This window comes from Gordonia sp. SMJS1, assembly GCF_029866425.1.
GTDB classification, from domain to species: Bacteria; Actinomycetota; Actinomycetes; order Mycobacteriales; family Mycobacteriaceae; genus Gordonia; species Gordonia hongkongensis.
Genome location: NZ_CP123381.1, coordinates 2,474,088 through 2,935,460 on the forward strand (window position 1 = coordinate 2,474,088; position 461,373 = coordinate 2,935,460).

Below are 461,373 nucleotides of genomic sequence, written 5' to 3' on the forward strand. Positions count from 1 at the left end.
TCCGTCACCGAGGGACACCCCGACAAGATCTGTGACGCGATCAGCGACTCGATTCTCGACGCCATCCTCACCGACGATCCGAAGGCGCGTGTCGCGGTCGAGACCCTCGTGACCACCGGACAGGTGCACGTCGCCGGCGAGGTCACGACCACCGCCTACGCCGACATCCCCAAGATCGTTCGCGACAAGGTCCTGGAGATCGGGTACGACTCGTCGACGAAGGGCTTCGACGGCGCATCGTGCGGCGTGAACGTCGCCATCGGTGCGCAGTCCCCGGACATCGCGGGTGGCGTCTTCAACTCGCACGAGAGCCGCAGCGGCATCTCGGAGGACGAGATCGACAGCCAGGGTGCCGGCGATCAGGGCCTCATGTTCGGCTACGCCACAAACGAGACCCCGGAACTCATGCCGGTTCCCATCGCGCTGGCCCACCGCCTGTCGCGGCGCCTCACCGAGGTGCGCAAGAACGGCACGCTCCCGTACCTGCGCCCCGACGGCAAGACGCAGGTCACCATCGAATACGACGGTGACACCCCGGTCCGCCTCGACACCGTGGTCCTGTCGACGCAGCATGCCGCCGACATCGACCTCGACAATCTCCTCGCGCCGGACATCAAGAAGCAGGTCGTCGACGCGGTGCTCGCCGAGATCGATCTGCCGACCCTCGACACCACCGACTACCGTCTGCTGGTCAACCCGACCGGCAAGTTCGTCCTCGGCGGCCCGATGGGTGACGCCGGCCTGACCGGCCGCAAGATCATCGTCGACACCTACGGCGGCATGGCCCGTCACGGCGGCGGCGCGTTCTCCGGCAAGGACCCGTCGAAGGTCGACCGCAGCGCGGCCTACGCGATGCGCTGGGTGGCCAAGAACGCCGTGGCCGCGGGACTGGCGAACCGCATCGAGGTCCAGGTCGCCTACGCGATCGGCAAGGCCGCACCGGTCGGCCTGTTTGTCGAGACGTTCGGCACCGAGAACGTCGATCCGACTGTCATCGAGCGGGTCATCACCGAGAACTTCGACCTGCGTCCGCTCGCGATCATCCGCGACCTCGACCTGCTGCGCCCGATCTACGCACCGACCGCCGCGTACGGCCACTTCGGTCGCACCGACGTCGACCTGCCGTGGGAGCGGACCGACCGCGCGGAGAAGCTGCGGGCCGCCGCGGGTCTGTAGACCCTCTGCGGAAGTACTCTCACTGACACCCAAAGGAGCACGGGTCCCGGCCGCCGAGCTGCCGGTGGCCCGTGTTCTTCCTGTTCTGGGGCTCGCGCACCTCGACCGTCCCTTCGATTACCTGATCGACGTCGACCAGGACGAGGACGCGCAGCCCGGTGTTCGTGTCCGCGTGCGATTCTCGGGTCGGCTCGTCGACGGCTACCTCCTCGAGCGCATCGAGAAGAGCGATCATCCCGGCAAGCTGGGCTGGCTCGACCGGGTCGTGTCCGCCGAGCCGGTACTGACCCCGCAGCTGGCGACGCTGTGCCGTGCGGTGGCCGATCGGTACGCGGGCACGATGGGCGACGTCGTGCGCCTGGCCATACCGCCGCGGCATGCGCGCACCGAGAAGGAGACGACACCCGACCCGGCCGCTGTCGTCGAATCGCCCGACCTCGCCGACTGGCATCGGTATGCCCTGGCCGACTCCTACGTGGAGAACCTGGCCGACAGTCATCCGCGTGCCGTCTGGCAGGCCCTACCGGGGGAGGACTGGCCGCGCCGTCTCGCCGAACTCGCCGCGGCGACCCTCGCAGGGGGACGCGGGTGCATCCTCGTCGTTCCCGATCAGCGTGATCTCGATCGGGTGTGGGCCGAGTGTGAGCCGTTGATCGGCGACCGTGGGGTCGCGCTGTCCGCCGGACTCGGACCCACCGCGCGCTACCGCCGATGGCTGGCCGTGCGCCGCGGTGCCGCGCAGCTGGTGATCGGTACCCGAAGCGCGGTGTTCGCGCCGGTCAAGGACCTGGGCCTGGTCGTCGTGTGGGATGACGGCGACGACAGCATGGCCGACCCACGGGCGCCCTACCCGCATCCCCGCGAGGTGGCGGTGCTGCGGTCGCACCACGAGCGGTGCGGCCTGCTGCTCGGCGGGTTCGCCCGGACCGCCGAGGCGCAGGCGCTGGTGGTCTCGGGCTGGGCGCACGACCTCGTCGCCGACCGCACGACGGTCCGCACCCGCAGCCCCCGTGTCCAGGCGATCTCCGACGACGACCGGCAGATCGCACGCGACCCCATGGCCCGGTCGGCGCGCATCCCCGAAGTCGCGTTCGACGCGGCGCGGTCGGCGTTCGCCGCCGATCGTCCGGTGATCTTCAGCGTCCCGCGCCGGGGTTACGTGCCGTCGCTCGCATGCACCCGCTGCCGCGAACACGCGCGGTGCCGGGCCTGTCACGGACCGTTGCAGCTCGATGCCGACCAACGACTGAGCTGCCGATGGTGCGGACGGCCCGAACGGTCGTTCCGCTGCCCGGAGTGCGGTAACACCTCGGTGCGCGCGACGGTGACCGGTGCGCGCCGGACCGCCGAGGAGCTGGGACGTGCTTTCGCCGGCGTGCCGGTGCTGACCAGCGGCGGCAACACGATCCTCGACGAGATCGAACCCGGCGCACGGCTCGTCGTCGCGACGCCAGGCGCGGAGCCGGTGGCCCCGGGCGGATACGGCGCCGCGATCGTCGTCGACACCTGGGCCCAGCTCGACCGGGCCGACCTGCGTGCCGAGGAGCACGCGGTCCGGCGGTGGATGGCGCTCGCCGCGATGGTGACCCCGCACGGTGACGGTGGGCGAGTGGTCATCGTGGCCGACTCGGCGCTCGCACCCGTGCAGGCCCTGATCCGTTGGGACCCGGTGGGTTTCGCGTCGATCCAGTTGCAGGAACGCGTGGAACTCGGATTCCCCCCGGCGGTGACGATGGCGTCGGTCGACGGGCCGACCGGGGTGATCACCGACTTCGTCGAACACCTCGAGTTACCCTCCGACGCCGATGTTCTCGGCCCGGTGCCGTTGCCGCCCGGCGTCCGCCCGCCGGCCGGCAGTGCCGAGTGGGAGGCCGCCGCCGACGACGAGATGGATCGCATCCTGGTGCGGTTGCCGCGCAAGCACGGACGGCTCCTCGCCGAGGCGCTCGTCGCGGGCCAGGTGCGCCGCAACACACATCGACAGACCGGGCCGATCCGGGTGCAGATCGACCCGCCTACGATCGGATGAATGCGCATCGTTTTCGCCGGTACCCCCGAGGTCGCCGTGCCGTCGTTGCAGGCCCTCATCGACTCGCCCTCGCATGAGGTCGTCGGGGTCATCACCCGGCCCGACGCCGTGTCAGGCCGCGGCCGCAAGGTGATGCGGTCACCGGTCGGGCAACTCGCCGACGAGCATGCACTCGAGGTGATCACCCCGCGCCGGTTGTCGGAGCCGGAGGTCGACGACGTGCTCCGGCGCTGGGCTCCCGACTGCGGTGCCGTCGTGGCCTACGGCGGGCTCGTACCGCCCGGACTGCTGGACCTGCCGCGCCACGGTTGGATCAACCTGCACTTCTCGGTCCTGCCCGCCTGGCGCGGTGCCGCTCCGGTCCAGGCCGCCATCGCCGCCGGCGACGAGGTGACCGGGGCCAGCACGTTCCGGCTCGAGAAGGGTCTCGACACCGGTCCGGTCTTCGGGGTGCTGACCGAGACCATCCGACCCACCGATACCAGCGGTGATCTGCTCGGGCGTCTTGCCGATGCCGGGTCGGGACTGTTGCTGTCCACGCTCGACGGCCTCGAGGCCGGTGAACTCGCCCCCGAACCGCAGCCGACCACGGGGGTGAGCCACGCGCCCAAGGTCGAGGTCGAGGACGCGCGGATCCGCTGGGAACTGCCGGCACACATCATCGATCGCCTGGTTCGCGCGTACACACCAGCACCCGGACCGTGGACCAGCCTCGACGACGCGCGGATCAAGGTCGGGCCGGTGTCGGTCGCGTCGGCCGACGATCCCGGTCTGCCCGATGCGGCGCGGGACGGCGGCCTGGCGCCCGGTGCACTCGCCGTCACGAAGAAGGCGGTGTTCGTCGGAACCGGTTCGCAGCCGGTGAGACTCGGCACCGTACAGCCGCCGGGGAAGAAGCCCATGCCCGCCGCCGACTGGGCTCGTGGCGCGCGCCTGACCGACGGGACGGTCCTGGGATGAGCGGCAAGTTCCGGCAGAAGGACCTCGATCCCGCGCGCGTGGCCGCCCGCGACACCCTCCGCGCGGTACGCGAACGCGACGCGTATGCCAACCTCGTCCTGCCGAAGATGCTGCGCGACAGGAAGATCGAGGGACGAGACGCTGCCTTCGCCACCGAGCTGGCCTACGGGGCCGCGCGGGCCCAGGGTCTACTCGACGCGGTGATCTCCTCCGCCGCGAAACGGCCGGTCGCCGACATCGACGGCACGGTGCTCGACGTCCTGCGGCTCGGCACCTATCAGCTGTTGCGGACGAGGGTCGGCGCACATGCGGCGGTCTCCACGTCGGTTGACCTGGTGCGCGCCGAGAACGGGATGGGGCCTTCCGGTTTCGTGAACGCGGTGCTGCGCAAGGTCTCCCAGAAGGACGAGGACATGTGGGTGGAGGAGCTCGCACCGTCGCCCGCGGACGATCTCGTCGGCTATCTCGCCTTCCAGTACGCACATCCGCGCTGGATCGCGGAGGTGTTCCGCGACGCTCTCGGTGGTTCGGCGGGACAGCTTCAGGCGGCACTCGCCGCCGACGACGAGCGACCGCCGGTGCATCTCGTCGCTCGTCCGGGGTTCATGACCGCCGAGGAACTCGCCCTCACCAGCGAGGGGGAGGTCGGCGACTACTCCCCGTACTGCGTGTACCTGCCTGGTGGCGATCCCGGCGACGTCGCCGCGATCCGTGAGGGGTACGCGGGTGTCCAGGACGAGGGCAGTCAGCTGATCGCCCGTGCGGTGACCGTGGCCGAGGTCGCCGACGACGGTGGGCGGTGGCTCGACATGTGCGCCGGCCCCGGCGGGAAGGCCGCATTGATCGGTTCGCTCGCCGAGATCGACGGTGCCCGACTCGATGCGGTCGAGGTGTCCGAGCATCGCGCCGGCCTGATCCGCAAGGTCGTCTCCGACCTTCCGGTCACCATCCACGTCGCCGACGCCCGGTCCAGTGGGCTCGACGCCGGTTACGACCGCATCCTGCTCGACGCTCCGTGCTCGGGGCTGGGCTCGCTGCGCCGACGTCCCGAATCCCGCTGGCGCCGGACCACTGCCGACGTCGACGAACTCGTCGTCCTACAGAAGGAGCTCCTCACCGAAGCGCTGCGCCTGGTGAAACCCGGTGGCATCGTGGTCTATTCGACGTGTTCGCCGCACCCGGCGGAGGCGACGGCGGTGGTAGCCGACGTCCTGGCGTCGGCGGACGGTGTGCGCCAACTCGATGCCCGCCCGTTGGTGACGGTGGGCAAGCTAGGCCCGGACCTGTTGGGCGACGGACCCCACGTTCAACTCTGGCCGCATGTCCACGGCACCGACGCGATGTTCCTGGCGGCGTTGACGCGGGACTAGTGGCCGGCGGTTGCGTGCCGGCTCACGGCCAGGTTTCCGGACGGCCGCCATATGGCGGTCGACGACAGCCGAACAGGGCACATCCGGCGGTTCCGCGGCTCCCACAGGTTCCATAAACTGTGCTCTATGACACAGTCCAGGGCGCAGGCTCGACCTGCTTTCGACCCGGAGCTTCGCGCCGGCCTGGCTGTTGTCGGTGGGATGTTTCCGCCCACCGTGACACCCGACCTGATCGGTTTCATGCGTCGTTCGTATGCATCCCGACCGGTGGCGGAGACGCTCGCCGGTCGTGCGGTTGACCACCTCGAGTACGAGGTGGCGGGGTACCGGGGCGACGCCATCGTGGTGTCCGTGTTTCGTTCGCCCACGGCGGCCGGCCGCCGGCCGGCAGTACTCTACGCGCACTCCGGCGGCCTGATGTTCGGTGACCGTTTCAATGCGCTCGACGCGAATCTCGACTGGGTCGAACATCTCGGAGCGGTGTTGGTGAGCCCCGAGTACCGGCTGGCACCGGAATACACGGATCCGTACGCGCGCGAGGACATGTACGCCGCCCTCGAGTGGATGGTGTCGCAGGCCGGCGTACTGGGAATCGATCCCACACGAATTGTCGTCGCCGGTGCGAGTTCCGGTGGCGGTCTTGCCGCGGGGCTGGCACTTGCCGCGCGCGACCGGTGTTCGACGCCACCCCTCCGCGGCCAGATGTTGTCCTATCCGATGCTCGACGATCGGGGTATCGCGCCGTCGACAACACAATTCGACGGCGTCGGAGTCTGGGACCGGGTGTCCAACGAGACCGGTTGGCGGGCCTATCTGGGTGCCACCTACCGGACAGAAGATGCCCACCGCTACGCGGTCCCGGCTCGCGAGACCGACCTGTCGGGTCTGCCGCCGGCGTTTCTCGACGTCGGTGACTGTGAGATCTTCCGGGACGAGGTCATCGCCTACGCCTCGGCGTTCTGGGCCGCCGGCGGTAACGCCGAGCTGCATGTGTGGCCCGGAGCATTCCATGCCTGCGACATTTTTGCGCCGCACACCGCGTTGGCCAAGGCCATGCTGCACACAAGACTGCTGTGGATGCAGCGGATGCTTGCCGACTGAGAGCGGCGTTCACGCAACCGACACTCTTCCGCCCGGCACCAGATGGACCGGCGGTGGTTCCACATGCCCGCGTCAACACAACGAGAGGTTCGAAATGATTACTCGCACAGTCGATTCAGACAGAATTGCCGAATTTGCCGATGCGGTGGTCCGAGCGGCATCGGCCGGCGAACAGGGAGTTCCTGGCGTCGTGGCCGGAGTGACCACCGACAAGGAGACCGTCTACCTGGGCCACTCCGGTGTCCGCGCGCTGGACGAACCGGACCCGATGACCGACGACACGGTCTTCGCCATCTTCTCCACCACGAAGGCGATCGCGGGTACCGCCGTTCTCCAGCTGGTGGAGAGCGGAGACCTCGATCTCGATGCCCCGGCCCGCGAGTACGAGCCGCGGCTTGGTGACGTGGCTGTCATCGAGGGGTTCGACGATCGAGGTCAGCCTCGCCTACGTGCGCCCCGATCGGAGATCACGACTCGCCATCTGCTCACCCACACTGCTGGGTTCGCGTATGACTTCTTCGACGAGGTGTATGCACGACTCGCCGCCGAGCACGGCCAGCCGAGCATTGTCACGTCCACGATGGCATCGCTCCAGACACCTCTGCTCTTCGATCCGGGTACCGCGTGGGAGTACGGCACCAACATCGACTGGGCGGGGCTGGTGGTGGAACGAATCGCCGGCAAACGGCTCGGAGAAGTGATCACCGAGCGGATTCTCGCGCCGCTGGGGATGAGTGATACTGCTTTCACCAGAACCGACTCCATGCGCGAACGCACTGCCACCATCCATCACCGAGCCGCCGACGGGTCCCTGGCGCCTGACCACGACTTCACTCTGCCCGACGAGCCCGAAGTGCACATGGGCGGTCACGGCCTCTATTCGACAGTCGGCGACTACCTGAAATTCATCCGGATGTGGCTTGCCGACGGCCGCGCTGATTCCGGCGAGCCGATATTGAGCCCGGCGACCGTCGATCTCGCAGCGCGAAACCATCTGCCGGGATCGATGAAGATCACGCGACTGCCCGGCGTCATCCCGAGTCTGAGCAACGACGCCGAGTTCTTTCCCGGAATGCCGAAGTCGTGGGCGCTGACCTTCATGATCAATGAACACGATGCTCCCACCGGACGTCCTGCTGGTTCCCTCGCGTGGGCGGGGCTGGCGAACCTCTACTACTGGATCGACCGGCAGAACAGGATCGGAGGCTATTGGGCGACTCAGATCCTGCCGTTCGCCGACGCCGGGTCGGTTGGCGGATACCTCGACTTCGAGACCGCCGTGTACGCCTCCCTGCAGCGCTGAGGGAAGGCGACGCGGATCTGCCGGTCGATCTGGCTGCGACGCCGCCCGTGCCCCCGATCCATCCGACCCATCCGGTGTGCCGGTGTGCCGGTGTGCCGGTGTGCCGGTGCGGCACGGGCGTAGCGGCGTAGTGTTGATCCGATCACATGATCCACCATTCTCCAGGGAGGCGACGTGCAGGAACTCCTCGGTCGCATCGCTGCACTGGATCCGAACGCGAGTGTGGGTCTGAGGGTGATAGCTTGCTTCGACGAACTGGTCGTCGGCAACGTCAACATCCAGGGTCTGCTCGCCACCGCCGCAGCCCTGGCAGGGTGCCCGGCAGGCTGTTCGCATGGTTCTTCGTCCTATCGAGTGTCAGTGCTCGGAGAACCCCTCGGCGGAGGTCTCCCGCCGATGCGTCGTGGACTACAGGTGGACGGTGGCGAAGTGTGGCTGGAACGTCACGGTCCCGAATTGCCCAACGATGCGATCATTCTGGAGCGGCTCGGTCTCGCGGTCGGCGTTCGACTGGCCGGGGCCGCACCGGAGCGTACTCGTCGTGATATCGCGGTGCTGTTCGATCGCGAGACGCCGATCGACGATCGTCGCGAAGCCGCGTGCCGTCTGGGTCTCACTCCGGATGTGCGTTATCGGGCCGTTGCCAGCACTCTGTTCGCCGAGTGGACTACGCACCCGTCCTGGCCTCAAGACGTGATGGCGACCGCGGTCGGGACAATTCATGCGCTGATCGCGCCGGCGGATGCGATGTGTGCGGATGCCCCCATGACGCCGTGCGGGCTGGGTGTCACCGCCCACATCGACCGACTGGCGGACTCGTTCAGAACCGCACTCATCTCCCTCCAACTCTGCGAGAGTCCCCACCGAGCCGTGGATGCGGAACGATACGGTGGGCTGGTTCATCTGCTTGCCGATTCCCCCTCCGCCGCAACAAATCCCGACGCGGACGTGCTCGATTCCATTCGGGATCTCAAGTGGGTCCGCCCCACCGTGGGGGCACTGCTCGATTCTTCCAGTGTGCGACAGTCGGCGAGACTCCTCGACATTCATCATTCGACAATGCAGTCCCGGGTCGAAATCCTTACGGATGCACTGGGTTTCGACCCCCTCGACGGAGTCGGCCGAGCGAGGCTCGGTATGGCGTTCCTGACGTGGCGGATGCGCCACTCGCGGGCACTCGAACTACCTCCGCCCAACCACTGAGATCTGCCGGCAAGCAGTGATTCTTCGCCGATCACGTGGCCGGTCACGTCAATCACTCGTCGCTGCGATCGCTCGACTTCGGGTTTGTCCTGGACGGGCCGTGCGCTCGGTCCAGACAACGCGCTGATGCTCCAGCCAGGTGGAGATCCTTCCCAGCCGACGCCGGTCGCGGTGAACCTCGTCCTGCCCGAACGGCCCCTTCTGGGTCTGGCCGACTCAGCCACGTGATCACCGCGACCGCGCGACGACACCGCAGTGTCGCTCCGCCCGCGATCGGGCATCAACCGCCCGCACGCAGCGGCGTCGAAACCAGCCTGATCCAGATACTCGCAGCGTCGTGATTGTGGATGGCGAACGCACAGTCCGGTGATGCTGTACTAGTGGTGTGTCTCGGAAGTAAGCGACTGGTCTCCGGCGCTCGATCGGCGCCTGGCTGCGTTGTCGTCGGTCGAGATAGCTCCGCTATCCCTCCCTCCTCCGCCTTGCCAGACCACCGATCGCTCCACCGGATACCGGCCACCTATTTCCGAGACACACCACTAGGTTGTTCGTCGTGGCGGTCCGCCACGTCGTTGTCGGTGCAAACTCGGGGGTTTGTATGGCTGAGCGGTTCGGTGTCGAGGAGCTGGGTGTCATCACCGGCGTGGGCGATGCGCTGGCTCGATGCTCATCGGAGACACGAGCTCTGTGGACCGGGAAGTCCGCCTTCGACGATGCGTCGGGGGCGATGCCGGCATCGGCCATCGGTGCGGCGTGCGCCGGGAAAGACGACACCGTCCGCTCATTGCTGGGCCGCGCGGCGGCGAGGATGGACCAGGTGTCGCAGACCTGCTACCAGGCCGCCGGTGACGTTGCTGATACCGAGGAGTCCCTGGCCAGCGGCTTCCGTGCCATCAGCGAGTTCTGATGTCGCGACCATCGCGGTCTGTCGTCAATGGCTGGGACCTGATGTCTCTGGATGCGGCCGCGTCTGCGCTCGACGCGGCCGTGGATGACCTGAGCGGTCTCACCCAGAGGATGGCCGAAGCGCCGATGAAAGCGGGCGACTCCAAAGGGTGGGTGGGGGACTCCCAACGCGGTTGCGAGACTCGCACCGACTCCGATCGAACCGAGATCAACAAACTCGGGGCCGACCTCACCCGCGCCGCCACTGCGCTCCGGGATACGTCGTCTGCGATCAGTCCGAATCGCACTACCGCACTGGTTCGAGCGCTCGGGCTGGAACGGGACGAGTTCAGCGTTGCCGACGACTGGACGGTACGAGACACCCGAAACTATGCGGCCGAGCTCAAAGGAGTGGAGGCGGGAAGTGCGACCGAGCGCTCGATTCTCGACGCTCAGGCCGCCCGAGCGGAGGAGGCGAAGACGGCGACCCTCTCGTTGCAATCCCTGGCCGATCAGATGGGCGAGGACGATCGCAACGGGGCGAGAGTTCTCGCGGCAGCCTTTGGCGATGCCGAAGGTAATGCGCCAGTCGCGTCGAGCTACTCGCCGGGCCAGGCGAGCATCGATGTCCAGGCCATCATGAGTGGTACCGCCACGAAGGAGCAGAGGGATCGGTTCTTCCGAGCCACCAGCCTGACCGCGGAACAGCGGGCCGCGTTGGCCCGAGGGGATTTCGCGGAGATTTCGAAGGAGCAGTTCGATTACCTGAAAGCGATCTACACACCGAGTTGGGGTGGCGGACCCGAAGGACAGCCACTGTCCCTTGATGCGCTGAAGTCGTTCGGAGACAAGTACACCGACGCAGAACGTGAAAACCTGAAACAGGGTCTCGCTGATGGTGTGTTCATGCTGGGGAACCCACACCTGCGGACCGCGCAGACCGACTCGAATGCTCTCGCCGAGATCTACGGGACGGAAGCACCATTCGTGTCCGGTGGGATGAGCGCACTCCCGACTCCGATCCGCGAGGCCTTGACCGATTCTGCCGCGAGTAGAGGCCGATTGTCGGTGCCGGACTCGGGTGCGCACTCAGGCGGCCACAGGCTGGTCACCGATCTGAAGACCTTCGACGACCTCGAGTCAGTGATGGACATCCTGGAGCACCGGTCGGTTGATCCGCCGGGAGGCGGGTACGGCTCGGAGTCGGTGCAACTGGGCAGCGACGTTGACCGAGCGTTGATCGCGAGGGCGAGTGAGATTGCGGCAGCGGGCGCGACGGAGTACGCATCCAATCCAGGCATGCTCGATCACAATCTCGTTCGGGAAAGCGACGTCGAGAGTCTCCTCGTCCAGATGCTGGGCGTCGCGGGCGGTGATCACGTTGCAGTGCATGATGCGGTCATGTCCGCGACCGGCAACCCAAGTGGCAACTCGATGCCGACGACTTTTGACCTCGACGGCAACGAACGGTCGTTCAGGGACGCGGAGGCCCTCGAACACCTGTTGACGTTCGACTGGACCGATGAAGCGGGCCACGAGAACGACGGAATCAACAAGCTGTTCAACTGGATGCCGGGTGTTGCCTACGCGCCCGACGGGAGCTCCGCGGAAGCGGTGCTCGAAAGCCAACGAGCCGGCAACATCTCGACTGCGCTCGCGCAGTACTTCGGCGACAACAAAGATGCCCTGATCGACATCGGAGATCGGAAACCGGCTCTGGGCGAGCTCAACCCGGAGCTGACCCGGACGCTGGCTTCTGCGATCGGCTCCCACACGGCCGTATTGGCAGGCGCGGATCCCGGGCTTTTCCATACGCACGGTGTTCAAGCGGTCGACGTCAGGGATCTGAAAGCTACTTTTGAAATACTGAATTCCGACGCTACTGCGGGAAAGATCATCAATTCTCTCACCGCCTTGCAGGTTGATGTGATGCAGCAGGAGTTCGGCAAAAACCCTCATGACTACGGGCTTGGGGAAGTTGCGGGACGGCTTGAGGGAGCGATGGCGGGTGGACTCGATGCGCACATCGAGGAAACCAACATCGACGGCAGGCATCTGGCCGCCCACGACGCTGCAGTAGCCGGCGCCGTCTTTGACAGCGCGAAGGCGCTTATGACTGCGGTCCCGGGTCTCGACCCGGCTGTCAAAGTTCTGCTCGACGGTGCGGCGCCTCAGTTGAAGCTCGATCTGTCCGGGCTGCCGATTGATCCAGACACGATCAAGGCCGATCCGAAGCTTCAGGAACTCCGGACCGACATGTACAACCAGCAGATCAACCCAAATGCGAAGTATGTGCAGATTCTCGAAGGTTACTTTGAGAATCACCCTGAACTCGTGAATAATCCTGAGTTCCGAAAGATTTTCGTTACAGGGAAACAGGTGGACTTCGAGGAAATGAGACGAACCGGAGTAATTGCTGAGAATGTCGACAGTCCACGGGCTGCTACATTCATTCAGAAATTAATGCAGTCGGATATCAACGCCTTCGCCCTTCGTCACAACGAGAATTTTGAGCATGCATACAGGCGGTGATCGGATGCGTCCGGCGGTGTGCTCGATTTCGATCCGTTCTCGTCCGCAGGCCATCGTGCTTCTGCTCGTGGCGGTGCTGCTTTCAGGGTGTGCTTTCTCGTCCAGTGATGTCACGGATCGCGTTACTTCTACGCCTGCGATGACACCGGCAGATGCGATTCCGCCGAAACTCAAGATCGCATTTCGCTGGGTCCCGTCGCCAACGCTCAATCTGATGAGTCCGGAAGCCACTTTCGTGCGGGCGTACGCAGAATCGTATGAGTTGGCTTTCGAAGGGCAGTCTGCTTCGTGGGGCTATCCAGGTTTCGAATCGGCATCGCCAGCTGACATCGATCAGCGCGTACGAACCATTGAGAGCCATAGTAAGTACCGGGATGTCGAAAAGACGGTGTTCTTCACTCCGCTACGACGTACCGAGCGAGAAGGGACAGTCCGGGTGATCCTCTGTCGAAGCGAGATCACGTCTACAATGCTGCCTTCGGGAACCGGGGACATCGAGTGGAAGAATTTCGCGGACTCCTGGGGAGTGCCGGCGATTCTCGACTTCGTCACTGCCGGTAACAACTCGCCACCCGGCGAGCAGCTTGGGCAGAATCTGACGCCAACCACATCGGTCTTCGGGTCGTGGAACGCGATCAATTTTGTGCAGCTGGGGCTTGGTCCGGAGAACCGCGCCGATATCGTCGCGTGCAACGCCTTACCCCCGAACCCCGACCTTCCGAGAGTCGGGGTCGAGACGGGACCCGAGCCGTGGCCGGTACTGCCCCCGTCCCCCGGCTGGCCGGCGAACGGCGTCTGAGACGCCGGCACGCTTTCGTCCGTAGCGGAACCCGCGTCCTACACTTGTCGACCATGTGCACCGCCGGTACCGCGCCCATGATCGCCCCGTCCATCCTGTCCGCGGACTTCGCGAATCTCGCGGCCGAGGCCGCTGCGGTGGCGCAGCCGGGGGAGACTCGCGCCGACTGGTTGCACGTCGACGTGATGGACGCGCACTTCGTCCCGAACCTGACCCTGGGGCTGCCGATCGTCGAGAGCCTGTTGAAGGCGACCGACATCCCGCTCGACTGCCACCTGATGATCGAGAACCCGGAGCGGTGGGCGCCGCCGTACGCCGAGGCCGGAGCACACAACGTCACCTTCCATGCCGAGGCCACCGAGAACCCGATCGGCGTCGCCCGCGACATCCGCGCCGCCGGGGCCAAGGCCGGGCTGTCGATCAAACCAGGTACGGCGCTCGAGCCGTACCTGGAGATCCTGCGCGACTTCGACACCTTGCTGATCATGAGCGTCGAACCGGGCTTCGGCGGTCAGAAGTTCATCCCCGAGGTCCTCGACAAGGCCCGCGCCATACGGAAGTTCATCGACGCCGAAGACCTGCGGCTCCTCGTCGAGATCGACGGCGGCATCAACGCCGACACCATCGAGGAGGCCGCCGAGGCCGGCATCGACTGCTTCGTCGCCGGATCTGCTGTCTACGGCGCGGACGATCCCGGACAGGCCGTCGCCGCACTCCGCGAGTCGGCCGCCGCCGCACGGGCACAGACCCAGGCCTGACCCGATGGACATCGCCGCCGCCATGGAACGCGCCATCAGCGCATCCCGGGAGGCGATGGGAATCAGTTCGCCCAACCCACCCGTCGGCGCGGTCATCCTCGCGGCCGACGGCACCGTCGCCGGCGTCGGGGCGACGCAACCACCCGGCGGGCCGCACGCCGAGGTGATGGCACTGCGAGCTGCGGGCGCGTCGGCGCGAGGCGGCACCGCGATCGTCACTCTCGAACCGTGCAACCACATCGGCCGGACCGGCCCGTGCGCGCAGGCACTCCTCGAGGCCGGGATCGCCGAAGTCCATTACGCGGTGAGTGACCCGAACCCGGTCGCCGCCGGTGGTGCCGAGACGCTTCGGGCCGCCGGGGTCCGGGTGACCGGGGGAGTATCCGCCGGCGCCGTCGAGGACGGGCCCCTGCGGCCATGGCTCACCCGCCAGCGTCTCGGTCGTCCGCACGTCACCGCGAAGATCGCGTCCGGTGTCGACGGCCGGATCGCAGCGCCCGACGGCACCAGCCAGTGGATCACCGGCCCGCAGGCTCGCGACCACGCGCACACACAGCGCGCCCGGATCGACGCCATCGTGATCGGTACCGGCACCGCGCTGGCCGACAACCCCACGCTCACCGCGCGCACCGTCGACGGCGCACTGCACCCGCACCAGCCCGCGCGCGTGGTCCTCGGCCACCGCGACATCCCGGCCGACGCCCGGCTCCGGGATCCGGCCGGCGGACCGCTGGTCCGCATCGACTCCCACGACCCCGCCGACGTCCTCGCCGCGCTGCCCGACGCGCTGTGGGTGCTGGTCGAAGGCGGGCCACCCATCCTCGGCGCGTTCTTCGCGGCGGGCCTCGTCGACGAGGTGCACGCCTACGTCGCCCCGCTGGTGCTGGGTGCCGGTCGCAGTTCGGTCGAGATCCCGGGCGTGACCACCCTCGACGACGGCCAGCGGTTCAGCACGAGATCGGTGACCCGACTCGGAGAGGACGTCCTCGTCACACTGTCGCGGCCGTCGACCACCCCGCGCGACAGCTGAGCGAGACGACATGCCCGAGACGCATTTCGCTCACCGGAATCGCAATGCGACTGACATCGCCGACCGTGCTAGCGTCGATGTCACCAGTTCTCGGGGCGGGGTGGAAATCCCCACCGGCGGTGATGAGGGTGCGGTGGATCCGCATCGTCCAGCCCGCGAGCGCCTGCCACCAGGCAGGGACAGCAGATTCGGTGCGAATCCGAAGCCGACGGTCATAGTCCGGATGCGAGAGAACAGGCGACACGAGGCCGCCCTGTCTGCTCCGAGCGAGCAGGAGGAGTGCGTGTTCACCGGAATCGTGGAAGAACTCGGCGTCATCGCCGACCGCGAGGATCTCTCCGACGCCGCCCGATTCACCGTCCGCGGGCCCGTGGTCACCGCCGACGCCGGTCACGGCGACTCCATCGCCGTCAACGGTGTGTGTCTGACGGTCGTCGACCTCCGTCCCGGTGAGTTCACCGTCGACGTGATGGGCGAGACGCTGCGCCGCAGTTCGCTGTCCGACCTCGCCGCCGGAAGCACCGTCAACCTCGAACGCGCCATGCCCGCGAACGGCCGCTTCGGCGGCCACATCGTGCAGGGACACGTCGACGGCACCGGCACGATCGCCGCGGTCAACCCGTCGGAGAACTGGACGGTCGTACGGATCGCCGTGCCCGCGGCGCTCACCCGGTATCTCGTCGAGAAGGGTTCCATCACCGTGGACGGGGTGTCCCTCACCGTGTCCGCGGTCGGCGGGTCCGGCGACGACTCCTGGTTCGAGATCTCCCTGATCCCGACGACCCTCAACGAGACCAACCTCGGCGCCGCCCGACCCGGCACCGTGGTCAACCTCGAAGTCGACGTCATCGCGAAATACGTCGAGCGCCTTCACCTGGGTTCGGACACGACTGGTACTCCTGATGTAGCGGGGGCGAAATGAGCACAACGAGTGAGGTTCTGATGAGCGAGTCACCGCGCGAGGGGAACGACGCGACGGCAACCGAGGGTGGCGGCGCCGTCGCCTTCGACACGATCGAGCGCGCCATCGCCGACATCGCCGCCGGCAAGGCGGTCGTCGTGGTCGACGACGAGGATCGTGAGAACGAGGGCGACCTGATCTTCGCGGCGGAGAAGGCGACCCCCGAACTGGTGGCGTTCATGGTGCGCTACACCTCCGGCTACCTGTGTGTCCCGCTCGACGGCGACGCCTGCGACCGGCTCGGCCTGCCGCCGATGTACTCGATGAACCAGGACAAGCACGGCACCGCCTACACCGTGACCGTCGATGCCCGGGAGGGCATCGGTACCGGTATCAGCGCCGCCGACCGCGCCACCACCATGCGTCTGCTGGCCGACCCCGACGCCGCGGCGGCCGACTTCACCCGACCCGGCCACGTCGTCCCGCTGCGAGCCAAGGAGGGCGGCGTGCTGCGTCGTCCCGGGCACACCGAGGCCGCGGTCGACCTCGCCCGCCTGGCCGACCTCGCCCCGGCCGGCGTGATCTGCGAGATCGTCAGCCAGAAGGACGTCGGCTCGATGGCGCAGACCGACGAGCTGCGTGTGTTCGCCGACGAGCACGACCTCGCACTGATCTCGATCGCCGACCTCATCGCGTGGCGCCGCCGTCACGAGAAGCACGTGGTCCGCGTCGCCGACGCCCGGATTCCCACCCGGCACGGCGACTTCCGTGCCGTCGGCTACTCCAGCGTCTACGACGACGTCGAACACGTCGCGCTCGTCAAGGGAGACGTCACCGGCGAGGACGGCGAGGGCCACGACGTCCTGGTCCGGGTGCACTCGGAGTGCCTGACGGGCGACGTCTTCGGGTCGCTGCGCTGCGACTGCGGCCCGCAGTTGGACGCCGCGATGGAGATGGTGGCCGACGAGGGCCGCGGGATCATCCTGTACATGCGCGGGCACGAGGGTCGCGGGATCGGGCTGTTGCACAAACTGCAGGCCTACCAGCTGCAGGACGCGGGGTCCGACACCGTCGACGCCAACCTGGAACTGGGCCTGCCCGCCGATTCGCGGGACTATGGACTCGGTGCCCAGATCCTCGTCGATCTCGGCGTACGGTCGATGCGTCTGCTGACCAACAACCCCGCCAAGCGCGTGGGGCTCGATGGATACGGTCTGCACATCGTCGACCGGGTCGCGATGCCGGTGCGCGCCAACGCCGAGAATCTGCGGTACCTGCGTACCAAGCGTGACCGGATGGGCCACGATCTGATCGGGCTCGACGATCACGTCCAGCCCACCGACGGCGCGTCCGAAGGAGCACCTGCATGAGCGGCCACGGAGAGCCGACCCTCGAACTCGCCGACGCCGGCTCGCTGCGTCTGGCGATCGTCTCGTCGCAGTGGCACGAGGTCGTCTGCGGCGCGCTCCTCGACGGTGCCATCCGGGCCGCGCGCGACAACGGCGTCGTCGACCCGACCATCGTGCAGGTGGCCGGCGCCATCGAGCTGCCCGTCATCGTGCAGGCACTCGCGCGGACGCACGACGCGGTCGTCGCGCTGGGCGTCGTGATCAAGGGTGAGACACCGCATTTCGAGTATGTGTGTGACGCGGTGACCGCCGGCCTGACACGGGTGTCGCTCGACGAGTCGACCCCGGTCGGCAACGGAGTCCTGACCGTGCTCACCGAGGACCAGGCGATCGCACGGGCCGGACTCCCGGGCTCGACGGAGGACAAGGGCGCACAGGCGACGGTCGCCGCGCTGGCGTCGGCGCTGACCCTGCGCGCGCTCGCGCGCGGCGAAACCCTCCCGGTGGCGGTCGGAGGAGCATCGGCGTGAGTCCCGCGGACACCCCGCCGACCGACTCCACCGGCTGGGACCTGGTCTACCGGCCCCGCAACCTACCGCGGTGGGCCATCGCCGCCGCGGTCGTGGTGATGGCCATCCACATCACGTTCGGTCTGCTGCTCACGATCGACGACGTCGGAGTCCGCAATCTCGGCGGTTCCGACCAGATCGCGATCATCCTCATCGGCGTGCTCATCTCGGCAGCCATCCTGCTGTTCACCCGCCCGCGACTGCGCGTCGGAGCCGCCGGCGTCGAGGTGCGCAACCTGGTGTCGGCGCGGCTCTTCGAATGGGACCGTGTTCTCGGTCTCACCTACCCGGAGCAGGGTTTCGGGGCGTGGCTGCTCTTCCCGGCCGATGAACACATCACCGTCCTGGCCGTTCAGGCCGGTGACGGTCAGCGCGCCATCGACGCGATGGGTCGATTCCGCGAGCTCGAGGAGCGCTACCGCGGGACTGTCCGGCCCGGACACTAGCCTGGAACACGTGGCCGACCCGACTACCTACCGACCCGCCCCGGGGTCCATCCCGACCGATCCCGGGGTGTACAAGTTCCGCGACGAGCATCGTCGTGTCATCTACGTGGGCAAGGCCAAGAACCTCCGGTCGAGGCTGACGTCGTACTTCGCCGACATCGCCTCGCTGCACCCCCGCACCCGTCAGATGGTGACGACAGCCGCTTCCGTCGAGTGGACGGTGGTCGGCACCGAGGTCGAGGCTCTGCAGCTCGAATACAACTGGATCAAGGAATTCGACCCGCGCTTCAACGTCCGCTACCGCGACGACAAGAGCTACCCGATGCTCGCGGTCACCCTGAACGAGGAGTATCCGCGCCTGTTCGTGTATCGGGGTCCGCGTCGGCGCGGCGTGCGCTACTTCGGTCCGTACGCGCACGCGTGGGCGATCCGCGAGACGGTCGACCTGCTGACCCGGGTCTTCCCGGCCCGGACCTGCTCGGCCGGAGTGTTCAAACGGCACCGGCAGATCGACCGCCCGTGTCTGCTCGGCTACATCGACAAGTGCTCCGCCCCCTGCGTCGGGCGGGTGGATGCCGAGGAACACCGGGAGATCGTCGAGGACTTCTGCGATTTCCTCGCCGGCCGCACCGACCTGATGATCCGCAAGATGGAACGGGACATGAACGTCGCGGCCGAGGAGCTCGACTTCGAGCGTGCCGCGCGGTTGCGTGACGACATCGGTGCGATGCGACGCGCCATGGAGAAGCAGGCGGTCGTGCTCGGCGACGGCACCACCGCCGACGTGATCGCGCTCGCCGGCGATCAGCTCGAGGTGTCGGTCCAGGTGTTCCACGTCCGCGACGGACGGGTGCGCGGCCAGCGCGGATGGGTGGTCGAGCGCAGCGACAACGGCACCGACGGCGATGTGGTGGGGGAGTTCATCACCCAGTTCTACGGCGCCCAGGTCGATTTCGACGCCACCGTCGACGTCGGGACCGATCGGGCACACGGGGAGTCGATACCTCGTGAGGTGCTGGTGCCGGAGTTGCCGTCCGACGCCGAGGAGCTCGAGGAGTGGCTGTCCGGTCTCCGCGGCAGCCGGGTGCGGTTGCGGGTGCCCCAGCGCGGCGACAAGAAGGCGCTGTTCGAGACCGTCGCCCGCAACGCCGGCGAAGCCCTTGCGCAGCACAAACTCCGACGCGCGGGCGATCTCACGACCCGATCGGCGGCGCTCACCGAACTGCAGGAGTCGCTACTGCTCGATCAGGCGCCGCTGCGCATCGAGTGCGTCGACATCTCGCACGTGCAGGGCACCGATGTGGTCGCCTCCCTCGTGGTCTTCGAAGACGGTCTGCCGCGTAAGTCCGACTATCGGCACTACTCGATCCGGCACGCCGCCGGCGAGGGCCGATCCGACGACGTCGCGTCCATCGCCGAGGTCACCCGACGCCGGTTCCTGCGCCACCGCACCGACCGCGATGCGCCGCCACCGGTGTCCGGCGAGATCAGCGCGGCGGCCGACACCACGGCGCAACCGCGGAAGTTCGCCTACCCGCCGAACCTCTTCGTCGTCGACGGCGGTGCGCCCCAGGTGCACGCCGCCGCGGCGGTCCTCGACGAACTCGGCATCACCGACGTCTCGGTGATCGGGCTCGCCAAACGCCTCGAGGAGGTATGGGTGCCCGGCGACGACGACCCGATGATCCTGCCGCGCAACAGCCAGGCACTGTTCCTGCTGCAACGGGTGCGCGACGAGGCCCATCGGTTCGCCATCACGTTCCACCGCAGCAAGCGCAGCAAGCGCATGACCGAGTCGGTGCTCGACGGGGTCCCCGGCCTCGGCCGAACCCGCCGCACCGCGCTGGTGACCCACTTCGGTTCGGTTGCGCGCCTGCGCGAGGCATCGTTGGATGAGATATCCCAGGTGCCCGGGATCGGCCTCACCACGGCGCGTGCGGTCCAGACCGCGCTCTCCGGCGAGGTGGCGGCGCCCGACCAGACCCCGAACCCGGCCCCGATCCCGGAGCGGGCCGAGAAGGAGATGACGGTGGCGACCGGTGACGCGGGACGAGGTGCCGATGAGTGACCACACCGAAGTGCAGAGCGCGGCGATCGCCGAGGCGAACGACACCGACTTCACCGTCCTGTTCGTGACGGGGATGTCCGGCGCGGGACGCTCCACCGCGGCGAACGTGCTCGAGGACGACGGCTGGTACGTCGCCGACAACGTGCCTCCCTCGCTGATCTCGACGATGGTCGGGATGGTCCGCGAAGACGATCCGGCGATCACCCGGCTCGCCATGGTCTTGCGCGCGTCCGACGCCAACCTGGCCCATCAGCTCGAACAGCTGCGGGACCGTCTCGAAGAGTCCGGGATCCGGACCCGGCTCCTCTACCTCGACGCCAGCGACCAGGTGCTGGTTCGCCGTTTCGAGCAGGTTCGTCGCCGACATCCGTTGCAGGGCAAGGAAACCCTCGTCGAGGGGATCGCCCGCGAACGGGCGATCCTCGCCCCGATCAAGAACGTGGCCGATCTGGTGGTGGAGACGTCGGCGCTGACCGCGGCCAAACTGCGCGCGATCGTCGAGGGCGTCGCGCCGGGCGACACCGAACCGCGGCTGTCGATCGCGGTGCAGTCGTTCGGCTTCAAGTACGGTCTGCCCATCGATTCCGATCTCGTCGCCGACGTCCGCTTCCTGCCCAATCCGCACTGGATCGACGAACTGCGCGATCACAACGGCCGGGAGGCGCCGGTCCGCGACTATGTCCTCGGCCAGCCGGACGCCGACGGATTCCTCGACCTCTACACCGGCCTGGTCTCGATCGTCGGCCGCGGTTACCTGCGGGAAGGCAAGCGCTACATGACCATCAGCGTCGGCTGCACCGGCGGCAAGCACCGCAGTGTCGCCATCGCCGAGGAACTGTCGGCTCGGTTGCGCCGCGCCGTCGACGACGCCGGCCACGCGTCCTATGACGTCCGGGTCATGCATCGTGATCTGGGGCGCGAATGAGTTCCCGGGAGCCCCGGATCGTCGCGCTCGGCGGCGGTCACGGCCTGTACGCGACGCTGACCGCGATGCGCTATCTGAGCGCCGACATCACCGCGGTGGTCACCGTCGCCGACGACGGGGGGTCGTCGGGACGGTTGCGCGCCGAACTCGGACTCATTCCACCCGGTGACCTGCGAATGGCGCTCGCCGCCTTGATGAGTACGCCCGACGGCTTGCCGGACGCACAGGCCGCCGACGGCCCGGCGGCCCGCCGCCGGCACGAACTGTGGGCCGAGGTGCTCCAGCACCGCTTCGGCGGCCGTGGGGCGCTCGCCGGGCATCCGATCGGCAATCTGCTCCTCGCCGGACTCACCGAGGTGCTCGGCGACACCGTGGGGGCCCTCGCCGAGTTGCGGGAGATCTTCGGCATCACGGGGCACGTGCTGCCGATGTCGACCGTGCCCCTCGACATCGAGGCCGACGTGTCGGGACTCGAGGCCGATCCACGCATCAGTCGCGAGATCCGGGGACAGGTCGCGGTGGCCACCACGCCCGGCAAGGTGCGCCGCGTCCGGCTGTTGCCCGGCGACCCGCCGGCCTGCGAATCGGCGCTGACCGCAATAGAATCGGCCGACCTGCTGATGCTGGGGCCGGGCTCCTGGTTCTCGAGCGTGATCCCGCACGTGCTCGTGCCCGAACAGTTGAAGGCCTTGCAGCGCAGCAGCGCTCGCAAGGTGCTCGTGGTCAATCTGGCCCCCGAGCCGGGGGAGACCCCGGGGTTCTCGGTCGAGCGTCACCTCCATGTGCTGCACGCCCATGCGAACACCTTCCGCGTCGACCACGTCCTCGTGGACGCGTCGTCGGTGCCCGCGGGACGGGAGCGCGATCACCTCGTGCGTGCGGCCGGATTGTTCGGCGCGGAGCTGAATGTCGGAGACGTCGCGGTGCCGGGCCGGCAGGTCCATGACCCGGCGAAAGTCGCCGCCGTGGTGAACGAACTGTGCGAAGGTGAACTGACCCGTTACTCTGACCGAGCGGACGCCTGATTCGGGCGATGTCTCCGCGATTTTCACTCGAGGGACGTGTGGTCTGTTGACAGGAGGACAGGTACCGGTGGCGATGACGGCGGCGGTGAAGGACGAACTCAGTCGCCTGTCGGTGACTCAGGTGAGTTGCCGGAGAGCCGAGGTGTCCGCGCTGCTGCGTTTCGCCGGCGGTCTGCACATCGTCGCGGGTCGCGTGGTGGTCGAGGCCGAGGTGGACATGGGCAACGTGGCGCGCCGGTTGCGCCGCGAGATCCACGACCTCTACGGCTACGCCTCGGACGTCCACGTCCTGCGCGGTGGCGGGCTGCGGAAGTCGGCGCGCTACATCGTGCGGATCACCAAGGACGGCGAGGGCCTGGCACGACAGACCGGGCTGCTCGACCTGCGCGGCCGCCCGGTGCGCGGCCTGCCCGCCCAGGTCGTCGGCGGTAGTGTCGCCGACGCCGAGGCCGCCTGGCGCGGAGCATTTCTCGCGCACGGCTCGCTCACCGAGCCGGGCCGGTCGTCGGCCCTGGAGGTCAGCTGTCCCGGGCCGGAGGCGGCGCTCGCCCTCGTCGGCGCGGCCCGACGCCTCGGTGTCACGGCCAAGGCCCGCGAGGTCCGCGGGGCCGACCGCGTTGTCATCCGCGACGGCGAGGCCATCGGGGCGTTGCTGACCCGGATGGGGGCCCACGACACGAGGCTTGTGTGGGAGGAACGACGGATGCGGCGTGAGGTGCGCGCCACCGCCAACCGCCTGGCCAACTTCGACGACGCCAATCTGCGTCGATCGGCGCGTGCGGCGGTCGCCGCCGCGGCCCGCGTGGAACGCGCGCTGGACATCCTCGGCGACGAGGTGCCCGACCATCTGATCGCGGCCGGACAGCTCCGGATCACCCACCGGCAGGCGTCGCTGGAGGAGCTCGGTCAGCTCGCCGACCCGCCGATGACCAAGGACGCCGTCGCCGGGCGTATCCGCCGCCTGCTGTCGATGGCCGACAAGAAGGCCCGCCAGGACGGCATCCCCGACACCGAATCCGCGGTGACCTCCGAGCTGCTCGACGAGGCCTGACACGGACCTGCGGTGTGCCGAGCAGAGGGTCGCCTACTAGGCTGGTGGCGACGTGGGCGGAGGCGTGACCACTCAGGTGTGCTTCGCTGACCGCTCACGCGCGGCCAGACCGGGCTTGACCACCAGGCCCGACCATGAATACCGCTAAGGAGCACAACTGTGACTGTTCGGGTAGGCGTCAACGGATTCGGCCGGATCGGCCGCAACTTCTTCCGTGCCGTCGAAGCGCAAAAAGCTTTGGGCACCACCGACATCGAGATCGTCGCGGTCAACGACCTGACCGACAACGCGACCCTCGCGCACCTGCTGAAGTTCGACTCCATCCTCGGTCGCCTGTCCGACGACGTCACCCTCGAGGGCGACGACACCATCGTCGTCGGTGAGCAGAAGATCAAGGCCCTCGAGGTCAAGGAAGGTCCGGCCGCCATCCCGTGGGGCGACCTGGGCGTCGACGTGGTCGTCGAGTCGACCGGCATCTTCACCGCCCGCGCCAAGGCTCAGGGACACCTCGATGCCGGCGCAAAGAAGGTCATCATCTCCGCCCCCGCCTCGGACGAGGACATCACCATCGTGATGGGCGTCAACGACGACAAGTACGACGGCAGCCAGAACATCATCTCGAACGCCTCGTGCACCACCAACTGCCTCGGCCCGCTGGCCAAGGTCCTCAACGACGAGTTCGGCATCGTCAAGGGCCTCATGACCACGATCCACGCCTACACCCAGGACCAGAACCTGCAGGACGGCCCGCACAAGGACCTGCGTCGCGCCCGCGCCGCCGCCATCAACATCGTGCCGACCTCGACCGGTGCCGCCAAGGCCATCGGCCTGGTGCTCCCGGAGCTGAAGGGCAAGCTCGACGGCTACGCGCTGCGTGTCCCGATCCCCACCGGTTCGGTCACCGACCTCACCGCCCAGCTGTCGAAGACCGCCACCGCCGAGCAGATCAACGCCGCGCTCAAGGCCGCTGCCGACGGTCCGCTCAAGGGCATCCTGAAGTACTACGACGCACCGATCGTCTCGTCCGACATCGTCACCGACCCGCACAGCTCGCTGTTCGACGCCGGCCTGACCAAGGTGATCGACGACCAGGCCAAGGTCGTGTCCTGGTACGACAACGAGTGGGGCTACTCCAACCGCCTCGTCGACCTCATCGGTCTCGTCGGCAAGTCGCTCTGACCCACCCCCAACGACCTTAGGAGTCAACGCCTCATGGGTGTTCCCACTCTGAAAGACCTTCTGGACGAAGGTGTTTCGGGCAGGGGTGTGCTGGTCCGGTCGGATTTCAACGTCCCGCTCGACGGGTCGACGATCACCGATCCGGGTCGCATCCTCGCGTCCCTGCCGACGCTCAACGCGCTCATCGACGCCGGTGCCAAGGTGATCATCACCGCGCACCTGGGTCGTCCGAAGGGCGAGCCGGATCCGAAGTTCTCGCTGGCACCGGTGGCCGCCCGCCTCGGTGAGGAACTCGGCCGCAACGTGCAGCTCGCCGGTGACGTTGTCGGCACCGACGCGCTGGCCCGCGCGGAAGGACTCACCGACGGCGACGTCCTGCTGCTGGAGAACATCCGCTTCGATCCGCGGGAGACCGCCAAGGACGACGCCGAGCGCGAGGCGCTCGCCAAGGCGCTGGTCGAGCTCGTCGGCGACGACGGCGCGTTCGTCTCCGACGGCTTCGGAGTGGTGCATCGCAAGCAGGCCTCGGTCTACGACGTCGCCAAGCTGCTCCCGCACTACGCGGGCGAGCTGGTGGAGGCCGAGGTCGACGTGCTGTCCAAGCTCACCGAAGAGGTGACGCGTCCCTACGCGGTCGTCCTCGGCGGGTCGAAGGTCTCGGACAAGCTCGGCGTCATCGAGGCGTTGGCACCCAAGGTCGACACGCTGGTCATCGGCGGCGGTATGGCGTTCACCTTCCTTGCCGCACAAGGGCATTCGGTGGGCTCCTCGCTGCTGCAGGAAGATCAGATCGACGTCTGCAAGAGCCTGCTGGAGCGGTTCGGCGACGTGATCCACCTGCCCGTCGACGTCGTGGTGGCCGACAAGTTCGCCGCGGACGCCGAGTCGGACACGGTGGCGTCCGACGCCATTCCCGACGGCTGGATGGGGCTCGACATCGGACCGGAGTCGGTGAAGCGATTCGCCGCGGTCCTCTCGGGTGCCAAGACCATCTTCTGGAACGGTCCGTCGGGCGTGTTCGAGTTCGAGAAGTTCTCGGCGGGCACCCGCGGTGTCGCCGAGGTCATCGCGGGCGCGACCGGCAACGGCGCGTTCACCGTGGTCGGCGGCGGCGACTCGGCGGCCGCGGTCCGCACTCTGGGTCTGCCCGACTCCGATTTCTCGCACATCTCCACCGGAGGTGGCGCATCGCTGGAGTACCTCGAGGGCAAGGAACTCCCCGGACTGAAGGTTCTGGAGAGCTGATCCATGGCAACTCGTAAACCGCTCATCGCGGGCAACTGGAAGATGAATCTGAACCACCTCGAGGCCATCGCGCTGGTTCAGAAGATCGCCTTCGCCCTCCCGGCGAAGTACTTCGACAAGGTCGATGTGACGGTCATCCCGCCGTTCACCGACATCCGCAGCGTGCAGACGGTCGTCGACGGCGACAAGCTCCTGCTCACCTACGGTGCGCAAGACCTGTCGGCGCACGACTCGGGCGCCTACACCGGCGAGATCAGCGGTGCGTTCCTCGCGAAGCTCGGCTGCACCTTCGTGGTGGTCGGGCACTCCGAGCGGCGCACCCTGCACAACGAGACCGATGAGGTCGTGCTGGCCAAGACCAAGGCCGCGCTCAAGCACGAACTCACCCCGATCGTGTGCATCGGTGAGGGGCTCGACGTCCGCGAGGCCGGCGACCACGTGGCCTACAACGTGGCGCAGCTCAAGGGATCGCTCGCCGGTCTGTCCGCGGCCGAGATCGCTCAGACCGTCATCGCGTACGAGCCGGTCTGGGCGATCGGCACCGGCCGGGTGGCGAGTGCGGACGACGCCCAGGAGGTGTGCAAGGCGATCCGTGAGGCGCTGGTCGAGATCGCCGACGCCGAGACCGCGGCATCGGTGCGGATCCTCTACGGCGGATCGGTCAACGCCAAGAACGTCGGCGACATCGTCGGACGTCCCGACGTCGACGGCGCCCTGGTCGGCGGCGCATCGCTGAAGTCCGACGAGTTCGCGACGCTGTCGGCGATCGCCGCGGGTGGCCCCTTGCCCTGACGGGTCGCACCCACGCGTACACTGTGGCAGGTTGGCCTCTTTTCGGGGGTTGACCTGCCACAGCTGTATGTAGGGGCTTTACGGAAGGGCGTTGCGACTCGTGACTGTGCAAGGTGCACTCGACATCGGATTGATCGTGACCAGCGTGTTGCTGATCGTGCTCATCCTGCTGCACCGCGGCAAGGGTGGCGGTCTGTCGTCGCTGTTCGGCGGCGGTGTCCAGTCCAGCCTCTCGGGCTCGAGCGTCGTCGAACGCAACCTGGACCGGTTGACGATCTTCGTCGGGCTCATCTGGGTGATCTTCATCGTCGGCGTGGGCGTCGACATCAAACTGTCCGGCTAGCCACCGTACGCGCCTCGGGATGCCGCGCCCGTGAGTTGCCGGGATACTTGACGGCATGAGTGAAACCGTCCCGCGCGGGGAGTCCCGGACTGGCGCCCATCGATCTCCATCGTCGACCACATCGTCGTCGACGACGAGGGCCGAGCACTCACCGAACCCCTACGGGAGGACATCCGCCTTCTCGGCGGGATCCTGGGTGACGTCGTCCGCGAGCACTCCGGCAGCGACGTCTTCGATCTCGTCGAAGCCGCCCGCGTGGCCGCATTCCGGGTGCGCCGCAACGAGATCGACCGCACCGAACTCGCCGACATGTTCGTCGATCTGGACATCTCCACCGCGGTCCCGGTCATCCGCGCGTTCAGCCACTTCGCCCTGCTGGCGAACCTGGCCGAGGACATCCACCGTGAGCGGCGCCGCGCCATCCACGTCCGGGCCGGAGACCCGCCCCAGGACAGCAGCCTCGCCGCCACCTACCGCAAGCTCGCCGAGGCGGGACTCGGCGACGACGAGGTCGGCCGGGCGCTGGCCGATGCCGCCGTGGTGCCGGTCATCACCGCTCACCCCACCGAGACCCGCCGACGCACCGTCTTCGAGGCCCAGAACCGCATCACCGAGCTGATGCGGTTCCGCGGCCGGACCGAACTGATGCCGGACGAGGACGCGGCGGTCACCGAGTCGATCCGGCGGCAGATCCTGACGCTCTGGCAGACCGCCCTCATCCGGCTCGAACGTCTCACCATCCAGGACGAGATCCGTTCCGGGCTCCGCTATTACGACGCCTCGTTCTTCGAGGTCGTGCCCGCCATCAACACCGCGGTACGCACCGCGCTGCGCTCGACGTACCCCGACGCCGGACTCGCCGACGAACCGATGATCCGGATGGGGTCGTGGATCGGCGGCGACCGCGACGGCAATCCGTTCGTGAACTCCGAGGTGGTGACCCTGGCCACCACGCTCGCCGCGCAGACCGCCGTCGGACACCACCTGGCCGAACTCGAGAGTCTCGCACAGGAACTCAGCATGTCGGCCCGGCTCATCGACGCCAGCGACACCCTGTTCGACCTCGCCGGGGCCGACGCCGACGACCCGGGGGCCGACGAACCCTTCCGGCTCGCCCTGCGCTCCATCCGGTCCCGTCTGGTGGCGACCGCCCGGGAGATGTTCGACGACGACTTCCTCACCTCGAGCGACCTCTTCCTCATCGACGGGAAACAGCCGTACGGCGACGCCGCCGAACTCCTCGCCGACCTCGATGTGATCGACGGCGCGCTGCGCGCGAACAACGACGACACGATCGCCGACGACCGGTTGCTCGCTCTGCGAGAAGCCGTGCGCACCTTCGGGTTCCACCTGTCCGGACTGGACATGCGGCAGAACTCCGACATGCACGAGGAAGTGGTCGCCGAGCTGCTCGCGTGGGCGGGTGTGCATCCGGACTATGCGTCGCTCGACGAGTCCGAGCGCGTCGAGATCCTCTCCGCGGAACTGCGTGCGCGCCGACCGCTGACCAGTCCCGACGCCGAGCTGAGCGAGCTGGCCACCAAGGAACTCGGAATCGTCCGGGCCGCCGCCAGGGCGTCGCGACCTTCGGCCCCGCGGCCGTGCCCAACTACGTGATCAGCATGTGCACCTCGGTCAGTGACATGCTCGAGGCGCTGATCCTGCTCAAGGAGGCAGGCCTCTACGATCCGAATGACGGAACGCCACGCTGTACGGTCCGCGTGGTTCCGCTGTTCGAGACGATCGAGGATCTCCAGCAGGGCGCAGCGACCCTCCTCGCCGTTCTCGACGTCCCGTTCTATCGGGCGATGGTCGAGTCCCAGAACGGGATTCAGGAGATCATGCTCGGCTACTCGGACTCGAACAAGGACGGCGGCTACATGGCCGCGAACTGGGCGCTCTACCGCGCCGAGCTCGATCTGGTCGACGTGGCGTCGCGGTCGGGCATCAGGTTGCGTCTGTTCCATGGGCGCGGCGGGACCGTCGGGCGCGGCGGTGGTCCCAGTTACGACGCCATCCTGGCCCAGCCGCCCGGCGCGGTTCAGGGCTCGCTGCGCATCACCGAGCAGGGCGAGATCATCGCCGCGAAGTACGCCGAACCGGTCACGGCGCGGCGCAACCTGGAGACGCTGCTCGCCGCGACCATCGAGTCCTCGCTCCTGGACACCGAAGGCCTCGGCGACGAATCCGATTCGGCCTACGAAATCATGGACGACATCGCGGCGAAGGCGCGAGCCGCGTACAGCCGGCTGGTCCACGAGACCCCGGGATTCGTCGAGTACTTCACCACCTCGACGCCCCTGTCGGAGATCGGTGCCCTCAACATCGGCAGCCGGCCGGCGTCGCGCAAGCAGACCGAGAAGATCTCCGATCTGCGGGCGATCCCGTGGGTGCTCTCGTGGACGCAGTCGCGCGTGATGCTGCCCGGCTGGTACGGCACGGGCTCGGCGTTCGAGGAATGGGTCGGGGACGATCCGGAGCGGTTGGAGACGTTGCGGCGGTACTACGCCAAGTGGCCGTTCTTCCGCACCGTGATGTCGAACATGGCTCAGGTACTGGCGAAGTCGGACATGGGCCTGGCCCACCGGTACGCACAGCTGGTGCCCGACGAGGAGCTGCGCGAGCGGGTGTTCGGCATGATCGTCGACGAACACGAGCGGACGATCGCGATGTGCGCGAAGATCACCGGCACCGACGACCTTCTCCACGACAACGCCGCGCTGAAGCGGTCGGTCTACAACCGCTTCCCGTATCTCGAGCCGCTCAACCTGCTGCAGGTCGAGCTGCTGCGGCGCTTCCGCGCGGGGGAGGACACCCCGATCGTGCGGCGCGGGATCCAGCTCACCATGAACGGCCTCGCCACCGCGCTGCGGAACTCGGGCTAGCGGACGGTCACCGGATGTCGGCGGCGGCCGCGTCGTCGAGGAACCAGATGGTTTCCTCGGTGCCGCGCGCCCCGGCAGCGGGCCAGTCGGCCGGGTCCGCGCCACCGTGTGCGGCACCGACCGCCTCGGCCTTGTCGGCGCCGGCGACCAGGAACCACACCTGCCGGGAACGGTTGACGACGGGCAGGGTCAGGGTGATCCGGCGCGGCGGCGGCTTCGGCGAATCCTCGACGGCGACCACCGACTTCGTGGTCTCCGCGGTGGCCGCAGTGTGCGGGAACAACGAGTTGATGTGTCCCTCACCGCCCATGCCGAGCAGATGGAGATCGAACTCCGGCGCCACGCCGTCGCTCGACCGGCCGGCGAGAATGGCGGCGTAATCCGCGGCGGCGGCCTCGATGTCGTCGCCGAGCGGTCCGTCCGACGGCGCCATCGGGAACACCCGCGACGGGTCGACGGGCACGGTGTCGAGCAGCGCCTCGCGCGCCTGACCCGAATTGCGTTCCGGATCGTCGGCGGGGACGAAACGGTCGTCGCCCCAGTAGATGTCGACCTTGGACCAGTCGATGGTGCCGCTGTCGGCGGCGAGCGCCGACAGGAGGCCGATCCCGTTGCTGCCGCCGGTCAGCACCACACTCGCGACGCCGCGTTCGGCTTGGGCCCGGGTCACGAGGTCCACGAACCGGGTCGCGGCGGTCTCGACGAGTTCCTGCTTGGAGTCGAAGACGAGGGTCTCGGTGGTCATCGGGCGGCAACTCCTTCGGTGTCATCTGTGAACTCGACCTCGGGCACACCCTTGAGTGCTTCGATGTACACCTCGTCGGTGTCGAGTCGTCGTAGCTCCTCCGCGATACACGCGGGAAGTTCACGCCGGCCCATGGCGACGCGTCCATCGGGTTTGCCGGGCATCGTCAGCACGGCGTTGTTCTCCTCGTCGACGGCGAGGATGGTCGGACCCTCGTCGCGGTGGAGTCGGATCTCGAAACTGCCGCGGCGGCGTCGCGTCGGGACGTTCAGGGTGGACCGCAGCCAGCCGGCGATCAGGTCCACCGAGGGCGAGTTCTGGGACCCGGTGACCACGACCTCGGTGATCGGGGTGTGCGGCGGTCGGTCGACCGCGGACGCGAGGATCGCGCGCCAGTGGGTGATGTGGGTCCAGGCGAGGTCGGTGTCGCCGGGGGAGTAGGTCTCGAGGCGCTGCGCCAGCACCGCGAGCGAGTCGCCCGCCTTGCTCGCGTCGACGATGCGCCGGTGCCCGAGTTTGCCGAGCGGATCGTCGGCGGGGCGTCGTGGACCCTTGCCCGGCCACCACGTGACGACCGGGGTGTCGGGGAGGAGGAAGGGGGTCACCACGCTGTCCGGATGGTCGGCGAGTTCGCCCTGCAGCGACAGCACGACCACCTCGGAGGCGCCGGCATCGCCGCCCACGCGGATCTGCGCATCGAGCCGTGAGTCGCCTTCGCGCACACCGCGATACACGACGATGACGCGGCTCGGGTGCTCGCGGCTCGCGCCGACCGCCGCCTCGATGGCCCCTTCCATCGGCTCACCCAGTTCGACGCACACGACCAGGGTGAGTACGCGACCCAGACTCAGCGCGCCGCCCGCGGCGCGCACCTCGATGATCTTCTTGGCGACCTTTCCGGTCGACGTGTCGGGCAGTTCGACGATCATCGGGAGGCCTCCTGAACGGATCGGACGGTGCGGGCGTACGGACGTCTCGTCACGGCCGGCGCCACGCGCGACCGGTGCGGGCCATCATCTCCTCGGCCGAACGCGGCCCCCACGTCCCGGACTCGTAGGTGTCGGGCGACCCCGACTCGGACCAATGGTCGAGCACCGGATCGAGGATGCGCCAGGACAATTCGACTTCCTCGTTGACGGGGAACAGCGAGGGTTCACCCAGCAGGACGTCGAGGATAAGACGCTCGTACGCCTCCGGCGAGGCCTCGGTGAAGGCGGTGCCGTAGCTGAAGTCCATGTTGACGTCCCGGACCTCCATGCTCGACCCGGGGACCTTCGACCCGAATCGGAGGGTGATGCCCTCGTCCGGCTGGATCCGGATCACGAGCGCGTTCTGGCTCAGTTCCTCGGTCATGGTCTGGTCGAACGGCAGGTGCGGAGCGCGCTTGAAGACGAGTGCGATCTCGGTGACGCGACGGCCCAGGCGCTTTCCGGTGCGCAGATAGAACGGGACCCCTGCCCAGCGACGGGAGTCGACCTCGAGGGCGATGGCGGCGAAGGTCTCGGTCTTCGAGTCCTTCGCGAAGCCCTCCTCTTCTTTGAGGCCCGGCACCTTCTCGCTGCCCTGCCATCCGGGTCCGTACTGACCGCGGGCGGTGTTCTCGTCGATCGGCAGGACGTTGCGCGTCGCGGCGAGGACCTTGATCTTCTCGGCCTGTAATTGCTTGGGCTCGAAGGAGATCGGCTCCTCCATCGCGACCAGGGCCATGAGCTGCAGCAGGTGGTTCTGGATGACGTCGCGTGCCGCGCCGATCCCGTCGTAGTAGCCCGCCCGGCCGCCGAGACCGATGTCCTCGGCCATGGTGATCTGGACGTGGTCGACGTAATGCGAACTCCACAGCGGATCGAACAACTGATTGGCGAACCGCAGGGCCAGGATGTTCTGGACGGTCTCCTTGCCCAGATAGTGGTCGATGCGGAACACCGACGACTCGGGGAAGACGTTGTTGACGATCGCGTTGAGTTCGCGTGCGGACTCGAGATCGTGACCGAACGGCTTCTCGATCACCACCCGTCGCCAGCTGTCGCCCGTCGGCGTGGCGAGACCGCTGCGCTCGAGCTGCTCGCAGACCGTCGGGAAAGCCCCCGGCGGTATCGACAGGTAGAACGCGTGATTGCCGTCGGTCCCGCGTTCGACATCGAGCGACTTGAGCGTGTCGCGCAGCCTGTCGAAGGCGGCGTCGTCGTCGAATGCGCCCTGCACGAACCGGAATCCCTCGGCGAGGCGTTCCCACACCTCTTCGCGAAATCCGGTCCGTGCGTGTTCACGGACGGCGTCGTGGACGATGGCGCCGAAGTCCTCGTCGGTCCAGTCACGCCGGGCGAAGCCGACGAGGGCGAACGACGGTGGCAGGAGGCCGCGGTTGGCGAGGTCGTAGACCGCCGGCATCAACTTCTTGCGGGCGAGGTCGCCGGTGACCCCGAAGATGACCAGGCTGCACGGTCCCGCGATGCGCGGCAGCCGTTTGTCCTGCGGGTCACGGAGCGGATTGGTCCACGAACCGGTCCCGGTTGACTCCTCGCCTCCCGCCACCTGGGGTCAGCCCTTGTTCGCCGCGGACAGTTGCTCGGCGGTCGCGCTGAGCAGATCGTTCCACGCGTCCTCGAACTTGCTGACGCCCTCGTTCTCCAGGACCAGGAAGACGTCGGACAGGTCGACGCCCACCGCGACGAGCTTGTCGAAGATCTCCTGCGACTCGGCGGCGAGACCGATGATCGACTCGGTGTTGACCCAGCCGTGGTCGGCGAAGGCGTCCATCGTCTTGCCCGGCATCGTGTTGACCGTGTTGGGTGCGACGAGCTCGCTCACGTAGAGGGTGTCCGGGTAGTCGGGGTTCTTCACACCGGTCGACGCCCACAGGGCGCGCTGCGGGCGGGCGCCCTTGGCGAGCAGGTCGGGGAAGCGGGATTCGACCTCGAAGACCTGCTGGTACGCCGAGTATGCGAGGCGCGCGTTGGCCAGTGCCGCCTTGCCCTTCAGGTCGGTGGCCTCCGGGGTGCCGATGGCGTCGAGTCGCTTGTCGATCTCGGTGTCCACCCGCGACACGAAGAACGAGGCGACGGAGTGGATCCGGGAGAGGTCGTGGCCGGCCTGGGCGGCGGCGTCGAGGCCGTCGAGGTAGGCGGCGATGACCTTCTCGTAGCGCTCGACCGAGAAGATCAGCGTCACGTTCACGCTGATGCCCTCGGCGATGACCTTGCTGATCGCGGGGAGCCCGGCCTCGGTGGCCGGGATCTTGATGAGCAGGTTCGGCCGGTCGACGATCTTCCACAGCTCCACGGCCTGTGCCACCGTGGCGTCGGTGTCATGGGCGAGGCGCGGATCGACCTCGATCGACACGCGTCCGTCGACGCCGTCGGTCGACTCGAAGGTCGAGGCGAGCACGTCACAGGCGTTGCGCACGTCGTCGGTGGTGACCGTCCGGATGGTGGCGTCGACGTCGGCGCCCCGTGCGGCCAGCTCGTTGACCTGGTCGTCGTAGGCATGGCCCGACGACAGCGCGGCCTGGAAGATCGACGGGTTGGTGGTCACCCCGACGACCGACTTGGTGCTGATGAGTTCGGCGAGGTCCCCTGAGCTGATCAGGTCCCGGGACAGGTCGTCCAGCCACACCGACACTCCGGCGGCGGACAGTTCGGCGAGCTTCTCGTTCTGGGTCACGATTCTCTCCTTGTGGGTTGTGGTCGCTCAGCCGGCGACGGCGCGCTCGGCGGCCGCGGTCACGGCCTCGGCGGTGATGCCGAACTTGGTGAACAGCACCTTGTAGTCGGCGGAGGCCCCGAAGTGCTCGATCGAGACGATCTCGCCACCGGCGCCGACGATGCGGTACCACGGCATGGCGATGCCGGCTTCGACGGCGACGCGCGGAACCGACGGCGGCAGCACGTGGTCGCGGTACCCCTGCGGTTGCTCGTCGAACCACTCGACACAGGGCATCGAGACGACGCGGGCCTTGATTCCCTTCTCCGCCAGTGCTTTCTGTGCGTCGACGGCCAGGTACACCTCGGAGCCGGTGCCGATGAGCACGACGTGAGGGTCACCCTCGGAGTCGCTCAGGACGTATCCGCCGTTGGCGACGCCCTGCGCCGAGGTGCCCTCCAGGATCGGGATGTTCTGGCGGGTGAGCGCCAGGCCGACCGGATGGTTCCGGCGGGTGAGCAGGTGCTGCCAGGCGTACGCGGTCTCGTTGGCGTCGCGGCCGGACGACGTCGAGGTTCGGGATCGCGCGCAGCGCGGCCAGGTGCTCGATCGGCTGATGGGTCGGGCCGTCCTCACCCAGACCGATCGAGTCGTGGGTCCAGACGTAGATCGGATCGATCTCCATCAGCGCCGCGAGGCGGACCGCGGGACGCATGTAGTCGGCGAACTGCAGGAACGTACCGCCGTAGGCGCGGGTCGGCCCGTGCAGCGCGATGCCCGACAGGATCGATCCCATGGCGTGCTCACGGACACCGAAGTGCAGGGTGCGGCCGTAGGGGTTGGCCGACCACTTCTTGGTGCTGATCGAGGTCGGTCCGAACGACGGCTCGCCGTCCATGGTGGTGTTGTTGGAGCCGGCCAGGTCGGCCGAACCGCCCCACAGCTCGGGCAGCACGGGCGCGAGCGCGCCGAGCACCTTGCCCGATGCGCTGCGGGTCGCGACATCTTTGTCGCCGACGTTCCAGCTGGGCAGCACGTCGGTCCAGCCCTCGGGCAGTTCGTGGGCGGTGAGCCGTTCGAACAGCTTCTTGGCGTCGGGGTTCTTCTCCGCCCAGGCATCGAACGACGACGTCCACGCCGTGCGCTCCTCGGCACCGCGGTCGATGAGCTTGCGGGTGTGGCCGATCACCTCGTCGGTGACCTCGAAGTTCTTCTCCGGGTCGAAACCGAGGACCTTCTTCGTCGCCGCGACCTCGTCTTCGCCGAGCGCCGCGCCGTGGGCCATGCCGGTGTTCATCATGTTGGGGGCGGGGTAGCCGATGATGGTGCGCAGGCAGATGATCGACGGCCGGTCGATGACCTGTTGGGCCGCCTCGATCGCCGCCTCGATGGCGACGATGTCCTCGCCGCCCTCCACGGTCTGCACGTGCCAGCCGTACGCCTCGTAGCGCTTCGCGACATCCTCCGACAGCGCGATGTCGGTGTCGTCCTCGATCGAGATCTGGTTCTGGTCGTAGAACACGATCAGGTTGCCGAGCTGCTGGGTGCCGGCCAGCGAGCTGGCCTCCGACGTCACGCCCTCTTCGATGTCGCCGTCGGAGGCGACGACGTAGATGTAGTGGTCGAACGGGCTCTGTCCGGGCGCCGCGTCGGGGTCGAACAGGCCGCGTTCGCGTCGGGCGGCCATTGCCATGCCGACCGACGAGGCCAGACCCTGACCCAGCGGGCCGGTGGTGATCTCGACGCCGCGGGTGTGGCGGAACTCGGGGTGGCCCGGCGTGAGGGAGTCCCAGGTCCGCAGCGCCTCGATGTCGGACAGCTCGAGACCGAACCCGCCGAGGTAGAGCTGGATGTAGAGCGTCAGGCTCGAGTGTCCGCACGAGAGGACGAAGCGGTCGCGCCCGGCCCAGTCGGTGTCGGTCGGGTCGTGACGCATGACTCGCTGGAACAAGGTGTAGGCGAGCGGAGCAAGGCTCATCGCGGTACCGGGGTGTCCGCTTCCGCACTTCTGCACTGCGTCGGCCGCCAGGATCCGGGCCGTGTCGACGGCGCGGGTGTCCAGGTCGGTCCAGTCATCCGGGTGGCGGGGGGTGGTCAAAGCGCGGATCTCGTCTGTGTCGGCCACGATGTTGAAGGTCTCCTGTGCCTGCTCGGTGCGATTCGTACTCGGTCGGAGGTCGTAGAAGGGGCGATGGGTACCAGGGCGACCGGTACCGGCGTGATCGGTGTAGGCGTTGATCGGTATCGGCGCTGACCGGTGTCGGCCACCGACGATCGTCGGCGCGTACGCGTCCAGAGTAATCGGCGCCGGCCACGCGTTGCGCGCCGACCGATGGTTACCGGCGAGTTCTGGCGTCATCGCCGGTCGAGAGCTCGCGCATGGCGGTGCCATGCCTCGATTCACGGTTCGCAGAGGCAAACGTCTACCATGCTCCGTAGTAGCCCGCGGGCGTCTGTGCGGGCGGACGAGGAGTGTTCGTGAGGATAGGGGAGCGTGTGAGCGGGAACAGTTCCGCCGCATCTCACTCGACCGACACCGCATCGAATCCGCAGGTATCGACCGAAACGGTCGCGCCGGCCGATCAATCGTGGGCCGGGCGTGTGCGTGCGACGGTGCTCGCCTACATCGCGCTGACCAAGCCGCGTGTCATCGAGTTGCTTCTCGTCGCCACGATCCCGGTGATGCTGCAGGCCGACCGCGGCCACGTCGACATCGCGGTCATCGCCTTCACCCTCATCGGTGGCTGGCTCGGCGCCGGCAGCGCCAACACCCTCAATATGGTGGCCGACGCCGACATCGACAAGAAGATGAAGCGCACGGCCCGGCGTCCGCTGGCCCGCCGCGCGGTCGCGCCGCGGAGCGCGCTCATCTTCGGTCTCGCGTTGTGGGCGGCGTCCTTCGCGGTCCTGTACTTCGCCGCCAACCTCCTCTCGGCGCTGCTGGTCTCGGCGACGATCCTGTTCTACGTCGGCGTCTACACGCTGATCCTCAAGCGTCGGACCTGGCAGAACGTGGTCTGGGGCGGCGCCGCGGGCTGTATGCCCACCCTTGTGGGATGGGCCGCGGTCACCGGGTCGCTGAGCTGGCAGCCGATCGTCCTCTTCGCGGTCATCTTCTTCTGGACGCCGCCGCACACCTGGGCGCTGGCGATGCGCTACAAGGAGGACTACAAGGCGGCCGGTGTGCCGATGCTCCCGGTCATCGCGACCGAGGAACGCGTCACCCGCCAGATGCTGATCTACACGGTTCTCACCGTGGTGACCTCACTGCTGCTGATCCCGGCCACGAGCTGGATCTACACCGTGATCGCGCTGACCGCCGGCGGCTGGTTCCTGGAGCGTGTGACCAAGCTGTACCGCGACACCAAGCGCGGCGCGGAGGTGGCACCGCTGAAGGTGTTCCTGCAGTCCAACGAGTATCTCGCCATCGTGTTCTGCGGACTCGCGATCGACGCGGTCGTCGGACTGCAGACCATCTCGTCCTACTTCTGAGCGCGGCTCACGTCCCGGCCGGCAACAGCACCGTCGAACCCGTGGTGACACGTGCCTCCAGGTCGGTGTGTGCGGCAGCTGCATCGGCCAATCGGTAACGCTGGCCGACGCGCACCTCGACACTGCCGTCGACGATCGCCTCGAAGTACTCACCGGCCCGGCGGTTCAGTTCCTCGGCGGTGTCGGTGAAGTGCGCCAGTGTCGGCCGCGTCACCGACAGCGACCCCGCGGCGTTGAGACGCTGGAGGTCGAACGGCGGAACCGGCCCGCTCGCCGCCCCGAAGAGCACGATGATCCCCCGGACCGCGGTCGACGCCAGCGACTGCTCGAAGGTGTCCGCGCCGACGCCGTCGTAGACCACCGGCACGCCGCGTCCGTCGGTGAGGTCACGGACGCGGGAACTCAGGTCCTCCCCGTAGCGCAGGACGTGATCCGCCCCGGCGGCGCGCGAGAGTTCCTCCTTCTCATCGGACGAGACCGTCGTGATGACCGTCAGTCCGCGGCGCTTGGCGAGCTGGGTGAGGATCAGGCCGACACCACCGCCACCGGCGTGCACCAGGATCGTGTTGCCGGCTTGGGGATGAGCACTCCCGTCGAGGAGATAGTGCGCGGTGAGACCGCGGAGAAGCGACGACCCGGCCACCGCGTCGTCGACCGCGTCGGGTACCGAGACCGCCTTCGAGGCCGGGACCGCGACAAGCTCCGCATACGAACCGGGGGCCGCACACCACGCCACCCGCTGACCTTCCTGCAGCGACGTCACATCCGAGCCGGTCGCGACGACGACGCCCGCGCCCTCGGTACCGGGGATGTAGGGCGGTGTGGAGGGGTACAGGCCCCGGCGCAGATAGGTGTCGATGAAGTTCACGCCCACCGCTGCGGTCCGGACGATCACCTCGTCGGCGGCCGGGATGGGATCGTCGACACTGCCGAAGGTCAGGACGTCGGGTCCGCCGTGGCGGGTCACCTGGATAGCTCGCACGACACCGTTCTACACGCCGGGATCGCCCCGGTATGCTGACCCCCATGACGAACACCACCGACGGCGAGAAGTCGGGCACGCAGCAGAAGGTCGAGGCACCCACCGAGGTCGTCGCCTCGGTACGCAAGTTCGTCGAGCGCGAAGGTGGCAGCGCGAAGGTCGTCCTCCAGGCGATCGGGGACGCCGGTGTGCGGATCACGCTCGTCGGCGACGCCAACGGCATCCTCGGGGACCGGGTCGTGCCCGATCTCGCGACCGCGCAGGCCGTGGTCGACGCCGTCGACGGTCTCGAGATTGCCGAGTGGGACCGTGACCTCACCTCGGAGACCACGGTGTCGACGTCGCACTACCGCAAGATGGCGGGTTGGGTCGCGCGGCAGAAGCGCTTCCCGCGTGCGCGCAACCGCGCCATCCTCTGAGGCCGGAGTTCGATCAGGCAGGCTCGCGCAGCGGGTCTGCCTTTTTCGTGGCCGGATCCTTGTCGATCGGGTTCCGCGCGATCAGGAGCTGCCAGGTGGCGCCGATGAGCAGGACCGCACTGCCGAACATGTGCGCGATGACGAGGGCGATGGGCAGATCGGTGGCGAACTGCACGAACCCGATCAGGCCCTGAAGCAGCAGGAGCAGCATGAACACCACTGCCGAGCGCTGTTGCGGCCGCGCGAACACCCGTGCGTAGACGAGGGCCGCGATCGCGAGCCCGACGAGGGTGAAGACGGCGTCGGCGTGCAGCTGTGTCGCGTTGCCGGGGTCGAGACCGTTCCGCGGGGCGTCCACATCGCCGGCATGCGGGCCGGAGCCGGTCACGACCGTGCCGAGGTAGATCGTGCCCCAGGTGACGAGATAGACCAGCCAGGCGAGGTAGATGCCGAGTCGGCGCGTGGCGGTCGAGGGAGCGTCGGCGTCGGGCGATCCGGGCGCGGTCGGCGTCGGATACGGACGCATCCGGTAGACGAGCAGGGTGGATGCGGAGACCAGCGCCATGGACAGCAGGAAATGCAGCGCGACGACCCACGGGTTGAGCTGGGTCAGGACCGTGATCCCGCCGATCACCCCCTGGAACGGGATGCCGAGCGCGATGAGGGTGACCAGCCACTTGTCCCGGCGCGCCGCTCCGGCTGACCGCAGGACGGCGACCCAGGTCGCGATGGCGATGACGATCAGCACGAAGGTGAGCAGACGGTTGCCGAACTCGATCGCGCCGTGCATGCCCAGTTCGCCGTGCGGCACGAACGACTCGTCGGTGCACCGCGGCCAGGTCGGGCAACCGAGGCCCGAGGCGGTCACGCGCACGGCGCCGCCGGTGGCCACGATGCCCACGTTCGAGACGAGCAGGGCGATGGCCCAGCGATGCACGAATCGTGCGGTCGGACGGCCGAAGCCGAGGACGAACCGCCACGGACCGGTCAGCGGCCGGCGCGCTTCGCCGGCGGCCGCGGCATGATCGCCCGACCGGGCCGTCGCCGGGGCGTTCGAAGTATCGGATGTCATCGGAATCGGAACCACCTCACCGCCAAGGTGCCGGCCACCGCGGCCCACACCAGCAAGACACCCACCCCGAAGGCGTCGAACGAACCCTCCGAGGCCATCTCGAGCGCCTCGCTCAATGCCCCCGACGGGATGCACCGCGCGATCCAGTGCACGGCGTCGGGGATGTTGGAGTCGACGACGACCAGACTGCCGAGGCCGATGAACGCGAACCACAGCAGGTTCGCCAGTGCCAGCACGACCTCGGCCTTCAGGGTGCCGCCGAGCAGCAGCCCAAGAGCCGCGAAGCACGCGGTGCCGACCGCGAGGACCACCGCACCGATGAGCAGACCGACGGGGCTCGGTCGCCAGCCGAACGCGGCGCCGATCCCACCGAGGATCACCGACTGCAGCGCGACCACCACGAGGACCGCGATCGACTTGCCGGCGATGATGCCCCAGCGCGGTATCGGCGTCGCGCCGAGGCGTTTCAGCGCGCCGTAGCGACGGTCGAACCCGACGGCGATCGCCTGTCCGGTGAACGCCGTCGACATCACCGCGACGGTCAGGATCGCCGGGACGAACAGCGCCGCCCGCTCGGCGGGGCCGTCGCCGAACCCGGTGTCGATCGGCAGCAGGCACAGACCGACGAGCAGCGTGATCGGGATGAACATCGTGAGGAGCAACTGCTCGCCGTTGCGGAGCAGGAGCTTGAGTTCGAGGCCGCTCTGCGCGGCGATCATCGCCGGCAGCGACGCCGCCCGGGGAGCGGGGCGGAACAGACCGTCGGGGAATGTTCCGGCAGCACGGTCGGCGGGGCGGGGGAGCCCGGTGGGTGCGGATGAGGTCACGGTCGAAGGGTCCGTCCGGTGAGATCGAGGAAGACGTCTTCGAGGCTGCGGGTCTCCACGCGCAGATCGGTCGCGAGGACGTTGATCTTGGCGCACCAGGCGGTCACCGTGGCCAGCACCTGCGGCGTCATCGGACCGATGACCAGATACGAGCCGGGGGTGGCCTCCGTGCAGTGGTAGTCCTCGGGCAGGGCCAGCACCAGCATCGACAGGTCGAGTCCACGTGGTGCGGTGAAGCGCAGTTCGTTCTCGGCGCCGGTGCTGGTGAGGTCGGCGGGTGTCCCGTCGGCGACGACGCGGCCGTGATCGATGATCGCGACGTGGTCGGCGAGTTCCTCGGCCTCGTCCATCAGATGGGTCGTGAGCAGGACGGATGCTCCGTCGGCCCGGAGCCGGTCGATGAGTTCCCACACGACGAGGCGGGCGTGGGCATCGAGTCCGGCGGTCGGTTCGTCGAGGAAGACCAGTTCGGGGCGGCTGACGACCGCGCAGGCGAGGGCTAGGCGCTGCTGCTGGCCACCGGACAGACGTCGGTAGGACGTACGACGCACCTCGGTCAGCCCGAGTGCGTCGAGCAGGAACTCGGGATCGATGGGATCGGCCGAATACGCGGCCACCAGGCGCAGCATCTCCTCGGCCCGGGCTCCCGGATAGGCGCCACCGCCTTGCAGCATGACGCCGATGCGGCGCCGGAGCGCGTCGTTGTCGGCGATGGGATCGAGACCCAGGACGCGGACGCTGCCGGCGTCGGGCGCGGTGAAGCCCTCGCAGATCTCGACGGTCGTGGTCTTGCCCGCGCCGTTGGGACCGAGCAGGGCGAGGATCTCGCCGCGTTCGAGGGTGAGATCGAGCCGATCGACCGCGGTGCGATCACCGAAGCGCTTGACCAGACCGCGGACCTCGACGGCCGCCGCAGAGGCGGCCGGGGTGCCGGCGGAGGCGGCGGAGGCGGCTGACCCGGGATCGCGGAGCCGACGATCGTTCACCCGATCGTCGTCGTTGATCTGCCGAGAGGTCGTGCTGCGCACACTGGTCAGACTAGGCGCTCGGAGCCCAGGGACGAAAAGCGGTGACCGGGCACACGGCGCATGCGCTCATCGTCGTGCCGACGCCGACCCGGCCGTCGCCTCGTCGTCGTCCGACACGGGCCCGCGGCGGCGTCGCCGACGGGGCGCGCGGTCCTCGAAGAACAGGGCGGTGAGAACCGCGACCATGATCACGCCGGCCAGAAGTCCTTGTGCCAGAACCACTCCGCTCGTGTTGGAACTCGTGGGCATCACCACGATGGCGATGATCGCCGACGCCGCGATGGTGGAGATCCGGAACCAGGCGCCGGTGGCCCACGCGGCCAGCGGGATCACGGCCCACAGGAGGTACCAGGCCTGCACGAACGGGAAGAACAGCACGACTGTGGCCATCGACACACCGAGTGCGCCGAGTGGGTGGAGCCGGCCGCCGAGCGTGGCGAGCATCCACCGGACGATGAACAGGGCGGCGACGAGCTGGCCGATGGGCCGGGCCACCTCGAGGATCGCCTGCGTGTGCTCACCGAGGCCGAGGGTGACACCGATCCGGCCGGTGGTCACCGACAACAGGGTCGGCATCGACATCCACGAGCGGACGATCTCGCCCGTCGACAACGTGCCCGTCCAGCCGAAGCCGAGCCCGGTGCCGAGGGAGATCCCCATCATCACGATGCCCAGGACCACCACGTAGAAGGCCGCCGACGCGCTCAGCATGTACACCGACCACCGGGAGCGACCCCACCATTCCCGGATCGGCGTGTGGCGGAGCACGGGCAGGGTGGCGCCCCACCGCATGGCCAGCGCGATGCCGACGAAGCCCAGGGCGAGCATCGAGGTGACCTTGATCATCGCTGACGCCGCGAGTACCGCACCGCCGCCGATGAGCAACCAGCCCGCTCGGGTGGGGACGAAGGTCCCGGGTCGGCGGAGTCGTTCGGCGCCGTAGATGGCGCGGAAACTCAATTCGAGACCGACCAGCATCAGGCCGAGCATGAGGGCCTCGTTGTGGATGCCGCCGACGAGATGCAGGATGACCAGCGGGTTCATCGCGCCCAGCCAGAGTGCGGCCACCGACGAGACCCCGCAGCGGCGGGCCAGGCGGGGGAGTGCCCAGACGATGAGCGCGACGCCGATCAGTGCGACGACGCGGTGCAAGAAGATCGCGGCGGTGATGTTGTCGCCGGTGACCTTGGTGATGCCCTCGCCGATCCACAGGAAGAAGGGGCCGTAGGGCGCGGGGGTGTCACGCCAGAGGTTGGGCACCGACCTGGTCAGGATGTGGTCCACGCCGAGTCCGCGGACCGGACTGACCGAGTACGGATCCATGCCCCGGAAGGCGATGGCGCTCTGCGCGAGATACGAGTAGATGTCCTTGCTCAGCAGCGGCGGCGCCACGATGATCGGGGCGATCCACAGCATGAGGGTCCGGTCGGCCTGGCGGCGGCTCATGCGGCGCTCCGGGCTCCGGCCGTGGCGGACCTCGACGCTGAACCGGCCGACTGCGAACCGGCCGAGCAACAACCACGCGACGACCAGGGTGATCGCGCCGCCGATGGACAGCGCGAGGGCGGTGCCGAACATGCGTGACGGCAACGACAGGACGCGCATCCCGGCAACGGGGTTCTGCAGTACGGGTACCGCACCGGTCCCGAGGGCGCCGATGAGGATCAGTACCGAGCCGGTGGCGCCGAAGAGCTTGATCCGGCGGAGCCGGCGGGTCTCCTCGGCGTTGAGCGGGCCGACCTCGCGCTCGTCGTCGTGTAGGCGGGCCACGGTCTTGCCGTAGTCGCCGGGTTCGGCGCCGGCAGCGGCAGGGCGCTGTTTGCGCAGTCCGAGATAGTCGAGCAGGGCGACCAACCGGGTCCAGACGAGTCCGAAGTAGTCCGGCACGCGGCGCGGAGCTGTGGTTTCGGGCACACGACGACTGTAATCGCCGGGCGTGGTGGCCTCACGACCCCCTGCGATAAGGGCACCCTTGCTGGCAGCAGGGAAGTAATTACGTCACACTCGTGTTGTGAAAACCATGCGGAACGATGTTGTGCTGCCTTCTGGCAGTGTCGGCGCCGTGCCCTCCGCTGGTACGGGTGCCGGAGTGACCGGCGGTGTCGACGCGCACCATGACGGTCAGACCCGGGAGGCCGTGATCACCCTGCTCGTCGAAGACGGCCCGCTCACCGCCGGCGACATCGGCGAGCGCCTCGGCATCTCGGCGGCCGGCGTGCGTCGCCATCTCGACGCCCTGACCGGCGCCGGGGACATCGAGGTCGCCTCGCCGGGGTTCGGCCAACGCGGCCGGGGCCGGCCCGCCAAGTACTTCCAGCTCACCGCTTCCGGACGCGGCAAGATGCGCCACGCCTACGACGACCTGGCCGGTGCGGCGATGCGAAAGCTGCGTGATCTCGGCGGCACCGACGCGGTCGCCGAGTTCGCGCGCGAGCGCGTCGAACGCATCGTGGCCGGCGTCCGTCCCAGCACCGGCCCGGTGACCGTCGCCGACACGGTCGCCGAGATCGCCGACGCGCTCACCAGCGCGGGGTACTCGACCAACACGCGTCAGGTCGGGACCGGCATGCAGATCTGCCAGCACCATTGCCCGGTGGCGCACGTCGCCACCGAGTTCCCGGAGCTGTGTGAGGCGGAGACCGCGGTCTTCACCGAACTGCTCGGCACGCACGTGCAGCGTCTGGCGACCATCGCCAACGGTGACTGCGCCTGCACCACCCATGTGCCGATCCACCCACCGCCGGGTGGGACCACCGAAGACCGACCCGGGGCCGTCGCGGACCCCGATACGCAGCCCGTATCGCCCCGCGCCACCCCCAACCAGACACCGACCGCCACGACAACCCGAAAGGCCACGCGATGACTGTCACCGATCCGGCCACCCCGACCCCAGCGGCGCCCCTCACCCAAGAGGAGACGATCGCCGCCCTCGGCAAGTACGGCTACGGCTGGGCCGATTCCGACGTCGCGGGCGCGAGCGCCAAGCGCGGACTGTCCCCGGCGGTCGTCGCCGACATCTCGGCGAAGAAGAGCGAGCCCGAGTGGATGCTCGAGCAGCGCCTCAAGGCCCTGAAGATCTTCGACAAGAAGCCCATGCCCGGCTGGGGTGCGGGGCTCGAGGGCATCGACTTCGACAACATCAAGTACTTCGTGCGCTCCAGCGAGAAGCAGGCCGCCACGTGGGACGACCTGCCCGAGGACATCAAGAACACCTACGACAAGCTGGGCATCCCCGAGGCGGAGAAGCAGCGTCTCGTCTCCGGTGTCGCGGCGCAGTACGAGTCCGAGGTCGTCTACCACTCGATCCGTGAGGACCTCGAGAAGCAGGGCGTGATCTTCCTCGACACCGACACCGCGCTCAAGGAGCACCCGGAGATCTTCCAGCAGTACTTCGGGACCGTCATCCCGGCGGGCGACAACAAGTTCTCCGCGCTCAACACCGCGGTGTGGTCGGGTGGGTCCTTCATCTACGTGCCGCCGGGTGTCCACGTCGACATCCCGCTGCAGGCATACTTCCGGATCAACACCGAGAACATGGGCCAGTTCGAGCGCACGCTGATCATCGTCGACGAGGGTGCCTATGTGCACTACGTCGAGGGCTGTACCGCGCCGATCTACAAGACGGACTCGCTGCACTCCGCGGTCGTCGAGATCATCGTGAAGAAGGGCGGCCGCTGCCGCTACACGACCATCCAGAACTGGTCGAACAACGTCTACAACCTGGTGACCAAGCGCGCGAAGGCCGAGGCCGGCGCGACCATGGAGTGGATCGACGGCAACATCGGTTCCAAGGTCACCATGAAGTACCCGGCGGTCTGGCTGACCGGCGAGCACGCCAAGGGCGAGGTCCTCTCGGTCGCGTTCGCGGGTGAGGGCCAGCACCAGGACACCGGTTCCAAGATGGTCCACCTCGCGCCGAACACCTCGAGCAACATCGTCTCCAAGTCGGTGGCCCGAGGCGGTGGCCGGGCGTCGTACCGCGGTCTGATCAAGATCAACAACGGTGCGCACGGCAGCCGGTCGACGGTGAAATGCGATGCGCTGCTGGTGGACACCATCTCGCGCAGCGACACCTACCCGTACGTCGACATCCGCGAGGACGACGTGACGATGGGCCACGAGGCGACTGTCTCGAAGGTCAGCGACGACCAGCTCTTCTACCTGATGAGCCGCGGTCTGACCGAGGACGAGGCGATGGCCATGGTGGTCCGCGGCTTCGTCGAGCCGATCGCCAAGGAACTCCCGATGGAATACGCGCTCGAGCTCAACCGCCTGATCGAGCTCCAGATGGAAGGAGCTGTCGGCTGATGGCCGATCCCACATTGCCCGTGACCACTCCCGGCTCGGCGGCGCCCGTCGTCAACAAGGGCGAGATGTTCACCTCGTTCGACGTCGACGCCTTCGAGGTGCCGAGTCCCCGCGAGGAGGCGTGGCGGTTCACCCCGTTCCGTCGTCTCCGCGGGTTGCACGACGGATCCGCGCAGCGGACCGGCGAGGCGACCGTGGAAGTGACCGGAGCGTCCGAGGGCGTCAAGGTCGAGACCGTCGGTCGCGACGACAAGCGGCTCGGCCAGGGCGGCGTGCCGTTCGACCGCGTTGCCGCGCAGGCGTATTCGTCGTTCACGCAGGCGACCGTGGTGACCGTCGGCCGCGAGGTCGAGCTCGCCGAGCCGGTCACCGTCACGGTCACCGGCCCCGGCGAGGGCGAGACCGCCTTCGGCCACACCCAGATCCGGCTCGAGGCGTTCGCGCGCGCCGTCGTCGTCCTCGATCAGAAGGGCAGCGGCACGTTCGCGGAGAACGTCGAATTCGTCGTCGGCGACAGTGCCGCACTGACCGTCGTGAACATCCACGACTGGGAGGACGACGCCGTCCACGTCGCGACGCATCACGTGCGCGCCGGTCGTGACTCCGTGGTCCGCCACTTCGCGATCAGCTTCGGCGGCAACCTGGTTCGGCTGTCGCCGATCGTCCACTACGACGCGCCCGGTGGCGATGTCGAGATGTGGGGTCTGTACTTCGCCGACGCCGGCCAGCATCTCGAGCAGCGACTCCTCGTCGACCACAGCCAGCCGCACTGCCGCTCGAACGTCGTCTACAAGGGCGCGCTGCAGGGCGACGTCTCCGGCGATCGCAGCCGTGAGGCCCACACCGTGTGGGTCGGCGACGTGCTGATCCGCGCCGAGGCCGAGGGCACCGACACCTTCGAGCTCAACCGCAACCTGGTGCTCACCGACAACGCGCGTGCCGACTCGGTGCCGAACCTCGAGATCGAGACCGGCGAGATCGTCGGTGCCGGACACGCCAGCGCCACCGGTCGTTTCGACGACGAGCAACTGTTCTACCTGCAGGCCCGCGGCATCCCCGAGGACCAGGCCCGACGCCTCGTCATCCGCGGCTTCTTCGGCGAGGTGATCGCCAAGATCGGTGTGCCCGAGCTGCGCGAGCGTCTCTCGGCGGCGGTCGAGCAGGAACTCGAACTCGCCGGCGCCTGACCGCCGATCACCCTCGCCATCCGAACTTCCCAGCCCGGAGAAAGAAATCCTGAGACTATGACCACACTGGAAATCCGTGACCTGCACGTCGATGTCGCGCAGACCGACGCCGACGCCGAGCCCATCCACATCCTCAAGGGTGTCGACCTGACCGTGAAGTCGGGGGAGACGCACGCGATCATGGGCCCCAACGGTTCCGGCAAGTCGACGCTGTCCTACGCCATCGCCGGTCACCCCAAGTACGAGGTGACCTCGGGGTCGATCACCCTCGACGGTGAGGACGTCCTGGAGATGAGCGTCGACGAGCGAGCCCGCGCCGGACTGTTCCTCGCCATGCAGTACCCCGTCGAGGTGCCCGGCGTCTCGATGTCGAACTTCCTGCGGACCGCCGCCACCGCCGTGCGCGGTGAGGCGCCGAAGCTGCGCCACTGGGTCAAGGAGACCAAGGAGGCGATGACCTCGCTCGACATCGATCCGTCGTTCTCCGAGCGCAGCGTCAACGAGGGTTTCTCCGGCGGTGAGAAGAAGCGTCACGAGATCCTCCAGCTCGATCTGCTCAAGCCGCGGATCGCGATCCTCGACGAGACCGACTCGGGACTCGACGTCGACGCCCTGCGGGTGGTCAGCGAGGGCGTGAACCGGTACAAAGAGCGCGACAACGGCGGGATCCTGCTGATCACGCACTACACGCGCATCCTCCGCTACATCAAGCCGGAGTTCGTGCACGTCTTCGTCAACGGTCGCGTCGTCGAATCCGCCGGTCCCGAACTCGCCGATGAGCTCGAGGAGAAGGGTTACGAGCGTTTCACCTCGGCTGCCAAGGCCGGCTGAGACCGCCCGACCGATCCGAGCCGACCAGCACAGGAGGTGTACCAGGTGACACTCTCGACAGAGGTTTCCACCGCCCTGGACGTCGATTCGCTGCGCGCCGACTTCCCGATCCTCTCGCGCACCGTGCGCGACGGAAAGCCGCTGGTGTACCTGGATTCCGGGGCGACCTCGCAGCGTCCGGTCCAGGTGCTCGACGCCGAACGGTACTTCCTCACGCACCACAATGCGGCGGTGCATCGCGGCGCGCATCAGCTCGCCGAGGAGGCGACCGATGCGTATGAGGACGCCCGGGAGGTCATCGCGGCGTTCGTGGGGGCGTCCGCCGACGAGCTCGTGTTCACCAAGAACGCAACCGAGGCACTCAACCTCGTGACCTACACCCTCGGCGACCCGCGGTCTGCGGATGTCCTCGGGGGTTCGGCGCTCGGGCCCGGCGACACCGTCGTCATCACCGAGCTGGAGCATCACGCCAATCTCGTTCCGTGGCAGGAGCTCTGCGGCCGCACGGGCGCGAGGCTCCGCTGGTTCGGGGTGACCGACGAAGGTCGAATCGACCTCGAATCGCTGACCCTCGACGAGTCGGTGAAGGTCGTCTCCTTCACGCACCAGTCGAATGTGACCGGGGCGGTCGCCGACGTGGCCGAGCTGGTCTCGCGCGCACGGGCGGTCGGCGCACTCGTCGTGCTCGACGCCTGCCAGTCGGTGCCGCACATGCCGGTCGACTTCCGTGCGCTCGACGTCGACTTCGCCGCCTTCTCCGGGCACAAGATGTTCGGGCCCAGTGGGGTCGGTGCGCTGTACGGCAAGTCCGATCTGCTGAATGCGTTGCCGCCGTTCATCACCGGCGGATCGATGATCGAGACCGTGACCATGGAGGGGTCGACCTACGCCCCGCCGCCGCAACGGTTCGAGGCGGGCGTGCCGATGACCTCGCAGGTCGTCGGACTCGGTGCCGCGGTACGTTACCTGACCGATCTCGGCATGGACGCCGTCGCCGCGCATGAGCATGCGCTGACCGCGCGGGCGCTGGAGCAGCTCGGCGACATCGAGGGCGTGCGGATCATCGGGCCGTCGACCCCGGAGAACCGCGGCGGCGCCGTGGCCTTCCTCGTCGACGGCATCCACGCCCACGATCTCGGGCAGATCCTCGACGACGAGGGCGTGGCCATCCGGGTGGGTCACCACTGCACGTGGCCGCTGCACCGGCGCTTCGGCGTCGCCGCCACCGCACGTGCGTCGTTCGCCGCGTACAACACGTTCGCCGAGGTCGATGCGCTCGCCGCCGCGATCGTCACGGCGCAGAAGTTCTTCGGGACGGTCTGAGCCATGCGGATGGAACAGATGTACCAGGAAGTGATCCTGGACCACTACAAACACCCACACGGGCGCGGACTCCGTGAACCGTTCGGTGCCGAGGTCCACCACGTCAACCCGACCTGTGGTGACGAGGTCACCCTGCGCGTGGCGGTCTCCGACGACGGTTCGAGCATCGACGACGTGTCCTACGACGGGCAGGGATGCTCGATCTCGCAGGCGTCGACGTCGGTGTTGCACGACCTCATAGTCGGGCGGCCGGTCGGGGAAGCACTGGCCACCGTCGAGTCGTTCAACGCGATGATGACCTCCCGCGGCAAGGACGCCGGCGACGAGGACGTCATCGGCGACGGGATCGCCTTCGCCGGGGTGAGCAAATACCCGGCACGCGTCAAATGCGCGCTCCTGGGCTGGATGGCCTTCAAGGACGCACTCGCGCAGACGATGGACAGCCACGAGACACGAGCGGAGACAGCATGAGTGACGACACAGCCACCACGGACACACCGACGACCGCGGCCGCCGACACCGGCGTGACGGGGACACCCCGCGCGCCCGCGACGTCGCTGCCGGCCATCGAGGACGTCGAGGAGGCGATGCGCGACGTGGTCGACCCCGAACTGGGGATCAACGTCGTCGACCTCGGTCTGGTCTACGGCATCGAGGTGACCGACGACGCGGTCGCGAAGATCGACATGACCCTCACCTCGGCGGCCTGTCCGCTGACCGACGTGATCGAGGATCAGTCGCGCGGTGCGCTGGTCTCCAGCGGTCTGTGCACCGACATGGAGATCAACTGGGTCTGGCTGCCGCCGTGGGGTCCGGACAAGATCACCGACGACGGTCGCGAGCAGCTCCGCGCCCTCGGCTTCACCGTCTGACCGACGATCGGACACACCACTGCGCCGGCCCCGGTCATGATCGACGACCGGGTCCGGCGCTTGTTCGTCGGTAGGGCACTTCCGTGCGGGGAGTTGATCGCATGAGGCGTTTCGAGTCGCGGGTCGAGCGGATGATCCGCGAGGCCACCGAACGCGGCGAGTTCGACAACCTGCCGGGCGCGGGGAAGCCATTGGACCTGACCGACAGCGACGATCCCGACTGGTGGGTCAAGCGCAAGATCCGCGAGGAGAACCTCGACTCGTCGGCGTTGCTCCCCGCGCCGCTGCTGTTGCGCCGGGAGGCGCAGGATTTCCCGGAGTCGCTGCGCCACATCGCCGACGAGGACGCGGTCCGCGACATCCTCGTCGACTTCAATCGCCGTGTGCGCGAGGCACATCTCGCCTCCCGCCAGATGGCGTTGCCGCACAGCGTCGTCGCGCACACCGTCGATGTCGACGACATGATCCGGCGGTGGCGGGTGCTGCGGCGCTGATCAGCCGGCGTCGCCGGCCCACGCCGGGGTGGACATCGCACCGCGCGCCACCACGACGCGAGTACGCATGTCGACTGCGGCGATGACCCTGGTCATCGCGCTCATCGTGCCGGTGAGATCGTCCCGCTTGCTCAGGTAACTGCGTTGTGCGGCAAGGGGCATCGTGAAGAACGCCTCGAAGAACGCGACCGTCTGCGACGGACTGAGCCCCAGTAGGGCGCTGAGCCCACGGAGACGCAGGTTGTGTACCGCACGGGTGGACGGCGGCCACAGATCCGCGGCGGGGTCTCGACCCGCGGCGAGAGCGGCCACCACGGCGTCGGTGCACATCAACGATGTCGCGACGCTGTAGCCGGTCGTCGGGTTCTTGAAACCGCCCGCGGCGCCGAACCGGAAAACGGGATCGCGCCAGGGGTGTAATGACGAGCCGGTCAGCGGGAAGTCGACGTGCTCGACCCGCCGGATCCCCGACGGCATCCCGCCGAGCCGCGCGGCCAGGCGGCGTTCGAGTTCGTCGAGACCGAGGGCGGGATGCCCGGCGAGACAGGTCTCCTCGAGGAGGTACTCGCCCCCGCCGAGCGGCACGACATACAGAAAGGACGGCAGCGCCCGGCGGTCTGTCGCGCCACCCCGCCAGTCCATGAGCAGTGCCTCGTGCCCGTCCAGCACGGGTGCGGCAACCTCAGCGTCGACGACGATCCCGTACGCGGTCTGTCGAGGTGCGTCGTGGGGGAGCGCACCGCGACAGTCGACCACGGCATCGCCGGTCAGGACCGAACCGTCATCGAGATGCACACGCGCGCCGTCGATCTCGACCACCCGAGCGGAACGGGTCGGAACCCCGTCGAGGGTCAGTGACCGTTGCAGGCCGGGGGTGTCGAAGACGGTGTACCCGCGGGCCACCTCCTCGAGTTCGCGGCCCGCGATCCCGATGCGCGCGGTCCGGGCGGCGACGGCGGACTGCTCGACCCACTCGGGCAACTCGTCGGACCAGCATGCGAACGTGGACCGCCAGACCCGGTCGGGGGACGGATCGACCAGGGTGACCGGTACGCCGGCACGGGCCAGGCGGTGGACGAGGGCGCGGCCGGCCGGCCCGGCCCCCGCGACGATGACTCCGGAACTCACATCCTGTCCTTCGGCGCGGGCGGCGATCCGGACGGTGACGTGTCGTCGGGCAGGGACGTCACGAACCGCCGGTGGCGAGCATGCCACCGTCGACGGCCAGGGTCTCGCCGGTGATCCACGCCGACTCGTCGCTCGCGAGGAAGGCGACCGCCCGGGCGACGTCCTCGGGTTCCCCGATCCGCTTCATCGGGTACGAGTTCGCCGCGCGGGCCTCGTTGTCGCCCTCGGTGAACACGGATGCGAACTTGGTCCGCACGATGGAGGGGGCGATCGCGTTGACGCGGATCGCCGGACCGAGTTCCCAGGCGAGTTCGGCGGTGAGACGGATCAGCGCCGCCTTCGACGTGCCGTACGCCGCGATCACGCCCGTCGACCGCAGGCCCGCGACCGAGGAGATGTTGACGACCGACCCGCCGGTGTCCTTCATGCCCGCCCGGTAGGCCTCCTGGACGAACCCGAGCGCGGCGACGACGTTGGTGTCGAACGTCTTGCGGTACGCGGCGAGGTCGGCCCCCATCAGTGGGCCGGCCAGCGGCGCGATCCCGGTGTTGTTGACCAGGATGTGGATGCCGCCGCCCTGTGCGACGGCCGCGTCCACGGCGGCCGCCCGGTCGTCGGCGTCGCCGGTGTTGCCCGCACACGCCGAGACCGTCGCTCCGGGCACCGCCGTCCGGATCCGGCCGGCCGCCTCCTCGAGTGGCTCGGCCTTCCGGCTCGTGATGACGACCGAGGCGCCGCGACGGGCCAGTTCCGTCGCGATCGCCTCACCGATGCCGCGACTGGCACCGGTGACGAGCGCGGACCGGCCGGTCAGGTCGGAGGACTGCGGGAAGTTCTGCGGAATCGTTGTGGAGTGCGTCACGTCCCACACCGTATCGGTCCACCGTGACGGGGGTGGTCGACTCGGCCGCACGGCGCCGGGGTCCGCACGTGGAAAAAGCAGTGGCGTGGCACCGGTAGAATCGACCGTCGTGATCACCGCGACCGACCTGGAGGTACGAGCGGGCGCTCGGACCCTGTTGGCGGCGCCCGGCGACGCCTTACGCATCCAGCCCGGCGACCGGATCGGCCTCGTGGGCCGCAACGGTGCCGGCAAGACCACCACGCTGCGCATCCTGGCCGGCGAGACCGAACCCTACGGGGGATCGATCCGCCGGTCCGGTGAACTCGGTTACCTCCCGCAGGACCCCAAAGAGGGCGACCTCGACGTCCTGGCCAAGGACCGGGTGCTCTCCGCGCGCGGTCTCGACGAGATCCTGCGCGACATGGAGAAGCAGCAGGCGCAGATGGCCGAGGCCGCCGACGACAAGCTGCGGGACAAGGCCGTGGCGCGGTACGGCCGCCTCGAAGAGCGCTTCGCCGCCCTCGGCGGATACGTCGCCGAATCCGAGGCCGCGCGGATCTGCAACAGCCTGGGTCTGCCCGATCGGGTTCTCGAGCAGCCGCTGCGGACACTCTCCGGCGGTCAGCGCCGACGGATCGAGCTCGCACGCATCCTGTTCGCGGCGTCCGACGGTTCGGGGAAATCCGACACCACCCTCCTGCTCGACGAACCGACCAACCACCTCGACGCCGACTCGATCGCCTGGCTCCGTAGCTTCCTGCAGAACCACGAGGGGGGTCTCGTCGTGATCAGTCACGACGTCGACCTGCTGGCCGACGTGGTGAACCGGGTGTGGTTCCTCGACGCGGTGCGCGGTGAGGCCGACATCTACAACATGAGCTGGAAGCGGTACCTCGATGCCCGGGCGACCGACGAGCAGCGCCGTCGTCGCGAACGGGCCAATGCCGAGAAGAAGGCGTCCGCCCTGCGCGCGCAGGCCGCGAAGCTCGGTGCCAAGGCCACCAAGGCGACCGCCGCGCAGAACATGCTCAAGCGCGCGGAGCGGATGATCGACGCCCTCGACGAGGAACGGGTGGCCGACCGCACCGCGCGGATCAGGTTCCCCGAACCGGCCGCATGCGGCAAGACACCGTTGATGACGTCCGGACTCTCGAAGAGCTACGGCTCGCTGGAGATCTTCACCGGGGTGGACCTCGCGATCGACAAGGGCAGTCGCGTCGTCGTCCTCGGCCTCAACGGCGCGGGCAAGACGACGCTGCTGAGAATGCTTGCCGGAGTGGAGAAGCCGGACACAGGGTCGATCGAGCCGGGATTCGGTCTGAAGATCGGCTACTTCGCGCAGGAACACGACACCCTCGACGACCGGGCGTCGGTGTGGGAGAACATCCGGCACGCTGCACCCGACGCGGGCGAGCAGGACCTCCGAGGCCTGTTGGGCGCGTTCATGTTCAGCGGCGCCCAGCTCGATCAGCCGGCCGGCACGCTGTCCGGCGGTGAGAAGACCCGGCTCACGCTGGCCGGGCTGGTGTCCTCGGCGGCGAACGTCTTGCTCCTCGACGAGCCGACCAACAACCTCGACCCGATCTCGCGCGAACAGGTCCTCGACGCCCTGCGCAGCTACACCGGGGCCGTCGTCCTGGTGACGCACGATCCGGGCGCCGCCGCCGCGCTCGATCCGCAGCGTGTGATCCTGTTGCCCGACGGCACCGAGGACCACTGGAGCGAGGAGTATCAGGAGCTCATCGAGCTCGCCTGATCGCCTCGATGAGCCGATCGGTGCCGGCGCGGTCGGGCACCGTCAGCGGGTGACCGTGTCCGGCGAACTCCCGGCCGACGACCCCCGCGTCCCGCAGTCGCCGCCCGAACTCGATGCCGTCGGGGCCCGGCACGAACACGAAATTCGCCTCGCTCGGCAGCGCCGGGTGGCCCGAGTCGCGCAGCGCGTCGGCGATTCGATCGCGTTCGCGGCGCATCGCCGTGACCCGTCCGGCCAGCTCGTCGGACGCGGCAAGAGAAGGGGACCTCGTGACGGCGGGCACCGCCGACGGACGTCGCCGACCCGATCGCATATCCGACCCGCAGTCCCGCGAGACCGTGGGCCTTGGAGAGGCTTCGCACCGCGATCAGGTTGGGGTACTCGTCGACCAGCGTCCGGACATCGGGTGCGTTCCGGCAGTACTCGACGTACGCCTGGTCGAGGATCACCGGGATCGCCGGGTCGACAGCCGTGAGCAGTTCACGAATCTCCGCGTCGGAGAGGACCGATCCGGTCGGGTTGTGCGGGCTGCAGACGATGACGGCCGCGGTGTCCGGACCCGCGGCCGCGGCGAGCGCACCGACATCGGGACGCCCGTCGTCGAACAGCGGGGTCGTGTCGATCCCGAGCCCGATCATCTCGGCGAGCAGCGCGAAACCCTCGAATGTCGGTGCAGGGGTGACAATCCGAGGTCCGGTACGACCCCTGGCCCGGGCCCGTGCAGCCGAGTCCTGCAGGATCGCGGAGAGTACGGCCGTCGCCCCGGCGCCGACGCTGATGTGCGCTGCCTCGACACCGGTGTGCTCGGCGATCGTCGCGCGCAGACCGTCGGGACGAAACGACGGGTAGCGGTGGGCCGATGCCGCCGTGTCGCGCAGCGCGGACACGACCGCGGGCAACGGGGGATAGGCGGACTCGTTCCGGTCGCATCGCACGACGACGTCGGTGCGCACGCCGGCGAGGTCCGTGGCGCGCTCGGAGACCGGAGCCGGCAGCAGAACCGTCACGAACGCCCACTCCACCGGATCGCTCCGGCAGCGGCGAAGTCGCCGGCATGGGCGAACGCCGACATCATCACGATGTCACCGGGACGCACGCGCCCGTCGTCGATCGCCGCGTCCAGAGTCATCGGAATCCCGACCGCAAACAGGTTCCCGCAGTCGTCGAACGTGTCCGGGTGTCGCGACTCGGGCAGTTCGAAGGCCTCGCGCCAGTTGCGCAGGAATATCCGGTTGGGCTGGTTGGTGACGAGCAGGTCCAGGTCGGACGGACGTACCCCGATTCGATGAGCAAGCGCCGCAGCCACTTCCGGGACCATCCGGTTCCCGCGTGCGAGTACTTTCGCGATCTTGGCCTCGGTGAAGCCGACATGGATCTGACCCGGGCCCGCCTCCCAGTACTTGCGTTCCGGCTGTGCGACGGCGGTCATGTCCGCCGAGAACTGGCCGAAGGACCGGCATTCGGTCCCCAGCACCGGGTTACCCGCGTCGCCGAGAGTCAGGATCGCCACGGCCGCGCCGTCACCGGGTATCGCGGCCTGCGCCTTCATCCGTACCTGCTCCTGGGTGAAGATCTGTCCGGCGCTGTTCTGCGCCAGCGCGATCAGGGCCTTGCGGCCTCCGTTCGCGCGCAGGAGCGCTCCGGCGATCTCGATGAGGTGGACGAAGGCCGCACAGCCGCCGTTGTGCACGTCGAGCACGGTTCGCGGGGCGAGGCCGAGGCGGTGTGCGACCTCGCCGACACACCCGCGGACCGGGACCTCCGGCAGCTGGCTGTGGGTGAGCACGACGTCCACGTCGTCGAGATATCCGTCGCCGTGGCGCTCGACGAGACGCCGTGCGGCGGCGACGATCATGTCCGCCGACGTCTCACCGTCGGCCGCGTGGTGGCGGAAGGACGGAGCCCGGAACATGACGTTGCCGGCGAGTTCGTCGTCCTCGGCGTACTGCGCGAAGAACTCCGCCGGCACCCGGGCGGCCGGGCGGTAGGTGGCGAGGTCGGCGAGCGAGACGGCGGGGGCGTCGGCGGTCATGAGCGCATCCATTCGGGGGTCAGCGGAAGTCCGTGGCGATGGCGGTGTTCGGCGATGGCGGTGAGGTTGTCGAGTTCGATCTGATGTCCGGCACCGAACATGTCCCACAGGTCGCCGACCCACTCCTCCCGACCGGCCGGTGCGGTCTCGGGAAAGGGGTTCTCGTCGTAGAACGGGTGGTGGCAGTTGTTCCACAGACCACCGAACCCGGACGGTCGAGAACGAGTTGCGCGTCGACGACGCGCATCAGGTAGATCATCCAGAGGTGCTTTCCCTGATCCCAGGCACAGTGGTAGTCGACGGTCATCGCGTCGGCGTTCGCCACGGTCCGGACGTAGATCTTGGTGTCCTCGTTCAGGCGGTCGTATCCGACCCACAGGTCCGGCTCCCCGGCCGGCTCGAAACCGCGTGTGCTGTAGGTCCATTCCTCGAGCGAGCGCGTGTCGGCCAGCCATTCGTACAGTTCGCGCGGCGGTGCGTCGACGTAGCCCTGCACGGGGCAGAAGTCGCCGAACACCTGGTGATGGGGATACACCGAGCGGACCTTGTCGACGACGAGTGCCGTGTTGGCGGAACGGGGGTGGGTCTCCACCCGGACCACGCCGTCGAGCGTGGCCGCGGTGTCCCCGAGATCGGACAGCGCGGAGGTGTGCGTGGTCATGGGGTACCTCTCGAGATCAGTGGGGCGAACGGGGGTTCTTCGTCGGGATCCACTTCCACGATGAGGCAATTCGGTCCGGTGTGTGAGAACAGTTCGTCGCATGCCGAGCGCAGGGTGAGGAGATCGCCGGCGGTGCGCACCGGGAGGCCGGTGAACATCGCGGCCAGCCCGCCCGCGATGTCGGTGTGGCGGAACCGGTTGACGCTCGGCGCGCCGGGGAAGAATCGCGCCTCACGTGTGACACACATGCCGTGCGCGTCGTTGTTGAGCACGATGAGGGTGATCGGCGCATCGTGTTCGATCGCGGTGTGGAACTCCATGCCGTGCATGAGGAACGAGCCGTCACCGGCGATGACGACGACCCGACCGTCCGGAAGGGTGTCCTGCGCGGTGATCGCGGACCCGATCCCCGCCGCGATGGCCCATCCCATCCCGCCCATGCCCAATGCGACGACGAACCGCCCGTCGCCGAACGGGAGATGGTGGATCGCCGCCGCGCCGGTGTTCCCGGCGTCGGCGAACACCGCGCACCCCGCGGGCAGGGCGGCGCCGATGGTGACGAGCACGTCGCGCATTCCGAGGGCGTGAGCCGAGGGTGCGACGGACAGGTGGTCGAGCGGGTGGACCCGGGGTGGGCGGCGTCCGGGGAGCCGGTCGGCGAGTGACCGCTGGAGCGCCCCGAGGGTCTCGGTGAGACGTGCCGTCCCGATGTGCTCGACGTCGGCCGCGGGGTGCGCGGCGGCGCGCTGCCGAGATGCACGACCGGGATCGCTGCGAGGGCGTCGTCGAGGCCGGCGCGATCGGTCATCGACATGCGGCAGCCGATCACCAGGATCAGCTGTGATTCCCGCACGGCCCGATGGGCCGACGGGTGCCCCATCACCCCGGTGACCCCGGAGCAGGACCCGCGGCCGATGTCGCGACCGCCCGGTGAGACCACGACCCCGGCGCCGAGGAGGTCCGCGAGATCCTCGACGGCACTGTGCAATCCGAGCCGCGATGCCTCCTCGCCCGCCCAGATGCACACCGACCCGCCGTCGCGCGCCACCCCGACGAGTCAGTCGGCGAGTCCGTCGACGACCGCCGGGGGCACCGACCGGAGTTCGGTCGGTGCCCCCGACCGCGACGGTGTGGCGTACCCGGGTGAGGACTGCACGTCTTTGGGCAGGATCACCGCGGCCGGCAGACCTCGTGCGAGGGTGGCGAACGCCTCGTCGAGGACCTGATCGAGACGAGCCGACTCGTCGACGAGCCCGCAGAATCCGACGACGCCGGACATCACGGCACGCAGGTCCACGGTGTCCGGCGGGTGGAGCATGTCCTGGAAGCCACCGCGCCCCACCGCGGCGGTCGGCGCCGAACCGATCACGGCGAGCACGGGTACGCGGCTGTCATAGGCCTCGCCCAGCGCCGGGATGACGTTCAGTGCACCGCCACCCGACGTCGTCAGGACCGCGGTCGGCTCGGCGGTGAGCCGTGCGTGCCCATCGGCCATCGCGCCGGCCCCGAACTCGTGTTTCGCGACGACCGGGGTGAGCAGCGGGTGCCGGACCGCCGCATCGAAGACGTCTTCGATGTTGGCCCCGTGAACGCCGAAGACGGTCCGCACCCCCGCATCGACGAGTCGCGCGACGAGGAGGTCGGCCACCGGCACGGCCGCCCGTCCCGGATCGTCATCGGGCACAAGCCCGCCTACCGCGTCCAAACCCTGCACTCCCCAGCTCCGAACAGCGGTGCGGCACCGGCCGATTCGCCGATGTCCGTAACCGGACCAACTCAGTGTGAGTTAGCTTAGCGTAAGCTAACGTTCGGCGGCAGGGGGTGGGGTGTCAGGCCTCCGGCCAATACCGCTTGCGCAGATCGCCTTTCACGAGCTTCCCGGTGGGCGTGCGCGGAAGGTCGTCGACGAAGTCGACCGACCGGGGCGCCTTGTAGGCCGCGATGTTCTCGGTGGTGAACGCGATCAGCTGCTCGGCGAGCCGATCGGTGGGTTCGTGGCCGTCGGCCAGCTGCACGCAGGCCTTCGCGACCTCGCCGAGGTCGGGGTCGGGGACACCGATCACCGCGACGTCGAACACCGCCGGGTGATTGATGAGGACGTTCTCGGCCTCCTGCGGGTAGATGTTGACGCCGCCGGAGATGATCATGAACGCCTTGCGGTCGGTCAGATACAGATAACCCTCGTCGTCGACGTATCCGACATCCCCTGTGGTGGACCAGTTCTCGTGTTCGGGGTGCTGGGCCTTGCGGGTCTTGTCGGGGTCGTTGTGGTACTGGAACGCCACGTCCTCGCGTTCGAAGAAGACCTGGCCGACCTCGCCGGTCGGGAGTTCCTTGCCGTCCTCGTCGCAGATGTGGACCACGCCGAGCAGCGGTTTGCCCACCGAGCCGGGATGATCGAGCGCCTCCTGCGGGCCGATGAACGTCGCGCCGGCGGCCTCGGTCGATGCGTAGTACTCGTGGATGACCGGGCCCCACCACTCGATCATCGCCCGCTTCACCTCGACCGGGCAGGGCGCGGCGGCGTGGACGGCGATCTTCATGCTGCTGACGTCGTACTTCGAGCGGACGTCCGCGGGCAGCTTCAGCATCCGGATGAACATGGTGGGCACCCACTGGCTGTGGGTCACGCGGTACTTCTCGATAGCGGCGAGGGCCGCTTCGGGATCGAACCGGTCCATCATGACGACGGTCCCGCCGACCGAGTTGGTCATCCCGCAATAGCGCAGCGGCGCCGCGTGATACAGCGGCGCGGGGGAGAGGTAGACCGCGGAGTCGTCGTAGCCGTACATGGGTGCGAAGATCGCGGTGTAGGCGTCGGGCACCTGGTCGACCTGCCCTTCGGGCATCGGTGTCTTGATGCCCTTCGGACGGCCGGTGGTCCCGGAGGAGTAGAGCATGTCGGTGCCGCGCGGCTGGTCGGTGCGGGGCTCTGCCGACGCATTGGCCAGGACCTTGTCGTAATTCTCGAAGCCGTCGAGATCGCCACCCCACACGATGCGGCGACCCGGGCCGGCAAGGGCCTCGATCTCGCCGGCGGCCGACACGGCCTCGACGACCGAGGCGCCGGCGAACAGGACCTGCGCGTTGCAGTCGGAGAGAATGTAGTTGGTCTCCGCCGCGGTGAGGTGGTGGTTGACCGCGGTCACGTACAGACCGCTGCGCAGGGCCGCCCAGTACACCTCGAAGACGTGGAAGTCGTTGGCGGAGACCACGGCGATGTTGTCGCCGCGTCGGAGTCCGAGGGAGTCGAGGTAGTTGGCGAGCCGGGTCGAGTTCTCGTCCAGTTGTCGGTAGGTCAGTACCTCGCCGGTAGCGGCCCGGATGACGGCCGGCTTGTCGGGGGTGTATTTCGCGAAGACTCCAGGAAACAAGAGTGACGCTCCTCGTGACGAAGGGGATGGCCACCCCGAACGATCGTATCTAACGCTCGTTCGGGGTGTTGCGAGTCACAGTACCCTAGCGTCGTGTCCGATTTCGCAGTTCCTCAGTGCGTCGAGAGAAACCTGTCCATGGTTCGCTCCGCGAGCGCGGTGATCGTCAGCGCGGGATTCACCAGGCCGACTGCCCCGGGTACGAAGGAACCGTCGACGACCCACAGGTTGTCGTAGCCCCGGATTGCGCCGTCGGTGTCGGCCGCGGCACCCATGACGACGCCGCCGAGCCCGTGATAGGTACTCGCGGAACCGAATCCGAGCGCGCGAGACGACACGTGGGTTCCGTTGGCGGCGAAGCCGAAACGGCCCTCGGTGCGTTCGTGGAAACGCTTGATGAAGGCGTTGCTCCGGCGGTCGAGATCGTTGCGGTCGGCGGGGTGGGGGTAGTTCAGCTGCGCCCGCCGGGTGCGATGGTCGTAGTCGATCGTGCCGCGTTCGTCGGTGTGGGCCTGCACGAGGTGGGTGGTCGCGGCCTTGCCGAGCGGTGCCGGCAGCGGGGTGGCCTGATAGACCATCGAGACCGGTCCGCCGGGCAGGTTGTCCTCGTAGATCCGTGCGTAGCCCGGTCCGCCCTGGACGGCGCCGAAATCTTCGCGGGGGTTCGTCCGGATGGTGAGGAAGTCGCCGTTCACGCCGAAGCCGTCACCGATGCGCGGTGACAGTCGTGGCAGGCGCCCCTGCGCGCGCGCTTCGACGAGCAGGCGGGTGGTGTGGAAGGAGCCCGCGGCCATGAAGAGATGATCGGCCTCGGTGGTCACGGTGCGTACCGTGCGGCCCTGCTCGTCGAGAACCCGTGCGGTGACGACGAATCCGGCGCGGCGCGAGCGAGGCCGGATGTCGAAGACCTCGTGCATCGGCTTGACGGTGACGTTGCCGGTCCGTTCGGCGGCGAGGAGGTAGCTGCGGTCGAGAGACTTCTTGGCGCCGCTGTTGACGCCGTAGCTCAGTTCGCCCGCGGTCACCGACGGGGTGGCCCGGCCGGCCAGTTCGTCGCGGACGATGTCCCAGTCGATGGCGAAGTCGAAGAAGTGCGGTGACGCGCCGTAGCGCTCGATCACCTTCAGCCAGGACCGGGCCCCGACGTATTTGGGGTGCGCGAGAATGTCCGCGGGCAGCGGCGAGACGCCGAGCCCGGCCTTCGCGCGCGGGAAGTAGGTCTGGGCGAGCTGCGCGTAGTCGGCGGCCGCCGGGAAGATGTGCTCGAAGTCCTGTCGGCGGGGGACGGGCGTGAAGGAGCCGAACACGAGCGACCCACCGCCGACGCCCGCGCCGTACACGGCCTCGACGCCGTTGCCCATCACATGGTCGAGGACGCCGGGGTACGGCTCGACCGGGAGGCCGCTCGCTGCACTCGCCCCGGCGGGGCTGCCGAACCACGCGGCGCGTTTGTCCGGGTTGGTCGTCGTGGCGAAGGTGTTGCCGTCCGGCGCGGTGCGCGATCGGCGAGTCGGCCGGGGCCGCGGGACGTTAGGCTCCGGGGTGTGACGGCTGCGCTGCAGATCGAGGTGGACCGCGACAGCGTGGCGATGGGGGATGACGTCGCTTCCCACGCACACTCACTCCTTGTGGAGCCGGGTACGGCGCTGAGTGTCGTCCTCGCCGCGGCGGCGCCCGAGATCCGTTCTCGGGGCTGGTCCTGGGTGGCCGACGTCGACGGCCGGGTCGCCGCCGTCTGGTCGGCCGACCACGGTGTGCAGATGCTCGTCGGGGACGGACCGGTGACCGCGGACGACGTGCCGTGCCGGATTCATTACCGGTATTTCCTGCAGATCGACCCGGCGTGGCTGCATCGGCGCCTCGCCGAGGGGGCCGCGGCGGACCGGGGCGCCCTCGAACGCGAGTACCGCCCGATCGGTGATCGGCGACGCGAGGAGGACGAGCGTCGCCGCGAACGCGATTCGGCGACAAGGTATCTGACCGGCGAGTGCACCGCGGCGCTGCGCGGCTTCGGTGCGGAGTTCGATCTGCACAACGACCGGATGGCACGGTTCGACCTGGTCGGCTCGATGTGGCGGGTACAGCGCGCCGACACCATGACCATGACCTTCGACGGGGCGAATCAGGTCCTGTCGTCGATCCGACCCGTCGGCGTCGCCGAGTGCTGGCTGGTCGCGGCCGTCGGAATGCGTATGCGACAGGTGCAGGGACTCACGCCGGTCCCGAACGACCCCCGTTTGCCGGTGCCGGAGCTGCGGCCGATGGGATCAGGGGTGGCCGGATCGCCACGCTGGACGACGAGAGGTACGAGAGGCGATCCCGTCGTCCAGCTGACCGGCGATGAGGCGGTGCGGGCCTACCGGTTGTCGGCGAATCGTTCGATCGACGAGGTCGTGTCCCTGCTGGCCCCGGACTGAGGTCAGTCGTGTGCGCGCACGGACTCCTCGACGAGGTCGAGCACCGCGTGCAGATCGTCGGTGGGCTGGCCGGTGGCCAGCCGGGTGATCAGACCGTCGAGCACGAGGTCGAGGTAGTTGAGCAGAACGTCGGTCGGGACGTCGTCGCGCAGGCGCCCCGCCTGCCGACCCCGCTCCAGCCGACTGAGTGTCGCCTGCTCGACCTCGGCCGCGTAGGACACCCACTCCGCGCGGAAGCCGTTGTCCGTCCGTAGTTTCCGCGCGATCTCCAGGCGCGTGCCGAGCCAGTCGAAATCCTGAGGCCGCGTGAGCATGTCGCGCATGACCTGCACCAGGCCCTGCTCGGCCGCCACGTCGGCCATGCGCTCGGCATCTTCCCGCGCGAGCGCGAGGAACAGCGCCTCTTTGTCCCGGTAATGGTGGAAGATCGCACCCCGGGACAAGCCGGTGGACTCTTCGATCCGTTTGACGGTCGCGCCGTCGTATCCGTACTCCGCGAAGCAATGCCGCGCGCCGTCGAGAATCTCCCGACGACGCGCGGCAAGCCGGTCATCGCTGACCTTGGGCACGTCGAGTGCCTCCTGTCAGCTCTTGATCATGTTGCGCAGCACGTACTGCAGGATGCCTCCGTTGCGGTAGTAGTCGGCCTCACCCGGGGTGTCGATGCGGACCTTGGCGTCGAACTCCACCGTCGAGCCGTCTTCCTTGGTGGCGGTGACGTGCACGGTCGACGGCGTCGTCCCGTTGTTGAGCTCCTCGATGCCCGCGATGTCGTAGGTCTCGGTGCCGTCGAGGCCCAGCGACTTGTGCGACTCGCCCTCGGGGAACTGCAGCGGGATGACGCCCATGCCGATGAGGTTCGAGCGGTGGATGCGCTCGAAGCTCTCGGTGATGACGGCCTTCACGCCGAGGAGGCTGGTGCCCTTGGCCGCCCAGTCACGCGACGATCCGGTGCCGTACTCCTTGCCGCCGAGCACGACGAGCGGGATGTTCTGCTCGGCGTAGTTCTGCGCGGCGTCGTAGATGAACGACTGCGGTGCACCCTCCTGGGTGAAGTCGCGGGTGTAACCGCCGGTCACACCGTCCAGCAGCTGGTTCTGCAGGCGGATGTTGCCGAAGGTCGACCGGATCATCACCTCGTGGTTGCCGCGGCGGGCGCCCAGCGAGTTGTAGTCCTTGCGGGCCACCCCGTTGGCATCGAGGTACTGCGCGGCGGGGGTGCCGGGCTTGATCGTCGACGCGGGGGAGATGTGGTCGGTGGTCACCGAGTCGCCGAGCTTCGCGAGCACGCGTGCGCCCTTGATGTCGGAGACGGGCGACGGCTCACGCTGCATGCCCTCGAAGTACGGAGGCTTGCGGACGTAGGTGGACTCGTCGTCCCACTCGAAGGTCTTGCCCGACGGGGTCGGCAGGTTCTGCCAGCGCTCGTCACCCTTGAAGACGTCGGCGTAGTCCGAGGCGTACTGCTCCGGCGAGATCGACGAGGCGATGGTCGCCTCGATCTCCTCGTTGGTCGGCCAGATGTCCTTGAGGAACACGTCGTTGCCGTCGGTGTCCTTGCCCAGCGCGTCGGTCTCGAAGTCGAAGTCCATCGTGCCGGCCAGGGCATAGGCGATGACCAGCGGCGGCGACGCGAGGTAGTTCATCTTCACGTCGGGGTTGATGCGACCCTCGAAGTTGCGGTTGCCCGACAGCACCGCGGTGGCGGTGAGGTCGTTGTCGTTGATCGCCTTCGAGATCTCCTCCGGCAGCGGGCCGGAATTGCCGATGCACGTGGTGCAGCCGTAGCCGACGAGGTAGAAGCCGAGCTTCTCCAGGTACGGCCAGAGACCGGACTTGTCGTAGTAGCCGGTGACGACCTGCGAGCCCGGTGCCATCGACGTCTTGACCCACGGCTTGGACGACAGGCCCTTCTCCACGGCCTTCTTGGCCAGGAGCGCCGCGCCGAGCATGACCGACGGGTTGGAGGTGTTGGTGCAGCTGGTGATCGAAGCGATGGTCACGATCCCGTGGTCGAGGATCATCGATCCTCGTTCCTCGGAATCCACCCGGACCGGATTGGTCGGCCGGCCCTCGGCGCCGTTGGCGGCCGAGTGCAGCGGCTCGGCGTCGTCGTCGGCGAAGGACAGGGTCGCGGGGTCGGACGCCGGGAAGGTTTCCTCGACCGCCTCGTCCAGCTTGGTCTGCGGAGCGGAGTTGCCGTTCTCGACGTAGTTGTGGATGTCCTTGCGGAACGCGTTCTTCGCGTCCCACAGCTCGATGCGGTCCTGCGGACGCTTCGGGCCGGCGATCGACGGGACGACGTCGGCCAGGTCGAGCTCGAGGTACTCCGAGTACACGGCCTCCTCGGCGTCCTTCTCCAGCCACATGCCCTGTTCCTTGGCATAGGCCTCGACGAGCGCGAGCGTCTCCTCGCTGCGCCCGGTGAGTCGGAGGTAGTTGACGGTCTCGCCGTCGATCGGGAACATCGCGCAGGTCGAGCCGAACTCGGGGCTCATGTTGCCGATGGTGGCGCGGTTGGCGAGCGGGACCTCGCCGACACCGTTGCCGTAGAACTCGACGAACTTGCCGACCACGCCGTGCTTGCGCAGCATCTCGGTGATGGTGAGGACCACGTCGGTCGCGGTGACGCCCGGCTTGGTCGCGCCGGTGAGCTTGAAGCCGACGACGCGGGGGATGAGCATGGAGACCGGCTGACCGAGCATCGCGGCCTCGGCCTCGATGCCGCCGACGCCCCAGCCCAGGACGCCGAGGCCGTTCTCCATCGTGGTGTGCGAGTCGGTGCCGATGCAGGTGTCGGGGTAGGCGACGCCGTCACGGACCATCACCGAGCGCGCGAGGTGCTCGATGTTGACCTGGTGCACGATGCCGGTGCCCGGCGGCACGACGCGGAAGTCGTCGAAGGCGCCCTGACCCCAGCGGAGGAACTTGTAGCGCTCCTCGTTGCGCTGGTACTCGATCTCGACGTTGCGCTCGAACGCCTGGGCATTGCCGAAAGCCTCGATGATGACGGAGTGGTCGATGACCATCTCGGCCGGCGCGAGCGGGTTGACCTTGTCCGGGTCGCCGCCGAGTTCCTTGACGGCGTCGCGCATGGTCGTGAGGTCGACGATGCAGGGCACGCCGGTGAAGTCCTGCATGATCACGCGGGCAGGCGTGAACTGGATCTCGACGCTCGGTTCGGCGTTCGGGTCCCAGTTCGCCAGGGCCTCGATGTGCTCCTTGGTGATGTTCGCGCCGTCCTCGGTGCGCAGGAGGTTCTCGGCGAGGACCTTCAGAGCGTAGGGGAGCTTGGCGGTGCCCTCGACAGCGTTCAGACGGTAGATCTCGTAGCTGTTGTCACCGACGTCCAGCGTGCCGCGGGCGCCGAAGGAATTGATACTCACGTCTAAATCCACTCTCCTCGTGTGCCGGCGGGCTGCGCCGGCGATTACTCGATGATCCACTTGCGGTCGGGCGGGGCTGGTCGATCCGGCGCAGTCGTGCCGCACCGGCTGACGTTCTGCACCGGCGGGCTGCGCCGGCACCATCGGATGTCCGCGAGGGCCACCCGCGACAACGTCGTCCAGTCTAACAGTACGAGCGTACTGTTACCAAGCTCGGGCCGGGACACGCCGGATCGGACCTGCCGACACCGGAATACCCAGACGAGTCCATTGTGTCGTACGGTGCAGGGCGGGGTTCGGCGAGGAGACACTCGACGCCGGCGCGATACCGCCCGTCAACGTGCACGCAACCCCGGGTGATCTCGAGAGGCAGGGGTGGCGGATGGGTCCGCAGGCGACGACGCTGGTGCTGGCAGCTCCCGCGGAGAACAACGAACTCACCGGACTCGTCGGGGTCGACATGGGTGAGCTGTCGCGGGACATCGCCGACGACGGCGTGGCGGGGGCGACGCCCGAACAGTTGCCCGGCATGCTCGAGGTCGTCGAATACGCCCAGTCGAAGGGCCATGACGTCAGCTTCGTGGTCATCGACCAGGTTCAGCCCCGGTTCACTCTCTACCGCGACGTCGCGAACCAGTTGCAGGAACAGGTCGGCGGCACCGTCATCGTGCTCGGCCCCAACTCGGTCGGCAGCTCGTCGCCCGAATTCAGCCGGGTGGTGCAGGAACAGGCCACCGACGGCCTGACCCTCACCGACCCCGCGGGTGCGGCGCGACAGATGATCGACACGATGACCGGTCCCAACGTGGACTGGACGATCGTGGGCCTCCTGCTGATCCTGGTCGTCGCGGGCGGAGCCGTGCTCGCCCGGCTCCGGCAGGTCCGCACCCGCAAGAACCTGGCCGCCGGTCCGCTGGGACCCGTGCGGGCCACCGCCGCGGAGTCGGATGACTCGTCGGCACCACGTCGCGAGCCGACCGCTTCCGGCCGGTAGTACGCAGGCCAGGGCCGCCTCGGCCGGCCGGCGATGCGGCGGGCGGGCCCGGCTCCTGGCACCTCGTTCTCGCGCGGCGGGGACCCTTCACGGCGTGTCTTCCGGTCTGTTGCCAATTCGAGACCTTGACGACCGTTCGATCTTTCGCCAGTTCACGGCATTTTCGCAGGTAATCACGCCTTTGTAATTCGCGAACACGGTTTTCTCGTGTGGTTGATGTGACGTACGGTTCTGATGTCGCGTGTGATGCCTGTGTTCTCTACAGGGTCCGATGTGGCGGAAGTGCAGTGCGTGATCGCCGCGGGTTCAGACACCCCGGACGGTCGCCGGACCGGGGATCGGAAGATCCCCGCGAATCGCGAGGAGTTCCAGGTGAGGCGAGGAAGAACTGGTGCGTCATGGCCGGCGCGCGTCTCGGCGGCCCTTGCTGTCGCACTCGTCTGCGCGGTCGGCGCGGGTCATGCCGACGCGGCGCCCAAGAAGACGCCCGAGTCGCCCATCTCCGGTCTGATCAACCGGATCGCGACGGTCAACCAGGACATCGCCGACCTCGACCAGGCGCTCGCGTCCCGCCAGGAGAACGTGAACCGATCGATCGTCGACTTCCAGAACTCGCTCGCGCAGCAGCGCCTCGCCACGGTGGCCGCGCGTGGAGCACGCACCGAACTCGACCGATCGAGCAAGGCCGTCGTCGACGCGCAGAAGGAGTTCGACCGGTTCGCCCGCCTGGCGTACCAGCAGGGGCCCGAGCAGGGTTCGATGTCGAACTACGTTGCCTCCGAAGACCCGCAGGGCGTCCTCGACCGCATGAAGCTGATCGATCAGGTCGGCAAGAAGCAGCAGGAGATGATTCGACGGCTGCAGGTGGCCCGCAACCAGAAGGCCAACCGACTCGCCGCCGTCGAGGCCACCCGCCGGCAGGCGTCGTTCGCGGCCAAGAGCGCCGAACAGCGCAAGACCGACGCCATGGCGGCGGTCACCGAGGCGAAGGCCGCCATCGCTTCGCAGCAGAAGCGCAAGGCCACCCTGATCGGGGAACGCGACCGGGTCCAGAAGCGCCTCAACACGATTCGCGGATACGTGCCGAAGAAGACGGTCGAGGGGCCGTCGGCGAGCGATCTGCTCTCGAACCTGTTCCCGACGGAACCGTCGGCCGAGGGGGCGCTCAAGGCGCTACCCGCCACGCCCGCCACCGACAACCAGGCACTGGCCGTCGCGGCGGAGGCCGCCGCGCGCCTCGCCATCGACGTCGGTTCGTCGATCCTCGCCGGTCTGGTCGGGCAGCAGCAGTTGCCCCAGTCCGAGTTGCTGAACGAGCTCGGCATCGGTGGTGCGGACATCACCGGCAGCAGCGGTGGCGACACCCTCAGTGCGCGACTCGGTTCGGGAAGCCTCGGCTCTCTGTTCGGCAGTTCCTCCGGCGGCGGCGGGGGCGGGGGCGGCGTCGTCCGACCCGGGCTGCGCGGTCCGCAAGCCGTCGAGATCGCCGTCAACCGTGCGCTCTCGCAGCTGAACGTGCCCTACGCCTGGGGCGGTGGCGACGCGAACGGCCCGACGCAGGGAATCCGCGACGGCGGTGTGGCCGACAGCTACGGCGACTACAACAAGATCGGTTTCGACTGCTCCGGCCTGATGATCTACGCGTTCGCCGGCGTCGGGATCGAACTGCCGCACTACACCGGTTACCAGTACACCTCGGGACCGCAGTTCCCGCTGTCACAGATGCGACGCGGCGACATGATCTTCTACGGCCCCAACGCGAGTGCGCACGTCGCGCTGTACCTCGGCGACAACAAGATGGTCGAGGCACCGCAGTCGGGTGACGTGGTCAAGGTGTCCCCGCTGCGCACCAACGGTGCGATGCCGAACGTGGTCCGTCTGCTCTGAGGCGTGGTGGTTCCGGCGGCAGCTGTGAACGACCGACACCCGTCGAGTCTTCTTGGCACCTTTTCAGCCGGCACGGCTAGGCTGGCACAGACACGCGGGGTCGACGCCTGCGCGCTGCGCGTTCGCGCCGCCCGTGGGCCCTCGCGGTTCGACGGAACAGCAGTTCAGAGGAACAGGAGCACGGGTTGACCGAATCGCACTCCCTCGGCAAGGCGGCCACGGGGGATCCCGCGGCGGCAGGAGCGGACGGCTCGGTGCTGAGCGACGCCGACGTCGCCCTGCTCGAGCGGGCCATCTACGAGGTCAAGCGCGTCATCGTCGGCCAGGATCAGCTCGTCGAGCGCATTCTCGTCGGTCTCCTCGCGCGCGGACACATCTTGCTCGAGGGCGTGCCGGGTGTCGCGAAGACGCTCGCTGTCGAGACGTTCGCCCGCGTCGTCGGCGGGTCGTTCTCGCGAGTGCAGTTCACCCCTGACCTCGTGCCCACCGACCTGATCGGTACGCGTATCTACCGTCAGGGCCGCGAGGAGTTCGACACCGAGCTCGGCCCGGTGGTCGCGAACTTCCTGCTCGCCGACGAGATCAACCGCGCACCCGCGAAGGTGCAGTCGGCACTGCTCGAGGTGATGGCCGAGCGGCACGTCTCGATCGGCGGCAAGACGTACTCGATGCCGGATCCGTTCCTGGTCATGGCGACGCAGAACCCGATCGAGAACGAGGGTGTCTACCCGCTGCCCGAGGCGCAGCGGGACCGCTTCCTGTTCAAGGTCCTCGTCGACTACCCGTCAGTGGAGGAGGAGCGCGAGATCGTCTATCGGATGGGCAACGTCCCGCCGACCGCCTCCCAGGTTCTCGACCCCGCCGCGATGCTGCGCCTGCAGCGGACCGCGGCGAACGTCTTCGTCCATCACGCGCTCGTGGACTACGTCGTCCGGGTCATCAACGCCACCCGCCGGCCGCCGAGCTGGGCCTGAACGACGTCGCGTCGTGGCTGTCCTACGGCGCGTCGCCTCGTGCGACGCTGGGCATCGTGGCCGCGGCCCGCGCCCTGGCGCTGGTCCGCGGACGCGACTACGTGATCCCGCAGGACGTCGTCGAGATCATGCCCGACGTGCTGCGGCACCGCCTCGTGCTGTCCTACGACGCACTGGCCGACGAGATCGATGCCGACCAGGTCATCGCCCGCGTCCTGCAGACCGTCGGACTGCCGCAGGTCGGCGCGCAACCGGTGCCGCAGGGGCAGTACCCGCCCGGACAGCAGCACGCGCCCAATCCCGGACACGGGCCGAATGGGTATGCGGGACAGCAGGTCCCGCAGTCCGCCGGTCCGATGGACCCGAATTCGGCCCCGGCGAACCGGAATTCACCTCAGTATGGCGGCTAATCGGGACCTACCGCGTCTCGGCGCCGGGCTGCTCGACGAGGCGCAGCTGACGGCGGCGCTGAAGATGCTCGAGCTCACCGTGCGGCGCAAACTCGACGGCGTGCTCCAGGGCGAGCACCTGGGTCTGATCCCCGGACCGGGTTCGGAGCCGGGGGAGGCGCGGGCCTATCAGCCGGGCGACGACGTCCGGCGGATGGAGTGGTCGGTCACCGCACGCACGACCCAGCCGCATGTCCGGCAGATGATCGCCGACCGGGAACTCGAGACCTGGCTCGTCGTCGACGCCTCGGCCAGCCTCGACTTCGGCACCGTCGACTGCACCAAGCGCGACCTGGCCGTCGCCGCGGCCGCGGCTCTGGTCCACCTCACGACCGGCGGCGGCAACCGGCACGGCGCGCTGGTGGTGACCGGTGACGACGTGGTGCGGGTACCGGCCCGTGCCGGGCGCGCGCACGCCCAGAACCTCCTCAAGACCATCGCCACCACGCGACGCAGCTCGCCCGGCGTCCGGGGTGACCTGAAGGCGGGGATCGAGGCGCTCCGACGGCCCCAGCGCCGTCGCGGCCTCGCGGTCGTCATCAGTGACTTCCTCGGCCCGATCGACTGGGAGCGCTCGCTGCGCGCCATCGGCGCACACCACGAACTCCTCGCGGTCGAGGTCCTCGACCCCCGCGATCTCGACCTCCCGGCGATCGGGGAGGTCACCCTGGCCGACGCGGAGTCCGGGGAGATCCACGACGTGACGATCACCGACGACCTCCGGCGCGACTTCGCGGCCGCGGCGCGCGCACACCAGCAGCGGGTCCACCGCACTCTGCGCAGCTGTGGCGGCGCGATCCTGACGTTGCGCACGGATCGGGAGTGGATCGCCGACACCGTCAAGTTCGTCGCACAACGCCGCCGCGGTCTCGCGGCGGGGGTGGGGTAGGTCGATGCTGTCCAGTCCCTGGTGGTTGCTCCTGCTCCTGGTCGTGGCGCTGCTCGGCGCCGCGTACGTCTACATGCTGCGCCGGCGGCGGCAGCGTGCGCTGACCTTCGCGAACCTGGACCTGCTGAAGTCGGTCGCGCCCGCGGACCGTAGTCGTCTGCGGCACCTGCCGATCGCACTGCTGATCGTCTCGCTGATCCTGTTGACGGTCGCGCTGTCCGGGCCGCAGGCCGATCGCAAGGTGCCGCGCAACAAGGCGACCGTCGTCCTGGTGATGGACGTGTCGCGGTCGATGAACGCCACCGACGTGTCGCCGTCGCGGATCCGCGCGGCGCAGGAGGCGGCGAAGAAGTTCGCCGACGAGCTGACCGAGGGCATCAACCTCGGACTGATCTCCTTCGCCGGTACCGCCGCCAGCCTCGTGTCGCCGACGCCGGATCACAACGCCACCAAGGTCGCGGTGGACAAACTGCGGCTCGACGACAAGACGGCAACCGGGGAGGGCATCTTCGCGGCCCTGCAGCAGATCAGCACGTTGAACGCGGTGCTCGGCGGGACCGAGGGCGCACCACCTGCGCGGATCGTACTGCTCTCCGATGGTAAGGAGACCGTCCCGGACGACCCCGACGACCCGCGGGGTGCCTTCACCGCGGCCCGGAAGGCCAAGGAGGAGAAGATCCCGGTCTCCACGATCTCCTTCGGTACCCGGACCGGCACCGTCGAACTCGAGGGCGACCGGGTGCCGGTGCCGGTCGACGACGACTCGCTGCGCAAGATCGCCAACCTGTCCGGTGGCGACTTCTTCACCGCGGCCAGCCTCGACGAGTTGAACAAGGTCTACGAGCAGCTCCAGGACGAGATCGGTTACGAAACCCGTCGAGGGGACAATTCGAAGCCGTGGCTGGTCGCCGGTACGTTGTTCGCGCTGGTGTCGGCGTTCGCCGCGCTGGCCATCAACCGCCGGCTGCCCTGACGCGGACGTGTCCGGGGTGTGCCGCCGTGCGCCCCGCCCCCCGACCGCGTGTCACCCCCGCAACGAGAACGGATAAGTTGAACACCCATGACGGCAGCTAGCAACGAAGCGCAGAATCCCTCCCGCTCGGTCCTGGTGACCGGCGGCAACCGCGGAATCGGCCTGGCCGTGGCCCAGCGACTGGCAGCCGACGGTCACCGGGTGGCGGTGACGCACCGCGGTTCCGGAGCCCCGGACGGACTGTTCGGCGTCAAGTGCGATGTCACCGACTCGGAGTCGGTCGACCGCGCCTTCGCCGAGGTCGAGGCGCATCAGGGTCCCGTGGAGATCCTCGTCGCCAACGCGGGGATCACCGAGAACATGCTCCTCATGCGACTGTCCGAGGAATCCTTCGAGAAGGTCCTCGACGCGAACCTCACCGGCGCGTTCCGGTGCGCCAAGCGCGCCACCAAGGGGATGCAGCGCGCCAAGTGGGGCCGGATGATCTTCCTCGGCTCGGTGGTCGCGATGTCCGGCATCCCCGGCCAGGTGAACTACGCGGCCTCGAAGGCGGGCCTGATCGGGATGGCGCGCTCGATTGCGCGTGAGATCGGCTCGCGCAACATCACCGCGAACGTCGTGGCGCCCGGGTTCATCGAGACGGACATGACCGCGTCGATGGAGGACCGCTACATCGAGATGGCCAAGCAGGCGATCCCGCTCGGCCGAACCGGCAAGCCCGAGGACGTCGCGGCGGCCATCAGCTTCCTCGCCTCCGACGAGGGCGGTTACATCTCCGGTGCGGTCCTGCCCGTCGACGGCGGGATGGGCATGGGGCACTGAAACTGCCGAGCGCGGTCGCACGGCTACTGACCCGCACAGCGCAGTCGTAAGGCACGTCAATCAACGTCGAACTCAGGAGCACATCTTCGTGAGCGGAATCCTGGACGGGAAGACCGTCCTCATCACGGGCATCATCACCGATGCGTCGATCGCCTTCCACGCCGCCGCCATGGCGCAGGAGCAGGGCGCCACGGTCCTCATCACCGGCATCCCGGAACGGCTCCGGTTGATCGACCGGATCGCCAAGCGGTTGCCGAAGGAGGTGCCGCCGGCCATCGGGCTCGACGTCACCAACGAGGGCGATCTCGGCGCGCTCGCCGGGAAGCTCGCCGAGCTGGCGCCGCAGGGCATCGACGGCGTCATGCACTCGATCGCCTTCGCGCCGCGCACCTTGATGGGTCCCGAGGCCAAGCCGTTCCTGGAGGGGCCGGGCCCCGACGCCGCCAAGGCCTTCGAGATCTCGGCGTGGAGCTACGCCTCGCTCGCCCGCGCCGTGCTCCCCGCCATGAACGAGGGCGGCTCCATCGTGGGCATGGACTTCGATCCCCGCACCGCGATGCCGTACTACAACTGGATGGGTGTGGCGAAGGCCGCGCTCGAGTCGGTGAACCGGTACGTGGCGCGCGAAGTGGGCAACGCGAAGAACATCCGGTCGAACCTGGTGGCCGCCGGCCCGATCAAGACCCTGGCCGCGAAGGCGATCGCGGGTACCGCGACCGATGACGCCAAGCAGCTCAACATGCTCAACGAGTACTGGGACGGCGCGTCCCCGATCGGCTGGGACGTCGACGATCCCACCGTCGTCGCGAAGTCGGTGTGTGCGCTCCTCAGCGACTGGCTGCCGGCGACCACCGGTTCCATCGTCTACGTCGACGGTGGCGCCAGCCACAACACCTGGTTCCCGGAGGGCATGACCACCGGCTCATGAGTTCGCCAGCACCGGGGGACACCGCGCCCGTCGATCCCGCTCCGTTCGATGCCGTCCTGTTCCTGTCGTTCGGCGGACCGGACGGGCCCGAGGACGTGATGCCGTTCCTGGAGAACGTCACTCGCGGTCGGGGAATCCCGCGCGAACGGCTCGAGTCGGTGGCCGAGCACTACCTGCACTTCGGCGGCGTCTCACCGATCAACCGGCTCAACCTCGAGATGATCGATGCCCTGCGTGCCGAGCTCGACCGACGTGGTGTCGACCTCCCGGTGTATTTCGGCAACCGCAACTGGCACCCGATGGTCGAGGACACCCTGGCCGAGATGTACCGCGCCGGTCATCGCCGGATCCTCGTGTTCCCGACCTCGGCGTGGGGCGGCTACTCGGGGTGCCGGCAGTATCACGAGGACATCGACCGGGCGGTGACGGCGCTTGCCGACCGTGAACCGACGAGCCGCGAACCCGACGGTGCGGTGGTGCTCCGCAAGCTCCCGCAGTACTGGTCGCATCCGGCGTTCGTCGCGGCCGGGGCCGACGCGGTGAGCCGCGCTCTGGACGCACTCGGGCCCGGCGAGGAGCCGCCACGGCTGGTGTTCACCGCCCATTCGGTCCCGACCTCGGCCGATGAGGCGTCGGGTCCGGCGGCCGACGGCGGGAAGCTGTACTCGCGCCAGGTGCTGGCGGCGTCGCAGGCGGTCGCCGACGAGCTCGGCGTCGCCGACTTCGATCAGGTCTGGCAGTCACGGTCGGGTCCACCGCAGATCCCGTGGCTGGAGCCGGACATCTGTGACCATCTGGAGAGCCTTGCCGCGGAGGGTGTTCGACGGGTGGTCGTCTACCCGGTCGGGTTCATCTCCGACCATCTCGAGGTGATCTGGGATCTCGACAACGAGGCCGCGGAGGTCGCCGAGCGCCTCGGCCTGGACTATGTCCGCGCCGACACCGTGGGTCCCGATCCGCGGTTCATCTCGATGATCGGCGAATTCGTGGAGGCCTACGCCGGGGGCTTGGGCGACCTGTCGGCGATGGGATGCGGAGACAACGGCAGCACCTGTCGAGACCGGTGCTGTGTGCCCGCGGCGCGGCCTAGATCTGCGGCGAGGCCATCTGACCGCGCGTAGATTCACTGGCTTTGTTTGCCTTCATAACGATTTGATATAGGAACGGTCCATAATGTGATCTGCGCCTCAGTCGAAATGAAACTCTCGTGGCACGCGCATCTGAATCGGGGTGCGAACGTGAGAGAGAAATTTCCATGGCAGAAGGACCACTGAGGCTCGAGATAGATTTCCTCGGACCGATTCTGAAGACACTTTCCACCGGCTCCGCGGACGGTAGCAGCGAGCCCGTCAACTGAGATCCGTTTCCGCTGTGGGCTGCGTTGACGACGTAGCCCACAGCGGCGTGATCTCTCCTTTGTGCGCGTGTATCAACAGTGTTGACCGCGGAACGACTACTCATCCCAGTTGATCTCCGACCTGCTACGCAGCTACTCGCACGAGCGGTCGAGGACATTCCGTTGTATCGATGGGTGTTGGGTGACCACCTCCCGGATCTCACGCTGCGGGAATGGTTGGCCGAGATCTTGGTGCGGCCTTATCTCAACGCCGGCTGCGTATTGGGTTCCTTCCAGAACGAGCATCTCGTCGGAATTCTGATCTGGCATCCCCACGATGTCGAATTGTCGCCCGACGGCGAACCGCCGCTCGGCCCGGCTGATTTCGTCCGGGTCGCGGCCATTCCCGGACTCCGCGAACGGCTGATCGAGTTCCTCACCAGCCCACAATTGCCCTCCCCGGCATCGGATGCCGTCGATGTGCGGATCGCGGCGATTGTTCCCGAAGCTCGTGGTGGCGACGCTCTCGTTCGCATGATGCGCGAAGTGGAACGGTTCTGTGTCTCTGCGGCCCGGCCGTAGTACGCCTGGACCGGCTCCGCTCGGCTGCGGGACTGGTTCGTCCACGAATGGGGGGCGACGTTGTTCGCCACCGAACAGCGGAATGGACTCGATCTGTACGGCGTCGTGTCCGACCGTCCGCCGCGGCTCCGGGAGTGACCTTCCGGCGGTGGCGGCCCGGGTCCTAGCGTCGCAGTAGCTCGAGGATCGTGTGATTGACCGCCGCCGCCCGTGCGGTCCGCGTCAGCGCCTGGAGGCCCCGGAGCGTCGCGTCGCCGGAATCCCATTGTCCGGCACTGTCGCCGATCTCCACATTGCGCGCTCCGGCGAGGTCGACGATCGCCTCGACCTGTGCCGCCGTGTCGATCAGGCGGGTGGAGCGCGCGTCGAGGAGGTGCGGGGGCAGGGCGACCCGATGCCTCGAGGTGAGCGCCGCGAGTTCCGTACGGAGGTCGCTCGCGTCGGCCGACCGGCGTCCGCCGAGCCCGCCGATGATCGTGGTCGCCTCTCGAACTGCTTGCCGCAGCTCGTATTCCAGATCACCGGCACTGGGTCCCGCGGATACGAGATGACCGAGGTCGAGGGTCGCGTCGTAGCGGTAGGCCGACCACGTGCACGTGACGAACGGTGGATCGGCGGTGTCGGCGGCGAACTCCGGTACGAGCGCGAGCGTGCCGGCGCCCGCCGCGTCGTCGACGAGCAGCACCTCGCCCGCGCCGAGTGCGGCCGACGTCGCGACATGCGGTGGGAGTCCCTGCGGATCACCCGTGGAGGGCAGGCGGACGACGAGGCGTCGAGCGGGTCGCAGCAGCGCGAGCAGATCGAGCACCCCGTTCGCCGAACCCGTTGCGGGCGAATTCTGTTCGGCCCCGGCGACCCCGCCGTCGGGCCAGTGCAGGAGGTGCCGGTCGGCGGATTCCGCCAGGGCTTCGATCACGTCGTCGGGGGAGCACCGGCCGGTGAGCCAGGCGGCCGACCACGCGCCGAGGGCGCACGTCGGCCACGCGACGGTGGCGGAGAGCAGGCGGCTGCGTTTCATCAAGAAGCCAGGATACCGGCGAGGCCGGTGGGAGCCGGGCGTGGCAACCCCGCGGGCGGGCCCGCGGGGCATACGGTGTGTGCGCCGCCCGACCTGTCCATCGCGGCGGCGTGATCACGAGATGACCGATCGAGAGATGGTGGTGTGCGATGGATGACCGCTACGGACGCGATGTGCTCTCCCAGCACCGTCGGGCGAAGCCGCGTCCCGCGGAGGTCGCCGCGGATCGCGATCTGGTCGTCGAGGACGCCGCCACCGGCTTCTGCGGTGCGGTCGTCGGGCTCGAGAAGAGCTACGCCGGCGATCTCGTCCGGCTGGAGGACCGGCGAGGTCAGACGCGGGTGTTCCTGATGCACCCCGGCGCGTTCCTCATCGACGGTCGGCCGGTGACGCTCGTACGGCCGCGCACCAGGGGCCCGCAGCAGCCGGCCATGACGGCGTCGGGATCGCGAGCCGCACCTCGCGCCCGCGCGCGGACCGCGCGCGCCAGCCGGCTCTTCGTCGAGGGCGTGCACGACGCGACACTCCTCGAGCGCGTGTGGGGTGACGACCTCCGCGCGGAGGGCGTGGTCGTCGTCAGCCTCGACGGCCTCGACAACCTCGAGGCGGCACTCGACGAATTCCAGCCGGCACCGCATCGCCGGGCCGGTGTCCTCGTCGACCATCTGGTGGCGGGTTCCAAAGAAGCACAACTCACCGCCGAGGTCGGGGAGCACGTCCTCGTGTGCGGGCATCCCTACATCGACGTCTGGGAGGCGGTGAAGCCGGCGTCGGTGAAGATCCCGGCGTGGCCGCACATCCCGCGGGGCACCGACTGGAAGACCGGGGTGTGTGCCGAGCTCGGCTGGGGGGACCCTCGTGACGGCTGGCGCCGGGTGTTGGGCGGGGTGAGCAGTTTCCGGGATCTCGAGGTCGATCTGCTGCGGTCGGTGGAAGAACTCATCGATTTCGTGACCGCGGCCGAAGCGCCCAGGTGACGCACACGGCCTGACGCCCACCGGGGCCCACCCGCGTCGTGAGCGCCGAAGGCGGTTCGGACATCTCTGGCAGACTGGACCCATGAGCGCCCTGCTGTGGTTGGCGGCCGCGATCGTCCTGGTGGTCGCGGAGATGTTCGGTGGCGAACTCGTCCTGCTCATGCTCGCCGGGGGCGCATTCGCGGCCGCCGGTGTCGATTTCGCGTTCGAGACGCCGCTGTGGGTCGAGGGGCTGGTCTTCGCGCTCGTCTCGGTGCTGCTGCTGGTTGCGGTCCGTCCGATCGCCCGTAAGCACATGCTGAACCGTCCGGCGGTCCTGATGAACACCGAGGCGCTCGAGGGTCGGCCGGCGGTGGTGACCGAACAGGTCGACGCCCGTGACGGACGCGTCAAGATCGGCGGCGACGTGTGGTCGGCCCGCACGATGGACCCGACCCAGGTGCTCGAACCCGGAACCCACGTGACCGTCGTGGAGATCGACGGCGCGACCGCGGTGGTGTGGCGCGCCTGAGTGTGCCGCCGCGACACCGCCGAACGACAACGCTGGAAGGTGACCATGGAGTACGAGATCTTCGGCCTGACCGTCATCGTTTTGCTCGTGTTGCTCGTGGTGGTGATGCTGGTCAAGTCCGTCGCCCTCATCCCGCAGGCGGAGGCCGCGGTCATCGAGCGACTGGGCCGCTACACCCGCACCGTGTCCGGCCAGCTCACCCTGCTGTTGCCGTTCATCGACCGCATCCGCGCCCGCGTCGACGTCCGTGAACGAGTGGTGTCGTTCCCGCCGCAGCCGGTCATCACCGAGGACAACCTGACGCTGTCCATCGACACCGTCGTCTACTTCCAGGTCACCAATCCCCGCGCCGCCGTGTACGAGATCGACGACTACATCGCCGGCGTCGAGCAGCTGACGATCACGACGCTGCGCAACGTGGTCGGCGGGATGACGCTCGAGGAGACCCTGACCTCCCGCGATTCCATCAACGGCCAGCTGCGCGGAGTCCTCGACGAGGCGACCGGCCGCTGGGGCCTCCGGGTCGCGCGCGTCGAGCTGAAGTCGATCATGCCGCCGCCGTCGATCCAGGAGTCGATGGAGAAGCAGATGAAGGCCGACCGCGAGAAGCGGGCGACGATCCTCTCGGCCGAGGGCCAGCGCGAGTCGGCGATCAAGACCGCCGAGGGAAACAAGCAGTCGCAGATCCTCGCCGCCGAGGGTGCCAAGCAGGCCGCGATCCTTGCGGCCGAGGCGGATCGGCAGTCGCGCATCCTGCGGGCGCAGGGCGACCGCGCCGCGTCGTACCTCAACGCCCAGGGTGAGGCGAAGGCGATCGAGAAGACCTTCGCGGCGATCAAGGCGGCCAAGCCGACCCCGGAACTCCTGGCCTACCAGTATCTGCAGCAGTTGCCCGAGATGGCCAAGGGCGAGGGCAGCAAGGTGTGGGTGGTGCCGTCCGACTTCGGTTCGGCCCTCCAGGGTTTCGCGAAATCCTTCGGTGTCCAGGGAGACGACGGCGTGTTCCGGTACGAGCCGGCCGACTCGCCGCCCTCGCCGATCGACGACTCGGAGACCGAGGACTGGTTCTCGATGGCCTCCGATCCCAAGGTCGCCCAGGCCGTCGCCGAGGCGGAGGCGGTGGCCCGCACCCCGGTCGCGCCCGAGATCACCGCTCGTGCGTCGCGCGCGTCGCGCCATGCGTCGCCGGTGGGGTCCGAGCCGGCCGAGCTCACCGATGGTGCGTGGTCCCAGCCCGTACAGCCCGAGGAGCCGGGGCCGGCCGAGCCCACGACCTGAGAACGGCTCAGCGGATGAGGTGCTCGACGCCCGCCATGCCGACCGCCCACATCACCGAGGCGAAGGTGCCCATGATGAACTGCTCGGCCGCATGCGGGGCGCGCAGCTCGGGGTAGCGGGCGAGGCTTTTCACGGCCAGGATGATCGCGAGGCCTTCGGGCCACCCCGCCATCAACGTGGTGACGACCGCGAGGCGTTCGAGGTATCCGATCACCCGGCCGCCGCGCAACGGCCCGGCTTCGGCTGGGTCGGCCGGGTCGGCCGGGGCGGGCGCCGGGGAGTCGGGCGCGTCGGTGTCGTCCCCGGATCCGTCATCCGGCGACCCCTCCGGATCGGGTCCGGGCCCCGTGCGCTGGCCGACCCCGCCGGCGACGAGGACCGTCCGGACCACGGGTCCGCCGCCGGTGACCGCCGCGAGCGCGGCGACGACCGGGACGGCCGAGGCGAGGAAGCCCGTGGCGGGCGCGGCCACGGCGGCGAGGACGGCGGTCACCCCGGCCAGGACCAGCAGGACGACGGCTCCGATGACGTCGAGTCTGCGTACGACGGACACCGGCGCGTGGTTGCGCTTCTTCCGCGTCGCGAGCGCCCAGGTCGGCGTCGCCAGCGCGGTCAGGAGAAGAAGGGTGATCGCTGCGGTGGTCATGCCGATCCTCCGGACGGGAGTCGGTCGGCCTCGGCGAGCGCGTCGGCGACGAGGCCGAGGGAATCGGATTCCAGATCCCACGCCGCGGTCCGCAGCCGTTGACTCATGGCCTGTGGCGTGATGTCGAGTGCGGCGGCGGCCTCGACCTGGGTGAGGCCGCGACGCATCAGCTCCACCGCCTCCCGGCCGGCGGCACTGCGCGCGGTGATCACGTCGGCGATGAGACGGCCGGCCGTCTGGGCGTGACGGGACCAGCGAGTCTCCGGGCCGCGGACACAGAGGGGGACCCGCTGCCGCTTGGCGGCCTCGACGGCGTCGCGAGCGTGGACGAAGGCGGGCCCGCGCCCGGCCCGGGTGGACGGGGGGAGAGGCTCGTCGACCGGTCCGGCGCCGATGCCGACACTCCAGTGACCCTCGGCGGTGAGTTCGACGGCCAGTCGGGCGGCCGTCACCGGATCAGCGAGGACTCCCTGGATCTCGTCGCCCGCGGTACGTTCGAAGGCCCGTACGGTCTGGACCGTTGCGAGAGCGGTGAGGATGGCGTCCACCCGGTCGATGTCGCGGCGACTTCCGCGTTGGTCGACGGTGAGTACGAACATCACTCAAGGCTATGCACTTGATCGCTGTGAATCAAGTCCCCTGACTGGATGGGATCGCGCTAGGTGACTTGATCCTCGGGGATCAAGTCGCTGCGCTTGTCGCGTTCGACGACGAGACCGGCAGGCGGGAGTCGAGCACCAGACCGGCGATGCCGATCGCAAAGAGGCCACCGGTGACCGCGAGCTGAAGGGGATGCGTGTCACCGGTCAGGGAATCGCCCAGCATGACCACCGCCGCGGTGCCGGGGGCCATGCCGAGGATGCTGGCAATCGCGTACGGCACGAGACGCACCGAGGACAGTGCCGAGCAATAGTTCGCCACCGAGAACGGGCATGCCGCGATGAACCGCAGCGACCCGACCGCCAACCAGCCACGACGCTCGAGCCGGTACTCGACGGCACGGACCACCGGTGCCTTCAGGTACGGCTGCACGCGGTCGCGTCCGACCCTGCGGACCAGGACGAAGGCTGCCACCGCCGCCACCGACGAGGCGATCATCGCCCCCGCGAAACCGACCAGCGGTCCGAAGAAGATCCCGGACATCACCGTGAACGTCGACCGCGGGATCGGGGCGATGGTGACGACCGCGTAGGCGAGGAAGAACAACCACACGAAGGCCGGTCCCAGATCCGCGCCCCAGTCGCGGACGCTCGAGATCGAGGGCAGCGGGACGAAGTAGGACGCGGCCAGGACGGCGGCGAGGAGCACGGCGGCGACGAGAGCCCGGCGCAGGATCCGTCGATCGGCCCGACGACGGCCCGACGTCGGCGGGTGACCGTCTCCGGCGCTCGCCGCGTCCGCGATCTCCGCGTCGGCCGCGGTCGGGCCGGCGACATCCTCGCTGACAGCGGATCGATCGGGCACCCGGACACTCTACGCTGGGCCCAGCGGTGTACCGGGTCCCCGAGTGCGCCACGTCACGCCGACCTCGACGCCGAGCCGAGCGAGCGATCGGCTAGTGTCGTGTACGCGCTCATCACAGTGCATTCACGGAGGTGTGCTTCCCCACATGCCACAGCAAACTGACCAGCCCAAACCCGAGTCAGAACTCGACGACGCCTACCAGGCGTGGTCGACGGCCGCCGCGGCCGTTCTGGCGAAGTCGCGACGCGTCGACGTCGACGAGCTGCCCGACACACCCGAGGCGCTGCTCTCGACCGACACCGCCGACGGGCTGACCATCCGGCCGCTCTACACACGTCGCGACGAACTCGCCGAGCCCGGTGTCCCCGGTCGCTTCCCGTTCGTCCGTGGCGCCGACCCGGCTCGTGACGTCACCACCGGCTGGCGCGTCACGGAACGGTTCGGCGACGACGCGACGCCGGCGGCGGACCTCAATGAGCTCATCCTGGAGGCGATGGCCAACGGGACGAGCGGTCTCTGGCTCTCGGTGAGCAGGCCCGGTGACGGGCTGGGGGTCGCCGACCTCGCGACGGCGCTGCGCGGCGTCTACCTCGATCTGGTGCCGGTGACCCTCGATGCGGGCACCGAGGGCATCGCGGCGGCTCGCGAACTGCTCGGCCTGAAGGAAAAGGCCCAGGCCGCTCCGGTCGCCGCCGCTCCGACGGCGGCCACCGTCCACTCCTTCGGCCTGTCGCCGCTGACGGCCGCGTTCTCGGGCCGGGCGACCGTCGATCCCGACGAGGCCACGGCCCTCGCCGCATCCGGGCTGCCCGACGGGGTCCGTACCTTCCGGGTGGACGGCAGCGACTTCGCCACCGCCGGTGCCGACAACGGCCTCGAACTCGCACTCACGGTGGCGGCCGCGGTCGCCCACCTCCGCGACCTCACCGCGGCCGGCCTCTCACCCGAGGCCGCGCTGCGTCAGATCACCTTCGGCGTCTCCGCCGACGACGACCAATTCGCCACGATCGCGAAATTCCGTGCGCTGCGCAAGATCTGGGCTCGGGTGGCCGAGGTCGTCGGCGCACCCGAGGTCGGCGGAGCACTGACCCACGGCGTGACCGATCTGTCGATGTACTCCCAGCGGGACCCGTGGGTCAACATGCTGCGCAGCACCATCGCGGCATTCGGCGCCGGGGTCGGCGGAGCCGACCAACTGACCGTCCTGGGCTACGACGCGACCATCCCGGCGGACAAGCGCACCTCGAGCGCGTCCTTCTCGCGACGCATCGCCCGTAACACCCAGCTGCTGCTGCTCGAGGAGTCCAACATCGGACGCGTCCTCGATCCGGCCGGCGGCTCGTGGTTCGTCGAATCCCTGACCGACGATCTCGCCACGAACGCCTGGACGGTGTTCACCGAAGTCGAGGCCGCCGGCGGTTACCGTGCCGCGCTCGACACGGGCTGGATCGCCGAGAAGGTCGACGCCTCCCTCGCTCGCCGCGACACCGAGGTCGCGCATCGCCGCATCTCGGTCACCGGCGTCAACGAGTTCCCCAACATCGACGAGCGCGCACTGTCGGAGACGACCGGGCCCGGCCTCCGCGGTCACCGACGTCGTCACCGGTACGCCGCGCCTCGCGCGGATCGGACGCGCCTTCGAGGAACTGCGGGACCGATCCGACGTCGTGCTCGCCGAGCACGGTGCACGGCCGTCGATCCTGCTCATCCCGCTCGGCAGCGTCGCCGAACACAACGGCCGCACCACGTTCGTCGCGAACTTCCTGGGTGCCGGCGGCATCACCGTCGTCAACCCCGGCCCGCTGACCGCGGACAAGGTCGGCGACGCGGTGGCCGGGGCGAACACCCCGATCGCGGTCCTCTGCGGAACCAAGGCGCGCTATGCCGAAGAGGGGCCCGCCGCACTCGCGGCCGCTCGCGCGGCCGGTCTGTCGACAGTGCTCCTCGCCGGACCGGACAAGGAATGGCCCGAGGGCGACGATCGTCCCGACGGTTCGCTGCGCGTCGGCATCGATGCGGTGAGCACCCTCGGCGACCTTCTCGACCAGCTGGTCTCGACATCCCCGAAGACGGCGGGAGCAACGGCATGACCCAGACCGAACCCGATCTGACACAGACGATTCCGAACTTCGCCGGAATCGGTCTGACATCGGACGACACCGGTGCGACGACCGCTGATGGTGCCGCGGCCGCGGTCGCCGAGGAACTCGCCTCGGCGCACGGCTACTCGGTGGACCAGGTCACCTGGAGCACCCCGGAGCAGATCGACGTCACGCCGGTGTACACGCGCGCCGAGCGCGACGCCGTCCTCGACGATGCCGAACATCCGTACCCGCTCGACTCCGTTCCCGGTGCCGCACCGTTCATCCGGGGCCCGTACCCGACGATGTACGTCAACCAGCCGTGGACCATCCGCCAGTACGCCGGCTTCTCGACCGCGGCCGAATCCAACGCCTTCTACCGTCGCAACCTCGCGGCCGGCCAGAAGGGACTGTCGGTCGCATTCGACCTCGCGACCCACCGCGGCTACGACTCCGACCATCCGCGCGTCGCCGGTGACGTCGGCATGGCCGGTGTGGCGATCGACTCGATCCTCGACATGCGTCAGCTCTTCGACGGGATCGACCTCGGCAGCGTGTCGGTGTCGATGACGATGAACGGTGCGGTGCTGCCGATCCTCGCGCTCTACGTCGTGGCCGCCGAAGAGCAGGGTGTGCCGCCGGAGAAGCTGGCCGGGACCATCCAGAACGACATCCTCAAAGAGTTCATGGTCCGCAACACCTACATCTATCCGCCGAAGCCGTCGATGCGGATCATCTCCAACATCTTCGAGTACACCAGCCAGAAGATGCCGAAGTTCAACTCGATCTCGATCTCCGGCTATCACATCCAGGAGGCCGGGGCGACGGCCGATCTGGAGCTGGCCTACACGCTCGCCGACGGCGTCGAGTACATCCGCGCCGGACTCGAGGCCGGCCTGGACATCGACAAGTTCGCCCCGCGACTGTCGTTCTTCTGGGGCATCGGCATGAACTTCTTCATGGAGGTCGCGAAGCTGCGTGCGGCGCGTCTGCTGTGGAGTGAGCTCGTCGCCGAGTTCGATCCGAAGAACGCGAAATCGCTGTCGCTGCGCACACATTCGCAGACCTCGGGCTGGTCGCTGACCGCCCAGGACGTGTTCAACAACGTGGCCCGCACCTGCGTCGAGGCGATGGCCGCCACGCAGGGTCACACCCAGTCGCTGCACACCAACGCCCTCGACGAGGCCATCGCGCTGCCGACCGACTTCTCGGCCCGCATCGCGCGCAACACCCAGCTGCTCCTGCAGCAGGAGTCGGGCACCACTCGTCCGATCGATCCGTGGGCCGGTTCGAACTACGTCGAGTGGCTCACGCATCAGCTGGCGCAGAAGGCGCGCAAGCACATCCGCGAGGTCGAGGAGGCCGGCGGCATGACGCAGGCCATCAACGAGGGCCTGCCGAAGCTGCGCATCGAGGAGGCCGCGGCGCGCACCCAGGCGCGTATCGACTCCGGCCAGCAGCCGTTGGTGGGCGTGAACAAGTACCAGGTCGCCGACGACGAGGAGATCGAGGTCCTCAAGGTCGAGAACTCGAAGGTGCGCGCCGAGCAGCTGGAGAAGCTGGACCGGCTTCGCGGACAACGCGATTCGGCTGCGGTCGAGGCGGCCCTGGCCGATCTCACCCGCGCGGCCGCGTCGTCGGAGGGTGGCCTGGAGAACAACCTGATGGCGCTGGCCATCGAGGCAGCACGGCATCAGGCGACGGTCGGTGAGATCTCCGAGGCACTCGAGAAGGTCTATGGTCGCCATCAGGCGGAGATCAAGACGATCAGCGGGGTGTACCGACATGAGGCGGGCGAGGTGAGCAACATCGACGCGGCGATCGAGGCCGTGCGCCAGTTCGCCGAGGCGGAGGGCCGCCAGCCGCGTGTCCTGGTCGCGAAGATGGGCCAGGACGGTCACGACCGCGGCCAGAAGGTGATCGCGACCGCGTTCGCCGACCTCGGCTTCGACGTAGACGTGGGCCCGCTGTTCGCCACGCCGGAGGAGGTGGCCGCCCAGGCCGCCGACAACGACGTGCACGTGGTGGGTGTGTCGTCGCTGGCCGCCGGGCACCTGACGCTGGTCCCGGCCCTGCGGGAGGCGCTGCGCGAGGTCGGCCGCGAGGACATCATGGTGGTCGTCGGCGGCGTGATCCCGCCCGGCGACTTCGCCGAACTGTACGAGGCCGGCGCCGCCGCGATCTTCCCGCCCGGATCGGTCATCGCCGACTCGGCCGTGGAACTCATCGGCAAGCTCGCCGACACCCTCGGCCTGGAACTGCCCGGGGCGACCGCGAACTGATGGCGGTCCAACCGCGACGTCCCATCGACGTCGACGCGCTGGCCGACGCTGTCCTGGCCGATCGCCGCGCCGATCTGGCGCGTGCGATCACGCTCGTCGAGTCCAAGCGCGCCGATCACCGGGCCGCCGCCCAGGAGCTGTTGCTGAAGCTGACGCCGCACGCGGGCAAGTCGTTCCGCGTCGGCATCACCGGCGTCCCCGGGGTGGGCAAGTCGACGACGATCGAGGCGCTCGGCATGCACCTGCTGGAGCTGGGCCACAAGGTGGCGGTGCTCGCCGTCGACCCCAGTTCGACGCGCACGCGGGGCTCGATCCTGGGCGACAAGACCCGAATGGGCCGGCTGTCGACGGCCGAGAACGCCTACATCCGGCCGTCGCCGACGTCGGGCACGCTCGGCGGCGTGGCCAAGGCCACCCGCGAGAGCATCGTGCTCGTCGAGGCGGCCGGCTTCGACGTCGTGCTGGTCGAGACGGTGGGAGTCGGGCAGTCCGAGGTGACGGTCGCGAACATGGTCGACACGTTCACGTTCCTCACCCTGGCCCGCACCGGGGATTCGTTGCAGGGCATCAAGAAGGGTGTCCTCGAACTCGCCGACGTGGTCGTGGTGAACAAGGCCGACGGCAAACACCTCAACGAGGCGAAGAGCGCGGCACGCGAGTTGAAGAACGCGCTGAAGCTGATCTATCCGCACGACGCGCTGTGGATGCCGCCGGTGCTGACGATGAGCGCGATCGAGAACACCGGCGTCGACGAGTTCTGGAAGACCGTGGTACGCCACAACGAGACACTCACCGCGGCAGGAGAGTTCACCGCCCGCCGCAACCAGCAACAGATCGACTGGACCTGGGCGATGGTCAACGACATCGTGCTGTCCCGGCTCGGTGACTCACCCGCCGTGCGCGGGATCCGCGGCGACGTGGAGCAGCAACTGCGGGACGGGTCGCTGACCCCGGCACTCGCCGCGCAACGGATCGTGGACGCGTTCGACGAGCGCTGAGTGCACCGATCGAGGTCGCATGCGATCTCGATCCGTCCGTGCGACCTCGATCGAGGTCGCGTCAACGGACTGAGGTCGCATGCGACGTCAATCCCGGCGGCGGCGTGGACATCTGGTGCGGCCCGGCGCCCCCGGGGTTAGAGCATCAGCCGATGAGCGGTGCCAGCGTCTCGCCGAGCAGCGAGACCCGCCCCGGCACATGACCGTTGGCGGGAGCGTTCACCGTGACACCGTCGACACCGGTCGCGAGCAGTTCGGCGTAGCGGGCGGCCACCTCGTCGGGATCCCCGACGATCGTCGATCCGCGGCGAACCTCGGCCGCCGGTGTGCGTTCCAGGTACGCCTCCAGCTCGGCGGTCGCCTCGGCGGCGGTCGGCGCCACGCAGGCCGACGTCTGGACGGTCACGGTGATCTCCGAGCGGTCCCGGCCGAGTCGTTCGCAGTGTTCGGCGAGGGCGTCGAGTTTGCGGGGGATGTCGGCGGGTGTGCACAGCAGGTTCGATTCGTCGGCGTACTGCGCGACCATCCGCAACGTCTTGCGCTCGCCGCCGCCGCCGATCATCACCGGGATCTTCGACAGCGGCGCAGGCACATTGAGAGCGTTGGTGACCCGATAGCGGTCACCGTCGAGGCTGGGTGCCTCGCCGGCGAGCATGCCGAGGATGATCTGCAGCGCCTCCTCGAGGCGCTCGAACCGGTCGGTGAACGTCCCGAACTCGTACCCGAGCGAATCATGTTCCAGCTCATACCATCCCGCCCCGATGCCGAGCTGGGACCGACCACCCGACACCACGTCGAGGGCCGTGACCGTCTTCGCGAGCAGCGTCGGGTTGCGGTAGGTGTTGCCGGTGACGAGCGACGACAGACGGACCTTCGAGGTGTGCTGGGCGAGTGCCGCGAGCAGGGTGTAGCACTCGATCATCGGGTCGTCGGGCTCACCGAGCATCGGCAACTGATAGAAGTGGTCCATCACGAGGACGGTGTCGAAACCGGATTTCTCGGCTTCTTGCGCCTGCGCGACCACGGTGGGGAACAACTGGTCTGCGGCGACGCCGGGGTAGGTGAAGTTCGGGATCTGGTAACCGAGTCGAGTCACCCGTTCAGAGTAGTCCGGTGGACTCCTCCGGCGCGGTGCCGACGATTTCGGGTGCGCGACTGCGTGCGAACGCGCCGATCGTCTCGATCAATTCGTCGAACACGGCGTCGATGTCGGTGGAGGTCGCGATGCGGGCGTTGGGTCCGGGCGCGGTCATCGCGCGTTCGTCGGCCACGGTCATGCCCCGCGTCAGCGTCCCGGCGAGTTCGACGTCGACGCGCGCCGGGCGGGTCTCGACCGTGTCGGGGGCCAGCGCGACCAGTGCGGCGAACGGGTCGTGCAGGTGGGCGATGTAACCCTCGTCGTGATCGTCGTGGAACTCGAAATAGAACCGCAGGGCGTCGACGAGATGCCGGATGATCTCGTTGTCGGCGACCGAACGGAGTCCGCGTTCGTCGGTCGGGTCCGGGCACTCGACGGGCGTGCTGCCGGCCGCGGCGGCGAGTCGGACCACGTGATCGGGTGTCAGGACGACCGACTCGGTGAGGTCGAGCGCGCAGACGATCGGTTCCGGGGCGCCCGCGGTGCCGAAGGCGGTGAACACCTCGGCCGCTGCTTCCGGGTCGACGGCCACATTCCACTCCGAGGTGGGCGTCGTGTTGCCGTGGGTGTGGAAGGCGCCGCCCATGATGACCAGGCGCCGCAGGCGCGCCGGCAGGTCCGGGTCGCGTCGGATCGCGGTCGCCAGGGACGTGAGGGGGCCGGTCACCAGGCCGACGAGTTCGCCGGAGTGCGCCTGCGACGCCTCGATCCAGGCGTCGGCGGCGTCGAGATGGCTCGGCGTCGTGGTCGGGGCCGGCAGTTCGGCGTGTCCGACGCCCAGCGGACCGTGGGTGTCCTCGGTGGTCATCAGCGCGGCGACGAGGGGAGTGGCCGGGCCGGTGTGGACGGGCACCTCGGAGCGTCCGCACAGCTCCAGCCACGAGAGATTGTTGGCCGTCACGACATCGACGGGCACATTGCCGGCCGTGGAGGCCACTCCGACGAGGTCGACGTCGGTGCGCGCGAGCAGATAGATCAGCGCGAGTGAGTCGTCGATGCCGGTGTCGCAGTCGAAGAACAGCCGCTGGGTCACCGCACAATTGTGCCGGGTCCGCTGCGAACGCAGGTCCACCACCCCGTCGGGACCCTAGGCTCACGGCAGCCGGGGCGGACCGTCGTCGGCCCGATGAGCCCCGGAGGAACCGATGGCCCCGACACGACACACGCTGGCCGCCCTGGCCGCCGGTGCGGTCCTCCTGATGAGCGCGTGCGGCGCGAACAGCGCCGAGCCCGAGGCTTCCTCGACGAGTGGTTCGGCCGGCGCTCGCGGTACGCCGTCGGCTCCCGTCGTCACACCGGTGGTCGGGTCGGTGATGTTCGCGCCGACACCGTTCGCCGGTTCCGACGGCGACAACCACCTCGTCTATGAGATCTCGCTGACCAACTACGGGCGCACACCGGTGACGGTCGCCGGAGTCGAGGTGCTCGACGCCACCACCGACCGCGAACCGCTGCTCACACTCGACGACAACGGGGTCCGCGACCGGCTCAAGCCCACCGGCGCCCCGTCGGTGCCGCCCGGTCCGGGCGCACCCGAGGGGTACTCCGACGTGCTGGCGCCGGGACAGAACGGCGTCCTCTTCCTCCACGTGACCTTCTCCGGGAATGCGCCGAAGCAGCTGATCCACGAGATCTCCGTGCGTGCCGACGCGGCGCGACCGGGTATGCGGGATGTCGACGAACGCCTCGCGCCCGTCACGGTGGGCGATTCAACCGTCCCGGTCCTGGGACCACCCCTGCTCGGTGAGCACTACATCGCCGCCGACGCGTGCTGCGACGCCGTCCGGCACACACGCGCGCTTCTCCCACTGAACGGATCACCGGTCCTCGCCCAGCGGTACGCGGTGGACTGGGAGCAGGCCGGTGCCGATGGTCGGATCTTCGTCGGCGACGCGAAGAATCCGGCGAGCTACCGGATCTTCGGCGATGACGTGCTCGCCGTCGCCGACGGCACGGTGGTCGCCAGCCGCAACGACCTGCCGGAGCAGACACCGGGGACGTTCCCGCCGGATCTCGCCATCGGCGACGCCGACGGCAACAACCTCGTCCTCGACATCGGCGACGGCTTCTACGTGAACTATGCGCACATGCAACCCGGGTCGGTCCGCTTCGCCCCTGGCGACCGGGTGCGCCGGGGTGAGGTCATCGGCAAGGTCGGCAACACCGGGAACTCGGTGGCGCCGCACCTGCACGTCCACGTCATGAACGGGCCGGAGTTCCTCGGCTCGCAGGGTGTGCCCAGCGTGACCGAGGAGTTCACGATCACCGGCCGGGTGGTCGACACCGCGGCGTTCGACGCCTCGGAGGCCACCGGGGTGCCGTTGCGGCTCGCCCCCGGCGTGACGGAGAGCACACACGAGAAGCAGATGATCCTCGATCAGAACATCGTCACGTTCACCGCAGGCTGACAACGGTTTCCGGCGTCACCACCTCCCAACCGGCACCCAACACGGGGTCGGTCACGACTGGACAACGATCTCATCATCCGTACGGTCGGACCCATGTCGATTCAGGACTCTGCCTTCGAATGGACGGAAACGAACCGCGAATGGCTGATCGAGAATCCCGCTCGCATCGTCGCCTACGTGGCCGTGGCGTTGATCGTCCGCTTCGTGATCCACCGTGCCATCGACCGCGCCACCCGGCCACGGACCGCCGGCGGGGAGCCGGGCCGCGGCTCCGCTCTCATGCGCGGACTGCGGTCGAAGTCGGCCTCCACCGAGCGCAACGCCCAGATCGCCGCACGCCGTGCACAGCGGGCCGCGACGATCGGGTCCGTGCTCAAGTCGACGGTGTCGATCGTGCTGCTCGTCTGGGTGGTGCTGTCGGTCCTGAGCGTCCTCGGCGTCAACATCGCGCCGTTCATCGCCTCGGCCGGCATCGTCGGCCTCGCCATCGGTTTCGGTGCGCAGAACCTGGTGCGCGACTTCGTGACCGGCGTCTTCATGCTGCTCGAGGACCAGTACGGCGTGGGTGACATCGTCGATCTCGGCGAGGCCGTGGGCGAGGTCGAATCGGTGGGGCTGCGCGTCACCACCCTGCGCGACATCGACGGCACCCTCTGGTACGTCCGCAACGGCGAGATCGCCCGCGTGGGCAACATGAGCCAGGAGTTCGCGGTCGCGCGCGTCGACGTCCCGGTGGCGCCCGGCGCCGACATCGACAAGGCGCAGCAGGTGGCCGACGAGGCGGCCCGCACCGCGGTGGAGGAGGACTCGACCGACATCCTCGGCCAGATCGAGATGCTCGGCGTCCAGGAGGTGTCGTCGGATCAGGTCGTCCTGCGTCTGACGGTGAAGACCAAACCGAACGGCCAGTGGGCGGTGCAGCGGCGACTGCGTCGGGCGATCCTGCGGGCCTTCGTGGAGAACTCGATCGATCTGCCGTACTCGCGGGCGTGGGCGGCGCTCGCGGATTCGGTCGCACCCTGACGCGGAGATCGCCTGCGGCACAACAAGAAGAACCCCGGCGGTGAGCCGGGGTTCTTCTCGTTGTTCTGGTGTCCGAGGGGGGACTTGAACCCCCACGTCCGTTAATAGGACACTAGCACCTCAAGCTAGCGCGTCTGCCATTCCGCCACTCGGACCTGCGTGCCGCGGTGAGCGTCCGGCGATCTCCCGCCGGTGGTCTCTCGACCCCGCCTCGCTGCAGCGGGATAACCCTAACCGAGGTTGCCCGTGTATCCCAAATCCCGTAGGAGTGAGGGGTGTCTTCACAGTCTGCGACCGACGAAGTGGTCGATCTGGTCAGCCAATTGATCCGTTTCGACACCTCCAACACGGGCGAGCCCGAGACCACCAAGGGCGAGGAGGAGTGCGCCAAGTGGGTGGCCCAGCAGCTCGAGGAGGTGGGCTACACCACGCAGTACGTCGAGTCCGGCCGTCCCGGCCGCGGCAATGTGTTCGCGCGCCTCGCCGGTCCGCCCGACTCCGATCGCGGCGCGCTGCTGATCCACGCCCACCTCGACGTCGTGCCCGCCGAACCGGCCGACTGGAGCGTTCACCCGTTCTCCGGTGCCATCAAGGACGGCTACATCTGGGGCCGCGGCGCGGTCGACATGAAGGACATGGCCGGAATGGCCCTGGCGCTCGCGCGTCAGTTCAAACGAGACGGCACCGTGCCGCCCCGGGAGCTGGTGTTCGCGTTCCTCGCCGACGAAGAGGCCGGCGGGGCGTGGGGCGCCCACTGGCTCGTCGAGAACCGGCCCGACCTGTTCGAGGGCATCACCGAGGCCGTCGGCGAGGTCGGCGGCTTCTCGCTCACCGTCGACCGGCCCGACGGCACGCAGAAACGTCTCTATCTGGTCGAGACGGCCGAGAAGGGGCTCGCGTGGATGCGGCTCACCGCCGAGGCGCGGGCCGGGCACGGATCGTTCCTGCATGAGGAGAACGCCGTCACCGAGGTCGCCGAAGCGGTCGCCCGGATCGGTCGGCACACGTTCCCCCTGGTGATGACGGAATCGGTCAGCCAGTTCCTGGCCGAGGTCAGTGCGGAGACGGGCCTGGACCTGAGTCCCGAGGCCCCCGACCTGGAGACGTCGCTGTTCAAGCTGGGCAACCTCGCGCGGATCATCGGCGCGACCCTGCGTGACACCGCCAATCCCACGATGCTCAAGGCCGGCTACAAGGCCAACGTCATCCCGCAGAAGGCCGAGGCGGTCATCGACTGCCGCGTGCTCCCCGGGCGGCAGGCCGCGTTCGAGAAGGAGATCGACGAACTCATCGGCCCCAACGTGCGGCGGGAGTGGATCACCCATCTCGATTCCTACGAGACGACCTTCGACGGCGACCTGGTGGATGCGATGAACGCCGCCGTCCTCGAGCACGATCCGCAAGGAAAGACGGTGCCGTACATGCTCTCCGGCGGCACCGACGCCAAGGCGTTCGCGAAGCTGGGCATCCGGTGCTTCGGGTTCGCGCCGTTGCGGTTGCCGCCCGAACTCGACTTCGCGGCCCTGTTCCACGGCGTCGACGAGCGCGTGCCCGTCGATTCGGTTCTGTTCGGCACCAAGGTCTTCGAGCACTTTCTGCGGCACAGCTGAGCACATCACTACAGTGGGCGGCACGGCCTTCCCGCCGATCCGGGCGAACCGGTTCGGAGGGCGACCGGCACTCTTCCGACGCGCGAAACGTGAGAAAGGTGAACACATGTCGTCATTCGACCCGTACTCCCCGCTGCCGAGCCTTCCCGGTTTCACCCTGACCTCGGAGAGCTTCACCGACGGGGCCGCACTCGCCAACGGGCAGGTGAGCGGGATCATGGGTGCGGGTGGCGAGGACCTCTCCCCGCAGCTGAGCTGGTCCGGATTCCCCGCCGAGACCAAGAGTTTCGCCGTCACCGTTTACGACCCCGACGCTCCGACCGCCGCCGGGTTCTGGCACTGGGCCGTCGCCGACATCCCCGCCTCGGTCACGAGCCTGCCCGAGGGCGCCGGCGACGACGACGGGTCCGGGCTCCCCGACGGCGCGGTCACTCTCACCAACGACGCTTCGCTACGCCGCTACATCGGTGCCGCGCCGCCCCCCGGACACGGCCCGCACCGCTATTTCGTCGTCGTGCACGCCGTGGACACCGAATCGCTCGGGCTGCCGGAGAACGCGACACCGGCCTACCTGGGTTTCAACCTGTTCTCGCATGCGATCGCGCGGGCGACCCTCGTCGGCACCTACGAGCAACCAGCCGAGAACGTCTGAGTTCTCGCTCGGCCGATCGCCCGGTGCCCTGCGTACCGGGCGATCGGTGGCCGTCAGGGCTGGTTGCGGGCCGCGCAACCGACCGCGTCGGAGATCGAGGCGAAGCCACCGTCCCGGGCGCGCCGGGCGAGTCCGGCATGGAGTTCGGCGAGCCACACCGGGCCGCCGTAGATGAAGCCGGTGTAGACCTGCAACAGGTCGGCACCGGCGCAGATCCGCTCCCAGGCCTGGTCGACGGTCTCGATGCCGCCCACGCTGACGAGCGCGATACGTCCGCCGACGCGGTCGTAGAGGCGACGCAGCACCGTCAGCGACCGAGCGGCGACCGGCGGCCCGGACAGCCCACCGGCACCGATCTCGTCGACCTCGTGCGACGCGGTGCGCAGACCCTCGCGGCCGATCGTGGTGTTGGTGGCGACGATCCCGGCCAGGCCGAGCTCCACGGCCAGGTCCGCCACGGCGTCGACGTCGTCGTCGACGAGGTCGGGGGCGATCTTCACCAGCACCGGGACGTCCACGGCGGCGAGTACCGCGGCCAGGATGGGCCGCAGTGAGTCGACGGCCTGCAGATCACGCAGTCCCGGGGTGTTCGGCGAACTCACGTTGACCACGACGAAATCCGCGAGCGGTCCGAGCAGTTCCGCCGAACGCCGGTAGTCGTCGATGGCGTCCTCGACCGGGACGACCTTGGTCTTGCCGATGTTGGCTCCGATGGGGACCGACACCGGCCCCCGTCGTACCTCGGTCAGGTGCTGTGCGGCCACCTCGGCACCGGGATTGTTGAAGCCCATCCGATTGATCAGCGCACGGTCCGCGGGCAGCCGGAACAATCGCGGCGTCGGATTCCCGGGCTGCCCCTGGCCGGTGATCGTGCCGATCTCGGCGAACCCGAAGCCGAGCTGACCCCAGGTGTTCACCGCGCCGGCCGTCTTGTCGAACCCGGCCGCCAGACCGATCGGGGCGGGGAAGTCGACGCCGAACACCCGCGTCCGCAGGATCGGATCATGCCGGGCCAACAGCCTCGCGGTCAGGAACGCCAACGGCGAAAACCGCCCGACGACGCGCAGCACCGAGAACACGATGTGATGGATTCGCTCCGGATCGACGCGGAACATGATCGAGCGCACTAGGGGATAGCACCACCGGTTGAGCACGGGAAGTACTCGGGTGGTGCTGCGGGACATCAGCATGCGCGGGCGCTCCGTGGGTCGTTGTCGTCGAATCCGGTGGACCGGTCGCCGGTCGGGTCGGCGGTGTCGGGCCCGCGTGAACCTCGCGGCGGCCGGCGCCGTTTGAGCAGCACCTTGCGGGTTCCGTCGGAGTAGAGCCGCACCCGGGACAGCTCCCAACCGCCGAACTCCGCCTCGAGGGCCAACCGCATCGAGGCGGTCACCCGGGTGACGTCAGGGGGAAGACGCAGCAGGATGCACTCGACATCCTCCGAGGTGACCTCCCACCCGTCGGGATAGCGCGAACCGAGGCGCGCAGCAGTACGCGCACTACGAGCGTGCGGACGCCGGTCAGGATTCATTCGGCCCGCCCGTCGTCGGGAACCACCTGGAGTCCGCCGTTCCGCGCCGAGAGCACGTAGACGGTGCCCGATCCGTCGACCAAGATGCGGTCGGGCTGTACGACCGAAGCGAACCGCCGGACCTCGGTGGGTTCACCGTCTGCCAGGTCAAATGCCACCACCTCGTTGTCGCCGGTCGTCGAGACCCAGAGCAGGTCTCGGGTGTCGTCGTAGTCTACGGCGTACGGTCCGCCGGCCACCGGGTAGCGAAAGCGCATCACCAGCGGTGATCCGAAGAAGCCGAGGATCTCGCCGTCACGGGTGTTGGCGACCAGCACGCGTCCGAACTCGTCGACGGTCGAGTTGGTGGCCCCGTTGCCCGCACGCAGCGCCGGCCCCAGTTCACCGGATTCGGGGTCGACGGGGGTCACCGACGACTGCGCCCGATCCAGGACGACGACCTGGCCGTCGAGGCCTTCCGCAGACTCGGGCGCGGCCGTCACCGAGTCCACCCGTACGAAGCGATCGACGTCGTGCTTCTTCGCGAAATCGTTGTCGTACACGAGGACTCGTCCATCGGCCGTGCCGACGACGAGCAGCCCGGCCGTGGTCCGGGCGATCGCCGTCGGCTGGTCGGACTCGAGGTCGCCCGTGCGGACCCGTCCGTCGGCATCGACGACGACGAGCGCACCCGGGCCCGCGCCGACGAACCCGCCGTCGTCGCCGGCGGCCAGGGCGGTGAGGCCCGGGACCGCGATCGTCTGCGGCGGGGTCGTCAGCGCCCCGGCGTCGTATCGGAGGATCTGGTTGCCGTCGGCTGACAGGACGGCGACGCTGCCACCCGACGCGGCGAGCGCACGCGCCTCGGCCGGGGCGGGCGCGACGGTGCCCGCGGGAGCCGTCGTCGAATTCGCCGGCGCCTCCGGCGCGGTCGCGGGCACGACGGTCGGTACGTCGGGGGTGCCGTCGTCGGAGCCGCACGCGGTGATCATGCCCACACCGATGACCAGTGCCGCCGTGGCCGCGATCGGACCCCGTAGCCGCGACACGCCCGTGTGGGGCTGGTGACTTGGGCGTGAAGGTCGCGGGAAGAGCATGTCCCCATCTTGCGCGACCGCTTCCGCGCGCCGCTCAGGCGGGTCGGGGCCGTGTCGTCGTGTCGGGTCGGCTGCGGCGGTCCCAAGTAGCATCGGGCGCCGTGACCGACACCATGACGTGGACCCAGTCGATCGTCCTCGGGGCGTTGCAGGGCCTCACCGAGTTCCTGCCGATCTCGTCGTCCGGGCATCTCCGGATCGCCTCCGAACTGATGTTCGGCGAGGACGCCGGGGCCTCCTTCACCGCGGTCACGCAGCTCGGCACCGAGGCCGCGGTCCTCGTCTTCTTCGCCCGCGACATCGTCCGCATCATCACCGCGTGGTTCCGCGGGCTCCGTCATGCCGACGAGCGGAACGTCGACTACCGGATCGGCTGGTACGTGATCTTCGCGACCATCCCGATCGGCCTGATCGGTTTCCTGTTCAAGGACGAGATCCGCACCACCGGACGCAATCTGTGGCTCGTCGCCATCATGCTGATCGTGTTCGCCGGCGTGTTCTGGCTGGCCGAGCGCTACGGGCAGAAGCAGCGGAACCTCGAACAGCTCACCCTGCGGGACGGCCTCGTGATGGGTGGCGCCCAATGTCTGGCGCTGATCCCGGGCGTGTCGCGCTCCGGTGCGACCGCGAGTGCCGGCCTGTTCCTCGGACTCGAACGCGAAGCCGCCTTCCGCTTCTCGTTCCTGCTGGCCATCCCCGCGGTCACCGCATCCGGCCTGTTCAGCCTCCCGGACGCGTTCAACCCGAGCGGGGAGGGCATGGAGGCCAGCGGGCCCCAGCTGCTCGTCGCGACGCTGGTCGCGTTCGTCGTCGGTTATGCCGCGATCGCCTGGCTGCTCAAGTTCGTCAGCGCGCACTCCATGAACTGGTTCGGCGCCTATCGCATCGTGCTGGGCGTCACGCTGATCATCCTGTTGTCGACCGGCGTCGTCTCGGCGACCTGATGCCACGGCCGCGGCGCCGGGCGGTCGCGCCGTGCGGTCCCGCCGGGCCGGTGCCTATGGTTGTGGGATGACCGTGATCCTTCTCCGGCACGGCCGTTCGACGGCGAACACCTCAGGGGTGCTCGCCGGTCGCAGCGCCGGCGTCCACCTCGACGACCGCGGGCGCGCCCAGGCCGATGATCTGGTTCGTCGTCTCGGCGACCATCTCGGGTCCATTCGCGCGGTGGCGCGTTCGCCGCTCGATCGGTGCGCCGAGACCGTCCAGCCATTGCTGGCGGCGCTGGCCGGGGACGGGCAGGCGCCACCCGAGATCGTCGTCGACGATCTCGCCGAGGTCGACTACGGCGGGTGGACCGGGCGTCCGATCTCGGAATTGTTGACCGAACCGCTGTGGAAGGTCGTGCAGCGGCAGCCGTCGGCCGCGATCTTCCCCGACGGGGAGGGACTCGCCGATGTGCAGGCACGGGCCGTACGCGCCATCCGCGAACTGGACCGCGTCCACGGCGGCCCGGACGGTTCGGGGGTGTGGATCGCCTGCTCGCACGGTGACGTGATCAAGTCGATCATCGCCGACGCCATGGGCAGCCACCTCGACGCCTTCCAGCGCATCGTCGTCGAACCGGCGTCGATCAGCGTGATCCGCTACACGCCGTCGCGTCCGTATGTCCATACGGTGAATGCGACCGAGTTGCTGTCCATCCCGAAGCCCCCGCCGCCGGCGCAGGACGGGCAGCGACCGTCCGACGACGCGGTGGTGGGCGGCGACACGGGCGCGGATGTCGCGCCGTCCGCCAACGGTGCCGCGACGATCCCGGCGACATCGGGATAATGAACCAGACGACGAAGGAGGTGTGATGTCTCGAGCGATTCACGTGTTCCGGAGCCCGGACCGCTTCGTGGCGGGCACGATCGGGCAGCCCGGTGACCGCACGTTCTACCTCCAGGCGGTCCACGAGGCCCGCATCATCAGCGTGATGCTGGAGAAGCAGCAGGTCCAGATCCTCGCCGACCGGATCGGTGCCCTGCTCGACGAGATCCACCGACGCTTCGGCACGCCGATCCCGCCGGAGACCGACCGGGTCGGTGACCTGAGTCCGCTGGTGATGCCGGTCGACGCCGAGTTCCGGGTCGGCACCATGGGTCTCGGCTGGGACGCCGAATCCGAGGCGGTGGTGGTCGAGTTGCTCGCCATCACCGAGGGGGAGTTCGACGAGAGCGTGGTCCTCGACGACACCGACGAGGGCCCGGACGCGGTGCGGGTCTTCCTGACGACCGCGGCGGCCCGTGAGTTCGCCGCCCGTTCGTCGAGGGTGATATCCGCGGGACGACAGCCGTGCCCGCTGTGCAGCGAACCGCTCGATCCCGAAGGTCACCTGTGTATCCGGACCAACGGGTACAAACGGGCCGCGGAGTTGAGCAAATCCCTCGACTTCATCGACCCCGATGTCTTCAACAGCCTTGCCGCACAGAATGATCCGGGCCTGGCGGTTGATGACGACCCCTTCGGTCAGGCGGGGGACACCCCGCCGTCCGGTGACCCGGACGACCCCGACGAGCCCGGTGACGCCGGCTCTTCCGCACGTGACTGACGAGCCCGCGGTCGACCACGTCCTCCGCGACGGCGAACTCACCATCCTCGGCCGGATCCCCTCGGCCAGCAACGCGACGCTCGTGTGCGATGCGGTGCTCGACGACCGGACCTCGGTGCGCTGTGTGTACAAACCGGTGCGCGGTGAGGTGCCGCTGTGGGACTTCCCCGACGGCACGCTCGCCGGACGGGAAGTGGCGTCGTATCTGATCTCGGAGGCGCTGGGGTGGGACACGATCCCGACCACGGTGCACCGCGACGGGCCGCTCGGGCCCGGGATGGTGCAGCGCTGGGTCGAGACACCCGACAACACCGATCACCCGATCCCGGAGACCGAACCGCGGGTCGACCTGGTCGACCTGTGCCCGGTGGGCGCGGTACCCACCGGCTACCTCGCGGTCCTGCAGGCCTACGACCCGTACGGCGACCCCGTCGTGCTGGTGCACGCCGACGACCCGCGGTTACAGCGCATGTCGGTGCTCGACGTCATCCTCAACAACGCCGACCGCAAGGGCGGTCACGTCCTGGAAGGTCTGGACGGCACCGTCTACGGGATCGACCACGGCATCTGCCTGCACGAGGAGGACAAGCTGCGCACGGTGCTGTGGGGCTGGGCGGGCGAACCGGTACCCGGGCACCTCGTCGCCGATGTCGCCGAACTCGCCGAACGCCTGGCGACCGACGGCTCGGCGCTGCGCGCACAGCTCGCCGAACACATCACGCCCGACGAGATCGAGTCGCTCGCGATCCGCGCGATCGTGGTCGCCGAGAGCGCGACCATGCCGCACCCGCCCGGTCACCGGCCCATCCCGTGGCCGCCGTTCTGAGCGAGTGCGCTCCGTCCCGGACGAGGCCGTGAAGGGCCTGCGCGCGGTGGGCAATACAGTGGACGCATGCAGTCGTGGCCCGATCTCGAACTCCCCGCCGTACCGGGCAGTGGACCCGCCCTCCGTCTCTACGACACCGCCGACCGTGCGGTCCGTCCCGTCGCCCCCGGGGCCACCGCGACCATGTACGTGTGCGGCATCACCCCCTACGACGCGACCCACCTGGGGCACGCCGCCACCTATGTGACCTTCGACCAGGTCAACCGGATCCTGCGCGATCAGGGTCACGAGGTTCATTACGTGCAGAACGTCACCGACGTCGACGACCCGCTGTTCGAACGGGCGGACCGGGACGGCGTCGACTGGCGTGATCTCGGGGCGCGGGAGACGCAGCTGTTCCGCGACGACATGACCGCCCTGCGCGTCCTGCCCCCGCGCGATTACATCGGCGCGGTCGAGTCGGTCAACGAGGTCGTCGAAGTCGTCGGCAAGCTGCTGGCCTCCGGGGCCGCCTACACCGTCGACGACGCGCAGTTCCCGGACGTCTATTTCCGCACCGATGCCACCGAACAGTTCGGCTACGAGTCGGGGTACGACCGCGAGACCATGGAACGGTTCTTCGCCGAGCGCGGCGGCGATCCCGATCGTCCCGGCAAACGCGATCCGCTCGACGCGCTGCTGTGGCGCGCCGAACGTCCGGGCGAGCCGTCGTGGGAGTCGCCGTTCGGTCCGGGCCGGCCGGGCTGGCACATCGAGTGTTCGGCGATCGCGCTGAACCGGCTCGGGATCGAGTTCGACATCCAGGGCGGCGGTAACGATCTCATCTATCCGCACCACGAGTACTCGGCGGCCCACGGGGAGGCCCTCACCGGTTCGCGGCGGTTCGCCCGGCACTACGTGCACACCGGGATGGTCGGGCTCGACGGCGAGAAGATGTCGAAGAGTCGTGGCAATCTCGTGTTCGTGTCGGTCCTGCGTCGCGAGGGCGTGGACCCCGCGGCCATCCGACTCGCACTGCTCGCCGACCACTACCGCGGTGACCGGATGTGGACGGACGCGGTCCTGGACACGGCCGTCGAACGCCTCGGTCGCTGGCGTGCGGCGCTCGGCGCGAGTACCGGACCCGACGCCGAACCGGTCATCGCGCGGCTCCGCCAGCATCTCGCCGACGATCTCGACACCCCTAAAGCGCTTGCCGCAGTGGACGGTTGGTGCGCGGATGTCCGCAACGGAATCGGTTCGTCGACGACGGCGCCCGCCGAACTCGCGGCCGCGGTCGACGCGCTGCTGGGAATCCCGCTCGTCCCCGACGTCCGATAGGCGTTGTCCCCACACCCGGATGTCCGCGCGCCGACGTCTGGGTAGAGTGCTGACGTGGCGCGCGTGCAAGAGATCCGACCCGAGACCGACGCCGGGGTGTACACCGTCGTCACCCGGACGTCGACCTACCTGCTGGATTTCACCGAGATGACGCTGCTCCGGGCCCCCGGGGTCGGCGGCACCGAGAACGAGGACTGGACGGTCAGCAGGCTCCGACGCGACTCCGAGGACATCCCGCTGCTCGGGGTGAAGTCCTGTCGCCTGGGGGAGTCCGCGCAATTCTGGGTGCGCGCCGCCGACGATCCCGACGTCCGCACGTGGCGGATCACCACCCCGGTGGTGTCCATCGAGAAGATCGGCTGACGACCCGGATTCCGGCCGGACGCCTGGTTCAGGGTCCGAACGGGCCCTGGCCGCGACGTTTGAGGTAGCGCTCGAACTCCGCGGCCAGCGCGTCGCCGTCGATCTTCGCCATGACCTCGTCGGTGTCGACCTCGGCATCCCCGCGCTCCTCGAGCCCGCGCACGTAGTCGGCGATCTCCTCGTCGTCCTCGGTCATCTCGGTGACCGCGCGTTCCCATTCCTCCGCCTGCTCGGGGAGGGTGCCGAGCGGCACCTCGATGTCGAGGACCTCCTCGACCCGGGTCAGCAGCGCCACCGTGGCCTTCGGGTTCGGCGGCGTCGACACGTAGTGGGGGACGGCCGCCCAGAACGAGACGGCCGGCAGACCCGCCTGGACGAAGAGATCCTGGAGCACGCCGGTGATGCCGGTCGGTCCCTCGTAGCGACTCTCCGCGAGGTTGTACCGGGCCGCGGACTCGCTGCTGTAGGCCGCACCGGTCACCGGCACCGGGCGGGTGTGCGGTGTGTCGGCGAGCAACGCGCCCAGCATCACCGTGGTCTCGACACCGAGCTCCTGCGCGAGGTCGACGATCTCGGCGCAGAACGCCCGCCACCGCATGTTGGGTTCGATGCCGCGGACCAGCACGATGTCGCGGTCGGCGCCCCGCGGGCTGCAGTACGAGATCGACGTCGTCGGCCAGTCGATCCGGCGCGTGACCCCGTCGATCTGATTCACGGTGGGGCGATTGACCTGGAAGTCGTAGTATTCATCGGAGTCGATGTCGGCGAGGGGTCGGGCGTCCCATTCGAGTGCCAGGTGCTCGACAGCGCTGCTGGCGGCGTCCCCGGCGTCGTTCCACCCCTCGAAGGCCGCGAGCAGAATGGGTCTGCGCAGCTGGGGAAGGTTCGACGTCTGCTCAGCGTTCACCGATCCAGCCTACGACCGAACACGCAGAGAGGGCGAACTACGCTGTCAACCATGTCCCCTGACTTCTCCGGAACCGATCCACGCGATTTCGACACGACATTTCTGTCGGCGATGTCGCGTCGGGTACTGATCGGCGACGGGGCGATGGGCACCATGCTGCAGGCCGCGGATCTGACGCTCGACGATTTCCGTGGCCTCGAGGGTTGCAACGAGATCCTCAACGACACCCGGCCCGACGTCCTCGAGGGCATCCACCGTGCGTACTTCGAGGCCGGCGCCGACGCCGTGGAGACCAACACCTTCGGGTGCAACCTCTCGAATCTGGGCGATTACGACATCGCGGACCGGATCCGGGAGCTGTCGTACAAGGGAACGACGATCGCGCGCGGCGTCGCCGACGAGATGGGTCCCTCGGCCGACGGCACCGACCGTTTCGTCCTGGGTTCGATCGGGCCGGGCACCAAGCTGCCCAGCCTCGGCCACACCACGTATGCGGCCATCCGCGACGCCTACCTGGAATGCGTCATCGGCATGCTCGAGGGCGGTGCCGACGCGATCCTGATCGAGACCTCGCAGGATCTGCTGCAGGTCAAATCGGCGGTGGTGGCCGCCCGCCGTGCGATGGAGCGGGTGGGCCGCAGGATCCCGATCATCTCCCACGTCACGGTCGAGACGACCGGCACGATGCTCCTCGGCTCGGAGATCGGTGCCGCGCTGACGGCGCTGGAGCCGCTCGGTATCGATCTGATCGGCCTGAACTGCGCCACCGGTCCCGCCGAGATGAGCGAGCACCTGCGGTACCTCTCCAAGCACGCGCGCATCCCGGTGTCGGTGATGCCCAATGCCGGTCTGCCGGTCCTCGGTGCCAACGGCGCCGAGTACCCGCTGACGCCCGAGGAACTCGCGCAGGCCATGTCGCAGTTCGTGGGCGAGTTCGGCCTGCAGTTCGTCGGCGGCTGTTGCGGCACGACACCCGAACACATCCGGCAGGTCGCGGACGCGGTGTCCGAGGTGACCCCGGCGACCCGGACCCCGGAACACGAGTCGGAGACGTCGTCGCTGTACTCCGCGGTGCCCTTCGACCAGGACGCCAGCTTCCTGGTGATCGGTGAGCGCACGAACACCAACGGCTCCAAGGCCTTCCGCGAGGCGATGATCGCCGAGGACTACCAGAAGTGCCTCGACATCGCGAAGGACCAGACACGCGACGGCGCGCACATGCTCGACCTCAACGTCGACTACGTCGGTCGCGACGGCGCCGCCGACATGACGGCCCTCGCCAGCCGGTTCGCCACCTCGTCGACGCTGCCGATCATGCTCGACTCCACCGAGCCGGAGGTCATCCGAGCCGGTCTGGAGTCGCTGGGCGGGCGCTGCGCGGTGAACTCGGTCAACTACGAGGACGGCGACGGACCGGATTCGCGGTTCACCAAGATCATGCAGCTCGTCGTCGAGCACGGGGCGGCGGTCGTCGCGCTCACCATCGACGAGGAGGGGCAGGCGCGTACCGCGGACTGGAAGGTCCGGGTGGCCGAGCGGCTGATCGCCGACATCACCGGCAACTGGGGACTCGCCGAAGAGGACATCATCCTCGACACGCTGACCTTCCCGATCTCGACGGGTCAGGAAGAAGTCCGACGCGACGGCATCGAGACCATCGAGGCCATCCGCCGGCTGCACGAGGCCCACCCCGACGTGCACTTCACGCTGGGCATCTCGAACATCTCCTTCGGGCTCAATCCCGCTGCGCGACAGGTGCTCAACTCGGTCTTCCTGCACGAGTGCGTACAGGCCGGCCTCGACACCGCGATCGTGCACGCGTCGAAGATCCTGCCGATGGCCCGGATCCCGGAGGAGCACCGCGAGGTCGCCCTCGACCTCGTCTACGACCGTCGACGTGAGGGTTACGACCCGCTGCAGAAGCTCATGGAGCTGTTCGAGGGTGTCTCGGCCGCCTCGGCGCGTGAGTCGCGGGCCCAGGAACTGGCGAAGCTGCCGCTGTTCGAGCGCCTGGAGCGCCGGATCGTCGACGGTGAGCGCAACGGTCTGACCGACGACCTCGACGAGGCGATGACCCAGGTCCCGCCGCTGACGATCATCAACGACACGCTGCTGGCCGGGATGAAGACCGTCGGCGAACTCTTCGGTTCGGGCCAGATGCAGCTGCCGTTCGTGCTGCAGTCCGCCGAGGTGATGAAGACCGCGGTGGCGCATCTCGAGCCGCACATGGAGGCCACCGGCGAGGACGGCAAGGGACGCATCGTCCTCGCCACCGTCAAGGGCGACGTGCACGACATCGGCAAGAACCTCGTCGACATCATCCTGTCCAACAACGGGTACGAGGTCGTCAACATCGGCATCAAACAGCCGATCGCGACCATCCTCGACGTCGCCGCGGACAAGCGGGCGGACGTCATCGGGATGTCCGGGCTGCTGGTCAAGTCGACCGTGGTGATGAAGGAGAACCTCGAGGAGATCAACTCCCGCGGGCTCGCCGACGAGTACCCGGTCCTCCTCGGCGGCGCCGCACTCACCCGCTCCTACGTCGAGAACGATCTCTCCGAGACCTACGAGGGCGACGTGCACTATGCGCGTGACGCTTTCGAGGGTCTGCGCCTGATGGACGACATCATGGCGACCAAACGCGGCGGGGGACCCGACCCGGACAGCGACGAGGCGAAGGCCGCGGCGGAGAAGGCCGCCGAACGCAAGGCCCGCCATGAGCGATCGAAGCGCATCGCGGCCAAGCGCAAGGCCGCCGAGGAACCCGTCGAGGTGCCGGCCCGCTCGGATGTGGCCGCCGACAACGAGATCCCGACCCCGCCGTTCTGGGGGTCGCGGATCGTCAAGGGCGTCCCGATCGCGGACTACATGCAGCTCCTCGACGAGCGCGCGCTGTTCCTGGGTCAGTGGGGTCTTCGGGGCGCCCGCGGTGGTGACGGGCCGTCGTATGAGGACCTCGTCGAGACCGAGGGCCGTCCGCGACTGCGGTACTGGATCGATCGCCTGTCGACCGAGAACATCCTGCAGCACGCCGCGGTGGTCTACGGGTACTACCCGGCGGTCAGCGACGGCGACACCGTCCACGTGCTCACCGAGCCGGAACCCGATGCGCCGGTGCGGTTCAGCTTCACGTTCCCGCGTCAGCAGCGGTCGCGGTTCCTGTGCATCGCGGACTTCATCCGGTCCCGCCCCGACGCGACGGCCGCCGGAAAGGTCGACGTGCTGCCGTTCCAGCTCGTCACCATGGGACAGCCGATCGCCGACTTCGCCAACAAGCTGTTCGCCGACAACGCCTACCGCGACTACCTCGAGGTACACGGCATCGGCGTGCAGCTGACCGAGGCGCTCGCCGAATACTGGCACCAGCGGGTGCGCAGCGAACTCGCGTTCGGCGACCGCACGATGGCCAGCGAGGACCCGGAGAACGCCCAGGGCTTCTTCGACCTCGAATACCGTGGCGCGCGTTTCTCGTTCGGTTACGGCGCCTGCCCCGACCTCGAGGACCGCGCGAAGATGATGGAGTTGCTCGAGCCAGGGCGGATCGGCGTCGAATTGTCCGAGGAGTTGCAGTTGCATCCCGAGCAGTCGACCGACGCGTTCGTGTTGCACCATCCGGAGGCGAAGTACTTCAACACCTGACGTACTTCGCCACCGGATCGAGGGACGGGGGACAGGCGATGACGGTTCTGGAGCGGTCCGAGGGGCCGGTGCGGATCATCGGGATCGACCGGCCGGATCGGCGCAACGCCGTCGACCGGGCGACGGCCGATGCGCTGGCGGATGCCTTCCGGCGGTTCGACGCCGACGACTCGGTGTCGGTCGCGGTGCTCTACGGCGAAGGCGGGACCTTTTGCGCCGGAGCCGATCTCAAGGCCATCTCGGACGGTGACCCGAATCGGGTGGCACCCGACGGTGACGGTCCGATGGGCCCGACGCGGATGACGTTGTCCAAGCCGGTCATCGCGGCGATCTCCGGGCACGCCGTGGCCGGCGGACTGGAGCTGGCGCTGTGGGCGGACCTGCGTGTGGTCGACGACGACGCCGTCTTCGGGGTGTTCTGCCGTCGCTGGGGTGTCCCGCTGATCGACGGTGGGACCGTTCGACTTCCGCGTCTGATCGGCGAGAGCCGGGCCATGGATCTCGTGCTGACCGGCCGGGCGGTACCCGCCGATGAGGCGCTGTCGATCGGGCTCGCCAATCGCGTCGTGCCGTCCGGGACCGCGCTACCGGCCGCGATCGCGCTGGCCACGGAGATCGCCGCGTTCCCGCAGACGTGCATGCGCCAGGACCGGCTGTCGGTCCTCGAGCAGGACGGCCTGGACACGGACGCGGCCATCGCCAACGAACTCCGACACGGCATGGTCTCGCTCGCCACCGACACCCTGGCCGGCGCAAGCAGATTCGCCGGCGGCGCGGGCCGGCACGGTGAGGGTGTGGGGAGCTAGACGATCCGACGCATGCGGAACGTCTCGACGCGCCAAGCTACTCACCAGCCCCTGCTCCCGGATCCGAAAGAACGCCCTGCCCCGCTCCCTGAGGAGCGCCCGGAGCTTGCGGAGGGCGACGGCCGACCAACCCCGCTCCCTGAGGAGCGCCCGGAGCTTGCGGAGGGCGACCAACCCCGCTCCCTGAGGAGCGCCCGGAGCTTGCGGAGGGTGCGTCACGAAGGGTCTTCGCAACCCGACTCGCTTGGACCCTTCGTGACGGCCTCCGCAAGCTCCGGCCTCCTCAGGGAGCAGTAAATGGGCTCGCACCGCGCGCAACGGTTCTTTCGTAGTCCTCGACGGCCGCCAGGCCGCAGACACTGAGGTATGAGGAGCGATAGCCGCCGGGCCGAGCAAGGGACGAAGGAGCGCGTCGAGGTCGACGAGCTACGACGGGTCCTCTTGCGCTGTAGCGCAGTCAGTTGCGTGCGAGGTACTCGGCTAGGAATGCTTCGACGAGGGAGGGTCGGAGCTGTCGTTGGCCGGGTCGGGGTGGTCTCACGTCGATGACGTGGCTGGTTCTCGACCATGATCGACGCGCGTCGTCGTGGTGCCGGTTGTTCGGGCGCGCGTGATCGCCGGACCGCGTTGGTGGCCCGTGGATCTGCTCGCGCACGGTGTTCAGGTGTTGTGTGAATCGCCGCGGGATGTCGGGTCGGCGGTTGAGGCGTTCGGGGTTGGGTGGTGCGCCGGGTTCGGCGTTGAGTCGCCAGAGGCAGCGGCCTTCATCGGGTCCAGAGCGTTCGATGTGGGTGGTGTACTGGCCGGGATTGTCGCCGACCATTCGGTTGTGGCGTGGGCAGGCGGGGGCGAGGTCGTCGATGTCGGTGAGACCACCCTTCGCCCAATCCTTGTGGGCGTGATGCATGTCGACGTGGGTAGCGGGCTGATCACACCCGGGCGCCGAACATACTTCACCGTCAGGGCGGGCGAAGGAGACGAGGCGCTGTTCACGGGTGGCGAGACGCTTTCCCCGCCCGAAGTGCAGCGGGACAGCGGTGGCGTCTTTGAAGATCGCCAACCACGGCTGGACCTCACCGGCCATCGCGATCAGGTCCGGGATGGGCAGCACGGTGCCGGTCGCGGTGGTCGCGAGACCGGCTTCGCGGATCAGGTCGCCGAGGTCGGCTTTGACGATCAGTTGCACGGGCAACCCGCGGTGCGACTTTCCAAGGGTCCCGTCGGCGAAACATGCGGCCAGGGCGGCGTCGAGCGCGTCGTGATTGATCTGCGCGGGAGTACGGCTGTCACGGTCGGCTGCGGTGGTCAGGGCGTCGGGGTCAGCGGCCCCGGCCGGTCCGGACGGTGAGTGGGGGTCGTCGGGGTTGTTGAGTCCGGGTTTACCCCAGACCGCGAACATCATCGTCAACCGGGCGGCGAGTTCGGGGGTGAGGGTGCCCGAGATCTTGGCGGTGCCATCGGCGCGTTGCCGACCGATCCACAGGTTGCGGCGTCGTTTCTGGTCGGTGTCATCAGCCAATGTGCCGTCGGGATCGAGATGGGCCAGCAGCCGGGCACCGAGTTGGGTGATGTCGGCGGGTGTGTGGTCGGTGGCGATCTCCGCCATCTGTCGCTCGGCCGCGACTTTCACGTCGTGGTCGATTCCGTGGGGGATCTGGTCGAGGACATCGAGGGCGGCCTGCACGTGCGCGGAACCGACCGCTCCTGCGGCGAAAGCCTCAGCCAGGGTCGGGTTTTCGGGTTCCAGTATGTCGCCGCCGAGGCTGGTGCGGGTCGCGGTGGCGTCCATTTGCTTACGGCGTCGCATCGGGTTCGACACTCGTAGCCGGTGGGTCATGTACTGCATGAGTGTTCGGCACCCGGCTTTGCGGGGCAGGTCGCGGGCCTCGACCTGATCGATCTGCCGGTCACCGGCAACAGTCAACCGTGCGATCGCTTTCTCGGTATCGGCTGCCACTTCGGCCAACTCGGCATCGGTGCACGGCCCCAGGTCGACCGTCTGCAACTCGTCCACGATGCGGTGGAGGTCGGCAATCAACTCGACGGCACGCGGCTGCGGCGTCGCTGATACGTCAGACATGGCCACCCCCCAAGTACCGTAGCTGCGAATGTACGTTCGAGTGTACACCACAGCCGGCATCTCGCAACCCGAAAGTTTCTGTTGTGCAACGGTATTCGTCGGGACAACTTGTCGGTGCTGTGTGGTAGATGGGGGGCGCCTGTTTGCGTTGTCCTCGAATTATGTTGTTACGAGTCCTCTCTCGACAGCGGATGTGCGCGGGGAGGCCAGAGACCGCTCAGACGTCCAGCACTTCGGTCAACTGCGGGACGATCTGCTTCTTGCGCGAGACGACGCCTTTGCCGAAGGCATGGCCGTCCGCCACGGTGACCCCGAGTGCCTGTTCGACCGCCGAGGCGGGTTCGCCGACCACCAGCAGATCCGAGTCGGCCTTGATCACATCGGTGATGAGCAGGAGGTAGAGGTCGTAGCCGGCTGCCTCCTTCTCGGCGGTCATTGCCGTCAGGAACTCGTCGCGACGGTCGAGTATCTCGGCGGAGTCGACCGTGGTGATCTGCGAGACCCGCACCGTCTTCGGCCCCATTTCGAAGCTCTTGGAGTCCCGTCCGATGATCGCCGACACCGGCTCGTCGCCGAGCGCGGTCCCGGCCCGTAGAAGCGCGTCGCCGTACTCGTCGACGTCGACGCCCGCGATCGCGGCGAGCTCCGCGGCGGCGGCACGGTCAGCGTCGGTGCAGGTGGGGGAGTTGAACAACAGGGTGTCGGAGATGATCGCCGACAGCATGATGCCCGCCTCTGGGCGCGGGATCTCGACCCCGTTCTCCGCATACATCCGGGTGAGGATCGTGCAGGTGCATCCGACCGGTTCGACGCGCATGTACAGCGGCGCAGCCGTCTCGAAATTGGCGATCCGATGGTGGTCGATGACTTTCAGGACGGTCACGTCGGTGATGTCGGCGACGCTCTGCTGGCGCTCGTTGTGGTCGACGAGCATGACCTCCGCCGGCGCGGCCGTTTCGATGACGCGCGGTGCGTCGAGTCCGAAATGGTCCAAGGCGAAGGCGGTTTCGAGACTCGGCCGGCCCAGGGCGACGGCCTCGACATCGCTGCCCAGCGCGGCTTCGAGGTGGGCGAGGCCGATCGCAGCCCCGATGGCATCGGTGTCGGGGTTGCGGTGTCCGAACACCAGGATCTTCGACATGGGACCTCGGCTTTCTCCTCGGCGGTGCGCGTGGGCCCAGACTACGACGATCCCGGCGCCTCGCGGTCTCGTTCCCGGTGGGCATGATCCTCACCGGGTCGGCGCCTGCCCCGGGGTCGGCGTTCTACATTGGCTCCATGTCCACGACCGGGCGTCGATGCGTCATCCTGGTCGTCTGCTGTCTGAGCATGTTCCTCGTCGGCCTCGACATCTCCGCGGTCAACGTGGCGCTGCCGTCGATCGGTGCCGATCTCGACGCCACGCCGTCTCAGCTCCAGTGGGTGGTCGACTCGTACACGCTGGTCGTCGCGAGCCTGCTCATCCTCGGCGGCACCACCGGCGACCGGCTCGGTCGCAGACGCATCTTCGGGGTCGGCCTCGCGATTTTCGGAACCGGGTCGGTGCTCTGCGCGGTGTCGCCGACACCGGAGGTGCTCATCGCGGCCCGGGCTGTCCAGGCGGTCGGTGGCTCGATGCTGAACCCGGTGGCCCTGTCGATCGTGACCACTGTGTTCACCGAGCCGAAGGCGCGTGCGCGGGCGATCGGTTTGTGGGGAAGTGCATTCGGGGCGAGTCTGGCCTTCGGCCCGGTCGTCGGTGGTGCGCTGGTCTCCGGCCTGGGCTGGCAGGCGATCTTCGTGCTCAATGTCCCGGTGTGCGTGCTCGCCCTCGTTCTCAGCCGGCGGTACGTCCCCGAGTCGAGGGCGCCACAGCCTCGACGGGCCGATGTGGTGGGTCAGCTGCTGATCCTCGTGCTGTTGGGAACCGTGACGTTCGGGATCATCGAAGGGCACGTGCTGGGCTGGGGGTCCGGCGTCATCGTCGGCTGTTTCGCGGTCGCTGCGTGCTCGTCTGTGGTTCTCGTCTGGTACGAGTTGCGCCGCGACGAGCCGCTCCTGGACCCGCGGTTCTTCGGCAGTGTGCCGTTCACCGTCGCGGTCGTGTGCGCGGTCATCGCGTTCGCGGCGACCGGCGGGTTCCTGTTCCTCAACACCCTGTACCTGCAAGAGGTACGCGGACTGAGTCCGCTCGGCGCGGGTCTGAGGCTGATCCCGATGGCTCTGGCCGCCGCGTGCTGCGCGCCGGTCTCGGGACGCCTCGTCGCCGCGCGGGGGTCCCGGCCGCCACTGTTCGCGGGCGGGATCGGGATGGCCGCGGGCGGAGTGCTTCTCCTCGGCGTCGGACCGGATACCCCGTTCACCTACCTCGGCTCGGCCTACCTCGTGTTCGGCATCGGCTTCGGACTGGTCAACGCGCCCATCACGAATGCCGCGGTGTCGGGCATGCCGCGGACCCAGGCGGGACTCGCCTCCGCGATGGCCTCCACCGGGCGCCAGGTCGGGACGGCGCTGGGCGTGGCGGTGTCCGGTGCCATCGCGTTCTCTGGACGGGTGGGAACGGTGGCCGACGACCTGAGCGCCACCGCACGACCGTTCTGGATGGTGGTGTCACTGTGCGGCATGGCGATCGCCGTGCTGGCCTATCTCGCCACCGGCGCCTGGGCGGAACGAACCGCCGTGCGCACACGCGACCGCGTCGAGTCCCGATCGGGCTCCTGGACGGCGTGAGATTCCCACCATCGCGCGATCAGCTCGACGATCCCGTCAGGCGTCCGCGTCCATCCGAGGTGCGTCGCGACGCCCCCGGCCGGACCGTCGGAGGCCCGGTAACACAGTGTCGACATCGCGTCCTTGTCGAACGCCGCGTCGTAGGCGTCCGCGGCGCGGCCGGACACCACCTCGTCGTCGTGCAACCGGATCGACAACGCTCGCACCGCGATTCGGGAGTCGAGTGCGAACGGCGCCCACCCGGTCAGCACCATGCGCGCCCATTCCCGCATCAGCGTGCGCGGCGTCGGACCGCCGAAGCCGCGTCGTGGCCACCGGCCGAGCACCGCCGCGACCGGCGTCACCGACGCGGCCAGTGCGGCGAGCGGGATTCCGCGTGCGCCGTAGTGTCGGAAGTGGGGGACCGAGGCGCCGATCGCCACGATCCCGTCGGGAGCACGATCGGTCCGTGACGTCACGATCGCTGCCAGCTGTGCACCCAGGCTGTGACCGAGCACCAGGACCCTCGTCTCCGGGGTTTCGGTCCGGGCGGCGGTCACGGCGTCGGCCAGGTCGTCCGCCTCGTCGGCATAGGACCAGTCGGAACGTCGAGACGGTGGCTCGCTTCCCTCCTCGATCCCTCGCCGAGGGACGATCACGACGTCGAATCCGGCTCTGCTCAGGGCCTCCGTCAAGCGCCGGTACACACGCGCCGGCACTCCCATCGCCGGCGAGATCAACACCGTCGTGTGCCGTGTGCGAACGGGGTCGTTCTCGATGCGGGTCATGTCCCCAACGTCTCGCACCCGCGCCGCCGGCACCACTACCTACCAGGTAGTCGTTTCAGGGCGCGGCCCTGTGGATACCAACCAGGGATGGTCGACGCGGACACGGAGGGAGCGACAGATGTCGGATGTGAGTGACTTCTCGGAGACCTGCAAGCGCGTGGCGGACGCCGCGATGGAAGCAGGCGTCCGGATCGCGGTCGCCGAATCGCTGACCGGCGGGAACCTGGCAACCGAACTGAGCAAGGCGCCGAACGCGGGTACGTGGTTCCGCGGCGGGGTCGTGGCCTACCACAAGGACGTCAAGTACGACCTGCTCGACGTGCCCGAGGGGCCGGTCGTGAGCGAGACCGCGGCGCGCGCGATGGTGGCATCGACCGCTCGGTTGTTCGACGCCGACCTCGTCGTCGCGGTGACCGGTGAGGCCGGTCCCGAACCCGACGAGGCGGCACCGGGAACGGTGTGGTTCGGACTGGATCACCGCGGCCGCGTCAGCGCCTCCCGGGAAGTGTTCGACGGTGAACCCGAAGAGGTCCTCGCCCAGACGATCGGACACTCGTTGGAGTTGCTCGAGTCCTGTCTGCGGTCTTGATCGCCGGACGACCGTTACCCGTGAGGTAGTCGCCGCGCTCCCGCCCGGGACCTACCATGACCCCATGACCGTCGAGGTGGGAAGCATGCTGCGGCAGTGGCGCTCTCGCCGCTCGCTGAGCCAGCTGGATCTCGCCTACGAGGTCGGTGTCTCGCCGCGTCACCTCAGTTTTGTCGAGACCGGCCGGTCACGCCCGAGTCCGGCGCTGCTCGAGGCGCTCTCCGAGCGGCTCGATGTTCCACTGCGAGAACGAAATTCGCTGCTCCTCGCTGCCGGGCACGCACCCCGCTACAGCGAGGAACCGCTCGACTCGGACACGATGGCCCACGTCCGGTCGTCGGTCCAGCGATTGCTCGACGCCCACAACCCGAACATGGGCATGGCGCTCGACCGGACCTGGAACGTCGTGCTGGCCAACGACACCGCGCTCACCCTTCTCGAGTTGTTGCCGCCCGAACTGCAGACCGGACCGGTCAACCTGTTCCGGGTGTCGCTGCATCCGGACGGATTCGCGCGGGCCACGCACAACTTCGACGAGTGGGCGACCTACCTGCTCGAGTTGCTCCGGCGGATGGCGCGTATCACCGGCGATCCGCGCCTCGCCGACCTCGAACGGGAGGTCTCGGGATATCCGACCGTCGCCGCACTCGACGGACGTCTCGCCCGCGACCGTGCCGGAGTCGGGGGACAACCGCAGTTGCTGGTGCCGTTCCGGCTCGCCCTCGGCGACCAGGTGCTGTCGTTTTTCAGCACCCTCACGACGTTCGGCTCCCCACGCGATGTCACCCTCGAGGAGCTGACCATCGAGCTGTTCTACCCCGCCGACGAGCCCACCGAGCGGTGGGTTGCGATGATGCAGGGGTGACCGACACCGCCCCCACCGTCTCCACCGCCGGCCCCACCTCACCGTCGGGTGCGCGACTCCCCGCTGCCGTGCTGTGGGACATGGACGGCACGCTGCTCGACTCCGAACCGATCTGGGACGTCGCGATGGCGGAACTGGCCGCCCGGCACGGCATCGTCATGTCACCGGAACTCCGCGAATCCACTCTCGGGAACTCGCTGGCGGACGCATTGGCGAAGGTGCATGACGCGGCCGGTCTGTCCGCCGCGGAGCGCGATCCCGATGCCGACGGACGCTGGACTCTCGATCGGGTCGCCGAACTGTTCGCCGACGACCTGCCGTGGCGTCCCGGCGCAGCCGAAGCACTCGACCTGGTGGCCGGGGCAGGGATCCCCATGGTGCTGGTGACGAACACGGTGCGGGAGTTGACCGAGGTGGCCCTGGAGACCATCGGGCGTGGACGATTCACCACGACGGTCTGCGGCGACGAGGTGGCGGTGGGCAAACCCGCGCCCGACCCCTACCTGCGCGCGGCGGAACTGCTCGGTGTCCCGTCGGCCGACTGTCTGGCCGTCGAGGACTCGCCGACCGGCGCCCAGGCGGCATCGGCGGCCGGATGTCCGACGCTCGTCGTCGAGTCCGCGGCACCGGTCGAGCCGGGCCGGTTGCGCGTCTTCCGGACCAGTCTTGTCGGGCTGGACCTCGACGATGTCGCCGGTGCATGGACCGGCGGTCTCGCGCGCATCTCCACATGCAAAAATGAGGAATCGTGAAGACTTTCGAGGAGCTGTTCGCCGAACTCAGCGACAAGGCGCAGAGCCGTCCCGAGGGTTCGGGTACCGTCGCCGCCCTCGACTCCGGCGTCCACACCCTGGGCAAGAAGATCATCGAAGAGGCGGGTGAGGTCTGGCTCGCCGCCGAACACGAATCCGACGAGTCGCTCGGCGAGGAGATCTCGCAGCTCGTCTACTGGCTGCAGGTGATGATGATCAAGCGGGGACTGACGCTGCAGGACGTGTACCGACATCTGTGACCGGTTGACCCGGTCCGGACACAGTCCACACGACACAGTTCTGCTCCATCCCCGCGCCCGCAGGCGCACTCCACGAAAAGGACAACGAGATGCTGAGAGTGGCCGTACCCAACAAGGGTGCGCTCTCCGAATCCGCGTCGGCCATCCTCTCCGAGGCCGGCTATCGCCGCCGGACCGACGCCAAGGACCTCACGGTCCTCGACAACAACAACGACGTCGAGTTCTTCTTCCTGCGTCCCAAGGACATCGCGATCTACGTCGCCTCCGGCCGGCTCGACCTGGGCATCACCGGACGTGACCTCGCCCGCGACTCCGGCGCCGAGGTGGGCGAACAGCTGGCCATGGGCTTCGGCTCGTCGACCTTCCGTTACGCGGCTCCGGCCGACCAGCAGTGGGCGGTGGCCGATCTCGCGGGCAAACGCATCGCCACGTCGTACCCGAACCTCGTGCGCGAGGACCTGGCCGGTCATGGCATCACCGCCGACATCATCCGGCTCGACGGTGCGGTCGAGATCTCGATCCAGCTCGGTGTCGCCGACGCGATCGCCGACGTCGTCGGTTCCGGTCGCACGTTGCGTCAGCACGGCCTGGTGGCGTTCGGTGAATCGCTGTGCGATTCCGAGGCGGTCCTGATCTCCCGGCGCGACGCCGACCTCACCAAGGCCGAACGGCAGTTCGTCGCCCGAGTGCAGGGCGTGGTGTTCGGACAGCAGTACGTGATGATCGACTACGACTGCCCCCGTTCGCTTCTCGATCGGGCGTCGGCGCTCACGCCGGGCCTCGAGTCGCCGACCGTGGCGCCCATGGCCGACCCGGACTGGGTCGCGGTCCGCGCAATGGTGCCCCGCAAGGACCACCAGAACCTCATGGACGAGCTGTCCGAGCTCGGCGCCAAGGCCATCCTGGCGACGGACATCCGGTCCTGCCGGTTCTAGCGGAGGCAGATCCACCCATTTTCGGCAAACCCACCAGCTGCGAGCTGGTGGGTTTGCCGATCAGTGGTGGGTTTGTGGCTATTGCACCGCGCTGAGCATCACCGTCTGGGCCGACCGGCCGATGTGGCCGGAGGCGTCGTAGAGGTCGGCGAAGGTGCTGCCGAACCCGTCCGGACCGGCGATCATGTGGGCGTCGATGCCGACCCACGGTCCGCTCGGGACGCGCGTCAGGTGCACGGTGGTGTCGGTGTTCATCCACGTCCACCGATTCGGGCGGAGTCGGGTGCCCAACCCGTTGGCGACGTCGATGACGGTGAACATCGATTCCAGGTCCTCGGTCTTCTCGTCGGCGACGAGCGGGATCGCCGGCCGCAGCCATACCGCGGGAGTCGAGCCGTTGCGTCCCTCGGCCCGGACCGACTCGATGGTGCCGATGAACCCGAGGGTGCCCCAGTCGACGGCCTCGCCGTTGTCGTCGGAGAAGCCGATCACCGCCTTCGACTCGTCCGGTCCGGGCGTCAGGGGATCGGGACCGTTCGCGATCTCGGCGGTGTCGGCGACGCGGAGCCGCCACCCCACCGAGCGGGCGGCGGCGCGGAACGTCCCGTCGGCCTGCTGCACCTGCAGTTCGGTCTCGACGAGGCTGATCTGGCGGCCCGGCCGCACGACCCGGGCGGCGACCCGGTTGACGCCCAGCCCGACCGGGCCGAGGATCTCGGTGGTCACACGCGTGAAGTGCTGAGCCGGGTCGGGCTCGCACCGCAGCAACGACCGCATCAGGAGGGCCGACGGGGGACCACCGTGCTGCATCGTCGGCGACCACACGCTCAGCGTCGCCTCGGTCGGGCGGAAGTACTCGAAGTCGCCCTCGTCACGGGCAGCATCCGACGGGGCATCGATGGGTTCGTAGTACGAGTTCTCCACCCGAGTCACTCTATGACTGCCGACATAATGGGTCGGGGCGGGGGCGTCCCGCGGACGTCGGGGCTGCTCAGACTGCGAAACCCGCCGGGGGACCGGGGTACGGCGGGATGACGCCCCCGAACTCCGGACACCGGGCGCGGTGCTCACAGAACTTGCACGACCACGACTTCTTCGGCCGGAAGTCGCCCGAGGCCACGGCCGTGCGGATCGCCTGCCAGATCGCGCGCAGGGTGCGCTCGAAGCGGAGCAGCTCGTCACGGTCCGGGCGATAGATCAGCTGTTGCCCGTCGGAGAGGTACATCAGCTGCAACCGGGCGGGAACGACCCCGCGGGTGCGCAGGATCGCGAGCGCGTAGAACTTCATCTGGAACAACGCCTTGGCTTCGTACGCCTCACCCGGCGACCGCCCGGTCTTGTAGTCGACGACGCGTATCTCGCCGGTCGGCGCGACGTCGATGCGGTCGATGAACCCCCGCATGAGCATGTCGTCGGCGTCGATCTCGACGTGTTCCTCCACCGCGTCGGCGTCGAAGGCGGTCGGGTTCTCCATCGTGTAGTAGGTGGCGATGAGCTTGTGCGCATCGGCGAGGAACGCGGCCTGGCCACCTTCGCCGATGACCTTCGCGAGCTCGGGGTCGCCCTCGCACATCGCGGCCCAGGCGCCTTCGACCAACAACTCGGCCGAGTCCTGGGTGCGGAGCTCGGCCGGGAGGTCGAACAGATTCTCCAGCGCGGCATGGACGACGGTGCCCCTGGTCTGCGCGGTGGTGGGGGTCTCCGGGAAGCGGTCGATCGCACGGTAGCGGTAGAGCAGTGGGCACTGCTTGAAGTCCGCGGCGCGGGACGGCGACAGCGCCAGCGGGCGCCCGACGATCCCTCGCGCCTCCGGGTCGGGGCCGCCCGGGGTCCCTGTCGGGGTCGTGCTGGGGGAGGCGTCTCCGACTCCGGTCATCGTGCTCACCCTTCGCAGGGTAGGCGCCGGGCCCGACAGTCCGAGGTCCCGACACTCGGGTCCGCTCGCCGGCCACCCGGGCGGCGCCCTCCCCGCAGCGACACGAGGCAGGACCGGCCCACCTCGTCGGGTAACGTCCACACGGCCCACGAACCCCTGCGCCGAGTCGCGTGGGTTCGGATCGTTCACGAGAGGAAGCACCAGTGCCCACCACCGGACCGTTCGTCGTCGGCGACCGGGTTCAGCTGACCGATGCCAAGGGGCGCAAGTTCACGGTGCTGCTCGACGAGGGAAAGCAGTTCCACACCCACCGCGGTGCCATCTCCCATGACGACCTCATCGGTTCGCCCGAGGGCAGCATCGTCTCCGCGACCAGCGGTACCCAATATCTGGCGCTGCGCCCGCTGCTCGTCGACTACGTGCTCTCGATGCCGCGCGGGGCCCAGGTCATCTACCCCAAGGACGCCGCCCAGATCGTCCTCGAGGGCGACATCTTCCCGGGCGCCCGCGTCCTCGAAGCCGGTGCCGGCTCCGGCGCGCTGACGTGTTCGCTGCTGCGCGCGGTCGGTGCCGACGGTGAGGTCGTCTCCTTCGAGATCCGGGATGACCACGCCGAGCACGCGATCCGCAACGTCGAGACCTTCTTCGGGGGACGGCCGGACAACTGGCACCTCACCGTCGACGATCTGGCGAACGTGGATCGGGACGAACGGTTCGATCGCGTCATCCTGGACATGCTCGCGCCCTGGGAACCGCTCGACGTCGTGCGGACCGTGTTGAAACCAGGCGGGGTCTTGACGGTCTACGTGGCGACCGTCACCCAGTTGTCCCGGGTGATGGAGGCCCTGCGCGAGCAGGAGTGCTGGACCGAGCCCCGGGCCTGGGAGACGCTCCTCCGCGAGTGGAGCGCGGTGGGCCTCGCGGTGCGTCCCGAACACAAAATGCAAGGCCACACGGCTTTTCTGATCACGGCCCGGCGCCTTGCCGACGGCACCACCACACTGCGTCCGCAGCGCCGTCCGAGCAAGGGCTGAGCCCGGTCGCGGAGTAACGGCCAGTCGCCGAGCTGCGCGGTGAAACATCGCGAATACGTTGCGAAGACGCACATTTAACACACCGTCAACACCGGCGATTGCGCGGTGGACGGCGATTCGCCGTCTCGGCCGGTAGCGTAGGGATACGGCGCGAGCATTCCGATCGAGGGATCGGGTGATTGCCGGCGAGAGGAGTCAGCAATGACCGAACCTGACCGCCACGACGCACTGGGGGACCGCGCGTTCCCGAGGGCGCCAGTGCATCCGACGAGGGCTTCGTCCCCGCCTACACTCCGCCCCCGCCGCGGAGCGGCACCGAGTCGCCCCTGTCGCGGAGCGGCCCGGACTCGTCTGCGCGCGGCGCGGCCGGCCGGCCGGCCGGGGATCGTCCAAGAGCGGGTGGACAGCCTCACCGGCACGCAACGCGAAGCTGCTCGACACCCTCAAGGAGGCCCGACAGCAACTCGTCGCTCTCCGCGAGGAGGTCGACCGTCTGGGTCAGCCGCCGAGCGGGTACGGCGTCCTGCTGGACGTGCACCCCGACGCCACCGTCGATGTGTTCACCTCGGGCCGCAAGATGCGCCTCACCTGTTCGCCCAACATCGACACCGACCTGCTGACCAAGGGTCAGACCCTGCGTCTGAACGAGGCCCTGACCATCGTCGAGGCCTGTGAATTCGACACCGTCGGCGAGATCAGCACGCTGCGCGAGGTGCTCGGTGACGGCAAACGCGCCCTGGTCGTCGGTCACGCCGACGAGGAGCGGGTGGTCTGGCTGGCCGAACCGCTGCTGGGCGAGGTCGACGGTGAGGACGGTCTGCGTCGCAAGTTGCGTCCCGGCGACTCACTGCTCATCGACACCAAGGCCGGGTTCGCGTTCGAGCGGGTGCCCAAGGCCGAGGTCGAGGATCTCGTCCTGGAGGAGGTCCCGGACGTCGGTTACGAGGACATCGGTGGCCTGGGCCGCCAGATCGAGCAGATCCGCGACGCCGTCGAACTCCCGTTCCTGCACAAGGACCTGTTCCGCGACTACCAGCTGCGTCCCCCGAAGGGCGTGCTGCTCTACGGTCCGCCCGGCTGTGGCAAGACGCTCATCGCCAAGGCCGTGGCCAACTCCCTGGCGAAGAAGATCGCGCAGGTGCGCGGCGACGACGCCAAGGAGGCGAAGTCGTACTTCCTGAACATCAAGGGCCCCGAGCTGCTCAACAAGTTCGTCGGTGAGACCGAACGGCACATCCGGCTGATCTTCCAGCGGGCGCGCGAGAAGGCTTCGGAGGGCACGCCGGTCATCGTCTTCTTCGACGAGATGGACTCGATCTTCCGCACGCGCGGATCGGGCGTCTCCTCGGACGTGGAGACCACCGTCGTGCCGCAGCTGCTCAGTGAGATCGACGGCGTCGAGGGCCTCGAGAACGTCATCGTGATCGGTGCGTCGAATCGCGAGGACATGATCGACCCCGCGATCCTGCGCCCGGGGCGCCTCGACGTGAAGATCAAGATCGAGCGTCCCGACGCCGAGTCCGCGATCGACATCTTCTCCAAGTACCTCACCGAGGAGCTGCCCATCCACGCCGACGACATCGGCGAGTTCGGGGGCGATCGCACGGCCTGTGTCAACGCGATGATCGAGAAGGTCGTCGAGCGGATGTACGCCGAGAGCGAGGACAACCGGTTCCTCGAGGTCACCTACGCCAACGGCGACAAAGAGATCATGTACTTCAAGGACTTCAACTCCGGCGCGATGATCCAGAACGTCGTCGACCGGGCCAAGAAGTACGCGATCAAGTCGCAACTGGACACGGGTGCACCGGGTCTGCGCGTGCAGCATCTCTTCGACTCCATCCTCGACGAGTTCGCGGAGAACGAGGACCTGCCCAACACGACCAACCCCGACGACTGGGCCCGGATCTCGGGCAAGAAGGGCGAGCGGATCGTCTACATCCGCACGCTGGTCACGGGCAAGAGTGCGGGCGCGAGCCGGGCCATCGACACCGAGACGAACACGGGTCAGTACCTGTAGCGACAGTGGTCTCGACCGAGCAGACAGCCGACTCCCACGGGGTCGGCTGTCTGCTCGACAGAACCGCGTGAACAGCGCCGTCAAGCACTAGAGTTGTCGGCGATGAACAGCACATCGATGGCGCGTGGACGAGTGATCGTCGACGGTGGGGCGCCGCATCCACTGGGCGGCGCTCAGCGCATCACCCTGGGGCGTGAGCCCGACAACGACATCGTGATCAACCATCCGATGGTGTCGCGTCGGCATCTCGCCATCGAGTGGCGCGGTACGGCCTGGTGTCTCGTCGACATCGGCAGCACCAACGGCTTCTTCGTCAACGGCCTGCGGATGGCCGAGTTCATGGTGCCCGGTACGACCCAGGTACGCCTCGGCGACGTGAACACGGGTCCGGTCGTCGACCTCGTGGTCGACGTGCCCGCATCCGGCGGCCGACCGCCCTCGAGTGGTCCCGGACGCAGTGTGCCGTCCCGGCCGGGTCCGCCGGTCTCGCGTCCGATGCAGTCGGGCTACCCGCCGTCAGGTCCTCGCTCGGCGGGGTTCCCGGGCGCGCCTGTCCCGGCCTCAGGCCAGATGCCGGCCCATGCACCGGGCGGGCGACAGTACCGAGTGGACCCGATGCCGCAGGAAGTCCTGAGCGCGCCGCATCTGCAAGCGCTGCAGCAGAACGTGTCGGCGGTCTACCGCCTGCCCGGCGCGCCGACACCGCCCGAGCGCGAGTCGATCTCGCTCCGCGGAGTCCAGCGGATCGGACGCACGCCCGACAACGACATCGTCGTCAGCGACGTCCTGGCGTCCCGGCACCACGCACAGGTGTCCAGCCGCGGGGCGGCCCTCGTGATCGAGGACCTCGGCAGCGTCAACGGAACCTTCGTCAACGGCCGGCGGGTGTCGAGCGCGCAACTGACCGACGGCGACGTCGTCACCATCGGCAACAGCGACTTCGTGGTGTCCGGCGGCACGCTGATGCGCGGGCAGGAGAGCGCCGCGGTCGCCGACGGCCTCCACGTCCACGGTGTGAGTCTCGTCGTGGACGGCGGGAAGCGTCTGCTCGCCGACGTGGACTTCAGCGCCAGTCCGGGCACGCTGACCGCGGTGATCGGCCCCTCGGGCGCGGGTAAGTCGACGGTGTCGAAGATCGCGGCCGGACTCAACTCACCGACGAGCGGCCTGGTCACCTTCGAGAGCCGCAACGTCCACGCCGAATACGACGCTCTGCGCACCCGCATCGGCATGGTGCCGCAGAAGGACGTCCTGCACCACAAGCTCACGCTCCGGCAGGCCTTGCGCTACGCCGCGGAACTGCGCCTGCCACCCGACCTCTCGAAGGCCGATCGGGACCGGGTCATCGACGGGGTGCTCAGCGAGCTGCAGCTGACCGAGCATGTCGACACCCGCGTGGAGAAGCTGTCCGGCGGCCAGCAGAAGCGCGCGTCGGTCGCGATGGAGTTGCTGACGGGTCCGTCACTGCTCATCCTCGACGAACCGACCTCCGGTCTCGACCCCGCACTCGACCGGCAGGTGATGGCGACCCTCCGCCGGCTCGCCGACGCCGGGCGTGTGGTCCTCGTGGTCACGCACTCGCTGACCTATCTGTCCATGTGCGACCAGGTGCTGCTGCTGGCGCCCGGCGGCAAGACGTCCTTCTGCGGCCCGCCCGGACAGGTCGAGGGGGAGATGGGCACCTCCGACTGGGCAGAGATCTTCGCGTACGTCGCCGATCAGCCGGACACCGCACACATGCGGTACCTTGACCGGCACCGCCGAGCGCCGAATCCGCCGCCGCCCCAGCGTCCTCCCGGGCCACCGATACCGGTGCCGCACACGAGCTTCACCCGCCAGTCGTCGACCATCGCCCGACGCCAGGTACGGCTCATCTTCGCCGACGTCGGCTATCTCGTCTTCCTCGTGCTGCTACCCGTCGTGCTCGGCCTGCTCACCTTGGTGATCCCGGGTTCGAGCGGGTTCGCCCGCCTCGAGGTGATCCCGAACGCGCCGCCACCGAAGGACGGCGCGGAGGCGATCCAGATCCTCGTCGTGCTCGTCGTCGGGGCCGCGTTCATGGGGGCCGCGCTGACCGTGCGCGATCTCGTCGGGGAGCGCGACATCTTCGAACGCGAGCGCGCCGTCGGGTTGCGGCCCGGCGCATACCTTTTCGCCAAGATCGTGGTGTTCTTCGTCGCCGCGGTGCTGCAGACGATCATCATGGTCGGCATCACCTTCGCCGGTCGGGGGCTGCCCGACTTCGGCGGTCCGATCCTCCCGCCGCCGCTGGCGTTGCTCGTCGCGGTGGCCGTCCTCGCCTGCGTGAGCACGCTCGTCGGTCTCGCGATCTCGTCGGCGGTCAAATCCAACGAGCAGGTCATGCCGCCGCTGGTCATCGTCGTGATGGTCCAGTTGGTGTTCTGCGGCGGCCTGTTCAAGCTCGACGGCATCGGACTCGAACAGCTGTCGTGGATCTTCCCGTCGTTCTGGGGGTATGTCGCCGCGGCCGGCAGCGTGGACCTCTACAACATCAATGTGGCCGCGCCGCAGCGCATCACGCTGTGGGAGACATCGGTCGCGCACACCGCACTCGCCTACGGGGTGCTCGCGGTGATCAGCGCGCTGCTGCTCGCCTTCACCTATTCGCGGCTGCGATTGAAGAAGCGGTGACCCGCGGCGGCTGACCAGCACTGACGGGCGGTCCGTTCCGTCAGACGTCTCGCATGACGGCGCACAGCACCTTCCGAACGTCGTCGAGGCTGTCGGGGAGGGGTGCGCCGCTCCGCGACGCCGGCAGCACGCGGACGTCCCCGATCTGCCTTCGACGACCGCGGTGTCGGATCGAGGCCCCCTGCGCCGCGAGCACGTTCGCCACCCAGTCCGACCCGGCGCCATAGTTCAGGACGACCCAGAAATCGCGACCCGACGCCAGCGCCATGACCGGCGTCCGGTAGCGGCGGCCACTGCGTCGACCATCGTGTTCGATGACCGCCATACCCGGGACGCGCCCTGCCCACAGCAGCACGATCCGGTTGGTCACGTGCTTGTTGAGCACCGCCACCAGCCGCATGCGTCGCTCACCCAGCATCGAAGCGATCTGCGACGCCGTCCTCGCGACCGTCGACGACACGGTCATCCGGTCCTCCCGTCACTGGCTCGGTTCGACCAGTGTGGCGTGGCGAGGGCGGCGACGGCATCCGGCAAGACCCTGAATCACCCCCGGGGATGGACGGATCCGTCAACCGGTCGTCGCCGGAAAGCGTACGAACCCGAGTTCGGACTCCGACGACAACTGCGGATGGCGGGGCAGCACCCGGACGGTGTAGCCGAGATGACCGGAGGCCGACGGCGGCACCAGTGCGGTGAACACCACCCGGCCCGACGCATCGCGGTCGGGACCGCGGGTCATGTCGGTGAACGTCGGTGCCAGGATCTCGCCGTCGTCGCCGACCCGGCCGAGTACCACCTGCACCGCGACCGACTCGGGCGCGAGATCTCCCAATGCCACATGGGCGGTGATCCAGAGTCCGTCCGCGCGACGCTCGTCCTCGACCCCGGCCACCTGCACCGACGACCATCCGGTCTCCAGGGTCCGGCGATAAGCCGCGAGGTCGCGCGCACCCGCGTAGGAGTCGGCGCATGCGGACTCGTAGGCGCGGGCGGCCGGGCAGTAGAGGTCGGTCGTGTAGTCGCGGACCATGCGCGAGGCGAGTACCTGCGGTCCGAGCCGAGTGAGGGTGTGGCGCATCATCTCCACCCACCGGCGGGGTACACCGTCGTCCGCCCGGCGATAGAAGAGGGGGATCACCGTCTCCTCGAGGAGCGTGTACAGCGCCTGCGCCTCCAGATCGTCGCGACGATGTTCGTCGGTGATCCCCTCCGCGGACGGGATCGCCCACCCGTTGTCGCCGTCGGCCATCTCGTCCCACCAGCCGTCCAGGATCGACAGATTGAGTCCGCCGTTGAGCGCCGATTTCATCCCCGAGGTCCCGCAGGCCTCCATGGGACGGACCGGATTGTTCAGCCACACATCGCAACCGGCGTAGATGAAACGCGCCATCGAGATGTCGTAGTCGGGGAGGAACACGATGCGATCGCGCAGTTCCGGATCCTCGGTGAACCGGACGACCTGCTGGATCAGGGACTTGCCTCCCTCGTCGGCCGGGTGGGCCTTGCCCGCGATGACCAGCTGCACCGGCCGATCGGGATCGGTGAGGATGGTGCGCATGCGTTCGGGATCGCGGAGCATCAGCGTCAGGCGCTTGTAGGTCGCCGCTCGCCGTGCGAATCCGATGGTCAGCACGTGCGGGTCGAACAAGTCGGCGCTCCATGCCAGCTCGGCGTGGGTGAAGCCGCGGTCGAGGCCGCTGGCTAGTGCTCGCCGCCGCACCTCGTCGACTAGTTCCTCGCGCAGCTCCTCGTGCGTTCGCCAGATCGTCTCGTCGGACAGGCCCGCGTACACCTCGGGCGCGGAGTCCTCATCCCCGTCGGCGAAGTCGCGCCACGCCGGGGCCACCCAGGTCGGTCCGTGCACGCCGTTCGTGATCGCGCCGATTGGCACATCGGCGGCGTCGAAACCCGGCCACAGGTCGGCGAACATCTCCCGACTCACCGCACCGTGCAGCTGCGACACCCCGTTGCTGCGTTGCCCGAGCCGAAATCCCATGTGCGCCATGTTGAAGACGCCGGGGTCCGCCTCGTCGCCGAGTTCAGCCACCGTCGCCGCGGCCAGCCCGGGCAGCAGGCGGGATTTGCCGTCGGAGTCGGCGTCGAGGTAACGGGCGACGAGGTCGGCGGGGAAACGGTCGATCCCGGCCGGCACCGGGGTGTGGGTGGTGAACACGTTCGAGGCGCGGACCACCGCTTCCGCGGTGTCGAAGTCGAGCCCGCCGGCCACCAACTCGCGGATGCGTTCCACGCCGAGGAAGCCCGCGTGTCCCTCGTTCATGTGGAACACCGTCGGCTCGGGCCGGCCGGTGATCCGGACGTACTCGCGGAGCGCGCGGACACCGCCGATGCCGAGCAGGATCTCCTGTGCGATCCGGTGTTCCTGATCCCCGCCGTAGAGCCGGTCGGTCACCGCGCGCAGGGCGGCGCCTTCGGGCTCGTCATCGTTGCGATCGATGTCGGAGTCGAGGAGCAGCAACGGGATTCGGCCCACCGACGCCACCCACACCTGGGCCGACAGGGTCGCCCCGCCGGGCATCGCGACCTCGACGATCACCGGCTCCGCGCCGTCGCCCGGGGCGAGGAGCGTGAGGGGCAGGTCGGCGGGATCGTTCACGGGATACCGCTCGATCTGCCAGCCGTCGTGATCGAGGCCTTGGCGGAAGTAACCGGAGCGGTACAGCAATCCGACGCCGATCAGCGGCAGCCCGAGGTCGGAGGCCGCCTTGAGGTGGTCACCGGCGAGGATGCCGAGGCCGCCGGAGTAGATCGGCAGGACCTCGGAGACGCCGAACTCCATCGAGAAGTACGCGATTCCCGGGGGCACCACCCGGTCATGCGCCGAACCGTCCTGTCCCGATGACTCGGCCGCATACCTCTGGAACCACTGCGGTGCATCGAGATACTGCTCGAGGTCGGCGTGTGCCTCGGCGACCCGTGCCACGAAACCCTCGTCGTCGGCCAGCTCGACCAGACGGGCGGGGTCGGTGTCGGCGAGAACCCGGACCGGATCGCCGGTCGACGACCACAGGCGCGGGTCGATGGTGGCGAACAGCTCCTGGGTGGGGGTGTGCCAGGCCCAGCGCAGGTTGTGCGACAACGGCGCGAGGTCGGCGATCCGGTCGGGCAGCGGCACTCGAACGGTGAACCGGCGGAATGCTTTCACGGCGTCGACCGTACTCAGCACGTGCGGTGGTTGCGACCGGTGGCAAGTGAACATCTACCCTCGAAGGATGCAGCGAATCATCGGGACCGAGGTCGAGTACGGAATCTCCGCACCCGGCGACCCGACCGCGAACCCGATCATGACGTCCACCCAGGCGGTTCTCGCCTATGCCGCGGCCGCCGGTGTACCGCGCGCGAAGCGGACACGCTGGGACTACGAGGTGGAGTCGCCGCTTCGCGACGCCCGAGGTTTCGACCTCGGCCGCGGGGCCGGACCCGCACCGATCATCGACGCCGACGAGATCGGCGCGGCCAACATGATCCTCACCAACGGGGCGCGGCTGTACGTCGACCACGCCCACCCGGAGTACTCCGCACCCGAGGTCACCGACCCGATGGACGCGGTCATCTGGGACAAGGCCGGGGAGCGCGTGATGGAGGCCGCGGCTCGTCACGTGGCGAGCGTCCCGGGCGCTCCGAAACTGCAGCTGTACAAGAACAACATCGACGGCAAGGGCGCCTCCTACGGCACCCACGAGAACTACCTGATGGCGCGGGAGACCCCGTTCACCGCCGTCATCGCCGGGCTCACGACCTTCTTCGCGTCCCGGCAGGTGATCACCGGTTCGGGACGCGTGGGTATAGGCCAGTCCGGCGACGAGGCGGGTTATCAGCTGTCGCAGCGGTCGGACTACATCGAGGTCGAGGTCGGGCTGGAGACCACGCTCAAGCGGGGCATCATCAACACCCGCGACGAGCCGCACGCCGACCCCGAGCGATACCGGCGACTCCACGTCATCATCGGCGACGCCAACCTCGCCGAGACCTCGACCTACCTGAAGGTCGGGACCACCGCGCTCGTCCTCGACCTCATCGAGGCCGGGGTCGACTTCTCCGACATCGAGCTCGCGCGGCCGGTGCAGGCCGTCCACACGATCAGTCACGACCCGTCGCTGACGGCCACGGTCGCACTCACCGACGGTCGCGAGCTCACCGGCCTCGCTCTGCAGCGGGAGTATCTGGAGCGTTGTCAGAAGTTCCACGACCAGGAGCACTCCGACGACCAGCGCGCCGCACACGTCCTGCAGACGTGGGCGGACGTGCTCGACCGCCTCGAGCGCGACCCGATGGAGTGCGCCGACATCCTCGACTGGCCCGCGAAGCTGCGCATCCTGGAGGGCTTCCGCCAGCGCGAGAACCTGTCGTGGTCGGCGCCGCGTCTGCAGCTCATCGACCTGCAGTACTCCGACGTCCGGCTCGACAAGGGGCTGTACAACCGGCTCGTCGCGCGCGGGTCGATGAAGCGGCTGACCGACGAGAACGACGTGCTCGCCGCGATCAGCGAGCCGCCGCGGAACACGCGCGCCTACTTCCGCGGCGAGTGTCTGCGCCGGTTCGGCGCCGACGTCGCGGCGGCGAGCTGGGACTCGGTCATCTTCGATCTGGGCGGGGACTCGCTGGTCCGTATCCCCACCCTCGAACCGCTACGCGGCACCGCGGCGCACGTCGGCAAGCTCCTCGACTCGGTGGACTCGGCCGCCGAACTGGTGGATCAGCTCACCACCTGAGCGGCCGCGGCGCCTCGCCGTCTCCGACGGCATGTGCTTCGTTCCGCCACAGTTGTCGTCCCCACAGGTAGTGTGGGAGCACACGATTCCGCAGGGTCGAGACACCGGATCAGCGCCGCGACAGCGACACCCGATCCCGACTCCCTCGACCGCGGTAGCCCGCCAAGGGGCGATCGGTTTCAAGGAGGCAGCAGATGGCGCAGGAACAGACCAAGCGTGGTGGCGGCGGCGACGACGAGGGCGTGGGCCCCGATTCCGGCGCCGGACAGGAACGTCGCGAGAAGCTGGCCGAGGACACCGACGACCTGCTCGACGAGATCGACGACGTGCTGGAGGAGAACGCCGAGGACTTCGTGCGCGCCTACGTCCAGAAGGGCGGCCAGTGAGCGACAGGTTCGGTTCACTGCCCCCGCTGTCCCAGTTCCGCCCCGGCTCGTTCGCCGGCGCCGACATCTCGTCGTTCACCGAATTCCTCCGGACGCATGCGCCGGAACAACTCCCGCAGGCCCAGGTCGACCGGGTGGGGTCGTTCGCCGGCGGCGCCGACGGCGCCGGTGACATCCCGCACGGCACGACGATCGTGGCCGTGTCATACCCGGGTGGGGTCGTCCTCGCCGGGGACCGCCGGGCCACCATGGGCAACCTCATCGCCACGCGCGACGTCAAGAAGGTCTACATCACCGACGAGTACTCGGCGGCCGGGATCGCCGGCACCGCCGGGATCGCGATCGAGATGGTCCGGCTGTTCACCGTCGAACTCGAGCACTACGAGAAGATCGAAGGCGTCCCGCTGACCCTCGACGGCAAGGTCAGCCGGCTGGCCTCGATGGTGCGGGGCAATCTCGGCGCGGCCCTGCAGGGTCTGGCGGCCATTCCGCTGCTCGTCGGCTACGACATCGACCACGACGATCCGAACGAACGCGGACGCATTTTCAGCTTCGACGTCGCGGGTGACCGGCACGAGGAGTTCGGTGGCTACACCGCCATCGGCTCGGGGTCGGTGTTCGCCAAGTCCTCGCTCAAGAAGCTCTACCGACCCGATCTGACCGCCGACGAGGCGCTCGCGATCGCCGTCGAATCGTTGTACGACGCCGCCGACGACGACTCGGCGACCGGCGGGCCCGATCTGGTCCGCAAGATCTTCCCGATGGCCGCCATCGTCGGCGCCGACGGGGCCCGGGAGGTGGACGCGACCGACATCGAGGCGGCGGCACGTGCCGTCGTCGAACGCCGCAGCGCCGAGCACGAGGGGGGTGCCCGATGACCTTCCCGTACTACGCCAGTGCCGAGCAGATCATGCGCGATCGCTCGGAGCTCGCTCGCAAGGGCATCGCCCGGGGACGCAGCGTCGTGATCCTCACGTTCGCCGACGGTGTGCTGTTCGTCGCGGAGAACCCGTCCAACACGCTCCGCAAGACCAGCGAGATCTACGACCGGATCGGTTTCGCGGCGGTGGGCAAGTACAACGAGTTCGAGAGCCTGCGCAAGGCCGGCATCCAGATCGCGGACATGCGCGGCTACAGCTACGACCGTGCCGACGTGTCCGGGCTGTCGCTGGCCAACACCTACGCCAACGCACTGGGCAGCGTCTTCACCGAGCAGGCGAAGCCGTTCGAGGTCGAGCTCTGCGTCGCCGAGGTCGCCCGTCCGGGCAAGCCGAAACGGTCGCAGCTGTACCGGATCTCCTACGACGGGTCGATCACCGACGAGACCCGCTTCCTGGTGATGGGCGGGGCGACCGAACCGATCGCGGCGGCCCTCAAAGACAGCTACGAGCCCGACATGGAGCTCGGCCGGGCGATCGGCGTCGCGGTCACCGCCCTGACGGCGCCGGCCGACAACGGTGGCGGGACCCCGACCGAACGTCGGGTGCTCGCCGCGGGCGACCTCGAGGTCGCCGTCCTCGACCACAACCGTCCGCGGCGCGCGTTCCGGCGCCTCACGACGTCCACGGTCGAAGGGCTCCTCCCGCAGGCTGCGGCGGCCCAGTCCTCGGATACACCGTCCGAGGTGGACGAAGCCCCTGGTGAGACGCCATCCTCCGAACAGTGACGAGAACGCCGCGGCGCGCGGCGGCCGGTGCGTGTCGACCGGTCCGCCGCGGTCCGCGCGAGTAGGGTTGGTCAAGTGCAGCGACGAATCATGGGCATCGAGACCGAGTTCGGTGTCACGTGCACCTTCCACGGCCACCGCCGCCTGAGTCCGGACGAGGTCGCGCGGTACCTATTCCGCCGGGTCGTGTCGTGGGGCCGGTCCTCGAACGTCTTCCTGCAGAACGGCGCTCGCCTCTATCTCGACGTCGGATCGCATCCCGAATACGCCACCGCGGAGTGCGACAGCCTCATCCAGCTGATCAACCACGACCGCGCGGGCGAACTGGTTCTCGAGGACCTGCTCGTCGATGCCGAACAACGCCTGGCCGACGAGGGCATCGGCGGCGACATCTATCTGTTCAAGAACAACACCGACTCGGCCGGCAACTCCTATGGATGCCACGAGAATTATCTCGTCGTGCGGGCGGGGGAGTTCTCCCGCATCTCCGACGTCTTGTTGCCGTTCCTCGTGACGCGCCAGCTGATCTGTGGTGCGGGCAAGGTTCTGCAGACCCCCAAGGCCGCGACCTTCTGCCTGTCCCAGCGCGCCGAGCACATCTGGGAGGGCGTCTCCTCGGCGACCACCCGGTCGCGCCCGATCATCAACACGCGCGACGAGCCGCACGCCGACGCCGAGAAGTACCGCAGGCTGCACGTCATCGTCGGCGACTCGAACATGTCGGAGATGACCACACTTCTCAAGGTCGGTTCGGCGGCTCTCGTCCTGGAGATGATCGAGGCCGGTGTCGCGTTCCGGGACTTCGCGCTCGACAATCCGATCCGCGCCATCCGCGAGGTCAGCCATGACCCGACGGGGCGACGCCCGGTGCGCCTCGCCGGCGGTCGGCAGGCCAGCGCCCTCGACATCCAGCGCGAGTATCACGCACGCGCCGTCGAGCACCTCACCAACCGCCGACCAGACCCCGAGATGGACATGGTCGTGGACCTGTGGGGACGGATGCTCGACGCCGTGGAGAGCGACGACTTCGCCAAGGTCGACACCGAGGTCGACTGGGTCATCAAGCGCAAGCTGTTCCAGCGCTACCAGGATCGGTACTCGATGGAGCTCTCGGATCCGAAGATCGCGCAGCTCGACCTGGCGTTCCACGACATCAAACGCGGCCGCGGCGTGTTCGACGTCCTGATGCGCAAGGGGCTGGTCGCCGGCGACCACCGACGAGGCCATCAAGACCGCGGTCAACGAGCCGCCGCAGACCACCCGCGCCAAGCTCCGGGGCGACTTCATCTCGGCCGCGCAGAAAGCCGGGCGTGACTTCACCGTCGACTGGGTTCACCTCAAGCTCAACGACCAGGCCCAGCGGACGGTGCTGTGCAAGGACCCGTTCCGCAGTGTCGACGAGCGCGTCGATCGCCTCATCGCCTCGATGTGAGCGCCGGGTCACCGGCGAACCCAGCGTGCCTCCGCACGCGGTGAACGGCCACGTTCTAACCTGACTCGGTGGCAACCCCCAAAGTCGAGCGTCTGCTCAACCTCGTGATCTGCCTGCTGTGGACGCGACAGTACGTCACCGCCGACTACATCCGCCGCAACGTCGCGGGCTATTCGGACGACGGGCAGTCCGACGAGGCGTTCAACCGGATGTTCGAGCGGGACAAGAACGAGCTACGAGATCTCGGGATCCCCCTCGTGACCGGCCGTTCGCCGATGGCGGCCGGCGCCGAGGGATACCGCATCGACCGCGACTCGTACGAGTTGCCGGAGGTTTCGCTGGAGTCCGACGAGGCCGCGGCGATCGCCATGGCCGCCGCGCTGTGGGACACCCCCGAGGTCTCGACGCTGTCGCAGACGGCGATCCTCAAGCTCCGGGCCGCCGGGCTCGATGTCCGCTCCGAGGACGATCTGGGGATCACCTCGGGCGGGTCATCACGATCGCTCGGCTCCGAAGAGGTCATCGCCGGCCTGCTCGCCGCGGTCCAGGACCGCCGTGCCGTCGAGTTCCAACATCGATCGTCTGCCGCGGCCGCCCCGACCACCCGACGCGTCGAACCGTGGGGGGTCGTGTCACACCGGGGCCGCTGGTACGTCGTCGGCCACGACCGTGACCGCGACGCCACCCGGACCTTCCGGCTGTCGCGGATCACGGCGGTCGCCGCGGTCGGTGCCGCCGACGCGGTCGTGGTCCCGGCCGGCACTGATCTCCAGCAGATCGTCTCCGCGGCGGTCGATTCCGCTGCCGGTTCGGACGGACGGGTCGCGCGGATCTGGGTCGCGGCCGACCGGGCATTCGGCCTCCGCAGGGCCGCGACGACGACTGAACCCGCCGACTTCGACGGCGAACGCGGCGACATCGTGACCCTCGACATCCACTCGCTGACCGCGGTGGCACGGATGGTGCTTGGTGTGGGCCGCGATGCGGTCGTCCTCGATCCACCCGAGCTGCGCGAGCTCGTCATCGCGAGCCTCGACCGTCTGATGGGGGTGAGCGTCTGATGGCCGCGGCAGCGCCGTCGAGACTCAACCGACTGCTGGCGATGGTCCCGTATTTCCAGGCCCGCCGGGGCATCTCGGTTGCTCAGGCCGCCGACGAACTCGGGGTCACGCAAGCGCAGCTCACGAAGGACCTCGAGCTGCTCTTCGTCTGCGGGCTACCGGGCTATTACCCCGACGACCTGATCGAGCTCGAGTTCAGCGAGGGGTACGTGACGGTCGGGTTCACCGCGGGCATGGACCGGCCACTGCGGCTGACGACCGTGGAGGCGAGCACGCTCCTCGTCGCGCTGCGGGCGCTGGTCGAGACCCCCGGGGTCGTCGATGTGGCCGCGGCCAGGCGGGCCATCGCCAAGATCGAGCAGGCGGTGGGTGCGACGGTGCCGGGGGTCGCGGGCGCGTCCGACACGCCCGCCGGCCCGTCGGGGGAGAACCCCACGTACACGACGATCCGGGAGGCCACCAAGAAAGCGCGGGCATTGCGGCTGCGCTACTACTCGGCCGGACGCGACAGCGTCACCGACCGCGTGGTCGACCCCATCCGCCTGCAGGTCATGGACCAGCACACCTATCTCGAGGCCTGGTGCCGGATGGCCGAAGGCGTGCGGTTGTTCCGATTCGACCGCGTCGACACCGCGACCGCCCTCGACGAGCCGAGCCGTCCGCCGGCCGAGGCGGCGGCGTCGAATCAGTCGGTGCTCGTCGCCGAGGACCCCGACCTCCCGGCCGTCGAGATCGAGATCGACGCCGATCACCTGTGGATTCTCGATTACTACCCGCTCGAACCCCTCGAGACTGTCGAGGACCGGCCCGATCCAGGTCTCCCCGTCCGCGCCCGGTTGGTCTACGGCTCGCCGGAATGGCTCACCCGATTCCTGCTCGGATTCGCCGGCGCCGTGCGGGTCGTCGATGACCCGGCGATTGCCGCCGCGGTCGCCGACACCGCGGAGGCCGCCCGCGGGCGTTATCGCTGAGACCGGCCACGGCTGGGCCCTTCCGGCCCGGCGTGTGTCGGGTAGCATTGGACACTGTCTGCTCCGAACTGAAGGGTGATCTCATGGGCTTCACGTCATGGTGGCACTGGGCGATCGTCGCCATCGTGCTGCTGATCCTGTTCGGCTCGAAGAAGCTGCCGGACGCCGCCCGTGGTCTGGGACAGTCGCTGCGCATCTTCAAGAGCGAGGTCAAGGAGATGCAGAAGGACGACGACAAGGACGCGCCGGCCACCGCCGACGCGGCCGCGACCGATCCGGCACGACGCGAGCTGCCCGCGGGTGACTCGACCCAGCCGGCCACGCAGCGCGACGCCGACGCCAAGAAATCGGCTTAGGGGCGCGTCGGAGCATCGCCAGTGCGCACTCTCCCGATTCCCCGACGCCTCGACCCGCGGCAACGCAAGCGAAAACTCAATCCCGACGGCACCATGTCGTTGGTCGAGCACCTGTACGAGTTGCGCACTCGTATGGTCATCTCGCTGCTGGCCATCATCGCCACCACCATCTTCGGGTTCGTCTGGTACAGCCACGGCTTCCTGGGCATCCCGTCGCTCGGCGACGTCCTGCGCGGGCCGTACTGCGATCTGCCTGCGTCGTCACGCGCGACGCTGACCCCGGATGATTCGTGTCGCCTTCTGGCGACCGGTCCGTTCGACCAGTTCATGCTCCGGTTGAAGGTCGCGCTGACCGCGGGTGTGGTCCTCGCCTGCCCGGTGTGGATCTACCAGATCTGGCAGTTCATCACTCCGGGTCTGCACGCCCACGAACGTCGCTACGGCATCATGTTCGTCGCGATGGCGACGACCCTGTTCGTCAGCGGCGCGGTGCTCGCTTATCTGGTCGTCGCCAAGGCCTTCGACTTCCTGCTGACGGTCGGTAACGAGGTCCAGGTCACGGCACTCGCCGGTGACCAGTACTTCGGCTTCATGCTCAACGTCCTGGTGATCTTCGGCGTCAGCTTCGAACTCCCGCTCCTGATCATCGCGCTGAACGTCGTCGGCGTGCTGACCTACGCCCGGTTGAAGAGCTGGCGCCGCGGGCTCATCTTCGCGGTCTTCGTCTTCGCCGCGATCGCGACACCGGGCCAGGATCCGTTCACGATGCTCGCACTGGCCCTCGCGCTCACCGTGCTGCTCGAGTTCGCGATCCAGTTCGCGCGGATCTTCGACCGACGCAAGGCGAAGAAGGCGCCCGCATGGGCGGGCCTCTCCGATGACGAGGCCAGCCCACTGCCGCCGACGAAACCGATCGCCCCGGCATCGCCGATCCCGGCGCCGGCGAACGCGGTCGCCAACGCCACCCGTACGTCGACGCGGGCACGCGAGACCTTCGACGACGTCCTGTGACCCAACTCGACTCGTTCACGTCGAGACTCGCTTTCCGCCTCGACGACTTCCAGCGCCGCGCGTGTGAGGCGCTCGAGGGCGGCCACGGTGTGCTGGTGTGCGCACCGACCGGCGCGGGTAAGACCATCGTCGGCGAGTTCGCCGTCCATCTGGCCCTGGCCGGTGGCTCGAAGTGCTTCTACACCACGCCGATCAAGGCGCTCAGCAACCAGAAGTACAACGATCTCGTTGCCGTCCACGGGCACGAGTCGGTCGGGCTACTCACCGGCGACAGTTCGATCAATCCCGATGCCCCGGTTGTCGTCATGACGACCGAGGTCGTCCGCAACATGATCTACGCCGAATCACGGGCCCTGGACGGTCTGTCCCACGTCGTCATGGACGAGGTCCACTTCCTGGCGGACCGGTTCCGCGGGGCGGTGTGGGAAGAGGTGATCCTGCACCTCGAACCGTCGGTGCGGGTCGTCAGTCTGTCGGCGACGGTGAGCAACGCCGAGGAGTTCGGCGACTGGATCCAGACGGTCCGCGGTGACACCTCGGTGATCGTCGACGAACACCGTCCGGTGCCGCTGTCCCAGCACATGCTCGTCGGGCAGCGACTGTTCGACCTGTTCGATCCGGCCGACACCGGTCCGGCCCGCAAGGCCGGCACGCGTCCGCGCGTCAATCCGGAGCTCAAACGCCAGATCCGGCACCGGATCCTGATGGCCGACGACGAGCGGGAGGCGTCGCGCGGCCGTGGCCGAGGACGTGGCGGCGCGCCCCGTCGGCGCGACGGACGGGGACCCGCGCTCTCCCGGCCGAACCTCGTCACGCGACTCGACCGCGAGGGGTTGCTCCCGGCGATCGGGTTCATCTTCTCCCGTGTCGGGTGCGACGCCGCCCTGGCGCAGTGTCTGCGATCCGGGATCTCGCTTCTCACACCCGCCGAGATCGGCGAGGTCGACGCGATCGTCGACCGCCATCTCACCGAACTGGCACCGGCCGACCTCGACGTGCTGGGGGTGCATGAGTGGCGCGAGGGGCTGCGACGCGGACTCGCCTCGCACCATGCGGGCATGCTCCCGACCTTCCGGCACACGGTCGAGGAACTGTTCGTGCGCGGCCTGGTCCGGATGGTGTTCGCCACCGAGACGCTCGCGCTCGGCATCAACATGCCCGCTCGCTCGGTGGTTCTCGAGCGTCTCGTGAAGTACAACGGCGAATCGCACGTCGACCTGACGCCCGGCGAGTTCACGCAGCTGACCGGTCGCGCCGGCCGTCGCGGGATCGACGTCGAGGGTCACGCCGTCGTGGTGTGGACACCCGAGGTGGTTCCGGAGGAGGTCGCCGGCCTCGCCGGCGCGCGGACGTTCCCGCTGCGGAGTTCGTTCTCCCCGGAATACAACATGGCGGTCAACCTGCTCGGTCGATTGGGCCTGGACGGCGCGCGTGAGCTGCTCCATCGGTCGTTCGCCCAGTTCCAGGCCGATCGATCGGTCGTCGGTCAGGCGCGAAAGCTGGACGAGGCGCAACGGGCACTGCGCAAGCTCGACGGCGAGCTGGCCCGCGCCGCGCAAGCTCGGGGGTTGGAACCCGGTGGCGCCGAATCGGATTCGGACGACGGTCCGTACGCGGGCTTCCTGGGTTACATCACTTTGCGCGAGGACATCCGCCGCCGTGAACGAGATCTGAAGTACCGCAAGCGGGTCAATACACACGACGCCATCACCGCCGACCTGGCCGCACTCAAACGTGGTCATGTCATCGGCGTACCCGTCGGCCGGCACCGCGGTCTGGCTGTCATCATCGAACCGGCCACGCAGGCGCAGGATCCGAAGCCGCTCGTACTGACCGAGGACGCCTGGTGCGGACGCGTCGGTACCCGCGACTTCGTCAACCCGCCCGAGGTGCTGGGCAACATGCGGATGCCGAAGAACGCCGACCGGCGCACCGGGCGCGGTCGCCGCGACCTGGCGTCGGCGTTGCGATCGACCGGCATCGAGATGCCGCGCGGACGTCAGAAGAAGCGCGCCGACGCCGCCGACGACACCGAACTCGCGAACCTTCGGCGAACCCTGCGCGCGCACCCGGCACATCAGCTGTCCAACGGTGACGAGCTGTTCCGGCTCGCCGAACGCCGTAACCGGCTGGTGCGCGACATCGTCAACGCCGAGCGGAGCATCGGGGAGCGGACGTCCACCCTCGGGGTCACCTTCGATCACATCGTCGGCGTCCTCAGCGAGCTGGGATATCTCGAGCGCGTCGCCGAGTCGACCGAGTCCACCGGGCACACGATGATGGTGACCGATTCGGGCAAGCTGCTCGGCCGTATCTACAGCGAGAGCGACCTGGTCGTGACCGAGTGCATCCGAGCCGGGGTCTGGGACGAGTTGTCACCCCCCGACCTCGCCGCAGTCGTCGCCGCACTCGTCTACGAGAGCCGGCGCGACAGTTACAGCGGGGTCGACGCCCTGCCCGGCAGCAGCTCGATGCGTGCGGCGATGGCCGCGACCGTCGAGATCTGGTCGCGGGTCACCGCGGTCGAGCAGCGTCATCGGGTCAGTCCGACACGCGAACCCGACACCGGTTTCTCGGTCGCCGTGGCCACGTGGGCGTCGGGTCGTTCGCTCGGCGAGGCCCTGTTGCTGGCGGGCGAACGCGGACAGCTGCTCTCTCCGGGCGACTTCGTGCGGTGGAACCGGCAGGTCGTGGACCTGCTCGAACAGATCCGACTCGGGGTGGGCTCCGACACGCGCCTCGGTGGGACGGCGCGGGCAGCGGTCAAGGCCATCCGCCGCGGCGTGGTCGCCGCCGAGCTCGGCTGAACCGCGCCGTCGACCTCCGCCGACGAGTGTGGGCCGGTGTCGGTTCACCGGACGACGCGACGCCGGGCCACGCGCGATGTTCGCTGATAGTCCCAGGCCGCTGAGGTAACGTTCATCCCGCATTCGGTGTCGGCGTGTCCTGCCCCGATACTGCCGCGACGTCACAGTTCGCCGGCACCCGTCCGGGTGAACGGCCGAGTGGGAGGGACTCATGACCGACCCGTACAACCCCAACCCGTCCCAGCCGAATCCCTCCGGTGATCAGTCCGGTCCCGACGGCAAGACCGAGATCGTGAACCTCCCCGGCGCCACTCCGACGGGCGCCCCGCAGGCCGACCCGACCACGATGGCCCCCAACCCGGGCTCCGCCAACCCCGGGTCACAGAACCCGGGTTATGGTCAGCCGCAACAGAATCCGTACCAACAGAATCCCTACCAGCAGAACCCGTACCAGCAGCCGGGTGGGCCGACGGGCCAGCCGCCCCAGTCGGCCCCGTCCCAATCCCAGCCGACTCAGGTCGGTCATCCCGGCGGACAACCGGGGCAGTACGGACAACCGGCCGGTCAGCCCTACGGTCAGTATGGCGCCGAGCAATACGGAGCCGGTCAGTACGGGGGACCGGGTCAGTACGGGCCCGGTCAGTACGGGGCACCCGGACAGTACGGCCAGCAGCCCCCCGGCCAGGATCCGTACGCCCAGAACCAGTACGCCCAGAACCAATACGGACAGAACCAATACGGGGGCGGCGACCAGTTCAGCGGGATGGCGACCGGGAAGTCGAACAAGACCGCCCGGACGCTGATGTTCGTCGGCGGCGGCGCGCTGCTCCTCATCGCCGCGATCGTGCTGATCACCGCATTCCTCTTCCCCGGATGGGCACCGAAGAACCTCGATCAGCAGGCGGCGCAGGACGGCGTGCAGAAGATCCTCACCGAGGACTACCAGGCCAGCGACGTCTCCGACGTCCAGTGCCCGTCGGGGCAGCGGGTGGAGACCGGAGCATCGTTCACGTGCTCCGTCACCGTCGGCGGGCAGCAGCAGCAGGTCACCGTCACCTTCATCGACGACGACGGCCGCTACGAGGTCTCGCGCCCCAGCTGACTCGACCGGCTGTGAGCTCCAGCCTCAACCGACTGTGACATCCGGCCTCAGCCCGGCTGCGACATGTGGCCTCAGCCGGCCTGGGGCCAGCCGAGAGCCTTGGCCAGCCTCCCCACCGACGCTCCGATACCCAGCTCCTCGACGAGCTCCGCGAGGGCCGCGGGGTCGGCGGGCTCGGCCGGGAGGATGTCCGAACCGCTGTCGATCGTCTCGGCGTCGGTGCGCACGGAGACGACGGTCCGCGCCGCCTGCAGGTACTCGACCGAGGCGAGCAGTGCCTTGCGGCTCCGTGTCGGAACCGATGACGACGGGTCGGCGGCAGCCGCCTCCAGTGCGTCGAGGCTGCCGTACTCGGTGATCAGTTTCGCCGCGGTCTTCTCGCCGATACCGGCCACGCCCGGCAGACCGTCCGAGGGATCTCCGCGCAACATCGACATCTCCGCGTAGCCGATACCCGCGCGCTCGACCGGCACGCCGTATTTCTCGGCGACCTCCACCGGGCCCATCATCTCGGCCTTCGCCAGACCGCGGCCGACGTACAGGACGCGCACCGGGACGGGATCGTCGGCGACCACCTGCAGCAGGTCCCGGTCACCGCTGACCACGATCACCGGATCGTTCGCCTCGTCGTAGGCGAGCGTGCCGATCACGTCGTCGGCCTCACAACCGACGGCGCCCGAGGTGGCGATGCCCGCCGCCGACAGAACGGCCATGATCATGTCGACCTGCGGGGTGAGCGTGTCGGGTACCTCTTCGACGTCGATGTCCCGGCCCTCGACGTCGGTCCCACCGTCGGGGACCGCGACGCGATGGGCCTTGTAGGTGGGGATCAGGTCGGTGCGGAACTCGGGGCGCCAGTCGAGATCGAGGCACACCACCAAGCGTGTCGGGCGTTCGCGCACCACGAGATTGGCGATCGTGTCGACGAAACCGCGTACCGCGTTGACCGGTCGCCCATCCGGGCTGGTCATCTTCTCCGGCAGCGCGAAGAACGATCGGAACCACAGGCTGGCGCCGTCGAGCAGCATCAACGAATCCGTCACCCTCACACTCTGTCATGAGTCGGCGGTAGTGTTCGTCGCATGGCATCTGGGAGTGGGGCAGCACGGGTCGCGACGGCGGGCGAGGGGACCGGAGCCGGGCCACTCTTCGAGGCGCAGGTCTATCGCGACCGGGTCCGCCGCGCCGCCGAACTCACCCGCGCCGCGGAGTTGGACGCGCTGGTCGTCGCCCCCGGGCCGGACCTGCGGTACCTCATCGGTTCCCGGGCGGAGACCTTCGAACGGCTCACGGCGCTCGTGATCCCCGCGACCAGTGATCCCCGATTGGTGATCGCGCGGCTCGAGGTCCCGTCGCTGTCGTCCTCCGCGGTCGGCGATCTCGACATCGAGGTGGCCGACTGGGTCGACGGCGACGACGCCCACGCTCTCGCATTGGCCGGATTGCCGTCGCAGCCGCGGATCGCGGTCTCCGACTCCATGCCCGCCCTCCACGTCATCCCGCTGGCCCGACACACCGGCGCCACACCGCAATTGGCGACCGACGTGCTCCGCGAACTGCGAATGATCAAAGACGCCGCGGAGATCGACGCGCTCCGCCGCGCGGGTGCCGCGATCGACCGGGTGCACTCGCGGATGGGGGACTGGCTGATCCCCGGCCGCACCGAACGCGAGGTCGCCGCCGACATCGCCGCCGCGATCCTCGAGGAGGGACACACCGAGGCGGCCTTCATCATCGTCGGGTCGGGACCGAATGGAGCCGATCCCCACCACGAATTCTCCGACCGGGTCATCGAGCGGTCCGACATCGTCGTGATCGACATCGGCGGCCCGGTCGAGCCGGGCTACAACTCCGACTCGACGCGCACCTACTGCTTCGACGATCCGCCCGCCGACATCGCCGACGCCTACGCCGCCCTGCTCGAGGCCCAACGCGCGGCGGTGGCCGCCGTCCGGCCGGGGGTGAGCGCGTCCTCGATCGACGCGGCGGCGCGTGATCTCCTCGCGGAGCGCGGCCTGGCCGATCGGTTCATCCACCGGACGGGCCACGGGATCGGGCTGTCGGTACACGAGGAGCCGTACATCGTCGGCGGCAACGACATCCCGTTGCGCACCGGCATGGCGTTCAGCGTCGAGCCGGGGGTGTACGTGCCCGGTCACTGGGGTGCCCGCATCGAGGACATCGTCGTCGTGACCGATGACGGCTGCGAGTCGCTGAACAACCGCCCGCACGAACTCGTCCGGTTGTAGGCGAAATTCGACCGGTGAACCTCATTTCGACTGCTGGACTTCGATCGAGGTCCAGCAGTCGAGTTGAAGTTCGCTGGTTGGCGGGTTTGAATCCGGGGGCGCGTCACGAAGGGTCCGGCGACCGAGCCTGCCAAACCGTCGGGTGGTAGGTCCGTGGATCTCATCGCGCCCGGTGTTCAGATGTTCTGCGAACCGTCGGAGTATGTCGGGTCGGCGGTTGATGTGTTCGGGGTTGGGTGGTGCGCCGGGTTCAGGGTTGAGTCGCCAGGCGCAGCGGCCTTCGTCGGGTCCGTTGCGGACCACCCGGGTGGTGTATTGGCCGGGCCGGTGCCGGACGGCTCCGCAAGAAGCATCCGACTTCCGACGCGCGTCACTAGCTGAACAGCGACGCCGAACCCAGCACCCGGCTCACGCTGATCTCGATCACGACGCGGCGCGGGTTCGGCCTGGGCTCCCGGTATCGCTGCGCGTAGCGCTGCTCGGCCTCGCGCACGCGCTCGGGCTCACGACTCACCGTCGCGGGTCCCTCCAGGGTCAGCCATCGCGGGCCGTCGACGTTGGTGACAGCCGCGTAGCCACCACGCTCGGTGTTGCGGACCTTCTGATTGCCGTCCGAGGTGATGACCCGCGCCAGACCGGCATCGGGATCCCAGGTGAACCCGACGGCCACGGCGTGGGGGGTGCCGTCGGCGCGCAGTGTGGTGAGGGTCCCGAGGTGGCGTTCGACGAGGAAGGCGAGCGCATCGGGCCCGAGATCGGCGGCGGTACGAGGCATGACACCAAACTAGCCGCGACGCCGCACACGGTCGGTCGCGGGGCCGATGCGATACTGGCAGCCATGGCGTCACGCAGCAGATGGGCATCAGCGCGTCCGGACACCGACCCGGCCGGTGCCCTCGTGCTGTTCGGCGGCCGCAGCGAGATCGGCGTCGCCACCGCGGCGCGCCTCGCATCCGGGCGGACCGTCGTCCTGGCGGCCCGCCGTCCCGACGACCTCGCGGCCGAGTCCGCACGACTGCTCGACGCCGGTGCAACCGAGGTACACACCGTCGCCTTCGACGCGAACGACACCGACAGCCATCCAAGGCTCGTCGAGTCGTTGGCGCAGCGACACGGGCCGATCGGGATCGCGATCATCGCGTTCGGCATCCTCGGCGACCAGGCTCGCGCCGAAACCGATGTGGCGCATGCACTTCAGATCGCCCACACCGACTACTACGCCCACATCAGCGTGCTCACCCCGCTTGCTTCGGTACTGCGCGCGCAGGGCTCCGGAACCATCATCGTCTTCTCCTCGGTCGCCGGTGTCCGGGTGCGCCGCGCGAATTACGTCTACGGGTCGACCAAGGCGGGTCTCGACGGATTCGCGAGCGGACTCGCGGATGCGCTGCACGGCACCGGCGCTCGCCTGCTGCTGGCCCGCCCGGGCTTCGTGATCGGCGCGATGACCCGCGACCTGATGGCCTCGGGGGTCAAACCGGCCCCGCTGTCGCGGGATGCCGAGCAGGTCGCCGACGCGGTGGCACACGCCTATCGCATGGGCCGCGGTGAGGTCTGGATCCCCGGGACGTTGCGTCCGTTGTTCTTCGGGATGCGACTGCTGCCGCGTGCCGTGTGGCGGAGACTTCCCCGATGACGTCTCCGGACACCGAAGTCACGTCGTCTGTCCCGTCCGAGTTCGTCCCATCGGAGTTCGTGGTGGTCGGGATCGGCGCCGACGGTTGGTCCGGTCTGGGTGAGACCGTCCGCGACGAACTCCGCCGCGCTCGCGTGATCTACGGCGCTGCGCGGCAACTGGCGCTCCTCGACGGCGCGGTGCCCGAACTGGACGCCGAACTGCGACCGTGGCGGTCGCCGATGTCTGAACACCTCGCAGAAGTGGTCGAGAGCGAGGCCGCGGACGCCGTTCACCCGGACACGATCCACATCCTGGCGAGCGGCGACCCGATGTTCCACGGCGTCGGTGCGAGCATCATCGCGCGCGTCGGTGCCGACCGGGTACGGGTGTATCCGGCAGTGTCGAGCGCGAGCCTCGCCTGTGCGCGTCTGGGCTGGGACCTCGCCACGACCCGGATCGTCAGTGCGGTGCGCGCCGAGCCGGGCGTGGTGCTCGGCGAGGTCACCGACGGGGCTCGCGTACTTCTCTTGAGCCGCGACGAGACCACACCCGCCGCACTCGCCGGCATCCTGGTCGACGCCGGTTTCGGTGCGTCCACGATGACCGTCCTCGAGCAGCTCGGTGGGCCCGCCGAACAGATCGCCACCGGTACGGCCGAGACCTGGCGCCGCCGGGCCGGGGACCCGCTCAACATCGTCGCCGTCGACTGCGTCGGACCCCGCCGGTCCCGGCTCCCGGGCCGGCCGGACGACACCTATGAACACGACGGTCAGATCACCAAGTCGACGATCCGTGCCCTCTCCGTGTGCGCGTTGGAACCGGCCGGCGCGCAGCTCCTCTGGGACATCGGGGCCGGGTCGGGCAGTGTGACGATCGAGTGGTTGCGCGCGGACGACCGGGGAGTGGTCGTCGCCTTCGAACGCGATCCCGATTGCGCTGATCGATTGCGACGCAACGCCACCCGACACGGGGTGGCGCATCGGCTCTCGGTGCGGGGCCCGGCTCCCGACGGCCTGTCCGACGCACCGCAACCGGATGCCGTCTTCATCGGTGGCGGACTGGACGAGGAGATCCTCTCGCTCGTCTGGACCAGGCTGCCGGACTCGGGGCGGCTCGTCGTGAACGCGGTGACCGTGGAGAACCAGACGCTCGTCACGCGCTGGCACGCCCGACACGGCGGTGACCTACGACGCCTGTCGGTCGAAAAGGTGGCACCGCTCGGCACGATGCACACCTGGCGCCCCGCGCTGCCGATCGTGCAGTGGGCCGTCGCGAAGACGGCACCCCACGCTGCCGCCGCGGATTCGACGGAGGCGCTCCGTTGACCGTCTACTTCATCGGGGCCGGCCCGGGTTCGCCCGATCTCATCACGGTGCGCGGAGCGCGGCTGCTGGGGGAGTGCCAGACCTGCGTCTATGCCGGGTCACTGGTGCCCTCGGAACTGCTCGACCTGTGTCCCGACGGTGCCGAACTGATCGACACCGCCCGGATGCCGTTGTCGGACATCATCGATGTCATCGCGGCGGCCGTCGGCAAGGGGCACGACGTGGCCCGCCTCCACTCCGGTGACCTCTCCGTGTACTCGGCGATGTCCGAGCAACAGCGTGAGCTGACCGCGCGCGGAATCGATCACGAGATCGTGCCCGGTGTCCCGGCGTTCGCGGCTGCCGCGGCGGCACTCGACACCGAACTCACCATCCCCGGTGTCGGCCAGAGCCTGCTGATCACGAGGGTCTCCACCCTGTCGACGGACATGCCGCCGGGGGAGGACCTCGCGACCCTGGCCCGGACGGGGGTGACACTCGCGCTGCATCTCGCAGCCCATCGGGCCGAGGAGATCGTGGCGGCGCTCACCCCGCACTACGGCGATGACTGCCCTACCGCCACAGTCGCTTTCGCCAGTCGGGAGAACGAGCAGATCGTACGGTGTCCGCTCAACCGGTTGCCCGAGGCCCTCGACGCCGCCGACATCCGGAGGACCGCGGTCATCTTCGTCGGTCACGTGCTCGGTCCTTGCCGGTCGGACGTCACCGACAGCTATCTGTACTCGCATGCGCGGATGACCAAACTCCGCGCTGATCGCCACTCGACGTCGTGACCGACCAGAGCCCGCCGGATCCTGTCCCGCACGTCCTGATCCTCGGCGGGACCGGGGAGGCGCGAGCGCTCGCCTCGACCCTCGCCGACACCGACATCGCGTTCATCAGTTCCCTCGCCGGCCGGGTGAAACACCCCCGCCTACCGGTCGGGCCGGTGCGCATCGGCGGGTTCGGCGGATCCGACGGGCTCCGGGAGTGGTTGCAGAGCAACCGCATTCAGGCAGTGGTCGACGCGACCCATCCATTTGCCGCGACGATCACCCGCAATGCGGCGCGAGCCACCGCCGATGCGGGTGTGCCGCTGCTGCGCCTGCGTCGCGATCCGTGGGTGCCCGGCGACACCGACACGTGGACACGCGTGCCCGACCTCCCCGCCGCCGCGCGTGAAGTGGCCGCCCGCGGCAGACGTGTCTTCCTGACCACCGGCCGCCAGGACGTCGGTGTCTTCGCGGGGATCGATTCGGCGTGGTTCCTGATCAGGGTCGTCGACGCCCCGACCGGAGCGCTTCCGCCGCATCACGAGGTGCTGCGCTCGCGGGGGCCCTATGACCACCGGTCGGAGCGAGAGCTGCTGCGGAACAACGACATCGATCTGCTGGTCACGAAGAACAGCGGCGGAACGCTGACCTCGGCCAAGCTGGCGGCCGCGGCCGAACTCGGGATCGCGGTCATCATGGTCGACCGGCCCGCCGAACCCGACACGCCGGTCGTCTCAGATGTCGGTGCCGCCCGGAACTGGCTCGAGGAGCTGTTCGGCTGACTGATCGGCGGTGTGATCGTCGCTGTCGACCGGGTGGTGACTGCGCGGTGTGAACACCAACGTTCCGGCCGCGCGCGGCGCGACCCTTGTGGCCGACGACCCGATGATGATCATCGTGCGCATGTCGACGACCGCGGGATCGAAGTCCGCGACCGTGGTGGTGGTGAGTTGCTGCTCCGGACCACCGACGTCCCGTCCGAGGATGACGACGCGATCGGGCGACACCGTCTGCGAGAGAGTGTGTTTGAGGGCCCCGACCTGCCAGGTGCGGCTCGCCGAGCCCGGGTTGTAGATGGCGATCACCAGGTCGGCGCCGAGTGCGGCTCGGATGCGCCGTTCGATGACCGACCACGGCTTCAACCGGTCGGAGAGCGAGATGATCGCGAAGTCATGCCCGAGGGGCGCTCCCACGGCAGCGGCGACCGCGGTCGCCGCCGTGACGCCGGGCACCACACGGACGGGCACCTCGTGCCACCGGGGCTGTGCGGCGACCTCGGCGACCGCGGCGGCCATCGCGAAGACGCCGGGATCACCGGACGAGACGACGACGACGCGAGCGCCGCGTCGAGCGAGGTCGAGCGCGAACTCGGCCCGCTCGGCCTCGACCCGGTTGTCGCTGGCGTGTACTCGCTGCCCCGGCCGCGGGGTGACGCGCTTGAGATAGGTGGTGTAACCGACGAGGTCGGTGGCCGTGGCCAGCTCCGCGCGGACCTCCGGGGTGGTCCAGCTGTCGTGACCCGGTCCGAGCCCCACGACGACGAGCTCACCGGGGACGGGCTCCGGTTCGAACATCGGGTTGTTGCGGCGTCCCGGGACGACGAGGATCGAGAAGTACGGCACCTCTGCGGGATTCACGTCGGCGGCCGGCAACACCCGCTCGACGGTCGTCGACGCGCGTTCGACGTAGAAGGCCTCGTCGAGACGCCCGGCCTCGCGGAGGGCGTCGCGCACCCGCTCGAAGGTCCGACCGAGTTTCATGACCACGATCGCGTCCGCGGACCGGAAACGGAAGAGCAGCTCCGAGGTCGACGCGGTACCGGGCACGACGGTCAGCGTCTCCTCGCCCTCGACGAGGGGGACCCCGGTCGCCGCGGACGCCGCGCTCACCGAGGTGACGCCGGGCACGATTTCGGCGTCGAAATGCGGTGCCAGGCGTTTGTGCATGTGCATGTAGGAGCTGTAGAAAAGCGGATCGCCCTCGGCGAGCAGGACGACATCGCGGCCCGCGCGCAGGTGCACCGCGAGACGTTCGGCGCTCTCGGCGTAGAAGTCGTCGAGAGCGCCCTGATACCCGCCGGGGTGGTCGGTCGTCTCGGTGGTGACCGGGTACATGAGACGTTCCTCGGTCTGGCCGTCGCGCAGGTAGGGTTCGGCCACCGATCGCGCGATGCTGTTGCCGTGTCGCGCCGAGTGATACGCGATCACGTCCGCGGTGCTGATCAGGCGGGCGGCCTTGACGGTCATCAGCTCGCTGTCACCCGGGCCGAGCCCGATGCCGTAGAGCGTGCCCGGACGTGACTCCCGTCCGGCCGCTGCGGTGCTGTCAGAGTTCATGGGGTCCACCATCATTCCTGCGGGGTCGCGAGCGCGTTGACCGCGGCCGCGGTGATCGCCGATCCACCACGCCGACCCGTGACCGTGATGAATTCGAGGTCGTCGCGTTCGGCCAGTGCCGCGCAGGATTCGACCGCGCCGACGAAACCGACGGGTGCCCCGACGACGGCGGCGGGACGCGGTGCGCCGTCGTCGATCATGTCCAGGAGCGCGAACAGTGCGGTCGGCGCGTTGCCGATCGCGACCACGGCACCTTCCAGGCGCGGCCGCCAGAACTCCAGTGCCGCAGCGGTCCTCGTGGTTCCCATCTTCTCGGCGAGGGCTGGGAGGGTGGGTTCGGACAGGTGGCAGAGCACCTCGTTGTCCGCGGGGAGACGCTTGCGCGTGATCCCGGACGCCACCATGTTGGCGTCGCAGAGGATCGGGGCGCCGGCTTCGAGGGCACTGCGCGCGGCGGTCACGACGCCGGGCGTCGCGACCACGTCGCGCGTCAGGTCGGTCTGGCCGCACGCGTGGATCATGCGGACGACAACGGTCGCGACGTCGGGTGCGAACGCGGAGAGGTCGGACTCGGCGCGGATCGTGGCGAAGGACTGGCGGTAGATCGCGGCGCCGTCACGCAGGTACTCGGTCATGGTGGGAACGAGCCTAACGGCGCCGCCGTTCGTATCCGCCGTCGGGCGTGGCCTGCACCGACAGGTGCGATTCGGCCGGCGACCCGCAGCCACGGGCGCAGCCCACCCAGTGTTCACGCTCCTCGACGGGGTCGCCGTCCTGCACCCGGGCCACCAGGTCGTCCCGGACCGGCGCATGCGCGGACGAGCAACCCGGGGCTCCGACGCAGCAGCTGACCTGGGCCCATGGCGAAGCGGCGTCGAAGATCAGACCCATCGGTGCGAGCACGCGGACGACGGTCTCGGCCACGCCTTCGCCGAGGTCGCACAGGAGGATCTCGCGGTCGGGGGTGAACACGACCGGCGCCTGCACGGCCGCGATGAATTCCGCCAGCCGGGCCGGCAAGCGTCCGAGTTCGACGACCGCGCCGAGCAGCACCGCGCCGTCGTCCTGGTCGAACCAGCCGACGATCGGTTCCTCCGAGGCGACCTGTGCCGCGTCCGGGTCGGCCCCGATGACGGGATCCAGCGTCGGGGCGATGATTTCCGCGAGCCGGCGCCGGGAGTCGTCGTCGAGGTCGCGGACCCGCCAGGCGCCGGGCGAGACCTCGCCCAGACCCGCGGCCACCGCGATGAGCGCGCGCACGATCGCCTCCGTACCGGTGGCCGATCCGACGGCCGTCCCGCCGATGAGGACGTCTGCGGCCAGGGGAGTGTCGCTCCGGATCATCGCGCACGCGTCGGGTCGTCGTCCGGCGATGTCACCGCGCCCGTCGTCGATGCCGAACAGGAACCGGCCGGACAGGGTGGCCGCGGCCGGGTCGGCCCGCAGGGCGTCGTCGAGGGCCGCGGCGAGCGGACGCGCGTCGGCGACGCCGCCGATGCGACCGGTCAGGGGGCTGAGCTCGATGTTGCGCACCTTGTCGTGGCTGCTGCTCGGCGCGAGCCCGGCGGCGACGACGGCCTGCGCGACGGCTTCGACGTCGGTGATCCCGCGCAGTTGGAGGTTGCCGCGCACCGTCAGTTCCAGGTGCCCGTCGGCGTGGTCGGCGGCGGCCCGGGCGAGCGTCTCCAGCTGGTCCGGACGGATCCGTCCGCCCGGCAGCCGGACACGGGCCAGCGCGCCGTCGGCCGCCGGGTGCGTGTCGAAGACCCCTGGGCAACGGTCGGTGGCGGCCCGGGCTGGCTGGTTCATCCCACCAGCCTACGACCGGCGGGCGCGGTGGCCGTAGGCTGAACGCACCGCGAGCGGGCTGAAGCCGGTGCGATTCCGGCGCGGTCGCGCCACTGTGACCGGGGGTCGGCATCGGCCGGACATCCGGAAGTCAGACCAGTCCCTCGCACTGCACCCGCCACCCACGGCACCGACACGCACCGGGCGCGACAACCCGGCGAGGAGACACGATGATCCTGCTGCTCTCGACCTCGGACACCGACCTGCTCACGGCCTCGGCTGCCGACGAGGGCAGCGCGTTGCCCGATGCGTCGGTGTCCTACCGCGGCGCGAATCCGTCTCGCATCCTGATCGAGGACATCCCGCGTCTCGCCGCCGACGCCGACCTCATCGTCGTGCGCATCCTGGGCGGTGTACGCGCCTGGGAGGACGGGCTGGCTGCGGTCGAGGCGACCGGCAAGCCGCTCGTCGTCTGTTCCGGTGAGCAGCAGCCCGACCCCGATCTGATGGCGCACTCCACCGTGCCCTCCGGCGTCGCCGCCCAGGCCCACGACTATCTCGCCGCGGGCGGGGTCGCCAACCTCGTGAACCTGCACCACTTCCTATCCGACACCGTCCTGCTGACCGGCAACGGTTTCGAACTCCCGCAGCAGACCCCCGCGTGGGGCGTGCTCGAACGTTCCTCGCGCCCCGAGGCTTCTGCGCTGCCTGACGTTTCTCCGCTCCCTGAGGCTTCGGCTTTGCTCCCTGAGGTGCGAGGAGCGCAAGCCGCCGGGCCGAGCGAGCGACGAAGGAGCGCGTCGAGGTCGACGAGCCACGAAGGGCCCGACGCCCCGACCATCGCGGTCCTCTACTACCGCGCCCAGCACCTGGCGGGCAACACGCGGTACATCGCTGCGCTGTGCGATGCGATCGAGGACCGCGGGGCCCGCGCGCTGCCGATCTTCTGCGCGTCGCTGCGGACCGCCCCCGACGACCTCCTCGAACTGCTCGGTACCGCCGACGCCCTCGTGGTCACGGTGCTGGCCGCCGGTGGCGCCACGCCGGCCACCGCATCGGCCGGCGGCGACGACGAGGCGTGGAACATCGAACGGCTGGCCGCCCTCGACATCCCGATCCTGCAGGGTCTCTGCCTCACCGGGTCCGCGCGGACTGGGAGGACAGCGATGACGGCCTGTCGCCACTCGACGTCGCCACCCAGGTGGCGGTGCCCGAGTTCGACGGCCGCATCATCACCGTGCCGTTCTCCTTCAAGGAGTTCGACGACGACGGATTGCCGTGGTACCAGCCGGATCTCGAACGCTGCGCACGGGTGGCGGGGATCGCCACCGCGCACGCCCGGCTGCGCCGGACAGCGGCTGCGGACAAGCGGATCGCGGTCATGCTGTCGGCCTACCCGACCAAGCACGCCCGGATCGGCAACGCCGTCGGTCTCGACACGCCGCGAAGCCTGCTGCGCCTGCTCGCCGCGATGCGCGACGCCGGCTACGACATCGGCCCGGAGGTCGGCCCAGACGCGATCCCTGGTCTCGCCGAGGACGATTCGGATGCGCTGATCCACCAGATCATCGCCACCGGTGGTCAGGATGCCGACTGGCTCACCGAGGAGACCCTCGCCGCCAACCCGATCCGCCTGTCGGCGCGCGAATACCGGTCGTGGTTCGACACCCTGCCCGAGGGGCTGCGCTCGGCGGTCACCGAACACTGGGGACCCGCACCGGGCGACCTGTTCGTCGACCGCACGCACAATCCTGACGGCGACATCGTCATCGCGGCACTGACTTTCGGCAACGTCGCGATCATGGTTCAGCCGCCGCGCGGGTTCGGCGAGAACCCGGTCGCGATCTACCACGACCCGGATCTGCCGCCGTCGCACCACTATCTGGCCTCGTACCGGTGGATCGCGGCGCACGACAACGGCTTCGGCGCCGACGCCATCGTGCACGTCGGCAAACACGGCAACCTCGAGTGGCTGCCCGGCAAGAACCTCGGCATGTCGGCGGACTGCGGGACCGACGCCGCCCTCGGCGACCTCCCGCTCGTCTACCCGTTCCTGGTGAACGACCCGGGTGAGGGGACGCAGGCCAAGCGCCGCGCTCATGCGGTTCTCGTCGACCATCTGATCCCGCCGATGGCACGCGCCGAGTCCTACGGCGACATCGCCCGGCTGGAACAGCTGCTCGACGAGCACGCCAACATCTCCGCCCTCGACCCGGCGAAGCTGCCCGCGATCCGCCAGCAGATCTGGACACTGCTGACCGCGGCGAAGATGGACTCCGATCTCGGGCTCACCGAACGGCCCGACGAAGAGGTCTTCGACGACATGCTGCTGCACGTCGACGGGTGGCTGTGCGAGATCAAGGACGTGCAGATCCGTGACGGGCTGCACGTGCTCGGCGAGCCCCCGCGCGACGACGCCGAGGTCGACCTGGTGCTCGCCATGTTGCGCGCGCGTCAGCTCTGGGGTGGCACGTCCGCGCTGCCCGGCCTGCGCGAGGCCCTCGGACTCGTCGAGGACGGATCGGCCGAGCGTGGTTCCGTCGACGCCGTCGAGGCCCAGGCCCGCGAACTCGTCGCCGCCTGCGCGAAGGATGACTGGTCGACCGAAGCGGTTGCCGCGGCCACCGCGGGACTGCCCAGCGCGGTCGGGGATGTGCTCACCTTCGCGGCGACCGAGGTCGTCCCGCGCCTGCGTCAGACGACCGGCGAGGTTCCGCGGGTGCTGCACGCACTGGACGGCGGGTTCATCCCGGCCGGACCCAGCGGGTCACCGCTGCGCGGGCTGATCAACGTGCTGCCGACCGGACGCAACTTCTACTCGGTCGACCCGAAGGCCGTGCCCTCACGGCTGGCGTGGGAGACCGGCCGCGCGATGGCCGACTCCCTTCTCGAGCGTTATTTGACCGACCACGGCGAATACCCGGCGTCGGTGGGGCTGTCGGTGTGGGGGACCAGCGCCATGCGCACCTCGGGTGACGACGTCGCCGAGGTGCTCGCGCTGCTCGGGGTCATGCCGGTGTGGGACGAGATGTCGCGGCGGGTCTCCTCGCTCGAGCTCATCGGCCTCGAGGAACTCGGACGTCCCCGCATCGATGTCACCGTCCGCATCTCTGGCTTCTTCCGGGATGCCTTCCCGCACGTCGTCACCATGCTCGACGACGCGGTCGCGCTCGCCGCGGCCGCTGACGACGAGTCCGACGAGCAGAACTTCGTCGCGGCACACGTGCGCGCCGCGATGTCCGAGCACGGCGACCGGCGTCGGGCCGTGACACGTGTCTTCGGTTCCAAGCCCGGCACCTACGGCGCCGGCATCCTGCAACTCATCGACTCACGGGACTGGCGCAGCGATGAGGACCTGGCCCGCGTCTACACCGAGTGGGGCGGTTACGCCTACGGACGCGACCTCGACGGGGTGCCCGCGGTCGACGACATGCGCGCCGCGTACAAGCGGATCGCCGTGGCGGCCAAGAACACCGACACCCGCGAACACGACATCGCCGACTCCGACGACTACTTCCAGTACCACGGCGGCATGGTCGCGACCGTTCGCGCTTTGACTGGTTCCTCGCCGGAGGCCTACATCGGCGACAGCACCCGCCCCGACTCCGTCCGCACCCGCACGCTGTCGGAGGAGACCAGCCGGGTGTTCCGCGCCCGCGTCGTCAACCCGCGCTGGATCTCGGCCATGCAGCGCCACGGATACAAGGGGGCCTTCGAGATGGCTGCCACCGTCGACTATCTCTTCGGTTACGACGCCACCACCGACGTCGTCGCCGACTGGATGTACGAGAAGCTCACCGAGTCCTATGTCCTCGACGAGACGAACCAGCAGTTCATGCAGCAGTCCAACCCCTGGGCGTTGCACGGCATCGCCGAACGTCTCCTCGAGGCCGTCGAACGCGACATGTGGCGCGAACCGCCGGCCGAGCTCCTCGACGCCCTCCGCACCGTCTACCTCCAGACCGAGGGCGACATCGAGGGCCGCGGCGAGGACGCCTCTGCCGGCTGAGCCGCCCACCGCTGGTTGAGCCGCCCACCGCTGGTTGAGCTTGTCGAAACCACCCCCCGGGACAAAACCGCGTCGTCGTTCGTTGTCCACGCAGACCCTGACGTCAACGGGTGCCGAAAGGGCGCCGAAGGACAGGTGAAGCATCATGGCTCTCCGCTGGTTCGCGGCCTACGCCGTGCTGGAGATCGCCGCGTTCGTCGCGATGGTCATGACCCTCGGATTCGGCTGGGCGGTGCTCATCAGCCTCGCCGCCGTGGTCCTCGGATTTGTCGTCCTGCGCTGGCAGGGCGGCAAGGTCTTCGACGAGCTGCGCCGCGCGTCGCGAAACGAGGTCGACGCCCGCGCCCCGCTGGCCGACACCGCGCTCGTCGCCGTGTCGACCATCCTTTTGGTCGTCCCGGGCGTCGTGTCGACCGTGGCCGGGACCCTGCTGCTGTTCCCGCCCACCCGTCGGGTGATGCGTCCGGCCGTCGCCGCGGTGGGTGCCCGCCGTGTGGCGACCGCGATGGACCGGGCCGGGATGTATGCCACCGGTGTCTACGGCGCAGGACGTGGCGTGACCGTCGTCGAGGGTTCCGTCGTGGAATCCGACACGTCCGAGCCGGGGTCGCCGTCGGCGCCGCCGCACACCCGGGGCCTACCGCAGGGCCGCTGAACAGGTCCTGATCAGCCGACGGTCGGCACCACGCCGCCCGCGCCACCGACACGCACGCATCCGGACCGCTCGCCACCCTCCTCCGACGGCAAGGCACACTGAACGATCGTGGCAACCCAACTGCTCCTCGGCGGCGCCGTGTACTCGCCGGCGGCCCCCGACGCGACCGCGATGGCCGTGACCGACGGAATCGTCGTCTGGGTCGGGACCGACGACGTCGGCCGCGCACTCCATCCCGACGCCGAGGTCATCGACCTCGACGGGCACTTCGTCAGTCCCGGGTTCGTCGACTCCCACGTCCACCTGACGTCCACCGGGCTCGGACTCGACGGCCTCACCCTGAACGAGGCGTCGAGCCGCACGCACTGCCTGCGGCTGGTGGAGAAGGCCGTGGCCGCCGAATCCGCCCATGACGGAGGCGACCTAATCTGGGGTCTCGGCTGGGACGACTCGACCTGGGCGGGCGCCGAACCCGACGACGGTCGCTTCCCGACGACCACCGAGCTCGACGCCGTCGTCGGGACCAGGCCGGTCTACCTCGCCCGGATCGACGAGCACTCCGCGGTGGCATCCACCGCGCTACGACGCCTGATCCCGGACCTGGCCGACGCCGTCGGGTATCACCCGGAGGAGCCGCTGGTCGCCGAGGCCCACCATCTCGTCCGGGGCGCGGCCCGTCTTCTGGTCACCGCGGCGCATCGCGAACGTGCGCAACGCCGCGCGCTCGACGGGGCCGCCGCCCACGGGGTGGTGGCCGTGCACGAGAACGGCGGACCGGACATCAGCGGCATGGACGACTTCCTCGCGCTCGCCGAACTCGACCATCCCGTCGAGATCCGGCGCTATTGGGGCCAGGCCGTCACCGACGCCGACCACGCCCGCGAACTGATGTCGATCACCCGGGCCGATGCCCTGGGCGGTGACCTGTTCATCGACGGTGCCATCGGCTCCCACACCGCGTGGCTCTCGGAGCCATACACCGACGATCCGCACACCAGCGGTATCAGCTACCTCGACCCCGACCAGATCCGCGATCACCTGCGCGCCTGCACGATCGCGGGCATCCAGGCGGGCTTCCACGTCATCGGCGACGCCGCGACCGGTGTGGTCGTCGGCGCACTCGCCGAACTCGCCGACGAACTCGGCACGCCCGCGCTCGCACGCTGTGCGCACCGGCTCGAACACGCCGAGATGGTCACCGCCGCCGACGCCGAGGTCCTCGCGCGCTGCGGCGTCATCGCCAGCATGCAACCGTTGTTCGACGCGGAATGGGGCGGTCCGGGCGACCTGTACGACGCCCGTCTCGGCGCGAGCCGCGCGGCCACCCTCAACGACTTCGCGATGCTGGCCAAAACCGGTGTCGCCCTGTCGTTCTCGTCAGACGCGCCGGTGACGGCCATCGACCCGTGGTCGACCATCCGGGCCGCCGTGCACCATCATCAGCCGACCAACGCGATCTCGGCGCGCGGCGCGTTCGCCGCGACGACCCGCGGCGGTTGGCGGGCCGGGGGAGTCAACGACGGTGTCACCGGGACCCTGACGCCCGGCGCCCCGGCGAGTTACGCGGTGTGGGAAGTCGATGACCTCGTCGTCGCCGGATCCCACGAGAAGGTCCAGCGGTGGTCGACCGATCCGCGGTCGCGGGTGCCCGCGCTGCCGGACGTCTCACCGGGGGCCGCGCTGCCGCGCTGCGTACGCACCGTGCATCGCGGACGGACCCTGTACGACCGGGACGCCGGGTGAGTCCCCCGCGGGTCTCCCGATCCCGGATCTCAGCGTCCTGGCTCGCACGTACCGGGACCGCCGCCGCCGCGGGTGTCGCGATGTGGGCTGCGTTCCCACCGCGCAACTGGTGGTTCCTCGCGGTCCTCGGCCTCGGCCTGTTGTTCGCCGCACTCCTCGTCGGGTCGCCCCGGGTGCGCACCGGCGGGTGGATCGGCTTCGTCTTCGGGCTGGCGTTCTTCGTGCCGCTGTTGCCGTGGATCGGCGTCTACGTCGGTCCGCTCCCGTGGCTCGCCCTGGCCGCGGTGCTCGCCGCCTACCTCGCGCTGTTCGGCGCGATCGCCACCCTGACGATGCGGCTTCCGGTGCCTCCGGTGTGGTTCACGCTGTCGTGGGTGCTCGTCGAAGCGCTCCGTTCCGCCTTTCCGTTCGGCGGGTTTCCCTGGGGGAGAACCGCATTCAGTCAGGTCGACGGACCGCTGCTGCCGCTGGCCTCGGTGCTCGGCGCGCCGGGGTTGTCAGCAGGTGTCGCACTGTTCGGCTCCGCGGTCGCCTGGCTGCTCGTGATCCTCACCCGGGCGTACCGGCGCACGACGACCGCCTCCGACCCCGAGCACGCCGACGGTCCGGGACCGTCCACCGAACGTTCCTCGGGCGTGGTGCGCATCGCGACCGCCGCGGTGGCCATCGCGCTGCTCGCACCGATCGCGGCCATCGCGGCGACCCCCGCCAGCCTCGACCGCAACATCGCGACGTCCTCGGCCCGGATCGGTGCCATCCAGGGCAATGTCCCGCGACTGGGTCTGGATTTCAACGCCCAGCGGCGCGCTGTCCTCGACAATCACGTCCGCACGACGATGTCCCACGGCCGGGCGATCGACACCGGGCAGACCGAGCAGCCCGACTTCGTCCTGTGGCCGGAGAACGCCTCGGACATCTCGCCGCTGGACAACGCAGACGCGGCCGCCGGGATCACCGCGGCCTCCGAGGCCGTCGACGCGCCGATCCTGGTCGGCACGCTCATCCGCAACCCCGATGGCCGACCCACCAATTCGGTCCTGGTCTGGGACGGCGCGCAGGGCCCGGTCGACCGCTACGACAAGCACATCGTCCAGCCGTTCGGCGAATACCTCCCGTGGCGGCCGTTCTTCCGCCTGTTCTCGTCGTATGCGGACATGGCCGGAGACCTCCGCCCCGGCACCGGACCCACGGTGGTCGATGTGCCCGGTCGCTCGGGGACGGTGACCGTCGGTGTCGCGACCTGCTGGGAGGTCGCCTTCGATCGGGCCGCTCGGCAATCCGTCCGGGACGGCGCGCAGATGCTGTTCGTGCCCACCAACAACGCGACCTTCGGCCGGACCGAGATGACCTACCAGCAGTTGGCCATGTCACAGGTCCGGGCCGTCGAACACGGGCGGTCCGTGGTCGTCGCGGCCACCAGTGGGGTGAGCGCCGTCATCGAGCCGGACGGATCCATCAGCCAACAGTCCGGCATATTCACCGCGGACGTGCTGACCGGGCGTCTGCCGCTCCATGAGGACACGACTCTCGCGACCCGCCTGGGCCCCTGGCCGGAGGTGGTCGCGATCATCGCCGCGGTGGCCGGGCTTTTGTTTGCGCTGCGCTCGCGTACTAGGTTCTCACTCAGGCCACGCAGGGTCGCCGCACGGGCGACCGGTGACACGAAGGAGCTCGATGGCATCGGGGATTGACGCCACGGCAGGGCAGCGGCGGCCCGACGACGCGCCGCAACGCGTGGTCGGCGCCGACGGCACGGGCGCACTCGTCGTCGTGCCGACGTACAACGAGCGCGACAACCTGCCGCTCATCATCGGACGTCTACAGGACGTGCTGCCAGGGGCGCATGTCCTCGTGGTCGACGACTCGAGCCCGGACGGCACGGGCGATGTCGCCGACGACCTTGCTCGCGCCGACGCGGCGACCCGGGTCCATGTCATGCACCGCGTCGACAAGGACGGCCTGGGCAAGGCGTACCTCGCCGGCTTCGCGTGGGGACTCGACCGCGACTACGCCGTCATCGTCGAGATGGACGCCGACGGCAGCCACGCACCCGAGCAGCTGCACCGCCTGTTCGACGCCGTCAACGACGGCGCGGATCTCGTGATCGGGTCCCGCTATGTCCCGGGCGGCAAGCTGGTGAACTGGCCGAAGCGCCGGGAGTTCCTCTCCCGCGGTGCCAACACCTATGCCCGTCTGGCTCTCGGTGCGGGCGTCCGCGACATCACCGCCGGGTTCCGCGCCTATCGCCGCATCGTGCTGGAGAAGATCCAGCTCGACACCGTCGAGTCCGCGGGTTACTGCTTCCAGATCGACCTGGCGTGGCGCACGGTGCGTGCCGGCTTCGACGTCCGGGAGGTACCGATCACCTTCACCGAACGTGAGATCGGGGTGTCCAAGATGAGCGGCGGCGTGATGTCCGAGGCGTTCACGATGGTCGCCCGCTGGGGAGTCCAGAGCCGCCTCGAGCGCTGGGGACTCGTCCGGACGCGATGATCCGCTGAGCAGACGAACAGACCCGGCAGGATGTCCTGCCGGGTCTGTTCGGTTCCGGGCGTCGGGCGCCGCGGGTGTCAGTTGGTGATGCCCTTGCGCCGCTGCTTGAGCAGGTCGAGGCGCTCGTTGAGCAGCACTTCGAGCTCTTCCTCGCTGCGACGCTCGAGGAGCATGTCCCAGTGCGTACGCGGCGGCTTGGTCTTCTTCTCCTCGGGCTCGGCGCCCTCGAGGATGGTGCCTTCCATGCCGTTCTTGCACGGCCACTTCGACGGGACCTCCGCGTCGTCGGCGAACGGCACGTCGAAGATCTCGCCGTTGTCGGTGCGGTACTGGACGATGCGTCGCGGCGCGAGGTCGTGGTCACGATCGGTCTCGTAGCTCACCGCGCCGAGGCGGCTACCCCGAAGTACTCGATCTGCCATGAAGGGTTCCTCTCAACTTCGTCGGATCTCCCGGTCTGCCGGGAGATCTCTGTTGCATTCCAGGATCGCGCGCAACGCTGCGCACGACTTTCGGGTCGTCAACAGGAACATTCTACGCGCATTCCTGCGTGGGTTCGCCACCGGCGACGACCCGTGTTGTCCAACCCGCTCGGCGGGGCCGCCGCCGGGAGCGCAGCGAGCGGGGCGAGTGTGTGCCGCCGCCGGGAGCGCAGCGAGCGGGGCCGGTCGTGACAGCGGTACGGTCTCGGTGTGGAACCAGGCACTACGCACGGCGTACAAACGGGCGCATCGCGTCGGCGTCGGCCGTACGCCTGCGCCTGGTGCGGCCGCACGATGGTGGACTCCGAGATGGGGCGTCGGCGGAAGTACTGCAAGCGATCGTGCAGGCAGCGTGCTTACGAGCAGAGAACGCTGCTGGAGGGCACATCCATTCCCGACGACGCGGTGATTCTCTCCTCGGCGGAGGCCGCCGACTTCGGCGACCGGATGTTCGCGCTGCGGTGCGCCGCGGAGGACCTCGGCACCGCGGTGGCCGAAGGTGCCGAACACGACGTGCTGGCCGACCTCACCGACACTCTGCTCGAACTCGCGCGGGAAGCCGAGAAGCTGCGGTGACCGCGCGCATCTTCGCGCCCTCGCTCGTCGTCACGCTCGTGGCCCTGGTCGTCGCCTACCTCTACCTCGGCTGGACCGGCCTCGCCCTGTGCGCCATCCTCGGCGTGCTCGAGGTGTCCCTGTCGTTCGACAACGCGGTCATCAACGCGACGATCCTCGAACGGATGAGCGCGTTCTGGCAGAAGATGTTCCTCACCGTCGGCGTGCTCATCGCCGTGTTCGGCATGCGTCTCCTGTTCCCGCTGGTCATCGTGTGGATCACCGGAGGTCTCAACCCCGTCGAGGCGCTCGACCTGGCGATGAACCCGCCGCCCGAAGGGCAGACGCATTTCGCCGACGGTCAACCCAGCTACGAGACGATCCTCACCGAGGCCCACCCGCAGATCGCGGCGTTCGGCGGCATGTTCCTCCTGCTCCTGTTCCTCAACTTCGTGCTCACCGAGCGCCCGCAGACCTGGCTCACGTGGCTCGAGAAGCCGCTCGCCACGCTCGGCAAGCTCGACCAGCTCGCGGTCGTACTGGCCGCCCTGGCTCTGGTTCTCACCGCCGAGTTCCTGGCGCCGGACGAGAGCCGCGCGACCGTCCTGATCGCCGGAATCCTGGGCATGGTCACCTACATCACCGTCGACGGGCTCAGCTCGCTGTTCATGGCCGAGCCGGAATCGGACGAGCCGGAATCAGACGCGACGGAATCAGGCGGGCCCGGATCACACAGGTCCGGATCGAACGGCTCCGGTCCGCACCCGGTCACCGTGGCCACTGGCAAGGCCGGGTTCTTCCTTTTCCTCTATCTCGAGCTCCTGGACGCGTCGTTCTCCTTCGACGGGGTGATCGGCGCCTTCGCCATCACCTCCGACCCGATCATCATCGCGTTGGGGCTCGGATTCATCGGCGCGATGTTCGTGCGGTCCATCACGATCTACCTTGTCCGCAAGGGCACGCTGGGGGAGTACCGCTACCTCGAACACGGTGCGCACTGGGCCATCGGCGCGCTGGCCGCAATCCTGTTGATCAGCATCGAGATCGAGATCAACGAGGTGATCACGGGGCTCGTCGGCGTGGCGTTCATCGGCGCGTCGCTCGCCAGCAGCATCCGCGCGAACCGGCGCGAAGCGCGTGCCGGGACCGGCGATCGACTGGCGGTCTGAGCTTCTCCGCGGCCGTCCTCGAACGTGCGATGAACATCTGCGGGACCTTTGGAATCAGCATGGGCCGCCTGCTGTCTTCTGTCGGTCGACAGGTGTAGAAATGACGACGTCGGTGACGCGTGTCACGCAGGAGCCGAAGCCGAGTGGCTCCGCGACACAGGTCCGGGTTTCAGGTCGAAAACGCAGATTCGGTGGTCTTCATGGACAGCAAACAGCAGCAGATGATCCAGTTCGAGACGGACTGGTACTCCCTGGGCGGGGGCTCCTCCCGGCAGATCGTCGAGGAGTTCGGCCTCACCGATCGGGACTTCTTCTCCCAGGTCGACCGCCTCGTCGACACCGACCCGCCGTCGGGATTGACCGCTGCGGAGCTGCGCCGCATGCGCCAGGTCATCCGGCGTCGGCTGTGGATGGCCCGCTGATCCCAGCCCGCGCGCGGCTCGGGGGATAATCGACGGGTGCCCTTCTCCGATGACGATCTCGAAGCGTTCTATCGCGATGTCGAGGCACGCACGGCGTTCCGCGAGCAACCTCGACGCCGGCGCCGCGCCGGCGTCGACTATCCGGCCTGCCCGACGCCCGACAAACTGCCGTTCGCCTCGCCGGCCGACGCTCGCGAGGGCATCGATCGACTCCGGCGCCACCTCGTCGGTACCGCTCCGGAGCTGCGCTACTACGAGTGCTCCTGCCGCGCTTGGCATATCACCAGCTCGGCGCAACTGATTCATCGACGGGTGCCGCCGGCGCCGGCTCGTCGTCGGAAGGGTAAGAAGAAGCGGTGACGATTCCGCCCGCCGGCCCGCACGCACTCGTCGACCTCGCGAGCGACGACCCGTCGACGACCGCCGAGACCTACCAGCGGTTGCTCGGACGCGAGGTCGGTACGGGCGCCGACGGCCGGCGAGTGGTGAACCTCGGCAACGTCGCACTCTCGATCCGGCCGTCGGCCGGCGAGCCCGACACCCACGACGTGTACTTCACGGTCGACGACATCACGGCGTCCCGGCGTCTACTCGGCCGGCGCGGGTATCCGCTCGCGGACACCGTCCTCGGAGCGCTGGGCGAGACCAGTCCGGTCGGGATCGCCGAACGACACGAGTCCGGAGTCGCCGCCGACGGCGATCTGACCGGCCTCGATCATCTGGTCTTCACCTGTGACAACCGCGATGTCGCCGTCGCGCTGTTCGCCGGCACCTTCGGCCTAGATTTCCGTCTCGACCAGCCGATCGGGCAGGACGCCCGTCAGCTGTTCTTCCGGCGCGACGACCTGATCGTCGAGGTCGTCGCCGCGCCCCGCCCGCCGGCCGACCCGGTGCCGTCGTCGCCGGTCATGCTCTGGGGTGTGGCATGGCGGTCGACCGATGTGGACACGACCCACGCGCGTCTGACGGCCGACGGACTCGATCTCAGCGAGGTCCGCATCGGACGCAAGAAGGGCACGCGGATCTTCACGGTTCGCCACCGCGAACTCGCCACGCGGACCGTGGTCATCGGCCCCGAGGCCGGACCCGACTCGCGTCAGTAGCCGAAATCCGACAAAAGGTGGGTTTTCGGGAACGCCTGCGCTAATCTGACTACGAATGTTGTCGAATTAGTAGTATCCGAGACCGATGTTGGGGGCACCATGACCGCGGTACACGAAGAACGGACAGCGTCCGAACCCGCAGCGAGTGACTTCGTGGCGGGCGAGCCGCTGCTCAACCACCGCGACGACGAGATCGAACTGATCCCGCCGGACTCGCTGACCGCCAAGCTCACCGGCATGTACACGTTCCTCCCGATCAACGGGGCGGCGTTCGTGATGCAGGTGATGCACCCCGTCATCGGCGATGTCGTCGACAAGTATTCAGTCTTCCGCACCGATCCCGTGGGACGTGCGATCCGCTCCGCCGACTCGGTGCTGCGCTGGACCTACGGCGGTCAGGAGGCTCTCGAGGAGGGCAAGCGTCTCCGCAAGCTGCACCAGCCGCTGCAGATGCGCAACTCGGAGGGCAAGCACATCAGTGCACTCAACCCGGAGGCGTACGCCTGGGTGATCGCCACCGCGCTACCCACGATCGAGACCGCCGCGCCGCTGGTGCTGGGCCGGCACTTCACTCTCGAGGAGCGCAAAGAACTCCTGCGGGACAACCGCCGCATCGCCAAGATCGTCCAGGTACCGATGAAGAACTACCCCGAGACCCTCGAGGAGTTCGACGAGTACTTCGACGATTTCATCGAGAACAAGCTCGTCCGGCACCCGGTCGCGCTGGAACTGATCGGTCAGATGCGCGCCGCGCCCGTGGTCCCGAAGTCGGTGCCCAAGGCGTTGCGCCCCGCCGTGAAGAAGGCCGCTGCCACCGCGTCGGTGCCGTTCCAGAACTTCAACTACCTGACCACCGTCGGCGTCATGGATCCGCGGGTGCGCGAAATCCTGGGCCTGAGCTGGTCCGACGCCGAGCAGCGTCACCTCGAGCGGATTCATCGCAATCTGCGATTCGCCTACCGCACCCTGCCGGAGCGGCTGACGTACTTCCCGCTGGCCTATCACGCCCGGCGTCATCACGACGCGATCCAGGCCATGAAGGTTCGCGAGAAGGCAAGCGCTGCCTACCAGTACCACCCCAAAGAGGGTGCGGCGCACCAGGGCTGAGCGCTCCCGGTCGGTCTGGTCACGTCGTCGGGGGCGTGACCAGACCGACGACATGGTCGGCGATCGCCAACGATGACGTGATGCCCGGCGACTCGATACCGAAGAGGTTGACCAGGCCCGCGATGCCGTGTGACAGCGGACCCTGGATCACGAAGTCGCCGGCACCGGCACCCGGTCCGGCGACCTTGGGTCGGATCCCGGCGTAAGCGGGCACCAGGGCATTGGCCGGCAATTGCGGCCAGTACGTGCGGATGGCTCGCTCGAATGCGTCGGCGCGCGCCTCGTCGACGGCGTAGTCGAGTTCCTCCCCGGTAATCGTCTCGTCGGGGGACGGCGTCAGCCATTCGACGTCGGGGCCGAAACGGGCCTCGCCGGCGAGATCCATCGTGTAGTGCACGCCCAATCCGCCGTCGGCGGGGATCGGGTAGACGAGGTGACGGAACGGCGCCCGGACGCCGGACAACCCGAAGTAATTCCCCTTGGCGAGGAAGCGCGGTGGGATCGGGCCGCTGAATCCGGCCAGCGCCCGGGCCACTTCCCACGCGCCGATCCCGGCACAGTTGACGAGCGTCCGGGCGGACGCCGATTCACCGTCCGATGTGTGCACGGTGACGCCGTGTGCGTCGATCTGTCCGCCGATCACCCTGCTGCGCAACGCGATCGCGCCACCGTGTGCCTCCAGGTCACGCACCAGCGCACGCACCACGCCGTCGACGTCGACGATCCCGGTCGACGGTGAGAACAGAGCCGCGACGCCTTCGACTGCCGGTTCCCGGTCGCGCAGTTCGTCCACTCCGATCCGTCGGAGGTCGGAAACGCCGTTGGCCAGACCGTGTCGGAGCAAGACGTCGAGGCGTTCGCTCTGGGTGCCGTCGGTGGCGACGATGAGTTTGCCCGGCCGCGCCCACGAGACGCCGTGCTCGTCGCAGAATCGGGTCAACTGCTCGCGACCGCGGACGCACAGTTCCGCCTTCAGGCTGTCCTCGGGGTAGTAGATGCCGGCGTGGATCACCTCCGAGCTCCGCGAGGTCGTCTGCGCGCCAACCGAATCGGTGGCCTCGAGGACGACGACGTCGCGTCCTCGCCGGGTGAATGCCCGCGCCACCGCCAGCCCGACGATGCCGCCGCCGACCACGAGGCAGTCGACCTCCACACGCTCCGTCGTCGCGTGCTCGGCCCGGTGGATGCGCGTCACCGCTCGTACCTCCTCGTCGCATGTCGTCGAGTTCCGTCGGCCACGGTATCCGGGCAAACCCGGCGGCGTGGGGCAGACTGGGGTGATGCGGTATTCGGAGGTTCTCGCGATCGTGCAGGCCGGTGGACGTGGTTCGCGGATGGAGGTGCTGACCGATCGGCGGGCGAAACCCGCGTTGCCGTTCGCGGGCAACTATCAGCTCATCGACTTCCCGCTCTCCAACCTGCACCACAGTCACATCGACGACGTGTGGTTGTGCGTGCAATACGAGGCCGAGACCATCACCCAGATCGTGGCGGGTGGCCGTCCCTGGGATCTGGACCGTACGAGCGGCGGGTTGCGCGTGGTGATGCCGGAACAGACCGACGCCCCGGAAACCGAAGACGGTTTCGCGACCGGCAACGCCGACCTGCTGTACCGCATCCGCGGCCGCATCGCCGCCCACGCACCGGCCGAGGTCATCGTCATGAGCGCCGACCACGTCTACGACTTCGACTTCCGCGACGCCATCGAGACCCACCGCCGCCATGGCGCCGAATGCACTGTGGTCACCACGACGTGTCCTCTCGACGAGGCTGCGCAGCACGCCACCGTGAAAGCCCGCCGCGACGGGACCGTCCGCGAGTTCCGCTACAAACCCGAACGCGCCACCACGCGCACGATCGCCACCGAGATCTTCGTCTACGACCCGGCCGTGCTCATCGAGGGCCTCGAGTACCTGGAGAGCCGGACGACCGAGGGGTCCCCGAAGGACGACACCGGCCTGGGCGACTTCGGCGAACACCTGGTGCCCTGGTTCGTCGACCGCGGCAAGACGGTCGCCCACGCGATGTCTGGCTATTGGATCGACGCCGGCCGTCCTGAGACCTACCTGCAGGCGCACCGCGACCTCATCGACGGGTCCCTCGACGTCTTCCGCGCCGACCGGCCGATCCTCACCAACCAGCCGCAGCGCCCGGCCGCGCGTATCGAGACCGGGGCGGTCGTCGAGGACAGTCTCGTCAGCAGCGGCGCCCACGTGCACGGAACGGTCCGACGCAGCGTTCTCGGACCGGGGGTGGTCGTCGAAAAAGGTGCGGTCGTGGCCGATTCGGTGATCTTCGGTGACGTTGTCATCGGCGCCGGCGCGTCGGTCGCATGGTCTGTCCTCGACGAACGGGTGCGCGTCGGCCCGAACGCGGTGATCGGCGGGCACCCGCGGACACGCCCGGTCCCGACCGAGAAGATCACGTTGGTCGGGATGGATACGCAGATCCTGCGCGGTGCCCGGGTGGCATTGGGAGACCGCGTCGAGCCGGGTCGCCGCATCCGGTGACCCGGGCCGACCTGTTCGCGACCGCGCGGCACTGGCGGGACCACGATCCGGACCCGTCGACCCGAGCCGTGCTGACCGATCTGATCGACGCGGCCGTGACCGGTGACGTCGCCGCCGCCGACGATCTCGCGGCCCTCTTCCACGGACCGCTGACCTTCGGCACCGCCGGCCTGCGCGGCGAGGTCGGTGCGGGCGAGTCGCGGATGAACGTCGCCGTGGTTACCCGCGCCACGGCCGGTGTCGCGCGGTATCTGCTCGACACGGTCGGTCCCGACGCGCGTGTCGTGGTCGGGTGCGACGCCCGGCACGGATCGGCCGAGTTCTTCGACGCGGCAACCGAAGTGCTTGCGGCGCAGGGGCTCACGGTGTTCGCGCTGCCACCCCGGTTGCCGACGCCGGTCACCGCTCATGCGACGCGTGCGCTCGTTTGCGACGCCGGGGTGATGATCACCGCCTCGCACAACCCACCGGCCGACAACGGTTACAAGGTGTATCTCGGCGGCCGTGCCACCGACGATGCGGGCAGGGGAGTGCAGATCATCTCGCCGGCCGACGCCGACATCGCGGCCCGGATCGCGCAGGCGCCGCCCGCCGACGAAGTGTCCCGCGACCCCGCGGCGGTCATCCACCTCGACGACGAGACCGTGCGGACCTATGTCGAGCGCACCGCGCGGCTTCGACCCGGCGGCGGCCCGTCGCCGGTGCGCGTCGTACTGACGCCGATGCACGGGGTCGGGGGTGCGGTCGCCCGAGACGTGTTGCGGGCCGCGGGAATCGGCGACGTCCACGTGGTGGCGGCGCAGTCCGCTCCCGATCCGGACTTCCCGACGGTGCCGTTCCCGAACCCGGAGGAGCCCGGTGCCCTCGACCTCGCGCTCGATCTCGCACGCGACGTCGACGCGGACGTCGTGATCGCCCTCGACCCCGATGCCGACCGCTGCTCGGTGGCGACGGTCGGTCCCGATGGGCAGTGGCGGCAGCTGACCGGCGACGAGATCGGCGCGCTGCTGGGGGAGCAGGCGGCACGGGATGCGACGCGCCCCGGTGACACCCTGGCGTGTTCGATCGTGTCGAGCCGGCTGCTCGGCCGGGTCGCCGCGGACCACGGGCTGCGGTTCGCCGCGACGCTCACCGGCTTCAAGTGGATCGCCCGGACTTCCAGCCTGCGTTTCGGTTACGAGGAGGCCATCGGCTACTGCACCGACCCCGACACCGTCCGCGACAAGGACGGCATCGGTGCGATGGTCCGGGTCATCTCCCTCGTCGAGGAACTCGGGAAGGACGGCCGCACGCTGACCGACGAACTCGACCGGCTCGCCCGTCGCCACGGCCTGCATGCCACCGCACCGTTGACGATCCGCGTCGAGGACACCGCTCTGATCGGCGAGATGATGCAGCGCCTGCGTTCGTCGCCGATCGAACGACTGGCCGGCTCGCCGGTGGTGGAGAACCGCGACCTGGCACATGGATCCGCTGATCTCCCGCCGACCGACGGCGTCCTGGTGCGGACCGCCGCCGACGACCGCGTCGTCGTGCGTCCCTCCGGCACCGAGCCGAAACTGAAGTGCTATCTGGAAGTCGTCCTCGACTGCCCGGGCGGCGCCGTACCGCGGGACGAGGCCGCACGCCGTCTCGACGCCCTCGGTGCGGACATCTCGGCGGTGCTCGGGGTCTGAGCGCACTACGATCGATCCGTGCCGCGAACCGATTCCGATCAGCGCCTGCGCGACCTGACCCTGCTGCGTCGGGTCCGCGATCGCATCGACCGCGAGTACGCGCAGCCGCTCGACGTCGAGGCGCTCGCGCGCGGGGTGAGCATGTCGGCCGGTCACCTGAGCCGGAAGTTCCGCCAGACCTACGGCGAATCGCCCTACTCGTACTTGATGACTCGCCGTATCGAACGGGCGATGACGCTGCTGCGGCGCGGCGACCTGACCGTCACCGAGGTCTGCTTCGAGGTGGGCTGCTCGTCGTTGGGCACGTTCAGCACCCGGTTCACCGAAATCGTCGGGGTCCCGCCGACGGTCTATCGCGAACAGTCGGCCGACGCGACGGACGGGATACCGGCGTGCCTGGCGAAGAACATCACGAGACCGATCAGGAATCGAGAAGCACAGCGCGGGTGAGACTGCCTAGCCTGATCGCATGAACATCACGATCCAATACACGTTCCTCCCACACACCGACGGCGACGCCGCCCTGGGCTTCTACCGCGACCTCCTCGGTTTCGAACTCCGCAAGGATGTCGGCTACGAGGGCATGCGGTGGCTGACCGTCGGCCCGCCCGGACAGCCGGGCACGTCGATCGTCCTGCATCCGCCGGCTGCCGATCCCGGTATCTCCGAGGAGGAACGACAGACGATCCTCGAGCTGATCGCCAAGGGGAGTTACGGCGCGCTGACGCTGGCGACCGACGACCTCGACGGGCTGTTCGACAAGTTGCAGTCCAGCGGCGTCGACATCGTGCAGGAGCCGATGGATCAGCCGTACGGCGTTCGCGACGCCGCCGTTCGTGACCCGGCGGGCAATCTCATCCGTATCGACCAGGCCGGCTGAGAGATGTGCGGACCCGGTCGATACCCGCCCCCGGAAGCACTCGGCGCGGTCGTCGACCGACAACACCCCGCGGACGTGTCCTCCACCCTGGTTAGATCGACCGGGAGTCCGCGCACCGACCTCGCGGCAACGGACCTCCGGAATGACACGAGCACCCCGAACGCCGACGACCGCCCGCCCGCGGTCGCCACATTGATGGAGAGACGATGAGCCGAACCGCCACCCGTCCCGCACGGAAGGTCGACGCCGTGCGGGCCGACGGCATTCACCCCGCCGATACGCACGACATCATCCGCGTCCATGGCGCCCGGGAGAACAACCTCAAGGACGTCAGCGTCGATCTGCCGAAGCGTCGGCTGACGGTCTTCACCGGGGTGTCGGGTTCCGGGAAGAGTTCACTGGTCTTCAGCACCATCGCCGCGGAATCCCAGCGCCTCATCAACGAGACGTACAGCGCGTTCGTCCAGGGCTTCATGCCGTCGATGGCTCGTCCGGACGTCGACATCCTGGAGGGTCTGACGACGGCGATCATCGTCGATCAGGAGCGGATGGGTGCCAACGTCCGGTCGACCGTCGGCACGGCCACCGACGCCAACGCGATGCTGCGTATCCTGTTCAGTCGCTTGGGAACTCCGCACATCGGACCGCCGCAGGCGTTTTCGTTCAACGTCGCCTCGATCAGCGGGGCGGGTGCGGTGACCATCGAGAAGGGCGGGCAGAAGGTCAAGGAGCGTCGGAGCTTCTCCATCACCGGCGGCATGTGTCCGCGATGCGAAGGACGCGGCGACGTCTCCGACTTCGACCTCACCGCACTCTACGATTCGTCGAAGTCGCTCAACGAGGGCGCGCTGACGATCCCCGGCTACTCGATGGACGGCTGGTACGGCCGGATCTACCGCGGCTGCGGCTTCTTCGACCCCGACAAGCCGATCGCGAAGTACACCAAGAAGCAGCTCAACGACCTGCTGTACAAAGAGCCCACCAAGATCAAGGTCGAGGGCATCAACATCACCTACGAGGGTCTGATCCCGAAGATCCAGAAGTCGATGCTGAGCAAGGATCGTGAGGCGATGCAGCCGCACATCCGTGCCTTCGTCGACCGCGCCATCACCTTCGCGAAGTGCCCGGACTGTGAGGGCACCCGCCTCACCGCCGAGACCCGCTCGTCGAAGATCAAGGGCATCAGCATCGCCGACGCATGCGCGATGCAGATCAGCGATCTCGCCCAGTGGGTCGCCGAACTCGACGATCCGTCCGCGGCCCCGCTGATCACCGCGCTGCGAGACCACCTCAACGCGTTCGTCGATATCGGTCTCGGCTACCTGTCCCTGGAGCGCCCGGCCGGCACCCTGTCCGGCGGAGAGGCGCAGCGCACCAAGCTGATCCGTCACCTCGGTTCGTCGCTGACCGACGTGACCTATGTGTTCGACGAGCCGTCGATCGGTCTGCACCCGCACGACATCACCCGAATGAACGATCTGCTGCGCGCGTTGCGGGACAAGGGCAACACGGTGCTGGTGGTCGAGCACAAGCCCGAGGTGATCGCGATCGCCGACCGCGTCGTCGACATCGGCCCGGGAGCGGGCACCGACGGCGGCACGATCGTGTTCGAAGGCACCGTCGACGAACTGCGGGCCGCGGACACGCTCACCGGGCGCCACCTGGAGGACCGCGCCGCCGTCAAGGACGAAGTCCGCACGCCCAGTGGTCATCTCGAGGTCCGCGGGGCCGACGCCAACAATCTGCGCGATGTCGACGTCGACATCCCGCTCGGTGTGCTGGTCGTGCTCACCGGCGTCGCGGGCTCGGGCAAGAGTTCGTTGATCAACTCGACGGTCGCCAAGGAGGACGGGGTCGTCTCCATCGACCAGAGCGCCATTAAGGGGTCGCGGCGTTCCAATCCGGCGACCTACACCGGTCTGCTCGAGCCGATCCGCAAGGCATTCGCCAAGGCCAACGGCGTGAAACCCGCCTTGTTCAGCGCGAACTCGGAGGGTGCCTGCCCCAACTGCAACGGTGCAGGCGTCGTCTACTCCGACCTCGCGATGATGGCCGGCGTCGCCGCGCCCTGCGAGGTGTGCGAGGGCAAGCGATTCCAGGCCGAGGTGCTCGACTACACCTTCGGCGGCCGCAACATCAGCCAAGTGCTCGAGATGTCGGTCGCCCAGGCGGAAGCTTTCTTCGCCGACGGCGACGCCAAACTCCCGGCGGCGCACAAGATCCTGCACCGGATGGTCGACGTCGGGCTCGGTTACATCAAGGTCGGTCAGCCTCTGACCACCCTGTCCGGCGGCGAACGCCAGCGGTTGAAGTTGGCCGGTCACATGGGGGAGAAGGGCGACGTCTACATCCTCGACGAGCCCACCACGGGCCTCCACCTCGCCGACGTGGAACAGCTCCTCGGACTGCTCGACCGTCTCGTCGACTCCGGGAAGTCGGTGATCGTCATCGAGCACCACCAGGCCGTGATGGCCCACGCCGACTGGATCATCGACCTCGGCCCGGGCGCCGGCCACGACGGCGGCCGAATCGTCTTCGAGGGCACGCCCGCCGACATTGTCGCCGACCGGTCCACGCTCACCGGTGAGCACCTCGCCGAGTACGTCGGTGCCTGACCCGAGCGCGCAGTCGGGCGCGAGCGAGAGCTGCGCCACTGCTCCTTGAGGAGCGGCTCACTGCTTCCTATCCGAAGGAGCGCCCCCACTGCTCCCTATCCGAAGGAGCGCCCCGCCGCTCCCTATCCGAAGGAGCGCCCCGCCGCTCCCTATCCGAAGGAGCGCCCCAACTGCTCCCTGAGGTGCGAGGAGCGATAGCGACGAGAGGGTCCTATAGCTTGTCAAGTGCTCCGAGGTCAGTGGTGAGGTCGCGGAACACTTCGCGGGCGATGTAGCGCTTGAGGCAGCGGAGGATGTCTTTCTTCGTTTTGTGTTCGGCGGAACGTCGCTCGACGTAGGCGCGGGTGGGGGCGTGGGATTTCATGCGTCCGACCGCGATCATGTGCAGAGCACTGTTGGCTTGCCGGTCCCCGCCCCGGTTGAGTCGGTGACGGCTGGTTTTGCCTGAGGATGCCGGTAACGGGGCGGCGCCGACGAGTTTGGCGAACCGTGCCTCGGTGCCCATCCGCTCGACGTTGTCACCGGCGGTGATCACCAGGCGGGCGGCGGTGATCGGCCCGATCTGCGGGCGCGAGAGCAGGGTGGGTACCAGCTTGCTCAGCAGTCGTGTGAGTTCGCGGGCCAAAGACCGGGCTTGTTGTTGGGCGAGTCGGTGTCGGTCGAGCAGCGACCGCGCAGCGCGCACGAACGCCGCGGCCGGCCCGGACAGATCAGCTTTCTCGGCTGGTACCGGCAAGTCTTTGATGAATGCTGCCCGCTTGGCGATGGTGCGGGCCTGGCGCGCTTGATCGGCGTACTCGGCTGGTGCGGTGGTACACAGGTCACGGATCTGGTTACCGATGCGGGTGGCTTCCTCGACGGCCGAAGCCCTTGCCACGGTGAGCATCCGAACAGATTCGACCGCGCCGCGGGTGTCTTTGGCCACCGCGGTCGCGCGGCCGGTGATGACTGCCATCGCTGCGGCGTAGGCATCGAGTTGATCGGTCTTACCGTGGGCGTAGCGGCGCGGCAGATCGGGGGTGTTGACCTCGATCACTCGCACCCCTTCGGCGGTGAGCATCCGGGTCAACCCGGCCCCGTAGGAGGCGCTCGATTCCACTGCGGCATCCTCGACGCGGCCGAAGCCACACGCCCACTGCCACAACTGGGTGTAGCCGGCGGTGGTGGTCGGGAACTCGCGATCGGCCAGCGGGCGGCCGTCGATGGCGACGATCGCGGCGTGGTGGGTCTGTTGATGGGTGTCGACTCCGAGTACGACCACTTGCGTGGTCACTGCTGTCTCAGCCATTCTGGCGGTGTCTCCTTCACTGCGGTGGTGGATGACCTCACCGGGGCGGGTGGACAGGACAGTGAAGAGTCACGGCCTACCAGCCAGACAGGGTCCTAATCAGGTCACACCCGCCCCGGTCCTCACAGGTCACTTGGTGCAGGTGATCGACCGGAGTTCCGGGCCGACACATCTCGCCCATGACAGCACCGTCAGCCACGAAGTAAGTCAGACCCAAACCCGGTCAACCACCCACACCCATTCTCACTGCCACGAAGGGTCCAGCGACCGAGGCTTCCAAACCCTAGGTGACGAGCCTTCTTCCGCTCCCTGAGCCTGGATCCGTGGACGGGTGCGGGGTGTCGATAACGTGAAAATGCCCTCTGAGCTGGAATGATTGGTGGTGTTGAGACACAAAACATTCCAGCTCAGAAGGCACTTTCAGTGAAAGTATCGCACACGTTCTCCGCCGAGTCCGCGGTCTTCGACGACGATAACCTGGTGTCGCACGCCGGGCTGGTACCGGTCATGAGAGTGGCCGAGTCGACCGGGTTGGCCGCATCGCTGGGCGACCGGGTCGATCTCGGTACCACCCAGGTCGCCTCCGCCGGGGCCAACCTCGAGGCGAAACTGTTGACCGTGATCGCCGGATTGTGTTGCGGCGCTGACAGTATCGACGACCTCGGGATGGTCCGCACTGGTGGGCACACCCGCCTGTTCGACCGCGTGTACGCCCCGGCCACGATCGGGCAAATGCTGCGCGAGTTCACCCCCGGGCACGCCCGAGCGCTCAACGCGGTGATGACCCGGACATTGCCGGCGATGTGCGCCACGGCGGGTCTGCTGCCCACCGACGGGTCCCGGGTGTTTGTCGATATTGACTCGCTGCTGCGCCCGGTGTACGGCTACTACAAGGCCGGAGCCTCCTATGGGCACGCCAAGATCGCTGGGCGTGAACTCCTGCGCAAAGGGTTGTCCCCGCTGATCGCCACCCTGTCCGCATCCGGGCATCCACCGGTGATCGGCAACGCCTGGCTACGCGCCGGCCGCACCGCTTCCGGGAGCGGGGCAGCGAGAATGATCGCTGAAACCCTGACCACCGCACGCCGTTGCGGAGCGAGCGGGGAGATCACCGTCCGTGGCGATTCGGCGTATGGCACCGCTGCGGTGATGCGTACCTGTCAACGCCTCGGAGCGACGTTCTCGCTGGTCCTGCGGACCAACACGGCGATCACCCGCGCCATCACCGCGATCGGAGACGACGCGTGGACGCCGGTGCACTATCCCGGTGCGGTCACCGACCCCGTCACCGGCGAACTGATCTCTGATGCCGAAGTCGCCGAGACCTCCTACACCGTGCAACCGGACTCCGCCCAGCCGGTCACCGCGCGACTGATCGTGCGTCGGGTCAAAGCCCACCACCCCGCCGGCACCGACACGTTGATGCCTGCGTGGCGGTACCACTCGTTTTTCACCAACACCACCGACGACACCGTCACCGCCGACCTCACTCACCGCCGCCACGCCATCATCGAAACCGTGTTCGCCGACCTCATCGACGGACCGCTGGCGCATCTGCCCTCCGGACGGTTCGGTGCTAACGCCGCCTGGCTGGCGCTGACCGCGATCAGCCACAACCTGATGCGTACCCTCGCCGCACTCACCGCAGCACCGGCACTGCGTGCCGCGCGGGGCGCTACGCTGCGCCGCACCCTCATCGCGATACCCGCCCGACTAGCGCGACCAGCACGAACACCGGTCCTGCACCTACCCCGCCACTGGCCCACCCAACACGCGTTCACCGCGCTGTGGGCCGCGGTGAACACCACCTGACCTACCAACCACACCCGCCCACCCACCACCAAGGAACCCCAGTGAAAAGGCTGACACAGGTCAGCGAATACCACACGCCCACAACACAATCAGGCGATCACGCGCCCCAACCCCACCCCACCTGAACCCCTTCCACGGATTCAGGCTGAGGTGCGAGGAGCGATAGCGACGAGCCTCGAAGGGTCCAGCAACCAGGCACCCCCAACCGACAGACTTCAACTCGACCTATGGACTTCGATCGAGGTCTACCGGTCGAGTTGAAGTCTGTCGGTCACCAAGGGAGTAGGTTTCGCGCGAGACAGCACAAACGGCGCAGCGCAGCTGACCCTTTCACTACGGCACCCCGCGTGACGCCTTCTCCGCGCGGACCGCGAACGTCCCCGACGGTGTCAGACGCCCGTGGCACCATGTCGGTTGATGAACGACGGGCAAGGTGAGAGTGGATCGTCGCGATCCGTCTCAGGGGTAACCCCTGGGTGCACTTCACAGCTGGTCCCTGCGTCCGACGCCGGCGCGCACGCTTCACGTGCCACACGGCGCCGCTGCACAGTTCTGGTCACCCCACCCGTCGTTCATCATCACGTCAGCTCGCGACGCGACACGACGCCGTGACCGAACCGTTCCTGCAACCGCACCAGGCAGCGGAAGTCGCTGCGGCCTTCTCGCGCACGTATACCGCCTGGACGTGGCCGGAGATCCTGGCGGCAGTGACAGCGGTCCTGCCCGCTGAGGTCACCTCCGAAGTCGCCGCCGGCATCATCGAACTCTCGCCTCACGAACCGCGACATCCCGCGACCGTGATGATCCAGGCCCTCGCGCCGTGGACCCACCCGGCACCCCTCGCCGCTCAACCCGTCGTACTGCACGAACCACGTTCCGCGGGAACGGTGTCCGACGCTCTGCCCGATCTCTACGATGTCGAGCAGTTCGCGCACTGGCTCGACTTCACCGTGCCCGAGCTCGAATGGTTCGCCGACCGCGGCCAATGGCTACGAACGGCGCGCCCGCCGTTGCGTCACTACCGAATCTGGCGGCGTGAGAAGCGGGACGGTGTCCGGGTCATCGAAGCTCCGAAACCCCGTATGCGCGAGACGCAACGGCGCCTGTTGAGACGGTTGGTCGAGCGCATTCCGGCCCATCCCGCGGCGCGCGGCTTCATACCCGGGTCGTCACCGGCTGCTTTCGCCTGGCCGCACACGGACCGTCCCGTGGTGCTGCGCGTCGACCTCCGGCATTGCTTCGAGACGATCACCGTTCCGCGCGTCCGAGCAGTGTTCCGGCAGGCCGGCTACCCTCCGCACATCGCGCGCCTTCTCGCCGAATTGTGCACCACGGCAACGCCTGTGGACGAACTCCGCGGCATCGGTCACACGCACGCAGCTTTCCTCCGGGAACGGCATCTGCCGCAAGGTGCGCCGACCTCGCCCCATCTGGCCAATCTCGTGATGCGGCCGCTCGATCGGCGGCTCGACGGGTACGCCCGCCGTCACGGCCTCCGCTACACCCGTTACGGCGACGACCTCGCGATCTCGGGCGACGCGATGAACGCCGACCGCGCGCTGTGGACCGTGCTCCGCATCGTCGAAGACGAGCGATTCACCGTGCACCCGGAGAAAGTCCGGATCATGCGCAGCCATCAGCGCCAACAGCTCGCCGGTCTCGTCGTCAACGACCGTCCGCAGGTCGCCCGATCCGACTACGACAACCTGCGAGCCCTGCTGCACAACGCCCGCCGACACGGGGCGTCGTCGCAGAATCACGACGAACACCCGGACTTCCGCGCACACGTCTACGGCCTCATCGCGTGGGTGGGTGCGACGGGGGAGACGCGCCGACGCCGGTTGCTGAACATGGCCCGCACCGTCGACTGGGACAGCTGAGAACCTCTGAAGACGGACCAAACGCCCGAACAATCCCGAACCTCACACCGGCTGCGGTTCGCTGTGAGACCACTGTTACCTCGGCCTTCCCCGCAGCGTGCCCAGTCGCAATGCCGGTGCACCAAGGTCCGTGCATGGACAAGCAACTGCTCGAACGCAGCCTGGCACTCGTCGATCTTCCCGACGCGGGCCTCACCGTTCGCTTCTACGAGATCCTGTTCGACCGCTATCCCACCGTTCGCGCCATGTTCGGCCGCGACGCTCGGGCCCAGGCCGAGATGTTGCGCAGCGCCGTCGTCTCGGTCGTGGAGCATCTCGACGACGCCGAGTGGCTGACGACGACTCTGCACACGTTGGGCCGGCGACACGCCGGCCTCGGCGTCACCAGACCGATGTACACGGCGGTCGCGGAATGCATGATCGCCGCGATGAGCGAGATCGGCGGCAAGTCCTGGACCCCGGCCATGACGCTGGCCTGGGACCGCGCGCTCGGCGCGGTCGCGACGATCATGCTCGACGGCTATCCGGATGAGCTCACGGTCGACGCTACGACGGCCGAACGACGCAAACCCGGAGCCGCCTGACCCGCCCTTCGCCCGATCCCGGCGACGGCCGATCACTTCGACTCGCCACGGTCCTATCGACCGACCCCACCGGAGAACGCGCGACCACCCTTCGACTGCCCGACGACCGACGAGTCCGCGTGAGATCCGCGCCGCCCGACTGACCACGGCCCGGCCACCCTGAATCGCACGACCTCCGCGATACGATCCCGCTCGGAAGTGAGGGCTCGTGACTGCTGCTGTAAACCCGCGACGTGCGCTGGATCGATACCTGGGATCAGCCCGGGCCCGGTGGGCGACACTCGCCGTCTTCCTCATCAGTTCGGCGGTCGCCATCGTCGTGCTGCCGAACCAACCGCCGGCTCCCTATCGCATCGATTTTGACGTCTACCGCATGGGCGGACAGGTCCTGCTCGACGGCGGCGACCTGTACGGCATCCTGCCCCGACTCGCGGAAGGCTCGTACCTCCCGTTCACGTATCCACCGCTTGCCGCAGCGCTGTTCTCGATCTTCACGGTCGTCCCACTCGGCCTCGGTCAGGCCCTGTTCACCGCGATCTCCATCGGCTGCCTGCTGGTGGTGTGCCGCATCGTCCTGTCCTGTCTCGTCGAGCGGCCCGCTCACGAGTTGTGGTGGCTCGCAACGGCCGCCGCGACGGTCGGCCTCTGGCTCGAACCCGTCCGCGACACCCTCAACTTCGGCCAGATCAACATCGTGCTGATGACGCTCGTCGTCGTCGACGTACTGCTCGGCCGCGGCAAGTGGTGGAACGGGCTGCTCGTCGGACTCGCCATCTCGATCAAGCTCACCCCCGCGGTGTTCCTGCTGTTCTTCTTCGTCCGACGGGACTGGCGCGCACTCGGCGTGGCCGCGGCGTCAGCGGTCGCCTACGCCGCCCTCGGCCATCTCCTGACACCGAACGACTCGACCACCTACTGGACATCGACCCTCTTCGACACCGACCGCATCGGGAGCCCGCACTTCGCGAACAACCAATCGATCAAGGGTGAGCTCGGCAGACTCGGCATCGAGTCCGACGTCGCGTGGTTCCTCGTCTCGCTGATCGTCGGGCTGTTCATCGCATGGGTCGCGTGGCATCTGCTGTCGGTTGCACCGGCAGGTCCACAGCCGTCCGGGCCGCGCGACGTCGCGGCACTGATGGCAGTCGCGTTCGCCGCGCTGTACTGCTCGCCGGTCGCCTGGGACCACAGCTGGGTCTGGGTGGTCCCGCTGCTTATCCTGCTGACCTTCCTCGCGACCACGCCCGCGGCGTCGGCGATGTGGTGGTGGCTCGTCGGTTCCGGGCTCGTCATCTTCGCCGTCGCGCCGCATCAGCGAATCCCGCAGCGGTACGACGCCGAGTTGTCCTGGGTCTGGTGGCAGCATCTCGTCGGGTCGTCGTACCTGCTCTGGGGTCTGGCGGTGCTGGTCGCGCTGGGGGTCTCGGCTCCCCGCGTGCTGACGTCCCGACGGTCGGCCGACACGCTCGCACAACCTGCGTGAACACCCCGTCTGCAGACCCCCCTTGAAACAGACGCTAAAATCCGTTCCAATGGTGCATAGTGATGTAACGCACATCGGAACAACGGGGAGTGGCAGGTTCATGACGAGTCGGAAAAAGCAGATCCAGAGCGTGCTGGCGAAGGCGAGCAGCATGTACCCGAGCTCGGAGCGTCCGCTGGCCGAGCCGCCCGCCGGATCCGATCTCAAGCCGGTGATGGGTGACCCAGGGGTTCCGTGGCTCGGCAACACCCTCGAAGCGCTCGTCGACCCGCTCAAGTCGGCCATGGAACGGTTCGAACGCTACGGACAGGTCTCCTGGTCGGGTGCGCTGGGCATGAACATGGTCACCCTCGTCGGTCCGGACGCGATCGAAGCGGTGTGGATGAACCGCAAGAAGGCGTTCTCGAGCGAACTCGGCTGGGAACCGATGATCGGCCCGTTCTTCCGCCGGGGCGTGATGCTGATGGACTTCGACGAGCACATGCAGCACCGCCGCATCATGCAGCAGGCGTTCAGCCGGCCCCGCCTCACCGGCTACCTCGACATCATGACCCCGCACATCGAGAAGACCCTCGCCAACTGGGAGGTGGGCAACGGCTTCAAGATGTACTCCCGCACCAAGGACCTCACCCTGTCGCTGGCGACCGAGGTCTTCATGGGTGCCCACGTCAGCGAGGCCGAGGCCCACCGACTGGAGCACGCCTTCGAGGCGGCGGTTCGCGGCGGTCAGGCGATCGTGCGCAAGGACGTCGGCAACTGGACCTGGGCCAAGGGCCTCCGGGGTCGCGAGGTGCTGCAGGAGTACTTCCGCTCCGAGATCCCGCTGCGACGAGGCAACGACGCCGACGACCTGTTCAGCGTGCTCTGCAACGCCGAGAGCGACGAGGGCGAGACGTTCTCCGACGAGGACATCGTCAACCACATGATCTTCGTGATGATGGCTGCGCACGACACCAGCACGATCGCGCTGTCGATGATGACCTACTTCCTCGGCAAGCACCCCGAGTGGCAGCAGCGCCTGCGCGAGGAGTCTCTCGCCCTCGACAAGCCGACGATCGATTACGACGACGTCGACAAGCTCCCCAGCATGGAGCTGGCCTTCAAGGAGACGCTGCGCCTCAACGCCCCGGTCGGGATGCTCTTCCGAATGGCGATCGAGGACACCGAGGTCTGCGGCCATTACATCCCGAAGGGCACGCTGCTCGGCATCCACCCGTGGGCGACGATGCTGCGCAAGGAATGGTGGCCCAACCCCACCCACTTCGACCCCGAACGCTTCTCGCCGGAACGCCGCGAAGACAAGGTCCACCGCTTCGCATGGGCACCCTTCGGCGGCGGTGCCCACAAGTGCATCGGCCTGTATTTCGGTGGCATGGAAGTGAAGTCGATCCTGCACCAGATGCTGCAGCGCTTTGAATGGGACGTCCCGGCCGGCTACCGCCCGGAACTCACCTACGGCACCGGTCCGACCCCCGCCGACGGCCTCCCGATCAACCTGCGGCACCGCAAGATCTGACGATTCCTCACAACCGAGGAGCGAGCCGCTCCACCGCTCCCCGGGGTGCGAGTAGCGCAAGTACCAGCCCAACGCTTCCCGGGGTGCGAGCAGCGCAAGCACCAGGCCACCGCTCACCGGGGTGCGTGCAGCGCAAGCACCAACCCACCGCTCCCCGGGGTGCGAGTAGCGCAAGCACCAACCCACCGCTTCCCGGGGTGCGAGCAGCGCAAGCACCAGCCCACCGGTCTCCGGGGTGCGAGTAGCGCAAGCACCAACCCACCGCTCCCTGAGGTGCGAGGAGCGATAGCCGCCGGGCCGAGCAAGCGACGAAGGAGCGCGTCGAGGTCGACGAGCCACGAAGACATCCCAGGGGTGCAAGGTGTCAAGCGGCGAGGTTGGCGCGGTGGTTCCAGGCGGTGTGTTCGTTGTAGAGGGTGCGGTGTTTGAGGCAGCCGTGGAGGATGCCGATGAGCCGGTTGGCGAGCGCACGCAAGGCTTGGGGGTGGGACTTCTTCTGATCTCGCAGGCTGTCGTAGTAGACGCGGGCGCCGGGACTGCCGGTCAGCGCGCTTTGCGCCATCGCCATGGCGGCGGCGTTGAGGCGGGTGTTGCGGATATGGCGGGCCAGCACGACGTGCCCTTTGCCTGAGGCGATGGTCCGTGGTGAGGTGCCGGCATAGTTTCTGCGAGACTTGGCGGTGGCATAGCGTTCGGGGTCGTCCCCGAACTCGCCAAGCATCCGGGCGCCGGTGATGTCACCGACTCCGGGCATGGACAGGTAGATCTCGGCGTCGGCGATGCGCTCTAAAAGACTGGGCCATACTGGTTTCCAGTTGATCAATTTGGGTGTTGAGCGTCGTCAGCATGTTCACCGTCACGGTCACGGTCGCCGCATACGCTGCGGTAAGTGCCTCCGGTGCGCTCAGATGACCGCCCCCACGCAGGGCCTGCTGGATCTCGCGGGCACGGGTATCGGTATTGCGTTGGCGGCCACCCTTTTTCAGAGCTGATCGGATCGCCGCGACCGTCAGTGCCGCTCCCTGTCGTGGGGTGGGAGCGCGACGCAACACCGCCAGGCAGTCTTTGTGGGCGAGGTCGCCGCCGAAGGCATCGACCGCGGCCGGATAGTAGGCGCCCAGTTGAGCGCGCAACACGTTCTGTTGTGCTGAGCGCGCCCACACCAGATTCTGATGCGTACGGGCCATCACCGTGATCGCCTTGACCTCGACGGTGTCGGCGGCGACCAATCGATGATTGTGCCGGTCGGTCCGCACCAGATCAGCCAGCGTTTTCGCGTCAGCCTTATCGGATTTGGTGCCCCCGACATGGTGGCGGTCGCGGTACCGCGACACCGACAACGGGTTGATCGCATACACCTGATAGCCCGCGGCGACCAGGGCGGCGACCCACATGCCGTGATCGGTTTCGATCCCCACCACCACCTCAGAGGGGTCGTGGGCGAACCGGGCGAGCAGGTCATGCATCGCCGTCACGCCGGCCGCGTTCTCGGGTAGTCGGCGGGTGGCCAGGGTGGTGCCGTGTTCATCCATCACGCACACGTCGTGATGATCCGACGCCCAGTCGTTGCCCACACAGATCATGTCGGTCGTTCACCTCGTCTTCGGTCGTCTCGATCGATCGTCGGTGTGAACCTTGGGGTGATCACCCTTGACGCGGCCTAATGGATCAGTGCTCACCCCACATGGTTCAGGGGGCACGACATCCCAGAAGCGTTCTAGCGGGTGATCCTTACCCGGCCGGGCCACGGTCTTCGTGTAGAAATCCGACACCGTTTCAGGGTCTCGGAGTGGTCACCGGCCGGGAAGGCTCACACAAACCAGCATCCCCTGCAGGACGCCGATCCACCCCCATTAGGGTCCCAGTCGATCTCACGGCTGGGGCCTTCGTGGTTCGCTGCTCGTGCAACTCAAGGTCAGGAGTAGACAGGCGCAAAAGAAATTCTCATCCCCCTGAGCACGATCGAAGGGAAATATGCCCTTCGATCACGCTGAGAGGGACGCGTTTTGGCACGCCAGAGGTCCAACTGTGCGCAACCGCAGACCCCAACGGGTGAAGAGCGACGGCGACGACCTCAGCAGAGCCCCTCCCCGCTGATTGAGCCGGCACCGAGCGAAGCCGCCGGGCCGAGCAAGCGACGAAGGAGCGCGTCGAGGTCGAGGAGCCCCCCTCCGCTGGTTGAGCCGGCACCGAGCGCAGCGAGGAGCCCCCCTCCGCTGGTTGAGCCGGCACCGAGCGAAGCGAGGAGCCGTGTCGAAGCCACCTGGTGACCCGAAGTCACCAAGTGATTCCGCACCAACAACCCCCTACGACGCCCCGAGAATGCTGATCTCGAAGACGAGGGTGTCGCCGACCTCGATGTTCGCCTGCGGATTGCCCTGCGCGTATCCGTCGGCCGACGTCATGGCGACGCCCACCTTCGACCCGACCTTCTGTCCCGCGATGGCCTTGCTGAACCCGGGGATCACGCCGTCGAGCGGGAACGTCACGGGGGAGCCGTTTGCGTAGGCGCTGTCGAAGGTCTCGCCGGTGCGGCCGTTCACACCGACGTAGCAGACCGACACCGACGCGGTTTCCGGAACGACGGCGCCGTCACCCTCGACGAGCGTCTTGACCTGGGTCTCGTCGACGCTGAACGGGTTCTCGACGGTGATGTCCGGGGCCTCGGTCGCGGTGGACGCGACCATCTGCAATCCACCGGTGGTGCCCTGCTCGGTCCACTGCGGCGTGGCATCGGCGTTCGCCGGGGCGGTCGGGCAGCTCTCAGCTGCCGCTGCGGGTGTCTCGCTCGCGCCGGTCGCTGCCGTCGCCGTGGGTTCGGTTGTGCCCGAACCGGAATCGGAGTCGGAGCTGCAACCGGCGACAGCCAGGACGAGAGCGGTGCCGAGGGCGAGGGTCACGTTCTTGATGTTCACCCTCGGAACGCTACCCGAGGCGCGGCCCCTCACCGAGAGCCTCGACCGGCCAACAGTCGAGCGGCCCGTTCGAGATCGGCCCGCACCGCTTGCGCCGCCGGCCACCGCGTCGCGGTCAGCACCAGCCCACCGATCGCGGGCACCGTCAGCACCGCCTCGGCATGCACGTCGGTGCGGGCCTCGCGATCGGCGAACGTCAACGTCAGGACCGCATCAACGGACCGCCACCGTCCGATCTCCTGCCACCGTCGACGAGACTCACAGGCGGTCACCTCCATCCGCGGTGACACCCCGGGTACGACGGTGACGTCGGTCCAGCTGGTGCCGACGTCACCTGCCCGGTCACCGATCGGTCGCAGGTCGTCGATGCGGCGCAGGCTCGACTGCCATTCCGGTCGATTCGTCGGGTCAGCGAGGTAGTCGAAGGTGACGTCGATCGGGGCGTCGAACGAGACCACCGTGTCGATGACGGTGACGCGGGCGGGGGAGAGCATCAGCGGATGAGCTCCGCGAGTTGCTCGACCTCGGCGACGCTGCCCGGGGACACGAGCATCATCGTCACCCCGCACGCTTCCCAGACCTTGATCTGTTCACGCACGTGGTCCAGGTCGCCGACGATCGCCGAGTCGTCCACCACGGCGTCTGGGATGATCTGGGCCGCTTCGTCTTTACGGTTGCTGCGGAAGAGTGCAGTCACCTCGTCGACGACATCGGAATACCCCATCCGGCGGTATACCTCGGCGTGGAAGTTGGTGTCCTCGCTGCCCATTCCGCCCATGTACAGCGCCAGGAACGGTTTGATCGCGGCGTAGGTGCCCTCGCGGTCATCGGTGACGACGATCTGGGCGGTTGCGCACACCTCGAAGTCTTCGCGACTGCGTCGTGCACCCGGGCGGGCGAATCCCTCGTCGAGCCACTCGTTGTAGGTGTCGGCCATCCGCGGCGTGTAGAACAGCGGCAGCCAGCCATCGGCGATCTCAGCGGCGAGCGCGACGTTCTTCGGCCCCTCGGCGCCGAGCATGACGGGGATGTCGCTGCGCAGCGGGTGCGTGATCGGCTTGAGCGTCTTGCCCAGTCCCGATGCGCCCGCACCGTCGAACGGCAGTGGGTAGTGGGGTCCGGCGCTGCTGACCGGTGCCTCACGCGCCCACACCTGGCGCATGATGTCGATGTACTCGCGGGTCCGGGCCAGCGGCTTGGCGAACTTCTGGCCGTACCAGCCTTCGACGACCTGCGGACCCGAAACACCCAGCCCGACGATGTGCCGTCCGCCGGACAGGTGGTCGAGGGTCAGCGCGGCCATCGCGCAGGCGGTGGGGGTGCGGGCCGAGAGCTGCAGCACCGACGTCCCGAGCCGGACACGTTCCGTCGACGACCCGAGCCAGGCCAGCGGGGTGTAGGCGTCGGATCCCCAGGCCTCGGCGGTGAAGATGCTGTCAAAACCGGAGGCCTCGGCCGCGGCGACGATCTCGGCGTGATGGGTCGGCGGTTGCGCACCCCAGTAGCCCAGTTGCAGACCGAGTTTCACTGGCTGACCCCCTCGGACTCCGCTGTGTTCTCGGACTCCGCAGCAGCCTCGGCGGCGATCTGATCGAACTGCGCGCCCATCGCCGCGGCGACGGCCTGTGCTCCCGACAGCGGCCGGACCATGACCATGAGGTCGTCGATCTTGCCGTCGTCGTTGACGTGGATGAAGTCGCAACCGGTGATCTTCTTGCCGCCGACCACGGCCTCGAAGACGAGCGCCGAGTCGTGCCCGTCGGCGTCGTTGATCTCTCGGATGTACCGGAAGTCCTCGAAGACCCGCAGCACGCCCCGCAGGATGGCCGACGTGATGGCCTTGCCCGGATACGGCTTGAATGCGACCGGACTGGTGAAGACCACATCGTCGGCGAGCAGCACCCTCATCGCCTGCTCGTCACGCGCCTCGACGGCCTCTCGGAACTGCTTCATGCGTCGACCTCCCTGTCGATGATCCTGCGTCGACGCTAGTGGATGCCGGGCCGGTTGCGGACGGAAGGCGAGGAGCCAGCAGGACGACCAGCGCCGTCGCCAGCATTGCGATACCCACCCAACCGATTGCGGTGATGGATTCCGACAGCACTCCGACGGCCAGCGCGGTCGCGACAGCGGGCTCGATCAGGGTGATGGTGGTGGCGGTCGAACTGTCGATCCGACCGAGTCCACGACTGAACAGCACGTACCCGAGGAACTGCGGAACCAGGACGAGGTAGGCGAGAACGCCGAGGGTTTCGGGGTACGCGACCACAGCCGGTACCCCGACCCCGACGACCGGCAACAGAAACAATCCGCCCAGTCCCATCACCGTCCCGGCCGCGGCGCCGCGCGGCACCGACCTGTTCATGAGCCGACGCATCGCCCACGACAACCCGGCGTAGGTGACACCCGCGAGCAGGCCGAGGCCGACACCGAGCGCCGACGATGAACTTCCGCCGAGTGCGTCCGCATGCGACGACTCGCTCCGCGACACGGCCAACGCCGCACTGCCGACGATGCCGAGCGCGCACGCGATGGTCCACCGCAGGGTCAGCCTCCGCCCGTCGGCCACTCGCTCGATGACCGCGGACACCAGCGGAGCCGACGCCAACGACACGACGGTTCCGAGCGCGACGCCGCCGACGCGCATGGACCCGAAGAAGCAGAGGGGGTAGATCAGCACGCAGATCCCACCGAGAAGGGCGACCCGCCACTGAGCCGTCACCGACGACCACGCGGCTCGAATCCCGCGGGCGTTGACCGCCGCCTGCAGCAGCCCGCCACCGCACATGGCCACGGCGCCGACGGTCACGGCACTGAGCTCGGGCGCCATCGCCGCGGCGGTACCCGAGGTGCCCCACAGGATCGCGGTCAGAGCGACCGCCAGCATCCCGATGCGTTCGCTCCGACGGGACTCGCTCATCTGTGGGTGCCGACCGGCGACGCCGGATGGGGGTGTCGCGCATAGAACTCGAGGTGCCGACGTGCCGCGTCGTCCCACGTGAGAGACGCGGCCAGGGCACGCCCGGACGCAGTGCTATCGGGGTCGGGCACGAGAGAGGCGTCGAGGGCGTCGGCCAGTTCGGCGACGGTCGAGGCGTAGGAGACGGTCGTACCGAACACCTCACGCAGGATGGGAAGGTCTCGCGCGACGACGGGACGCCCCGCGGCGAGGGCTTCCATCGCGGCCAGGCCAAAGCCTTCCTTCACCGATGGGAACGCGAACACCCGGCAGGCGGCGACCAGCGACGGCAGGTTGTCGTCGGGCACATTCCCGAGCACGATCGGTTCGACGTCGAGTTCGGCTCGCCGACAGTCGAAGTCGGCACGGTAGTCGCGGTAGTCGAACAGGGTCTCGCCGCCCGCGAAGACGAGCTTCAGGTCCGGGTGACGTTCGCGCAGTACGGCATATGCCTCCAGAAGGTCGATGCTGCCCTTGCGGGGTTCGATTCCGCCGACGGCGAGCACATAGTCACCCAGCTGGTCCGACCAGCGCCGCCGCGCCTCGACCGACTCGGGGGAGTCCGACGCCGCGCCCGCGAAGCGTTCGTACGCAACCCCATTCGGGATCACCGTCGGATGCAAGTCCCAGCCCTGCTCCACCTCGTCGGCCACGGCACGCGACACGCAGATTCGCGCATACGGGTTGACCACCGCCTTCTCGTGGCAGTCGACGAGGATCGGTGTCGTGAACTGGTCGAGATGGTGGATCGTGCGGATGCATGTCCCGACGGCGTTGGCGCTGATGCAGTCCTGGGCGTGCACGATGTCGAAGTCGGCCGGGTCGAAGGCGGCCCGCAGGGTGTCGATGGACCGCACGATGCGTTGGGTGATCGTCTCGTTCTCCCGGTCGGGGAACGGGACGAGCCGAACCCGCACAGCCGGATCCACCGCGCGGAAGAAGCCTTCGTCGCCACCGCGGGCGAGCGACCACACCGTGACGTCGGCGTCGAGCCGGGCCATCGCCTCGGCCAGGTTCAACGTATGGACCACGCCGCCACGGGGTTTCGTCGAATAGGTGAGCAGAGCGACACGCAGCGGCGGACTTGTCGTGCCGGTCACCGCTGGTCCGCCGACGTCGTCGACCGGTAGGTGTCCGGCCGGAGTTCCGCGAGGTGACTCAGGACGCGCCGCGCCCGGTCGACCTCGGCATCGACATCGACTGTCACCGTCGCCATTCCGCCTTTCGATCGCGTGGTCGCCAGAATGTCACCGCCGGGTCCGACGACCTTCGCCTGTCCGAGGAAGCGTAGTGATCCCATGACCCCGGTCTGGTTCGACGACACGACAAACACCTGATTCTCCGCGGCGCGGGCACAGTCGTAGAGGTCGAACAGCCGGGACTGGCGGTCGGCGGGCAGGCGCGCGGCGCGATCGGTGACGCTGGCGGGCCACGCCGACAGCGCCGCGATGATCCGCGCGCCGTCCAGCGCGAGCGTGCGCGCCGACTCCGGGAACGTCTTGTCGTAGTCGATCAGCATGCCCAGACGGCCGACCGGGGTGTCGAACGAGCCGAACTGATCGCCCGCCGCGTAGGCGAGCGCCTCGCCGGCGGGTTGATGGACCTTGCGGTGTGTGCCCAGGACACCGTCTCCGGTAACACAGACGGCGGTGTTGAACCGCTGATCATCGACCGCTTCGGTGTACCCGATACACACGGTCATGTCACCGGCGGCGGCCGCGATCGCCGCGAGCTCCGGACCGTCCGGGTGCAGCGCCGGCGGCAGTTCGGCCGGGTCGGGGTGCCGGAGGTCACCCAGGTATCCACCGAGCGAGGCATCGGGGAAGACGAGGAGGTCGACGCCGTCGCGCGCCGCGGATTCGACGATGCCGACCGCTTTGGCGACACCGCGTTCCACGTCGCGTCCGAAGTGCGCGGCGAGGGCGCCGAGGGTGACCGTCCTCATGGGCGAAGGGTACCGGCCGGATCCGTCGGCCGGTCGGGTCGCCGGGGAATCATGCGACGCCCAGTCCGGTGACCGTCGACGCGACCGCGACAGTCGTCTCGCCGTCGGGCCACCGCAGCCGCACGCCCGGTTGAGCGGTCAGCCGGCCGCAATCGGCGGTCGTCACCGGCTCGGGTGCAGGGACGTCGCGTCGAGCACCCGCCCGGTCGGTGCTGAGCATGGCATAACCGGGGAAGCAGGTGAGCCACGCGCCCATCGACGCGTCGCCGGGGCGCGGCACTGCCGTCACGTCGAGCTCTGCACCCGTTCCCGACGCTTCGGCGAGCATGCCGAGAGTGCCGACGATCCCGGCCATGCTGACGTCTTTGGCCGACGCCGGGCGCACGGTCGCGAGATGGGATGTCATGGCGCAGAGTTCCTCGCTGCTCCGCGAACTCGTCGAGTCCCACTGGCGGTCGTGATATCCGGGTCGCCACGAGCCGCCGAGATCCGCGTGCAGGGTGACGGTGTCGCCGACCCGGCCACCGCCCGCGGGCAGGGGACTGGGCGTCGTGCCCAGCGCGGTCACCGACAGCGCCGACGGCACACCGACCTGCGTGTGACCGCCGAGCACGGGTGTGCGCCACGCCGCTGCGGCCGAGCTGATCCCGCGGATGATGCGGGTGAGATGCGATGTCGTGGGCGCGCCGACGGCGTCGAGGAGACCGAGCGGCCGAGCCCCCATCGCGCTGAGGTCGTTGAGGTTGACGAGCACCGAACACCAACCGGCCCACTCCGGATCGCGTTCGATCATCGACGGGACGATTGCGTCGCAGGCGGCGATGACGTCGGTGCCGGGCAGCGGAACGCCGTCGTCGCCGCGGAATCCGGTAGCACCGAGACCGCCCGGTTGGTCTGCGAACGGCGCGAGTGCCTCGGCGAGAACTGCTTTCGTCCCGTCGACTGTGCGTTGAATTCGGTTGAGTGGGTAGCCCATCTCCCGATGCGACCGCTCATTGATCACCGGGCCTGGCCCGCGGTCCTGCCAGCCGAGCCTCGAGAACATCGGTACGTACCGATCCTGGACGGTGGCGTCGAACCGCAGGGCGCCCAGTTGTTCGACGTGCGCGCACGCCGCCCGCACAAGTGCCGGCCCGATCCCGGCTGCCAGGCCAGGATCGGCGACGACGAGTCGGGAGCCGAACCACCATCCGATGTCGGTGCGCTCGGACCCCGCCCACGGCGTGGCGGCGATCCGCACGCCACCCGCGATCGTCCCGTCGGGCAGTGTCGCGATCAGGACGGTGGTGCGCGGGTCGTCGTCGATGTCATCGACGTCGGTGCGGTCGAAAAGCGCCTGCCGATCGACGAATTCGCGGTGCCGCAGCACGCGATACGCCGCATGTTCCCGCGGGCTGTCCGCGACGGTGATCAGAAACTCCGACCGCGGTGTCGTTCGCGGGAGCCCGGACAGGATCGACAGTTCGCCCCGTGACAACACGTCAGCCCCCGACCGTCGGCAGGACGCTGCAGGCACCGCAAGCCGCGCATCCCGCACGCTGCTCCGATCCGGACATCCCGATGAAGCTCAGATGACCGGCCACCTCGCGGGTGATCTTCTCGACGATCGTGGGGTCGGGTGCCGGGGCGTTGTCGACGTCGACGGCGAGGGTTCCCGCGTGACGCCGGAACGGCACGATGAAGGGATACACGCCCGTGTCGGCGAGTTCCTTGGCGCCGGCGATCATCTCGTCGGTGTCCTCGCCGAGTCCGACCAGCAGGTAGGTCGACACCTGGTTGCGCCCGAACACCCGGACGGCCTCGGCCCACGCCGCCCGGTACTCCGACATCGGTACCGTCGACTTGCCCGGCATCCAGCGACGCCGCACGTCGTCGTCGAAGGATTCGACGTGGATGCCGATGGCGTCCGCACCGGCCTCGCGCAGTTCGGTCAGCACGGCGAGGTCGGCCGGCGGCTCGCACTGCACCTGGATCGGCAGTTCCGGCACCGCCGCTTTGATCGCCCGGACGCACCGAGCGAGATGACGAGCCCCGCGATCGCGTCCACCACTGGTACCGGTCGTCATGACCATGTTGGTGACGCCGTCGAGAGCGACAGCCGCACGGGCGACCTCGGCGAGTTGCTCGGGCTTCTTCACCGCGATCGTCGAGCCGGACTTCAGCGACTCCTCGATCGAACAGAACCGGCACCGCTGGTCCTCGGCGTAGCGGATACAGGTCTGCAGGACGGTCGTCGCCAAGACGTTGCGTCCGTGCAGGCGGGCGATCTTCTCGTAGCTCACCCCGTCCGCGGTCTGCAGGTCGTAGAACCGTGGACGTCCGATCGCGCTGACCTCAACACCGATGTCGACCCCGTCGTACAGCACGCGATCACCGTCGAAGACGAACGGGCTCTGCGGGTTCCGCGGGATCGCGGCATGCAACCCGTCGACCATCAGGTGACCGTCGTCGCTGGGTCCCGCCCCGCCGGTGCGCTGCACCGGCGGCTCCCCGCGAATACCGAGCAACGCCAGGTCAACTCGTGTGGATACCGTCATGGGTACTCCTTAGAAGAATGAACTATGTGCTCGACGGTGAGCGCTTCTTGCTGGTTGAGCCGACCCCCGCTGGTTGAGCCGACCCCGAGCCCCCGCTGGTTGAGCCGACCCCGAGCGAAGCGAGGCGTCGAGTCGAAGCCACCTGGTGACCCGTCCTCCACAACGCAACCCCGGTGCCCACAGAACCCCAAACCTACTGCGCATCAACCAATTGCGCGCGTCCACCACAAACCGATCCAACAACATGCTCAGCCACATACCTCGCATCGCGGTCGATACCAAGGAACCGTCCGGACCCCCAGGTGTGCATCCACGGCAACCCCACGAAGCTGAGCCCGGGGACTTCGGTGATCCCGCGCGTCTGCATCGGCCGGCCACCGCCGTCGAAGGCGCTGGCCTCGATCCACCGATAGTCGGGTCGGTAGCCGATGGCCCAGATGATCGAGGTAACGCCTTCGGCCGCGAGATCGAGTTCGGTCGGATCGACCTCGGGCGCCCACACCGGTTCGTACCGCGATGCCTCCGGCGCCTCGATACCCAGTTTCTCGATGTGTCGGTCGATGTCACCGCAGATCGAGTTGTACACGGCGTCGGCCCGGTCGAGGGCGGCCGTCAGCGTTGGCGCGAACCGCAGCGTCGAGTCCTTACCGTCGCTGAGCACGCCGTACAGCTTCATCCCCTCGACGGCAAAGCGCCGGAGGTCGATGTCGCGGCCGCCGTCGCGGCCGGTGACGTAGTGATTCGTCTTCTCCTGCGCGGCACGGCCACCGGGGTACTCCTGGGTCGGTGTGTCGTAGAGACCCATGTCCGACAACCACGTCATGCAGTCGCGGCCGCGATAGAACCGAGCGACTCTCGGCGCGTTGCCGATCGCGAGATGCACCTGCCGGCCGGCGAGGTGCAAGTCCTCGGCGATCTGCGTGCCCGACTGTCCCGACCCGACGACCAGCACGGCACCGTTGGGAAGTTGCTCTGGGTTGAAGTACTCCTCGGAGTGCACCTGGTGCACGGCCGGATCCAGCGACGACGCGAACGGCGGAACCACCGGCAGGGGATACCCGCCGGTTGCGATGACGGCCTGGTCGCAGGTGAGCGACCGCATTCCGTCGGGGCCGTCAAGAGTCAGCTCGAACCGATCACCGGAGAGACGTTGCAGGCGAGTAACTTTGGTGTGTTCGACGAGGGGTGGTTCGAAGGTCTCCAGCCAACCGTGCAACCACTCTACGACCTCGTCACGGGTCATGAACCCGTCCGGATCCGGGCCGTCGTAGGTGTATCCGGGGAGCTTGCAATGCCAGTTCGGAGTCACCAGCGTGAAGTTGTCCCACCGCTTGTCAGCCCATGCATGAACCGCGGTGTCGGCTTCGACGACGAGGTGTTCGACGCCCGCCTGCCCGAGGTACCAGCTGACCGAGAGGCCGGCTTGTCCGCCGCCGATGACGACGACCGGCACGTGTGTGTTCATGACCGCCCCTCACTGCTGGTTCCACCGCTACCACCGCTGGTTGAGCCGGGCCGGAGCGAAGCGACGCCCCGTGTCGAAGCCACTTCCGAACCCCCACTGCTGGTTGAGCCGGGCCGGAGCGAAGCGACGCCCCGAGTCGAAGCCACTTCCGCACCCGGCAACGGCGGGTACATCGACACCACCTCGACCTCAGCCGAATTGGAATGCCGAGAGGCGTCGATAACGATCTCCTCCGCCGACGCCGCGGCCGACGTGCAGGCGAATCCGTACTTGGCACGGACACGCGCGCTGGCCTCGTCGAGCGCGGTGGTGGCCCGCGACCGGAAGTCGTCGACGCGGTACGTACCCGGCGCGAGGTGGTCGTGCAGTACGAGGCTGGGGGAGTAGTACTGGCGGAGCAGGCCGTCGGGCCAGCGCACCTGGACGGTCATCTCAGGCATGGGCGAGGTCCCGCCATGCGAAGGCCGCCGAGGTGTCGGCATCGGTGTCGGCCTCGACGAGCATCCCGTACACCTCAGGCCGACGGTCCCGCAGATGGAACATGCCGGCCCGCATGGCGGTGAAGCTCTCCGCGATGTCCACCTCGGCGACGGCCAGGCCGCTTCCGAGAAGCGTTGTGTCGAGGATGTTCCCACCGGGGTCGACGATCTTGGCGTTGCCCACGTAACGCAGCGACCCGAAGGTGCCGCTCTGGTTGGCCGCGACCCAGAAGACCTGGTTCTCCAGCGCGCGGGCGGTGTCGAAGAGATTGAACCGGTAGGTCCAGCGGTCTTCTTGCAGGTTCTCCGCGGTTGCGGTGCGGGCCGCCGGCCACGCGGACAGGCTGGCGATGATCTCGGCGCCCTTGAGTGCCATGATTCGGGCGGCCTCGGGAAACGCCTTGTCGTAACAGATCTGGAGGCCGACGCGACCGACGGGAGTGTCGAAGACGTCGTACCCGGTGCCCGACGAGTACGACATGTTCTCGCCGAGCGGCTGATGCACTTTGCGGTAGCTGCCGTAGATGTGGTTGCCGTCGAGGACGGCGGCCGCGTTGTAGCGTGTCTCACCGTCCTCGCCGAGTTCACAGAACCCGATCGCCACCACGAGATCTCCGACGATGGACTGCACCCGAGCGATCTCGGGCCCGTCGAGGGAGATCGCCGGCGGCAACGACCGGGCGCTGTTCTTCTGGGTGTCGCCGTGGTTCCCCAGGGACGACAGGTATCCGCCGATCGCCGCCTCCGGGAACACCAGGAAGTCGACGCCCCGCGTTCGTGCTTCGGCGACGTACTGTTCGATCGTCGCGTAGTTCTGCTCGAGATCGCGGGTGAAGTTCGCCGCGACGGTTCCGATGGTGGTCATGTGATTCCCAAAGTCGGTGATCGAAAGATGAACTCAGATGGTCTGTTCCGTGACTCAGACCATGTAGGTCGAGTTGATGATCGCGCCCTTGCGTGCGTAGTGGATGAGTGCGTCCTGGACGTCGAGCGGGTGCGCCGGGATGACGCCCTCGATCAGGTCCTCTTCGCGTCCGCCGTGCAGCGCGAGGCCGAAGCGGCAGCAGAACACGGTGCCCCCTTCGGAGATGAAGGTCTCGAGCGAGTTGTTGATGTTCTGCTCACCCGGGAACCCGGAGTCTCCGGTCGTCGGGAATCCGCGTGTGGCAAGGCAATTGATGGCACCGGGTCCGTAGAAGTACATGGCCGATTCGAAACCCTTGCGGAGCGCGCGAGTGGCCTGCAGAACGGCGACGAACGACACCGACGACTCGTGGGCGATGCCGTGCACGAGCGTGAAGTACGACTCACCGTTCTCGGCCTGGTAGTCCGGGAAGATCTTGGTGCCGCCATAGATGTTGGAGCCCTTGGGAAGTGAGGGGTGCGGGATCTCCGCCAGCGACGCGGCGATGTTCTCGGTGATGGTTTCGTCGAAAGAAGGCACAGGAACTCCTGGGATGGCGAGACGAGACAGTGTCTGTGAGTGATCGGCCGCATGGCGGCTCGACGTGCGGGGGGTGGATCGGGCATCATTGCCCTCAGTGGTTCGACCGGAGATCCGGTCTCATCGAGTAGCTATTGCTTGCTACGACACACAGTTCACTCGCCATCGATTACCGAATGGTTTCCGGCGGAATAAAGAAAACTCGGATTCGCGTAACACGACCCTGGTCGGTCGACCGACTCGACCAGACATGCCCGCGACATGAAAAATCCGACGAACCGGTCGGGTCGGGGGTCTGACCGGTTCGTCGGACAAGAGCCAGTGTATCCCTCGCCCCTGACGACGGTCCATCGAGGTATCCGCAATTCTGTGACCTGTCGGATTGCAGATCCTTGATCGGCTCTTGCTCCCTCATGTGAGAGCAACCACCACTCGATCCCTGAGGTGCGGGGAGCGCAAGCGACCCTATTGCTCCCTGAGGAGGCCCGGAGCTTGCGGAGGGCCATGCACCCCCTGCTCCCTGAGGAGGCCCGGAGCTTGCGGAGGGCCGTCACGAAGGGTCTCCCCAACCCACCCACCACACCTCTGCGCGCCACACTCGCCATCGCCCGCGACACGTAGCAACCTTGTCCATATGCTCACCGCGGTTCTGTACGGCCTCGCGACTGCCATCCCGATCGCAGTCGGTGCTGCGATCGGTCTGCGCTGGAATCTGCCGAATCCGATTCTGGCGACGCTGATGGCGTTCGGCGCGGGCACGATGATCGCCGCCGTCTCCACGGAACTGTTCGACCCCGCCTTCACCCAGGCCGGCCCGGGGGTGGCGGCGCTCGCGTTGTTCTCCGGGACCGCGGTCTACGTCGTGGCCGACCGGCTCGTCGAGACCAAGCTCGGGTCGTCGGCAATTGGTCCGGCGCTCATGATCGGCGTCTTTCTCGACGGCGTGCCGGAGAACACCGCCCTCGGTGTATCACTCACCGCAGGCGGTTCACTCGTGCTGGTGGTGGCGATCGCCGTCGGCAACGTCCCGGAAGCGGTGAGTGGTGCGTCGCTGATGCGTCGCGAGCACGACGCCTCGATGCGCTCGGCGCTGACGATGTGGATCTTCACCGCTGTCGTCCTGGTGGCGGTAACCGTCGGCGGTTATGCCTTCGCCGACACCATCTCACCGACCGCGATCAGCGTCGTTCAGGCGTTCGCCGGCGGTGCGACGCTTGGCGTGCTCGCCAACTCGTTGATGCCGGAGGCCTACCGCGAAGGTGGCTGGTGGGTAGGCCTCGCGACCGCGGGCGGGTTCCTGCTCGCCTTCGTCCTCGGCTGACCGCTTACTGCTCCCCGAGGATGGCGTACCTCATGCTCCCTGAGGTGCGAGGAGCGCAAGCGACGAGCCACGAAGGGCGCCCGCAACCCCCTCTCTCCCTGAGGAGGCCCGGAGCTTGCGGAGGGCCGTCACCCCCTGCGCCCTGAGGAGGCCCGGAGCTTGCGGAGGGCCGTCACGAAGGGTCTCGCGACACATACAGCCCACCCACTCAGTGCGTCTGCACAGCCTCCGGGTCTCCTTCGACATGCCCATCCGCCAACTCCGACAACGCCCGGAACACGCGCTTCGACGCTTCGGCCCACGGCATGAGGATGGGAAAGACGTGGAACATGCCGGGTTCTTCGATGGCGTGGGTGGTCACATCCGACGCCTCGAGCCGTGCGGCGAAGTCGCGTATCCCGTCGCGGAACATCTCGCTACCGCCCCAGCACACGAAGGTCGGCGGGAACCACGACGGGTCGGGCTCAGCGTTGACCGGCGACACTCGCGCGTCATTTGGCTGGACGCCGTGCAGGTACGGCGTGACCGGGATGCTCCAGGGGAGGATGTCGTAGGGCGCGTTGTCGGTGATCGACGGATGGTCGAGGTCGAGGTCGATCTCGGGGGAGAACAACGCCAGAGCGCCCGGCCGCGGCAGGTCGTGGTCCCGAAGGTAGGCCACCAGCGACGCCGCGAGCCCACCGCCACCGGAATCACCCGCGACGATGATGTGCTCCGGGTCGACGCCGCGTCCCAGGAGCCCGCGATAGACGTCGGCGGCGTCGTGAACGCCTGCGGGGAACGGGAATTCGGGAGCCATGCGGTAGTCCGCGATGAAGACCTCGTGGCCGGCGATCCGCACGAGCGACGACGCGAACGCCGAGTACATCATCGGCGAGGTACCGATGTACCCGCCGCCATGGAGGTACAGGATGGTGGCGCCGATCTCCTGCTTGTCGTCACAGTCGTCGACATACGCGTCGGAGCTGGCCTTGGCACGACACCACAGCCCGGGCACGCCGCCGACGATGTCGTCGGTGAGTTCGACGCCGTCGGTCAGCTCGACGAATGGCGGCATCACGACGCGACACACGTCGTCGAGGATCTTCTCCATCGAGCGGAACTCCTCGATCGGCAGTCCCATCGAGAAGCCCATGAACGCGCGGATGGTCTGGCGGGTGACGGACTGGCCGAGGTTGTCGAGCAGCCCGGACGGACCCGACCACGGCTTGCGGAACGGCACCCGCGCGAGGCCGTTGATCATGCTTTGCGCGAGTCCGACGACGGTCAGCGCGGTCACCGGCGCCGACGCGGTCTGGACCTCCGGACGATCAGCCATCACCATGCCGCTCAGGGTAACGAGAGTGTCGATGCGCGGCTGGACACGCGACCCACCGGGTGGGGCGGCGGTCGCCAGGCGTGGCAGACTACCCGGGTCCTCTAGTCCCCGAGATCCCCGTGAGGCGGCGATGGAGTTCTCAGCCTTCCCGGCTCCGGTCGAGGCCCCCGGCGCGTCGAGCGGCGCCGAGTCCGTGCAGCTCACGCTGGCGGATGCGTGGGAATCGAACCGCTCGATCCAGAAGTCGGCGGTGGGACGACTCTTCGCGGCCACCAACTCGGCTCTCTACGTCACCTTGATGGAACGGCACCTCGACTACGGCGCCAAACAGTCCGAGACCGAGCTGACGGTGCGCCTGGACCGCGACCTCGCCGACCTCGACCTCACCGATCAGGCCACCGGCCTCGAACTGGTCAAACTCTGGGCTCGGCAGGGCTGGCTGCACCGCGTCACCGACACGACCGACCCGCACGCCCCCAACCTGTGCCATCTGACCAGCGAGGCGCGGTCGGTCCTGGACTTCATGCGGCGTCAGCGTCGTGAGGATTCGATCGCCACCGGCGGCTCCATCACCGGTATCGCCGCCGAGCTCCGACGCGTCGCCGGTCAGGTCAGCAACGATCCCGACCACATCCGTTCGGAGATCGAGGCGCAGATGTCCGACCTCGACGCCGAACTCGCCGACCTCGACGCCGGCCGACGCCCCCCGGTCGACCTGCGCGTCGCCGAGGACGCCGCCCGCACCATCGGCTATCAGATGGAGCAGATCATCTCCGACATCGGCCAGTACGGCACGATGCTCGACCGCATCACCACCGCGCTGCTCGACGACCCCGGCGACTCCGACCTCGCCTACCGCGACCGCCAGCGCCAGCTCTTCGACGACTACGAGGCGCTCCTCGACTCGCCGCAGTCCGCGTCGTACCAGGCGTTCTCCCACCTGATCCAGGACCCGGAACGTCGTGCCCGCCTGAAGTCCGACATCGAGACGATCATCGACAGCTTCCCGGGCATGGATGCGGGCCTGCGGTCGGTGATGGACAACTTCTTCGGCCTCGTGACCCAGCAGATGGCCGAGGTCGGCCGCACCCGTCAGCGGTGTGCACGCCGTATTCGACGCTTCGTCGCGTCCGGGACGCTCGAGCAGAGCCGCGGTCTCGCCCGCCAGCTCAACGACGCTCTGGCCACCGCCAACGAGCTGCTCAAGACGTCGCTCGCGGACCGTCGCATCGGCTACGAGCTACCGCTGGCCGCGCCGACGGTGAACTCGATCGGCCGACTCGCCTTCGAGATCCGCGAACACGTGCCGCCCGCGCCGGCACTCCCGGCAACTCTCGACGCCGACCTCACCTCGTTCGCATCGTTGTCCGGCCAGGTCGACACCACCGAACTCACCGACACCGTCAATGCCGCGGTCGCCACCGGGCCAGTTGCCCTCGCCGACGTCATCGACGGACTCGAGGAGCCATACCTAGCGCACGTCATCGTCCTCTGGTCGTGGGCGTCGAAACAGCAAGCGGCAGGGGAGAAGGTACCGATGACCACCGTCCGCTTCCGGTCCCTCATCGGCGACGACCACGCCATCGAAGTGCCCGACCTGACCTTCACCGAACCGATTCCGACTGCGGAGGTCGACGCCGAATGACCACCACCGATGGCACCACTGGTGACACCGACATCAGCACTGAGGACGATTCTCTGCCCCCTGAGGTGCGAGCGCAGCGAGCCACGAAGGGCGACGCCAAGTCCGACCCCGAGACCAGCGCCCCCACCACCCCCGACGAATTCGCCGGCTTCGACGACCTGCCCACCGTCGCGAACCGCGCGGCGACCCACACGCCGAACGCACCCCGCTTCGACGGCGACGTCAGTGAGCTGCCCGACCGCGCGTGCTGGGCGCTGCAGAACCTGTTGACCCGCCGCTACATCAGCGGCGACCGACAGCCGCAGCTGTGGTCGTGGGTGGCCGAGTATCAGGACGTGCTGCGCGGTCGCCTCTCCGAACTCGACCTCCGGCTGCGCATCGTCGACGAACTGCAGGTCGCCTTCGTCGAGCAGGCCGGTTACGACTCCCGGTGGGGCCGAAAGATCCTCAAGCGCGAGACGATTCACACCTACGACGCCATCTTGGCGTTGCACCTGGCCAAGTACGTGCGCGCCGCTCGCGACGAGCCCGTGCTGATCACCCGCGAAGAGATCCACGAGCTCTTCGCCGGCGTCACCAACACCATCGACCGCGACCTCGCACTCTTCGACAAGCGCATCGAACGCGCCCTCGACAAGATGGAGGAGCTCGAGTTCCTGCGCAAGCAGCGTGACGACACCGACACCTTCATCGTCAGCCCGGTGATCTCCGCGGTGATGACGGCATCGGTGATCACCGACTTACAGCGCCAATTCGAGCAGTTCATCGGCTCCGGTGACACCGGCGAGGTTCCGCCGGAGGACCTCGCCGACGAGCCTGCCGAGAGGGACGACGACGCGGCCGACCTCGACGGAGCGTACGGCGAGAACGACGAAGGAGACGACTGGTGAGCGGGCAGGTCGACCAGTACCACCTGTCCCGGTTGCAGCTGATCAACTGGGGCGTGTTCGACGGATATCACTCGATCCCGTTCAGTCCTAACGGTTCTCTGATCACCGGGTCGTCGGGTAGCGGCAAGTCGTCGCTGCTCGACGCCATCTCGCTGGCGTTCCTGCCTGACCATCGCCGCAACTTCAACGCCTCCGGAGATGCGACGGCGGCCGGATCCTCCAGCGGCAAACGCACAGTGGGCAAGTACGTGCGCGGCGCTTGGGGTGAGCGACGCGACGGCGCCAACGCCCACCGCGAGATCATGTACCTGCGTGGCACCGGCCCGGCGTGGGCCGCCATCGCGGTCACGTACACCTCGAGCTCCGGCGAGGCCATCACCGGCCTGGTGCTGAAATGGCTTGCCGCGGGCAAGATGACCGACGCGCACAGCTCGTACTTCATCTACGACGGCGACGCCGACATCGTCGAGGCCTGCAACGAGTGGGCCGCCAACAATTACAACTCGGCCAAGTTCCGCGACCGCGGCTGGCGTGGCGGCCCCGGCGAGGGCAAGTACCTCTCGACGCTGTACTCGCTCATCGGCATCCGCGGCTCCGACGCCGCGCAGCAGCTCCTCGGAAAAGCCAAGTCGCTCAAGAGTGTCGGCGGGCTCGCGCAGTTCGTGCGGGAGTTCATGCTCGACGCCCCGACCAGCATCGTCGGGATCGCCGACGCCCTCGACCAGATCGACCCGCTCGTCGAAGCGCGCGAACTGCTCGACGTCGCGCGCCGCAAGCGCACCATCCTCGGCAATATCGAGGAGGTGCACGAGCGGTACGCGGGGGAGGCGGCGACCTTCTCCGTCCTCGACACCATCGACAACACCACCATCCGCAGCTACGTCAACAACCTGCGGATCCACAACGCCCAGCCCGAGGTCGCCGACCTCGACGACCAGATCACCCGCCTCGACGGCGATCTCGCCGCGCTGACCACCCAGCACGACCAGCTCCGCCAGGACCACAGCCTGCTGCTGTCCCGGATCGCCACCTCCACCGGCGATCTGGCCCCGCTGCGCGAACAGCTCGGCGGCGCACAGAAACTCAGCACCGAGGTCACCGCCCGACGCAACGCCTACGAGGACAAGGTCTCCGCGCTCGGCTTCACCCCGCCGACCCGGGCCGAGGGGTTCTGGCTCCTGCGCGAGGAACTCACCGAGGAGGCCGCCAAGATCGACGGCCAACTCGACGCCGGTCGCGCCCACTACGCCGAGGCGCTGGCCAGCGAGGTCGCCGCGCGCACCCGCCGCGATGCCGCGATGGAGGAGCTCGGTCGCGTCGAGAATGCGGGCTCCGCACTCCCGCGCACCGAGCACGAGATGCGCCGCGCCATCGCCCATGGACTCCAGATCGACGAGTCCGAACTGAAGTACGTCGCCGAGCTCGTCGAACTCGATCCCGACGAAGAGCGCTGGCGCCTGGCCGTCGAGAAGGTGCTGCGGAACGTCGGCCTACGCCTGCTGGTACCCGACAAGCACTTCCGTGCCGCTCTACGCTTCGTGAACTCGCACGACATGCGCGGCCGGATCCAGCTGCACCAGGCCGACTCTCGCCCGATGCCGGTTCTGGAGCAGGGGACCCTGGCCTCGAAGCTGCGTCCCGTCGATGCGTCGCACCCGTGCGCCGCCGAGGCGATGACGGTCCTGTCGAAGCTGGGCAACCACATGTGCGTCGACAGTCCCGGCGAGTTCTCCCAGCACGCCAAGGCCGTCACCGACCAGGGTCTGCGCAAGGACTCGGCGAAGCTGGCGGTCAAGGACGACCGCCAGCAGTTGCGCCGGTCGCAGTACATCTTCGTCGGCGACGTTGCGTCGAAGATCGCCGCGCTTCGCGACGAACTCGACTACGAGGAGCGGGCGTTCGAGGATGCCCGCCAGGATTGCGCCGAGCTCGACCGTGAGCGCAGCGCCAAGGAACGACGCCGCGACGCGTATCGCCGTGTGTGCGAGCAGTTCACGCAGTGGAACGAGATCGACGTCGACTCGGTCGATGACCGTGTTGACCAGCTGACCGACCAGTACGACCTGCTGATCGAGGAGAACCCCGACGTCGAGGCATTGCAGCGCAAGGCCGAGGACCTGTGGGAGCAGGTACGCAACGCGATTTCGCAGGCTGCGCTGGTGAAGGACAAGATCGCCCGCCAGGATTCACGGCGCACGCAGCTCCTGGACCTCATCGACCGGCTCAAGCCCGAGGATGTTCCCGCGCAGGCGGAGAAGACCCTCGACGGTTTCCGCGAGGACCTCTCCGCAACGCTCGACGTACTCAACCCGGAGCCGTACCGCCAGGAGATCGTCAAGGCGGCGAGCCGTGAGCGCGACCGCATGCGGTCGGATGCTCGACGTTCCCGTGATGAGCTGGCCCGCATCCTCGACACCTACGACGAGGAGTTCCCGGACGCCATCCCGAACGACAGCGACGACTTCGACGAACGTCTTCACGACTATGTCGCCGTCTGCCGCCGCATCGACGAGCGCGAGCTTCCCGCCGCCTACGAGCGGATGCGCCGTCTCATCACCGAGCAGGCCCCGGGCGCGATCCTGGGCTTGCACATGGCCGCCGACGCCGAAGAACGACGCATCGTCGAGCAGATCGAGCGCGTCAACACCGGCCTGGGTGCGGTTGCCTTCAACCGCGGTACACGCCTTCGGCTGCGCCCGGGCCGCAAGAAGCTCGCCGCAGTCGAGGAGCTGACCGAGAAGGCCCGCCAGATCTCCAACCGCGCGACCGCGGTCAGCTTCGGCGATGAGCAGGCCATCCTCGAGCAGTACTCCGACATCCTGCTGCTGCGCGAACGCCTCGCCGGCAACACCCCGGAGGACCGCCAGTGGACGCGCGACGCACTCGACGTGCGCAACCGCTTCGACTTCTACTGCGAGGAGCACGACGCCGAGTCGGGGGAGACCATCCGCACCTACTCGAACGCCGGCGATAACTCCGGCGGTGAGCAGGAGAAGCTGATGGCGTTCTGCCTCGCGGGTGCGCTGAGCTTCAACCTGGCCAGCCCCCACGGCAACGACAACCGCCCCATCTTCGCCCAGCTGATGCTCGACGAGGCGTTCTCCAAGTCCGACCCGCAGTTCGCCCAGCAAGCGCTGTCAGCGTTCCGGAAGTTCGGGTTCCAGCTGATCATCGTTGCGACAGTCCAGAACACCAGCACGATCCAGCCGTACGTGGACAACGTGGTGATGGTCTCGAAGACCGAGGCCGGGCCGGATCTGCGGCCGGTAGCCACGGCTACGTCGACGGGGATCAAGGCGTTCTCGGAGTTACGGCGGTCGGGGAGTCAATTGTCGGTGTAGGGCGTCGATGATAGTTTCCTTCAGTTGACATCACCAGATTCTGCTAAATCTTCAAGCATTTCGTCACGTACACCACAGCGTCCTCGCCTCGCCACATCCAGAATCGTCGTGAGCCTGGCCCGCCGAAGCGCGTACGACCGTCTGCCGGTGCCGCGCTACCCGACACCGTGTTCTGCGACTTGGCCCTGGTTACTGACGGCGCCGGGTAGCGTGATCATGCAAGTGCGTATGCCGAAGCGACGTCTGAGTTCCTGCTAAACTGCATTGCCGCTGGACCACCTGTCGCCCGAGATAGGGGCCAGGTGGAGCTTAGGTGCACTGATTCGACGCACTGTGACCTTTTGCCGGCCGGCTGTTGTCGCCCAGCCGACATCTCCACAGTGGGAGCCAGATAGACGCAGCCAGTAATCAGCCCAAGCCTCGGCACCATCCCGCCTATGGCGCACCGACGCTGACCTCTAGCACAACTGTGTCCGAGCCGCTGCGAACACGGTAGGGTCCCCATCGGATCAAAAGGGACACACGCTGTGTTGAACACCCATTGGATCCGTGAATTGTCAATCGTCTGTACGGACGACTTCTTGACCAAGAACACCCACCGCTATCTGACTCGCGAGAACTTCCACTTGAAACGCGTACCGTCCTTCGAACGATCACAAAGTCGCTCCACTATGGTCGAGAGGACAGGGACTGAGAGTGCGGAGACGAGATGACCAATCATCGATCAACAAGTAGGGGTGACAAAGTCCGTCGAGTGTGTGGCGGTCAGTCGTCAACATCCCGGTCGGCGATGCATTGAGGTCACGTCTCGGCTCCCAGTGCGGTATGAGCACACAGCAGCGGGGGACAGTCCGCCGGTGACGCGATTGCACAGGTTGTCTTCAGCGAGCGCCGCGCGATATGCAACGTTGTCGGTGTCGCCAGGTACACAGGAAACCCAATGATGGGTCTCATTCCGCCAATTCATCAAGGACTTTGCGATGTCAGAAGTTGAACTGCCACCACAGCCTGGCCTGATGGAGTCCATGCGCGCTGTCGGGTACACGATCGAGACGGCAATCGCGGACCTGGTCGACAATTCTGTCACCGCTAACGCTGGCAATGTCGAAATCTTCTTTACCTCCGATCAGCCCGATCATCTTGCCATCGTGGACGATGGCGATGGCATGACCGAGGCCGGCATTCTCAATGCTATGCAACTGGCCAGCACTAATGCAACCGCAGAGAGGGAACAGAACGACCTCGGCCGGTTCGGCCTCGGGCTGAAGACCGCGTCTCTATCTCAATGTAGATCGCTCACCGTGGTTTCCAAACGTCGTGGAAAGGTTTCGGCCTACACCTGGGATCTCGACAGGCTGGCGAAGACAAAGAGATGGACGGTTATCAAACACAGCGCCGACGAGATTGAATCGCTGCCCAACGTCTCAGAGTTGACTTCGAAAAAGCACGGGACCATGATCTTGTGGCAGAAGCTTGATATTCTTATTGACACCTTGGGAAGTGATCCCGCTAGTCTAGACGACGCAGCAATTCGAACCAAGAACCATTTGGCGCTGGTGTTTCATCGCTACATCGATGGTGAAGACGGTAGAAACTTAGCCATATTCTTCAACGGCAGACAAATTCCACGCATCGATCCGTTCTTAAAGACGAACCGTAGAACACAACATGGCCGAGTTGAAAAAATATCGATAGACGGGGTTTCGGTTCGTGTTCAGTCTTACACGTTGCCTTTTGTCAACAAATTGACCAAGAAAGACCGCGAACTAGCCGGACTACATACCGGCAGTCTCCGCGACAGCCAAGGATTTTACATATATCGGGGTCTTCGCCTTGTCGTATGGGGCACGTGGTTTCGACTTGCCCCCAAGAGCGAGATGGGGCGACTCGCAAGAGTCCAAGTTGACGTTCCAAACAGTCTGGATCACCTCTGGGCGTTGGATATCAAGAAGTCGACAGCTACGCCTCCTCCTGCAATACGTAGCCAGCTGAAGCGGCTAGTGCAGCGAACACTCGAGCCCAGCGAACGTGCTCACAAGTACCGAGGCCGGAAGACCAACGACACGAAGCTTGTTCCTGTCTGGAGTTTGTATGAGGACCGCGACGAATTTCGTTACGAAATTAACCGAGAGCACCCTCTAGTCCAAACCTCAATACGCGGCGGATCTGCTGCGGACATGGAACTTTTGCTTGAGTTGGTTGAGTCCACCTTTCCGATACAAGACGCATTCAACAGACTCGCAAGTGACCAGATTCACCAGCAAGCTTCAAGCGAGGAGGACAGTCTTGTCACCCTAGCCAAAGATGCATGGAAGGCTTTCAAACAAATTGGTAAGTCAACCGAAGAGTTCGCGAGAATCTTTGCATTTGTTGAGCCATTCAGCATGCTGTCGGACCCAGAGAACTTCCTACTTAAGGCGGTACGGTAAATGAATAATGATGAGAAGACAAACGATAACGCTAGTCAGATCGACCAGCTTGATCGGGTGGTCACAGCCGCTCTTAGCGATGGAATTCATACGGAGAAAGAACTAATCGACACGGTTGAGGCGTTTAGACCGGTAGCTGCGGCAGGTATCTCCGACGCTGAGCGGGACGACCTCGTCGCGCGCATGATCGAACGGCTGAACATAAGCATGGAACGTGGCGTGGTCCTCAAGTCCCACGAGTATGTTCCTTGGTTGGCAGAACGTCGACGCGAAATACGATGGGATCGCTGGGTAACGTACAAACAATTCTTGGGCCAACAAAAGTGGCCCAGTAAAGTGATCGAGAACCTTGACGAATTAACTGACGACATACTAGACCTCGTCGGCGATCCACTCGTACCAGGAGCATGGGCGCGTCGCGGACTCGTGCTCGGAGATGTCCAATCGGGCAAGACGGCCTCTTACCTCGGGCTCTTCAACAAAGCAGCAGACGCTGGTTACAGACTAATCATCGTTTTGGCCGGGCACACAGAATCGCTACGGCAGCAGACGCAGACCCGTGTCGACGAGGCATTTATAGGACGTGACTCAAGCGCATCGGTCCATCGGGCCGGAACTGCGCCACAGAGCCGCCTAATCGGTGTTGGACGAATCAACCGCACAATCGCGAACGCTAATGGCATGACGACTCTTACTCAAGACTTCACCAAACAGAGTAAACAAGCTACTTCAATCGCCATATCTCGTGACGCGGCACATCCGTACGTGTTTGTCGTTAAGAAGAACAAGTGGGTGCTGAACGCTCTAGCGGGTTGGCTCTCAGAGCAGTCGAACCCTGGCGAGCAACTCGACACGCCACTGCTCTTGCTTGATGATGAGTCTGACTATGCGTCGGTGAATACAAAGTCTGAAGACGACCCCACTGCTATAAATGCTGCGATCAGAAAAATTCTTGATCAGTTTTCGCGCAGTAGCTATGTTGCTTACACCGCAACACCGTTCGCAAACATATTTATTAATCACGAATTTGATAACGATCTATTCCCACGTGACTTCATATACTCCTTGTCTGCACCAAGCAACTACATCGGCTCCAAGGAGACGTTCGGCACCACTGACGCGAAGAACACCACAAACGTCCGCGAACTGACCGATGCGGAGACCTATATTCCGCTAAAACACAAATCAAGTTATCGAGTTCCTGCGTTGCCACGCAGCCTTATCGATTCACTCCAAGCCTTCGTTCTTTCAAACGCGATCCGAGATCTCCGCAATGACAATCGTCCACGGTCGATGTTAGTTAACGTATCTCGTTTCAAGGCAGTTCAGAAGCAAGTCTTTGAACTCGTAAGTGACGAAATTGCCCGTATTAAGAACGCGATCGAACTATACTCCGTCATGCACAAGCGCGGGAGTGCAAACACAACCATATCGGTGCTTGAAGGAGTCTTTGCGAAAGAGTACGGGGACTGTGGGGTCACATGGAATGAAGTGCTCGACGTCTTGGCGGCCTCATCGTCTGATATCCGGGTGCAGGTCTTCAATTCGGATACCGACAAGAACCTTGAGGACAACCACATGACTTGGGACAGACCACAGCGTCTTGTCGCAGTCGGTGGAGACGTGCTAAGCCGAGGTCTGACGCTAGACGGTCTTACCGTCAGCTACTTTTACCGGAGTAGCCAGGCTTCGGACACTCTCTTGCAGATGGCTCGTTGGTTTGGATATCGCGACGGTTACCATGACCTCTGTCGCGTATGGATCGATCCAGCAGTTGCCGCCGACTACCGTTTCGTATTTGAGTCGGTGGAGGAGTTGCGGACAGACTTGCGCACGATGCTTCGACAGAACCTCACACCGCGAGACTTCGGGCTGGCTGTGCGCAAGCATCCGGGAGCTCTGCTAGTTACTGCGAAGAATAAGATGCGCTCTGCTGAGACGAGACCAACGAAGATATCGCTAATCGCAAGACGCCTCGAGACGACGAAGCTTTCGTTTGATCAAGAAATTCTGCAGGGTAACTCTCGATCCGTCGACACCTTTATTCGACGCCTCACGGATACTGACGAAATCAGCTTTGGGAAATCGCGACGTATGTACCCGAAATGGACGCACGTGCCAAAGAACTACATAGCGGACCTTCTCGACAATTTTACAATCCACCCGCAGGACGAGATCTTCTCGCAAAATGCGATCGGAAAGTTTGTCCGAAACTCATCTAGTCCGGGATTTCAGTATTGGGACGTTGTACTGGTAAACGGCGCGAAAACTGACGATGCGCATACCAGAATCGGGGGTACCGAGTTCTATGCGCCTCGACGATCATTCACGGTTGGTCCGAACCAGCAGCTACGACTGGGTGGAAATAGCGCGCGCTTGGCGGGCGCCGATGATCTAATTAATCTTATCGACGAAGACGCCACGATCGAGCAGGTGCGGCAAGAATTTCGGCAGACCAAAGAGCCGGGTACAGATATGGAGAAGATCTCGTATCCCGAGAGTATCTACTACCCAGTTCTTCCTCGACCTGCAATACTCATTTATGCACTGAGGTCCGTCGAGAAAGATTCGACGGAAGAATCTGTCTTCAAGAAGCTCAGATCCGTCGACTTTGTCGTCGCGCTGAAGCTGGCGATTCCAGGAGACTCGACTGACGTTAAAAATAGCTCGGGTGATGTCGAGTACGTCATTAATTCCGTCGCCATCGAGACTTGGTTCCCAGAGTATCTCAACGAGCTCGGAGACGATGATGTCTGAGACATTGGTGGCAGCTTGGGACCGGTTAATCGCCACGATTCCTGGAAGTCAGAGGCCTGTTGAGCTCAAGTCATCGTTGAACGCCTATTACGGGTCCGATGAGGTGGGGCGTCCACTGGTTATCGTGACGTCCAATCAACGTCCACTAATCACCGACTTATCGTCAGTGGTTGACGTTCAGGTTGGAAAACGGACGATCGATGACCGATGGGCGCTCTCCCTGACGCTTTTGGATGCAAGTCTTTCAAAGGTATTCTTGGCATTATTGTCTGATCTTCTCCATTCTGTTAAGAATGTGATTGACGAGGGAGCTGCGTTGGCTACTTTCGTCGTACGCCTCGACAACTGGCGACAGATCTTCGCGGAGAACAAGTCATCGCGACTCGGCATCGATGGAATGCGTGGTCTTTTCGGCGAGCTTTGGTGGGGCTTTATGAGTGGGGAACTTGATCCGAACCCCGCGACGGTAGTGTCTTCTTGGGTGGGTCCGGTAGGCGCCCCCCATGATTTTCTCGGCCCCGACCTTCGGATGTATGAGGTCAAGTCGACGCACCCGGGTTCCCGATTCATAACGATCTCGTCTGCGGAACAACTATGGTCCGATGATAATGACTTGTCCCTCGTGTTGATTTCTTTGGCTCACCAAGAAGTTGACCAGTACAGCCCCGAAGATCATCAAAACTGGACGACTCTAAGCAGGTTGGTGGCCCAAATCGAATCGAGCTTGTCGGATGATGTTGTCTATTCGGCTGCGTTTCGGTCTCGTCTTTCTGCTTTATCAGTGGACATCTCGGACCCATACTATGAGCGGGTAGTATTCCGGGTCCAAGCTTCCCGCAGTTTTCATGTCTGCGAAGACTTCCCAAGAATCGGTCGTGACGCAATCCCGTTGGGAATTGAAAGAGTATCGTATCGCTTGGACCTCAATGCGATACGCGACTACGAACACTAAACCCTTAACATCTCAGTCGAGTACTAGAGGAGCACGACGTGGATATTGGTGACTACCGACAGAGCCTTATTAACGCGAGCTCGCTACGTGCCACTATTGACAACGATTTTCTCTCGACCGCAATGCTGGCAGAGTTAACCGAGGCACTCGAAGAGTCTGGCGAGTTTAGCGAACCTACAGTATTGCATTTCGAGGGATACGGTTCGCGTAATCGCCGCCTGCGACTCGATGGCTACTCGTTTGATGTCTCCGACGGTACAACATCTTTGATAGTCTACGAAACCGGTGCAGATCTGTCGGATATGCCGACTATCCTTGCATCTGATGCTCGGAAGACTCTGGCAGCACTGAAGAACTTTCTCGTGGAGTCGCTCGACGGCAAGTTTCTCCAAGACCGTGAAGAAAGCTCGGAGTCCTATCAAGTTGCTGTCGACATCAAGCGGAGGGGTGCTTCAACTAACCGGTACCGGCTTTACCTGCTTACTGATATGAGGCTGGGTGGGCGAGCGACTTCGATCACCAACGAGGAGATATCGGGTACTCCCGTCGAGTATCATCTCTGGGATATTGATCGGTTTCACCAACTTCAGGAGTCCCTAGGCGCGCGCGCGGCTCTCGATATTGATCTGACGACCTGGTTACCCAGTGGCCTCCCAGCGTTGCGGTTCGTGGGCGAGAATGATCAGTTCACCACCTACCTCGCGGCTCTTCCTGGGTCGCTTCTCGCCGACCTTTATCAAGAATACGGCAGTCGACTGCTCGAGAGTAACGTGCGTTCGTTCCTGAGTACGAAGGGTAAAGTCAACAAGGGTATCCGAACTACGGTTCTGTCCGAACCAAGTATGTTCCTTGCTTACAACAACGGTGTGACGGCTACAGCGACGCATGTGAAGACTTCAAATGACACATCCAGTGCGCCATGTATCAACTCGATTCGTGACCTACAGATCGTCAATGGCGGTCAGACAACCGCGTCTCTCTTCTATACACGAAGGGACACTAAAGACGTTGATCTCGGCTCAGTCTACGTTCAGATGAAACTGGTGGTGGTTGACCCGTCGACAGCCGAGGACGTGGTGTCGAATATTTCTCGGTACGCAAACAGTCAGAACAAGGTCAGTGAGGTTGATTTCTTCTCGAGCAGTCCTTTTCATGTTCGCTTGGAGGATATTTCACGTCGGATTCTTGCTCCAGCCGTTGCTGGCGTGCATGTCCAGACTAAATGGTTCTACGAACGTACCCGCGGTCAGTATCAAAGTGAGCGTTCGCGTCTCACTAAGGCAGCACAAAAGCGGTTTGACGCGGAATTTCCGCGCAACCAAGTCGTGACAAAGACAGATGCTGCGAAGTATGCTGTTTGTTTCTCAATGAAGCCCCACGTTGTGAGTTCTGGCGCTCAGAAGAACTTTGTCGTTTTCGCTGATGAGGTGTCCAAGATTTGGTCGAATGAACCCGATTTGATTAACGAGTTGTATTTCAAACGTCTTGTTTCGATGGGTATTATCTATAATTCGTTGAGACGAGAGGTTTCGAGAGCCTCGTGGTACGAGAAAGGCTACCTTGCAAATATTGTGGCGTATACGATTTCGAAGATTGTGCATGATATCGCGCGACAGTTCTCTGGGTCGCAACTGGATTTGCTGAGGATATGGACTGCCCAGGATACCGACGATGTCTTTCGTGAGGAGGGACTACGCATTGCGCACAGAGTGTTGGGTGTTCTCACTTCTTCGAATCGCCCAGTTCAGAACGTTACGGAGTGGGCGAAGAAGGAAGCCTGTTGGGAGCAGGTGAGAGGGCTTAGTATCGAGCTGAATCCTGAATTCAGGAATCAGCTGGAAGCGAAATCTCAGGCAGTTTCTAAAGAGCGCGAGGCTCGCCGGGCCCAGAAAGTCGACTCTGGGATCATGGCCCAAGTGCAGGTGATGGAGGTCCCTGATACTACTTGGAGGGCAGTGAAGGACTTGGCTGTGGAGAGATCATTCGGGACGGCTAAGGAGCTGTCGATCGTGCAGAAGAAGGTGAGCGGGACTATACCGTCGGAGCTGCAGAGTAAGGTTCTGCTAGAGCTCCTCGAGCGTGCGCGGTCTTTTGGTCTTCGTGAGTGAGAGCCTCGGGGATTACTCTCGCGCTTGAACGTGGCCTCTAAGGTTCTAGTGTCGACCGTCGCCCTCGTCCGCCACGTGTCGACCTCTAGTTGTAACTCCAAGGTCAGTGTAAGTCGGGCCGGGGGGCTAAGCTGCCGGCCTGGAGAAGCGGACCGGGTACCGTGGTGATTCTGCATGACGCAGGTCTGCTCGAGTCAACGCGTGAGGCGACGCAGTCTGCCGCACGATGACCCAGTCTGCGGCATCATGCGGCACCGCGACGGGATTGTCACATCCTCGACGTCGCTGGCTTAGCCCAGCGGATTCGGACAGGGACTATGGTGTCTGGCGCCACCTCGGCGTGTCGGTGCGTCAGATGAAGGGATGTCGGTGGCAACAGCTAGCTTAGTGACCAGAGCTACGACCAACACGAGGGATGTACATGGCCAGGGCACTTATCCAGGCGACGCCGTCTGCCGCACGCCTCACGCGCTCATTGCGTGACATCGGCTACGACTTTGTGAGCGCGATCGCTGACATCGTTGACAACAGCGTCGCCGCTGATGCCGGGGAGATCACGATCGAGATCGAGTTCGATGGGGATGACTCGTATGTCCTGATCGCCGATAATGGTCAAGGCATGACAGGAATCAGCGCGAATGAGGCTCTCCGTTTCGGAACCCGTCGGTCGTACCAAGGTGGAGACTTGGGACGGTACGGGCTGGGGCTAAAGACGGCGTCGCTATCTCAAGCGCGTTCGTTGACGGTTGTCTCTCGCTCTTTGGAACGCAGCCGCACGGTACGGCGTACGCTCGATCTGGACCTCGTCGAACGTTGCGATGACTGGGTGATTACCGAAGACCCCCGTGACGATGCAGTACGTAGAGCGGAGAAGTTGCTCGGATCGGCGTCGGGAACGGTCGTCATCTGGCAGAAGCTTGATCGCGTGCTTCCGAGTTCGGGTTCGACCGGAGGTTGGGCCAAGCGTCGCTTCGAAACCCTCACCCAGAAGACACGCACGCACTTGAGCATGGTATTTCATCGATTCTTGGCCGGTGAGAACGGCGTCGACCGACTATCAATTAGCGTGAACGGTGAGAAGCTCGATCCTTGGGACCCATTCGTGAGACATGAGGTTGCCACTCAGGCGATGGCGCCACAGGAGTTCGAGCTTGAACATTCCGAGGGGGTTGGGAGCGTCGTGCTAAACCGCTTCATACTGCCCGGCAAAAGGACATTTAGTTCCAGAGAAGCGTTTGACGCGGCAGCCGGTCCGTTGAATTGGAACAGGCAGCAGGGCCTGTATATATATCGCGAAAATCGGCTAGTTCAATGGGGTAGCTGGGCTGGGACGCGTGGCATCGACGAACATACAAAGCTTGCTCGGGCGAGCCTAGATTTCGGTAATGAACTGGATTCTGCCTTTAATATCAATGTAGCCAAGATGCGAGTCGCCATTCCGGGTCAGTTGAAGCAGATGCTTGAGCGTCCGGTTAGTGAGCTTTGCATACTGGCTGATCACACGTATCGACGACAGAATGATGATCGTGAGGTCGACGACCCTCGACCCGGAACTGCACCGGATCAGAAAAGTATGGATCGATCTGGAAACGCAAGTGCAGCTGAACTAGGCCTTGCACTCAAGGCAGCGGCAGTTCAAGCTGGGCACTATGACGCACTCAAATCGATTCTTGACTTGGTCCGCCGACAAAACCCAGACGTCGCGGACGCTTTGGGGTTCAGATAGCGTACCGGCCTTGGCGACACTGAATCGGCTTGCAGCTGATAGGTCTAAAGCCTAGGCGTACGCCGCAAAGATCGAGATTTGGTGTAGGTGCGTACTTTCTTATCGTCGCAAATAGTGCGGTTACGTCGGCGGCTGCAGGATTAATGGGTTGTCAACAGTAGTCTTCGAACCAGCTAAGTTGAATCAATTCGTCGCACCAGTCTGCCACGTCTACTCGTTAGCGAGAACACCTTGGTCACGCACGCACTCAATTGTGCGGTGCCCTCGGTCATGTTCCGGCGGGGTGAGTTTTGGAGTAGACTAGCTACCTTCGCCGGTTGGCGATAATTGCGCAGTGCGCTCGTGTCCAGATCGTTTCGTCTCATTTGTGCTAGTCCGTGAATACGGACCATGCCATCGGGAAGAGCCTCGTTCGCCGTACTGTGTCATTGGCGTGGCCGTACTTTTGTTAGCGGGGTCGGCGTTCGTTACTCCCGAGCAGAACTACGACTCTGATCCGTTACCAGCGTTCGCGGCGTTACCTACTGAACACCAGACCTTCAGAGGGCAGCTTGCGCATGCCGGGTCCTCGACAGTGCACAGGTCGTTTGCAAGGCGGATAAGTCCAAGGTGCGCGTGACGCGAATGCGCCCCGATACCTACCAAGCGTGCCACCGCTAGCCGCCCGTCCGTCTGGCGATTACGTTTGTCGACATCGTTTCCGAAAACCCGCGATGCCGCCCTCAGCACACCCTTGGTGACCAACACAGGTTCTTCGCTCTCGGCGGTTGGTGCAGCTAATTCGGCGAGATCTGCGATCGCGGTCGGCAGCGAAGGCAATTTTGATCTATCAATTGTTCCCTCCCACAATGCCTCTGGTGATCGCCTCATCTCCGTGTGCAAGGTAGTAACCTTGTGCACACGCGCTCGGCGTCCGAATCCGGCAAGCAAATCGTCGAGGATGGCGCAGAATTCGTCATCGGGGAGGCGGTCGGGACCGAACGTGGGCTGTGCCGAGATGAGAGGCCAGACTGACCGTATGACGGTCTGGGAGGCACGTTCGAGTAATAGTTCTGCGACAGCAATCTTCCATCGATCCTTGGACCTTAGCCAAGGTACTGTGCTCAGCTCCGGAGAATCCGAGTGCAACCACAGCGAGAGGGACCGAGACACCTCACGTGTCGACCAGGACGACGGTTTCTTTGCTCTAAGCGCTTCTTTAACTGCACCACCGATCGCCTTGCCGACCAACGGGGGGACTGCATTGCCGATCTGCTTAAACGCTGCCGAAGGTGGGCCAGCGAATCTGAAATCATCTGGAAATGATTGAATCCTGGCTGCCTCACGGATAGTCAGTGTGCGAGCCTGGCGAGGATGAATATACCAGTAACCGTCTTTTGCGATATGTGCCGTAATCGTTCGACTTAGATCGTTCTCGTCGAGTTTCTTGTACTTGTCGTCGAATATGTCTTTTCGGTACCGCTGTAGTTCGGGTGCCAGATCCGTGTACTTTGTCTTGTGGGTCATCGACTCAAATGCCGCGCGGTCATCTTCCCGAACTGGTCGAGTGATGTGGTCAAAGACTTTATATTTCTCTAATGGATGAACGCGGGCACGCATCAGGCGTTGGTATCTCGTCCTCGGTCCTGGATAGTCTGCCCACCCAGATGCGCCTCCGTCTGGTCGCCATCCACCTTCGACAGGGGGAAGTTCGCCGATTGCATTCCACAAAGTGACTCGCTGAGTGGAATCTTTGGGCCACTCGAACTCATATTGTTGATGAATTGCAACAATAATTAGGCGTTGTCTCATTTGTGGTACGCCATACCGCCACGACTCAATAACGCGCGACTGGACGGAGTAGCCTTCTTGTTCGAGTTCTTCGACAATGCTTCGAAAGATAAACATCTCCCGATCGAGTGCCATGTCGGGAACGTTCTCCATGATGACTGCAGGCGGCTTCGCGATCTGGACAACTTCGAGAAAGGACCGCCATAGGTCTCTTCGCTGATCGTGTGGGTCTCTCAACCCCGACTGAACACGGTAGCGGATCATCGATCGTCCTGCTTTTGAGAATGGCTGGCAAGGAGGCCCACCAGCAAGCAGTTCAACTTTATTCGACTTGATCAGTTGAGCGACACGTTCAACGTTTTCAGGATCAGCGAGGTCCCAGTCGAGAGACATGCCAGCGAAGTGCGCGTGGTGCGTGTCGACCGCGAAGTTAAAGTGATCCACTCCGAGAATTACTTTGTAACCGACACTCTCAAGGCCGAGGCTGATTCCTCCCGCACCCGCGAACAGGTCGGCTGCCAGTGGGTGGCCCTGTTTCCTGAACCCACGAGCGAGGCTCGCGAGGTCTCGTTCTGTGCTAGCCGCTAGGGGGTGCGGGGGTAGCTTCACGAAGGGACCTCGAACTTGCTTTACGGCGTATGCCTGCGACGACGTCACTTCTTCGGCTGAACTCACCCCCCTAGGATAGGTCACAGCTAGGACATGGTTCGCGGGCGTTCGATGGAGGTGGTGATGCGAGTGAGCGACGAACTCGATCCTCCGAGTGACGTCGTCAGACGGCAGATGCAACGGCAGCGGACCACAGGGACGAAAGTCGAGCTGTCGGTCAGGCGTGCGCTGCACGCGAGGGGCTACCGGTACCGGGTCGATCTCGGCGGCCTCGTACCTGGGCGCCGCTTCCGTGGAGATATCGTTTGGACTCGTGCGAAGGTTGTTGTATTCCTCGATGGGTGCTTCTGGCACATGTGCCCGGAGCACTGCGTCGTCCCGAAGTCGAACTCGGTCTGGTGGCAGAACAAGCTCGAAGGCAACCGCCAGCGCGATGACTGCGCAACGCTGCTGCTTGAGGCCCAAGGGTGGCGGGTTCTCCGGTTTTGGGAACATGAGTCGCCTGACGACATCGTGAACCGAATCGAGAATGAGCTTCAGAAAAGCTGATTCACCTCGCGGCTGAGAACTAATGGCCTGGTTGTGGGTTAGTGGCGTTCGCACCAGAGGCTGACGCCACCGGTCTGACGTGGCACGTCGCTGTTTCGCCGACGCAGAGTCCATATGGGCGTCGGCCATGGAATCGAGTCGGAGAATAGCGCCGGCTGACGAACGATTCAACTTCGGTCGGGAATACAGTCGTACCTGTCCTAGTCGGCATCATCGAACTGAGCGGGTCACGTGGAACGATCCAACGCCCAAGTTGTCGGCGATGGCGTCGAGCGCCTCGTCGCTGGTGAGGTCGGCACCGGTCGCCGCGACGTCGGCGATCGCCATCGCCATGGACGTGTCGTCGCTCCATTCGCCGGGAGCGAAATAGTCTAGACCTCCGCCGAGCAGCTGGGGCGCCTCGTCACCACGCAGGACGCGGGACTCGAACTTGTACGGAACGCCGAGCCCATCACCAGCGGCTGTCCCGAGGACAACACCTGCGCGCGGTCGAGTTGCGCGGTGGTGAGGTGCATATCGTTCCTCCTGGTGAAGAGTTCGGTCGCGCTCGACGCGGTGAGTCGTCGGCGTTGAGGGCAGAACCTGGGGACAATGTCATCAAGGACGAGCTCAGTCCCGGCGCCGGCCACGCTTCCGGTTGGCGAGATGATACGAGTCGCGGGTCGCCTTGGACACGTAACCGGCCCCCGTCGTACGGACATCGGCAGCGAGCACGTCAAGCGCGCCAACCTCCCCATCGATGGCCTCGCGGTCCTCGGGCGGGCAGAATGAGGCGGCCTCCGTCAGGCGCGCCCGAGCGACACCGAGCGCGGACTCGCCACCCTCGATGTCTCCACGCTCGAAGGCCTGCGACGCCCTGAGTTTCTCGGCCTGACCTTCTTGGTAGAGCTTTTCGGACTGCACCTTTGGATCGGGTATCCGATCACCCAGCTCATCGCCCGGCACCACGTTGACCGAGATGGGCAGCGTGACCGTGTGCTCGGTCAGCGTGGCCGTCTCGACGTAGCGCAACTCCAGGTCGGCGACCTGTGTGACCCCGAGCGCGGCGAGCCCGTCGACCTTCATCCGCAGCAGCAGCTTCCGCTGCTCCAGCGCATGCAGGTCACCGAGCTCGATCATCAACTCGCGCTCAGCGGTCTGGTGGACCGGAAGATCGTTGTACAGGGCCAGCTTCTGCACCTGCGGTACGAAACGCACGGTCAGGGTGACGGCCTGAGCCGATTTGGCCAGCAACCCGTCCACCTCACCAGCGATTGCCGCCCCAGCGGCATCCGGGTCGTCGGCGAAGATGTGATTCCCGTTGCCTGCCTTCGCCATCGCGGAGAGCAGCGTCTCGTCGTACCCGCGGCCGTAGCCGAGCGTCGAGGTGACGATGCCGTCAGCGGCGGCTTTCGCGGTGACGCCGGCGAGGGCGTCGACGTCTTGAATGCCTTGATTCACGTGACCATCGCTGACGATGAGCACGGTCCCGCCTCGAATACCTGCCGTGGTAGTTCCGCGTCGCAGCTCTTGCAGAGCGCGTAGGTAACCGGATGACATGTCGGTGAGGCCCCCGGCGTCGATGCGAGCAATGGCATCGGTCGCGCGCTGCTTGTCTGTGAGTGGACCGGCGGGGACCACGACGTCGGCCGCGTCGTCGAAGGTGACCAGCCCGAACACATCGGTCGGGTCGAGTTGGGCGACCACGCTCGCGAGCGCTTTCTGTGCGCCGGCGAGTGGGGCGCCGGACATCGACCCGCTCCGGTCGAGCACGACCTGGAACGCTGTGGGTGTTCGGTCCGTGACGGGACCGGCCGGTGCCTGCAGTTCGAGCAGCACGGTCACCTCGTCGGCGGCTTCGTGGGCGACGACCTCGACATCGAGCGCAGCAGAGAGTTTCATCCGTCTTCCTTCCTCCAACCCGCCTCGATCAGGTCGCCATCGGGGCCGTATGCGACGACGCTGCTCGTGGTGCGAGAGAACGACAGCGGTAAGGCATTTGACAGCGAACGTAGATCTGGGGCGAGAACCCCTCATGACTCACTGATGATCGCATCGACCACTGACAATTTCGGTCGGCCTCGGGGATGCGGGATGACGCCGCACTGTTCTGACATCCGCGGGGCCAACGTGCCCCAACTCGCGGTAGCGTCCCGAATCCTCGGGGCGGGCGTTGCCTTCCGCAGACCAGCCCGTTGGTGTCCGCGAATCCGCGTGAGGTTGGTGCGATCGAACATAGGCTGCCCCTGATGCCCGAGCGGACCGCGGGCGGGCCTGTGCAGCGGAGAAGGGATGACGATGACGACTGATTCGGAGCATGATCACGTCGCTGCGATCGAGCGACTCAAGTACCGCTACTGGCGAGCGTCAGATGCCAAAGACGCGGACGCATTTCGCGGCTGCTTCGCCCGCGACGGCGCGCGGATCGACTACGGATCGATGGGCACCTTCGACGATGCCGACGCCCTGACGGACATCTTTCGGAGGGTCGCGCTGCACAAGGTTGATGGCCGGTTCGCCATCCTCGACATGCATCACGGCATGCATCCGGACATCACCCTCACCAGCGAGACGACTGCGACGGGGCGATGGTCGTTGCGTTTCCGTCAGGTGAACCTGCTCGACCGGACCGAGACGGTCATGGTGGGGGAGTACGACGACGAGTACGTCGTCGAAGACGGCGAGTGGACGATCGCCGCATCGAAGCTGACTGAACGCTGGCGGCTGCGGCAGCCACTGTCACCTGACGTCGAGGTCACTGAGGGAACGTTCGGGGCCGCCGGCGGTTGATTCTGTTGTCGCTCACGGCTCTTGACGGTTGGCATTACAGATGCCAAGCAGGTGACCTCTATGCGGGCCGCAAGACCGCTACGAGGAACTCCGACTTGTCGGTGAACGGGCGGACGTCCCAAGACTCTAGGAGCAGGTCCTGAGCGAAGCCGGCGGTGGCTGCGTTCTCGAGGAACTCGTCGAACGCGTAGTCCCGGCCGGCGCCGAAGCCGATCACTGCGCGGCCGTCGTCGCGCAGATGTGCGCGCAGTCGCTCGAGGACGGTGACACGGGTGCTCGGCGCGAGGAACGCCATCACGTTGCCGGCCGAGACGATCAGGTCGAACGGTTTGTCGATGCCGCGGGCGGGGAGATCGAGTTCGGCGAGGTCGTTCACCAGCCATCGCGGGCCTGGATGGTCTTCTTCAGCGGCTTGGACGAGGACCGGGTCGACGTCGACGCCAACGACTTGGTGTCCGACCTCGGCGAGGTACCCGCCCACGCGCCCCGGGCCGCACCCGGCGTCGAGGATGCGGGAACCGCGCGACGCCATCGCGTCGATGAGTCGAGCCTCGCCGACAAGGTCGTTACCCTCGCGCGCGAGATCCCGCAGTGGACCTTCGCCGCGGAGATGAAGGCGAGGGCGGCCGGCGAGGAGAGCCCGGAGAGCCCGGGAGCGTTCGACCTACCAGCTCGAGTGGTTGGGATCCTCGGCGACCTTCTGCATGGACGTACGGCAGTACCCGGCACAGGACGTGGGATCGTCGACAACCTGCGTGCCGTGAGCGGGGCGGATAGCACGCAGCGGCACAGAGCGATCAGGCTGACGGTAGTCGAGGGAACTGGCGGTTCTCGAGAACAGGTCGGCACCCTCCGAGCGTGGCGGACGATTCCGGCCGCCAGGCCACCGGCCAACGCGAGCGGATCGGCATGACGCTCCTGTAGGCATGTGGCCTTCGGTCCGATGGGACGGCGCTGGTCGAATTGACGCCCTCTCCGTCGTACGACAGTCGTAATGGTTTGTGCACACAACTTTGAGTTGTACGAAGCACTTGCTTAGTCGTTCGTACTCCTTGGCCGCCGGCCTGCGCCGTCGTCGTAGAATGCCGGGCGAGATGTCACGTTCTTGGAATTTCACGTCTAGCATGAATTTGTGACGACAGATATCAAGATTTTGACTGTCGATGGTTCAGTCGCAAAGCCGCTAGCCAGCGGATCGCTCGCTGCGTCCGGCTTTCTTGAGACGGTCCATCTCGAGCAGTGGGTGGTTGACAACCCCGCAGTACTTGGCGCTGGCGTAATGGTCGTCGCGCGCCAGTACTCGAAATGGTCTTCATCTGAGGGAGACCTTGGACGGGAACGCCTCGATGTTCTGGCGTTAGACACGTCCGGCCAGTTGATCGTCGTCGAGCTGAAACGGGGGAACGACGCCCGAATCCACTTACAGGCAGTGACGTATGCCGCCTTGGTCGCGGGCTTCGACAAGCTGACACTGGCCGAGGCGCACGCTGAGTACCTGGCGACTTTGGGAACACCGTGCACCAAGGACGAGGCACTCCTTCGTCTAGAAGAGCATGTCATTGATGACTGGAACGACGACATCCTAAAACTACCCAGGATTGTTCTAATCGCAGAAAGTTACGCCGCACAGACGTTGACGACTGTTGCGTGGCTGTCGGACATTGCACCTAAGTTGACTATCGAAATGCACACTGTGAACGTCTTTCACGACACGAGAGATGGACAAGAGTCGTCGTCCTGCGTGGTATTTCGACGACAGTACCCACCCGATGACCCGTCCGCCCGTGTTCTCACACCTGGTCTCACAAGCATTGAGTCGGCGGCTACACGCATTGCAGAACGACAGCGAGCCGCTCGTTCGACCTATCTCCTCTACGACAACACCGCTATTCCGGAGGGCTCGACAGTTGAACTTAACCTTCGCGGCGCGGTCGCGCAGGAGCTAGTAGCCGAAATAGAACAGTGGATCCAGGAATTCCCGGCGAGAGGACTCGCGACCTGGACGCGCAACCGGGATAAGCCGCTTCGCTGGGACGCAGAGACGGAGGACTCCGAACGCACATGGACACCAACAAGTCTCGCTAAGCACGTTGTAATGATGGCAACTAATGAGGTCCGAGACGCGATCCCAGGCGGAGACGTCTGGTTCTACCGCGATAAGAGCTTGATTACGCTTGCCCGAGAGGTCTCCTCGTAGATGCAGTTGGGTCTGCACGCCGCGTCTCCGCAACAGCACGACGACCGGCACGCGCTAAACGCGTATTCAATCCGCAACGCCTAGCTAGGTTGTAGTGCTACAGAAGGGTCCTCCATCACGCTGGGAGTAGGTCTTCCACTCGAACATCGCTGATCTACCGGCGATCTGTGACTCTCCGTCGCGCGCGGAAAGCCGAGGCGGCCTACGACACGGGGTCTGCGGCCGGCGAGGGCGGTGCAGATTCTGCGGCTCGAATAGTCGCTGCGATCAAGCGACTTGAGTACCGCTACTGGCGAGCGTCGGATGCTAAAGACGTGACCGCGTTTCGCGACTGCTTCGTCCGCGCCGGCGCACAGATCGACTACGGGCCCGTGGGAACTTTCGGCGGTACCGCCGGCTGATTCGCCTGTGTTCAGGGCTCTTGACGGTTAGTGCACCTGATGCCGGCCAGTTGCTGCGTTCTACGCGGTCCGCAAGACCGCCACAAGGAACTCCGACTCGTCGGTGAACGGGCGAACGTCCCAGGACTCCAAGAGCAGGTCCTGAGCGAAGCCGGCGGTGGCTGCGTTCTCGAGGAACTCGTCGAACGCGTAGTCCCGGCCGGCGCCGAAGCCGATCACTGCGCGGCCGTCGTCGCGCAGATGTTTGCGCAATCGCTCGAGGACGGTGACACGGGTGCTTGGCGCGAGGAACGCCATCACGTTGCCGGCCGAGACGATCAGGTCGAACGGTTTGTCGATGCCGCGGGCGGGGAGATCGAGTTCGGCGAGGTCGTTCACCAGCCAGCGCGGGCCCGGATGGTCTTCTTCGGCGGCCTGGATGAGGACCGGGTCAACGTCGACGCCGACCACATCGTGTCCGACCTCGGCGAGGTACCCGCCCACGCGTCCTGGGCCGCACCCGGCGTCGAGGATGCGGGACCCGCGCGACGCCATCGTGTCGATGAGCCGAGCCTCGCCGACCAGGTCGTTGCCCTCACGAGCGAGGGCGCGGAAGCGCTCGACGTACCAGCTCGAGTGGTTGGGATCCTCGGCGGACTTCTGCATCCAGATGCTTTGTTCGACCATGCCCGCATTCTGCCAAATGTTCCGGAGCATCGACCGTGGCGAAACGCAACGGGGCGTTGGCCGACTGTCAGGTCACTTCTGGCGGAAGTGGGGCGCTGAACGCGGATGCCAAAGGAGACTCAGTACAGCGACTTCGATGACCAACAGCACGACGTCGAGCGTGCTGGTCACTGACCTGTCATAGGTTGCTACGGACGTGATCCCGGAGACGATGCCTACCGCGCCGATGGCGGTGGCCGCCACGCGTGCCCAGCGGAAACCGCGCAGGTTGGCGTACGCAAGCAGTAGCCAGAGTCCGGCAAGTGCGAGGCAGGACGCGACGATCAAACCGGTCGCGACGTTGGTCCCGGTCTCGCTCGCGACATCTAGTGCGTCAGAGCTCCGATACGTCGATCTGTCACCGAGGCGAACGGACTGCCGCAGACGTGCTTCTTTCCTGACTGCGTCGACCAACGAGAGCGCGCGGAACATGCCGATGAGCTGGATGCTCGCTCCGGTGATCATCAATCCGGTGGCTAGCCACACCGTGGACGGTGTGGACGCGGAGCGTGTTCGCAACACTCGTTGCGCACCATGCGTGTCAGTCGTCATGCGATGACAGTAGGGCGGTTCGACGGCAGCGAGAGATTCTGTTGCACAGCGCATTGGCCCATGCTGGTCGGAACCGTGTGGGCGTCTCGAAGCTACGACTGCAGCCGGTGGCCGAACGTCGCCGCAGTCCTCATCCGTTCCAGGTAAGTGCTCAGGCCAGCATGAGTCTCGTCGATACGTCGGCTATCGCGGCTTCGAACCGCTCGCGCCCGCCCGCGGTGTTCAAGCCGCGCATCGAACAGTGCGGAATCTTGCCTGCCGGCACGTAGATGCCGGCGCGCGTGATGGCTGCACGACGCCAACCATCGCGAGCGGAACCACCGAGAAGCAGGACGATCTCGAGATTCGGGAGCAGGTTCACCACTTCGTGGGTCCAACGTGCCCCGCGCGCCCGCTCCGTCGGGGTCGATCCACCGTTCTTCAAACCGGCAACCGGGAATGGCACCACATTCCAGTGGACGACATCGCCCCAGTCGACTCCGTGGCGCGCGTACGCCTCCCGGCAGTTCCGCGCGGTCCGGTCGTTGTTGTCCAGGCTTAAAAGGCCCGACCCGCTTGTCGATTCGGCCTTGGTGGACGGGTTGTCCAGCAGCACGAGCATGCGGGCGTTGATACCGCCGGTGTCGGGGTCGACGTAGGGCACCTCACCTCGACGTAGGCCTTCGGTGTCGGCTACCCGATCGGCGAGTTCGTTGAGTGGCGCTACGTGGGGTTCCCGAATCCGCGCCATCTTCGCCGCGACCACGCTGGGTTCCGCGTTACGTCCGTTCACCGGCCCCATCGTTTACCCCTACGAGGCGATCGCAGGAAAGACGATCACCGAACCGTCCTTCTCCTGGACCATGTCGATGGTGACCTCCGACTGCCGTCCGGCATTCTGCACCGTCTGCCCGAGATCGCGCAGTCGACGCGTTGTGTTCAGCAGTTTGTCCACCTCGCCGGAGGAGAACATGATGTCGCGGATGCCGTGAGACCGGTCGAGTTGCAGCGCTGACAGGCGGAGGAGAACGCCATCCAGGCGGCGATCGAGTGCCTCGATGTCGTGCTGCTCCTTGTGCAGCATCGCAGCGAAGCGTTCGAACGGGTTTCCTTCCGACAGCTGCGCGTGCTCGACAGCCTGGAGCACGATGACACGCCGCTTCATCGCGATGGCGAGCTGGGCGAGCTCGACGTGGACGTAGAACTCGCTGTCTGCGGCCTCAACACCTGGGATCGCCTTCGCGAGGTGGTTCAGTTCGACCTTGTCAGTGTCGAACGCTTGTAACGCTTTCTCCCACTTTTCGATTCGGGACCTGGCTTTCGTCACGGCGTTCTCGATCGCGAACACCGCGGAGTCCAGTCCCAGGGTCACCCCGATGCGCCCTTCGTCGAGAACGATCGAGGTCGCCTTCTGGATCGCGCCGCGGCATGCCTCCAACGCGTGCTGCTCGGACTCCAAATTGTCTGCAACAAGCTTCTCGAGTAGTTCGGTGATCCGTTCGAGGGTCTTTTGGCGCTGCTGGTCGGCGTATGCGCTGACACCCACAGCTACAGCCATCAAGACCAGCGGAGCGGCGACGGTCAGTGCACCGGCGCCGGCGGCGGCCACTCCGGCCGTCGTTGCCGAGCCTGTCGCGGCGCCGGCGGCAGCCGCCTTTCCCGCAGTCACAGGTACGAAGGACGCCTGCGCGGCGATCTTTGACCCGTTCGTGAGCGCGCTGTGCACTCCGCCCGCGACGCTCGACGACGCCATCGGCTTGACCATGCCGCCAGCTACCTGTGCCGCAACCTTGGTGGGTAGCACCATGCGGTAAAGCGTTTCGCCACCGTCCGTGACGACCTTGGGTGTCCGGCTGACAAGCTGCGACAATTGCTGAGCGAGCGGACTCACACCGTGCAGGTGGATACCCTGCGACCGGTCAAGCGAGTCCGGCGCTGTATGAGCCTCTAGCGTCGTCAAGGGCGTCTCGCTGAATTCAGCGAGCGCACGGCGAAGGCCCGCAAGCCTCTCAGGAGTCAGCGCCGTGTCGCTCAGGACAGCCGGGACGTCCGCCTCATCTGTGGCCAGCGTCCACACCGGTACCTGGACGAGCTCGTTGGACATCGGACCTCCATCTGCGTGGGAACGCACCGAATGTATCGGACAGGTCCGACACCGTCGCGGTTGGTCCGAACGGACTACAACGCCTCGCGTGCTGGATGGACACCCGTCACCAGGTCGCGGAAGCAGTAGGCCCGCAGACGAATCGAGTTCTGTGCCGAACCTGTGGTTCGAATCCACGGTTTACCTCCCGTCGGTTGGCCAACCGCTACAGTGACCGAGTTGTCCGGATGCGCCTTGCGCCCTGGGCCCGTCCGCTGGCCGAGGATCCGCCTGCCGGATGCACCAGTCGAGCTGTCGAATGCGGGGTTGCTGTGTCATCTGTAGGGCGAGGTTGGACGCTTGTCGACGTCGAGACGTCCGGATTGAGTTCGCGTCAGCACCGTGTACTCAGTTTGGCCGCGATCGCGTTGGACGCAAACGGACACGTTGTCGGCGAGTACTCGTCGTTGTTCAACCCCGGGTGCGATCCGGGTCCCGTTCACATCCATCGCCTTACGCGCGAGCGTCTCAACGGTTCGCCGACCTTTGACTCTGCAGTGGAGCACCTACGTGAACTGCTCGAAGGTCGGACGCTGGTTGCCCACAACCCGGTCTTCGACCACGGCTTCCTCGTCGAGGAGGCGCGACGAGCAGGGGTTACTCTCCCGATCACTCATCGTTTGTGCACCATCACCTTGACGCGGCGGCTCCAATTGGACGTCCCCAACGCCAAACTCTCGACACTTGCTCAACACTGGTCGGTCCCACAACGAGCCGCCCACGACGCCGGCGATGACGTGCGAACCTTGCTGGAGGTGTTTCGACGGAGTACCGGTCTTGCAAGCACTTTGGGATTGCCACTGCCCGTCGTCGCGTGCGGTGCTGCGACTCGCGCGTATCCAGACAAGGTCACCAGAGTGCCTTGCCCGTGGACAGACCCCGGCCGTTATGACTCGGCTGTGGGACTGATCCAGGGCACCAAAGTCGTGATCACAGGACCGACGCATGCGCCTCGCCTCGAGCTGGCTCGTCGTCTGGCCGATGCAGGATTGGACGTGATGAACGCGGTGAGCGGCAAGACGGGGTTGCTAGTCGCCAATCCCGGGGCACCGGACAGCCGCAAGTTGCAGCGCGCCCAAAAACTGGGAATCCCATTGGTTGATGAAGCGACTGCGCTCTCGTTGTCCGAGCGCGTCGTGCCCGGCACACTGAAATCGGTTTCGGTGATAGAGGTCATTCCTTCGCCGCCCCGGACTCGCGGGACACCCCCGCGACGGGCGTCGAGTTCACTGCCATGGTCCGGTCGACGGGTTCTCGTGCTGGGAGGACACCACAGCGACGCGACGGCGGTGCGGGCACGCCTTGTCCAGCTTGGTGCTGTGCCCGCCATCAACTTGACGGCTGCAGTCACGCACGTTCTTGTTATGACTGGGGGAGAAGCCGACGGTCGCTTCTCGAAAGCGCGGGATCGGGGTCTCCCGGTCCTTGAGGCCCATCATGTCTCGAGTGTCGCTGTTACCAGCGACCCAGCAATAGCTGAACCGCAGGGCGTCGATGACGGCTGCCCGGAAGCGAGTTCCGCGCCGACTTCGTTGTCCGCTGGCGCCGTCGTCGACATTCCGCAGGGGTTCGATGGATTCACAGTCAACGTCGCGTGGACGTCTACGCACGGCAACTCGTCCCGCGGCCCCGAAGTCGACGTCGTCGCATTCGAGTTGGCGGGTGACGGGAGAGTCCCGTCAGACGATGAGTTCGTCTTCTACAACCAACCGGCCAGTCCAGATGGTGTCGCACGACTGTCGATCGACGGTGACCGCGAGCAAGGCCTGAGCATCGACCTCGCCGCGGCTTCAGACGAGATCGAGAAGATCACGATCGGAGCCGCAATCGACGGTGACGCAACCTTCGGGGATGTCGGCGCTATTTCTGTAACGGTTGACGCGGCCGAATTCACCTTCGCAACAGCAGTTTTAGACGCCGCGACGACTGAACGGTCAATGATCATCGCGGAGATCTATCGACGTCACGGCCTCTGGCGCCTTCGCGCAGTCGGCCAGGGCTACGACGACGGCCTCGCCGAGTTCGCAGTTCGGCATGGGGTGGAGGTTGAGGAGTGACAGCAATGGAGAAGGGCGATCCCGGCGTGCGCACGAGTTACTGACTGCCGATAGAGCGACCACTTGTCAACGGCCAGTTTGATGTCCCCGCTGGTGGCCAGGTAAAAGTCCCCACCCTGTGCGGGATGTTCTAGGTCGGTGGCACCTCCGTTCGGTGTGTCATGCGGTAGGAGTCGCCGTCGGTGATGACGATGGTGGCGTGGTGCAGGAGCCGGTCGAGGATGCTGGCGGCGGTGGTGTGTTCGGGCAGGAATCGTCCCCATTGTTCGAAGGGCCAGTGGCTGGCGATCGCGAGAGATCGGCGTTCGTAGGCGCCGGCGACGAGCCGGAACAGCAGTTGGGTGCCGGTGTCGTCGAGCGGGGCGAATCCGATCTCGTCAAGGATGAGCAGATCTTGGCGCAGCAGGGTGTCGATGGTTCTGCCGACGGTGTTGTCGGCCAGCCCGCGATACAGGGTCTCCACGAGGTCGGCGGCGGTGAAGTACCGCACTTTGTGTCCGGCGTGCACTGCGGCGATCCCCAACCCGATCAGGGTGTGACTCTTACCCGTCCCGGCAGGGCCGATCAGGGCGACATTATGTTGCGCCCGAACCCATTCCAGTGAAGACAGGTATTCGAAGGTATTGGCCGGAATAGAGGATGCGGCCACGTCGAACGATTCCAAGGTTTTGGTGACCGGGAACCCGGCAGCTTTTAGTCGGTTGCGGATGTTGGAGGCATCACGAGCGGCGATCTCGGTTTCCACCAGGGTTCGCAGTACTTCTTCGGGTGTCCACCGCTGGGTTTTCGCGGTGAGCAGGACCTCGGGTGCGCTGCGGCGGATCGAGGCCAGTTTCAATCGGCGTAGCGCGTGATCGAGGTCGGCCGGTAGCGGCGGCACTGTCTGAGGTGCAACGGGTGTCGATGTTGTGGTGGTCATGACACCTCCTTGTCGCCGGCGCCCAGCTTGTAGGCATCCAGCGAGCGGGTGGGCGCGGTAGGCAGGTGACCCAACAGTGCTGTGCCGGCCGGTCGCGGGTTGGGGGTGCCGGCTCCGGCATCGAGGATCGAGCGCACATCGGCGGCCTTGAACCTCCGGAACGCCACCGCCCTGGTCAGAGCGGTGAGCACCTGTTCGCGGCCGTGGGAGGTGACGAGCCCGAGGATGTCATCGAGTTCACCGCCCAGGCGGGTGTTCCCGATGGCCGCGGCACCGACCAGGAACTGCTCAGCAACCTCACCGAGATCGCAGAACTGTTTCTCTACCGCAGTTTTGGGCCGTGGTGCACGACTGGGCGGGGTGCGTGGCCCCCCGTAGTGATCATCGTTGAGGACGACCTCACCAGGTGCGGCCAACAGATGATCGGCGACCACCTCACCGGAGGCAGGTTCGGCGATCAGGAGCCGCTCACCGTCCTGGATGAGGGTCACGGTGGTGCCGATGAGCCGGTTGGGTACCGAGTAGCGGGCCGAGGCGTACCGGATACACGAGAGGCGATCGACCTTACGGGTGACCGGCGGTGGACCGACCTGGGCCCGCAGAGACGGCAACGGGCTCAATGTGTCTCGTTCGATCGTGAGTTGGTCAGCAGGCACGCACAGTGTGTCGCTGTGACGGCGGGTGTTGACCTCGACACACCAGTCCCGCGCGGCCCGGTTCGCTGCGTGCACATCCAGCTGCACGTCGTCACGACCAGCAGCGATCTTGGCTTCGGTCCACAACGGCTGCGCCAGATCCGACTGCGCGTACCCGCAGAGGTTCTCCACGATCCCTTTCGATTCCGGATCGGCGCCGTGACAGAAGTCCGGGGAAAACCCGTAGTGGGTGGCAAACCGCACATACGTGGGGGTGGGTACGACGACGTTGGCGACGACTCCACCTTTGAGGCAACCCATCCGATCAGCGAGTACCTTGTTGGGCACTCCACCGATCTCTTCCAACGCCTCGGCGATGAATCCGAGTGTGGTGGTGGATGTTTCGTTGGTGGCGAACCGAACGAACCGCCACCGCGAGAACGCCAACACCGCGCAGAACATGTGCAGCCCGCCGATTACGGCCCAATCGATGACCAGGTAGTCACCCGGAGCCCACACCGCCGGGCGGCGGCCACGATGATGATCACGGCGCCACTGTGTTTTCTCCTGGGCGACGAGACGACGGAAGTTGCGGGCCGAGCCCTCATAGCCCGCGGCACGTGCTACCGGCAGCAGTCGCTTGGCGGTGATCCGGCCGTGTGACCGCTCGACTCGCTCAGCGACCAACTCGGCGACCGCATCGTAGTTGCGGGCCCGTTCCTTGCGGTCGGGTGGTTGATCGTCGGCCTCGAACCGGTCGACCACACGCTTGACGGTCTTGTGGGTGGTGCCGCACACCTCGGCTGCGGCGCGATAGCTTCCGAGTTCTCGGTAAGCAGAAATGATGTCCATACGGTCCTTCGCAGACTTCAATGGAACTCCCAGGCGGTGATGGTGATCGGTTGGCACCTTCACCGTCATCGCCTGGGCCCTCAGTTCCGGGTCGACACGACGAACACAGGGTGGGGACTTTTATCTGGCCACCAGCGGGGACCTCGACCTGGCCACCAATGGGGACTTTCTCATGGCCATGGACACCACTCGCCCCCAGGCTCTGAACACCAGTGCCGCTAGGGCGGAATCTGGTTCATCGTTGCTCTTAGGAAGTCTGTCGCGACTTCGCATACGGCCTGTGTAGGGGGCGGTTCCAGATCAAACCTGCTAACCGTAGTTACTACTACCGCGCTACCCGACTGAATGTAGACCGAGCAAGCTCCGGCACCGATCGAACTCACAAGGACTCGTCGCCCGTTCAGGGAGGTATCTGGGAACCAGGTCTTGCCTGCCAGATTCAGCGCCTTGTGCCCCGTCAACCCTTCGGAGGGACGAATGATGTCCCCCACGAACTGTGCAACGAAGGACATGTCGTCGTCGCTGTACTTCCATCGGCATCCTCTAGCCGTCTGGAAGTCGGATCCGGCCATGTCAGCTGCGGAATCTACAACTAGACCGAACTGACGCAGCGTTTCATTCGAAACCTGAGTACAGGGCTCGTAGGGTGACCCGTCATTATTGATGCTCCAGCGATTGGGAAACTCCGTTTCGAAGGGCAAAGCTTTACCAGCGTCATCGGTCTGCCTGACCGCGGGAGTCGAAGTCGACTGCACCTGAGACGAAGTCGATTCCGATTGAGGTAGCCCAGGGGTCGTACACCCCGCTAGGCAAGCGCCGAGCGCGAAGGCGATCGGCAAGATACGAACACTCCGGTTCATGCATTTACGCCTTCAGATCGGCAGCGCTTTGCGCATCGATTTCGTCGATTCTCTGACCTGCGACTTGGCACTGCTCGCGGAGAGCCCGAGCGAGCGTAGCTTGTCGCTTGCACTGATCAGCGAGTGCTGCGACTGCGGATACCAGCAACCCGTAGAACCGTTCTCCTTCGACGCAATCACCGAAGTAGTTTGATTCAGCCACGCCGACCAGCAGGCTGTGAGCGGCTGCCACCGCCTCCTGCGTGTCCCGAGCTACCGCGGCGCGACGCTCCCAGTCAGCACGCTCTGATCGCAGTACAGTTCCTCGACCGTGCGGGCTGACCGGCATTTCCGGGACGGCCCGGGGCAGCAGAGAGTCGTCGGCGAATGGCGTGCTCATGGGTCCCCCTCCCGGTGACGGACCCGTCCTGGGGCCGACTCGTCGAACAGACTAGTACGACGCGGGGTCATTGTGATGGGGGCTGCCGAGTTGTGGACGAAAACCCGCGACATGCCCGTGGTGACAGATTCTGGGTCAGCCCACTTCGCAGGGCCTTAAGCAGAAACGAGATCGCAAATCATTCGCGGAGAACAGTCGGACGGTACTCAACCTGGCCTCACCGCGAATACGGGTTCAACCGACCTGTGGACACCACCGCGGGAACCCCAGCTTCATGATCTAGCATCAACCGGCACACGGTGATGACTGCGGGGGAGTCCGGTGATGACGACATATGTCGATGAGGTGCGGGCGTATTTGTCCGGTTTCGGTGACCCACCTCGGCTTTATGACGCACTACGTGACGCGAACCTCACCGTCCCTCTCGACCTCAACGGCCGCCTGTTCACGCTGGTGGAGGCCGGTATCCCGTGGATGCTGGCGTTCACGTCGCCCGAACGCCTGCGTGAGTTCGCCGAACTCACCGACCGCGACTTGGACGAGGTGCGCTACCTCGACGTTCCCGGTCATGCGCTGATCGACCGCGTCCTCGACCAAGCGCCCGAACCCACCGGCCTCGTCGTCGATCCCGCGACGCCGTCGACGATGACGTTCCCGCCATCCCGCGAGCTGACACCGCACTGCTACTACGACGACGAGGGCAGGGTAGTCCGATGACTGAAAACCTGCACGTTGAGCCCTCGGCCCTCGACAAGGCCAGCGCCGGGATCAACGGCGTGATCGACGGACTCGCCGACACCGGCGTCGGATCGGACTACAGCGCGGCGCTCGGTCGCGGATACGGGGACCTCGACCTCGACGGCGGAACTATCGGACATGCCGACCCGAAGAGCGGACTCGAGGAGTACTGCGACCGCTGGGAGTGGGGTGTTCGAGCCTTGGTGACCGGGGCCGCTGAGTTGTCGAGAGGACTCGGGCTCGGTGCCAGCCATTACGAGCGTGAAGAGAAATGGGCGGGCGACCAGCTCAAGAACTATGCGATGGACGTGTTCGGCGACCCGAGCCTCACCCCAGACGAGATCAAAGGAATGTCGTGGGACGATCTGTGGGAGCACAACAAGAACGCCATCACCGATCCGCAGTGGGCCCTGACGCCGGAAGAGATACGGAAACACCAGGAGCTCGGTGAACAACTCCGAGGGACGGTGGTCGAGGACCTCGAGACCATCGCACGCCACCAGGTCGATCCGTCATCGCTCGTAACCGACACGATCGACGGCTTCGAGCGTGACGGGTTCACCGCCGACTCACCGAGCACCGCCGAGAGCGAACCAGCCGGCACGCCGGAGACGAAGTAAGTGGGGCTGTTCGACGCCCTCGAAGGCGGCAAGGAGGTCGTCGGCGGACTCATCGACGGCGCCACGGAGCTCCTCGGCGGCGGTTTGCGCGCCGTCGGCCTTGACAGCATCGCCACAAACGTCGAAGACTTCGGTGACGACGTCGCCAACTCGCTGGGCGCCATGCCCGACGAGAAGAATCTCGACGAGACCAAAGACCCCAGGGAGTTGATCCTTGGTGATCCGTCCGGAATCACCTCTCTCGCTGAGAAGTTCACGGGTTTCGCCGGGAACTTCGTCACCGCCGGCGAGGGCTTGCGCGCCATTTCGGTGGACGACTGGTCGGGCGACGGCGGACAAGAGTTTGCCGATGCGATCGGCCGCCAGGTTCCACCATGGTTCGCCGCCGGCGACGCCGCGGCTAAAGCCGCTGCCGCACTCACAGGTTGGGCCGGCGTCGTTACCTTTGCGCAGCAGAAAGCCGCCGAGGCCGTGCGCATCTGGGAAGAGGGCGAGCGCAAACGGGACGAATGGGTCACCAAGGCCAACATCTACAACGACGAACTCGACGACTACAAGAACGATCGACGCGACACCCCGCCCACCCATCCCGGACCCGATCCCTGGCCCGGATACAAGGCCGAGGCGGAGCGAGTCCTCAAAGTCGGCCGCGACCACCGCAACTCGTCGGCCCCGGGCGTCAAGGCCGAACTGAGCGGCGCCGCGAACATGGCACCGCCGATGCCGTCCGCGTTCGATCAGGCGCGCATGACCGCTACCGATGTCGGGACCGCCGCCGTCACCGGCTTCAACCACTTCGAGGCAGGTCTCATCGGGTCGGTCACCGAGGTGGTGAGGGGGCTGAACACGATGCTCCCGCAGAACCCGTACAACGTTGCCAATCCCCACAACTACATGCGCAACTCGGCGACCATGGTCACCGGGATCGTGCACCAGGTCGCCCATCCCGACGAGTTCGTCCGGAACTTCGCCGGATCCGGATGGTCGACCGATCCGTCCCAGGCACTCGGCAACGTCATCGGCAACACGGCCATGATGATTGCCCCGGGTCCAAAGGGCGGCGGTATGTTGACCGGCTTCATGAAGGCTGGTCGCAACATCCCGTCGACGCCACCAACTCCACACATCAACCCGACACCACGTCACCCAGGCGCCCCGCCCGCGTCACTACACCCGACGCCCGCGCCACACGGATCGTCGCCAGACACGCCTGGCGCCAGCCCCAGTGCCGACCTGCCTGGACGACAAGGTCCCGACCTCGCTGTCGACCACAACGCGCCTCCGGTCCCCAGAGCTGACGGTCCCGCGCCGGACGCTCCGGCCCACGAACCACCTGCGCCCGCCGACCAACCGAATCCGGCTCCCACGCCCGACGCCGGCACACCTTCGCCCGGCACCGTCGACACTCCGTCCAGCGGGGGTGCACCTGAACCGCCCGCGCCACGCCCCGACGCCGGGTCGCCGGACCAGCCCGTCGCTAGCGGACCTGTCGGCAGCCCCGGCCCGCACACACCCGGTCCCGGGACCCCCGCGCCCACTCCGAATCCCGAGCCCACTCCCTCGCCCGTTTCCGACGGGCCGGGATCGCCGACGCCGGGACCCGCGGACAATCCCTCTGGACCACGAAACCTGGGTGACGACGACCCGCCCGGGCCGAACCGCGGCGACACCACAACTCCCGCAGCCGCACCCGGTGGCGACCGGTCACCCGGCCAGTCCACTCCCGGACTCAACGCCGTCGACCGCGATGGCGCACCGAACCCGACACACCATGAACCGTCGGCGCCCAAGCCCGACGAGCCTGTCGTCGACCGGACCCCGACCCGGCACGACGAGCCGATCGGCGGGCACCCACCCAAAGCCGACGAACCAGCAAGTCCCACAACACCTCACACGCGCCCCGACTCAGACGCGCCTGGTCCACGCCCCACGCCGGCCTCGATCCATCCCGACGCGCCGACAACACGACCCGACGTCGTCGACACCCCGACGCGCGCGCCTGACCACACCGACACGCCCGCAACCGGACCCTTAGCACCGGTCGCCGGGCACCCTCCGGTGTCGACGCCACATGCCACACCCGATCCCGTGCAATCGAAACCCGCTCCGACGTCGGCTGGTCCCGTCGCCCCGGCGCGTGCGGATGCTCCTGCGACGCCTCCGCGCGCACCCGATCACACCCCGGACCGCACGCCGCCTGCGCGCACCACACCGGAGTCGACTACACCGCGCGACCTGGACCGCGGCCGTCCGGTTCCGTCGAACACCCATCACGTGCCCGAACCCACCGTGCGGAACACGCCGGACACAACACCTAACCCGCCGCGCACTGGACCCGACGACCGTCCGATCCCGCCGACGGTGGTTCCCGACCGCCCGTTCACACCGGAACGCCCGTCGCCGGCCAGCCCACGTCCGGCGAGTCCCGATGCACCGTCATCGCCGCGCGACCCCGCCCCAGGTAATCGACCTGACGGCGACAACCCAGACGTCGATAACTCCGCCCCGGACAACGACACCGGCGAACCGATCGACCCCGCCCACCCCGAACGCACCGACGCGGGCTCGACGGATCGCGCCGACACCAGCGAGGGCAATGAGGCGCCTGAGCAGTGTCGGAGCAACGGCGAGCCGGTCAACGTCGCAACAGGCGAGTACTTCCTTCCGCTGACCGATGTCGACCTCCCGGGCGTCCTACCGCTGCGGCTCACCCACCGACATCGCTCGCGATACCGCTGGGGACGGTGGCTCGGGCCGACCACGCCGTCGACGTTCGACGCCCGCGCCATCGTCGGCGACGACCTGGTGACCATCGTCGACGCCGACGGCACGATGACGAATTTCCCGAAGCCGCAAGATGACTCCGTGTCGCGAAGCGTGAACGACACCGACTGGGAACTGCGAGCAACAGCGACGGACGGGTACCAGCTGACCCATGTCCGCACGCTCGTCAGCTGGTTCTTCATCCCGATCCCAGAACTGGACGGCGTCGACGTCACGGCCGGGAGCATCGCAGCCTCCGCGATGACCGACCGTCATCACAACCGCATCCGCTTCGTGTTCGACGAGCACGGAAGACCCTCTGCGGTAGAGCATTCCGCCGGTTACCGCATAGAGGTGCAGTGCGACAGCGCTCGGATCCTCGGCTACCGCTTGGTTGCCGGGGTGAACGGCGTTCCGGCCAACCAGCAACTGTGCACATTCACCTATCACCGCGGCCATCTAGCCGCGTCGACCAACGCCGTCGGTGCGACAACGCGTTTCGGCTACGACGACGCCGGGCGGATGACCTGGTGGCGCGACTCGATCGGGATGGAGTACTGGAACCGGTACGACGACCTCGGCCGTGTGACCATTCAATCCGGCATGAACGGAGTGTGGTCCGGGCGGTTCGACTACCAGCTCCGGACGGCGGGCCCCGGGTCGATAACGACCTACACCGACGCCGTCGGCGCGACGACGCTGTACGGCATCGATGCAGACAATCGGGTGCGGCAGGAAATCGACGCGCTGGGTCGGATCACCCGGACCGACTACAACGACAGTCGGCAACCGATGGTGCTCACCGGTGCAGATGGACTCTCGACACGGCTGCACTACAACGCTTTCGGTGATGTCGAGCGAATCGTCGGACCCGACGGTGCAGCGACGGAAGTGAGTTACGCGGGTCTAGGACGGCCGGACCGAATCGTCGAACCGGGTCCGGTCACCACGCGAATCGCTTACACCGACAATGGAAGTCCGCTGACGGTGACCGACAACGCCGGCGCGGTCACGTCGTACACCTACGACGAACACGGCGCACTGACGTCGCTCACGGACCCCGACGGCGTGATGGTTCGCTACCGCAACAACGCGGCCGGACTCCCCACCGAGATCGTCGACATGCTCGGCAACACGACGCGGATCAGATTTGATGCGTTCGGGCGGCCGGTCGAGGTCGTCGACGCCGAGGGCGCCAGAATCACCGTCGGGTACGACGCGATGGGGAATCGGACCAGTCTCGTCGCTCCCGATGGTGGACAGTCGCGGTGGGAGTACGACGGCGAGGGCAATTGCGCCGCCTACGTCGATCCCGTCGGCGCGACCACGCGTTGGGAGTACGGCCACTACGACCTGCCGGTCGCGCGGATCGACGCGGACGGGTCGCGAACCGCGTTCACCTACGACACCGCCCGCCGACTCGTCGCGGTCACCAACCCGGACGGTCTGGTGTGGAGTTACTCGTACAACGCGGACGGGTCGTTGCAGTCCGAGGTCGACTTCAACAACGCGACAACGACCTACGCGTACGACGCGGGCGGACGGCTCGCTACGCGGACGAACGCGGCCGGGCAGACTGTAGCGTTCGAGTACGACGCGGCCGGTCGTGTTGTCGCCGAACGTAGTTCCGACCCGCTCAACCCCGTCTTCGACGGGGAGGTCACCGAGTACAGCTACGACCTCGCCGGGCGGCCGGAGAGTGTCGTCGGCGCGTTCGGACGGTGGCACTCGACGTATACGGCGGCGGGCATGCCTTTACTGACCGGCGTGAACGACGGAACCGGCGACTGGGTGATCGAGTCTGGTTGGACGGGCGCGGGCCGTTCGGCATCGGTGACGACGCCGACCGCAGTGCACACGCGCTACGGGTATGACCCGCGCGGGGTGCTCGACTTCATTTCGACGGCGGGTCGTACCTGTGACATCACCACCGACGCGTCCGGTCGCGAGCAGCGTCGACGCTTCGAAGGCACGGCCATCGATTCGTCGTGGGATCCGGTCGGTCGGCTGGTGGGACGGTCGGTTGCGGCGGTCTCGGCGAACCCGGCGACGCTGAACCTCGGTTCGAGCGGGCCGTCCGGCGGGGTACCGGAACGCACCGTCGCACGAGCCGAGTACACCTACCGCGCCGACGGCATCCTCACCGCTTCGACGACGACGCTCGCCAATCGCGGCCGGACCGACTACCAGGTCGATGTACTTGGACGGATCACTGCGGCGGTCGGTGTGTCCAACTCGGAGCAACTGACCTACGACGCGACCGGCAACATCACCGAATACGGGATCAGCGACTCGCGTCCCGGGACCACGCCGACCGAGGTGCAAGACGTTGGCCAGTCGCCGCCACCCGGCATGCGAGGCGTCAGCCAGCCCCCACTGCCTGATGCGCGAGGCGGTAGCCAGCCCCCGTTCCCTGAGGTGCGAGTCGCTAGCCAGCCCCCGTTCCCTGAGGTGCGAGGCGCTAGCCGAGCCTCGAAGGGTCCCCGCTGGCGATACTCCGGCACCCTGCTCGTTGACGACGGCCGGACGTCGTACCGGTACGACCCCGCGGGCCGCCTCACCACGATGAGTCGCAGGCGATTGTCGCGCAAACCCGATGTGTGGCATTACGTCTGGGACGCTCACGATCGGCTACGCAGCGTGGCCACTCCCGACGGGACGACCTGGACGTACACGTACGACCACCTCGGGCGACGCCTCAGCAAGACCAACACGGCAACCGGGGCAGTCACTCGGTTCCACTGGCACGGCGAGCAGCTGGTTGAACAGACAGAGTCAGTGCCGGATGCATCGGACGCCGGAACCAACGCGGGCCTCACGGCGACTACCTGGACGTTCGCGCCCTACGCGTACACACCTCTGGCGCAGACGCGCAGTACAGAAACGATAATGGCGTCGGACAGTCCTGAAGAAAGGAATAGCGCACCCGACGCGGACGTGAGCCTCAACCTCGGCTCACCTGGGGTCGCGCCGTCGAGGCCCGTCAAGTGGACCCAGACCGAAGTCGATCGAGAGTTCTTCGCGATCGTCACTGATCAGATCGCGACACCGACAGCGCTCGTCGACCCGCACACTGGCGAAGTCGCCGGGCACTCAGCGAGAACTCTCTACGGCGAGAGCACGTGGGTGGGCTCGTCGACGCCGTGGGCGTTTCCCGGTCAGTACGCGGACTCCGAGAGCGGGCTGTACTACAACCGTTACCGGTACTACCAGCCTGGGACCGGACGGTATCTGAACCCGGACCCGCTGGGACTAACGCCTGCTCCCAATCCGCATACCTATCCCGCCAACCCGACCGCGACTATCGACCCACTCGGCCTCACCCCGTGCTCTGGCGATGAGACGGTCAAGAGATACGGTCCTCACGTAGATGGGCCCCTGGAAAAGTGGTTGGCCGAAACATTCCGAGGTGGCAGCTATACAGAAAGAGTGTCGACGAGTCCGATGACGTTATATAGGACGTACACAGAAGGCGGACGTCCTCTTGGTCAGTTCTGGACTCGGACTGAACCGAGCGGCCCTTTGCAGGCTCGTATCGATAGCGCACTGAACCCGGAGTGGATGAATCAAGCCACAGCTGTGACCAGGATTGAAGTTCCGGCTGGCACGAAGTACTTCGAGGGAGCTGTCGCGCCTCAGGAAATCTATGCAGGAGGCGTGCTTCTCGGCGGTGGAAATCAGATAGTCTTCACGCCGGGCATGATGATTCCCAATTCTTGGATTCGTTAGAGCGATCTCATGGTCAGAGAGGTGCAGTCATGGGCAAGAATCAATGTCAGCTAGCAATTGACGCACTGACGCAGTTCTTCAACACGTACTCGACGTCAACGCCGATCTACATGGAACTGCCAGACGTCCCAAGAGGAAGGGCGCTCGACTCGTACATTGAACTTGTTTCAGTCGACACGCTCCCTGAGAACCGTATCCACGCGGATCTCGGGTATGGCTGGGGGTTCACGGTCATGCCCACCGAGACGACCCTGGACAGCGATCTGTTCACCCTCACCATTGAGGGAGAGGAACTGGACTTCGAGACGACGAGCGTCCTCCGACGGTATCACCAAGGGTGGGTGCGCTTTTTTGTCATTCCCAATACCGACTTCTCAAACAAAGCGAAGGCGACCAATGGTGCGGATCTGAAAGAAGTCGCTCGTAGAATTAAAGCGCCGAATTGACCATACTCGTGAACTAAAATCAACGAGTCACGCCATTGACCCCAAGTTTGGACTCCGTTGAGGTTCCTAGATTGAGGGCAATCACTGCAGTGGCTACTCTTGCAATAGGCCTGATCGGAATCACCAGCGGATCCGAAGGTTCGATCCGCCCCGAGAAGTCGTCTTTAGAGATGCCCGTCGACGTGGCCTGGAGAATGGTCAACCAGAACCTCAGCGAACTTGTGCCTGAATGGCAGTCGCACTTCCTTTTCCCGAGCAGCCGATGACGCATCCGGAAAAGCTTCGCGGATGTAGCACCGGCGAGAACTCGCTCGCCGACGGGCCGCCGTGGAGTGTTCGGTCGGAGACTAACGTCGACTACAACGAACCGACGACGCGCTCACAGGTGGACCGCGGCTTCTCCGTACGTGAGTCGCGCGGGTACGAGCCTGTTGAGATTGCGCAAAAGGACTCGGCGGACGAACGAAAGGTTACGAACGACGAGGTTCTCCGTCGTCCTCACTCGTTCAATTGTTTCGTATGGTCCCCCGTGGACAGTAACCTCCCTGTCGCCTTGCATCACGTTTCCCGGCGACGAGCAGTACTCGCAGTCAGGCTGACGTCTAGGTACCTGGAACCGGCGACGTTTAGATTCGCTGTCTGTTCTCCTGCGACAGGACCGACGTCGTATAGCGAGGGCGACCATCCGTCACGGATGAACCCCACGCTTGTTGAGCCAGGCCTGGGGGTTGATCTTGGTGCCGTTGGCATCCCAGACCTCGTAGTGCAGGTGGGGGCCGGTGGACTGGCCGCGGTTGCCGACGGTCGCGATCTTCTGGCCGGCGCGCACGTGCTGGCCGGGGTGGACGAAGCTCTCGTTGACGTGTCCGAAGACGCCGACGGTGCCGTCGTCCTGCTTGACGCGGACCCACTGGCCGAAGCCGGATGCCGGGCCGGACTCGAGGACGACGCCGTCGGTCACGGCGTAGATGGGCGTTCCGATCTTGTTGGCGATGTCGACTCCGTTGTGGTGGGTGCCCCAGCGCGGGCCGTAGCCCGAGGCCACGGTGCCGCTGACCGGCTTCACTGCCTTCTTGATACCGGGGAGGTCGGAGCTGCCCGGGCCGAATACCGACGGCGGCAGGACGTCGCGAGCGAAGTCGTCGAGCTCAGGCGGCAGGACCACGCCAGCCGGCAGCTTCACGTTCTCGGGGAGCGCGATCTTCGGCGCAGACGGGGGAGCGGGCTGCGCCGCTGCCTGCGCGGCGGTGCCGGCACTCAGGCCGACCGCACCGACGAACGCGGCGAACGCGCCCGTTCGCAGGGCCGTGCGGGCGGTGGAGTGCGACGTGGCACGATGGCGTCCGGGACGCCGGGTGCGCGACGTCGAGTCGAGCAGGGCGCGAGTGGCGGGGCGCGTCGAAGAGACGGCGTTCAGTCGGTGAAGAGGCAAAGCGTTGTCCATCTCAGATTGGGTAACAGTTCGGTATCGGCAAGGACACGGCGAAGTTACCTTTTCTGACATAAGCAGACACTGAGAGTCAGCCCAGGACTCCCAGGACTTACGCAAAGCCCCAGGTGAGACCCCAAACGAGATCCCGGTCACACACGGCGTCGAAACCGCGTGGCACCGTGTAATCCATGCCCGAGCCCGAACACACGCCCGACGGCCGCCATATCGTCGTCAACGGCCGGAAGTGGCGGGCGACGGACCCGCTGATTCCGGACGAGCGGCGGTCCGAACTGCAGTCGATCCTCATGGCGTGGCGTCGGGACGTGAAGCGGACGAAAGGCGCACCCGAGTCACGTCGGGGCGTCCAGGCGGCGAAGGTCGCCCTGGGAGAGCGCGGCACCCCATGGTGGGAGCAGACCGAGGACGAACGCCGCGAACGGTGGGAGACCGACGTCGCCCGACCCGACGACTGACCAGCCCTACCGCGGCAGCAGCGACTCCGCGGCATAGCGGCCGGCGCGCTCGAAGCTCTCGCTCACCTCGAAGCCCGGATCGATCTGCCAGTACCGCATGCTCGACACATAGATCGCGGCCACCATCTGAGCGAGGAACTCCGGCGGGTGATCGGTCCGCACATCCTGCTGTTCGACACCGCGCTCGATGAGCCGCAGCACCTCCGAGGTGAACACGTGGCTGCGTTCACCGAGCGTCCCCGACATCGACGAAATCCGTTCGATCTCGCTCGTCACCGTCCGCATGTAGTCCGGGTCGGCGACCGACGAACGCGCGAAGTCGACGAACACACCCACCACGCGCTCGTACGTACTCAGCGGCTTCTCGAGCATCGCGTCGACGACGTTCGAGAACGTCCCCATCAGCTGGGCGTACAGATCGGTGAGCAGGTCGTCCTTGCTCGGGAAGTAGTTGAAGAACGTCGCCCGCGACACCTCGGCACGCTCGGCGATCGACTCGACCGTCGCGGCGCTCCCCTCGGAGGCGAGCAGTTCGCGCGCAGCGATCAGCAGGCGTTCGCGCGTCTGCTGCTTGTTGCGTTCCCGCCGACCCATGGCCGGAGCTTCGGTCAAAGTGGTGCCTTCCGTACGGGCGGGGCGACCCCGACCGACCAATTCTTGCATTCCGCCCCCAAAGTTTGGATGGGCGTCTAACTTTTTGCTCTGAGTCCAGTGTGAGGTCGTCGCTCCATGAGACGACGTCACGCGAGTCGACCGCGGGGGGATCTTCCGGCGCCGGACCGACGACTTGTGCTGCCATGCGCACCAGTCGTTACCTAAGCCGAGACTCATTGCAGGACAGAATATTTCGAATCCGACCGACGACCGCGACCTGCGGGTTACAGTCGCCACCGAGTCAGCAAATCCGACATTTCGTCCGTCTCCGCAGCGGGGCGGCGACTTGTCGAATCACGATCGAAGGGGATCGCATGAAATCACCCAGTGCACTCAGGCGTGTGCTTCGGACCGCGACGGTGATCGGCTGTTCCGGGGTGCTCGCGCTCGGAGCGCTGACGGCCTGCGCCGACGACAGCTCGGAGAGCTCCACCGCCGGCGAGACCAGCCAGCTCCCCAGCAACCCGGCCACCGGCGACCCGGTCAAGGTCGGCCTGATCGTGCCCGAGGGCGGTGCCGTGACCACGCCGATGGTGCGCGAGGGCAGCGAAGCCGCCGTCGAATACCTGAACAACAACGGCGGCGGCATCGGCGGTCACCAGATCGAACTGGTGGTGTGCAAGCAGCAGGAAGAACCCGCCTCGGCCACCAAGTGCGCGAATCAGATGGTGGAGCAGCAGGTTTCGGTTGTGGTCTCGCCGCTGGGCGCGCAGGGTGCGGTCATGCTGCCGATCATCGCCGGCGCCAAGATCCCGTTCGTCGCACAGGCTCCGGTGTCCCAGGCCGAGATGGCGACCCCCGGCTCGTTCATGCTGTCCGGCGGAATCGTCGCCGTCCTCGCGGGACAGGCCGCGACCGCCGCCAAGGACGGACTCAAGAAGGTCACCCTGATCATCGGCGACTCCGGTGATGCGGCTGCGTCGGTGAAAGCGCTGGGCGATCCCATGTTCCAGCGTGCCGGGGTGGCTCTCAACGTCGTCACCGTGCCGGTCGGCGCCGCCGACCTGACACCGCAGATCACCGCCGGTCTCGCCGACAACCCGGATGCGGTCAGCATCCTCGGCGACACCCGCCAGTGCATCTCGGTCCTCAAGACGCTGCAGACCGTCGCCCCCGACGCCTCGAAGTACCTCATCGCCAGCTGCCTCGACAAGCCCGTCCTCGACGCCGTCGGCAACGACGCGGTCTCCGGCGCCAAGGCGTTCACCACGGTCAACCTCAGTTCCGACGACCCGAGCGTCACCCAATACCGCAGCGTCATGGCGCAATACGCGCCCGACACCGATCCGGCCGGTCTCGCCTACATCGGCTATCAGGTCATGACTGCGCTCGGCGAGCTGAACGGTCTCGAGGGCACTGTCGACGCCCAAGCGTTCACCACCGCGCTGTCACAGGCCAAGAACGTCCCGCTCCCGGCCGCACCCGGCATCACCTTCACCTGCGACGGCAAGGCGTTCCCGCCGCTGACGTCGTTGTGCAGCAAGGCGATCCTGGTCAGTGACGTGACCGCCGACGCCAAGCTCGAGAACACCGTCGTCACCAACAATTAGTTCCGCTCCAGATCGGGGGTCGCGTCCGCGCGGCCCCCGATCCCCGCACTTCCCAGTGGGAGTTCCATGACCGACCATCTCGCCTTCCTGGTCCTCGGCCTCGGCAACGGAGCCGTCTTCGCCGCACTCGGCCTCGCGCTGGTGATGACGTTCAAGAGTTCCGGCGTCGTCAACTTCGCCACCGGCGCGGTAGCGCTGTACGCCGCCTACACCTACGCCTTTCTGCGCCAAGGAGAACTCCTCAACCCCATCCCCGGCTTCCCGGCGACCACCTCACTAGGCTCCGACCTCGGAGTCGCTGCAGCGCTACTCATCTCCGTGGTCGTCGCCGCGATCCTCGGCGTCATCCTGTACCTACTGGTGTTCCGCCCGATGCGGGCCGCCCCGGCGCTGGCCAAGGCGGTCGCTGCGATCGGTCTGATGCTCGTCATTCAGGCACTCATCGCGCTGCGGGTCGGCGAGAACGCGCCCAGCGTCGGACCCATCTTCAAGGTCGACACGTTCACGATCGGATCCAGCGCAGTTCCGACGGACCGTCTGATGTTGGCCGTGGTCATCGTCGGACTCGCGATCTGTGCGGGACTCGTGCTGCGCTACACCCGCTTCGGCGTGGCGACCGAGGCGGCCGCGGAATCCGAGAAGGGCGCGCTCGTCACCGGCCTCTCACCGGACCGGATCGCGGTCGCCAACTGGGCGTTGTCGTCGGCCACCGCCGGACTCGGCGGCGTGCTCATCGCACCGATCGTTCCACTCAATCCCGTGGCCTACACGATGTTCATCGTGCCGGCCCTCGCGGCGGCGCTGGTCGGCAACTTCACCGCGATCTCGATCACGGTCGGTGCCGGCCTCGTCATCGGCATGCTGCAGTCCGAGGCCACAAAACTCCAGACCACCTGGGACTGGATGCCCGACGCCGGTGTCGCCGAGGCGGTCCCGCTGATCCTCATCATCGGTTTCCTCCTCATCCGCGGGCGTCCATTGCCGGGCCGCGGCGCGGTCACCCGCAACGACCTCGGCCGGTCACCGCGTCCGAACCATCTGGTGATTCCCGGGGTCCTCGGTGTCGCCGTCGCGGTCCTCGCCCTCGTCACCACCTCTGGCAGTCTCCGCCTCGCCGTCATCGCCACGATGATCTACGCCATCATCGCGCTGTCCCAGGTCGTCGTCACCGGGTACGCGGGCCAGGTGTCGCTGGCGCAACTGACGCTCGCCGGCGTCGGCGCCTACGCGCTCAGCCGACTCACCGACGACCTCAACATCCCGTTCCCGCTCGCTCCGCTGCTCGCGGCCTGCGCGGCGATGGTCATCGGCGTGATCGTCGGCCTGCCCGCTCTTCGGGTGCGCGGGTTACCGCTCATGGTCGCGACGCTCGCTCTCGCCGTGTTCTGCGAGGCGTTCTGGTTCCGCAACCCGTCGCTCAACGGCGGATTGCAGGGTGCGCGTGTCGAATCCCCGTCGATCTTCGGCATCGATCTGGGAATTGGTGCGGGTGAGGGATATCCGCGGACCGCCTTCGGCATCCTGTGCCTCGTGGTGCTGACCCTGGTGGCGTACGCGGTGGCACTTCTCCGTCGCCGCGGGCTCGGCGCGTCGATGCTGGCCGTGAGCGCCAACGAACGGTCCGCAGCCGCGGCCGGGATCAACGTCGGCGCAACCAAACTCATCGCCTTCGCGATCGCGTCGTTCCTCGCCGGACTGGGCGGATCGCTGCTGGCGTACCAGCAGACCCTCGCGACCGCCGGTAGTTACGCCGTCTTCGCTGGCATCGGGCTGTTCGCGGTCTTCTACATCGCCGGCGTCACCTCGATCTCCGGAGCCGTCCTCGCCGGCATCATCGCGCCTGGTGGGCTGATGTACTTCGCTGCGGACAAGTACGCGTCGTTCGGCGACTACTACATGCTGGTCAGCGGAATACTGCTGGTGCTCACCGTCGTCACCAGTCCCGACGGCGTGATCGGGTACCTGCACAAGATCCCGATGCCGGCTCGACGTCGTGCACCACAACCGGCCTACGACGACGCTCCGGCAGCACCGACTCCACCGGTCACACCGCCCAGCGGCAAGGTCCTGCTCTCGGCTCGCGACGTCACGGTGCGCTACGGGGCGGTGACCGCCGTCGATGGCGTCAGCTTCGACCTCCGTTCCGGCGAGATCGTCGGCCTGATCGGACCCAACGGCGCCGGCAAGACGACTCTGATCGACGCCATCAGCGGATTCGCGACCGCGTCCGGAACGGTGGCTCTCGGCGGCACGACCCTCAACGGCCTTGCACCACATCGACGCAGCCGCGAAGGGCTCGGCCGAACTTTCCAGGACATCGAGCTCTACGGTGAGCTGTCGGTCGCCGAGAACCTGGCGATCGCCGCGCGCCGTGCGCCGGGGGATACCGCAGAGAACGTCCGCAACGTCCTGCGGATGCTGGAGATCAGCCACCTCAGTGATGTTGTGGCCGCTGATCTCTCGCAAGGTCAGCGTCAGCTCGTCGCGGTGGCTCGCGTACTCGCCGGCCAGCCGGAGGTGGCGCTGCTCGACGAGCCGGCCGCCGGACTCGACAGCACCGAGAGTCGATGGCTGGGCGACAGGTTGCGGGCCGCACGGGCACACGGGATTTCCATGGTCCTCGTCGACCACGACATGGATCTCGTACTGAGCCTGTGCGACCGGGTCATCGTCCTCGACCTCGGAGCCGTCATCGCCGAAGGCACCCCGGACGAGATTCGACGCTCACCGGCAGTCGTCAACGCTTATCTCGGCACGCCGTCGTCGGCGGTCGCGGGGACCGCGGAGTCCGACGATCCTTCGCCACCCAATGCAACTGTCTCCGAGACACATTCGACGACCAAGGAGATGACGCCGTGACGGTCCTCGAATGCCGCGGTCTCGACGCCGGGTACTCGCGCGGCAAAGCCTGCGTCCACGGCCTCGACCTGTCCGTCGAAGCAGGGGAGATCGTCGCTCTGCTCGGACCGAACGGGGCCGGAAAGACGACGCTGCTCACCACCCTTGCCGGTCTGCTTCCGCGACTCGACGGCGAGGTCAGCGTCGGCGGTCACGCAGTTCGGGCGGGGGATGCGCGCGCGGCCGTGCGTGCCGGACTCGTCCTGGTTCCGGACGACCGGTCGCTGTTCAAGCAGCTGACGACCCGACAGAACCTCCAGCTGGCCATTCGCCGACGCGGGGCGGCTCGGAACAACGCCGTCGACCGGGTGCTCGATCACTTCCCGGCTCTCCGTGCGCGGCTCAAGGTCGCCGCGGGCGAGCTGTCCGGGGGAGAGCAGCAGATGCTGGCGATCGGACGCGCGCTGTTGCAGCAGCCGAAAGTACTGCTGATCGACGAACTGAGCATGGGACTCGCGCCCATCGTCGTCGAGTCGATCCTGCCCGTCCTTCGGGAGGTCGCCGACAAGGATCGCACCGCGGTCGTTCTCGTGGAACAGCACGTCCGGTTGGCGCTCGGTATCGCCGATCGGGCGGTAGTGCTGGTCCACGGCGACATCGCTTTGACGGACTACGCAGCGTCGCTGGCCGGTGACATCGGGCGGATCGAAGAGGCGTATCTCGGGAGTGCTGCTCACTAGCCTCAGGGAGCTGCCGTCCCCTGCTCCCGCCCCCCTCTGCTCCCTGAGGTGTGAGGAGCGATAGCGACGAACCACGAAGGGCATCGCGAGGCGCCTCACCAGCCCTTCGAGGCTCGTCGCTCGCGCTCCTCGCACCTCAGGGGGCAAGGGGTGGACACCTCAGGGAGCGATGGGGGTCGCTCTTGCGGCTCGGGGAGCAATGGCGAGCGCGACGCCCACCATTGACATGCAAGTAGCGACTTGCCTATTGTCAGGTGTGGCCGACGTGTTCCATGCACTCGATGACTCGACGAGGCGAGCAATTCTCGACGAGCTGGTCGAACGGGACGGCCAGACGCTGTTCGAAATCTGCGGTCGCCTCACGTCTCGGCGTGGGCTCAACCTGAGCCGACAGGCGATCTCCCAGCACCTCGGCGTGCTGGAGACGGCCGGACTGGTCCACACCGAGAAACGCGGACGCTCCAAATTCCACTACTTCGACCCCGCACCACTCGGCGAGATCGCCGAGCGGTGGCCCGCCCATCGAGAGGACCTCCCATGAGAATGACACTGATGTCCGTCTTCGTCGACGACCAGCGCAAGGCACACGAGTTCTACACCGAGATACTCGGATTCACGACTCGCCATGACATTCCGATGGGGGAGAACACGTGGTGGTTGACGGTGGTCTCCCCGCACGATCCCGAGGGGATGGAACTCCTTCTCGAACCGTCTGGCCACCCCGCAGTCAAGCCCTACCGGGACGCGCTCATCGAAGACGGAATCCCGTTGGCGCAGTTCGCCGTCGACGATGTGCAGGCCGAGTACGAGCGGCTACGCGGCCTCGGCGTGGAGTTCACCCAGGAACCGACCGATATCGGACCTGCGGTCGTCGCGGTCTTCGACGACACGTGTGGAAACCTCATCCAGATCGCTGCGACGAAAGACGTTGCCCCGCAGTGACTATTGCTGTGGAAGTAGCGACTCAGACGCGGGGGATGCCGGTTGTCGGGTAGTCACCGGCGCCTCGAGCGGAGGAATGTCGACCGCGCGGACCGATAGGTCCTTGATCAGCTCTTCCCACGCGCCGATGTTCGTCGCCCTCTTCTTGCGTGACCCGATGTCGTCAGTCCACCGAGTGAGCGCGGGCGCGGCTATGTACAGCGGCCTTGCTGGATCATTCTTGTTCGCCTCGAGCAATCGCGACTGACCCTTGTGACGCACGGTTTCTCCGCGCATCCGCAGCGGGCCGAACGCGAGCTTGAAGATGTTGACGATGCGGTACGCAGCGTTCATCGACTTGTTGGTCGCGTACTTCTCGTTCGACGGGTCGATGGGGAAGCTGATAGGCGTGAATCGCTTGTAGCAGAACTGCAGGCCCGCAAGTTCCGCCTCGCGCACCATCCAGGACAGACTCAGTTCCGACGGTTCGGTGACCGCCAGACCACCGCCGATGTCGGAGTGGACCCCCTCGAACCACACCTGTTTGACATCGATCTCGCCCTCATCTGCCTCGTCGACTTCCCAGACACAGGGATCGAATGTCAGCCGACGTTCGTCGATGGCGAGCGCCTGCCTGGCCACCGCGACGTTCTTGCCGAGCTTCACGTCGTGGAACTTGTGCTTGACGCGCGTGATGCCGGGAACGCCTAGGGCACCAACGGTGTCGAAGACGCCGATGAACTTGACCGGCACCGGGGCGCCTGGGGTCTTCGCCGGGCGATCCTCCCGCTTCGTCCGGTAGTACCGCAGGACCGTTTCGAACAGGTTCTCGGTCGGGTGCTGCGCGAGTTCGAGCGGGGTGACAAGGCCGATGTGCCAGATCATGCCCCCGAGACTCCTCGCGGTGTACGCGCCGCGACTGAACCCGAAGACGAAGATCTCATCGCCGGGCTCGTAGTTCAGGGCGAGGAATCGGTAGGCATCGATCAGGTTGGCATCGAGGCCGCGACCGAACGCCCCGCCGATGACGCGGTCGGACCAGCCCGACCCGGTTCCCACACCGTTGACGTAATGGACCAGCTGCACAGCGCCGTCGTCGGCATCGGTGGTGACGGCTCGGGCGATCTTCTCGACATTCGAAATTCGTGGGTCTTTGGACGACTTCCACGTGCCGTCGCAACAGACCACCAGACGCTTCTTCATTTTTCCGACCCTCCACAGGCTCGCACGCGGCCCACCCGCAGTAGACGGTAGTAGCTCCGACGGTTCGATGCGAGAGTCGTCGGTCGTACGGTTTACTGCGGTCATGAGGTTCATCGACATCGCGGCCCGGCGAATCGCGTTCATCTGTACCGCCGTACTCGTGGCCCTGCTGCTGTGCGGGCTCGGCGGGGTGCCGGCGAATGCCGCGCCGCCCACCGCCGGCCTCGATCCAGCGCTGGCGACGGCCTACCAGCAGGCGTCGAACAGCGCACGCGCACAGGGGGTCTCGTTGTGGATCACGTCCGGTAAGCGAACAGACGCGGAGCAGCGTCAGATGTGGCGCGATGCGATCGCGACCTATGGCAGCCCGGAAGCCGCTCGACGGTGGGTCCTGCCGGCGGAGCAGTCGCCACATGTCAGCGGCCACGCCATCGACGTCGGCCCTCGGGAAGGCGCCGCTTGGCTCGAACGAACCGGTTACCGCTGGGGTCTGTGCCGAACCTTCGCCAACGAGTGGTGGCACTTCGAGCTCGCGACGGTACCCGGTCTTCCGTGCCCTGCGATGTGGCCCGATGCCGCGGCCCGCGCTGACCGGCTTGGCCGTTCGTGATGGCCCTGTTCGATGACCCTTCGTGACGGCCCTCCGCAAGCTCCGGGCCTCCTCAGGGAGCGAAGGGGGACTGCTTCCGCAAACTGCGGGCTCCTCAGGGAGCGGGGGGACCACGGCCCTCCGCAAGCTCCGGGCCTCCTCAGAGAGCGGGGGACACGGCCCTCCGCAAGCTCCGGGCCTCCTCAAAATCGGCGGCCTGGCGGCCATCGTGACCAATAAAACAGTCGTGAACGTCCCAAAGGAATGCTCCCTGAGGTGCGAGCGAAGCGAGCCACGAAGGGTGTGGCAACTTGTCTCGCCGGGCCCTTCGTGGCTCGTCGCTTGCGCTCCTCGCACCTCAGGGAGCAGAGGGAGGGCATCGCTTGCACCCTACGGACCAGCAATTTTGTGGTTCTTCGGATCAGGGAGCAGGGGTTATGCGCTCCGTCTGATTAGGGGCAGCGGTAATCGAAGAACGATGTGCCGAATGTGTCGAATGGCGTCCGGCACGCTCGTCATCACTGCACACGGACCGACGAGCGGCCCGCTGAACGAGAGGTCTGATCATGCATTACTCGCTGCTGCTGCACTACCCGGAGATGGACGCGTCGACCCTCGGTGAGGAAGCCATCGCTCAGGGCCAGGCCGCCTTCGCGGCCTACACCGCGGCCCTCCAGGACGCCGGCGTGCTCGTGAGTGCCGAAGTCCTACAGCACTCGGACGTCACGACGACGCTGCGCAAGGTCGACGGCCGGCTCGTCGTTCAGGACGGCCCCTTTGCCGACACCAAGGAACAGCTCGGCGGAACCGTCGTCATCGATGTCGACGATCTCGACACCGCCATCGAATGGGCGCGTCAGGCACCGCCGATCGAGTGGGGTGTCGTGGAGATCAGGCCCGGCGCGACCTACACCGTCGATGGTGCGTGGACACCTAACGCATGACCCGACGAGAAGCGCACACCGCCGCCGAACATGCTGCCCGCGAGTCATATTCGCGGCTAGTGGCGCTTCTCGCCGCCGCGTCGGGGGATCTCGCGCTCGCGGAGGATGCACTGGCCACCGCCTTCGAACGTGCACTCACCTCGTGGCCGTCAGATGGGGTACCCGCGAACCCGGAAGGCTGGCTGTTCACGGTCGCACGCAATCAGCTGCGCGACGTCTGGAAGTCGGCGGCGCACCGTACGTCGAAGACCCTCGACGACACCATCTCTCCCGGAGCAACCACAGTGACCCCCTTCGACGATGTGGACCCCGACGCCATTCCCGACAAGCGGCTCGAGTTGCTGTTCACCTGCGCCCATCCGGCCATCGACGCCGCCACCCGCACGCCGCTCATGTTGCAGTCGGCGCTCGGCTTCGAGGCCGCCGACATCGCCACCGCCTTCGCGGTCGCCCCGGCAACGATGTCGCAGCGCCTCGTGCGAGCCAAGCGCCGGATCCGCGACGCCCGGATACCGTTCGTCGTTCCCGACCGCGCGGCGATGCCGGAGCGACTTCCCGCTGTGCTGGAAGCGGTATATGGGTGTTTCGCGATCGCATGGAACGACGCCGACGGGACCGATCCCGACACCGTCGAATCGATGGCGGGGGAGTCGCTGCACCTGGCCGTCACGCTCGCCGCGCTGCTCGACGATCCTGAGGCGTGGGGTCTCGCTGCGCTGATCGCGCTGTCGTTGTCGCGGGCGCCGGCACGGACCGGCCCGTTCATCCCGCTCGAAGAGCAGGATCCGGCCACCTGGGATACCGCGCTCATCCGAGATGGGGAGGCCATGCTTCGACGCGCATCGACGTACGGCCGGCCACACGGTCGATTTCAGCTCGAAGCTGCCATGCAGTCCGTCCACGCCGACCGCGCACGCACCGGTGTCGTCGACTGGGCCGCATTACAGTCGCTGTCGTCCGCGCTCGTGTCCGTGGCGTCGACACTTGGTGCGCGAATCGCCCACGCTGCGATCGTCGGGCGGGCGAGTTCTCCCGCAGATGGACTCTCCCTGCTTGATGAGTTGGGCGGTGACGCCGCAGGTTTCGGCCCGTTCCACGCGGTGAAGGCAGATCTGCTGGTTCGGGCCGGGCACTCCGACGTGGCGCGTGAGCACTTCGAACGGGCTGCAGAGCTCACCGGCGACGAACGAGCGCGGGGGTATCTGCGACGACGTGCGGGCAAGGTTGGGTAGGGATCGTCGCGAGCCCGACGGAACCGACGCACGGTCGAGGGGGGCGGCGGCCGGGTGTCACCAAACGGCGGGAATGCCTGATTCTGGCAACACCGACGACCTAATGTGTGACTCGGGACACAACAGTGGCCGGACCCTCACCGAGGGCTTCACAACGGGTCGAGCCTCGCTCGACGAATGGAGGCAGTCATGACTGCAAGTGCCGAGGTCACGAACGATCTGACCACCGAGCCGTACCGCTCGCGCCGCAATCACTGGAACAACCAGGTCCGCCGGCACGCCATGATGACCCCGGACAACACGGCGATCACCTATCTCGACAAGAACACGACCTGGAAGGAACTCGACGACCGGTCGCGCGCCTTCGGAGCCGCACTCCACCGGCGGGGTGTCCAATTCGGTGATCGGGTTCTGATGGCCCTGCTCAACCGCACCGAGTACATCGAGGCGATTCTCGGGGCCACTCTCATCGGCGCCATCCCGGTACCGGTCAACATCCGCATGAGCCCCGCCGAGGTGGCCTATCTCGTCACCGACAGCGGTGCGAAGGTCGTCGTCACCGAGACCCTCCTCGCGCCGATCGCGGACGCGGTCGCCGGGTCGACCGGTCAGATCGAGACCATCATCGTCGTCGACGGCAGCGACAACGCCGACCATCTCGACTTCGAGACCCTGCTGGCCGAGGGCGCGTCGGACCTGCCGGAGGTCGACGTGCCCGAGGACACTGTCGCCGCCATCATGTACACCTCGGGCACCACCGGAAAACCCAAGGGCGCCATGCTCACCCATCAGAACATCCAGGCGCAGGCGGTGACGACGATCGCCACGGCCGGGGCACAGTCCGGTTCCGATGACGTCGCCTCCATCGTGCCTCCGCTGTTCCACATCGCGGGGATCGGCGGCTTCGCACCGATCTTCTACCGCGGGATCCGCGCGGTGCTCCACCCGCTCGGCGCGTTCGATCCCGACACCATGCTCGACACGCTAGAGCGCGAAGGCGTCACGTCGGTCTTCATGGTCCCGGCTCAGTGGCAGGCCGTTTGTGCGGCGCAGAAGGCGCGTCCCCGGAAGCTCAAGCTGCGCACGATGAGTTGGGGCGCGGCCCCGGCGTCGGACACCGTGCTGAACGCGATGAATGAATCTTTCCCGGAGGCCGCCAACATGACCGCGTTCGGTCAGACCGAGATGTCACCGGTGACGACGATCCTCGAGGGCAAAGATGCACTGCGCAAGCTCGGCTCCATCGGCAAGGTCGTCCCGGCGGTCACCGCGCGCATCGTCGATCCGCTCATGAACGACGTGAAGCCCGGTGAGGTCGGCGAGATCGTCTATCGCGGGCCCAACATGATGATCGGCTACTGGAACAAGCCCGAGGCGACCGCAGAAGCCTTCCGCGGCGGCTGGTTCCACTCGGGCGACCTGGTGCGCCAGGACGAAGAGGGCTTCCTCTACGTCGTCGACCGCGCCAAGGACATGATCATCTCGGGCGGCGAGAACATCTACTGCGCCGAAGTCGAGAACGTCCTGTTCAGCCATCCGAGCATCACCGAGGCCGCGATCATCGGTCGCGCAGATGAGAAGTGGGGCGAGGTGCCGGTCGCGGTGGTCGTGCTGGCCGAAGGCGTCGAGGACCTCACCCTCGCCGATCTCGAGCCGCACCTCAACGAGAACCTCGCGCGGTTCAAGCACCCCAAGGACCTGGTGATCATCGACGAACTCCCACGCAACGCCGGGGGGAAGGTCGTCAAGCCACGGCTCCGAGATGCCTACGGCAGCAAGGACGCCGGACTGTCGAACTGATCACCGCCCGCTCCCTGAGGTGAGCGTCCGATTTCTATGCTCCCTGAGGTGCGAGCGAAGCGAGCCACGAAGGGTTTGGCGACGCATCTCACCAGGACCCTTCGAGGCTCGTCGCTAACGCTCCTCGCACCTCAGGGAGCAGAGGGAGGGCATCGCTTCCACCCCACAGTCCAGCGGTTCGTGGTTCTTTCGGATTAGCGAGCAGAGGGGGCGCAAGAGCGAAAGCGACGAGCCACCAAGGGCTTCCGGTCACTCCGGGTCGGCGAAGCGCGCCTCGCGTCGCGCCATCCCGGCGTGTACCGCCTCCATCTGATTGGGGGATCCCATCAGTCCGACCTGGAGTTCGCTCTCCAGCATCAGCGCCGCGGCCGGATCCGTGCCCGCCCACGATTCGTCGTAGAGACGCTTGGCGGCACGAACCGCGTGCGGCGACTTCGATGCGATCTCGTGCGCGAGATCCAGTGCGGCGGTGAGCGGATCGTCGACGACGCGGGTGACCAGACCGAGTCGTTGGGCCTCGGCGCCGTCGACGATGCGTCCGGTGAACGTGAGTTCCTTTGCCACATCGGCGGACACGAGTCGCGGGAGGGTCTGGGTGATGCCCATGTCGGGCACCAGACCCCACTTGACCTCCATGATGGACAGGCGCGCGTCGGGGGTCGAGTAGCGGATATCGGCGCCCAGCGCGATCTGCAGGCCACCGCCGAAGCAGTTGCCGGTGATGGCCGCGATCACCGGTGCCGGGATGCGGCCCCAGTCCAGTGACACCCGCTGCGCGTGGTTGCCGAGCACGCCAGGCTCCCGTTCCAGCAGCGAGTTCACCCCGCCACCCTGACCCAGGCTCGACACGTCCAGGCCGGAACAGAAACTCTTGCCCGCACCGTGTACCACCACGGCCCGGACGCGGTTGCCCTCGGCGAGGGTGCCCGTCACGTCGATGAGGGCCTCGAACATCGCCGGATCGAGCGCGTTGTGTTTGTCGGCTCGGTTGAGCGTCGCCGTGGCGACACCGGCGTCGTCGATGTCCACGACGATCCGCTGCTCGGTCATGTATCTACTTCCGATCTGTTGTGGGCGGGTGTTTGATCTCGCGGAGCTGACGGCCGCGGCGTTGGTATCGCCAGATGAAGTAGCCGACGCCGATCGCCAGAACGACCCCGATGATCACGCCCCAGGCGGTGGCGGCGCGGAAGCCGGGCGCTTCGACGTCGAAGATGCGCTCGCCGGCATGTGCGCCGTTCCCACCGCCGGCGACCACCGTGAGGGTGAGCAGGTTGGGGATCGCGACGACCACGCCGAGAACAGCGAACATGATCGTCGGGACGTTCTTCATGCGGCTGCGGTTGACGAACGCCAACGTGAAGAACAGCACAGGCAAGAAGGTGCACACGATCCCGAGAACCAGGCCGGTGCCGATGCCGCGGCTGAACGATCCTTCGACGCGCTGCCCGATCTGACCGGCCCACCAGCGCGGCAGGAACGCCTCGAGGATGAAGTAGGTGACGACGAGCAGCGCCGCGATGACGAGTCCGATCACCACCTTCTTCACCACGGAGTTCGCGCGTTCGGCGGCGGTCGGCTTGACCGGGGTCGTCCCATCGGTCGTCGAGTCGGTCGGCGCGACGCCGGGTGTGGTTCCGGCGGGATACTGGGAAGCTTCCGGTGGCGGCGCGGCGGGAGGCACCGCTCCCGACGGGTACGCGCCGGAGGGCGTCTGTCCGGGCCCGCCCGGGGTCGGCGGCTGTCCGGATGGATTGGCAGAGAACGGTTCGTTGCTCATGGGCCGAGTGTATGCGCGGACCGCTGCCCGTCCTCCCGGAAAACACCCCGTGCACTCACGGCTTCCGGATGCCGCCGTAGATTCCGCGACGGACGATCCACGGTTGCAGGATCGTGTCGACCGACCACGCCGGGAATCGGAACGGTCGCCCGTTGGGCGCAAACACCTGCAGACCGTCGGCCTGGACACCGAGCACCGAACCCCAACGCCGCCGTGGGGGAGCGTAGCGCCGCGCACGGCCCGGCCGCCCGGCGAGGTCGGACCGGATGTTGTGTGCGAGCAAACGATCGGCACGATTCCGAGCGGAACTGCGGAGGTCGTCGGTCGCCGCGACGTCGCCGATCGCGTAGACGAGATCCGCACCGGGTACGCGCAGTTCGGCCGTCACGCGCACGAAGCCCGACGGATCGAGCACCTCTCGCGGAAGCCACTCCGTGTTCGGTCTCACCCGGCCGATGGCCCAGAGCACGGCATCGGCCTTCACCGGAGACTGCCCCGTCGAGAAGCTCACCGGCCCCGGAGTGATCTCGTCGCAAGCGAACCCGTCGGGTACGACCGCACGATGGCCGCCGTGCACGCCGACGCCGAGCCGGCGCAACCGCGCCAGGACGGTCGCCCAAGTCCGCGGATGATGCTGCGGCAGAGCACGTTCGCCCGGGTGATACAGATCGATCCGTTTGCCCGGCCAGGTCTGCGCCAGGTTGGCCGCGGCGCTCACCGCCGCCGCGCCGCCACCGATCACCACGATGGTCCCGGCATCGGCGAATCTCGCATGCGCCGAACGCAACTCGGCGTCGACGTCGGCCTCCGACTGCAGTTCCGGATGTCGCCAAAATCCGTTCCGCACGCCGGTGGAGATGATTAGCGCATCGAAACGCTCGACCATCTCGGAGCCGTTGGCGTCGACGACGGTGACGGTGCGGTCACCGAGGTCGGCACCCGTCAGTGTGCCGTGGACGGTCCGGATGCCGTCGAGTTTCCGGAAGCGCCCGAACGGGATCCGGTAGTCGCGCGCCCACGCGTCGGGCTGGCTGATCCGCAGCCCGAGTTCCTGCCCGCTGACCAGCCCTGGCTTCGACGAGATGCCCACGACGTCGGCATGCCGGGCGAGATGGATCGCGGTCAGTACTCCGGAATCACCGAGGCCGGCGACGACGACGCGTGGTCGGCTCACGCAGTGACCTGATCCGGTGGATGTGCGGCCGAGCGCGGGGGGCGGGGGACGAAGCGCGGCACCCGGTCGATGACGTCCTGGTAACCGGGGCGCCGCTCGAGGCTGCGCTTTTCCATCATGGGGATGCTCGCGCCGAGGAACATCGCCAGCATCAGGACCGCGCCCACGAACAGCCACCACCAGTCGCCGGGCGAGGCGGCGAGCCCGAACAGGGCCATCGACACCCAGAACAGGACCTCGCCGAAGTAGTTCGGGTGCCTCGACCACGCCCACACGCCGGTGTCCAGGACGGCGCCCGGTGTCCGGTGTGCGGTGAAACGTCGCAGCTGCCCGTCGGCGACGTACTCGAGCGCCGTGGCAGCGAGTCCGACGACGGCCGCAACCGCGGTCAGCCAGGCCAGGACGCCGCCGGTGTGGGTGACCGCGACGTAGATCGGGATCATGCCGAGGAACACCTGGATGGTGGGGAACACATGGATCGCCATCAGGTCGACGGGCAGTTCGGCGCGTCCGGCCCCGGACTTCAGCATCGGGTACCGCCAGTCCTCGTGGTGGAGACCCGGCCAGCCGATCGCCCAGTTCGCGGTCAGACGGATCGCCCAGGCGCCGATGACGACGGCGATGACCCAGCAGTGCACCGCGTCGATCCCGACGTCGCCGGCGGCCCACCAGTAGACGAACAGCGCGGGCGGCACGACGCTCCAGTAGGCGTCGTAGAAGCTGGAATTGCCGTAGAACCGGCTGAACGCGAAGATCACGAGGGTGGCGAGCAGATCTGCGATCAGGGTGTCGAGCCAGAGGTAGGCGGTGGCCGGACCCCAGATGAGCCAGGCGGCGGCGACCGCGAAGGCCAGCACGTAGGCGATCGTCACGCGGACGAACGAACCGCTTCGGCTGATGGTGCTGTCGGTGCTCACGGGCGTCCCCATCACAGCTGTTCTTCGATGGATCCAGCGAGTTTCTCCGGCTTGGTCGTCGGCGAGTATCGCGCGACGACGGACCCGTCCCGCCCGATGAGGAACTTGGTGAAGTTCCATTTGATCCGGCCGCCGAGCACGCCGGATTTCTGGTCCCGCAACCACGCGAACAGCGGGTGGGCGTCGGGTCCGTTCACATCGACCTTCGCGAACATCGGGAAGGTCACGTCGTAGGTCAGCGAGCAGAAGTTCTTGATCTCCTCCTCGTCGCCGGGCTCCTGGTGCCCGAACTGGTCGCACGGGAAGCCCAGGACCCGCAGCCCCTTGTCGGCGTAGTCCCGGTGCAGTGCCTCCAGGCCGCGGTACTGCGGGGTGAATCCGCACTGCGAAGCGGTGTTCACGATGAGCAGGGGCGAGCCCTGGAACTGCGAGAGTTCGACGGGATCGCCGTCGATGCTGGTGGCGGTGAAGTCGTACACAGAGGTCATGCCGCTACGCTACGTGCCGATCAAGCACTTGCTTGGGAGAATCGTCGAAGCATCCCGGGGTCACTCGCCGAATCGCTCGGTCCGGATGCGGGTGCGGTCGTGGCCGGCCTCGACCATCCACTGTGCGCAGTTCTCGACGAACCTGTTCGGGCCGCAGATGAACACGGTCGGCGAGAGTGCGGGATCCATGGTCAGCGCGGCGAGTTCGTCGGCGGTGATACGTCCCGCGGGCCGCGTCGCGTCGTCGGGGGCCACCCGGGTGTGGATCAGGTGAACATCCATGCGCCGGTGAGCGATCAACTGCCGGATCTCGTCCCGGTAGTAGACGCGGTCGGGGCTGCGAACCGAGTACACGAGGGAGAAGGGAGTCTGCGGCGCCTCGACCTCGCGGCTGCGGATCATCGACATGAGTGGCGCGATCCCGGAGCCACCGCCGATCAGCTGGACGGGACGGTCGTCGCCGGACGGCCAGGTGAACCAGTATCCGTGCGGATCGCTGATCTCCAACGGGTCGCCGACCTCCACCATGTCGACGAGGTAGGGCGACACCTCACCGTCCTCGAGTCGTTCGACGGTCACCTCGATCGACCGGGTCTCGCGGACGTCGGACAGCGAGTAGGCGCGCGCGGTGGAGTAGCCGTCCTCGGCGGTCAACCGGATGTCGACGTGCTGGCCGGGCAACGCGTGGACGGCCTCGGGGAGGGCGAGGCGCAGGGCGCGCGCGGTGGGGGTGAGGTCGACGACCGCGGTGACCGTCGTGAGATGCCAGGTCGTCACGAGTAGCGCTGTTCGCGCCAGGGGTCGCCGTACATGTGGTACCCGCGTTCCTCCCAGAATCCGGGTGCGTCTTCGGCCATGAAGCGAAGTCGCCGAACCCATTTGGCGCTTTTCCAGAAGTACAGGTGGGGCACGAGGAGGCGAGCCGGGCCGCCGTGCTCGGCGGACAGGGGTTCGCCGTCGTACGTGTCGGCGATCCAGCCCCGGCCGTCGATGAGGTCGGCGAGCGGGACGTTGGTGGTGTACCCGCCGTGGCAGTGCGCCATCACGAACGGGGCCGCTTCCCACGGGAGCGCCTGCAGCAAGGTGTCGAACGAGACTCCGCGCCACCGTGTGTCGAACTTCGACCACCGTGTGACGCAGTGGATGTCGGTGGTGATGTCGTCGTGCGGCAGGTCCTGGAACTGGTCCCATGTGAACGTGGCGGCCCGGTGGTCAGCCGACTGCACGGCCAGCATCCAACCGTCCGGGGCGACCGCAGGAGTCGGCTCCGCGGACAGCACCGGGAAATCGAGTGTCGTGTACTGGCCGGGAGGGAGACGCCGCGCGTCGCGGTCGCGGCGCCCCACGAACCCTCGGTTGACGATCGCCATGGTCGCGGAGTCTACGCGGCTCGCTTCTATTCGGCCCGCTCGCTCCGCTCCCCGGCGCCGGCATCAATTCGGCCCGCTCGCTTCGCTCCCGGCGCCGGCATCAATTCGGCCCGCTCGCTTCGCTCCCGGCGCCGGGGTGCGGTCAGGCGAAGTCGAACAGCATCGGTACCACGACGACGACCGCGGCCGCCCAGAGTGCGAACACCGGCAGATAGTCGGTCTGCCACCGCTCCGTCGCATCGAACCCGCGGCGGCGGCGGACGAAACCGAAGAGCAGGTACGCGGCCCACGACAAGTTCACCAGCAGGACGAGATTGAGACCGAGCGCCACCGTCTTGTTGGCCGTGAACCCGAACTCCGCGATCCGCGACGCCATGATCGTCAGCATCACCGCGTCGACCGCGAGCGCAGTCACGACCAGAATCAGCTGCAGGCGGTCAAAGAGCTCCGGGCGTAGATGCGGATCGCGCGCGGAGATCGCGTACAGCAGCAAGCCGAGCACGACCACAAGGATCAGGTCCACCAGGATCAGCAGTTCACGGTCGACGTCCACGACGTCGCCACTGGTCACCATCGCGATCAGCAGCACGACAAGCATCACCGCGGTGACGGGCGTGAAGACCTTGGTCAACACCGGTGCGATGTTCTCGACCACGCTCTGCTTCGCCTCCACCAGCCATGCCGCCAGCAGCACGATGCCGGGCGCGGCGATGGGCGCCAGCCACTGGGAGATCACGGTGTCGACGTCGATGTCGAGCGCACCGAATGCCCCCGCGGTCAGACCGGTGAGGACTCCCGCACCGAGGCCGAGAAGCGTTGCATACACGACCCATTCGCCGGTGAACCGGATGAAGTCCATCCGACGCGGTCCGGACGTCCAGCGGCCGCCGACGTAGGTCACCCCCATGAGGAACCACAGGACGATCGGCGCGTGGATCGCGACGATGGCCTGGGTGGTGCCGTCGTCGACGAACGGGTAGACGTTGACGACGATTCCGGTCACGACGAATGCACCGATCACCGTGAGCGCGGTTCGCGTCGAGACGCGGCGCTTCCAACCGAAATACAGGCCCATAAAAGGAAGTACGAGCAACGCGGCATTGCGGACGAGCACCCATTCCGGCATGACCTCGACGGCGACGCGGACGGTCGTGGCGGCCGCGACGACGAGGCCGATCACGACTCCGAGTTCGTGACGTCGTCGGCCCAGATCGCCGGATGGTTCCGCGGTCAGCACCAGCTGCTTCCACAACCGGTCGGAGTGCTCGCGGGCGAACTCACGCGACAACGCATCGACGCGGCCCATGCGCTTGACGGCGACCAGGAACGCTTCGTCGTCGTCGAGGCCACCGGCGGCGAGGTCGGCGATCTGCCCGCGGAGGTGGTCTTCCATCTCGTCGGCATCGGTGGTGGCGATGGCTTGGTGTCGGAGAACGTATCCGCGCCACCGGTCGATCTGGCTTTCGAGCTCGGTCTCCGCGGTCATGCCAGACCCTCCGCCGCAGGCGGCAGGGCGACCGTCCGCCACACCTGGTCGAGCGCGTCGGCCACGACCTCCCACTGCGACCTCCGCTCGGCGAGCGCGGCCAACCCCGATGCCGTGATCGAGTAGTGCTTGCGACGCCGCCCGGTGTCGGCTGCACCCCAGCTCGCCTCGACGTGGCCGGCGCGCTCCAAACGGTGCAGAAGGGGATAGAGCATGCCGTCGGTCCACTCCATCCGACCACCGGACATCTCTCGGACCCGCTTGAGGATGGCGTACCCGTACGACTCGCCCTCGGCGAGAATCCCCAGCACCAGCGGGGTCGCGGACGCGGCCACCAAGTCCTTCTCGATATACATAGCACTCCTACACCTAGAACTGCTAGGAGCATAGCAGTTCTAGGTATAGGAGTCCTCGGACCGGCGTGTGCCGATTACTTCTTCGACAGGGACGACTCCTTGTGGGCGGCCTTCGAGCCCGTCTTCGACGACTTGACGATCCAGTACGGCTCGTCCTCGCTGGCCTTGAACTTCTGCCCCTCGAAGGTGAATTCCTTGGTGCGCTTCTCTTCCGCAGTGCCCTCGGTCTCGCCCTGAGAGGTGTTCCAGCGGACGGTGTCGTTCTTCTTGATCGCCATGGCGGCAGTGTGCCCCGACGGCGTCGACGGTCAAACCTTCTCCGCTGCAAGAGTCGCTGTGGAACGATCATCACGTCGTGTCGAGCCGGAGGTACGCATGAGCGTCGAACGTTCCGAGAACCCGCAGAGAACCGAGCCCGCCATCGACGTCCGGGGTCTGCGTAAGTCGTTCGGCACGTTCGAGGCGCTTCGCGGACTGGATCTCGAGGTCGCGCGAGGGGAGGTCCACGGCTTCCTCGGACCCAACGGCGCCGGCAAATCGACGACGATCCGGGTCCTGCTGGGTCTGTTGCGCGCGGACGGGGGAGAGGTCCGACTCCTCGGCGGCGACCCCTGGCGTGACGTCGTCGAGCTGCACCGCCGGCTGGCGTACGTACCCGGCGACGTCGCGTTGTGGCCGACGATGACCGGCGGGGAGATGATCGATCTACTCGGCTCGATGCGCGGCGGACTCGACGAGGGGCGCCGGGCCGACCTGGTCTCCAGGTTCGAGCTCGACACCACCAAACGTGGACGGCAGTACTCGAAGGGAAACCGGCAGAAGGTCGCGATCGTGGCGGCGCTGGCGTCAGATGTAGAGCTGCTCATCCTCGACGAGCCGACGTCGGGCCTGGACCCGTTGATGGAGAACGTCTTCCAGGAGGTCGTGGGGGAGGCCACCGCTCGCGGTACCACCGTGCTGCTGTCGAGTCACATCCTCGCCGAGGCGGAGACCCTGGCGGACCGGCTCAGCATCATCCGCGACGGCGCCGTCGTGGCGACCGGCTCCTTGGCCGAGCTGCGCGGGCACACCCGCACTTCCGTTCGCGCCGAACTGGATTCGGCGCCGAGCCCGGACCTTCTCGCGCAACTGCACAACGCCGAGGTGCACGATATCGATTCGCACGACCACGACTCCGGCGGGCTCCGACTGAGCGCGACCGTGGACTCGGATCAGATCGGTCCGGTGATGTCAGCGCTGACCGCCTGCGGCCTGCGGTCGCTGACGGTCGAACCGCCCTCGCTGGAAAGCCTGTTCCTGTCGCTCTACGAAAAGGCCGACCAGCCGGCAGGGGAGCGGTGAGGCGATGACTGCATCGACGATCGGTACGCCGCCGCTGTTACGGGCCTCCCTGCACCACGAAGGTCGAAGCTTCGCGCCGTGGATCGTCTTGCCCACCGCACTGGCCGTGTCGTCGGTCATCGCCTACCCGTTGCTGTTTCCCGACGCCGCGGAACGCGCCGCGTTCGCCACGACGATCGGCTCGAATCCCGCACTCGGGCTGATCTTCGGACCCGCTTACGACCTGGCCACGGTCGACGGATTCGTCGCGTGGCGCAGCCTCGCGCTGGGCGGTTTCATCGCCGCGCTCGGTGCGATCTTCATCGTGGTCAAAGCCGCACGTGGACAGGAGGATTCCGGCCAGGCCGAACTTCTCGCCGCGGGGGTGCTCGGACGTGCCGCCCGACTGTCGACCGCGTTGATCATGGCCGGCGTGTGCTCGATCGCCATCGGCATCCTGGCGGGTCTGGCGACGTCGCTGTGCGGTGGGGCCTGGGGGTCGTCGTTCCTGCTGGGCGCCGGGTTCACGGTCACCGGTTGGATGTTCGGCGCCATCGCCGCGGTCAGCGCCCAGGTGGGTTCCGACGCCAGGGCCGCCACCACGATCGCCGTGTCTCTGCTCGGCGTCCTGTTCGTGCTGCGCGGGTTTCTGTTCTCGGTGGACGCACCGACGTGGACCACATGGGTCAATCCGCTGGGATGGATTCAGGAGACCAGACCCGCGACCGGCGATCACTGGTGGCCGTTGCTGATCGGCGTCGCGTTCGCGGTCGTCGTCGGTGCAGCGGCTTTCGCATTGCAGCGTGCACGGGATTTCGGTCAGGGACTCATACCGGCCCGGCCGGCCCGGCACGGGGCCGCATCGGCTCGCCACTGGCGCTGGCGATCCGCCTCAACCGGGCGCCGATCGTCGCGTGGACGGTCGCGTTCGTCGGACTCGGTGTCATCTTCGGCTACTTCACCCGGTCGGTCCGCGGCCTGCTGACCGCGAATCCCGCCATGGCCCAGATCTTCGCCTCCGGCGCGGCGTCGCCCGCGGACCTGGTATCAGCCTTCGTCACAACGATTCTCGGCCTGGTCGGGATCGTCGCATCCGTGGCCGGGGTCCAGATCGTCAATCGCATCCGGACCGAGGAGCTCGACGACCGAGCGGAAGCGGTGCTCGCGACCGGCGTCAGCCGTCCGAATTACTTCGGCGCCGTCACCGGTGTCGCCCTCGTTGTCCCCGCCGCCCTCGTCACCGTTGCCGGGCTGGTCGTCGGCGTCTTCGCCGCCACGGCCGATCTCGGCCTCGGCTTCGGCGACGTGTTCCTCCAGTCCATCGCCACGATCCCCGCCGTGTGGGCGGTCGTCGGCATCGCCGTCGCCGTCATCGGCGCCCGACCCCGCGTGCGGCCCGCGATCTGGCTGGGCGTCCTGGTGTCTTTCGTGCTCACGATCCTGGGCCCGAGCTTCAAACTCCCGGACTGGGCGCTGGGCTTCAGCCCGTTTCATCACGTACCGGATGTGTCTGCTGCCCAGCCGGATTGGTGGGGACTGGTCTGGGTGGGGGTCGTCGTGGTGCTGCTCGTCGCTCTGGGGTTCGCCGGCTTCCGCCGGCGGGACATCCCGTGACGACGTCGCACCTTACTCATGTGCGAGCCCGACCCCGCTCCCTGAAGTGCGAGCCCAATAACTGGTCCCTGAGGTGCGAGCGAAGCGAGCCACGAAGGGCCTCGCAACGTGTCTCACCAGGCCCTTCGTGGCTCGTCGCTGGCGCTCCTCGCACCTCAGGGAGCAAAGGTTATCTCGTTCCTTCGGATGAGGGAGCAGAGGGTGGCCGCACCTCAAGGACCGTACGCATCACCCCAGCGCCGCCGCGAGACGACGCCACTGCTCGCGCGGGAAGCCCCGGTGGTCGGCTTGGAGAACCTGGACGCACACGTGGTCGGCGCCGGCGGACCGATGCTCATCGATCCGCTTGAGGATCGCCGCGTCGTCGCCCCAGACGATCAGGGCGTCGAACAGGCGGTCGCTCACCGAGCTCAAATCGTCCTCGGAGAACCCGAGGCGCCGAAGGTTGTTCGCGTAGTTCGGCATCGCGAGGTAACCCTTGAGCCACTTCGTGCCGACGGCGCGCGCCTCGTCGCGGTCGGCGGCGAAGATCGCCGTCTGTTCCGGTGCGAGCAGCGGACCGTCGCCGAGGGTCTCCCGGGCGACCTTGGTGTGGTCCGGGGTCACCAGGTAGGGGTGGGCTCCGGCGGTCCGGTCGGCGGACAGTTGCAACATCTTCGGCCCGAGGGCGGCCAGTACTCGTGCATCGGCCGGCACCGGCTGCGGTGCCTCGTCCAGACCGTCGAGGAACGCCTTGGTGGTCGCGAGCGGCTTCTGGTAGCGACCGGCTTCCTGGGCGTCGATCAACGGCGCGTGGCTGATCCCGAGGCCCAGGAGGAAGCGAGGACCGAACTGCTCGGTGAGGCGCGCATGCGCGGCCGCGACATCGTGCGGCTCGTGCATCCACATGTTGAGGATGCCGGTGGCGACGATGGCCTTCCGTGTCGCGCCGAGCAGGTTCTCGACCGAGTCGAGCACCGGACCCCCCACATCGGGGATCCAGAGGGCCGTGAATCCCAGGTCGTCGAGCTCGGCAGCCGCTTCGGCGGCCTCCCCGGTGTCTCCGTACCGTAGCGGTGAACTCCAGATTCCTACGCCGTCGAGTTTCATGCCGTCGACACTACCGATCGAGCGATCGGGCCGCGCCGAGGCGTCCGACCCGAGTCAGCTCTGTGTCGGTCGTCCCGCCGTCGCCTCCAGCCGTGCGTCCATGGCGGCCGTCATCCGCTTGAACACGTTGATCGCGACGACGCCCGCGACGATGAGGACGACACCGGCAACTGTCCCGAGGGAGTCGGTGACCAGTCCGGAGATGCCGATCGCGAGAACGTAGATCGGCACCCAACCGAACAGATGCATGATGCTCTCGGGCTTCTCGTCGGTGGACCAACCCTCACGAACCGCAGCCCGGTAGGTCGCGTAGTCGGGATAGAACTCGGTGAAGGCGATCGCGAAGATCGTGCCGCCGATCTGGATGATCCATCCGGTCCAGAAGTTGTTCGGGTCGTCGAGCACCAGATCGCCGAATGCGCCCGAGATAGCGGCGACGCCGAAGCCGCCGACCCACGCCCAGGTGATGACGTAGTTGATGTGGATGAACAGCGGGCTGTCCCAGAATTCTTTCTCGGTGGTCTCCCGTGCGTACTGAAGCGTGAACGGCTGGCGCACAAGGATCGACCCCAGCGCGAAGGAGACCAGCGCGATGTTGGTCATCTCTCCGCCCCAACGCTCCAACCAGTCGATGACGTGGTCGGAGGCGAACAGCGCGATGATCGCCATCGTGCCGAAGTACGTGACGTCGAAGACCTCGAGGAGTTTGACGCTCGTACCGCGCTTGTGGCCACCGATGACCAGGAGGAGTGACAGCGCGAACGCCGAGGCCGCGGCCTCCTCGAATCGACCGGGCCCCGCGAGCAGCGCCATCAGGATCCACGGGGACATGCCCGCGAACGGTGAGTTGAGGAACAGCGTCAATGCGTGGCGGGCACCCGATGTCGGCGGTGGGTCGGTCCGTGTCGAATCGCCCATCGGAGGATCGGGTTCGTTGCTCATAGCTGAATTGTGAGGTGCGGCGCGGTATTCCGCAGCATTTCCGGTTCGATGCGGCCCGAGCGGCGAGCCCGGGCCGCATCGAGGTCAGCAGGACGTCACACCATTCACGCATTGGGCGCGAGAACGACCGCCGCGTTGTGTCCGCCCATTCCGAGGGAGGTCTTGAGGGTCAACCCGCTGACCAGATCGGTTCGTCCGTCGAGCAATTGCGGGATGATCGCCTCGGCGACCCGCGGGCTCGCCGGGATCTCGCCCCGCTCGTAGCCGAGTAATGACGCCGCGAGTTCGACAGCTCCGGCAGCGCCCTGACAGTGACCGGCAAGCGGTTTCACCGAGAACACCTCGGCGTTGGGCACCATCTGCTCGGCGATGGTCGCCTCCGCGCGATCGCACTGGCGGGTCCCCGGCCCGTGCGCATTGAGGTAGCGGATGCTCCTGCCGTCGACGCCGGCCATCGTGAGCGACTGCTCCACGCACGAACGGACGCCGGTCAGTTCCGGATCGATCGACGTGACGTGGAAGGCGTCGTGGGACATCGACCCGCCCAGCACATCTGCGTAACCGTCGGCGGCACGGTTGGTCATCGTGAACGCGATCGCCGCCTCGCCGAAGGTGAATCCGCGGCTGCCCTCCTGGAACGGGCGGCACGCGTTGAGCGCATCGGTGTCGGTGATGGCGACACCGAGCTGTACGAACATCGCCACGACCTCGGGCCGGGCCGACAGGTCGGTCGCCACCACGACGACGTCGTCGACGAGATCGGAATCGAGCCACGATTTCGCGGTGACGATGGCCGCCGAGCCGGAGGTGCACATGGCCGACACCGTGATCGCGGGTCCGTGGAAGCCGTACTCCTGCATCAGCAGAGACACCGGCGTCGACGGGGTGACCGAGAGGTACTGCCGTCCGGTGTACTGGCCGACGCCGGAGGTGACGATCGGGTACATGTCGAGGTCGCCCAGCACGCAGGCGTGCACGAGTCCCACCCGGGACCCGGGTCCAGCCGCGCGCCATCGCGTCCTCGATCGCCTCACGCGCTGCGGCACGCATCGCGCGCGAGAAGCGGGTGCGACCGTCGGACTGCTGCCCACCGTCGGGCACCCGCACGATCCACCCGGGCTCTGCGGTGTCGTCAGACGCCTCGGCACCGGTCGTCTGACCACCCGTGAATCCGAAACCCTGATGGAGTGCGGCCGCCGACTTGCCGGAGACGAGACCGCTCCAGAGTGCGTCGCGGCCCCAGCCGTACCCCGTGACGGCTCCCAGGCCGGAGATGGTCGAACGTTGAATCGTCATGATCGTGAACTTTCTGTGCGATAAGCGATGAATCTTGGGTCATCGCGGTTGCCCGAGTGGGCAACCCGCTCCCAGGATCCCGCCCAAACCCGACATTCGGCCAGTTCACGCGGGTATTCGAGGGCGAAATTTCCGTTTGACGCAGTCTTGCACCGCGCAGCGCCCACTTTTCGAAGCCAGGTAGGGGAGGATGGGCGGTTGGGGGAAGACGGATCGAGGGGGTGACGCAGTGAGCCGACCGACGCACAGCGACGATGACCGGCCCGGCCTCGTCGCCCCGGACGCCGAGCCCATGGCCCGTGCCAGTGACGCGGCGGTCGCCGAGCGTTACCGCCTGCTTCTCGAACTGAGTCCGGACGCGATCGCGGTGCACCAGGACGGCCTCATCGTCTATGTGAACTCAGCCGCCCTGGCGTTCGCGCGAGTCGACGACCGCGAAGCGATGCTGGGTCGTTCGATCGCCGAGTTCGTCCATCCCGACGAACTGCCGCAGATGATCGAGCGGATCATCGGCATGGGCGACGAGGCCGGCGCGTCGACCACGCCCGAGGAAGTGGTCATGGTGGACGCACACGGGGTTTCCCGGCCCATGGAGGTGACCTCGGTGCGCACGTCTGGCACGATCAGCCGGCCTATCAGGTCATCCTCCGAGACATCACCGCCCAGAAGGCGGTCGAGTCCGCGCTGCGCAGACAAGCAGCGCTGCTCGACCACGTGAGCAACGCCGTGATCGCCGTCGACGACGACAGGACGGTGAGGTCCTGGAATCCGGCGGCAGAACAGATGTACGGCAGGCAGGCCTCCGAGGCGATCGGACGACACCTCGACGACGTCATCGGGGCGCACGTCGATCCCCACGCGGCGGTGGCGCTGGGCGGAACCGTCGACCAGTTGCACCGGCGTTCCGACAACGGACGGTCGTTCCTCGCGCACACATCGATCACCACTATGGACGACGGCTTTCTCATCGTCGCGGAACCGACTCGTCGACCCCTCATCGAGCGCCTCGGCACGATCCTCGCCGCCCTGCACCAGGCGGTCATCGTCGTCCGCGAAGACGGGCACATCGAACTGGCGAACCCGGCGGCCGGAACCATGCTGGGTACCGGAGCGAGCCCGGGCGCGAGCGTCCACGAACTGCCCCTGGATTTCATCGCGGGCGAGTCACCGATCGCACAGTGCCTGCGCACCGGCGAGGCGGTCACCGACGCCACCGCGACGATCACCACGCCGCTCGGCGAGCGCTGGCTGTCATGCAGTTGCCGGCCCATCGACGACGACGGCGCCGAGGTCGTCGCCCTGGTGTCCTTCGTCGACATCACCGACCGCTATCGCGAGACGTCCCAGCTGGCGTGGGAGGCCGTACACGACCCGTTGACCGGGTTGTACAACCGGTCGGGCATCATTCGCGAACTCGAGTCGCACATGGCCCGACTCGATGAAGAGGAGAACGCCTGCTGCGTCGCGATCTTCTACATCGACCTCGACAACTTCAAACTCGTCAACGACTCGCTCGGGCATGCGGTGGGAGACGAGGTACTGCACGCGGTCGCACAGGGATTGGCGACGGCGACCCCCGACGAGGCCGCGGTGGGCCGGATCGGGGGCGACGAATTCGTCCTGGTGGCCACTCTCGGGATCGCGTGTTCGGCCGAGGAGATCGAGCAGCAGATCGACAAGATTCGCGGGGCGGTGTACGAGCCCATAGCGGTCAGTATCCGCAGCGAGCCCCTCAAGGTGGAGGCGAGCATCGGCGTGGCAACGGTCAAGGCCGGTGACGAATACACCGCCACCGATCTGCTGCGCGACGCCGACATCGCGCTGTACCAGGCGCGCAAAGCCTCTCGGGCACGCTACGTCCGGTTCGAGACGCAGCATCGGGAGGAACTCCAGCGCCGGCAACGTATCGAGGAAGAACTGCGCCGGGTCCTCGACACCGACACCGGTCAGCTCGAGATCCACTACCAACCGATCGTGTCGACCGGCGACGGCACGCTGGTGGGGCTGGAAAGCCTTCTGCGCTGGCGTCACCCGGAACTGGGTTCGATCTCGCCGACCGAGTTCATCCCGCTCGCAGAAGGATCCAATCTCATCGACCGGGTGGGGAACTACGTGCTGGAGACCGCGGCCGCCGAGGTGGCCGCCGTACCGGAACTGCGTCGGGTGATGTTGTGTATCAACGTCTCCCGTCGGGAGCTCACCAACGGCCAGTTCCCGACGCGGCTCCGCGACACGATGGCCCGGTCGGGCATGGACCCCGCGGCGTTCTGCCTCGAGATCACCGAGAGTGCGCTCGATCCACTCGACGGGGACCTGCTGACCCTGCTGGGCGAGGTGCGCGATCTCGGGACCCAGGTCTCGCTGGACGATTTCGGCACCGGAGCGTCGTCGCTGAGCGAGTTCTACCGACTGCCGGTCAGCGTGCTGAAGACCGCGAAGTCGTTCGTCGACGCCCTTGACGAGCACCCCAGTGCGAAGTCGATCCTGGCCGGCATCGTCACGATGGCGCACGCCGCGGGCATGCGGGTCGTCGCCGAGGGAGTCGAGACCGAGTCGCAGGCAGCCACGGTCGCCGAGGTCGGTTGCGACCTCGCGCAGGGCTATCACTTCGGGCGTCCCGCCCCGCTGGCCGACGTGATCGGGTCCGGAGTCCGGATCCGGGCGAATCCCGGTGTCTGGGAGACCGGCTGACCTGTCCGCGCCAGACCAACACTGTCACCGAGGCGTCCCACGCCATACCGTGGGGCGTATCTGCGCTATGCATGCGACTGTGTCCGTTACCGTCAGACTCGGCGATGCACGCGAGTAGATTGATCGCCACGTCGATCACCCGGCGTCCATGCAACCGGACAGCGAGGTCACGGACATGACACACATTCTGCGGTGGACTCCTGCAACGCTCTGGACGGCGTCATGACCGACGCGGAGCGGCAAGTCGCCGAGCAACACACGGCGAAGGTCATCGGTGTCACGGTCGCCGCGGCGGTCGGTGGCTTCCTGTTCGGTTTCGACAGCTCGGTCGTCAACGGCGCCGTCGACTCGATCGAAGCGGACTTCGGCCTCGGCAAGCTGATGACCGGCTTCGCCGTCGCGATCGCGTTGCTCGGCTGTGCGCTCGGCGCATGGTTCGCGGGCCGATTGGCCGACGTGTGGGGCCGCAAGCGCGTGATGCTGCTCGGCTCCGCGCTTTTCATCATCAACTCGATCGGCACCGGTTTCACACAGACCATCCCGGACCTGCTCTTGTGGCGTGTGCTCGGCGGTATCGGCATCGGTATCGCATCGGTGATCGCTCCCGCATACATCGCCGAGATCGCTCCGGCCCGCTTCCGCGGCGCCCTGGGGTCTCTGCAGCAGTTGGCGATCACGATGGGCATCTTCGCGGCGTTGCTGTCCGACGCTCTCCTCGCCGACAGCGCGGGCGGCGCGTCGAACGACTTCTGGTGGGGCCTCGAGGCGTGGCGGTGGATGTTCCTCGTCGGTGTCGTGCCCGCCGTCGTCTACGGTGTGCTGGCGCTGCTGATCCCGGAGTCGCCGCGATACCTGGTGGGCCGCAACCGTGATGCCGAGGCGGCCCGGATCCTGCAGGAGGTGACGGGCGAGGAGAACCCCCTCGAGCGGGTCAAAGAGATCAAGCTGACGGTCAAGCGCGAGGCGAAGTCGTCGATCAGGGACATCGCCGGACCGTCATTCGGGCTGCACCCGCTCGTCTGGGTCGGCATCTGGCTGGCAGTCTTCCAGCAGTTCGTCGGTATCAACGCGATCTTCTACTACTCGACGACGCTGTGGCAGTCCGTCGGCTTCTCCGAGGCCGACTCGTTCAAGACATCGGTGATCACCGCCGTCATCAACGTCGTCATGACCTTCGTGGCGATCCTGTTCGTCGACCGCATCGGGCGGCGGAAACTGCTGCTCGGCGGTTCGGTGGGCATGTTCATCGGCCTGCTCATGGCGTGTATCGCGTTCACCCAGCAGATCGGCGAGGGCGAGAACATCACGCTGCCCGACCCGTGGGGTGTGGTCGCACTGATCGGCGCCAACCTGTTCGTGGTCGCCTTCGCCGCGACGTGGGGCCCGGTGATGTGGGTGATGCTGGGGGAGATGTTCCCCAACCGCATCCGTGGTGTCGCCCTGGGTGTCTGCACGGCCGTGAACTGGGTCGCGAACTTCACCATCTCGATGCTGTTCCCGCCGATGACCGAAGCCGTCGGACTCGGAATCATCTACGGCTTCTTCGCCTTCTGCGCCGCGGCCTCGTTCTTCTACGTCCTCCGGAAGGTCGAGGAGACCAAGGGGATGGAGCTCGAGCAGATGGATTCGGTGGCAGAGGCGCGACTGTCGCAGTTCACTGCGGTCCGTGCGGCGAAGGACAAAGCCTGAATGTTCGATCTGCGTGAGCTCTCCAGCCGCGTCGTCGCGGCCCCCATGGCCGGTGGTCCGAGCACCCCGGAACTGGTGGTGGCCGCGGCATCGGCCGGCGGTGTCGGCCAGCTCGCCGCGGGGTACCTGACCCCCGACAAGGTGCGCGCCGACATCGCGGCCGTGCGGACGGCCGGCACCGAGGTCTTCGGTGTCAACATCTTCGTTCCCGAGGCGGAGCCGGTGAACCGCGACGACCTCGCCCGCTACCGCGCCGAACTCGTCCCGTATGCGCGAAGTCTGGGCGTGACGCTTCCCGAGGTCGAGGACCTGGGCGAGGACGATGATCACTTCGACGACAAAATCCGGCTGGTGTGCGACGAGCGGATTCCGCTCGTGTCCTTCGCGTTCGGGTGTCCCGCACCCGAGGTCGTCGCCGAATTGCACCGGCACGGGTGCAGTGTCGGGGTCACGGTCACCACGGCCACGGACGCCGAGATCGCCGGTCGAGCAGGGGCCGACTGGCTGTGCGTGCAGGGTCCCGACGCCGGTGGCCATCGGTCGGTCTTCGACCGCCGGAGCACTCCTCCGACAGAGCCGCTCGACGACTTGATCCGCGCGGTCGCCGACCGGGTGCCGCTGCCGATCGTGGCGGCGGGTGGGATCTCCACGTCGGCCCGGCGACGAGGTCCGATCAGTGGGAGCTGTTGCGGTGCAGGTGGGTACGGTTCTGTTGCGGACCGCCGAGGCCGGCACCAAACCCGCGCACGCGGCGGCTCTCGCCGATCCGGACCGAACCGATACCGTGGTCACCTGGGCGTTCAGCGGCCGACCGGCACGCGCCCTGCGAAACCTGTTCACCGACAGGTTCTCCGACGCCGCGGTGGCCGAGTACCCGGCCGTCAACACGTTGACCGGCGGCATCCGACGCGCCGCCAGCAACGACCCCGACGGGATCAACCTCTGGGCCGGGAGCGGATACCGCGACGCCGTCGAGGAGTTGGCCGTCGAGACCATCGCCCGGCTCGGGTGATCGAGGAGATCTCTGTTCCCTGAGGAGCGCCCGGAGCTTGCGGAGGGCGCGTCACGAAGGGTGTGCCACGCATCTCGCCAGGACCCTTCGAGGCTCGTCGCTATCGCTCCTCGCACCTCAGGGAGCAGGGGTGGTGGGCTTCTTTCGAATCAGGGAGCGAAGGGGTCGCGCTCCTCCCACCTCAGTGCGGGTCCTGCTCGTTCAGCGTCGCCACGACGTCGGCGTAGTCGCCGCGCGCCTCACCCCACCGCAGGAACTTCACCCGCTCGACGAGCAGTTCGGTGGCGGCGGGTTGCGTGCCGATCAGATGGACGACCTCATCGACGAATTCGTCGAGGGGCATGGCGAAGTCGCTGTCCCGTTGACCCGGCAGCAGGTCGGTGCGAACCGCCGGCGGCACGAGTTCGACGACGTCGACTCCGGTATCGGCGAACTGCAGGCGCAACGATTCACTCAGCATGTGGATCGCCGCTTTCGTGGCGTTGTAGGTCGGCGTCACCCGGAGCGGGGTGAATGCCAGGCCCGAGGACACGGTCATGATCGTGGCGGACGGTCGAGACCGCAGGTGGTCGATGAACGCGCCGATCAGACGGATCGGACCGAGGAGATTGGTGGTGACCATTGCCTCCGCAGCATCGAGGAAGCCTTCCGGGGACGACCAATCCTCCACCCGCATGATGCCGGCCATCGCGACGAGCACGTCGAGGTTCGGGTGTTCGGCGATGACCTTCCGTGCGGCGGACTCGACACTGGCCGGGTCGGCGACATCGATCGCGACGGTGTGCAATCCGGGGTGTTCCGCACGGATCCGGTCGAGGAGTTCGGTGCGCCGCCCGCCGACGATGACGGTGTTGCCCTTATCGTGCAGACGGGTCGCAAGTGCCAAGCCGATCCCGCTGGTCGCTCCGGGGATGAAGATGGTGTTTCCGGTGAGGTTCATGTCATCGAGTCTCGGATCCAGCAGGCGAGTCATCCAGAGCGCAACCATCGGGGGATCGCCGATCCCTGGCAACGCGGTACCGACGCCGTGATACTGGCCTGATGGATCGTGATGCGCTGGCCGGGTTCCTCGTGAGCCGACGCAACAGTCTGCAACCATCGGATGTCGGTCTGCCGGGGGGTGCCCGGCGACGCACGACGGGTCTTCGACGCGAAGAGGTGGCGCAGCTCGCCACGATGTCGACCGACTACTACACCCGTCTCGAACAACGCCGCGGCCCACAACCGAGCACCCAGATGCTGGCGGCGCTTGCTCGCGCACTCCGCCTCACGGCCGATGAGCGGGACTACCTGTTCCGGGTAGCCGGACACAGCGCGCCGGACCGGATGGCGGCCTCGGACCACATCGCGCCCGGACTCCTGCGGGTACTCGACCGGCTCACCGACACCCCCGCCCTCATTCTCTCGGCACTGGGGGAGACCTTGGTGCAGAATCATTGCGCGCGAGCGCTGTTCGGTGACACCGACCATCTCGTCGGAATGGACCGCAGTGCCATCTATCGGTGGTTCGTGCACCCCGCCGAGGAACGCGGCCGCTACCCGGCGGATGATCACGAGCGGCAGAGTCGTGCGCAGGTCGCCTCGCTCCGTGCCGCTTACGGCGTCATGGGCGCCGATTCCCGTGCCGGAGCAATGGTCACGGAACTTCGACGGCGCAGCAGCGAGTTCGCCACACTCTGGGACACCCACATCGTGAGCCGACGCTTCGAGGACCACAAGATCCTGATCCATCCCGAGGTCGGCGCGATCGAGGTCGACTGTCAGGCGCTCTTCACCGAGGACGAAACCCAGGTGTTGCTCGTGCTGACGGCAGCGCCGCGAACGGACGCAGCGGGAAAGATCGAATTGCTCAACGTGCTCGGCACACAAGAACTCGGACTCGATCCGCGCTGACCGTCTGGCTCCGGGGGACTATGTCGAACCGGTGCCACGGGTGTTGATCCGCCTCCCGATCGCGGATACCTGGCGAAGCTGCGCACGCGTGAGGCGGTCGATGACGAGCTCACGCACGTTGGTCACATACCCGGGAGCGGTGGCCACCACTTTCTCCCAACCCGACTCGGTGAGAACGGCATTCGTGAATCGACCGTTCTCGGGGCAAGGATGGCGCCGAACCCATCCCCGCTTCTCGAGTCTGCCGACCACATGCGAGAGCCGGGACAGCGAACCGTACGACAGTTCGGCGAGCTGGCTCATCCGCAGGGTGCGGTCAGGGGCCTCGGACAGCGCTGCCATCACCTCGTACTCGAAGTGGGTGATCTGGGCGTCACGGAGAAGCTGGGCGTCGAGGGCGTGGGGGAGACGGGCGAGCGCGGTTGCCACCTGGATCCAGGCGTCCATTTCCTCGTCGTCGAGCCAGTTCGGCTCTGGGGCAGTGGACATCTGCGCAGTGTATACGAAGTGAACACGTCCGTGATCAGGTTGACGCATCAAGTGTCAACACCTAGCCTTCACTTGATACTTCAAGTCACAACCATCTAGTGAGGCGGCTCAGTCATGACCAACCCCATCGTCCGCAGTGCGGGCATTCTTATCGGACGCGTCGCTCTCGGCGTCATCTTCCTGGCCCACGGCCTGCAGAAGTTCCAGCAGAACGGCTGGACGGGACCGCAGACCGGGTTCGACATGATGGGTGTTCCGGCCGCGTCCTTCTCGGCGTTCGTCGTCACGTGGCTCGAAATCCTCGGTGGCATCGCCCTGATCGTCGGGCTGCTGACCCCGATCGTCGCCGCCCTGTTCACGCTGGACATGATCGGCGCGCTGTTCATCGCACACGTCGACAACGGCATCTGGGTCTCCGACGGTGGTTACGAGTTCGTGCTCGCCCTCGGTGCCGGCGCACTGCTGCTGGCCGTGATCGGCGCCGGACGTTTCAGCGTGGACGCCGCGCTGGGGTCGAAGGTCCGCTGGCTCGCCGCCGACGACACCCGGTCGCGCGACCTGGTCGGCACCTCGCGCTGACCCCGCTCCGCTACCGGCGCCCGGTTCATGCGCCCCGGTCCGCCCACCCTGCGGACCGGGGCGTTCGCCGTCCGCGGTCCTCGCCTACAGTCCCAGTAGGGCGTCGAGTGGAATGAGAGATATGACCTGGCTGATGCTGATCGCGGCAATCGCCTCGGAGGTCGCGGCGACGTTGTCACTCAAGGGTTCACAGACCGAACCGATGCTGTACGCGGTGGTCGCTGTCGGTTACACGTTCGCGTTCATACTCCTGGCCGCAGTCCTGAAGCGCGGCATGGGCATCGGCGTGGCCTACGGGATCTGGTCGGCGTCGGGCGTCGCACTCACCGCGGTACTGGCGACCTGGATCTTCGACGAGCCCTTCGGATTCCTGATGGGAATCGGCATCGTGTGCATCATGATCGGGGTTCTCCTCGTCGAGACCGGCCACCGGCCACCCGTCGACGAGGGCACCGACTCCGCCGCCGCTTCGGGGGTCTGACCGTGGGATATGTCTTCATCGTCGCCGCCATCGTCGCCGAGGTCACCGGGACCCTCGCGCTGCGTGCCGCCGCGACCGGTCGACCGGCCTTCTACGGAGTCGTCGTCCTCGGGTATCTGACGGCGTTCGTCGCGTTGACCCTCGGGTTGCGGCACGGCGTGCCCCTCGGTGTGGCGTACGGTATCTGGGCGGCGGCCAGGGTCGCAGCCACGGCCGTCGCCGCACACTTCCTGTTCCGCGAACGCCTCAACCGACGCATGGTCGCCGGCATCGGGGTGATCATCGTCGGTGTGCTGCTCGTCGAATCGGGCGCGCTGCACTGAGTTCCGGCGTCGCTGATGTCGCGCCACGAGCGCCGACGGTCAGCCGCGTTCTGGACCGGGGGAGCGCTGGTCCACCTCAGCGCCGGACTCGACGTCACGCGGGTTGTCGAAGGAGACGTCGATCTCCTGAAAACCCTTGTTGCGCTGCGCGAGAACCTGCGCCGAGTACGCCGCCTCGTCGCCCTTCGTCAGACTGACGTTGTCGGTGAACGGGGTGAGCAGCGAACGTGGATAGAGCCGGTCGACGCGAACCGCGTTGGTCTCGAGACAGATGACGATCACGATCGACGACACGTAGAGGAAGGCGAGCAGGCCCAGCACGATCGCGAAGACGCCGTTGGTGGAGCTGGCGTTACCGATGACGTGCTGCACATAGACCGCGCCGAAGGTCTGGATGATCTGCCAGCAGACCGCCGCCCCGAAGGCGCCCGGCAGTACGTCCCGGATCGACACGTCGCGCGCCGTGCCGATCCGAAAAGCCACGGTGAACACCAGCGTGCTCAACGCCACCGATCCGAGGATCGCCAGCCAGCGTCCGACGACGCCGAGTTCGAAGGCGGCCGAGACGCCGTTGACGACGGTCAGACCGATGACCGCGACACCGATCGTCGACAACAACAGCAGGCCGCGCAGACGGGCGAAAATCGGGTCGGGACGCTCGTTGCGCGGCACTGCCCAGATCGTGTTCATCGCGTTCTGGGCGGCGACCGCCACTCCGAGACCGCCATACAGCGACACGACCACCCCGATGATGATGGCGGTGGCCCCGCCGCTGAGCTTCTCGGGTTCGCCCAACTGCCCACCGATCACCGGGATCTGGCTCATCGCCGAGTCCAGTATGCGGTCCTGGAGGTCGGGGTTGTCGGCCAGGACGATCCCCAGCACGGTCGCGAACAGCAGTAACAGCGGAAACAACGAGATGAACGCGTAGTAGGCACAGAGCGCGGCCAGGTAGGCGCCCTGATCGTCGACGAACTTGTAGATGACGGCAAGCGGGAAGCCGGTCGCCGGATGACGCCGCTGAAAACGGTCGACCCGCTCGGTCAACGACACCCGATCATCCTTCTCCTCGCCGGCCCGTGCCTTTTCCCCGTTCCGTTGAACGAATCGTTCACCGGGAGTTACCACGGAGGTGCCGACTTTAACCCGAGCACGAGACGATTCGGGACACGTCATCGGATCGGCGGTTCACCGGAACGGATCGAATCCGGGGATGCCGAGGGTGCGGAAGGGTGTTCCCAGACGCCAATAGGCCAGCCCAGCCAGCCCACGCGGGAAGTAGCGGTCGGTGGTCGTGACTGTCACCGACCCGTCCGGGTCGTCCGCCGCCTGGAGGCGATACTCGCGATACGATCTGCCGAAACGGTTGTCACGCAGACGAATACGAAGTCGGTCCCGTCGTTGCGCGAGCACGATCTCACCGCGGTGCCGCGCATCCCACTCGAGCCGCTCCCAGACCGTCGCACTACTCGCGCGCTCACTGACCCGGGTCTCCGATTCGAACATCTCCTCACCGGCCCACTGTGGATCGGTGGGAAGGGGTTCGGCCGGCGACACGTCTACGGACGCGTTGGCCCACGAGGCACGGCCATCGCCGCGCGCCGAGCGTTCGAGCGTGTGGGCAACCGCCTCCGAGTAGGAGGTCAATCCCCCTTCCGGACGATCGATGATCGCGTCGACGGCCCGGTCGCGACAGACGGCGTCGCATTCGAGGGACTCGATCAGCGGTCGAGCGATCTTGCCGCGAATCGGCGTGACGAACCGGACCCAGCGGCTCGCCAGCGCAGGCGTGAGATACGGCAGTACCACCATGACTCGAGGTCGAAGACCCGCGACCTCGGCATACACCTGCATCATGTCGCCGTACTCGAGGACGTCGGGACCGCCGATGTCCCAGGTCCTCGACGACGGGACGGCGGCGGTGGCGGCTTCCACGAGGTAGTGCAGGGCGTCGTCGACCGCGATCGGTTGGATCTTGTTGTGCACCCACCGCGGCGTGGTCATCGCGGGGAGTCGCTCGGTGAGGTGCCGGATGAGTTCGAACGACGCCGACCCCGAGCCGATCAGCGTCCCGGCCTGCAAGGCGACGGTCTCGATGGGTGAGTCGATGAGGATGTCGCCGACTTCGGCGCGTGAGGCCAGATGTTCGGACAGGTCGGTTCCCGACGGATGGAGACCGCCGAGGTAGACGATGCGCGACACGCCGTTCTGCTGAGCCGCGGCCACCACATTCTCCGCGGCACGCCGCTCTTCGGCCGCGAAGTCCGCGTCCGTGCTCATCGAGTGGACCAGGTGGTAGACGACGTCCACACCCGCGAAGGCCTTGACCAGCGAATCGCGATCCGACAGATCACCCCGGACCACTTCGGCCGTCGGATCAGACAACCACGGTGCGTCGGCGAGTTTCTCCGGCGTCCGCGCCAGTGCGCGCACACTGTGCCCGCGTGCCAACAACCGGGGCGCCAATCGGCCGCCGACGTAACCGGTCGCTCCGGTGACCAGACAGGTTCGCGACTCGTCCACCTGACTCCTCCGCTCTCGGGTGTGCCTCCCAGGCTATGGAGCGAAGCCGCTCGGCGCCGTCGCCTCGGCGCGGTCGGTGCCGGATCGTTCTCCGTGGCCACGATTCGATAACGGCACGTCCGGCCGACACCGAACTCAGACCACCAGACCTGAATTCGACCGCCAGACCTTGATCGAAGCCTGGCGGTCGAGTTCAGGTCTGCCCGTCAGCTGTCGTTCGCGTCCGCCGGCGAATTCTCGAACCACAGGCACTCCTCCAGGAGGCCCTCGCTCTTCCAGCCATCCGCGGTCCGGACCATCGAATGGTGGTAGTTGCCGCCGCAGGTGCTGAGTTCGGGCATGCCGACGAAACGCATCGGGTTGTAGAACATGGCGCGCACGTCGGCCCGGTCTTCGTCGAATGTGTACTCGATGTTGGTGATGAAGTGCTGACTCACCGACACGAACGCGAAACTCTCCTCCAGCCACGCGGCGATCTCGTCCCGGGTGCCCGCCTGACCGTAGGGCGTCGACGAGTAGTCGACCACCGCCTCCGGGGTGAACACCGAGCGCCAGAGTTCCCAGTTCTTGGTGTCGACCGCACGTGAGTACCGGTACAACGTGTCCGCGATGCCGAACCGGTCGCTGATCTCCTGCAGGTCCATCGTTCTCCCGTCCACCGGTATCGGTACGGGCAGCCCGTCGTGGCAGCGCCGAGACCGGCCGTCGCCGCCGACTATAGACACCAGTCCAGACGCTTGTCAGCGAAACCGCACCGGAGCGGGTGCCGCAAGTCAGGTCGATGCTGCGAGGTCGCGGACGACGCGGAGGTCGGCGACGAAGGCGTCGAAGGCCCGCTCGCGCTGATCCGTGGGTCCGCGGAGAATCGACGACGGGTGCACGGTCACCACCACGAACTCGGAATGGTCGGGGCCGAGGTCTCCGTCGGCGCCGAGATCGAAGCGCTCGCCACGGTGTCGGGTGAGCCGGAAGTTGGTGCCCAGCAAGGCCTGTGCGGCCGTGGCACCCAGACACACGACAGCGGCCGGCCGGACCGACGAACGGTTCGTCGGCACGATCCTTCTGGTCACCGGGCTGTTCGCCGATGAACATGATCGTCGAACCGGGCGCGCCCACCCCACCGCGACACCCGCCGCGGCCCCGGTGATCACCCGCGGCCCGCCCACCAGAAACGGGTCGAACCGGGAGTGGTTGCCGTCGACGCGTTTCCGGCCACGGCGGGACGACCATCCGTGGTGGGAGAGTTCGGACCGGATGCCCGTCTCGGTCACCGGGTTGTCGGGCCGACCGGTCGCGAACGACGCGAGGTGCGCCTCGATGGACGCCACGCGATCGGCGCCCAGCAGGATCAGCCAATGCGCCGCGCGCCCCTCGCTGTAGCGGTACGCGGAGCGTCGGATCACCCCGGACAGCCCGCGCGGCGGCGTGGACGTGCCGAAAACCGGTGGCAGAAAGGCATGTTCGTTCGATCGCTCGCGGGGCTGACGCTCGGGCTGGTCTTCGGGGACGGTCCAGTGGACGCCGGGGGCCGGTTCCACGGGCAGTTCGCGCGGAACCGCGGGGCGGTTTGCGGGATCCAGGTCGACGCCCCATCCGGGTATGCGGTCGACCAGTGCGGCGGTGTCGGGGTCGTGGGGGCGGTCTGCGGGATAGCGGGCACGGGTCCTCCTCAGCCGGCGTCGGCAACGATGATTGGCTTGATGCAGTCGTCGAGCTCCTCGGAGAAGATGCGGTAGCCCTCAGCGATGTGCTCGAAGCGGAATTCGATGCGTGACAATGTGTGAAATAGCCGTTGCGGATGTGGTCGAACAGTCTCGGCCACTGCCGTTTTACCGGGCACTGGTTCATGTTCGGGGTGAGTCCCTTGTTCATGGCGTCGCCGAACTTGACCGCGCTGAACATCGGCCCGTACGCACCCATGACCGAAACGGTGCCGCCTTTGCGGACCGCATCGATGGCCCAGTTGAGGGCGATCGGTGACCCGCCTGCAGCTGGAACTTGGCCGCGGGGCCGCGGTAGACCATCGCGCACATCGTGTCTGGACTAATGCGCGTTCGGGTACCCCACAAATGCGGTACTAACCGCGCCGGCGGCGCGGTGCGCGCAGACCGGTGTCACGCGCGGGGGTGTAGAAAAGGAACCCGAATCCAGGACAGTCCTCGGGAGGAGATCGTCGATGTCAATGGTGTCTTATGTGATCGCCGGTTCGGAGGCCAGCGGGGGAGCGGGCATCCAGGCCGACCTGCGCACCTTCGCACAGCTGGGTACCTATGGTGTCGGGACCATCACCTGCATCGTGTCCTTCGACCCGAACAACGAGTGGTCCCATCGGTTCGTACCGATCGACTCCGGGGTGATCGCCGATCAGATCGAGGTGGCCACCGCCGCGCACGAACCCGAGGTCGTGAAGATCGGCATGCTGGGCACCCCGGCCACCATCTCCACGGTCGCGCAGGCGCTCGGCTCCCGACAGTGGCGAGACGTCGTCGTCGATCCGGTGCTGATCTGCAAGGGTCAGGAGCCCGGCGCCGCACTCGACACCGACAACGCCCTCCGCTCCGAGATCTTGCCGCTGGCCACCGTGGTGACCCCCAATCTGTTCGAGGCCGCGACCTTGGCCGGCATGGACGAACTGACGTCCACCGACGACCTCGCCGAGGCGGCGCGGCGAATCCATGATCTCGGGCCGAAGGTCGTCGTCGTGAAGGGCGGGGTCGGACTCCCCGGCGAGGAGGCGATCGACGTCGTCTTCGACGGCTCCGAGGTCACCGTCCTGCGTGCCCCGAAGGTGGGCGACGAGCGGGTCTCCGGAGCCGGCTGCGTGTTCGCGGCCGCCACCACCGCCGAACTCACCAAGGGCGCAGGGGTCCTCGACGCGATCCGGACCGCCAAACAGTTCACCCACGACGGCATCGTCGGCCGTCTCGCCTCGAACGCACCGTTCGACGCCGTGTGGCACAGATCGAGGTGACCCACGGGCTAGTGCTCGGTCGGCCCAGCCCGTCGGGTGTCGGCGGGCTTCTCCCCGGGTAGTCGAGCGACAGCCCGGCGGTCTCCGTCACCGTCCGGGACGTCGTCCCGAGGAGAACCCATGTCCGAGACCGTCGCCGACATCGTGCTGCAACGCCTTCGGGAGTGGGGGGTCCGGCAGGTTTTCGGCTACCCCGGCGACGGCATCAACGGCCTGCTGTCGGCCTGGGTTCGCGCGGAGAACGATCCGCAGTTCGTCCAATCGCGCCACGAGGAGATGAGCGCGTTCCAAGCCGTCGGATCGCGCTCGCCGAACGCGCGCCGACGGCCCTGATCTTTCCCTCGGATGTTCTCGACCTGACCTACGAGCCACCACAGCAGGCCTTCAAGCAGGTCCCGTCCAGCCTCGGGGTCACGTCGGCGACCCCCGTGCCGGACCCGGACGCGGTCGCGCGAGCCGCCGAGATCCTCAACTCCGGGGAGCGAGTCGCGATGCTGGTCGGCCAGGGCGCACGGGGATGTGCGCCTGAGCTCATCACGGTTGCGGACATCCTCGGCGCCGGTTGCGCGAAAGCCCTTCTCGGGCGAGATGTCCTCCCCGACACGCTGCCGTGGGTCACGGGATCCATCGGCCTGCTCGGCACGACTGCCAGCCATCGATTGATGACCGGCTGCGACACCCTGCTGACCGTCGGATCGAATTTCCCGTACTCGCAGTTCCTTCCGTCGTTCGGACAGGCCAGGGGAGTGCAGATCGACCATTCACCCGAGGTGATCGGCATGCGCTACCCGAACGAGCTCAATGTCGTCGGCGACGCACGCGCCACGCTGCAAGCTCTCATCCCGCTGCTCGAACCCAAGACCGACCGCTCGTGGCGCGACAAGGTCGAAGCCGACGTCGAGCGCTGGTGGACGAATGCGGCCGGCCAGGCGATGACCGACGCGGATCCGGTCAATCCGATGCGCGTCTTTCACGAGTTCTCGCCACGCGCCCCGTCGAATTGCATCATCACCGCGGATTCGGGCAGTGCCGCCAACTGGTACGCACGGCACATCGTCTTCCGCGACGAGATGAGGGGGTCGCTGTCCGGGACGCTGGCCACGATGGGGCCGGCGGTGCCGTATGCCATCGGCGCCAAGTGGGCGCACCCCGACCGGCCCGCGGTCGCCTTCAAGGGCGACGGTGCGATGCAGATGAACGGCCTGGCCGAGATGATCACCGTGGCGCACTACTGGCAGCAGTGGACGGATCCGCGGCTCGTCGTCGTGGTGTTGCACAACAACGACCTGAACCAGGTCACGTGGGAACAGCGCGCGATGTCAGGATCGCCGAATTCGCCGCCTCACAGGAACTCCCCGACGTCGACTACGCGGCCTTCGCGCGGGGGATCGGACTCGTCGGGATCAACGTCGACGACCCGGATGGTCTCGGTACCGCATGGGACACCGCCCTGGCCGCCGATCGACCGGCGTTGCTCGACGTGCGTTGCGACCCGACGGCGCCTCCCGTCCCGCCGCACGCGACCCGCGAGCCGGTCCTCGCCCTCGGCGAGGCGCTGGTCAAGGGTGACGACGATGCATGGGCCGTCGCCAAGAACGCAGCCAGACAAGGAATCCGCCAGTTCCTACCCGGACGGCAGTCCGACAACGACTGACTACACGGGACACCGGCTGCGCCCCGGTCCCGTACTCTCCACCGCATGAGCGGTGAGGAACTCTTCACAGCGGTAGCGGTCGGGTTCGAGGCAGTCGGAGCCTTCGCGATGATCGTGGGAGCGATCATCGCGTGCGTGCTGGGCGCACGTTCGCTCCGTCGGGGAGAGGGTGGCAACACTGCCTTCTCGGTGCTGCGCAACACACTCGGAGCAGCCATTCTCCTGGGGCTGGAAGTCCTGGTCGCGGCGGATCTCATCCGCACCATCACGTCCAAACCGTCGATCGAGGATGCGCTCATCCTCGGGCTCATCGTGCTCATCCGTACCGTGTTGTCGATGTCCATCCAGATCGAGATCGAGGGCGTGGCGCCGTGGCGTCGAGCGTTGCTGACCAGCGGTGGACAACTGCTCGGTGCAGCGGTCGCGAACGACGCTGCAGCTGCGCGACCGACAACCGAAAGCACCGCGCGACGCGTCGACGGGTAGTGTCGCCACCCCGGTCTGGCGCCGACAACGACCGGCGAGGCATCCTGGATGCCGATCACCGACAGACCGACCGAAGGAGTGCCGGGTGACAACGATCCCAGACGAAGTCGATGTCCTCATCGTCGGTGCCGGGATCTCCGGCATCGGTGCGGCCCGCTGGGTGCGAACCGAACACCCTGGCAAGTCGATCGCGATTCTCGAGGCCCGGAATACCGCCGGCGGTACGTGGGACCTGTTCCGCTACCCGGGGATTCGGTCCGACTCGGACCTGCACACCTTCGGGTACGACTTCAAGCCCTGGACCGATCGACAGGCGATCGCCGACGCCCCGCGAATCCTCGATTACCTCCACGAGACGATCGACGAGAACGATCTCGCTCCGCTGGTCCGGTATGGGCATCGTGTGGTGGCGGCCGTGTGGTCGTCGGACACCGCGCGGTGGACGGTCGACGTCGAACACACCGACACCGGAACGCGAAGCCAGATCAGTGCGCGATGGATCTTCTGTGGCTCGGGCTACTACGACTACGACGCGGGGTTCGCGCCGGAGTTCGTCGGCACCAAGACCTTCCGTGGCGAGATCGTGCATCCGCAGCACTGGCCCGAGGACCTCGATTACACGGGCAAGCGGGTCGTGGTCATCGGCAGCGGCGCAACGGCGGTCACACTGCTTCCCGCGATGGCGGAACAGGCCGCGCACGTGACCATGCTCCAGCGCACACCGACCTACATCCTCCCGCTGCCCCGCGAGGACGCCATCGCCAACACCCTCAAGAAAGTGTTCGGCACCGAACGCGGATACGCATTGACCCGACACAAGAACGTCGCGCAGCAGCGGTTGCTCTTCGAACTGTGCCAGCGATTCCCATCGGTCGCTCGTCGGCTGATCCGCAAGATCAACGAATCTCAGCTGCCCGAGGACTATCCGGTGGACACGCATTTCAATCCCCCGTACAACCCCTGGGACCAGCGGCTGTGTGTGGTGCCCGACGCCGACCTGTTCCGGGCCATCCGCTCCGGGAAGGCCTCGATCGTCACCGACCGGGTCGACACCTTCACCGAGAACGGCATCCGGACAGTGGGCGGGGAGGAACTCGAGGCCGACATCGTCGTCACCGCGACCGGGCTCAACATCAAGATCATCGGCGGCATCGAGCTGAGCGTCGACGGTGAACCGGTGTCCCTTCCCGACACCGTCGTCTACCGCGGGATGATGCTGTCCGGTGTCCCGAACTTCGCGCTGGCGATCGGTTACACCAATGCGTCGTGGACCCTCAAGATCGGACTGTTGTGCGAATACTTCTGCAAACTTTTGGCGCACATGGATTCTCACGGATACGACAGTGTGTGGGCGGTCGCGGACCCCGATATGCCGACTCGGCCACTGCTCGACTTCGGGGCCGGCTACGTCCAACGAGCCCTCGACACCCTGCCCAAGCAGGGAGCTGAGGAGCCCTGGGTGATGTCGATGAGCTACTACGCCGACCGCAAGTTGTTCCGTGGTGACGTCGCCGACGACAACGTCCGATTCGCGCGTGCGGGGGAGCGGGTGCGGTCGACGGTCGGGTAGCGGTGACGACTCGCCGGACGGCGGGCTGAGTCACATCCGCGCGAACCGCACCAGCCAGTAGCAGTAGACGCCGTAGGCGGCGATACCCACCGCGGCCAGGATCATCAGCACCTGCCCGGCGGGCAGGCCGGCCAGTGTCTTGACCGCTCCGTCGATCCCCGTGGCCTTCGACGGATCGGCAGTCGCGACAGCGACGATGACCAGGATGCCGGTGCCGGCCAGAACGACACCCTTGCCGCAGTAACCGATCACGCCCGCGATTGTCGCCGCCTTGTCGTCGGAGATCTTGAGATCGTCGAGGAACGACCGGCTGGCTCCCTTGTAGACGTGGTAGACGCCGACGCCGATGATGATCAGGCCGGCCGCGACGAGGACGAACTTCCCGCCACCGGACTGCAGGAGTCGCGCGGTCAGTCCGGCGTTCTCCTGACCGCTCGACTTGCCTTGGCCCGTCGCGAAACGTATTGCCGACCAGGCGAACCCGACGTAGACCACGGCGAGCGACAACGCTTTTCCGCGATCGAACCACTGCTCGGCGCCGTCACTGTCCTCGCCCGGTTCGGTGGCGTGGGGTCCGACGACGGCCTCGGCGAGTCGCCACAGCGCGAGTGCTGCGAACGCGACCGCGGCCACCCACAGGACGACGCGGCCGCCGGACGAGTCGGCGAAGATCCCCAACGCACCCGACTGGTCGGCGTTCCCGCCCCCACCGAAGGCGAGGCGCAGGATGATGTAGGCGATCAGCAGATGGAGCAGGCCGCTGACCGCGTGGCCGGCACGCGCCAAGCGTTCGAACCACGGGCTGTCGGTGGCGCGGTCGACCGCGCCGGTCACTTGATTGCGGCTCATCGCGCCACGTTCCTTCCGCCGTTCGACCGAGCTGGTGCCCGGCCGGTTCCACTGACGTTACGGGGTGCCGGCCGGTCGCTCACTTCCCCTGCGAGTTACGAAGGGCCCGAGCCTGTTCGATGTATTTCTGGTCCTTCTCGTCGTTCTTGTCCGACGCCGTGGTGTCCCGAGGCGGCAGTTGCAGGTGCTCTTCGGCCGGCATCCCCGCCTGTAGCTGTCGGCCACGTTCGAGTTCGGAGTCGAACTCGGCCCCGAACAGCAGCGCGAGGTTCGTCAGCCACAGCCACAGCAGGAAGACGATGACTCCCGCGAGTGCGCCGTAGGTCTTGTTGTAGCTGCCGAAGTTCGAGACGTACAGCGCAAATGCCGCCGACGCGACGATCCATGTGACGATGGCCAGCACCGCACCGGCGCTGATCCACCGGAACTTCGGCTGCTGCACGTTCGGGGTTGCCCAGTAGAGAATGGCGACGATCAGGATGACGAACAGCAGGAGGATCGGCCAACGGACGATGTTCCACACGGTCAGCGCGGTCTCGCCGAAACCGATGGCGTCTCCGATCGATTTCGCGATCGGTCCGCTGACTGCCAGCATGAGTGCCACCGCGGCGGCAAGGACAAGTGCTACGAGCGTGACGAGCAGCATGATCGGCCGCAGCTTCCAGAGGGGACGACCTTCGTCGATCTCGTACATCCGGTTCATCGCGCGTCCGAACGCCCCCACATAACCCGACGCGGACCAGAGCGCGCCGAGCAGACCGAGTACGAGCGCGAAACCGGCGCTGGGGGCGGCCACGAGTTGTTCGACAGGGCCCCGCAACGTGTCCACGGCCGACGACGGTCCGAGGTCGTCGACCATCTGCAGGACGGCGTCGGTCGTCTTCTCGCCCTGGCCGAACACACCGAGCAGCGAGACCAGCGCGAGCAGCGCCGGGAACAGCGAGAGCACGGAGTAATAGGTGAGCGCCGCTGCCAGATCGGTGCACTGATCGCGCGAGAACTCCCGCGCGGTCTTCTTCAGCACGAAGAGGAGGGACGGCTTGGTCAGGTCAGTGGGGGAGTCCGGCTTGCGCGGATCATCGGGGTCGGCCGATTCGGGGTCGTCGCGAACGTCCGGTTCAGCTGAGGCCGGATCCTTGTCCGCTCGTTCAGCGGCGTCATCTCGTTTCATCCCCTGCGCTTAACCGGCGAACACGCAAGCCAAACCCGGCCGACGTCGGCGCACCCGTCACCTGTGGGGTCAGCGCACGTGGCCGCAGGCGTCGTCGACCGCCCCCTGCAGATCTCGCTGGATCCAGCGGGTCACGGCGGCGGGTGTGTCGTCTCGACGGGCGCCGAGGTCCACCGGTTCACCCAGAGCGACAACGGGCCGGCCACCACCGGCCGGGTAGGCGATCCCGGCGGAGACCAACCACAGTCCGACACCGTCTCGCAGGGCTCGATGGGCGATGTGGCCGATCCCGGTGCCGAGCCGCTGAACCTCCGTCGGGTCGCCCTCGTTGCAGGTCCCCTCCGGAAACACCGCGATGCTGTCCCCGCGCGCCATTCGTTCGACGCAGACGGCGATCATCTGACGCCCGGCGTCGGCCGCAGCTCGCACTCCGTGGTCCTTGCTGCGAAACACCGGGATCCCGCCCAGAGTGTCGATCTTCTTCCGCTGCTCCGCGTCTTGGAACAGCTCGTCCTTCGCGAGGACACGCAGGCTGCCTATCCGGTGCCGCAGCGGTGACCGGAAGCCTGCAGCTGCGAGGACCAACGGGTCGCGCTCGGAGACATGATTCGCCGCAATGAGCAGCGGAGCCCCGCTGCGCACGGCGCGGACGATCGCCTCCCGCGAACGAAAGCGCACGACCGGCCGGATTCGGGCGGCGAGCACCGCGTACATCATTCGCGCCCGGGCGCGGTCCTGCTGATGGGTCAGGTAGTGCTCGTATACCGCCTGTGCCTCGGACAGCTCGACCTTCACCTAAGTTACGGTACCGTAGGTTGCGGCGCCGCGGTGCCGCAACGGGACTACACATGACAGCCCGGGTAACAGCTCCGAGGTCAATCGGGGACGACGACCGCCCGGCCACGCAGTTCGTTCGAGGCCAACCGACGGTAGGCCTCGAGCCCGTCGTCGAGGGAGAACTTCTCGACGGCGACCTCCAGGACACCGTCGCGCGCGAGGTCGAGGACCTCGATCAGTTCGTGCCGCGCACCCCAGTACGGCGCCCGAACGGACACCTCGTAGGGCTGGGTGAAGAAGCCGACCTTCGCCGCGGCGACACCGTCACCGATGCCGACGATCACGACGTCGCCCAATGTGCCGACGATTCCCATCGCGGTGTCGATGGTCGGCTGCAAGCCGACGAAGTCGAATACCGCGGTGGCGCCGTCGTTTCCGGTGATCTTCCGGACATTCGCCACGGCGTCGGCATCGCTGAGAACGGTCTCGTGGGCACCCACCTCGCGTGCGAACGCAAGCTTGTCCTCGCTGAGGTCAAGGGCGATGATGCGCGCCGGGGTCAGATGGCGTAACAGCTGAATCCCGATGTGCCCCAGTCCGCCCGCACCGATGACGACTGCCGTGGTGCCGCCGACGAGCTTCGGTAGCGATGGTTTGATCGCGTGATACGGCGTGAGCCCCGCGTCGGTGAGCGGTACCGCGGCAATCGGGTCGAGATCACCGAGCGGAACGAGGTGCCGGGCGTCGTCGACGATCATGTAGTCGGCCATCGCACCTTCGTTGCCGAGCCCGGGTGGAGTGATGCCGAGCTCGGCCGCACGACTGCAGTAATTCTCGAACCCACGCGAGCAGAAGTGACAGACCCCGCAACCCCAGGGGCCGTAGACCGCCACCGCGGTTCCCTCGGTCAGCGACGTCACACCGCTGCCGATCTCGGCGACCACACCGGCTCCCTCGTGCCCGAGCGTCATGGGTAACGGATAGGGAAAACCCTCGGCGGGCATGTTGAGCACGAAATCGTCAGAGTGGCACGCACCGGCGGCAGTCACCTTCAACAACACCTGGCCGGGGCCGGGTGTCGGCTTGTCGACCTCGCGGAGCTCGGGCGGACTTCCTGGCTTGACGATCTGGATGGCTTTCATGCCGGACACCTCTCGGTTCGAGTCGGTTGCGTGCTCTCCCGCCCTCCGGTCTACCCGCGTATGGCGATACGCGCATACGTCGGCGGGAAACCAGACGCGAATTCCTGCTGAACCGCGGCACAGGTGGACAAGCCGATCAGAAGCCGGGACGGACCACGGAGTTCGATGTCGCGGCGTGTCGGGTGCATCAAACCCCTTGGGGCAGAGTCAATCAGCCGAGACGACAGCCGGAGTCGGAAGAGGACCGGATGCACTCTGGAGTACGGGTGGACCGGACAACGCTGCGACTCCGGGTCACCATCGTCGCGACTGATTCCGCGCGGCGCACCGCACACACTGCCGGGTGGCCGGCAGGACTTCGAGGCGCTCGGCACCGATGGGTTCGCCACAGTCCTCGCACCGGCCGTAGGCACCCGCGCCGACCCGGTCCAGGGCGGCACCGATCTCGTCGAGCCGGACTCGCGACCGTTCCAGCTGCGCAACCAGATGGCCGCGTTCCACCGCGAGAGTCGAACCCTCCGGATCGTGCTCGTCGTCGGCCGCCGCGTCGCTCGTCGCCTCGAGCACCGCGGCCAGCCGGGACGACAACGATTCGATCAGCGCGGCGGTTCGTTCCCGTTCTGCGAGCAGCGCATCTCGCGACTCGTCGTCCTGGCTCGAGGTCACCGTGGGCCCACCGAAGTCGTCTCGCTCAGGTGCCGCAGAAGGTCTGGAAGCTGTCGCTGAACGCCTGCGGGGCCGGCGCCGCGTAGTGAGCCCATTCGGAGCGGCGTTCGAACGGATGCGTGACGGGATCCATCAGCCGCGTGAACGGTTCCAGATCGCCGTCGGTCGCGGCGCGCAGAGCGGCGTCGACCTGATGGTTGCGCGGGATGTACACCGGGTTCACGGTGTCCATCGTCTCGGCGACCGCAGCGGGCTCGCGCCCGAGACGGGCGAGTTCACGGCGCCATCGTTCCAGCCACGGACCGATCTGCGCGCGCGGCATGAGGCTGATGATCGGGACCTGATCTCCGCGGAGTTCGTCGGCCAGTGCCCGGAAGGTGCCTGTCCAGTCCGCGCGATGATCACGCATCAGGGTCAACAGGTCGGCGACCAGTTCGGGTTCGGAAAGCGCTTCTGTCAGACCGATCTTCGACACCATGCCGGTGGCGAAATGGTGTTCGTACCGCGCCTCGTACGTGGCGAGCACGTCCGACGCCGCAGCGATCGCCTCATCGGGTGTCGGGGCCATGAGCCTGAGCAGGGTTTCGGCGAACCGCGCCAGATTCCACTTCAGGACGGCGGGCTGATTCCCATAGGCGTATCGGCCCGCGTGGTCGATCGAGCTGAACACCGCCGACGGGTCGAAGGCGTCGAGGAAGGCGCAGGGCCCGTAGTCGATGGTCTCACCCGAGATCGTCGTGTTGTCGGTGTTCATCACGCCGTGCACGAACCCCACCAGCATCCACTGGGCCACCAGTGCGGCCTGACGTTCGAGTACGGCTTCGAAGAACGCGAGATACCGGTTGCCGCCGCCGGCCTCCGACGCTTTCGCGAGCTCCGGGTAGTGGCGGCTGATCGCGTAGTCGGCGAGTTGTTGCGTCAGGTCGGTGTTCCGGATTGCGTACTCGAAGGTGCCGACACGGAGATGGCTGGCGGCGATCCGCGCCAACACCGCGCCGGGCTCGGCCCCGGTGCGCTGGATGTCCCGCCCGGTGGCCACGACCGACAGCGAACGCGTGGTCGGGATCCCCAGGGCGTGCATGGCCTCGCTGATCAGATACTCGCGCAGCATCGGCCCGACCACCGCGAATCCGTCGCCACCTCGGGAGAACGGAGTACGCCCAGAACCCTTGAGCTGTAGGTCGACTCGTCGACCGCCGCGGTCGATCAGCTCCCCGAGCAGCAACGCCCGGCCGTCCCCGAGGAGCGGTGTGTAACCGCCGAATTGATGCCCCGAGTAGGCGGTGGCGACAGGGACGGCATCGGCGGGCGCGGCCGCACCCGACAGAAGTGCGACACCGTCGTCGGATGTCAGTGCCGGGATGTCGAGGCCCAGGTCGTCGGCGAGTGACTCGTTGACGACGAGCAGTCGGGGGTCAGGCGTCTCGGCAACCTGCCACGGCACGGTGAAAGGCGTCAGCTCGTCGACGAAGGTGCGCTCGAAGCCGGTGATCGCGGCGCTCGTGCGGGCGGGAGTATCGGGAGAGACGGACACCCCTCGAGGGTAACCAGTTTCCGGACCGGCAAACCGGCTGCGCAGAAGGGGCGAGGGAGGAGTGTCCACCTCACTCGCCTCGGACGGCGATCAGGCCGCCAGCGCCGCGCCGCAGATGCCGCAGGCCTCGAAGTTGCGCCGATTCCACCGGGCGATCGGGATGAAGAACACGCTGAACTGGCTGTATTCACGCATCCGCGCCCACTGGGTGGTGTTGTGGCAGCGGGGACAGGTGCGGGTCTGACCCGCACCGAGAGGCTTCTGCCTACGGCCATATCCGAACAAGAAGAACACGCCGCCATCGTAGAGTTCGCGGCTCGCGGCGGCCGGTCACGCGCCGCGGTAGTCGATCACGGGCGGCGGACCAAGAGGTCGTTCTCGGCTGTGAAACCGCATTGCTTGTACAGGTCTGTCGATGCTTCGGTCGGGTTGAGCACCACCTTCGCGTATCCACGGCCGTCCGCGGTCGCGACGGTATGCCGGACCAGCTCACGTCCGATCCCGGAACCGCGGAACGCCGGGCGGACGTACAGATGACCGAGATAACCCCATCGGCCGCCGGCGCCCTGCCGGGGACTCGGCATCCGGGCGTGTTCGGTCAAGCACACCATTCCCACGGTCATGTCGTCCGTGCCCGCGGTCCAGACCGTTCGTCGCTCATCGTCCAACCAACTCGCAACCGCGGCGGCGAAGGCGGTATCGCCAAGCCACGGCCCGACGGAGCGATCGTCTTCGTACGCCCACTCCCAGCGGAGCTCGGCCACAAGGTGGGAGTTCTGCGAAGGTTGAATTCGTACCGCGTGTCGACCGGTCACCCACCCAGGGTGACCGATGACGGTCGGCGGCTGCGCGTGCGGCACCGCAGAAACTCCGCGACCACCGCCGGCCTCGCGGAGAATGGACGAGGCCGGAGGTGCTCGCCATCTGTCGAGACGCATCGGGTCGGCGGGCATCGGTACGCTCGGTGGTGTCCGTTTTGTCGGCCTGACGTCACCGCCACCGGGCTGCGGACTCGCGAAACCGGAGGGAAGCATGGAAGCACTGATCCTGATCGCCGTCATCGTCGTGATCGTCGTCGGGGTGGTGGTGTTCGCCCAACAGCGTTCCGGCGCCAACGCGGCCCGCACCCTCGAGGACGCGAAAGCCGACGCACGACAGGTGATCGAACGTCTGGGCGGCCAGGTGTTCATGTTGGTCGGCGACGGCCCGGCATCGAAACAGGCGCTGGCCGACGCGGGGGAGCGATACACCGCGGCGGGGTCTCAGATCGAGCAGGCCAATTCGCCGGTTCAGGCGCGGCTGGCCAAACAGACTGCGATCGAGGGGCTCTACTACATCCGTGCGGCTCGGGCCGCCATGGACCTCGACCCCGGTCCGGCGATCCCCGAGCTCGACGGGCAGAAGAGTGCCGGTGCGGTCACCGAGGACCGGACCGTGGAGTTCGAGGGACGAAAGGTCGCCGCATCGCCCAACCCGTCGGAGCAGACGCCCAACTACTATCCCGGCGGCCGCGTCGCCGGCAGGCCGGTGCCCGCCGGCTGGTACTCCGAGCCGTGGTGGAAACCGGCTCTGGTCGCCGGCGCCTGGGGACTCGGATCGATGTTCCTGTTCTCGGCGATGTTCTCCGGCATGGCGGGCGTCCCCTATGACGCGCAGTCCTTCGAGAGTGGCGCCGGCGACGGTTCCGACGGTGGCGCCTTGGAAGGCGGTGACTCCGGCGACTTCGGCGGTGGTGACTCCGGCGACTTCGGCGGCGGAGATTTCGGTGGCGGCGACTTCGGCGGGGGAGGCGACTTCGGCGGTGGCGACTTCGGGGGGTTCTGAGCGGCCGCCCTCCGCGTGACTCGGCTTCGCTTGCCGGGTGTCAGGTCGCCGTGGGTGCCGCGACGACGGACAGCAACCGGAGCTTCTCGACACTCGCACTGCCCGGGGTCGCGGTGTAGACGAGCAGCGAATGCGAACACCGCGGGTCGACCAAGATCTGGCAATTCAGCTCGAGCAATCCCACGTCGGGGTGCACGTACCTCTTGATCTCGCGAGGCGCTATACCCACTTCGTGCCGTGCCCAGATCTCGCGGAACTCTTCGCTCTCGCCTGTGAGCCGTTCCGCGAGCGACGCCGCATACGACTGCGGGCCTCGTAGCGCAGCCACTCCTCGTAGTCCGGATACGTACATACGTGAGTAGAAGTCGTGGTCGTCGGACGGGTGCAATTGGCGAGCCCGCGGATCGGTGAACCACCGATAGCCGATGCTCCGCGCCGGCCCGTCGAACCGCATGAGGTCGCCGACCAGTGCCGCCCCGAGTCGGTTCTGGCGCAACGTCTCGCCGAGTTCGGTGACGATCTCGGCCGGGGTGTCGGCGAGCCTGTCGAAGATCCGCATCATGCCCGGGGAGATGTGCTCGCGGTCGGGTCCGCGCATGGGCGGCCGGTGGCCGGCGAGGTGGAACAGGTGGTCTCGCTCCTCGACGGAGAGGTGGAGGCCCCGAGCGATGGCGGCCACCATCTGTGGCGACGGTTGCGGGCCGCGCTCGCGTTCGAGTCGTGAGTAGTAGTCGGCGGACATGTGACACAGGGCAGCCACCTCTTCGCGACGGAGTCCACCTGTGCGACGGCGCTGCCCGCGAGGCAGTCCGACGTCTTCGGGCTGAAGGGCGGCACGCCTCACCCGAAGGAAGCCAGCGAGACCGGGTCGATCGATCATTCGGCCATTCTTGCGCGCCCGGAACCGCGGAGCCACGGATCGACAGGCCGTGGATAACGGTGCGACCCGCCACAAGACTGGAAGCGAGAACATTCCGAGTCCGTCAGGAGCTCCGCATGACACGAAACAGCAGATACAGCCTGTCCATCCCCGATCTCACGGGCCGTCGAGCGGTCGTGACCGGCGCGAGTGACGGCATTGGGTGGGAGATCGCGAATGCGCTCGCCGGCGCCGGTGCGGAAGTGGTCGTGCCGGTGCGTGATCCGAACAAGGGGGCGAGGGCGGTCGAGCGCATTCGTGATCGTCACCCCGCCGCCACACTCACGATGGAGGACGTCGACCTGTCATCGATGGCATCGGTCGAGGCGCTTGCCGGCAGGCTCCGGGCGGACGGCACACCGATCGACATCCTGATCAACAACGCCGGGATCATGACTCCGCCGAAACGCCTGACCACAGGCGATGGATTCGAGGTCCAGTTCGGCACCAACCACCTAGGACACTTCGCCCTGACCGTCGCGGTGCTTCCGCTGCTCCGGTCCGGGGAAGGCACGGGTGGTCTCGCAGACGAGCATCGCGGCAAAACGAGGCTCGATCAATTGGGATGATCTGAACTGGGAGCGCCACTACGACGCAATGAAGGCCTACCGCCAGTCCAAGATCGCGTGCGCGCTGTTCGGACTCGAACTCGGACGCCGAAGTCGCGCTGCCGGTTGGGATGTGACGAGCGTGATCTCCCATCCGGGCGTCGCCCCGACCAGCCTTCTCGCCGCTCGTCCTGAGGTCGGCAGGACCGCGCCGACGAGCGGCCGGCGGGTGATCGAGTGGATGTCGCGGCACGGCGTCGGTGTGGGCACCGTCGAAACCGCTGCCCTCCCAGCACTGATGGCGGCGACGCAGCCGGAGACGCCCGATGATGCGTTCTTCGGACCACGGTGGCCCGGTGACGCCGGCGGGCCGCCCGGAGTACGGCAACCCTGGCAACCGTTCCGTGATCGCGAAGCGGCATCGCGTCTGTGGGCGGTGTCTGAACAGCTCACCCGGGTGACAGCGGGCTGAAGACGGGCCTCCTGGCGCCGATGTGCGATCGTCAAGTGGTGTGTGCCACCTGCGGACCGAAGTCGACGCAGGTGACACACCGGCAATGAGCACTTGTGGTGCTTTCCACTTGAGGTCTGAGGGACGGCAGGTTCAGGAGAAGAGCGTCAGGAATGTCGCTGCCGAGGTCGCGCACAGCAGCGCCGCGATCGTGACGCCTGCATATGCGTGATCGGCAATCGGGGTCTCGCGTGCCTTGACCGACGATGTGCGTGTCGGGGTGCTGGCCTCTGTCACAAGTTGTCCCTCCGAAGACCCGTTACCTTCCCCGAGAACATTAGGGCCGCGAACGTTTCGCAGAGACCCGGCGGCGACGTTCGAGGCCACACCGATGCGAAGGGTCACGAAACGATAACGGTCATAGCTACTAGGTTTGAACTGCGCAAACGGCGAAGCGCCAATGGCGCGACGCAGGGATGGGTAACGTTGATTCGCACGCATGTGCGACAATGGCGCGGTGAGTTCACAGACGAGGGCCGGCTTGAGTCCCGACGACCTGGAGTCGCTGTCCGCGGCACTCGCGGCCGGTAAGCGAGCCACGGTCTATCTGCGCGATGCGATGCCATCGCTGAACCTGGAGGCCGGCGCCTCGGCGCGAGTCGTGTCGATCGACGGTACGACAGTGACGGTGAGCCCGAGGGGCGTCGACGACCAGTTGCCCTTCGAAGCCGACGAACTGCGACGTCACCGACCGGCGGCCGCCACCACTGCGACCGCTGCGGTTCGTCGACGCACACCGGAACCGGCGCCCCCGAAGCCACAACCGACGTCGTCATCGAAAACAGATGTCGAGGAATCGAATTCCGCCCGCCCGTCCCGAAAGGCGCGTCCTGCGACGGATGCCCCGCCGAGGGCGGCGGAGTCGGCGCCTGCGACGACCAGGTCGTCGCGAAAGGCCAAGACGCCGACCGCGCCGACCACGGTCACCATCACCGCGGCAGGGGAGAGCACGTGGACGCTGTCGGTTGCGGTCGGGACCAGAAAGCTGGCGAAACCCGTCGAGATCACCGCCGACCGGGTGGCCCGGGCGATGCGGGAGCTCGATGACGAGACCGCGATCGCCGCGGTCGACGCCGTCATCGAATCGGCCCGAACGGCCGCGCAACGCCGCATCGACGAACTCAGTCAGGAACTCGAAGCCGCGCGGGCCGCGCTGGCCAACCTCGACGGGTCCGTCGACGACCAGCGCGGCCTCGCTCGCTGAGGAGCGCCCGGAGCTCGCGAGGGCGACCCCCTGCTCCCTGAGGAGCGCCCGGAGCTTGCAAGGGCGACCCCCTGCTCCCTGAGGAGCGCCCGGAGCTTGCAAGGGCGCCCCTCTGCTCCCTGAGGAGCGCCCGGAGCTTGCGGAGGGCGCGTCACGAAGGGCCCCGTCAGGCCTGCCGGTCCCGGAACCGGTACATCGCGCGAATGTCTCGCGTGATCGCTTTGTCCCGCTTGCTCCGTTTGCTCGCCTGTCGGGCGTCGCCCCGAGCGGCCGACCACTCACTTTCCCTCAGCAGCTTGCGATAGCGTTCCAGCCGGCCGGCGTCGAGTCGGCGGTCCCGGATCGCCTCCTGCACCGCGCATCTCGGCTCGCTGCGGTGTTCGCAATCGCGAAACGCGCACTCACGAGCCAGCTCTTCGATGTCGGCGAACGTACGGCCGGCCGCCTCGGCGACATCCTGCACCCCGATCCCACGCAGGCCAGGTGTGTCGATGAGTACCTTGCCTCCCGGCAGGAGCAGCAGCTCGCGGTGCGCCGTCGTGTGCCGACCCTTTCCGTCGATCGCCCGAATCTCGTTGGCCGCCATCTGTTCACGACCGAGTAATGCGTTGGCCAGGCTCGACTTGCCGGCGCCGGACGAGCCCAGCAGGACGGCGGTACCGGTCATGGTGGACTCGAGGAGGTCGACGCCTGCGCCGGTGATCGTACTCGTCGTCACGATGTCGGCGCCCGGAGCGACCGCGGCGACCATCGCCTCACCCGGAAGAGGATCGTCAACCAGATCCGACTTGGTCAACGCGATGATCGGCCGGGTGCCGGCGTCGTAGGCCAACGTCAGCAGGCGTTCGATGCGACCGACATTCACCCTGTTCGCGACCGACACCGCGATGATCACCGTGTCGACGTTGGCGGCGAGTACCTGCCGTTCCGATGTCCGATCCGAACTCGCGCGCGCGATCGCCGTCCGGCGCGGCAACAGGTGCACGATCCGGGCCTGCCCGTCGTCTCGGCGCAGCACCACCCAATCGCCGGTGCACACGGACTGTTCGCGCTCCGCAGTGCGCCCGACACCGCGGATGGCGCGGACCGGACCTGATGCGGTGATGGTGTCGCACCCGCCGCGATCCACCCGCACGACGCGAGCTGGTAGCTCGTCGTCGGACGCGCGGTCGGTGTACAGGGTCGAGAAATGCTTGTCCCAGCCGAGAGCGGCGAGCTCGACGGGAAAAGACGAATTACTTGCAGAATTCACTGTTGGGGACTTTCGAGGAAAGCCCGCGACCCCAGGAGTCATCCGACTCGCAGCTCAGTCGGTTGTGCGAGAACGGTGTTCGAGGATCAGCAACGGGCTGGAGGAACAGGGATGGTTCGGATGCTGACGATGCCAGCGATCTCGACGGCAACCATCGACTCACCTCCAGGTCTCGTGCTGCCCCCACCGGACAGCGCGGCTCACGCTAACACCGCCGGGCGATGCCCACCACTTCTTTTTCGTTCCGCGGGTTCGCGCTACCGGAGCCCCAACTCGACGCCCTGCGCGAGCACCTCACGACGCGAGGTCATACCCAGCTTCGCCAGGACCGCGGACACGTGATGGTCCGCGGTTTTCGACGAGATGTACAGCCGCTTGGCGATCTCCGAATTCGATAGTCCCTCCGCCACCAGGCGGGCGACCTCGAGTTGCCTGTTCGTCAGGCCACCGGGGTTCACTCGTGTCGTGGGCCGAGGGCGCTGCGGGACGGTGGCGCAACCCCGTTCGCGCATCAACGCACGCGCACGATCGGCGGTACCCGCGGCGCCGAGTCCGTCGAGCATCGTCACACCACGGGCTGGGTCGTCGGAATCCAACCAGCACATCGCCGATGCGAACGGATCACCCGCGTCTGACCACCAACGCGCGGCATCGGCGTGCCGACAGTCGAGCGACAATCGGTACGGCGCCGCGATCGGCCCGGTCTGCGTCGACAACCCGAGCCTCGCACGCCAGACGGCGAGACTCCCTGAGCCCCACTCTGTTCCGTCATCGTCGAGGGTGTGCGCCGCGGTGACCCGGGCGTCCTCGGTCCCGGTCATCCAACTGATCTCCGCCAGGGCGGTCAGGACCGCGAGCCGTCGGAGGGGTTCATCGATCTGGTTGGCGAGGGTCCAGGCGTTCTCGATCTCGTCGATGTCGAACGACGCGCCGCATCGGAGCGGCACCAGCACGGTGACCAGGAGCGGCCACAGCGTGGCGATCGGCATCCCGTCGGCGTCGATGACCGCCCCGGCGTCCTCGAGGGCTCCGTTCCAGTGTCCGCGGGTCAGATGCAGGCGACTCCGCACCGCGGTCTGCCAGTGGCGACAGATCTGGATGTCGCGCTCCACCGTGAACGGGAGACCCGCGTCGAGGATCCGGTCGGCAGCCCGGTACCTTCCCTGTTCGACATCGAGACTGGCCACCTGTGAATAGACGGTTGATGCGAGTTCGTCGAAGCCGAGGGTGCGGGCGGTTTCCATGTGATCGAGAAGTCTTCTGCGAGAGTCGACTTCGCCGGTGGACAGCGCAGCCGAGTCCGAGACGACCTTGTTCCACAGCCGCAGTTCCTCGTCGGATGCCGACGCGGTGTCGGCCAGCAGGGACGCCGTTCCCGACACGTCGCCCCGCATGAACGCGAGAAACGCGCGGTGGATCTGCGCCTCGCTGTACACCGCCGACGCCCCCGTCCCGTTGGCGATCTCCGCTGCACGACCCAGGTGCGATTCCGCGCTCTGCCGATGCGCGCTGTAGTACTCGTAGACCCCGACGGCCACATGTGCCGTGGCCAACCCGGTGTCGTCACCCAGTTCGGTCCACAACGGGAAGGTCTCGTTCACACTGGCTATCGCATCGCGCAGTCGGCTGACCATGTACTGCTCGTTGGCCAGCGCCAACAACAGTTCGGCACGCTCGCGAGCCGGAGCATTGACTTGGTGCTGCTTGGCGATCTCGTAGTACGCGACGGCCTCGGTGTGCGCTCCGCCGCGGATGGCGTCCTCGGCTGCGGCGCAGGCATGACGGACGGCGCGGTCGGAGTCCCGGGCGGCGACGGCGTGGTGGGTCAACACCGACGGGTGCACGGTGCCCAGCTGCTCGAGTGCGTCCAGGAGCTGCGCGTGCAGATGGGCCACCCCACCCGGCGGAATCGTGGATTCGATTGCCCGACGGGCCAATTCGTGTCGGAAAAGAGTGCCGTCGGGCCCCCATTCCAGAAGTCCCGTGTCGGCGAGACGCTGCAGAGTGGGGTAACCGATCCGCAGGACCGGCAGCGCGGTGTCCGACACCCGTTCCGGCGACGCCGCAATCAGTTGAAGGGCTTCGAAATCGGCCGCGCTGACCTTGGTCGTCCGCGCCAGGACCGCATCGCGCACCGACGACGGGATCGGCAGGCCGGGTTCGCGGGAGACCTCGGTCGCGAAGTAGGGGTTACCTCCGGTCGCGGCATGGACCCGCACGGGATCGAGACCCGTACCCTCGACCAGTTCCGCGATCGCCTCGACACTGAGCGGCGGCAGCTCGATCCGGCACACGCCCTCGGCGAGCAGGGCACGCGCTGCCGCCTGGGGCTCGAGCTCTCGATGAGTCAGGAGCAGAACGAGCGGCATCGACTCGATGCGTCGACACAGGAACCTCAGTACATCGGTCGACGCGGCGTCGACCCAGTGCAGATCCTCGACCACGAGAAGCGTCGGTGCAGCCCTCAGATGAGCGAAAGCGGCTTCGCAGACGTCGGCGAGCATCATCGGTTGCACACCGATGCCCAGGTCTTTGACGGGACCCAGTGGACGTGGTGTGTCGAGTGGATCGCAGGCCACCCGCAGCACACGCACGTCCCGGGCGGTCGCACACACCTGCGCGATCAGCGTCGTCTTGCCTGCACCGCTCTCGCCGGCGATGGAGAAGGCCGAACCCACCGGCAACCGGTCAAATGCCGCGCTGATCTGCGACAACTGCTCGGTTCTCTCCAACAATCGCACCGTCCGAGTGTAGGCCGCCCGTCGCTCGAATAGGTGGGTCTACCCATTCATGGGAAGGACGTTCGGCGAAAGATGGGAGGTCCTCACCGATGCCGTCCGTATGCCCGGTGACCGACTGTTGTGGTGCGCCGGTACCGACAACGGTCACCGACGGCCAGTCGTCCCACCACACAGAAATGGACAATCCGATGACGACATCTCTCTCACCAGACCTGGTATCGCTGCGGGAGAAGCAGCAGAAGGTCTGGCGCAGCGGCGATTACAACCGTATCGCCGCGCTGACCGTGCCGGTCAACGAAGCGACCGTGGTCGCGGCATCGGTCATCCCCGGCGAACGCGTCCTCGACGTCGCGACCGGCACCGGCCACTCCGCGCTCGCCGCTGCCCGCCAGGGTGGCGACGTCACCGCGATCGACTACGTGCCGGCACTACTCGACATCGCCCGGGGTCGGGCAGCCGCAGAACATCTCGACGTCGACTTCGTGGAAGCCCCGGCCGAGGTCCTGCCGTTCGGCAACGCCGCGTTCGACACCGGTATCTCGTCGATCGGCATCATGTTCGCCGCCGATCACGAGCAGGCCGCGCGCGAATTGACCCGAGTCGTCCGCCCGGCCGGAAAGATCGTGGTCACGAGTTGGACCGCAGACGGTTTCGTCGGTGGAATGCTCGCCGCGGTCGGCCGCCACGTGACGCCGCCGCCGGGCGCGCGTCCCGCCACCCGGTGGGGCGATCAGCAGTACGTCGCATCGCTGTTCGGCGATCGTGTGCACTCGGTCGATTCGCACACCGCCGTGCTGACCGTTCGGTTCGTCGACGCGGCCGCTTTCGCGGACCTGTTCCTCGGCTACTACGGTCCGACGTTCTCCGCGGCGTCGAAGCTCGACGAGGGCGGCAAGCACGCACTGCGTGCCGATCTGATCTCCCTCGCCGAGTCTCGGCAGCAACCGGTCCCCGGCGGGATCTCCATCGACTGGGAGTACCGCGTCGTCGAGGCGGTGCGGTCATGAGCGCGCCCCGGAGTCGTGGCAAGGTCATCGCTCGCCTCGGCGCGACACTGTCGATCGCCGCGGTCATCGGCGTCGCCGCGCCGCTTGCGACGACGGCTTCGGCAGCACCCGCGCGCACACCGGGCGCGACGCTGACGATCGTCGACCAGAACATCACCGGTGCCGGCAAGAACCGCATCATCATCCAGGGCCTGTATCCGATGACACGAGCGGACGCGGTCGGATTCGTCACCCACATCAACGATCGGGGTTGCGGTGGAATGCACTACATCGTGCTGGGCGACGACGGCCGGGAGCAGTACCTCTACGACCGCAACTTCCCGGGCACCTCGGTCGGGACCGAAGGGTTCCTCCGGGCTTCCGACCGCGGGCTCGAGTATCTCCGGGAGTTCGTCGTTCCGAGCTCGGTTCTCAACGAGGACCGGGACGGTGCTGACGAGGTGTTCACCCGGGTCCGATTCACCGACGGCGACTGCCGGGCACGGGTCCAGACCACCAACGTGGTCGTCGGGCGGTTCTGACCCGACCCGCCGGCCCGACACCCGCCCACCCGGCCTGTGCCGGGTGGGCGGGTGTCGGATCAATTCAGCTCGGCAGCGTCCACGTCGGTGTCGATACGCATGGCGGCCACCAGTTCTCGGTAGAGCTCATCGGTGGCGAGCAGGCTCCGATGGTTGCCGACCGCCCGCACCCGACCGGCTTCGAGGACGACGATCTGGTCGGCGTCCATGATCGTCGAGAGCCGATGCGCGATGGTGACGACGGCTCCGCGAGTGGCCTGTCGACGGATGCCCTCGGCCACAGCCGCCTCGGTCAACCCGTCGAGTTGCGCGGTCACCTCGTCGAGCAGGAGGAGTTCTGGGTCGACCACCAGCGCGCGGGCGAGCGCGATCCGTTGCCGTTCCCCGCCCGACAGCGTTGACGTGGTCACGTCGGTGAGTAGGCCGTCGGGCATGGAATGGACACGCTCATCCATCCGTACGGCCGACAGGGCACGCCACACCTCGTCGTCTGTCGCCTCGGGCGCCGCGTAGACGAGGTTGTCGCGGACCGTTCCGGGGACCAGAGGGGTGTCCTGCTCCACGTAGGCGATGCGTGCTCGCAGGTCGTGGAGTGTCCACTGGTCGAGCGCCCGGCCGTCGAGCACGATCTCGCCGCGATCCGGTCGTAGGAACTTCAGGAAGAGGGAGAAGATGGTCGTCTTCCCGGCACCCGACGGTCCGACGATGGCAGTGTGTCCGCGGCGCGGGATCGTCAGGTCAATGCCGTTGAGCGCAGCGGGGGAGTCTGGTGCGTATCGGTACACCACGTCGCGCAGTTCGAGTGCGGACGCGGTCCGGTCGACCCGAGCCGACGTGCGATTCGCCACCACCTCGTCGTCGGATTCGGTTCGCAGGTCGGAGATCTCGGCAATCCGCGCAGCCGCGGCCAATCCCGACTGTAAGGCCGTGACACTCTGGGTGAGCAGCGAGACAGGCATCATCAGTTGGAATCCGTAGAGCAGGAATGCGATCAGAGTACTGACGGCCATCGAACCGTCGGCGACGCGCCAGGCCCCGAACGCCAGGACGACCATCACCGCCAGATTGATCCCGGACCCGGTGATCGTCCAGGCCCATGCTTCGATACGCACGGCCCGGATTCCCTTGCTCGCCGACCGGTGCGCAAACTCTCCGATCCGGTCGGATTCCCGCGCCTCGGCCCGACTCGCCTTGACGGTGCGAATCGATCGAAGAATCCCCTCCAATCGGCCACCCAGGAAACCGATCTCGGCCTGCGCGTCCTGCTGCGCCTTCGCCAACCCCGGCATCAGTACGGCGGCGGCGATCCCGACCATGACCACGACGACCATCGTGGTCGCGAACAGCGGGAGGTCCAGAAACGCCATCAGTACCAGCGCGCCGACCATACCGACGAAACCGTTGACACCGTTGACAATGCTCGACGTCGTCGCTTCGCGGATCAGCAGGGTGTCGGAGGTGACGCGCGCGACCATCTCGCCGCTCGACCTACGGGCGAGCTCGGGGACCTCGACGCGGAGCAGGTGACCGATCAGTCCGGTGCGGGTGGCGAGGATGATGCGTTCGGCCAGGGTCCCCAGCATGATCGTCTGGATCAGACCGATCACCGACCCGGCGACGAGCAACACGGCCAACACGGTGATCGGCGCCGCCAGAGATTCCGACACGGCAAGACCGTCGAGCACCCACTTCGTGACCAGCGGGGTCGCGAGTTCGGCAGCGGTGCCGAGCAACCCGAGGACGACGCCCACGGCAAGGACGCCCCGGTAGGGGCGTATGTAGTCCCAGAGGATCACGAGTTTGGCGCGCATGGGCATATCCGGGGTCTGCCCGGGATCGGCCGCGGTTGTCGAAGTCGTCATGGTGTGAGCCCTCCCGAGCGGAACATGCAAGCTCTACAATGACACATTGATGTCCCATTTTCAATCAAGTGTGTTGCAGAGACCCGAGTGTGGTGGATAGTCTCGGCCAGGTGAACGATGCGCCGGAACCGGCTGCCGTCTCGGGCGTGCGCCTGCGCACCCGACAGGCCATAGTGTCAGCCGCCATCGCGGCGTGGGCAACTGATTTCTCGACGTCCCTGGGCGACATCGCCGACCGGGCGGACGTCAGCCGCAGCACCTTGCACCGCCACTTCCCCGACCGTCAGTCTCTCGTCGATGCGGCGCTCGTCGAGGCGAGGAGCGTTCTCGAGCGGCAGGCGAGCGAAGCGGTCGACGGGTGCGAATCGGCTCGCGCAGCACTCGAATCGCTGATGCGGGTGATCATCGGCATCGACGACGTCATCGTGTTCCTGTTCGCCGACCCACACCGGTTCGACGGCCACCCGGAGTGGGCTGAGGAAGAGGACCAGATGCTTCCGGAGGTCCTTTCTCGGGCGCAGAAAGACGGTGCCATCGCCGGTGATCTCGAAACGAGATGGCTGGCCGGGGTGTTCTATTCACTCTGTTTTGTCGGTGCGGTCTCGATCGCCGGCGGGGTGATGTCGCGTCGCCGCGCCGCCGATGTCGCCGTCCGGACGTTCTTCTCCGGAGTCGGTGCCGACTGAGAAGCCGACGCACGCGTGGGCTTTGGGTCGGGGCAACACTTCTACCACCGATGAGTGTTGTATCGGGGTGGTGTCAGACCCTGCACCTACCGATCGGATGAGACATTGGGCAGCGTGAACGTACTGGCGTGCGTGGCCGCAGCGGTCGCCGCGTTCCTGGTGAGCGGTGTGTACTACGGCGTCGTGGGTGCACCCGCCGCGGCGGAAGTACACCGACCGACCTGGGCGACGCCGGTTGTCGAACTCATCCGCAACGCACTGCTCGTACTCCTCGTCGCCGGTCTGGTCGCGCAACTCGATCCGGATGCCACCGGTGCACTTCTGCTCGCCGCGGGGCTGTTCCTCATCCCGTTGGTACTGTTCGCGGGCGCGGTCTTCCACGAGGGAACGGCCCTGTCCGCGGCAGCTGTACACCTCGGGGATTGGGCCCTGAAGCTGCTCACCCTCGTCCTGATCGTGTCGCTGTGGCGGTGACGGTGGAATCGCTGTGGACCGCACAATCCCCGTTCGCTACTCCGTGAGGAGGATCGGGTGACGGTTCATCGCCTTTCGGATCACAACCGTCCTGGCACGTGAGAACTCAGGCCGGCTCCAGGGCCCGCTTGGCCTTTTCCAGAGCGGCGAGCGTACGCAGCACCGAATCGCGCTTGGCGGTCAAGTCGGAGACCTTCGCCTTGCCACTCAGGCCCGAGTCCGCCTGCGCGACTGCCAGCCGTTCCTCGATCTCGGCGAGCTGCGCCAGCAAGGACTGCGCACGGCTCATGAGCTCCTCGTGGTCGGGTCGGGAGACGTCCGCAGGGCGGGCGCTTCCGGCCCCGACGTTCTTGGCTTTGCGAGCCGTTGTGCTGCCGTCCTTGTTTGTGGTGGTGGACGCGGATCGTGTGACACCGCGCCGGCTGGACCGGACGCGCGGTGGGGGCTGTGTGCGGGTCCGATTCAGCACTGCCCAGGCGTCACGGGCCGCCACCCGGTGTTCGCGTTCTTCGTCGTCGTCCGAGGTCATTGACGCGCCCAAGGGTCGCAGACCATAGAAGCCGACGAACTCGCGGGCCGCCGCTATGGTCTGTTCTGCCGCGCGGCAGCGCCCGCACCGCGGTTCGCCGCGGAGTTCGGCGATGTCGTCGCTGGATGAGCACCACACGCAGGCGTGGGTAGTGGAGTCGGTCACGATGGCGTCGGCAGCAGCGAAATTCACGGGTGAAAACACTACGGCACAATGTTTTTCATGCTGCGACCGGGCTTCGTCCAGCAGGCTCGGGCCGGGATTGCGCTGGTTGCTCCCGCGATGGACCACGTCCCGGCCTGCCGGATAACGGGCGCATTCGGTACGCATCACGACGATGGGACGTCAGCAGACATCGCCGAGCTGTTGGAATCATTCCGACGAGCGTCCCGTTGGTGCCACCATGCGAGCAATCACTTATGACCGCTTCGGGGGTCCCGACGTCCTGGAACTGACCGACCTGCCCACGCCCAAAGTCGGACCCGACTCCGTGCTGGTGCGCGTCCGCGCCTCCAGTGTGAATCCCGTGGACTGGAAGGTTCGCGAGGGCTATCTCGCCGAGATCATGGACACCGTCTTCCCGGTGGTCCCGGGCTGGGACGTCGCGGGAGTGGTCGAGCAGGTCGGCCTGGACACACCTGAGTTCCAGGTCGGCGACGAAGTGTTCGGTTACGTCCGTAAGGACGTCGTCGGTGGGGAAGTGGCGGGCGGGACGTTCGCCGAGTTCGTCGCCGCCCCGGTGCGCACCCTGGCACACAAGCCGTCGAACTGGTCCTTCGAAGAGGCTGCGGCGCTCCCGCTGGCCGGTCTCACCGCTCTGCAGACCATCCGCCGGGCAGGAGTTCAGTCCGGAAACACCGTGCTGGTTCACGCCGCCGCGGGCGGAGTCGGAACGTTCGCCGTGCAGATCGCCCGGTCCCTGGGCGCACGCGTGATCGGGACGGCCTCGGAGTCGAACCACGACTATCTCCGCAGTCTGGGCGCCGAGCCCACGACGTATGGCGAGGGCCTCACCGACCGGGTACGGGCACTCGAGCCCCAGGGTGTCGACGTCATCCTCGACTACGTGGGCGGCGACGCACTCGACTCGGTCGAGGACGTGTTGCGCGACGGCGGCACGGTCGCCTCGATCACCGACGCGCGGGCGCGCGACGAGTTCGGCGGCCACTACGTCTGGGTGCGTCCCGACCCCGCGGATCTTGCCGAACTCGCCCGACTCGCCGACGCAGGCGATCTCACGCCGGAGATCGCGGAGGTGTTCGACCTGGCCGACGCGGCCAGCTCTCACGAGCGCAGCGAATCCGGCCATGTCCGCGGCAAGATCGTCGTACGCGTCGCAAGCGAATGACCGCAGGGGAGATCTAGTCGAGATTCGCAGTTGCCGCAGATGCGTTCGACCTCGCCGGGCGCTCGCAGTTGGTCACGCGCGAAGTCGTGGTCCAAGGCGACCAGCGGATCGCGGTCACCGTGCGACCACCGATCAAGGCATCTCCATCGTCTGGGCGCGACGAATCTCGTCCACAGCCCGAGTCACGTACTCCATCGGGTCGACGTCGGCACGTGCCGTGAGGTCGGTGATGACCACCAGGGCAGCGGCGGTGGTCTCCGCGTCCGGTAGGCCAGCGGATGGCAGCGCATCGGCGCCGGCGGTGTCGCCCACACCCAACGCGCCGGTCAGCACCAGGGCTACCGCTGCGGGACTGGCGGCGGCAGTCCATGAGGCGGCGGCACGGCTGGTGCTGGTCATCACCTCGGACACATCATCGCCGGTCAGCCCATCGGGGAACACGGTCTCGAGGAGTTCGCGCAGCGTGATCGCATGCACTTCTCGCGACTCGGGGTGCAACGCGAGAAGGTCGGTCGCGGCACCGAACGCCTCGGAGTCGTGGGCGCGCGCGCGCGGATGGCTTCCCCGGTGGTCTGGGCGACCTTGTCCGCCACCGACGACCGGTCGGGCCGTGACTCATTGTGCGGCATCGGAATTACCCTCCCTGTGTGTTCGGCAGCGAAAACTCACCGTCGGAACCGGTGGCGCTGGCGACTGCTGACGACAGCAGTCGTTTGATTTCAACGGAATTCGGGTTCGTGTGCGGACACACGGCCGGCGGACGGGGACGAACGGTGACCAGACCGACCACAGGCATGGTAGGTCATCCCGGTCACCGACTGTCACATCGCTCGACAGACCCCGGATGCTGTACTTCGACAAAGCCTGTCGGGCGGTTCGCCGCTGAGCACAATCCACTTGGAACGCGCGGCTGCACAATGCGTTTCGTCACACGTGACGAAACGCAACCTGCGGCCATGTTCACGACATAGGCAAGGACTCAGTCTAAGAGCGGCTAGCGTCGGGTGTCTAGTCGAGTGGCATGTCGGCGGCCTGCTTGTCACCGGCGATGACCTGCTCGACGTCGGAGAGGGTGTAGCCGGTCACCTCGACGAGGAAGTGCAGGTAGCCAGCGCGGGCCTTGACCTGGCTGCCGCCGAGGTAGTTGCGGTCACCGACGTTGCGCCAGGCGTCTTTCCACATGTGCGCTTCCCGCGACGCAAGCGCGATGCCGAGTCCGATGATCTGGGCGCGGTCGGCGGTGGTGGCCTGCTCGATCAGCTCGGCGGGCTCGCCTCCGAGGATCGTGGCCGCGATCTCGGCGGCGTTGCCCTGCATGCTGTTCGCTCCGAACATGTCGTGATGGGCGCGCATCGATTCGGCGATGAACTTCGCGACCTTCGGGGCGCTGCCCTTCGGCAGGGTCTTGCGGGCCAGCCACGCGGTCAGCATCTCGATCCGCACCTCGCGGGCGGTCACGCTCGCGGTGTTGAGGACCCGCACCCGGCGACGTTCCTGCTTCCGGGCCTCCTTCTCGTCATCGCTGAGGTCAGCGGTGGCGGTTGCGCTGCTCGGGGTGCTGCTGTAGGTACGGAACCTCATTCCTAGGTCGCGGAACTCGCTGACATACCAAGTGGTCTCGATTGACCGGCTCGCCTGGCGAGTGAGGGCACGCGGGTCGTGCAATCCCTCGTCGGGCTGGGCGTCAGCGGGGGTGTCCTCGTCGGTGAGGTCCAAGTCGATCAGGTGCTCGTCGATGCTGTTGCCCTCGGCGTCGACCCACCCTTCGGTCACGTCGGCCCACACGTAGGCGAGACGCTGACTCACTGGCACGTCCTCAATCTGTACGGGCTTACCCTCGGCGGTCTCGATGTGTTCCAACTGGGCGCGGGTGTGCCGGTGCTCGGGTCTACGGGTCACGGCCTCGATGCCGTCGGCGGTGTAGACGGCGACCTGGGCCAGCAGCTCGACCCGCTCGTCGGCGTTGTCGGCCAACTGCTTGGCCTGATGCTCGAACACGCCGCGTGCGGCGGCGTCTAGGAGCCATTGCTGCGCTTCGGGGTCGTGGTCGTAGGCCGCGACGGTCGCGGACTGCTCCAACGTCAACCCCGCTCCCTGCTCGATCAAATCCAGGGTCGTTTCGGACTTCGCCAACGCGAGGGTGGCGTCCACGTCCTTCTTCTTGGTGCGGATCGTCTTGGCGATCTTGGTCGCCGACATCCCGGCCAGGGAGAGTTGTTCGATCGCGGCCACGCGGTCGCGGGTGCGGAGTCCTTCGCGCTGGAAGCTGGCCAGCTGCTCCACGATCCGGTCGATGGTCAACGCCTTGTCGTCGGCGTCGGACGCGACCGGCACGACGTAGACCGGGACGGTGGCAAGCTCGGTTTCGCGCGCGGCCAGCGTGCGGCGCTGCCCGTCGCGCACCCGGACCTCGCCGTCGACCTCGACAGCGAGGATGGGTTGGCGCACGCCGTCGCGGATCGAATCGACGAACTCGGCGGTCAGGGTGGCCTCGGCCTCGGTGCGAATGTTGGTGTCGATGACCAGATCGGCCGGGTTGAGGTGGCGCAGCTCGCCCGTCGCGGTGACGGTCTCGGTGGTGGTGTTGTGTGTCATGGGGTTTCTCCCTTACTGTGGTGGGTGAGACCCCGGCCAGCCTGACCCTGGCCGGGTTTTCTTTTGTCCGCGTACCGGATTGCGACGCGGAAGCTTCTTTTACAGGTCGCCGATCTCTTCCCAGTGGGCGATCGCGTCGGCGGCGGCGAGGGCGGGGGACAGGTCGTTGTTGTATGCGTCTTTCCAGCCGAAATCGGGCAGGTCGCGGTGGCTGAATCCGTTGGTGCGTCTGCGGATTGCTCGGTCGACTCCGTACATCCACACGGCGAATTCGCGGTCGCCGTCGGCCTCGGTGAGGCGGTTCGGTTCGTGCTGGGCGATCTGGTCGGCGGCGGCGTCGACGTTGGCGGGGTCCTTGGTGGCGATCCAGGCGTTCATGTCGGTGGGTCCTTTCGGGTTGTTGTGCGGGTTAGTCGTGGGTGAAGGTGCGGCCTGCGCCGAGTTGGTCGATTCCGCAGCATTCGCAGAGCCAGTAGCCGGGTGGGTCGATGTCGTCGGCCTGGGTCAGGTAACCGTGATCGGCCATGAACGCCAGGACCTGGGCGGTGCTCTCGGTGTTGAGGGCGGTCATGTCTCCGTAGGCGACGGCGACCGCGCAGCTGTTGCACAGCTGGTAGGCGGTGGTGGTGGCGCTGGTCATGGTGACCCCTCCCGTTGTGAGTGCTGGTTTGCGTTTGCACTGGCCATCTCTTTGCCGGAGGGAGTGGGCTGCAAGGGAGGAAGTGAAAAAGTCATCCGGGCCGTAGGCCTGCAAACCCGTAGGGCGGGTTAGTTTTTCACGCCCTTGCGGGCCGCGAGTGGAGGTAAGAGAATGCGGCAGGGCAACGCAAACCAACTCAGCCCGAAGGGCTCAGGGCGCGGCGTAGCCGCTCCGATGAGGTGACGGCGCAGCCGGCAGACAAACCGCAACCGGTCGGGGCCGGCGACCTCGTCTCGGGAGGTCGGGCACACCGGACGCACAAGGCAGTCGGGGTGATTGTGCGGGAGCGACGCGGGCCGCGGTAGGGCTCGGTGTCGCGGCAGCACAACGTCGTCTTTGAAAGTGGGCGCATCTCGTGGCGCTCACGCCCTCGTGGTGGGTGCGGCGGCGGATGCCGAGTCGATCAGTACTGACGTAGAAGCCACGGCGGGTGGCCTCGAAGCTCAGTGCGGATACCTGGCCTACCCAGACTCCGATGAGATCTGAGGTTCCCCTGAAAAAGTGGACACGGTTAGCTTGTTTGCTGACTTGTGTGTGATCTGATTTCGAAGTCGATAGGTGAGACCATCCCTAGCGAGCTATGCCTTCTGTCATGGTTGTAGAATCGGATGTAATTGTCAAGTCCGGCAGCAAGATTCGCGTAGCTGCCGTACGCGTGGCGCTTGTAGTTCTCGTGTTTGACCGTTGACCACAACGACTCGGCGCCGGCGTTGTCCCAGCAGATGCCGGTCGCGCCCATCGAGCGTTGCAAACCATGTCGACGGCACGCTGAAGCCATGTCGTAGCTGGTGTACTGACCGCCTCGGTCGCTGTGCAGAATGGTGCCGGCCACCGAACCGCCACGAGTGAGCACTGCAGCATCCACCGCGTCCTCGACGAGCTCGGTGCGCATGTGATCTGCCAGCGACCAGCCCAGCACTCGACGCGAGTGCTCGTCTCGGATCGCGCACAGGTAGGCGTCCCCTTCGCCGCAGGTCAGATAGGTGATATCGGAGGTCCAGACCAGGTTGATGCCGCCGCGATCGAAATCGCGGCCGACCCGGTCCGGCGGGAACGACGCGGCCGGATCGACCTGGGTGGTCCTGACCTTGAACGTGCGCGGACTGATGCCCTCGATGCCCATCTCGGCCATGATCTTGGCGACGGTGTTCTCCGAGACCGCCACCCCCTCAGCGTGCAGATCGGCGGTAATGCGCGGTGAACCGTAGATGCGTCGCGAGGCCTGCCAGTGCGCCAGAATCTTCACTTCCAGATCCCGGCGCCGCTGCTGTCGGGGCGTCAACTCGACACGATGTTGCCGATCTGCCCACGCGTAGAATCCGGACCGCGACACACCCAGGAGAGCAACAAGTTTCGTCACGTCGTGGTTGGCGCACTCCGCGGCGATGAGTTCGAAACGACTCACCGATGATGCTGCGCCGCAAAGTACGCCGATACTTTTTTCAGGAATGCGATATCACGGTCCTTCTCGGCGAGTTCGGCACGCAGCCTGGTCAGTTCTGAGCGTTCACTCGCCGACAGATCTTGGTCGGGCGGCACCTTGCGAACATCATCGGCGACGCCGTCTCGAAGCCGCTCAGCCCGAACCCATTTGCCCAGCAGATTCTCATGCACATTGAGTTCCCGAGCCACCTCGGTGATCGGCCGACCACCATCAATCACCCGACGAGCAGCCTGAGCCTTGTACTCCGGCGTAAACGACCGCCTCCTGGACATGTCGACATCCTTCCAGCAGGACCCCTGGCCCCACTATCTCGGTGTCCACTCAAACTGGGGAGGCTCAATCGTGACACCGGACGGCAAAGGTCGCTTTAATTCGTTTCAGAATGGCTCATTTACCCCACAACTGGCGCACATCCTGTCAACGAACCTATTATGGACATTTGGGCGGATGCTGGATATGAAGCCGGAAAGTGGGGTTAGCCCATCGCCGCACCGGTCATCGACCGCATCAACAACAAGGTCTTTAGGGTCCTCTCCGAAATGCTCGGCCATCAGAGGTAGCGCGGTGGATCGACCGTAGGGTCGTCGTCGATGGTGTCGACGTGCGGGTCGGCGAGAATGTTGGTAACCGCAAGGGAGCTGGCACCGAAGGTGGCGAAGTGCGGGTTGACGTCTCTGACGACACTCCGTGCACGGTCCGCCGGCCAAACGAACGCCGGGATCGGCCAAGAAGACCCGAACGGCGCGCGGCGTGGTTGTCGTCCCACGCGGCCAGATCAGCCTCGCCTCGCACAGGTAGTACCGACGGACGCTATGCCGCCGCTGCTCGTTATTGATGTTGATCCTCACGGCACCGGTTCGCCCGCACAGGGTCTCGACATGACTGACCAACGGCCCTCGTGAATTAACCCCTGGCTCAGTGGGTGACCGGTAGTAGCACTCGTCGCGAGTGGTGGTGTGCTGCATTCGAGCGAAGTTCTGTACACCGCGAGAAGCGCCTGAGACAGTGAGCGGGTGAGCCCGTCGTGAACTCGCCCCGGCCGTGCATGGTCGGAAGAACGTGCTGAGCGTCGACGAACTCCAGCCAGGCGGGGGCGCCTAGGTGTCTGCGTTGCCGTTCTTCCATTGTGGCCACGGGATGTTCCAATCGCCGAGTCCATCAACTCCCGGCAGTGTGTCGGCGTTGGTGTTCTTGACCGTGACGGGGTCACCGCGCAGGGTGTTCTTCACGAGCCATTCCGCGTCAGTGGGACTCAGGTTTGGGCAACCGTTGCTGACGTTGCTGCTGCCTTGCGCCGACATCGACCACGGTGCGCCGTGCATGTAAATGCCGCTGTAGGACATTTGCACCGCCCATTGAACGGGTGTGCGGTATCCCGCTGCGGACTCGACAGGCACTCCGTAGGTGGACGAGTCCATGATGATGTGCTCGACGCGATCTCCGATCATGTAGATACCGCGGGGCGTCGGAGTGCTGTCTTTGCCGAACGAGGTCGGCATCGTGCGGATGACCTTGCCGTCTCGTTTGACGACTATCGTTTTGGTGTTGTCGTCGGCAACGATTTCCTGAGCTCGGCCAATCGTGAAGTCGTAGGACAAGTTCTCGTCGCCGTAGAGCCCGTCGCCGAGGTCGACTCCGTAAATGTTGACGGCGACACTGACTTTGGTGCCCGGCGTCCAGAAGCGTTCGGGCCTCCACCGGACTTCGGAGTCGCTGATCCAATAGAACGCACCCCGCATCTGGGGGTCAGACGACACGGTGATCGCCGCCTGTGCCTTCTTTCGGTCGGGGATGGGATCGGCGAACCGCACCCCGACTGTGTGGGCGATCCCGACGGTTTTCTCGCCGAGGATGGCAGCGCTGGTCAGTGACTCCGGTGAGGTCGTGGTGAAGCGCTGCGAGACGACCGATCGACCGCCCACGCCCACGGCCTCGGCTTGAACGGAATACCGCTTCGAATATCCCAGGGGTTGGGTGCTTGTCCACGTTGAGCCGTCCTCGCTCAGTGAGCCCGCCAAGGGACGGCCGCTGGCTGTGGGGATACGGACGTTTGTCAACGCGCCGCGGCTGGCCGTGACAACAATAGGAAGCCCAGGTTCGACAACCGCGTTGGGCGCGAGTCGACCGCCACCTTCGGTGGCCACAGCAATGGAAGGCTGTGCGATGTCGGCGAAGCTGTCAACGGCCTGAATCTCGTTGCTGTAGGCGGCGCCTCCGGTTGAGCTGCACGAGGTCAATAACATCACCACAGCCGTCAGGGCTGCGAGCATCAGCAGTCGCGGAATACCTGCCCGGACCGACCCGCGGCATCCACGAGCGCTCGAGCACTGCGGCTGCGCACCGTAAGCCGCCAAGAGATCACGTGGCTCTTCGATAGCTCGAGTCCTTCTTACGCGGCCCATCGATTGTGGCGAACCCTCTCACTCGGCGCCTGGACTAGGTTTACTATCCACGATAGTAGTTGAATGCTGTGCGCTCCTCTACCGCTGCACAGCGCGAGAGCAGGTTCGAAACGTCTTCGTGGTGGGCGACCGCCGAGCGGTCACGTCGACCTCATTATTGCCGTGTGGCGACACCCCACAGGTAGTCCCCGCCGATGCGTGTTCGCCACCGCTCGCCGACGTCGAGGCCGTGGTGCGACAACTCTCGCGACACCTGCGGGACCACTCGTCCTCATACCTCCCGCGCGCCGATAAGGCGGGTCGTCCGACGACGTAGACTCCCCGGGTTCTCAACCACGGTGCAGGATCGAGTTTGGGTCCATCTTGCTGCCACACCTTGTAGTGCAGGTGTGGGCCGGTGGAGTAGCCGCGGTTTCCTACCGTTGCGATCTGCGCGCCGGCCAGGACTCGCTGCCAGACGCTCACCAGTCTCTCGCTGATGTGCCCATACACGCCGATCGTGCCGTCGTCTTGCAGCACTCGCATCCACAGCCCGAAGCCGGCGGCCTTCGATAACCGTCCCCGCCCAAGGCGATCTTTGAGGTCGCGGGTTCGGTGTGCTCACGCAGCTGTGACACGCGCAGCAAGTTCGTGGGGTAGTCGGGGCTGCTCGTCTCATCGATAACGACAGTGACGTCTTCGAAGACGTGGCGTTTCTGGGTGCCGTCAGGTGGTCGAGAGTGACCACCCAGGTCGGCCGGGTGCCACCGTCTGTCAGATCCTGCTCGTGGAGTGGGTGGAGTGGACGTGATCAAAAGCGCGTCCGGATCTGAGTCGCCTCCTTCCTTCGTTGCTCCACACGAGTCCGTTAGCTGAGCGTGTAGAGCAATTGTTCGTTTGCGGCGTATGCATTTTCGGCGTTTCTGGCGACCAGCGCGTTGACACTATTGATGGTGCTGCGTTGTTCCCAGTGTGTGCCGTCTGGGCTGCGCCAGACGGTGTCGGCGGTGTCGATGCCCCAGAGCGTGCCATCGGGTGCGGCCGCCAGGAGAGCTAGGGCCGGCGCATCGGGAACGGTTGTGAAGGTCTGGGCGTCGTCGGTGCTGTGTTGCAGGCCATCTGGGGTAGTCGCCCATACGCCGCGGTCGGTGATCGCGAGTGCTGCTGCGGCCAGGGGCGCGCCGGGGGTCCAGCTTCTCCCGTCATCGGTCGATACGAGCAGGCCGTTGATTCCGTCGAAGCCTACGAGTAGTTGTCCGTTGGTGGCGAGCGCGTGGAAGTCGATGTCGCCGGCCACCGATCTCGGTGTCCATGTCTGCCCGCCATCTTCGCTGGCGACGAGTCCCAGCGGGTTGGGTGCCGAGCTCCGCGGGCCGGGATGGCCGGAGGCGAAGATCCGATCAGAGCCGGTTACCCCGGCCAGTCCCATGAAGTCGTCGTCGGAGACGCCGACCCGGCTGGTGGTTCCATCTGCGGTGAGGGCGATTACGCCGGTGTGAGTTCCGGCGAGGATAGTGCCGTCGGCGCGGATGTGCAGGGCGTGGAGGTGGTCGAGTTCTGGGGTCAGTGTTGCGCTCTCTGCTGAGGTTGCCGACGGTGGTGGGGATGTGGGTTGTTCCCGGGTGGAGCAGCCGGTTAGCACAATCAGCGTGGCGATGACTGCGAGGACGACCGCAGCGGTGCGGTTGGACGGGTTTGAGGCAGGCAAGCGGCTAGGACTTTCGTGTGGGTAGGACTGAGTTCGGGCGTGGGTGGTGTGGTGCTCGGTGTGGCGGCGAGACCGGGATCGAGGGTCGGTAGAGAGCCACCCTGGCCCTCTGGGGCGTCGTGGTCGTGGTCACGACTTCTGGATGGGGATGGAAGCCTGCGAAGGTTGTTGGCCGCAATGTCTTTGGAGGACGAGGGAGGCAAGGACGGTACCGAGGTGGTGACGCGCCCCGGCGAGGTCGCCGATCGCAGCGAGGTGGCGGACGAGACCGATGTGAGCGGCGAGGTGGCGGCGTCGGTTCGAGGTGACGCTGAGGTGATGGGCGCGGTGGAAGAACTGGTGGGCCGAGTATGGCGTGGGTGCCCGGTAGACGTCGCGCATGGCATGCAGATACTGACGACGGTGGTCGTCCGGGGGCGAGTGCGTCCCCCTCGGGTTCTCGGTCACAGCGCATCCCTCGAACTAGTACGCGCAGGCTGGGTCAACCCGCGTCATCTAACTACTATAGGGCCTAGTAATTGGCGGCGCGGTGGGTGCTGGAGTTGCGGCGTCACGGACGAGCCCCTGGGGCATACTGGCTGGTGGTGCAGGTGGCGGACCGCCGGGAAGGTGTATTGAGCGTGGGTCTCAGCGAGCACGACGGCGGGCGTCGAGGATCGAGGCGAACGATGGGTGAGCATCCATGAGTGCAGCGGTGGTGTTAGCCTCGATCTTTCGTGAGGTGGCGGTCGTCTGTTGGGTGGCCCGGGTGGGTGGTCTGAGGACCGGATCTCCGGGCGTAGGCCGTGAGAGGTGCCCGACGCGTCGGTGGGCGTCGGGGTTCACGGCCCCGAGGTGGAACGTCCTTTCTGGATCAGAGGTCAGGTCGGCTTGATGTCAGGCAGGTGCGGGAAGTGCTGCGAGTCTTGAGATCCCGTCGAGCAGCAGTCCAACATGTGGTGCGTGGGCGGCAAGCTTCAACCGGGTTCGGCGGGCGTGGCGGCTGATCTTGGCGGCGATCGAGAACACGCGGTGGCGCAGTCGTTTGGGTTCCCACCGGCGAGCGGGATGATCAGCGAAGGCCAGCAGCTGGGTCCAGGCGATCAGCTCGCAAGCGAGCATCACGATGGCACACCAGATGCGGTTCTGATCGAATCCGTGCAACGGAAGATTGGTCAGGCCACAGTCTTTCGCCGTGCGGACCCGGTCTTCGCAGCGTGCGCGTCGCCGGTGACGCAGTTCCAGATCGGCGAGTTGGCCACGAACGGTGTTGGTGGCGAACGCGGTCACCCGCAACCCATCACGATCGGTGAAGCGTAGCTGCGCACCTGGATGCGGGCGCTCCTTGCGCACGATCACTCGCATGCCTTCGGGCCAGCCCGATAGGTCGATCAGCCCGGTCAACTCGGCCACCCACGCCCCGTCGCGCTCGATGCCCTCGGTGTCGTAGGCCGGGGTCCAGGCCTCGGGACTGATCCGGTCGATCGCGGTTGCGGTCGCTTCGGTGAGCCCGAACCCGACCGAGTACGCCAGGCGTCGTCGGGTGAGGTAGTCGACGAACTCGTGGGTGCCGCCGGCCGAGTCGGTGCGCACCAGCACCGACTTGCCAACCCGATAGCCCGCCACGTGCGGTAGCTGCTCGAGTGCGGCGGCGGTGACCGCGATGTGATCGGCAGCGGTATTGGCACCAGCATTACCCGGGCGCAACTCGATCGCTAGGGGTTCGCCGGTGCCGTCGCTGCCGTGATCGACGAACGCACACAGCGGGTGAAAACCGAACCCCCGCTTGTAGGTTGGTGCCGCATCCTGTTTCTCCGAGTGCGCGGTCACCAAAGTGGCGTCGAGGTCGACGATCACCGGGTCAGCGACGTCGGCGTCATGGTCGGGAGCAGTGGCACCGGCTGCTGACCAGCACGCTGCCCGCGCGGCAGCACGCGCGGTCGCAATCGCCGACAGCGCCGCCGGCGCATCATCGGCCAACGTCGAGATCAGGCGCGACACCGTCGGATCAGAGGCGACCTGACCGAACACCGCCGGGTCGGCGCGTAACTGGTTGATGTCGGCCAAACAGTCGCCACCGATCGCGACCGCCACGGCCAGGTCCGAGATGATCTTGCCCGGATCATGAGTCGCCAAAGGTTTGCGCCACGGCGCCAACGCCTCGGATAATCGGCTGGTCAGACCCGTTTTCTCCGCAGCCCGGAGTAACACCGCGGCGCCGGCGTGCGACACGACCCCGGTTCCGGTGCCATCTGCAGACAGCGTGGGGTACGGCGACGTAGACTTGCTCACCTGAATGGTGCTCCTCGATCTGGTCCGATTGATACCTTCGCAAGTTCAATCATCCCAGTTCAGGGCACCATTCTTTATTCACGACACGAATCAGCGTGAAAGCGCGAGGTTAGTTGTTGCCGCAGGTGTGCTGGGCTGGCTGTGGCCTCGATGGATGGTTCGGGTGCAGGGCCGTATCGATGCTCGTTGGGTGTTGGTGGCCTGGCCGGCCGCGCAGGTCGTGTTTGCGTTGTTGTGGGTGGGAGCTGTTGTGACGCTGGCGGTTCCCGGTCATTTCGGCATCCATTCGTTGTCTGAGGTGGTGTCGTGTCTGCGGGTGTTGTCACACGGCGCATCCCCGCGGGTGGAAGCGATCTCTGGTGGCGTGCTGGCGGTGGTGACCGTGGCAGCGATTGTCCGAGCGGTGACGATCGCGGTGCGATCGGCGGTGCGGATGCGTGGTGCTCGTGAGGAGTATCTTCAGTCGTTGCGGTTGGTGGGCGCCCGCAGTGAGCGCTATCCCGATGTGTGGTGGCTCGCCGACGGGCGGCCGATGGCGTTTTGTCTGCCGGGCAAGGATGCCGGCATTGCCGCCACGACCGGGTTGCAGGCGGCGTTGTCCGGTGAGGAACTCGATGCCGTCGTTGCTCATGAGCGCGCACACCGGCGGCAACGTCATCACACCGTGGTGTTGGCGGCCCGCGCTCTCGGGCGTGCGTTCCCGCTGATTCCGTTGTTCAGCCGCGCGGGCCGTGAGGTCGCCGGCTTGGTCGAGCAAGCCGCCGATGCCCGCGCGGCCCAGCTGGTGGGTGCGCGGGCGGTCTGCTCGGCGTTGGGAACGTTGGCCCGTTCGGGACCTGTAGCGGGCCCGGTGGGTGTGTTGTCGATCAGCGATTCGTCGTCGGTGGGGCCTCGGTTGAGCCGCTTGGACTCCGGTCACCGGTGCCGGTCGCGACGTCATCATGTGGGTGCTGCCGCGGCGGTGGCTGGTGTGGTGGCGGTGCCGACCACGCTGGCGGTGTCCGGTGTCGTCTCGGCGATGGTGATCGCGATGTGTGTGTAGCCGAGACCGACCCGGGCAGGTCCGACCGCTAGGGGTTGTTGAGAAGCTGCTGCATCCTCGCAATTTCGCTCTCCTGATCAGTGACGATCTGACGTGCCAGAGCGATCGCCTCGGGCGATTGGCCGTCTTGAATCTCGGTCTTGGCCATGGCGATGGCGCCGCGATGGTGTTCGATCATCTGGGTCAGGAACAGGCGCGACGCCTCGGCTCCTTGCGCGTCGCGTAGCTGCTGCATCTGTTCTGGCGACATCATGCCCATCATCGACGGCATCGGGGAGGAACCCGGCGCCATCGACGTACCCATGTCCATGTTGTGTCCCTGGCCCTCGAGTGGGGCTCCCCATTGCTTCAGCCACGACTGCATCTGCTCGATCTCAGGCTGCTGAGCGTCTTTGATCTGCTGGGCCAGACTGACGACCTGGGGGTTGATGTTGTCCTTCTCCAACAGGATGTCGCTCATCATGATCGCCTGGGTGTGGTGCGGGATCATCTGCTGGGCGAACGAGATGTCCGCGCTGTTGTGTTCGGCAGTGGCCGCCGCTGAGGATTCGGTACTGGCCGCGCTGGTACCCATCCCCGACATCGAGGAATGATCCTCAGTCGAGGTGTCCGAACACGCGGCCACCACTGTCAGAACAGCCGCCGCGGCAGCAACGACGACACCCGTTCGTGTGACTCTCATCGATCTCCTCCTCAAGAGTGATACTTCGCCACCGCCCGGCGGCGCTTCGATAACAATTCTACTAACACCGATAGTAGTTAGTCGCCTGCCCGGCACCCACAAAACGGGCGGTGAACTGCGCAAACAAAGCCGCTAATGCCTGATTAGTTCGCTTCGTAGTGGAGCCGCGTGTGACTGGTGGGGCACAAGTGACTTGTGGTGTGATCTCGCGGGTACACGCATGGCACTCGTGCGTGGGTCTACGACGTCCGCGGGAAAGGTCCGACCGCATGCAGATGGTGTTGACATCGCTACGGGTCAAGGCGGGGCAGCAGTGGGGCCCCAAAGCGCTGGGGGTGGCAGCGGCGGTGTGCGTGGGCGTTGCGCCTGTGATTGCCACCGCACCGGCGGCGGCCTCGACCGATGGACATGTGGCCGGGGAGTTGATCGCGATCGTGCAGGACTCGGTGAAGGCCGCTTTGGGTGGTGCCGCGGCGGCGAATTTGGGGAAGCCGATCACGCAGGCGGCGTCCTGCCTGGGCGCTCAGGCCCAGTCGGGCAGTGTCGGCGATGCGGGCAGTGTGGCCGCGCTGCAGTGCTTCGGAACGTTTTCGCTCATTGATCCGATAGACGGGTTCCGGATCATCGACGCGTTACCGCTGGCTCGGCTGGTGGCCACCCTGATCGCCGCGATCGTGCCGCACGATCCGAACGAGCCGCATGGCCCCCAGCCGCAGGAACCCGGAACGCCGACGCCGCTGCTGCCCGGTAGTGGCGGTGCGGTGGCGCCGACTGCGGGTGAGATCACGTCCACCTTCGGTGACGGACGGGGCCATCAGGGCATTGATATCGGCAATGATCTGGGTGCGCCGATTGTCGCTGTGGCTGACGGGGAGGTCATCACCTCCGGACCTGCCGAGGGGTTCGGGTTGTGGATGCGGATCCGGCACGATGACGGCACGATCACCACCTACGGCCACAACGACGAGAATCTGCTCGAGCAGGGCGCGCGAGTACGGATGGGGCAATCGATCGCCACGGTGGGCAACCGTGGGGTGTCGACCGGCCCGCATCTGCATTTCGAGGTTCTCGACCCGACGGGAGTCAACGTTGATCCGGCACAGTGGCTGGCCGATCGTGGGGTGGTTCTGGCGATGGCCGCTGATGCCGACGCCCGCGCGCCGGGGCCGGTGGTGCCGCAGTGGGTCGGCGAACCACGCCTGTGACGAACCCGGTGTGGTGGGTCAGGAACGAACGAGGCGAGCGATGGCCGCCGAGGCTTCAGCGATCTTCTCCTGCGCCTCGTCCCCGCCGGCGTGGGCGGCATCGAGCACACAGTGGGTGAGATGGTCGTCGAGCAAACCCAGCGCGACCCCCTCCAGCGCCTTGGTCAGCGCCGAAATCTGGGTCAGGATGTCGATGCAGTACTGCTCCTCGTCGACCATCCGATAGATACCTCGGGATTGCCCCTCGATGCGCTTGAGGCGGGCCAGGTATTTGCCCTTGTCGCTGATGTAACCGTGGGAAGAGTGTTCCGAGGCAGAGGATTCTTCCGGGGTGGAGGATTGTCCCGGTGCGGACGCAGCGGTCATGGACTCACCTTCTCAGTGGATCGCGGTCGGTTGTGCTGCAGTGCACGCACTGTACTCGCGCCTGGGTGCAGGTCGAGTCGGCGTAACAGTTGCGCGTTGAGTGCGACCACGACCGTCGAGGCTGACATCAGGATCGCTCCGACCGACATCGGCAGGACGAACCCGATGGGCGCGAGAATTCCGGCGGCCAGCGGTACCGAGATCAGGTTGTATCCCGCTGCCCACCACAGGTTCTGCTTCATTTTTCGGTAGCTGGCGTCCGACAGCTCGATGACCGACAGCACCGAGCGGGGGTCGTCGCTGGCGAGGATGACCCCCGCCGAGGCGATCGCGACGTCGGTGCCGGCCCCGATCGCGATGCCCACATCGGCTTGGGCCAGGGCGGGGGCGTCGTTGACGCCGTCGCCCACCATCGCCACCTTGCGTCCTTCGTGCTGCAGTTCGGCCACCTTGCTGGCTTTGTCTTCCGGGCGTACACCGGCGAACACCCGGTCGATACCGAGGTCGTGAGCGACGGTGTGCGCCACTGCTTCGGCGTCGCCGGTGATCATCACGACCTCGACCCCGCGGGCGTGCAGCGCCTCGACGGCTTGGCGGGATTCCCCGCGCACCTCGTCAGCGAGTTTGACAGCTCCGATCAGCTCAGTGTCGCGGGTGACATGCAGGATGATTGCGCCGTCGGCGCGCCAGCGATCAGCGATGGCCAGTTCCTGATGGCCCTGTTCCTCGAGCATGCGGGGCCCGCCCACCCGCACTGTGGCGCCCTCGACGCGAGCGGTCACACCGACCGCCGGTGACGAGGTGAAGTCGGTGGCCGCGGGAACCGGCTGGGCGCGGTCGCCGGCCGCTGCGACAATTGCTCGCGCCAGCGGGTGCTCGCTGTCGGCTTCGGCGCTGGCGGCCAGGGTGAGCACGGTGTCCTCATCGACGCCGTCGGCGGCCGCGATCTCGATGACGGTGGGCTCACCCTTGGTCAGGGTTCCGGTCTTGTCGAACAGCACCGCATCCACAGTGCGCATGGCCTCAAGTGCCAACCGGTCTTTGACCAGCACGCCGCCGCGGGCGGCGCGTTCTGTGGCAATGGCCACCACCAGGGGGATAGCCAAGCCGAGTGCGTGCGGGCAGGCGATGACCAGCACGGTGATGGTTCGAATCACCGCCTGGTCGGGTTGGCCGATGACCGTCCACACGATGGCGGTGATGATCGCTGAGCCGAGCGCGAACCAGAACAGCAGCGCTGCGGCGGAATCGGCCAGCCGCTGGGCGCGGGAGGTGGAGTTCTGCGCGTCTGCCACCAGGCGCTGAATCCCGGCCAGCGCCGTGTCGTCGCCGGTGGCGGTGATCTGGACCCGCAGCCCCGAGTCGGTGGCCACCGTGCCGGCCACCACCTGATCGCCGATGCCGCGGCGCACCGTGCGCGATTCTCCGGTGACCATGGATTCATCGAGCTCGGCCGAGCCGTCTACGACGCGACCGTCGGCCGGGACGCTGGCCCCGGGGCGCACGATCACCACATCTCCGACCTGCAGCTCACTGGGAGCAACGGTGGTGATGTGGTCGCCCTCGACGCGTTCGGCCTCATCGGGCAGCAGCGCGGCCAGCGAGTCCAGGGCCGAGGTTGTCTGGGCCAGCGACCGCATCTCGATCCAATGCCCCAACAGCATGATCACGATGAGCAGGGCCAGTTCCCACCAGAAGTCCAGTTCGTGGTGCAACACACCGATGCTCGCACCCCAGGACGCCACGAAGGCCACCGTGATCGCCAAGGCGATCAACAGCATCATTCCCGGTGCGCGCGACCGCAGTTCTGCAGAGGCGCCTACCAGGAACGGCCGCCCACCCCAGCAGTACATCACCGTACCCAGCACCGGTGAGACCCACTTCAACACTTCACCATCGGGTAGGTCATAGCCGATGAGCATCGCGAACATGGGCGAAAAGGCCACGACCGGCACAGCCAGGGCCAGCATGATCCAGAACAGCCGCCGGAACTGCCCGACGTGATCACCATGCCCCCCATGCCCAGCGTGATCATGGTCTGCGCGGGCGCGCTCAGCATGGTGATCGTGGTGGTTGTGTGACGCTGCGGCGAGTTGGCCGTGGTGGCGTTCATCGGCGGCGTCGTGACCGACGTGCTCAGGGGAAGAGTGCTCGTTCATGCCGCTACCTTATACCCCTGGGGGGTATACGTCGAGGGGTTGGTGGGTGGAACTGTGGACGATGAGTGGGGCGGGCTGGTGAAGGCGCGCAGCCGCAGGCTGTTGCTGACGACGAACACGCTGGACAACGCCATGGCGGCCCCAGCCAGCATGGGGTTGAGCAGTCCCAGCGCGGCCAGCGGTATCGCGGCGACGTTGTAGGCGAATGCCCAGAACAGGTTCATTTTGATCGTTTTCAGAGTGGTGCGTGCCAAGGCGATCGCGTCGGCGGCAGCGTTGAGGTCGCCGCGGACCAGGGTGATGTCGGCGGCATGCATGGCGGCGTCGGTGCCGGTGCCCATCGCCAGCCCGAGATCGGCGTGGGCCAGGGCAGCGGCGTCGTTGACGCCGTCGCCGATCATGGCCACAACCTTGCCGTCGGATTGCAGGTCGGTGATGACGGCGGCTTTGTCGGCCGGCAAGACGTTGGCGATGACGGTGTCGATCCCGACCTCAGCGGCGACGGTGTCGGCGACGGTCTGGTTGTCGCCGGTCAACAGGATGGGCGTCATACCCAGTGCGGCGAGCCGGGCGATGGCGTGTGCGCTGGTGGGTTTGATCGCATCGGCGACCGCCAGGACCGCATGGGCGCGGCCGTCCCAGGCGACGAGTACGGCGGTCTGTCCGGCTTCTTCGGCGGCGGTCTGCGCCTCGTTGAGGTGGGGGTCATCCACGGCGATGCCGTGTTCGGCCAGCAGCGTCGGACGCCCGACGGTGACCACACGTCCCTGGACCGTGCCGCGCACGCCTCGACCTTCGAAGCTGCGGAAGTCTTCGACCTCGTCGAGCTGTCCGACTTCGGCGGCTGCACCAGCAGCGATGGCGGCCGCGACGGGGTGCTCGGAGGCATTTTCCACCGCTCCAGCGAGGGCGAGCACGTCGGCGCGAGTGGTGGTGGGGGAGGTGGTGACCTGGACGAGTGTCATCTGGCCCGTGGTGACCGTGCCGGTTTTGTCGAGGACAACGGTGTCGATGGTTCGGGTGGATTCCAGGACTTCGGGGCCTTTGATCACGATGCCGAGTTGGGCTCCGCGGCCGGTACCGACCAGCAGTGCGGTCGGGGTGGCCAGTCCCAGCGCGCAGGGGCAGGCGATGATCAGCACAGCGACCGCGGCGGTGAACGCCGCTTGCAGGGGATAGCCGGCGCCGATCCACGCGCCGAGGACTGCGATGGCGACGGCGATGACCACCGGCACGAAGACGCTTGAGATCCGGTCGGCCAGTCGCTGGGCGTGGGCTTTGCCGGTCTGGGCGCGTTCGACCATCGCGGCCATTTGCGCGAGTTGGGTGTCCGCTCCCACGCGGGTCGCCCGCACCCGCAGGTGCCCGCCGGCGTTGACTGTCCCGCCGGTCACGGTGTCGGCGGGGGCGACCTGGACTGGCATCGACTCGCCGGTGACCATGCTGGCATCGACTGCCGAGGTGCCGGACACCACCACACCGTCGCTGGCGATCTTCTCGCCGGGGCGCACATTGAACTCGTCGTCAATGGCGAGCTCGCCGATCGGGATCCGATGCTGGTGGCCGTCCCTGATCACTGTGACGTCTTTGGCGCCCAGCTCCAACAAGGCCCGCAACGCCGCACCGGCTTGCCGTTTGGACCGCTTCTCGAAGTATCGGCCGGCCAGGACGAACATCGTGACCCCCGCGGCGACCTCGAGGTAGATGTTGCCTGCACCGTCAGAGGCGCTGACCGTCAGGGTGAATCCGTGGGTCATGCCTGGTTGTCCGGCGGTGCCGAAGAACAACGCATACAACGACCACAACAGCGCCGCGGTGGTGCCGACCGAGATGAGGGTGTCCATGGTGGCCGCACCGTGGCGCAGGTTGAGCAACGCGGCGCGATGAAACGGCCATGCCGCCCACACGATCACTGGCGCGGCCAACGTCAACGACGCCCACTGCCAGTAGGTGAACTGCAACGCCGGGACCATTGCCAGCGCGATCACCGGTACCGAGAGAACCACCGCACCGATCAGTCGGTGACGCAAGGCCACGAGCTCCCCGTCGTCGTCCGAAGGGTCATCGTCGGGGGCGGCACCTTTGGTGGGAGTGGCGGGCAGCGCAGCGTGGTATCCGGCCTGTTCGATGGTCTCGATCAGCAGGTGTGGGTCGACACCGGCGGGTGCGCTGACGTGAGCTTTTTCGGTGGCGTAGTTCACCGAGGCGCTCACTCCGTCGAGTTTGTTCAGTGTGCGTTCGATGCGTGCCGCGCACGATGCACACGTCATGCCCGACACGGCGAGTTCGACATCGACGGCGCCTGTCTGCTCGGCGGTGGCCGCAGGTGGGTGGATCGGAGCTGAGGTGGTCATGGGGGAGTTCCTCGTGGGTGAATGCCTCGGCGCAATGCCCCGGGGTGGCGCTGGTCAGCGAGTTAGTGTCCGGCGTGCGGATCGGCCGAGGGGGCCGTGGAGTCAGGTGTCGGGGCAGGGGTGCCGGTGGGGGCATCGAGAACGAAGGTGGCGGTGTGCACAGCGCCGTCGACCTGGAAGTCGAGGTAGAGCAGATAGCGGCCCGGGGTGGGGGCGGTGGTGGCGAAGCGGACCTGTGGTCCCGCTAGTTGACCGGCGGTCGGTGCCACGCCCTCAGGGTGAACATGCAGGTAGGCCAGGTCGCCTTGACGCAGGGCCACCAAGTGACCGAAAGCGCCCAGATACGGCTGCAGGGTGGTAACCGGTTGTCCTGCTCGGCGCACGGTGACGGTCAGTTCGGACTCGGCGCCCGCGCGCAGATGACCGGCCAGCTCGATGTCGAACCCGTCGACGGATGACTGTCGTGATTCGGCGGTGGGTGGGGCCGGCTGGTAGTCACCGCTGACTTCGACGGTGCTGGTGAGGGTGAGGGGTTGGCCGGTGGCGGCGGGCACGAAGTCGGCGTAGATCCGGTAGCTGCCTCCCGTCGCCCACTGCCAGGGCAGCGTCCAGCGCCCTTCGGGCGAGAGGGTGGGGTGCACGTGTCGGAAGTGGGTGCCATCCGCGCGGACGACGATCAGGTGCAGCTGCTTGTCGTGCTCGGTGGCGAAGTCGGTGACCGCGGTCCCGGCGGCATCGAGGATCTCAAAGCTCAATGGAGCCTGCACCCCGGACGCATGGGGTGCCACCACATTCCCCAGGATGAAGCCGGCTGCTGCCATCGAAACTCCGCGAACCTGATCGGCCCCCGGAGACGAGGCGGATGTTCGCGACTGTGGTGCAGCATTGTGATCGGCATGGGCGGACTCAGCCGGGGAGGTCGACGCCCTGTCGGGAGCGACACCAGCGGCGATGGCGTACGCCGCAGCGAAAACTATCAGCAGGGCCGCGGCGAAGACGCCGAGCTTGGTTGGAACATTCATCGTTGGATTCCTGTCATCGGTGGTGGCGACACCCACGCCGCCCGGGAGAGGCTGAAGTCGCCAGTGGGGCAGACACTTCAGCCCCTCGTCGGCTACTGCGCCAGGTGGTAGCCGGCCTCTTCGATCGCGCCGCGGATCGCGTCGGCCTCGATCGGGGCCGAGCTAGAGATGGTGACTCGCCCGCTGGCCACGTCGACGTCGACGTCAGTTACGCCGGCCAGTGCGCCGACTTCTTCACGCACCGACGCCGCGCAGTGCCCACACGTCATTCCGGAGACGATCACTGTCGATGTGCTCATGAGATGTGCCCTTTCGGTACAGCAGTGGTGCCAACGACCCTCAGGGGGTCTGTCGCTGTGGCGTCTCGCCACACCACCGTTATACCTTACCCCCCTAGGGTAATCAATGGGTTGTGGTGGGCTGAGCTTCGGTGGGGGCGGCGACACTGAGCCATCCGCGGCGGTGCAACAGCAACAGGGCAGACGCCGCCGCCATGCCGGTGAGGACTAGAGCGATCCACACCAGTTCGGGCATGTCGCGGGTGGTGGCCGCGCTGAACAGCCACCCGGTCGCGGCGTTGCCGAGCAGAATCCCGATCCCGACGATGGTGTTGTAGAGCCCGTAGTGGGTGGCGACAAGCGTGCCGCGGGCCAGTCCCACCACCGTGTCCATTTCGAATGGGAACACTGCTGCGGTGGCGGCGGCGAGCAGAGCTGCGGTGAGTAGCAGGGCGGCGATGTTGAGGGCGATGTTGCGCTGATGCGTTGCGGTGCTGGCGACTAGGGGCAGGAAAGCTGCAGCCATCAGCGTCATTCCCACGCTCAGGCTGCCGGTGCTGCCCCAGCGGTTGCCGAACCATGTGGTGATGCGTAGCTGGCCGGCGATGGCCACCAGACCGGTCACCACGAACATTGCGGTGACAACACTGGTGGCGAGGGTGGGGTTGTCTGCTATGCGGTCGGCATGTAGGGGCAGGGCGAGGTAGACCTGGAAGGACAGCACGTAAGAGCTGGCCATCGCCGCAGCGAAGAGCAGGAATCGCCGGTTACGGACGACGCTGCGCCAGTCCTGAATGATTGAGGTGCTGCTCGGGGCCGGTGCTGTTGCGGGTAGCGCTTTGATCTGCACGAGGGTCAGGACCGCGAAAACTGCTGCCGCACAGAGAGAGGTGAGCCGGAAGTCCAGGGCGGTCAGGGCTAGTCCGACCAGCGGCCCGAGCAGGATCCCGGCCTGGTAGAAGACGTTGAACACGGCGAATGCTTCGATGCGCCGCTCACCGGCGTCGGCGGCCAGGTAGGCCCGTACGGCGGGGTTGAACAGCGCCCCGGCGAATCCCGTTGCCGCCGAGGCGATCAGGATCGCCGGCAGCGAACTGACCAGGGCCAGTAGGACGAATCCGATGACCCTCATCAGGCATCCGGCGATGATGAGCGGTTTGTAACCCCAGCGGTCAGCGAGTGTTCCCCCGATCAGGAACATGCCCTGTTGGGAGAAGTTGCGTATCCCCAGGACCAGGCCCACTGCCCATGCGGCCAGGGCCAGCGGGCCGGCGAGGTAGGCGGCGAGGTAGGGCATGAGCATGTAGAAGCCGAGATTGATGGTGAACTGATTGACCATCAGCACTTGGCTGGGGCGATCGAAGCTGCGGAAACTGCGGTAGATGCGTCGCATAGATCAGCTCGTGGGCTCGGCGTGCGGCACGCAAGTGGGGTCGATGATGGTAGGGCACCGCGTCCAGCTGCTCGCGACCTGAGTGAGCGGATCGCTGATGGTGCGGGGTTCAGTGGGCGGCGCCGGGGCGCCGATCAGGTCGTGAGCGCGGCAGTACTCATCGTTGTAAATGGTTCCGTAGTAGCGAGCGGGGCCATCGGGGAACACCGCCGCGATGCGCGTATCGGCCGAACGAGTACGCGCCAGCCAGCCCGAGACCAGGGCCACCGCGCCCACGCTCCAGCCGCCGGTGGCGTAATGCGTGGCGGCCAGGGTGCGACATGCCCAGACTGCCTCGGCCGGCGCCACCCAGTGCACCTCACTGAACTGGTCATAGGCAACGTTACGGGGGTAGATACTCGAGCCGAGTCCCCGCATAATCCGTGACTGTGCCGGCTGGCCGAAAATCGTCGAGCCAATGGTGTCTACGCCCACAACCTCCAGCTCAGGGTTGAACTGCCGCAGAGTATGAGCCACACCGGCTGAGTGCCCACCGGTGCCCACCGAGCACACCAGCACATCGATATGTCGCAGCTGCGCGATCAACTCCACACCCAACGAGCTGTAACCGGTCACGTTGTCGGGATTGGAATACTGGTCGGGACACCACCCAGCCTCGTCACGCTCGAGCAAGGTGCGCACGCGGTCGCGGCGGGCTTGTTGCCAACCCCCGCCCGGATGGGGATCGCTGACGACATCGACCTGGGCGCCGTAGGCGGCGAGCATCTGCCGCAAGATCGGTTCCAGTCCCGGATCGGTCACCAAGGTCACCGGATGCCCGAACACGATGCCCGCTAATGCCAGGCCTAATCCCAGTGTCCCACTAGTTGATTCGATGATCCGCGCCCCCGGGGCCAGCTCTTCACGGGCGCGGGCGCGTTCCACCATGTGCAGCGCAGGCCGGTCTTTCATACCCCCGGGGTTGAAGCCTTCCAGCTTGGCCCAGAAGCCGCGCCCGTGCTCGGCGAAGGGTTCCTCGATGCGCAACACCGGGGTGCCGCCCACCAGCTGACGACTCAGCCCAGCACGGGGCGACGCGGCTTCGGCGGGGAAGGTAGTGGCGAATGGATCACTGGTGGTGAGGCTGTAAGAGACAGTCACACGGGCATCCTCTGCGTTGTTGAACAGGACGCCGCCGGGCAGAAATCAGATCATCAGTGTGAGAGGGAACTGTGTCGTAACGTTCCACCCGGCGACACCGCCACCTTGCCCACCGAACCTCAAGGCTGATCGGCAGCGTGGATCAAGATCTGCTCAAGAACGCCCACGAGGTTGGATGATCGTGTAGACCACCGCCACCATAGGAGCGTGCCCCAAGATCGCAACGTCGTCGACGACCTCCATATGCCGGTGGTCCGACCACCGCACGGTCTGCACGCCCTGGTGATCGAAGATGAGCCCGACATTGCCGAAGTCGTTGCTGACTACCTGCAGCGCAGCGGATTCACGGTCACCGTTGCGCCCGACGGCCAGGAGGGAGTCGCCGCCGCACGCACGGCGAGTCCGGCAGTAGTCATCCTCGACCTGGGCTTGCCGTCACTCGATGGCGTCGAGGTCTGTCGACAGTTACGCACCTTCACCAACGCCTACATCGTGATGGTCACGGCCCGCGCGGACGAAGTCGACACAGTCGTTGGCCTGTCGGTGGGGGCCGATGACTACCTCACGAAACCATTTCGCCCTCGTGAGCTGATGGCGCGCATCGACGCCATGCTGCGCCGACCACGGCCGACCCCAACCGGCGAGTCGCACCCGCGGACGATAGGGGAGCTCACCCTCGACCCTCAGGGTCGTGAAGTCCAGGTGCAGAGCACACCCGTGGAGCTGACTCGGACTGAGTTCGACGTTCTCGAAGCGCTCACGCGGCGGCCCGGTGTTGTGTTCAGTCGAGAGCAACTGCTCACCGAAATCTGGGGACCCGACTGGGTCGGCGATGCCCACGTCGTCGAAGTCCATGTCGCCAGTCTGCGCCGCAAACTCGGTGACAGCGCCGTAGCCGGCCGATTCATCCGCACCGTTCGCGGAGTGGGCTACCGGATGGGTGACGGCCAACCTCGAGGAGCCAGCGATGAACGATGAACGTCGACGGTTACGTATCCCCGGCAGCTTCGGCTCCCGGCTCATGCTCGCTCAAGCTATCGTCATCGCCGGCGGCGGCATCAGCGTCGCGATCGTGGCACTATTCGTGGCTCCACACACCTTCCACGACCACCTCGGCCAAGCTCGCCTCGAGCCAGGGTCAGTTCAGGCCGACCATGTCGAAGCCGCGTTCACTTCCTCGATCGTCGTCTCAATGTCTGCCGCATTGATCACCTCGACGATCCTGGCCACGGCCGTCAGCTGGTTCCTGGCTCGCCGCGTACAACAGTCAGTCGCCAGTGTCGCCCGCTCAGCCGTGGCTATTGGCGCCGGCAACTACCGCACGCGCGTACCCGATCGCCAGCTCGGCACCGAGTTCACCCAGCTCAGCCGAGCTATCAACCAACTTGCACAACGGCTGGATTCACAAGACGACATCCGTAAGCGGATGCTGTCAGACCTTGCCCACGAACTGCGCACCCCACTGACCACCATCGGCGCGATCACCGACGCCATCGAAGACGGAATCCGGGCTCCCGACTCACAGACCTTTGACGTCGTGCGCACCGCCACCACCCGCCTGCAGCGTCTCGCCGAGGACATCGCGACCGTATCCAGCACCGACGAGCATCAGATGCCCCTCCACCCGGCGACGATCACTGTCAACGAACTGCTCATCGCGACCTACGAAGAAGCCGCCGACCTGTTCACCGACGCCGAAGTCACGCTGGGCATCGTCACCACCGCCGCGCGCGTACACATCCATGTCGACGCCGAACGAATGAGCCAAGTACTGCTCAATCTGCTCACCAACGCGCTGCGACACAGCTCCCCGGGCCAGCGAGTCGTAGTGAAAGCCGACACCGCCCCGGCACACGCGGTGCGCATCAGCGTCGTCGACTGCGGTGACGGCATTCCCCCTCAACACCTTCCACACATCTTCGACCGCTTCTACCGCACCGACTCCTCACGCACCAGAGACGCCGGCGGCAGCGGAATCGGCCTCACCATCGCCCGCTCTATCGTCGAAGACCATGGGGGCACCTTGCTCGCCGAAAGCCTGGGAGCCGGACACGGAGCCACCTTCACCATCACGTTGCCGACCACCACCCGACGTCACATCCACCGCAGCACCCCTGGAACCGAATTCTCCGTGGCCTTCAAACACCGCACGCGTCGCGGCGCTGCCGATGCGCTCCAACGGGACCAAGCTACTAACTGAGGTAGTCCGTCGTAAGATTGACCCGCATCTAGAGATGGTGGGTGAAAATGACTGGGCTGGGTTCACTGGAACGCGCAGTGATGGACGTGCTGTGGTCAGCCGGTGCGGCGATGTCGGTGCACGACCTAGTCGAGGAACTCCACGACCGCGAACCGGCCTACACCACAGTGCTCACCGTCGTCACCAACCTGCACAAAAAAGGGTTCGTCGGTCGAGAAAAAGTCAGCCGCGCCTACCGGTACTTCCCCATGCAGACCCGTGAAGAGGCCACCTCACGCACCTTGCGTCAGGTCCTCGACGCCAGCGGGGACTCCGCGGCAGTACTGATGCACTTCGCCCAGACCGTGACACCCGCCGAGCGTGAAGTGCTCAGCGAATACCTCACCCTTAAACCTCGCCACACCCGCGGCGGCGGCACCAAAGCCTAAGCCATAGAAACCCTCCGACAAGGGAAACTCCGGCGAGGCCCAGGCCCGACTACTCAACCGGTCGCGCGCCCCTTGACTGCTGGGAGTAGACGCGCCACCAGCGCACCGGCCACACCCGCAGCGAAGGCCGCAGCACTCAGAGCCGACACCCAGTCGTGCACATCCACAGCGGTCAGCACCCGCAGCTCAACCGGATCACCGCGCCCGACTCCTGAGCGGGGGTCGGATGGCACGAGATCCGACGTTCGGAGCAGCATCACCAGCCAGAACGCGGCCACCGCCTCAAACATCACCACAGCAAGACCCACCGCACGGGAGATCGTACGGGCAGGACCGCGCGGGCCGAACCGACCCGCACGCCGCACCTCGACACCGTCAGTCATGCCCAACCATCTCCTCAGCACACCCGCATCACACCCCACTTCTACTAACCACCTTCGTATTCTGTGGCCATCGGGCGTGGGCGCCGGGAACGAGGGTCTCGAAGCAATCTGAATCGCCCCGGGTTTGCTGGGGGCTCGTTTACTTGGTTCCAGCGACTGCCGGGACCGGGTTCTCACGGTAGCTGGTGACTGTGTGGGTCGACCAGTAGGTGGTCTCGTACTCGACGGGTGGGACGTGCCCGATCTCGCCGTGCAGGCGGCGGTGGTTGAACCAGTCGATGTACTCGGCGACGGCGATCTCGACCTCGCCGACACCGCCCCAGCCACCGCGAGGGCGCATGACTGGGTTACGGATACACTCGGCCTTGAACAACGAGTTGAACGCCTCGGCCATCGCATTGTCGTACGAATCACCCTTGGAGCCAACAGAAGTCACTGCGTCTGCTTCGGCGAGACGTTCGGTGTAGCGGATGGCTCGATACTGCACTCCGCGGTCGGAGTGGTGAATCAGCCCGGCCACGCCCTGGCCGGCACGCGACCGCGCCCACAACCCCATATCCAAGGCGTCGAGCGCGAGGTCGGTGTGCATGGTGGTCGAGACCTGCCAGCCCACGACCATCCTTGAGAAGACGTCGAGGATGAACGCGGCATACACCCACCCCGAGTGTGTGCGGATGTAGGTCAGGTCCGCCACCCACAGCGCGTTGGGCGCCGCCGCGGTGAACTGCCGTTCGACACGATCGGCCGGCTGCGGAGTTTCGGCCCCCTCGCTGTGCGTGGTCTTCCGCGTCTTGGATCTCGTTATCCCCTGCAGCCCATCAGCTTTCATCAACCGCTCGACGGTGCACCGGGCCACGCCGATACCCTTTCTGCGTAGTTCGGCGTGGACTTTGCGGGCACCGTAGACGCCGAGATTGTCGGCATGCACGGTGCGGATCTCACCGAGGATCTCGCGGTCACGGACCACCCGTGGCGCCTCGACTCGTCGAGAGCTCAGATGGGCTCGGACTGTGGACGGAGCGATCTGGGCGGCCGTGTCGCGCAGGGCCGCGCAGATCGGATCGACTCCGTGTTCGTCGCGGAAAGCGGCGACGAACTCCACGATCAACGCTGTGGGCGGTCGATCTCCGCCGCAAAGAAAGCTGATGCCTGCTTCAAGATGGTGTTCGCCCGCCGCAACTCCCGGTTCTCCCGTTCCAGCTGCGCGATCCGCTCAGCCTCGCTGGTCGTGGTCCCCGGGCGGTCCCCGCCATCGATCTCGGCCTGCTTGACCCAGGTGCGAAGCGCCTCCGGGTGCACACCGAGTTGATCGGCGATCCGTTTGAGCGCCCCTGGTCGCGTGGCTGGGTCCTTGCGGGCCTCCACCGCCATCCGCGTCGCCCGCTCCTTCAGCTCAACGCTGTACTTCCGTGGTGCTGCCATGCTCTCCATCCTTCACAGATTCGAGAGCCTCCGACAAACCCGGGGCGTTTCAGGCGATTGATGACCCTCGATCTCGTGGACCTTTCCCCACCCTCGCGGGCAAAGCTCACAGATCCAGTTCTCGGACGCGCGCCGCTGGCTTGTCACGTCGACCAACCAAGCGACGCAAACCGACATTCTGCGGCAACTGAGGATTGAGGCTGATCCGAATGGTCCCACTTGAGCAGAGCCGCGCAACCACACGCCTGCAGGGGCTACTGCTCGCCCTTGAACTCGATCGGCACCGGCTGTTAATACGCGCTCGGCTCGACACCCGGGCGCGACGACCGCGCGACGCAGCCGGTGACCACGCAGACCTAGCAGAGGTCGTCGAGTTGTTGACCGCACTCGTCACAACATATCGTCTGAATGAGCTGTACCCCTTCGACGCCGTCCGCGAAGCGCGCAACACCTCCCACCGCGCAAAATACCTACTCGCCGCCATCGGCCCGAAGTCGAGCGGGCGGCCGAAATTATCCAGGGGCGAGGAGCTGTGTCCCCCCGGAAATTAGTAGTGCGGGCGGCTGAAAGACTCGCTCTCACGGCGGAGAGATCCAGCTTGGCACTACACGTCTCTGGCGGGCCCAACCATCACCGCGCCATCCACAATCTCGACATCGCGCTCAATCGTCTACAGATTTTGCGGACTCATCGAGACCTGGCGCCTGGATCATACTCGGTCTGCACACTCGGCGAGAGACGTGAACGGCAGGCGTGGTGACCGCCGCGCCCGCTGGTGTCAGGATTCGTCACCTAACGACGGATGGTACCGATGAATAAGAATGAGATACCGGCATCGCCGACGCCGCACATCCAGCGTTGTGCAGGACCGCAAGGCCAGGGACAAATCAGCACCGGATCAGGTCTCGAGGGGAGAAGTCGAGCCCACGGTCGCGCATATTCGATTTGTAGTGACTGCGGCACTCCCGACCGGAAGGAACCCCAACGATGGCCGCGAAGTTCGAACTGTTCACCGACGAGGCCCGGCAAGAACCGTTTCCATCTGAAGCAGCCAACGGCGAAATCATCGCCGCCAGCCACGCATATGAGTCGAAGGCCTCAGCGCGAACCGGGATCGAGTCGGTCAAACACAACGCCGGCGACGCCACAGTCGACGACCAGACCACCTAGGCACCACACAGTCGCGCACTACTCATGTCGACCGCAGTCCAAGGACTGAACCTGCCCATTCGACCACGGACCAGACTCACTCACCGGCATCGAGTGGATCGAACGACTCAATCGCATACATGCCCATTTCCATCCGAAAGAAGGACTCGCTCTACACCCTGTCGACGCTCGCACTTGACCCCCACGATCTGACCGCGGCGCTCTGACACTCTCCACCCGTTCCGACAGAACTCGAGGCGCAGCCACCGTTGCAGACGTCGCCTACGACAATGGGTTTGCTCATGTGGCACGGTTCGCGGCCGCCTACAAAGCCGCCTACGGTGAAGCCCCTATCTTATGTCAAGTAAGCCCCTGCATATTGCATCAGATGCAACACGTGGCCTGAGATCCGTCATTTGGATGTCAGTTGGCGACCTGGGGATTCGTCACTCGTGTCAGTAGCGCTCGTCACCGGAGTCATCTACCCGTGCGTATCTCGAGCGCGCACCGCCACCCTGACTCTCGATCTGTAGATCAGCGGATGCCTTCGGCCGCCAGGCCCTCGCGCTGCTGGGTGGCGTCGATGCTGAATGCGCCGCCGTGGATCAGCTCACCGAGGCCACTACCGAGGCATTCCAGCAGTACCCCGACTACGCGGTGATCACCAGTTTTCCTGGCCTGGCTGACCTCTCCGGCGCTCGGGTGCTCGGCGAGATCGGCGACGACCGCGAGCGGTTCACCGACGCCCGTTCGCTGAAGGACCTACGCCGGTTCTGTGCTGATCACGCGGGCCTCCGGGCGCAGCATCTCGATTACCCGCCGCGTGGTGAAGAACAACCGACTCAACGCTGCAGGATTCCTTTGGGCGTTCGCCGCGATGGCGAAAGCCGGCGCACCCCAAGACCATTAACGCCGAGGACGCGACCGCGGCGATCGGCACGCCGCTGCGCTTCGGCACCTCTTCGACCGCTTGCTCGGGCAGCTCCACTACTGCTTGCAAACCGGTCAGCACTACGACCCGATCAAGGCGTTCGGGCCCGCTCAGGACGCGTCCTTCGAGATCGCGGCTTGACCTCTTGGTGTGATCGGAGGTCTTCTTCGGCGCGTTCAAGACCGATATCGACGCCGAACTCGCCCAGCTCGGCCCGACCGGGTACCGGCCCTTGTGGGTGCGCGACACCCTGTTCTGAGTCAGCAGCACGGCGCCTCGCCGGCCGGGTCGATGAGCGCCTCGGCCAGTGGGCGTGCGAGCTGGGTGTAGGCGTCGGCGACCGGTAGCACGGTCATCCCAGGATGCTCGGATCGCCACTGCTCGGCGGCGTCGGGAGTGGCCAGGAACATCTGCGGATTGCAGCAGGTGGCGCGGACCTGCCCGCCCCGGATCCCGGCGGGGTCGACGAAGGCCACCATCGCGGCGGCCGGTTGCAGGTCGGTGACTCCCGTGACTGGATCGACGGTCAATCGCACGGCGCTGACGGTAACCGGGCACTCGGATTCGACGTGTGCGCTCGCCCCGATCACGGCGGGGAAGACGAGCGTGTCGGGCGCACACCAGGTGTAGAGCTGATGGCCTGCGACGGTGAATCGGTGCGGGGTCGGATTCAGGGTCAATCCCCACCCGAGGACCCGGCCCTGCTCGTCGTATTCGATGTCGGCGCCGATCGGTGTCTCTTCGAGATCTCCGGCGTCGACACCGGCTGCGGCCGCCAACTCCGTGACGGTGACCGGCGCTCCGTGGGCCAGCAGCCGCAGCGCGGCCCGCAGCAGCGCCCGGTCACGGTCGGCTGGTGCGATCGTGGCGAAAACGTCGGCGGGAATGGAGTCGGTGCTCATGAGAGTCAGCCTTTCCGAGAATGCGTCGGGTGCGATGTCGATGACGGTAGGGTCTGCCCGGGGGCAGAGTCAAGCCCGCGTCGGGCATCGGCACGGACCTCGGTCCAGCACACATCGTCGGCGGCCCACCGCGCACGGTGGATGCTGGTGAAGTCGTCGATGCGGTCGAGGATCTGCTGGGCGTCGCTGATCCGGCGGTGCAGCCGCTGTCGCGACCGCTCCAGTAGCTCGGCCAGACGCGCGCCGACCGCTCCGTCTCCACTATCGACGGCGTCATCGGTGAGCTGGCAGATCTCGGCGATGGTGAGCCCAAGCCCGCGCAGCTCGCCGATGAACCGCACACACCACAGTGCGTCATCGGTGTACAGGCGGTAGCCGGCCGCGCTGCGCCCCAGGGTGTGGATGAGCCCGAGGTCGGTGTATTCACGCAACGCCTTCACCCTCACCCCGGTCCGCGCCGACAACACGCCGATCGTCATGTGCCCGTTCATCTCGGCCTTTCCTGGAGGAGATCGTCAGCCTGCGCAGCAGGACAGTTTCGTCACGTCGGTGGTGAAGGTCTGGGCGGTCAGTTTCAACGCTTCGGCCATGGTCAGATACGGCGCCCAGCTGTGGGCGAGCCGGTCGACGGTCATACCCGCGGTCATCGCGTATCCGGCGGCGGTGATCAGGTCTCCGGCACCCTCGGCCAGCGCGTGCACGCCCAAGATCCGGCCGGTATCGGCGTCGGCGACGATCTTGGCCAGGCCACGGGTATCGCGATTGACCAGCGCCCGCGCCACACTCGACAACGCCAGCGTCCGGCACCGGCACCGGTATCCGGCCGTCACCGCCTCGGCCTCGGTGAGCCCCACGGCGGCGATGGCGGGGCTGGTGAACGTCAGCCGCGGCACTGTGGCGTAGTCCAGGACCCGATCCGCGTCGGCGAACGCGTTGTCGGCCACCAGCGTTCCCTGCGCGGCGGCCACATACACGAACTGCGGGCCCCCGGCCACGTCCCCGGCCGCCCAGATCCGGGCATTGCCGGTGCGCTGACGGTCATCGACGATCACCGCGCCGCGCCCGTCGACACCGACCCCGACCGCCTCCAGGCCCAGCCCCGCGGTGTTCGGGCGGCGACCGGTCGCGACCAACACGTGTTCGGCCCGCAGCTCGCTGACCCCGGCCCGAGTGCGCACGCTCACCAGCTTGTGGCCGCCACCGGCCAGGACCTTCTCGACGGTGGCCGCGGTCAACACGGCGATATGCTCATCGGCGAAGACAGCCTCGATCGCGGCCGAGATTTCCGGTTCCTCGCCCGGCGCCAGCCGCCCCAGGGCCTCGATCACCGTCACCCGGGCGCCGAGGCGGGCGAACAACTGGGCTTGTTCGAGCCCGACAGTGTTGCCGCCGATCACGATCAGCGACTCCGGGAGCCGCTTCAGGTCCATGGCGGTGGTCGAGGTCAGATACCCGGCCTCGACCAGACCGTCGATCGGCGGGATCCACGGCGTCGCACCGGTCGCGATCAGGTAATGGCCAGCCTCGATCACCCGGGTCCCGCCGTCGTTCGCTCCGACCCGCAACCCCGGCGCCGCACTCGTGCCGTCGAACACTGCCGTGCCGGAGACGATCTCCCACCCGTACTCGCCCGCCAGCTCGATGTACTTGTTTGCCCGCAGCTGCGCGACCAGCGCGTCCTTACCGGCGATCAGGCCCGGAAAATCCAGCGGCACCGCAGCGGCACCCAGGCCGGGAAACCGGTCGGCGGCGGCTGCGGCGTGGCGGGCCTCCGCGGCGGCCAGCAACGTCTTCGACGGCACACACCCGACGTTCACGCAGGTGCCACCGACGGTGTCGCGCTCGATCATCACCACGGACCTGCCGTGGCCGACCGCGGCGATAGCGGCGGCGAACGCCGCCGAACCGGACCCGACGATCGCCAGATCCGGACGGGATTGTGTCGTGGCCACGCCTGCCTCCTGAGGGGTTGAGCAACCGCGTCGCCAGCCAACGGCTGCTATTCGCATTGACGAATACCTACAGGGCTCATACTATGCGCTTAAGCGAATAGTTCAAGTGGTGTGGAGGTGCCCCATGTCCCGGTCCACGACCGCCGTGCCCGGCGACGAGCTGGCGTGCACACATCTGGATACGACGGCGAAGTTCTTTCGCGCCCTGTCGGATCCGACCCGGTTGAAGCTGCTGGAATACATCCTCGCCGGCGAACGCACCTCGGCCGACTGCGTCGCGCACGCCGGCATCTCCCAGCCGCGGGTGTCGGTGCACCTGTCGTGTCTGGCCGATTGCGGATACATCGTCGCGCGCCGCGACGGCAAGAAGCTGCGGTACACGGTCGGAGACCCGCGCGTGGCCGAACTGGTGCTGCTCGCCCGGTTGCTCGCGGCCGACAACGCCGCCGCCCTGACGTGCTGCACCCGCATCGACCAGGTACCGGACGGTGACCGGACATGAACGCCCTCGACAGCCCTCACGTCTCGGCAGCCGCTCACCGTCGGCGGGTTCACCGCGGCTGGGACTGGGTGTCAAGCTCGCCGAGGTCGATGCCGAGCTCGCCGAACTCACCGCGGTCCGGCGACACCCTGGCCGCCGCGCTGGCGGCCGGACGCGAAGACCTGCTCGAGCGCAGCGAATCCCCCTGCTGCCCTGTCCCATCGACACCGAACCCAGCGCCAGGCAGCGGTGGCTCGGCGAGCTGCGGGGGAGGCCGTTGTGGCTGCTGCGACCTAGACACGCCGCTGGCGGGCTTGCATCGGGACCGCGGCACTGCTGCCTGGGCTGTTGCGCGGTGGTGCCCCGCTGCTGATCGCGGCCGTAGCACTGAGCAGCGGCACGCTGCTGGTGAGCCTGTCATGGCTCCAACCGCTCGGATTCGCCCATCGGACTCGGGCTCCTCGGACTGATCTGGTCCCGCCAATGACTCGCGCCCGCGGCTGCGATGAGGGCTGCGCAGCCACACCTTCCGGCGACGCGGGCACTCCGGCCCGCACCACCGCCGCGACCTGGCTCAGGCCGTCACCGAGTTTGGCGCCTGCGAGGCCACCACGGTGATCAGCACCGTAGCCATCAACGGCGCCATCGCCGGTGCTCACCGCGCGCCGAGACCCGCTGCCCGGTCCCGGCGCGCGGTACACCTGGGGTGAGCCACGCCAGCGTCAGTGGGATGACGATCAACACGAGGAACGCTTCCAGGAACGGTCCGGCCTCCACGAACTCGGCCAGATCCGACGTAGAGCCGCAGCTGGTGGCAGGGACACCGCTCCGCCGCGCCAGCTGGGTAATACGCATCATCACCACCCCGCGACCCTGAACCTTCGACTCGACTCGAAGGTCAGACCGGCCGTGACGGTTGCCCCCGAGGGCGGTGTGGCCCCGGCGGCCGGTCCCGTGTCCGCGACGAATCAACCTGGTCTGATCGCCGCGCTACTCAGCGGCGGCCCGTGGTGCGCGAGTGTTGGGTGGGCGAAACCTGAGGGCGGGCAGCCACCAGTTCCAGCCGCCGAGCAGGCGCATGAGGGCGGGGACGAGGACGAGGCGGATGAGGACGGCGTCGATGGCGACGGCGACGGCAAGGGCGAGTCCGAGTTGTTTGAGTTCGAGGATGTCGGCGGTGAGGAAGCTTGCGAAGATGGCGATCATGATCGCGGCGGCCGCGGTGATGGGGCGTGCGGTGTGGGTGAGCCCGGCCGCGACGGCGCGCTGGTTGTCGCCGCTGGCGTCCCAGTATTCGCGGATGCGACGAATCAGGAACACCTCGTAGTCCATCGAGAGCCCGAACAGTAGCGCGAACACCACGGTGGGTAGGTAGACCTGCACGAATCCGGGGCTGGTGAAGTCGAGGACATTCTCGCCCAGACCCCACTGGAACACCGCGACGGTGATACCGAGGGCGGCGCCGGTGGCGAGCAGGTTCATCGCGATGGCCTTGAGGGGTAAGGCGATACTGCGGAAAGCGGCGATGAGGAAGACCAGCGAGGCGGTCAGCACCAGGGCTACGACCAGCGGAAGTTTGGTGGTCATTTCGTCGGAGAGATCGACGAATTCGGCGGTGCTGCCGCCGATGCGGATCTCGGCTCCGGCTGCGCCGGCGGCTGTGTTGCGCAGGTCGCGGACGAGGTCGGTGGCGGCCATCGAGTCGAAGGTGACCGAGGGGATCGCCATCGCGAGCATTCGACCGTCATTGAGCTGGGCGGGCAGGACGGTGTCGATGCGGGCGTCGCCGTCGATCTCGGTCAGGAATCGGTTGACCCGTGCTTCGGCGTCTGCGGTGAGTGGGGTGTCGCTGGGGCCGGTGGCGATGATCTCGACCGGGGAGAGTGCTCCGGGCGGGAAGTTGGTGTTCAATGCGGTGCTGGCGCGTCCGGTCGGGGTGTCGTCGAGGGCGGTGGTGCCCATGTCGAGGCCGTAGCGGATCCCGAATACCGGCAGCGCGGCGAGGACCAGCACCGCTGCGGCCGCGGTGCCGAAGAGGACGGGTCGGCGCATGACGAGATACGCCCAGCGCGCCCAGCGGCCACCGAGAACGCCGGGAGCGTCGGTGGCGCTGTCGGCAGGGCGCCAGCGGGCCGGGAGACTACCGCGGTTGACAGCCGGGCCCAAGGCGGCGAGCAGGGCGGGTAGCAGGGTGACGGCGACGGTGAGCATACTGGTGACGGCGGTGGCGACGCCGATGGCGATGCCACGGAAGATCGGTGCCTGGATGATGATCAACGCGCACAGCGAGATCATCACCACCAAGCCCGAGACCAGAATCGTTTTGCCTGCTGTGGCGAGGGAGCGACCGACGGCGCCGCTGATCGCGGCATGGTCTGGCCCGGTGTGGTGGGTGAGTTCTTCGCGGAAGCGGCTGACGATGAACATCGCGTAGTCGATACCGACGCCGAGGCCCACCATGGTGGCCATGGCCACGGTCAGCGAATCGAACGCGGTCACAGCAGTGAGGGTGAACAACACTCCGACCGCGGTCAGCATCCCGGCGATGGCCACTGCGATCGGGACCGCCGCTGCGGCCAGGGCGCCGAGGGCGAGGACGAGCAGGACCAGCGCGACCGGGATGCCGATTGCCTCGGCGCGGGCCAGGTCGGCGTTCTGCAGTTCGGTGGCCGCGTTCTGTACCGCCGAGTACCCGGTGACCCCTACGTCGATGGAATCGTCGCCGGTGGTGGCGATGGCGTCTTGCAGGTCGCGCGCGACTTTCGCGCGTTCGGCCATGTCGCCGTCCATGCCGGCGAGCGCGATCGCGACGTGACCGTCGGCCGAGATCTGGGATCCGGGCAGCCCGTCGTAGGGGCCGACGACGTCGACCACGCCCTCGACCGCGGTGGCGGCGGTGATCGTGCGAGCCACCGCTGCACGGAACTCGGCGTCGGTGGCGGTGACCGCGCCAGACTGCAGCACGATGACCGCCTGTTCCGTACCGAACTGCGGGAAGTGCCGGGCAACCAGGCGATCCACCTCGGTGGACTCCGAGCCCTCGACACCGAAATCCATCGCACCGAGCCGGTTCTCGAGCAGCGGGTAGGCCACCGCGCACACCACCAGCAGCAGTCCCCAGACCGCCAGGACCGCACGTCTGCGCCGGGCCATCAGAACGCCCCACCGATATAGCACTCCGGGCGAGCCCGGCGGCGATGGTTGCTGAGGCGAGTTCTCGACGACGGCGGACTTCTGCTGGTTCACGCGTCCTCCCTCCGTAGCGACCACGAATTGATCGCCATATCACGATGTAATCGTTGAAACGAGATTAATCACACTCTCACTCGATATCAATAGCTTTCGCCGCTATCATCGCTTTATGGCGATTAATGATGGCGGGGGTTGCCTCGTCGAGACGCAGGGGTTGGATCCGGCGGTGGCCCTGTTCCACAGCCTCTCCGATGCGACACGGTTGGCGATCGTGCACCGGCTGGCGTGCGGGGAAGCGCGGGTCTTGGACCTGATGGCCGGGCTCGGACTGGCTCAGTCAACGGTATCGGCGCACGTAGCGTGCCTGCGCGACTGCGGGCTGGTCGTGGGCCGCCCGCAAGGGCGGCAGGTGTTCTACAGCCTGGCCCGCCCGGAGTTGATGGACCTACTCGCCTCGGCAGAGACCTTGCTCGCGGCGACAGGCAATGCGGTGGCGTTGTGCCCGAACTACGGCACCGACTCCACCACCGAGACGGAGAGCGCGGAGGTACGAGCATGAGCGACGCATGCGGCTGCGGCCACGACGAACCCGCCGGTGACGGCGAGGCCGAGGAACGCGAACCCGAAAAGCTCTGGGAAGTCAGTGAACTGCGCGCCGCCGCGGTCGCCGGAGTGCTGCTGGTCGCGGCACTGATCGTCGGCTGGACCGGCGGCCCACGCGCCGTCGAGTTGGGGTTGGAGATCGCCGCACTGCTCGTCGGTGCATACACCTTCGTCCCCTCCACGCTCAAACGGCTGGCCAAGGGCAAGATCGGTGTCGGCACGCTGATGACGATCGCCGCGATCGGCGCGGTGATCCTCGGCGAGGTCGGCGAAGCCGCCATGCTGGCGTTCCTGTTCTCCATCAGCGAGGGCCTCGAGGAGTACGCGGTCGCGCGCACCCGCCGCGGGCTGCGCGCCCTGTTGAACCTGGTACCGGACCGGGCCACCGTGCTACGCGACGGCACCGAAACCGTCATCGCCCCTGCCGAGCTGCGCGTCGGGGATCGGATGCTGGTGCGCCCCGGTGAGCGGGTCGCGACCGACGGGGTGATCGTCGACGGGCGTAGCGCGCTGGATGTTTCGGCGATCACCGGCGAATCGGTACCGGTAGAAGCCGGGCCGGGCGCGGAGGTGTTCGCCGGGGCGATCAACGGCACCGGTGTGCTGACCGTCGAGGTCACCACGACCGCCGAGGACAACTCCCTGGCACGGATCGTGCGGATCGTGGAGGCCGAGCAGGCCCGCAAGGGCGACGCTCAACGCTTGGCCGACAAGATCGCCAAACCGCTGGTGCCCGGCATCATGATCGCCGCCACAGCCATCGCGGTGATTGGCGCGCTCTTCGGGGATCCGGTCACCTGGATCGAACGTGCGCTGGTGGTGCTGGTCGCCGCCTCACCGTGCGCGCTGGCGATCTCGGTGCCGGTGACCGTGGTCGCCGCGATCGGTGCGGCGAGCAAGCTGGGTGTGCTGGTCAAGGGCGGTGCCGCACTCGAGGCGATGGGCCGGGTGCGCGAGGTCGCGCTGGACAAGACCGGCACGCTGACGGCGAACAAGCCTGCCGTCGTCGAGATCGCCGCCACCGGCGGTGTGCACGGGGACCGGGTGCTGGCGGTCGCGGCCGCGCTGGAATCGCGCAGTGAACATCCCCTCGCCCGCGCCATCCTCGCCGCCGTCGACACCGTCACTCCCGCCACCGACGTCGAGGCGGTCACCGGTGCCGGGTTGACCGGCCGCGTCGACGGACGCCGGGCGCGGCTGGGCCGTCCGGGCTGGATCGAACCGGGTGTTCTGGCCGCCGATGTGGAACGGATGCAGCACGCGGGGGCGACCGCGGTGCTGATCGAGCTCGACGGCCAGGTGATCGGTGCGATCGCTGTGCGCGACGAACTGCGGCCCGAGGCACACGAGGTCATCGACCGATTGCACGCGCTGGGAATCCGGGTCTCGATGCTCACCGGTGACAACGCCCGCACCGCCGCCGCTCTGGCCGCTGAGGCGGGGATCGAGGACGTGCACGCGGATCTGCGCCCGGAGGACAAGGCCCACATCGTGGGCGAACTGCGCAGCGACCGGTTCACCGCGATGGTCGGCGACGGCGTCAACGACGCCCCCGCACTGGCAACCGCCGACCTCGGTGTGGCGATGGGCGCGATGGGCACCGATGTCGCTATCGAAACCGCGGATGTGGCGTTGATGGGTGAGGACCTGCGGCACCTGCCGCGGGCTCTCGAGCACGCTCGTCGGGCTCGCCGGATCATGTTGCAAAACGTCGGTTTGTCGTTGGGGTTGATCACGATCTTGATCCCGCTCGCGCTGTTCGGGATTCTCGGGTTGGCGGCGGTGGTGCTGGTGCACGAACTCGCCGAGATCGTCGTCATCGCCAACGGTGTCCGCGCCGGACGCACCAAACCCCTGGCCTCGCTGACCGATTCGGCGGCAAAGCCCGCACCGGTACTGGCCGGAGCGCCCGCGTGACCGCCACCGCGTCGTCTGCTCCCACCGTGTCGCGGTGGGGGCGGCGACTGCGGTGGGTCGCTGCCGCGGCCGCGCTGGCCGGTATCGACCTCACGCTCAAAGCGTGGGCGCAGACCACGCTGGCCGGGGCCCCGATCGAGGCGGGTCCGGTGGACCTTAAGTTGGCGTTCAACCCGGGAGCGGCGTTCTCGATCGCCGCCGACGCACCGAGCTGGGTGATGCTCACGCTCACCACGGTGATCACCACCGCGGTCGCGGTCGGCGGATGGGTGGTCGCGCCGCGCGCGAACCTGCTCACCCGCGTCGCGCTCGCCGCGATCCTGGGCGGTGCCGCCGCCAACGTCATCGACCGGGCCCCCGACGGTGTGGTCACCGACTACCTGCACACCGGCTGGTGGCCCACCTTCAACCTCGCCGACACCTTCATCGTGCTCGGCGCGACCGCCCTCATCATCGCCACTCTGATCGGAAACTCCGATGAGCGAGAACCACTCTCACCCGAACACCACGCCGACGACCGGGACTGAGCCGGGCCCGTCACGTCGGTGGGCAGGGCTGGCGGCGCTGGTCGTCGCCCTGCTCACCGTCGGGCTGGACCTGATGGTTCTCAACGTCGCCCTGCCCACCCTGGCCCAAGACCTCGGCGCGAGCACCACCCAGTTGCAGTGGATCGTCAACGCCTACACCCTGGTCTTCGCCGCGCTCATGCTGCCCGCCGGCGGCTTCGGTGACCGCTACGGTCGCAAACGGCTGCTGCTGATAGGTTTGGTCGCCTTCGTCGCCGCCTCGGCCTGGGCCGCTTTCAGCGGGTCCACCGGCTCGCTGATCGCCGCCCGCGCGGTCATGGGCATCGGGGCCGCGATCATCGTGCCGCTGTCGCTGGGGATCCTGCCGACCCTGTTCGGCCCCGACCAGCGTCGCCGCGCGATCGCGGTGTGGGTCGGTGCACTGGGTGTCGGGTTGCCGCTGGGGCCGATCGTCGGTGGCTGGCTGCTGCAGCATTTCTGGTGGGGCTCGGTGTTTCTGATCAACGTCCCGGTCGGTGTCGCCGCCCTGGTTGCCTGTGTGGTGCTGTTGCCCGAATCGGTCGACCCGCATGCACCGGCGTTGGACTGGCTCGGGATCCTCACCGCCGTGCCCGGTACGGCGGCGCTGGTATTCGGCATCATCCAGGCTCCCGCGTACGGGTGGACCGATCCCGTCGTGCTCGCGGCTCTGGCGGCCGGTGTGTGGCTGATCGCGGGATTTCTGGTGTGGGAAAGCCGTGCCCGCGACCCATTGGTCGATCTGGCACTGTTCACCAATCCGGCCTTCACCTGGCCCACCCTGGCCGCAACCGCGGGCACCTTCACCCTGGTCGGCGTGCTGTTCGTGCTGCCGCAATACCTGCAGATACTGCGCTACCACGACGCCTTCGGCACCGGCCTGCGCTTGGTGCCTCTGGTGCTGGCGATCATCGTCGCCGCAGCCGCTGTGGACAAGATCGTGACCCGACTCGGCGCCAAAATCCCGATCGCCACCGGCATGGTGATCGCCGCGGCCGGATTCGTGCTCGCATCCCGCATCACCGTCGACTCCGGCTACGGCTTCGTCGCGGTGTGCCTGGCGACCGTGGGCCTGGGAGCCGGGCTGGCGTTGGCGCCGGCTGTCGACGCGGTCATGGCGAGCCTGCCCGAGCATCGCAGCGCCGCAGGAGCTGGGTTGCTGATGGCCATTCGACAGGTCGGTGCCGCGTTCAGCATCGCGATCCTGGGCACCCTGCTCACCGTCGTTTACACCCGCGACCTCGACCCCCACCTGAGCGGCCTGCCCGAACCAGTGGTCAGCGCGGCGCGTGACAACATCGCCGGAGCGCAACTTGCCGCGACCCAGATTCCCGGCCCAGCGGGCGCCGATCTGGCCGCGTCCAGCGCCCACGCCTACAGCCACGCCATGTCCGCAGTGTTCCTTGCCAGCGCCGCCATCAGCGCACTACTGGCCGCGGCCATCGCCGCCAAACTCCCCAACCACACTCCTGCGCCCGCGCCGACATCACCGGCGCGTGATCGAAACTGAAATAGCCACTCCCATGACAGCGGCTACGGCACGCGACACAACTGCGTGTCAGCCGAGCAGCAGTGCACTCCCAGAGAAAGGGCATCCGCCGGAATGGTTACCTCGATCCTGCAGGCCATCGGACTCTTCCTGGTGACCAACATCGACGACATCATCGTGCTTTCGCTGTTCTTCGCCCGCGGCGCGGAACCCGCGGAACAACGGCCGCCATCGCGACCGGACAATATCTCGGTTTCGGAGCGATCCTCGCCGCGTCGGTCCTCGTAGCGCTGGGAGTCACGGCGCTGCTGCCCGAAGAAGCCATCGCCTACTTCGGGCTCATTCCTCTGCTGCTCGGTCTGCTCGCCGCCTGGAGAGCATGGCGCAACAACGGCGACGACGATGAACGGTTCGAGGGCAAGAAGGTCGCGGTCTGGACGGTGGCGGCGGTGACCTTCGCCAACGGCGGCGACAACATCGGCGTCTACGTCCCGGTCTTCGCGACCGTGGGTACAGCGGCGATCGTCGCCTACTCGGTCGTGTTCCTGCTCTTGGTCGCCGTGCTGGTGTTCACCGCGAAGTTCCTCACCACCCGCAAGGCCATCGCCGAGATCTTGGAACGGTGGGAACACATCCTGTTCCCGCTCGTGCTGATCGTTCTCGGAATCGTCATCCTCGTCAGCGGCGGCGCATTCGGCCTCTGACCGTCGTCCCGGTCTGCACGGCCCAGATCACGGAGGACAGCGGCGATCGGCTCCAAAGAATGAAGTGCTATTCGAGGCCGTAACCGGTAGACAGCCGTCCTTCGGTTGGTCCATGGTTGTGCTCAGGGGCGCTGCACCGTTGTGGCACTACTACCACTGTGGCACTACTACCATCGACGTAGTTCAAGGCCTCCGGCAACGTGGGGCTTCTACCGCGCCTAGCGGGGTCGCTCGTGCAAACGCTTTAGTCGGGCGCTGTCATCGTTGCGAACTGTTTCCGCCCCAGCGCATAGCCCTGACCCACTGGTCAACTTAAAACGCTGATGGAACCGTGAGGGGCGCCGGTTCGGCGCGCCCGCGCGGAGAGAAACTAACCCACGTAGTAGTAACCTGTTCGTGGCTCGTTTGATATCGATCTGTTCCATCCGGGACGACTCTTGGACTGAAGGACCTTCCTTGGCACGGCATCGCAAAGCTGACCCCAGCCCGCTCCCCATTGGTATGCACACGTCCCCTCGCGGTGCCTCGGCGGCCTTCACCCTCGGAGCCACGGGGCCGCAGCCTTCGGGTGTCGCGCGTGCGGCGGGGCGACATCGGATGCCTCCCTCCCCCGAAGCTGTGGTCAGGTCCATCCGGCCCGCTACCTCTGTTCCCCCGCGCGCGTCGCACGCTCGGTCGGGGGGTGCGCCCGGGACGTCTTCATCTTCATATCTACCTCGCGATGGCCGTCCATACACGTCTCGCTCGCATGATGTATGGCCGCGCGCAGCCCGGTTCGATCATAGGGGTTTCGGGCCACCGCGCACACCGCGCACGGTCGATCTCGGCAGGAACCCAGGGCCGCACCGCCTACTGCTCCATGGGAGCGGGCGTCCGGTCTCGATTGCCAAGGCAGTCAGCAAGTTCGATCTGCTTTTCTCGACGTGCTCGACGACGAGAAGGTCTCGGGCGCATCAGCCAGGTCGACGGCCGTTGCCGGGCTGAGTGGATCGCTCGTGGCCGCGGTGGTTCTCTGTGTAGCCGGCGGGGCCGCGGCCACCGCGCTCGCCGATCGTCACAATCCAACGAACACCCCAGCGCTCATGGCTGGCGTGTCCGCCGACGACCGATCCGCAGCAGCGCCACGACCTGTAGCCCCCGGATCGGTGGACGAAGAACAAGGCACCACTCTGGCAAGGGCATCGTCACGCGATGAGCTGTCCGCGGCCGTGCGGGAGCTAGCCTCGTGCTTTCACGCTGATTCCGTGTCGTGAATGAAGAATGGTGCCCTGACCTGGGATGATTGAGATTGCGAAGTCATCAATCGGACCAGATCGAGGAGCACCATTCAGGTGAGTAAGTCTACGTCGCCCTATCCCGTGCTGTCTGCAGATGGCACCGGAACCGGGGTAGTGTCGCAAGCCGGCGCCACGGTGTTGCTGCGGACAGCCGAGAAAACGGGCCTGACCACCGATTTATCGGACGCGTTGACACCGTGGCGTAAACCCCTGGCGACCCACGATCCAGGCAAGATCATCACGGATCTGGCCGTGGCAGTCGCGATCGGCGGTGATTGTCTGGCCGACATCAACCAACTGCGCGCCGACCCCGCCGTATTCGGTCAGGTCGCCTCTGACCCCACGGTGTCACGACTGATCTCGGCGTTGGCCGCCGACGCCCCAGCGGCATTGACGGCCATCAACTCCGCCCGCGCTGCTGCCCGGGCAGAGTGCTGGTCAGCAGCCGCCACGTCCGCCCCCGATCACGACGCCGATACTGGCGATCCCCTGATCGTCGATCTCGACGCAACCTTGGTGACCGCGCACTCGGAGAAACAGGATGCGGCACCAACCTACAAGCGCGGGTTCGGTTTCCACCCGCTGTGTGCGTTTGTCGATCACGGTAGCCAGGGCACTGGCGAACCCCTGGCCATCCAATTGCGGCCCGGCAACGCCGGCGCCAACACCGCCGCCGACCACATCACGGTCACCGCCGCCGCACTCGAGCAGCTACCGACGGTGCAGGGGTATCGGGTCGGCAAGTCGGTGCTGGTACGCACCGACTCGGCCGGCGGCACCCACGAGTTCCTCGGCTATCTCACCCGCCGGCGCCTGGCCTATTCAGTGGGATTCGGGCTGACCGAGACCATCGCGGCCGCAACCGACCGGATCAGTCCCGAGGCGTGGACCCCGGCCTACGATGCCGACGGCGTGCAACGCGACGGGGCGTGGGTGGCCGAGTTGACCGGGTTGATCGACCTATCGGGCTGGCCGCAGGGGATGCGTGTGATCGTCCGGAAGGAGAGGCCGCACCCGGGTGCACAATTGCGGTTCACCGACCGTGATGGGTTGCGGCTGACCGCGTTCGCCACCAACACCGTCCGTGGCCAACTCGCTGATCTGGAGCTGTGTCACCGGCGGCGGGCTCGATGTGAGGACCGGGTCCGTACCGCCAAAGACTGTGGCCTGACGAATCTCCCGCTGCACGGCTTCGATCAGAACCGGATCTGGTGCGCGATCGTGATGCTCGCCTGCGAGTTGATCGCCTGGACGCAGATGCTCGCGTTCACCGATCACCCTGCTCGCCGGTGGGAACCCAAGCGACTGCGCCACCGCGTGTTCTCGATCGCGGCCAAGATCAGCCGCCACGCCCGGCGAACCCGCATGAAGCTGGCCACCCACGCTCCGCACGTCGATCTGCTACTCGACGGGCTAGCAAGGCTTGCAGCACTTCCAGCGCCGGCCTGACCACCAGGCCGACCAACCTTCGATCCAGAAAGGACATTCACACCTCGGGGCCGTGAAACCCGACGCACACCGACGCCTCGGACAACACCACACGGCCCACGCCCGAAATCCGGTCCTCAGACCACCCAACCGGGCCACTCAACAAGGGACCGCCACCTCACGAAACATCGAGGTTAGATGCCGGATTGCCTGGCCCGTACATAAACTTCTGGAACGACTTAGATGCGGGATTGTCTTCCCCGTACATGAAGTTCCGGAACGCCTCGGAGCGCAGCGTCGTGTCAAACGCCTCGTTGGTGCGAACCCATTCCCTCAGGCGCTCCATAGTCTCTTCGGGCAGAACGATCCTCGAACCAGAATCGGAGACAGAAATGCGTGCATTCTTGACCTCGTCGATCACATCGTTGTCCACATCGGCGTCGAGATAGGTGTTGAGGTCTTCGAGGAAGGTGTCCGAGTTCACGTGGTGGTATCGCTGGCCGGTTTCGTCAGCGAACTCACGCAGAAGGTCAGGTAGAGGCCCGAAGTCCTTGTCGTCAACGATCTGACGCCAGTCTGCCTTCATGTCGTCGCTCACAAACAGCACGTCCTGCTCGACAGCTCGGGCCAGGTCCATCATCTCCATCCAGATGAGTGGGTCACCGATCCCGCCGTCCCGCTTGGACTCATCGACTCCGGTCCCGGGGGGCATGGCAGCGGCGAGCCGAGCACGTGCCTGGTCCTCCCATGCCCGGAGGTCGGTCGATGTCCGCCGACGACCGATCTGACCGGCATCGGTGAACAGCTTCTCGATACGATCCCGGATTGGGTCATCTGTCTGAATTTGTTTGGGGTGGAGGATATTCGACTCACGCTCTGCCCGTATCGCTCCGTCGATGGTAGTCGCGGCTTCCTTGAATGCCGTGTCCGCCGCGTCGAGTAGTCGTTTCTGTACTCCGGTGTCCTTGACTTCCCTGATAGCCGCGCGAAGTTCCTGCAGGAGCTGACTATTGACGCCTTTGCCCTTGACTCCCGAGATGATGTTCGTCGCTCTGGTGTATTGCTTGGCGTGATCGGCTGCGACGGACAGTCGTTGACGGTGGTATTCGAAGCCGGCGCGGTAGGGAAGGAAGAGGCGCGGACGGATATCGTCCCGTTCGAGCTGGACGAGGATCTTCTCGCGGGACTCCTTCGATATCCGGTACAGGCCCAGCAGGACGTTGGCATCCAACGCGATTCTGGCCTTAGTGACGAAATCGCGGCGCTCATCGTCGCCATCGGAGTACCACTCACCGAACACATCACGCATCGCGTCCTCCTGCCTTCGCTGCGCCATTCCCGCTTTGCGGCGGGGCCGCTGGTCAAATCTAAAGCTCGGGTCCGTGGTCGCGGGAGCGTTCTGTGCTACGCGACGATGGCCGCGGGGAGGTCCCCGGTGCCGGTGTGCGCGGTGCCGCCTGTGCAGCACGGGTGTCGGCGAGCAGTTCTCCAATCGAACGTGGCCTGTCCGAAGTCCAGACACCGTCGTCGGGGTTCCACTGGCCGTTCTCTGTCGCGCCCGTCAGGATCGGTTCGATGAGGCTGTTGGCGGCCGTGAGCGCGGCGTCGGCCTGGTGCAGGTGCGCCGGCAAGCCGCTGTGCGCGGCGCGCTCTGGGTAGTCGCGCTCCCAGGTCGGGTTGGGCAGCACCAACGGCGCAGGGATCGTCAGGTCGCGGCGCTGTTCTTGGTGGCAGATCGCAGCATGCAGCTGCTCGGCGTCGAACGACTGGGTGCGGGCGAGGATGACGAGGTCGACCAGATCGTGGGCGCGGGTCGAGGGGCTGTCGCCGTGGGGGCCGTGCAGCTCGTAGAGGGCAGCGACTTTGTCGGCGACTGCCTCGGCGGCGGCCTGCATCCGGATCACGGGCATGGGGTCGAGTTCGTCGAGCGCGAGCACCGGGCGCGGGCTGATCGTCTCGGGCGGTAGCAGCATCTCCCGGTGGGTCGCGAGGTCGAGCGTGGCGTCGGAGAACCGTTGTCCGGCAAGGTTGTAACGGATACGCCCGGCGAACAAGCCCGGGCTACGAGTCGCGGTGATCGTGATGTCGAACTCGCCGAAGTCGCCGGGTCCGGGGTGGGCGGCCTGGCGCAGCGAGTGCTGCATGTGTTCGGCGTCGAGGCGGGTCGCCAGGTCGGCGTCGGCGGTGGGGCGGGCCTGGGTCGGCGCCCGGAATTGCAGGGCGGTGCCGCCGGTGAGGATCCACTGGTCGGCGTCGGGGGAACGGAACAGCCGGGCCAGGAACAACTGGAGGGTCACGGTCTGAGCGAGCTCGTCACGGCTGAATCTGCTCGTCCGAGCCTCGGCGGACAGGCGGGCTTTCAGCCCGGCACGGAAGGCCTCTTCGGACGCATACGCCATCAGCCGACCAGCACCGGTTCGGCCGGCATCTGGGCCTGATCGAGCAACGAGGCGAACAGCTCAGCACCCGAGGCGTACTTCCAGCGCGGCGCGGCCCGATCACATGCCGCGATCAGCTCGTCGGCGTCGACCAGCGATTCGGTCAGGCAGGTGTGCAGCGCGGTCCCGATGTGCCCGCCGTCGCCGTGGGTGAGCAGCAGGTCGACCACGGTGCGCGCGGGTGTGGTCACCGGCAGTCCGTCGACGAGGTCCCAGTCGCGGCCGCGGTCACCGATCGGCCGGCGCCAGGTGCGCACCGACGGGTCGCGGACGTTGATGCGATGCGGGCTGCTCAGCTCGAGCCCGGATGCGGTGATCGTGCCCAGCCGAAGGACCTGGGCGGCGGCGGCGTGGCTCACCACGCTGTCAGGGTGGGTGCGGCGGTCCTCGATGTCAGCGGCGGGGTGCAGCGCCAACCACTGTGCCGCCCAGTCACCGAGCGTGGTCCAGGCCGAGGACTCGGGGACCTCGTAGACACCGTGGTGTACCCGGACGATGGCCTCACGGGAAGCGAGGCGAGCCAGGACATACGGCGCGACGCCGAGGTTGCGGGCCTGGGCGGTGGTGAACAGCCCGAACTGGCGATCAGCCAGGTCGCGGATCGCACCCCACCGGCCAGCGTCAATCATGCAGCAATAATAGCAACGGGCGTGATCGGTGAGGCTTTCCGAGCTGTCCGAGCGCGGCCCGTCCGTGTGGACTGGGCCGGATGCCCCGGCACAGTGGTCACGGTGTGCCGGGGCGGTCGACGTCATCATCCGCTGGTGGGGTGCAGGACTTCGCGTAGGCGGGTGCCGATCCACAGCGGGACGGGTGGGGTGACGGCGTTGCCGTAGCCGTCGATCTGGTCGCGGCCTTTGCCCCAGACGGTGAAGGTGCCCTTGTGGTCGCCGAAGTCGGGGTCGAATCCGCAGCCGCGGCCGACCTCGTGCGGGGTCATCATGCGGAAGAAGCACTCATCGAGCGGGATGTCGGCGAGGGCGTCGCGCCAGTGAGTGGCCAGCAGGGCGGTGGTGTCGCGGCTGGTCAGGGTGCCCAGCGGATCGGTGAGCGGGTGCGCGGCGGTCTCGGTGCCGGTGCTGCCGTTCTGCTTGAACCAGCCCGCGAGCAGCGCGGGGTCGCCGGTCGCGGTGAGCAGGCCGGGGGTCTGTTCGGCGGTGACCGTCGGCATGGCCTGGGCGTGGCTGGTCGGGGTGGTGTGTTTGCGGAAGGGCACCACACCGGAGGACACGATGCTCAGGGTTTCCGAACCGCCCTGGGTGGGCAGCGCCTCATCGAGGCCGCGTGGTGCGCCCTGGAAGTTGTTGATGGCCATCGCGACCGGGGGAGTGAGCAGGCCGGTGGCGTTGGTGGCGGTCTGGGTCCACAGCGGCTGCCCCAGGGTTCGGGTCCGGCACTGCGATCCGGGGCGCTCGAAGGTGTTTCCGGCGGCGACCATGATCGCGCCGGTACTGAGCAGCGCGGTCTCTTGCTGCGAGGTTTGCGTCGACATCGGTTGCAGCGGGTGGCGTTCCACGCCGCGTTGGGCCTTGGCCGGCATCAGCACGGCGGGGAACTCGGCGAACTTCTGACGGCACCGCTCCGCGCGGGCCATGGTCGCCGGGGCCAGCGGTTTGGTCCGCTCGCCGATCCGGGTGCCCAGGTGGGTCAGGTCAAGGGCCGTCAACGACGGTGTGGTGGTGGGGGAGACCTCGCCGAAGCAGCGCGGGCAGCGGTAGTTGTACTGCTTGCCGTAGCGCACCGATCCGCTGGCGGGCACGCCGGTCTTCCACGCCCACATCGCCTCGACGGCCTCATCGCAGGGTCCGCACCACGCCTGGGGGCGGTGATCGAGGTCGGGGGCGGGCAGTGCGCGGTCCCAGAACACGATGTAGAGCCGGTCCCGGCTCTGGGGGACGCCGAAGAACATCGAGTTGAGGTAGAGCACCTTGTGCTCGTAGCCGAGCTTGGTGATCTCGCGCAGCCACCACCGATACGTCGACCCGTCGCCGACCTTGCGTCGGCCGGGGACCGCTGGACCCCAGGACTGCAACTCGGTGGTGCATTCGACCAGGATCAGCAGGGGGTGGTGCTGGTCGGCGTAGTGCAGCACACAGTTGGCCGTTGCGCGGTCCCGCTCGGATCGGGTGGCGCGTTCCTCGAACTCGGGGTCGTCGAGGTCGAACAACGTCAGACCCTGTTCGTAGGCGCGCTGGGTGTTGGCCTGGGAATGGTTGGTGCAGGTCACCCCGGCGACCAGCAGATCGGCCGCCGGGAGTTCGCGCACCGAGTGGTAGGTGTCGGAGTCGGTGTTGATCAGATCGGCGATCCAGTGCTCGACATGCGGGTGGTTGGCCTCGTGCACCTCGACCTTGTAGCGGTTGTGGTTGGCCCCGACGATGGTGTCGAATCCGGCGGCCTCGATGCCCTGGGTGAATCCGCCGAATCCCGAGAACAAGTCCAGCGCGGTCGGGTTGTCGTGACGGAATCGTCTGCGGCGCAGCGCCGGTCGATGTTCCGCTGTCTTCGAGATGATGTGCCCCATGATCGTCGTTTCCTCGCTCATTCCATCCTTAGTGGTTGCCTATAGACTACCATTAACGGTAGCCTATAGGCAACCACTGAGGCACGGAGGAAAGAAGGAGCAGCACATGGCCACGACCACCGAAAACACCTGCGCGGCAACACCGATGAGCGTTCATGCGCGAGCAATCGCCGCAGGCATCGAGCGGTGGCGCCAAGCCTGCGACCTCGCAGGAGGTGTCGACGCTGAACATGACGCGGCCGCCGCCCTGGTCGGGCTGGTCGAGCAAGCGATGCCGGAGCTGGCGCGCACCGAGGTTGTCGAGCGGTCGTATCTGGTACGCCGGGTGCAGCGCTATGTCGGCCCGCTGCCCGAGCAGTGGGCAGCGATGGACGATTCCGAGCGCGACCAGTACGTCTGCGGCCACTGGCTGGCCATTGAGGAGTTCGACGAGCACATCGACGACGACCAGCTGACCGTGACGATCGTGAAACCCGCGCAGTGAGTAGCTGTCCCGCGTCGGCCGGGCGCACCGCCGTCGTCCTGCCGCCCGTGGCGACCTCGCCGGTAGGCTCAGCCATGCCGAGTGTGCCCGCCGACCTGGCGGGCGACAGGGGAGGAGGAGCCGTCATGGCCGTCGACATCGACGAACCTGCGTTGCTACGCGCTCTCGGAGAAGCGATCACGACCCGCCGCGAGGAACTGGGCCTCAGTCAGCGGGCCCTTGGTCTCGAGGCCGGCGTCGAGCGCAACATGCTGCGCGGCGTGGAAGACGGATCGCGGCGGGCAACCGTCATCACCCTGGCGCGCATCGCCGGAGCGCTGAAAGTGCCGATTTCGCAACTACTTCAGCAGATCGGGCGCTAACACTCCACGACCCTCAGTGAAGACCCGCACCGGCTGGTCGTCGCCGCGCGTAGCCAGGAGGGAGGGGAGGGGGCTGCACATTCGGGGGAGTTCGCCGCCCTCCCCTCCTATCCTGTGAGGAACGATCTTCGGTTGGGTGTGGCAACTCAGAAGAACGTCCCGCCACACTAGCAAATCGTCTCTTTGCTGTAGTCACCGCCGCGCGCGCACTTGGCGTTTGTGATCGCAGACACTTCCTGCTGGCCGCCTCGGCGACGTGGCCTCAGGCGGCGCCGGTGGGCAACTGCGGGATGAGTTGCTGGTCGAGGGCGGGCAGTGCGGCGATGTCGGCCCAGGACACCGAGACGGTGTGGATGCGGTCGAGGCAGGCGGTGATGTCGCGTTTGACTGCGGCGAGTTCGGGATCGTCGGCGCTGCTGCGGGTGAGTCGGGTGACGAGTTTGTTGAGGCGTTGCAGCGCGGCGCGTTCGGTGGGGCTGCGATCGTCGAGCCCGACGGCGGCGGCGTGGTCATTCGCGTCGTGCCAGGCCGCCCAGGCGCGGTCGGCGAGGGCCAGTGTGTGGTCGACGTCGTTGGCGGTGGAGTGTTCGCCTAGGGCGTCGACGGCGGCCGCGAGATCGGTCATGGCGCTGGTGTAGGCGACCGTGGTGGCAACGGTGCCGGTGGTGTCGTGCAGCAGGGGTTTGGTGAGGTACCAGGCTTCGGTGTCGAGTTTGTAGTGCCCCCAGGCGGCGAGCAGGTCATCGAGCGAGCGGGCGGCGGCGGCTCGGCGCCGGGCGAGGTCGTCGTCCCCGGCGACGGACGGCTGGTCGGGAGTGTCGTCGTCGCGACCGGCGTAGGCGACGTGGGCGGCCTGTTCAACTATGCCCTGCCAGCCGCGAGCATCCTGGCCGGAGTGGTGAAGGGTGTAGTAGCACCAGTAGGCGGCGATGGGGGTGAGAGCGGCCATGACCATTGCTACGACGTTGAACCCGTCCAGGGACGGCGGCAGCTCGAAGCCGAAGGCGCCGAGGAGGTACGCTGCTGGACCCGTCAGTCCGAAGAAGCCATAGAAGGCGATGTCGCCGCCATGTCGAGCCGGGTGCTGTCCGCTGAGGCGGAAGTCCTGTTTGAGGTCGGCCAGCTCCGCGGCCGCGGCCAGCTCGTCCACCCGCCTGCGTAGCTCATTGTGAGCGATCACAGCGCCTCTGGGGTCTGCCAAGCTGCCGCTCGCCTGCACGCCGTCTGCGGCGAGGACGATCTGGACTGCCCGCGCCCTCAGCAGGGGGTCGGGATGGGTGCGGATGCGTTCGGCGACGTGCGCGACGAAGTCGGCGCGGTCGGTGCCGGCGCGAATCGTCCTGTCGTTCACTAGATGCGGACCCTTCGTCAGGGAATGGATTCGATGTCCGGCGGGCCGGACGACCGCCGACGGTTGTCCAGCGCGCGGCGTAGCTCGGCCCAGAATCCGAACAGTCCGAGGATCAAAACGTTGACGACGGTGCAGAAGATCGCCATGAGGGTGATTAGAGTTACGTCGCCGGCCTGGTACTGGCCGGAGGCGATCGTGAGGACTGCGCCGGTCACAAGGGTGACGGTCGAGGCCACCGGGGGTGCGGCCGCGAGCAGACGCACCCCTCGGCGACGGTGTGGGTATGCCGAGTTGGCGACAGCCAGGGCGAGGACTCCGGCCAATTGCAAGGCGACGGCGAAGTACAGGAAGGACCACACGGTTGACCCCTTTCGTAGGTCGGTGGCGTTCAATGTGGGTCATTGTTGCAGCTGCGGCCGACAGACTGCCGTGTTGAGTTGCCGCTGAACAGCTTCTGCGACCAGCGCCCGGACCGGTGGGATGCGGCGTGCGCCGGCCTCGGCGATGAGTGTGGTGATGCGGTCGAGCAGGTTGTCGCGGTAGGCGTCGGTGATGGTCGGGTCCAGTGCCTGGTCGAGCATTTTGCGTGCTCGGGTGAGCTTTCCACGCTTGGCGGGCTGGATGTTCAGGCCGGTCTCGCGGGCATGGCGTGAGGCACTGTCCCGTGCGTCGCGGGCAGCGAGGGCGGTGGCGACGGCACGGTCGGCGAGGTCTCTGTCCAGGGGCCGGGAGTCGTAGGCCGCAGCGTGGGCCGCGGTGTAGGCGTCGAGGAACGCCGCGGTGCGGGGATCGTTGGTGTCGTCGAGGAGTGGGCGCGCGAACAACCGGTCGGCGAGGTCGGCGTGGTAGGCGGCGTACTCGGCGTCGATGGAGCCCAGGACGTCGGCCGCCTTGACCCACTGAGCACGCACACTCGTCACCAGAACGGCTCGGCGAGAACGTGCTTGGCTCACTTTGTGGCAGGCGAGAACCGCGACAGCGATGACGATGAGGCTGGCCGCGGCGGCTCCGCAGATGATCCACAGCGTCGTGTAGTCGGTGGGCGCCTCGGGGGCAGACGGTGTCTGCTCGGCCGGGGCCGGCGGCGGTGGCGCGGGGGACGCGTCGGGGGAGGTTGGCTGCCTGTCCCGATCCGGGCCGGGGCCGACCAGTGTCAGAACGAGTCCGACGGAGGAGAGGATGACACCACCGACCGCAAGTGGAACGACGGCGGCGGCGCCCCCGCCTGATTTCTTCGCAATGGCGGCTCGCAGGCCCGCCCCCAACAAGATGACCACCCCGATGATCGAGGCCCCCCATCCGAGATTGGCCGCCACCTGCACAAAGGCCTCAGGGGCCTCCGGTATGAGGGGAGCTGCGTCGGCCAGGACTCCGAGAGTTGCGAACTCCATTGGCCTACCGCCCCTTTCGCTGATCGGCAGACGCCACGTCAGGAGTGAACTCGACAAGCCGCTGTCGGAATCCAGCATCGAACGCCGAGGTCGGCGGGTAGTGCGCCAGGATCGCCGCTGCGGCGCTCGCCCGGGCGGTCGGGGTGATGCGGCGGATGGTGTGATCGGCGGCGAGATAGCCGGAGGCTTGTTCGAGTAGAGTGGGGCATTGGTGCATGTCACGGCCCTTTCCGTGGTGTGCGTCGGGTCCGTGGGTGTTCCAGCACCCGCGGACCACTCTTGTTTCTGCCCGAGTCGGCAGCGAAGGTTCACCGCATCATCAGCGATGATGGTTTTAGTCTACATAGGTGTGGGTTATAGTCAACATCGTGGAGAGACTTCGGGAGCTGGGCAGCCGGGTGCGTGACGCGCGGACCGGTCGCGGTCAGACGCAGGCCGAAGTAGCCAAAGCTGTTGGCGTGCACCGGACACACTTGTCGGCGATCGAGTCCGGCGGTGAGAACATCACCGTCGGGACGCTGTACCGGATCGCTGACCACTTCGACATACCTGCTTCGCAGCTACTTCCGGATTGATGACCTGTGTGACTCTCGGACGCATCGTGGCATCGAGTCGGGCGTCGATGGTGGAGATGACGGCCCTTGGTAGGGCTCACCCCCGCCCACCGCAGTGTCGCCGACGCGAGACTGTCGGACCACTGTGCGACAGTGCCTTACAGGTGAACCAATCCGAAAGGTGAGTGATGATCGAGTCACAGTGGATCGCCCGTTGGCCGGAGTTGTTCTCAGGACTCACCGATCTGCAGGTCCGCGGTGTCGTGCAGGCGATCGACAACAACGTCCTCGACGGCTGGAACCCGCAACGTGACGACATTGAGTTCCTGACCCGCTCGGCACGCGGCGAGGTCACTGAGAACGAGGAAGTCGCCGAAGTCCTCGCGCTCATCGCCAACAGAAGGAAATAACACCTATGGAAACCACGGCGATCATCCTGCTCTTTGCCGGAGCCGTCACAATAATCACCGCCGGGGTAATTCGGCAACGCGTTAACCGTTTTCAGCCTCGCCCACACAAGGACGCCGCGACCGCTGTTGCCCGTGCACGGCAATTCCAGCGAGTTGCGATGACCTTTGCGGCGATCACAGTCGTATGCGGCGCCACCGCAGCCGCCCTCAACGACGGAAACACCACGACGTGGGTGTGCGGCGCTGTGGTGCTTGTTGCGGGAGCGGTCGAGTGCTTCCTCATTGCGCGGGTTCGCATTCCCGATGTCCAGCACCTTCGTGCCCTCGGCTTCGACACCGGTCGAACCAATCCGGAAGGACAACGCCGATGATCCTTGCTGCTGACGCCAACTTTCCCGACACGTCGATCGTCCCGTCCGGCGCATGGGGCGCGGCCGTGGGATGGGTGATGATTGCGGTGTTCTGGGTGGGCGCGGCGACTATCGGACTCATACTCGGAGGGCGCCAGACACCGAGCGAGGACGGCGAGTCTCGCTCTTTCATCGTCATGACCCTGCTGATCCCTGCGGCGATCATGATTGCCGGGCTCATTTTCTTCCGCACGGTGCTGCCATTCCCCCTGGCGATCGTCATCGCCGTGGGCGTAGGCGTCGCGGCGTTTGTCGCGTTGCGCATGAAGTTCTTGGGTGCGTTCCGACGCCGAATATGACAGCGGTACAGGGATACCCGTCATCTGCGCCGTAGTAGGCCACAGCCCCACCCTCGCGACGGAAACCCAACGGCTACCCGATGGGCATACCCGTCAACACACCGGTACCTTCTGCCGGCGGTGCGCATCGCGCATCGGCGATTGAGCCACCAATCACGCCTGTTCAGACCGTGAAGAAAGGACGCCGCATTGAATCAAGCGGTAGCGGCCGGATTCGTCTGGCAGATCCTGCTCCTGAGCGGCCTCGTCTACTGGTCGAGATTCGGCGTGGCCGCTGTCATAGACGCGGCAACACAACCTGTTCGGGCGGTGCGCTGGCAGCCGCACCCTGAGCTTGGACCTACACCGCCGCCCGCCCGGTTCAAATGGACCACCGGCCTGGTCGGCCTGGCTACCCTGCCCGTCGGCGTGCTCCTCGCTGGCTTCTGCGCGCTCTGGCGGATTACCGCCACCGCGTGGCCGTCGGGAGTCTTCGTCGGGGCAGGATGGACGCTAGCCATTCTCGGGTGGTTGGCGTTGCTGATGGCCGGCGAACTGTCGATCGCGAAAGAACTCGGACCAGGGCCCACTATCCGCTCAGCACTACATCGGCACCGCAATCGGAAACACCTCAGCTCGTCGAGACCGCAGTGACCGCTGGTCTCACCCGTAGACGAGGGAGCCAAACAGTGCCGCCTGAACAATGGCGTCTGCATCTGTCGCGTCGATGGTCTCGGCATCGTGGGTGCGGACAGCGGCGGCGATCCTACGACGCTGCACATCCGGAATCATTGCTGCGCCATTGACGATGGAGTTCACGCCCCGGGCGATCGTGTCGAGCGTGATCACGTGCGGATCGCCGGAGCTTTCCTCGACAGTCGCTCGCGGATCACTGCTCCAGCGATAGTCGGTACAGGTCGACCAGTAGCCGATACCGCCTTCAAGTGCGCAGGTGTAAACGTCGCACAGGAACTCGGTGCGCACCGTGGTCCGCGTTGCCATGATCGGTCTCCTTGAACTGCTAGTTCGCGTTGCATTACGTCACTGGTGACGTAATATAAAGCAGCACAACATATTTCGCCGATAACTTATGCTATGTCAGGCACAGGCAAAGGATTATGCCTTAATCGAGCCGGACGGAAGTCCTGACCTTTACTGTTCAGATGTGCGTGAATACATCGAGTCATGTATCATTTTGGCGTGAGCACGGTGGTAGAAGCGCAGCATGACGCGTTGACGAGGTTTGGATACGCACTATCCGATTCGACGCGAACGCAGGTGTTGGTTCGGTTGCGCCATGGTGGAGCCTATCCGGCGGACTTGGCTGAGGCGATTGGGGTGTCGCGGCAAACGTTGTCGAATCACCTGGCCTGCCTACGGGGATGCGGTTTGGTGGTCGCGGTACCTGAGGGTCGACGGAGTCGGTATGAACTGGCTAATAGCCGGATTGGTCATGCACTCGACGATCTACTCGGGCTGGTACTTGCGTTGGATGATCCGTGCTGCGCCGAGGAGGCTGGCGATGGCTCGCATTAGTGAGGCAGCCCGTGACCTCTACCGGGCAGAGATGGCAGCGGCCGCCGCCGCCGAGGTGGCAGAGCAGCGCTGGCACCATCTTGAACGCGCCCACATCGTGTCCCAGCCGGACCCGTGGTTGCATACTCAGAACCACATTTCGATGTTCAGATTCGCTGTGCACCAACATGATCGGCGCGAAGCGCTCGGCCAGGTGGTGCGCATCATCGTTTCCGCTCCCGGATCGCTGAGCGGACGCTACCCCGAGGGCAACACCGGACGTGTTGCCGCCGGTCTGATGCGCCCGATGCCGGTTCCCGGCGATATCGCTTCTGCGTTACGGTCATGAACAGCCGCAGACGCGACAGTGATGAGCATGCGCTGCGCGGCGGCCGTAGCGATATCGGGAATGACCGCTCACTCTGAGGCTCGGGTGGCCTGTCAGAGTAGAGCGGCGAACATGATTCCTGTCCCACCGGCGGTTAACGTGTGGCATATCCACGAGAACTCTAGATGCGGGCGGCGAAGCGTCGCTACAGCGTTTGACAGTGGTGGCGCTGGGGCCGCGGTGCGTGGCAGCTGAATTGACCGGGCTGCGCAGTAGAGGGTGAGCGCGAGGAAGCCGAGCACGAGTAGCAAGGTGACCGACCCCATCCACATGGGATCTGATGACGGGCCGTGCAGCGGTGTCATCTCGTTGATGGCGTCGGCCCCCGACGGGCCTCCGTGGTGTGCGGGGGCGGTGGCAGCGGGAACGGCGGATGTGGAATTGTGCCGGCTCATCACCGCATACATCCACACCATCGAGGCCATCATCACTGCGGTAGAGACGTAAAGCCGCCGCGCGGTCGTCTTCGGCACCGCGAAGACGACCGCGATTGCTGTGGCGAGAGCGAAGAGCAGCATCAGAGGCAGCAGTGGGAGCTGATTGCCTTGTGGCCACGCCATGACGATCATCGCCAGCGACATCAGGAGCATGAGGCAGTGCACGACTGAGAGCCGCAGGTCGCTGCGGTGGGCGGCTAGGGTGCGAATGCTGTCGATCGCTCCGATCGCGAACATGGCGGTGACGATCCACCGCAGGAGTAGGTCGTCGATCACCGCGGCCCTCGATCCATGTGAGTTAACTACTATGCGCAGTAGTAGCATACGGTTGGTGGGCGAATCAAAGGCGTTGCCGGAGGCTGACACCTCGTCAATCCAGTCGCGACTGCTGCGCGCAGTTCCTCTTCGGGTGGTGGCGCCGTTGCTGGTCGGTGGGCTGATGCTGGTGTTGGCGGTGTACGCCTGGGCGTCCGGGGCCACTCGCTATGTCGAGAGTGCGGATCCTTACCCGGGGATGGGTACGGCTGTGGCCGATGTGGTCGGCAATTTTGCTGGCTTTGCGTTGGCTGCGGCGGTCCTCGGAGGGTTAGTTTCGGTGGTGCTCACCGCGTCTCCCGACTCGCAGGGGTTCATTGACGCTGCGGTGTATCCGGTGTTTCGCCGCGTCCGCCGCGCTGCAGGGTTTGGTGTGGTTGTTGCGGTGCTGATGGCGGTTACGTCGGCCGCGGACACCACTGGTGTGTCCGTGGGCGCGATGGTGTCCAGCGGCAAGGTTGGTTACGCGTTCAGTGTGAGTTTGCCGGCGCTGGCGTGGCTGGTTGTGGCGGCAGCGGGTGTCGTGGTGCTGGTCGGTTCGGTGTCGCTGCGGTGGTCGGTCCAGGTGGCGCTGGTGGTTCCCGCGACGGTCGGGGTGCTCGCGCTGCCTGTGGTCGGTAATGCCGCGCAGGGGCCTGACCACGATTACACGACCGGCGCGGTGATTGTGTTCGCGGCGAGCTTGGCGGTGTCGGTGGGGCTGCGGTGGGCCGACCGGTTTAGGGCTCGTGGTTTGGGGTCGGCGACCATCGACAGGGCGGCCGACCGACGTGTCAGCTATGTCGTCTTGGGCGCCGATGTGACAGCTCTGGTGGGCGCGGTGTGTGTGGTGGTGCTGCTGCGGACTCCGGGCGTGTGGTCGTCGGCTTTCGGTCGCGCTGCGGGGCTGTTGGTGGGTGTACTGGCGGTGCTTGTGATCGCCGATGTTGTGCGCCTGCGCCGGGGTGTGCCGATGTCGGCAACTGCTTCTTCCCTTGCCGCGGGGGCTGCGCTGGCAGCGGTGGCGTGTTGGGCGGTGATGGACACCCGGGTCGCACCCGGGTTGATTGCCCACCCATTCACTGCGTGGGACGTGTACCTGGGTTATTCGCTTCCTGGCCCGCCCGGTGTCGGGTCGCTGGTGTCGTTGTGGCGTGTTGATCTTGTGGTGGGTGTGGCAGCGGTGGTGAGCGCCGTGGGATATGTCGTAGCCGCCAGGCGGGAGCGGGGCGGTGGACATCGCTGGCCGATACGGCGGACCGCGTCATGGGTCACGGGCTGCGCTGTGGTGGTGGTATCCACCAGCTCCGGATTGAAGGCCTACGGCAATGCTCTGTTCAGCGTGCACATGGCCGAACACACGGCTTTGACCATGATCGCACCTATTCTGCTGGTGGGTGGCGCACCGATCACGTTGCTGTTGAGGGTGCTGCCAACGGCAGGTAACACTGGTGGAGCGGCGTGCCGGCGGGGACTGCTGACTCTGCTCGGCTCTGGAGGCGTGCACCTACTGCTCAATCCAGTTGTCGCGTTCGCGTTGTTTGTGGGCTCGTCGTTTCTGGTGTACTTCACACCGGTGTTCGACGTACTCGTCCGCTACCACTGGGGGCACGTCTTGATGAGCGTGCTGTTTATCACCCTTGGGTACCTGTTCTTTTGGGTCTCTGTGGGGATCGACCCGGGCCCCAAGCAGTTGCCGATTCTGGCGCGCCTAGGTCTGCTGTTCGCCGTCATGCCTTTTCACGCCATTTTTGGTATCGCACTGATGACCTCCACGACGGTGATCGGTGAATCCTTCTACAGCCAGTTGCAACTGCCGTGGGGTCCCGACCTCGCGCGCACGCAGTGGGCGGGCGGTGTGGTGGCCGCAGTGATCAGCGAGATTCCGATGGTGGTGGTCTGCCTGGTGCTGTTGGTGCAGTGGGTGCGTGCCGAACGCCGGCCCGATCTGCCCGAGTCCGTCGCCATTGATGGCAGCGACTCTCGAACCGTCGCAGCGATGGTGTCTCAGCTGGCACCGACCCAGCAACTGTCACCCTCAGTGGTCTACACGCGCGAAGTTCTGCAGACGCAGGCTGTTGGAGACGACGAAAAACGATGACAAGGCCATTGCCGCCCCGGCGATCAGGGGGTTGAGCAGTCCAGCGGCAGCAAGCGGCAGTGCGGCGATGTTGTAACCGAACGCCCATGCCAGATTGGTGCGCATCGTCCGTCGGGTGGCCGAGGCGAGGTGCAGGGCCAACGCGACGGTGGTGAGATCGTCGCGCACCAACACGATGTCGGCGGCGCCGATAGCGACATCGGTACCGCCACCGATAGCAATGCCCAGATCCGCCGAAGCCAGAGCGGGCCCGTCGTTAATGCCGTCACCGACCATCGCCACACAGGCACCGCTCCTGCGCGCGTCGTCGATGATGGCCACTTTCTCAGCCGGGAGCACCCCGGCGGTCACGTCATCGATGCCGACCTGCGCTGCTACGCGCTGCGCTGCGCCGGCGTTGTCGCCGGTGACCAACAACGTGCGAAGTCCCATGCGGTGCAACTCATCGACTGCCTGGCGAGCAGAGGGTTTGGCGCTATCGCGAATGTCGATGAGGCCCCGAACTGCATCGTCGACCGCGACGTACACCGCGGTGCCACCAGAGCGTTCGACGTCAGCGCGCTGCGCGTCGAGCGCGGCAGGCACCGCAGCGGTACGGGCAATCCACGTCGGCGAGCCCACCTGCACCCTCAGGCCGTCGATCACTCCACGCACGCCACTGCCGACGTCGGTGACCACCTCGACCGGTGCAGGAAGGGACTGCGGACCGGCCGCTGCGGCGATAGCGGTAGCGATGGGGTGGCTGGTGTGCTGCTCGAGTGTCGCGGCCCAGCCAAGGATCAACTCCGTGCTGTTGTTGTCGACGGTGTACACGCCGCTGACCTGAGGTCGCCCATTGGTGAGAGTGCCGGTCTTGTCGAAGACCACCACATCGATCGTCCCGGACAGTTCCAATGCGGAATGCCCTTTGAGGAAGATTCCCAGTTGGGCGCCGCGCCCGGTGGCGATCACCAGGGCCATCGGCATGGCCAGGCCCAGCGCGCACGGGCAGGCGATGACCAGCACGGCCACCGCGGCGCTCACGGCGTGCTCCCAGGACGCTCCGGTTAGTGACCAGCCCACGACAGTGCTCACAGCCAGGGCGATGACGCATGGTACGAAGATCGCGGCGATACGGTCAGCGACCCGTTGAGCGCGGGCCTTGGCCATCTGTGCGCTATCGACCAGCGCGATCATCTCCGCAAGGCGTGTGTCGTCACCGACTGCAGTGACTTCCACCCGTAATCGCCCGTCGAGGCAGGTAGTGCCCCCGACTGCGGTGGAGCGGTGGTTGGCTGATACTTGCACCGGCGTCGTCTCTCCGGTCATCGCACTGAGGTCCACACTGGCTGTGCCCTCGATCACATGCCCGTCCGAGGGAATGGTCTCACCCGGCAGCACGATGAGTCGTTGACCGACTTTGAGTTCCGCCAGGGGTATGAGCATGCTCGTACCCCCTGCACACTCGACGCGGGCCTCGGTTGCGCGTAGCGCGGCCAGCGCGCTCAATGCCTGGACAGCTTGTGTGCGGGCACGCGCTTCGTAGTAGCGTCCCGCCAGCACGAAGACCGTCACGCCGGCGGCAACTTCGAGGTAGATCGAGTCACTGGAGAAGATCGCTGACCACACCCCCTGACCCGCGGCAGACATCGCATCGGCCGAGAACATCGAATACATCGACAGGGCGGTCGCGGCCAGCACTCCCAGGGAGACGAGCGTGTCCATCGTGGCCACACCGGTCCGCAACGTACGCACCGCGGTGCGGTAGAACGGCCACGCACAATAGGTCACGACTGGTGCGGCAAGCGCCACCAACACCGCTTGCCACCCGGGAAAACGCAGGTCCGGGATGACGGCGAGCACTACGGAGAGGTTGGCCAGCGGCACGAACAGGGCCAGCGCGACGATCAGTCGGGTGAACAGCGCCTTCGCCGTCGACGCATCCTCGTTGACAGGAGGAGCCTGCTCGGTCAGTTCCGTAGCCGAATAGCCTGCCGTGTGAACAGCGTCGATCGCATCGGCCACGCCTGCGTGGCTATCGAGTTCCACGGTGGCCCGCCGAGTAGCGTAGTTCACCGAGGCGCGTACGCCGTCAATCTTGTTGAGTTTGCGTTCCACTCGGGCTGCGCACGCACCGCAGGTCATGCCACCTACATCGAGTTGGATGCGGCGGGTCGAGTACGTGTCGTCAACGAGGTCGGTCACGAGTGGCGCTTTCAGTAGGCGGTGAGGTGAGTCATGGCACCGCAGGAAATGCGAAAAGTGTGTCAGATGGTGGCGGCCAACCTGGCGAAGCCACCTTCGGCTACTAAGCAGGGTAGTTTGTTCTAGACTGGCAGCAAAGACAAGGCGATCAGGCAGGCGACGGTGACTCAATTGGGTTCGTTGGAACGCGCAGTGATGGACGTGCTGTGGGGCGCTTCTGCGGCGATGAGTGTGCACGACATTGTCGATGCGTTGGCCGATCGCGATCTGGCGTACACGACGGTGTTGACCGTGGTAACCAATCTGCACAAGAAGGGCTTCGCCGGACGCGAGAAGATCAGCCGCGCCTACAGGTACTTCCCGTTGCAGTCGCGGGAGGAGGCGACGTCGCAGACACTGCGACGGGTGCTCGATGCCAGCGGCGATTCCACGGCGGTCCTGATGCATTTCGCGCGGATGGTTACCCCCGAGGAGCGCGAGGTCCTTAGCGAACACTTGTCCCGGACGCGGACGGATCGTCCGAGAAGGCGCTGAGAGTGTGAGCGTTGCTTTGGCCCACCTGGTGGGCGCGGCCGTGCTGGGTGTGTTGGGTCCTTACGTTCTCGACCGATTGCCACAGCGATGGTCACCGCGGGTAGTGATCACCGCATGGGTCAGCAGCATTGCCACTGCGGTGGGACTGCTTCTCCTGTCGGCGCTGTCGGCCTTATGGCCCGATGCGCCGCCTGCGGAGCGTTTCGTCGACACGTTGGCTCGGTGCGCTGGCGCTGTCCTGCATGCGGTGCGCGACGATTTCAGCCAGGTGTATGGCATCACCGTCGCCGTCGTGCTGTTCGCCGTGGTCGCTCGCACCGCGATGTCGTGCGCTCGTCACACGCGCGATGTGCAACGTGTGCAACGCCTTCATCGCGACGTCGTTGCGGTGGTAGGCAGCACCGAACCCGATACCCCCGACGTACTCTGGATCGATCATCCCCACCCCATGGCCTACTGCGTCGGCGGACGCAGCGGTTTCGTGGTAGCCACCAGCGCGCTGCGCACACGCGTGCCGGCCGAGGCGCGGGCAGCAGTACTGGCACACGAGTTCGCCCATCTAAGGTCTCGTCACGACCGGGTCCTGGCGGTCTGCGACGTCATGGCACGTGCTCTGCCCTTCGTACCGCTGTTTCGGCGGGCGCCAGCGGCGGTCGCGGCCCTGATCGAAGTGGATGCCGACATGTCGGCAGCCCGGGTCACCAGCACGGCTGCGGTACGCAGCGCACTGGCCCATGTCACCGGTCAGGGCGTAGGCCCCGGGACCCCCATGCAGCACTCCACGCGCTACCGGCTGCGCATGCTCGACAATGGCGTGATCGAGCCGACCAAATCGAAGTACGCAGCGGCGAGTGTACTGCCACTTCTGGGTGCCGCATTGTGTACCGTTGCAGCACTTCCGGTGCTCTCAGTTGTTGCGCATGGGCTCACCGCGTGAGTCCCCGCACCGCCACGTTCACTCTTCAGCAGTTAGTGTCGCAAACCCGGTGACGTTTCGTTCATCTGCGCCACCGGTAACGACGACCTTCACCGGCGCGTGTCTCATGGTGTTGCGCGCACGCCCCGCGCGCGCCGCCCCCGCGAGGCCCAGAGTGCATCTTCGCCATCGGACCCGCCAGCCGAGAGACTGTCGCAACAGGATGCATAATCCACGTCACCAGGGTCATACCGGGATCGCGTCAGCTATGCATCGGGGCGTGCAGTCTCGACATGGCCCACGTGGCGCTGTGCAGCACCACGCCCCGCAGGCAAGGCTCTGATCACGCAGAGTTGGGCCGATGGATGACGCGACCGGCTACCGCCGCAGCGCACGGCCGCGCGCTGGTTGTGCTGTGCGGGCCGCGATCGCGGCTGCTCCGCGGGCCGCGCAGGCTGCCGCGGTCGCCGCGATCAGCCACAGCAGCAGGGGAGTGCCCTGAGCGAGGACAGAACCCGCGAGCAGGGTCAACGCAAAGGTCATCAACGCGGTGTAGCCGACTGCGAGGATGGCGAACCATCGAGGAACGGTCAGCGGGCGGCGCGATCGCGGGACGGCGGCCTGGTCGAGGGCAGGGAAGGGGGAGTTGTTCACGGTCGGCTCTCCGGGTCGGGATCTGTAGATGCTTCATGGTCTCCGGTGGTCAGCGGCGCACGGCGGACTTCTTCTGCGGTCTCGCTGGGTTCACCGTGCCGTGTGCCGACGTGAGCTTCGGCGCGCATCCGCTCCACCATGTGCGGGTAGTGCAGTTCAAACGCTGGACGCTCCGACCGGATGCGGGGGAGTTCGGTGAAGTTGTGGCGCGGCGGTGGGCAACTGGTGGCCCATTCCAGGGAGTTGCCGAAGCCCCATGGATCGTCGACGGTGACGACCTCGCCGTAGCGGTAGCTGCGGAAGACGTTCCACAGGAACGGCAAGGTCGAGATGCCGAGGACGAACGCGCCGGCGGTGGAGATGATGTTGAGCGTGGTGAAGCCGTCTGAGGGCAGGTAGTCGGCGTACCGGCGGGGCATGCCTTCTGCTCCGAGCCAGTGTTGCACCAAGAAGGTGAGGTGGAAGCCGATGAACGTCAGCCAGAAATGGATCTTGCCCAGGCGTTCGTCGAGCAGACGTCCGGTCATCTTCGGGAACCAGAAGTAGATGCCGGCGTAGGTGGCGAACACGATGGTGCCGAAGAGGACGTAGTGGAAGTGGGCCACCACAAAGTAGCTGTCGGAGAGTTGAAAGTCGATGGGTGGGCTGGCCAGGAGCACACCGGTGAGTCCGCCGAAGAGGAAGGTGACCATGAAGCCGACCGAGAACAACATCGGTGTCTCGAACGTCATGTGGCCCCGCCACATTGTGCCGATCCAGTTGAAAAACTTTACGCCCGTCGGCACCGCGATCAGGAACGTCATGAAGGAGAAGAACGGCAACAGCACGGCGCCGGTGACATACATATGGTGTGCCCACACCGCGACCGATAGGGCGGCGATGGCGAGGGTGGCGTAGACCAGTCCTGAGTACCCGAACAACGGTTTACGGCTGAAGACCGGGAAAATCTCGGAGACGATGCCGAAGAACGGCAGCGCGATGATGTAGACCTCGGGGTGGCCGAAGAACCAGAACATGTGCTGCCAGAGAATGGCGCCGCCGTTGGACGGATCGAACAGATTCGCGCCGAATTGACGGTCGACTTCGGCGCCGAGCAGTGCCGCGGTGAGCAGCGGGAACACCAGCAAGATCAGGACACTGGTGACCAGGATGTTCCACGTGAAGATCGGCATGCGAAACATCGTCATTCCCGGTGCGCGCAGACAGATGACCGTGGTGACCATATTGACCGCGCCCAGGATGGTGCCCAAGCCGGACACTGTCAGTCCGAGAAACCACATGTCCGAGCCGACGCCGGGTGAGTGAATGGCATCGCTGAGCGGGGTGTAGGCGGTCCAGCCGAAGTCGGCGGCACCACCGGGGGTGATGAAGCCGGCGATCGCGATGGTCGAGCCGAAGACGAACAGCCAGAAGCCGAGGGCGTTGAGCCGCGGGAAGGCGACGTCGGGAGCGCCGATCTGCAGGGGCAGTACGAAGTTGGCGAAGCCGATCACGATGGGGGTGGCATACATCAGCAGCATGATCGTGCCGTGCATGGTGAACAGCTGGTTGTACTGCTCGGTCGAGAGGAACTGCATGCCCGGCGTCGTGAGCTCGCCGCGCATCAGCAGCGCCATCAGGCCGCCGATGAGGAAGAACGCGAAGCACACGACGATGTACATCATGCCGATCAACTTGTGATCGGTCGTGGTCAGCAGCTTGTAGATGAATGACCCTCTGGACTTGCGCCGCTCGGGGTAGGGCCGCGTAGCGACCACCTCGGGTGGGCGCGGGGACACCGCGGTCATCAGGCCTCCATCTGAGTCGGACAAACGGTGGCCCTGATCGAGCAACACGCGCATCCTGCGTGCGACTTCCCGGGCCGTAACTACGGACTGTAGTCGATTAACTACTAGGTAGCATAGTTGGGCCCGGAATCCCGAATCTCGGGCGAGTACCGACATGGCGGCAACGAAAAGTCGGCTCCCTCACCAATATCAGGCGCGGAGGGTCATCGCGGTTACGCGGCGCTGCTCCCTACCGCCAGAGGTCTGCACTTCCGCTGCTCGGCGGTTCGTTGGGAGGGATAGTAGGTTCGCCGTCGGCGGGCAGACGGACGCCGCGTTCGGCGAGCCAGCTCACCGGGTCGAGGGCAGCACCGGATGCATCGGCCACCTCGAAATGCAAGTGGGGGCCGGTTGAGTTACCTCGGTTGCCAACCGTGGCAATGGGTTGGCGACCGTGACCGGAGCCGCTACCTCGATGAGGTTGTCGTCGTTATGGCCGTAGGTGGTGACTGTTCCATCGGCATGTCGGATACGTACCCACAATCCGAAGCCTTGGGCAGGGCCGGAGTTGATCACTTCGCCGTCGGTGACCGCGAAAATCGGCGCGCCGAGGTCGTTGCCGATGTCCATGCCCTGATGACCTCGACCGTCACCGAAGGTGGAGGTGATTCGACCATTCGTCGGAGCGACTACGGACCCCGGCGACGGCGACGAATAGACGGGTGGACCGTTCGGTGCGGGATGCGGGGTCGCAGGATCGTGGGGACGCATCTCAAATGCCAGCAGCGCCAGCAACCGCCCGATCGGTAGCGCGTCGACAACCAGTTCGGCGGCTGCTCGTCCCGCACTGAGAACGGCGGCAAAGCAACCCACCGCAGTGATGGGGTCATCCGTTGGCTCCGACGGCTCGACTGGGCGCGCACGATCGGCCAGACATGTGCTGACGGTCCGGATCTCGTCGGCTAGTTCCCCCATCGCCGGCCCCCCCAAGGATGCCGAGATCGTCTCGGCGACCAGTTGGGCGAACTGCTGGGCCACATGGGTGTCATCTGCGTCGGCGCGCGCTCGAGCGTCAAGCGAGAGGCTCAGCAGAACCGCAGCAACAATTCCCACGGCCCCCAGCCTCAGACAGGGCCGTGCAACGCCGCAGCGGCGAATGAGGGACGACATAGGCATGCCAGCGAGACCTTCCGGAGACGGGCGCGACGCACTGACGTTCAGCACCGCACGCCAGGTGCACATGAGGCCCCGATTGGCAGCCCTCCGTTCGAACCATAGGCCCCACAGGTCACAGCAGTAACACGATCCGGTTGAGCGTCAGTCGCAACTGGCGGCCTCTATTACTAGGGAACGTAGTTGCAGATAAGCAATGATGCCCAGCCTCGGGACCTCGACCGAATCAAGCGTAATCACAGCTGAGCGCACCGATACGTCAGATGAACGCGGCAGAACCCTCGCCGCGGGACGTGGGCCTACGGGCCGGTGCAGATCGCAAAAACTACGGCTATGTTGACAACGCGAACGTTAATCTACCACGCTGCGTAGTAGATCAAGGTCAAGGAGTGCTGGTGCAGCAGGAGAGAAGGATATCCGCGGTGCGGGCGGCAATCCTGGCGCTGATGTGCGTGGTGCCGTGGGTAGCGTCGGGTTGTGGTAGCGCTGGCGACGACGCCGTTGCGCAGGGGGGAACCTTTCAGTTCGTCTCACCCGGCGGGCAGACGGTCATCACCTACGACCCGCCTGCAAGCCGTCAGAGGATCGCTGACGTCTCAGGCCCTGATGTGGTGACCGACCAGACCGTCGGACTCAACGACTTCGCAGGCAAAGTCGTCGTCATCAACGTATGGGGTTCGTGGTGCGGACCCTGCCGGGGAGAAGCCGACGACCTCGAGCATGTCTACGCCCAGAACAAGACCTCGGGGGTCGAGTTCCTCGGTATCAATCTGCGCGACAACCGGCAAGCGGCGAAGGACTTCATTGTCGACAGGAAAGTCGCCTTTCCCTCGATCTACGACTTTGCCGGCATCACTCTGGCTGCGCTGACCACTCCAACGTCGGTGGTGCCGACGACCATCGTGCTCGACCGCGACCACCGTCCGGCCGCGGTGTTCCTCAAGGCCATCACCGCCGACGAACTCGGGGCAACAGTTCAGCGCGTCGTCGCTGAGCCTGTGACACAACGCCCATGACGGCGCAGTCAGTCGAACTGCAAGCCTCGGTCGGCGAGACGTTTGCTGACGTCGTCGCCAGCGGTCCGCTACTGCTGGCGCTGCTCGCATGCATGATCGCCGGGCTGGTGTCGTTCGCCTCACCGTGTGTGGTCCCGCTCGTCCCGGGGTATCTGTCTTATCTGGCTGGCGTGGTCGGCGCCGAGGCGCCGGCGGTGTCGGTGGGGGAGTCGAATAAACGGGGTCGCTCGCGTGTGGCGCTCGCCGCAGGCCTGTTCGTCATCGGTTTCACCGTGGTTTTCGTGGCAGCGACCGCCACAGTACTTGGGGTCACCACGACTTTCGTGGTGAATCGTGAAGTCCTGCAACGTATCGGCGGTGTGGTCACCATCGTCATGGGCTTGGTGTTTATCGGGCTGGTGCCGGCACTGCAACAGGAACGACGGTTCGCCCCCCGCCGCGTCTCCAACATCGCCGGCGCCCCGCTGCTCGGCGGGGTCTTTGCACTCGGGTGGACCCCGTGCCTGGGGCCCACACTCGCGGCAGTCATTGCTACGGCCAGCGGCACCGAAGGCGCCACCGCAGCCAAGGGCGTCGCGCTGATCGTGGCGTACTGCGCCGGCCTTGGCATTCCTTTTGTTGTGCTTGCGTTTTCCTCGGCGTGGGCGTTGCGAAGCCTCGGCTGGTTGCGCACCCACGCCCGCATGATCCAGATCGCCGGCGGGGCCATGATGATCGCGGTGGGCATCGCTTTGATCACCGGCCTGTGGGACCAATTCATCGTGTGGGTGCGCGACGCGTTCATCACCGATACTCAACTACCCATCTGAGCCCTGTGGTGGCGGCCCCGATTCGACGTCCACAGCGTCCCCCTGTTTCCGGTCACCGCACCCTCACGAGACCGAACAACCACCGCCTCCACGCCGCCAACGTCGGGCCATCTCAGCACATCCCGAGTCAGTCGTGACGTGATCCGCTGGTACCGTTCCGGCCCGGTCTGTCATATAGTCACATGCGCATGTATTGATATATAGGGGTAGCGTGGCTATCTGGGTGTGGATGAGAGGGAGTACGAAGTATGGGAGCCGGACACAACCACGGACCAACCGATCCTGCGTCCAGCGACTCGTCGCTGCGTGTCCGTCTGGCGATAGCGTTTGTTCTGACGGGGATCATTGTCGTGGCCCAGTTGGTCGGGTCGGTGATCACGGGAAGTCTGGCGCTGCTGACCGACACCGCGCACGCTGCGACAGATGCGATCGGGTTGGCGGTCGCGCTGGTCGCAGCAACCGTGATGCACCGTCCGGTCAGCAAGACTCGCACATGGGGACTGCGGCGCATCGAGGTCATCGCCGCTCTGGGGCAGGCCTCGCTGCTGCTTGCTGTCGGGCTCTACGCCGCTGTTGAGGGCGTGCGGAGACTGTTCGCTCCGCCAGAGGTTCCCTCGACCGAACTGCTGATCTTCGGAATCATCGGGCTCGTGGCGAACATCGTCGCCATGCTGGTGCTTGCCTCAGGACGCGGGGCCAACTTCAACATGCGAGCGGCGTTCCTGGAGGTCCTCAACGACGCACTGGGATCGCTGGGTGTAATTGTCGCCGCGATCGTCATCGCTACCACCGGCTTCCAACAAGCCGACGCACTGGCCGGCCTGTTCATTGCGCTACTGATCGCACCCCGCGCCCTCAAGCTCATGGCAGAGACGACGCGAGTGCTGATGGAGTTCACGCCCAGGGAGATCGATTTGGACGACGTCAGGGCCCACATTCTCGAGATGGACCGCGTGCAGGACGTGCACGACCTCCACGCATCGACGGTGGCCACTGGTCTGCCGATCATTAGCGCTCACGTGGTGGTCGATGACGACTGCTTCCAGGACGGGCACGCCCCCACGATCTTGAATGACATCCGAACGTGCGTGGCGACCCACTTCGCCATCTCCTTCGAGCACTCCACCTTCCAGCTCGAGACCAGTGCCCAGCGTCACCAGGAGGAAGCCTTGGCAGCCCATCACCCGTGAGGGGTGGCGCATCGACGACACCCACGCCGCCGGTCTGCGCACGAAGTGCACGATCGTTGCCAGGGGAGAGACGATGCTTCACCCCTGTCAATCGGGCCACGGTCACACCAGCGTGGACCAGTACCACCAGAAGCGTTCGATGATGAGGGCGATCACCGCCATCGCCCACACCAGCGGTACTACGGTGTGCACCGTGAGGACCACATCGAGGGCTCGGCGTGCTCTCCCGGATGGGCAGACATGGTCGGCATTGCGCAGGCTCACATACCAAAAGGCAACCACGACAACGACCCACACGGCCATGCAGTACGGGCAGAGTGCATCGATTCGATACAGACTCTGAAATATCAGCCAATGGACGAACACCACCGCACCCGTCAGGCCGATCTGCAATCCGATCATGACCCACAAGGCCGGGCGGGGTCCTAGCAGGACGGCGATAGCGATCAGAGCTGTGAAGCCTGCGATTCCGAGCAGTGAGTTGGGGAACCCGAAGACGGCTGCTTGGGGGGTGTCCATGACCGATCCGCAATTGACGATCGGGTTGATACTGCAGGTCGGCGTGTAGTTCGGATCGGTTGCCAGTTCGAACTTTTCGACGGTCAGTGCGAACGCAGCGACAAGTCCAATGCCTCCGCAGACCGCAAGAATCCACGGGAGCAGCCGCGGGAAAACCGGGATCTGCGTGTCGGGCGCAAAGCCTGACGGCTCTGAGGTCTGCCGGGGTGTGATGGTCACTGACGTATCGCGGATTCGAGCGCAGAGCTCAGATCGTCATAGCCTTCGGGCTTGATGAGTTCGTCGTTGATGAAGAACGTGGGGGTTCCGGTCACGCCTAGTGCTTTGCCGTCAGCGACATCGCGGTCGATGAGCTCGCGGGTGGCCTGTGAGTCATAGGCGGCGGCGAATCGCTCCATGTCCAGGCCCAACACCTGGGCGTAGGAGAAGAACAGATCGTCCAGCGGCACCTTTTGTTCGCCCCAGCTGCGTTGAGTGTCGAACATCTTGCGGTACATCGGTTCGAATTGGCCTTGTTCGGCCGCCGCGGCCACGGCCCGTGCCGCGCGGTCGGCGTTGAAGTGCCCGGGGAGGGGGAAGTAGCGGACCACGAAAGTGACTTGATCGCCGTAGGTTTGGCGAAGCTGCTCCACCGCCGGGTACGCCGCCCCACACCCTTCACACTCGAAGTCCAGGAACTCGACAAATGTCGCCTTGGACTCGGTCGGAGCCGATAGCCGTGGAGAATCAGGCCGTACCGTCGTATACGCCTGGTCGCCGGACTGTTCGCTCTCTCCGGCCCGGGAGACCACGAACACCACTGTGAGCGCCAGGCAGAACACGAAGACTGCCGCGAGCGACATCTTGACGTTGCGACTCATCGAGACATCCCTCCGCGTCGAACCTTGACCGCTTGAGCTGGCACGATCATCACTCCCGTCACGATTACTACTACGTTGGCTAGTAGTTTACAGGGCGTGCGGTGTCGTCCGGGCGATTGGCGTGCATATCACGCACGACCGAACCGGTGAGGGGAGCGGTGGGCGGTGAGTCGTCACTCGGATGCTCGGCATGCCGGCGCAGGTCTGCCACCGATATGTGCATCTGCACTACGTATCGCGGCTGCGGCCGGTTCGGGCGGGCTGCTGTATGTGAGCTTCCCTCCGCGCCAACTGTGGTTCCTTGCCCCGGTGGCGATCGCGGTCCTGGTGGTGACACTGCGTGGGCGGTCGCTGTGGGCGGCGTCAGGCTACGGCTATCTCGCTGGGCTGGGCTTTTTCGTGCCGCTGCTGCCGTGGGTCGGTACGTATGTGGGTGCGGTGCCGTGGCTGGCCTTGGCGGCGGTCGAGGCGGTGGCGTTCGGTGTCTTCGGGGCGGTGGCGGCGCTGGTCGGCAGATGCCGCGGAGCGCCGGTGTGGCTAGCATGCGCCTGGGTGGCAGTCGAAGCCGTCCGCTCCCGCGTGCCTTTTGGCGGTTTTCCCTGGGGCCGAATAGCATTCGGTCAGCCGGACGGGTTCTTGCTGCCGTTAGCGGCCTTGGCTGGCGCGCCGGGGTTGTCCTTCGTTGTGGTGCTGCTCGGCGCACTCCTGGCCGCGATCGCAGTGGCGGTAATCAACGTGCACCCTCGGGCGTTGGCCGGCCCAGGCGTAGCAGTCGCCGTAGTGGGAGTGCTGACATGGACCCTGGCGCCGTCGCAGACAGCAGAACCGGAGGAGCAGTCGGTGACGGTGGCGTTGGTGCAGGGCAACGTACCGCGGTTGGGTTTGGACTTCAATGCTCAGCGACGTGCAGTGCTCGACAATCATGTCCGGCGCACTCTCGACCTGGCGGAGGAGGTCAGCTCTGGGCGGGTCGTGCGTCCCGATGTGGTGGTGTGGCCGGAGAACTCATCCGATATCGACCCGTTCGGTAACCGTGATGCTGCGGCGCAAATTGATCGTGCCGCGCGGGCGATCGAGGTGCCGATCCTGGTGGGCGCGGTGATCGCCGGGAGCCACAGCACGTCCCGCAATACGTTGGTGGTGTGGGATCCCGTCACCGGGCCTGGTCAGGAGCATGACAAACGTCAGCTGGTGCCGTTCGGGGAGTACTTGCCGCTGCGGGGACTGATGACACAGCTTTCGTCCTACGCCAGCCGGGCTGGCAACTTCATTCCTGGCACAGGCGATGGCGTTGTCGATCTTGCCGGGGTGCCCGTGGCGGTAGCGACCTGCTACGAAGTCGCGTTCGACGATCTGGTGACCGAATCGGTGCGCGCCGGTGCGCAGCTGATCGCGGTTCCGACGAACAACGCGACGTTCGGGCGCACCGAGATGACCTACCAGCAACTCGCGATGTCGCGAGTTCGGGCAGTCGAACACGATAAGGCGGTGGTCATCGCAGCAACCAGTGGCGTGAGCGCGGTCATCGAACCTGATGGGACCATTGCACAACGCACAGAATTGTTCTCCCCCGATGTTCTCATCGCGCGGGTGCCGTTGAGGACAACGACGACTCTGGCGACGCGGATCGGAGCAGCAGGAGAAGGGATCTGTGCTGCCGCGGTCCTGGCGGCACTGGTTGTACGCACGTGGAGATCACGCCAACGCACCTGACGCGGCGTGGTTGCTTCAGTGGCGTTCGCGATGGGGCGTTGGTGAGCTACTCGGTGCGTCATCGGCGTCATCCGACGGGCTCGAACAGCAGCTGCACCCTGGTTCTGTAGTGGCAGCACAACTCGTGCTGGTCGCCGCGCCGCGTAATCGTGGAGTCGGCAGCAGGGGCACCTCGGGCACCGGCCGTGGCTGATCGGTGGTGGTGGCGGATACCGGGGCGCAGCAGGCGTCGCCTGTGTCGTTGTAGGGCGCCACCGAGATGTTGAGCTTGCCGCGGGTTACCCGGGGCATGGCACCGGTGCCTGGCAGTGCTTTCGTCCGGGCAGCGCGAATCGCGTTGGCGATCACCAGCACTTCTGCGAGTTCGTGGACGAAGACCACCGTGGCCAGGCCGAGGACGCCCGTGGCGGCCAGCGGAATCAGCACACCGATGATGGCCAGAGAGAATCCTATGTTCTGCACCATGATTCGGCGTGCGCGCCGAGCGTGGGACAGCACGTGGGGGAGATGGCGGAGATCTTCGCCCATCAACGCCACATCGGCGGTTTCGATGGCGACGTCGGTACCCATCGCTCCCATTGCGATTCCGACATCGGCGGTGGCCAACGCTGGGGCGTCGTTGACGCCGTCGCCGACCATGGCGATCGCCCGCCCGCGCGCCAGCGTGGGCAGCAAGTCGGCTTTGTCTTCGGGAAGCAGTTCGGAATGGACGGTGCTGATTCCGGCCGCCGTGGCCAAGGCGTGTGCGGTGCGATCGTTGTCCCCGGTCAGCATGACCGAGTTGACACCCAGCGCCGTCAGCTGAGCGACCGTTTCAGCGGCCTCGGGGCGAAGCTCATCGCGGACGGCGATGGCGGCGACGACGGTGCCATCGCGTTCGATCAGCACGACGGTGGCACCGTCGCTCTGCAACCGGGTGACCTCGCCGGCGAGCGCGCCAGGATCGAGCCACCCGGGTTTGCCCAGGCGCAGTTGCTGTCCGCGTATCTGGCCGGTGAGTCCGTGACCGGCGATCGCGGTGACGTCCTCGGCAGGTGAGTCCAGGGCAGGTGCGGCCGCGAGAATGGCGCTCGCCAGCGGGTGCTCGCTGCGTGCCTCGAGCGCGGCGGCATAGGACAACGCGTCTTCGCGGGTGATCTCGGGTGTGCTCACCACGGCGATGACCTCCGGAGTGCCGCGGGTCAAGGTGCCGGTCTTGTCCAGTGCGACGACGCGGACCCGTCCCAACTCCTCTAGTGCAGCACCGCCTTTGACCAGTGCGCCATGGCGGCTGGCGGCGCCGATCGCGGCGACCACCGTCAGCGGCACCGCGATCGCTAACGCACACGGGGACGCGGCAACGAGGACTACCAGGCCGCGTTCGAGCCACAGCAGGGGATCACCGAGCAGCGCACCGATACCTGCCACGAGCGCCGCGAGCACCATGATGGCGGGGACCAGGGGGCGGGCGATGCGGTCGGCGAGACGTTGGCCGGCGCCTTTGCGTTCCTGCGCTTGCTCGACGATGTGAACGATGCGGGCCAGGGAACTATCCGCGGCGCGGGCGGTCACGCGGACTTCGATCGCACCGCCACCGTTGATGGCGCCGGCGTAGAGCAAGTCGCCCGGACCCGCCTCCACCGGAACAGATTCGCCGGTGATCGCCGACATATCCACGCTGGTAGTGCCCGCGGTGATCGTCCCGTCGGTCGACGCGCGCTCACCGGGACGCACCACCAGCACATCGCCGATGATCAACTCATCAGGGGACACGGTGATCTCGCGACCCTCACGAATCACCGACGCGGTCGGTGGAACCAGCGCGAGCAGTGCCCGCAGCCCGCGCCGGGTCTTGGTGACCGCGTAATGCTCGAGTCCTTCAGCGACCGAGAACAAGATTCCCAGCAGCGCAGCCTCGGGTATTTGGCCCAGCGCCACAGCCCCGATCGCGGCGATCGTCATCAGCGTTCCGACACCGATGCGCCCGTGGCGCAGCGACCTCAGCGTCGACGGCACGAACGTTGAGGCAGCGACGACGACCGCGACCAGTTCCACGACGATGCCCGCGGTCTCTGACAGAGAGCCTCCGATGATCCAGCCGAGCGCGAGGAACACTGCTGCGGCGGCGGCGAAACGCAGCTCGCGCACCTGCCACAACCGAACCGGGCCCTGATCGACCTCGGCGTCGAGGTCGGCGGGATCTGATGGTCCGCAGCATGCGTCAGCCATGAGCTCGCCCCTGCACTGTGGCCGCCGCCGATGACGTCGTCGTGGCTGGTACGGAGACACATGCAATCGCTAGAACGGCTGTCACGAGAGCGTGGCCGGAGGGGGTCAACGCGTACATCACCAACCGTCCGTGCCGGCGCCCGGTCACCAGGCCGGCGCCCTTGAGTAAGCGCAGATGGTGCGAGACAAGGTTCTGCGCCAGGCCTACCACCCACGCGAGGTCGCAGACGCATAATTCCTCGCCCGACAGCAACGCCGTCGCTACACGTAGCCGGGTGGGATCACCGAGTGCGCGAGCTCCGGCGGCGGCACGGTCGACCGCGGTCACCTCGGGTAGCGCAGTCCGGATAGTTTCTGCGTGCGGCAGATCGAGGCACAGCAGGTCGCATGTGTCCACCGACTCCTGAGTCATATCAACATCCTTACGTTCATTGATATGGCCCATTGTAGGCGCGCCGGCGCGAATACCTCAACACCCATCGATATGGCGAGTTGGCGTCGACAAGCTCCAGCCCGGCGGGGGGCGCCTAGGTGTCGGTGTTGCCCTTCTTCCACTGTGACCACGGGATGTTCCAGTCGCCGAGTCCATCGACTCCCGAGAGCGTGTCGGCGTTGGTGTTCTTGACCGTGACGGGGTCACCGCGCAGGGTGTTCTTCACGAGCCATTCCGCGTCTGCGGGACTCAGGTTTGGGCAACCGTTGCTGACGTTGCTGTTGCCTTGCGCCGACATCGACCACGGTGCGCCGTGCATGTAAATGCCGCTGTAGGACATTTGCACCGCCCATTGAACGGGTGTGCGGTATCCCGCTGCGGACTCGACAGGCACTCCGTAGGTGGACGAGTCCATGACGATGTGCTCGACGCGATCACCGATCATGTAGATGCCGCGTGGAGTCGGTGTGCTGTCTTTGCCGAACGACGTCGGCATCGTTCGGATGACCTTGCCATCCCTCTTTACGACGATGGTCTTGGTGTTGTCGTCGGCTTCGATTGTCTGAGCTCGGCCAATGGTGAAGTCGTAGGACAGATTTCTGTTGCCATAGAGCCCGTCGCCGAGGTCGACTCCGTAAATGTTCACGGCGACACTGACCTTGGTCCCCGGCATCCAGAAGCGCTCGGGCCTCCATCGGACCTCGGAGTCGCTGATCCAATAGAACGCGCCTTGCATCTGTGGATCAGAGGCCACGGTGATTGCAGCCTGCGCCTTCCGGCGGTCAGGGATGGGATCCGAGAATCGAACACCAATCGTGTGCGCAATTCCGACGGTCTTCTCGCCCAGAATGGCCGCGCTGGTCAGCGACTCCGGCGAGGCTGTGGTGAAGCCTTGCGAGACGCTCGTTCGACCACCCACACCCACGGCTTCAGCTCGAACGGAGTACTGCTTCGAGTACCCCAACGGCTGGGTGCTTGTCCAGGTACTGCCATCCTCGCTCAGCGAGCCCGCCAACGCACGCCCGCTAGATGTTGGGATATCGACGTCGGTCAACGCGCCGCGACTGGCCGTCACAACGATAGGAAGCCCAGGTTCGACAACCGCGTCGGGAGCGAGCCGATCGCCTCCTTCGGTGGCCACAGCGATGGAGGGTTGTGCGATGGCCGCAAAACTGTCGACGGCCGAAATCTGGTCACTGTAGGTAGAGCTACCGCCAGCCGAGCTGCACGAGGTCAGTACCACCACGACGGCCGTCAGCGCCGCCAATACCAGTACATGCCGAGCCTTGACCTGCGCCGAACGGTGGCGTCGAAGGGTTCCCAGACGTTGCCGCAGCTGACTATGGCCAGTCGATCGGCGGTCGCGACGCATCGTCCTCGGAGTGCCAAAGCGGCCCATCAGTTACAAAGCCCTTCATCCGGAGCACACACCGACGACCACAGAATGTAGGCGCCGCCACAGGTCTTACTAACAATGATAGTAGTTTACGGCTCACCAGGCCTCACCGCTCCGATCGAGCAAGCAAGACCCAACGTGGTTGCCATCCGGGTTCTATAAATACTACGGTGCGTAGTAATCCGGGTAGGTGAGGGAGAGCAGGTGAGACCCATAGTGGCGGTGCGGGGGAGTATGTCCCGGCGACCCACCGCGCTCGTGGTGGCGGGTGTCGATCGGCACTCGGCCGGCGACTTCGACGTCGCTCCTGCAGTCATGGACTGTCGGAGTGCGACGACGTTACCCCCACCACGATGATGGGAACCGAAGCGCCGACGCCGCGCCGAGCGCACCCGGCGCTTGGCTCCCTGCGCAGACTGTGGCGATCGCTCACGTCGATGAAAACCGCACTCATGCTGCTGTTCCTGTTGGCCGCAGCCGCGATCCCGGGCGCCATGCTGCCACAACGACCGCTCAACGAGCAGAAAACAACCCAGTACATTGCCGACCGCGGCGCGCTCGGGGTGTGGATGGACAGACTGCAGCTGTTCGACGTCTTCGCCAGCACGTGGTTCACCGCGATCTACGTCCTGCTGTTCGTATCGCTTGTGGGCTGCCTCACCCCCCGAATTCTCGAGCATGCGCGCGCAGTGCGCGCTCAGCCGGTCCCCGCGCCACGCAACCTCATTCGTCTGCCGCGGCACGTCGAGGACACGGTGCACGGAGATCCTGACGAGGTTGCTGCCCTGATAAATACCAATCTGCGTGGCTGGCGCCGAGTCACCACCACGCGCCCGGCGACGGGTGCCCAACCCACCGAAGCCGTGGAGATCTCCGCGGAGAAGGGCTACCTCCGCGAGTGGGGCAACCTCCTGTTCCACTTCTCACTGCTCGCCCTGTTGATAGCGATCGCGGCCGACAAACTTTACGGGTACGAGGGCACCCGCAGTCTCATCGCCGATGGCACGCAAGGCCTCTGTAACACCTCGACGGCCGTCTATGACTCGTTTCGAGCAGGCAGCCTTGTCGACGGCACCGATCTCTCACCATTCTGTGTTCGTGTCGAGGGCTTCGATGCGAGGTTCCTGCCGAGCGGCCAGCCCGACATGTACGAAGCCGACGTCAGTTACACCGACGACGTACGACAGTCCGACCCCACTACCTGGAACGCTGCGCGTATTCGAGTGAACGAGCCTCTGCGAGTAGCCGGTGACCGCGTCTACGTCCTAGGCAATGGCTTCGCACCTACATTCACAGTGACCTTCCCGAACGGTGAGCAGCGCACTCAGACAGTACTTTTCATTCCCGACAACTTGCAGACGATGTTGTCCTCAGGCGCGGCCCGTTTTGATACTCCCGCGGGGCTTTACCCCGACGCGGATGAACGGCGCCGCCGACAGATCGCGATTGAGGGTCTGTTCGCGCCGACCGCGGCATTCCAAGGAACGCTTCTCACCTCGTCGTTTCCCGTGCCGAATGATCCGTATGTAGCGATCAGGATCTACCAGGGCGACACCGGACTGGATACCGGTCGTCCGCAGAACGCATACTCCTTGAACCAATCACTCATCGAGCAGGGCCGGCTCCAGCAGCGGGCCCAAGTCAATCTCGGCCCAGGAGAGACCCACACCATCGCCGACGGCACCGTAGTGCGCTTCGACGGGTACGAACGGTTTGTGTCCATGCAGGTGTCGCACGGGCCGGCACAGAACTGGGTCCTGCTGACCGCGACTGTGATGCTGGCTGGGCTACTTGTGTCCCTGCTTGTCCGGCGCCGACGAATCTGGGTGCGGTTGGTGCCCACCGAGATCGATGGCCAACGACGCACTGCTGTCACCATCGCCGGTTTGGCCCGCACCGATCAGGCTGGGTGGGGCGAAGACTTCAACGAGCAAGCGCGGCGATGGATGACCGAGCCAGCGTCAGCGAACCGCCGACTACGACGCACACGTCACGAATGAGACTCACATCAGCAGAGATTCATCCTGCGGGGATCGATGTCCCCCAGTTGAAGCACTCGACGAGAGGGCGTGCCACGTCACACATACATCCGATCGCATTCAACAAGCAGCACACGGAAGGCCTACCGAACATGAGCAGAAGCACTTCTGACCATGCCGCCCCCTCGCCCGCCCCTTCGGGCAAGTCACTCGTCGCGATTGCCCTGCTGTATAACGCCGCGCGGCTAGCACTCGCCGCTGCGCTGTGCGGATTGATCCTGTTGATTTCCTTCGTATTTGACGTGAAAATCCCGATTTTCGGAGCCGTCGTGCTCGCAGTAGTGCTCAGTAGTCCAGTCTCGATGCTCGTCCTCAAACCCCTACGAACTCGCATCAATCACCAGGCCGAAGCGATGGACGCCCACCATGCGAGCAAGAGGGGACTCGCGAAGAGCCGCTCGGTGAACCTGCCAGATAGTTAAACCACAACCCAGGCACGTACGCACCTCATCATGGGGTACGACCACCAACCAGCAAAGAGCGGCTGCCACTGTCCGCCGCGGCCTGTGACCACGATAGATTTGCACACCGTTGCGATCCGATCGATCGGGCGCATTTGCCAGAAGCTTGCCGTCGGTAAAGCTCAGTAAGACCACGAGACTGGCAACGTCGGCTTGGCTTACGCCCGCACACCTGCCACGAAATCTCCAGCAGCTTTGCACCGTTCACGCCGGTTCAGCCGACGACGTAGACGCCCCGGGTTCTCAGCCACTGTGCCGGATCAAGTTTGGGTCCGTCTTGCTGCCAGACCTCATAGTGCAGGTGTGGTCCAGTGGAGTAGCCGCGGTTTCCTACCGTTGCGATCTGCTCGCCGGCCCGGACTCGTTGTCCGACGCTCACCAACGCCTCGTTGATGTGCCCGTACACGCCGATCGTGCCGTCGTCTTGCAGCACGCGTACCCATAAACCGAAACCATCGGCCGGACCGGATTCGATGACCTGCCCATCGCTTGCGGACACCACCGGCGTGCCAATCGCGTTGGCGATGTCAAGGCCATAGTGCGTGGTACTCCAGCGTGCCCCGTAGCTCGAGGTCACGGTGCCGTAGGTAGGTGCCGCCGACCGCGGCCGTTGTGGCGCAGGGGGATCGGAAGGCCGCAGACGATCTGGCTGCACCAACTCTCGCACGGCCGCGGTCAGCTCATCGAGTGACGATGTCCGCGCCGGCGTGGTGTCTTGTCGATCGTCCACCGATCCGAGGGCTACAGGTGATGGCGTTGCCGCGGATCGGTCGTCGGCGGACACGCCAGCCTGGAAAACTGGGGTGACTGTTGGGCTGTGACGATCGGCGAGCGCAGTGGCCGCGGTCCCGCCGGCGACGCAAAGGACCACCGCAGCCGCGAGCGATCCACTGACCCCGGCTGCGGCTACGGACCTGAGTGGTGTTCCCGACGTCTTCTCCTCGTCGAGCACATCGAGAAAATCAGAGTGAACTGGCTCATTGTCATGGTGATCGAGAACGGACATCGCCCGCTCCCATGGCGCGGTAGGCGCTGCAACCCTTTGGTTCCTGCCGACGTCGACCGAGCGTGGTGTGCGCCACGGCCCATACGCGTCATGGTCGAAACGGGCCGCGTGCGGCCGTGCATGATGCGAGGGGGACGGGTGTGGGCGGGCGCCGCGAGGCGGGTTGGGAGGAGACGTCCTGGGCGCACTCACCGATGAAATCTGCGGCGAGCGCGTGAGGGCCGGGGCAGGTGAGGGGACTGCTCGGGTGAACCCGACCGCAGTCTCAGGGGGGTGGGGTATCCGATGTCGCCCCGACGCCCGCGCGATACCCGAATGCCGTGGCACCGAAGGCCCGCGGTCGAAAGCCGCCGACGCAGGGCGGCGGGACGCAGGTATACCAGCAGGAGGTGGGCTGGGGTCAGATTTGCGATGCCGTGCCAATGAAGGTCCCTCAGTTCAAGCGTCGTTCCGGATGAAACAGTTCGATATCGAACGGGCCACGGACAGATTACTACTACCGTGGTTAGTTTCTCCGAGTGGGCGTCAGAATCGTCATCCTGCGCCTCTATCAGCGTTCTGAGCCTGACGGCGATCGTGGCATGATCGACCGCATGCGTGGACTCCTACGAGCACTCGGCTGGGGTGCGGTCCTCGCCGCTGTCGTCGGGATTGCTGCTCACTACTCTGGCCTGGTCAGCAATACCGCGTCCCGGGTGGCGGCGTTCACGCCGGTGTTAATCGGCGTCGGTGTCCTCGGCCTGGTGCTGTTGCTCGTCGCGCGCGCCTGGATCTCCGCGGTGGCAGCTGTGCTCGTCGTTGCCGTGGGCGTCACGGCGCAGGCCCCGCTGTATTGGGGAGTGGACGAACTGGTCTCGGACTCGGACTTGACCGTTATGCAGGCAAACATCTTTCGCGGGCAGGCCGATCCGGATGAGATGGTGTCGCGGGTACGCAGCTCGCGAGTCGACGTCATGACGGTGGTCGAGCTGACGCCCGAGTCGGTGGGGGCCCTCGATCGCGCCGGGTTGCGCCACGCCTTGCCGTTCGCGTTTCTCCGTCCCCGCGAGGGTGGAGGTGGAGCCGGCATCTATGCTCGGTCCCCGCTGACTGACGGGCAACTCCTGCGCGGATTCGAACTGTCGAATCTTCATGCGCGACTTACGCTACCAAACCGCTCGCCCATCTCGGTCTATGCACTGCATCCGTTGCCGCCCTATCCGGAACCATCGTGGCGCTGGAATGCCGAGCTCCGCGAGCTACGCTCGATCCTGTCCGCCGACACAGATCCGCTGATCATCGGCGCCGATGCCAACTCGACCTACGATCACCGCTCCTTCCGGCAGCTGCTCTCCGGACCGCCGGATTCACCCCAGCTGACCGACGCCGCCGAGCATCTCGGATCCGGCGTCGTCGCGACCTACCCCGCCGGCCGACCCTACCCGCCCCTGCTCGCGCTCGATCGGGTACTCACCCGCAACGGCCCGACACCGACATCGTTCCGGCGGATCGATCTGCCGGGCTCCGACCACCACGGGGTGCTCGCGAGCATCCGGCTTTGAGATTGAATCGCGGTCTGGCCGAGGCCGCCCGACTGGTGACGAAACACGTTGATTCGCATCAAGATTCGCCGATAATCTACGTTATGTAAAGTAGGCGATGCCGAGTATCCCGCGAACTCGACCTCTCCCAGAGCGGGCCAAATGGCAGGTGGCTTGGTAGAGGAGCCTAACGAGCTATCCGATTGTTAGCTGGTGGCGACTGTGCCTTCCGTGATTGCATCACGCAGCACGTGCTTGAGAATCTTCCCCGAGGGGTTACGGGGAATGGGCCGGGTGATGAGCTCGCGCGGAAGCTTGTAACCCGCAATGAACTGGGATCCGTACTCGCGGAGCGACTCCAAGGTGACCTCGCGGCCCTCGACCGGGGTGACGACGGCGATGAGGCTCTCCCCGAGCATCTCGTCCGGCCGCCCGACGACCGCCACATCGGCCACGTCCGGGTGGCCGGCGAGGGCCTGTTCGACCTCCACCGAGTACACGTTGCGCCCGCCCGTGATGATCATGTCCTTCATCCGATCAACGATCGTGATAAACCCGTCGGCGTCCCGGACCGCCACGTCGCCGCTGTGCAGCCAGCCGTCGCGGAGCGCATCGGCGGTGGCCTCGGGCTTGTTCCAGTAGCCCTTCATGATGGTCTCGCCTCGGTAAATGATCTCCCCGGGCTCGCCGACCGCGGTGTCGTTGCCCTCGTCGTCGACGATCCGCGTCTCGGCGTTAGTGATGGACGCCCGTCCGGTGGCATCTGGGCGGGCGCGTACTTCGTCCGGAGTGAGGAAGATGCCGGTCGGGCCGCCTTCGGTTTGGCCGCACAGCTGGAAGAACTGCACGTGCGGCAGGGTGGCGAGCAAGCTGGTCGCCGCGCTCGGCGGCATTGGTGCGGCGCCGAAGAAGCCCAGCCGCCACGCGGACAGATCGCGCGTGCCGAGCTCGGGGTGCTGCAGCAGTATCTGGTACATGGTGGGCACGCCCAGGAACACGGTGATGCGGTGCTTCTCCAGCGCATCCAGGACCGCCTTGGGCTCGAACGCTGGCAGCACCACGTGAGTGGTGCCCAGGCTGAACCCTGACATAACGAACAGGACCAGCTCCGCGCAGTGGTACATCGGCGCGACGTGCAGATTCCGGTCGAAGATATTCATACCGAGTGCGGAAACCGAGTTCCCCACCCACAGCATGCGGTGATGGTCGAACAACGCTCCCTTGGGACGCCCGGTCGTGCCCGAGGTGTAGAGGATAATGCAGTCGTCGTCCTCGATGACCTCCACTTCCGGCGCGGTGGTCGGCATGGTGTCTGCGAGCCGCGCGATGCCCTGCGCGGCGGGCTCGTCCAGCACCAGACTTTGCGGCGCGGACGGCAGCGGATCGAGTTCGTCGAGGCCGGCCACCACCACCGCGAGCCCCTCGGAGTACAGCAGCACCGTCGCACCGGAGTCCTCGAGCAGGTAGCGAAGTTCGCGGGCCGGCACGCGAGGGTTGAGAGGCACGGCGACGGCCCCCAGTCGGAACGCTCCGTACAGGCCCAGGATGTACGCGTCGGAGTTCGGACTCAGCAGTGCCACCCTGTCGCCCTTGCCGACTCCGAGCGACGCCAACGCGTGCGCATACTGATTGATCCGGGCCGCGAGCTGCTCGTACGAGTAGGTGCTCTCGCCGAAGATCAGTGCGGTCTTGTCCGGGTGCCGGCGGGCATTGAGCGCGAGGGCGCCTCCGAGAGTGGCCATGGTGACTCCTGAGGTGTCGATGACTCCGGGATCGGGTATGTGACCCCGGACACAGCAGGAACAGTAACCGCCAGCGTGATGCTTGTACAGATGTTCAGTGAAAGTGAAACTCGGGTCAGGTGGCTGACCCGTGGGAACGATCGACAGCTCCTCCCCCGGACACGCTCACGCCGAGTTCGGGCTTGCTGTGCCCCTCGGTGTGGGTGAAGGTCCCGAGGTGGGTCCAGACGGCATCCACCAGCGGCTGCAGGAACAGTCGGCCCATCTGGTTGATGATCACGTCGACCACCTGGACGGAGTCGGCGCGACCTCGCGAGGCCGCGCCGGTCTCGCGCATCGCAACGACCTCCCGGTGGGTGAGTTCGGTGAGCCGCTCCAGCAGTTGCCCCCGCTGGCCGCCGGGTTCGAGTAGCGCCCGGCGGAGGTAGTTGACCACCTCCGGGTTTCTGAACAGCATTTCCGCGACGGATTCATTCCGGACGCGAGCGATTTCTTCGCCGGCCCCGTCGGTCGGCGCCGAAGCAAGGGCCGACGCAAAACGCTCCACGACGATCTGCTCCACGGCCTCGCGGAGGCCGTCTTTGGACCCGTAGTGATGGACCACCAGCCCGACAGTCACCCCGGCGGCGGCCGCGACCGCCCGCATCGGTGTGCGGTCCTCGCCGTTGGCCGCGTAAAGCTCGAGAGCGGCGTTGCGGATTCGCGCTTTGGCGGTGAGATCTTGGTCGCCGGAGTGCTGGGCGGGGCGGTCCACGCGGTCTCCCTTCGGTCGACAAACGAGTCTACGGGGACGCGCCAATCGCTAAAGCTATACAGTGGCTAAGTTTACTGACTACTTGTATAGTCGCTGGAATGAGTCTTCGATCGCTCCGACCCCTGGCCGGCATACAGGTCGTCTCTTTGGCTACCAACCTGCCCGGTCCGCTGGCCGTGGCAGGCCTTCGTGACCTCGGCGCAGCGGTGATCAAAGTGGAGCCGCCGGTGGGTGACGCCTTGGCCGTGGCCGCGCCCTCCTGGTACGCAGAACTGACACAGGGGGTGGAGGTTCGTCGGGCCGACCTCAAGAGTCGTAGCGGCCTGGAGGAGCTGACCAGGCTGCTCGATACGGCGGACGTGTTGGTGACCGCCATGCGCCCGTCAGCGTTCTGCCGACTCGGCCTCGGCGATCTCAGCGACCGCTACCCGCGGTTGTGCCATGTGGAGATCGTGGGCTACGACGGCGCCGACGAGGAGGTCGCGGGCCACGACCTGACCTATCAGGCGAGATACGGCACCATCCGGCCGCCGCACCTGCCGCTGGTCCCGGTCGCCGACACCGTCGGTGGGGAGCGGGCCATCTCGGCCGCCCTGGCACTGCTGCTGGCGCGGGGACAGCACGACTCCGGTGGACATCAACGCATCACTCTCGACGCGGCCGCGTACGACTCCGCGGCTGCCCTCCGGCACGGCCTGTTTGGCAATGGAGCACCACTGGGCGGGGCTCTGCCCTCCTACAACATCTATGCCACCGCCGACGGCCATATCGCCCTGGGGGCACTCGAGCCGCACTTCGAGGCCCGCACCAGAGAGGTACTCGATTGCGACGGCACATCCGCCGCCTACACCCGCGCCTTCGCCGCGCGCACCACGGCCCACTGGGAGGATCTGGCCGCGCGCCACGACATCCCGCTCAGCGCCGTTCGCGATGCCCACCCGGCCACAGCGCAGACCACTCACGCGCTCACGGCGACTACCGCCTGACCACCTTGAGGAAGGACCCAGTCATGACCGACTCCCCCCAGCCCCGTAGTTCCCGAGCCACCCGCGAGGCGGTGATCGTCGATGCCGTCCGGACCCCGGTCGGCAAGCGCGGCGGGGCGCTGGCCGCCTGGCATCCCGCCGATCTGCTGGGGGCCACCCTCAGTGAACTGGTTCGCCGCAGTGATGTGGCGCCGGAGAAAATCGACGACGTGATCGCTGGCTGTGTGATGACGCACGACCAGCAGAGCTCCAACATCGCCCGCCATGCTGTACTCTCCTCCGGCCTGCCCGATTCGGTGCCGGCCGTGACCGTGGACCGACAGTGCGGCTCGGGGCAGCAAGCTGTCGCATTTGCCGCCCACGGTGTGGAGGCGGGGTCCTACGACCTCGCCATCGCATGCGGCGTGGAGTCGATGTCACAGGTGGCGCTGCCATCCTCACTACAACCCGGCGCCCCGCTCGGCCCGCAGTACTCCCCCCGGGAGCTGGCCCGCTACGACGGCGGACTGCTGGTGCAGGGCCCGTCCAGTGAGCTGATGAACACCCGCTTCGACCTCAGCCGGGAGGAACTCGACGCGTTCAGCCGCCGGAGCCATGAGCGGGCGCTGGCTGCCACCCGCGACGGCCGCTTCGAGACCCAGCTGGTTCCGTTGCGCCGCGACCCGCTCGATGACTCCAGCGAGCCCGTGACCGCGGATGAGGGGATCCGGGCCGAGCTCGACCCGGAGAAGATGGCGTCCCTGCGGGCGGTGTTCGCCGAGGACGGCAAGACCACCGCAGCCAACTCCTCCCAGCTCAGCGACGGTGCCGCCGCACTACTCATCGCCGACCGTGAGTTCGCCGAGGCCCACGGGCTCACCCCCCGCGCCCGCTTCGTGGTCCACGCGGTCGCCGCGGCCGATCCGATCATCCAGTTCACCGCGATCCTCGAGTCCACCCGCAAGGCCCTGGTCCGGTCGGGGCTCACGGTGGACGATATCGACCTGTTCGAGGTCAACGAAGCGTTCGCGGGAGTACCGCTGATGTTCCAAAAAGAGTTCGGCGTCCCCGACGACAAACTCAACGTCAACGGCGGCTCGGTGGCCGTGGGCCATCCCCTCGGATCCACCGGCGCCCGCATGATGACGGACCTGCTGACCGAGCTCGAACGCACCGGCAGCCGATACGGGCTACAGACCATCTGCGAAGCCCACGGCACCGCTAACACCACCATCATCGAACGCCTCTGACGAGCCCCCTCCGTCCCAGCCACCGTCCCAACCCCACTTCAGGAGCACCAACATGACGTCCCACCCCATCGTCACCGGTCTGCCGTCGACACACGGTGACAGTTACCAGCTCAACACCACCACCCTGCTGCGGCACTCCGCCCGGACCTACCCCGAGCAGGAGATCGTATTCCGCACCATCGACGGGGGCTGGGACCGCTACACCTACGCAGACATGTTCGAGCGGGTCGGGAAGTCAGCCCACGCGCTCACCGGGCTGGGGCCGGCCCCGGAACGGTGGTGGGAATCCTGGATTGGAACTCCAAACGCCATATGGAGCTGTACTGGGCGATTCCCGGTATCGCATCGGTGATGCTGCAGATGAACCTGCGGCTCGCCCCGGTGGACCTGGCCTATGTCACCGACCACGCCGAAGCCTCGATCGTGCTGGTCGACGAGTCCCTGCTGCCCGTGGCCGAGGCGCTGGTCGAGCAGGGCGTCGGGGTGAAGACCTGGGTGGTCATGACGGACAAGCCACTCTCGGAGATCTCCACCACCCTGCCCGGGGTCGTCCACTGGGAAGACGCGCTGACGGCCGCGGAATCGACCTTCGACTGGCCGATGATCGACGAAACCTCGGCGTACAGCGCGTGCTACACCACCGGCACCACCGGCCGCCCCAAGGGCGTGTACTACTCCCATCGCGGGATCTACCTCCACACTCTTGCCGAGGCAGCGCAGTTGAAGATGGGCGACGACGACACCGTCATGGTCATCACCCCGATGTTCCACGGCCAGGGCTGGGGACTGCCGCAGTCGGCCATCTACTCGGCCGCCAAGGTCGTGCTGCCCGGACGGTATACGGCCGAGGACACCTCTGTGCTGGTTGACGCGATGATCTCCGAGTCCGTCACCGTAGCCAACGGTGCCCCCGCGATCTTCGAGCCGATGCTCGACTACATCCGCACACTCAAGACGCGCCCGGACTTCAGCCGCGCCCGTCTGCTGTCCGGGGCGACCGAACCGTCGTTGACGCTCATGCGCGGCTTCCATGACCTCACCGGCGCCGACATCATCCACGCCTACGGCGCCACGGAGACCACTCCGCTGGTCACCGTCAACGCAGGCCTGAAGCACACGCTGCGGGACGTGCTCAGTGAGAAGGAGAAGTGGGATCTCAAGCGGGCCCAGGGTCTGCTGGTCAACGGGATCGACATCAAGGTCGTCGGACCGGACGGAACCGAACTACCCCACGACGGTGTCTCCCAGGGCGAGGTGCTCATGCGCGGCCCGTGGATCATCGAGCGCTACCACAAGATGGAAGACAAAGGCGGCGCGTTCGCCGATGGGTGGTGGCGCAGCGGCGATGCCGGCACGATCCGCCCCGACGGCTACCTCAAGCTGACCGACCGCATCAAGGACGTGGTCAAAAGCGGCGGCGAATGGATCTCCTCGATCGACATGGAAAACGCGATCGTCGCCCACCCACAGGTCCGCGAAGCCGCCGTGGTGGGGATCGAGCATCCCAAGTGGCAAGAGCGCCCGGTTGCGATCGTCGTCCAAGAAGACGGTGCCGATCTTGACGTCGACGACATCCACGCCGTGTTGGAAGACAAGTTCGCCAAGTGGCAACTGCCCGACATCGTCATCTTCGCCGACGCGCTGCCGCGCACCAGCGTCGGCAAGTTGGACAAAAAGACGCTACGCACCGACCACGCCGATCTCTACCGGGGAGCCGAGGAATGAACAACCGGAGCGGACACGATGATGTGGTGCGCAGCGAACGACGCGGAGCCGTCGCGATCCTGCGCATCAACCGACCCGAGGCCCGGAATGCACTGAACGCCGCGGTGTTCGCAGCCTTGAACGGGCACCTAGCCGAGCTGCGGACCGATGACTCCGTGCGCGCCATAGTTTTGGCCGGCGCGAGCGGCGTGTTCTGCGCTGGAGCAGACATCACCGCGTTCGACGCCCTGCGGGCCGATCCGTTGATCGGGCAGCGGCGGGCCTCCGGGGGGACTCTATGGGCCGACCTGGAGAACTTCCCCAAACCGGTGATCGCAGCCGTCGAGGGCCTGGCCCTGGGGGGCGGGCTCGAACTCGTCCTGGCCTGCGACACCAGCATCGTCGGCCAGGGTGCCCGCCTTGGATTACCCGAGGTCAAGCTCGGCGTCATCCCCGGCGGCGGCGGCACCCAACGACTCATCCGGGCGCTCGGCAAACCTCGCGCCATGGCACTGCTGCTCAGCGGCGACCTGGTCACCGGGACCGAGGCCGCCACCCTCGGCCTGGTGGGAAAGGTGGTCGACGACGACGAGGTCGTCGAACAGGCGATCGCCCTGGCGCAGCGGATCTCGGCTAATTCCCCGCTGGCCGTGGCCCTGGCCAAAGACGCCGCCCTGGCCGCGCAGACCGGGTCGATAGCCGCAGGGCTCGAGCACGAAAAGCGCAACTTCGTCTATTCACTCGCCTCAGACGACAGCCACGAGGGCCAGGCCGCCTTCGTGGCCAAGCGTTCGCCGAACTTCACCGGCCGCTGACCCGGCCCGACAAGGACAAGATCATGACCACCACCCTGTTCCCCGACCACCGCCCCACCTGGCAAACCGAGTCCCACGAGTTGCTACGGGACCACGCCCGCGCCTTCTTCGCCAGAGAAGTCACCCCCCGCCAGGCGGACTGGGCCCGGCAGGGCCACGTCGACCGCGAACTCTGGAACAGAGCCGGAGCGGCAGGCCTACTGCTCACCGACATCGCCGAAAAGGACGGCGGCGGGGGAGGCGACTTCGGCCACGAGGCTGTAGTGGCCCAGGAACTGGCGTACGCGCACGACAGCGCGTTCGGCTTCACCGTGCACTCCACGATCGTCAGCCACTACATCAACGCCTACGGGACCGAGGAGCAAAAGCGCCGCTGGCTACCCGGGCTCGCCTCCGGCGAGAAAGTGGTGGCCGTCGCCATGACCGAGCCTGGTACCGGCTCAGACCTGCAGAACGTCAAGACCACAGCGATCCGCGACGGCGACCACTACGTGGTCAACGGCGCCAAGACCTTCATCTCCAACGGCACCCACTGCGACTTGGTTGTCATCGTGGCCAAGACCGATCCAGCGGCCGGCGGCAAGGGCATCTCCCTACTAGTCGCCGAGGTCGACAATAACGTCGCGGGCTTCTCCCGCGGCGCCGTCCTCGAGAAGATCGGCATGCACGGATGGGACACCCGCGAACTCTTCTTTGACGACATGCGGGTACCGGTGGAGAACATCCTTGGCGAGGAGGGCTCCGGCTTCGCCGAACTCATGACCCAGTTGCCGCGGGAGCGACTCATCATCGGAGTCGCCGGCGTGGCAGTGGCCGAGGCCGCGGTGATCGAGACCATCCGGTACGTCAAAGAGCGCGATGCGTTCGGCAAGAAACTCCTGGACTTCCAGAACACCCAGTTCGTACTAGCCGAGTGCAAGGCCGACGTCTACGCCGGCAAGGCGCTGATCGACGACGGCATCCGCCGCCAGATCGACGGCACCCTCGACGCCGCCGGCGCCTCGATGATCAAGCTGTGGGCCACCGACATGCAGTGCCGCGTGGTGGACAAGTGCCTACAGCTGTTCGGTGGCTACGGCTACATGATGGAGTACCCCATCGCCCAGATGTACACCGCCTCCCGCGTGCAGCGGATCTACGGCGGCACCAACGAGATCATGAAGCTGCTCGTAGCCAGGTCGCTGTGAACGCCACTCCCCCAAGTCCGTCCGTCTACGCCGAAGACTTCACCCCGGGCCAGATCCTCGAACTGGGCGATCACACCGTCTCCAAGGCCGAACTGGTGGATTTCGCCACACGCTGGGACGCACAGTGGTTTCACATCGATGAGGAAGCGGCCGATCAGGGACACTTCCGCGGACTCATCGCCAGCGGGGTACACACCATCGCCATCGCTCAACGGCTGCTCACACAAACAGTGCTCAACCAATGGGCAGTGATCGCCGGGCTCGGATTCGACCGGGTCCGGTTCCCGGTGCCCGTCCGACCCGGGAACGTTCTCACCGGAACCGTCCGGATTGCCGAGGTCACTCTCGACGGAACACGCGGGCGAGTGAAGATGGAGATGCGGCTGACCGATCAGGACGACCACACCGTCCTCTACGCCGAACTGACCATCGTCATGTGGCAAAGAGAGCAGGCCACGACACCGTCCGGAGGCTTCAACTGACACACGGCAGGACGTCACCAGAAAGAGCCACGGTCCCGCCCTACATCGACGAAGCGACCTTCATCTCGTATCCGCAAGTCAGCGTGGGACGTGACGACCCCACCTCACGACGGTGGCTCAAGGTAGTCAAACCCCCGTCCGAGCGCGTCCGCTAGCTAGCGATCGATTTCGCGACACTCACAGAACCAGTCGTTTCCGCAGGGCAGCAGTGTCCGAAAACTCGTGTCGCCTTGCCACCCACATCGAGCACCGGTAACCAGACGTTATGACAAGTAGCGGGTGCTGAGTTGTAAGTTCTGCGAACTCGACACCTCCCGGACATTCTCTCGCCCGCCCTGTCCGGCACCCCGACTGACCTGCACGTCGTCACGTGACGGACCGCTTCCCGGGGCCGCCTCTGAGTGCAGTGGCCCAACCTCCGCGGACTGACTGGCAATGCCGCTACCTGCGACCTCTTGTGTTGATTCGCGCAAAGTGCGATACTTTCGCATATATCGCGAACCATGTTTGGGTGGTGCGAGATGGCAGATCAGGATCCTCCGCCGGGGTCGGCGCGGCTGCAATTGGCCGACGGCATCGCTGTCCTGCGGCCGGAAGCCGCGGTGTTCGAGGCGATGGTCACCGGGTGGTCGCACCAGCAGATGGCCCGGAACCTGTCCGTTGGCACGATCGCGGCCCAGGTCGCCACGATCCGGCGGTTCCAGGACTTCTGCGGTGTCGCCGGCCCCTGGCACTGGACGCCCCGATGGTCGATGACTGGTTCACCGAACTGCGCGGGGTCCACGGCCTGGCCCTGGGCACGGTGCTGAGCTACCAGGGTGCACTGCGGCATTTCATGGACTACCTGCTCGATCCGGCCTACGAGTGGACCCAGCAATGCCAGGACCGATTCGACACGCATCCGATACAGATCATCACCGAGGCCAACTCGGCCCGCCACACCTACGAGGGCCCCGACAATCCACTCAAACGGGCCTACACCACCGATGAACTGCAGGACCTTTGCGATTTCGCGGACGATCAGGTCAACCACCGTTTCGAGGCTGGCTCGAAGGGCGCGATGGTGGCCCTGCGGACCGCGACGATCATCAAGGTCGCCTACGCGTGGGGCCTGCGTCGCAACGAAGTCCGCATGCTGGATCTGACAGACTTCGGACCGAACCCTCGAGCACCACAGTTCGGCCAGTTCGGGTTCTGCTACGTCCGCCACGGCAAACCCGGCAAGGGATCTGCGGCCAAGCGGCGTGGCGTCCTGACGGTCCCGGAGACCGCCTGGGCGATCGACTGCCTCAAACGATGGATCGACCAGGGCCGCACCACCTTTGACCACCCGGTCGGGACCGCATTGTTCCCGACCGAGCGATCCGAGCGCATCTCGAACGGCGCGTTGTCCCATAGCTTCGCCGACCTCTGCGACACCGCCGGCCTGACCGATCCCGGACTGGATTTTCACTCCCTGCGCCGCAGCTACGTCACGCTGCTGGTCGAGTCCGGATACGACACCCGCTTCATCCAGGAACAAGTCGGACACAAGTACGCCTCAACCACCTCGCTCTACACCTTCGTCTCCCCCGACTACCGCAGCCGTGTCGTGGCCGCCGCACTTCGCGCCGCGGCCAAACGCCTGCCCGAAAGGACCGACCAGCAATGAAACACCGGATCGCCTACCAGTGGCGACTACGCCAGGTCATGACCGACCGAGATATGCACACCCTGTCCGACCTGATCACGCCATTGCACGACGTGGGAATCGAACTCTCCGCCTCCCAGCTCTACCGCCTCCTGGGACGCACCCCTGAGCGACTGCCCCTGGCCCTACTCGGAGCGCTGTGCCACGTCCTGGACTGCACCGTCGAAGACCTCTGCGTCTTCCACGTCGACACCTCCCCCTCCAGACGCACCGCCACAGCCACCGACGCCTCCCCCGCAACCGACGTGCCACTGCGACCGAAGCGGGCACACATCCACCGACCCGGACCGACGGCGTAGACCCCCAGGCAGGCGGCGGACACATGGCTGACACATCGAAGTACCACTGCACACGGTGCAACGACGAGCAGCAGCATCGCGGAGTGCGCTGGCCCGAGGGCTTCGTCTGCCGCCGCTGCTACCAACAGGCCACCCGCCGACGCGGCACCTGCCCCCGCTGCCAACGCCCGGATCGACTGCTGCCTGGCCTCGCCAACGACCAGCCCATCTGCACTGACTGTGCCGGAATCGACGACCCCCGACTGACCTGCACCCGCTGCGGAGACCAGGACGAACCCCACCGCCGAGGACTGTGCGCACGATGCTGCCTCACCGACGACCTGACCGCTGAAGTGCCCCGGGTTTGATGGAGACATCGATTACCCGGGGCACTTCAATGGGATCTGCCCAGAAGTTGGCCATCTCGGGTTTTCGGGTTGTCAGGACAAGGGCTTCACTCCCTGGCCTGCGAGTGCTTCGGAGAGGCGGACGGAGTCGCCGCTGGTCTGGCAGACGTGGGCGCGGTGCAGTAGCCGATCCACTGTCGCGGTGGCGATGGTCTTGGGCATGAGTTCGTCGAAACCGGCCGGGTGCAGGTTCGAGCTGATCGCGATGGCACGTTTCTCGTAGGCGGCGTCCACCAGGCGGTAAAGCCCATTCGCTAGGCACCCGGACCGAACTTCTCGACGCGGTGCGCACGATCCGTTCCCGGGGGTTCGCGTCGAGCAAGGAGGAGAGCGAGGAGGATGTCGCCTCCCTCGCCGTCGCACTGGCCTCGACCCGCTCTCCGCGGTTGGCTGTCAAGGCCTCGCTGCCGCTCAGTCGCATGAGCTCGGCGACCGAGCAGGACATCCTCACTCGGCTGGTAGCTGCGGCGGAGGAGATCGACCATCTCCTGCTCTGATCGGCGTGGTCAGGCCGAAGTCGGCTGGGCCTCAGGCTGGACTGGGCTGCCCGCCGTCCCGGTCCAGCCGGTTGCCGGTCCCCTGGACGTGGCGCACGAAGGACCGTACCGCCGGGGCGATGCCTCCTTCGCGTGACCAGTAGATCCACAGCGGGGCGCTCATCGGGGTGTGCTCGTCGACCAGCACTGGCCATCTGGCCGAGTCGTCGGCACTGAGGTTGTCGTCGGCGATGACGGCCACGCCCAGCCCTGCCCGGGCGAGCGCAACGATGGTGGTGGCGTTGACGCTCTCCGACGTGATGTCGAGCCCGAAGCCCCCTGCCCGCAGCGCCGGCTCCAGCAGGCGCCGGGTGAGGCTATCGGCGTGCCCGGTGAGCACCGGCTGGCCACGCAATTCAGCGACCAAGACGTGGCTCCGGCCCCGCCACGGGTGGTCGTCGGAGGTCACCACCGCCAGCCGCACGTCGCCGAGCTGGTGGCCCGCAAGACGCTGGTCGGCCTGCCCGAGGCCCGTCACGAGATCGACGTCCCCGTTAAGCACCTGTTCGATCGCGGGCAGGCCCGAGTACTCGTGGACGGCGACGTGGATAGCGGGATGCGCCGACCGGAAGGTGCCGATCAGGGGCGCGAGGAACCGTGACACGTGCGGATATGCGCAGGCCACCGTGACGACGCCCGCTCGACCGCGAGCGAGTTCGTGGGCAAACTGGGAGACCGACTCCGCTCGATTCAGCAGGTAATGGGCGCGGGGCAGCAATTGATTCCCGGCACCGGTGAGCTGTACTCCGCGGCCGGACCTCTCGAAGAGGGCGATGCCCAGCTCCGCCTCCAGCGCCTTGATCGAACGCCACAGCGAGGGCTGCGGCACATCGAGGGTGGCGGCGGCGCGGAGGAACGACCCCTCGCGGGCCACCGCAACGAGATACCTGAGTTGACGCAGCTCCACGCACGGCTCCTAGTTTCACCAGTGAATAGCTCGATACCAAAATAGCCCATAGACAGCCTGTGATGAAGGTCATACTCTTTTATGTGTACTGCAATGCAGAAAGCCGTCCTAACTTGAGGAGAATTGGATGTCGGAGTCTGGTGGAGAAACCGTGGCCACTGCGCGGCAGCGTCAGCTGGTCGAGCGGGCACTCGGTGAGTGGCAGGGCGAGGCGGCGGGTCGAGTCATCGTTGTCACCGGTGGAGCCCGCGGCATCGGCCGTTCCCTCTGCGAGGGACTGTTGCGCGCCGGCGCCAAGGTCGTTGCAGCGGACCTGACGTGGGACGACGCTGACGACTTCCGCAAGCAGCTGGAGTCGGACGGCAGCGGCATGGCCGTCGACATGGACATCACCGACGACGACGCCCTCGACGCCGCCCGAGACGCTGTAATCGACAGGTTCGGGACCGTCGACGTCCTAGTGAACAACGCGTCTCTGGTCTCCGAAACCCTCTTCCCGCCCACAGGCCACCGGAACACCCTTGACACGACCGACCGCGACTGGGAGGTGATGTTCGGCGTCAACGTGTTCGGCACGCTGAAGGCCATCCGCCGGTTCATCGAGCCGATGCGGGCCCAGCAGCGGGGCAGCATCGTCAACGTCGTCAGCAGTGGCGTCCTGGCCGTCGCCGCCGGCGGCGGCTACCACGGGCTGCGCCCGTGGACGGTCGAGATGCCTTACCAGGCCACCAAGGCCGCCGTGATGGCGCTGACCTTCTACCTCGCCGAGGAAGTGCGCGGCGACGGGGTCGCGGTTAACGCGATCATGCCGGGGCACACCCGAGCGTCGTGGTTCGACGCCACCGCCCGGGCCTTCAACGAGCAGGGCATTGCCTACTTCATGCGCCCGGCGATTCCCGAGCACCTGCTGCCGATCTCGCTCTTCCTCGCCGCCCAGGACAGCGCGGGGACGTCCGGGCGCCTCTACTACGTGCCGGAGTGGAACTACGACCACGGCTACGGGGACTACGCCGCCTGGCAGGACCATGAGCTGCCTCCGGACATGGAGGAGATCTACAGCCGGCTGGAAGCCGCGACCCCGTCATACGAGCGGGCCGGCGTGGCCCACCTCCCCTTCGACGCGCAGGGTGCCCTGTACGCCGCGGGCATGGCAAACCTCGGGGCCCAGAACAGTTGGACCAGCAATGACAGCGCTCAGTGATACCGCAGACGCCCAGACGATCCGCCTACAGGTGGGCCGTTCGGGTCCGCCCTCCCATCTCACCTCACGCAACCCGTCAGACCCCGAGAGGACCCGATCATGACCAGCATTAGCGAACGCCCCGTTGACGTGGCCGCCGCAAGACTGCACGACCTGGTGAAGCCCGACGAGGGTGCCGTCAGCAGAACAGTCTTCGTCGACGAGGCAACCTACCGCAAGGAATTGGACCGGGTATTCACCAAGACGTGGTTGTTCATCGGCCACGAGTCCCAGTTGAGTGAGCCGGGCGACTACCTGACGAACTTCATGGGCGAGGACCCTGTGATCGCCACTCGCGGTGCGGACGGAGTGATCCGGGTGATGCTCAACTCCTGCGCCCACCGGGGCATGGCCGTGTGTAGCACCGACGCCGGGTCCTCGAAGTTCTTCCGCTGCCCCTACCACGGCTGGACCTACAGCAACAACGGCGATCTGATCGGTGCACCGCGCGCAGATACCGTCTACCATGGCGAGCTGGACAAGCCGCGCCTAGGTCTGAAGGCCGTTCCGCGGGTGGAGAACTACAAGGGCTTCATCTTCGCCAATTGGGACGAGGACGCCATCCCGCTGGTAGACTACCTCGGCGCTGACCAGCTCTGGTATCTGGACCTGGCCTTCGAGGCGCCGCTCGGCGGGCTCGAGGTGATCGGCCCCACGATGAAGTTCCGGATCAAGGCCAACTGGAAGCTGGCGGCGGAGAACTTCGCCGGCGACGACTACCACGTGCTCTACACACATGGGTCGGCCTTCCAGATCGGCTTCCTCCCCGATTACGACACGCTCGGCGACTACATCGCATACTTCGACCACGGCCACGGGATGGGCGACATCAGCAAGCCCGGCCGGCCTATCAGAACGACGTCGGGATGGCTCAGCTCCTCGGGCCGGAGGCGATCGAGTACGTCAACGCCGTGCACGAGCGGCTCAAGGCCCGGGTCTCCCCGCTGCAGGCGGAGATGCACGGGCTCGGTCAGGGCAATATCTTCCCGAACCTGTCATGGATCAAGTTCGGCGTCTTCCACGTCTTCGGGCTCTTCCAATGGCACCCGAGGGGACCGGGTGAGATCGAGGTCTGGCAGACGGCGCTCTTCGACCGCGACGCGCCGCAGTCGGTCAAGGACTTCGCCCGCACCCAGATGTCCCAGGAGAACGCCGCGGCCGGGATCTTTGGCCAGGACGATGGCGAGAACTTCGAGCAAATCACCGAGTCCGCCCGAGGGGTGGTCTCCCAGACCCGGGATTTCAACTACGCGATGGGCCTGGGGCACGAGGGCGAGATCCACGAGGAGGGATACCCCGGCCATTTGGGGCCCCACTATTCGGAGCAGAACCACCGCAACTTCTATCGCTACTGGCTCGAACTCATGACCACCCCGGGAGAGCAGAAATGACCAATTCCCTCACCGATCTGCGCCGCGACGTCGAGGACTTCCTCTACAGCGAGGCCAAGATGCTCGACGAGCAACGCTACGACGAGTGGCTCGACCTGTTCACTGAGGATGTCCATTACTGGATGCCGATCACGGAGACCCGTGAGGTGCGGCAGCACCGGGACCACGTCCCCGGCGAGTGGTCGCTCATGGAGGAGGACGCCCGTTTCCTCGCCAAGCGGATGGAGCGCTTGGCCGGTGGCCTTGCCCACGCGGAGCAGCCGCGGTCGCGGACGCGCCGGTTCATCAGCAACGTCCTGGTCACCCCCGGGCCGGACGGCGACCTGGTAGCGGAGTGCAACTTCATCATCTTCCAGTCCCGGCGAGCCAACTCCGAGCAGTTCTTCGTCGGCTCCCGTCGCGACCGGATCGTGACCTCCGGTGAGAGCTGGAAGATCGCCGAACGGACCGTGCTCCTCGACCACCGGGTGTTGCCCCGTGCCATCTCCATCTTCTTCTGAGGCCCAGGCGGCTGACCTCGACGGCAGTCGGGACGTCGGGGCTGATGGCGCACCAGAGCCGAGTTCTTGGCTGCGCATCGGCTCTGCCGACGGCGAGCTCGTAGTCCGCAACGAGTTCGCCCGGGTGCGGGTACGCGCCGACCGAGACGGCAACGACCTTCGCCTGGCCATCCGTAGCCTGCGCACCGGCCGCGAGGTCTTCCTTGACGCGCTGCAGCTGGAGAGCCTCACCTGGCTCGACGAGAGGGCCTACACGACATTGCTCTCCGAGCCGTTCGGACCGGAGTGACCGACCATCCCGCACCGGCCGCACGGCCGAACAGAGAGGAGCTTCAACGTGACGAGCACTGAAGGGGGAATGGCCCAGCCCCAGGGGAACTCGTTCTGGGTGGACCTGCTGGGAACCGAGGTCCGGTACCGCCAGGCGAGCTCTTACCGCACCCGCAGCATCGAGGCAGGCGCCGGTGAGCCGGTAGTCCTGCTGCACGGCGTGAGCGGGCACGCCGAGACCTGGGTGCGCAACGTCGCCGTCCTCGGCCGGGACTTCCGCGTGCATGCCATTGACATGCTGGGTCATGGCTTCACCGACAAGCCGCAGATCGAGTACTCGATCCGCGCGCTCGCCGAGCACGTGCTCGGCTTCCTCGACGAGATCGGCGCCTCGCGAGCCCACCTGGTCGGGCAGTCTCTCGGTGGCTGGGTCGCGGCGTTTCTCGCCGTCCACCACCCCGAGCGGGTCGCCTCGCTCGTCAGCGTCACCGGGGCGGGGCTGCAGGTGGACGCCGACGGTGCCACGCTGACCGAGAACGTCGGCCGGCAGGTCGCGGAGGCTACCACCAAGGCTCTGGACACCCCGACCCGGGAGAAGGTCCGGACTCGGCTGGAATGGCTGGTCCATGACCCGTCCGTGGTCACCGACGAACTGGTGGAGACCCGGTACCGGATCTACGCCAGCCCGGACTTCGCCGCCACCGCCGGTGACATGGTCGCCGCATTCACCTCCCGGCCCCGGCCGGAGGAACTGCTGACCGCCGAGCGGCTCGCGACGATCAACTGCCCGACGCTCGTGCTGTGGACCCGGCAGAACCCGACCATGCCGTGGACGGTGGGGGAGGCGGCCAGCCGGATCATTCCCGATGCAACGTTCCGTCTGATGGAGGACGCCGGTCACTGGCCGCAGTTCGAGAAGCCGGCGGAATTCCACGCTGTCGTCGGCGGTTTCGTGCGTTCGGTCACCGCGGGGCGCCGAGGTGGGCGCACCGACGGCGACGGCGACGGCGGCCCCACGGATCCGGCCACCAACCGGCAACGGGCGGCCCGCTGATGGGCAGGCTGGTAGGTGCGTACGCGACGTCCCACACGGCGATGATGATCCGAAAGCTCCAACCGGACAACGACGTGCACGCCGCAGTCCATCAGGCCTTCGCTCAGGTGCGTGCGGAAATTGACCGGCTGTCCCCTGACGTGCTCGTCGTCGTCAGCAGCGAGCACCTAGCATCCTTCAGCTACGACAGCTTTCCGCAGATATGCGTCGGAATCGGAGAGATAGCCACCGGTTGGGGCGATGGAGGAGTGGCCAGCGCCGAGGTCCCACTTGCTGGCGCCTTCGCTGCCCAGCTGCTCTCCGAAGGGGTGGCCGCCGGATTCGACCTCGCGTTCTCCGCCAACCCGAAGATCGACCATGCGTTCATGGCACCATTGACCCTGATCCGACCAGAGATGGACATCCCGGTGGTCCCGGTGTTCCAGAACGCCAACACCGAGCCTCTGCCACCCCTGTGGCGCAGCGCCCAACTGGGGGAACTGCTGCGCGACGTCATTACGCGGCGGCCCGCAGCCGAAACAGTGGTCGTGCTCGGGACCGGCGGGCTCTCCCACTGGGTCGGCACGCCGGAGATGGGCCAGATCAACTCCGCCTTCGACGAGCGATTCCTGCAGCACGTGCGCGCAGGGGACCTCGGCGCGATCCTCGCCATGAAGACCGCCGACGTCCTCGCTGAGGCCGGCAATGGTGCCCCGGAGATCTGCAACTGGGTCACCGCGATGGCCGCCGCGTCCCGTCAGGAGGGCTGGGGAGTGTCGGAGCCTGAGCGGACGGCCCGTGGGCCGAGAGGGGTCGTCCTGGCATACGAGTCCGTCCCGGACTGGGCGACCGGGATCGCGCTGGCTCGGTTGGCCCCCGAGGAGGAACCGTGAACTTACCCCTGGACCAGGTCATCCGCCGGGTCGTCCGGGATCCGGAGTTTCGTTCTATTGCGGAAGAGTCGGGCCAGCTCGCGGCCGACCTCGCAGGCGTACGGCTGGCCGATCTTGCGGCCGTCCTGGAGGGCGACCTGGTCACCCTCCAGCAAAGGGGCGCCCACCCACTGCTGATCATGCAGCTGGCCGGCGCGCTCAGGATCGATCCGATGCGGCGCTTCGCCGCCGAACAGACTGCCCATGACTTAACCACGGAGGGACGATGAACATGATGAACATTACGGTGGACCTCGAGCGGTGTGAGGGCTTCGCCTCGTGCGTTGTGACCGCGCCCGAGCTCTTCGACCTCGATGACGAGCGAAGCGTCGCCGTCGTTCTGGAGCCTGTTGACGGTGGCCCCCGCACCCGCGCCTTAGCGCTCGAGGCCGCCGCGAGCTGCCCGATGCGGGCCATCACCGTCTCCGACCCCCTGGTGGACGAACCATCGCTGCCGCGGCGCGGCCGGTGACCGACGGAGTTTCGCCGGACGCGGTGGCAACCGCGGTCGAGAACGAACCCCGTCGGGCGGCGGTGGCCGGTACGCCCTGTGCCCCGGTTCGTGAACGTGCTACCACCGACGTTAGCGGCCGGCTGCGCCGTTCAGCAGGTTCTCTCCGCTCGCGCTCTCGGTTGGAGGGGTGGCAGCCGCAATGGCCGATCGCTGAGCGGGTCAACGACCACGTTGTCAGACCGGGCGACTCGCGATCCGGGGCTCGATGCCAGCATCCCGGGCTGCCACGCGTACAGCATTTGGTCGCCGCGGCGGGCATATCGTTGACGCCCAAGAGGATACCGGCCTGCCTTCCTGCCGCACCTCGGGCACTGGCCCAGTCGGCTAGATGTACTGACCACGGAGGTTGTGTCTCCGGTCGGCATGGCGAGATGAAATGAGGAAGACCTCCGTGTGAGGTGTGAAAGCGACCAAGCAACCACACCCACAACGGAGGTCTTCGTGTCCCACGCTAACGCGACCTTGACGCCCACGGGAAGACTGCGCCTGGCCCGGTGTGTCGTCGAAGACGGCTGGCCCCCGGCCCGAGCTGCGGAACGGTTCGGTGTCTCGGTCACCACGGCCCGACGCTGGGCCAGCCGGTATCGCGAGCAGGGCAAGGCCGGCATGGTTGACCGCTCCAGCCGGCCGCACACCTGCCCCCACCGCACCCCGCGTCGTCGGGAGCGCCGGGTGATCGGCCTGCGCGTATCGCGCCGGTGGGGGCCAGCCCGAATCGCTTACCACCTGGGAATGCACCCCTCGACGGTGCACAAGATCCTGTCCCGCTTCGGGTGCGTGCGCCTGGCGTTCACCGACCCGGCCACCGGCGCCCCGGTGCGCGCCACCAAGCGACGCCCGCAGCGCTATGAGCACGCCGCACCGGGCGATCTGGTGCACGTGGACATCAAGAAGCTCGGACGCATCCCCGACGGCGGCGGGCACAAGTTCCTCGGCCGCGCCAAAGGATGGTCCCGGGCCGTTCGGCGAAGGTCCTCACCGAGTGGCTCAACGCCCGCGACCAGGCATTTCGAGACCGAGTCAAGGTGGTCACGATGGACGGGTTCGCCGGCTACCACTCCGCCGCAGCCAAGGCCGTGCCCGCAGCACGCACGGTGATGGACCCGTTCCACGTCGTGCATCTTGCCGCCGACAAGCTCACCGTGTGCCGCCAACGCATCCAGCAGGCCACCACCGGGCACCGGGGCCGCACCGGCGATCCGCTGTACGGCATCCGCAGGACGCTCAACACCCGGGCAGGGCTGCTGACCGACAAACAGAAAGTGCGCTTGTTCAAGGCGTTCACCGCCAACGATGCGCACGCGGCGGTGGAGGTCACCTACGGCGTCTACCAGCGACTCATCGCCGCCTACGAGGCCTCGGGCAAGCGGGAGGGCAAGATCGCGATGTACAAGCTCCTGCGCTCGATCCGGACCGGGGTGCCCACCGAGCTGCCCGAGCTCGCCCAGCTCGGCCGGTCGCTATGGAAGCGGCACCGCGAGATCCTCGCCTACTTCGACGTGGGTGCCTCCAACGGCCCCGTCGAGGCCATCAACGGCAGGCTCGAACACCTCCGCGGAATCGCCCTGGGCTTCCGCAACCTCAAGCACTACATCTTGCGGTCACTGATCCACTCCGGACAGCTTCAGGATCGGATCAATGCACTCTGAATCCGGAAGGGCCCTTTCTATTGACAGTCGATGCGGAGGCGCGTAGCTTTCAGGCACACGCAGAAGAGATTTCTACTGGCCAGAACTACCACGTCGGTAGGGGTCGAACTGCGATGAATTGTTCAATCGTTATCGTGCACAGAAAGGCGTTATCCGTGCCAAGCTCTTCAATCACCCAGAAGTTCCATACCGTCGATGTGAAAGGGGTTCAGACGCGTTATTTCGACGACGGCCAGGACAAGGATCCGATCCTCCTCATCCATGGGGGGCATTTCGGGTTCTTCATACCGGTCGGAATCGAATCCTGGGGCAACGTTCTAGAGGATTTCGGCGAGTACGGCCGTGTCCTCGCGGTCGACAAACTCGGTCAGGGCGAGACTGGTCTCCCGCTGAATGACGAAGACTGGACTGTCGACGCGGTCGCCGAACACGTTGCGAACTTTGCAACTCAGTTGGGGCTCAAGAACCTGACCCTGGTGGGTCACTCGCGCGGCGGCATGACGGCGGTCCTTCTCGCGTTGAAGTACCCTGAGATGGTAAAGAAGCTGGTCATCATCAGCAGTGCGACTGCGGCACCGGCGCCGCCCGTCGGAACCGACATGGACTTCTACGAGCGAGTCGAAAGGACTGCCCCCGGAGGTTCGGCCGAGTTGATCCGTCACTATCATGCTGCCCAGGGGGTTAATGAGGGAGATCTGCCCGAGGACTACATCGGGATCGCCACAAAGTGGCTCGAGAGCGAAAAGCAGCTCGACGCTGTCGCCGGATATGCACGCAATGCGGAGGAGCACTGGTTGCCTAGCCTCAGCGAGGGCAGGCGCTGGGTTCAGGAACGGCTTGCCGACGCAGGAATCCCGGTGCCGACGCTGGTTGTGTGGGGAGTCAATGATCGATCGGCGCCGGTGTCGATGGGTAAGGGGCTCTTCGATCTGATCGCTGCCAACACCCTGGATAGCTCGCTCTATCTCATCAACAACGCTGGTCATCACGTGTTCAGTGACCAGCGCGAAAAGTTCAACGCCGCGGTTGGTGCGTTCATCTCGCTTTAGCCTCGATCTTTCGTGAGGTGGCGGTCGTCTGTTGGGTGGCCCGGGTGGGTGGTCTGAGGACCGGATCTCCGGGCGTAGGCCGTGAGAGGTGCCCGACGCGTCGGTGGGCGTCGGGGTTCACGGCCCCGAGGTGGAACGTCCTTTCTGGATCAGAGGTCAGGTCGGCTTGATGTCAGGCAGGTGCGGGAAGTGCTGCGAGTCTTGAGATCCCGTCGAGCAGCAGTCCAACATGTGGTGCGTGGGCGGCAAGCTTCAACCGGGTTCGGCGGGCGTGGCGGCTGATCTTGGCGGCGATCGAGAACACGCGGTGGCGCAGTCGTTTGGGTTCCCACCGGCGAGCGGGATGATCAGCGAAGGCCAGCAGCTGGGTCCAGGCGATCAGCTCGCAAGCGAGCATCACGATGGCACACCAGATGCGGTTCTGATCGAATCCGTGCAACGGAAGATTGGTCAGGCCACAGTCTTTCGCCGTGCGGACCCGGTCTTCGCAGCGTGCGCGTCGCCGGTGACGCAGTTCCAGATCGGCGAGTTGGCCACGAACGGTGTTGGTGGCGAACGCGGTCACCCGCAACCCATCACGATCGGTGAAGCGTAGCTGCGCACCTGGATGCGGGCGCTCCTTGCGCACGATCACTCGCATGCCTTCGGGCCAGCCCGATAGGTCGATCAGCCCGGTCAACTCGGCCACCCACGCCCCGTCGCGCTCGATGCCCTCGGTGTCGTAGGCCGGGGTCCAGGCCTCGGGACTGATCCGGTCGATCGCGGTTGCGGTCGCTTCGGTGAGCCCGAACCCGACCGAGTACGCCAGGCGTCGTCGGGTGAGGTAGTCGACGAACTCGTGGGTGCCGCCGGCCGAGTCGGTGCGCACCAGCACCGACTTGCCAACCCGATAGCCCGCCACGTGCGGTAGCTGCTCGAGTGCGGCGGCGGTGACCGCGATGTGATCGGCAGCGGTATTGGCACCAGCATTACCCGGGCGCAACTCGATCGCTAGGGGTTCGCCGGTGCCGTCGCTGCCGTGATCGACGAACGCACACAGCGGGTGAAAACCGAACCCCCGCTTGTAGGTTGGTGCCGCATCCTGTTTCTCCGAGTGCGCGGTCACCAAAGTGGCGTCGAGGTCGACGATCACCGGGTCAGCGACGTCGGCGTCATGGTCGGGAGCAGTGGCACCGGCTGCTGACCAGCACGCTGCCCGCGCGGCAGCACGCGCGGTCGCAATCGCCGACAGCGCCGCCGGCGCATCATCGGCCAACGTCGAGATCAGGCGCGACACCGTCGGATCAGAGGCGACCTGACCGAACACCGCCGGGTCGGCGCGTAACTGGTTGATGTCGGCCAAACAGTCGCCACCGATCGCGACCGCCACGGCCAGGTCCGAGATGATCTTGCCCGGATCATGAGTCGCCAAAGGTTTGCGCCACGGCGCCAACGCCTCGGATAATCGGCTGGTCAGACCCGTTTTCTCCGCAGCCCGGAGTAACACCGCGGCGCCGGCGTGCGACACGACCCCGGTTCCGGTGCCATCTGCAGACAGCGTGGGGTACGGCGACGTAGACTTGCTCACCTGAATGGTGCTCCTCGATCTGGTCCGATTGATACCTTCGCAAGTTCAATCATCCCAGTTCAGGGCACCATTCTTTATTCACGACACGAATCAGCGTGAAAGCGCGAGGTTAGTAGACATCATCACCCCAGCTGCAACCACCTGGAGATCCAACAAAGATGTCGACTGACCGACACAGACCCCGAGGCTCGCGCTATTTGCCTCCGGTGACAAGAAAGCAAGACGTTTCGACGAGAGGCTGTCCATGACGACGAAAACCCATCCGAGCGATGACCCCGCAACGGTCCCGAGGCTCCGACTGCGGCACGGGCATAGCATTCCGCATCTGGGCCTGGGCACCTGGCCACTGGTGGGGGAAGAGTGCGAGACGGCCGTCCGCTACGCCATTCAAAGCGGCTACCGGCTCGTCGACACCGCGTTCCAGTACCGCAATGAAGACGCGGTGGGACGCGGTGTCCGCACTGCCGGCGTTGCGCGTGAAGAGCTGTTCGTCTCCAGCAAGTTCAACAAGGAGTCCCACAGCGTCGACGGTGTGCAGAGGGCCTACGACCGCAGTCTCCAAGCCTTGGGCCTGGACTACCTGGACATGTTCATGTGCCACTGGCCCGTGCCGGCCTTGGACCAGTACACCGAGGCATGGAGAGGCCTCGTCAAGCTCTTGGACGAAGGCCGTGTCAAAGCGATCGGTGTCTCCAATTTCAAGCCGGACCATTTGGAGAAGGTCATTGCCGCGACCGGCGTGGTTCCTGACGTGAACCAGATCCAGCTCAGCCCCGATCTCGCACGGCTACCCCCGCGGGCAGTGCACCAGGACCTGGGCATCATTACCGAGGCCTGGAGCCCTATTGGTCGCGAATCGGGACTGCGTGACCACCCCATCGTGGTGCAGATCGCGCAACGGACAGCAAAGAGTCCGGCGCAGGTTCTGCTCCGCTGGCACGTCCAGCAAGGAATCGTCCCGATCCCGCAGGCCGCCAAACCCGCATGGCTGGTCGAGAACATCTCGGTGTTCGATTTCTCCCTGACTGCCGAGGAAATGGCCGCCCTGGCGAGGCTGGACCGCGGAGAGAACGCCGCCCGCGACTCCGACTCCCCCGAAAACGGCCACTGACCCTTGCCGCACCCACCCGTACCTGGCACGAAGAGTGGGAGGGGTTGACGTAGATCACAAAATGCGGAAACCTCTTCACGACAGAGTGGACCTCTGCTCTACAGACTGACTGATCGATGATCGAGAAGGAGCTCTCCCATGGCAGACCATCACGGCGTCCTCGAGGACGTACGGCGGGGCATGATCCCTGCACATATCTACAACGACAAAGAGCTCTTCGAACTCGAGAAGGAACGTCTCTTCAGCCGCAGCTGGCTGTTCGTCGCCCACGAGTCGGAGGTCCCCGAGGCTGGTGACTACGTGGTCCGCAGGGTCCTCGAGGACTCGTTCATTATCTCTCGGGACGAACAGGGCCAGGTCCGGGCCCTGTTCAACATGTGCCTCCACCGGGGCATGCAGGTGTGCCGGGCGGAGATGGGCAATGCCTCCCACTTCCGTTGCCCGTACCACGGTTGGTCTTACCGCAATGACGGGCGCCTCGTTGGCCTGCCGTTTCACAAGGAGGCATACGGCGGGGAGGAAGGCTTCAAGAAGAAGGGCCAGACCTTGTTGCCTGCTCCCTCGCTGGCCACGTACAACGGTCTGATCTTCATCAGCATGGACCCGGATGCCGAGCCCCTGGAGGAGTTCCTGGGGGACTTCAAGTTCTACCTGGACTACTACACGAAGCAGAGCGCGGACGGCATCGAGCTGCGTGGCCCTCAGCGTTGGCGGGTCAAGGCGAACTGGAAGATCGGGGCCGAGAACTTCGCCGGGGACATGTACCACACGCCCCAGACCCACACCTCGGTGGTGGAGATCGGCCTCTTCCGCGAGCCCAAGGCGGAGAAGCGCAAGGACGGCACCACGTACTGGGCTGGCAACGGTGGCGGCACCACTTACAAGCTGCCCGAAGGTGGCCTGGAGGAGCGCCTGCGCTACGTGGGCTACCCGGACGAGATGATCGCCCGGATGAAGGAGCAGTGGACCCAGGAGCAGCTCGACGTGGTCGGCAAGGACGGGTTCATGATCTCGGCGGCCTCACTGTTCCCGAACATGAGCTTCGTCCATAACTGGCCGCGGGTCGAAGAGGGCTCCGACGAGGTGCTCCCCTTCATCTCTATCCGCGTGTGGCAGCCGATCAGCGAGAACGAGACGGAAGTCCTCTCGTGGTTCGCCGTCGACAAGAACGCGCCGGAGGAGTACAAAGCGCTTTCCTACAAGGCGTATCTCATGTGCTTCGGCAGTGGCGGCATGTTCGAGCAGGACGACGTCGAGAACTGGGTGTCCCTCACCAATACTGCCGCCGGCTCCATGGCACGGCGTCTGCTGCTCAACAGCCGGATGGGCATGCTCGAGAACGGCGAGAACGTCGTCGAGGCCCTGTCCCCCGAGGAATACTCGGGACCCGGCGCCACCCGTGTCGGCTACAGCGAGTACAACCAGCGGGAGTTGTTGCGCCGGTGGGCCGATCACCTCGAACGTCCGGTAGAAGCCGCAGCGCAGGTGCACGTGGGCTCGGACCCGGTGCAAGCGCCACCGGCCGCCGGATCGGGGCCCGCCCGCCCGGCCTGCGGCAGCGCAGAGACCGCGCCCGCAGCAACCCTTCACGAGGAGGTCTGATCATGAGTGTTGGAACGGCACACGAGAACGAGAACTTGACGCTGTCCGAACAATCGGCGCTGGGAGCCCACGCCCCGCGTACTCAGCGGACGGGGCAGACCCTGCCTTTCAACGATGAACTTCACCTGGAGGCGCATCGTTGGCTGGTCGATGAGGCGTACCTGTTGGACGCCCAGGACTACGACGAGTGGCTCTCCCGGATCGCCGATGACGTGCACTATCTCATGCCCGTCCGCGTCACCACTGCCCTGGGCGCCGGATACTCCACCTCACCGGGGATGGCGCACTGGGACGAGAACAAGTACTCGCTCAGTCGCCGCGTGGCACGCTTCGCCACCGAGCACGCGTGGACCGAAGACCCCCCATCACGGCTGCGCCACTACATCACCAACGTGCGCACCTTCCGCACCCCCGACCCGCAAGAGATCATCGTGGACTCGGCGGTTCTTCTCTTCCGCAGCCGTGGTGACGTCGGGGAGTCCTCCACTGTCTCGGCAGGACGCGAGGATCTCCTCCGCCGTACCTCATCCGGGTCCGGGTGGGAGCTGGCCCGTCGCACCATCATGGTCGACGAGTCGGTCATCCGCATGCAGAACCTGGCGATCTTCCTGTGAAACTGGAATGGGAAGGCGAGGAGGAAGACCGCCTCGCGGCGATCCAGGCCACCGAGGAACGCCGCCGGCTCGAAGAGCACGTCACCGGCAAGCCGATCGTGATCGCTAACGAGTTCTCGGAGGTCCAGGTCACCCGCATCGAGACCCGCAACGGTTCGCGGCTGATGATTCAATCTCCTCGTTCGGGCCAGTGGGTAACGCTCTGTCCGCTGGAACTGGAGTCCCTGACCTGGCAGGCCCCGGCCACGTTCTCGGCCATGATCGGACACCCTTTCGGGCCGCTCGTGGCCGAAGACGAATAAACACCCCAACCGCCAGAGCACCACCGTCTCAAGCTAAGGAGTTCGACCATGCCCGTTGTAAAAGCCGATCTGCAGGCCTGTCAGGGATACGCGAACTGCGTCGTCGGAGCCTCTGACTACTTCGACCTGGACGACGACGGGATCGTCGTGCTGCTCCAGACCGAAGTCCCCGAAGCCGACCGCGCCCGCGTCACCGAAGCCGCGCGCAGCTGCCCGGTCTCCGCACTGGTGGTAGAGGACGCATGAGCCCGGGCACCGTCGTCGTCGTCGGGTCCTCCATTGCCGGGGTGCGCACCGCGCAGTCCCTCCGGCTGGAAGGCTATAAGGGGGAGATCATCCTCGTGGGAGAAGAGACCGAACTTCCCTACGATAAGCCGCCATTGTCGAAATCCGTTCTTGCGGGATCCGCCGACGAGGACTCTATCCGGCTGCTGACACAGGAGCAGGCCGATGCCGAGGACATCCAACTCTTGCTGGGGCACCGCGCTGTCGATCTGGACGTCGCCGAGAACCTGCTGAAGCTTGAAGGGCATGACCCCCTTCGCTACGACAACCTCGTCATTGCCACCGGAGCATCACCCCGGCCCTCTCCCTGGGGCCAGTCTCCAGGGATTCACGTGCTGCGCACCCTTGAGGACGCCCGCGAACTACGTGGGGACCTTCTCCGGGGTGGGGCGCTGGCCGTTATCGGGGCAGGGTTCATCGGCGCCGAAGCGGCAGCCACCGCCCGCGGCCTGGGATTGGAGGTCACCGTCATCGACCCGGTGCCCGTGCCCATGAGCCGCCTCTTTAACCCTGAGATCGGCCAGTGGTTCGCAGACCTTCACCAGGACAACGGGGTCGACACCATGTTCGGCACCGGAGTGGAAGCTATCGAAGGCGAGGAGGGCAACTTCTCCCTCCACCTGACCAACGGTGAGAGCGTTCAGGCGGCCACCGTGCTGATCGGTATTGGCGTCATCCCCAATGACTCCTGGCTTAGCGCATCCGGCCTGCTGGTGGACAACGGGGTCGTGCTCAACGAGTACTGTCAAGCCCTCGACGCTGCGAACGTGTACGCCGTCGGCGACGTAGCCCGCTGGCGCCACCAGAAGCACGGCGAGGACGTCAGGACCGAGCACTGGACTAACGCGGTGGAACAGGCCGCCTGCGTGGCCTACAACATCATCCATCCGGAACAGCCGCGCGCCTACACGCCCATTGAATACGTGTGGAGCGACCAGCACGACTGGAAGATCCAGGTCGTGGGACGCGTCGGAGGCAATGTCGACCACGTCCTCATCGGACACCCGCAGGTCCACGGCAAGTTCGCCGCCCTCTACACCATCGACGGCACCACCGTCCGGGGCGCAGCCATCGTGAACTGGCCCAAAGCCCTCATTGCCTGCCGTCTGGGCATGGCCAGGGGCATCACGGTGCAGGATCTGCGCGCCAAGCTCGAACCCCAGTTGGAGCCACCGCCGAGGAGGGCGTCATGACACCCGGAAACTTGCTGCCCCAGACCGAGAGCGTCAGCCGGGAACGTATCGCCCTCGCCTGCCGGGTCTTGGCCCATCGGGGCCTTGCAGATGGAATCTTGGGTCACATCAGCCTGAAAATTACCGACAGCACATTGCTGGTGCGCTGTCGCGGCCCGTACGAACGCGGACTGGCGTATACGCAAGCCGAAGACATCCGCATGGTGGACCTCGACGGCAATCCCGCCGCCGACGGCGAGCTCGCGGGCGGATACACGGTCCCCAACGAACTGCCGCTGCACACCGAGCTCTTCCGGCGCCGCCCAGACATCCGGGCTGTCGTTCACGCCCATCCCCCGCGAGTGGTTGCCGCCGACCTGGCAGGGCTTGCAGTACGCCCCATCGTAGGGGCGTACGACATTCCCGGAGCCCGCCTCGCCGCCAACGGGGTGCCCGTCTATCCCCGCGGAGTACTCATCCGCGACCGTCGGCTCGCCACCGAAATGGCCGATGCTATGGGAACAAGGCCCGTTGTTGTGCTGCGGGGCCACGGCCTCACCAGCGCGGCCGAAACCGTCGAGCAAGCAGTTCTCCAGGCCATCAGCGTGGACGGCCTGTCCGGGTTGGCACTGCAAGTGACTTCGGCTGGTGGGCACCTCGTCGATCTGCCCGACGCCGATATGGCCGAACTGCCCGACCTCGGAGGAGCATTCAACACAGAGACTGCTTGGAGACATGAACTCGCACGACTTGGTGAGCCTCGTTGATGGCCTGCGCCCTAGCCGGACAGAGACTGAACCCCCGGTCAGTAACATGAAGCTCATGTCCGCATCACGGGCGGAGGACGACTCCAGATACGGCCCTCCTCCGCAGTACCCCATCGAATCCGTCGACAACGCACTCCGATTGTTGCTGCTCTTCGAGACTCGGCCGAGCATCCGGCTCACCGATGCCAGCAAGTACCTCGGAGTGGCGTCATCTACGGCCCATCGCCTCATGGGGATGCTCCTCTACCGAGGTTTCGTACGGCAGAACCCTCAGACCAAAGCGTACGAACCCGGACAAGCACTCAGCTCCATCGCCTTCGCCATACGGCGCCACGTCGACATCGGAACGCTAATTCGTCCAGCAATGGAAAGGGTATTCGAGGCAACCGGAGAGACGGTGCACTTTGCCGAGCTCAAAGGCTCGAACGCACACTTTCTGGAGGCCATCGAAAGCCAACGTGCCGTCCGCGTTGCCTCACGTCAAGGTGCGATGCTTCCTGCCAACTGCACTGCAACGGGCAAAGCAATGCTGAGCCTACTCACCACGGAACAACTGCATGCCCTGTACCCGTATGAGGAGCTCCCGGGTCTCACCAAGGGATCTATCATTTCCCGTTCCGATCTGGAGCGTGCCCTCGAAACGATTCGGCAAACCGGGTACTCAACGAGCCAGGAAGAAAGCGAAGACGGCGTCATGTCAGTCGCTGTTCCCATCACCAGCCCGAGCGGAGGATACTACGGGATCAATGTATCCGTGCCCGCTCACCGCATGACTGAACAACTCCGCACAGAACTCGGAGCTATGCTCCAGACAGCCGCCAAAGAAATCCAGAACTTGCTCGTTTAAGGATCTCGACGGCCGGTGACGGTGGTGCTGTGGACAGGACCACCTCAGGCCAGCGGCGATTCCAGAGAGTCGATTCTCCGCAGTCGGAGCCCGAAGAAGAAGGAAATGACCACGGCGACGGTTGCCATAGTGACGAGCATCGCCCAGGTCAGTGTCGAGTTACCGAGGCTAACCCGGGTGATTCATGGGAATCTGCGGATCGCTGGGCGAAAATAGACCGAAGTGCTTCCTGAACAGGGGAAACTGGGACTTGTCTAAGGTTCCATGTTCTCCAGCAGAAAGCACTCGGTAGGTGAAGCGTACTTCGTGGTCGGCCGGTCTGTCCGTTACTGCAGATGGTGTCGGGGTGGTCTCGCATGCCGGGGCTATCGTGCCTCGACTTCTGGCTGATCAGGTCGGTCTGACCGCCGAGCTGTCAGGGGCCATGGCTCGCCGCCGGTTCATCCCGATCCACGATCGCGGCCGGGTGTTGATCGATACCGCGGTGATGCTCGCCGATGGCGGCGAGTCCATCTCCGACATCGGCGTCCTGCGCCACCAGTCCGGCGCCCTGGGCCCAGTGGCGTCGGCGCCGACGGTGTGGCGCACGCTCGATGAGGTCACTGCCGGCAAGCGCAAGAAGATCCAGGTGGCGCGGGCTCGCACGCGGCGGCACGTGTGGTCCCACCTGCCCGGCGGAGTGCCCGCATCGGCGTGTGCGGGGCGGGATCTGGGATCGACGGTCGTGCTCGATGTGGACGCCACCATTGTGGTCACTCACAGCGAGAAGGAGCTTGCTGCGCCGACGTATAAGCGCACGTTCGGGTACCACCCGATCGGCGTGTGGTGCGACAACACAGAAGAGTTCCTCGCCGCGAGCTTGCGCCCAGGCAACGCCGGGTCCAACACCGCCGCCGACCACATCGACGTCCTGGGCCAGGCAATCGCGCAGATCCCCGCCAGTCATCGGCGTGATCTGCTGATCCGCTCCGACGGTGCCGGCGCCTCCCACGACCTGATCGACTGGATCACCGAGCAGAACCGCGTCCGTGGTCGACAGGTGGAGTACTCGGTCGGCTTCTCCATCACTGCCCCGATTCGCCGGGCCATCGCGACCTGCCCCGAAGCCGCGTGGGGACCAGCGCTCAACCCCAACGGGGACATTCGTGACGGGGCCGACATCGCGGAGCTGACCGGATTCCTCTCCCAACGGATGCTCGCCAAGTGGCCAGACGGGATGCGGGTGATCGTGCGCCGCGAGCGGCCCCATCCGGGTGCTCAGTTGTCGATGTTCGAGGAGATCGATGGATGGCGCTACCAGGCTTTTGTCACCAACACCACCGCCACGGGTCAGCTGCAATTCCTCGAGGCCAGGCATCGGGCTCACGCCCGGGTCGAGGACCGGATACGCCACGCCAAGGACACCGGGCTCGGGCGGCTACCTTCGCGGGGGTTCGCGCTCAACCAGGCCTGGCTCGTCGCGGTGATGATCGCAGCGGACCTCGTTGCCTGGACGCGGATGCTCGCTTGCACCGGCGAGGCCGCAGTCCTGGCGTTGTGCGAGCCCAAGGCACTGCGCTACCGCTTCCTTCACGTGGCAGCCCGGCTGGTCCGCAGCGGCCGACGGCGAAAAGTGAAGATCCCGGAAACATGGCCCTGGGCCGTCGCGATCGTCGCTGTGTTCAACACGATCGCCGCGATCCCCAAACCAGCCTGACCTCACATGCCCGCCCACGACATCACCACCCGGGGACCCGCCCACCGGCAGCGCCAGCCGGCACACACGCACGCCCACCCACGAAATCGATCCCGCCGTCACCCGACAGCAGCAGTCACACCGGCCCGTGAATCAGCGGGGCTAAGGGCCACCCCGGTGAGCACGGGGCCGATGGTATTGCCGATGTACGTGCCGGTCTGGACAATGCCGGTGGCCGCTGCGGTGGCCCCAGGCGCCATGTGCGAGATGAGGAAGTGCACCAGACCTGGCCACCCCCACCCCAGGCCCACCGCTAGCAGGACACCTACCACGTAGCTCCAGGTGGTGGGGATCGCCATGAGTGAAAGCCCGACGGCGCAGACGATGAGTGCTGTCTGGATCAGAGAAAGTGCTGACACGCCGCCTCGATCGACGACTCCGCCAATGACGATACGGGTCGCGGCTCCTAAGGCGCTGCCGACGGCCAGAATCACACCAGCCGGGCCGACTGCAATCCCCCGCTCCAGCGCGCCGATCACGGCAAAGGCCACGGCGGACGTAACGGCACCGCCCGCGAACATCGTCATCGCGGCCATCAGCACCAACGCCGAACGCATCTGGGTATCCCATTGCCCCGCCGGCCGGGTCGTACCCATAACGACCGGCATGGTCCGGGTCCGGGCCACGGGGACCAGTACGAGCATGCCCAGTACAGCCATCAGCAGGAAGGCCATGGACCATCCCAGAGTCAACGCAACCAACGGGATCGAAACGCCGGCGACCAACCCCGTCACAGGGACCGCGGCCTGTTTCACCCCGAAGGCCAGCCCGCACGAGGCGGCTGGGATGTGCGTGACGAGCAAGTGGTTGGAGGAAGGGTGCCCGAGACCGTTCCCGAGTCCCCCCAGGGATGCCCATACAATTAGCCACGGCCACGCAGAGATCCAGGACGCGCTGCCGGTCAGGCTCACGACCGCCAGAAGCAAGGCGGCGATGCCCATGCCTTTCTCGCTGAGCACACGACCAATCACACCGGTGCACGCGGAGGTGAGGGCGGCCGCAGCCCAGTAGACCCCTACCGCCAGGCCGATCCCGTAGGCCGGGACGCGGATTGTTGCGGTGATCTCCGTGGCCAGCGCCCCAAGGAGAAACACCGGCATGTTTGTTAAGACAGTCACCAGTACGGCCACAGCCAAAGCGGCGAATCCACGGCCCGGATGTCTCACGCGCTGTGACCTGCCACCGGGGCATCCGATGCCGCATCCATCTCCGGCACGCTGCGCTTACGCACCCGTGGGCAGGGCGGTAAAAAGTTCATGGCTGGCATTCCTGCCCTTCCAGGTCAAGGCTGTGGTGCGAGCAATACCGCTTCTGAAGTGCCCCGGGTTTGATGGGCACATTGGTGTGCCCCGGGTTTGATGGGCACATTGGTGTGCCCCGGATTCCGTGGGGTTCGATTTTTTGAATTCTCATGCCTCAAGTACGACTTCGCCGGACATCGGTCTAGATGGGTCAGCGTCGGCCCCTGTGTCCCTCTAGCCCGCGTCAGATCTCCTTCCCATCACCCGCCTGACGCCAGTTCCCGGCCGATACCGAACGCCGCGGCCTGGAGGACTCCGGCGAGGCGGGTCCTGTCCCTCGTCAAGCGGGGAACCACAAGACCCAGGGATGCGACGACCGCGGTGTCTCGAAGCACGGGGACGGCCACCGAGCACGCCCCGAGGGACATCTCCTCGACCGTTGTCGCATACCCATGGCGCCGCACCCGAGCCAGCTGCTGTCGCAGGAGCCCGGGCTGGGTCACCGTGAACGGCGTCATCCGGGTCAACGAGCCGAGCGTCTCGGCGAGCACGTCGTCGGGCGCGTGCGCGAGCAGCACCTTCCCAACCGCCGTGCAGTGCAGCGGCAGTCGGGAGCCGACGGTGCTGACGATCGGGACGGACGCCGTGCCGGACAGCCGGTCGAGGTACAACACCTCGGCGCCCTCGCGCACCGCGAGGTGCACGGTGGCCAGCGTCGCGCCGTACACGTCGTGGAGGAACGGCTCAGCGATCTGGCGCAGGCCGGTCTGGGTCGGCGCCAGTAGTGCGAGCTCCCAGATCCGGCGACCCACCACGTACTCGCCGGTCGGCCGCCGCACCAAGCCGCCCCAGGTGGCCAGTTCGGCCACCAATCGGTGAGTGGTCGGCAGCGGTAGACCCGCCCGACGCGCAATCTGGCTCAGCGTCATCGCCCGGTGCTCATCGTCAAAGGCGCCGAGAACGGTCAGCAGGCGCGAGGCGACACTGGCTCCCGGGTCGGAGGTGTTGCCGGCCATCGTCGCCCTCTTTCACTCAGTGAACGATATAGCTCGAAGCGTACGCCCCGGCCACCTACCGTCGGGCTGGTGAGCACTCCTGACCTATCGACCCAAGCCGAGATCAGCGCCGAGATCGCCGACCTGTCCGCCGGCACCGACCCGTCCGCTATCAGGCCCCGCCTCGACTACTCCCCGTACCGCAGCAGCCTCCTGCGGCATCCGACCAAGGATCTGCACCAGGTCGATCCGGAAGGCGTCGAGTTGTGGTCTCCGTGCTTCAGCCACCGGGACGTCGATCCACTCGAGGCCGATCTGACGATTCAGCGCTCGGGCGAGCCGATCGGCGAGCGCATCACGATCTCCGGCCGGGTCGTGGACGGCGACGGACGCCCGGTCGCGGGCCAGCTGGTCGAGATCTGGCAGGCCAACGCCGGAGGACGCTACATCCACCAGCGTGATCAGCACCCTGCGCCGCTCGACCCGAACTTCACCGGCGCCGGGCGGTGCCTGACCGGTGCGGACGGTAGCTACTCATTCCAGACGATCAAACCGGGTCCGTACCCGTGGCGGAACCACCGCAATGCGTGGCGTCCCGCCCACGTGCACTTCTCCCTGTTTGGCACCGAGTTCACGCAGCGCATCGTCACGCAGATGTACTTCCCGGGCGATCCCCTGTTCGCGCTGGACCCGATCTACCAGTCGATCACCGACCAGGGCTCCCGTGACCGCCTCGTCGCCCGCTACGACCATGACCTGACGCGACCCGAGTGGTCGACCGGCTACCGGTGGGACATCGTGCTCACCGGAGCCCACCGCACCTGGACCGAGAACAACGACGACAAGGACCACGCATGAGCCCCCGCCTGCACCCCACGCCCGGCCAGACGGTGGGCCCGTTCTTCCACTACGCACTCCCCTATGACGGCGACTCCGAACTGGTGCCTGCGAGCAGCCCGGGTGCGATCCGGTTCCACGGCCGCGTGCTCGACGGTTCTGGTGCGCCGGTCCCCGACGCGCTGGTCGAGCTCTGGCAGGCGGACGCGTCCGGCGCGATCGTCCAGCAGCCGGGCTCGTTGCGCCGCGACGGTTGGACGTTCACGGGCTGGGGCCGGTCGTCGACCGACAACGCCGGCCACTACTCGTTCTCGACGATCGCGCCGGGTGGGGTCGACGGGGGCGCACCGTTCTTCGCGCTCACGGTGTTCGCGCGTGGCCTGCTCGATCGGCTCTTCACACGCGCATATCTGCCGGGACACGAGGCCGCCCTCGCTGCGGACCCCCTTCTCAGCAGCCTCGAGCCGGACCGTCGCGCGACGCTGGTCGCGGAGGCCGATGCGCAGGGACATGCGTTCGACATCCGTCTGCAGGGCCAGGGCGAGACCGTCTTCCTGACGTTCCCGGGCCACGGGGCGGCACACTGAACGCCATGACCGACCTGTTCTGGCCCGGCGACGAGCGCGCCGGCGACCTGATGAGTGCTGAGGCGTTGCTCGCCGCCATGGTCAGGGTGGAGTCCGCGTGGCTGGACGCTCTCGTGGCCTCCGGGCTCGCGCCGTCCGCCGCCGCCACCGACCTCGCCCCGCTCGTCACCGTCGACGACCTGCCGCACATCGCGGCGGCAGCCGAGGGCAGCGGCAACCCCGTCGTCCCGCTCGTCGGCCTGCTCCGCTCGCGGGCGCCGCAGCCCGCCGCCACCTGGCTGCACCGCGGGCTCACCAGCCAGGACGTCCTCGATACCGCCCTCATGCTCGCGCTGCGCGATGCGCTCGATCGCCTGATCGACGAGCTGCGCGCCCAGGTGACCGCGCTCTCACGCCTCGCCGCGCAGCACGCCGACACGCCGATGGTCGGTCGCACCCTGACCCAGCACGCCGTCCCCACGACGTTCGGCGCCGTCGCCGCAGGCTGGCTCGACGGCCTGGTCGACGCCGCCGATCTGGTCCAGGACGCCCGCTCCCTCCTGCCGGTGCAGCTCGGCGGGGCGGTCGGCACTCTGTCGGCGGCCACCGAGCTGGCGAACCTGCGGGGGCACGAGGATCCCCAGGGGACCAGCGCCGACCTGGTCGCCAGCACCGCCGCGGCCCTGGGGCTACGGGAACTCCGCCCGTGGCACACCTCGCGGGCGACGGTCACCCGGACGTCCGACGCGCTGGTCTCGTGCACGGACGCCTGGGGACACGTCGCGACCGATGTCGCGACGCTGGCGCGGACCGAGATCGGCGAGCTGGCCGAGCCGACGGCCGAGGGCCGCGGTGGCTCGTCGACGATGCCGCACAAGAACAACCCGATTCTTTCCGTACTGGTGCGCCGCGCAGCCCTGGGAGCCCCCGCTCTGGCCGCGACGATGCACCTCGCCTCCGCCACCGCGGGCGACCAGCGCCCGGACGGCGCGTGGCACGTCGAGTGGTCGACCCTGCACATGCTCGGTCGACGCAGCGTCGTCGCCGCGTCCCAGACCACCGAGCTGCTGCAAGGTCTGCACGTGGACGCCGAGCGCATGCGCGCGACGCTCGACCGGTCGACCGACAGCGTGCTGGCCGAGCGCCGCACGATCGCCGGGCTGCTGGACAAGACCGCCGATTCCGACCCGACCACCTACCGCGGGTTCTCCGAGGACCTCATCGTGGGCGCCGTGGAGCGGGCCCAGACCTTCTTGGAGGAGAACGAGTGACCGTCCCTCGCATCACAGCCGTCCAGCTCGGCGGTTCACCCGCCATGCCCCTGCTCGTCCTCGGGCCCTCGTTGGGCACGTCGGCTCAGTCACTGTGGGCGCGCTGCGCCGCCGGCCTCACCGATCGCTTCGAGGTCCTCGCGTGGGACCTGCCCGGGCACGGATCCAATGTCGGTTCGGCCGAGCCGTTCACGATGGCCGAGCTGGCCGCCGGTGTCCTCGAGATGGTCGACGACGTGGTGGCCCAGCGCGACACGTTCGCCAGCACTTTCACCTACGCGGGCGACTCGGTGGGAGGCGCCGTCGGGCTGCAGCTGCTGCTGGACGCACCCGCGCGCATCGACTCCGCTGTCCTGCTGTCGACGGGCGCACGGATCGGCGAGCCGGATGCCTGGCGGACACGGGCCACGTCCGTGCGCGCGTCGGGCACCCCGTCGATGATCGAAGGGTCGGCCCAGCGTTGGTTCGCACCCGGATTCCTGGAGCGGGAGCCGGAGATCGGCGCAGCCCTGCTGCACGACCTGCGGGACGCCGACGACGAGGGCTATGCGCTGGTGTGCGAGGCGCTGGCGGGCTTCGACGTCCGTGACCGCCTCGGCGAGATCGAACCGCGAGTGCTGGCGGTGTCGGGTCTGCTCGACGTCCCCACTCCGCCGGCCGATCTCGCGGCTATCGCCTCCGGAGTCCGGAACGGGCGGCTCGTCGTCCTCGACGGCGTCGCGCACCTGCCCCCGGCCGAGCAACCGTCCGAGGTCGGCCAACTCATCCGCGATCACGCGAACGCGGGGCAGGCGGTTGCCGCTCCCACGACCGTCGCCGGGGTGCGCGACGCCGGCATGGCGGTGCGCCGGGCGGTCCTGGGCGACGCCCATGTCGACCGCGCGACCGCGGCGATCACCGATCTGACCGCCGACTTCCAGGATTTCATCACCCAGTACGCCTGGGGGTCGGTGTGGACGCGTCCGGGTCTTGACCGGCGCAGCCGCTCACTCATCACGCTGACCGCCCTGGTGGCCCGCGGCCATCACGAGGAGCTGGCCATGCACGTGCGGGCCGCGCGTACCAATGGGCTGACCAACGACGAGATCAAAGAGTTGCTGCTCCAGACGGCGATCTACTGCGGCGTGCCCGATGCCAACGCGGCCTACCGCATCGCCCAGCGCGTGCTCGACGAGCTGGACCACCCCGCTTACTAGGAGACTGCTGCACAATCCTCGTGGCAGGAGCCCGGTGTGGTGGCTGGCGTGAAATCCTGTGGCTATGCAGGGTTGTGATTGTGACTTTCGCGGGTAAGTGGCGGTGGCGGTGGTCTACGGACGTTTCGCGGCGGTCTCACTGGCGAGTGGTGGTCACCCGGGCGCGCACTAGGTCGCGCCGAACGAGACGGTGGAGCTCATTCCAACCGGAACTCACTGACGCGTGCTCGAACCCTCGTCGTCCATGCCGTAGCGGGGATCTCCGAACGCGGCATCTCGACGCAAGGGCTACGACTTCGGTGTCATGTAAGGGTGTCGCACCAGCTTCGTCGCGCAGTGGGCGGGCTAACGCGACGTGTCGGCGGCGCCTACTTCCTTACTCGCTGGAGTGCGCGGTAGAGCGTGGATCGACCCACCCCGAGATCCCGGGCGATAGCTGACGGCCCCTCCCCCGCCTCGATACGGGCAAGGGCCTTGTCGATCTGCTCCTCAGTCAGGACGCGTTTGCGTCCCTTGTACTTGCCCTTCGCCTTGGCGATGGCGATACCCTCGGCCTGGCGTTCGCGAATGATGGCCCGCTCGAACTCTGCGAACGCCCCGAGCAGCGAGAGCATCAGGTCGGCTCGAGGATCCTGGGCACCGGCAGCGTAGGTGGCCCGCTCGTGGACGAACCGCACACTCGCACCCTTCGCGGTGACCTCGCCGACGATCTGCTTGAGATCAACCAGGGAACGAGCGAGTCGGTCCATCGACGCGACAACCAGCTCATCACCGTCCCGCAGATACCTGATGCACTCTTCGAGCTTTACGCGATCAGCGCGCGAGCGTGCCGACTGTTTCTCGATATAGACCCGGTCGCACTCCCCCACCGCCTCGAGCTGACGCGCCTCGTTCTGATCCGCGGCTGACACCCGCACGTACGCCACCCGCTGCCCACGCGCATGCGAAGATCGGCGAGCCGGCTTCGGATCTGGCTTCGGCTTTGGCGTTACCTCGATGACGTTCTCCGAGTCCGTCGACTCCACCCGAAAGTTCCAACCCAACTCATCCCGACGACGGAACCGAGTCCGCACCTTCCCGCGGCTGACGATGAGCACCTCCTCGCCACCCGAACGATTCAGCAACGTCCCGATCCGATCAGCCATGAGGGGACCCTTTCGCCCGGAATCTGTATCAATAGATCCTAGACCCCCCGGGAGAACGTTTCATAAGTATCAAACTAGACCCTGTGACACAGCAGCGACTGCCGGCGGCGCATCGTCCCGCACGGGTGTACCCCACCAGGACGTTGCCCGTTCACGGCCGGATCACCTGCCTGCCTCACCCCTCCCACTGCGGTAACATCGCTCGATGCCTTCCGCGACATTTAAACGCGCCGATTCCCGCTACTTCGCTTCCAGCCTAAGCGAGGGCACAACCCATTCTGGAATTGACACGTTCGAGGGGCCACTTGGCATTACAACCGAGGGAAATAAAGGAGAACGAAGCAACAAGATAGTGCAGCACATCTTTAACGGTCCGAACACTGATCTACTCCTTATTGAGCTTCTAAACTTCCTATACGTAGAAAACAGCTACGCTGACACATCCGACAGCAATCCTTCATACGCCAACTTGCGCAAGCGCGTACTGGACCCTCGAGGCATATCGCTCACCGAGAGCGGGTACACCCTGCCAGATGGTCGGGACGTTGACGACCTTCGTGCATCCAACGGCGCCCTTGAAAATGAGCGCTCCGCAGTCTCTAAGCCGGTTACAGCCATACAGTCCCCTGACACGCCAATTGAGAATAGAGATCCCGCCAAGATATTTATAGTTCACGGCCGAGACGCACGTCCGCTTGTTGCCCTTAGAACATATCTATTGTTTCTGGGGCTTCATGACATCTCGTGGTCAGAGGCAGTAAAACTGACCGGGGAACCCCAACCGCACACTTACGATATTGTCCGTGCCGGAATGCTGCATGCCTCAGCCACGATCGTAATTTTCTCCCCAGACGACCTCGCCCGAGTTAAGGACGAATTCTCCGAGACCGGAGATCCGGATCGAACCCCTCAAGGTCAAGCTCGACCGAACGTACTTCTGGAAGCTGGAATGTCATTCGCCATGGCCCCCGAGCGCACGATATTTGTCAAGAGCGGGCCGTCCAGGGAAATTTCAGATATCGCCGGGTTCAACTGGATCAAGCTCGACGGAAAGTGGGACAGTCGGCTCGATCTCAAGTATCGACTAGAAACCGCTGGCGCTTCCGTTAGGGCAGGAACATATGACCTTCAAGACCCGCTAGCTGGACCCTTCATGGTCCAGTAGTCCACTTCCGCCGATAATGTCATATTCCGTCATGCTTGCTGGTCAGTGGGCGACCGATTGCCGCTGACAGCGCGGACTGCGTGTGCGGTCATTTTCGGTGTGACGTCCGAGGAAGGTTCGCTCCCCTCGACGCCGTGGTCAGTCGAGAGTCCGGTCAAGCCCCGTGTGGTGGTGTAACTCGTTTCTGATCCTTCGCTTGCGGTCAGGCGGGGAGTTGCATCAGGTCATCGGTGCTCACCTCCGTCGGACTGGTGTGAGACAGCCGAAGCGGTGACAGTCCTCGTGGCCTACTGCCGCTGAATCCGAGCTACTCGCGGGCAGCGGTATGCGACTGAGTCGAAATGACGTGGGCGACGGGCCACGTCTTGCTGAGGTCGGTCAGGACCAGGTCGGCTCGGAAGCCTTCGGTCAGCACGCCACGGTCGTTGAGACCGACACAGGCGGCCGGGCCTGAGGTGATCAGCCGCACGGCGTGCGGGAGTGAGAGGACACCGTCGCGCACAAGTCGCACTGCGGCTGGGAGCATCGAGGAGGGAAGGTAGTCGCTGGCCAGGGAGTCGGCCACACCGGCGACGACGAGCTCGGCTGCCGAGACGTTCCCGGTGTGGGAGCCGCCACGGACGACGTTCGGGGCGCCAGCAACGACGAGCATGCCTCGGTCGCGGGCGGCACGGGCGGCGTCCAGGGTCGTTGGGAACTCCGCCACGGTGCAGCCGCGGTCGGCGGCAGCCGCGACGTCTTCCGGGGTGGCCAGGTCGTGGCCGAAGAGCCGGATGTGTCCGGTCCGGGCCAGGTCGCCCAGCCACGTGAGGGTGCGGTCGCGCACGGCGAGACGTTCGGCGCGGGTGCAACGCCACCGGTCGACGTGGTCGACCGCAGCAGCCTCGGCCATGCCCTCGTTGGTGATCAGCCACCGCTGCATGGTCGTGGGGTCGGCGAACTGCCCCTGCCCCGGTGTGTGGTCCTCGTGAGAGACGATCGGTACCCGTGCGTGTGGGGGATCATTCGGTGTGGTGATGCTCCGACGCGTTTCAGAATCCGCGGAGTCGTCGAATGCGGCCAGCTCCGTTGCGAGCAGCGTCCGGCCGTACTCGCAGCGGGCGTCCAACCGGTGCAAGACTTGGTGGTCGACCTGGGTGTCGTCAGCGTGACGCAGCGAATCGGACAATTCTGCCGCAGCGGGGGAACCGATCGTCGTTCCCACGATGGAGCGCTCCTGGAACGCAAGGCCATGGAAGGCGGTCGTGATACCTGCCGCGCGTAGACGGCCGCCCGCCGACATCAGTGCGAAGGCAGGGTCTAGGACGACGCCCGGTCGCGGCCGGGTCTCCCGCGCGAGGATGTCGGTGTGGACATCGACCAGGCCCGGCAGCAAGTGGGCGCCGTGGGCGTCCAGGGTGCAGCCGGCACCCGGCGGGTGTGGGCCCACCTCGGCGATCCGACCCTCGCGCACCACCACTCTTGCGTTATCCACCACCCGATGGGGCAGCACCGCTGTGACGTGGCCGATCACAAAATCTGTCGGCGTCCAACACGAGTTCCCAAAGGTCATGACGACACATTCTGACAGGGCCCTATGGCCGTCGCATGAACGCGGAAGCCATCGGCCGTTCACCGGCATCGGATGGTCGGACGGGGTTCACTCACCGTTCTCTCAACCCTAATCGCCCGTTCGTAAGTCCTCTATAGGTTTCGGGGTGTTCGACCAAGTCCTATAGAGGGGTTTCCATGATCGAGCTCGTCGAGGTGAGCAAGACCTACAAGGGGGGCGTGCAGGCGCTGCGCCGAACCGACCTGACGATCGAGGCCGGGCAGGTGACCGTGCTGCTCGGTCCTTCGGGAGCCGGCAAGTCGACGCTGCTGCGGTGCATAAATTTGCTCGTGCAGCCCACCACCGGGACTGTGCGTGCCGCCGGTCTCCCGGCACTGGACTCGCGCCGTGCATTACGACGGCATCGCCGGCGCACTGGCATGGTTTTCCAGCACCACCATTTGGTCCCGCGGTACACCGCGCTGCGCAACGTGCTGCTCGGCCGAGTCGGCTACCACAGTTTCTGGCACGGTCTCCTGCCCGCTGGTCGCGCCGACGAGCGCATCGCCCTCGAGGCGCTCGACCAGGTGGGTCTGCTCGACAACGCGCTCACCCGGGTCGACAATCTCAGCGGCGGCATGCAGCAGCGCGTCGGCATCGCCCGCGCACTCGCCCAACAGCCGCAGCTGATCCTCGCCGACGAACCGGTTGCCAGCCTCGACCCGGCCACCGCAGGCCGAGTGATGGCGCTGTTGCGCCGTGTCTGTCACGACAACGGCATCACACTCGTCGCCAGCCTCCACCAGGTCGACCTGGCCCTTGAGCACGCCGACCGCATCGTCGGCCTCGCACACGGCGAGATCGTGCATGACAGCCCCGCGTCCGATGTCACCGATGACGCCATCCGACTCATCTACGAAGGCGTCACTGAGGAACCCAACGGGGAATCCGACGGCGACGCCGTCACCAGTACTGTCACCGGCCACCTCGCTGCTGGTGTCCGCTGACCGGAAGCTGTTCGCATCACCCGAATCACATTCACCAGATCCTGGAGTTCTTCACAATGACCAGACCAGCCCGTTCCACAGTTGCCGCCCTGGCGGCGCTGATCTCTTTCGCGCTTGTTCTCACCGGCTGCGGCTCCGGCTCCACCTCCGAGCCTGCCGCCGGCGAGGTGCCTGAGACCCTCCGCGTGGCCCTGCTGCCCGACGAGAACGCGTCTCAAGTGATCCAGGACAACGAACCGCTCAAGGAATACCTAGAGGACGAGTTGGGCGTCGAGGTCGAACTCATCGTCACCACCGACTACTCCTCGATGATCGAGGCGATGACCCGCGGCCGGTTGGACCTGGCCTACTTCGGGCCATTGTCCTACGTGCTCGCCCAGGAGCAGGCCGACATCGAGCCCTTCGCCGCGCTGCAGGAGGAAGAAGGCGCTGCCCCCACCTACCAAGGGGTGTTTCTCGCCAATGCCGACTCCGGCATCACCACACTCGACGACGTCGCTGGCAAGACCGTCGCGTGGGGAGACCCGGCCAGCACCTCCAGCCACCTGATACCCAAGGCCATGCTCGCCGAGGAAGCGGACCTGCGCGTCGACGACGGCGACTACGAAGAACAGCACGTCGGCGCCCACGACGCGGTGGCGCTGGCAGTGCAGAACGGCAACGCCGACGCGGGCGGCATGAGCCTGCCCATCTACGAGCGCATGGTCCGAGACGGGACCATTGACCCTGAGGTGGTCGTGACCGTCCAGGAGTCCGAGCCCTACTACAACTACCCGTGGACTATGCAGACGAATCTGCCCGAGGACTTCAAGGACAAGGTGCGGGCGGCGTTTTTAGAACTCGACGACGACGCCGTGCTCGAGGCGTTCGAGGCCGCCGGTTTCGGACCTGTGACCGATAAAGACTACGACGCGGTGCGCGACCTCGCGCCCCTGCTGGACATCGACCTGGCGGACTACCAGTGACCGCCGACACTTTGCCGGACCCCGTCGAGGAACGGCGGGAAGAACAGTACCGGGACATCTCCCGTCGGGTGTGGATTGGCTGGGGGCGCAACAGCGCCGCCATGGGCGTCGTCGGCGTCCTGGTGCTGGTGTGCGTCTGGGCGGTGGGACTACTCGACGGCGAACGGATGATCACCGGGCTGGCCGACATCGCCGACCTCCTGGGCGACATGTGGCCCCCGGACTTCACCCACATCAACCGGTGGTGGGGCCCACTGTGGGATTCGATGTCGATGAGTATCGCGGCCACCGCACTGGCGGTCCTGCTGTCGGTCCCACTCGCGCTGCTCGGGGCCCGTAACACCTCCCCGCACCCCACCGTCTACGCGGTCGCGCGCCTGGTCCTCAACACCCTGCGATCGGTGCCCGAGCTGATCATGGCGATCGTGTTCGTCGCCGCCGTCGGCTTCGGCGCCCTTCCCGGCGCACTGGCGCTGGGTATCCACTCCGCCGGCATGGTCGGAAAGTTCTTCGCCGACTCGATCGAACGCGCCGATCAAGCATCCGTCGAGGTCGCCCGCGCCGCCGGAGCCACCCGGGCACAAGTGATCCTGCACGGCATCCTGCCGCAGGTGCTGCCCCAAATGGCCGACGTCACCGTCTACCGGTGGGAGCTCAACTTCCGCGCCTCGGTAGTCGTCGGCGTCGTCGGCGCCGGCGGCATCGGATTCGAGCTGATCGCCGCCCTCCGCACCCTCCAGTACCAGGAAGTCTCCGCAATCCTGCTCGTCATCCTCGCCACCGTCACCGTGGTCGACGCCCTCGGCGGAGCATTACGAAGAAGGTTCCAATGACAAACGCGTCCGCGCGCCCGGTGGTCGTTCTCACCCACCGGGTGCATCCCCAGATCCTCGACATGCTCGGCCGCGAGTGCGACGTGGTGCCGAACCAGCAAGACGACAGCCTCCCGGCATCCGAACTGAAACGCCGAGTGGCACACGCCGACGGGCTGATGGCGTTCATGCCCGACCAGATCACCGCGCAGTTCCTCGACGGTTGCCCGCGACTGCAGGTGGTCGCCGGCGCACTCAAGGGCTACGACAACATCGACGTTCGCGCCTGCACCGAGCGCGGCATCTGGCTCACCCGAGTCGAGGACTTACTCACCGAACCCACCGCGGAATTGGCAGTCGGGCTGCTGATCGGCCTCGCTCGACACGTCGCGACCGGTGACCGCACCGTGCGAGCCGGTTTCCGCGGCTGGCGGCCGGTGCTCTACGGACGCACACTCGTCGGCTCCACGATTGGCATCGTGGGCGCCGGCGTACTCGGCCGGGCCGTGGCGCAAATGCTCTCCGGATTCAATCCCCGACTTCTCTACCACGACCCCGATCCGGTGCCGTCCGCAACCGCGGCGTCGATCGGTATGGAACGGGTGGAACTCGCCGAGCTTCTGCAGCACAGCGACTCCGTGGTGGTCTGCGCCCCCCTGACGGCGGACACACTGCACCTGCTCGACCACGAGGCGATGACATCGATGCGACCCGGAGCGCTGCTGGTCAACGTCGGACGAGGCTCAGTGGTGAACGAAGGCGCAGTGGCCGAGCTCCTGCGCAGCGGACACCTCGGCGGATATGCCGCAGACGTGTTCGAGTTCGAGGACCTCTCCCGACCCGACCGCCCCAGCGGCCTGCACCCGGACCTGATGGAACTGACGAGCCATACCCTCTTCACCCCGCACCTCGGATCTGCGGTCGCGACGGCACGCTTGGCGATCGAGGAACACGCGGCGAGATCCATCCTGCAATCACTCGCAGGCAAAATGCCCGACGGAGCCGTCAACGACCCGCGGAAACCGTCGACCTCCTCCGTTCCCGCAGTATGATCACGCCCATCAGCGACGCCGCACCCACCAAAACCAGTCCTCGGGTACCGGTGTACCTTTCCGCCGCCGACGCGCTCGCCGAGACAATTGCCAACCAGCCCGTCGGCACTCGGCTCCCCTCAGAAGACGAACTAGCCCGCATCCTGGGCGTCAGCCGGCTCACCGCCCGAGCAGTACTGACCGAGCTGGAGAGGCGCTACCTGGTGCGCCGCCGACAGGGCAGCGGCACCTTCGTGTCCCAACGCATCGACTACACCATCAGTCGACACATCCCACCGTCCTGGAGCGCAAGCGTCCGCAAAGCCGGATTCACCCCAGACGTTCGCACCACCGGATGGCGACTCGAGACCCCCCCAACCGAGATCCGTGGCCGCATGAAAGTCGGAGCACGCAGACAACTGCTCGCACTCTCCCGGAACCGATACATCAACCACGAGCTCGTCGGCTACGCAGACACCTACCTCGACCCCCAACTCGTCCCCGACCTACCCCAGATCCTCGGCCCAGCCGACTCATTGCACGACACCCTGGCCACCCACTACAAACTGGAACCCGAGCGCGGATGGTTCGGCGTCTCCATCGACCCCGCGCCACCCCACGTCGCCGAGCACCTCGAACTGAGCGGCCGCCCACCGGTCATCTCTATCCGGTCCCGCACCGATGCCGCCGCACGCAACCACCGCCCCGTGGAACTCACGATCTCCTGGCTTCGAGCCGACGTGTTCCGAGTCGAGGTCGACTTCGACACCACCTAATCAGGACGACAAACCCATCGCCCGCCCCGAATAGCCGCCAGGTCCTCAGCGCGGAGCAGGACGACCTCACCGTCGCGCCACACCCGCGGAATTATCGCAGGTAAACGGCAGTAACCGCAGCTACTGATACTTCCGTCATGTTAACGCCGATAATGTTGCGTTATGTCAGGTACTCCTGACGCGACCCGACTCTTGTGTCTGGTTATCCTGACACAGCGGGTCTACCCTATCGGCATGGGCTGGGTACACGAGAGCGCCACGCACTTGCACGAGGCGGCGTTGGTGCCGTTCTTCGAGGACGGGGCCGAGAGCCACGGGTCGACCATGGTCGACGGCGTTGACTACGAGATCGTCGGGACCGGCCGGCACCCGGACGAGGATCGTCGGCGGCCGTCGGCCGAGATCGTCGGCTGGCTGTTGTCCTGCAATTGCGCCCGGCGAACCAGCTCTGATGTGTCGACCTGGACCGATCCCGTCCAGTGGACGCGGGTGCCCTCAGCGTCCCTCGAGGACCTGGCCCGCCACCAGGTGTTCGCCCCCGACATCGACCTCGACGTCAACGTGCGGCCCGATGTCGCGGCGGCCGCCCAAGCATTGTGGCGGCGTGAGCATCTCGATTCGATCGACATCGACGACGAGATCCGGGCGGCCGTGGAGGCCCGCAGGGACGCCGACGCACTGCTCGACGCCGCGGTGGCCAAGGCCCGCCGGCTGGGTCGCTCGTGGGCCGACATCGGCGCGGCGACCGGCATGACCCGACAATCAGCCAACGAGCGCTGGAAAGACCGCACGTGAGTGCTGCCGGGCGAGTATCGTCTAATTCGATTCTGCCGCAGGTAGTTTCGAAATCTGATACTAGATATCATGTCGTCAGGACGGGCGTCGGCTGCCAGCACATGGTGACGGTGGTGCCGTCGGGTCCGGTGGTAAGCGCATGGGTGTCGCTGAGCGCAGTGATGAGTGCGAGTCCGCGGCCGCGGAAGCGCTGTGCGGGGCTGAGGTCCCAGGTGCCGGTGTCGGTGACAGTGATTTCGAGGGTGCCGCTGGGGCGGCGGCGGCTGCGCACGGTGACCGCGCCTGGCTCTCGAGCGTCTTTGTAGGCGTGTTCGGTGGCGTTGGCAATCGCTTCGTAGACGGCCAAGACGATGTCGGCGCGGCGTTCGGTGTCGGCCTCGACGGTTGCTGTCACCCACACGGTGAACAGTTCGCGCAGTCTGTGGGCGGCCTCGGCGGTGGCCTCGACCGATCGTTCGAAGTCACCGGTGGAGTCGCCATCGAGGTGCTGTGATGAGTCCACGCCGTCGTGTTTACCCAGTCGGGCTGCCGCTCATTCCGGTGGGTCTGGTCATGGCGGTGACGGCGTGGGCGAGGGTGGGGTAGAGGACGATTGTCTGGTCCAGGCCCATGAGCGTCAGCGGCCGCGACGTTGCGGGTGCGGCGGCCACGACTCCGAACAGTCCGGTCGGTGCGATCGCCTCGTGGGCGGCGACGAGTGCGGCCATGCCGGCCGAGGCCAGGAAGTCGGTGGTGGTCAGATCGATGATCAGGCCTCGTGGTTGTCCGTGCAGCGCGTTCGTCACCTCCTCGGACAGTTGTGGTGCGGTGAGAACGTCGATGCTGCCTTGGACGGTCAGGATCACCAGTTCTTCGTGCTGCGCGGAGACGATGGTCATCAATGCCCGGCCGGCGGTGTCTCCGCTGTCGTCAACGAACACGGCATCGGGGTTGTCTGGCTGCACGGTGACTCTCACTTTCACGGAAGGGGGTCACACGACTTGCTGAGTGACCCGGTCCCGACCGACTACATGATCACGGCTATCTCAACGCCATCCAAACCTAGTCCGCCGCCACCGACGGCGCGCGAAGGGTGAAGTGACCTTATGTCACACATCGTTCGCGTACCTCCGGTTATCTGCCGGTAGCGTGAAGGAATGCCGATCGCGTTGACTACCTTGTTTCCCGACGGTTCTGTTCCCGATCGCGAATGGGTCTTGGGCCAGTCAATTCGGTTCGATCCGGCTGCGGTGCGCGCACGCTTGCCGGATGCTGCGATGTGGCCTGACGAGCTCGACAGTGTGTCGGCGGGCAGTGGTCGCTATCGAGTGGTTTCGCGCCGCGATGTCTTTGAGGTCGCAGCCCGAGCGGTGCAGGACGGGTCGCCGATCGTAGCGGCGCAACTGCACGTGGCGTGTGTGGTGTGGGGTACGAGTCCGGGCCTGACGATGGTGCGGGCGCTGCGTCCCCTCAGCCAGCCCGACGCCGCGGAGAAGCTCGCCAAGGCTCTGGCTGTCGTGCGGACCGAGGGGCCGGTCAGCGCCTACAAAGCCCTCAGCGGGCGCAACCGGTTGAAAATCACCGGACTGGCGGCGGGCTTCTTCACCAAGTTCCTCTACTTCGGCGGGTACGACGCCAATGCGTTGACAGGCCGCCCACTGATCTATGACAGCAGGGTTGTAGACAGTCTGCGTCGAGTGACCACCGAAGAGTGGGAGATCGACGGCCCGGCTGACATGTACGGCCGTTACCTTGATTTGGCTGCGGACTGGGCCCACGACTTCGACACCACCCCGGATGTGATCGAACGAGCACTGTTCGGCCGCTGACAGCCCTCACCGCACTCCTTTTACATGAGCAATCCGCCCCGGGGGGTCTGGTCAGGTCTGGAAGCAACCGGCGATCGCTGGCCCGGTGAGCTGGCATCGGTTCCGGGCAGATCATTGCCCGAGACATGGTCGTTCGCTACGTTCGCGAGAGGGATCGACACCAGACTGTGCCGTTGTTGGGAGGATCATCGTGGCTGATCACGACGTGCGATTCAGCGCCAGTAGGGTGCGCGTTGCTGGCATCGACTTCGAGTTCGATGTCGCGATCGACGGGAGAACTCTCGGCACCCTTTACGTTTCTGAGGGCAATCTGCAGTGGCGACCCAAGCACGGGCAGAAGCGTATTCCGATCTCGTGGAAGGAATTCGCTGAATGGGCCGAATCGTAGCCCGCAGGAGAACCCCACGGGTCGCCGGCACCGGCAATGCGGACGGCCGACGAGTGCAGTTATGCCTGCTTCAGCCGTGGCGGCAAGCCGTAAATAGCTTCTTCCCTGGCGACGACGACGACCCGGATGTTGACGATCTCGTCTGGCTGACCCCACGAACGTATGCTGCCGGCGACATCATGGTGTACCTGGTCGACGCCCCCAGCCCAGCGATCATCAAGATCGACACCCTGTCCCGCGGCTCCGAGGACGATGGCCTGAACGCCGAACCCGACTTAGAGTGGGGCCCCTTCGACCAGGGATTGTCGCTGCGGGCGACCGCGAGAAGTGCCTGAGACAGTGAGCGGGCGCCCGTCGTCAACTCGCCCTGGTCGTGCATGAGCGTTTGATCGAAAGGGTCAACGACCTGTGGTACGGCCATAACCGACCGGGCCGCACGCCAGGTTCTACTGAACCGTCCTGGGTCTGGTGGAGACCGTGATCTCACCAGGAGAATGCCGGTATGGGTGCACTGAGGAAGTTTGATCCAGAGACGCGTGAGCGGGCTGTGAGGATGTATCACGACCACCTCGCCGAGCATGGCGGCGGAAAGCTCGCCGCCCGGAAACACGTGGGCGCATTGCTCGATATCAACCAGGCGACGTTGCGGAACTGGATCGAGAAGGACCGGCCGATCGTGACTGCGCGGGGAACGATGACGGTGGGCGAGCAGGACGCCGAGTTGGCGGCGCTTCGCAAGGAGAACGCTGAATTGCGAAGGGCCAATGAGATTTTGAAGACAGCGTCGGCGTTTTTCGCCGCGGCGGAGGTCGACCGCCGACTGCGGTGATCGTTGATTACATCGACGCTCACAAGGGTCGGTTCGGGGTCGCCCCGATCTGCCGAGTGCTCACTGAGCACGGCGTGCAGATCGCCCCGTCCACCTACTACGCCCGCACGCAAGCGGGTCCGGTCTCGGTGACACGATTGGCCGAGGCGTACGACGCTCACGCGGTCTACCAGGCGTTTCATCGCAATCGTGGCGTGTACGGCGTCCGCAAAATCTGGCACACGATGCGCCGCGAGGGCCGTGAGATGGGCCGTGATCAGGTGGGCCGACTGATGGGGATCTGCGGGATCGCCGGAGTCACCCGCGGAAAACATCGCACGATCACGACCCAGCGCGATGATCGCGCGCCGCGGCATCCTGATCTGGTGGAGCGCAAGTGGTCATTGCCGGCCAGGCCAGATCAGTGGTGGGTGGCTGATTTCACCTACTGCTGGACCCTGGCAGGGTTCGTTTACACCGCGTTTCTCGTCGATGTGTACTCGCGTCGAATCCTCGGGTGGCGGGTGATGACGAGCAAGTCGACACCGTTGGTGACCAGCGTTCTCGAACAGGCCTTGTTCACCCGACGTAGAACCGACTTCTCGTTCACTGCAACAGGTTTGATTCATCACAGCGATGCCGGAAGTCAGTACACAGCGCTGGCGTTCACCGAAGCATTACGCGACTCCGGCTTGGCCGGATCGATCGGGTCGGTCGGCGATGCACTCGACAATGCGTTGATGGAATCAGCCATCGGGTTGTACAAGACCGAACTGATCGAGCGCCAGCGATCGTGGACCGGGCGCGCAGAAGTCGAGCGCGAGACCGCCGCCTGGGTGCACTGGTACAACACCGAGCGGCTGCACTCATCGATCGGCTACTGCCCGCCCATTGAGTACGAGAGGCGCTACCGTGAGACAGCCACCTCCGAGATGGCGGTGGCCTAAACGAGGTCTCCATCCGATCCAGGACGGTTCATACACCCTGACCACCGGATGATTAACCGGTTGGCGCCGGTGAGGGTGGTGGCGGGTTGCGGTCGCCGGGTTGGGGTATCGGAAAGGTCATCGACGGGCTCGGTGGGGCCGGTGGTGCGAGCCGGTTTTGGGGGTTGGCGCGCAACGCGGCCTCAGCTGCGGCTAGGGGCGCGGAGGCTCTGTCGCGGGCTTGTTGTTCAGTCACAGGCTTGCGGCCGTCGACAGGGACGAGGGTGTACCACTTCTCTGACTCGAGGTAGCGGGTGGCGAACAGGTACCACTGGCCGACCTTGAGAGGTCTGTCGCCGTTGACGGAAATGTAGACACCGTCTTTGACTCCGCCTTGCTGGTTGACTACCACGCTCTCGGGGACTTCACCTTTGATCGCCGTTTTGGTGAGCACGCTGTACTGAGTTTCGGGGAGTGGCCCGAGTGCCTTGGTGCCGGCGGCTGATTCGACGCGGCCGGTGAAGACGTGCGTCGAGATCGCCATCAGGTTGCGTAGGTCAGAGGTGTCGGTGATCGAGTCCGCATGGGCGGTCGAGGTGGCCGTGGCCGATTCGAGGGGAGGGATGCCCTCATTGACGGTTTGTTCGCCGCACGCGGCCAGGGTGGCAGCGGCGAAGATGCCGACGATGCCGAGCGTGAGGGCCGCCGGTCGTGTTGCTCGGTGGTTGGTGGTCATCAGAATCCCCACTTGTTGTGGTAGAGGTCGCGGGTGAGCCCAGTGGGCGTGTAGGACGTTCCGCGGGCCCCGTCATTATCTGCCATCAGGTCGTTGGAGCAGGTGTGGAACAGTCCCAGTGCGTGCCCAATCTCGTGGGCGATCACCCCCGCTCTCCTCGCCGATGAGTAGCCCTGCACGTAGTGCATGTTGATCTGGATAGTGCTGGTCAGCGGCGCGTTGTAGCGCGTGTGCAGCCCAGACCAGCTCACATCGGATCGGTTTTCCGTCGAGATCGCCACATCGGCAACCTCGAACACACCTACCGGCGCGACCGTGATAGGACTGAGTTGGTTCCAGGAGTTCACCGCAGATTGCAGCTCGGCGCCGTAGAGGAAACCGCCGCCGGTGCTGTAGGCGAGGCGCTGCCCATCGACGTCGTTGTTGGGTAGGAAGTAGCCGCCGACGCCCGTGTCCTTGTAGAGCACAGTGCCGCCCTGGAAGTCTTGCGCCCAGACCGAGCAGGTGGTGGTGCGGGTGTCTTCAGTGGGAAACTTGAATCGCCCGTTCTCCCAGCCTGAATCGGCCCAGACGTCGCGGATTCCCAGCCACACGTTTTTAGCTCCGGTCGTGGCCGAGTAGTAGATCGACCCGGCCACCATGTGATTCGCGCGCCCGCCGTTGACGCCGAACTCGCGGGTGATCGGATAGCCCAGATACCCAGTCTCCCAACCTACTCGGCCCCACGCATCGCGAATAAGTCCACCGATCTGGTTGGCATGCCCGCCGGCCACGGCGGAGTGCCAGTAGATCGAGCTGTTCTTGACGAACTTCTGAAACTTGCCGCCGTTCTGGGTGTTTGACTCGGGGATGGTGGCGTTGCCGAAGAAGTTGTAACCACCGGCTTGTTCGTATTCCTCGTGGATCTTCCCGTAGATCCAGTAACCATGGAAGACGTCCGCGCGTACCGCGCCTGCGCCGATCCACATTAATGCGGCAATTACTAACGAGGCCAGGGCAATACCAAACCTACGCACCGTCACCACCTTCACTCGCCCCCCAAGACCAGCAAGTGGTGGACACGCTATCTGCAATGTGTGATCTACGTCAACGAAAATCGGGTACCGCAGATCACTTCGGCACTCCTGCCTCGCACCTACCTGCCCGACTGATGTAGCGGGACGCTGTGGTGACTTTGTCGGCCTCGAGGGCCCGGCCCGTCCAGGTGACCTGACGTGTGAGCGGGAGAGTGTGTCGAGGTTGAAGCTCATTTGCGCGCGGCAATATACGCAGTGGATACTTGTTAGAGTTGTATAATGTTGTATAGTTTTAATCATGGCTGAACAAGGTTTTCTGCGAGTCGCGGAGGCGGCTGCTTATCTCGGGGTGTCCGCCCAGACGCTGCGGCGATGGGATCGTGACGGCACCTTGCCTGCGCTGCGGCGCCCCGGCAGTGATTACCGGTATTACCGGCGCGCCGACCTGGAGCCGTTCCGGCTGGAGTATCGCCGTGCCCAGGAGGCCGCCGCGGCTGGCGCCAACAGCAGTGTGTTCGTCACCGCCAACGCGGACGTCGAGGCCAACGCGGCGTTGCGGGAGCCACAGCGCGAGGCCCACCGTGCTGTGCGCGAGCACTTCGCTGAGAACGCCACCCCGGCGATCGTGCAGATTCCAGTCGGGTGCGGCAAGACCGGCATCATGGCGACTCTGCCCTTCGGCATCGCCCGTGGTCGCACGCTGGTGATCACGCCGAACTTGACGATCCGTAAGGGGGTCGCCGATGCCGTGGACATCACCAGCCCGCAGTGTTTCTGGACCAAGTGTCGGGTGTTGTCGGATTTCACCGCAGGGCCGTGGATGGCCGTCCTGGACGGGCCAAACGCCAACGTCCACGACGCGATCGAAAGTGACTTCGTGGTCTGCAACATCCAGCAGCTGGCCAGCCAGGCCGACCGGTGGCTTCCGCAGTTCCCGGAGGACTTTTTTGACATGATCCTGGTCGATGAGGGCCATCACGCTGCCGCCGAAAGCTGGCAGAAGGTGTTCCGGCGCTTCCCCAATGCCAAGGTCGTCAGCCTGACCGCCACCCCGTTTCGCTCCGACCAGCAGCAGCTGCACGGCGACATCGTCTACCGGTACCCGTTCACCCGGGCGATGATCACCGGCTACATCAAGCAGATCCACTCCCGCAACGTCGCCCCCGCCGAGCTGTACTTCACCTACCGTGACGACACCCGCCGCCACACCCTCGACGAAGTCCTGGAACTGCGCGAGGAGGCCTGGTTCCGCCGCGGCGTGGCGCTGAGTACCGAGTGCAACCGCCACATCGTGGAGGCCAGCATCCAGGCGTGTGACCGGATGCGCGCCCAGACCGGTATCCAGCACCAGATCATCGCCGCGGCCTGCTCGGTCGACCATGCCCGCCAGGTCGCCGCGATCTACAACGAATGCGGATACCGCGCGGCCGAGATCCATTCCGACATGGACGAAAACGACCAGGACGCCGTCATCGCACGGCTGCGCCAAGGGCAGCTCGACTGCGTCGTGCAGGTGCAGATGCTCGGTGAGGGCTTCGACCACCCGCGCCTGAGTGTCGCGGCGATCTTCCGGCCCTTCCGCAGCCTGGCGCCCTACATCCAGTTTGTCGGCCGGGTGATGCGCGTGGTGCAGGAGGCGGCCCCCGAGCACCCCGACAACCAGGGCCACATCGTGTCCCACATCGGACTCAACAACGACGCCCGCTGGTCAGAATTCCGCGAACTCGACCTCGATGACCAAGCCTTGGTGCACGGATGGGTTGCCGGCACCACCGACGATGACGGCGATGGCAACGGTGATGGCGAACCGCGTGCCCGCCGATTCGACGAGGGCATGCTCGTCGACAACGAGATCCTCACCGACTTCGTCGAGCAGACCTACCTTGATCCCACCGACGACCGGGTCCTCGACGAGATCTTGAACCGCGAAGTCGCCCCCGGCATTCGTGTCGGCGACGTCGTTGACCGCGAGCAGCTACGCCAACGCCTGCTGGCGCAGCAGGCAGCAGCCGCACCCCCTGCGCCGCAGCCGATCCCGGTCTCCCCGCAGCGGGCACGACAATCGGCCAAGACCCGGGTCAACCAGCGCACCAAGGCGGTCGCCAACCGAATTCTGGCCGACCTCGACCTCCCGACCCGGGGTCACCAGCTGATGGCCGTCACGGGCGGCCCGCGTCAGCACAACACGGTCATCGCAATCCGCCGTCTGGCCGCGGCGATCAACGAGGCGGTGGGCATGCCCAACGGCACCCGCGGCGAGTGGTCGGGCGAGCAGTTGACCACCATCTTCGAACGCATCGACAAGATCGCCGACACCGTCCGCGACACGTTGAGATCCCAACTGTCCCAACGCGGGTAAAACCTCACCCGTACCGTGCCCCAAAGGAGTCAGCATGCCCACCACCAAAGCGATCCTGCGCCACGTCCGTGTCGAGACGCCCCGCACGAATCACGAGCGTCCGTGCGCCGCCCACCGCAAAGGCAAGAAGGCCCACTTCATCCTGGCCGGTGACACCCACCTGGTCATCACGGAAAACGACAAGGCGATCAGATACTGCCCGCCGGCGGCCGCCGAGATCCTCGACGTCGCTCAACAGGACCTCGCCACGCTGCGCCAGCAGCTCGGCCTGTGACGCCGACGGGCCTATGTCTATCTGGCTAGCTAAAGCCCTGTCCCCCAGCATTTTTCAACTGGTAACGGGACGTGTTGAACTAGGGCGAGTTGCAAGAAGCAGTCCTGATCGACAAGGTCTATCCCAAGCCCCAATCGGTCCATGCCCCGAGTAGCGCGATCACTCCGGCCGTTACGCCAGCCGCGAGCGAGTACGCCCAGCCAGCCCAACGGGTGCGTGCCGGGAGCATAACCGCGATCCCGGGAAGGAGTAGCACCGCCCATGCCAGCAACCACGGAACCCAGTACGTGGCGATGAGCGGCCTGTCCACCGGTGCATCCAGGGGCGCGGCGGTGGGTTCCGACAAGCCCAGCCAGCTCCGTGTCAGATGGGCGAGCGGGATCACGACGAACATCCCGACTACGAAGCCGATGATAGCGGCGGCGACGACCTGGGCCTTGCCTGCACGCGATACGGCGAAAGTGGCTACCATCGACCCACCTTACGGTGAGTCCCGGCTCAATCTATGGCACCGAGGGCCGGTTCGTAAGAGAACTTGTTTAGCGCGAAAATCTCATCCGCAACGGCGGGTTCGTCTCGCGGGAGTCGGTGTACCGGCTGGGCGACTACGGTCCCGATCGCCGCCTGAACAACTGGATCGCTCCGTTCAACTCGATCTACGAGGAGCTGGTCGAGGACCGCGGTCTGGAGTCGGAGACCCTTCCGGTCGCGGCGGTGTACGACCGAGCGGTGAGCGGGTACCAGCGGGCACGCGGGTACCGCGTGTTCCAGGGGATCGTGCGACTGGTCCGCGAGCGCGAGGACCGCCTCACGCAGGCATAACCACGTATGAGCGAAAGCCTCCCGCTGCCTGGGATGTCCGGGCAGCGGGAGGCTTCGTTCCTACTTACCGCTTGGTGAGGCTGTAGCCGAGGGTGTCGGCGAGCATCGTCAGGAGCTGGTGGGCGTTAGGCAGGTGGGCCTCGGCCATTCGTGCTGCAGCTCGTTCGCAGTCGGAGTCGTCGCCGCACAGGCATTCTTCGCTAAGAGGGTGCTCTGAACGACGCGTTGCTGTCGCTAAGCAAGACCAACCCTGGAGCTTTCGATGACGTGGCTTCCAGGTTGTGGAAGTCTTCAGGACTGGATATGGCCATTCGCAATGGCGGTTTCGGGCTCGGCGATGCCTTCGGTGGTGATCGCAGCTTGCTGCCCGACCCTTCCAACTGGCCGGACCGTCGCTCGGGACCCCCGGATAGCACCGATGGCGAGGCTGACAGCTCGCACAGCGGTGATGGATAGTGCGTGTTCCGCTTACGATCACTCCATCGTCACCACTACAAGTGGTCTTGAGGCGGCGATGATCATGCTGACCTGGCGTTGCAGCGCGATGATGAGGTCTTAGAGCTGGTCGACAGCCCAGGAATGCGGGTACTGACGACGAGCAGTGATTCAAACTGGTTTCCGTCAACCAATGTTGACGGATCGCGGAGACACGGGCACGCTGGTCTGCATGAGGACTGGACTGGACCGCGGCGACGACGACGAGACACCAATCGAGCAGCTTTCCCGAGTCGCAGATTGGCGACGGGAGATTGCCCGCGAGGAGGAAGTCGCGGTGCGGCGGGCACGCCTGGCAGGACTGTCGTGGGCAGAGATCGGCACGCTCCTTGGAACGACGAAGCAGGCAATGCACAGGAAGTACCGCCGGGTCGGTTGAGAATTCAACGCACCAGACTCAGGTGCGGTAGGCGTGGGCTCGGTGGTCGATTCTGACAATGACGATGGTGTGGTTGGGGTCGTCGATGCGGAGCAGGATGCGATAATCGCCGCGGCGGGCGCTGTGAAGGTCTGCGAGGTCGTCGCGCAGCGGCTTGCTAAGCCGGTGGGGGTTCTCGGCGAGCGGCCCGGAGATGAATTCGATGACGGCGTGGACGATCCGGGATGGGAGTCGTTGAAGGTCGCGTCGAGCTGGGGATGCGACCTCAACCCGGTACGGGGCGGACGAGTCTGTCGGAGCGTCGCTCATTTCGGCGGCATGCCGTGTTCGGCGCGCAGGTCGTCGATGGAGACGGTCTCACCGGCCGCGTACTCGGCGTCTGCGGTAGCGACGTCGTCGCGGACGCCGGCGCGTGAGAGCCAGTAGATCGTCTCGTGCAGCGATTCGAGGTCGTCGGCCGACATCAGCACCGCGGCGGGTTTGCCGTGCTTGGTGATCGTGATGATGTCGTGCGTGCTCTCGGCGCTGTCGACCAGCGCGGAGAGCTTGTCCTTAGCTTCACCGAGTGGCACTGTCGTCATGGCTACATGATAGCCGCAATACTAGCCTTCCACTAGCCTCGTTTTTAGCCGATAATAGATATTATGTCAAGTAGATGATTGCATACTCATCTGCTGTATTAACCCGCGCCGATCACCCACTACTGCGGGCCCTCGGGCACGACTCGTCCAGCCAGAGAGTCCAGAGCCATGTGGACAGCGGTTGTGGTTCGTCGGACGTCGCCGGTTGCCAGCAGGTCGAGGAGACCGCCACGGAGGACGGCGAGAACAGCCGTCCGTTCACTTTCGGCCTTCGACGTTTGCCGGACGCCTGTCGGTTGCGCCTCGGCGAGCATCGTCAGCCAGTCGTCGACAGTCCCCTGCGCGAACAGGCTCCACGGGCCGTCGGGGTCGGTGAGCGCTCGACCGTAAGCCTCGACCCACAATGCCAGTACCGGTCGTTGCGAAGGCGTGGACAGCCATTCCCACACCGCTCGTGCAACGGCGAAGATATCCCGTGCAGCAGGCTGTTTTGCGAGGACTACGCGCCCCGCCATCGATTCCATCTGGTCGGCGCGAGCGTGCTGCAGCAGTGCCTGGATGAGTCCATCCTTGCTGCCGAACAAGTACAGCAGCACACGCGGACTCGACCCGATCGCGGTCGCCAACGGTCGTAGCGACAGGGAGGCTGCCCCGTTGTCGACGATGTAGGCGTATGCGGCGTCGAGGAGCTGGACTCGACGGGCAGAGCCTGTCGCCAGCTCAGGCCGTGGCGCGCTCACAGAGTTTGTGACCAGGTCTGTTCGACCAGATCTTTTCCGAACAGGCGGCTCGACCACTCGGTGTCCAGCGCGAATCCGGCGTCAATGTAGACGCGACGAGCTGAAGTCAGGGAGTCGACCGTCCAGAGTTCCATCCGCTCATAGCCCGCTCGCCTCGCGAAATCGACGCTGGTCCCGACCAGACGTCGACCCAGCGAGTGCCCTCGCGCCTTCGGATCGACCACGAGCACTCGCAGCTTGGCGGTGCGCTCATCCTGTCCACGAGTGCAGAACACCGAGCCGACCCGCGCGCCGTCGAGTTCGGCGACCCAGCCGGCCTCGGTGTCTTCGTCGTGGTTGCGGGCAAAGGCGGCAACGATGTCGGCGACCAGCGTCTCGATCGTTATGTCCCAACCGAACTCGCGCGCGTACACCTCGCCGTTGGTCTGTACGACCCACCCGAGGTCGCCTGGCTTGCCGAACGGACGGAGCACGACACCACCGGACGGCGGGGTCGACCACGCCGCTGCTGTTCCCTGGGTCATCGCGACCTCCGAGTAATCTCACTGAAACGAGTGTTTCAGTACGGTAACACACGCTGCGCGAATTGAGCCGTGCGACGGCGTTCACCCTCTCTACGTCGGCGGCGACCACGCCGTCGTCACCCGGACGTACAGAGCCCTGGCTGTGGTGACGCGCAGTTCCGACGACTGCTACCTCGCGATCTGGGCCGGCCATTCAGCGTGTCGTGTCTCCCCCACCGGGTGGGCCTCGGATGTACACCCCGAGCTGCGACTACCACCTCTACACCAACAGCTCTCACCACGAGAACGTCTGTCGTGCAGAGTGATACGTGGCCGGTTGGCCGGAAACTGCCGTCAAGCTCTGAAGACGTGAAGGCTGACCGATCACATCCGGTGGTTTCCGTGTTCTACTGGTCACAGGTGACCTCATGCCCGACGGCGTCGACCGTCGGTTTGCCGAGTGCATGGGGATCGAAGTGAGTCTGTACCACGAGGACCGTCTCCTCGAATCCCGCTTGCACCGTGCTGTACCTCTCGCCCAGGTCGACCTGCTACGCCGGAGCGTCCCGTTTGCCCGTGACGTATTCGACCAATTCATCTATTCCGTCACCCAGTACTCAATCGTGGAGGGAACGTGGGACACGTTCGTCGGAGAGAGCCTCCGGTACCTCGCTTTCACCAGTGACGAGCCGGCGAACTCTGTCCCGCCGCTGATCCCCCCGGAGATCGCCGCCACGGTCGCCGACATCATGTCCAGATTTCGCCGCCGAGCACCCGGCGAACCGGTCATCGACGGGCATTCGATGACAACCGTTCATCAGCAGCAGCTCGGTGAAGAGTTGATGTTCGCCCTCGGCGGCGACCACGACGACGGAGTTCATGCTGCGGGCACGCGCGCCTACAGCAAGATGATGTCGGCCCGAATCGGTGACGGTTTTGTCCACCCAGTCGTCGGGAGTCATTTCTGGAGCGACATATACGCTGCGGAGTCCCGCCACCCAACGATGGGTCCACACGTGACCGTGCTTCCCACGATCGCCGCCGCCGTCGAACGATGGCACGCCTCCCCCGCCGACCGCCCGCGATGCGAACGCATCATCTGCGACCGTGCCCACTCCCGCGGGTGGAAAGACCTACCACCCAGCGATGGCCGGTGGGTGGCCGTGACACCCAGTGGACTGCTCTCATGATGGCGTCGGTCCGGGGCACTGATATTGGGCGACGGTCGCTCGTACAGTGAGGCGATGACGGACTCGCGGCTTCTGCGCTCACTGTCGACACTGATCGGAATCCTCCTGGTCAGTGTTGCGGTCGCGGTACCGACAGCGGTCGCTCTGGCGTGGCCGCTGATCTATCTGTCCGAGTCCGTGCTGCACCTGGGCTGTTCCTCGACCACGATCGATGGGCAGCAGGTGTGGGTCTGCCCCGACGGGATAGGGCACGTGATTCCGGGGGTAGCCCTGGTCGTGCTCTTGACCATCGTCGGCGTCGTTGTCGGTATCTTCGTTCAGCGCGATGCCCTGAGGCCGCCGGCAGCGGCAATCGACTGACGCGGCGGGGCCGGTGTCATCACATCTCTGACGCAGCAGCGCCTTTCGAGGTCAGCTTCCGAGACCAGACGCGATCCGTTCGATCCGCGGCAACGCGATGGCCAGTACCGGCAGATACGGTACCGCCCAGACCGGCGCACCGAAGCTGAGAATGCAGCCACCCGCCACCGGGATCACCTCGTGCCGCGTCGCGTTCACACCCGCCACCTTCCACGCCCACAATCGTCCGTCGACGAACTCGGTGATCTCGAACGGCACGGGTACCCCCGCGACAGTCGTGATCGTTCCGCGTGTCCCAGAGGCCAACTCGACGTCACCGTCTACCTGCGCCCCGAAAACCGTGGGTCCCCATGACGGCCAGGCGTTCACATCGGTGATCGTCGCCCACACTGCGTCAGGAGCCAGATTCATCCGCAACTCTGTCGTCGGCATGCCATGCCGAAAACCAGTGCGAACTCGCAGCACCGACCTGAGCGATGCGGGAGTCGACAAGTTGTGCAACATCGGACCATCGTCGCAGAACAAGGCCCGGCGCGGCCCTCATCGCCTTGTTCCCGCATAGAAACGTGCCGGGTGAACGTCACCGTGCGATCGTTCGCGGTTCCTCGACCCCGGCGAGCTTGTCGGGATTGCGCATCGCGTAGATCTGGTCGATCACGCCGTCGACAATGTGGAACGTGAACACGCCCTGCAGTTTTCCGTCGAAGTACACGAGCATGCCGGGCTCGTGATTGAGCACCGCCACCTCCGCGCGATAGTCGTCGATCGTCGTCCCGAGTCGCGCGAATCCGGTGAGCAGGCGCGCCACCGGCAGCGAACCCTGAATGGGCCGTTTCACCGCCGTGGCCTTGCCGTCACTGTCGGCGGTGAACACGACGTCGGGCGACAGCAGCGCCATGAGCGATTCGACCTCACCTGACTGCGCGGCGGCGAGAAACTCCTCGACAACCGCTCCGGCGCGTTGGGCGTCGACCGGCTCGAACCGGGGCCGCCGCGACTCGACATGCGACCGGGCGCGGTGCGCGATCTGGCGCACCGCGGCCGACGACTTCGAGACCATCGATCCGATCTCGGCGTAGGAGAACCCGAACACCTCGCGCAACACGAACACTGCACGCTCGTCCGGACTCAGCGATTCCAGCACCACCAACATCGCCGTGGACACCGACTCGGCGAGTACGACGTCGTCGGCGAGGTCGCGGTCGTCGAGCAGGATCGGCTCGGGGAGCCACGGGCCGACGTACTCCTCACGACGCCGCGAGCGCGACCGCAGGGTGTTGAGTGCCTGGCGTGTGACGATCTTCGCGAGGTAGGCCTTCGGGTCGGCGACTTCGACGTCGTCGACCTCCGCCCACCTCAGGTAGCTCTCCTGCAGGACATCATCCGCGTCGGCGGCGGAACCGACGATCTCATAGGCGACGGTGAACAGCAACGGCCGCAGTTCTGCGAATCGTGCTGCGCGACGGTCGAGTTGACCGCCTGTCATAGCTACTCCGTTCGTCGACGGGCCGTTCGTCATCGTCCGACCGGTTCACGCTCGGCGGTCGCGCTCTTCGCTGCACCGAACCAGCTGAACTTACCGGGCCGCGCGGCCTCACGCCGGATGTTGGCCACGGTTTCTCGGCACACCAACTCCTTCGTCCAGGCTGCGAGACGACCGGTCACCACCGCCGGCGTCGGCGAATCGTCGCGGCGCGTGAACTGCAGGGTGGCCGCATGTCGGCCGATGCTGGCACACTGCGCGACGAAGCCCTGGTCGACAGGGCTCGGCTGCTCACCGGCGATCTTCGCGAGGACCGCGTCGGCGGCCTGGGCGCCCAGTGGTTCAGCGGCCTGACAGCTCATCCGCAGCGTCATGCCATCAACAGCCACCGCGTCACCGGCGCCGATGATCCGGTCGTCGTCGATGCTGGCCAGGGCGGCGTCGGCGCGCAGGCGGCCGATCTCGTCGGTCTCCAGGCCGCTGGCGGCCGCGAGTTCCGGCGCCTCGAAGCCGGTCGCGAGAACCGTTGCCGCGCTGGGTAGCACGATTCGTTGACCGTCGATGTCGACGGTGACGGTCCGCTCCCCGAGCTCGACCACACGTCCCTGGTCCATGACATCGACACCCAGTCGATTCAGCTGCGTCTCCGTGGCGCGTCGAGCCCGGGCGCTCACCGAAGCCGCGAACTCACCGCCGCCCACCAACCGGACGCTGTGTCCGCTCTCGGCGAGTTCTGCCGCAACCTCGATCCCGGTGAGTCCCCCGCCGATGACGGTGACCGTCTCGTGCGCCGCCAGATCCTCGACGCGTTCGCGCATGCGTTGTGCACTCTCCCAATCGGCGATGAACAGCGCATGGTCCGCGGCCCCTGGGATCTCGGGGGTGCGGTGGCGGGTGCCGATCGCGTAGATGAGGTAGTCGTAATCGAGGTGCGCGCCCGACGCCAGATGGACTCGCCGTGCGTCGGCGTCGATGCGCGTGGCGGTGTCGGCGAGAACGCGGATGTCGTCGGCCAGCACATCGTCGAATGCGATCTGCGGATCACCGGTCCCCGAAACGAACTGGTGGAGCCGTATGCGCTGTACGAAGAACGGCTGTGGGTTCACGACCGTGACGTCGACCGCACGATCACGCCGGAGCCGGTTGGCCGCCATCGCGCCGGCGTAGCCCGCACCCAGTACGACAACGTGCGTCCGCTCCCCGTCAGCCTTGTCGTCGCCGATCTGGTTGATGTCGGTGGTGTTCATGGTCCCGCCTTCCGTGGTGGTGTTCGATAGTGCTCGCCCTCGAGACACCGGCGGCGACGAGAATGTGACACCCGGGCCGAATCCGCTGGTCAGCGGCCACCCTCGGCGCCGACCTGCGCCCGACACGGTAGTGGCTCTCATCGGGGTGATCACCGGTCTCGTCGCAGCTGCCCTGGGATCGGCGGCGGTCCTGCGGCAACCGCCGTGGCCTCGGATGATCGTCCGGCCGGACCATCTTTCCGATCCGCCAATGCGGTCGACCACACCGCGCTGAGAACAAAGGCGTCTAGGCGGCAAACGCTCCATCCTGATGCGGATCGCCGACTGGACCCATCCAGCGCTTCCGTCGTCCGAGCGCCGATGGGTTCCCGCCGCGCCGGGAGTCTGCCCGGGTGGGACGAGACCGTCCGCACCGAGCCACCGATGCCTGCAGACATCGACGACGACAAGGCAGGATCACCATGATCGACACAACCGGAGCAACCCTCACCCACACCGTCGACGCCTCCCCCGACGCCGTCTTCGACGCGTGGACGACGCCGCAACTCTTCGCCGCCTTCTTCGGCGGTGCCACGAATGAGGTCCCCGTCGACTCGGTCACGCTGGACGCCCGACCCGGAGGCACCTGGACCGCAACCATGATCGCCGACGCGGAAATGCCCGAGTTCCATTGGCGCGGGGAGTACATCGAAGTGCAGCGACCGAGCAAACTCGTGCTGACGATGACCGACGAGCCGGGCGACGCACGTGAACTTCTCACCGTGGACCTCATCGCAGTCGACGCCGGCACCGAGCTCCGCTTCAGCCAAACCGGCGGAAACCTCACCGATGAGCAGTACGAGTACGCGACGGCCGGCTGGCACGCGGCGTTCGAAGCGCTGAATGCTGTGCTGTCCGGGTAGTCCCGAGGCGCTGTCGCATACGCGGAACGGAAAGCGCAACCGTCCCGACCGGAGCTATCCGGGCGAGGAGTTCACAAATACCGCCTATCGGGGCCACGAGCCCCCCATCGTCGCCAGGACGTGCAGAGCCCTGGCTGCGGGACGCGCAGCTCCGATGACTTTTCGGGCCCAGAGAAAGAAGCAAGGATCGTGAGCAGACTGATCATCAGCATGTGGACCACTCTCGACGGTTATGTCGCTGGCCTCGATGACTCCATGGACTGGCTACTCGCCGATTCCGACCTCATGAACTACGAACTCGCCCTCGTCGAGCACGCCGGCGCGCTCCTGCTCGGCCGGATCACGCACGCCGACTTCGCCTCCTACTGGCCGGCTGTCGCCGCCGGAACGATCGACGCCGACGACGGCAATCGGCGTTACGCCCGTCGCCTCGACCAGCTCGACAAGTTCGTCGCCTCCCGTTCCGGTGACATCGCCGCATGGCCGGTGACCCAGCACGTCACAGAAGTGACCGCCAGCGAGATCCAGCGCATCAAGGATCGCGCCAACGGCGATGTGGTCGTCTACGGCAGCCTCAGCTTGATCGCGACACTCAATGCGATGAACGCGGTCGATGAGTTCCACCTCATCGTCAACCCGATCTTGCTCTGCAAAGGCAAACCCGTCCTCGACGCACACCAGCCTTCAACCCGACTGGAACTGATGGAATGCCGACCCTTCTCCTCTGGCGCAGTCTTGCTCAGATACGCCGCCCTGACGACACCCGCGACTCATGAATGAAATCGAATCACCTCCCCGCAGGCACGGTGCTAATGGACACGAACGTAGGGTGGCACGGGAGGTGCAATCGACTGACCGGCGACGCGGCTGGTGACATCACATCGCGTTTTCCGAGGCCAGCTCTCCGAGACCGGTCGCAATTCGTTCAGTCAGCCGTTTCCTATCCGCTCTCGTGTGCGCGACGCCGCGAGAACCCGCCACGCCCGCGGACTGATCACGTACATCGCGCGGGATCGTCTACTGAAGTGCGACGGATTCGTGATGCACCAGCGCCGGGCGATTGCCGCGACCGGTTGATGAGCGGTCTCGGCGCGAGGTCATCATGCGCGCCCTCGAGTCGACTCGTGATGATCCACTGCTCGAGACTCGTGCCGGCATCGGCGAGGAGCTGGAACAGTTTTCGGACGGTGATGCCGTGCGCCCGCGCGATCGACACCGGCGACAAGTCCGGATCGCTGAGGTGCATGCGAACGTGTCCGCGGGTCCTGGGAAGCAACACAGCAGCTGACCGACGCCGGCCTGTCGGCCGAGACGATCGCCGCGGCCCACAACGTGTCGACCCGGGAGCTGTACGCCGACTGGCCCAGTTCCGAAAGGCGGCTGATGGATCACGTCATCCGACGCCGCCTCGACCGTGCCCGTGACGCCATGATCGCCCGCGCTCATGGGTTCAGCGACTCAACGCATTTCACCAAGCGGTTCCGAGCCGCTTCGGGGTGACCCCGTGACAGTCGCGGCGCGACAATCTGAACTCGTGACGACAAGCCGCCCGGTTGCACGGCGCCGCGACCTCGTGACCACCCACCGAACGCTAAGGAAACTGATGCCGCGCTGGCATCGCCTGCGGTCGCGTCGACCACCGCGGCCGCGGATGACCCCGGGCCGGATTACTTTCCCGGCCACTGATCACCACTCAGAGTCACGCCCCCCCCGTTTGCGGGAAAATGCCATGCGAGTACTGCTGTGAGTCTTTAACGTCCCACGAATGATTGCGCAACAGAACGATGACTGGCGCCCGGCGCCGGCTGACTGCCCGGTCGATCTGGTCGTCGACGGAGAACTGTTTCAAGTGACAGTCCGTGCCGACGGTGGGTATTCAAGCAAGTGGACGTCGGGCCCGAACCCTGGGTACGGCTTCGGCTCCAGCGGGCCGCGAGTTGCGTGGCAGAGCGACGACGGGCTCCCGCCCGCCCCGCTGCCACTCCCCCTGCCGACGATTCGCGACCACCGCGAGTCGATCAGGGAGTTCCTCTCGAACATCAACCCGGAGACCGGATATCTCGATTGAGCGGGATACCGGACCCGCGGTGATCTCAACCTCCGTGGGACGAGCGTGTCTGCGCCAACGATCGTTCGAGAAGCGTTGTCAGCACTGCGAGATCGACATCTCGGAGCCGAGTGACGTGGAGGCACGACTTGGCGACGCGACACTTTCCCAGCCGGTCGATGAGATCTGGCCACTGCGTGGCGAAGTCGCTGACCAGGTAGATGGTGTGATTCTTCGGGCCGGGCGCGAAAGCGAGTTCCGGCGCCCGACCGCCATGCCCGCTGGCGTAGCGGTACTCGTACTCGCCGAAGCCGATCATGCGGCCGGCCCAGAGGACGGGCCGGTGTCCGGAGATCTCACCGAGCAAGGCGACCAGTTCATCGGCCTCGTCCCGACGTGGACCGACTGCTCGGTCGAGCACTTCCTCGATCGGCGCCTCGGACGGCCTCATCGCGGGCGCCTTGCCGCCGGCTCGCGGTTCTTCGTTCACAATCGATACCCACCGGTTCTCTTCGCCTGGAATGGCACGTCGCCGAGAAACTAGCAGACCTGATTGGTAGATCGGCACCGATCAGGACTCGCCCGACTGCTTCTGCCCAACCGCACCCTCCCCGCCGTGAGCCCGATGAGTTCTGCGAGCAACGAGGGTCTGCCCTCCTGCGGACCGAGCCGTCCGCGGCGAAACATCGATGTCGGCCGACGTCGACGACCAGAAGGCAGTCACACCATGACGGACGCAACCGGGGCAACCCTCACCTACACACTGAACGCTTCTCCCGCCGCCGTGTTCGACGCGTGGACGACGCCGGCTCTGTTCGCCGAGTTCTTCGGCGGCAGCGCGAACCAGGTCCCCGTCGAATCGGTATCGCTCGACGCCCGACCCGGGGGCACCTGGGCAGCAACAATGATCGTTGGGGGCGATTTCCCCGAAGTCCATTGGCGCGGTGAGTACGTCGAGGTCAGCCGACCGAACAGACTCGTACTGACGATGACCGACGAGCCGGGTGATGAACGTGAACTCCTCACCGCTGACTTCATGGCAGTCGACAACGGCACCGAGATCCGTTTCAGCCAAACCGGTGGCAACCTCACCGACGAGCAGTACGAGTACGCGGCCGCCGGCTGGCGCGCGGCGTTCGAAGCGCTGGACGCTCTGCTCGCCGGATAGGCTCGGGGGTTAGGTGGCGAGCGGCGCCGCTGAGCGAGATTGCAACCGGCCAGGACGAACGATGAACAGACCTCGACGTCTGGACGTCGGAAACGTCCGCCGCCGGCTCGCGTCTAGTCCCAGCCCGCCGTCTCCGCCGCCGCTCGATGAGTCTGCTCGAGGAACTTCAGGACCACGGCGTCCGGGTCCGGCGATTGGCGTACAAGCTGATACGGCAGGATGTACTCGCCCAGTGCGGCATCCCACCGCGCCGGAGCCTCGACCGCCGGGTGCGTGTCGTAGCCCTCGGGATGTGGGTAGGCGTAGGCGTAGAAGGCCCCCTCCTCGGCGCCACCCGGCCAGTAGCCCGCGCTCGACACCTCGTCGCTGTAGGCCTCGTGCATCACCCAGTCGGGGCAATTCGGCACCCCACCCGGATGCTGGGGTGCACTGCGTCCCGAGAACCGTGTGACGGCCAGATCGAAAGCGCCCCAAAAGAAGTGGACCGGTGACGACTTGCCGCGGAAGCGGCCGCGGAACTCCGACAGCACGCGGTGCGCACTGACGAGAGACCGCCAGAACCGAGACACGGCGTCGGCGTCGTACGACGAGTGGGCGGTGTCCTCGGCGAACGGGGTCGCATCAGGCAGTTCGACGGGGGTACCGACGATGGCGATGTCGAAGCCGAGGTCGGCGAGGTGAGCGGTGTACTCCGCGTAGAAATCGGCGACCGTCCGCGGTTCCAGCTTCATCTGACGGGTGCTGCCATCGGTGACGAGGAAGAGCAGCTGGTGGTCCAGAAAGTCGAAGCGGATCTCGAGGCCGCGGTCTCCGACGGCCATCAGGGACGTGGTCAGGCCACGCGCGTCCACATACAGCGGTACGCCCCACCAGTGGTTGACCTCGGGTCCGAGAGCGAGACGCGTCTTGCCGACGATCTGGGTCCACAACTGGACGGTGTCCCTTGTGTCGACCCACGACTCCACCGGTAGTGCGGGCCAAGCCTCGTATTTGGTTTCCATGTCGCCAATGATCCCGGACGCGTCAACTCGAACGTGCCGATGAGCCGTCGGCCCTGTGAAGTTTCGACGGAGACACCGACGAACACCTGCGTAACCTGTCGCGGAGACGGCAGTCGGACACGACCTCGACGTCGCTATCAAGGAGGAGCATTGCCGCGCATCACGCTCGGAACGGTCTTGATGTTCGTCGCGATCGGAACCACCATCGTCACCGCGTTACTCGGGGCGCCGGATTGGCTGATCGTCGTCGTAGCCGCCTTGCTCTTCGTGCTCGCCCTGGTGCTCCCGATCGCAATACGGGACTTCGGGGCGAACAGGCACGTGCAAGGCCGAGGGGCCGAGAGGCCAGCGGGGGCTCCGTCCCGGCCGCCGCACAGTCGTCATACGGGAAGCTCCGACTCGTCCTCGAGTTGGTTCGGTTTCGATGGCGGATGGTCAGGCGACGGCGGCTCCGATTCCTCTGGCGGAAGCTCGGGTGGCGGCGACTAGTGGGTCGACCACCCGGTCCATTGCGAGACGTCGACGAATGGCTGGTCCACTCCCCCCGCACCTCCTCACGGTGACCTGGCTCTACGTCCCGACGCCGACGAGTGGCCTAGCACCAGTGAAGTGCGGGTGCGCCTCTCCCCCGGCCAGGCAGGCGGCACCGAGTTGGAGCTCATCCATGCAGCATTCGTCGGAGAACCCTTGTTCGCGACGTACGGACCAGGTGCCGGCGGGGTCGGTTGGGATCTATTGCTCCTCGGTCTGACCCGGCTGCTCGTCGATGGCGAAACCGCTGACCACGAAGCAATCGAGAAGTCTCCCGAGGGACGCGAGTTCATCCGCCGTAGCGCGGCGGCCTGGGGAGAGGCACACCTCGCGGCCGGAGGTGAACCCGCGCAGGTCGCGGCCGCGGCTGCGGCCACCGCGAAGTTCTACGCACCCGATTCGGTGTGATTCCGGGTCTATTCGCGATACAAATCGGCAAACAACAGCGTTAAACGCCTATCGTCGGACCGCCGTCCCTTTTCTCGCATCCCCCCGGCGAGATTTGCGATGTGATAGACATTCGTCAGACCTCTGAGGCGGCTTAGAATGAAGCAATATTCGCGAATAGTCCTGGTGCTCATTGTGGCAATCGGAATCGGGCAATGGACACCGAATGTCGCAGGTGCAGCGCCGGGCCCGGGTGGGGCGACAGTGCTGACACTGGACCCGGCCTTCCGCTCGCTTCCGATGAACTGGCTGCGCGGTGAGCTGTTCGCACCACCCAATCGAGTGGTGAACGTGCCGTACAACAACTTTCCCGGCGCGACGAACACCCACCGCGGACGCGACAAGTTGAACGAGATGCTGCACGAGATCCCCGGGCGGAAGATCGTCGTCGGACACAGTCAAGGCGCGCAAGTTCAGGATGATTGGCTGCGCACCTACGGTCCCACCAGCGACATCGACCCTGCCACAGTGACGTTCGTCCTGACCGGTGATCTCGAATCGAAATACAACGGTTGCGCCAACCAGGGAGGATGCCGCGCGGACTACGGCGGCAACAACTTTCCCGATGACACCCGATACACCGTCAAGATAGTTGCGCGACAATACGATTTCTGGGCCGATGCACCCAACCGCGACCTCATGAACGACGCCGCCCGACGAAACCACAGTGCGTCGGATTCGGTCGGCGGACGTGGTGAAGGCCGCCCGGTACACAACGACTACAGCATGATCGGGCTCGACGATCCGGCCAACAAGACGTTCGTCGAAGGCAACGCCACCTACATTCTCGGCGCCCCGGCAACCTATTACCTGCCCATGGTCACCCAGATGTGGACGACTGCCGCCCGCAAGGCCGAAGAGGACGCACGACTTCGTCCGGAGGTCGAGAAAGCCTACGACCGGCCGATGGGTTCGCCGCCGGCCCCCTCTGACACCTGAGCCGGTTCATCTGACCCGAATCGGACAGAACCGAAGTTCGAGCGCGCGCCGGCACCTAACATCAGGACTGCAACGTGACGGCATGACGAGCGAGGACCGGCATGAAAAAGACCCTGAATTCCCTGTCCGAAAGCGAATATGTACTCGTCCGCGAGACCAAGAAATCACAGATGGCCGGCCTCGACGAGGACGGACTGATCGATCTGCACTCGCGAATCCGGCGCGCACGGAACAAGCACGTCACCCTCTACCGCCGTGCGGGTGCTGAGAAAGTCAAGACCAAAGGCGGCCGTGGGAGCGCGAAAGCAGCAAATGCCCGGAACGCCGCTAAAGCCGAGGTCTTCGAGGACGCCTTGAGCCGCGTGAGCCGTCGACTGGCCAGGGTTTCTCGAGACGCCGCTCTCGAATTGAAGGCCGAGCGACTGGTCCGGGCGCGTACCGACAGCCCGACATCTCAAAAGGACACCGGCAAGGGCAGAGGCAAGGACAAGGGCAAGGGCAAAGTGGCGTCGTCGGGACGAATCCGGACCGACGACACCCGCGAATCACCCGGTCGAAAGAAGTACGAGGCCTCGACCATCGCCGCCGGTGCGCGACGTCAGACCAAGAAAGACCGGAGGCACGAATCCTGACCGGCGGACCGACATCGCCCCTGACCGCTTCACCGGAAGCGCTGCCCACCTGTCGGTAACCTCACGTCATGTTGATCTGGATCAACGGCGCCTTCGGCGTCGGTAAGACACAGACCGCACACGAGCTTCACCGCCGGCTGACTGCGTCGCACGTGGCCGATCCCGAACTCCTCGGATTCGCGATGCACAAGATGCTGCCGCCCGCCCGGCGCGACGATTTTCAGGACCTACCGCAGTGGCGCACGGGCGTCACCCAAACCCTCTTGGATGCCGAACAATCCAGCGACTCCCCGGTGATCGTTCCCATGACGCTCGTCGACGCTGAGTACTTCGACGAGATCGTCGGTGGACTCAAAGAGCATGGCGTCGATGTCAGGCACTACACCCTGACCGCTTCCGTCGAAGTGATCCATCGACGTCTCAGAGCCCGCCTTGCTCACCGTCTCGGCCCCATCCTCGGCGCCGATGAGACCTGGGCGATGAAACAGACTGGGAGGTGCGTCGCCCGGCTTGGCGAGGACCGATTCGCAAGCCATGTGCCAGCAGACGAACGCAGTGTCGACCAAGTTGTCGAGCACATCGCCGACGATGCCGGACTCGAACTCTCCCGTCCCCGTTTGTCTTCGGCGCGTTATCAGCTGCGTAGGGCAGCAGTCGCAGTTCGACACATCCGAACGTGAGCCGACACTCGTCCGCGAGACTTCTAGAGGCCTCGAATGGCCGTGGTGACGGTGAACAAGTTCTGCACCCGCGATTCGCCGCGGCGTGAAACTAGGTCTCACGGGACCCCGGCGCGCCGAAAGTGCAGCAACGGAAACGGCCGGCCGTCGGAATCCACCGGCGAGCGGCCCACCTGCTCGAACCCCCTGCGCCGATAGAACTCCACGGCGCCCGGGTTCTGTTCGTTGACGTCGAGTTCGTCGACGCCGCCGTGCGCGACCGCGTGATCGAGCAGCACCGTGCCGATGCCCCGCCCGTGGGCGGCCGGATCGACGAACAGCATCTCGAGCCGATTCTCTGCGGTTCCGCTGAAGCCGACGACCACTCCGTCGGCCTCCGCGACGACCAACTCGACCGCCGGAAAGTAGTCACGTGCGAGCCGATCCGCGTAGCCGTAGATGTCGGCAGGAGTCAGGAAGTGATGCGTAGCCTCGACCGCCGAACGCCACACGGCCACGAGGCGGTCCGTGTCGGCGTCGTCGGCCTGCCGAAGTCTCACCTCAGCCACGGGTCGCCGAACGAGCGCGGGCCCAGCAGGTCGGTGTATGCACGATCGGCACAGTAGTGCGCGCCGGCGTCGAAGGGCAACGGTGTTGTGATCTGCCGCAAACCCCGGCATCGCCGTTCTCGGCGGATATCGTGATCACGACACAATCCGCAGGGCGAGGGGTAGCACGTGCTCGAGATCCATGGTCTGTCGAACGAAACGGTCGTACTCGATGGCGAGTGGTTCGAGAAACTCCGCGGCGGCACGTCCAAGACCCGGTTGCCGGCAGCATCGTTCGTCTCCGCGGAGGTCACCGAGACCAACCGACGGAAGAAGCTGTTCGGCGGTGAACGCGAACAGCTCCTCCAGGTGACCCTCACCTTCTCGCGCCCGCCGTTCGTCGGGCTGATGACGTCGGCGGAGAACCGGGCGAAGGTCGACGCACTCGTCGCCGGACTCGAAGCAGCCCGCGACGCGGGTTGAGCAACCGACGCGACGCTATGACGGCCCCGAGCTCCGATCCTGTTGCACGCGAATCAGTTCGAGCAACAATCGACGGAGTTCCGGTTCTGACGCGCCGATGGACGCGATCAGCGCCGGGTCGGTTCGCTCCCGTTCCAGCAATGCGCGGTAGACCTCGGCACCGGCCGGAGTCGCGCTCACGTGCTTTCTCCGCTCATCGTCGGGATCGACCTGACGCCGCACGTAACCCATCCGTTCCAGTCGCTCGATGGTGCGGCTCGCAGTTTGATCGGTCACCCTGGCCTTCTTGGCGACCTCGCGCTGGGTGGCCGGTCCCGTGCTCACCACATGGAGGACGACGAGTCCAGCGCTCGAGATGTCGTACTCCCGCAGTACCGCCTCCCAGGCGTGCTCGACGAGCCGTGCCGCCACCGACAGCAGCCGACCGGTCGGCCACCCGTCCATCCCGTCGTTTCCGTCGTCCACCTTGTCCTGCCGATTCTCTACGTCACACCCCGCAGACTTGCAATTGTTCAGCCTGCTGAACATCATGGTGCTCACGCACTCCACCCGCAACCGACGAACGGAAGCCCGTGAACCCACCCACCTCTGCTCGACGAGTCAGTCGCTTGCGATGGATTCTGCCAGCCCTCTTGGTCATCGGATGGCTGGCCCTGGGTTCTGTCGGCGGACCGTTCGCCGGAAAACTCGGTGACGTACAGGCGAACGACAACACGTCGTTCCTGCCCGCATCCGCCGAAGCCACCGAGGTCTCCCGCCTGGAAGCGGACTTCGTGGACTCCTCCGAGATCCCGGCCGTCGTGGTGGCCGAACGTACGAGCGGCATCACCGACGCCGACCTCGCGTTCGTGTCCGAGGCGGTGGGCAAGGTCGCCGGCACGGACGGGATCTCCGAGCGAACGTCTCCGCCGATCCGCTCGCAGGATGGTCAGGCGATCCAGATGATCGTGCCCGTCGACTCCTCCGGGGAGATCTCGGAAAGCATCGAGGCTCTGCGTGCGGAACTCGCGAACGGCCCGCCCGAGGGACTGTCGGTGTATGTGACCGGACCCGCAGGCATCGCGGGCGATCTCACCGAGGCATTCGGCGGGATCGACGGCTTGTTGCTACTGGTTGCCGGCGCGGTCGTCATCCTGATCCTCATCGTGGTGTACCGCAGTCCGATCCTCCCGTTCGTCGTGATCGTGTCCGCCGTGTTCGCGCTGGGGCTCGCCAGTCTGCTGGTCTACGTGCTCGCGTCGAACGACGTGCTCACCCTCAACGGCCAGAGCCAGGGCATCCTCTTCATCCTCGTGTTCGGTGCGGCGACGGACTACGCCCTGCTCCTGGTGTCCCGCTATCGAGAAGAACTGCGACTCACCGACGACAAGTACGACGCCATGCGGGCCGCGTGGCGCGCGACCCTCGAACCGGTCGCCGCCTCCGCCGGCACGGTCATCGCCGGTGTGCTGTGCCTCCTGCTGTCGGATCTGAACTCCAACCGCGGTCTCGGCCCCGTCGCCGCGATCGGTATCGCGGCGTCGTTCCTGGCGTCGATGACGTTCCTCCCCGCGGCACTGACCCTGCTCGGACGCAGTGCCTTCTGGCCGAAGCGACCGGTCGTCGACCCGGCGTCGGCGCAGCGTGAAGACAGCAGCAATCATCGCGTCTGGGGCGCCCTGGCGCACCGGATCGGACGGCACCCCCGCCGCTTCTGGGTGGCCACGACGTTGCTACTCGTGCTCTTCGCGCTGTTCCTCCCCCAGTTCAAGGCCGACGGGGTCGCGCAGTCCGACACCTTCCTCGTAGCAGTGCAGTCGCAGGAGGGCCAAGAAGTCCTCACCGCCCACTTCGACGCCGGGGACGGTTCACCCGCGGTCATCATCGCCGACGCCGCATCGCTGCAGCAGGTGCAGAACACGGCGGCGAATGTCGACGGCGTCGCCGAGGTCGTCCCGGTCACCGATCCGAGCGGCGCCCCCAAGACCGTCGACGGACGAGTCGCTCTGCAGGCGACCCTGACCGATCCGGCCGATTCCGTGGCCGCAGAGGAGACCATCGAGCGTCTTCGCGACGCGGTGGGGAACGTCAACGGCGCCGACGCGCTCGTGGGTGGTCCGACGGCGGTCGACCTCGACACCAAGACGACGGCCATCCACGACCGGAACCTGATCATCCCGATCGTCAGCATCGTCGTGCTGCTCATCCTGTGCGCGCTGCTCCGGGCGATCGTCGCCCCGATTCTCCTGATGGCCACCGTCATCCTGAGTTTCGCGGCCACTCTGGGAATTTCGTCGATCGTGTTCAACCACATCCTCGGATTCCCCGGCGCCGACCCGGTCGTGCCGCTGTTCGCGTTCGTCTTCTTGGTCGCGCTGGGCATCGACTACAACATCTTCCTG

General features: G+C 66.6%; 406 protein-coding genes, 1 tRNA gene, 30 pseudogenes, 2 riboswitches and 2 other annotated features (2 of these 441 running past the window's edge). Of the genes and pseudogenes, 255 read left to right on the top strand and 182 right to left on the bottom strand.

Translation table 11 applies throughout. The annotated features are described in order from the left end of the window. The 25 genes and pseudogenes from metK to ppc all read left to right on the top strand — a co-directional run. Nucleotides 1–1,176: the 3' portion of a methionine adenosyltransferase gene (metK, locus tag QAD21_RS11315; RefSeq protein ID WP_226514223.1), read on the top strand. 36 nt of this gene lie to the left of the window's left edge; only the last 1,176 of its 1,212 coding nucleotides appear in the window; its start codon lies beyond the left edge, outside the window; its stop codon occupies nt 1,174–1,176. 64 nt (nt 1,177–1,240) lie between these two features. Beyond that, on the top strand, nt 1,241–3,205 hold the full coding sequence (locus tag QAD21_RS11320) for a primosomal protein N' (RefSeq protein ID WP_280361474.1): 1,965 nt from the start codon (nt 1,241–1,243) through the stop codon (nt 3,203–3,205). Further along, a complete protein-coding gene (fmt, locus tag QAD21_RS11325) occupies nt 3,206–4,165 on the top strand; it encodes a methionyl-tRNA formyltransferase (protein ID WP_165630125.1) in 960 nt (319 codons plus the stop codon). Then, a complete protein-coding gene (locus QAD21_RS11330) occupies nt 4,162–5,535 on the top strand; it encodes a transcription antitermination factor NusB (RefSeq protein ID WP_280361476.1) in 1,374 nt (457 codons plus the stop codon). Before fmt ends, QAD21_RS11330 begins: the two co-directional genes overlap by 4 nt. A gap of 126 nt (nt 5,536–5,661) precedes the next feature. Beyond that, a complete protein-coding gene (locus tag QAD21_RS11335; protein ID WP_280361478.1) occupies nt 5,662–6,636 on the top strand; it encodes an alpha/beta hydrolase fold domain-containing protein in 975 nt (324 codons plus the stop codon). A 94-nt stretch (nt 6,637–6,730) separates the two neighbouring features. Then, nucleotides 6,731–7,939, top strand: coding sequence for a serine hydrolase domain-containing protein (locus QAD21_RS11340; protein ID WP_280361480.1), 1,209 nt, complete (start codon nt 6,731–6,733; stop codon nt 7,937–7,939). 174 nt (nt 7,940–8,113) lie between these two features. Next, nucleotides 8,114–9,142: a helix-turn-helix domain-containing protein gene (locus QAD21_RS11345; RefSeq protein ID WP_247452013.1), complete on the top strand. Its 1,029-nt coding sequence runs from the start codon at nt 8,114–8,116 to the stop codon at nt 9,140–9,142. Nucleotides 9,143–9,740: 598 nt separating this feature from the next. After that, complete coding sequence (locus tag QAD21_RS11350) at nt 9,741–10,049, top strand: hypothetical protein (RefSeq protein ID WP_247452014.1); 309 nt, start codon at nt 9,741–9,743, stop codon at nt 10,047–10,049. Next, nucleotides 10,049–12,559: a hypothetical protein gene (locus QAD21_RS11355; RefSeq protein WP_280361482.1), complete on the top strand. Its 2,511-nt coding sequence runs from the start codon at nt 10,049–10,051 to the stop codon at nt 12,557–12,559. The genes QAD21_RS11350 and QAD21_RS11355 overlap by 1 nt, the downstream gene beginning before the upstream one ends. Further along, entirely contained in the window at nt 12,543–13,358 is an 816-nt protein-coding gene (locus QAD21_RS11360) for a hypothetical protein (protein WP_280361484.1), read from the top strand. The genes QAD21_RS11355 and QAD21_RS11360 overlap by 17 nt, the downstream gene beginning before the upstream one ends. Nucleotides 13,359–13,411: 53 nt before the next feature. Further along, the gene (gene rpe / locus QAD21_RS11365) at nt 13,412–14,116 is read left to right on the top strand and encodes a ribulose-phosphate 3-epimerase (protein ID WP_058250359.1); all 705 of its coding nucleotides are present in this window, start codon (nt 13,412–13,414) and stop codon (nt 14,114–14,116) included. A gap of 4 nt (nt 14,117–14,120) precedes the next feature. After that, a complete protein-coding gene (gene ribD / locus QAD21_RS11370; protein ID WP_280361487.1) occupies nt 14,121–15,146 on the top strand; it encodes a bifunctional diaminohydroxyphosphoribosylaminopyrimidine deaminase/5-amino-6-(5-phosphoribosylamino)uracil reductase RibD in 1,026 nt (341 codons plus the stop codon). A gap of 82 nt (nt 15,147–15,228) precedes the next feature. Continuing rightward, nucleotides 15,229–15,385: riboswitch (FMN riboswitch) on the top strand. A 44-nt stretch (nt 15,386–15,429) separates the two neighbouring features. Then, entirely contained in the window at nt 15,430–16,068 is a 639-nt protein-coding gene (locus QAD21_RS11375) for a riboflavin synthase (protein ID WP_058250564.1), read from the top strand. Between the two features lie 20 nt (nt 16,069–16,088). Next, on the top strand, nt 16,089–17,417 hold the full coding sequence (locus tag QAD21_RS11380) for a bifunctional 3,4-dihydroxy-2-butanone-4-phosphate synthase/GTP cyclohydrolase II (protein WP_065632149.1): 1,329 nt from the start codon (nt 16,089–16,091) through the stop codon (nt 17,415–17,417). Then, nucleotides 17,414–17,926 (top strand): 6,7-dimethyl-8-ribityllumazine synthase, encoded by a 513-nt coding sequence (gene ribH / locus QAD21_RS11385; RefSeq protein WP_058250361.1) that lies wholly within the window; start codon nt 17,414–17,416, stop codon nt 17,924–17,926. The genes QAD21_RS11380 and ribH overlap by 4 nt, the downstream gene beginning before the upstream one ends. Continuing rightward, nucleotides 17,923–18,411, top strand: a complete 489-nt coding sequence (locus QAD21_RS11390) for a PH domain-containing protein (RefSeq protein WP_058250362.1) — start codon at nt 17,923–17,925, stop codon at nt 18,409–18,411. The genes ribH and QAD21_RS11390 overlap by 4 nt, the downstream gene beginning before the upstream one ends. A 10-nt stretch (nt 18,412–18,421) precedes the next feature. Then, entirely contained in the window at nt 18,422–20,479 is a 2,058-nt protein-coding gene (uvrC, locus tag QAD21_RS11395; protein ID WP_065632150.1) for an excinuclease ABC subunit UvrC, read from the top strand. Then, the gene (rapZ, locus tag QAD21_RS11400) at nt 20,472–21,404 is read left to right on the top strand and encodes an RNase adapter RapZ (RefSeq protein WP_065632222.1); all 933 of its coding nucleotides are present in this window, start codon (nt 20,472–20,474) and stop codon (nt 21,402–21,404) included. Before uvrC ends, rapZ begins: the two co-directional genes overlap by 8 nt. Then, nucleotides 21,401–22,429, top strand: a complete 1,029-nt coding sequence (yvcK, locus tag QAD21_RS11405; protein WP_058250364.1) for a uridine diphosphate-N-acetylglucosamine-binding protein YvcK — start codon at nt 21,401–21,403, stop codon at nt 22,427–22,429. The genes rapZ and yvcK overlap by 4 nt, the downstream gene beginning before the upstream one ends. A gap of 73 nt (nt 22,430–22,502) precedes the next feature. Next, complete coding sequence (gene whiA, locus QAD21_RS11410) at nt 22,503–23,480, top strand: DNA-binding protein WhiA (protein WP_174316851.1); 978 nt, start codon at nt 22,503–22,505, stop codon at nt 23,478–23,480. 159 nt (nt 23,481–23,639) lie between these two features. Beyond that, entirely contained in the window at nt 23,640–24,659 is a 1,020-nt protein-coding gene (gene gap, locus QAD21_RS11415; protein ID WP_058250365.1) for a type I glyceraldehyde-3-phosphate dehydrogenase, read from the top strand. 33 nt (nt 24,660–24,692) lie between these two features. After that, nucleotides 24,693–25,904, top strand: coding sequence for a phosphoglycerate kinase (locus QAD21_RS11420; protein ID WP_280361495.1), 1,212 nt, complete (start codon nt 24,693–24,695; stop codon nt 25,902–25,904). A gap of 3 nt (nt 25,905–25,907) precedes the next feature. Then, nucleotides 25,908–26,696, top strand: coding sequence for a triose-phosphate isomerase (gene tpiA / locus QAD21_RS11425; protein ID WP_065632152.1), 789 nt, complete (start codon nt 25,908–25,910; stop codon nt 26,694–26,696). A 106-nt stretch (nt 26,697–26,802) separates the two neighbouring features. Continuing rightward, nucleotides 26,803–27,039: a preprotein translocase subunit SecG gene (gene secG, locus QAD21_RS11430; protein ID WP_010841002.1), complete on the top strand. Its 237-nt coding sequence runs from the start codon at nt 26,803–26,805 to the stop codon at nt 27,037–27,039. Between the two features lie 55 nt (nt 27,040–27,094). Then, a pseudogene (gene ppc, locus QAD21_RS11435) lies at nt 27,095–29,924 on the top strand (phosphoenolpyruvate carboxylase). Nucleotides 29,925–29,931: 7 nt separating this feature from the next. Here the strand turns inward: ppc and pgl are convergent. The 5 genes and pseudogenes from pgl to tkt form a co-directional block, all read right to left on the bottom strand. After that, nucleotides 29,932–30,669 (bottom strand): 6-phosphogluconolactonase, encoded by a 738-nt coding sequence (gene pgl, locus QAD21_RS11440; RefSeq protein WP_058250369.1) that lies wholly within the window; start codon nt 30,667–30,669, stop codon nt 29,932–29,934. Continuing rightward, entirely contained in the window at nt 30,666–31,598 is a 933-nt protein-coding gene (locus tag QAD21_RS11445) for a glucose-6-phosphate dehydrogenase assembly protein OpcA (protein WP_058250370.1), read from the bottom strand. The genes pgl and QAD21_RS11445 overlap by 4 nt, the downstream gene beginning before the upstream one ends. A gap of 49 nt (nt 31,599–31,647) precedes the next feature. Next, nucleotides 31,648–33,201, bottom strand: a complete 1,554-nt coding sequence (zwf, locus tag QAD21_RS11450; protein WP_247452021.1) for a glucose-6-phosphate dehydrogenase — start codon at nt 33,199–33,201, stop codon at nt 31,648–31,650. Between the two features lie 6 nt (nt 33,202–33,207). Further along, on the bottom strand, nt 33,208–34,329 hold the full coding sequence (gene tal / locus QAD21_RS11455; RefSeq protein WP_205333436.1) for a transaldolase: 1,122 nt from the start codon (nt 34,327–34,329) through the stop codon (nt 33,208–33,210). Between the two features lie 27 nt (nt 34,330–34,356). Further along, nucleotides 34,357–36,433 (bottom strand): annotated as a pseudogene (gene tkt, locus QAD21_RS11460) (transketolase). A gap of 371 nt (nt 36,434–36,804) precedes the next feature. On the opposite strand from tkt, the gene QAD21_RS11465 reads away from it, so the two are divergent. Next, on the top strand, nt 36,805–37,800 hold the full coding sequence (locus QAD21_RS11465) for a heme o synthase (protein WP_065632157.1): 996 nt from the start codon (nt 36,805–36,807) through the stop codon (nt 37,798–37,800). Nucleotides 37,801–37,807: 7 nt separating this feature from the next. Here the strand turns inward: QAD21_RS11465 and QAD21_RS11470 are convergent, their stop codons facing one another. Continuing rightward, a complete protein-coding gene (locus QAD21_RS11470) occupies nt 37,808–38,782 on the bottom strand; it encodes a quinone oxidoreductase (protein ID WP_247452022.1) in 975 nt (324 codons plus the stop codon). 32 nt (nt 38,783–38,814) lie between these two features. Here QAD21_RS11470 and QAD21_RS11475 point away from each other — a divergent pair, with 32 nt between their 5' ends. Next, the gene (locus QAD21_RS11475) at nt 38,815–39,201 is read left to right on the top strand and encodes a hypothetical protein (protein ID WP_280361499.1); all 387 of its coding nucleotides are present in this window, start codon (nt 38,815–38,817) and stop codon (nt 39,199–39,201) included. A gap of 13 nt (nt 39,202–39,214) precedes the next feature. Here QAD21_RS11475 and QAD21_RS11480 read toward each other — a convergent pair whose 3' ends face one another. The 4 genes from QAD21_RS11480 to mptB all read right to left on the bottom strand — a co-directional run bounded on the left by QAD21_RS11480 (nt 39,215) and on the right by mptB (nt 44,015). Continuing rightward, nucleotides 39,215–40,273: a COX15/CtaA family protein gene (locus QAD21_RS11480; RefSeq protein WP_205333439.1), complete on the bottom strand. Its 1,059-nt coding sequence runs from the start codon at nt 40,271–40,273 to the stop codon at nt 39,215–39,217. Continuing rightward, a complete protein-coding gene (locus QAD21_RS11485; RefSeq protein WP_137811340.1) occupies nt 40,270–41,031 on the bottom strand; it encodes an ABC transporter permease in 762 nt (253 codons plus the stop codon). The genes QAD21_RS11480 and QAD21_RS11485 overlap by 4 nt, the downstream gene beginning before the upstream one ends. A 65-nt stretch (nt 41,032–41,096) precedes the next feature. Beyond that, the gene (locus QAD21_RS11490) at nt 41,097–42,128 is read right to left on the bottom strand and encodes an ABC transporter ATP-binding protein (protein WP_205333440.1); all 1,032 of its coding nucleotides are present in this window, start codon (nt 42,126–42,128) and stop codon (nt 41,097–41,099) included. 66 nt (nt 42,129–42,194) lie between these two features. Then, nucleotides 42,195–44,015, bottom strand: a complete 1,821-nt coding sequence (gene mptB, locus QAD21_RS11495) for a polyprenol phosphomannose-dependent alpha 1,6 mannosyltransferase MptB (protein WP_205333463.1) — start codon at nt 44,013–44,015, stop codon at nt 42,195–42,197. Nucleotides 44,016–44,148: 133 nt separating this feature from the next. Between mptB and QAD21_RS11500 the strand changes: the two genes are divergently transcribed. The 8 genes from QAD21_RS11500 (at nt 44,149) to QAD21_RS11535 (ending at nt 51,143) form a co-directional block, all read left to right on the top strand. Next, the gene (locus tag QAD21_RS11500; RefSeq protein ID WP_205333464.1) at nt 44,149–44,991 is read left to right on the top strand and encodes a metalloregulator ArsR/SmtB family transcription factor; all 843 of its coding nucleotides are present in this window, start codon (nt 44,149–44,151) and stop codon (nt 44,989–44,991) included. Continuing rightward, nucleotides 44,988–46,436: a Fe-S cluster assembly protein SufB gene (gene sufB / locus QAD21_RS11505; protein WP_058250379.1), complete on the top strand. Its 1,449-nt coding sequence runs from the start codon at nt 44,988–44,990 to the stop codon at nt 46,434–46,436. The genes QAD21_RS11500 and sufB overlap by 4 nt, the downstream gene beginning before the upstream one ends. Next, on the top strand, nt 46,436–47,623 hold the full coding sequence (sufD, locus tag QAD21_RS11510; RefSeq protein ID WP_205333441.1) for a Fe-S cluster assembly protein SufD: 1,188 nt from the start codon (nt 46,436–46,438) through the stop codon (nt 47,621–47,623). Before sufB ends, sufD begins: the two co-directional genes overlap by 1 nt. A 57-nt stretch (nt 47,624–47,680) precedes the next feature. Then, nucleotides 47,681–48,454, top strand: coding sequence for a Fe-S cluster assembly ATPase SufC (gene sufC, locus QAD21_RS11515; protein WP_058250381.1), 774 nt, complete (start codon nt 47,681–47,683; stop codon nt 48,452–48,454). A gap of 45 nt (nt 48,455–48,499) precedes the next feature. Then, nucleotides 48,500–49,777 (top strand): cysteine desulfurase, encoded by a 1,278-nt coding sequence (locus tag QAD21_RS11520; RefSeq protein WP_205333442.1) that lies wholly within the window; start codon nt 48,500–48,502, stop codon nt 49,775–49,777. Between the two features lie 3 nt (nt 49,778–49,780). After that, the gene (gene sufU / locus QAD21_RS11525) at nt 49,781–50,248 is read left to right on the top strand and encodes a Fe-S cluster assembly sulfur transfer protein SufU (protein ID WP_058250382.1); all 468 of its coding nucleotides are present in this window, start codon (nt 49,781–49,783) and stop codon (nt 50,246–50,248) included. Then, nucleotides 50,245–50,649 carry a metal-sulfur cluster assembly factor gene (locus tag QAD21_RS11530; RefSeq protein WP_205333443.1) on the top strand — a complete coding sequence of 135 codons (405 nt, stop codon included), beginning with the start codon at nt 50,245–50,247 and terminating at the stop codon, nt 50,647–50,649. Before sufU ends, QAD21_RS11530 begins: the two co-directional genes overlap by 4 nt. A 101-nt stretch (nt 50,650–50,750) precedes the next feature. Beyond that, on the top strand, nt 50,751–51,143 hold the full coding sequence (locus tag QAD21_RS11535) for a DUF1992 domain-containing protein (RefSeq protein ID WP_205333444.1): 393 nt from the start codon (nt 50,751–50,753) through the stop codon (nt 51,141–51,143). On the opposite strand, the gene QAD21_RS11540 is transcribed toward QAD21_RS11535, so the two are convergent. Continuing rightward, nucleotides 51,144–52,271: a lycopene cyclase family protein gene (locus QAD21_RS11540; protein ID WP_205333445.1), complete on the bottom strand. Its 1,128-nt coding sequence runs from the start codon at nt 52,269–52,271 to the stop codon at nt 51,144–51,146. 58 nt (nt 52,272–52,329) lie between these two features. Continuing rightward, nucleotides 52,330–53,142, bottom strand: a complete 813-nt coding sequence (locus QAD21_RS11545) for an SDR family oxidoreductase (RefSeq protein WP_068971573.1) — start codon at nt 53,140–53,142, stop codon at nt 52,330–52,332. 100 nt (nt 53,143–53,242) lie between these two features. On the opposite strand from QAD21_RS11545, the gene QAD21_RS11550 reads away from it, so the two are divergent. Next, nucleotides 53,243–54,871, top strand: coding sequence for an ABC-F family ATP-binding cassette domain-containing protein (locus QAD21_RS11550; RefSeq protein ID WP_068971572.1), 1,629 nt, complete (start codon nt 53,243–53,245; stop codon nt 54,869–54,871). Here QAD21_RS11550 and QAD21_RS11555 read toward each other — a convergent pair. The 6 genes and pseudogenes from QAD21_RS11555 to QAD21_RS11580 all read right to left on the bottom strand — a co-directional run bounded on the left by QAD21_RS11555 (nt 54,847) and on the right by QAD21_RS11580 (nt 62,551). Beyond that, on the bottom strand, nt 54,847–55,878 hold the full coding sequence (locus tag QAD21_RS11555; protein ID WP_280361505.1) for an aminotransferase class I/II-fold pyridoxal phosphate-dependent enzyme: 1,032 nt from the start codon (nt 55,876–55,878) through the stop codon (nt 54,847–54,849). The genes QAD21_RS11550 and QAD21_RS11555 overlap by 25 nt on opposite strands. Further along, nucleotides 55,875–56,903, bottom strand: coding sequence for a 3-oxoacyl-[acyl-carrier-protein] synthase III C-terminal domain-containing protein (locus tag QAD21_RS11560; protein ID WP_159370746.1), 1,029 nt, complete (start codon nt 56,901–56,903; stop codon nt 55,875–55,877). The genes QAD21_RS11555 and QAD21_RS11560 overlap by 4 nt, the downstream gene beginning before the upstream one ends. Continuing rightward, a pseudogene (locus QAD21_RS11565) lies at nt 56,900–57,564 on the bottom strand (SRPBCC family protein). Before QAD21_RS11565 ends, QAD21_RS11560 begins: the two are co-directional and overlap by 4 nt. After that, nucleotides 57,561–59,212 (bottom strand): annotated as a pseudogene (locus tag QAD21_RS11570) (thiamine pyrophosphate-binding protein). Before QAD21_RS11570 ends, QAD21_RS11565 begins: the two co-directional pseudogenes overlap by 4 nt. Before the next feature lie 181 nt (nt 59,213–59,393). Further along, a complete protein-coding gene (locus tag QAD21_RS11575; RefSeq protein ID WP_065632170.1) occupies nt 59,394–60,938 on the bottom strand; it encodes an AMP-binding protein in 1,545 nt (514 codons plus the stop codon). A 113-nt stretch (nt 60,939–61,051) separates the two neighbouring features. After that, entirely contained in the window at nt 61,052–62,551 is a 1,500-nt protein-coding gene (locus QAD21_RS11580; protein WP_223258977.1) for a GMC oxidoreductase, read from the bottom strand. A gap of 15 nt (nt 62,552–62,566) precedes the next feature. Here QAD21_RS11580 and QAD21_RS11585 point away from each other — a divergent pair, with 15 nt between their 5' ends. Then, nucleotides 62,567–63,355: a hypothetical protein gene (locus tag QAD21_RS11585; protein ID WP_223258976.1), complete on the top strand. Its 789-nt coding sequence runs from the start codon at nt 62,567–62,569 to the stop codon at nt 63,353–63,355. Between the two features lie 2 nt (nt 63,356–63,357). Here the strand turns inward: QAD21_RS11585 and QAD21_RS11590 are convergent, their stop codons facing one another. Both QAD21_RS11590 and QAD21_RS11595 read right to left on the bottom strand, forming a co-directional pair. Next, on the bottom strand, nt 63,358–63,924 hold the full coding sequence (locus QAD21_RS11590) for a TetR/AcrR family transcriptional regulator (protein ID WP_058250388.1): 567 nt from the start codon (nt 63,922–63,924) through the stop codon (nt 63,358–63,360). 15 nt (nt 63,925–63,939) lie between these two features. Then, nucleotides 63,940–66,741: an aconitate hydratase gene (locus QAD21_RS11595; RefSeq protein WP_058250389.1), complete on the bottom strand. Its 2,802-nt coding sequence runs from the start codon at nt 66,739–66,741 to the stop codon at nt 63,940–63,942. A gap of 382 nt (nt 66,742–67,123) precedes the next feature. On the opposite strand from QAD21_RS11595, the gene QAD21_RS11600 reads away from it, so the two are divergent. From QAD21_RS11600 to QAD21_RS25360, 9 genes and pseudogenes are all read left to right on the top strand, one after another. Next, nucleotides 67,124–67,735, top strand: a complete 612-nt coding sequence (locus QAD21_RS11600) for a DUF6676 family protein (RefSeq protein WP_065632173.1) — start codon at nt 67,124–67,126, stop codon at nt 67,733–67,735. Nucleotides 67,736–68,107: 372 nt separating this feature from the next. Further along, complete coding sequence (locus QAD21_RS11605; protein WP_065632228.1) at nt 68,108–69,622, top strand: NlpC/P60 family protein; 1,515 nt, start codon at nt 68,108–68,110, stop codon at nt 69,620–69,622. Between the two features lie 185 nt (nt 69,623–69,807). Then, nucleotides 69,808–71,006, top strand: a pseudogene (locus QAD21_RS11610) (MoxR family ATPase). Beyond that, the gene (locus QAD21_RS11615; RefSeq protein ID WP_058250392.1) at nt 70,996–71,934 is read left to right on the top strand and encodes a DUF58 domain-containing protein; all 939 of its coding nucleotides are present in this window, start codon (nt 70,996–70,998) and stop codon (nt 71,932–71,934) included. The pseudogene QAD21_RS11610 and the gene QAD21_RS11615 overlap by 11 nt, the downstream one beginning before the upstream one ends. Before the next feature lie 4 nt (nt 71,935–71,938). Continuing rightward, the gene (locus tag QAD21_RS11620) at nt 71,939–72,907 is read left to right on the top strand and encodes a VWA domain-containing protein (protein ID WP_068971571.1); all 969 of its coding nucleotides are present in this window, start codon (nt 71,939–71,941) and stop codon (nt 72,905–72,907) included. 87 nt (nt 72,908–72,994) lie between these two features. After that, complete coding sequence (gene fabG1, locus QAD21_RS11625; RefSeq protein ID WP_065632177.1) at nt 72,995–73,729, top strand: 3-oxoacyl-ACP reductase FabG1; 735 nt, start codon at nt 72,995–72,997, stop codon at nt 73,727–73,729. 88 nt (nt 73,730–73,817) lie between these two features. Next, nucleotides 73,818–74,657, top strand: coding sequence for an NADH-dependent enoyl-ACP reductase InhA (gene inhA, locus QAD21_RS11630; RefSeq protein ID WP_065632178.1), 840 nt, complete (start codon nt 73,818–73,820; stop codon nt 74,655–74,657). Then, on the top strand, nt 74,654–75,778 hold the full coding sequence (locus QAD21_RS11635) for a ferrochelatase (RefSeq protein WP_065632179.1): 1,125 nt from the start codon (nt 74,654–74,656) through the stop codon (nt 75,776–75,778). Before inhA ends, QAD21_RS11635 begins: the two co-directional genes overlap by 4 nt. A 452-nt stretch (nt 75,779–76,230) precedes the next feature. Then, on the top strand, nt 76,231–76,575 hold the full coding sequence (locus tag QAD21_RS25360; protein ID WP_307814748.1) for a hypothetical protein: 345 nt from the start codon (nt 76,231–76,233) through the stop codon (nt 76,573–76,575). A 163-nt stretch (nt 76,576–76,738) separates the two neighbouring features. Here the strand turns inward: QAD21_RS25360 and QAD21_RS11645 are convergent, their stop codons facing one another. Next, the gene (locus QAD21_RS11645) at nt 76,739–77,593 is read right to left on the bottom strand and encodes a serine/threonine protein kinase (RefSeq protein ID WP_065632180.1); all 855 of its coding nucleotides are present in this window, start codon (nt 77,591–77,593) and stop codon (nt 76,739–76,741) included. 149 nt (nt 77,594–77,742) lie between these two features. Between QAD21_RS11645 and QAD21_RS11650 the strand changes: the two genes are divergently transcribed. The 3 genes from QAD21_RS11650 (at nt 77,743) to QAD21_RS11660 (ending at nt 80,359) form a co-directional block, all read left to right on the top strand. Then, the gene (locus QAD21_RS11650) at nt 77,743–78,570 is read left to right on the top strand and encodes a DUF3097 domain-containing protein (protein ID WP_068971570.1); all 828 of its coding nucleotides are present in this window, start codon (nt 77,743–77,745) and stop codon (nt 78,568–78,570) included. A gap of 82 nt (nt 78,571–78,652) precedes the next feature. Further along, entirely contained in the window at nt 78,653–79,081 is a 429-nt protein-coding gene (locus tag QAD21_RS11655; RefSeq protein ID WP_065632182.1) for an NfeD family protein, read from the top strand. Nucleotides 79,082–79,126: 45 nt separating this feature from the next. Beyond that, nucleotides 79,127–80,359: an SPFH domain-containing protein gene (locus QAD21_RS11660; protein ID WP_065632229.1), complete on the top strand. Its 1,233-nt coding sequence runs from the start codon at nt 79,127–79,129 to the stop codon at nt 80,357–80,359. 7 nt (nt 80,360–80,366) lie between these two features. Here QAD21_RS11660 and QAD21_RS11665 read toward each other — a convergent pair whose 3' ends face one another. From QAD21_RS11665 to QAD21_RS11675, 3 genes are all read right to left on the bottom strand, one after another. Beyond that, the gene (locus tag QAD21_RS11665; RefSeq protein WP_065632183.1) at nt 80,367–81,005 is read right to left on the bottom strand and encodes a hypothetical protein; all 639 of its coding nucleotides are present in this window, start codon (nt 81,003–81,005) and stop codon (nt 80,367–80,369) included. Continuing rightward, nucleotides 81,002–81,604, bottom strand: coding sequence for a hypothetical protein (locus QAD21_RS11670; RefSeq protein ID WP_068971569.1), 603 nt, complete (start codon nt 81,602–81,604; stop codon nt 81,002–81,004). Before QAD21_RS11670 ends, QAD21_RS11665 begins: the two co-directional genes overlap by 4 nt. 82 nt (nt 81,605–81,686) lie before the next feature. Further along, nucleotides 81,687–82,469, bottom strand: coding sequence for a TVP38/TMEM64 family protein (locus tag QAD21_RS11675; protein WP_068971568.1), 783 nt, complete (start codon nt 82,467–82,469; stop codon nt 81,687–81,689). A gap of 145 nt (nt 82,470–82,614) precedes the next feature. Between QAD21_RS11675 and QAD21_RS11680 the strand changes: the two are divergent. The 3 genes and pseudogenes from QAD21_RS11680 to meaB all read left to right on the top strand — a co-directional run bounded on the left by QAD21_RS11680 (nt 82,615) and on the right by meaB (nt 87,830). Further along, nucleotides 82,615–84,559 (top strand): annotated as a pseudogene (locus QAD21_RS11680) (methylmalonyl-CoA mutase family protein). Further along, on the top strand, nt 84,556–86,832 hold the full coding sequence (gene scpA, locus QAD21_RS11685) for a methylmalonyl-CoA mutase (protein ID WP_065632187.1): 2,277 nt from the start codon (nt 84,556–84,558) through the stop codon (nt 86,830–86,832). Before QAD21_RS11680 ends, scpA begins: the two are co-directional and overlap by 4 nt. After that, nucleotides 86,832–87,830: a methylmalonyl Co-A mutase-associated GTPase MeaB gene (gene meaB, locus QAD21_RS11690; RefSeq protein WP_058250405.1), complete on the top strand. Its 999-nt coding sequence runs from the start codon at nt 86,832–86,834 to the stop codon at nt 87,828–87,830. Before scpA ends, meaB begins: the two co-directional genes overlap by 1 nt. 145 nt (nt 87,831–87,975) lie before the next feature. On the opposite strand, the gene QAD21_RS11695 is transcribed toward meaB, so the two are convergent. Then, nucleotides 87,976–88,926 (bottom strand): LLM class F420-dependent oxidoreductase, encoded by a 951-nt coding sequence (locus QAD21_RS11695; protein ID WP_068971566.1) that lies wholly within the window; start codon nt 88,924–88,926, stop codon nt 87,976–87,978. 4 nt (nt 88,927–88,930) lie between these two features. After that, the gene (locus tag QAD21_RS11700; RefSeq protein WP_065632230.1) at nt 88,931–90,001 is read right to left on the bottom strand and encodes a nucleoside hydrolase; all 1,071 of its coding nucleotides are present in this window, start codon (nt 89,999–90,001) and stop codon (nt 88,931–88,933) included. A gap of 112 nt (nt 90,002–90,113) precedes the next feature. Between QAD21_RS11700 and QAD21_RS11705 the strand changes: the two genes are divergently transcribed. Together QAD21_RS11705 and QAD21_RS11710 are read left to right on the top strand one after the other, a co-directional pair. Continuing rightward, nucleotides 90,114–91,376, top strand: coding sequence for a M23 family metallopeptidase (locus tag QAD21_RS11705; protein ID WP_068971565.1), 1,263 nt, complete (start codon nt 90,114–90,116; stop codon nt 91,374–91,376). Between the two features lie 93 nt (nt 91,377–91,469). Further along, the gene (locus tag QAD21_RS11710) at nt 91,470–92,399 is read left to right on the top strand and encodes a mechanosensitive ion channel domain-containing protein (protein WP_065632191.1); all 930 of its coding nucleotides are present in this window, start codon (nt 91,470–91,472) and stop codon (nt 92,397–92,399) included. Nucleotides 92,400–92,465: 66 nt separating this feature from the next. Here the strand turns inward: QAD21_RS11710 and QAD21_RS11715 are convergent. After that, nucleotides 92,466–92,554, bottom strand: a tRNA-Leu gene (locus QAD21_RS11715). Between the two features lie 120 nt (nt 92,555–92,674). Here QAD21_RS11715 and QAD21_RS11720 point away from each other — a divergent pair. Together QAD21_RS11720 and QAD21_RS11725 are read left to right on the top strand one after the other, a co-directional pair. Continuing rightward, nucleotides 92,675–94,009 (top strand): M20/M25/M40 family metallo-hydrolase, encoded by a 1,335-nt coding sequence (locus tag QAD21_RS11720; RefSeq protein WP_065632192.1) that lies wholly within the window; start codon nt 92,675–92,677, stop codon nt 94,007–94,009. Nucleotides 94,010–94,115: 106 nt separating this feature from the next. After that, entirely contained in the window at nt 94,116–94,661 is a 546-nt protein-coding gene (locus tag QAD21_RS11725; RefSeq protein WP_065632231.1) for a YbhB/YbcL family Raf kinase inhibitor-like protein, read from the top strand. Between the two features lie 53 nt (nt 94,662–94,714). Here the strand turns inward: QAD21_RS11725 and QAD21_RS11730 are convergent, their stop codons facing one another. From QAD21_RS11730 to QAD21_RS11740, 3 genes are read right to left on the bottom strand one after another with little or no spacing between them, the layout of a single operon-like run. Then, nucleotides 94,715–95,851 carry a quinone-dependent dihydroorotate dehydrogenase gene (locus tag QAD21_RS11730; protein ID WP_065632193.1) on the bottom strand — a complete coding sequence of 379 codons (1,137 nt, stop codon included), beginning with the start codon at nt 95,849–95,851 and terminating at the stop codon, nt 94,715–94,717. Further along, complete coding sequence (locus tag QAD21_RS11735; RefSeq protein ID WP_068971564.1) at nt 95,845–96,192, bottom strand: DUF5703 family protein; 348 nt, start codon at nt 96,190–96,192, stop codon at nt 95,845–95,847. The genes QAD21_RS11730 and QAD21_RS11735 overlap by 7 nt, the downstream gene beginning before the upstream one ends. Beyond that, nucleotides 96,189–97,268 carry a hypothetical protein gene (locus tag QAD21_RS11740; protein WP_068971563.1) on the bottom strand — a complete coding sequence of 360 codons (1,080 nt, stop codon included), beginning with the start codon at nt 97,266–97,268 and terminating at the stop codon, nt 96,189–96,191. Before QAD21_RS11740 ends, QAD21_RS11735 begins: the two co-directional genes overlap by 4 nt. 101 nt (nt 97,269–97,369) lie before the next feature. On the opposite strand from QAD21_RS11740, the gene QAD21_RS11745 reads away from it, so the two are divergent. The 6 genes from QAD21_RS11745 (at nt 97,370) to QAD21_RS11770 (ending at nt 102,310) form a co-directional block, all read left to right on the top strand. Beyond that, entirely contained in the window at nt 97,370–98,212 is an 843-nt protein-coding gene (locus tag QAD21_RS11745) for an undecaprenyl-diphosphate phosphatase (RefSeq protein WP_058250412.1), read from the top strand. A gap of 67 nt (nt 98,213–98,279) precedes the next feature. After that, a complete protein-coding gene (locus tag QAD21_RS11750; protein WP_065632196.1) occupies nt 98,280–99,041 on the top strand; it encodes an MSMEG_4193 family putative phosphomutase in 762 nt (253 codons plus the stop codon). Nucleotides 99,042–99,066: 25 nt separating this feature from the next. After that, nucleotides 99,067–99,801 (top strand): DUF3090 domain-containing protein, encoded by a 735-nt coding sequence (locus QAD21_RS11755; protein WP_065632197.1) that lies wholly within the window; start codon nt 99,067–99,069, stop codon nt 99,799–99,801. Then, a complete protein-coding gene (locus tag QAD21_RS11760; RefSeq protein WP_065632198.1) occupies nt 99,773–100,627 on the top strand; it encodes an SCO1664 family protein in 855 nt (284 codons plus the stop codon). Before QAD21_RS11755 ends, QAD21_RS11760 begins: the two co-directional genes overlap by 29 nt. 66 nt (nt 100,628–100,693) lie before the next feature. Next, entirely contained in the window at nt 100,694–101,947 is a 1,254-nt protein-coding gene (mshC, locus tag QAD21_RS11765; protein WP_058250416.1) for a cysteine--1-D-myo-inosityl 2-amino-2-deoxy-alpha-D-glucopyranoside ligase, read from the top strand. Nucleotides 101,948–102,001: 54 nt separating this feature from the next. Continuing rightward, nucleotides 102,002–102,310 (top strand): hypothetical protein, encoded by a 309-nt coding sequence (locus tag QAD21_RS11770; RefSeq protein WP_058250417.1) that lies wholly within the window; start codon nt 102,002–102,004, stop codon nt 102,308–102,310. A 28-nt stretch (nt 102,311–102,338) separates the two neighbouring features. On the opposite strand, the gene QAD21_RS11775 is transcribed toward QAD21_RS11770, so the two are convergent. Further along, nucleotides 102,339–103,217, bottom strand: coding sequence for a PAC2 family protein (locus QAD21_RS11775; RefSeq protein WP_058250418.1), 879 nt, complete (start codon nt 103,215–103,217; stop codon nt 102,339–102,341). A gap of 51 nt (nt 103,218–103,268) precedes the next feature. On the opposite strand from QAD21_RS11775, the gene metH reads away from it, so the two are divergent. After that, on the top strand, nt 103,269–106,859 hold the full coding sequence (metH, locus tag QAD21_RS11780; RefSeq protein WP_068971561.1) for a methionine synthase: 3,591 nt from the start codon (nt 103,269–103,271) through the stop codon (nt 106,857–106,859). Between the two features lie 38 nt (nt 106,860–106,897). Continuing rightward, nucleotides 106,898–107,665, top strand: a complete 768-nt coding sequence (locus QAD21_RS11785; protein WP_068971560.1) for a crotonase/enoyl-CoA hydratase family protein — start codon at nt 106,898–106,900, stop codon at nt 107,663–107,665. Nucleotides 107,666–108,122: 457 nt separating this feature from the next. Here the strand turns inward: QAD21_RS11785 and QAD21_RS11790 are convergent, their stop codons facing one another. Both QAD21_RS11790 and QAD21_RS11795 read right to left on the bottom strand, forming a co-directional pair. Beyond that, nucleotides 108,123–109,745 (bottom strand): HNH endonuclease signature motif containing protein, encoded by a 1,623-nt coding sequence (locus tag QAD21_RS11790; RefSeq protein ID WP_068970056.1) that lies wholly within the window; start codon nt 109,743–109,745, stop codon nt 108,123–108,125. Nucleotides 109,746–109,962: 217 nt separating this feature from the next. Beyond that, nucleotides 109,963–110,886, bottom strand: coding sequence for a manganese-dependent inorganic pyrophosphatase (locus tag QAD21_RS11795; protein WP_068970057.1), 924 nt, complete (start codon nt 110,884–110,886; stop codon nt 109,963–109,965). A 137-nt stretch (nt 110,887–111,023) separates the two neighbouring features. On the opposite strand from QAD21_RS11795, the gene QAD21_RS11800 reads away from it, so the two are divergent. Next, a complete protein-coding gene (locus tag QAD21_RS11800) occupies nt 111,024–112,454 on the top strand; it encodes an MFS transporter (protein ID WP_068970064.1) in 1,431 nt (476 codons plus the stop codon). On the opposite strand, the gene QAD21_RS11805 is transcribed toward QAD21_RS11800, so the two are convergent. Then, entirely contained in the window at nt 112,367–113,221 is an 855-nt protein-coding gene (locus tag QAD21_RS11805; RefSeq protein WP_068970058.1) for an alpha/beta fold hydrolase, read from the bottom strand. The genes QAD21_RS11800 and QAD21_RS11805 overlap by 88 nt on opposite strands. A 118-nt stretch (nt 113,222–113,339) precedes the next feature. On the opposite strand from QAD21_RS11805, the gene QAD21_RS11810 reads away from it, so the two are divergent. From QAD21_RS11810 to hisG, 5 genes are all read left to right on the top strand, one after another. Beyond that, entirely contained in the window at nt 113,340–113,810 is a 471-nt protein-coding gene (locus tag QAD21_RS11810) for a CinA family protein (protein WP_068970059.1), read from the top strand. A gap of 64 nt (nt 113,811–113,874) precedes the next feature. After that, nucleotides 113,875–114,675, top strand: a complete 801-nt coding sequence (locus tag QAD21_RS11815) for a helix-turn-helix transcriptional regulator (protein WP_058250424.1) — start codon at nt 113,875–113,877, stop codon at nt 114,673–114,675. A 68-nt stretch (nt 114,676–114,743) separates the two neighbouring features. Then, nucleotides 114,744–115,427 (top strand): HAD family phosphatase, encoded by a 684-nt coding sequence (locus QAD21_RS11820; protein WP_277242961.1) that lies wholly within the window; start codon nt 114,744–114,746, stop codon nt 115,425–115,427. Beyond that, complete coding sequence (locus QAD21_RS11825; protein ID WP_014926729.1) at nt 115,424–115,687, top strand: phosphoribosyl-ATP diphosphatase; 264 nt, start codon at nt 115,424–115,426, stop codon at nt 115,685–115,687. Before QAD21_RS11820 ends, QAD21_RS11825 begins: the two co-directional genes overlap by 4 nt. Before the next feature lie 89 nt (nt 115,688–115,776). After that, entirely contained in the window at nt 115,777–116,622 is an 846-nt protein-coding gene (gene hisG, locus QAD21_RS11830; RefSeq protein WP_058250425.1) for an ATP phosphoribosyltransferase, read from the top strand. Between the two features lie 78 nt (nt 116,623–116,700). On the opposite strand, the gene QAD21_RS11835 is transcribed toward hisG, so the two are convergent. Further along, nucleotides 116,701–117,546 (bottom strand): thioesterase family protein, encoded by an 846-nt coding sequence (locus tag QAD21_RS11835; protein WP_068970060.1) that lies wholly within the window; start codon nt 117,544–117,546, stop codon nt 116,701–116,703. Nucleotides 117,547–117,613: 67 nt separating this feature from the next. Further along, nucleotides 117,614–118,498, bottom strand: a complete 885-nt coding sequence (locus QAD21_RS11840; protein WP_068970061.1) for a RecB family exonuclease — start codon at nt 118,496–118,498, stop codon at nt 117,614–117,616. Nucleotides 118,499–118,701: 203 nt separating this feature from the next. Between QAD21_RS11840 and QAD21_RS11845 the strand changes: the two genes are divergently transcribed. From QAD21_RS11845 to QAD21_RS11855, 3 genes and pseudogenes are all read left to right on the top strand, one after another. Beyond that, entirely contained in the window at nt 118,702–119,532 is an 831-nt protein-coding gene (locus QAD21_RS11845) for a tRNA (adenine-N1)-methyltransferase (RefSeq protein WP_065632207.1), read from the top strand. Nucleotides 119,533–119,733: 201 nt separating this feature from the next. After that, nucleotides 119,734–121,552: pseudogene (arc, locus tag QAD21_RS11850) on the top strand (proteasome ATPase). A gap of 117 nt (nt 121,553–121,669) precedes the next feature. After that, on the top strand, nt 121,670–124,204 hold the full coding sequence (locus tag QAD21_RS11855; RefSeq protein WP_068970066.1) for an FHA domain-containing protein: 2,535 nt from the start codon (nt 121,670–121,672) through the stop codon (nt 124,202–124,204). Between the two features lie 40 nt (nt 124,205–124,244). Here the strand turns inward: QAD21_RS11855 and QAD21_RS11860 are convergent, their stop codons facing one another. Further along, nucleotides 124,245–124,670 carry a nitroreductase family deazaflavin-dependent oxidoreductase gene (locus tag QAD21_RS11860; RefSeq protein ID WP_068970062.1) on the bottom strand — a complete coding sequence of 142 codons (426 nt, stop codon included), beginning with the start codon at nt 124,668–124,670 and terminating at the stop codon, nt 124,245–124,247. A gap of 102 nt (nt 124,671–124,772) precedes the next feature. After that, nucleotides 124,773–127,367, bottom strand: coding sequence for an alpha-glucan family phosphorylase (gene glgP / locus QAD21_RS11865; protein ID WP_068970067.1), 2,595 nt, complete (start codon nt 127,365–127,367; stop codon nt 124,773–124,775). Nucleotides 127,368–127,434: 67 nt separating this feature from the next. Between glgP and dop the strand changes: the two genes are divergently transcribed. From dop to QAD21_RS11920, 11 genes and pseudogenes are all read left to right on the top strand, one after another. After that, on the top strand, nt 127,435–128,934 hold the full coding sequence (gene dop / locus QAD21_RS11870; RefSeq protein WP_058250430.1) for a depupylase/deamidase Dop: 1,500 nt from the start codon (nt 127,435–127,437) through the stop codon (nt 128,932–128,934). 194 nt (nt 128,935–129,128) lie between these two features. Further along, a complete protein-coding gene (locus tag QAD21_RS11875) occupies nt 129,129–129,320 on the top strand; it encodes a ubiquitin-like protein Pup (RefSeq protein WP_004019064.1) in 192 nt (63 codons plus the stop codon). Next, a complete protein-coding gene (gene prcB / locus QAD21_RS11880; RefSeq protein ID WP_068970063.1) occupies nt 129,317–130,198 on the top strand; it encodes a proteasome subunit beta in 882 nt (293 codons plus the stop codon). The genes QAD21_RS11875 and prcB overlap by 4 nt, the downstream gene beginning before the upstream one ends. Continuing rightward, nucleotides 130,195–130,986: a proteasome subunit alpha gene (gene prcA / locus QAD21_RS11885; protein WP_058250432.1), complete on the top strand. Its 792-nt coding sequence runs from the start codon at nt 130,195–130,197 to the stop codon at nt 130,984–130,986. Before prcB ends, prcA begins: the two co-directional genes overlap by 4 nt. Before the next feature lie 75 nt (nt 130,987–131,061). Next, nucleotides 131,062–132,418, top strand: a pseudogene (gene pafA / locus QAD21_RS11890) (Pup--protein ligase). 68 nt (nt 132,419–132,486) lie between these two features. Then, nucleotides 132,487–133,479 carry a WYL domain-containing protein gene (locus QAD21_RS11895; RefSeq protein WP_068969984.1) on the top strand — a complete coding sequence of 331 codons (993 nt, stop codon included), beginning with the start codon at nt 132,487–132,489 and terminating at the stop codon, nt 133,477–133,479. Continuing rightward, nucleotides 133,479–134,450, top strand: coding sequence for a WYL domain-containing protein (locus tag QAD21_RS11900; RefSeq protein ID WP_280361525.1), 972 nt, complete (start codon nt 133,479–133,481; stop codon nt 134,448–134,450). The genes QAD21_RS11895 and QAD21_RS11900 overlap by 1 nt, the downstream gene beginning before the upstream one ends. An 83-nt stretch (nt 134,451–134,533) precedes the next feature. After that, nucleotides 134,534–134,806, top strand: a complete 273-nt coding sequence (tatA, locus tag QAD21_RS11905) for a Sec-independent protein translocase subunit TatA (RefSeq protein WP_280361527.1) — start codon at nt 134,534–134,536, stop codon at nt 134,804–134,806. A 93-nt stretch (nt 134,807–134,899) separates the two neighbouring features. Further along, nucleotides 134,900–135,817: a twin-arginine translocase subunit TatC gene (gene tatC / locus QAD21_RS11910; RefSeq protein WP_091344258.1), complete on the top strand. Its 918-nt coding sequence runs from the start codon at nt 134,900–134,902 to the stop codon at nt 135,815–135,817. After that, nucleotides 135,814–138,624 carry a DEAD/DEAH box helicase gene (locus tag QAD21_RS11915; RefSeq protein WP_280361529.1) on the top strand — a complete coding sequence of 937 codons (2,811 nt, stop codon included), beginning with the start codon at nt 135,814–135,816 and terminating at the stop codon, nt 138,622–138,624. Before tatC ends, QAD21_RS11915 begins: the two co-directional genes overlap by 4 nt. A gap of 211 nt (nt 138,625–138,835) precedes the next feature. Then, on the top strand, nt 138,836–139,726 hold the full coding sequence (locus QAD21_RS11920; protein ID WP_280361531.1) for a DUF4333 domain-containing protein: 891 nt from the start codon (nt 138,836–138,838) through the stop codon (nt 139,724–139,726). 71 nt (nt 139,727–139,797) lie between these two features. Here the strand turns inward: QAD21_RS11920 and QAD21_RS11925 are convergent, their stop codons facing one another. Then, on the bottom strand, nt 139,798–140,754 hold the full coding sequence (locus QAD21_RS11925) for a 5'-3' exonuclease (RefSeq protein ID WP_058250584.1): 957 nt from the start codon (nt 140,752–140,754) through the stop codon (nt 139,798–139,800). Between the two features lie 54 nt (nt 140,755–140,808). Here QAD21_RS11925 and QAD21_RS11930 point away from each other — a divergent pair, with 54 nt between their 5' ends. Further along, a complete protein-coding gene (locus QAD21_RS11930) occupies nt 140,809–141,975 on the top strand; it encodes a Xaa-Pro peptidase family protein (protein WP_280361533.1) in 1,167 nt (388 codons plus the stop codon). 21 nt (nt 141,976–141,996) lie between these two features. Here QAD21_RS11930 and QAD21_RS11935 read toward each other — a convergent pair. Both QAD21_RS11935 and QAD21_RS11940 read right to left on the bottom strand, forming a co-directional pair. Then, a pseudogene (locus tag QAD21_RS11935) lies at nt 141,997–142,302 on the bottom strand (HNH endonuclease); the annotation flags it as partial. A gap of 46 nt (nt 142,303–142,348) precedes the next feature. Beyond that, nucleotides 142,349–142,750, bottom strand: coding sequence for a PPOX class F420-dependent oxidoreductase (locus QAD21_RS11940; protein WP_078112421.1), 402 nt, complete (start codon nt 142,748–142,750; stop codon nt 142,349–142,351). A gap of 63 nt (nt 142,751–142,813) precedes the next feature. Here QAD21_RS11940 and QAD21_RS11945 point away from each other — a divergent pair, with 63 nt between their 5' ends. From QAD21_RS11945 to QAD21_RS11960, 4 genes are read left to right on the top strand one after another with little or no spacing between them, the layout of a single operon-like run. Continuing rightward, nucleotides 142,814–143,611 carry an SDR family NAD(P)-dependent oxidoreductase gene (locus QAD21_RS11945; RefSeq protein ID WP_171011679.1) on the top strand — a complete coding sequence of 266 codons (798 nt, stop codon included), beginning with the start codon at nt 142,814–142,816 and terminating at the stop codon, nt 143,609–143,611. After that, entirely contained in the window at nt 143,608–144,918 is a 1,311-nt protein-coding gene (cbiE, locus tag QAD21_RS11950; protein ID WP_280361535.1) for a precorrin-6y C5,15-methyltransferase (decarboxylating) subunit CbiE, read from the top strand. The genes QAD21_RS11945 and cbiE overlap by 4 nt, the downstream gene beginning before the upstream one ends. Beyond that, nucleotides 144,915–145,691 carry a precorrin-4 C(11)-methyltransferase gene (gene cobM / locus QAD21_RS11955; protein WP_137810632.1) on the top strand — a complete coding sequence of 259 codons (777 nt, stop codon included), beginning with the start codon at nt 144,915–144,917 and terminating at the stop codon, nt 145,689–145,691. The genes cbiE and cobM overlap by 4 nt, the downstream gene beginning before the upstream one ends. Next, complete coding sequence (locus QAD21_RS11960) at nt 145,688–146,452, top strand: cobalt-precorrin-6A reductase (protein ID WP_137810631.1); 765 nt, start codon at nt 145,688–145,690, stop codon at nt 146,450–146,452. Before cobM ends, QAD21_RS11960 begins: the two co-directional genes overlap by 4 nt. Here the strand turns inward: QAD21_RS11960 and QAD21_RS11965 are convergent. From QAD21_RS11965 to cobG, 3 genes are read right to left on the bottom strand one after another with little or no spacing between them, the layout of a single operon-like run. After that, nucleotides 146,405–148,006: a precorrin-2 C(20)-methyltransferase gene (locus QAD21_RS11965; RefSeq protein ID WP_137810630.1), complete on the bottom strand. Its 1,602-nt coding sequence runs from the start codon at nt 148,004–148,006 to the stop codon at nt 146,405–146,407. The genes QAD21_RS11960 and QAD21_RS11965 overlap by 48 nt on opposite strands. Before the next feature lie 11 nt (nt 148,007–148,017). Beyond that, a complete protein-coding gene (locus QAD21_RS11970) occupies nt 148,018–148,641 on the bottom strand; it encodes a precorrin-8X methylmutase (RefSeq protein WP_137810629.1) in 624 nt (207 codons plus the stop codon). 13 nt (nt 148,642–148,654) lie between these two features. Further along, nucleotides 148,655–149,815 carry a precorrin-3B synthase gene (gene cobG / locus QAD21_RS11975; RefSeq protein ID WP_137810628.1) on the bottom strand — a complete coding sequence of 387 codons (1,161 nt, stop codon included), beginning with the start codon at nt 149,813–149,815 and terminating at the stop codon, nt 148,655–148,657. 60 nt (nt 149,816–149,875) lie between these two features. Further along, a riboswitch (cobalamin riboswitch) is annotated at nt 149,876–149,953 on the top strand. Nucleotides 149,954–150,024: 71 nt separating this feature from the next. On the opposite strand from cobG, the pseudogene QAD21_RS11980 reads away from it, so the two are divergent. From QAD21_RS11980 to QAD21_RS12000, 5 genes and pseudogenes are all read left to right on the top strand, one after another. Continuing rightward, nucleotides 150,025–153,803: pseudogene (locus QAD21_RS11980) on the top strand (cobaltochelatase subunit CobN). A gap of 145 nt (nt 153,804–153,948) precedes the next feature. Beyond that, on the top strand, nt 153,949–154,458 hold the full coding sequence (locus tag QAD21_RS11985; RefSeq protein WP_280361539.1) for an FxsA family protein: 510 nt from the start codon (nt 153,949–153,951) through the stop codon (nt 154,456–154,458). A gap of 108 nt (nt 154,459–154,566) precedes the next feature. Continuing rightward, on the top strand, nt 154,567–156,201 hold the full coding sequence (locus QAD21_RS11990) for an amidohydrolase (protein ID WP_280361541.1): 1,635 nt from the start codon (nt 154,567–154,569) through the stop codon (nt 156,199–156,201). Further along, nucleotides 156,198–157,892: an apolipoprotein N-acyltransferase gene (gene lnt, locus QAD21_RS11995; protein ID WP_280361543.1), complete on the top strand. Its 1,695-nt coding sequence runs from the start codon at nt 156,198–156,200 to the stop codon at nt 157,890–157,892. The genes QAD21_RS11990 and lnt (QAD21_RS11995) overlap by 4 nt, the downstream gene beginning before the upstream one ends. Beyond that, nucleotides 157,876–158,694, top strand: a complete 819-nt coding sequence (locus QAD21_RS12000; RefSeq protein WP_280361554.1) for a polyprenol monophosphomannose synthase — start codon at nt 157,876–157,878, stop codon at nt 158,692–158,694. The genes lnt (QAD21_RS11995) and QAD21_RS12000 overlap by 17 nt, the downstream gene beginning before the upstream one ends. Before the next feature lie 77 nt (nt 158,695–158,771). On the opposite strand, the gene QAD21_RS12005 is transcribed toward QAD21_RS12000, so the two are convergent. Continuing rightward, on the bottom strand, nt 158,772–159,116 hold the full coding sequence (locus tag QAD21_RS12005; protein ID WP_058250448.1) for an RNA polymerase-binding protein RbpA: 345 nt from the start codon (nt 159,114–159,116) through the stop codon (nt 158,772–158,774). Nucleotides 159,117–159,470: 354 nt separating this feature from the next. On the opposite strand from QAD21_RS12005, the gene QAD21_RS12010 reads away from it, so the two are divergent. The 6 genes from QAD21_RS12010 to QAD21_RS12035 all read left to right on the top strand — a co-directional run bounded on the left by QAD21_RS12010 (nt 159,471) and on the right by QAD21_RS12035 (nt 163,532). After that, entirely contained in the window at nt 159,471–159,752 is a 282-nt protein-coding gene (locus tag QAD21_RS12010) for a hypothetical protein (RefSeq protein WP_065632033.1), read from the top strand. Next, nucleotides 159,749–160,900 (top strand): DUF475 domain-containing protein, encoded by a 1,152-nt coding sequence (locus tag QAD21_RS12015; RefSeq protein WP_226513286.1) that lies wholly within the window; start codon nt 159,749–159,751, stop codon nt 160,898–160,900. The genes QAD21_RS12010 and QAD21_RS12015 overlap by 4 nt, the downstream gene beginning before the upstream one ends. A 200-nt stretch (nt 160,901–161,100) precedes the next feature. Continuing rightward, nucleotides 161,101–161,322: a DUF3263 domain-containing protein gene (locus QAD21_RS12020; protein ID WP_065632045.1), complete on the top strand. Its 222-nt coding sequence runs from the start codon at nt 161,101–161,103 to the stop codon at nt 161,320–161,322. A gap of 36 nt (nt 161,323–161,358) precedes the next feature. Then, nucleotides 161,359–161,682, top strand: coding sequence for a hypothetical protein (locus QAD21_RS12025; protein ID WP_137810802.1), 324 nt, complete (start codon nt 161,359–161,361; stop codon nt 161,680–161,682). Then, nucleotides 161,679–162,425 (top strand): VOC family protein, encoded by a 747-nt coding sequence (locus QAD21_RS12030; protein ID WP_280359499.1) that lies wholly within the window; start codon nt 161,679–161,681, stop codon nt 162,423–162,425. Before QAD21_RS12025 ends, QAD21_RS12030 begins: the two co-directional genes overlap by 4 nt. Nucleotides 162,426–162,524: 99 nt before the next feature. Further along, the gene (locus tag QAD21_RS12035; protein ID WP_058250453.1) at nt 162,525–163,532 is read left to right on the top strand and encodes an oxygenase MpaB family protein; all 1,008 of its coding nucleotides are present in this window, start codon (nt 162,525–162,527) and stop codon (nt 163,530–163,532) included. Nucleotides 163,533–163,551: 19 nt separating this feature from the next. Here QAD21_RS12035 and QAD21_RS12040 read toward each other — a convergent pair whose 3' ends face one another. Continuing rightward, nucleotides 163,552–164,784 carry an NAD(P)/FAD-dependent oxidoreductase gene (locus QAD21_RS12040; RefSeq protein ID WP_280359504.1) on the bottom strand — a complete coding sequence of 411 codons (1,233 nt, stop codon included), beginning with the start codon at nt 164,782–164,784 and terminating at the stop codon, nt 163,552–163,554. Between the two features lie 28 nt (nt 164,785–164,812). Between QAD21_RS12040 and QAD21_RS12045 the strand changes: the two genes are divergently transcribed. The 5 genes from QAD21_RS12045 to QAD21_RS12065 all read left to right on the top strand — a co-directional run bounded on the left by QAD21_RS12045 (nt 164,813) and on the right by QAD21_RS12065 (nt 171,213). Next, nucleotides 164,813–166,042 carry a sugar phosphate nucleotidyltransferase gene (locus QAD21_RS12045; RefSeq protein ID WP_165630078.1) on the top strand — a complete coding sequence of 410 codons (1,230 nt, stop codon included), beginning with the start codon at nt 164,813–164,815 and terminating at the stop codon, nt 166,040–166,042. Between the two features lie 11 nt (nt 166,043–166,053). Beyond that, nucleotides 166,054–167,718 (top strand): phospho-sugar mutase, encoded by a 1,665-nt coding sequence (locus QAD21_RS12050; RefSeq protein ID WP_280361691.1) that lies wholly within the window; start codon nt 166,054–166,056, stop codon nt 167,716–167,718. An 18-nt stretch (nt 167,719–167,736) separates the two neighbouring features. Beyond that, nucleotides 167,737–168,168 (top strand): helix-turn-helix transcriptional regulator, encoded by a 432-nt coding sequence (locus tag QAD21_RS12055; RefSeq protein WP_280359505.1) that lies wholly within the window; start codon nt 167,737–167,739, stop codon nt 168,166–168,168. Nucleotides 168,169–168,187: 19 nt separating this feature from the next. Continuing rightward, nucleotides 168,188–168,598, top strand: a complete 411-nt coding sequence (locus tag QAD21_RS12060) for a VOC family protein (protein WP_058250458.1) — start codon at nt 168,188–168,190, stop codon at nt 168,596–168,598. Nucleotides 168,599–168,804: 206 nt separating this feature from the next. Then, nucleotides 168,805–171,213, top strand: coding sequence for an excinuclease ABC subunit UvrA (locus QAD21_RS12065; RefSeq protein WP_280359507.1), 2,409 nt, complete (start codon nt 168,805–168,807; stop codon nt 171,211–171,213). 211 nt (nt 171,214–171,424) lie between these two features. On the opposite strand, the gene QAD21_RS12070 is transcribed toward QAD21_RS12065, so the two are convergent. Beyond that, nucleotides 171,425–172,501 carry an IS110 family transposase gene (locus QAD21_RS12070; RefSeq protein ID WP_068971204.1) on the bottom strand — a complete coding sequence of 359 codons (1,077 nt, stop codon included), beginning with the start codon at nt 172,499–172,501 and terminating at the stop codon, nt 171,425–171,427. A 423-nt stretch (nt 172,502–172,924) separates the two neighbouring features. Here QAD21_RS12070 and QAD21_RS12075 point away from each other — a divergent pair, with 423 nt between their 5' ends. The 5 genes from QAD21_RS12075 to QAD21_RS12095 all read left to right on the top strand — a co-directional run bounded on the left by QAD21_RS12075 (nt 172,925) and on the right by QAD21_RS12095 (nt 179,776). Beyond that, the gene (locus QAD21_RS12075) at nt 172,925–174,313 is read left to right on the top strand and encodes an IS1380 family transposase (protein WP_205333600.1); all 1,389 of its coding nucleotides are present in this window, start codon (nt 172,925–172,927) and stop codon (nt 174,311–174,313) included. Between the two features lie 608 nt (nt 174,314–174,921). Then, nucleotides 174,922–176,193 carry a reverse transcriptase family protein gene (locus QAD21_RS12080; RefSeq protein WP_280359512.1) on the top strand — a complete coding sequence of 424 codons (1,272 nt, stop codon included), beginning with the start codon at nt 174,922–174,924 and terminating at the stop codon, nt 176,191–176,193. A gap of 134 nt (nt 176,194–176,327) precedes the next feature. Then, complete coding sequence (locus tag QAD21_RS12085; protein WP_280359514.1) at nt 176,328–176,777, top strand: globin domain-containing protein; 450 nt, start codon at nt 176,328–176,330, stop codon at nt 176,775–176,777. A 208-nt stretch (nt 176,778–176,985) separates the two neighbouring features. Further along, the gene (locus tag QAD21_RS12090; RefSeq protein WP_280359516.1) at nt 176,986–178,260 is read left to right on the top strand and encodes a glycosyltransferase 87 family protein; all 1,275 of its coding nucleotides are present in this window, start codon (nt 176,986–176,988) and stop codon (nt 178,258–178,260) included. Nucleotides 178,261–178,360: 100 nt separating this feature from the next. Beyond that, nucleotides 178,361–179,776 (top strand): cytochrome P450, encoded by a 1,416-nt coding sequence (locus QAD21_RS12095; protein WP_203235846.1) that lies wholly within the window; start codon nt 178,361–178,363, stop codon nt 179,774–179,776. A 364-nt stretch (nt 179,777–180,140) separates the two neighbouring features. On the opposite strand, the pseudogene QAD21_RS12100 reads toward QAD21_RS12095, so the two are convergent. The 14 genes and pseudogenes from QAD21_RS12100 to QAD21_RS12165 form a co-directional block, all read right to left on the bottom strand. Beyond that, nucleotides 180,141–181,359: pseudogene (locus QAD21_RS12100) on the bottom strand (IS110 family transposase). A gap of 723 nt (nt 181,360–182,082) precedes the next feature. Beyond that, nucleotides 182,083–182,691 (bottom strand): FKBP-type peptidyl-prolyl cis-trans isomerase, encoded by a 609-nt coding sequence (locus QAD21_RS12105; RefSeq protein ID WP_280359518.1) that lies wholly within the window; start codon nt 182,689–182,691, stop codon nt 182,083–182,085. A 29-nt stretch (nt 182,692–182,720) separates the two neighbouring features. Next, nucleotides 182,721–183,185, bottom strand: a complete 465-nt coding sequence (locus QAD21_RS12110; RefSeq protein WP_280359520.1) for an SRPBCC family protein — start codon at nt 183,183–183,185, stop codon at nt 182,721–182,723. Then, on the bottom strand, nt 183,185–184,219 hold the full coding sequence (locus tag QAD21_RS12115; RefSeq protein WP_280359522.1) for an LLM class F420-dependent oxidoreductase: 1,035 nt from the start codon (nt 184,217–184,219) through the stop codon (nt 183,185–183,187). Before QAD21_RS12115 ends, QAD21_RS12110 begins: the two co-directional genes overlap by 1 nt. Then, a complete protein-coding gene (locus tag QAD21_RS12120; RefSeq protein WP_280359524.1) occupies nt 184,216–184,644 on the bottom strand; it encodes a nuclear transport factor 2 family protein in 429 nt (142 codons plus the stop codon). The genes QAD21_RS12115 and QAD21_RS12120 overlap by 4 nt, the downstream gene beginning before the upstream one ends. After that, nucleotides 184,610–185,611, bottom strand: a complete 1,002-nt coding sequence (locus QAD21_RS12125; protein WP_280359525.1) for an EamA family transporter — start codon at nt 185,609–185,611, stop codon at nt 184,610–184,612. Before QAD21_RS12125 ends, QAD21_RS12120 begins: the two co-directional genes overlap by 35 nt. Then, nucleotides 185,608–186,726: an MSMEG_0565 family glycosyltransferase gene (locus tag QAD21_RS12130; RefSeq protein WP_280361692.1), complete on the bottom strand. Its 1,119-nt coding sequence runs from the start codon at nt 186,724–186,726 to the stop codon at nt 185,608–185,610. Before QAD21_RS12130 ends, QAD21_RS12125 begins: the two co-directional genes overlap by 4 nt. Nucleotides 186,727–186,746: 20 nt before the next feature. Next, nucleotides 186,747–187,595, bottom strand: coding sequence for a carbon-nitrogen hydrolase family protein (locus QAD21_RS12135; RefSeq protein ID WP_280359526.1), 849 nt, complete (start codon nt 187,593–187,595; stop codon nt 186,747–186,749). A 49-nt stretch (nt 187,596–187,644) separates the two neighbouring features. Next, nucleotides 187,645–189,075 carry an MSMEG_0567/sll0787 family protein gene (locus QAD21_RS12140; protein ID WP_280359528.1) on the bottom strand — a complete coding sequence of 477 codons (1,431 nt, stop codon included), beginning with the start codon at nt 189,073–189,075 and terminating at the stop codon, nt 187,645–187,647. A gap of 1 nt (nt 189,076) precedes the next feature. After that, nucleotides 189,077–190,132: an MSMEG_0568 family radical SAM protein gene (locus QAD21_RS12145; protein WP_280359529.1), complete on the bottom strand. Its 1,056-nt coding sequence runs from the start codon at nt 190,130–190,132 to the stop codon at nt 189,077–189,079. A 193-nt stretch (nt 190,133–190,325) separates the two neighbouring features. Beyond that, nucleotides 190,326–191,597, bottom strand: coding sequence for an MSMEG_0569 family flavin-dependent oxidoreductase (locus tag QAD21_RS12150; protein WP_280359530.1), 1,272 nt, complete (start codon nt 191,595–191,597; stop codon nt 190,326–190,328). Then, entirely contained in the window at nt 191,594–192,037 is a 444-nt protein-coding gene (locus QAD21_RS12155) for an MSMEG_0570 family nitrogen starvation response protein (protein WP_280359531.1), read from the bottom strand. Before QAD21_RS12155 ends, QAD21_RS12150 begins: the two co-directional genes overlap by 4 nt. Next, entirely contained in the window at nt 192,030–192,941 is a 912-nt protein-coding gene (locus QAD21_RS12160) for a carbon-nitrogen hydrolase family protein (protein WP_226513303.1), read from the bottom strand. The genes QAD21_RS12155 and QAD21_RS12160 overlap by 8 nt, the downstream gene beginning before the upstream one ends. 54 nt (nt 192,942–192,995) lie before the next feature. Then, complete coding sequence (locus QAD21_RS12165; protein WP_004019804.1) at nt 192,996–193,520, bottom strand: MSMEG_0572/Sll0783 family nitrogen starvation response protein; 525 nt, start codon at nt 193,518–193,520, stop codon at nt 192,996–192,998. 634 nt (nt 193,521–194,154) lie between these two features. On the opposite strand from QAD21_RS12165, the gene QAD21_RS12170 reads away from it, so the two are divergent. Continuing rightward, complete coding sequence (locus QAD21_RS12170; RefSeq protein WP_280359535.1) at nt 194,155–194,841, top strand: ZIP family metal transporter; 687 nt, start codon at nt 194,155–194,157, stop codon at nt 194,839–194,841. Between the two features lie 208 nt (nt 194,842–195,049). Here QAD21_RS12170 and QAD21_RS12175 read toward each other — a convergent pair whose 3' ends face one another. Continuing rightward, nucleotides 195,050–196,165, bottom strand: coding sequence for an alpha/beta hydrolase (locus QAD21_RS12175; RefSeq protein WP_280359536.1), 1,116 nt, complete (start codon nt 196,163–196,165; stop codon nt 195,050–195,052). Nucleotides 196,166–196,289: 124 nt separating this feature from the next. On the opposite strand from QAD21_RS12175, the gene QAD21_RS12180 reads away from it, so the two are divergent. From QAD21_RS12180 to QAD21_RS12215, 8 genes are all read left to right on the top strand, one after another. Next, nucleotides 196,290–197,804 carry a DUF3375 domain-containing protein gene (locus QAD21_RS12180; RefSeq protein WP_280359538.1) on the top strand — a complete coding sequence of 505 codons (1,515 nt, stop codon included), beginning with the start codon at nt 196,290–196,292 and terminating at the stop codon, nt 197,802–197,804. Next, on the top strand, nt 197,801–198,694 hold the full coding sequence (locus tag QAD21_RS12185; RefSeq protein ID WP_280359540.1) for a DUF4194 domain-containing protein: 894 nt from the start codon (nt 197,801–197,803) through the stop codon (nt 198,692–198,694). Before QAD21_RS12180 ends, QAD21_RS12185 begins: the two co-directional genes overlap by 4 nt. Beyond that, nucleotides 198,691–202,035 carry an SbcC/MukB-like Walker B domain-containing protein gene (locus tag QAD21_RS12190; RefSeq protein WP_280359541.1) on the top strand — a complete coding sequence of 1,115 codons (3,345 nt, stop codon included), beginning with the start codon at nt 198,691–198,693 and terminating at the stop codon, nt 202,033–202,035. Before QAD21_RS12185 ends, QAD21_RS12190 begins: the two co-directional genes overlap by 4 nt. A gap of 980 nt (nt 202,036–203,015) precedes the next feature. Continuing rightward, complete coding sequence (locus QAD21_RS12195) at nt 203,016–204,464, top strand: ATP-binding protein (RefSeq protein ID WP_280359543.1); 1,449 nt, start codon at nt 203,016–203,018, stop codon at nt 204,462–204,464. Further along, nucleotides 204,465–207,221 carry a Z1 domain-containing protein gene (locus QAD21_RS12200; RefSeq protein WP_280359545.1) on the top strand — a complete coding sequence of 919 codons (2,757 nt, stop codon included), beginning with the start codon at nt 204,465–204,467 and terminating at the stop codon, nt 207,219–207,221. Beyond that, nucleotides 207,211–208,173: a PD-(D/E)XK motif protein gene (locus QAD21_RS12205; protein ID WP_280359547.1), complete on the top strand. Its 963-nt coding sequence runs from the start codon at nt 207,211–207,213 to the stop codon at nt 208,171–208,173. Before QAD21_RS12200 ends, QAD21_RS12205 begins: the two co-directional genes overlap by 11 nt. 38 nt (nt 208,174–208,211) lie before the next feature. Then, nucleotides 208,212–210,281, top strand: a complete 2,070-nt coding sequence (locus QAD21_RS12210; protein ID WP_280359548.1) for an AIPR family protein — start codon at nt 208,212–208,214, stop codon at nt 210,279–210,281. A gap of 421 nt (nt 210,282–210,702) precedes the next feature. Continuing rightward, nucleotides 210,703–212,007 carry an ATP-binding protein gene (locus QAD21_RS12215; protein ID WP_280359550.1) on the top strand — a complete coding sequence of 435 codons (1,305 nt, stop codon included), beginning with the start codon at nt 210,703–210,705 and terminating at the stop codon, nt 212,005–212,007. 483 nt (nt 212,008–212,490) lie between these two features. On the opposite strand, the gene dcm is transcribed toward QAD21_RS12215, so the two are convergent. Next, complete coding sequence (gene dcm, locus QAD21_RS12220; RefSeq protein WP_280359552.1) at nt 212,491–214,452, bottom strand: DNA (cytosine-5-)-methyltransferase; 1,962 nt, start codon at nt 214,450–214,452, stop codon at nt 212,491–212,493. Between the two features lie 63 nt (nt 214,453–214,515). On the opposite strand from dcm, the gene QAD21_RS12225 reads away from it, so the two are divergent. Beyond that, nucleotides 214,516–214,935 carry a very short patch repair endonuclease gene (locus tag QAD21_RS12225; protein ID WP_280359554.1) on the top strand — a complete coding sequence of 140 codons (420 nt, stop codon included), beginning with the start codon at nt 214,516–214,518 and terminating at the stop codon, nt 214,933–214,935. A gap of 210 nt (nt 214,936–215,145) precedes the next feature. Here QAD21_RS12225 and QAD21_RS12230 read toward each other — a convergent pair whose 3' ends face one another. Both QAD21_RS12230 and QAD21_RS12235 read right to left on the bottom strand, forming a co-directional pair. Beyond that, on the bottom strand, nt 215,146–215,514 hold the full coding sequence (locus QAD21_RS12230) for an ADP-ribosylglycohydrolase family protein (protein WP_348534519.1): 369 nt from the start codon (nt 215,512–215,514) through the stop codon (nt 215,146–215,148). 30 nt (nt 215,515–215,544) lie between these two features. Continuing rightward, nucleotides 215,545–216,951, bottom strand: a complete 1,407-nt coding sequence (locus tag QAD21_RS12235; protein WP_280359556.1) for a VWA domain-containing protein — start codon at nt 216,949–216,951, stop codon at nt 215,545–215,547. A gap of 261 nt (nt 216,952–217,212) precedes the next feature. On the opposite strand from QAD21_RS12235, the gene QAD21_RS12240 reads away from it, so the two are divergent. Next, the gene (locus QAD21_RS12240; RefSeq protein WP_259937233.1) at nt 217,213–217,704 is read left to right on the top strand and encodes a nuclear transport factor 2 family protein; all 492 of its coding nucleotides are present in this window, start codon (nt 217,213–217,215) and stop codon (nt 217,702–217,704) included. A 58-nt stretch (nt 217,705–217,762) separates the two neighbouring features. Here QAD21_RS12240 and QAD21_RS12245 read toward each other — a convergent pair whose 3' ends face one another. After that, nucleotides 217,763–218,296, bottom strand: coding sequence for a class I SAM-dependent methyltransferase (locus QAD21_RS12245; RefSeq protein WP_280361695.1), 534 nt, complete (start codon nt 218,294–218,296; stop codon nt 217,763–217,765). Nucleotides 218,297–218,836: 540 nt separating this feature from the next. Between QAD21_RS12245 and QAD21_RS12250 the strand changes: the two genes are divergently transcribed. Together QAD21_RS12250 and QAD21_RS12255 are read left to right on the top strand one after the other, a co-directional pair. After that, on the top strand, nt 218,837–219,901 hold the full coding sequence (locus QAD21_RS12250) for a DNA-binding protein (RefSeq protein ID WP_280359560.1): 1,065 nt from the start codon (nt 218,837–218,839) through the stop codon (nt 219,899–219,901). Between the two features lie 254 nt (nt 219,902–220,155). Beyond that, nucleotides 220,156–220,284, top strand: a pseudogene (locus QAD21_RS12255) (nuclear transport factor 2 family protein); the annotation flags it as partial. 78 nt (nt 220,285–220,362) lie between these two features. Here the strand turns inward: QAD21_RS12255 and QAD21_RS12260 are convergent. The 4 genes from QAD21_RS12260 to QAD21_RS12275 all read right to left on the bottom strand — a co-directional run bounded on the left by QAD21_RS12260 (nt 220,363) and on the right by QAD21_RS12275 (nt 223,642). Further along, complete coding sequence (locus QAD21_RS12260) at nt 220,363–220,968, bottom strand: class I SAM-dependent methyltransferase (RefSeq protein WP_280359561.1); 606 nt, start codon at nt 220,966–220,968, stop codon at nt 220,363–220,365. A 72-nt stretch (nt 220,969–221,040) separates the two neighbouring features. Further along, nucleotides 221,041–221,472 (bottom strand): hypothetical protein, encoded by a 432-nt coding sequence (locus QAD21_RS12265; protein WP_247449225.1) that lies wholly within the window; start codon nt 221,470–221,472, stop codon nt 221,041–221,043. A gap of 238 nt (nt 221,473–221,710) precedes the next feature. Further along, nucleotides 221,711–222,340, bottom strand: a complete 630-nt coding sequence (locus QAD21_RS12270) for a uracil-DNA glycosylase (RefSeq protein ID WP_280359565.1) — start codon at nt 222,338–222,340, stop codon at nt 221,711–221,713. A 9-nt stretch (nt 222,341–222,349) separates the two neighbouring features. Further along, nucleotides 222,350–223,642 (bottom strand): hypothetical protein, encoded by a 1,293-nt coding sequence (locus tag QAD21_RS12275; RefSeq protein WP_280359567.1) that lies wholly within the window; start codon nt 223,640–223,642, stop codon nt 222,350–222,352. A 311-nt stretch (nt 223,643–223,953) separates the two neighbouring features. Here QAD21_RS12275 and QAD21_RS12280 point away from each other — a divergent pair, with 311 nt between their 5' ends. Beyond that, a complete protein-coding gene (locus QAD21_RS12280) occupies nt 223,954–225,738 on the top strand; it encodes a TerD family protein (RefSeq protein WP_280361697.1) in 1,785 nt (594 codons plus the stop codon). A 130-nt stretch (nt 225,739–225,868) separates the two neighbouring features. Here the strand turns inward: QAD21_RS12280 and istB are convergent, their stop codons facing one another. The 4 genes from istB to QAD21_RS12300 all read right to left on the bottom strand — a co-directional run bounded on the left by istB (nt 225,869) and on the right by QAD21_RS12300 (nt 229,383). Next, entirely contained in the window at nt 225,869–226,657 is a 789-nt protein-coding gene (istB, locus tag QAD21_RS12285) for an IS21-like element helper ATPase IstB (protein ID WP_062394395.1), read from the bottom strand. After that, complete coding sequence (gene istA, locus QAD21_RS12290) at nt 226,654–228,165, bottom strand: IS21 family transposase (RefSeq protein ID WP_119699221.1); 1,512 nt, start codon at nt 228,163–228,165, stop codon at nt 226,654–226,656. The genes istB and istA overlap by 4 nt, the downstream gene beginning before the upstream one ends. A 197-nt stretch (nt 228,166–228,362) precedes the next feature. Next, the gene (locus QAD21_RS12295; RefSeq protein ID WP_280359579.1) at nt 228,363–229,004 is read right to left on the bottom strand and encodes a DUF3558 family protein; all 642 of its coding nucleotides are present in this window, start codon (nt 229,002–229,004) and stop codon (nt 228,363–228,365) included. A gap of 4 nt (nt 229,005–229,008) precedes the next feature. Then, complete coding sequence (locus QAD21_RS12300; RefSeq protein WP_280359581.1) at nt 229,009–229,383, bottom strand: hypothetical protein; 375 nt, start codon at nt 229,381–229,383, stop codon at nt 229,009–229,011. A 324-nt stretch (nt 229,384–229,707) separates the two neighbouring features. On the opposite strand from QAD21_RS12300, the gene QAD21_RS12305 reads away from it, so the two are divergent. The 4 genes from QAD21_RS12305 to QAD21_RS12320 are packed head-to-tail and all read left to right on the top strand — an operon-like array spanning nt 229,708 to nt 237,679. Continuing rightward, on the top strand, nt 229,708–230,100 hold the full coding sequence (locus QAD21_RS12305; protein ID WP_269555198.1) for an SseB family protein: 393 nt from the start codon (nt 229,708–229,710) through the stop codon (nt 230,098–230,100). Then, a complete protein-coding gene (locus QAD21_RS12310) occupies nt 230,097–230,741 on the top strand; it encodes a hypothetical protein (protein WP_280359585.1) in 645 nt (214 codons plus the stop codon). The genes QAD21_RS12305 and QAD21_RS12310 overlap by 4 nt, the downstream gene beginning before the upstream one ends. Next, on the top strand, nt 230,742–237,233 hold the full coding sequence (locus QAD21_RS12315; protein WP_280359587.1) for a putative T7SS-secreted protein: 6,492 nt from the start codon (nt 230,742–230,744) through the stop codon (nt 237,231–237,233). Nucleotides 237,234–237,262: 29 nt separating this feature from the next. Then, nucleotides 237,263–237,679, top strand: coding sequence for a hypothetical protein (locus QAD21_RS12320; RefSeq protein WP_280359589.1), 417 nt, complete (start codon nt 237,263–237,265; stop codon nt 237,677–237,679). A gap of 688 nt (nt 237,680–238,367) precedes the next feature. Here QAD21_RS12320 and QAD21_RS12325 read toward each other — a convergent pair. Next, nucleotides 238,368–239,123 carry a M23 family metallopeptidase gene (locus QAD21_RS12325; protein WP_226513343.1) on the bottom strand — a complete coding sequence of 252 codons (756 nt, stop codon included), beginning with the start codon at nt 239,121–239,123 and terminating at the stop codon, nt 238,368–238,370. A gap of 176 nt (nt 239,124–239,299) precedes the next feature. On the opposite strand from QAD21_RS12325, the gene QAD21_RS12330 reads away from it, so the two are divergent. Further along, nucleotides 239,300–239,584 (top strand): hypothetical protein, encoded by a 285-nt coding sequence (locus QAD21_RS12330; protein ID WP_226513344.1) that lies wholly within the window; start codon nt 239,300–239,302, stop codon nt 239,582–239,584. A 6-nt stretch (nt 239,585–239,590) separates the two neighbouring features. Here the strand turns inward: QAD21_RS12330 and QAD21_RS12335 are convergent, their stop codons facing one another. Continuing rightward, nucleotides 239,591–240,196: a TetR/AcrR family transcriptional regulator gene (locus tag QAD21_RS12335; protein ID WP_226513345.1), complete on the bottom strand. Its 606-nt coding sequence runs from the start codon at nt 240,194–240,196 to the stop codon at nt 239,591–239,593. A gap of 356 nt (nt 240,197–240,552) precedes the next feature. Here QAD21_RS12335 and QAD21_RS12340 point away from each other — a divergent pair, with 356 nt between their 5' ends. The 5 genes from QAD21_RS12340 to QAD21_RS12360 all read left to right on the top strand — a co-directional run bounded on the left by QAD21_RS12340 (nt 240,553) and on the right by QAD21_RS12360 (nt 246,308). Continuing rightward, nucleotides 240,553–241,788, top strand: coding sequence for an ABC transporter substrate-binding protein (locus tag QAD21_RS12340; protein WP_280359594.1), 1,236 nt, complete (start codon nt 240,553–240,555; stop codon nt 241,786–241,788). Between the two features lie 66 nt (nt 241,789–241,854). Then, the gene (locus QAD21_RS12345) at nt 241,855–244,647 is read left to right on the top strand and encodes a branched-chain amino acid ABC transporter permease/ATP-binding protein (protein WP_280359596.1); all 2,793 of its coding nucleotides are present in this window, start codon (nt 241,855–241,857) and stop codon (nt 244,645–244,647) included. Next, nucleotides 244,644–245,366 (top strand): ATP-binding cassette domain-containing protein, encoded by a 723-nt coding sequence (locus tag QAD21_RS12350; protein WP_280359598.1) that lies wholly within the window; start codon nt 244,644–244,646, stop codon nt 245,364–245,366. The genes QAD21_RS12345 and QAD21_RS12350 overlap by 4 nt, the downstream gene beginning before the upstream one ends. Nucleotides 245,367–245,592: 226 nt before the next feature. Further along, entirely contained in the window at nt 245,593–245,907 is a 315-nt protein-coding gene (locus tag QAD21_RS12355) for a helix-turn-helix domain-containing protein (RefSeq protein WP_280359600.1), read from the top strand. Beyond that, the gene (locus tag QAD21_RS12360) at nt 245,904–246,308 is read left to right on the top strand and encodes a VOC family protein (protein WP_058250505.1); all 405 of its coding nucleotides are present in this window, start codon (nt 245,904–245,906) and stop codon (nt 246,306–246,308) included. Before QAD21_RS12355 ends, QAD21_RS12360 begins: the two co-directional genes overlap by 4 nt. On the opposite strand, the gene QAD21_RS12365 is transcribed toward QAD21_RS12360, so the two are convergent. Continuing rightward, complete coding sequence (locus QAD21_RS12365; protein WP_280361699.1) at nt 246,309–247,490, bottom strand: DUF2235 domain-containing protein; 1,182 nt, start codon at nt 247,488–247,490, stop codon at nt 246,309–246,311. It abuts the gene before it with no gap. 103 nt (nt 247,491–247,593) lie between these two features. On the opposite strand from QAD21_RS12365, the gene QAD21_RS12370 reads away from it, so the two are divergent. From QAD21_RS12370 to fadD5, 4 genes are all read left to right on the top strand, one after another. Then, on the top strand, nt 247,594–248,100 hold the full coding sequence (locus QAD21_RS12370; protein WP_280359603.1) for a M15 family metallopeptidase: 507 nt from the start codon (nt 247,594–247,596) through the stop codon (nt 248,098–248,100). 545 nt (nt 248,101–248,645) lie between these two features. Continuing rightward, entirely contained in the window at nt 248,646–249,023 is a 378-nt protein-coding gene (locus QAD21_RS12375) for a YciI family protein (protein WP_280359605.1), read from the top strand. Further along, a complete protein-coding gene (locus QAD21_RS12380) occupies nt 249,020–250,255 on the top strand; it encodes a DUF6596 domain-containing protein (protein WP_280359607.1) in 1,236 nt (411 codons plus the stop codon). The genes QAD21_RS12375 and QAD21_RS12380 overlap by 4 nt, the downstream gene beginning before the upstream one ends. A 189-nt stretch (nt 250,256–250,444) precedes the next feature. After that, on the top strand, nt 250,445–252,055 hold the full coding sequence (gene fadD5, locus QAD21_RS12385) for a fatty-acid--CoA ligase FadD5 (protein ID WP_068971429.1): 1,611 nt from the start codon (nt 250,445–250,447) through the stop codon (nt 252,053–252,055). Between the two features lie 249 nt (nt 252,056–252,304). On the opposite strand, the gene QAD21_RS12390 is transcribed toward fadD5, so the two are convergent. From QAD21_RS12390 to QAD21_RS12435, 10 genes are all read right to left on the bottom strand, one after another. Continuing rightward, a complete protein-coding gene (locus QAD21_RS12390; RefSeq protein ID WP_280359611.1) occupies nt 252,305–253,105 on the bottom strand; it encodes a crotonase/enoyl-CoA hydratase family protein in 801 nt (266 codons plus the stop codon). A 4-nt stretch (nt 253,106–253,109) separates the two neighbouring features. Beyond that, on the bottom strand, nt 253,110–253,835 hold the full coding sequence (locus QAD21_RS12395; RefSeq protein ID WP_280359613.1) for a hypothetical protein: 726 nt from the start codon (nt 253,833–253,835) through the stop codon (nt 253,110–253,112). Between the two features lie 55 nt (nt 253,836–253,890). Continuing rightward, complete coding sequence (locus QAD21_RS12400; protein WP_280359615.1) at nt 253,891–255,009, bottom strand: FAD-dependent oxidoreductase; 1,119 nt, start codon at nt 255,007–255,009, stop codon at nt 253,891–253,893. Continuing rightward, nucleotides 255,006–255,938: a DUF1295 domain-containing protein gene (locus QAD21_RS12405; RefSeq protein ID WP_280359617.1), complete on the bottom strand. Its 933-nt coding sequence runs from the start codon at nt 255,936–255,938 to the stop codon at nt 255,006–255,008. Before QAD21_RS12405 ends, QAD21_RS12400 begins: the two co-directional genes overlap by 4 nt. Continuing rightward, nucleotides 255,938–256,414, bottom strand: coding sequence for a glutathione peroxidase (locus tag QAD21_RS12410; protein WP_280359619.1), 477 nt, complete (start codon nt 256,412–256,414; stop codon nt 255,938–255,940). Before QAD21_RS12410 ends, QAD21_RS12405 begins: the two co-directional genes overlap by 1 nt. Before the next feature lie 60 nt (nt 256,415–256,474). Beyond that, on the bottom strand, nt 256,475–257,191 hold the full coding sequence (locus QAD21_RS12415; protein ID WP_280359621.1) for a ferredoxin reductase: 717 nt from the start codon (nt 257,189–257,191) through the stop codon (nt 256,475–256,477). After that, a complete protein-coding gene (locus QAD21_RS12420) occupies nt 257,188–257,784 on the bottom strand; it encodes a sulfite oxidase-like oxidoreductase (protein ID WP_280359623.1) in 597 nt (198 codons plus the stop codon). The genes QAD21_RS12415 and QAD21_RS12420 overlap by 4 nt, the downstream gene beginning before the upstream one ends. A gap of 142 nt (nt 257,785–257,926) precedes the next feature. Beyond that, nucleotides 257,927–259,270, bottom strand: coding sequence for a permease prefix domain 1-containing protein (locus QAD21_RS12425; protein WP_269555181.1), 1,344 nt, complete (start codon nt 259,268–259,270; stop codon nt 257,927–257,929). Further along, nucleotides 259,267–259,626, bottom strand: coding sequence for a helix-turn-helix transcriptional regulator (locus QAD21_RS12430; protein WP_065629999.1), 360 nt, complete (start codon nt 259,624–259,626; stop codon nt 259,267–259,269). The genes QAD21_RS12425 and QAD21_RS12430 overlap by 4 nt, the downstream gene beginning before the upstream one ends. 74 nt (nt 259,627–259,700) lie before the next feature. Then, nucleotides 259,701–259,904, bottom strand: a complete 204-nt coding sequence (locus QAD21_RS12435; RefSeq protein WP_004018570.1) for a DUF2945 domain-containing protein — start codon at nt 259,902–259,904, stop codon at nt 259,701–259,703. Between the two features lie 97 nt (nt 259,905–260,001). Here QAD21_RS12435 and QAD21_RS12440 point away from each other — a divergent pair, with 97 nt between their 5' ends. After that, nucleotides 260,002–260,967, top strand: coding sequence for an ABC transporter ATP-binding protein (locus QAD21_RS12440; protein ID WP_280359625.1), 966 nt, complete (start codon nt 260,002–260,004; stop codon nt 260,965–260,967). A gap of 4 nt (nt 260,968–260,971) precedes the next feature. Next, nucleotides 260,972–262,560: pseudogene (locus QAD21_RS12445) on the top strand (multidrug ABC transporter permease). A 228-nt stretch (nt 262,561–262,788) separates the two neighbouring features. Here QAD21_RS12445 and QAD21_RS12450 read toward each other — a convergent pair. The 3 genes and pseudogenes from QAD21_RS12450 to QAD21_RS12460 form a co-directional block, all read right to left on the bottom strand. After that, entirely contained in the window at nt 262,789–263,649 is an 861-nt protein-coding gene (locus tag QAD21_RS12450; protein ID WP_137811042.1) for an LLM class F420-dependent oxidoreductase, read from the bottom strand. Between the two features lie 54 nt (nt 263,650–263,703). After that, the gene (locus QAD21_RS12455) at nt 263,704–264,567 is read right to left on the bottom strand and encodes a hypothetical protein (protein WP_280361701.1); all 864 of its coding nucleotides are present in this window, start codon (nt 264,565–264,567) and stop codon (nt 263,704–263,706) included. Nucleotides 264,568–264,695: 128 nt separating this feature from the next. Next, nucleotides 264,696–265,887: pseudogene (locus QAD21_RS12460) on the bottom strand (beta-ketoacyl synthase N-terminal-like domain-containing protein). A gap of 292 nt (nt 265,888–266,179) precedes the next feature. On the opposite strand from QAD21_RS12460, the pseudogene QAD21_RS12465 reads away from it, so the two are divergent. The 3 genes and pseudogenes from QAD21_RS12465 to QAD21_RS12475 all read left to right on the top strand — a co-directional run bounded on the left by QAD21_RS12465 (nt 266,180) and on the right by QAD21_RS12475 (nt 271,279). After that, a pseudogene (locus QAD21_RS12465) lies at nt 266,180–268,578 on the top strand (EAL domain-containing protein). A 222-nt stretch (nt 268,579–268,800) separates the two neighbouring features. Further along, nucleotides 268,801–270,267, top strand: a complete 1,467-nt coding sequence (locus tag QAD21_RS12470; RefSeq protein ID WP_065630031.1) for a sugar porter family MFS transporter — start codon at nt 268,801–268,803, stop codon at nt 270,265–270,267. Then, a pseudogene (locus QAD21_RS12475) lies at nt 270,268–271,279 on the top strand (nitronate monooxygenase). A gap of 181 nt (nt 271,280–271,460) precedes the next feature. On the opposite strand, the gene QAD21_RS12480 reads toward QAD21_RS12475, so the two are convergent. Next, on the bottom strand, nt 271,461–272,219 hold the full coding sequence (locus QAD21_RS12480) for an SDR family NAD(P)-dependent oxidoreductase (protein WP_280359626.1): 759 nt from the start codon (nt 272,217–272,219) through the stop codon (nt 271,461–271,463). 101 nt (nt 272,220–272,320) lie between these two features. On the opposite strand from QAD21_RS12480, the gene QAD21_RS12485 reads away from it, so the two are divergent. Beyond that, nucleotides 272,321–273,172 carry a helix-turn-helix transcriptional regulator gene (locus QAD21_RS12485; RefSeq protein WP_280359627.1) on the top strand — a complete coding sequence of 284 codons (852 nt, stop codon included), beginning with the start codon at nt 272,321–272,323 and terminating at the stop codon, nt 273,170–273,172. Between the two features lie 18 nt (nt 273,173–273,190). Here QAD21_RS12485 and QAD21_RS12490 read toward each other — a convergent pair whose 3' ends face one another. After that, complete coding sequence (locus QAD21_RS12490; protein WP_068972501.1) at nt 273,191–273,661, bottom strand: MarR family transcriptional regulator; 471 nt, start codon at nt 273,659–273,661, stop codon at nt 273,191–273,193. Between the two features lie 114 nt (nt 273,662–273,775). On the opposite strand from QAD21_RS12490, the gene QAD21_RS12495 reads away from it, so the two are divergent. From QAD21_RS12495 to QAD21_RS12505, 3 genes are all read left to right on the top strand, one after another. Next, nucleotides 273,776–274,240 carry a DoxX family protein gene (locus QAD21_RS12495; RefSeq protein ID WP_165630026.1) on the top strand — a complete coding sequence of 155 codons (465 nt, stop codon included), beginning with the start codon at nt 273,776–273,778 and terminating at the stop codon, nt 274,238–274,240. A gap of 121 nt (nt 274,241–274,361) precedes the next feature. Beyond that, complete coding sequence (locus tag QAD21_RS12500; protein ID WP_165630025.1) at nt 274,362–274,721, top strand: SMR family transporter; 360 nt, start codon at nt 274,362–274,364, stop codon at nt 274,719–274,721. A gap of 2 nt (nt 274,722–274,723) precedes the next feature. After that, nucleotides 274,724–275,044: an SMR family transporter gene (locus tag QAD21_RS12505; protein ID WP_280359628.1), complete on the top strand. Its 321-nt coding sequence runs from the start codon at nt 274,724–274,726 to the stop codon at nt 275,042–275,044. 39 nt (nt 275,045–275,083) lie between these two features. Here QAD21_RS12505 and QAD21_RS12510 read toward each other — a convergent pair whose 3' ends face one another. The 6 genes and pseudogenes from QAD21_RS12510 to QAD21_RS12535 all read right to left on the bottom strand — a co-directional run. Beyond that, the gene (locus tag QAD21_RS12510) at nt 275,084–276,097 is read right to left on the bottom strand and encodes a YihY/virulence factor BrkB family protein (RefSeq protein WP_280359629.1); all 1,014 of its coding nucleotides are present in this window, start codon (nt 276,095–276,097) and stop codon (nt 275,084–275,086) included. A 135-nt stretch (nt 276,098–276,232) separates the two neighbouring features. Next, nucleotides 276,233–277,567, bottom strand: coding sequence for an NAD(P)H-binding protein (locus QAD21_RS12515; RefSeq protein WP_137809424.1), 1,335 nt, complete (start codon nt 277,565–277,567; stop codon nt 276,233–276,235). A gap of 206 nt (nt 277,568–277,773) precedes the next feature. Continuing rightward, nucleotides 277,774–278,211: a nuclear transport factor 2 family protein gene (locus tag QAD21_RS12520; RefSeq protein WP_226513360.1), complete on the bottom strand. Its 438-nt coding sequence runs from the start codon at nt 278,209–278,211 to the stop codon at nt 277,774–277,776. A gap of 129 nt (nt 278,212–278,340) precedes the next feature. Next, a pseudogene (locus tag QAD21_RS12525) lies at nt 278,341–278,683 on the bottom strand (uracil-DNA glycosylase family protein). A gap of 8 nt (nt 278,684–278,691) precedes the next feature. Then, nucleotides 278,692–279,180: pseudogene (locus QAD21_RS12530) on the bottom strand (hypothetical protein); the annotation flags it as partial. Nucleotides 279,181–279,236: 56 nt separating this feature from the next. Beyond that, nucleotides 279,237–279,553 (bottom strand): annotated as a pseudogene (locus tag QAD21_RS12535) (glutathione-dependent formaldehyde dehydrogenase); the annotation flags it as partial. A 190-nt stretch (nt 279,554–279,743) separates the two neighbouring features. On the opposite strand from QAD21_RS12535, the gene QAD21_RS12540 reads away from it, so the two are divergent. The 4 genes and pseudogenes from QAD21_RS12540 to QAD21_RS12555 all read left to right on the top strand — a co-directional run bounded on the left by QAD21_RS12540 (nt 279,744) and on the right by QAD21_RS12555 (nt 284,248). Continuing rightward, nucleotides 279,744–280,538, top strand: coding sequence for a PfkB family carbohydrate kinase (locus tag QAD21_RS12540; RefSeq protein ID WP_068972505.1), 795 nt, complete (start codon nt 279,744–279,746; stop codon nt 280,536–280,538). 120 nt (nt 280,539–280,658) lie between these two features. Continuing rightward, nucleotides 280,659–282,192, top strand: a pseudogene (locus QAD21_RS12545) (thiamine pyrophosphate-dependent enzyme). 45 nt (nt 282,193–282,237) lie between these two features. Next, complete coding sequence (locus tag QAD21_RS12550) at nt 282,238–282,678, top strand: DUF1622 domain-containing protein (protein WP_159370871.1); 441 nt, start codon at nt 282,238–282,240, stop codon at nt 282,676–282,678. 85 nt (nt 282,679–282,763) lie between these two features. Further along, nucleotides 282,764–284,248: an NAD(P)/FAD-dependent oxidoreductase gene (locus QAD21_RS12555; RefSeq protein ID WP_277244535.1), complete on the top strand. Its 1,485-nt coding sequence runs from the start codon at nt 282,764–282,766 to the stop codon at nt 284,246–284,248. A gap of 30 nt (nt 284,249–284,278) precedes the next feature. Here QAD21_RS12555 and QAD21_RS12560 read toward each other — a convergent pair whose 3' ends face one another. The 8 genes from QAD21_RS12560 to QAD21_RS12595 form a co-directional block, all read right to left on the bottom strand. After that, entirely contained in the window at nt 284,279–285,097 is an 819-nt protein-coding gene (locus QAD21_RS12560; RefSeq protein ID WP_078113861.1) for a DUF1206 domain-containing protein, read from the bottom strand. Between the two features lie 79 nt (nt 285,098–285,176). Then, nucleotides 285,177–286,268: a YihY/virulence factor BrkB family protein gene (locus QAD21_RS12565; RefSeq protein ID WP_165630015.1), complete on the bottom strand. Its 1,092-nt coding sequence runs from the start codon at nt 286,266–286,268 to the stop codon at nt 285,177–285,179. A gap of 69 nt (nt 286,269–286,337) precedes the next feature. Next, nucleotides 286,338–287,063 (bottom strand): 1-acyl-sn-glycerol-3-phosphate acyltransferase, encoded by a 726-nt coding sequence (locus QAD21_RS12570; protein WP_165630014.1) that lies wholly within the window; start codon nt 287,061–287,063, stop codon nt 286,338–286,340. An 80-nt stretch (nt 287,064–287,143) separates the two neighbouring features. Further along, nucleotides 287,144–288,187, bottom strand: coding sequence for an NAD(P)-dependent alcohol dehydrogenase (locus QAD21_RS12575; protein WP_058250539.1), 1,044 nt, complete (start codon nt 288,185–288,187; stop codon nt 287,144–287,146). 294 nt (nt 288,188–288,481) lie between these two features. Continuing rightward, nucleotides 288,482–288,853: a TraR/DksA C4-type zinc finger protein gene (locus tag QAD21_RS12580; protein WP_058250540.1), complete on the bottom strand. Its 372-nt coding sequence runs from the start codon at nt 288,851–288,853 to the stop codon at nt 288,482–288,484. Nucleotides 288,854–288,878: 25 nt separating this feature from the next. Further along, nucleotides 288,879–290,387: a protein adenylyltransferase SelO gene (locus tag QAD21_RS12585; RefSeq protein ID WP_165630013.1), complete on the bottom strand. Its 1,509-nt coding sequence runs from the start codon at nt 290,385–290,387 to the stop codon at nt 288,879–288,881. Nucleotides 290,388–290,477: 90 nt separating this feature from the next. Next, nucleotides 290,478–290,681 carry a zinc-ribbon domain-containing protein gene (locus QAD21_RS12590; protein WP_078113866.1) on the bottom strand — a complete coding sequence of 68 codons (204 nt, stop codon included), beginning with the start codon at nt 290,679–290,681 and terminating at the stop codon, nt 290,478–290,480. Nucleotides 290,682–290,737: 56 nt separating this feature from the next. Beyond that, complete coding sequence (locus QAD21_RS12595; protein ID WP_280359630.1) at nt 290,738–291,202, bottom strand: GNAT family N-acetyltransferase; 465 nt, start codon at nt 291,200–291,202, stop codon at nt 290,738–290,740. Nucleotides 291,203–291,419: 217 nt separating this feature from the next. On the opposite strand from QAD21_RS12595, the gene QAD21_RS12600 reads away from it, so the two are divergent. Further along, nucleotides 291,420–292,211, top strand: a complete 792-nt coding sequence (locus QAD21_RS12600; RefSeq protein ID WP_058250604.1) for a hypothetical protein — start codon at nt 291,420–291,422, stop codon at nt 292,209–292,211. A 40-nt stretch (nt 292,212–292,251) separates the two neighbouring features. Here QAD21_RS12600 and QAD21_RS12605 read toward each other — a convergent pair whose 3' ends face one another. Beyond that, nucleotides 292,252–293,091 (bottom strand): helix-turn-helix transcriptional regulator, encoded by an 840-nt coding sequence (locus tag QAD21_RS12605; protein WP_165630012.1) that lies wholly within the window; start codon nt 293,089–293,091, stop codon nt 292,252–292,254. A gap of 116 nt (nt 293,092–293,207) precedes the next feature. Here QAD21_RS12605 and QAD21_RS12610 point away from each other — a divergent pair. Next, nucleotides 293,208–294,150 (top strand): annotated as a pseudogene (locus tag QAD21_RS12610) (SDR family oxidoreductase). A gap of 132 nt (nt 294,151–294,282) precedes the next feature. Here the strand turns inward: QAD21_RS12610 and QAD21_RS12615 are convergent. Continuing rightward, nucleotides 294,283–294,426, bottom strand: a complete 144-nt coding sequence (locus QAD21_RS12615; protein ID WP_165630011.1) for a hypothetical protein — start codon at nt 294,424–294,426, stop codon at nt 294,283–294,285. A gap of 202 nt (nt 294,427–294,628) precedes the next feature. On the opposite strand from QAD21_RS12615, the gene QAD21_RS12620 reads away from it, so the two are divergent. Further along, entirely contained in the window at nt 294,629–295,393 is a 765-nt protein-coding gene (locus tag QAD21_RS12620) for a DUF6319 family protein (RefSeq protein WP_065629971.1), read from the top strand. 166 nt (nt 295,394–295,559) lie between these two features. On the opposite strand, the gene rsgA is transcribed toward QAD21_RS12620, so the two are convergent. Together rsgA and QAD21_RS12630 are read right to left on the bottom strand one after the other, a co-directional pair. Beyond that, complete coding sequence (rsgA, locus tag QAD21_RS12625; protein WP_068970860.1) at nt 295,560–296,645, bottom strand: ribosome small subunit-dependent GTPase A; 1,086 nt, start codon at nt 296,643–296,645, stop codon at nt 295,560–295,562. 257 nt (nt 296,646–296,902) lie between these two features. Next, a complete protein-coding gene (locus tag QAD21_RS12630) occupies nt 296,903–299,386 on the bottom strand; it encodes a LuxR family transcriptional regulator (RefSeq protein ID WP_223258903.1) in 2,484 nt (827 codons plus the stop codon). A 188-nt stretch (nt 299,387–299,574) separates the two neighbouring features. Between QAD21_RS12630 and QAD21_RS12635 the strand changes: the two genes are divergently transcribed. Together QAD21_RS12635 and QAD21_RS12640 are read left to right on the top strand one after the other, a co-directional pair. Continuing rightward, nucleotides 299,575–300,393 (top strand): methyltransferase domain-containing protein, encoded by an 819-nt coding sequence (locus tag QAD21_RS12635; protein ID WP_068970861.1) that lies wholly within the window; start codon nt 299,575–299,577, stop codon nt 300,391–300,393. Further along, nucleotides 300,390–300,914 carry a hypothetical protein gene (locus QAD21_RS12640; RefSeq protein WP_065629969.1) on the top strand — a complete coding sequence of 175 codons (525 nt, stop codon included), beginning with the start codon at nt 300,390–300,392 and terminating at the stop codon, nt 300,912–300,914. The genes QAD21_RS12635 and QAD21_RS12640 overlap by 4 nt, the downstream gene beginning before the upstream one ends. A gap of 59 nt (nt 300,915–300,973) precedes the next feature. On the opposite strand, the gene QAD21_RS12645 is transcribed toward QAD21_RS12640, so the two are convergent. Beyond that, a complete protein-coding gene (locus QAD21_RS12645; protein WP_068970859.1) occupies nt 300,974–302,776 on the bottom strand; it encodes an ABC transporter ATP-binding protein in 1,803 nt (600 codons plus the stop codon). 110 nt (nt 302,777–302,886) lie between these two features. Here QAD21_RS12645 and QAD21_RS12650 point away from each other — a divergent pair, with 110 nt between their 5' ends. After that, nucleotides 302,887–303,462, top strand: coding sequence for a TetR/AcrR family transcriptional regulator (locus QAD21_RS12650; RefSeq protein ID WP_058250550.1), 576 nt, complete (start codon nt 302,887–302,889; stop codon nt 303,460–303,462). 114 nt (nt 303,463–303,576) lie between these two features. Continuing rightward, on the top strand, nt 303,577–303,936 hold the full coding sequence (locus QAD21_RS12655) for a hypothetical protein (RefSeq protein ID WP_223258902.1): 360 nt from the start codon (nt 303,577–303,579) through the stop codon (nt 303,934–303,936). Nucleotides 303,937–304,042: 106 nt separating this feature from the next. On the opposite strand, the gene QAD21_RS12660 is transcribed toward QAD21_RS12655, so the two are convergent. After that, complete coding sequence (locus QAD21_RS12660) at nt 304,043–304,630, bottom strand: hypothetical protein (protein WP_175401093.1); 588 nt, start codon at nt 304,628–304,630, stop codon at nt 304,043–304,045. A gap of 238 nt (nt 304,631–304,868) precedes the next feature. Here QAD21_RS12660 and QAD21_RS12665 point away from each other — a divergent pair, with 238 nt between their 5' ends. Then, entirely contained in the window at nt 304,869–305,813 is a 945-nt protein-coding gene (locus tag QAD21_RS12665) for an NADP-dependent oxidoreductase (RefSeq protein ID WP_068970858.1), read from the top strand. A 132-nt stretch (nt 305,814–305,945) separates the two neighbouring features. Here QAD21_RS12665 and QAD21_RS12670 read toward each other — a convergent pair whose 3' ends face one another. The 6 genes from QAD21_RS12670 to QAD21_RS12695 all read right to left on the bottom strand — a co-directional run bounded on the left by QAD21_RS12670 (nt 305,946) and on the right by QAD21_RS12695 (nt 310,824). Next, entirely contained in the window at nt 305,946–306,311 is a 366-nt protein-coding gene (locus tag QAD21_RS12670) for a hypothetical protein (RefSeq protein WP_280359631.1), read from the bottom strand. A 510-nt stretch (nt 306,312–306,821) separates the two neighbouring features. Next, nucleotides 306,822–308,408 carry a ParB N-terminal domain-containing protein gene (locus tag QAD21_RS12675; RefSeq protein ID WP_068970856.1) on the bottom strand — a complete coding sequence of 529 codons (1,587 nt, stop codon included), beginning with the start codon at nt 308,406–308,408 and terminating at the stop codon, nt 306,822–306,824. A gap of 99 nt (nt 308,409–308,507) precedes the next feature. Further along, nucleotides 308,508–308,786 carry a hypothetical protein gene (locus QAD21_RS12680; protein WP_068970855.1) on the bottom strand — a complete coding sequence of 93 codons (279 nt, stop codon included), beginning with the start codon at nt 308,784–308,786 and terminating at the stop codon, nt 308,508–308,510. A gap of 31 nt (nt 308,787–308,817) precedes the next feature. After that, a complete protein-coding gene (locus QAD21_RS12685; RefSeq protein ID WP_068970854.1) occupies nt 308,818–309,048 on the bottom strand; it encodes a hypothetical protein in 231 nt (76 codons plus the stop codon). Nucleotides 309,049–309,619: 571 nt separating this feature from the next. Beyond that, on the bottom strand, nt 309,620–310,513 hold the full coding sequence (locus tag QAD21_RS12690) for an IS3 family transposase (protein WP_165630008.1): 894 nt from the start codon (nt 310,511–310,513) through the stop codon (nt 309,620–309,622). Further along, a complete protein-coding gene (locus QAD21_RS12695) occupies nt 310,510–310,824 on the bottom strand; it encodes a transposase (protein ID WP_068969944.1) in 315 nt (104 codons plus the stop codon). Before QAD21_RS12695 ends, QAD21_RS12690 begins: the two co-directional genes overlap by 4 nt. Before the next feature lie 117 nt (nt 310,825–310,941). On the opposite strand from QAD21_RS12695, the gene QAD21_RS12700 reads away from it, so the two are divergent. Continuing rightward, nucleotides 310,942–311,031 carry a hypothetical protein gene (locus QAD21_RS12700; RefSeq protein WP_083229424.1) on the top strand — a complete coding sequence of 30 codons (90 nt, stop codon included), beginning with the start codon at nt 310,942–310,944 and terminating at the stop codon, nt 311,029–311,031. Between the two features lie 618 nt (nt 311,032–311,649). Here QAD21_RS12700 and QAD21_RS12705 read toward each other — a convergent pair. From QAD21_RS12705 to QAD21_RS12725, 5 genes are all read right to left on the bottom strand, one after another. Next, the gene (locus QAD21_RS12705) at nt 311,650–312,822 is read right to left on the bottom strand and encodes an Ig-like domain-containing protein (protein WP_006357614.1); all 1,173 of its coding nucleotides are present in this window, start codon (nt 312,820–312,822) and stop codon (nt 311,650–311,652) included. Nucleotides 312,823–313,032: 210 nt separating this feature from the next. Continuing rightward, the gene (locus tag QAD21_RS12710) at nt 313,033–313,479 is read right to left on the bottom strand and encodes a M23 family metallopeptidase (RefSeq protein ID WP_242696962.1); all 447 of its coding nucleotides are present in this window, start codon (nt 313,477–313,479) and stop codon (nt 313,033–313,035) included. Between the two features lie 322 nt (nt 313,480–313,801). After that, nucleotides 313,802–314,641, bottom strand: a complete 840-nt coding sequence (locus QAD21_RS12715; protein ID WP_035718240.1) for a F510_1955 family glycosylhydrolase — start codon at nt 314,639–314,641, stop codon at nt 313,802–313,804. Between the two features lie 129 nt (nt 314,642–314,770). Further along, on the bottom strand, nt 314,771–315,088 hold the full coding sequence (locus QAD21_RS12720) for a hypothetical protein (RefSeq protein ID WP_039994217.1): 318 nt from the start codon (nt 315,086–315,088) through the stop codon (nt 314,771–314,773). A 429-nt stretch (nt 315,089–315,517) separates the two neighbouring features. Further along, a complete protein-coding gene (locus tag QAD21_RS12725; RefSeq protein ID WP_280359634.1) occupies nt 315,518–316,912 on the bottom strand; it encodes an IS1380 family transposase in 1,395 nt (464 codons plus the stop codon). Between the two features lie 4 nt (nt 316,913–316,916). Between QAD21_RS12725 and QAD21_RS12730 the strand changes: the two genes are divergently transcribed. Then, nucleotides 316,917–317,954, top strand: coding sequence for a M56 family metallopeptidase (locus QAD21_RS12730; protein WP_280359635.1), 1,038 nt, complete (start codon nt 316,917–316,919; stop codon nt 317,952–317,954). Between the two features lie 28 nt (nt 317,955–317,982). On the opposite strand, the gene QAD21_RS12735 is transcribed toward QAD21_RS12730, so the two are convergent. Continuing rightward, nucleotides 317,983–318,636: a DUF305 domain-containing protein gene (locus QAD21_RS12735; RefSeq protein WP_055477285.1), complete on the bottom strand. Its 654-nt coding sequence runs from the start codon at nt 318,634–318,636 to the stop codon at nt 317,983–317,985. A 269-nt stretch (nt 318,637–318,905) separates the two neighbouring features. Between QAD21_RS12735 and QAD21_RS12740 the strand changes: the two genes are divergently transcribed. Then, complete coding sequence (locus tag QAD21_RS12740; protein ID WP_055477282.1) at nt 318,906–319,841, top strand: M23 family metallopeptidase; 936 nt, start codon at nt 318,906–318,908, stop codon at nt 319,839–319,841. An 18-nt stretch (nt 319,842–319,859) separates the two neighbouring features. Here the strand turns inward: QAD21_RS12740 and QAD21_RS12745 are convergent, their stop codons facing one another. The 7 genes from QAD21_RS12745 to QAD21_RS12775 all read right to left on the bottom strand — a co-directional run bounded on the left by QAD21_RS12745 (nt 319,860) and on the right by QAD21_RS12775 (nt 328,553). Beyond that, a complete protein-coding gene (locus QAD21_RS12745; RefSeq protein ID WP_005195356.1) occupies nt 319,860–320,207 on the bottom strand; it encodes a metal-sensitive transcriptional regulator in 348 nt (115 codons plus the stop codon). Next, nucleotides 320,204–322,366 carry a heavy metal translocating P-type ATPase gene (locus tag QAD21_RS12750; protein WP_055477281.1) on the bottom strand — a complete coding sequence of 721 codons (2,163 nt, stop codon included), beginning with the start codon at nt 322,364–322,366 and terminating at the stop codon, nt 320,204–320,206. Before QAD21_RS12750 ends, QAD21_RS12745 begins: the two co-directional genes overlap by 4 nt. Next, the gene (locus tag QAD21_RS12755) at nt 322,363–324,720 is read right to left on the bottom strand and encodes a heavy metal translocating P-type ATPase (RefSeq protein WP_055477280.1); all 2,358 of its coding nucleotides are present in this window, start codon (nt 324,718–324,720) and stop codon (nt 322,363–322,365) included. The genes QAD21_RS12750 and QAD21_RS12755 overlap by 4 nt, the downstream gene beginning before the upstream one ends. Nucleotides 324,721–324,782: 62 nt before the next feature. Beyond that, nucleotides 324,783–325,742, bottom strand: coding sequence for a hypothetical protein (locus tag QAD21_RS12760; RefSeq protein WP_007239618.1), 960 nt, complete (start codon nt 325,740–325,742; stop codon nt 324,783–324,785). A 92-nt stretch (nt 325,743–325,834) separates the two neighbouring features. Next, complete coding sequence (locus QAD21_RS12765) at nt 325,835–326,041, bottom strand: heavy metal-associated domain-containing protein (RefSeq protein ID WP_005195294.1); 207 nt, start codon at nt 326,039–326,041, stop codon at nt 325,835–325,837. 103 nt (nt 326,042–326,144) lie between these two features. Next, nucleotides 326,145–327,413: an MFS transporter gene (locus QAD21_RS12770; RefSeq protein WP_055477279.1), complete on the bottom strand. Its 1,269-nt coding sequence runs from the start codon at nt 327,411–327,413 to the stop codon at nt 326,145–326,147. Nucleotides 327,414–327,416: 3 nt separating this feature from the next. Continuing rightward, complete coding sequence (locus QAD21_RS12775; RefSeq protein ID WP_165630007.1) at nt 327,417–328,553, bottom strand: PLP-dependent cysteine synthase family protein; 1,137 nt, start codon at nt 328,551–328,553, stop codon at nt 327,417–327,419. A 243-nt stretch (nt 328,554–328,796) separates the two neighbouring features. On the opposite strand from QAD21_RS12775, the gene QAD21_RS12780 reads away from it, so the two are divergent. Genes QAD21_RS12780 through QAD21_RS12790 form a run of 3 tightly spaced genes read left to right on the top strand, consistent with a single transcriptional unit; the run spans nt 328,797 to nt 331,181 of the window. Further along, complete coding sequence (locus QAD21_RS12780; protein WP_055477338.1) at nt 328,797–329,531, top strand: response regulator transcription factor; 735 nt, start codon at nt 328,797–328,799, stop codon at nt 329,529–329,531. Then, on the top strand, nt 329,521–330,753 hold the full coding sequence (locus QAD21_RS12785; RefSeq protein ID WP_055477340.1) for an ATP-binding protein: 1,233 nt from the start codon (nt 329,521–329,523) through the stop codon (nt 330,751–330,753). The genes QAD21_RS12780 and QAD21_RS12785 overlap by 11 nt, the downstream gene beginning before the upstream one ends. A 47-nt stretch (nt 330,754–330,800) precedes the next feature. Further along, nucleotides 330,801–331,181 (top strand): BlaI/MecI/CopY family transcriptional regulator, encoded by a 381-nt coding sequence (locus tag QAD21_RS12790; protein ID WP_005180013.1) that lies wholly within the window; start codon nt 330,801–330,803, stop codon nt 331,179–331,181. A gap of 53 nt (nt 331,182–331,234) precedes the next feature. On the opposite strand, the gene QAD21_RS12795 is transcribed toward QAD21_RS12790, so the two are convergent. After that, entirely contained in the window at nt 331,235–331,564 is a 330-nt protein-coding gene (locus QAD21_RS12795) for a hypothetical protein (protein ID WP_005180014.1), read from the bottom strand. A gap of 139 nt (nt 331,565–331,703) precedes the next feature. Continuing rightward, nucleotides 331,704–332,986, bottom strand: a pseudogene (locus QAD21_RS12800) (IS3 family transposase). Continuing rightward, nucleotides 332,580–332,708, bottom strand: a sequence feature (AL1L pseudoknot). (Overlaps the previous pseudogene by 129 nt.) Nucleotides 332,987–333,973: 987 nt before the next feature. On the opposite strand from QAD21_RS12800, the gene QAD21_RS12805 reads away from it, so the two are divergent. Continuing rightward, complete coding sequence (locus QAD21_RS12805) at nt 333,974–334,156, top strand: DUF1508 domain-containing protein (protein ID WP_055476917.1); 183 nt, start codon at nt 333,974–333,976, stop codon at nt 334,154–334,156. Between the two features lie 519 nt (nt 334,157–334,675). After that, nucleotides 334,676–335,207, top strand: a pseudogene (locus QAD21_RS12810) (transposase); the annotation flags it as partial. Nucleotides 335,208–335,326: 119 nt separating this feature from the next. Here the strand turns inward: QAD21_RS12810 and merB are convergent. The 3 genes from merB to merA are packed head-to-tail and all read right to left on the bottom strand — an operon-like array spanning nt 335,327 to nt 337,920. Further along, nucleotides 335,327–335,968: an organomercurial lyase MerB gene (gene merB, locus QAD21_RS12815; RefSeq protein WP_005179592.1), complete on the bottom strand. Its 642-nt coding sequence runs from the start codon at nt 335,966–335,968 to the stop codon at nt 335,327–335,329. A 5-nt stretch (nt 335,969–335,973) separates the two neighbouring features. Next, complete coding sequence (locus tag QAD21_RS12820) at nt 335,974–336,459, bottom strand: MerR family transcriptional regulator (protein ID WP_280359641.1); 486 nt, start codon at nt 336,457–336,459, stop codon at nt 335,974–335,976. Between the two features lie 24 nt (nt 336,460–336,483). Then, nucleotides 336,484–337,920, bottom strand: a complete 1,437-nt coding sequence (merA, locus tag QAD21_RS12825; RefSeq protein ID WP_055476916.1) for a mercury(II) reductase — start codon at nt 337,918–337,920, stop codon at nt 336,484–336,486. A gap of 124 nt (nt 337,921–338,044) precedes the next feature. Here merA and QAD21_RS12830 point away from each other — a divergent pair, with 124 nt between their 5' ends. Continuing rightward, nucleotides 338,045–338,422: a metalloregulator ArsR/SmtB family transcription factor gene (locus QAD21_RS12830; protein WP_005179587.1), complete on the top strand. Its 378-nt coding sequence runs from the start codon at nt 338,045–338,047 to the stop codon at nt 338,420–338,422. A gap of 612 nt (nt 338,423–339,034) precedes the next feature. On the opposite strand, the gene QAD21_RS12835 is transcribed toward QAD21_RS12830, so the two are convergent. Then, nucleotides 339,035–339,259 (bottom strand): hypothetical protein, encoded by a 225-nt coding sequence (locus QAD21_RS12835; RefSeq protein ID WP_223374213.1) that lies wholly within the window; start codon nt 339,257–339,259, stop codon nt 339,035–339,037. A gap of 132 nt (nt 339,260–339,391) precedes the next feature. After that, nucleotides 339,392–341,647, bottom strand: coding sequence for an MMPL family transporter (locus QAD21_RS12840; protein WP_039994351.1), 2,256 nt, complete (start codon nt 341,645–341,647; stop codon nt 339,392–339,394). Between the two features lie 115 nt (nt 341,648–341,762). Here QAD21_RS12840 and QAD21_RS12845 point away from each other — a divergent pair, with 115 nt between their 5' ends. From QAD21_RS12845 to QAD21_RS12870, 6 genes and pseudogenes are all read left to right on the top strand, one after another. Further along, entirely contained in the window at nt 341,763–342,152 is a 390-nt protein-coding gene (locus QAD21_RS12845) for a metalloregulator ArsR/SmtB family transcription factor (protein WP_005179570.1), read from the top strand. Beyond that, on the top strand, nt 342,149–344,113 hold the full coding sequence (locus QAD21_RS12850; protein WP_006902503.1) for a cation-translocating P-type ATPase: 1,965 nt from the start codon (nt 342,149–342,151) through the stop codon (nt 344,111–344,113). Before QAD21_RS12845 ends, QAD21_RS12850 begins: the two co-directional genes overlap by 4 nt. Beyond that, entirely contained in the window at nt 344,110–344,640 is a 531-nt protein-coding gene (gene lspA / locus QAD21_RS12855) for a signal peptidase II (RefSeq protein ID WP_005179567.1), read from the top strand. The genes QAD21_RS12850 and lspA overlap by 4 nt, the downstream gene beginning before the upstream one ends. After that, nucleotides 344,591–346,168, top strand: a complete 1,578-nt coding sequence (locus QAD21_RS12860) for a DHA2 family efflux MFS transporter permease subunit (protein WP_280359643.1) — start codon at nt 344,591–344,593, stop codon at nt 346,166–346,168. The genes lspA and QAD21_RS12860 overlap by 50 nt, the downstream gene beginning before the upstream one ends. Before the next feature lie 93 nt (nt 346,169–346,261). Further along, nucleotides 346,262–346,851 (top strand): annotated as a pseudogene (locus tag QAD21_RS12865) (cadmium resistance transporter). Between the two features lie 1,331 nt (nt 346,852–348,182). Continuing rightward, nucleotides 348,183–349,577, top strand: coding sequence for an IS1380 family transposase (locus tag QAD21_RS12870; protein WP_055476915.1), 1,395 nt, complete (start codon nt 348,183–348,185; stop codon nt 349,575–349,577). Nucleotides 349,578–349,734: 157 nt separating this feature from the next. On the opposite strand, the gene QAD21_RS12875 is transcribed toward QAD21_RS12870, so the two are convergent. From QAD21_RS12875 to QAD21_RS12890, 4 genes are all read right to left on the bottom strand, one after another. Next, nucleotides 349,735–350,865 carry a PIN-like domain-containing protein gene (locus QAD21_RS12875; RefSeq protein ID WP_137809386.1) on the bottom strand — a complete coding sequence of 377 codons (1,131 nt, stop codon included), beginning with the start codon at nt 350,863–350,865 and terminating at the stop codon, nt 349,735–349,737. Between the two features lie 58 nt (nt 350,866–350,923). Beyond that, a complete protein-coding gene (locus QAD21_RS12880) occupies nt 350,924–351,955 on the bottom strand; it encodes a nucleotidyl transferase AbiEii/AbiGii toxin family protein (protein WP_055476913.1) in 1,032 nt (343 codons plus the stop codon). After that, a complete protein-coding gene (locus tag QAD21_RS12885) occupies nt 351,955–352,623 on the bottom strand; it encodes a type IV toxin-antitoxin system AbiEi family antitoxin domain-containing protein (RefSeq protein WP_055476912.1) in 669 nt (222 codons plus the stop codon). Before QAD21_RS12885 ends, QAD21_RS12880 begins: the two co-directional genes overlap by 1 nt. 125 nt (nt 352,624–352,748) lie before the next feature. After that, the gene (locus QAD21_RS12890) at nt 352,749–354,539 is read right to left on the bottom strand and encodes a DNA cytosine methyltransferase (protein WP_280359645.1); all 1,791 of its coding nucleotides are present in this window, start codon (nt 354,537–354,539) and stop codon (nt 352,749–352,751) included. Nucleotides 354,540–354,624: 85 nt separating this feature from the next. Between QAD21_RS12890 and QAD21_RS12895 the strand changes: the two genes are divergently transcribed. Further along, entirely contained in the window at nt 354,625–355,002 is a 378-nt protein-coding gene (locus tag QAD21_RS12895; RefSeq protein WP_139115548.1) for a hypothetical protein, read from the top strand. 125 nt (nt 355,003–355,127) lie between these two features. Beyond that, nucleotides 355,128–355,364 (top strand): helix-turn-helix transcriptional regulator, encoded by a 237-nt coding sequence (locus tag QAD21_RS12900; protein ID WP_055476910.1) that lies wholly within the window; start codon nt 355,128–355,130, stop codon nt 355,362–355,364. A gap of 262 nt (nt 355,365–355,626) precedes the next feature. On the opposite strand, the gene QAD21_RS12905 is transcribed toward QAD21_RS12900, so the two are convergent. From QAD21_RS12905 to QAD21_RS12920, 4 genes are read right to left on the bottom strand one after another with little or no spacing between them, the layout of a single operon-like run. After that, nucleotides 355,627–356,715 carry a hypothetical protein gene (locus QAD21_RS12905; protein WP_055476909.1) on the bottom strand — a complete coding sequence of 363 codons (1,089 nt, stop codon included), beginning with the start codon at nt 356,713–356,715 and terminating at the stop codon, nt 355,627–355,629. A gap of 17 nt (nt 356,716–356,732) precedes the next feature. Next, complete coding sequence (locus tag QAD21_RS12910; protein ID WP_055476908.1) at nt 356,733–357,074, bottom strand: hypothetical protein; 342 nt, start codon at nt 357,072–357,074, stop codon at nt 356,733–356,735. Nucleotides 357,075–357,113: 39 nt separating this feature from the next. After that, on the bottom strand, nt 357,114–358,106 hold the full coding sequence (locus tag QAD21_RS12915; protein ID WP_055476907.1) for a hypothetical protein: 993 nt from the start codon (nt 358,104–358,106) through the stop codon (nt 357,114–357,116). A 4-nt stretch (nt 358,107–358,110) separates the two neighbouring features. Beyond that, nucleotides 358,111–358,323, bottom strand: coding sequence for a hypothetical protein (locus QAD21_RS12920; protein ID WP_068971509.1), 213 nt, complete (start codon nt 358,321–358,323; stop codon nt 358,111–358,113). A gap of 151 nt (nt 358,324–358,474) precedes the next feature. On the opposite strand from QAD21_RS12920, the gene QAD21_RS12925 reads away from it, so the two are divergent. From QAD21_RS12925 to QAD21_RS12945, 5 genes are all read left to right on the top strand, one after another. Further along, nucleotides 358,475–358,681, top strand: a complete 207-nt coding sequence (locus QAD21_RS12925) for a helix-turn-helix transcriptional regulator (protein ID WP_165630006.1) — start codon at nt 358,475–358,477, stop codon at nt 358,679–358,681. A 167-nt stretch (nt 358,682–358,848) separates the two neighbouring features. Then, nucleotides 358,849–359,070 (top strand): hypothetical protein, encoded by a 222-nt coding sequence (locus tag QAD21_RS12930; RefSeq protein WP_055476921.1) that lies wholly within the window; start codon nt 358,849–358,851, stop codon nt 359,068–359,070. A 5-nt stretch (nt 359,071–359,075) separates the two neighbouring features. Then, the gene (locus QAD21_RS12935) at nt 359,076–359,441 is read left to right on the top strand and encodes a hypothetical protein (protein WP_139115549.1); all 366 of its coding nucleotides are present in this window, start codon (nt 359,076–359,078) and stop codon (nt 359,439–359,441) included. Next, nucleotides 359,438–359,779, top strand: coding sequence for a hypothetical protein (locus QAD21_RS12940; protein WP_055476904.1), 342 nt, complete (start codon nt 359,438–359,440; stop codon nt 359,777–359,779). The genes QAD21_RS12935 and QAD21_RS12940 overlap by 4 nt, the downstream gene beginning before the upstream one ends. Nucleotides 359,780–359,968: 189 nt before the next feature. Next, complete coding sequence (locus QAD21_RS12945) at nt 359,969–360,412, top strand: hypothetical protein (RefSeq protein ID WP_156354350.1); 444 nt, start codon at nt 359,969–359,971, stop codon at nt 360,410–360,412. 9 nt (nt 360,413–360,421) lie between these two features. Here QAD21_RS12945 and QAD21_RS12950 read toward each other — a convergent pair whose 3' ends face one another. Next, complete coding sequence (locus tag QAD21_RS12950; protein ID WP_055476903.1) at nt 360,422–360,760, bottom strand: hypothetical protein; 339 nt, start codon at nt 360,758–360,760, stop codon at nt 360,422–360,424. A gap of 183 nt (nt 360,761–360,943) precedes the next feature. On the opposite strand from QAD21_RS12950, the gene QAD21_RS12955 reads away from it, so the two are divergent. Continuing rightward, a complete protein-coding gene (locus tag QAD21_RS12955) occupies nt 360,944–361,294 on the top strand; it encodes a metalloregulator ArsR/SmtB family transcription factor (protein WP_078111946.1) in 351 nt (116 codons plus the stop codon). After that, a complete protein-coding gene (locus tag QAD21_RS12960; protein WP_055476920.1) occupies nt 361,281–361,622 on the top strand; it encodes a DUF3703 domain-containing protein in 342 nt (113 codons plus the stop codon). Before QAD21_RS12955 ends, QAD21_RS12960 begins: the two co-directional genes overlap by 14 nt. Nucleotides 361,623–361,714: 92 nt before the next feature. Here the strand turns inward: QAD21_RS12960 and QAD21_RS12965 are convergent, their stop codons facing one another. After that, nucleotides 361,715–362,374 (bottom strand): DUF5134 domain-containing protein, encoded by a 660-nt coding sequence (locus tag QAD21_RS12965; RefSeq protein ID WP_055476902.1) that lies wholly within the window; start codon nt 362,372–362,374, stop codon nt 361,715–361,717. Nucleotides 362,375–362,429: 55 nt separating this feature from the next. Here QAD21_RS12965 and QAD21_RS12970 point away from each other — a divergent pair, with 55 nt between their 5' ends. Continuing rightward, entirely contained in the window at nt 362,430–364,493 is a 2,064-nt protein-coding gene (locus QAD21_RS12970) for a cytochrome c oxidase assembly protein (protein WP_223258964.1), read from the top strand. On the opposite strand, the gene QAD21_RS12975 is transcribed toward QAD21_RS12970, so the two are convergent. Further along, nucleotides 364,431–366,677 (bottom strand): heavy metal translocating P-type ATPase, encoded by a 2,247-nt coding sequence (locus QAD21_RS12975; protein ID WP_055476901.1) that lies wholly within the window; start codon nt 366,675–366,677, stop codon nt 364,431–364,433. The genes QAD21_RS12970 and QAD21_RS12975 overlap by 63 nt on opposite strands. Before the next feature lie 162 nt (nt 366,678–366,839). On the opposite strand from QAD21_RS12975, the gene QAD21_RS12980 reads away from it, so the two are divergent. Continuing rightward, a complete protein-coding gene (locus QAD21_RS12980) occupies nt 366,840–367,211 on the top strand; it encodes a BlaI/MecI/CopY family transcriptional regulator (RefSeq protein WP_055476900.1) in 372 nt (123 codons plus the stop codon). Nucleotides 367,212–367,215: 4 nt separating this feature from the next. Then, the gene (locus QAD21_RS12985; RefSeq protein WP_055476899.1) at nt 367,216–368,148 is read left to right on the top strand and encodes a M56 family metallopeptidase; all 933 of its coding nucleotides are present in this window, start codon (nt 367,216–367,218) and stop codon (nt 368,146–368,148) included. Between the two features lie 357 nt (nt 368,149–368,505). Here the strand turns inward: QAD21_RS12985 and QAD21_RS12990 are convergent, their stop codons facing one another. The 3 genes and pseudogenes from QAD21_RS12990 to QAD21_RS13000 form a co-directional block, all read right to left on the bottom strand. Then, nucleotides 368,506–368,781 (bottom strand): hypothetical protein, encoded by a 276-nt coding sequence (locus QAD21_RS12990; protein WP_055476898.1) that lies wholly within the window; start codon nt 368,779–368,781, stop codon nt 368,506–368,508. Then, nucleotides 368,778–370,568: a cytochrome c oxidase subunit I gene (gene ctaD, locus QAD21_RS12995; RefSeq protein ID WP_055476897.1), complete on the bottom strand. Its 1,791-nt coding sequence runs from the start codon at nt 370,566–370,568 to the stop codon at nt 368,778–368,780. The genes QAD21_RS12990 and ctaD overlap by 4 nt, the downstream gene beginning before the upstream one ends. 229 nt (nt 370,569–370,797) lie before the next feature. After that, nucleotides 370,798–371,237, bottom strand: a pseudogene (locus QAD21_RS13000) (M23 family metallopeptidase); the annotation flags it as partial. Nucleotides 371,238–372,166: 929 nt separating this feature from the next. Here QAD21_RS13000 and QAD21_RS13005 point away from each other — a divergent pair. The 3 genes from QAD21_RS13005 (at nt 372,167) to QAD21_RS13015 (ending at nt 374,735) form a co-directional block, all read left to right on the top strand. Beyond that, a complete protein-coding gene (locus tag QAD21_RS13005; RefSeq protein WP_101821343.1) occupies nt 372,167–372,736 on the top strand; it encodes a TlpA disulfide reductase family protein in 570 nt (189 codons plus the stop codon). Next, nucleotides 372,733–373,545 (top strand): cytochrome c biogenesis CcdA family protein, encoded by an 813-nt coding sequence (locus QAD21_RS13010; RefSeq protein ID WP_055476895.1) that lies wholly within the window; start codon nt 372,733–372,735, stop codon nt 373,543–373,545. Before QAD21_RS13005 ends, QAD21_RS13010 begins: the two co-directional genes overlap by 4 nt. A 248-nt stretch (nt 373,546–373,793) precedes the next feature. Further along, nucleotides 373,794–374,735 carry a cation diffusion facilitator family transporter gene (locus QAD21_RS13015; RefSeq protein WP_065629398.1) on the top strand — a complete coding sequence of 314 codons (942 nt, stop codon included), beginning with the start codon at nt 373,794–373,796 and terminating at the stop codon, nt 374,733–374,735. 102 nt (nt 374,736–374,837) lie between these two features. Here QAD21_RS13015 and QAD21_RS13020 read toward each other — a convergent pair whose 3' ends face one another. Together QAD21_RS13020 and QAD21_RS13025 are read right to left on the bottom strand one after the other, a co-directional pair. Beyond that, nucleotides 374,838–375,467, bottom strand: a complete 630-nt coding sequence (locus tag QAD21_RS13020) for a vitamin K epoxide reductase family protein (protein ID WP_055476464.1) — start codon at nt 375,465–375,467, stop codon at nt 374,838–374,840. Between the two features lie 2 nt (nt 375,468–375,469). After that, nucleotides 375,470–376,114 (bottom strand): thioredoxin domain-containing protein, encoded by a 645-nt coding sequence (locus QAD21_RS13025; protein WP_055476459.1) that lies wholly within the window; start codon nt 376,112–376,114, stop codon nt 375,470–375,472. A 204-nt stretch (nt 376,115–376,318) separates the two neighbouring features. Between QAD21_RS13025 and lnt (QAD21_RS13030) the strand changes: the two genes are divergently transcribed. Beyond that, nucleotides 376,319–377,827 carry an apolipoprotein N-acyltransferase gene (lnt, locus tag QAD21_RS13030; RefSeq protein WP_280361712.1) on the top strand — a complete coding sequence of 503 codons (1,509 nt, stop codon included), beginning with the start codon at nt 376,319–376,321 and terminating at the stop codon, nt 377,825–377,827. Nucleotides 377,828–377,842: 15 nt separating this feature from the next. Here lnt (QAD21_RS13030) and QAD21_RS13035 read toward each other — a convergent pair whose 3' ends face one another. The 3 genes from QAD21_RS13035 to QAD21_RS13045 all read right to left on the bottom strand — a co-directional run bounded on the left by QAD21_RS13035 (nt 377,843) and on the right by QAD21_RS13045 (nt 381,741). Beyond that, on the bottom strand, nt 377,843–380,035 hold the full coding sequence (locus QAD21_RS13035) for a cation-translocating P-type ATPase (protein WP_259935584.1): 2,193 nt from the start codon (nt 380,033–380,035) through the stop codon (nt 377,843–377,845). Further along, nucleotides 380,028–380,447 carry a metalloregulator ArsR/SmtB family transcription factor gene (locus QAD21_RS13040; protein WP_011161129.1) on the bottom strand — a complete coding sequence of 140 codons (420 nt, stop codon included), beginning with the start codon at nt 380,445–380,447 and terminating at the stop codon, nt 380,028–380,030. Before QAD21_RS13040 ends, QAD21_RS13035 begins: the two co-directional genes overlap by 8 nt. A 115-nt stretch (nt 380,448–380,562) precedes the next feature. Continuing rightward, on the bottom strand, nt 380,563–381,741 hold the full coding sequence (locus tag QAD21_RS13045) for an Ig-like domain-containing protein (protein WP_280361714.1): 1,179 nt from the start codon (nt 381,739–381,741) through the stop codon (nt 380,563–380,565). Nucleotides 381,742–382,220: 479 nt separating this feature from the next. Between QAD21_RS13045 and QAD21_RS13050 the strand changes: the two genes are divergently transcribed. After that, on the top strand, nt 382,221–383,864 hold the full coding sequence (locus QAD21_RS13050; protein WP_175401071.1) for a cytochrome c biogenesis protein ResB: 1,644 nt from the start codon (nt 382,221–382,223) through the stop codon (nt 383,862–383,864). 131 nt (nt 383,865–383,995) lie between these two features. Beyond that, nucleotides 383,996–384,325 (top strand): DUF4229 domain-containing protein, encoded by a 330-nt coding sequence (locus QAD21_RS13055; protein WP_055476455.1) that lies wholly within the window; start codon nt 383,996–383,998, stop codon nt 384,323–384,325. 253 nt (nt 384,326–384,578) lie between these two features. Here the strand turns inward: QAD21_RS13055 and QAD21_RS13060 are convergent, their stop codons facing one another. Next, nucleotides 384,579–385,316, bottom strand: coding sequence for a M23 family metallopeptidase (locus QAD21_RS13060; protein ID WP_055476454.1), 738 nt, complete (start codon nt 385,314–385,316; stop codon nt 384,579–384,581). Between the two features lie 572 nt (nt 385,317–385,888). Here QAD21_RS13060 and QAD21_RS13065 point away from each other — a divergent pair. Then, nucleotides 385,889–386,911, top strand: coding sequence for an endonuclease/exonuclease/phosphatase family protein (locus tag QAD21_RS13065; RefSeq protein WP_307814794.1), 1,023 nt, complete (start codon nt 385,889–385,891; stop codon nt 386,909–386,911). A 185-nt stretch (nt 386,912–387,096) separates the two neighbouring features. On the opposite strand, the gene QAD21_RS13070 is transcribed toward QAD21_RS13065, so the two are convergent. Both QAD21_RS13070 and QAD21_RS13075 read right to left on the bottom strand, forming a co-directional pair. Then, complete coding sequence (locus QAD21_RS13070) at nt 387,097–388,632, bottom strand: long-chain fatty acid--CoA ligase (RefSeq protein WP_055476452.1); 1,536 nt, start codon at nt 388,630–388,632, stop codon at nt 387,097–387,099. A gap of 115 nt (nt 388,633–388,747) precedes the next feature. Beyond that, nucleotides 388,748–389,386 (bottom strand): TetR/AcrR family transcriptional regulator, encoded by a 639-nt coding sequence (locus QAD21_RS13075; RefSeq protein ID WP_055476451.1) that lies wholly within the window; start codon nt 389,384–389,386, stop codon nt 388,748–388,750. 98 nt (nt 389,387–389,484) lie between these two features. Here QAD21_RS13075 and QAD21_RS13080 point away from each other — a divergent pair, with 98 nt between their 5' ends. The 9 genes and pseudogenes from QAD21_RS13080 (at nt 389,485) to QAD21_RS13120 (ending at nt 397,778) form a co-directional block, all read left to right on the top strand. Next, on the top strand, nt 389,485–390,372 hold the full coding sequence (locus tag QAD21_RS13080; RefSeq protein ID WP_055476450.1) for a CoA transferase: 888 nt from the start codon (nt 389,485–389,487) through the stop codon (nt 390,370–390,372). Between the two features lie 23 nt (nt 390,373–390,395). After that, nucleotides 390,396–391,601, top strand: a complete 1,206-nt coding sequence (locus QAD21_RS13085; protein ID WP_055476449.1) for a thiolase family protein — start codon at nt 390,396–390,398, stop codon at nt 391,599–391,601. Between the two features lie 52 nt (nt 391,602–391,653). Then, nucleotides 391,654–393,326 (top strand): annotated as a pseudogene (locus QAD21_RS13090) (long-chain-fatty-acid--CoA ligase). Next, nucleotides 393,323–394,120 (top strand): enoyl-CoA hydratase-related protein, encoded by a 798-nt coding sequence (locus QAD21_RS13095; protein ID WP_008382197.1) that lies wholly within the window; start codon nt 393,323–393,325, stop codon nt 394,118–394,120. The pseudogene QAD21_RS13090 and the gene QAD21_RS13095 overlap by 4 nt, the downstream one beginning before the upstream one ends. 23 nt (nt 394,121–394,143) lie before the next feature. After that, complete coding sequence (locus QAD21_RS13100) at nt 394,144–395,307, top strand: acyl-CoA dehydrogenase family protein (protein WP_008382198.1); 1,164 nt, start codon at nt 394,144–394,146, stop codon at nt 395,305–395,307. Continuing rightward, a complete protein-coding gene (locus tag QAD21_RS13105) occupies nt 395,304–395,789 on the top strand; it encodes a MaoC/PaaZ C-terminal domain-containing protein (RefSeq protein ID WP_055476448.1) in 486 nt (161 codons plus the stop codon). The genes QAD21_RS13100 and QAD21_RS13105 overlap by 4 nt, the downstream gene beginning before the upstream one ends. 521 nt (nt 395,790–396,310) lie before the next feature. Further along, nucleotides 396,311–396,598 (top strand): hypothetical protein, encoded by a 288-nt coding sequence (locus QAD21_RS13110; RefSeq protein WP_006897078.1) that lies wholly within the window; start codon nt 396,311–396,313, stop codon nt 396,596–396,598. Next, on the top strand, nt 396,535–397,440 hold the full coding sequence (locus QAD21_RS13115; protein WP_006897077.1) for a tyrosine-type recombinase/integrase: 906 nt from the start codon (nt 396,535–396,537) through the stop codon (nt 397,438–397,440). Before QAD21_RS13110 ends, QAD21_RS13115 begins: the two co-directional genes overlap by 64 nt. Continuing rightward, on the top strand, nt 397,437–397,778 hold the full coding sequence (locus QAD21_RS13120; protein WP_006897076.1) for a helix-turn-helix transcriptional regulator: 342 nt from the start codon (nt 397,437–397,439) through the stop codon (nt 397,776–397,778). The genes QAD21_RS13115 and QAD21_RS13120 overlap by 4 nt, the downstream gene beginning before the upstream one ends. Nucleotides 397,779–398,197: 419 nt before the next feature. Here the strand turns inward: QAD21_RS13120 and QAD21_RS13125 are convergent. Further along, nucleotides 398,198–398,413, bottom strand: a pseudogene (locus QAD21_RS13125) (ATP-binding protein); the annotation flags it as partial. A gap of 35 nt (nt 398,414–398,448) precedes the next feature. On the opposite strand from QAD21_RS13125, the gene QAD21_RS13130 reads away from it, so the two are divergent. Beyond that, nucleotides 398,449–398,661: an IclR family transcriptional regulator C-terminal domain-containing protein gene (locus QAD21_RS13130; protein ID WP_006897073.1), complete on the top strand. Its 213-nt coding sequence runs from the start codon at nt 398,449–398,451 to the stop codon at nt 398,659–398,661. A gap of 31 nt (nt 398,662–398,692) precedes the next feature. On the opposite strand, the gene QAD21_RS13135 is transcribed toward QAD21_RS13130, so the two are convergent. Beyond that, complete coding sequence (locus QAD21_RS13135; protein ID WP_006897072.1) at nt 398,693–399,607, bottom strand: LysR family transcriptional regulator; 915 nt, start codon at nt 399,605–399,607, stop codon at nt 398,693–398,695. A gap of 151 nt (nt 399,608–399,758) precedes the next feature. On the opposite strand from QAD21_RS13135, the gene QAD21_RS13140 reads away from it, so the two are divergent. From QAD21_RS13140 to QAD21_RS13195, 12 genes and pseudogenes are all read left to right on the top strand, one after another. Beyond that, a complete protein-coding gene (locus tag QAD21_RS13140) occupies nt 399,759–400,808 on the top strand; it encodes an SDR family oxidoreductase (RefSeq protein WP_101841495.1) in 1,050 nt (349 codons plus the stop codon). A gap of 99 nt (nt 400,809–400,907) precedes the next feature. After that, nucleotides 400,908–401,540, top strand: a pseudogene (locus QAD21_RS13145) (Rieske 2Fe-2S domain-containing protein); the annotation flags it as partial. Between the two features lie 104 nt (nt 401,541–401,644). Beyond that, nucleotides 401,645–402,238, top strand: a complete 594-nt coding sequence (locus QAD21_RS13150) for an SRPBCC family protein (protein ID WP_348534520.1) — start codon at nt 401,645–401,647, stop codon at nt 402,236–402,238. Further along, on the top strand, nt 402,235–402,738 hold the full coding sequence (locus tag QAD21_RS13155) for an aromatic-ring-hydroxylating dioxygenase subunit beta (protein ID WP_006897069.1): 504 nt from the start codon (nt 402,235–402,237) through the stop codon (nt 402,736–402,738). Before QAD21_RS13150 ends, QAD21_RS13155 begins: the two co-directional genes overlap by 4 nt. Next, on the top strand, nt 402,716–403,027 hold the full coding sequence (locus tag QAD21_RS13160) for a hypothetical protein (RefSeq protein ID WP_006897068.1): 312 nt from the start codon (nt 402,716–402,718) through the stop codon (nt 403,025–403,027). Before QAD21_RS13155 ends, QAD21_RS13160 begins: the two co-directional genes overlap by 23 nt. Before the next feature lie 48 nt (nt 403,028–403,075). Then, entirely contained in the window at nt 403,076–404,062 is a 987-nt protein-coding gene (locus QAD21_RS13165) for an alpha/beta fold hydrolase (protein ID WP_137809379.1), read from the top strand. Continuing rightward, nucleotides 404,062–404,934 carry an extradiol dioxygenase gene (locus QAD21_RS13170; RefSeq protein WP_006897066.1) on the top strand — a complete coding sequence of 291 codons (873 nt, stop codon included), beginning with the start codon at nt 404,062–404,064 and terminating at the stop codon, nt 404,932–404,934. The genes QAD21_RS13165 and QAD21_RS13170 overlap by 1 nt, the downstream gene beginning before the upstream one ends. Further along, nucleotides 404,931–405,203, top strand: coding sequence for a hypothetical protein (locus QAD21_RS13175; RefSeq protein ID WP_006897065.1), 273 nt, complete (start codon nt 404,931–404,933; stop codon nt 405,201–405,203). The genes QAD21_RS13170 and QAD21_RS13175 overlap by 4 nt, the downstream gene beginning before the upstream one ends. Next, nucleotides 405,200–405,445, top strand: a complete 246-nt coding sequence (locus QAD21_RS13180) for a ferredoxin (RefSeq protein WP_006897064.1) — start codon at nt 405,200–405,202, stop codon at nt 405,443–405,445. The genes QAD21_RS13175 and QAD21_RS13180 overlap by 4 nt, the downstream gene beginning before the upstream one ends. 483 nt (nt 405,446–405,928) lie before the next feature. Then, nucleotides 405,929–406,435, top strand: a pseudogene (locus QAD21_RS13185) (leucine zipper domain-containing protein); the annotation flags it as partial. After that, a pseudogene (locus QAD21_RS13190) lies at nt 406,435–407,136 on the top strand (ISL3 family transposase); the annotation flags it as partial. The pseudogenes QAD21_RS13185 and QAD21_RS13190, both read left to right, overlap by 1 nt. A gap of 134 nt (nt 407,137–407,270) precedes the next feature. Continuing rightward, nucleotides 407,271–408,185: an alpha/beta hydrolase gene (locus QAD21_RS13195; protein ID WP_280359653.1), complete on the top strand. Its 915-nt coding sequence runs from the start codon at nt 407,271–407,273 to the stop codon at nt 408,183–408,185. Between the two features lie 172 nt (nt 408,186–408,357). Here the strand turns inward: QAD21_RS13195 and QAD21_RS13200 are convergent, their stop codons facing one another. Continuing rightward, the gene (locus tag QAD21_RS13200) at nt 408,358–409,752 is read right to left on the bottom strand and encodes an IS1380 family transposase (protein ID WP_280359634.1); all 1,395 of its coding nucleotides are present in this window, start codon (nt 409,750–409,752) and stop codon (nt 408,358–408,360) included. Between the two features lie 244 nt (nt 409,753–409,996). Here QAD21_RS13200 and QAD21_RS13205 point away from each other — a divergent pair, with 244 nt between their 5' ends. The 9 genes from QAD21_RS13205 (at nt 409,997) to QAD21_RS13245 (ending at nt 418,148) form a co-directional block, all read left to right on the top strand. Next, nucleotides 409,997–410,863 (top strand): aldo/keto reductase, encoded by an 867-nt coding sequence (locus QAD21_RS13205; protein ID WP_006897059.1) that lies wholly within the window; start codon nt 409,997–409,999, stop codon nt 410,861–410,863. 138 nt (nt 410,864–411,001) lie between these two features. Next, nucleotides 411,002–412,465, top strand: a complete 1,464-nt coding sequence (locus QAD21_RS13210) for an aromatic-ring-hydroxylating dioxygenase subunit alpha (protein ID WP_006897058.1) — start codon at nt 411,002–411,004, stop codon at nt 412,463–412,465. Between the two features lie 2 nt (nt 412,466–412,467). Continuing rightward, on the top strand, nt 412,468–413,079 hold the full coding sequence (locus QAD21_RS13215) for a 3-phenylpropionate/cinnamic acid dioxygenase subunit beta (RefSeq protein ID WP_006897057.1): 612 nt from the start codon (nt 412,468–412,470) through the stop codon (nt 413,077–413,079). Next, nucleotides 413,076–413,381 carry a hypothetical protein gene (locus QAD21_RS13220; protein ID WP_006897056.1) on the top strand — a complete coding sequence of 102 codons (306 nt, stop codon included), beginning with the start codon at nt 413,076–413,078 and terminating at the stop codon, nt 413,379–413,381. The genes QAD21_RS13215 and QAD21_RS13220 overlap by 4 nt, the downstream gene beginning before the upstream one ends. Nucleotides 413,382–413,429: 48 nt before the next feature. Continuing rightward, nucleotides 413,430–413,627, top strand: coding sequence for a ferredoxin (locus tag QAD21_RS13225; RefSeq protein WP_006897055.1), 198 nt, complete (start codon nt 413,430–413,432; stop codon nt 413,625–413,627). Then, entirely contained in the window at nt 413,624–414,859 is a 1,236-nt protein-coding gene (locus QAD21_RS13230) for an FAD/NAD(P)-binding oxidoreductase (RefSeq protein ID WP_006897054.1), read from the top strand. The genes QAD21_RS13225 and QAD21_RS13230 overlap by 4 nt, the downstream gene beginning before the upstream one ends. Further along, nucleotides 414,856–415,605 carry a class II aldolase/adducin family protein gene (locus QAD21_RS13235; protein WP_006897053.1) on the top strand — a complete coding sequence of 250 codons (750 nt, stop codon included), beginning with the start codon at nt 414,856–414,858 and terminating at the stop codon, nt 415,603–415,605. Before QAD21_RS13230 ends, QAD21_RS13235 begins: the two co-directional genes overlap by 4 nt. 55 nt (nt 415,606–415,660) lie before the next feature. After that, nucleotides 415,661–416,452 (top strand): IclR family transcriptional regulator, encoded by a 792-nt coding sequence (locus QAD21_RS13240; protein ID WP_223258967.1) that lies wholly within the window; start codon nt 415,661–415,663, stop codon nt 416,450–416,452. Between the two features lie 292 nt (nt 416,453–416,744). Further along, complete coding sequence (locus QAD21_RS13245) at nt 416,745–418,148, top strand: IS1380 family transposase (RefSeq protein WP_006897051.1); 1,404 nt, start codon at nt 416,745–416,747, stop codon at nt 418,146–418,148. Nucleotides 418,149–418,246: 98 nt separating this feature from the next. On the opposite strand, the gene QAD21_RS13250 is transcribed toward QAD21_RS13245, so the two are convergent. After that, nucleotides 418,247–419,353, bottom strand: a complete 1,107-nt coding sequence (locus QAD21_RS13250; RefSeq protein ID WP_327037320.1) for an MFS transporter — start codon at nt 419,351–419,353, stop codon at nt 418,247–418,249. 335 nt (nt 419,354–419,688) lie between these two features. Continuing rightward, nucleotides 419,689–420,444 carry an IclR family transcriptional regulator gene (locus tag QAD21_RS13255; protein ID WP_016895386.1) on the bottom strand — a complete coding sequence of 252 codons (756 nt, stop codon included), beginning with the start codon at nt 420,442–420,444 and terminating at the stop codon, nt 419,689–419,691. A gap of 69 nt (nt 420,445–420,513) precedes the next feature. Here QAD21_RS13255 and pcaH point away from each other — a divergent pair, with 69 nt between their 5' ends. The 4 genes from pcaH to pcaC are packed head-to-tail and all read left to right on the top strand — an operon-like array spanning nt 420,514 to nt 424,293. Then, complete coding sequence (gene pcaH, locus QAD21_RS13260) at nt 420,514–421,281, top strand: protocatechuate 3,4-dioxygenase subunit beta (protein WP_006898356.1); 768 nt, start codon at nt 420,514–420,516, stop codon at nt 421,279–421,281. Next, nucleotides 421,278–421,847: a protocatechuate 3,4-dioxygenase subunit alpha gene (gene pcaG, locus QAD21_RS13265; protein ID WP_006898355.1), complete on the top strand. Its 570-nt coding sequence runs from the start codon at nt 421,278–421,280 to the stop codon at nt 421,845–421,847. The genes pcaH and pcaG overlap by 4 nt, the downstream gene beginning before the upstream one ends. A 5-nt stretch (nt 421,848–421,852) precedes the next feature. After that, nucleotides 421,853–423,097 (top strand): lyase family protein, encoded by a 1,245-nt coding sequence (locus tag QAD21_RS13270; RefSeq protein WP_016895385.1) that lies wholly within the window; start codon nt 421,853–421,855, stop codon nt 423,095–423,097. Beyond that, nucleotides 423,094–424,293 (top strand): 4-carboxymuconolactone decarboxylase, encoded by a 1,200-nt coding sequence (gene pcaC / locus QAD21_RS13275; RefSeq protein WP_016895384.1) that lies wholly within the window; start codon nt 423,094–423,096, stop codon nt 424,291–424,293. The genes QAD21_RS13270 and pcaC overlap by 4 nt, the downstream gene beginning before the upstream one ends. 368 nt (nt 424,294–424,661) lie before the next feature. Here pcaC and QAD21_RS13280 read toward each other — a convergent pair whose 3' ends face one another. Beyond that, nucleotides 424,662–425,438: a recombinase family protein gene (locus QAD21_RS13280; RefSeq protein ID WP_020171242.1), complete on the bottom strand. Its 777-nt coding sequence runs from the start codon at nt 425,436–425,438 to the stop codon at nt 424,662–424,664. A gap of 205 nt (nt 425,439–425,643) precedes the next feature. Here QAD21_RS13280 and QAD21_RS13285 point away from each other — a divergent pair, with 205 nt between their 5' ends. Further along, entirely contained in the window at nt 425,644–426,603 is a 960-nt protein-coding gene (locus QAD21_RS13285) for a TIR domain-containing protein (protein ID WP_083229418.1), read from the top strand. 307 nt (nt 426,604–426,910) lie between these two features. Here QAD21_RS13285 and QAD21_RS13290 read toward each other — a convergent pair whose 3' ends face one another. After that, nucleotides 426,911–428,155, bottom strand: a complete 1,245-nt coding sequence (locus QAD21_RS13290; RefSeq protein ID WP_055476444.1) for an alpha-D-ribose 1-methylphosphonate 5-triphosphate diphosphatase — start codon at nt 428,153–428,155, stop codon at nt 426,911–426,913. A gap of 176 nt (nt 428,156–428,331) precedes the next feature. Here QAD21_RS13290 and phnC point away from each other — a divergent pair, with 176 nt between their 5' ends. The 6 genes from phnC to QAD21_RS13320 all read left to right on the top strand — a co-directional run bounded on the left by phnC (nt 428,332) and on the right by QAD21_RS13320 (nt 433,520). Next, nucleotides 428,332–429,141 carry a phosphonate ABC transporter ATP-binding protein gene (phnC, locus tag QAD21_RS13295; RefSeq protein WP_055476443.1) on the top strand — a complete coding sequence of 270 codons (810 nt, stop codon included), beginning with the start codon at nt 428,332–428,334 and terminating at the stop codon, nt 429,139–429,141. A 56-nt stretch (nt 429,142–429,197) separates the two neighbouring features. Beyond that, a complete protein-coding gene (phnD, locus tag QAD21_RS13300) occupies nt 429,198–430,106 on the top strand; it encodes a phosphate/phosphite/phosphonate ABC transporter substrate-binding protein (RefSeq protein ID WP_055476442.1) in 909 nt (302 codons plus the stop codon). A 56-nt stretch (nt 430,107–430,162) separates the two neighbouring features. Further along, nucleotides 430,163–430,939: a phosphonate ABC transporter, permease protein PhnE gene (gene phnE / locus QAD21_RS13305; RefSeq protein WP_277244579.1), complete on the top strand. Its 777-nt coding sequence runs from the start codon at nt 430,163–430,165 to the stop codon at nt 430,937–430,939. After that, entirely contained in the window at nt 430,936–431,970 is a 1,035-nt protein-coding gene (locus QAD21_RS13310) for a phosphonate dehydrogenase (RefSeq protein ID WP_055476440.1), read from the top strand. The genes phnE and QAD21_RS13310 overlap by 4 nt, the downstream gene beginning before the upstream one ends. Continuing rightward, complete coding sequence (locus QAD21_RS13315) at nt 431,967–432,725, top strand: GntR family transcriptional regulator (RefSeq protein ID WP_137809377.1); 759 nt, start codon at nt 431,967–431,969, stop codon at nt 432,723–432,725. Before QAD21_RS13310 ends, QAD21_RS13315 begins: the two co-directional genes overlap by 4 nt. A 234-nt stretch (nt 432,726–432,959) precedes the next feature. Then, complete coding sequence (locus QAD21_RS13320; RefSeq protein ID WP_171011585.1) at nt 432,960–433,520, top strand: hypothetical protein; 561 nt, start codon at nt 432,960–432,962, stop codon at nt 433,518–433,520. 67 nt (nt 433,521–433,587) lie between these two features. Here QAD21_RS13320 and QAD21_RS13325 read toward each other — a convergent pair whose 3' ends face one another. Together QAD21_RS13325 and QAD21_RS13330 are read right to left on the bottom strand one after the other, a co-directional pair. Then, on the bottom strand, nt 433,588–434,022 hold the full coding sequence (locus QAD21_RS13325; RefSeq protein ID WP_055476438.1) for an ATP-binding protein: 435 nt from the start codon (nt 434,020–434,022) through the stop codon (nt 433,588–433,590). A gap of 10 nt (nt 434,023–434,032) precedes the next feature. Beyond that, nucleotides 434,033–434,464, bottom strand: coding sequence for an STAS domain-containing protein (locus QAD21_RS13330; protein WP_055476437.1), 432 nt, complete (start codon nt 434,462–434,464; stop codon nt 434,033–434,035). Between the two features lie 192 nt (nt 434,465–434,656). Between QAD21_RS13330 and QAD21_RS13335 the strand changes: the two genes are divergently transcribed. The 4 genes from QAD21_RS13335 to QAD21_RS13350 all read left to right on the top strand — a co-directional run bounded on the left by QAD21_RS13335 (nt 434,657) and on the right by QAD21_RS13350 (nt 437,471). Continuing rightward, on the top strand, nt 434,657–435,328 hold the full coding sequence (locus tag QAD21_RS13335) for a hypothetical protein (protein ID WP_068971513.1): 672 nt from the start codon (nt 434,657–434,659) through the stop codon (nt 435,326–435,328). Between the two features lie 190 nt (nt 435,329–435,518). Continuing rightward, a complete protein-coding gene (locus QAD21_RS13340; protein WP_055476435.1) occupies nt 435,519–435,716 on the top strand; it encodes a hypothetical protein in 198 nt (65 codons plus the stop codon). Continuing rightward, nucleotides 435,701–436,051, top strand: a complete 351-nt coding sequence (locus tag QAD21_RS13345) for a hypothetical protein (RefSeq protein ID WP_223258969.1) — start codon at nt 435,701–435,703, stop codon at nt 436,049–436,051. The genes QAD21_RS13340 and QAD21_RS13345 overlap by 16 nt, the downstream gene beginning before the upstream one ends. 167 nt (nt 436,052–436,218) lie before the next feature. Then, a protein-coding gene (locus QAD21_RS13350) for an IS3 family transposase (protein ID WP_137811086.1) occupies nt 436,219–437,471 on the top strand; the annotation gives its coding sequence in 2 pieces (ribosomal slippage) (nt 436,219–436,513 and nt 436,513–437,471; 1,254 coding nt in all). Then, nucleotides 436,503–436,634, top strand: a sequence feature (AL1L pseudoknot). Its footprint overlaps the gene before it by 132 nt. Before the next feature lie 52 nt (nt 437,472–437,523). Here the strand turns inward: QAD21_RS13350 and QAD21_RS13355 are convergent. Together QAD21_RS13355 and QAD21_RS13360 are read right to left on the bottom strand one after the other, a co-directional pair. Further along, a complete protein-coding gene (locus tag QAD21_RS13355) occupies nt 437,524–438,186 on the bottom strand; it encodes a hypothetical protein (protein WP_055477302.1) in 663 nt (220 codons plus the stop codon). Then, nucleotides 438,186–439,217 carry a reprolysin-like metallopeptidase gene (locus QAD21_RS13360; protein ID WP_189340051.1) on the bottom strand — a complete coding sequence of 344 codons (1,032 nt, stop codon included), beginning with the start codon at nt 439,215–439,217 and terminating at the stop codon, nt 438,186–438,188. Before QAD21_RS13360 ends, QAD21_RS13355 begins: the two co-directional genes overlap by 1 nt. A gap of 283 nt (nt 439,218–439,500) precedes the next feature. Between QAD21_RS13360 and QAD21_RS13365 the strand changes: the two genes are divergently transcribed. The 4 genes from QAD21_RS13365 to QAD21_RS13380 all read left to right on the top strand — a co-directional run bounded on the left by QAD21_RS13365 (nt 439,501) and on the right by QAD21_RS13380 (nt 443,531). Continuing rightward, a complete protein-coding gene (locus tag QAD21_RS13365) occupies nt 439,501–441,561 on the top strand; it encodes a DEAD/DEAH box helicase family protein (RefSeq protein WP_068970440.1) in 2,061 nt (686 codons plus the stop codon). Between the two features lie 34 nt (nt 441,562–441,595). Continuing rightward, nucleotides 441,596–441,835, top strand: a complete 240-nt coding sequence (locus tag QAD21_RS13370; protein WP_055477305.1) for a hypothetical protein — start codon at nt 441,596–441,598, stop codon at nt 441,833–441,835. 588 nt (nt 441,836–442,423) lie between these two features. Continuing rightward, nucleotides 442,424–442,657 carry a hypothetical protein gene (locus QAD21_RS13375; protein ID WP_055477307.1) on the top strand — a complete coding sequence of 78 codons (234 nt, stop codon included), beginning with the start codon at nt 442,424–442,426 and terminating at the stop codon, nt 442,655–442,657. A 667-nt stretch (nt 442,658–443,324) separates the two neighbouring features. Further along, nucleotides 443,325–443,531, top strand: coding sequence for a hypothetical protein (locus QAD21_RS13380; protein ID WP_055477311.1), 207 nt, complete (start codon nt 443,325–443,327; stop codon nt 443,529–443,531). Between the two features lie 18 nt (nt 443,532–443,549). Here QAD21_RS13380 and QAD21_RS13385 read toward each other — a convergent pair whose 3' ends face one another. From QAD21_RS13385 to QAD21_RS13400, 4 genes are all read right to left on the bottom strand, one after another. Beyond that, nucleotides 443,550–443,840 (bottom strand): type II toxin-antitoxin system RelE/ParE family toxin, encoded by a 291-nt coding sequence (locus QAD21_RS13385; protein ID WP_055477308.1) that lies wholly within the window; start codon nt 443,838–443,840, stop codon nt 443,550–443,552. Further along, complete coding sequence (locus QAD21_RS13390; protein ID WP_055477309.1) at nt 443,837–444,112, bottom strand: type II toxin-antitoxin system Phd/YefM family antitoxin; 276 nt, start codon at nt 444,110–444,112, stop codon at nt 443,837–443,839. Before QAD21_RS13390 ends, QAD21_RS13385 begins: the two co-directional genes overlap by 4 nt. A gap of 119 nt (nt 444,113–444,231) precedes the next feature. Next, nucleotides 444,232–444,852, bottom strand: coding sequence for a TetR/AcrR family transcriptional regulator (locus QAD21_RS13395; RefSeq protein WP_223258858.1), 621 nt, complete (start codon nt 444,850–444,852; stop codon nt 444,232–444,234). After that, nucleotides 444,849–445,376 carry a GNAT family N-acetyltransferase gene (locus QAD21_RS13400; protein ID WP_065631669.1) on the bottom strand — a complete coding sequence of 176 codons (528 nt, stop codon included), beginning with the start codon at nt 445,374–445,376 and terminating at the stop codon, nt 444,849–444,851. The genes QAD21_RS13395 and QAD21_RS13400 overlap by 4 nt, the downstream gene beginning before the upstream one ends. 407 nt (nt 445,377–445,783) lie before the next feature. Between QAD21_RS13400 and QAD21_RS13405 the strand changes: the two genes are divergently transcribed. Both QAD21_RS13405 and QAD21_RS13410 read left to right on the top strand, forming a co-directional pair. Then, nucleotides 445,784–446,545 carry a hypothetical protein gene (locus tag QAD21_RS13405; protein ID WP_139104661.1) on the top strand — a complete coding sequence of 254 codons (762 nt, stop codon included), beginning with the start codon at nt 445,784–445,786 and terminating at the stop codon, nt 446,543–446,545. A 54-nt stretch (nt 446,546–446,599) separates the two neighbouring features. Then, nucleotides 446,600–446,905, top strand: coding sequence for a hypothetical protein (locus QAD21_RS13410; RefSeq protein WP_280359662.1), 306 nt, complete (start codon nt 446,600–446,602; stop codon nt 446,903–446,905). 51 nt (nt 446,906–446,956) lie between these two features. Here QAD21_RS13410 and QAD21_RS13415 read toward each other — a convergent pair whose 3' ends face one another. From QAD21_RS13415 to QAD21_RS13425, 3 genes are all read right to left on the bottom strand, one after another. Further along, nucleotides 446,957–447,337: an SRPBCC family protein gene (locus QAD21_RS13415; protein ID WP_065631666.1), complete on the bottom strand. Its 381-nt coding sequence runs from the start codon at nt 447,335–447,337 to the stop codon at nt 446,957–446,959. Nucleotides 447,338–447,485: 148 nt separating this feature from the next. Beyond that, on the bottom strand, nt 447,486–448,391 hold the full coding sequence (locus QAD21_RS13420) for an RNA polymerase sigma-70 factor (protein WP_065631665.1): 906 nt from the start codon (nt 448,389–448,391) through the stop codon (nt 447,486–447,488). Between the two features lie 29 nt (nt 448,392–448,420). Then, nucleotides 448,421–449,635 (bottom strand): FAD-dependent oxidoreductase, encoded by a 1,215-nt coding sequence (locus QAD21_RS13425; RefSeq protein ID WP_065631664.1) that lies wholly within the window; start codon nt 449,633–449,635, stop codon nt 448,421–448,423. Nucleotides 449,636–450,096: 461 nt separating this feature from the next. Here QAD21_RS13425 and QAD21_RS13430 point away from each other — a divergent pair, with 461 nt between their 5' ends. The 3 genes from QAD21_RS13430 to QAD21_RS13440 all read left to right on the top strand — a co-directional run bounded on the left by QAD21_RS13430 (nt 450,097) and on the right by QAD21_RS13440 (nt 452,605). Continuing rightward, nucleotides 450,097–450,537: an SRPBCC domain-containing protein gene (locus QAD21_RS13430; RefSeq protein WP_068970444.1), complete on the top strand. Its 441-nt coding sequence runs from the start codon at nt 450,097–450,099 to the stop codon at nt 450,535–450,537. Between the two features lie 189 nt (nt 450,538–450,726). After that, on the top strand, nt 450,727–451,317 hold the full coding sequence (locus QAD21_RS13435) for a dihydrofolate reductase family protein (protein ID WP_065631663.1): 591 nt from the start codon (nt 450,727–450,729) through the stop codon (nt 451,315–451,317). Nucleotides 451,318–452,302: 985 nt separating this feature from the next. Further along, nucleotides 452,303–452,605: a hypothetical protein gene (locus QAD21_RS13440; RefSeq protein ID WP_068970445.1), complete on the top strand. Its 303-nt coding sequence runs from the start codon at nt 452,303–452,305 to the stop codon at nt 452,603–452,605. Nucleotides 452,606–452,630: 25 nt separating this feature from the next. Here QAD21_RS13440 and QAD21_RS13445 read toward each other — a convergent pair whose 3' ends face one another. Continuing rightward, on the bottom strand, nt 452,631–453,035 hold the full coding sequence (locus QAD21_RS13445; protein ID WP_068970457.1) for a DUF1801 domain-containing protein: 405 nt from the start codon (nt 453,033–453,035) through the stop codon (nt 452,631–452,633). 276 nt (nt 453,036–453,311) lie between these two features. Between QAD21_RS13445 and QAD21_RS13450 the strand changes: the two genes are divergently transcribed. Further along, complete coding sequence (locus tag QAD21_RS13450) at nt 453,312–453,752, top strand: SRPBCC domain-containing protein (protein ID WP_065631660.1); 441 nt, start codon at nt 453,312–453,314, stop codon at nt 453,750–453,752. Nucleotides 453,753–453,865: 113 nt separating this feature from the next. Here QAD21_RS13450 and QAD21_RS13455 read toward each other — a convergent pair whose 3' ends face one another. Next, nucleotides 453,866–454,753 carry a DUF5996 family protein gene (locus tag QAD21_RS13455; RefSeq protein ID WP_065631659.1) on the bottom strand — a complete coding sequence of 296 codons (888 nt, stop codon included), beginning with the start codon at nt 454,751–454,753 and terminating at the stop codon, nt 453,866–453,868. A 615-nt stretch (nt 454,754–455,368) separates the two neighbouring features. Here QAD21_RS13455 and QAD21_RS13460 point away from each other — a divergent pair. From QAD21_RS13460 to QAD21_RS13475, 4 genes are all read left to right on the top strand, one after another. Beyond that, nucleotides 455,369–455,692 (top strand): hypothetical protein, encoded by a 324-nt coding sequence (locus QAD21_RS13460; protein ID WP_203235851.1) that lies wholly within the window; start codon nt 455,369–455,371, stop codon nt 455,690–455,692. 279 nt (nt 455,693–455,971) lie between these two features. Further along, nucleotides 455,972–456,670: a PE-PPE domain-containing protein gene (locus QAD21_RS13465; RefSeq protein ID WP_223258861.1), complete on the top strand. Its 699-nt coding sequence runs from the start codon at nt 455,972–455,974 to the stop codon at nt 456,668–456,670. A 101-nt stretch (nt 456,671–456,771) separates the two neighbouring features. Then, nucleotides 456,772–457,302, top strand: coding sequence for a hypothetical protein (locus QAD21_RS13470; protein WP_065631656.1), 531 nt, complete (start codon nt 456,772–456,774; stop codon nt 457,300–457,302). Between the two features lie 68 nt (nt 457,303–457,370). Beyond that, nucleotides 457,371–457,982, top strand: coding sequence for an AAA family ATPase (locus tag QAD21_RS13475; RefSeq protein WP_068970446.1), 612 nt, complete (start codon nt 457,371–457,373; stop codon nt 457,980–457,982). Between the two features lie 98 nt (nt 457,983–458,080). Here QAD21_RS13475 and QAD21_RS13480 read toward each other — a convergent pair whose 3' ends face one another. Then, entirely contained in the window at nt 458,081–458,530 is a 450-nt protein-coding gene (locus QAD21_RS13480) for a GNAT family N-acetyltransferase (protein WP_238994896.1), read from the bottom strand. 168 nt (nt 458,531–458,698) lie between these two features. Between QAD21_RS13480 and QAD21_RS13485 the strand changes: the two genes are divergently transcribed. Then, entirely contained in the window at nt 458,699–458,992 is a 294-nt protein-coding gene (locus QAD21_RS13485) for a hypothetical protein (protein ID WP_065631654.1), read from the top strand. Between the two features lie 15 nt (nt 458,993–459,007). On the opposite strand, the gene QAD21_RS13490 is transcribed toward QAD21_RS13485, so the two are convergent. Continuing rightward, on the bottom strand, nt 459,008–459,523 hold the full coding sequence (locus QAD21_RS13490) for a MarR family transcriptional regulator (RefSeq protein ID WP_083207431.1): 516 nt from the start codon (nt 459,521–459,523) through the stop codon (nt 459,008–459,010). A 101-nt stretch (nt 459,524–459,624) separates the two neighbouring features. Here QAD21_RS13490 and QAD21_RS13495 point away from each other — a divergent pair, with 101 nt between their 5' ends. After that, nucleotides 459,625–461,373, top strand: partial view of an MMPL family transporter gene (locus QAD21_RS13495; protein WP_280359669.1) — the 5' portion only. The gene runs 333 nt beyond the window's last position; only the first 1,749 of its 2,082 coding nucleotides appear in the window; its start codon is at nt 459,625–459,627; its stop codon lies beyond the right edge, outside the window.

Excerpts from the sequence above, each read along its gene's own strand:
- QAD21_RS13215 (WP_006897057.1), top strand. The coding sequence starts at position 412,468 with ATGAGTGTTGGAACGGCACACGAGAACGAGAACTTGACGCTGTCCGAA.
- QAD21_RS12450 (WP_137811042.1), bottom strand. The coding sequence starts at position 263,649 with ATGAAACTCGACGGCGTAGGAATCTGGAGTTCACCGCTACGGTACGGA.
- QAD21_RS12790 (WP_005180013.1), top strand. The coding sequence starts at position 330,801 with ATGACTGGGCTGGGTTCACTGGAACGCGCAGTGATGGACGTGCTGTGG.
- QAD21_RS12845 (WP_005179570.1), top strand. The coding sequence starts at position 341,763 with ATGGCGATTAATGATGGCGGGGGTTGCCTCGTCGAGACGCAGGGGTTG.
- merB (WP_005179592.1), bottom strand. The coding sequence starts at position 335,968 with ATGAGCACCGACTCCATTCCCGCCGACGTTTTCGCCACGATCGCACCA.
- QAD21_RS11785 (WP_068971560.1), top strand. The coding sequence starts at position 106,898 with ATGACGGTTCTGGAGCGGTCCGAGGGGCCGGTGCGGATCATCGGGATC.
- QAD21_RS13405 (WP_139104661.1), top strand. The coding sequence starts at position 445,784 with ATGCCCGACGGCGTCGACCGTCGGTTTGCCGAGTGCATGGGGATCGAA.
- QAD21_RS12480 (WP_280359626.1), bottom strand. The coding sequence starts at position 272,219 with ATGAACCTCACCGGAAACACCATCTTCATCCCCGGAGCGACCAGCGGG.
- QAD21_RS12955 (WP_078111946.1), top strand. The coding sequence starts at position 360,944 with ATGTATCATTTTGGCGTGAGCACGGTGGTAGAAGCGCAGCATGACGCG.
- pgl (WP_058250369.1), bottom strand. The coding sequence starts at position 30,669 with ATGACCACCGAGACCCTCGTCTTCGACTCCAAGCAGGAACTCGTCGAG.
- QAD21_RS11750 (WP_065632196.1), top strand. The coding sequence starts at position 98,280 with ATGACCGTGATCCTTCTCCGGCACGGCCGTTCGACGGCGAACACCTCA.
- QAD21_RS12440 (WP_280359625.1), top strand. The coding sequence starts at position 260,002 with ATGAGCGTCGAACGTTCCGAGAACCCGCAGAGAACCGAGCCCGCCATC.
- QAD21_RS12195 (WP_280359543.1), top strand. The coding sequence starts at position 203,016 with ATGTCAGAAGTTGAACTGCCACCACAGCCTGGCCTGATGGAGTCCATG.
- QAD21_RS12265 (WP_247449225.1), bottom strand. The coding sequence starts at position 221,472 with ATGATCACCGGAGCGAGCATCCAGCTCATCGGCATGTTCCGCGCGCTC.
- QAD21_RS13230 (WP_006897054.1), top strand. The coding sequence starts at position 413,624 with ATGAGCCCGGGCACCGTCGTCGTCGTCGGGTCCTCCATTGCCGGGGTG.
- yvcK (WP_058250364.1), top strand. The coding sequence starts at position 21,401 with ATGAGTTCCCGGGAGCCCCGGATCGTCGCGCTCGGCGGCGGTCACGGC.
- QAD21_RS12485 (WP_280359627.1), top strand. The coding sequence starts at position 272,321 with ATGGATCGTGATGCGCTGGCCGGGTTCCTCGTGAGCCGACGCAACAGT.
- QAD21_RS13115 (WP_006897077.1), top strand. The coding sequence starts at position 396,535 with ATGGTCGATGACTGGTTCACCGAACTGCGCGGGGTCCACGGCCTGGCC.
- QAD21_RS11730 (WP_065632193.1), bottom strand. The coding sequence starts at position 95,851 with ATGCTGATGTCCCGCAGCACCACCCGAGTACTTCCCGTGCTCAACCGG.
- QAD21_RS12755 (WP_055477280.1), bottom strand. The coding sequence starts at position 324,720 with ATGACCACCTCAGCTCCGATCCACCCACCTGCGGCCACCGCCGAGCAG.
- QAD21_RS13240 (WP_223258967.1), top strand. The coding sequence starts at position 415,661 with ATGTCCGCATCACGGGCGGAGGACGACTCCAGATACGGCCCTCCTCCG.
- QAD21_RS12340 (WP_280359594.1), top strand. The coding sequence starts at position 240,553 with ATGAAATCACCCAGTGCACTCAGGCGTGTGCTTCGGACCGCGACGGTG.
- QAD21_RS12745 (WP_005195356.1), bottom strand. The coding sequence starts at position 320,207 with ATGACCGCTGCGTCCGCACCGGGACAATCCTCCACCCCGGAAGAATCC.
- QAD21_RS12235 (WP_280359556.1), bottom strand. The coding sequence starts at position 216,951 with ATGAGGGGTTCTCGCCCCAGATCTACGTTCGCTGTCAAATGCCTTACC.
- meaB (WP_058250405.1), top strand. The coding sequence starts at position 86,832 with ATGGCGGTCCAACCGCGACGTCCCATCGACGTCGACGCGCTGGCCGAC.
- fabG1 (WP_065632177.1), top strand. The coding sequence starts at position 72,995 with ATGACGGCAGCTAGCAACGAAGCGCAGAATCCCTCCCGCTCGGTCCTG.
- QAD21_RS12370 (WP_280359603.1), top strand. The coding sequence starts at position 247,594 with ATGAGGTTCATCGACATCGCGGCCCGGCGAATCGCGTTCATCTGTACC.
- QAD21_RS11840 (WP_068970061.1), bottom strand. The coding sequence starts at position 118,498 with ATGACCGGAGTCGGAGACGCCTCCCCCAGCACGACCCCGACAGGGACC.
- QAD21_RS12160 (WP_226513303.1), bottom strand. The coding sequence starts at position 192,941 with ATGACCACCATCGGAACCGTCGCGGCGAACTTCACCCGCGATCTCGAG.
- QAD21_RS12550 (WP_159370871.1), top strand. The coding sequence starts at position 282,238 with ATGAGCGGTGAGGAACTCTTCACAGCGGTAGCGGTCGGGTTCGAGGCA.
- QAD21_RS13385 (WP_055477308.1), bottom strand. The coding sequence starts at position 443,840 with ATGAGCGACGCTCCGACAGACTCGTCCGCCCCGTACCGGGTTGAGGTC.
- QAD21_RS12695 (WP_068969944.1), bottom strand. The coding sequence starts at position 310,824 with ATGTCCAGGAGGCGGTCGTTTACGCCGGAGTACAAGGCTCAGGCTGCT.
- QAD21_RS11875 (WP_004019064.1), top strand. The coding sequence starts at position 129,129 with ATGGCGCAGGAACAGACCAAGCGTGGTGGCGGCGGCGACGACGAGGGC.
- QAD21_RS12405 (WP_280359617.1), bottom strand. The coding sequence starts at position 255,938 with ATGGGGACGCCCGTGAGCACCGACAGCACCATCAGCCGAAGCGGTTCG.
- QAD21_RS12760 (WP_007239618.1), bottom strand. The coding sequence starts at position 325,742 with ATGAATGTTCCAACCAAGCTCGGCGTCTTCGCCGCGGCCCTGCTGATA.
- QAD21_RS12240 (WP_259937233.1), top strand. The coding sequence starts at position 217,213 with ATGACGACTGATTCGGAGCATGATCACGTCGCTGCGATCGAGCGACTC.
- QAD21_RS11755 (WP_065632197.1), top strand. The coding sequence starts at position 99,067 with ATGTCTCGAGCGATTCACGTGTTCCGGAGCCCGGACCGCTTCGTGGCG.
- QAD21_RS13070 (WP_055476452.1), bottom strand. The coding sequence starts at position 388,632 with ATGGCCACTCTCGGAGGCGCCCTCGCGCTCAATGCCCGCCGGCACCCG.
- QAD21_RS11805 (WP_068970058.1), bottom strand. The coding sequence starts at position 113,221 with ATGACCCGCATCGAGAACGACCCCGTTCGCACACGGCACACGACGGTG.
- QAD21_RS12605 (WP_165630012.1), bottom strand. The coding sequence starts at position 293,091 with ATGATCGATCGACCCGGTCTCGCTGGCTTCCTTCGGGTGAGGCGTGCC.
- QAD21_RS11360 (WP_280361484.1), top strand. The coding sequence starts at position 12,543 with ATGCATACAGGCGGTGATCGGATGCGTCCGGCGGTGTGCTCGATTTCG.
- QAD21_RS11970 (WP_137810629.1), bottom strand. The coding sequence starts at position 148,641 with ATGACCGAGTACCTGCGTGACGGCGCCGCGATCTACCGCCAGTCCTTC.
- QAD21_RS13100 (WP_008382198.1), top strand. The coding sequence starts at position 394,144 with ATGACCACCACCCTGTTCCCCGACCACCGCCCCACCTGGCAAACCGAG.
- QAD21_RS12930 (WP_055476921.1), top strand. The coding sequence starts at position 358,849 with ATGATCGAGTCACAGTGGATCGCCCGTTGGCCGGAGTTGTTCTCAGGA.
- QAD21_RS13290 (WP_055476444.1), bottom strand. The coding sequence starts at position 428,155 with ATGACCTTTGGGAACTCGTGTTGGACGCCGACAGATTTTGTGATCGGC.
- tatA (WP_280361527.1), top strand. The coding sequence starts at position 134,534 with ATGGGCTTCACGTCATGGTGGCACTGGGCGATCGTCGCCATCGTGCTG.
- rpe (WP_058250359.1), top strand. The coding sequence starts at position 13,412 with ATGTGCACCGCCGGTACCGCGCCCATGATCGCCCCGTCCATCCTGTCC.
- tatC (WP_091344258.1), top strand. The coding sequence starts at position 134,900 with ATGTCGTTGGTCGAGCACCTGTACGAGTTGCGCACTCGTATGGTCATC.
- QAD21_RS13320 (WP_171011585.1), top strand. The coding sequence starts at position 432,960 with ATGGGCTGGGTACACGAGAGCGCCACGCACTTGCACGAGGCGGCGTTG.
- phnD (WP_055476442.1), top strand. The coding sequence starts at position 429,198 with ATGACCAGACCAGCCCGTTCCACAGTTGCCGCCCTGGCGGCGCTGATC.
- QAD21_RS12675 (WP_068970856.1), bottom strand. The coding sequence starts at position 308,408 with ATGACACACAACACCACCACCGAGACCGTCACCGCGACGGGCGAGCTG.
- QAD21_RS13005 (WP_101821343.1), top strand. The coding sequence starts at position 372,167 with ATGTGCGTGGTGCCGTGGGTAGCGTCGGGTTGTGGTAGCGCTGGCGAC.
- QAD21_RS12495 (WP_165630026.1), top strand. The coding sequence starts at position 273,776 with ATGACCAACCCCATCGTCCGCAGTGCGGGCATTCTTATCGGACGCGTC.
- QAD21_RS12740 (WP_055477282.1), top strand. The coding sequence starts at position 318,906 with ATGCAGATGGTGTTGACATCGCTACGGGTCAAGGCGGGGCAGCAGTGG.
- QAD21_RS13210 (WP_006897058.1), top strand. The coding sequence starts at position 411,002 with ATGGCAGACCATCACGGCGTCCTCGAGGACGTACGGCGGGGCATGATC.
- QAD21_RS13080 (WP_055476450.1), top strand. The coding sequence starts at position 389,485 with ATGAGTCTTCGATCGCTCCGACCCCTGGCCGGCATACAGGTCGTCTCT.
- QAD21_RS11615 (WP_058250392.1), top strand. The coding sequence starts at position 70,996 with ATGGCGGCTAATCGGGACCTACCGCGTCTCGGCGCCGGGCTGCTCGAC.
- QAD21_RS13170 (WP_006897066.1), top strand. The coding sequence starts at position 404,062 with ATGGGCAGGCTGGTAGGTGCGTACGCGACGTCCCACACGGCGATGATG.
- QAD21_RS12085 (WP_280359514.1), top strand. The coding sequence starts at position 176,328 with ATGGACAAGCAACTGCTCGAACGCAGCCTGGCACTCGTCGATCTTCCC.
- QAD21_RS12330 (WP_226513344.1), top strand. The coding sequence starts at position 239,300 with ATGCCCGAGCCCGAACACACGCCCGACGGCCGCCATATCGTCGTCAAC.
- QAD21_RS12180 (WP_280359538.1), top strand. The coding sequence starts at position 196,290 with ATGGAGTTCTCAGCCTTCCCGGCTCCGGTCGAGGCCCCCGGCGCGTCG.
- QAD21_RS12735 (WP_055477285.1), bottom strand. The coding sequence starts at position 318,636 with ATGAGAGTCACACGAACGGGTGTCGTCGTTGCTGCCGCGGCGGCTGTT.
- QAD21_RS11665 (WP_065632183.1), bottom strand. The coding sequence starts at position 81,005 with ATGACCACCGCAGCGATCACCCTTCTTCTCCTGACCGCGCTGGCGACG.
- QAD21_RS11985 (WP_280361539.1), top strand. The coding sequence starts at position 153,949 with ATGGCTCTCCGCTGGTTCGCGGCCTACGCCGTGCTGGAGATCGCCGCG.
- QAD21_RS11670 (WP_068971569.1), bottom strand. The coding sequence starts at position 81,604 with ATGTTCGTACTCACCGTCGACCAACGCGGAAGTCGCCGCGACATCGAC.
- QAD21_RS11355 (WP_280361482.1), top strand. The coding sequence starts at position 10,049 with ATGTCGCGACCATCGCGGTCTGTCGTCAATGGCTGGGACCTGATGTCT.
- QAD21_RS13040 (WP_011161129.1), bottom strand. The coding sequence starts at position 380,447 with ATGACTCAGGAGTCGGTGGACACATGCGACCTGCTGTGCCTCGATCTG.
- QAD21_RS12880 (WP_055476913.1), bottom strand. The coding sequence starts at position 351,955 with ATGGCGTATGCGTCCGAAGAGGCCTTCCGTGCCGGGCTGAAAGCCCGC.
- QAD21_RS13335 (WP_068971513.1), top strand. The coding sequence starts at position 434,657 with ATGCCGATCGCGTTGACTACCTTGTTTCCCGACGGTTCTGTTCCCGAT.
- QAD21_RS11810 (WP_068970059.1), top strand. The coding sequence starts at position 113,340 with ATGTCGGATGTGAGTGACTTCTCGGAGACCTGCAAGCGCGTGGCGGAC.
- tpiA (WP_065632152.1), top strand. The coding sequence starts at position 25,908 with ATGGCAACTCGTAAACCGCTCATCGCGGGCAACTGGAAGATGAATCTG.
- QAD21_RS11790 (WP_068970056.1), bottom strand. The coding sequence starts at position 109,745 with ATGTCTGACGTATCAGCGACGCCGCAGCCGCGTGCCGTCGAGTTGATT.
- whiA (WP_174316851.1), top strand. The coding sequence starts at position 22,503 with ATGACGGCGGCGGTGAAGGACGAACTCAGTCGCCTGTCGGTGACTCAG.
- QAD21_RS12710 (WP_242696962.1), bottom strand. The coding sequence starts at position 313,479 with ATGCGAGTGCTGCAAGACGACGGCACGATCGGCGTGTATGGGCACATC.
- QAD21_RS12365 (WP_280361699.1), bottom strand. The coding sequence starts at position 247,490 with ATGAAGAAGCGTCTGGTGGTCTGTTGCGACGGCACGTGGAAGTCGTCC.
- ribH (WP_058250361.1), top strand. The coding sequence starts at position 17,414 with ATGAGCGGCCACGGAGAGCCGACCCTCGAACTCGCCGACGCCGGCTCG.
- QAD21_RS12780 (WP_055477338.1), top strand. The coding sequence starts at position 328,797 with ATGCCGGTGGTCCGACCACCGCACGGTCTGCACGCCCTGGTGATCGAA.
- QAD21_RS13285 (WP_083229418.1), top strand. The coding sequence starts at position 425,644 with ATGCCTTCCGCGACATTTAAACGCGCCGATTCCCGCTACTTCGCTTCC.
- QAD21_RS13355 (WP_055477302.1), bottom strand. The coding sequence starts at position 438,186 with ATGACCACCAACCACCGAGCAACACGACCGGCGGCCCTCACGCTCGGC.
- fmt (WP_165630125.1), top strand. The coding sequence starts at position 3,206 with ATGCGCATCGTTTTCGCCGGTACCCCCGAGGTCGCCGTGCCGTCGTTG.
- QAD21_RS13025 (WP_055476459.1), bottom strand. The coding sequence starts at position 376,114 with ATGAGTCGCAACGTCAAGATGTCGCTCGCGGCAGTCTTCGTGTTCTGC.
- fadD5 (WP_068971429.1), top strand. The coding sequence starts at position 250,445 with ATGACTGCAAGTGCCGAGGTCACGAACGATCTGACCACCGAGCCGTAC.
- phnC (WP_055476443.1), top strand. The coding sequence starts at position 428,332 with ATGATCGAGCTCGTCGAGGTGAGCAAGACCTACAAGGGGGGCGTGCAG.
- QAD21_RS11965 (WP_137810630.1), bottom strand. The coding sequence starts at position 148,006 with ATGAACTCTGACAGCACCGCAGCGGCCGGACGGGAGTCACGTCCGGGC.
- metH (WP_068971561.1), top strand. The coding sequence starts at position 103,269 with ATGTCCCCTGACTTCTCCGGAACCGATCCACGCGATTTCGACACGACA.
- QAD21_RS12095 (WP_203235846.1), top strand. The coding sequence starts at position 178,361 with ATGACGAGTCGGAAAAAGCAGATCCAGAGCGTGCTGGCGAAGGCGAGC.
- QAD21_RS11420 (WP_280361495.1), top strand. The coding sequence starts at position 24,693 with ATGGGTGTTCCCACTCTGAAAGACCTTCTGGACGAAGGTGTTTCGGGC.
- QAD21_RS12635 (WP_068970861.1), top strand. The coding sequence starts at position 299,575 with ATGACGACATCTCTCTCACCAGACCTGGTATCGCTGCGGGAGAAGCAG.
- QAD21_RS12410 (WP_280359619.1), bottom strand. The coding sequence starts at position 256,414 with ATGACCTCTGTGTACGACTTCACCGCCACCAGCATCGACGGCGATCCC.
- QAD21_RS13430 (WP_068970444.1), top strand. The coding sequence starts at position 450,097 with ATGATCGACACAACCGGAGCAACCCTCACCCACACCGTCGACGCCTCC.
- QAD21_RS12420 (WP_280359623.1), bottom strand. The coding sequence starts at position 257,784 with ATGGCGATCGTCAACCGAGGGTTCGTGGGGCGCCGCGACCGCGACGCG.
- QAD21_RS11560 (WP_159370746.1), bottom strand. The coding sequence starts at position 56,903 with ATGACCGCCGACGCCCCCGCCGTCTCGCTCGCCGACCTCGCCACCTAC.
- QAD21_RS12680 (WP_068970855.1), bottom strand. The coding sequence starts at position 308,786 with ATGAACGCCTGGATCGCCACCAAGGACCCCGCCAACGTCGACGCCGCC.
- QAD21_RS12125 (WP_280359525.1), bottom strand. The coding sequence starts at position 185,611 with ATGAGCGAGTCCCGTCGGAGCGAACGCATCGGGATGCTGGCGGTCGCT.
- scpA (WP_065632187.1), top strand. The coding sequence starts at position 84,556 with ATGACCCAGACCGAACCCGATCTGACACAGACGATTCCGAACTTCGCC.
- QAD21_RS11535 (WP_205333444.1), top strand. The coding sequence starts at position 50,751 with ATGAGGCGTTTCGAGTCGCGGGTCGAGCGGATGATCCGCGAGGCCACC.
- QAD21_RS13445 (WP_068970457.1), bottom strand. The coding sequence starts at position 453,035 with ATGAGGCCGTCCGAGGCGCCGATCGAGGAAGTGCTCGACCGAGCAGTC.
- QAD21_RS13415 (WP_065631666.1), bottom strand. The coding sequence starts at position 447,337 with ATGCCGACGACAGAGTTGCGGATGAATCTGGCTCCTGACGCAGTGTGG.
- QAD21_RS12205 (WP_280359547.1), top strand. The coding sequence starts at position 207,211 with ATGATGTCTGAGACATTGGTGGCAGCTTGGGACCGGTTAATCGCCACG.
- QAD21_RS12895 (WP_139115548.1), top strand. The coding sequence starts at position 354,625 with ATGGCCACGACCACCGAAAACACCTGCGCGGCAACACCGATGAGCGTT.
- QAD21_RS12600 (WP_058250604.1), top strand. The coding sequence starts at position 291,420 with ATGGAAGCACTGATCCTGATCGCCGTCATCGTCGTGATCGTCGTCGGG.
- QAD21_RS12175 (WP_280359536.1), bottom strand. The coding sequence starts at position 196,165 with ATGGTGATGGCTGATCGTCCGGAGGTCCAGACCGCGTCGGCGCCGGTG.
- QAD21_RS13010 (WP_055476895.1), top strand. The coding sequence starts at position 372,733 with ATGACGGCGCAGTCAGTCGAACTGCAAGCCTCGGTCGGCGAGACGTTT.
- QAD21_RS11735 (WP_068971564.1), bottom strand. The coding sequence starts at position 96,192 with ATGAATCCTGACCGGCGTCCGCACGCTCGTAGTGCGCGTACTGCTGCG.
- QAD21_RS12260 (WP_280359561.1), bottom strand. The coding sequence starts at position 220,968 with ATGGTCGAACAAAGCATCTGGATGCAGAAGTCCGCCGAGGATCCCAAC.
- QAD21_RS12110 (WP_280359520.1), bottom strand. The coding sequence starts at position 183,185 with ATGCTCTCCCCCGCCCGCGTCACCGTCATCGACACGGTGGTCTCGTTC.
- QAD21_RS12620 (WP_065629971.1), top strand. The coding sequence starts at position 294,629 with ATGTGCGACAATGGCGCGGTGAGTTCACAGACGAGGGCCGGCTTGAGT.
- QAD21_RS12070 (WP_068971204.1), bottom strand. The coding sequence starts at position 172,501 with ATGGCTGAGACAGCAGTGACCACGCAAGTGGTCGTACTCGGAGTCGAC.
- QAD21_RS13440 (WP_068970445.1), top strand. The coding sequence starts at position 452,303 with ATGATTGCGCAACAGAACGATGACTGGCGCCCGGCGCCGGCTGACTGC.
- QAD21_RS11340 (WP_280361480.1), top strand. The coding sequence starts at position 6,731 with ATGATTACTCGCACAGTCGATTCAGACAGAATTGCCGAATTTGCCGAT.
- QAD21_RS11600 (WP_065632173.1), top strand. The coding sequence starts at position 67,124 with ATGGGTCCGCAGGCGACGACGCTGGTGCTGGCAGCTCCCGCGGAGAAC.
- QAD21_RS11620 (WP_068971571.1), top strand. The coding sequence starts at position 71,939 with ATGCTGTCCAGTCCCTGGTGGTTGCTCCTGCTCCTGGTCGTGGCGCTG.
- QAD21_RS11350 (WP_247452014.1), top strand. The coding sequence starts at position 9,741 with ATGGCTGAGCGGTTCGGTGTCGAGGAGCTGGGTGTCATCACCGGCGTG.
- QAD21_RS11660 (WP_065632229.1), top strand. The coding sequence starts at position 79,127 with ATGGAGTACGAGATCTTCGGCCTGACCGTCATCGTTTTGCTCGTGTTG.
- QAD21_RS12425 (WP_269555181.1), bottom strand. The coding sequence starts at position 259,270 with ATGACCGCGGAGACCGAGCTCGAAAGCCAGATCGACCGGTGGCGCGGA.
- QAD21_RS12820 (WP_280359641.1), bottom strand. The coding sequence starts at position 336,459 with ATGAACGGGCACATGACGATCGGCGTGTTGTCGGCGCGGACCGGGGTG.
- QAD21_RS11645 (WP_065632180.1), bottom strand. The coding sequence starts at position 77,593 with ATGAAACGCAGCCGCCTGCTCTCCGCCACCGTCGCGTGGCCGACGTGC.
- sufC (WP_058250381.1), top strand. The coding sequence starts at position 47,681 with ATGACCACACTGGAAATCCGTGACCTGCACGTCGATGTCGCGCAGACC.
- QAD21_RS11635 (WP_065632179.1), top strand. The coding sequence starts at position 74,654 with ATGAGTTCGCCAGCACCGGGGGACACCGCGCCCGTCGATCCCGCTCCG.
- QAD21_RS12120 (WP_280359524.1), bottom strand. The coding sequence starts at position 184,644 with ATGAAGCAGTTCCGAGAGGCCGTCGAGGCGCGTGACGAGCAGGCGATG.
- mshC (WP_058250416.1), top strand. The coding sequence starts at position 100,694 with ATGCAGTCGTGGCCCGATCTCGAACTCCCCGCCGTACCGGGCAGTGGA.
- QAD21_RS12645 (WP_068970859.1), bottom strand. The coding sequence starts at position 302,776 with ATGACGACTTCGACAACCGCGGCCGATCCCGGGCAGACCCCGGATATG.
- cbiE (WP_280361535.1), top strand. The coding sequence starts at position 143,608 with ATGACGTCTCCGGACACCGAAGTCACGTCGTCTGTCCCGTCCGAGTTC.
- QAD21_RS12765 (WP_005195294.1), bottom strand. The coding sequence starts at position 326,041 with ATGAGCACATCGACAGTGATCGTCTCCGGAATGACGTGTGGGCACTGC.
- QAD21_RS12185 (WP_280359540.1), top strand. The coding sequence starts at position 197,801 with ATGACCACCACCGATGGCACCACTGGTGACACCGACATCAGCACTGAG.
- QAD21_RS12785 (WP_055477340.1), top strand. The coding sequence starts at position 329,521 with ATGAACGATGAACGTCGACGGTTACGTATCCCCGGCAGCTTCGGCTCC.
- QAD21_RS12135 (WP_280359526.1), bottom strand. The coding sequence starts at position 187,595 with ATGAGGACGGTCACCCTCGGCGCCCTCGCCGCGCACTTCGGACGCGAC.
- QAD21_RS13255 (WP_016895386.1), bottom strand. The coding sequence starts at position 420,444 with ATGGCCGGCAACACCTCCGACCCGGGAGCCAGTGTCGCCTCGCGCCTG.
- QAD21_RS13425 (WP_065631664.1), bottom strand. The coding sequence starts at position 449,635 with ATGAACACCACCGACATCAACCAGATCGGCGACGACAAGGCTGACGGG.
- QAD21_RS13270 (WP_016895385.1), top strand. The coding sequence starts at position 421,853 with ATGACCGACCTGTTCTGGCCCGGCGACGAGCGCGCCGGCGACCTGATG.
- hisG (WP_058250425.1), top strand. The coding sequence starts at position 115,777 with ATGCTGAGAGTGGCCGTACCCAACAAGGGTGCGCTCTCCGAATCCGCG.
- QAD21_RS12005 (WP_058250448.1), bottom strand. The coding sequence starts at position 159,116 with ATGGCAGATCGAGTACTTCGGGGTAGCCGCCTCGGCGCGGTGAGCTAC.
- QAD21_RS12770 (WP_055477279.1), bottom strand. The coding sequence starts at position 327,413 with ATGCGACGCATCTACCGCAGTTTCCGCAGCTTCGATCGCCCCAGCCAA.
- QAD21_RS12270 (WP_280359565.1), bottom strand. The coding sequence starts at position 222,340 with ATGGGGCCGGTGAACGGACGTAACGCGGAACCCAGCGTGGTCGCGGCG.
- QAD21_RS13450 (WP_065631660.1), top strand. The coding sequence starts at position 453,312 with ATGACGGACGCAACCGGGGCAACCCTCACCTACACACTGAACGCTTCT.
- QAD21_RS13470 (WP_065631656.1), top strand. The coding sequence starts at position 456,772 with ATGAAAAAGACCCTGAATTCCCTGTCCGAAAGCGAATATGTACTCGTC.
- QAD21_RS11795 (WP_068970057.1), bottom strand. The coding sequence starts at position 110,886 with ATGTCGAAGATCCTGGTGTTCGGACACCGCAACCCCGACACCGATGCC.
- QAD21_RS12200 (WP_280359545.1), top strand. The coding sequence starts at position 204,465 with ATGAATAATGATGAGAAGACAAACGATAACGCTAGTCAGATCGACCAG.
- QAD21_RS12935 (WP_139115549.1), top strand. The coding sequence starts at position 359,076 with ATGGAAACCACGGCGATCATCCTGCTCTTTGCCGGAGCCGTCACAATA.
- QAD21_RS13120 (WP_006897076.1), top strand. The coding sequence starts at position 397,437 with ATGAAACACCGGATCGCCTACCAGTGGCGACTACGCCAGGTCATGACC.
- QAD21_RS13225 (WP_006897055.1), top strand. The coding sequence starts at position 413,430 with ATGCCCGTTGTAAAAGCCGATCTGCAGGCCTGTCAGGGATACGCGAAC.
- QAD21_RS11860 (WP_068970062.1), bottom strand. The coding sequence starts at position 124,670 with ATGACCGTGTCGTCGACGGTCGCGAGGACGGCGTCGCAGATCGCTTCG.
- QAD21_RS11380 (WP_065632149.1), top strand. The coding sequence starts at position 16,089 with ATGAGCGAGTCACCGCGCGAGGGGAACGACGCGACGGCAACCGAGGGT.
- QAD21_RS13420 (WP_065631665.1), bottom strand. The coding sequence starts at position 448,391 with ATGACAGGCGGTCAACTCGACCGTCGCGCAGCACGATTCGCAGAACTG.
- QAD21_RS12295 (WP_280359579.1), bottom strand. The coding sequence starts at position 229,004 with ATGAACCGGAGTGTTCGTATCTTGCCGATCGCCTTCGCGCTCGGCGCT.
- QAD21_RS12540 (WP_068972505.1), top strand. The coding sequence starts at position 279,744 with ATGTCAATGGTGTCTTATGTGATCGCCGGTTCGGAGGCCAGCGGGGGA.
- sufU (WP_058250382.1), top strand. The coding sequence starts at position 49,781 with ATGCGGATGGAACAGATGTACCAGGAAGTGATCCTGGACCACTACAAA.
- QAD21_RS12150 (WP_280359530.1), bottom strand. The coding sequence starts at position 191,597 with ATGAACACACACGTGCCGGTCGTCGTCATCGGCGGCGGACAAGCCGGC.
- QAD21_RS12325 (WP_226513343.1), bottom strand. The coding sequence starts at position 239,123 with ATGGACAACGCTTTGCCTCTTCACCGACTGAACGCCGTCTCTTCGACG.
- QAD21_RS11650 (WP_068971570.1), top strand. The coding sequence starts at position 77,743 with ATGGATGACCGCTACGGACGCGATGTGCTCTCCCAGCACCGTCGGGCG.
- ctaD (WP_055476897.1), bottom strand. The coding sequence starts at position 370,568 with ATGACCGCGGTGTCCCCGCGCCCACCCGAGGTGGTCGCTACGCGGCCC.
- QAD21_RS13345 (WP_223258969.1), top strand. The coding sequence starts at position 435,701 with ATGGGCCGAATCGTAGCCCGCAGGAGAACCCCACGGGTCGCCGGCACC.
- QAD21_RS12065 (WP_280359507.1), top strand. The coding sequence starts at position 168,805 with ATGAGCCGAACCGCCACCCGTCCCGCACGGAAGGTCGACGCCGTGCGG.
- QAD21_RS11740 (WP_068971563.1), bottom strand. The coding sequence starts at position 97,268 with ATGCTCTTCCCGCGACCTTCACGCCCAAGTCACCAGCCCCACACGGGC.
- QAD21_RS12380 (WP_280359607.1), top strand. The coding sequence starts at position 249,020 with ATGACCCGACGAGAAGCGCACACCGCCGCCGAACATGCTGCCCGCGAG.
- QAD21_RS13110 (WP_006897078.1), top strand. The coding sequence starts at position 396,311 with ATGGCAGATCAGGATCCTCCGCCGGGGTCGGCGCGGCTGCAATTGGCC.
- QAD21_RS12640 (WP_065629969.1), top strand. The coding sequence starts at position 300,390 with ATGAGCGCGCCCCGGAGTCGTGGCAAGGTCATCGCTCGCCTCGGCGCG.
- cobG (WP_137810628.1), bottom strand. The coding sequence starts at position 149,815 with ATGAACCAGCCAGCCCGGGCCGCCACCGACCGTTGCCCAGGGGTCTTC.
- QAD21_RS13050 (WP_175401071.1), top strand. The coding sequence starts at position 382,221 with ATGGGAACCGAAGCGCCGACGCCGCGCCGAGCGCACCCGGCGCTTGGC.
- sufB (WP_058250379.1), top strand. The coding sequence starts at position 44,988 with ATGACTGTCACCGATCCGGCCACCCCGACCCCAGCGGCGCCCCTCACC.
- QAD21_RS13465 (WP_223258861.1), top strand. The coding sequence starts at position 455,972 with ATGAACTGGCTGCGCGGTGAGCTGTTCGCACCACCCAATCGAGTGGTG.
- QAD21_RS13315 (WP_137809377.1), top strand. The coding sequence starts at position 431,967 with ATGATCACGCCCATCAGCGACGCCGCACCCACCAAAACCAGTCCTCGG.
- QAD21_RS12900 (WP_055476910.1), top strand. The coding sequence starts at position 355,128 with ATGGCCGTCGACATCGACGAACCTGCGTTGCTACGCGCTCTCGGAGAA.
- QAD21_RS13400 (WP_065631669.1), bottom strand. The coding sequence starts at position 445,376 with ATGACCCAGGGAACAGCAGCGGCGTGGTCGACCCCGCCGTCCGGTGGT.
- QAD21_RS12560 (WP_078113861.1), bottom strand. The coding sequence starts at position 285,097 with ATGAGCCGCAATCAAGTGACCGGCGCGGTCGACCGCGCCACCGACAGC.
- QAD21_RS11725 (WP_065632231.1), top strand. The coding sequence starts at position 94,116 with ATGTCGTCATTCGACCCGTACTCCCCGCTGCCGAGCCTTCCCGGTTTC.
- QAD21_RS12060 (WP_058250458.1), top strand. The coding sequence starts at position 168,188 with ATGAACATCACGATCCAATACACGTTCCTCCCACACACCGACGGCGAC.
- QAD21_RS12500 (WP_165630025.1), top strand. The coding sequence starts at position 274,362 with ATGACCTGGCTGATGCTGATCGCGGCAATCGCCTCGGAGGTCGCGGCG.
- QAD21_RS11855 (WP_068970066.1), top strand. The coding sequence starts at position 121,670 with ATGGCGCGTGGACGAGTGATCGTCGACGGTGGGGCGCCGCATCCACTG.
- QAD21_RS11705 (WP_068971565.1), top strand. The coding sequence starts at position 90,114 with ATGGCCCCGACACGACACACGCTGGCCGCCCTGGCCGCCGGTGCGGTC.
- QAD21_RS13235 (WP_006897053.1), top strand. The coding sequence starts at position 414,856 with ATGACACCCGGAAACTTGCTGCCCCAGACCGAGAGCGTCAGCCGGGAA.
- QAD21_RS12665 (WP_068970858.1), top strand. The coding sequence starts at position 304,869 with ATGCGAGCAATCACTTATGACCGCTTCGGGGGTCCCGACGTCCTGGAA.
- rapZ (WP_065632222.1), top strand. The coding sequence starts at position 20,472 with ATGAGTGACCACACCGAAGTGCAGAGCGCGGCGATCGCCGAGGCGAAC.
- QAD21_RS12750 (WP_055477281.1), bottom strand. The coding sequence starts at position 322,366 with ATGAACGAGCACTCTTCCCCTGAGCACGTCGGTCACGACGCCGCCGAT.
- dop (WP_058250430.1), top strand. The coding sequence starts at position 127,435 with ATGCAGCGAATCATCGGGACCGAGGTCGAGTACGGAATCTCCGCACCC.
- QAD21_RS12685 (WP_068970854.1), bottom strand. The coding sequence starts at position 309,048 with ATGACCAGCGCCACCACCACCGCCTACCAGCTGTGCAACAGCTGCGCG.
- sufD (WP_205333441.1), top strand. The coding sequence starts at position 46,436 with ATGGCCGATCCCACATTGCCCGTGACCACTCCCGGCTCGGCGGCGCCC.
- QAD21_RS12940 (WP_055476904.1), top strand. The coding sequence starts at position 359,438 with ATGATCCTTGCTGCTGACGCCAACTTTCCCGACACGTCGATCGTCCCG.
- QAD21_RS12215 (WP_280359550.1), top strand. The coding sequence starts at position 210,703 with ATGGCCAGGGCACTTATCCAGGCGACGCCGTCTGCCGCACGCCTCACG.
- QAD21_RS13455 (WP_065631659.1), bottom strand. The coding sequence starts at position 454,753 with ATGGAAACCAAATACGAGGCTTGGCCCGCACTACCGGTGGAGTCGTGG.
- QAD21_RS12730 (WP_280359635.1), top strand. The coding sequence starts at position 316,917 with ATGGTGCTCCTCGATCTGGTCCGATTGATACCTTCGCAAGTTCAATCA.
- QAD21_RS12860 (WP_280359643.1), top strand. The coding sequence starts at position 344,591 with ATGAGCGAGAACCACTCTCACCCGAACACCACGCCGACGACCGGGACT.
- QAD21_RS13280 (WP_020171242.1), bottom strand. The coding sequence starts at position 425,438 with ATGGCTGATCGGATCGGGACGTTGCTGAATCGTTCGGGTGGCGAGGAG.
- QAD21_RS11335 (WP_280361478.1), top strand. The coding sequence starts at position 5,662 with ATGACACAGTCCAGGGCGCAGGCTCGACCTGCTTTCGACCCGGAGCTT.
- QAD21_RS12275 (WP_280359567.1), bottom strand. The coding sequence starts at position 223,642 with ATGTCCAACGAGCTCGTCCAGGTACCGGTGTGGACGCTGGCCACAGAT.
- QAD21_RS13095 (WP_008382197.1), top strand. The coding sequence starts at position 393,323 with ATGAACAACCGGAGCGGACACGATGATGTGGTGCGCAGCGAACGACGC.
- QAD21_RS13180 (WP_006897064.1), top strand. The coding sequence starts at position 405,200 with ATGAACATGATGAACATTACGGTGGACCTCGAGCGGTGTGAGGGCTTC.
- QAD21_RS11445 (WP_058250370.1), bottom strand. The coding sequence starts at position 31,598 with ATGATCGTCGAACTGCCCGACACGTCGACCGGAAAGGTCGCCAAGAAG.
- QAD21_RS12520 (WP_226513360.1), bottom strand. The coding sequence starts at position 278,211 with ATGGACCTGCAGGAGATCAGCGACCGGTTCGGCATCGCGGACACGTTG.
- QAD21_RS11655 (WP_065632182.1), top strand. The coding sequence starts at position 78,653 with ATGAGCGCCCTGCTGTGGTTGGCGGCCGCGATCGTCCTGGTGGTCGCG.
- QAD21_RS11815 (WP_058250424.1), top strand. The coding sequence starts at position 113,875 with ATGACCGTCGAGGTGGGAAGCATGCTGCGGCAGTGGCGCTCTCGCCGC.
- QAD21_RS12435 (WP_004018570.1), bottom strand. The coding sequence starts at position 259,904 with ATGGCGATCAAGAAGAACGACACCGTCCGCTGGAACACCTCTCAGGGC.
- ribD (WP_280361487.1), top strand. The coding sequence starts at position 14,121 with ATGGACATCGCCGCCGCCATGGAACGCGCCATCAGCGCATCCCGGGAG.
- QAD21_RS11710 (WP_065632191.1), top strand. The coding sequence starts at position 91,470 with ATGTCGATTCAGGACTCTGCCTTCGAATGGACGGAAACGAACCGCGAA.
- QAD21_RS11530 (WP_205333443.1), top strand. The coding sequence starts at position 50,245 with ATGAGTGACGACACAGCCACCACGGACACACCGACGACCGCGGCCGCC.
- QAD21_RS12830 (WP_005179587.1), top strand. The coding sequence starts at position 338,045 with ATGTCCCGGTCCACGACCGCCGTGCCCGGCGACGAGCTGGCGTGCACA.
- QAD21_RS12355 (WP_280359600.1), top strand. The coding sequence starts at position 245,593 with ATGCAAGTAGCGACTTGCCTATTGTCAGGTGTGGCCGACGTGTTCCAT.
- QAD21_RS12850 (WP_006902503.1), top strand. The coding sequence starts at position 342,149 with ATGAGCGACGCATGCGGCTGCGGCCACGACGAACCCGCCGGTGACGGC.
- QAD21_RS12145 (WP_280359529.1), bottom strand. The coding sequence starts at position 190,132 with ATGACGGTATCCACACGAGTTGACCTGGCGTTGCTCGGTATTCGCGGG.
- QAD21_RS12320 (WP_280359589.1), top strand. The coding sequence starts at position 237,263 with ATGGGCAAGAATCAATGTCAGCTAGCAATTGACGCACTGACGCAGTTC.
- QAD21_RS12010 (WP_065632033.1), top strand. The coding sequence starts at position 159,471 with ATGGTGGACTCCGAGATGGGGCGTCGGCGGAAGTACTGCAAGCGATCG.
- QAD21_RS12470 (WP_065630031.1), top strand. The coding sequence starts at position 268,801 with ATGACCGACGCGGAGCGGCAAGTCGCCGAGCAACACACGGCGAAGGTC.
- QAD21_RS13365 (WP_068970440.1), top strand. The coding sequence starts at position 439,501 with ATGGCTGAACAAGGTTTTCTGCGAGTCGCGGAGGCGGCTGCTTATCTC.
- QAD21_RS11500 (WP_205333464.1), top strand. The coding sequence starts at position 44,149 with ATGCGGAACGATGTTGTGCTGCCTTCTGGCAGTGTCGGCGCCGTGCCC.
- QAD21_RS12950 (WP_055476903.1), bottom strand. The coding sequence starts at position 360,760 with ATGGCAACGCGGACCACGGTGCGCACCGAGTTCCTGTGCGACGTTTAC.
- QAD21_RS13390 (WP_055477309.1), bottom strand. The coding sequence starts at position 444,112 with ATGACGACAGTGCCACTCGGTGAAGCTAAGGACAAGCTCTCCGCGCTG.
- QAD21_RS12395 (WP_280359613.1), bottom strand. The coding sequence starts at position 253,835 with ATGAGCAACGAACCGTTCTCTGCCAATCCATCCGGACAGCCGCCGACC.
- prcA (WP_058250432.1), top strand. The coding sequence starts at position 130,195 with ATGACCTTCCCGTACTACGCCAGTGCCGAGCAGATCATGCGCGATCGC.
- QAD21_RS12490 (WP_068972501.1), bottom strand. The coding sequence starts at position 273,661 with ATGTCCACTGCCCCAGAGCCGAACTGGCTCGACGACGAGGAAATGGAC.
- QAD21_RS13410 (WP_280359662.1), top strand. The coding sequence starts at position 446,600 with ATGACGGACTCGCGGCTTCTGCGCTCACTGTCGACACTGATCGGAATC.
- QAD21_RS12170 (WP_280359535.1), top strand. The coding sequence starts at position 194,155 with ATGCTCACCGCGGTTCTGTACGGCCTCGCGACTGCCATCCCGATCGCA.
- QAD21_RS12575 (WP_058250539.1), bottom strand. The coding sequence starts at position 288,187 with ATGAAAGCCATCCAGATCGTCAAGCCAGGAAGTCCGCCCGAGCTCCGC.
- QAD21_RS12020 (WP_065632045.1), top strand. The coding sequence starts at position 161,101 with ATGGACAGCAAACAGCAGCAGATGATCCAGTTCGAGACGGACTGGTAC.
- QAD21_RS13370 (WP_055477305.1), top strand. The coding sequence starts at position 441,596 with ATGCCCACCACCAAAGCGATCCTGCGCCACGTCCGTGTCGAGACGCCC.
- QAD21_RS12035 (WP_058250453.1), top strand. The coding sequence starts at position 162,525 with ATGACCGCGGTACACGAAGAACGGACAGCGTCCGAACCCGCAGCGAGT.
- QAD21_RS12835 (WP_223374213.1), bottom strand. The coding sequence starts at position 339,259 with ATGATGCGTATTACCCAGCTGGCGCGGCGGAGCGGTGTCCCTGCCACC.
- QAD21_RS12345 (WP_280359596.1), top strand. The coding sequence starts at position 241,855 with ATGACCGACCATCTCGCCTTCCTGGTCCTCGGCCTCGGCAACGGAGCC.
- QAD21_RS12390 (WP_280359611.1), bottom strand. The coding sequence starts at position 253,105 with ATGACCGAGCAGCGGATCGTCGTGGACATCGACGACGCCGGTGTCGCC.
- QAD21_RS11900 (WP_280361525.1), top strand. The coding sequence starts at position 133,479 with ATGGCCGCGGCAGCGCCGTCGAGACTCAACCGACTGCTGGCGATGGTC.
- QAD21_RS13205 (WP_006897059.1), top strand. The coding sequence starts at position 409,997 with ATGACGACGAAAACCCATCCGAGCGATGACCCCGCAACGGTCCCGAGG.
- QAD21_RS12360 (WP_058250505.1), top strand. The coding sequence starts at position 245,904 with ATGAGAATGACACTGATGTCCGTCTTCGTCGACGACCAGCGCAAGGCA.
- pcaG (WP_006898355.1), top strand. The coding sequence starts at position 421,278 with ATGAGCCCCCGCCTGCACCCCACGCCCGGCCAGACGGTGGGCCCGTTC.
- QAD21_RS12375 (WP_280359605.1), top strand. The coding sequence starts at position 248,646 with ATGCATTACTCGCTGCTGCTGCACTACCCGGAGATGGACGCGTCGACC.
- QAD21_RS13490 (WP_083207431.1), bottom strand. The coding sequence starts at position 459,523 with ATGATGTTCAGCAGGCTGAACAATTGCAAGTCTGCGGGGTGTGACGTA.
- QAD21_RS11945 (WP_171011679.1), top strand. The coding sequence starts at position 142,814 with ATGGCGTCACGCAGCAGATGGGCATCAGCGCGTCCGGACACCGACCCG.
- QAD21_RS13055 (WP_055476455.1), top strand. The coding sequence starts at position 383,996 with ATGAGCAGAAGCACTTCTGACCATGCCGCCCCCTCGCCCGCCCCTTCG.
- QAD21_RS12305 (WP_269555198.1), top strand. The coding sequence starts at position 229,708 with ATGACGACATATGTCGATGAGGTGCGGGCGTATTTGTCCGGTTTCGGT.
- QAD21_RS13155 (WP_006897069.1), top strand. The coding sequence starts at position 402,235 with ATGACCAATTCCCTCACCGATCTGCGCCGCGACGTCGAGGACTTCCTC.
- QAD21_RS11800 (WP_068970064.1), top strand. The coding sequence starts at position 111,024 with ATGTCCACGACCGGGCGTCGATGCGTCATCCTGGTCGTCTGCTGTCTG.
- QAD21_RS12000 (WP_280361554.1), top strand. The coding sequence starts at position 157,876 with ATGGCATCGGGGATTGACGCCACGGCAGGGCAGCGGCGGCCCGACGAC.
- QAD21_RS12155 (WP_280359531.1), bottom strand. The coding sequence starts at position 192,037 with ATGCCTGAGATGACCGTCCAGGTGCGCTGGCCCGACGGCCTGCTCCGC.
- QAD21_RS12875 (WP_137809386.1), bottom strand. The coding sequence starts at position 350,865 with ATGCGTGATGTGTTCGGTGAGTGGTACTCCGATGGCGACGATGAGCGC.
- QAD21_RS13085 (WP_055476449.1), top strand. The coding sequence starts at position 390,396 with ATGACCGACTCCCCCCAGCCCCGTAGTTCCCGAGCCACCCGCGAGGCG.
- QAD21_RS11925 (WP_058250584.1), bottom strand. The coding sequence starts at position 140,754 with ATGCTGCTCGACGGCGCCAGCCTGTGGTTCCGATCGTTCTTCGCGCTG.
- QAD21_RS11940 (WP_078112421.1), bottom strand. The coding sequence starts at position 142,750 with ATGCCTCGTACCGCCGCCGATCTCGGGCCCGATGCGCTCGCCTTCCTC.
- QAD21_RS12920 (WP_068971509.1), bottom strand. The coding sequence starts at position 358,323 with ATGCACCAATGCCCCACTCTACTCGAACAAGCCTCCGGCTATCTCGCC.
- QAD21_RS13380 (WP_055477311.1), top strand. The coding sequence starts at position 443,325 with ATGAGGACTGGACTGGACCGCGGCGACGACGACGAGACACCAATCGAG.
- QAD21_RS13035 (WP_259935584.1), bottom strand. The coding sequence starts at position 380,035 with ATGGCTGACGCATGCTGCGGACCATCAGATCCCGCCGACCTCGACGCC.
- QAD21_RS12960 (WP_055476920.1), top strand. The coding sequence starts at position 361,281 with ATGGCTCGCATTAGTGAGGCAGCCCGTGACCTCTACCGGGCAGAGATG.
- QAD21_RS12565 (WP_165630015.1), bottom strand. The coding sequence starts at position 286,268 with ATGAAACGAGATGACGCCGCTGAACGAGCGGACAAGGATCCGGCCTCA.
- QAD21_RS11920 (WP_280361531.1), top strand. The coding sequence starts at position 138,836 with ATGACCGACCCGTACAACCCCAACCCGTCCCAGCCGAATCCCTCCGGT.
- QAD21_RS13310 (WP_055476440.1), top strand. The coding sequence starts at position 430,936 with ATGACAAACGCGTCCGCGCGCCCGGTGGTCGTTCTCACCCACCGGGTG.
- QAD21_RS12890 (WP_280359645.1), bottom strand. The coding sequence starts at position 354,539 with ATGAGCGAGGAAACGACGATCATGGGGCACATCATCTCGAAGACAGCG.
- QAD21_RS12795 (WP_005180014.1), bottom strand. The coding sequence starts at position 331,564 with ATGACTGACGGTGTCGAGGTGCGGCGTGCGGGTCGGTTCGGCCCGCGC.
- QAD21_RS12705 (WP_006357614.1), bottom strand. The coding sequence starts at position 312,822 with ATGCTCGCAGCCCTGACGGCTGTGGTGATGTTATTGACCTCGTGCAGC.
- QAD21_RS11330 (WP_280361476.1), top strand. The coding sequence starts at position 4,162 with ATGAGCGGCAAGTTCCGGCAGAAGGACCTCGATCCCGCGCGCGTGGCC.
- QAD21_RS12310 (WP_280359585.1), top strand. The coding sequence starts at position 230,097 with ATGACTGAAAACCTGCACGTTGAGCCCTCGGCCCTCGACAAGGCCAGC.
- QAD21_RS11930 (WP_280361533.1), top strand. The coding sequence starts at position 140,809 with ATGGCATCTGGGAGTGGGGCAGCACGGGTCGCGACGGCGGGCGAGGGG.
- QAD21_RS12045 (WP_165630078.1), top strand. The coding sequence starts at position 164,813 with ATGCGGTATTCGGAGGTTCTCGCGATCGTGCAGGCCGGTGGACGTGGT.
- QAD21_RS12455 (WP_280361701.1), bottom strand. The coding sequence starts at position 264,567 with ATGGGCGATTCGACACGGACCGACCCACCGCCGACATCGGGTGCCCGC.
- QAD21_RS12430 (WP_065629999.1), bottom strand. The coding sequence starts at position 259,626 with ATGTATATCGAGAAGGACTTGGTGGCCGCGTCCGCGACCCCGCTGGTG.
- QAD21_RS12885 (WP_055476912.1), bottom strand. The coding sequence starts at position 352,623 with ATGATTGACGCTGGCCGGTGGGGTGCGATCCGCGACCTGGCTGATCGC.
- QAD21_RS13475 (WP_068970446.1), top strand. The coding sequence starts at position 457,371 with ATGTTGATCTGGATCAACGGCGCCTTCGGCGTCGGTAAGACACAGACC.
- QAD21_RS11480 (WP_205333439.1), bottom strand. The coding sequence starts at position 40,273 with ATGACATCCGATACTTCGAACGCCCCGGCGACGGCCCGGTCGGGCGAT.
- QAD21_RS12915 (WP_055476907.1), bottom strand. The coding sequence starts at position 358,106 with ATGGAGTTCGCAACTCTCGGAGTCCTGGCCGACGCAGCTCCCCTCATA.
- QAD21_RS11475 (WP_280361499.1), top strand. The coding sequence starts at position 38,815 with ATGCTGACCCCCATGACGAACACCACCGACGGCGAGAAGTCGGGCACG.
- QAD21_RS12300 (WP_280359581.1), bottom strand. The coding sequence starts at position 229,383 with ATGAGCACGCCATTCGCCGACGACTCTCTGCTGCCCCGGGCCGTCCCG.
- QAD21_RS12805 (WP_055476917.1), top strand. The coding sequence starts at position 333,974 with ATGGCCGCGAAGTTCGAACTGTTCACCGACGAGGCCCGGCAAGAACCG.
- istB (WP_062394395.1), bottom strand. The coding sequence starts at position 226,657 with ATGACCACCACAACATCGACACCCGTTGCACCTCAGACAGTGCCGCCG.
- QAD21_RS13015 (WP_065629398.1), top strand. The coding sequence starts at position 373,794 with ATGGGAGCCGGACACAACCACGGACCAACCGATCCTGCGTCCAGCGAC.